This window comes from Pigmentiphaga aceris, assembly GCF_008119665.1.
Lineage (GTDB): Bacteria > Pseudomonadota > Gammaproteobacteria > Burkholderiales > Burkholderiaceae_B > Pigmentiphaga > Pigmentiphaga aceris.
Map to the genome: position 1 here is coordinate 4141127 of NZ_CP043046.1, position 461373 is coordinate 4602499.

The 461373-nt window shown below is 61.5% G+C and carries 411 protein-coding genes, 2 tRNA genes, 2 pseudogenes and 2 CRISPR repeat arrays (2 of these 417 only partly in view); of the genes and pseudogenes, 206 read left to right on the top strand and 209 right to left on the bottom strand.

Going from position 1 to position 461373, the window contains the following annotated elements:
- The 4 genes from arsC to FXN63_RS17925 all read left to right on the top strand — a co-directional run.
- On the top strand, positions 1–359 hold the 3' portion of the coding sequence (gene arsC, locus FXN63_RS17910; protein WP_148816551.1) for an arsenate reductase (glutaredoxin). Its footprint begins 13 nt before the window's first position; 359 of the gene's 372 nt are visible here — the last part of the coding sequence; the start codon falls outside the window, past its left edge; the stop codon is at positions 357–359.
- Positions 360–507: 148 nt separating this feature from the next.
- The gene (locus FXN63_RS17915; RefSeq protein ID WP_246165226.1) at positions 508–2151 is read left to right on the top strand and encodes an FMN-binding glutamate synthase family protein; all 1644 of its coding nucleotides are present in this window, start codon (positions 508–510) and stop codon (positions 2149–2151) included.
- A 90-nt stretch (positions 2152–2241) separates the two neighbouring features.
- A complete protein-coding gene (locus FXN63_RS17920) occupies positions 2242–2448 on the top strand; it encodes a type II toxin-antitoxin system VapB family antitoxin (protein ID WP_148816553.1) in 207 nt (68 codons plus the stop codon).
- Positions 2445–2825 carry a type II toxin-antitoxin system VapC family toxin gene (locus tag FXN63_RS17925; RefSeq protein WP_148816554.1) on the top strand — a complete coding sequence of 127 codons (381 nt, stop codon included), beginning with the start codon at positions 2445–2447 and terminating at the stop codon, positions 2823–2825. The genes FXN63_RS17920 and FXN63_RS17925 overlap by 4 nt, the downstream gene beginning before the upstream one ends.
- 67 nt (positions 2826–2892) lie before the next feature.
- On the opposite strand, the gene FXN63_RS17930 is transcribed toward FXN63_RS17925, so the two are convergent.
- Together FXN63_RS17930 and FXN63_RS17935 are read right to left on the bottom strand one after the other, a co-directional pair.
- Positions 2893–3132, bottom strand: a complete 240-nt coding sequence (locus FXN63_RS17930) for a hypothetical protein (protein WP_148816555.1) — start codon at positions 3130–3132, stop codon at positions 2893–2895.
- 58 nt (positions 3133–3190) lie between these two features.
- Positions 3191–4507: an NAD(P)/FAD-dependent oxidoreductase gene (locus FXN63_RS17935; protein ID WP_246164878.1), complete on the bottom strand. Its 1317-nt coding sequence runs from the start codon at positions 4505–4507 to the stop codon at positions 3191–3193.
- Positions 4508–4617: 110 nt separating this feature from the next.
- On the opposite strand from FXN63_RS17935, the gene FXN63_RS17940 reads away from it, so the two are divergent.
- The 5 genes from FXN63_RS17940 to FXN63_RS17960 all read left to right on the top strand — a co-directional run bounded on the left by FXN63_RS17940 (position 4618) and on the right by FXN63_RS17960 (position 10589).
- The gene (locus tag FXN63_RS17940) at positions 4618–5250 is read left to right on the top strand and encodes a helix-turn-helix domain-containing protein (RefSeq protein ID WP_148816556.1); all 633 of its coding nucleotides are present in this window, start codon (positions 4618–4620) and stop codon (positions 5248–5250) included.
- Between the two features lie 94 nt (positions 5251–5344).
- Complete coding sequence (gene lhpI, locus FXN63_RS17945; RefSeq protein ID WP_148816557.1) at positions 5345–6283, top strand: bifunctional Delta(1)-pyrroline-2-carboxylate/Delta(1)-piperideine-2-carboxylate reductase; 939 nt, start codon at positions 5345–5347, stop codon at positions 6281–6283.
- 215 nt (positions 6284–6498) lie between these two features.
- Positions 6499–6936 (top strand): sigma-70 family RNA polymerase sigma factor, encoded by a 438-nt coding sequence (locus tag FXN63_RS17950; protein WP_342791185.1) that lies wholly within the window; start codon positions 6499–6501, stop codon positions 6934–6936.
- Positions 6933–7931: a FecR domain-containing protein gene (locus tag FXN63_RS17955; RefSeq protein WP_148816558.1), complete on the top strand. Its 999-nt coding sequence runs from the start codon at positions 6933–6935 to the stop codon at positions 7929–7931. The genes FXN63_RS17950 and FXN63_RS17955 overlap by 4 nt, the downstream gene beginning before the upstream one ends.
- A gap of 201 nt (positions 7932–8132) precedes the next feature.
- Positions 8133–10589, top strand: coding sequence for a TonB-dependent receptor (locus tag FXN63_RS17960; RefSeq protein WP_148816559.1), 2457 nt, complete (start codon positions 8133–8135; stop codon positions 10587–10589).
- Positions 10590–10640: 51 nt separating this feature from the next.
- On the opposite strand, the gene FXN63_RS17965 is transcribed toward FXN63_RS17960, so the two are convergent.
- From FXN63_RS17965 to FXN63_RS17975, 3 genes are all read right to left on the bottom strand, one after another.
- Positions 10641–11687 carry an SAM-dependent methyltransferase gene (locus FXN63_RS17965; RefSeq protein WP_187394940.1) on the bottom strand — a complete coding sequence of 349 codons (1047 nt, stop codon included), beginning with the start codon at positions 11685–11687 and terminating at the stop codon, positions 10641–10643.
- Positions 11688–11837: 150 nt separating this feature from the next.
- Positions 11838–12986, bottom strand: coding sequence for a helix-turn-helix transcriptional regulator (locus FXN63_RS17970; protein WP_187394941.1), 1149 nt, complete (start codon positions 12984–12986; stop codon positions 11838–11840).
- Between the two features lie 182 nt (positions 12987–13168).
- The gene (locus tag FXN63_RS17975) at positions 13169–14206 is read right to left on the bottom strand and encodes a DUF3592 domain-containing protein (protein WP_148816562.1); all 1038 of its coding nucleotides are present in this window, start codon (positions 14204–14206) and stop codon (positions 13169–13171) included.
- Between the two features lie 338 nt (positions 14207–14544).
- On the opposite strand from FXN63_RS17975, the gene FXN63_RS17980 reads away from it, so the two are divergent.
- A complete protein-coding gene (locus FXN63_RS17980; protein WP_148816563.1) occupies positions 14545–15066 on the top strand; it encodes a hypothetical protein in 522 nt (173 codons plus the stop codon).
- A gap of 33 nt (positions 15067–15099) precedes the next feature.
- On the opposite strand, the gene FXN63_RS17985 is transcribed toward FXN63_RS17980, so the two are convergent.
- On the bottom strand, positions 15100–15615 hold the full coding sequence (locus FXN63_RS17985; RefSeq protein WP_148816564.1) for a hypothetical protein: 516 nt from the start codon (positions 15613–15615) through the stop codon (positions 15100–15102).
- A 185-nt stretch (positions 15616–15800) separates the two neighbouring features.
- Positions 15801–16289: a hypothetical protein gene (locus tag FXN63_RS17990; RefSeq protein ID WP_148816565.1), complete on the bottom strand. Its 489-nt coding sequence runs from the start codon at positions 16287–16289 to the stop codon at positions 15801–15803.
- A gap of 313 nt (positions 16290–16602) precedes the next feature.
- Here FXN63_RS17990 and FXN63_RS17995 point away from each other — a divergent pair, with 313 nt between their 5' ends.
- The gene (locus FXN63_RS17995) at positions 16603–17712 is read left to right on the top strand and encodes a DUF4214 domain-containing protein (protein ID WP_148816566.1); all 1110 of its coding nucleotides are present in this window, start codon (positions 16603–16605) and stop codon (positions 17710–17712) included.
- Between the two features lie 49 nt (positions 17713–17761).
- Here FXN63_RS17995 and FXN63_RS18000 read toward each other — a convergent pair whose 3' ends face one another.
- From FXN63_RS18000 to azu, 6 genes are all read right to left on the bottom strand, one after another.
- The gene (locus tag FXN63_RS18000; RefSeq protein WP_148816567.1) at positions 17762–18388 is read right to left on the bottom strand and encodes a hypothetical protein; all 627 of its coding nucleotides are present in this window, start codon (positions 18386–18388) and stop codon (positions 17762–17764) included.
- Between the two features lie 170 nt (positions 18389–18558).
- Positions 18559–18867: an NIPSNAP family protein gene (locus FXN63_RS18005; protein WP_148816568.1), complete on the bottom strand. Its 309-nt coding sequence runs from the start codon at positions 18865–18867 to the stop codon at positions 18559–18561.
- A 137-nt stretch (positions 18868–19004) separates the two neighbouring features.
- Positions 19005–19094: transfer RNA gene (locus FXN63_RS18010), tRNA-Ser, on the bottom strand.
- A gap of 253 nt (positions 19095–19347) precedes the next feature.
- On the bottom strand, positions 19348–20676 hold the full coding sequence (gene serS / locus FXN63_RS18015; RefSeq protein ID WP_148816569.1) for a serine--tRNA ligase: 1329 nt from the start codon (positions 20674–20676) through the stop codon (positions 19348–19350).
- Between the two features lie 79 nt (positions 20677–20755).
- Positions 20756–22957 (bottom strand): YccS family putative transporter, encoded by a 2202-nt coding sequence (gene yccS, locus FXN63_RS18020; RefSeq protein ID WP_148816570.1) that lies wholly within the window; start codon positions 22955–22957, stop codon positions 20756–20758.
- A 157-nt stretch (positions 22958–23114) separates the two neighbouring features.
- A complete protein-coding gene (azu, locus tag FXN63_RS18025) occupies positions 23115–23510 on the bottom strand; it encodes an azurin (RefSeq protein WP_148819525.1) in 396 nt (131 codons plus the stop codon).
- A 394-nt stretch (positions 23511–23904) separates the two neighbouring features.
- Between azu and pgaA the strand changes: the two genes are divergently transcribed.
- The 5 genes from pgaA to FXN63_RS18050 all read left to right on the top strand — a co-directional run bounded on the left by pgaA (position 23905) and on the right by FXN63_RS18050 (position 32333).
- Entirely contained in the window at positions 23905–26520 is a 2616-nt protein-coding gene (gene pgaA / locus FXN63_RS18030) for a poly-beta-1,6 N-acetyl-D-glucosamine export porin PgaA (protein WP_187394942.1), read from the top strand.
- Positions 26517–28700 (top strand): poly-beta-1,6-N-acetyl-D-glucosamine N-deacetylase PgaB, encoded by a 2184-nt coding sequence (gene pgaB, locus FXN63_RS18035; protein ID WP_246164879.1) that lies wholly within the window; start codon positions 26517–26519, stop codon positions 28698–28700. Before pgaA ends, pgaB begins: the two co-directional genes overlap by 4 nt.
- Positions 28697–29983, top strand: a complete 1287-nt coding sequence (pgaC, locus tag FXN63_RS18040) for a poly-beta-1,6-N-acetyl-D-glucosamine synthase (protein ID WP_148816572.1) — start codon at positions 28697–28699, stop codon at positions 29981–29983. The genes pgaB and pgaC overlap by 4 nt, the downstream gene beginning before the upstream one ends.
- Positions 29976–30611 carry a PgaD family protein gene (locus tag FXN63_RS18045; RefSeq protein WP_148816573.1) on the top strand — a complete coding sequence of 212 codons (636 nt, stop codon included), beginning with the start codon at positions 29976–29978 and terminating at the stop codon, positions 30609–30611. The genes pgaC and FXN63_RS18045 overlap by 8 nt, the downstream gene beginning before the upstream one ends.
- 183 nt (positions 30612–30794) lie before the next feature.
- Positions 30795–32333 (top strand): EAL domain-containing protein, encoded by a 1539-nt coding sequence (locus FXN63_RS18050; RefSeq protein WP_148816574.1) that lies wholly within the window; start codon positions 30795–30797, stop codon positions 32331–32333.
- A 20-nt stretch (positions 32334–32353) separates the two neighbouring features.
- Here FXN63_RS18050 and FXN63_RS18055 read toward each other — a convergent pair whose 3' ends face one another.
- Positions 32354–34597: a TonB-dependent receptor gene (locus FXN63_RS18055; RefSeq protein ID WP_148816575.1), complete on the bottom strand. Its 2244-nt coding sequence runs from the start codon at positions 34595–34597 to the stop codon at positions 32354–32356.
- Between the two features lie 194 nt (positions 34598–34791).
- On the opposite strand from FXN63_RS18055, the gene FXN63_RS18060 reads away from it, so the two are divergent.
- Positions 34792–35484, top strand: a complete 693-nt coding sequence (locus tag FXN63_RS18060) for a Crp/Fnr family transcriptional regulator (RefSeq protein ID WP_148816576.1) — start codon at positions 34792–34794, stop codon at positions 35482–35484.
- A gap of 22 nt (positions 35485–35506) precedes the next feature.
- Here FXN63_RS18060 and FXN63_RS18065 read toward each other — a convergent pair whose 3' ends face one another.
- Positions 35507–37483, bottom strand: coding sequence for a TonB-dependent receptor domain-containing protein (locus tag FXN63_RS18065; RefSeq protein WP_148816577.1), 1977 nt, complete (start codon positions 37481–37483; stop codon positions 35507–35509).
- Positions 37484–37555: 72 nt separating this feature from the next.
- On the opposite strand from FXN63_RS18065, the gene FXN63_RS18070 reads away from it, so the two are divergent.
- Both FXN63_RS18070 and FXN63_RS18075 read left to right on the top strand, forming a co-directional pair.
- Positions 37556–38317, top strand: a complete 762-nt coding sequence (locus FXN63_RS18070; protein WP_246164880.1) for a response regulator — start codon at positions 37556–37558, stop codon at positions 38315–38317.
- Between the two features lie 151 nt (positions 38318–38468).
- Positions 38469–39809 carry an ATP-binding protein gene (locus tag FXN63_RS18075; protein ID WP_148816578.1) on the top strand — a complete coding sequence of 447 codons (1341 nt, stop codon included), beginning with the start codon at positions 38469–38471 and terminating at the stop codon, positions 39807–39809.
- Here the strand turns inward: FXN63_RS18075 and FXN63_RS18080 are convergent.
- The 11 genes from FXN63_RS18080 to FXN63_RS18130 all read right to left on the bottom strand — a co-directional run bounded on the left by FXN63_RS18080 (position 39792) and on the right by FXN63_RS18130 (position 49417).
- Positions 39792–40100, bottom strand: coding sequence for a Dabb family protein (locus tag FXN63_RS18080; protein ID WP_148819531.1), 309 nt, complete (start codon positions 40098–40100; stop codon positions 39792–39794). The genes FXN63_RS18075 and FXN63_RS18080 overlap by 18 nt on opposite strands.
- A gap of 45 nt (positions 40101–40145) precedes the next feature.
- Entirely contained in the window at positions 40146–40925 is a 780-nt protein-coding gene (locus tag FXN63_RS18085) for an SDR family NAD(P)-dependent oxidoreductase (protein WP_148816579.1), read from the bottom strand.
- A gap of 6 nt (positions 40926–40931) precedes the next feature.
- Positions 40932–41741, bottom strand: coding sequence for an SDR family oxidoreductase (locus FXN63_RS18090; RefSeq protein ID WP_148816580.1), 810 nt, complete (start codon positions 41739–41741; stop codon positions 40932–40934).
- 10 nt (positions 41742–41751) lie between these two features.
- Positions 41752–42504: an SDR family NAD(P)-dependent oxidoreductase gene (locus tag FXN63_RS18095; protein WP_148816581.1), complete on the bottom strand. Its 753-nt coding sequence runs from the start codon at positions 42502–42504 to the stop codon at positions 41752–41754.
- Positions 42505–42621: 117 nt separating this feature from the next.
- Positions 42622–43659, bottom strand: coding sequence for a TRAP transporter substrate-binding protein (locus tag FXN63_RS18100; protein WP_246164881.1), 1038 nt, complete (start codon positions 43657–43659; stop codon positions 42622–42624).
- A 75-nt stretch (positions 43660–43734) separates the two neighbouring features.
- On the bottom strand, positions 43735–44136 hold the full coding sequence (locus FXN63_RS18105; protein ID WP_148816583.1) for a cupin domain-containing protein: 402 nt from the start codon (positions 44134–44136) through the stop codon (positions 43735–43737).
- A gap of 57 nt (positions 44137–44193) precedes the next feature.
- Positions 44194–45087 carry a fumarylacetoacetate hydrolase family protein gene (locus FXN63_RS18110; protein ID WP_148816584.1) on the bottom strand — a complete coding sequence of 298 codons (894 nt, stop codon included), beginning with the start codon at positions 45085–45087 and terminating at the stop codon, positions 44194–44196.
- Between the two features lie 26 nt (positions 45088–45113).
- Positions 45114–45785 carry a GntR family transcriptional regulator gene (locus tag FXN63_RS18115; RefSeq protein WP_148816585.1) on the bottom strand — a complete coding sequence of 224 codons (672 nt, stop codon included), beginning with the start codon at positions 45783–45785 and terminating at the stop codon, positions 45114–45116.
- Positions 45786–45797: 12 nt separating this feature from the next.
- Positions 45798–47078: a TRAP transporter large permease gene (locus tag FXN63_RS18120; RefSeq protein WP_148816586.1), complete on the bottom strand. Its 1281-nt coding sequence runs from the start codon at positions 47076–47078 to the stop codon at positions 45798–45800.
- Positions 47075–47671 carry a TRAP transporter small permease gene (locus tag FXN63_RS18125; protein WP_148816587.1) on the bottom strand — a complete coding sequence of 199 codons (597 nt, stop codon included), beginning with the start codon at positions 47669–47671 and terminating at the stop codon, positions 47075–47077. The genes FXN63_RS18120 and FXN63_RS18125 overlap by 4 nt, the downstream gene beginning before the upstream one ends.
- A 471-nt stretch (positions 47672–48142) precedes the next feature.
- Complete coding sequence (locus tag FXN63_RS18130) at positions 48143–49417, bottom strand: Zn-dependent hydrolase (protein ID WP_148816588.1); 1275 nt, start codon at positions 49415–49417, stop codon at positions 48143–48145.
- Positions 49418–49464: 47 nt separating this feature from the next.
- Here FXN63_RS18130 and FXN63_RS18135 point away from each other — a divergent pair, with 47 nt between their 5' ends.
- On the top strand, positions 49465–50442 hold the full coding sequence (locus FXN63_RS18135; RefSeq protein ID WP_148816589.1) for a LysR family transcriptional regulator: 978 nt from the start codon (positions 49465–49467) through the stop codon (positions 50440–50442).
- 33 nt (positions 50443–50475) lie between these two features.
- On the opposite strand, the gene FXN63_RS18140 is transcribed toward FXN63_RS18135, so the two are convergent.
- The 5 genes from FXN63_RS18140 to FXN63_RS18160 all read right to left on the bottom strand — a co-directional run bounded on the left by FXN63_RS18140 (position 50476) and on the right by FXN63_RS18160 (position 56271).
- On the bottom strand, positions 50476–50976 hold the full coding sequence (locus FXN63_RS18140) for a DinB family protein (protein WP_148816590.1): 501 nt from the start codon (positions 50974–50976) through the stop codon (positions 50476–50478).
- A 196-nt stretch (positions 50977–51172) separates the two neighbouring features.
- Positions 51173–51688, bottom strand: coding sequence for a GNAT family N-acetyltransferase (locus tag FXN63_RS18145; protein WP_148816591.1), 516 nt, complete (start codon positions 51686–51688; stop codon positions 51173–51175).
- Positions 51688–53025: a replication-associated recombination protein A gene (locus FXN63_RS18150; protein WP_148816592.1), complete on the bottom strand. Its 1338-nt coding sequence runs from the start codon at positions 53023–53025 to the stop codon at positions 51688–51690. The genes FXN63_RS18145 and FXN63_RS18150 overlap by 1 nt, the downstream gene beginning before the upstream one ends.
- A gap of 6 nt (positions 53026–53031) precedes the next feature.
- Positions 53032–53697: an outer membrane lipoprotein chaperone LolA gene (gene lolA / locus FXN63_RS18155; RefSeq protein WP_148816593.1), complete on the bottom strand. Its 666-nt coding sequence runs from the start codon at positions 53695–53697 to the stop codon at positions 53032–53034.
- A 216-nt stretch (positions 53698–53913) separates the two neighbouring features.
- Entirely contained in the window at positions 53914–56271 is a 2358-nt protein-coding gene (locus FXN63_RS18160; RefSeq protein WP_148816594.1) for a DNA translocase FtsK, read from the bottom strand.
- A gap of 137 nt (positions 56272–56408) precedes the next feature.
- On the opposite strand from FXN63_RS18160, the gene trxB reads away from it, so the two are divergent.
- Entirely contained in the window at positions 56409–57365 is a 957-nt protein-coding gene (trxB, locus tag FXN63_RS18165; protein WP_148816595.1) for a thioredoxin-disulfide reductase, read from the top strand.
- Between the two features lie 170 nt (positions 57366–57535).
- A complete protein-coding gene (locus FXN63_RS18170) occupies positions 57536–58204 on the top strand; it encodes a Smr/MutS family protein (RefSeq protein ID WP_246164883.1) in 669 nt (222 codons plus the stop codon).
- 96 nt (positions 58205–58300) lie between these two features.
- Here FXN63_RS18170 and FXN63_RS18175 read toward each other — a convergent pair whose 3' ends face one another.
- The 6 genes from FXN63_RS18175 to FXN63_RS18200 form a co-directional block, all read right to left on the bottom strand.
- The gene (locus FXN63_RS18175; protein WP_148816596.1) at positions 58301–58639 is read right to left on the bottom strand and encodes a P-II family nitrogen regulator; all 339 of its coding nucleotides are present in this window, start codon (positions 58637–58639) and stop codon (positions 58301–58303) included.
- A gap of 71 nt (positions 58640–58710) precedes the next feature.
- Complete coding sequence (locus FXN63_RS18180; RefSeq protein ID WP_148816597.1) at positions 58711–60783, bottom strand: NAD(+) synthase; 2073 nt, start codon at positions 60781–60783, stop codon at positions 58711–58713.
- A gap of 103 nt (positions 60784–60886) precedes the next feature.
- A complete protein-coding gene (locus tag FXN63_RS18185) occupies positions 60887–61315 on the bottom strand; it encodes a DoxX family protein (RefSeq protein WP_148816598.1) in 429 nt (142 codons plus the stop codon).
- A 78-nt stretch (positions 61316–61393) separates the two neighbouring features.
- Complete coding sequence (locus FXN63_RS18190) at positions 61394–62866, bottom strand: efflux transporter outer membrane subunit (protein WP_148816599.1); 1473 nt, start codon at positions 62864–62866, stop codon at positions 61394–61396.
- Positions 62863–66036 (bottom strand): efflux RND transporter permease subunit, encoded by a 3174-nt coding sequence (locus tag FXN63_RS18195; RefSeq protein WP_148816600.1) that lies wholly within the window; start codon positions 66034–66036, stop codon positions 62863–62865. Before FXN63_RS18195 ends, FXN63_RS18190 begins: the two co-directional genes overlap by 4 nt.
- A gap of 17 nt (positions 66037–66053) precedes the next feature.
- Positions 66054–67217: an efflux RND transporter periplasmic adaptor subunit gene (locus FXN63_RS18200; RefSeq protein WP_148816601.1), complete on the bottom strand. Its 1164-nt coding sequence runs from the start codon at positions 67215–67217 to the stop codon at positions 66054–66056.
- Positions 67218–67300: 83 nt separating this feature from the next.
- Between FXN63_RS18200 and soxR the strand changes: the two genes are divergently transcribed.
- Together soxR and FXN63_RS27290 are read left to right on the top strand one after the other, a co-directional pair.
- Complete coding sequence (gene soxR, locus FXN63_RS18205) at positions 67301–67798, top strand: redox-sensitive transcriptional activator SoxR (protein WP_246164885.1); 498 nt, start codon at positions 67301–67303, stop codon at positions 67796–67798.
- Between the two features lie 95 nt (positions 67799–67893).
- Positions 67894–68022, top strand: a complete 129-nt coding sequence (locus tag FXN63_RS27290) for a hypothetical protein (protein ID WP_281290818.1) — start codon at positions 67894–67896, stop codon at positions 68020–68022.
- Between the two features lie 73 nt (positions 68023–68095).
- Here FXN63_RS27290 and FXN63_RS18210 read toward each other — a convergent pair whose 3' ends face one another.
- The 4 genes from FXN63_RS18210 to aptA all read right to left on the bottom strand — a co-directional run bounded on the left by FXN63_RS18210 (position 68096) and on the right by aptA (position 72875).
- Positions 68096–68704, bottom strand: coding sequence for a class I SAM-dependent methyltransferase (locus FXN63_RS18210; RefSeq protein WP_148816602.1), 609 nt, complete (start codon positions 68702–68704; stop codon positions 68096–68098).
- A 75-nt stretch (positions 68705–68779) separates the two neighbouring features.
- On the bottom strand, positions 68780–69772 hold the full coding sequence (locus FXN63_RS18215; RefSeq protein ID WP_246164886.1) for a protein NO VEIN domain-containing protein: 993 nt from the start codon (positions 69770–69772) through the stop codon (positions 68780–68782).
- A gap of 150 nt (positions 69773–69922) precedes the next feature.
- On the bottom strand, positions 69923–71425 hold the full coding sequence (locus tag FXN63_RS18220) for a CoA-acylating methylmalonate-semialdehyde dehydrogenase (RefSeq protein WP_148816603.1): 1503 nt from the start codon (positions 71423–71425) through the stop codon (positions 69923–69925).
- A gap of 133 nt (positions 71426–71558) precedes the next feature.
- Positions 71559–72875, bottom strand: coding sequence for an omega-aminotransferase AptA (gene aptA / locus FXN63_RS18225; RefSeq protein ID WP_148816604.1), 1317 nt, complete (start codon positions 72873–72875; stop codon positions 71559–71561).
- Positions 72876–73044: 169 nt separating this feature from the next.
- Between aptA and FXN63_RS18230 the strand changes: the two genes are divergently transcribed.
- Both FXN63_RS18230 and FXN63_RS18235 read left to right on the top strand, forming a co-directional pair.
- Complete coding sequence (locus FXN63_RS18230) at positions 73045–74454, top strand: aminotransferase-like domain-containing protein (RefSeq protein ID WP_148816605.1); 1410 nt, start codon at positions 73045–73047, stop codon at positions 74452–74454.
- A 2-nt stretch (positions 74455–74456) separates the two neighbouring features.
- On the top strand, positions 74457–75152 hold the full coding sequence (locus FXN63_RS18235; RefSeq protein ID WP_148816606.1) for a hypothetical protein: 696 nt from the start codon (positions 74457–74459) through the stop codon (positions 75150–75152).
- 137 nt (positions 75153–75289) lie between these two features.
- Here the strand turns inward: FXN63_RS18235 and FXN63_RS18240 are convergent, their stop codons facing one another.
- The 9 genes from FXN63_RS18240 to FXN63_RS18285 form a co-directional block, all read right to left on the bottom strand.
- Positions 75290–75511 (bottom strand): hypothetical protein, encoded by a 222-nt coding sequence (locus tag FXN63_RS18240; protein WP_246164887.1) that lies wholly within the window; start codon positions 75509–75511, stop codon positions 75290–75292.
- Between the two features lie 137 nt (positions 75512–75648).
- Positions 75649–76149, bottom strand: coding sequence for a GNAT family N-acetyltransferase (locus FXN63_RS18250; RefSeq protein ID WP_148816607.1), 501 nt, complete (start codon positions 76147–76149; stop codon positions 75649–75651).
- Between the two features lie 3 nt (positions 76150–76152).
- A complete protein-coding gene (locus FXN63_RS18255) occupies positions 76153–76542 on the bottom strand; it encodes a type II toxin-antitoxin system TacA family antitoxin (RefSeq protein ID WP_342791186.1) in 390 nt (129 codons plus the stop codon).
- Positions 76503–76937 (bottom strand): DUF3325 domain-containing protein, encoded by a 435-nt coding sequence (locus FXN63_RS18260; RefSeq protein WP_148816608.1) that lies wholly within the window; start codon positions 76935–76937, stop codon positions 76503–76505. The genes FXN63_RS18255 and FXN63_RS18260 overlap by 40 nt, the downstream gene beginning before the upstream one ends.
- Positions 76934–77236, bottom strand: a complete 303-nt coding sequence (locus FXN63_RS18265; RefSeq protein ID WP_148816609.1) for a DUF3649 domain-containing protein — start codon at positions 77234–77236, stop codon at positions 76934–76936. The genes FXN63_RS18260 and FXN63_RS18265 overlap by 4 nt, the downstream gene beginning before the upstream one ends.
- Entirely contained in the window at positions 77233–78939 is a 1707-nt protein-coding gene (locus tag FXN63_RS18270; protein WP_148816610.1) for a PepSY-associated TM helix domain-containing protein, read from the bottom strand. The genes FXN63_RS18265 and FXN63_RS18270 overlap by 4 nt, the downstream gene beginning before the upstream one ends.
- A gap of 15 nt (positions 78940–78954) precedes the next feature.
- Positions 78955–81534, bottom strand: a complete 2580-nt coding sequence (locus FXN63_RS18275; protein ID WP_148816611.1) for a TonB-dependent siderophore receptor — start codon at positions 81532–81534, stop codon at positions 78955–78957.
- Positions 81535–81764: 230 nt separating this feature from the next.
- Positions 81765–82796, bottom strand: coding sequence for a FecR family protein (locus FXN63_RS18280; protein ID WP_148816612.1), 1032 nt, complete (start codon positions 82794–82796; stop codon positions 81765–81767).
- 90 nt (positions 82797–82886) lie between these two features.
- Positions 82887–83390: a sigma-70 family RNA polymerase sigma factor gene (locus FXN63_RS18285; RefSeq protein WP_148816613.1), complete on the bottom strand. Its 504-nt coding sequence runs from the start codon at positions 83388–83390 to the stop codon at positions 82887–82889.
- Positions 83391–83530: 140 nt separating this feature from the next.
- Here FXN63_RS18285 and FXN63_RS18290 point away from each other — a divergent pair, with 140 nt between their 5' ends.
- On the top strand, positions 83531–84706 hold the full coding sequence (locus FXN63_RS18290; protein WP_148816614.1) for a GNAT family N-acetyltransferase: 1176 nt from the start codon (positions 83531–83533) through the stop codon (positions 84704–84706).
- Positions 84707–84739: 33 nt separating this feature from the next.
- Here the strand turns inward: FXN63_RS18290 and FXN63_RS18295 are convergent, their stop codons facing one another.
- Positions 84740–85552 carry a LytR/AlgR family response regulator transcription factor gene (locus FXN63_RS18295; RefSeq protein WP_148816615.1) on the bottom strand — a complete coding sequence of 271 codons (813 nt, stop codon included), beginning with the start codon at positions 85550–85552 and terminating at the stop codon, positions 84740–84742.
- On the opposite strand from FXN63_RS18295, the gene argH reads away from it, so the two are divergent.
- From argH to FXN63_RS18310, 3 genes are all read left to right on the top strand, one after another.
- Positions 85551–86972 carry an argininosuccinate lyase gene (argH, locus tag FXN63_RS18300; RefSeq protein WP_148816616.1) on the top strand — a complete coding sequence of 474 codons (1422 nt, stop codon included), beginning with the start codon at positions 85551–85553 and terminating at the stop codon, positions 86970–86972. The two genes, FXN63_RS18295 and argH, sit on opposite strands and share 2 nt — an antisense overlap.
- A 129-nt stretch (positions 86973–87101) precedes the next feature.
- Positions 87102–87401 (top strand): TfoX/Sxy family protein, encoded by a 300-nt coding sequence (locus FXN63_RS18305; RefSeq protein ID WP_342791187.1) that lies wholly within the window; start codon positions 87102–87104, stop codon positions 87399–87401.
- A 78-nt stretch (positions 87402–87479) separates the two neighbouring features.
- Positions 87480–87920, top strand: a complete 441-nt coding sequence (locus FXN63_RS18310) for a hypothetical protein (protein WP_148816618.1) — start codon at positions 87480–87482, stop codon at positions 87918–87920.
- Positions 87921–87976: 56 nt separating this feature from the next.
- Here FXN63_RS18310 and FXN63_RS18315 read toward each other — a convergent pair whose 3' ends face one another.
- Positions 87977–88426: a winged helix-turn-helix transcriptional regulator gene (locus FXN63_RS18315; RefSeq protein ID WP_148816619.1), complete on the bottom strand. Its 450-nt coding sequence runs from the start codon at positions 88424–88426 to the stop codon at positions 87977–87979.
- Between the two features lie 250 nt (positions 88427–88676).
- Here FXN63_RS18315 and FXN63_RS18320 point away from each other — a divergent pair, with 250 nt between their 5' ends.
- On the top strand, positions 88677–89984 hold the full coding sequence (locus tag FXN63_RS18320; protein WP_222864101.1) for an MFS transporter: 1308 nt from the start codon (positions 88677–88679) through the stop codon (positions 89982–89984).
- 102 nt (positions 89985–90086) lie between these two features.
- Here the strand turns inward: FXN63_RS18320 and FXN63_RS18325 are convergent, their stop codons facing one another.
- From FXN63_RS18325 to FXN63_RS18375, 11 genes are all read right to left on the bottom strand, one after another.
- On the bottom strand, positions 90087–90455 hold the full coding sequence (locus tag FXN63_RS18325; RefSeq protein WP_148816621.1) for a DUF192 domain-containing protein: 369 nt from the start codon (positions 90453–90455) through the stop codon (positions 90087–90089).
- 58 nt (positions 90456–90513) lie between these two features.
- Positions 90514–91431 carry a type II secretion system F family protein gene (locus FXN63_RS18330; protein WP_148816622.1) on the bottom strand — a complete coding sequence of 306 codons (918 nt, stop codon included), beginning with the start codon at positions 91429–91431 and terminating at the stop codon, positions 90514–90516.
- Between the two features lie 9 nt (positions 91432–91440).
- Positions 91441–92295 carry a type II secretion system F family protein gene (locus FXN63_RS18335; RefSeq protein WP_148816623.1) on the bottom strand — a complete coding sequence of 285 codons (855 nt, stop codon included), beginning with the start codon at positions 92293–92295 and terminating at the stop codon, positions 91441–91443.
- Positions 92296–92344: 49 nt separating this feature from the next.
- The gene (locus FXN63_RS18340; RefSeq protein ID WP_148816624.1) at positions 92345–94291 is read right to left on the bottom strand and encodes a TadA family conjugal transfer-associated ATPase; all 1947 of its coding nucleotides are present in this window, start codon (positions 94289–94291) and stop codon (positions 92345–92347) included.
- Entirely contained in the window at positions 94288–95682 is a 1395-nt protein-coding gene (locus FXN63_RS18345; RefSeq protein WP_148816625.1) for a type II and III secretion system protein family protein, read from the bottom strand. Before FXN63_RS18345 ends, FXN63_RS18340 begins: the two co-directional genes overlap by 4 nt.
- The gene (gene cpaB, locus FXN63_RS18350; protein WP_148816626.1) at positions 95679–96740 is read right to left on the bottom strand and encodes a Flp pilus assembly protein CpaB; all 1062 of its coding nucleotides are present in this window, start codon (positions 96738–96740) and stop codon (positions 95679–95681) included. Before cpaB ends, FXN63_RS18345 begins: the two co-directional genes overlap by 4 nt.
- A gap of 5 nt (positions 96741–96745) precedes the next feature.
- Positions 96746–97012, bottom strand: a complete 267-nt coding sequence (locus FXN63_RS18355) for a hypothetical protein (protein WP_148816627.1) — start codon at positions 97010–97012, stop codon at positions 96746–96748.
- The gene (locus tag FXN63_RS18360) at positions 97009–97719 is read right to left on the bottom strand and encodes a hypothetical protein (protein WP_148816628.1); all 711 of its coding nucleotides are present in this window, start codon (positions 97717–97719) and stop codon (positions 97009–97011) included. Before FXN63_RS18360 ends, FXN63_RS18355 begins: the two co-directional genes overlap by 4 nt.
- A gap of 71 nt (positions 97720–97790) precedes the next feature.
- Positions 97791–98573: a hypothetical protein gene (locus tag FXN63_RS18365; RefSeq protein ID WP_148816629.1), complete on the bottom strand. Its 783-nt coding sequence runs from the start codon at positions 98571–98573 to the stop codon at positions 97791–97793.
- A 35-nt stretch (positions 98574–98608) separates the two neighbouring features.
- Positions 98609–100027: a hypothetical protein gene (locus FXN63_RS18370; protein ID WP_148816630.1), complete on the bottom strand. Its 1419-nt coding sequence runs from the start codon at positions 100025–100027 to the stop codon at positions 98609–98611.
- On the bottom strand, positions 100027–100332 hold the full coding sequence (locus FXN63_RS18375) for a hypothetical protein (protein ID WP_148816631.1): 306 nt from the start codon (positions 100330–100332) through the stop codon (positions 100027–100029). The genes FXN63_RS18370 and FXN63_RS18375 overlap by 1 nt, the downstream gene beginning before the upstream one ends.
- A 194-nt stretch (positions 100333–100526) precedes the next feature.
- Here FXN63_RS18375 and FXN63_RS18380 point away from each other — a divergent pair, with 194 nt between their 5' ends.
- From FXN63_RS18380 to FXN63_RS18390, 3 genes are all read left to right on the top strand, one after another.
- Complete coding sequence (locus FXN63_RS18380; RefSeq protein ID WP_148816632.1) at positions 100527–101906, top strand: MFS transporter; 1380 nt, start codon at positions 100527–100529, stop codon at positions 101904–101906.
- Between the two features lie 91 nt (positions 101907–101997).
- A complete protein-coding gene (locus FXN63_RS18385) occupies positions 101998–102822 on the top strand; it encodes an endonuclease (RefSeq protein ID WP_148816633.1) in 825 nt (274 codons plus the stop codon).
- 31 nt (positions 102823–102853) lie between these two features.
- Positions 102854–103984 carry an AGE family epimerase/isomerase gene (locus tag FXN63_RS18390; protein ID WP_148816634.1) on the top strand — a complete coding sequence of 377 codons (1131 nt, stop codon included), beginning with the start codon at positions 102854–102856 and terminating at the stop codon, positions 103982–103984.
- 55 nt (positions 103985–104039) lie between these two features.
- Here the strand turns inward: FXN63_RS18390 and FXN63_RS18395 are convergent, their stop codons facing one another.
- Complete coding sequence (locus FXN63_RS18395) at positions 104040–105272, bottom strand: cystathionine gamma-synthase family protein (protein ID WP_148816635.1); 1233 nt, start codon at positions 105270–105272, stop codon at positions 104040–104042.
- Between the two features lie 241 nt (positions 105273–105513).
- On the opposite strand from FXN63_RS18395, the gene mdcA reads away from it, so the two are divergent.
- Genes mdcA through FXN63_RS18430 form a run of 7 tightly spaced genes read left to right on the top strand, consistent with a single transcriptional unit; the run spans position 105514 to position 112014 of the window.
- The gene (gene mdcA / locus FXN63_RS18400; RefSeq protein ID WP_148816636.1) at positions 105514–107172 is read left to right on the top strand and encodes a malonate decarboxylase subunit alpha; all 1659 of its coding nucleotides are present in this window, start codon (positions 105514–105516) and stop codon (positions 107170–107172) included.
- Positions 107172–108128: a triphosphoribosyl-dephospho-CoA synthase gene (locus FXN63_RS18405; RefSeq protein WP_148816637.1), complete on the top strand. Its 957-nt coding sequence runs from the start codon at positions 107172–107174 to the stop codon at positions 108126–108128. The genes mdcA and FXN63_RS18405 overlap by 1 nt, the downstream gene beginning before the upstream one ends.
- A gap of 59 nt (positions 108129–108187) precedes the next feature.
- Complete coding sequence (locus FXN63_RS18410) at positions 108188–108505, top strand: malonate decarboxylase subunit delta (protein ID WP_148816638.1); 318 nt, start codon at positions 108188–108190, stop codon at positions 108503–108505.
- Positions 108506–108556: 51 nt separating this feature from the next.
- Positions 108557–109462: a biotin-independent malonate decarboxylase subunit beta gene (locus FXN63_RS18415; protein WP_148816639.1), complete on the top strand. Its 906-nt coding sequence runs from the start codon at positions 108557–108559 to the stop codon at positions 109460–109462.
- Complete coding sequence (gene mdcE / locus FXN63_RS18420; protein WP_148816640.1) at positions 109459–110307, top strand: biotin-independent malonate decarboxylase subunit gamma; 849 nt, start codon at positions 109459–109461, stop codon at positions 110305–110307. Before FXN63_RS18415 ends, mdcE begins: the two co-directional genes overlap by 4 nt.
- A complete protein-coding gene (locus FXN63_RS18425) occupies positions 110304–111014 on the top strand; it encodes a malonate decarboxylase holo-ACP synthase (RefSeq protein WP_187394944.1) in 711 nt (236 codons plus the stop codon). The genes mdcE and FXN63_RS18425 overlap by 4 nt, the downstream gene beginning before the upstream one ends.
- Positions 111015–111027: 13 nt before the next feature.
- A complete protein-coding gene (locus FXN63_RS18430; protein ID WP_148816642.1) occupies positions 111028–112014 on the top strand; it encodes an acyltransferase domain-containing protein in 987 nt (328 codons plus the stop codon).
- A 213-nt stretch (positions 112015–112227) separates the two neighbouring features.
- Here the strand turns inward: FXN63_RS18430 and FXN63_RS18435 are convergent, their stop codons facing one another.
- The 3 genes from FXN63_RS18435 to FXN63_RS18445 all read right to left on the bottom strand — a co-directional run bounded on the left by FXN63_RS18435 (position 112228) and on the right by FXN63_RS18445 (position 115965).
- Positions 112228–113586 carry an SLC13 family permease gene (locus FXN63_RS18435; RefSeq protein ID WP_148816643.1) on the bottom strand — a complete coding sequence of 453 codons (1359 nt, stop codon included), beginning with the start codon at positions 113584–113586 and terminating at the stop codon, positions 112228–112230.
- A gap of 237 nt (positions 113587–113823) precedes the next feature.
- Positions 113824–114735, bottom strand: coding sequence for a LysR family transcriptional regulator (locus tag FXN63_RS18440; protein ID WP_148816644.1), 912 nt, complete (start codon positions 114733–114735; stop codon positions 113824–113826).
- Positions 114736–114876: 141 nt separating this feature from the next.
- A complete protein-coding gene (locus tag FXN63_RS18445; protein WP_148816645.1) occupies positions 114877–115965 on the bottom strand; it encodes a LysR substrate-binding domain-containing protein in 1089 nt (362 codons plus the stop codon).
- A gap of 161 nt (positions 115966–116126) precedes the next feature.
- On the opposite strand from FXN63_RS18445, the gene FXN63_RS18450 reads away from it, so the two are divergent.
- From FXN63_RS18450 to FXN63_RS18530, 17 genes and pseudogenes are all read left to right on the top strand, one after another.
- Positions 116127–117353, top strand: coding sequence for a metal-dependent hydrolase family protein (locus FXN63_RS18450; RefSeq protein WP_148816646.1), 1227 nt, complete (start codon positions 116127–116129; stop codon positions 117351–117353).
- A 135-nt stretch (positions 117354–117488) separates the two neighbouring features.
- Complete coding sequence (locus FXN63_RS18455; protein ID WP_148816647.1) at positions 117489–118715, top strand: ABC transporter substrate-binding protein; 1227 nt, start codon at positions 117489–117491, stop codon at positions 118713–118715.
- A gap of 67 nt (positions 118716–118782) precedes the next feature.
- Positions 118783–119652, top strand: coding sequence for a branched-chain amino acid ABC transporter permease (locus tag FXN63_RS18460; RefSeq protein ID WP_148816648.1), 870 nt, complete (start codon positions 118783–118785; stop codon positions 119650–119652).
- Positions 119653–119654: 2 nt separating this feature from the next.
- Complete coding sequence (locus FXN63_RS18465) at positions 119655–120536, top strand: branched-chain amino acid ABC transporter permease (protein WP_148816649.1); 882 nt, start codon at positions 119655–119657, stop codon at positions 120534–120536.
- A complete protein-coding gene (locus FXN63_RS18470) occupies positions 120533–121291 on the top strand; it encodes an ABC transporter ATP-binding protein (RefSeq protein WP_148816650.1) in 759 nt (252 codons plus the stop codon). The genes FXN63_RS18465 and FXN63_RS18470 overlap by 4 nt, the downstream gene beginning before the upstream one ends.
- A complete protein-coding gene (locus tag FXN63_RS18475) occupies positions 121288–121989 on the top strand; it encodes an ABC transporter ATP-binding protein (protein ID WP_148816651.1) in 702 nt (233 codons plus the stop codon). Before FXN63_RS18470 ends, FXN63_RS18475 begins: the two co-directional genes overlap by 4 nt.
- A 1255-nt stretch (positions 121990–123244) precedes the next feature.
- Positions 123245–123484: a protein L gene (locus tag FXN63_RS18480; protein WP_148816652.1), complete on the top strand. Its 240-nt coding sequence runs from the start codon at positions 123245–123247 to the stop codon at positions 123482–123484.
- A gap of 7 nt (positions 123485–123491) precedes the next feature.
- Entirely contained in the window at positions 123492–123965 is a 474-nt protein-coding gene (locus FXN63_RS18485) for a hypothetical protein (RefSeq protein WP_148816653.1), read from the top strand.
- A 95-nt stretch (positions 123966–124060) separates the two neighbouring features.
- Positions 124061–124321, top strand: a pseudogene (locus FXN63_RS18490) (NAD(P)/FAD-dependent oxidoreductase); the annotation flags it as partial.
- A 579-nt stretch (positions 124322–124900) separates the two neighbouring features.
- Entirely contained in the window at positions 124901–125815 is a 915-nt protein-coding gene (locus FXN63_RS18495; RefSeq protein WP_148816654.1) for a dihydrodipicolinate synthase family protein, read from the top strand.
- A gap of 68 nt (positions 125816–125883) precedes the next feature.
- Positions 125884–126639 carry an ABC transporter ATP-binding protein gene (locus FXN63_RS18500; RefSeq protein WP_148816655.1) on the top strand — a complete coding sequence of 252 codons (756 nt, stop codon included), beginning with the start codon at positions 125884–125886 and terminating at the stop codon, positions 126637–126639.
- Entirely contained in the window at positions 126632–127372 is a 741-nt protein-coding gene (locus tag FXN63_RS18505; RefSeq protein ID WP_425468624.1) for an ABC transporter ATP-binding protein, read from the top strand. The genes FXN63_RS18500 and FXN63_RS18505 overlap by 8 nt, the downstream gene beginning before the upstream one ends.
- 41 nt (positions 127373–127413) lie before the next feature.
- Positions 127414–128610: an ABC transporter substrate-binding protein gene (locus FXN63_RS18510; RefSeq protein WP_148816656.1), complete on the top strand. Its 1197-nt coding sequence runs from the start codon at positions 127414–127416 to the stop codon at positions 128608–128610.
- Between the two features lie 146 nt (positions 128611–128756).
- A complete protein-coding gene (locus FXN63_RS18515) occupies positions 128757–129659 on the top strand; it encodes a branched-chain amino acid ABC transporter permease (RefSeq protein ID WP_148816657.1) in 903 nt (300 codons plus the stop codon).
- Positions 129660–130712 (top strand): branched-chain amino acid ABC transporter permease, encoded by a 1053-nt coding sequence (locus FXN63_RS18520; RefSeq protein WP_425468625.1) that lies wholly within the window; start codon positions 129660–129662, stop codon positions 130710–130712.
- Entirely contained in the window at positions 130660–131328 is a 669-nt protein-coding gene (locus FXN63_RS18525; RefSeq protein WP_148816658.1) for a GntR family transcriptional regulator, read from the top strand. The genes FXN63_RS18520 and FXN63_RS18525 overlap by 53 nt, the downstream gene beginning before the upstream one ends.
- Before the next feature lie 204 nt (positions 131329–131532).
- Positions 131533–133248 carry an ATP-binding protein gene (locus FXN63_RS18530; RefSeq protein ID WP_187394945.1) on the top strand — a complete coding sequence of 572 codons (1716 nt, stop codon included), beginning with the start codon at positions 131533–131535 and terminating at the stop codon, positions 133246–133248.
- A gap of 101 nt (positions 133249–133349) precedes the next feature.
- Here the strand turns inward: FXN63_RS18530 and FXN63_RS18535 are convergent, their stop codons facing one another.
- Positions 133350–134249, bottom strand: a complete 900-nt coding sequence (locus FXN63_RS18535; RefSeq protein ID WP_148816659.1) for a DMT family transporter — start codon at positions 134247–134249, stop codon at positions 133350–133352.
- A 229-nt stretch (positions 134250–134478) separates the two neighbouring features.
- On the opposite strand from FXN63_RS18535, the gene FXN63_RS18540 reads away from it, so the two are divergent.
- Positions 134479–134934, top strand: coding sequence for a GNAT family N-acetyltransferase (locus tag FXN63_RS18540; RefSeq protein WP_148816660.1), 456 nt, complete (start codon positions 134479–134481; stop codon positions 134932–134934).
- 188 nt (positions 134935–135122) lie between these two features.
- Here FXN63_RS18540 and FXN63_RS18545 read toward each other — a convergent pair whose 3' ends face one another.
- Positions 135123–136718 carry a glucan biosynthesis protein G gene (locus FXN63_RS18545; RefSeq protein WP_342791189.1) on the bottom strand — a complete coding sequence of 532 codons (1596 nt, stop codon included), beginning with the start codon at positions 136716–136718 and terminating at the stop codon, positions 135123–135125.
- A gap of 390 nt (positions 136719–137108) precedes the next feature.
- Here FXN63_RS18545 and bglX point away from each other — a divergent pair, with 390 nt between their 5' ends.
- The 7 genes from bglX (at position 137109) to FXN63_RS26750 (ending at position 143188) form a co-directional block, all read left to right on the top strand.
- Positions 137109–139403: a beta-glucosidase BglX gene (bglX, locus tag FXN63_RS18550; RefSeq protein ID WP_148816662.1), complete on the top strand. Its 2295-nt coding sequence runs from the start codon at positions 137109–137111 to the stop codon at positions 139401–139403.
- 325 nt (positions 139404–139728) lie between these two features.
- Positions 139729–140022 carry a DUF4148 domain-containing protein gene (locus tag FXN63_RS18555; RefSeq protein ID WP_148816663.1) on the top strand — a complete coding sequence of 98 codons (294 nt, stop codon included), beginning with the start codon at positions 139729–139731 and terminating at the stop codon, positions 140020–140022.
- A gap of 56 nt (positions 140023–140078) precedes the next feature.
- Positions 140079–140387, top strand: a complete 309-nt coding sequence (locus FXN63_RS18560) for a DUF4148 domain-containing protein (RefSeq protein WP_148816664.1) — start codon at positions 140079–140081, stop codon at positions 140385–140387.
- Between the two features lie 170 nt (positions 140388–140557).
- On the top strand, positions 140558–141148 hold the full coding sequence (locus tag FXN63_RS18565; RefSeq protein ID WP_148816665.1) for a TetR/AcrR family transcriptional regulator: 591 nt from the start codon (positions 140558–140560) through the stop codon (positions 141146–141148).
- 194 nt (positions 141149–141342) lie between these two features.
- Entirely contained in the window at positions 141343–142272 is a 930-nt protein-coding gene (locus tag FXN63_RS18570) for an AraC family transcriptional regulator (protein ID WP_246164888.1), read from the top strand.
- A gap of 366 nt (positions 142273–142638) precedes the next feature.
- Positions 142639–142824, top strand: coding sequence for a hypothetical protein (locus tag FXN63_RS26745; RefSeq protein WP_187394946.1), 186 nt, complete (start codon positions 142639–142641; stop codon positions 142822–142824).
- A gap of 46 nt (positions 142825–142870) precedes the next feature.
- Complete coding sequence (locus FXN63_RS26750; protein WP_187394947.1) at positions 142871–143188, top strand: putative quinol monooxygenase; 318 nt, start codon at positions 142871–142873, stop codon at positions 143186–143188.
- A 157-nt stretch (positions 143189–143345) separates the two neighbouring features.
- Here the strand turns inward: FXN63_RS26750 and FXN63_RS18580 are convergent, their stop codons facing one another.
- The 4 genes from FXN63_RS18580 to FXN63_RS18590 form a co-directional block, all read right to left on the bottom strand.
- Positions 143346–144656 (bottom strand): TRAP transporter large permease, encoded by a 1311-nt coding sequence (locus FXN63_RS18580; RefSeq protein WP_148816668.1) that lies wholly within the window; start codon positions 144654–144656, stop codon positions 143346–143348.
- Between the two features lie 74 nt (positions 144657–144730).
- The gene (locus tag FXN63_RS26755; protein WP_187394948.1) at positions 144731–145264 is read right to left on the bottom strand and encodes a TRAP transporter small permease; all 534 of its coding nucleotides are present in this window, start codon (positions 145262–145264) and stop codon (positions 144731–144733) included.
- 3 nt (positions 145265–145267) lie between these two features.
- Positions 145268–146251 carry a TRAP transporter substrate-binding protein gene (locus tag FXN63_RS26760; protein WP_187394949.1) on the bottom strand — a complete coding sequence of 328 codons (984 nt, stop codon included), beginning with the start codon at positions 146249–146251 and terminating at the stop codon, positions 145268–145270.
- Between the two features lie 412 nt (positions 146252–146663).
- Positions 146664–147791 (bottom strand): saccharopine dehydrogenase family protein, encoded by a 1128-nt coding sequence (locus FXN63_RS18590; RefSeq protein WP_148816669.1) that lies wholly within the window; start codon positions 147789–147791, stop codon positions 146664–146666.
- 288 nt (positions 147792–148079) lie between these two features.
- Between FXN63_RS18590 and FXN63_RS18595 the strand changes: the two genes are divergently transcribed.
- Complete coding sequence (locus tag FXN63_RS18595; RefSeq protein ID WP_148816670.1) at positions 148080–148532, top strand: Lrp/AsnC family transcriptional regulator; 453 nt, start codon at positions 148080–148082, stop codon at positions 148530–148532.
- Positions 148533–148601: 69 nt separating this feature from the next.
- Here FXN63_RS18595 and FXN63_RS26765 read toward each other — a convergent pair whose 3' ends face one another.
- Entirely contained in the window at positions 148602–149060 is a 459-nt protein-coding gene (locus FXN63_RS26765) for a 4'-phosphopantetheinyl transferase family protein (RefSeq protein WP_187394950.1), read from the bottom strand.
- Positions 149061–149465: 405 nt separating this feature from the next.
- On the opposite strand from FXN63_RS26765, the gene FXN63_RS18605 reads away from it, so the two are divergent.
- The 18 genes from FXN63_RS18605 to FXN63_RS18690 are packed head-to-tail and all read left to right on the top strand — an operon-like array spanning position 149466 to position 165296.
- Positions 149466–150194, top strand: a complete 729-nt coding sequence (locus FXN63_RS18605) for a beta-ketoacyl synthase chain length factor (RefSeq protein WP_222863936.1) — start codon at positions 149466–149468, stop codon at positions 150192–150194.
- Positions 150176–150970 (top strand): lysophospholipid acyltransferase family protein, encoded by a 795-nt coding sequence (locus FXN63_RS18610; protein WP_148816672.1) that lies wholly within the window; start codon positions 150176–150178, stop codon positions 150968–150970. The genes FXN63_RS18605 and FXN63_RS18610 overlap by 19 nt, the downstream gene beginning before the upstream one ends.
- Entirely contained in the window at positions 150951–151220 is a 270-nt protein-coding gene (locus FXN63_RS18615; RefSeq protein WP_148816673.1) for a phosphopantetheine-binding protein, read from the top strand. Before FXN63_RS18610 ends, FXN63_RS18615 begins: the two co-directional genes overlap by 20 nt.
- A 1-nt stretch (position 151221) precedes the next feature.
- Positions 151222–151473 (top strand): acyl carrier protein, encoded by a 252-nt coding sequence (locus FXN63_RS18620; protein WP_148816674.1) that lies wholly within the window; start codon positions 151222–151224, stop codon positions 151471–151473.
- Positions 151470–152009, top strand: a complete 540-nt coding sequence (locus tag FXN63_RS18625) for a COG4648 family protein (protein WP_148816675.1) — start codon at positions 151470–151472, stop codon at positions 152007–152009. The genes FXN63_RS18620 and FXN63_RS18625 overlap by 4 nt, the downstream gene beginning before the upstream one ends.
- Complete coding sequence (locus FXN63_RS18630) at positions 152009–153742, top strand: ApeI family dehydratase (protein ID WP_148816676.1); 1734 nt, start codon at positions 152009–152011, stop codon at positions 153740–153742. The genes FXN63_RS18625 and FXN63_RS18630 overlap by 1 nt, the downstream gene beginning before the upstream one ends.
- Positions 153735–154469, top strand: a complete 735-nt coding sequence (locus tag FXN63_RS27105; protein ID WP_148816677.1) for a glycosyltransferase family 2 protein — start codon at positions 153735–153737, stop codon at positions 154467–154469. Before FXN63_RS18630 ends, FXN63_RS27105 begins: the two co-directional genes overlap by 8 nt.
- A complete protein-coding gene (locus tag FXN63_RS27110; protein ID WP_148816678.1) occupies positions 154466–155413 on the top strand; it encodes a lysophospholipid acyltransferase family protein in 948 nt (315 codons plus the stop codon). The genes FXN63_RS27105 and FXN63_RS27110 overlap by 4 nt, the downstream gene beginning before the upstream one ends.
- Positions 155391–156941, top strand: a complete 1551-nt coding sequence (locus FXN63_RS18645; RefSeq protein ID WP_148816679.1) for an HAL/PAL/TAL family ammonia-lyase — start codon at positions 155391–155393, stop codon at positions 156939–156941. The genes FXN63_RS27110 and FXN63_RS18645 overlap by 23 nt, the downstream gene beginning before the upstream one ends.
- A complete protein-coding gene (locus FXN63_RS18650) occupies positions 156934–157383 on the top strand; it encodes an acyl-CoA thioesterase (RefSeq protein WP_148816680.1) in 450 nt (149 codons plus the stop codon). The genes FXN63_RS18645 and FXN63_RS18650 overlap by 8 nt, the downstream gene beginning before the upstream one ends.
- Positions 157380–158030: an outer membrane lipoprotein carrier protein LolA gene (locus FXN63_RS18655; RefSeq protein WP_148816681.1), complete on the top strand. Its 651-nt coding sequence runs from the start codon at positions 157380–157382 to the stop codon at positions 158028–158030. The genes FXN63_RS18650 and FXN63_RS18655 overlap by 4 nt, the downstream gene beginning before the upstream one ends.
- The gene (locus FXN63_RS18660) at positions 158020–160365 is read left to right on the top strand and encodes an MMPL family transporter (protein WP_222863937.1); all 2346 of its coding nucleotides are present in this window, start codon (positions 158020–158022) and stop codon (positions 160363–160365) included. The genes FXN63_RS18655 and FXN63_RS18660 overlap by 11 nt, the downstream gene beginning before the upstream one ends.
- A 5-nt stretch (positions 160366–160370) precedes the next feature.
- Positions 160371–161105, top strand: a complete 735-nt coding sequence (locus FXN63_RS18665) for a class I SAM-dependent methyltransferase (protein WP_148816682.1) — start codon at positions 160371–160373, stop codon at positions 161103–161105.
- Positions 161106–161116: 11 nt separating this feature from the next.
- Positions 161117–161623 (top strand): DUF3261 domain-containing protein, encoded by a 507-nt coding sequence (locus FXN63_RS18670; RefSeq protein WP_148816683.1) that lies wholly within the window; start codon positions 161117–161119, stop codon positions 161621–161623.
- Positions 161620–162801 (top strand): beta-ketoacyl-[acyl-carrier-protein] synthase family protein, encoded by a 1182-nt coding sequence (locus tag FXN63_RS18675; protein WP_148816684.1) that lies wholly within the window; start codon positions 161620–161622, stop codon positions 162799–162801. Before FXN63_RS18670 ends, FXN63_RS18675 begins: the two co-directional genes overlap by 4 nt.
- Complete coding sequence (locus tag FXN63_RS18680; RefSeq protein WP_222863938.1) at positions 162798–163292, top strand: hotdog family protein; 495 nt, start codon at positions 162798–162800, stop codon at positions 163290–163292. The genes FXN63_RS18675 and FXN63_RS18680 overlap by 4 nt, the downstream gene beginning before the upstream one ends.
- Positions 163293–163326: 34 nt before the next feature.
- On the top strand, positions 163327–164067 hold the full coding sequence (locus tag FXN63_RS18685) for a 3-ketoacyl-ACP reductase FabG2 (RefSeq protein WP_148816685.1): 741 nt from the start codon (positions 163327–163329) through the stop codon (positions 164065–164067).
- Positions 164067–165296 carry a beta-ketoacyl-ACP synthase gene (locus FXN63_RS18690; RefSeq protein ID WP_148816686.1) on the top strand — a complete coding sequence of 410 codons (1230 nt, stop codon included), beginning with the start codon at positions 164067–164069 and terminating at the stop codon, positions 165294–165296. Before FXN63_RS18685 ends, FXN63_RS18690 begins: the two co-directional genes overlap by 1 nt.
- A gap of 77 nt (positions 165297–165373) precedes the next feature.
- Here FXN63_RS18690 and FXN63_RS18695 read toward each other — a convergent pair whose 3' ends face one another.
- Positions 165374–165787 carry a hypothetical protein gene (locus FXN63_RS18695; RefSeq protein WP_148816687.1) on the bottom strand — a complete coding sequence of 138 codons (414 nt, stop codon included), beginning with the start codon at positions 165785–165787 and terminating at the stop codon, positions 165374–165376.
- 74 nt (positions 165788–165861) lie between these two features.
- On the opposite strand from FXN63_RS18695, the gene FXN63_RS18700 reads away from it, so the two are divergent.
- Complete coding sequence (locus tag FXN63_RS18700; RefSeq protein WP_222863939.1) at positions 165862–166818, top strand: alpha/beta fold hydrolase; 957 nt, start codon at positions 165862–165864, stop codon at positions 166816–166818.
- Here the strand turns inward: FXN63_RS18700 and FXN63_RS18705 are convergent, their stop codons facing one another.
- Positions 166819–167511: a FadR/GntR family transcriptional regulator gene (locus FXN63_RS18705; protein ID WP_148816688.1), complete on the bottom strand. Its 693-nt coding sequence runs from the start codon at positions 167509–167511 to the stop codon at positions 166819–166821.
- A 310-nt stretch (positions 167512–167821) separates the two neighbouring features.
- Here FXN63_RS18705 and FXN63_RS18710 point away from each other — a divergent pair, with 310 nt between their 5' ends.
- The 12 genes from FXN63_RS18710 (at position 167822) to FXN63_RS18770 (ending at position 186315) form a co-directional block, all read left to right on the top strand.
- Complete coding sequence (locus FXN63_RS18710; RefSeq protein WP_187394951.1) at positions 167822–168583, top strand: transporter substrate-binding domain-containing protein; 762 nt, start codon at positions 167822–167824, stop codon at positions 168581–168583.
- 26 nt (positions 168584–168609) lie between these two features.
- Complete coding sequence (locus tag FXN63_RS18715; protein ID WP_148816690.1) at positions 168610–169620, top strand: zinc-binding alcohol dehydrogenase family protein; 1011 nt, start codon at positions 168610–168612, stop codon at positions 169618–169620.
- 5 nt (positions 169621–169625) lie between these two features.
- On the top strand, positions 169626–170783 hold the full coding sequence (locus tag FXN63_RS18720; protein ID WP_148816691.1) for a mannitol dehydrogenase family protein: 1158 nt from the start codon (positions 169626–169628) through the stop codon (positions 170781–170783).
- A complete protein-coding gene (locus FXN63_RS18725) occupies positions 170780–172318 on the top strand; it encodes a UxaA family hydrolase (RefSeq protein WP_148816692.1) in 1539 nt (512 codons plus the stop codon). The genes FXN63_RS18720 and FXN63_RS18725 overlap by 4 nt, the downstream gene beginning before the upstream one ends.
- Positions 172319–172442: 124 nt before the next feature.
- Positions 172443–174068 (top strand): ABC transporter substrate-binding protein, encoded by a 1626-nt coding sequence (locus tag FXN63_RS18730; protein ID WP_148816693.1) that lies wholly within the window; start codon positions 172443–172445, stop codon positions 174066–174068.
- 97 nt (positions 174069–174165) lie between these two features.
- Positions 174166–175143, top strand: a complete 978-nt coding sequence (locus FXN63_RS18735; protein ID WP_148816694.1) for an ABC transporter permease — start codon at positions 174166–174168, stop codon at positions 175141–175143.
- A gap of 5 nt (positions 175144–175148) precedes the next feature.
- The gene (locus FXN63_RS18740) at positions 175149–176066 is read left to right on the top strand and encodes an ABC transporter permease (protein WP_148816695.1); all 918 of its coding nucleotides are present in this window, start codon (positions 175149–175151) and stop codon (positions 176064–176066) included.
- Entirely contained in the window at positions 176063–177046 is a 984-nt protein-coding gene (locus FXN63_RS18745) for an ABC transporter ATP-binding protein (RefSeq protein WP_148816696.1), read from the top strand. The genes FXN63_RS18740 and FXN63_RS18745 overlap by 4 nt, the downstream gene beginning before the upstream one ends.
- Positions 177043–178047, top strand: coding sequence for an ABC transporter ATP-binding protein (locus FXN63_RS18750; RefSeq protein WP_148816697.1), 1005 nt, complete (start codon positions 177043–177045; stop codon positions 178045–178047). Before FXN63_RS18745 ends, FXN63_RS18750 begins: the two co-directional genes overlap by 4 nt.
- Positions 178048–178074: 27 nt before the next feature.
- A complete protein-coding gene (locus tag FXN63_RS18755; RefSeq protein ID WP_148816698.1) occupies positions 178075–178962 on the top strand; it encodes an alpha/beta hydrolase family protein in 888 nt (295 codons plus the stop codon).
- A 388-nt stretch (positions 178963–179350) separates the two neighbouring features.
- Positions 179351–179857: a CesT family type III secretion system chaperone gene (locus FXN63_RS18765; protein WP_148816699.1), complete on the top strand. Its 507-nt coding sequence runs from the start codon at positions 179351–179353 to the stop codon at positions 179855–179857.
- Positions 179858–179880: 23 nt separating this feature from the next.
- Positions 179881–186315 carry a hypothetical protein gene (locus FXN63_RS18770; protein ID WP_148816700.1) on the top strand — a complete coding sequence of 2145 codons (6435 nt, stop codon included), beginning with the start codon at positions 179881–179883 and terminating at the stop codon, positions 186313–186315.
- Positions 186316–186411: 96 nt separating this feature from the next.
- Here the strand turns inward: FXN63_RS18770 and FXN63_RS18775 are convergent, their stop codons facing one another.
- Positions 186412–187308 (bottom strand): lysozyme inhibitor LprI family protein, encoded by an 897-nt coding sequence (locus FXN63_RS18775; RefSeq protein WP_148816701.1) that lies wholly within the window; start codon positions 187306–187308, stop codon positions 186412–186414.
- A gap of 319 nt (positions 187309–187627) precedes the next feature.
- Here FXN63_RS18775 and FXN63_RS18780 point away from each other — a divergent pair, with 319 nt between their 5' ends.
- The 5 genes from FXN63_RS18780 to FXN63_RS18800 all read left to right on the top strand — a co-directional run bounded on the left by FXN63_RS18780 (position 187628) and on the right by FXN63_RS18800 (position 191050).
- The gene (locus FXN63_RS18780) at positions 187628–188635 is read left to right on the top strand and encodes a methionine ABC transporter ATP-binding protein (protein ID WP_148816702.1); all 1008 of its coding nucleotides are present in this window, start codon (positions 187628–187630) and stop codon (positions 188633–188635) included.
- A 2-nt stretch (positions 188636–188637) separates the two neighbouring features.
- Positions 188638–189303 (top strand): methionine ABC transporter permease, encoded by a 666-nt coding sequence (locus FXN63_RS18785; RefSeq protein ID WP_148816703.1) that lies wholly within the window; start codon positions 188638–188640, stop codon positions 189301–189303.
- A gap of 58 nt (positions 189304–189361) precedes the next feature.
- Positions 189362–190252: a MetQ/NlpA family ABC transporter substrate-binding protein gene (locus tag FXN63_RS18790; protein WP_148816704.1), complete on the top strand. Its 891-nt coding sequence runs from the start codon at positions 189362–189364 to the stop codon at positions 190250–190252.
- A gap of 206 nt (positions 190253–190458) precedes the next feature.
- Entirely contained in the window at positions 190459–190755 is a 297-nt protein-coding gene (locus tag FXN63_RS18795) for a type II toxin-antitoxin system RelE/ParE family toxin (RefSeq protein ID WP_148816705.1), read from the top strand.
- Positions 190756–190765: 10 nt separating this feature from the next.
- A complete protein-coding gene (locus tag FXN63_RS18800; protein WP_148816706.1) occupies positions 190766–191050 on the top strand; it encodes a HigA family addiction module antitoxin in 285 nt (94 codons plus the stop codon).
- Between the two features lie 42 nt (positions 191051–191092).
- On the opposite strand, the gene FXN63_RS18805 is transcribed toward FXN63_RS18800, so the two are convergent.
- The gene (locus FXN63_RS18805; protein ID WP_148816707.1) at positions 191093–191728 is read right to left on the bottom strand and encodes a hypothetical protein; all 636 of its coding nucleotides are present in this window, start codon (positions 191726–191728) and stop codon (positions 191093–191095) included.
- A 265-nt stretch (positions 191729–191993) separates the two neighbouring features.
- Positions 191994–192197, bottom strand: coding sequence for a hypothetical protein (locus FXN63_RS18810; protein WP_148816708.1), 204 nt, complete (start codon positions 192195–192197; stop codon positions 191994–191996).
- A gap of 179 nt (positions 192198–192376) precedes the next feature.
- On the opposite strand from FXN63_RS18810, the gene FXN63_RS18815 reads away from it, so the two are divergent.
- Positions 192377–193234, top strand: coding sequence for a hypothetical protein (locus tag FXN63_RS18815; RefSeq protein ID WP_148816709.1), 858 nt, complete (start codon positions 192377–192379; stop codon positions 193232–193234).
- Between the two features lie 14 nt (positions 193235–193248).
- On the opposite strand, the gene FXN63_RS18820 is transcribed toward FXN63_RS18815, so the two are convergent.
- From FXN63_RS18820 to FXN63_RS18840, 5 genes are read right to left on the bottom strand one after another with little or no spacing between them, the layout of a single operon-like run.
- Positions 193249–195090, bottom strand: coding sequence for an ABC transporter ATP-binding protein (locus FXN63_RS18820; protein ID WP_148816710.1), 1842 nt, complete (start codon positions 195088–195090; stop codon positions 193249–193251).
- A 1-nt stretch (position 195091) separates the two neighbouring features.
- The gene (locus tag FXN63_RS18825; protein ID WP_148816711.1) at positions 195092–196021 is read right to left on the bottom strand and encodes an ABC transporter permease; all 930 of its coding nucleotides are present in this window, start codon (positions 196019–196021) and stop codon (positions 195092–195094) included.
- 15 nt (positions 196022–196036) lie between these two features.
- Positions 196037–197032 carry an ABC transporter permease gene (locus FXN63_RS18830; RefSeq protein WP_148816712.1) on the bottom strand — a complete coding sequence of 332 codons (996 nt, stop codon included), beginning with the start codon at positions 197030–197032 and terminating at the stop codon, positions 196037–196039.
- Positions 197033–197073: 41 nt separating this feature from the next.
- Positions 197074–198738, bottom strand: a complete 1665-nt coding sequence (locus FXN63_RS18835; protein WP_148816713.1) for an ABC transporter substrate-binding protein — start codon at positions 198736–198738, stop codon at positions 197074–197076.
- A 4-nt stretch (positions 198739–198742) separates the two neighbouring features.
- A complete protein-coding gene (locus tag FXN63_RS18840) occupies positions 198743–199774 on the bottom strand; it encodes an aldo/keto reductase (protein WP_148816714.1) in 1032 nt (343 codons plus the stop codon).
- A 488-nt stretch (positions 199775–200262) separates the two neighbouring features.
- Here FXN63_RS18840 and FXN63_RS18845 point away from each other — a divergent pair, with 488 nt between their 5' ends.
- The 3 genes from FXN63_RS18845 to FXN63_RS18855 are packed head-to-tail and all read left to right on the top strand — an operon-like array spanning position 200263 to position 204621.
- Positions 200263–201447 (top strand): LLM class flavin-dependent oxidoreductase, encoded by a 1185-nt coding sequence (locus FXN63_RS18845; RefSeq protein ID WP_148816715.1) that lies wholly within the window; start codon positions 200263–200265, stop codon positions 201445–201447.
- A 25-nt stretch (positions 201448–201472) separates the two neighbouring features.
- The gene (locus FXN63_RS18850; protein WP_148816716.1) at positions 201473–203065 is read left to right on the top strand and encodes an ABC transporter substrate-binding protein; all 1593 of its coding nucleotides are present in this window, start codon (positions 201473–201475) and stop codon (positions 203063–203065) included.
- A 17-nt stretch (positions 203066–203082) separates the two neighbouring features.
- Positions 203083–204621 carry an amidase gene (locus FXN63_RS18855; RefSeq protein ID WP_148816717.1) on the top strand — a complete coding sequence of 513 codons (1539 nt, stop codon included), beginning with the start codon at positions 203083–203085 and terminating at the stop codon, positions 204619–204621.
- 283 nt (positions 204622–204904) lie between these two features.
- A CRISPR array of direct repeats spans positions 204905–206214; the repeat unit is 29 nt; unit sequence CGGTTCATCCCCGCATACGCGGGGAACAC.
- A gap of 83 nt (positions 206215–206297) precedes the next feature.
- Here the strand turns inward: FXN63_RS18855 and cas3 are convergent.
- The 10 genes from cas3 to FXN63_RS18905 all read right to left on the bottom strand — a co-directional run bounded on the left by cas3 (position 206298) and on the right by FXN63_RS18905 (position 219036).
- The gene (cas3, locus tag FXN63_RS18860) at positions 206298–209057 is read right to left on the bottom strand and encodes a CRISPR-associated helicase Cas3' (RefSeq protein ID WP_148816718.1); all 2760 of its coding nucleotides are present in this window, start codon (positions 209055–209057) and stop codon (positions 206298–206300) included.
- A gap of 216 nt (positions 209058–209273) precedes the next feature.
- A CRISPR array of direct repeats spans positions 209274–211134; the repeat unit is 29 nt; unit sequence CGGTTCATCCCCGCTCGCGCGGGGAACAC.
- A 59-nt stretch (positions 211135–211193) separates the two neighbouring features.
- Positions 211194–211499, bottom strand: coding sequence for a type I-E CRISPR-associated endoribonuclease Cas2e (cas2e, locus tag FXN63_RS18865; RefSeq protein ID WP_148816719.1), 306 nt, complete (start codon positions 211497–211499; stop codon positions 211194–211196).
- A complete protein-coding gene (gene cas1e / locus FXN63_RS18870; protein WP_148819551.1) occupies positions 211499–212386 on the bottom strand; it encodes a type I-E CRISPR-associated endonuclease Cas1e in 888 nt (295 codons plus the stop codon). Before cas1e ends, cas2e begins: the two co-directional genes overlap by 1 nt.
- Positions 212387–212415: 29 nt before the next feature.
- Positions 212416–213093, bottom strand: coding sequence for a type I-E CRISPR-associated protein Cas6/Cse3/CasE (gene cas6e, locus FXN63_RS18875; protein WP_148816720.1), 678 nt, complete (start codon positions 213091–213093; stop codon positions 212416–212418).
- On the bottom strand, positions 213090–213857 hold the full coding sequence (gene cas5e / locus FXN63_RS18880) for a type I-E CRISPR-associated protein Cas5/CasD (protein ID WP_148816721.1): 768 nt from the start codon (positions 213855–213857) through the stop codon (positions 213090–213092). The genes cas6e and cas5e overlap by 4 nt, the downstream gene beginning before the upstream one ends.
- A gap of 4 nt (positions 213858–213861) precedes the next feature.
- Positions 213862–214896, bottom strand: a complete 1035-nt coding sequence (gene cas7e / locus FXN63_RS18885) for a type I-E CRISPR-associated protein Cas7/Cse4/CasC (protein ID WP_148816722.1) — start codon at positions 214894–214896, stop codon at positions 213862–213864.
- Positions 214893–215519, bottom strand: a complete 627-nt coding sequence (gene casB / locus FXN63_RS18890; protein WP_148816723.1) for a type I-E CRISPR-associated protein Cse2/CasB — start codon at positions 215517–215519, stop codon at positions 214893–214895. The genes cas7e and casB overlap by 4 nt, the downstream gene beginning before the upstream one ends.
- A complete protein-coding gene (casA, locus tag FXN63_RS18895; protein ID WP_148816724.1) occupies positions 215516–217081 on the bottom strand; it encodes a type I-E CRISPR-associated protein Cse1/CasA in 1566 nt (521 codons plus the stop codon). Before casA ends, casB begins: the two co-directional genes overlap by 4 nt.
- A gap of 300 nt (positions 217082–217381) precedes the next feature.
- Positions 217382–218746, bottom strand: coding sequence for a HipA domain-containing protein (locus FXN63_RS18900; RefSeq protein WP_148816725.1), 1365 nt, complete (start codon positions 218744–218746; stop codon positions 217382–217384).
- Positions 218743–219036: a helix-turn-helix transcriptional regulator gene (locus FXN63_RS18905; RefSeq protein ID WP_148816726.1), complete on the bottom strand. Its 294-nt coding sequence runs from the start codon at positions 219034–219036 to the stop codon at positions 218743–218745. Before FXN63_RS18905 ends, FXN63_RS18900 begins: the two co-directional genes overlap by 4 nt.
- A gap of 254 nt (positions 219037–219290) precedes the next feature.
- On the opposite strand from FXN63_RS18905, the gene FXN63_RS18910 reads away from it, so the two are divergent.
- Complete coding sequence (locus FXN63_RS18910) at positions 219291–220808, top strand: gliding motility protein (protein WP_148816727.1); 1518 nt, start codon at positions 219291–219293, stop codon at positions 220806–220808.
- A 130-nt stretch (positions 220809–220938) separates the two neighbouring features.
- Positions 220939–221577, top strand: coding sequence for a hypothetical protein (locus tag FXN63_RS18915; protein WP_148816728.1), 639 nt, complete (start codon positions 220939–220941; stop codon positions 221575–221577).
- A 27-nt stretch (positions 221578–221604) separates the two neighbouring features.
- Here the strand turns inward: FXN63_RS18915 and FXN63_RS18920 are convergent, their stop codons facing one another.
- Positions 221605–222897 carry a DEAD/DEAH box helicase gene (locus tag FXN63_RS18920; protein WP_148816729.1) on the bottom strand — a complete coding sequence of 431 codons (1293 nt, stop codon included), beginning with the start codon at positions 222895–222897 and terminating at the stop codon, positions 221605–221607.
- A 272-nt stretch (positions 222898–223169) separates the two neighbouring features.
- Between FXN63_RS18920 and FXN63_RS18925 the strand changes: the two genes are divergently transcribed.
- Entirely contained in the window at positions 223170–223679 is a 510-nt protein-coding gene (locus FXN63_RS18925) for an ABC transporter ATP-binding protein (RefSeq protein WP_148816730.1), read from the top strand.
- 145 nt (positions 223680–223824) lie between these two features.
- Here the strand turns inward: FXN63_RS18925 and FXN63_RS18930 are convergent.
- The 6 genes from FXN63_RS18930 to FXN63_RS27345 all read right to left on the bottom strand — a co-directional run bounded on the left by FXN63_RS18930 (position 223825) and on the right by FXN63_RS27345 (position 230990).
- Positions 223825–223915: transfer RNA gene (locus FXN63_RS18930), tRNA-Ser, on the bottom strand.
- 62 nt (positions 223916–223977) lie between these two features.
- Positions 223978–225624, bottom strand: a complete 1647-nt coding sequence (locus FXN63_RS18935) for a PepSY domain-containing protein (protein ID WP_148816731.1) — start codon at positions 225622–225624, stop codon at positions 223978–223980.
- Between the two features lie 10 nt (positions 225625–225634).
- Positions 225635–227830, bottom strand: coding sequence for a TonB-dependent receptor (locus tag FXN63_RS18940; RefSeq protein WP_148816732.1), 2196 nt, complete (start codon positions 227828–227830; stop codon positions 225635–225637).
- 57 nt (positions 227831–227887) lie between these two features.
- Positions 227888–228358: a DUF2946 family protein gene (locus FXN63_RS18945; protein WP_148816733.1), complete on the bottom strand. Its 471-nt coding sequence runs from the start codon at positions 228356–228358 to the stop codon at positions 227888–227890.
- A 38-nt stretch (positions 228359–228396) separates the two neighbouring features.
- Positions 228397–230496, bottom strand: a complete 2100-nt coding sequence (locus FXN63_RS18950) for a sodium:solute symporter family protein (protein WP_148816734.1) — start codon at positions 230494–230496, stop codon at positions 228397–228399.
- The gene (locus FXN63_RS27345; protein WP_342791190.1) at positions 230496–230990 is read right to left on the bottom strand and encodes a DUF4212 domain-containing protein; all 495 of its coding nucleotides are present in this window, start codon (positions 230988–230990) and stop codon (positions 230496–230498) included. Before FXN63_RS27345 ends, FXN63_RS18950 begins: the two co-directional genes overlap by 1 nt.
- 145 nt (positions 230991–231135) lie before the next feature.
- On the opposite strand from FXN63_RS27345, the gene FXN63_RS18960 reads away from it, so the two are divergent.
- The 6 genes from FXN63_RS18960 to FXN63_RS18985 all read left to right on the top strand — a co-directional run bounded on the left by FXN63_RS18960 (position 231136) and on the right by FXN63_RS18985 (position 238052).
- Positions 231136–233256 (top strand): TonB-dependent receptor, encoded by a 2121-nt coding sequence (locus FXN63_RS18960; protein ID WP_187394952.1) that lies wholly within the window; start codon positions 231136–231138, stop codon positions 233254–233256.
- A 19-nt stretch (positions 233257–233275) separates the two neighbouring features.
- Positions 233276–234205, top strand: a complete 930-nt coding sequence (locus tag FXN63_RS18965) for an ABC transporter substrate-binding protein (RefSeq protein ID WP_222863940.1) — start codon at positions 233276–233278, stop codon at positions 234203–234205.
- A gap of 12 nt (positions 234206–234217) precedes the next feature.
- Entirely contained in the window at positions 234218–235237 is a 1020-nt protein-coding gene (locus tag FXN63_RS18970) for a FecCD family ABC transporter permease (protein WP_222863941.1), read from the top strand.
- Positions 235224–236273 (top strand): FecCD family ABC transporter permease, encoded by a 1050-nt coding sequence (locus tag FXN63_RS18975; protein WP_222863942.1) that lies wholly within the window; start codon positions 235224–235226, stop codon positions 236271–236273. The genes FXN63_RS18970 and FXN63_RS18975 overlap by 14 nt, the downstream gene beginning before the upstream one ends.
- Positions 236274–236391: 118 nt before the next feature.
- Complete coding sequence (locus FXN63_RS18980) at positions 236392–237210, top strand: ABC transporter ATP-binding protein (RefSeq protein WP_148816735.1); 819 nt, start codon at positions 236392–236394, stop codon at positions 237208–237210.
- 257 nt (positions 237211–237467) lie between these two features.
- Positions 237468–238052 (top strand): IucA/IucC family C-terminal-domain containing protein, encoded by a 585-nt coding sequence (locus tag FXN63_RS18985; RefSeq protein WP_222863943.1) that lies wholly within the window; start codon positions 237468–237470, stop codon positions 238050–238052.
- Positions 238053–238259: 207 nt separating this feature from the next.
- Here the strand turns inward: FXN63_RS18985 and acs are convergent, their stop codons facing one another.
- Positions 238260–240239, bottom strand: a complete 1980-nt coding sequence (acs, locus tag FXN63_RS18990) for an acetate--CoA ligase (protein WP_148816737.1) — start codon at positions 240237–240239, stop codon at positions 238260–238262.
- A 292-nt stretch (positions 240240–240531) separates the two neighbouring features.
- Between acs and FXN63_RS18995 the strand changes: the two genes are divergently transcribed.
- From FXN63_RS18995 to FXN63_RS19005, 3 genes are all read left to right on the top strand, one after another.
- On the top strand, positions 240532–241146 hold the full coding sequence (locus FXN63_RS18995; RefSeq protein WP_246164890.1) for a YqhA family protein: 615 nt from the start codon (positions 240532–240534) through the stop codon (positions 241144–241146).
- 270 nt (positions 241147–241416) lie between these two features.
- A complete protein-coding gene (locus FXN63_RS19000) occupies positions 241417–242937 on the top strand; it encodes a fumarate hydratase (protein ID WP_148816738.1) in 1521 nt (506 codons plus the stop codon).
- A gap of 87 nt (positions 242938–243024) precedes the next feature.
- Complete coding sequence (locus FXN63_RS19005; RefSeq protein ID WP_148816739.1) at positions 243025–243279, top strand: hypothetical protein; 255 nt, start codon at positions 243025–243027, stop codon at positions 243277–243279.
- A gap of 103 nt (positions 243280–243382) precedes the next feature.
- Here FXN63_RS19005 and FXN63_RS19010 read toward each other — a convergent pair whose 3' ends face one another.
- From FXN63_RS19010 to FXN63_RS19025, 4 genes are all read right to left on the bottom strand, one after another.
- Positions 243383–244141 (bottom strand): TerC family protein, encoded by a 759-nt coding sequence (locus FXN63_RS19010; RefSeq protein WP_148816740.1) that lies wholly within the window; start codon positions 244139–244141, stop codon positions 243383–243385.
- A gap of 155 nt (positions 244142–244296) precedes the next feature.
- Positions 244297–245598 carry an MFS transporter gene (locus FXN63_RS19015; RefSeq protein ID WP_148816741.1) on the bottom strand — a complete coding sequence of 434 codons (1302 nt, stop codon included), beginning with the start codon at positions 245596–245598 and terminating at the stop codon, positions 244297–244299.
- A gap of 96 nt (positions 245599–245694) precedes the next feature.
- Entirely contained in the window at positions 245695–246102 is a 408-nt protein-coding gene (locus tag FXN63_RS19020) for a heme-binding protein (protein WP_148816742.1), read from the bottom strand.
- 180 nt (positions 246103–246282) lie between these two features.
- Positions 246283–248172, bottom strand: a complete 1890-nt coding sequence (locus FXN63_RS19025) for a propionate--CoA ligase (RefSeq protein ID WP_148816743.1) — start codon at positions 248170–248172, stop codon at positions 246283–246285.
- Positions 248173–248273: 101 nt separating this feature from the next.
- Here FXN63_RS19025 and FXN63_RS19030 point away from each other — a divergent pair, with 101 nt between their 5' ends.
- Positions 248274–248972 (top strand): C40 family peptidase, encoded by a 699-nt coding sequence (locus FXN63_RS19030; RefSeq protein WP_246164891.1) that lies wholly within the window; start codon positions 248274–248276, stop codon positions 248970–248972.
- A 143-nt stretch (positions 248973–249115) separates the two neighbouring features.
- Here the strand turns inward: FXN63_RS19030 and FXN63_RS19035 are convergent, their stop codons facing one another.
- The 6 genes from FXN63_RS19035 to lptF all read right to left on the bottom strand — a co-directional run bounded on the left by FXN63_RS19035 (position 249116) and on the right by lptF (position 255783).
- Complete coding sequence (locus FXN63_RS19035) at positions 249116–249508, bottom strand: DUF2325 domain-containing protein (RefSeq protein WP_148816744.1); 393 nt, start codon at positions 249506–249508, stop codon at positions 249116–249118.
- A gap of 143 nt (positions 249509–249651) precedes the next feature.
- Entirely contained in the window at positions 249652–250599 is a 948-nt protein-coding gene (locus FXN63_RS19040) for a CysB family HTH-type transcriptional regulator (RefSeq protein ID WP_148816745.1), read from the bottom strand.
- 284 nt (positions 250600–250883) lie between these two features.
- A complete protein-coding gene (locus tag FXN63_RS19045) occupies positions 250884–251357 on the bottom strand; it encodes a DUF2059 domain-containing protein (RefSeq protein WP_148816746.1) in 474 nt (157 codons plus the stop codon).
- Between the two features lie 262 nt (positions 251358–251619).
- On the bottom strand, positions 251620–253122 hold the full coding sequence (locus FXN63_RS19050) for a CoA-acylating methylmalonate-semialdehyde dehydrogenase (protein WP_148816747.1): 1503 nt from the start codon (positions 253120–253122) through the stop codon (positions 251620–251622).
- 67 nt (positions 253123–253189) lie between these two features.
- Positions 253190–254386, bottom strand: coding sequence for an ABC transporter substrate-binding protein (locus tag FXN63_RS19055; protein ID WP_246165236.1), 1197 nt, complete (start codon positions 254384–254386; stop codon positions 253190–253192).
- A gap of 299 nt (positions 254387–254685) precedes the next feature.
- Positions 254686–255783 carry an LPS export ABC transporter permease LptF gene (gene lptF / locus FXN63_RS19060; protein WP_148816749.1) on the bottom strand — a complete coding sequence of 366 codons (1098 nt, stop codon included), beginning with the start codon at positions 255781–255783 and terminating at the stop codon, positions 254686–254688.
- A 246-nt stretch (positions 255784–256029) separates the two neighbouring features.
- On the opposite strand from lptF, the gene FXN63_RS19065 reads away from it, so the two are divergent.
- The 3 genes from FXN63_RS19065 to FXN63_RS19075 all read left to right on the top strand — a co-directional run bounded on the left by FXN63_RS19065 (position 256030) and on the right by FXN63_RS19075 (position 258779).
- Positions 256030–257553 (top strand): leucyl aminopeptidase, encoded by a 1524-nt coding sequence (locus FXN63_RS19065; RefSeq protein ID WP_148816750.1) that lies wholly within the window; start codon positions 256030–256032, stop codon positions 257551–257553.
- Positions 257550–257981 (top strand): DNA polymerase III subunit chi, encoded by a 432-nt coding sequence (locus FXN63_RS19070; RefSeq protein ID WP_148816751.1) that lies wholly within the window; start codon positions 257550–257552, stop codon positions 257979–257981. The genes FXN63_RS19065 and FXN63_RS19070 overlap by 4 nt, the downstream gene beginning before the upstream one ends.
- Before the next feature lie 75 nt (positions 257982–258056).
- On the top strand, positions 258057–258779 hold the full coding sequence (locus FXN63_RS19075; protein WP_148816752.1) for a hypothetical protein: 723 nt from the start codon (positions 258057–258059) through the stop codon (positions 258777–258779).
- 193 nt (positions 258780–258972) lie between these two features.
- Here FXN63_RS19075 and FXN63_RS19080 read toward each other — a convergent pair whose 3' ends face one another.
- Together FXN63_RS19080 and FXN63_RS19085 are read right to left on the bottom strand one after the other, a co-directional pair.
- The gene (locus FXN63_RS19080) at positions 258973–259770 is read right to left on the bottom strand and encodes a MetQ/NlpA family ABC transporter substrate-binding protein (RefSeq protein WP_148816753.1); all 798 of its coding nucleotides are present in this window, start codon (positions 259768–259770) and stop codon (positions 258973–258975) included.
- A 119-nt stretch (positions 259771–259889) separates the two neighbouring features.
- Positions 259890–260687: a MetQ/NlpA family ABC transporter substrate-binding protein gene (locus tag FXN63_RS19085; protein ID WP_148816754.1), complete on the bottom strand. Its 798-nt coding sequence runs from the start codon at positions 260685–260687 to the stop codon at positions 259890–259892.
- Positions 260688–260957: 270 nt separating this feature from the next.
- Here FXN63_RS19085 and FXN63_RS19090 point away from each other — a divergent pair, with 270 nt between their 5' ends.
- Both FXN63_RS19090 and FXN63_RS19095 read left to right on the top strand, forming a co-directional pair.
- Positions 260958–263807 carry a valine--tRNA ligase gene (locus FXN63_RS19090; protein WP_148816755.1) on the top strand — a complete coding sequence of 950 codons (2850 nt, stop codon included), beginning with the start codon at positions 260958–260960 and terminating at the stop codon, positions 263805–263807.
- A gap of 216 nt (positions 263808–264023) precedes the next feature.
- Complete coding sequence (locus FXN63_RS19095) at positions 264024–265460, top strand: sensor domain-containing diguanylate cyclase (protein ID WP_148816756.1); 1437 nt, start codon at positions 264024–264026, stop codon at positions 265458–265460.
- Between the two features lie 87 nt (positions 265461–265547).
- On the opposite strand, the gene FXN63_RS19100 is transcribed toward FXN63_RS19095, so the two are convergent.
- Complete coding sequence (locus FXN63_RS19100) at positions 265548–266669, bottom strand: NADH:flavin oxidoreductase (protein ID WP_148816757.1); 1122 nt, start codon at positions 266667–266669, stop codon at positions 265548–265550.
- 97 nt (positions 266670–266766) lie between these two features.
- Between FXN63_RS19100 and FXN63_RS19105 the strand changes: the two genes are divergently transcribed.
- Complete coding sequence (locus FXN63_RS19105) at positions 266767–267207, top strand: winged helix-turn-helix transcriptional regulator (protein ID WP_148816758.1); 441 nt, start codon at positions 266767–266769, stop codon at positions 267205–267207.
- Between the two features lie 98 nt (positions 267208–267305).
- On the opposite strand, the gene FXN63_RS19110 is transcribed toward FXN63_RS19105, so the two are convergent.
- The 4 genes from FXN63_RS19110 to FXN63_RS19125 all read right to left on the bottom strand — a co-directional run bounded on the left by FXN63_RS19110 (position 267306) and on the right by FXN63_RS19125 (position 271745).
- Positions 267306–267608 carry a sulfurtransferase TusA family protein gene (locus tag FXN63_RS19110; protein WP_148816759.1) on the bottom strand — a complete coding sequence of 101 codons (303 nt, stop codon included), beginning with the start codon at positions 267606–267608 and terminating at the stop codon, positions 267306–267308.
- Positions 267605–268192: an NUDIX hydrolase gene (locus FXN63_RS19115; protein WP_425468626.1), complete on the bottom strand. Its 588-nt coding sequence runs from the start codon at positions 268190–268192 to the stop codon at positions 267605–267607. The genes FXN63_RS19110 and FXN63_RS19115 overlap by 4 nt, the downstream gene beginning before the upstream one ends.
- A gap of 119 nt (positions 268193–268311) precedes the next feature.
- Complete coding sequence (gene alaS / locus FXN63_RS19120) at positions 268312–270927, bottom strand: alanine--tRNA ligase (protein WP_148816761.1); 2616 nt, start codon at positions 270925–270927, stop codon at positions 268312–268314.
- 221 nt (positions 270928–271148) lie between these two features.
- Positions 271149–271745, bottom strand: a complete 597-nt coding sequence (locus FXN63_RS19125) for a DUF1287 domain-containing protein (protein WP_148816762.1) — start codon at positions 271743–271745, stop codon at positions 271149–271151.
- 238 nt (positions 271746–271983) lie between these two features.
- Here FXN63_RS19125 and FXN63_RS19130 point away from each other — a divergent pair, with 238 nt between their 5' ends.
- From FXN63_RS19130 to FXN63_RS19145, 4 genes are all read left to right on the top strand, one after another.
- Complete coding sequence (locus FXN63_RS19130) at positions 271984–272670, top strand: hypothetical protein (RefSeq protein WP_148816763.1); 687 nt, start codon at positions 271984–271986, stop codon at positions 272668–272670.
- A 2-nt stretch (positions 272671–272672) separates the two neighbouring features.
- Entirely contained in the window at positions 272673–273272 is a 600-nt protein-coding gene (locus FXN63_RS19135) for an RES family NAD+ phosphorylase (RefSeq protein ID WP_148816764.1), read from the top strand.
- 303 nt (positions 273273–273575) lie between these two features.
- Positions 273576–274049 carry a lytic transglycosylase domain-containing protein gene (locus FXN63_RS19140; protein WP_281290882.1) on the top strand — a complete coding sequence of 158 codons (474 nt, stop codon included), beginning with the start codon at positions 273576–273578 and terminating at the stop codon, positions 274047–274049.
- A 3-nt stretch (positions 274050–274052) separates the two neighbouring features.
- Positions 274053–275138 carry a DUF4214 domain-containing protein gene (locus FXN63_RS19145; protein ID WP_148816766.1) on the top strand — a complete coding sequence of 362 codons (1086 nt, stop codon included), beginning with the start codon at positions 274053–274055 and terminating at the stop codon, positions 275136–275138.
- A gap of 765 nt (positions 275139–275903) precedes the next feature.
- Here the strand turns inward: FXN63_RS19145 and FXN63_RS19150 are convergent.
- From FXN63_RS19150 to FXN63_RS19185, 8 genes are all read right to left on the bottom strand, one after another.
- Positions 275904–277304 (bottom strand): hypothetical protein, encoded by a 1401-nt coding sequence (locus FXN63_RS19150; protein ID WP_148816767.1) that lies wholly within the window; start codon positions 277302–277304, stop codon positions 275904–275906.
- Between the two features lie 17 nt (positions 277305–277321).
- The gene (locus FXN63_RS19155; protein ID WP_148816768.1) at positions 277322–277891 is read right to left on the bottom strand and encodes a pilin; all 570 of its coding nucleotides are present in this window, start codon (positions 277889–277891) and stop codon (positions 277322–277324) included.
- A gap of 149 nt (positions 277892–278040) precedes the next feature.
- A complete protein-coding gene (locus tag FXN63_RS19160; RefSeq protein WP_148816769.1) occupies positions 278041–279150 on the bottom strand; it encodes a general secretion pathway protein in 1110 nt (369 codons plus the stop codon).
- Complete coding sequence (locus FXN63_RS19165; protein ID WP_148816770.1) at positions 279147–280964, bottom strand: ATPase, T2SS/T4P/T4SS family; 1818 nt, start codon at positions 280962–280964, stop codon at positions 279147–279149. Before FXN63_RS19165 ends, FXN63_RS19160 begins: the two co-directional genes overlap by 4 nt.
- The gene (locus FXN63_RS19170) at positions 280961–281449 is read right to left on the bottom strand and encodes a hypothetical protein (RefSeq protein ID WP_148816771.1); all 489 of its coding nucleotides are present in this window, start codon (positions 281447–281449) and stop codon (positions 280961–280963) included. The genes FXN63_RS19165 and FXN63_RS19170 overlap by 4 nt, the downstream gene beginning before the upstream one ends.
- The gene (locus FXN63_RS19175; RefSeq protein WP_148816772.1) at positions 281433–282863 is read right to left on the bottom strand and encodes a type IV pilus inner membrane component PilO; all 1431 of its coding nucleotides are present in this window, start codon (positions 282861–282863) and stop codon (positions 281433–281435) included. Before FXN63_RS19175 ends, FXN63_RS19170 begins: the two co-directional genes overlap by 17 nt.
- Positions 282860–284437 carry a hypothetical protein gene (locus tag FXN63_RS19180; protein ID WP_246164893.1) on the bottom strand — a complete coding sequence of 526 codons (1578 nt, stop codon included), beginning with the start codon at positions 284435–284437 and terminating at the stop codon, positions 282860–282862. Before FXN63_RS19180 ends, FXN63_RS19175 begins: the two co-directional genes overlap by 4 nt.
- An 11-nt stretch (positions 284438–284448) precedes the next feature.
- On the bottom strand, positions 284449–285501 hold the full coding sequence (locus FXN63_RS19185; RefSeq protein WP_187394953.1) for a TrbG/VirB9 family P-type conjugative transfer protein: 1053 nt from the start codon (positions 285499–285501) through the stop codon (positions 284449–284451).
- Positions 285502–285725: 224 nt separating this feature from the next.
- Here FXN63_RS19185 and FXN63_RS19190 point away from each other — a divergent pair, with 224 nt between their 5' ends.
- Both FXN63_RS19190 and FXN63_RS19195 read left to right on the top strand, forming a co-directional pair.
- On the top strand, positions 285726–286238 hold the full coding sequence (locus FXN63_RS19190) for a GNAT family N-acetyltransferase (RefSeq protein WP_148816774.1): 513 nt from the start codon (positions 285726–285728) through the stop codon (positions 286236–286238).
- 15 nt (positions 286239–286253) lie between these two features.
- Positions 286254–286469 carry a hypothetical protein gene (locus tag FXN63_RS19195; protein ID WP_148816775.1) on the top strand — a complete coding sequence of 72 codons (216 nt, stop codon included), beginning with the start codon at positions 286254–286256 and terminating at the stop codon, positions 286467–286469.
- Positions 286470–286503: 34 nt separating this feature from the next.
- Here the strand turns inward: FXN63_RS19195 and ugpQ are convergent, their stop codons facing one another.
- The 3 genes from ugpQ to FXN63_RS19210 form a co-directional block, all read right to left on the bottom strand.
- Positions 286504–287298 (bottom strand): glycerophosphodiester phosphodiesterase, encoded by a 795-nt coding sequence (ugpQ, locus tag FXN63_RS19200; protein WP_148816776.1) that lies wholly within the window; start codon positions 287296–287298, stop codon positions 286504–286506.
- Between the two features lie 41 nt (positions 287299–287339).
- Entirely contained in the window at positions 287340–288914 is a 1575-nt protein-coding gene (locus FXN63_RS19205) for an extracellular solute-binding protein (protein WP_148816777.1), read from the bottom strand.
- Between the two features lie 114 nt (positions 288915–289028).
- On the bottom strand, positions 289029–290285 hold the full coding sequence (locus FXN63_RS19210; RefSeq protein ID WP_148816778.1) for a D-amino acid dehydrogenase: 1257 nt from the start codon (positions 290283–290285) through the stop codon (positions 289029–289031).
- Positions 290286–290560: 275 nt separating this feature from the next.
- On the opposite strand from FXN63_RS19210, the gene FXN63_RS19215 reads away from it, so the two are divergent.
- The 4 genes from FXN63_RS19215 to FXN63_RS19230 all read left to right on the top strand — a co-directional run bounded on the left by FXN63_RS19215 (position 290561) and on the right by FXN63_RS19230 (position 294261).
- Entirely contained in the window at positions 290561–291490 is a 930-nt protein-coding gene (locus tag FXN63_RS19215) for a branched-chain amino acid ABC transporter permease (RefSeq protein WP_148816779.1), read from the top strand.
- A gap of 77 nt (positions 291491–291567) precedes the next feature.
- Positions 291568–292686: an ABC transporter permease subunit gene (locus FXN63_RS19220; protein WP_425468742.1), complete on the top strand. Its 1119-nt coding sequence runs from the start codon at positions 291568–291570 to the stop codon at positions 292684–292686.
- A 37-nt stretch (positions 292687–292723) separates the two neighbouring features.
- Positions 292724–293503, top strand: a complete 780-nt coding sequence (locus tag FXN63_RS19225) for an ABC transporter ATP-binding protein (protein ID WP_148819572.1) — start codon at positions 292724–292726, stop codon at positions 293501–293503.
- Positions 293504–293511: 8 nt separating this feature from the next.
- Complete coding sequence (locus FXN63_RS19230) at positions 293512–294261, top strand: ABC transporter ATP-binding protein (protein ID WP_148816780.1); 750 nt, start codon at positions 293512–293514, stop codon at positions 294259–294261.
- 124 nt (positions 294262–294385) lie between these two features.
- On the opposite strand, the gene mntR is transcribed toward FXN63_RS19230, so the two are convergent.
- Entirely contained in the window at positions 294386–294862 is a 477-nt protein-coding gene (gene mntR / locus FXN63_RS19235) for a manganese-binding transcriptional regulator MntR (protein ID WP_148816781.1), read from the bottom strand.
- A 205-nt stretch (positions 294863–295067) separates the two neighbouring features.
- Here mntR and FXN63_RS19240 point away from each other — a divergent pair, with 205 nt between their 5' ends.
- The 4 genes from FXN63_RS19240 to FXN63_RS19255 are packed head-to-tail and all read left to right on the top strand — an operon-like array spanning position 295068 to position 299047.
- Positions 295068–296018, top strand: coding sequence for a metal ABC transporter solute-binding protein, Zn/Mn family (locus FXN63_RS19240; protein WP_148816782.1), 951 nt, complete (start codon positions 295068–295070; stop codon positions 296016–296018).
- Complete coding sequence (locus tag FXN63_RS19245) at positions 296015–296896, top strand: metal ABC transporter ATP-binding protein (protein ID WP_148816783.1); 882 nt, start codon at positions 296015–296017, stop codon at positions 296894–296896. Before FXN63_RS19240 ends, FXN63_RS19245 begins: the two co-directional genes overlap by 4 nt.
- Positions 296893–298137 (top strand): metal ABC transporter permease, encoded by a 1245-nt coding sequence (locus FXN63_RS19250; protein WP_148816784.1) that lies wholly within the window; start codon positions 296893–296895, stop codon positions 298135–298137. The genes FXN63_RS19245 and FXN63_RS19250 overlap by 4 nt, the downstream gene beginning before the upstream one ends.
- A gap of 1 nt (position 298138) precedes the next feature.
- Entirely contained in the window at positions 298139–299047 is a 909-nt protein-coding gene (locus FXN63_RS19255) for a metal ABC transporter permease (protein WP_148816785.1), read from the top strand.
- Between the two features lie 116 nt (positions 299048–299163).
- On the opposite strand, the gene FXN63_RS19260 is transcribed toward FXN63_RS19255, so the two are convergent.
- Both FXN63_RS19260 and FXN63_RS19265 read right to left on the bottom strand, forming a co-directional pair.
- Positions 299164–300360, bottom strand: a complete 1197-nt coding sequence (locus FXN63_RS19260) for an acetylornithine transaminase (RefSeq protein WP_148816786.1) — start codon at positions 300358–300360, stop codon at positions 299164–299166.
- Positions 300361–300520: 160 nt separating this feature from the next.
- The gene (locus FXN63_RS19265; RefSeq protein WP_148816787.1) at positions 300521–301570 is read right to left on the bottom strand and encodes a CDP-6-deoxy-delta-3,4-glucoseen reductase; all 1050 of its coding nucleotides are present in this window, start codon (positions 301568–301570) and stop codon (positions 300521–300523) included.
- A gap of 32 nt (positions 301571–301602) precedes the next feature.
- Between FXN63_RS19265 and FXN63_RS19270 the strand changes: the two genes are divergently transcribed.
- Complete coding sequence (locus tag FXN63_RS19270) at positions 301603–302571, top strand: Rossmann-fold NAD(P)-binding domain-containing protein (RefSeq protein WP_148816788.1); 969 nt, start codon at positions 301603–301605, stop codon at positions 302569–302571.
- Positions 302572–302859: 288 nt separating this feature from the next.
- Here the strand turns inward: FXN63_RS19270 and FXN63_RS19275 are convergent, their stop codons facing one another.
- A complete protein-coding gene (locus FXN63_RS19275; protein WP_148816789.1) occupies positions 302860–303063 on the bottom strand; it encodes a cold-shock protein in 204 nt (67 codons plus the stop codon).
- 501 nt (positions 303064–303564) lie between these two features.
- On the opposite strand from FXN63_RS19275, the gene FXN63_RS19280 reads away from it, so the two are divergent.
- The gene (locus tag FXN63_RS19280; RefSeq protein ID WP_148816790.1) at positions 303565–304911 is read left to right on the top strand and encodes a PQQ-dependent sugar dehydrogenase; all 1347 of its coding nucleotides are present in this window, start codon (positions 303565–303567) and stop codon (positions 304909–304911) included.
- A 90-nt stretch (positions 304912–305001) separates the two neighbouring features.
- Positions 305002–307137 (top strand): TonB-dependent receptor family protein, encoded by a 2136-nt coding sequence (locus tag FXN63_RS19285; RefSeq protein WP_246164895.1) that lies wholly within the window; start codon positions 305002–305004, stop codon positions 307135–307137.
- Positions 307138–307160: 23 nt separating this feature from the next.
- Here FXN63_RS19285 and FXN63_RS26920 read toward each other — a convergent pair whose 3' ends face one another.
- A complete protein-coding gene (locus tag FXN63_RS26920) occupies positions 307161–307373 on the bottom strand; it encodes a hypothetical protein (protein WP_222864119.1) in 213 nt (70 codons plus the stop codon).
- On the opposite strand from FXN63_RS26920, the gene FXN63_RS19290 reads away from it, so the two are divergent.
- The 5 genes from FXN63_RS19290 to FXN63_RS19310 all read left to right on the top strand — a co-directional run bounded on the left by FXN63_RS19290 (position 307372) and on the right by FXN63_RS19310 (position 312281).
- Positions 307372–308196 carry an NAD-dependent epimerase/dehydratase family protein gene (locus FXN63_RS19290; RefSeq protein WP_246164896.1) on the top strand — a complete coding sequence of 275 codons (825 nt, stop codon included), beginning with the start codon at positions 307372–307374 and terminating at the stop codon, positions 308194–308196. The genes FXN63_RS26920 and FXN63_RS19290 overlap by 2 nt on opposite strands.
- 52 nt (positions 308197–308248) lie before the next feature.
- Positions 308249–309127 carry an SMP-30/gluconolactonase/LRE family protein gene (locus FXN63_RS19295; protein WP_148816792.1) on the top strand — a complete coding sequence of 293 codons (879 nt, stop codon included), beginning with the start codon at positions 308249–308251 and terminating at the stop codon, positions 309125–309127.
- A 247-nt stretch (positions 309128–309374) separates the two neighbouring features.
- On the top strand, positions 309375–310361 hold the full coding sequence (locus FXN63_RS19300) for a TRAP transporter substrate-binding protein (protein WP_148816793.1): 987 nt from the start codon (positions 309375–309377) through the stop codon (positions 310359–310361).
- Positions 310362–310461: 100 nt separating this feature from the next.
- Complete coding sequence (locus tag FXN63_RS19305) at positions 310462–311007, top strand: TRAP transporter small permease (protein ID WP_246165238.1); 546 nt, start codon at positions 310462–310464, stop codon at positions 311005–311007.
- Positions 310998–312281, top strand: a complete 1284-nt coding sequence (locus FXN63_RS19310; RefSeq protein WP_148816794.1) for a TRAP transporter large permease — start codon at positions 310998–311000, stop codon at positions 312279–312281. The genes FXN63_RS19305 and FXN63_RS19310 overlap by 10 nt, the downstream gene beginning before the upstream one ends.
- Before the next feature lie 113 nt (positions 312282–312394).
- Here the strand turns inward: FXN63_RS19310 and FXN63_RS19315 are convergent, their stop codons facing one another.
- Positions 312395–313324, bottom strand: a complete 930-nt coding sequence (locus FXN63_RS19315; RefSeq protein ID WP_246164897.1) for a LysR substrate-binding domain-containing protein — start codon at positions 313322–313324, stop codon at positions 312395–312397.
- Positions 313325–313476: 152 nt separating this feature from the next.
- On the opposite strand from FXN63_RS19315, the gene FXN63_RS19320 reads away from it, so the two are divergent.
- Entirely contained in the window at positions 313477–314637 is a 1161-nt protein-coding gene (locus FXN63_RS19320; protein WP_148816796.1) for an MFS transporter, read from the top strand.
- Positions 314638–314642: 5 nt separating this feature from the next.
- On the opposite strand, the gene FXN63_RS19325 is transcribed toward FXN63_RS19320, so the two are convergent.
- Positions 314643–317282, bottom strand: coding sequence for an MFS transporter (locus tag FXN63_RS19325; RefSeq protein WP_148816797.1), 2640 nt, complete (start codon positions 317280–317282; stop codon positions 314643–314645).
- Positions 317283–317402: 120 nt separating this feature from the next.
- Here FXN63_RS19325 and FXN63_RS19330 point away from each other — a divergent pair, with 120 nt between their 5' ends.
- Together FXN63_RS19330 and FXN63_RS19335 are read left to right on the top strand one after the other, a co-directional pair.
- Positions 317403–319400: a SpoIIE family protein phosphatase gene (locus tag FXN63_RS19330; protein WP_246164898.1), complete on the top strand. Its 1998-nt coding sequence runs from the start codon at positions 317403–317405 to the stop codon at positions 319398–319400.
- Entirely contained in the window at positions 319397–320635 is a 1239-nt protein-coding gene (locus FXN63_RS19335) for an ABC transporter substrate binding protein (protein ID WP_246164899.1), read from the top strand. Before FXN63_RS19330 ends, FXN63_RS19335 begins: the two co-directional genes overlap by 4 nt.
- A gap of 41 nt (positions 320636–320676) precedes the next feature.
- Here the strand turns inward: FXN63_RS19335 and FXN63_RS19340 are convergent, their stop codons facing one another.
- Both FXN63_RS19340 and FXN63_RS19345 read right to left on the bottom strand, forming a co-directional pair.
- Positions 320677–322152 (bottom strand): glutamate-cysteine ligase family protein, encoded by a 1476-nt coding sequence (locus FXN63_RS19340; RefSeq protein ID WP_148819582.1) that lies wholly within the window; start codon positions 322150–322152, stop codon positions 320677–320679.
- Positions 322153–322372: 220 nt separating this feature from the next.
- Positions 322373–322939, bottom strand: coding sequence for a DUF3016 domain-containing protein (locus tag FXN63_RS19345; RefSeq protein WP_148816798.1), 567 nt, complete (start codon positions 322937–322939; stop codon positions 322373–322375).
- Between the two features lie 148 nt (positions 322940–323087).
- On the opposite strand from FXN63_RS19345, the gene FXN63_RS19350 reads away from it, so the two are divergent.
- The gene (locus FXN63_RS19350) at positions 323088–323561 is read left to right on the top strand and encodes a MaoC family dehydratase (protein ID WP_148816799.1); all 474 of its coding nucleotides are present in this window, start codon (positions 323088–323090) and stop codon (positions 323559–323561) included.
- Between the two features lie 187 nt (positions 323562–323748).
- Here FXN63_RS19350 and FXN63_RS19360 read toward each other — a convergent pair whose 3' ends face one another.
- Entirely contained in the window at positions 323749–324498 is a 750-nt protein-coding gene (locus FXN63_RS19360; RefSeq protein WP_148816800.1) for an SDR family oxidoreductase, read from the bottom strand.
- A gap of 121 nt (positions 324499–324619) precedes the next feature.
- Between FXN63_RS19360 and FXN63_RS19365 the strand changes: the two genes are divergently transcribed.
- Positions 324620–324967 (top strand): RidA family protein, encoded by a 348-nt coding sequence (locus FXN63_RS19365; protein WP_148816801.1) that lies wholly within the window; start codon positions 324620–324622, stop codon positions 324965–324967.
- A gap of 192 nt (positions 324968–325159) precedes the next feature.
- Here FXN63_RS19365 and FXN63_RS19370 read toward each other — a convergent pair whose 3' ends face one another.
- From FXN63_RS19370 to FXN63_RS19385, 4 genes are all read right to left on the bottom strand, one after another.
- Complete coding sequence (locus FXN63_RS19370; RefSeq protein WP_148816802.1) at positions 325160–326344, bottom strand: ATP-binding protein; 1185 nt, start codon at positions 326342–326344, stop codon at positions 325160–325162.
- A gap of 174 nt (positions 326345–326518) precedes the next feature.
- Positions 326519–328000, bottom strand: coding sequence for an efflux transporter outer membrane subunit (locus FXN63_RS19375; RefSeq protein WP_148816803.1), 1482 nt, complete (start codon positions 327998–328000; stop codon positions 326519–326521).
- Positions 328001–328014: 14 nt separating this feature from the next.
- Entirely contained in the window at positions 328015–331224 is a 3210-nt protein-coding gene (locus FXN63_RS19380; RefSeq protein ID WP_148816804.1) for an efflux RND transporter permease subunit, read from the bottom strand.
- A 13-nt stretch (positions 331225–331237) separates the two neighbouring features.
- Positions 331238–332425 carry an efflux RND transporter periplasmic adaptor subunit gene (locus FXN63_RS19385; protein WP_148816805.1) on the bottom strand — a complete coding sequence of 396 codons (1188 nt, stop codon included), beginning with the start codon at positions 332423–332425 and terminating at the stop codon, positions 331238–331240.
- A 212-nt stretch (positions 332426–332637) separates the two neighbouring features.
- Here FXN63_RS19385 and FXN63_RS19390 point away from each other — a divergent pair, with 212 nt between their 5' ends.
- The 3 genes from FXN63_RS19390 (at position 332638) to FXN63_RS19400 (ending at position 335854) form a co-directional block, all read left to right on the top strand.
- Positions 332638–333654, top strand: a complete 1017-nt coding sequence (locus FXN63_RS19390; RefSeq protein ID WP_148816806.1) for a LysR family transcriptional regulator — start codon at positions 332638–332640, stop codon at positions 333652–333654.
- Between the two features lie 62 nt (positions 333655–333716).
- Positions 333717–334667 (top strand): DMT family transporter, encoded by a 951-nt coding sequence (locus FXN63_RS19395; RefSeq protein WP_148816807.1) that lies wholly within the window; start codon positions 333717–333719, stop codon positions 334665–334667.
- The gene (locus FXN63_RS19400) at positions 334664–335854 is read left to right on the top strand and encodes a GGDEF domain-containing protein (protein ID WP_148816808.1); all 1191 of its coding nucleotides are present in this window, start codon (positions 334664–334666) and stop codon (positions 335852–335854) included. Before FXN63_RS19395 ends, FXN63_RS19400 begins: the two co-directional genes overlap by 4 nt.
- 22 nt (positions 335855–335876) lie before the next feature.
- Here FXN63_RS19400 and FXN63_RS19405 read toward each other — a convergent pair whose 3' ends face one another.
- The 11 genes from FXN63_RS19405 to FXN63_RS19455 all read right to left on the bottom strand — a co-directional run bounded on the left by FXN63_RS19405 (position 335877) and on the right by FXN63_RS19455 (position 344985).
- Entirely contained in the window at positions 335877–336161 is a 285-nt protein-coding gene (locus tag FXN63_RS19405; RefSeq protein WP_148816809.1) for a PsiF family protein, read from the bottom strand.
- 210 nt (positions 336162–336371) lie between these two features.
- Complete coding sequence (pcaD, locus tag FXN63_RS19410; RefSeq protein WP_148816810.1) at positions 336372–337151, bottom strand: 3-oxoadipate enol-lactonase; 780 nt, start codon at positions 337149–337151, stop codon at positions 336372–336374.
- Positions 337152–337165: 14 nt separating this feature from the next.
- Positions 337166–337462, bottom strand: a complete 297-nt coding sequence (locus FXN63_RS19415; protein ID WP_148816811.1) for a YciI family protein — start codon at positions 337460–337462, stop codon at positions 337166–337168.
- 8 nt (positions 337463–337470) lie between these two features.
- Positions 337471–337755 (bottom strand): muconolactone Delta-isomerase, encoded by a 285-nt coding sequence (gene catC, locus FXN63_RS19420; protein WP_148816812.1) that lies wholly within the window; start codon positions 337753–337755, stop codon positions 337471–337473.
- Between the two features lie 76 nt (positions 337756–337831).
- Positions 337832–339166: a short-chain fatty acid transporter gene (locus tag FXN63_RS19425; RefSeq protein ID WP_148816813.1), complete on the bottom strand. Its 1335-nt coding sequence runs from the start codon at positions 339164–339166 to the stop codon at positions 337832–337834.
- Between the two features lie 78 nt (positions 339167–339244).
- On the bottom strand, positions 339245–340204 hold the full coding sequence (locus FXN63_RS19430) for a 3-hydroxyacyl-CoA dehydrogenase (RefSeq protein WP_246164901.1): 960 nt from the start codon (positions 340202–340204) through the stop codon (positions 339245–339247).
- A gap of 35 nt (positions 340205–340239) precedes the next feature.
- Complete coding sequence (locus FXN63_RS19435) at positions 340240–340974, bottom strand: SDR family oxidoreductase (protein WP_148816814.1); 735 nt, start codon at positions 340972–340974, stop codon at positions 340240–340242.
- Between the two features lie 87 nt (positions 340975–341061).
- On the bottom strand, positions 341062–342117 hold the full coding sequence (locus FXN63_RS19440; RefSeq protein WP_148816815.1) for a cyclase family protein: 1056 nt from the start codon (positions 342115–342117) through the stop codon (positions 341062–341064).
- A 148-nt stretch (positions 342118–342265) separates the two neighbouring features.
- Positions 342266–343471, bottom strand: coding sequence for a 3-oxoadipyl-CoA thiolase (gene pcaF, locus FXN63_RS19445; RefSeq protein WP_148816816.1), 1206 nt, complete (start codon positions 343469–343471; stop codon positions 342266–342268).
- Between the two features lie 142 nt (positions 343472–343613).
- Positions 343614–344270, bottom strand: a complete 657-nt coding sequence (locus FXN63_RS19450) for a 3-oxoacid CoA-transferase subunit B (RefSeq protein WP_148816817.1) — start codon at positions 344268–344270, stop codon at positions 343614–343616.
- Positions 344271–344301: 31 nt separating this feature from the next.
- Positions 344302–344985 carry a 3-oxoacid CoA-transferase subunit A gene (locus tag FXN63_RS19455; protein WP_148816818.1) on the bottom strand — a complete coding sequence of 228 codons (684 nt, stop codon included), beginning with the start codon at positions 344983–344985 and terminating at the stop codon, positions 344302–344304.
- 185 nt (positions 344986–345170) lie between these two features.
- Between FXN63_RS19455 and FXN63_RS19460 the strand changes: the two genes are divergently transcribed.
- The 3 genes from FXN63_RS19460 to FXN63_RS19470 all read left to right on the top strand — a co-directional run bounded on the left by FXN63_RS19460 (position 345171) and on the right by FXN63_RS19470 (position 347734).
- Positions 345171–345974, top strand: coding sequence for an IclR family transcriptional regulator domain-containing protein (locus FXN63_RS19460; protein WP_148816819.1), 804 nt, complete (start codon positions 345171–345173; stop codon positions 345972–345974).
- Between the two features lie 217 nt (positions 345975–346191).
- Positions 346192–346512, top strand: a complete 321-nt coding sequence (locus tag FXN63_RS19465; protein ID WP_148816820.1) for a helix-turn-helix domain-containing protein — start codon at positions 346192–346194, stop codon at positions 346510–346512.
- Complete coding sequence (locus FXN63_RS19470) at positions 346475–347734, top strand: type II toxin-antitoxin system HipA family toxin (protein ID WP_246164902.1); 1260 nt, start codon at positions 346475–346477, stop codon at positions 347732–347734. Before FXN63_RS19465 ends, FXN63_RS19470 begins: the two co-directional genes overlap by 38 nt.
- Before the next feature lie 22 nt (positions 347735–347756).
- Here FXN63_RS19470 and pcaD (FXN63_RS19475) read toward each other — a convergent pair whose 3' ends face one another.
- From pcaD (FXN63_RS19475) to FXN63_RS19495, 5 genes are all read right to left on the bottom strand, one after another.
- Positions 347757–348527: a 3-oxoadipate enol-lactonase gene (gene pcaD / locus FXN63_RS19475; protein WP_342791192.1), complete on the bottom strand. Its 771-nt coding sequence runs from the start codon at positions 348525–348527 to the stop codon at positions 347757–347759.
- Positions 348528–348556: 29 nt separating this feature from the next.
- Positions 348557–349840: a TRAP transporter large permease gene (locus FXN63_RS19480; protein ID WP_148816821.1), complete on the bottom strand. Its 1284-nt coding sequence runs from the start codon at positions 349838–349840 to the stop codon at positions 348557–348559.
- Between the two features lie 19 nt (positions 349841–349859).
- Positions 349860–350375, bottom strand: coding sequence for a TRAP transporter small permease (locus FXN63_RS19485; protein WP_148816822.1), 516 nt, complete (start codon positions 350373–350375; stop codon positions 349860–349862).
- Positions 350376–350521: 146 nt separating this feature from the next.
- Complete coding sequence (locus FXN63_RS19490; RefSeq protein WP_148816823.1) at positions 350522–351508, bottom strand: TRAP transporter substrate-binding protein; 987 nt, start codon at positions 351506–351508, stop codon at positions 350522–350524.
- A 167-nt stretch (positions 351509–351675) separates the two neighbouring features.
- Positions 351676–352632 (bottom strand): LysR family transcriptional regulator, encoded by a 957-nt coding sequence (locus FXN63_RS19495; protein ID WP_148816824.1) that lies wholly within the window; start codon positions 352630–352632, stop codon positions 351676–351678.
- A 183-nt stretch (positions 352633–352815) separates the two neighbouring features.
- Between FXN63_RS19495 and FXN63_RS19500 the strand changes: the two genes are divergently transcribed.
- The 7 genes from FXN63_RS19500 (at position 352816) to FXN63_RS26770 (ending at position 360990) form a co-directional block, all read left to right on the top strand.
- Positions 352816–353655, top strand: coding sequence for an ureidoglycolate lyase (locus FXN63_RS19500; RefSeq protein ID WP_148816825.1), 840 nt, complete (start codon positions 352816–352818; stop codon positions 353653–353655).
- Between the two features lie 26 nt (positions 353656–353681).
- The gene (locus FXN63_RS19505) at positions 353682–354416 is read left to right on the top strand and encodes an SDR family NAD(P)-dependent oxidoreductase (protein WP_148816826.1); all 735 of its coding nucleotides are present in this window, start codon (positions 353682–353684) and stop codon (positions 354414–354416) included.
- 189 nt (positions 354417–354605) lie between these two features.
- Positions 354606–355955 carry an MFS transporter gene (locus tag FXN63_RS19510; RefSeq protein ID WP_425468627.1) on the top strand — a complete coding sequence of 450 codons (1350 nt, stop codon included), beginning with the start codon at positions 354606–354608 and terminating at the stop codon, positions 355953–355955.
- 149 nt (positions 355956–356104) lie between these two features.
- Positions 356105–357892 carry a thiamine pyrophosphate-requiring protein gene (locus tag FXN63_RS19515; protein WP_148816827.1) on the top strand — a complete coding sequence of 596 codons (1788 nt, stop codon included), beginning with the start codon at positions 356105–356107 and terminating at the stop codon, positions 357890–357892.
- 177 nt (positions 357893–358069) lie between these two features.
- Positions 358070–360535: a glycogen/starch/alpha-glucan phosphorylase gene (locus FXN63_RS19520; RefSeq protein WP_148819592.1), complete on the top strand. Its 2466-nt coding sequence runs from the start codon at positions 358070–358072 to the stop codon at positions 360533–360535.
- An 84-nt stretch (positions 360536–360619) separates the two neighbouring features.
- Positions 360620–360835: a hypothetical protein gene (locus tag FXN63_RS19525; RefSeq protein ID WP_148816828.1), complete on the top strand. Its 216-nt coding sequence runs from the start codon at positions 360620–360622 to the stop codon at positions 360833–360835.
- A gap of 11 nt (positions 360836–360846) precedes the next feature.
- Complete coding sequence (locus FXN63_RS26770; RefSeq protein WP_187394954.1) at positions 360847–360990, top strand: hypothetical protein; 144 nt, start codon at positions 360847–360849, stop codon at positions 360988–360990.
- 120 nt (positions 360991–361110) lie between these two features.
- Here FXN63_RS26770 and FXN63_RS19530 read toward each other — a convergent pair whose 3' ends face one another.
- The 3 genes from FXN63_RS19530 to FXN63_RS19540 form a co-directional block, all read right to left on the bottom strand.
- Positions 361111–361695, bottom strand: a complete 585-nt coding sequence (locus tag FXN63_RS19530; RefSeq protein ID WP_148816829.1) for a flavin reductase family protein — start codon at positions 361693–361695, stop codon at positions 361111–361113.
- Between the two features lie 224 nt (positions 361696–361919).
- On the bottom strand, positions 361920–362438 hold the full coding sequence (locus FXN63_RS19535) for a DUF4142 domain-containing protein (RefSeq protein ID WP_148816830.1): 519 nt from the start codon (positions 362436–362438) through the stop codon (positions 361920–361922).
- 86 nt (positions 362439–362524) lie between these two features.
- Positions 362525–363106: a helix-turn-helix domain-containing protein gene (locus FXN63_RS19540; RefSeq protein ID WP_342791193.1), complete on the bottom strand. Its 582-nt coding sequence runs from the start codon at positions 363104–363106 to the stop codon at positions 362525–362527.
- 223 nt (positions 363107–363329) lie between these two features.
- Here FXN63_RS19540 and FXN63_RS19545 point away from each other — a divergent pair, with 223 nt between their 5' ends.
- From FXN63_RS19545 to FXN63_RS19575, 7 genes are all read left to right on the top strand, one after another.
- A complete protein-coding gene (locus FXN63_RS19545; RefSeq protein ID WP_148816831.1) occupies positions 363330–364859 on the top strand; it encodes an amidase in 1530 nt (509 codons plus the stop codon).
- A 26-nt stretch (positions 364860–364885) separates the two neighbouring features.
- Complete coding sequence (locus tag FXN63_RS19550) at positions 364886–366013, top strand: NAD(P)/FAD-dependent oxidoreductase (protein ID WP_148816832.1); 1128 nt, start codon at positions 364886–364888, stop codon at positions 366011–366013.
- A 31-nt stretch (positions 366014–366044) separates the two neighbouring features.
- On the top strand, positions 366045–367628 hold the full coding sequence (locus FXN63_RS19555) for an ABC transporter substrate-binding protein (RefSeq protein ID WP_148816833.1): 1584 nt from the start codon (positions 366045–366047) through the stop codon (positions 367626–367628).
- 79 nt (positions 367629–367707) lie between these two features.
- Positions 367708–368649, top strand: coding sequence for an ABC transporter permease (locus tag FXN63_RS19560; protein WP_148816834.1), 942 nt, complete (start codon positions 367708–367710; stop codon positions 368647–368649).
- A gap of 16 nt (positions 368650–368665) precedes the next feature.
- On the top strand, positions 368666–369604 hold the full coding sequence (locus tag FXN63_RS19565; protein ID WP_148816835.1) for an ABC transporter permease: 939 nt from the start codon (positions 368666–368668) through the stop codon (positions 369602–369604).
- Positions 369605–369607: 3 nt separating this feature from the next.
- On the top strand, positions 369608–371230 hold the full coding sequence (locus tag FXN63_RS19570; RefSeq protein ID WP_148816836.1) for an ABC transporter ATP-binding protein: 1623 nt from the start codon (positions 369608–369610) through the stop codon (positions 371228–371230).
- Between the two features lie 37 nt (positions 371231–371267).
- Positions 371268–372875 (top strand): gamma-glutamyltransferase family protein, encoded by a 1608-nt coding sequence (locus FXN63_RS19575; RefSeq protein ID WP_148816837.1) that lies wholly within the window; start codon positions 371268–371270, stop codon positions 372873–372875.
- A gap of 359 nt (positions 372876–373234) precedes the next feature.
- On the opposite strand, the gene FXN63_RS19580 is transcribed toward FXN63_RS19575, so the two are convergent.
- On the bottom strand, positions 373235–373489 hold the full coding sequence (locus FXN63_RS19580) for a hypothetical protein (RefSeq protein ID WP_148816838.1): 255 nt from the start codon (positions 373487–373489) through the stop codon (positions 373235–373237).
- A gap of 48 nt (positions 373490–373537) precedes the next feature.
- On the opposite strand from FXN63_RS19580, the gene FXN63_RS19585 reads away from it, so the two are divergent.
- Together FXN63_RS19585 and FXN63_RS19590 are read left to right on the top strand one after the other, a co-directional pair.
- Positions 373538–374719 (top strand): mechanosensitive ion channel family protein, encoded by a 1182-nt coding sequence (locus FXN63_RS19585; protein ID WP_148816839.1) that lies wholly within the window; start codon positions 373538–373540, stop codon positions 374717–374719.
- Positions 374720–374790: 71 nt separating this feature from the next.
- Positions 374791–375120, top strand: a complete 330-nt coding sequence (locus FXN63_RS19590; RefSeq protein ID WP_148816840.1) for an Rdx family protein — start codon at positions 374791–374793, stop codon at positions 375118–375120.
- A 29-nt stretch (positions 375121–375149) separates the two neighbouring features.
- On the opposite strand, the gene hutC is transcribed toward FXN63_RS19590, so the two are convergent.
- The 3 genes from hutC to hutH are packed head-to-tail and all read right to left on the bottom strand — an operon-like array spanning position 375150 to position 378706.
- Positions 375150–375992, bottom strand: coding sequence for a histidine utilization transcriptional repressor HutC (gene hutC / locus FXN63_RS19595; protein WP_148816841.1), 843 nt, complete (start codon positions 375990–375992; stop codon positions 375150–375152).
- Positions 375989–377146: a histidinol-phosphate transaminase gene (locus tag FXN63_RS19600; RefSeq protein WP_148816842.1), complete on the bottom strand. Its 1158-nt coding sequence runs from the start codon at positions 377144–377146 to the stop codon at positions 375989–375991. The genes hutC and FXN63_RS19600 overlap by 4 nt, the downstream gene beginning before the upstream one ends.
- Positions 377147–377149: 3 nt before the next feature.
- Entirely contained in the window at positions 377150–378706 is a 1557-nt protein-coding gene (gene hutH, locus FXN63_RS19605; RefSeq protein WP_148816843.1) for a histidine ammonia-lyase, read from the bottom strand.
- Positions 378707–378978: 272 nt separating this feature from the next.
- Between hutH and hutU the strand changes: the two genes are divergently transcribed.
- From hutU to FXN63_RS19630, 5 genes are read left to right on the top strand one after another with little or no spacing between them, the layout of a single operon-like run.
- A complete protein-coding gene (gene hutU, locus FXN63_RS19610; RefSeq protein WP_148816844.1) occupies positions 378979–380667 on the top strand; it encodes a urocanate hydratase in 1689 nt (562 codons plus the stop codon).
- 2 nt (positions 380668–380669) lie between these two features.
- Positions 380670–381263: a HutD/Ves family protein gene (locus tag FXN63_RS19615; RefSeq protein ID WP_148816845.1), complete on the top strand. Its 594-nt coding sequence runs from the start codon at positions 380670–380672 to the stop codon at positions 381261–381263.
- A gap of 8 nt (positions 381264–381271) precedes the next feature.
- Positions 381272–382489, top strand: a complete 1218-nt coding sequence (gene hutI, locus FXN63_RS19620) for an imidazolonepropionase (RefSeq protein ID WP_148816846.1) — start codon at positions 381272–381274, stop codon at positions 382487–382489.
- A 55-nt stretch (positions 382490–382544) separates the two neighbouring features.
- Positions 382545–382622, top strand: coding sequence for a type II toxin-antitoxin system HicA family toxin (locus FXN63_RS27115; RefSeq protein WP_246165243.1), 78 nt, complete (start codon positions 382545–382547; stop codon positions 382620–382622).
- A gap of 12 nt (positions 382623–382634) precedes the next feature.
- The gene (locus tag FXN63_RS19630; protein ID WP_148819598.1) at positions 382635–383024 is read left to right on the top strand and encodes a type II toxin-antitoxin system HicB family antitoxin; all 390 of its coding nucleotides are present in this window, start codon (positions 382635–382637) and stop codon (positions 383022–383024) included.
- Between the two features lie 25 nt (positions 383025–383049).
- Here the strand turns inward: FXN63_RS19630 and FXN63_RS19635 are convergent, their stop codons facing one another.
- Complete coding sequence (locus FXN63_RS19635) at positions 383050–385101, bottom strand: sigma-54-dependent Fis family transcriptional regulator (RefSeq protein ID WP_148816847.1); 2052 nt, start codon at positions 385099–385101, stop codon at positions 383050–383052.
- Between the two features lie 321 nt (positions 385102–385422).
- Between FXN63_RS19635 and FXN63_RS19640 the strand changes: the two genes are divergently transcribed.
- On the top strand, positions 385423–386700 hold the full coding sequence (locus FXN63_RS19640) for a PQQ-dependent sugar dehydrogenase (RefSeq protein WP_148816848.1): 1278 nt from the start codon (positions 385423–385425) through the stop codon (positions 386698–386700).
- Between the two features lie 9 nt (positions 386701–386709).
- Entirely contained in the window at positions 386710–387030 is a 321-nt protein-coding gene (locus FXN63_RS19645; RefSeq protein WP_148816849.1) for a c-type cytochrome, read from the top strand.
- Between the two features lie 119 nt (positions 387031–387149).
- Here FXN63_RS19645 and FXN63_RS19650 read toward each other — a convergent pair whose 3' ends face one another.
- A complete protein-coding gene (locus FXN63_RS19650; protein WP_148816850.1) occupies positions 387150–389615 on the bottom strand; it encodes a membrane-bound PQQ-dependent dehydrogenase, glucose/quinate/shikimate family in 2466 nt (821 codons plus the stop codon).
- 235 nt (positions 389616–389850) lie between these two features.
- On the opposite strand from FXN63_RS19650, the gene FXN63_RS19655 reads away from it, so the two are divergent.
- The gene (locus tag FXN63_RS19655) at positions 389851–390777 is read left to right on the top strand and encodes a LysR family transcriptional regulator (RefSeq protein ID WP_148816851.1); all 927 of its coding nucleotides are present in this window, start codon (positions 389851–389853) and stop codon (positions 390775–390777) included.
- Positions 390778–390780: 3 nt separating this feature from the next.
- Here the strand turns inward: FXN63_RS19655 and FXN63_RS19660 are convergent, their stop codons facing one another.
- Complete coding sequence (locus FXN63_RS19660) at positions 390781–391908, bottom strand: M20 family metallopeptidase (RefSeq protein WP_148816852.1); 1128 nt, start codon at positions 391906–391908, stop codon at positions 390781–390783.
- A gap of 283 nt (positions 391909–392191) precedes the next feature.
- On the opposite strand from FXN63_RS19660, the gene FXN63_RS19665 reads away from it, so the two are divergent.
- The 8 genes from FXN63_RS19665 to FXN63_RS19700 all read left to right on the top strand — a co-directional run bounded on the left by FXN63_RS19665 (position 392192) and on the right by FXN63_RS19700 (position 402127).
- Positions 392192–392749 carry a LemA family protein gene (locus FXN63_RS19665; RefSeq protein WP_222863944.1) on the top strand — a complete coding sequence of 186 codons (558 nt, stop codon included), beginning with the start codon at positions 392192–392194 and terminating at the stop codon, positions 392747–392749.
- Between the two features lie 10 nt (positions 392750–392759).
- Positions 392760–394718, top strand: a complete 1959-nt coding sequence (locus tag FXN63_RS19670; protein WP_148816853.1) for a DUF2207 domain-containing protein — start codon at positions 392760–392762, stop codon at positions 394716–394718.
- A 59-nt stretch (positions 394719–394777) separates the two neighbouring features.
- Positions 394778–395380, top strand: a complete 603-nt coding sequence (locus FXN63_RS19675; RefSeq protein WP_342791194.1) for a sigma-70 family RNA polymerase sigma factor — start codon at positions 394778–394780, stop codon at positions 395378–395380.
- On the top strand, positions 395377–396474 hold the full coding sequence (locus tag FXN63_RS19680; RefSeq protein WP_246164903.1) for a FecR family protein: 1098 nt from the start codon (positions 395377–395379) through the stop codon (positions 396472–396474). Before FXN63_RS19675 ends, FXN63_RS19680 begins: the two co-directional genes overlap by 4 nt.
- 192 nt (positions 396475–396666) lie before the next feature.
- Entirely contained in the window at positions 396667–398979 is a 2313-nt protein-coding gene (locus FXN63_RS19685) for a TonB-dependent siderophore receptor (RefSeq protein ID WP_187394955.1), read from the top strand.
- 333 nt (positions 398980–399312) lie between these two features.
- Entirely contained in the window at positions 399313–400467 is a 1155-nt protein-coding gene (locus FXN63_RS19690) for an acyl-CoA dehydrogenase family protein (RefSeq protein WP_148816855.1), read from the top strand.
- Between the two features lie 164 nt (positions 400468–400631).
- Positions 400632–401276, top strand: a complete 645-nt coding sequence (locus FXN63_RS19695; protein WP_148816856.1) for a DcrB/PsbP domain-containing protein — start codon at positions 400632–400634, stop codon at positions 401274–401276.
- Between the two features lie 122 nt (positions 401277–401398).
- On the top strand, positions 401399–402127 hold the full coding sequence (locus FXN63_RS19700; protein ID WP_148816857.1) for a DcrB/PsbP domain-containing protein: 729 nt from the start codon (positions 401399–401401) through the stop codon (positions 402125–402127).
- 143 nt (positions 402128–402270) lie between these two features.
- Here FXN63_RS19700 and FXN63_RS19705 read toward each other — a convergent pair whose 3' ends face one another.
- The 4 genes and pseudogenes from FXN63_RS19705 to FXN63_RS19720 form a co-directional block, all read right to left on the bottom strand.
- Positions 402271–403047, bottom strand: coding sequence for an ABC transporter ATP-binding protein (locus tag FXN63_RS19705; RefSeq protein WP_148816858.1), 777 nt, complete (start codon positions 403045–403047; stop codon positions 402271–402273).
- A gap of 200 nt (positions 403048–403247) precedes the next feature.
- Positions 403248–404906, bottom strand: a pseudogene (locus tag FXN63_RS19710) (ABC transporter permease); the annotation flags it as partial.
- 105 nt (positions 404907–405011) lie between these two features.
- Positions 405012–406055, bottom strand: a complete 1044-nt coding sequence (locus tag FXN63_RS19715; protein ID WP_148816860.1) for an extracellular solute-binding protein — start codon at positions 406053–406055, stop codon at positions 405012–405014.
- Positions 406056–406291: 236 nt separating this feature from the next.
- Positions 406292–406723 carry a response regulator gene (locus FXN63_RS19720; protein ID WP_187394956.1) on the bottom strand — a complete coding sequence of 144 codons (432 nt, stop codon included), beginning with the start codon at positions 406721–406723 and terminating at the stop codon, positions 406292–406294.
- Between the two features lie 231 nt (positions 406724–406954).
- On the opposite strand from FXN63_RS19720, the gene FXN63_RS19725 reads away from it, so the two are divergent.
- On the top strand, positions 406955–408028 hold the full coding sequence (locus FXN63_RS19725) for a DUF1176 domain-containing protein (protein ID WP_148816862.1): 1074 nt from the start codon (positions 406955–406957) through the stop codon (positions 408026–408028).
- Positions 408029–408055: 27 nt separating this feature from the next.
- Here FXN63_RS19725 and FXN63_RS19730 read toward each other — a convergent pair whose 3' ends face one another.
- The 20 genes from FXN63_RS19730 to FXN63_RS19825 all read right to left on the bottom strand — a co-directional run bounded on the left by FXN63_RS19730 (position 408056) and on the right by FXN63_RS19825 (position 430236).
- On the bottom strand, positions 408056–409378 hold the full coding sequence (locus FXN63_RS19730) for an LLM class flavin-dependent oxidoreductase (protein WP_148816863.1): 1323 nt from the start codon (positions 409376–409378) through the stop codon (positions 408056–408058).
- Positions 409379–409512: 134 nt separating this feature from the next.
- Entirely contained in the window at positions 409513–409800 is a 288-nt protein-coding gene (locus FXN63_RS19735; protein ID WP_148816864.1) for a hypothetical protein, read from the bottom strand.
- On the bottom strand, positions 409766–410137 hold the full coding sequence (locus tag FXN63_RS19740; RefSeq protein ID WP_148816865.1) for a hypothetical protein: 372 nt from the start codon (positions 410135–410137) through the stop codon (positions 409766–409768). Before FXN63_RS19740 ends, FXN63_RS19735 begins: the two co-directional genes overlap by 35 nt.
- 154 nt (positions 410138–410291) lie before the next feature.
- The gene (locus FXN63_RS19745; protein WP_148816866.1) at positions 410292–410768 is read right to left on the bottom strand and encodes a hypothetical protein; all 477 of its coding nucleotides are present in this window, start codon (positions 410766–410768) and stop codon (positions 410292–410294) included.
- Positions 410752–411159: a hypothetical protein gene (locus FXN63_RS19750; protein WP_148816867.1), complete on the bottom strand. Its 408-nt coding sequence runs from the start codon at positions 411157–411159 to the stop codon at positions 410752–410754. Before FXN63_RS19750 ends, FXN63_RS19745 begins: the two co-directional genes overlap by 17 nt.
- Positions 411160–411645: a glycoside hydrolase family 24 protein gene (locus tag FXN63_RS19755; protein ID WP_148816868.1), complete on the bottom strand. Its 486-nt coding sequence runs from the start codon at positions 411643–411645 to the stop codon at positions 411160–411162.
- A gap of 207 nt (positions 411646–411852) precedes the next feature.
- The gene (locus FXN63_RS19760) at positions 411853–412227 is read right to left on the bottom strand and encodes a hypothetical protein (protein WP_148816869.1); all 375 of its coding nucleotides are present in this window, start codon (positions 412225–412227) and stop codon (positions 411853–411855) included.
- The gene (locus FXN63_RS19765; RefSeq protein WP_148816870.1) at positions 412224–415871 is read right to left on the bottom strand and encodes a pyocin knob domain-containing protein; all 3648 of its coding nucleotides are present in this window, start codon (positions 415869–415871) and stop codon (positions 412224–412226) included. The genes FXN63_RS19760 and FXN63_RS19765 overlap by 4 nt, the downstream gene beginning before the upstream one ends.
- Complete coding sequence (locus FXN63_RS19770) at positions 415871–416695, bottom strand: hypothetical protein (protein WP_148816871.1); 825 nt, start codon at positions 416693–416695, stop codon at positions 415871–415873. The genes FXN63_RS19765 and FXN63_RS19770 overlap by 1 nt, the downstream gene beginning before the upstream one ends.
- Positions 416688–416957 carry a hypothetical protein gene (locus FXN63_RS19775; RefSeq protein ID WP_148816872.1) on the bottom strand — a complete coding sequence of 90 codons (270 nt, stop codon included), beginning with the start codon at positions 416955–416957 and terminating at the stop codon, positions 416688–416690. The genes FXN63_RS19770 and FXN63_RS19775 overlap by 8 nt, the downstream gene beginning before the upstream one ends.
- Before the next feature lie 11 nt (positions 416958–416968).
- The gene (locus tag FXN63_RS19780) at positions 416969–417745 is read right to left on the bottom strand and encodes a pentapeptide repeat-containing protein (protein ID WP_148816873.1); all 777 of its coding nucleotides are present in this window, start codon (positions 417743–417745) and stop codon (positions 416969–416971) included.
- A complete protein-coding gene (locus tag FXN63_RS19785; protein ID WP_148816874.1) occupies positions 417742–419208 on the bottom strand; it encodes a hypothetical protein in 1467 nt (488 codons plus the stop codon). Before FXN63_RS19785 ends, FXN63_RS19780 begins: the two co-directional genes overlap by 4 nt.
- Complete coding sequence (locus FXN63_RS27295; protein WP_148816875.1) at positions 419205–424952, bottom strand: tape measure protein; 5748 nt, start codon at positions 424950–424952, stop codon at positions 419205–419207. Before FXN63_RS27295 ends, FXN63_RS19785 begins: the two co-directional genes overlap by 4 nt.
- Before the next feature lie 180 nt (positions 424953–425132).
- Positions 425133–425441 carry a phage tail assembly chaperone gene (locus FXN63_RS19795; protein ID WP_148816876.1) on the bottom strand — a complete coding sequence of 103 codons (309 nt, stop codon included), beginning with the start codon at positions 425439–425441 and terminating at the stop codon, positions 425133–425135.
- Positions 425442–425521: 80 nt separating this feature from the next.
- Positions 425522–425929 (bottom strand): hypothetical protein, encoded by a 408-nt coding sequence (locus FXN63_RS19800; RefSeq protein WP_148816877.1) that lies wholly within the window; start codon positions 425927–425929, stop codon positions 425522–425524.
- A gap of 68 nt (positions 425930–425997) precedes the next feature.
- Entirely contained in the window at positions 425998–426255 is a 258-nt protein-coding gene (locus tag FXN63_RS19805; protein WP_148816878.1) for a hypothetical protein, read from the bottom strand.
- Positions 426256–426315: 60 nt separating this feature from the next.
- Complete coding sequence (locus FXN63_RS19810; protein WP_148816879.1) at positions 426316–426777, bottom strand: phage tail tube protein; 462 nt, start codon at positions 426775–426777, stop codon at positions 426316–426318.
- A 248-nt stretch (positions 426778–427025) separates the two neighbouring features.
- Positions 427026–427706 (bottom strand): hypothetical protein, encoded by a 681-nt coding sequence (locus tag FXN63_RS19815; protein WP_148816880.1) that lies wholly within the window; start codon positions 427704–427706, stop codon positions 427026–427028.
- Between the two features lie 74 nt (positions 427707–427780).
- On the bottom strand, positions 427781–429148 hold the full coding sequence (locus FXN63_RS19820; RefSeq protein WP_148816881.1) for a replicative DNA helicase: 1368 nt from the start codon (positions 429146–429148) through the stop codon (positions 427781–427783).
- Positions 429145–430236: a replication protein gene (locus FXN63_RS19825; RefSeq protein ID WP_222863945.1), complete on the bottom strand. Its 1092-nt coding sequence runs from the start codon at positions 430234–430236 to the stop codon at positions 429145–429147. The genes FXN63_RS19820 and FXN63_RS19825 overlap by 4 nt, the downstream gene beginning before the upstream one ends.
- Positions 430237–430628: 392 nt before the next feature.
- On the opposite strand from FXN63_RS19825, the gene FXN63_RS19830 reads away from it, so the two are divergent.
- The 3 genes from FXN63_RS19830 to FXN63_RS19840 all read left to right on the top strand — a co-directional run bounded on the left by FXN63_RS19830 (position 430629) and on the right by FXN63_RS19840 (position 433398).
- Positions 430629–431372, top strand: coding sequence for an XRE family transcriptional regulator (locus tag FXN63_RS19830; RefSeq protein WP_246164904.1), 744 nt, complete (start codon positions 430629–430631; stop codon positions 431370–431372).
- Positions 431373–431534: 162 nt separating this feature from the next.
- On the top strand, positions 431535–431990 hold the full coding sequence (locus tag FXN63_RS19835; RefSeq protein ID WP_148816883.1) for a MarR family winged helix-turn-helix transcriptional regulator: 456 nt from the start codon (positions 431535–431537) through the stop codon (positions 431988–431990).
- Positions 431991–431994: 4 nt separating this feature from the next.
- Positions 431995–433398: an MATE family efflux transporter gene (locus FXN63_RS19840; RefSeq protein ID WP_148816884.1), complete on the top strand. Its 1404-nt coding sequence runs from the start codon at positions 431995–431997 to the stop codon at positions 433396–433398.
- A 26-nt stretch (positions 433399–433424) separates the two neighbouring features.
- Here the strand turns inward: FXN63_RS19840 and FXN63_RS19845 are convergent, their stop codons facing one another.
- A complete protein-coding gene (locus tag FXN63_RS19845; RefSeq protein WP_148816885.1) occupies positions 433425–434117 on the bottom strand; it encodes a helix-turn-helix transcriptional regulator in 693 nt (230 codons plus the stop codon).
- Positions 434118–434187: 70 nt separating this feature from the next.
- Here FXN63_RS19845 and FXN63_RS19850 point away from each other — a divergent pair, with 70 nt between their 5' ends.
- Positions 434188–434790, top strand: a complete 603-nt coding sequence (locus tag FXN63_RS19850) for a glutathione S-transferase family protein (RefSeq protein ID WP_148816886.1) — start codon at positions 434188–434190, stop codon at positions 434788–434790.
- A gap of 33 nt (positions 434791–434823) precedes the next feature.
- On the opposite strand, the gene FXN63_RS19855 is transcribed toward FXN63_RS19850, so the two are convergent.
- The 3 genes from FXN63_RS19855 to FXN63_RS19865 form a co-directional block, all read right to left on the bottom strand.
- Positions 434824–437931 carry an efflux RND transporter permease subunit gene (locus FXN63_RS19855; protein WP_148816887.1) on the bottom strand — a complete coding sequence of 1036 codons (3108 nt, stop codon included), beginning with the start codon at positions 437929–437931 and terminating at the stop codon, positions 434824–434826.
- Entirely contained in the window at positions 437928–439049 is a 1122-nt protein-coding gene (locus tag FXN63_RS19860) for an efflux RND transporter periplasmic adaptor subunit (protein ID WP_148816888.1), read from the bottom strand. Before FXN63_RS19860 ends, FXN63_RS19855 begins: the two co-directional genes overlap by 4 nt.
- Positions 439050–439176: 127 nt before the next feature.
- Positions 439177–439797, bottom strand: coding sequence for a TetR/AcrR family transcriptional regulator (locus tag FXN63_RS19865; protein ID WP_148816889.1), 621 nt, complete (start codon positions 439795–439797; stop codon positions 439177–439179).
- Positions 439798–439912: 115 nt separating this feature from the next.
- On the opposite strand from FXN63_RS19865, the gene FXN63_RS19870 reads away from it, so the two are divergent.
- The 3 genes from FXN63_RS19870 (at position 439913) to FXN63_RS19880 (ending at position 443743) form a co-directional block, all read left to right on the top strand.
- The gene (locus tag FXN63_RS19870) at positions 439913–441370 is read left to right on the top strand and encodes an efflux transporter outer membrane subunit (RefSeq protein WP_148816890.1); all 1458 of its coding nucleotides are present in this window, start codon (positions 439913–439915) and stop codon (positions 441368–441370) included.
- A 135-nt stretch (positions 441371–441505) separates the two neighbouring features.
- Positions 441506–442873: an APC family permease gene (locus tag FXN63_RS19875; RefSeq protein WP_148816891.1), complete on the top strand. Its 1368-nt coding sequence runs from the start codon at positions 441506–441508 to the stop codon at positions 442871–442873.
- A 42-nt stretch (positions 442874–442915) separates the two neighbouring features.
- Positions 442916–443743, top strand: a complete 828-nt coding sequence (locus FXN63_RS19880) for a class I SAM-dependent methyltransferase (protein WP_148816892.1) — start codon at positions 442916–442918, stop codon at positions 443741–443743.
- A 95-nt stretch (positions 443744–443838) separates the two neighbouring features.
- Here the strand turns inward: FXN63_RS19880 and FXN63_RS19885 are convergent, their stop codons facing one another.
- A complete protein-coding gene (locus FXN63_RS19885; RefSeq protein WP_148816893.1) occupies positions 443839–445092 on the bottom strand; it encodes a hypothetical protein in 1254 nt (417 codons plus the stop codon).
- A 131-nt stretch (positions 445093–445223) separates the two neighbouring features.
- On the opposite strand from FXN63_RS19885, the gene FXN63_RS19890 reads away from it, so the two are divergent.
- A complete protein-coding gene (locus tag FXN63_RS19890) occupies positions 445224–446024 on the top strand; it encodes a hypothetical protein (protein WP_148816894.1) in 801 nt (266 codons plus the stop codon).
- Positions 446025–446315: 291 nt separating this feature from the next.
- Here FXN63_RS19890 and FXN63_RS19895 read toward each other — a convergent pair whose 3' ends face one another.
- The 3 genes from FXN63_RS19895 to FXN63_RS19905 form a co-directional block, all read right to left on the bottom strand.
- Positions 446316–448613 (bottom strand): NADP-dependent malic enzyme, encoded by a 2298-nt coding sequence (locus FXN63_RS19895; protein WP_148816895.1) that lies wholly within the window; start codon positions 448611–448613, stop codon positions 446316–446318.
- Positions 448614–448780: 167 nt separating this feature from the next.
- A complete protein-coding gene (locus FXN63_RS19900; protein ID WP_148816896.1) occupies positions 448781–449431 on the bottom strand; it encodes a diguanylate cyclase in 651 nt (216 codons plus the stop codon).
- Between the two features lie 108 nt (positions 449432–449539).
- On the bottom strand, positions 449540–450865 hold the full coding sequence (locus tag FXN63_RS19905) for an NAD(P)/FAD-dependent oxidoreductase (protein ID WP_148816897.1): 1326 nt from the start codon (positions 450863–450865) through the stop codon (positions 449540–449542).
- A 121-nt stretch (positions 450866–450986) separates the two neighbouring features.
- On the opposite strand from FXN63_RS19905, the gene FXN63_RS19910 reads away from it, so the two are divergent.
- The 5 genes from FXN63_RS19910 to FXN63_RS19930 all read left to right on the top strand — a co-directional run bounded on the left by FXN63_RS19910 (position 450987) and on the right by FXN63_RS19930 (position 455500).
- Positions 450987–451967 (top strand): LysR substrate-binding domain-containing protein, encoded by a 981-nt coding sequence (locus FXN63_RS19910; protein WP_425468628.1) that lies wholly within the window; start codon positions 450987–450989, stop codon positions 451965–451967.
- Between the two features lie 50 nt (positions 451968–452017).
- Positions 452018–452458, top strand: coding sequence for a MarR family winged helix-turn-helix transcriptional regulator (locus FXN63_RS19915; RefSeq protein WP_148816898.1), 441 nt, complete (start codon positions 452018–452020; stop codon positions 452456–452458).
- A gap of 23 nt (positions 452459–452481) precedes the next feature.
- The gene (locus FXN63_RS19920; RefSeq protein ID WP_246164906.1) at positions 452482–453372 is read left to right on the top strand and encodes a DMT family transporter; all 891 of its coding nucleotides are present in this window, start codon (positions 452482–452484) and stop codon (positions 453370–453372) included.
- 62 nt (positions 453373–453434) lie between these two features.
- The gene (locus FXN63_RS19925; protein WP_222863946.1) at positions 453435–454694 is read left to right on the top strand and encodes an MFS transporter; all 1260 of its coding nucleotides are present in this window, start codon (positions 453435–453437) and stop codon (positions 454692–454694) included.
- Between the two features lie 101 nt (positions 454695–454795).
- Entirely contained in the window at positions 454796–455500 is a 705-nt protein-coding gene (locus FXN63_RS19930) for an aspartate/glutamate racemase family protein (RefSeq protein WP_148816900.1), read from the top strand.
- A 6-nt stretch (positions 455501–455506) separates the two neighbouring features.
- Here the strand turns inward: FXN63_RS19930 and msrA are convergent, their stop codons facing one another.
- The 4 genes from msrA to FXN63_RS19950 form a co-directional block, all read right to left on the bottom strand.
- On the bottom strand, positions 455507–456256 hold the full coding sequence (msrA, locus tag FXN63_RS19935; RefSeq protein ID WP_148816901.1) for a peptide-methionine (S)-S-oxide reductase MsrA: 750 nt from the start codon (positions 456254–456256) through the stop codon (positions 455507–455509).
- A 112-nt stretch (positions 456257–456368) separates the two neighbouring features.
- Positions 456369–456773 (bottom strand): NUDIX hydrolase, encoded by a 405-nt coding sequence (locus FXN63_RS19940; protein ID WP_148816902.1) that lies wholly within the window; start codon positions 456771–456773, stop codon positions 456369–456371.
- A gap of 74 nt (positions 456774–456847) precedes the next feature.
- The gene (locus FXN63_RS19945) at positions 456848–458170 is read right to left on the bottom strand and encodes a type II toxin-antitoxin system HipA family toxin (protein WP_148816903.1); all 1323 of its coding nucleotides are present in this window, start codon (positions 458168–458170) and stop codon (positions 456848–456850) included.
- Positions 458167–458469, bottom strand: coding sequence for a helix-turn-helix domain-containing protein (locus FXN63_RS19950; RefSeq protein ID WP_148816904.1), 303 nt, complete (start codon positions 458467–458469; stop codon positions 458167–458169). Before FXN63_RS19950 ends, FXN63_RS19945 begins: the two co-directional genes overlap by 4 nt.
- A gap of 261 nt (positions 458470–458730) precedes the next feature.
- On the opposite strand from FXN63_RS19950, the gene FXN63_RS19955 reads away from it, so the two are divergent.
- Positions 458731–459360, top strand: coding sequence for a class I SAM-dependent methyltransferase (locus tag FXN63_RS19955; protein ID WP_148816905.1), 630 nt, complete (start codon positions 458731–458733; stop codon positions 459358–459360).
- A 120-nt stretch (positions 459361–459480) separates the two neighbouring features.
- Here FXN63_RS19955 and FXN63_RS19960 read toward each other — a convergent pair whose 3' ends face one another.
- The 3 genes from FXN63_RS19960 to FXN63_RS19970 form a co-directional block, all read right to left on the bottom strand.
- On the bottom strand, positions 459481–460620 hold the full coding sequence (locus tag FXN63_RS19960; RefSeq protein WP_148816906.1) for a mechanosensitive ion channel family protein: 1140 nt from the start codon (positions 460618–460620) through the stop codon (positions 459481–459483).
- Between the two features lie 381 nt (positions 460621–461001).
- Positions 461002–461358, bottom strand: a complete 357-nt coding sequence (locus FXN63_RS19965) for a hypothetical protein (protein ID WP_148816907.1) — start codon at positions 461356–461358, stop codon at positions 461002–461004.
- 2 nt (positions 461359–461360) lie between these two features.
- Positions 461361–461373 carry the 3' end of a peptidylprolyl isomerase gene (locus FXN63_RS19970; protein ID WP_148816908.1) on the bottom strand. The gene runs 269 nt beyond the window's last position, so 13 of the gene's 282 nt are visible here — the last part of the coding sequence; the start codon falls outside the window, past its right edge — the gene reads right to left on this strand; the stop codon is at positions 461361–461363.

Below are 461373 nucleotides of genomic sequence, written 5' to 3' on the forward strand. Positions count from 1 at the left end.
CGATCTATCACAACCCGTCCTGCGGCACGTCCCGAAACGTGCTGGAGATGATCCGCAACAGCGGGGTCGAGCCCACCGTCATCGAATACCTGAAGACGCCGCCCAGCCGCGAAACCTTGAAAGGCCTGATCGCCGCGATGGGCGTGCCGGTGCGCGATGTCTTGCGCGACAAGGGCACGGTCTATGAGGAGCGCGGGCTGGCCAACCCGGCGCTGAGCGACGACGAGTTGCTGGATGCGATGATCGAAGACCCGGTGCTGATCAACCGCCCTATCGTGGTCAGTGAATTCGGTACGCGTCTGTGCCGGCCTGCAGAGAAAGTGCTGGAACTGCTGTCGCCGCAAAACAAGGACGATTGATCTGCTGGGTTGATCTGCTGTCGAGCTGAAGCAAAGCTGGGCGATACTAGCTTGCCCCCGCCAACGCGCGCGCACCCACGCGCCGCGCCGACTGCGGGGCAAGGAGACGTTCGTGCACTTCCTGATCCCCCGTCACGCAGTTCTCGCCCTGACTTTCCTGGGCACCCTCATCAGTTGGCCGCTGGCTGTTTCGCAAGGTCTGATCTGGTTGTGGTTGGCCATCCCCTGTACGGCGCTGTTCATTCTGGGCGTCTACGACCTGATCCAGACCCGCCGCGCCATTCGCCGCAACTACCCGGTGCTGGGCAACCTGCGTTTCCTGTTCGAACTGATTCGCCCTGAAATCCGCCAGTATTTCCTGGAAGACGACACCAACGCTGCGCCCTTCTCGCGTGCGCAGCGCTCGCTGGTCTACCAGCGCGCCAAACAGGAAATCGACAAGCGTCCCTTCGGTACGCAGCGTGACGTGTACGGCGATGGCTACGAGTGGATCAATCACTCGATGGCTCCCATTCACATTGCCGACAGCGATTTCCGCATTTCAGTGGGTGGCGCGGACTGCACGCAGCCTTATTCGATGTCGGTGCTGAACATCTCGGCAATGAGTTTTGGTGCCCTGTCGGCCAATGCCATCCTGGCGCTGAACGACGGCGCGCGGCTGGGCAACTTCGCCCACGATACGGGCGAAGGCGGCATCAGCGCCCACCACAAAAAAGCTGGCGGCGCGCTGATCTGGAACATCGGTTCGGGGTACTTCGGTTGCCGTGACGAGCGCGGCAATTTCTCGGAAGAAGCTTTCACGCGCAACGCCACGCTGCCGCAAGTGAAGATGATCGAGATCAAGCTGTCGCAGGGTGCCAAGCCTGGCCACGGCGGCATCTTGCCTGGTGCCAAGGTCACCATCGAAATCGCCGAAGCACGCGGCGTGCAGCCCGGTCAGGACTGCAATTCCCCCGCCATGCACAGCGCCTTCGACAGCCCGATCAGCCTGATGCACTTCATTGCCAAGCTGCGCCGGCTGTCTGGCGGCAAACCCGTTGGCATCAAGTTCTGCGTGGGCCACCCGTGGGAATGGTTTGCCATCGTCAAGGCCATGCTGGAAACCAACATCACGCCCGACTTCGTGGTAGTCGATGGCGGCGAAGGCGGCACCGGTGCTGCACCGGTGGAATTTACCGACCACGTGGGCACGCCGCTGCGCGAAGCACTGCGCCTGGTGCACAACACCCTGGTGGGCACGGGCTTGCGTGAACGCGTGAAAGTTGGTGCATCCGGCAAGATCATTTCCGGCTTCGACATGGCGCGCACGCTGGCGCTGGGTGCCGACTGGTGCAACGCCGCGCGCGGCTTCATGTTTGCCATCGGCTGCATCCAGGCCCAGGCCTGCCACACCGACAAGTGCCCCACGGGCGTGGCCACGCAAGACCCCTTGCGCCAGCGCGCACTGGTCGTCCCGGACAAGGCACCACGGGTGGCGAACTTCCATCGCAATACGCTGAAGGCGCTGGCGGAATTGCTGTCGGCGGCGGGCATTCAACACCCGGCAGCGCTGCGCCCGCATCACATCGCGCAGCGCATTTCCAGCAGCGAAGTGCGCCTGCTGTCGGCGGCATACCCGGAACTGCGCCCGGGCGAACTGCTTACCGGCGTGTTCCGCCACACGATTTACCGTGCGGCTTGGCCAATGGCACGTGCTGACAGTTTTGCGCCGACCTACGACCTGGGCGATGCACTGTCACGCATGCACGCGGAAGCAGTCGAAGCTGCCGCGCCCGCGATGGCGCATCAATGAGATCAGCGGTCCGTAGGTCCGCTACTGAAGACAGCTTGTTATCATAATAATTGATGCGCATTCGCATCAATTATTATGAGAGGAAACCTCATGAGAACGACAGTCACCATCGACGATGCCTTATATGCCAAGGCAATTGAATTGGCAGATCCGCAGATGGACAAAGCGGACATTTTCCGTGAAGCCATGCAGACATTCGTCCGGGTGCAGGCCGCAAAACGACTCGCCGCACTCGGCGGTGCAGCGGCTGACATGCAGGATGTGCCGCGTCAACGTGCAAACCCTGCGCCGCGATGAACGTACTTATCGATACGTCTGTGTGGGTGGATCACTTTCGGCGTCGTAATGACATGCTCATCAGCGTGATCGAGCAAGATTTGGCGCTGACTCACCCAATGATCGTGGCTGAGCTGGCTTGTGGCACACCGCCAGCCCCTCGTTTGCAGACGCTCGGCGACATTGAGCTCCTCGTCGCGGCCAGGCAGGCAAGCTTGAGTGAAGTAATGGCGTTTATCGAGCGCGAAAAGCTCTACGGCTTGGGATGTGGCTTGGTCGATATCAGCTTGCTTGCTTCAACCTTGATCACCCCAGACGCCAAGTTGTGGACGCTCGACAAACGTCTGGCTGATCTGGCGTCACGTTTCAGTGTTGCCTACGTTGTTCCTCGCCATTGACCTGCTGGGGCGTTTGAAAAACCTGATGCACTGGCGTCACGCGCCCATTAGATGAGCGCAAACAACATCAGCCGAGTTCGGTGCGAATAACCGGGTCGGTTGCGCGCACTACTTGCACCGTTGGCGGCAGGCCGGCGCTGGCGATCAGGGACAGCGGGCCGTAGAGCAGGCCCCATGCAAACCAGCACCAGCCGCAACGGCCTTTCTGGGATGCCAGGTAACCCGCGAAAATGGCTGAAGCCAACCACGCGGAAAAGCCCCACAACACATAGGGAAGCAAGGCAGACAAGCCTGTCGCGTGACTCATGAGGTCTCCAGATCGAGGCCGGATAGTAGCAGCGGGGTCGGCGATCAGGAAAGACGAGCTAGCGCCGCGCGCTGACCAGATGCGACAGGCCTGCGCCCACCTCGTAGAACGTTTCTTTGACACCTCGGAACGCGTGCGCCCGCACATCGCTGACGGGTAGCGGCAGGTCTTGCTCGGGCAGCGCACCGGTGATGTATTGCGCCATCATCCTGCCGAACACGGTGCCCGGTGCAATGCCGCGCCCGTTGTAGCCGGACAGGCTCATTGCCCTGGGGGCAAGGCGATGCAGTCGCGGCAGGCTGTCGGTGGTCATGCCGATGTTGCCGTACCACTGGTGTTCGAAACGCACCTTGCCAAGTTCCGGGAACAAGCGGGCCAGCGCACGCCGTCCCCACGCGTGATGAATGTCCCGCCCCACCCCACGCAAAGCGCCCACACTGCCAAAAACCAGTCGGCCGGCACGGTCGGCGCGCAGCGAGGTCAGCACCGATTGGGTGTCCCAGATGCCCTGCCCGCCGGGCAGGATGTGGGCGCGTTGCACTGCCGACAGCGGGGCGGTTGCCAGGTTGAAGTACGGCAGCATCATCAGTTCGCTGCGCAGCTGTGGCCACGGCCCACGGGTGTAGGCATTGGTGGCGGTGACGACCCAGTCGGCGCTGACCGATCCGCCCGTGGTCTTGACCGTCCAGCGGCTGTTGGCGTAGCTGGCGTCTTGCACCGGGCTGGCCGTGTGGATGCTGGCACCCGCAGCAATGGCCGCATGCGCCAGGCCACGCACGTAGGCGAGCGGCTGGATGGTGCCGGCACGCATGTCGAGCAAGCTGCCGGTGTAGGCCTCGGTGCCCGTCATGGCGGCGGTGCGTTCAGCGCTCAGCAGGCTTACCGGGGCGCCTCGGGCGCTCCATTGCATGACACGGTTTTCCAATTCGGCCAGGCCTGCCTGCCCCACGGCGCAGTGCAAGGTGCCTTCGTGGCGAGCTTCGCAATCAATGCCGTGACGCGCGATCAGATCGAAGACCAGTGATGGTCCGTTGCCCAGTTCAGTCAACAGACGTTCTCCATAGACCTCACCCAACGCAGCGGGCAAGTCATCTGGCATGACCCACATGCCTGCGTTGACCAAGCCGACATTGCGCCCAGAGCCGCCGAAGCCGATTTCCACGGCTTCCAGCACCACCACGCGAACGCCCTGCTGCGCCAGATGCAATGCAGTCGACAAGCCAGTGAAACCACCGCCAATAACGACCACATCGGCCTGCAGATGCTGCGTCAGTGCGTCGGTGACGGGCGCAGGCGGTGCGCTCTTTTCCCACAGACCGTGCGACAGGGGGTCGTTCTGCATGGCGGGATTCTCGACGGTTGGTGAGTGGGGCATGTTGACGCACTTCCATACTAAGTCGAAATTTTGTTGCCGAAAGGAAAAATATTTCCTAAGCTAAAAAGCTCCGGTCTGCAGGTTGATGGACCATTGGAAACCAAGAGTTCATGACACACCCCAGCCGAGCCCTGCAACACGCAGACGGCATCCCAGCAAAATTCGGCACGCCACAAACGGCTTCAGACAATCGTGCCGATCTGGGCAGGAATCTGAAGCGCATTCGGGCCCGACTCGACATGACGCTGGAAGACGCCAGCCAGTGCACCGGGGTTGCACGGTCAACGTTTTCCAAGATCGAAAACGGGCAGATGTCACCCACCTATGACGTGCTGCAGAAGATCACTGCCGGCATGAAGATCGACATTGCCGAACTGTTCGATGCCACGCGCGCCGATGCACCGCTGGGTCGGCGCAGCATCACCCGCCGGGGTGAAGGCAAGGACCATGCGACCGGCACTTATCGCTACGAAATGCTGGCCACCGACTTGTCGCACAAGCGCATGTTGCCGCTGCGCGCCATTATCTGTGCCCGCAGTCTGGATGACTTCGACGGCTGGGTGCGGCACGACGGGGAAGAGTTTGTGTCGGTGCTGTCCGGCCAGGTGGAAGTGCACACCGAGTTCTATTCGCCAGCCGTGCTGGAAGCCGGCGACAGCATGTATTTCGACAGCCGCATGGGCCACGCGCTGCTGTCATTGAGCAAAGAAGATGCGGAAGTCATCTGGGTCTGTGTGGGCTGAGCGCCCTGCCCTTCCTATCTCTTCAAGAAACCCCGTTTAAACCATCCGATTACCCCGCTCGATCACTTGGCGCGTTGCGCCCGGAGCCTGTCAGATGCGACTGTACACAGCCGATGAAGTTCACGCGGCCCTCGACTACCCCACGCTGATCAACGCCCTGCGGGACGCCTTTCAGGCAGGCGGCGAAAAAATGCCGGTGCGCCAGGCCTATGAAGTCGGCATGCCCGGCCTGCCCGCACACCTGTTGACCATGCCCGCCTGGCGTCGCGGCAATGCCATCGGCGTGAAGCTCGTCACGGTGGTGCCGGGCAACGCCTCGCGCAACCTGGGCGCGGTGTCTTCGCTTTATGTGTTGTTCGACGGTGTGACCGGCGTACCGCGCGCCATCATCGACGGGGAAGCCATGACCAACCGCCGCACTGCTGCCGCTTCGGCGCTCGCCGCGTCCTACCTGGCGCGCGAAGATGCCAGCACCTTGCTGATGGTCGGCACCGGTCACCTGGTGCCGCACCTGATCGCAGCACACGCCTCGGTGCGCCCGATTTCGCGTGTGCTGATCTGGGGCCGCAAGTTCGACAAGGCACAGGCGCTAGCCAGCAAGCTGACTAGGCCCGGCCTGCGGGTTGAAGCCGTAAACAGCATCGAAGAAGGCCTGCAACACGCCGACATCGTCAGCGCCGCAACGACGTCCACCGAGCCGTTGATCTTCGGTGCGGCCGTGCGACCCGGCACCCACGTGGACCTGGTCGGTGCCTTCAACCCCGGCATGCGCGAAAGCGACGATGCGCTGGTTGCGCGCAGCGTGGTTTATGTGGATACCTTGGAAGGCGCGCTGCGCGAAGCCGGCGACCTGCTGTTCCCGATCAAAAACGGTGCCTTTGCTGCCGAGCGCATTGTGGGCGACCTGTTCGGCCTGACTCAAGGCGCGGTGCCGGTCAGACAGAACGCCGAGCAGATTACCTTGTTCAAGTCGGTGGGCGCGGCATTGGAAGACTTGGTGGCAGCAGAGCTAACGGCAAAGGCCGGTGGCTGAACATCACAAAGTGTCTATCACGCGCGACGCCTAGCCCCCGTAATACATCCACCGAACGCCCATGAAACGCCTTATGTAATAACATCCATTCTCATTTAAGGAACATCGCGGAAGGCGGGATAGACAGCATGACCAGCGCGCAAGACCTCGCCAGCCCCTGCGCCGACACCGACCTGCATGGCATGTACCGCGATCATCACGGCTAGCTGGTCGGCATGTTGCGTCGCCGGTTGGGCGGTGATGCCGACAATGCGGCCGACCTGGCACACGACACCTTCGAGCGCATCATCCGCGCAGGATCGGTGGACGGAGTACGTGAACCGCGCGCCTATCTCACGACAGTGGCCACGCGCCTGACCGCCAATTTCTATCGTCGGCTGGCACTCGAACGCAGCTATCTGCAAGCGCTGGAACAGTACCCGGCAGCACAACAGCCCTCAGAAGAAGAACGGGCCTTGGTGGTCGAAGCGCTGGAGTCGATCTCGCGGGTGTTGGCCGGCCTGCCCCGCCGTGCGCGTTCGGTCTTTCTGCTGGCGCAGCTCGATGGCCTGCCTTACCAGCAGATTGCCGATGAACTGGGCATCAGCTTGAACGTGGTCCAGAAAGACATGATCAAGGCGATCACGCACTGCTACGACGCGGTCTACGCATGAGGCAGGCATCGTCGCCATTCGCCCGCAGCGACGCGAGTTCGGCACCGGTACCACGCCAGGTGGTGGAAGAAGCCGCCGCCTTCTTCGTTCGCCTGCAAGCAGATGCCGACAACGCCGCACTCGCTGCGCAATGTGCGAACTGGCGTGCCGCTCATCCGCATCATGAATCCGCCTGGCAGCGCGTGTGTGGCCTGCTGCAACTGCAGCCGGCAGGGGCACCACTGTTCGCCCCAGCAGCCCGTCTGGCCCTGGAACGCACAGCCAGCGGCCGCGAGCGGCGCAAGTTGCTGGTTTATCTGTTCGCAATAGGTGGCTCGGCTGCGCTGGCCTGGTCGGTCGATGCGCCGACGCGCTTGCGTACACGTCTGGCCGATCATCGAACCGACACTGGAGAAACCCGTGAGCTGACGTTGGCAGACGGCACGCTGTTGACACTGGCCAGCCAGACCTCGGTGAACGTCGATGTCAGCGGACCGATTCGCAGCATTCGCCTGTTTGCGGGGGAAGTCATGGTGCGCACGGGCATCGACCCGCAGCGACGGCCATTGGTGCTGACGACCCGCTTCGGGTCGGTCACGCCGATCGGTACGCGCTTCAGTGTGCGCGATACAGAGATCGAGGCCGTGCGGGTGCAGCTTTTCGAAGGCGTGGTGGAACTGCGGGCCACACCCGATGCCGCGCCCGTCTTGCTGCAAGCTGGCCAGCAGGCGCGACTGACGGCCACTGGCCCGCAGGACATCAATGCGCTGCGCGCCGGTTCGGATGCCTGGACCCAGGGCACGCTGGTTGCCGAACGCATGCCGCTGGGCGAGTGCATCGCTGAGCTGGCCCGTTACCGACCCGGCATCGTACGCTGTGCACCCAGCGTGGCCCCCCGCCTGATTTCGGGGGCGTTCCCCCTGCAACGCAGCGACCAGGCCTTTGAGATGATCGCGCGGGTGCTACAGGTGCAGGTCATCTATCGCACACGCTACTGGGTCAGTATCGAGGCCTGAGCGCAGCCTACGGTGTCAGTACACAGCCTGGCACGTCGTCACGCAATGCCCGCCCGATCATCACGGTGATTGCCATCGCACGCATACCGCCCTGATGCCAGGCAGAAAGTTTGTAACTTCCGGCAGATTCTCGCGTTTCGCGTTTCAAACAGGCAAACCCCGATCGCATCCGACGCGGGGCAACCAAGGAAACCGTACGCGATGACACCCCGCCCCTCCTCCCGCAACAAGAACCACCCCACACGCGTACGGCTTGGCTCGCTCCCGGGCGGCACCCCCTTGGCTCCCTTGGCCCCCGTTGCCCGCCTGACCAGTCTGGCCGTCGTGCTGCTGGCCGCAAGCCCAGCACTACCTACCGACGCCTGGGCCCAGACTGCTCGCAGCGCAACGGTGGCTCAGCGGGAGTACCGGATTTCTGCCGGCACGCTCGATAGCGTGCTGGGGCAGTTCGGCACCCAGTCGAACGTGATGGTGGTCATCGACCCGGCGCTGACCGAGGGCAAGACCAGCCCCGGCCTGACGGGTGCGCATTCGGTGGATGTGGGCTTGACGCGTCTGCTGGCGGGATCGGGCCTGGAGGCGGTGCCAGACAACGGCGCTTATCGCCTGCGCCGTCTGCCGGCCGTGGCACCTGGCGGCCCAGGGATCGCCACGCTTGGTCAGGTCACGGTAACTGGTACCACCGAGCGAGATGCCCTTCCCCCTGTTGCGGCAGGTGGTCAGGTGGCAACCGGCGGCCGGATCGGTGTACTGGGCAACCGGGACCTCATGGACACGCCCTTCAGCACCATGAACTACACCGCCGAACTGATCGAGAATCAGCAGGCGCGCAGCATTGTTGACGTGCTGGACAACGATGCCTCGGTGTTCACCGGCTGGCCGCGCGAAAGCTACGTCGATATCCCGCAGATCCGCGGTTTCAACGTGCCGATGACCAACGCAACCTTCAACGGCCTGTATGGCGTCTCACCGATCTCGAAGACGCCAGTGGAAACGCTGGAGCGGGTGGAGTTGCTCAAGGGAACCTCGGCATTTCTGCGTGGCATGTCGCCGGGTGGCTTCATTGGTGGTGGCGTCAACCTGGTGCCCAAGCGCGCAACCGATACCCCCATCACGCGCTTCACGGCGACCTACGACTCCGATTCGCAGTTCGGCGGGCACGTCGACCTTGGCCGTCGCTTCGGTGCAGACCAGCAATTCGGTGTGCGCGTCAACGGCATCTACCGCGACGGCGAAGGCGCGCTTGATGACAGCAAGCGCACACTTGGCACCGCTGCCATCGGCCTGGACTATCGCAGTTCGGGCGTGCGGCTGTCCGCCGACCTGGGCTACGACCGCCTGAAGGTGACGCGCGGCGCGTGGTGGTATTTCCTGGGCAGTGCCGTCCCCGCAGCGCCAGACGCCACGCTCAATACCACCCAGCATTGGAACGCCGTGACGTCCACCACCCGCTACGGCATGGTTCGCGGCAAGGTAGACCTCAATGCAAACCTGACCGCCTACGCCGCCGTCGGTGGCAGCGATTCGGAACTTGACGCGTTATCGCCCGAACCGTCGATTATCAACGCCCAAGGCGACTACATCGAATACTTCGGCTACCGGCCCCAGCGCAACCTGACCAAATCAGGTGAAGCAGGTGTGCGTGCATCCTTCGACACCGGGGGCCTGAAGCATGAGCTGACCGTGGCCGGCACCGGGCTTTTCCAGAAGAGTTACTTCGCCAACGAATTCAAGGGAACCGGGGCGTCGAACATCTATCGGCCGGTCTTCTATCCCAAGCCGGCCTTCACCACCGATCGCGACAACCTGCCCAACCATACGCGGACCAGCCTGACCAGCCTTGTCCTGGCCGACACGGTGTCGATGCTGGATGGACGCCTGCAAGTCATGGGCGGCCTGCGTCACCAGCGTGTCGACGTCACGGGCTACGACGAGAGCACGACCACACCCGGCCTGGGCATCGTCGTCAAACCGCGCCACGATGTGTCGGTGTACGCCAATTACATGGAAGCCTTGACCCAGGGCCCGACTGCACCGGCCACCGCCAGCAACGCCGGCCAGATCTTCGCACCCTACAAAAGCAAGCAATACGAAGCTGGCGTGAAAGTCGACTTCGGCAGCTTCTTCTCCACCCTGAGCGTGTTCCAGATCGCCCGACCAAACGGCCAGACCGATGCAGCCACCCGTCGCTACGACCTGGACGGTGAACAGCGCAATCGCGGCCTGGAACTGTCGGTCTTCGGCGAACCGGCCAAGGGATTCCGTGTGCTGGCTGGCGCGATGCTGCTGGACAGCGAGTTGACCTCGACAGCGGGCGGTGTGAACAACGGCAAGCGCGGTTCGGGCACCTCGCGCACCAACCTGAAACTGGGTGGCGAATGGGATGTGGCAGCCGTGCCGGGTGCCACGCTTACGTCTCGTGTGAACTATTCCAGCTCGCAGTTTGCCGACGCCGCGAACACCCGTTCGATTCCCGCATGGGCTACGTTGGACCTGGGCCTGCGCTATGTGCTGCGCCTGTCCGACGCCCAGCCAATCGTGCTGCGCGCCAATGTCTATAACGTCTTCGACAAGCAGTATTGGGCCTCGGCCTCGGGCGGCTGGCTGAACGTGGGCACCCCGCGCACCATCATGCTGTCGGCGCAGTTCGATTTCTGAACACGCCTGCGTTCTTGCTCAGTTCTTGCTCAGTTCTTGCTCAGTTCTTGCTCAGTTCTTGATGCACTCGGCAAACAGGTTGACCCCCTCGTCTTCCATGAAGACGCGGGTGGCTGGGCGAGCGAAACTCGACGCCTGGAACAACCTGTCCATATCTGCCTCGCCACGGTGGATCAGACGCCACTCAAGCACGTGGTCCATAAACGCCCGGTTGACGTTCTGCGGATGGAAGTTGCCCAGCAACACCCGGCCTCCGGGCTTCAGGCTTGCATGAATCCAGTCCAGCAGGCCGATGACCAGCTTGTCACTGAAGTAGTCGATCAGGCCGATGCTGTAGATGAAGTCCTGCGGCACGAGCGGCAAGGTATCACGCCCGATCGCAAGATAGACCAGGTTGCCGCGCAAGGTCGACAGGCGCGTTTCCACCCCAGCCTTGGCAACCCAGCGATTCACAAAATCCAGCGCTTCCCGATCGCTGTCAATGGCGGTGAAACGTGCGGGCACGTTGGGGTAAGCCGAGAAAATGTCGCGAATTTCATAGGCCGGACCGCAAGCCAGGCTGCAGATGCGCGCATCTGGCCGTGCATCAAGGACGTGCAGGATTTCAGCTGCCATCAAGGCCCGGCGATTTCTGACCGCTCTGGCAGCAGGTTCATCCAGAAAACACGCGTCAATCAAGGGGCCGAGCCGGCCATAACCCCCGGGCTGGTTGCGATAAATCATGTCGATCGTCAGGTAGTCCCCAGCGTAGCCACGCGGCTTGGCGTAAAAGCGCTCGGCGACCTCGGTCATCAACAGATAGGGAAGCATCTCGCGTTGCATGAGCGCACCCACTTCATGGCGAAGCGTGGCGGGCATGTCGCACCGCGACCAGGCATCAAATCCTTCGGTCAACGCCCTGAACGCTGGAGCCATACGCAGGCGACAGTTTTCCTGAGTTACCGGGTCGGCACGTCTGAGCAACACCTGGCATGCCTCACGCATGCGGGCTTTGAACCGGCCCAGGGACGCAAACAGCACCAAGGTGCCTGCGTCCTGTCCGAGCGGACCATCGATCACCGTCAGTTCGTCGATCGATATAAGTGCTTGAATATTCATTCGCCGGTGTTCCTGTTCACTGATGACCGCCACGGTCAACAGCGTGAAACACCTGCGAAAGTCCGTCATCCCTGTTTTGGGGGATGACATGCAGGCGGCCATGCGGTCTGAATCGAACCAGGCCATTGAAGGGCGGCGTGGTTACGGCGCTCAGTGCCCCACAAAGCCAGTCAACATGACCAGAAGCCGCACCAGTTCCACCTGGCGACGACACCCTGTCTTCGCCAGCATGGACTTGATCTGGCTGCGGACGGTAGAGGGTTTGGTGCCGCTGGCTTCAGCGATCTCCAGCAGGCTGCGGTCTTGGGCCAAGGCGCGCGCCACGCGGCGTTCTGCCTGCGTGAAGCCGTACACGTAGCGCAGGATTTCCGGGGATGTTGCCGCGTCCAGCGAAGACTGCTCGTGCACCACCATCAGTTGCAGCGGACGCTCCCAGGCGCTTGTGCTTCGCAAGGACGGAGTCAGCGGCAAGCGCTGGATCAAGACCGGGATTCCGTTCCCATCCCGCAGCCTGATGCCGGCCGCCGCATTGCCCAGCGCTTGCGCGCCAGCGGCGACAAAGCTGCGCCAGCGCGGCTGTTCTTCGGCTACCCGGGCCTGCATCATGGTGGACTTCATCTGCAAGCAGCTTGTAGCCTGCGCCAGATAACGCTCGGCAGCGGTATTGCAGAAGCGCGGTCTGCCGTCCGTCTCGGTCAGCATCAGCGGAAAGCGATATAGATTGAAGGCTTCCAGTCCGGCGTTCGCCAGGCGTCGCAATTCGGCATGCTGCCGACGCAGGTGGAAGGCGCGACGCAGTTGCGGTGCCACGTGCTGCATGGCGTGCAACGCAGCGGCATCGAAGCCTTTTGCTCCCCTGTCACGCGGAAAGGTCAGTGCCCAATCGTGCGTGCCGCGTTCCGGTGCCGACTGCCCGACTTTCAGCGCCGCCCACCCGACAATCCCCTGGGCAAGCGCAAAGTCCTGATAAAAATGACCGCTGGCCCACACTTGGCGACTTTCGGTCTGATCTTCGACCAACCAGTGATGCTCACGCATCGACTCCCACCTGAACTTGGTGGGATCGTACTGATGGTAGTACGCGCCGTAATCGCTCAGGAAGGTATCGAAATCCGCACCATCGGCGCGGTGCGTGGCAACGATCTCGGCGGCTTCCTTCCCAACCCGCGTCGACCAGATGAGCAAGGCCCGACGATTGCCCATCGCCTGGCCAAGACCGGCAATCGCAGGCTCGAACAAGGCATCGTCGAGTATCGAATCGAACAGCAGTTCGACTGCATTATCTAGATTGCTTGTCATAAGGACACGGTGATGCCGTCTGATGTGCATGCGGAATCGCTGCACTGAGATAAAGCTCTGGCTGGGACCAAATTACCGCGTTGCAGCAAGCTACAGCAAGCACTTATATGGCTTTACCGCCCTGAATCAGGGCTTTACTTCATGGCTTTACTTCACTGAATCGCACCATCAGCAAAAACATATCAATCTGCGCGCTGCCACCGCACAGCCGCTGCAATAATCACCCCGCCCATCACCAGCACCACCAATAGCAGTTGCAGCTCGAACAGCCCCCAGCTGAATAAGACAAACATGTTCTCGTTCAGGAATGCCCAGGCATAGTTGGGGTAACGTGGGTCGACATAGGCAGTGACGGCGGGTTGGGCCTTCAGCTTCGCCACTTCCGCATCCATGCGCGCATTGGTCGGGATCAGTCCGAATCGCAGCGACTCGGCAACGCCACGGTGGCTATTTCCCGCAACCGTGTAGACAAAGCCGCACTCAAGACTGTCGTAGCCGCTGCGCCCGGTGCGGTGATACCGATGACCGCAATCCACCAGTTGTGCAGGCACCGGCTGCAACGCGCGCATCCCCAGCATGGCCACGGTGTTGGCGGGTTGGTTGGACAGGCCGAAGACACATATGCCACCAGCCAGCAATGCGGCCACGGCCTGGATCACAAGACGTCGCCGGATGCGATCGCGGCGATGGTGGTTGATCGAGACCAAGTGACCGGTGGCAGGATCAGGAGCCAGGTCTGCACGACGATGTGGCAGCCCCGATGGGTCTGCGCGAACGATGACTGCCATCGATGCGCCGAACAAACCCAGCAACAAGAGCCACAGCGGCGGCGTGGTCACCCATCTGGGGTCAGACAGCGCGGCGGCCTCTGGTGCCCTGGGGCGCAAGTAGGCGGTGCGTGTGGTCTGTGCGGATTGCTGTGCAAGCGCTTGCACCAGGCCATCCGACGTCAGGAACGGGTCGTCGCGACTCCATGCACTGCTTTCTGCGCTGCGCTGTGTGCCTTCATAGGTGAACGTGAAGCGGCAGATGATCTCGGACTGCGCGCGCTGGCCATTACGATGGGGAGTGCAGGACGTCAGCTGCGCCTCGACGGGCACCAGGTTGTCGGTTGCAATCGACATGGTTTCCATCAACCTGGGGGACAGCATCAGACAAAGAAAGACCACGGGGCCGGCAATTGCCAACATGGTCACCAACCAGCGGACGACGCGCCTCATGCAGTCAACGCTTTATGCATACAAGCTTGGCGGGATACCAACTGGGCGGTGATGACGTCATCGCGCATTGTCGTGTCTCAGCATGGCCGTTGATCGTGGATGCCCATGGCGAACACAGGCACTAACGCACGTCCGTATTCAAGGCTCGTCAGTATGCCAACTGCTGGCAGGCATGCAGATACCGATGCGCGAGCAACACGCAACACATTGCAATTCAAGGGTGCTGTTCATTTCAGGATTTACGGCATGTAGCGGTGCTGTATTTATTCAGCGTCGTTGACCTGCAAGGCGGTTATAAGCGGGCATTCATATCCGCCCTCGCAGGGACCAACTCCGCCATGAAAAAGACCGCCACCCTTTCCGCTGCAATATTGGCGCTCCTGTCCCCGGTACTGGCTTCGGCCTTGCCGCTGGGCATCACTCATGACGAATTCAAGTCCGTCGAAAAATTGCAGATCGGTTCCCAGACCATGCGGATCTTGCTGGTCAATCCGAAAGAGGAATATGACGGCGTCAAGCTGATGCTGGGCGACAAGGAGCTTGCCCGCACCGATGGCGACAGAATGAAAATCGAATATCAGTTTGACCTGCCAAACAGCAAGGTCGTGCTGGTCAGCGAGTATTCGGGTGGCAACGCCTGCCCGGCCAACTATCGCTTGGTGCAGTTGAACAAGAGTGGCTCGGTCACGACGACCAAGGTGTTTGGCAACTGCAGCGACATTCCGAAGATCAATGTCAACGGCGAACGGATTGCCGTGACGCTGCCTGCCGAAGATGGCAAGCGCATCGTGGAAGAAACCTGGACTTTCGAGAAAGGCGTGCTGACCGAGCCCCGCAAACGCGGAGATCGGTCGAAGTAAGACTGTTCAGGACAATTCTGAACTGTTCAGCATTCAGAGATGCCGGCTAGCAAAGTAAAGCAGCAGCAATACCACCACCACGGCGGCCACTGCGATGCCTGCCGCTGGCCGTTCCATGGCCGATTCCAGGAAACTCATCTTGGGCGGTGTGTGTACCGGCTCTGCATGATGTGCAGCAGCGGGCGGATGCGCTGCTTGCAAGGCTTGCGCCACGGCAGGATGCGCGGTCGGCGCATGGTGCGGGTGGGCAGGACTTGCCGGATGAGCCGCCGCAGGGTGTGCGTGATGCGGGGCATGGGCTGCTGGCGGGTGTGCCGGCGACGCATGCCCAAACGGCGCGTTCGCATGTGCCACAGGCGCGTCAGGCTTGGGCGGTGCAGTCGGACGCGCAAGCTTGACTGGCAGGCCCACCGTGGTGATCAAGGCCAGCGGGCCGAACAAGACACCCATCGCAAACCAGCAAAGCCCGCAGCGGTTCTTTTCAAGCGCGACAAACGCACCGAACACACTGCTTGCCAACCAAGCTGCCAAAAACCACAGCGGCTTCATTGCGATAAGCCACGTAATCAAGCCGTCCATTTCAAGCCGTCCATGTTGCGCCGTCCATTACCGCTCTCCGAGCGAATTTCCCGGGATCGTACCTCGTGGCGTGCATATCGGGGCATTCATCGCGCAAGACATGGCACGGACACCACACCCATCATCCAGACGGACTAGCCATTTACAGGCGTCGATCACGCCCGATTGGCTATCTTGCCCGTTTGATCGGTTCGCTCGGCATGGCGACGCTCGATGTCCTGACGCACTGCTGGCGCAAGCCGCCCTGCGGCTGCACGCAGCAGGAAATAAGGCGGTGGTGAGCTGCTTGCGAAGCGCTGGAACCCCAGTTCGCGGTTGACCAAATGCTGGCCCAGCAAATCGATGGCGGTTTCTTCCAGGCCCTGAAACGCCACCAGTTGCCCGAGTCCCATGTCGGCCGCGCGACGCCGGATACGTTCAAGATCCGAATCCAGGCTTTGCAGCAGCCTGGGGCTTTCGCCGTACTCCAGCAAGAACGCCTTCATCAACATCTCGAACGCCCCGCCGATCAATTGCAAGGTGGGCAGTGGCGGAATGCCTTGGTAGCGCGGTTGCGCGGTCAGGGTTTGATGGACGGCGTCACTGGCTTCCAAATATTGCTCGCCATGGCGAAGTAAATCTGCGGAAACGATAAGACGGTCCATAAAACACCTGTGCAAACTGACTGAGGACAGCCCAAGGGCTGGCGAATACCCCCATGACCTAGCATGTCACGTGCCAAGAAAGCGACAGCACAGATATCAAGTTCTTGATGTTCCCGGACGATATTGGGTTGTATGGGCAAGCCGATGTCGCTGCCGGCGCGGCATTGCCCGCTATCGGACGAATGGTTGAGCAAATTCGAAAGGATTGATGCATCCTTTGTGCCGCTAGCCCCGTATACCCCACCAGGTGGGGCTCAGGACTGAGCCTCCAGTACCGAACCTGACCTAATTCCGCTACCTTCCTGAGCAAATCATGGCTTTGACCGTCGCTGCGCAAATTCAGCAGTTCTATAACGCTTACTTCGGACGGCCGGCCGATCCCGCTGGCCTGGCTTTCTGGGAAGCTGGCGCGACGGCCTCGGGCAATCTGATCGACTCGGCAATCAAGCTGTTCGGTGATCCGGCAACGCCGGAATTCGCCAGAATGTACCCGCCGGGCACGTCCATCGAGACCTTTCTCGATACCGCGTACGACAACATGTTCAACCGCGCACCCGATGCCGAGGGCAGGTTGTTCTGGGCGAACGCGTTCCGCACCTGGGTGGCAGACGGCACGTATTCCGAAGGTGAAGCGCGCGCGCAGATTCTGATGAACGTTCTGCGTGCCGCCGATGCGCAGACCGACACCAACGACAAGCTGTCGCTGACGAACAAACAGTTTGTGGCAGATGCGGCAACCAGCAGCGTGAAGCAGTTCGGCACGCAATCGGATTACGAAGCGTCCCTGGATGCCGCGCGCATCTTGCTGGGCGCGGTTGATCACACGCTGGCCTCGGTCAATACCGCGCTTGGTATGATCCAGAACGGCGAAGTCGTATTGCCAGGTCGCGCATCGGGCGAAGCCATCAACCTGATTACGAGCTTTGCGTCGGCAATTGACCAGAGCATCGAGCTTGGCTGGGGCCCGGACGCGGACAACCACTTCACGACCTTCGGGCGCGACGTCGTCAAATTCAGCACAGCCAGCCAAGCGCCCTTCGCCTACATCGCCTACGACTTCGGCGACTCATCCTACTATTTGACGGCGGGCCGCCCGGTTGTCTACGTCGAGCCGCAGCGAGACCGGATCGACCTGAGCGTCTTCAACTTGCGGACACAAGAGTCCGGCAATATCGCGATTGTCAACGACACCTTGAACGGCAAATTCAGCACCAGCGGCCCACCCGCGGCATACCGGGTGCACGATGGCTTCTTCCAGGGCAAAGCCTTGGCCATGTTCGAAGACACCGGCATCAACAATCGCCCCACCACCGAAGTCTTTGTCGACATCAACGGCAACGGCAACCTCGATCCGCAAACCGATATGTGGCTGTCGATTGCGCTGCCCATCGCACAAGTGAACGAATCCTTGTTCATTCTGTGATGTGCTTGGTGCGGTGATGCGCGGGGATCGCAGGCGGGCACGCCATGTGTTAATTCAGCAGGGCAAGCTCATCACGAGTTGAAAACCCAGACGGCAACTGCCCCCCGAGCAGCGCGTCGACAATCGGCAGGAACGCAGATGCCGCGTCAGGCTGCTTTGGCTTGGGCAACAGGCTGCTTGCACCTGACGTCATCTGCACCGCAGCCGTCGTGTTCTGTTCTTCCTCGCCGCCCCACAGATAATTGTGAATGACCGCCAGGCCATGGTCGGCGGGGTCCAGGTCGTCGGCCACACCGCGTGCCACGGCAAGGAAGACGATGAAATCTTCCAGGTTTTCGGAATAGGTCAATGACCCTGCCACGAAAGCCTCCCCAGCCTGATCGAACGCCGACACCCATAATTCAGGTGCTTCGGCGGTATGGGTGACCAGCGCCGTCAACAGCTCGCGATTATCGGCAAAGGACGCAAGGCGTTGATCCGCCCCGCCCAGCGTCTCGGCAAGATCGGCGTCCGTCGCCGTGGCAAGCGAGGTCACGCCACGCGCCAGGTACCACTCACCGCCAATTTCCCGCCAGTCATGCCAGCGACTGGCCAAAGACGGCTTGGCGTCGAGCCAGCGCGCAAGCACCTCACGGCTGGTCTTGAACTTCAAAAAGGCGGATTGGGGTTCGGACATGCCGTCTCCTTGCTTGCGGTGAATGAGGTGTGAACCGTAGCAGATTGGCGTGATTTCCATCGGTAAGCATCGGCCACGCGATGTACTGGAGGCTTAGGCTTGGGAAACGCCCCTTTCCTGAATAAAAAAATCCTGCACAGAGGCAAGATTTTTGAACACTTATGCCAATCTTAATTAAAAACCGGCCGGAAGAAACTTCGTTCATAACTGATGATGCACTTTGTATCCGTCGCATATTTAAATGCAGCAATGCAGTCGGCATCAGTTTTTGAACGATTTCTGTAGTCCTCATACTCGGCCAGACTGGGGAATGAGAACAACGCCAGCGCGATGTTATTGGCCCCTTCTGACGGCAAGAAATAGCCGTGATGTGTACCGCCAAACTTTTCAACAAGCGGAATCCACATTTTTCCGTAGGCTTCGAATTGATCCAATTTTTCTGGGTCAACCACATAACGAAGATAGCAAGTTACCGCCATAAAATTCCTCTCGTTTAAAAGCTGATGAAAAAGCCTGTTCTGGGAATCAAGCGCTGCGCAGGACGTAAAAAAACCCGCATAGCTTAGGCTGATGCGGGTTTCTTTAAGCAGTTATTAGGCACTGCCAAGCCAGAATTTGGCGGAGAGGGTGGGATTCGAACCCACGGTACGTTTGCACGTACGCCTGATTTCGAGTCAGGTACATTCGACCACTCTGCCACCTCTCCGGATACTGCATTCTCGTCAGCAGCTGATACTTGATCTTGCTAAGTATCTTGCTGAAATCACCTTGGTTTGGCTCTTTCGAGCTTTGCTCTGGGTGATTGTTTTCGCCTTGGTCATTGGCGAGCACCGAAGACAGAAACTATAGCAAAGAAATTGGGTGCTTGTCTCGGCACCCGCACTTTTTTTGCATGAAATACGAAAAAAATTTGATGGTGCGCGCTGGCAAGCCCGTCGCGCACCACCCTCGCCTGTCGATCAGGCCTTTGCCTTGAGCACTTCAACGCCGCCCATGTACGGGCGCAGCACGTCCGGCACCACCACGCTCCCGTCTTCCTGCTGGTAGTTTTCCAGCACGGCGACCAGTGCGCGGCCAACGGCCAGACCCGAGCCGTTCAGGGTGTGAACCAGTTCCGGCTTGCCTTGCGCGTTGCGGAAGCGCGCTTGCATGCGGCGGGCCTGGAAGGCTTCGCAGTTCGATACCGAGGAAATCTCTCGGTAGGTGTTCTGCGCGGGCAGCCACACTTCCAGGTCATAGGTCTTGGACGAACCAAAGCCCATGTCACCGGTGCACAGCAGCACCACGCGGTACGGCAGGCCCAGCAGTTGCAGCACGCGTTCGGCGTGGCCGGCCATTTCTTCCAGCGCTTGCTGCGACTTTTCCGGGTGCACGATCTGCACCATTTCGACCTTGTCGAACTGGTGTTGGCGGATCATGCCGCGCGTGTCGCGGCCGCCGCTGCCGGCTTCCGAGCGGAAGCACGGGCTGTGGGCGGTCAGCTTGATGGGCAATTCGGCTTCGGCAACGATTTCGCCGCGCACGGTGTTGGTCAGTGTGATCTCGGAGGTCGAGATCAGGTACAGGTCTTCCTGCGCCACGGGGTTGCCGTGTTCGTCTTCCGACGGGCCGCCCTTGGTGACCCAGAACATGTCGTCCTTGAACTTGGGCAACTGGTTGGTGCCGATCAAAGACGCGGTGTTCACGATGTAGGGCGTGTAGCACTCGGTGTAGCCGTGTTCTTCGGTCTGCGTGTTCAGCATGAACTGCGCAAGCGCGCGGTGCAGGCGTGCGATCTGGCCGCGCAGCAGGCTGAAACGCGAACCGGCCAGTTTCACGGCGGTGTCGAAGTCCAGGCCCAGCGGTTCGCCCAGCGCGACGTGGTCCTTGGCCGGAAACGGCAATGCGGTCGGCTCGGAACCGGTGGGGCTCCAGCGGCGCACTTCGACGTTGTCGGCCTCCGACGCGCCAGTGGGCACGCTTTCGTGCGGCAGGTTGGGCATCCACAGCATCAGTTCCTGCACATCGTGCTGGATGGTGCCGAGTTCGGCTTCCAGTTCTTTCAGGCGGGCCGGGATGGCCTGCGACTGTGCCATGACCGCAGATGCGTCTTCGCCCTTGGACTTCAGCGCGCCGATCTGTTTGGCCAGCGAATTGCGCTGGGCTTGCAGGGTTTCGGTTTCGGTCTGCACGGCCTTGCGGCGCGATTCAAGCGATTGGAAACGGGCGACGTCGAGGTCGAAGCCGCGCGCCTTCAGGCGGTCGGCGACGGGTTGCAGTTCTTTGCGCAGCAGGGCGATATCGAGCATGAGGCGAGGCCAGTGGAGAAATGTGCAGGCATTTTAGTACGCAAGCGCACTTCCCCCGACTTGCCCCAGGAATCTGCGTTCATGCGGGCAAGACTTGCACCTTGTCCTTGACCTCTTGCTTGGACATCAGCTTCATCGCTACGTCCCGCAGCGGCCCCATCTGACGGCAGATCAGCGCCAGCTGAGTCAGCACCAGGCGGTGGGCATCATCGGTGTCGTCAGATGCCTTGTCCAGTTCGTCGGCCAGTTCCTGCTCGGTGGGGTCTACCGGCGGCAGGGGGTCGCCAAGGGCCAGGCTGCGGATGATCAAGTCCATCCGGTTGCCCACCTGCACCACCGTTTTGCTGATCAGTTCATCGCGCGAATCCTCGGACAGCGCATCGCGGTGCGCACCCAGCGCCGACAGATAACCCAGCAAGGTGTGCGACACCACCAGAAAGCGCAAGGCGCTGTCGGTGTCGCGGCGCACGTGGCCGGGTTCTTTCAGCATGTTGGACACAGCGGTCGACAAGGCAGCGTCGGAGTTGTGGGCGTCTCGACGCGCCAGGCGGTAGGCCAGGTCGTCGCGCGCGCCGGTGTCGTATTGGGACAGAATCTGCTGCAGGTAGCGGCGGTTGCTGGCCAGCGCGGCGGCCGCGACTTTGCCCAGCTTGCGGCCCTGCCAGTCGGGCAGGATGGTGATCACGGCAATGCCGGCGATCAGCGCGCCGATGAAGGTGTCGACCATGCGCGGCACGATCAGGTCGTAGCTGTTGCCGATCTGGTTGAAACTCATCAACACCAACAAGGTGATCGCGGCAGTCGCCACCAGGTAGCGCTTGGTGCGGGTAGAGAAGAACACCACGCCGGCCATCACGGCAATCGCAGACTGCATCAACAGGTCGGGGAATAGCGTCAAAAATGCCCAGCCCATCAACAGGCCGAAGGCGGTGCCCAGCATGCGCTGCCCCACCCGCGTAAGCGTGGCCCCGTAGTTGGGCTGGCAGACGAACAGCGTGGTCAGCACGATCCAGTAACCCTGTCGCGCGTGGATCAGGTGCAGCACGACGTAGCCAGCCGTCAGCGCCAGCGACAGGCGCAGCGCATGGCGGAACAGCGGCGACGAGGGCGTCAATTGCAGGCGGATGCGGTCGAAGGCATCGCGCAAAGAGCGCGGCGAGCGGTCGAACAGGCTGCTGTCTTCGCCCTCTACGCCCAGGTCGGCTGCGCTGGCGCTGGCCAGGCGGGCGTCCAGGCGGGTCAGGTTGCCGCCCAGCGCGCCCAGCGAACGCAGCAGGCGGAACCATTCGGGTCGGTCCTGGGCCCGCAGGAACTCCAGGGAATTGCGCAGGTCTTCGATCGCCTGAGCGGTATCCGGGCCTTTTTCGTAGGGCTGGCGCAGCTGGATGCTGCGCGCCAGGCGGCGGCAGGCGCGGCCTTGCAGTTGCAGCAGGCGCTGGCAACGGAACAGCACGTCGCTGTGGAAGAACACGTCGGCAAGCGTGTGATACGGGTAGTGAGACGAGCTGGCCCGTTCGTGTACGTCTTGCGCAATGAAGTACAGCTTCAGATAGCGCTTGATCTTCGGATCGGGCCGCGTGCCCATGCGGCTGAAGATACTTTCCTTGGCGATGTTCAGCGCCTGCACCAGTTGGCCGTTCTTCTGCGCAAGCACCACGCGCTTGGCTTCGATGTCGTTGTCGCGCACCGGTTCGAACAGCGCGGCTTTCAGGCGAAGGTAGTCGCCCAGGGTTTCAAACACGCGCGCCAGATTCTGTTGCACGGGCTGATGGCGGAAAAGCGCTGCCCACAATACCGACAGCAGGCCATACCAGGCGGCACCGATCAGCAACAGCACCGGTTCGCGCCAGAAGGTGCCGGTGGCCTGCGCGTGCTGGTCCATGCCGATGGTGGTGTAGATCGACAGGATCAGCGTGCCGTAGGCGATGGCGCGATATCGGTCACCGACCGCGCCCAGCATGGTCAGGCCGAATGCCGCCAGCGCCAGGCCAATGCCGAACAGTATCGGGAACGGGAACAGCGCTTCTACTGCGAACGCGGCGGCGGCAAAACACACCAGCGTAACCGCCAGGGCGCGCAGCCGTCCTTGCCAGCTGTCGTCCGTTTCGGAGATGGCGCAGGCGATGGTGCCCAGGAAGATCGGCGCGGCCAGTGCCACGTTGCCGGTCGCCCAGCACACGGCCATGACGCTGCCCAGCGCAATGAAGACGCGCAGGCTGTAGACGAAGGTGTCCAGCGCCCAGAGACGGCGCAAAGAATCGACAAAAGCGGGAAAACGCATGAGAAGGGCCGAGCGGGGGGGTGCGACGAGGCAACACTATCGCATGCCGGCCATATTGTGGTCGCGCGAACTGTGGGGGTTTTTCAACGCCCCCCACCCGTTCGTGGTCTTGCGGTGACTTCGCGGGCTTCGGTTCAGCCCTTTCAGCTCAATCCGTTCAGTTCACCAACTTCAATTCGCCCTTCATCACGCCCCAGTGGCCGGGGAAGGAGCAGAAGAAGGCATAGGCCTCGCCGTCCTTCAAGGCGCTGATCGGGAAAGTGACGGAATCCGTCTCGCCGCCGCCAATCACTTTGGTGTGAGCGATGACACGGGTGTCGCCTGCCTTGACGTAGTTGGCGGCAATGCCGGCCGGAATGCCGTCGGTGCCGATGGCGTTCACGTCGGCGGCCTTGCTCAACACCCAGTTATGGCCCATGGCGGTCTTGGGCATCTTGCCCGAGTGCTTCAGCTTGACCGTGAATTCTTTGCAGCTCTTGCTAACTTCGATGACTTTCTTGTTGAACTGCATGGCGTCGTTGCCTTCGATGTCTACCGAGCAGTCGGCGGCCATTACGGGGCCGGCAACGGCAAAGGCGGCCAAGGCCAACAAGATTTTCTTAGCAATCACGTGAATCTCCAGCTTGAGTAACCGACAAACCGCGTCGCGTGGGGCTGCACGGCTTGCGGCGGCGTCCGGCGGTGCGCATGGCCCGGCCTGGAAAGATGCCGCTTACAGATGATATGCCTCTGTTACGGCCGAGTTTCCGTATGAGCAAGCAGGGATTTGATCCGGATCAAGCCGCGCGCACAAAACCAAATATCCAAACATTCACATAGGGCTTTTGGCACAAGCACACCAAACTACTCATAAGTTACCGCCTTTTACGTTGGGGTATCTCATCCTTAACAGATGGCCCCCTACAGTGAACCCATCCATACAAATGATTCGACTGGAATCCTTTCCCTTGCCAACACGCAGCCCACCCACAGGCGCGCGCAGCCTCCGCGCCTACCCTACGCTGCGACAGTTGATTGCCGCCGCGCTCGTTGCTCAAGCCGGCTTGGCAATCCCTCTGGCAGGAAATGCGCAATCGGCGGACACCGCCGGTGCGCCGCGCGCCGCCACGGCCAGCCCTTACGACGCAACGCGCCACGATGCCCTGGTAGGTGCAGTGCGCGACGGCTCCACCAGCCCCAGTCAAGCAGTCGACCAACTGAACGCCTGGGCCGCGCAGCCCCTGGCACCGGCAGTACGCCAACGCGTTCGCGCAGACACCATCGTGTTTGCGATGCGTGCGGGCGACGCTGCGTCGGCGGTGCGATACGCCCGCGCCGATGGCGGCATTGCAGGCTTGCCCGATTACGCCCTGGAATTCGTTTTTCAGGCAGCCCGGTCGATCCCCGATCACGCGCTGCAAGGCGAGGCCGTTGCGCAATTGCGCAGCCGCCAGCCCGAAGCATGGCGGCCACGTGTGCTGGAAGCCCTGTGGCTGACCGATACCGGCGAGTTCGACCGCGCAGAGACTGTCTTGAACGTGCTGGCGGCCAGGTCTGCCGGCAGCGATCTGGAACAACGCGTTGCGCTGCTGGAAGCGCGCGGTGCATTGAACGAAGCCCGTGAGCGCCCGCTGGAGGCGCTGGGTAACTACACCGATCTGAACGCCATCGATCCCGGCCACCGTTATGCGCGCCGCGAAGGTACCTTCCTGCTGGGTCAGGTCGATGCGCCGACTGCCGCATGGAAAGAGGCACAGGCCGCCTCCCCTGACATGTTCACCCCGCTTGAACGCGCCAGCATGCAGCAACAGGCGCTTGGCCGCAGCCTGCGCTGGGCGATTGCCGAGCGCGATCAGGCAGTCGGTCATGGCCCGGCCCGGTTTGTGAGAATGGACGAGGTGCTGGCCGGATTCGAACCGGCGATTCAGGAAGCCAACACGGCCGAAGCGCAAGCCCGTGCGGCGGCGGACGAAGAATCTGCCCGCGCCTGGCGCGATCTGTCGTTGCAGCTTCGTTATGACCGGATGCTGGCCTGGCTGGAACGCGGCCGTTTCCCCGCCGTGATTGCCGAATATGAAGCCCTTCGCGCCGATGGCGTGAACCCGCCCTATTACGCGCTGTCGGCTGCCGCGGGTGCTTATCAACAGCAACGCCGCTCGGATTTGGCGGTTCCGCTGTACGAGGCCGCGCTGCGCGACGGTGGCAGCGCCATTCCCACGCCCAGCGACACCCATGTGGGCCTGGTCTACGCCTACCTGGATACCGCCCAGTTCGAGCAAGCCGACGCCTTGCTGACGCAGCTGGAAACCGCCACGCCTCCGTTGCTGCGCCGCTCGCCTGAACGCGGCCGCGCCAATCCGCAATATGGCGCGGTTCGCAACCTGCGGGCACTGGAACAGCTCTATACCGACCGCCCTGCCGTCGCAGAACGCAGCTTCGGCATTCTGTCCGGCTTGGCCCCCATGCATTCTGGCTTCCGAGACGGTCAGGCCCAGACGCAGCGCCTGCGCGAACACCCGGATGCCGCGCTCGCACTCTATGAAGAACTGCTGACCGATTCGCCTGACGACGTAAGTGTGCGCGCTGGCTATGCCACTGCGTTGATGGACGCCAACCAACACCGTGCCGGCCGCGAATTGACCGACGCGCTGGAACAGGAAGCACCCGAGTCGATCGCGGTGCGCAACGCCGTACGCATGCGCGACGGCCGCCAGGCTGCCCGGCTCGACATCGAAGCCGGTGCGTCCTGGGGCGGCGGTGCGCTGTCGAATCGTGACTGGCGCACTGACACCACGCTTAGCTCGCCTTTGATCGACGACCAATGGCGCGTGTTCTATCACCAGATCTTTGCGCAGGCAGATGTGGACCAAGGCAGCTCGCGCCTTGCGCGCAGCGGTCTGGGCCTGCAATGGACTGAAGGACGCTGGGGTGCCAGTGGCGAAATACATCATGCCAATCAAGGCCCGTACCGAACCGGCCTGGCGCTTGGCCTGAATTACCGGGCCAGCGACGCATGGCGCTTCGCCGCAGAAATCGACACCAACAGCCCCGAGACACCGTGGCGCGCCCGCCGTGCCGACATCGGTGCGCACTCGGCAGCGGCGGCGGCCACCTACGTGGTCAATGAGTCGCGCAGCTTCACCGGTCGTGTGCAACGCATGGATTACAGCGATGGCAACCAGCGCGATGCCGTTGGCCTGAGCTGGCGCGAACGCCTGATCACCGGCCCGCGCTTCCAGCTGGAAAGCACGTTGGGCGCAGAAGTCGCCGGTGCGGACCGCCAGGATGTTCCCTACTTCAGCCCCTCGCGCGAACGTGCGGTGGAACTTGGCCTGCGCGCCCAGTACCTGACCTGGAAACGCGATGACCGCCGCTTCTACCAAGTCGTACAGGCCGGCACCGGCCGATACAACCAGGCAGGGTTTGGCAGTGGTGCCTTGTGGTCAGTCCGATATCAACACCAATGGGATATCGGCGATGCCCTGCAACTGAGCTACGGCCTGGGTATTTCCAGCCACCCCTACGATGGACGCAGCGAACGTAGCCGCGAAGTCTTCCTTACGATCTCGGTGCCGCTGCAATGATGAATTCCTGTCTGATCCGCGCGAGTGCGCGCCGAATCGCATCACGATTTTCTCGCCACGGTGTCTTTGCAGCGCTGCTGGCATTTGTGTTGATTCCTCTTGCCCTGAGTCCGCTGACCGCCAACGCGCAGCGTCTGCCGCCGCCTGATCCAGAGGATGGCCAGACCTTCCGCGTGGTCGCGCTGCACGACATTCGCACCAACGTGCTGAACAGCTTCGAAACATCGCCAGAACCTACCGCCCTGGATGAAAAGACGCTGGCGGACTGGTTCGCCTGGTTGCAGTCGGCTGACTATCACCCGATCAGCGTGCAGCAGATCGTGGACGCCCGTGCTGGCGGCAAGCCCTTGCCGCCGCGCGCCATTTTGCTGACCTTCGATGATGGCTACGTAAGCTTCTACACCAAGGTCTTCCCGCTGCTGAAGCGCTTCCAATACCCCGCGCTGATCGCCTTGGTGACCGACTGGATGGAGTCTCCCGCAGGGCAACCGGTGAAGGGCTACGGTGGCCTGGTGCCGCCACCGCGCGAGAACTTCATGACCTGGGCGCAAGCCCGCGAAATGGCCGCATCGGGCTTGGTTGAATTCGCCAGCCACAGCGACAGTCTGCACACCGGCTTGCCCGGCAATCCGCAAGGCAATCTGCAACCGGCTGCCGTTACGCGCGTCTACCGCGATGGCACTTACGAAGACGAAAAGCTGTACCAGGCACGGATTGAAACCGACCTGCGTCGCAGCCGTGCACTGATTCAAGACCGCACGGGTACGAAAGTGCGCGCCATGGTCTGGCCCTACGGTGCCTACAACCGCGTGGCCCAGGATGCGGCCGCTGCGGCCGGCATGCCCTTGATGCTGACGCTGGACGAAGGCCCGAACACGCCTGACGTGCCCTTGAGCCAGATTCGCCGTTCGCTGGCCACCTACGACATGCCGGTGCCCGACTTCTCGCTGCTGCGCATGCCAGCCGGCGCTGGCGCGGGTGGTTATTACCCGCAGAACCGGGCCATGCACATCGACCTGGACTACATCTACGACCCGGACCCGGTTCAACAGGAAGCCAATCTGTCGCGCCTGCTGGATCGCGTTCAGGCCATTGGCCCGCGCAGCGTATTCCTGCAAGCCTTTGCCGACCCGGATGGTGATGGCGTGGCCGACGCGATGTACTTCCCCAATCGCCATCTGCCGGTTCGCGCAGACCTGTTCAACCGCGTTGCATGGCAGTTGCGCACCCGTACTGGCGTGCAGGTCTATGCATGGATGCCGGTGATGGCCTTCCACCTGCCCGCCGAAAATCCGCTTGCCACGCACACGGTTACCTGGCTGCCCGATGCGCCGTCCAAGGGTCGCTACGCACGCCTGTCGCCCTTCGATCCGGCGGTTCGTACCCTGATCGGCGAAATCTACGAAGACCTGGGCCGCTACACCAACTTCGCCGGCCTGCTGTTCCACGACGACGCGATGCTGGCCGATGATGAAGACACCAGTCCGCATGCGCTGGCCACCTACGCCAAGTGGGGACTGCCGACTGACATCAAGGCAATCCGCGCCGACCCGGCTCTGAGCGCACAGTGGGCGAAAGGAAAAACCCGTTTCCTGACCGATTTCACGCTGGAACTCGCAGCCCGCGTGCGCGAACAGCAGCCTGGCCTGCTGACCGCCCGCAACCTGTTCGCGTTGCCGCTGATGCAGCCGGAATCGGAAACCTGGTTCGCGCAGAACTACGTGCAGGCCTTGTCCAGCTACGACTACACCGCCGTGATGGCCATGCCCTACATGGAACAGGCCGAGAACCCGGAAGCCTGGCTGCGTGAACTGGCGCAGAAGGTCATTGCTACGCCTGGTGGCCTGGATCGCACCATCTTCGAGCTGCAAACCCGCGACTGGCGTGACAGCAAGCCGGTGCCAGACGCCACGCTGGCTGCCCAATGGTCGATGCTGCATCGCATGGGTGCCCGTCACCTGGCGTGGTACCCGGACGACTTCCTGAACGATCAACCTGGTCTGGACGTGTCACGCAATGCGCTGTCGATCCGCGCCAACCTGGCGGGTGAGGTCGACACGCTGGAGACCCCGCCAGCCCTGGCTCCGTCGAAACAAGCCCCGCCTGCCGACGACCGGCTTGAAACGCCGGGCGGCATGCGTGACCAAATCCGTGACCAACAATCGGGACGCAGCCAATGAGCCCCGATACATTCGGCACGACGCTGACGAAATGGTTGTTCGATTACGTCTTCTACTACCCTTTCTTCATGGCCTACGTGTGGATGGCCGGCGGCGTAGCCCATGCACTGGTATTCGAGCGGCTGCGCAATCGGCGGCTTGACCCGCTGCCCTTGCTGCCCGAACTGCCGCTGGTGAGCGTGGTCGTTCCCTGTAGGAACGAGGCCATGGCGATTCGCGATGTGATCGAGCAATTGATGCGCACGCGTTATCCGAACTACGAGGTCATTGCCGTCAATGACGGCAGTACGGACGACACCGGGGCCATTCTGGATTCACTGGCGCTCAGCTACCCGGCGCTGCGCGTGGTGCACCACGCCACCAACCAGGGCAAGGCGGTGGCCTTGAACACGGCCGCCCTGCTCGCCAAGGGTGAGTACATCCTGGGCATCGACGGCGATGCATTGGTTGATCCCGACGCCATCGGCTGGATGCTGCGCCACCTGCTGCAATCCGACAACGTGGGTGCCGTCACCGGCAACCCGCGCATCCGCACCCGCACCACCTTGATCGGCCGCATGCAGGTCGGGGAATTCTCGGCCACCATCGGCCTGATCAAACGCAGCCAGCATTTGTTCGGTCGCCTGTTCACGGTGTCTGGCGTGCTGGCCATGTTCCGTCGCAAGGCATTGCTGGACACCGAATTCTGGAGCCCGGACGTGATGACCGAGGACATCGACGTCAGCTGGAAACTGCAGCTGGCGGGATGGACCATCCGTTTCGAGCCGCGTGCGCTGTGCTGGATTCTGATGCCGGAAACTGTGCGCGGCCTGTATCAGCAGCGTCAGCGCTGGGCGGTCGGCGGCATTCAGACCTTGATGCGTTACACCGGCCGAGTGCTGCGACCGACGCACATCAAGATGTGGCCTATCTATATAGAGTATCTGGCCAGTGTGGTCTGGGCCTATGCGATGTTCCTCGTCCTGGCACTGGCCATCGTGCGCCCGTGGCTGCCGCCGGATTGGCAATTCGTCGGCTTCCTGCCCGAATGGCACGGCATGTTGCTGGGCATCACCTGCATGTTGCAGATGTTCGTCAGCCTGTGGATCGATCGCCACTACGACAAGCGCCTGCTGCGCTACTTCCTGTGGACCATCTGGTACCCGCTGGCGTTCTGGATGATCAACATGTTCACCACCGTCTTGGCCATCCCCATCACCTTGCTGCGTCGCCCCGGCAAACGCGCGCTTTGGGAAAGCCCGGAACGCGGCGCGGTTCCGTCACCAGGAGCAAGCAATGACTGAAGATCCGCTCATCATCGGCCCCTATCCCGACGAAGCCATCCGGCCTGCCACGGGTGCCGTCAGGCCGCCGCCCCGCACCCGTGACTGGGCACAACCCGCGCAAGACGAAGAACCCATTCTGGACGCCGCCCGCGTGTCCCTGGACGCGATTCGGCAGAACCGTTCCGCGCCGGCGGCGCTGGTCTTGTTCCTGTGGCTGCGCGTGGTTCGTCCGCTGTTGGTCACGGTCTTCTGGATTGGGGTGTTCGCCTATTCGTGGCGGCACTTTTTCAAGCCTACCGAGAACCTCAATGACTACCATTTGCTGTTGGTCTACGGGGCAATCATCCTGGGCATCTTCTTCATCATGCTGTTGATGGGACCGTGGCGGCGCGAGGCGCAGCAGACGGAAGCGCGCAATTACATGATTCGGCGCAGTTCCACGGCCGAACTGGCCGAATTTGCCGCGCTGGGTTCCCAGCGCGTCAGCCGCTGGCAGCGTGCACGTCGCCTGCTGGCGCATCACGACCGCAAGGGTCGCCTGCGTCACGCGGCCGATCTGGATACCGGACTGGCTGCGGCGACGCCCGACGGCGCAGCGGCAGTCCGCGTGCCTGTCATGGGCCCGCCTCGCCCCGAAGAGCAATAGGCACCAACACTGTCGCGTCGCGCAGACAAGCGGCAAATCATGCCCGCAATCACGAACATCGTGATTTAGTATCTAGTTGAAACTGATGGAACGACGGTGCGGCAGGCCAGCCTTCGCATGGTTGGCGTGCATGCCCGTTCCGCGGTCTGACTGGATACGAAAGGCCGTGAGACATCTGCTCGCATGATCGGACAACAGCTATCGGGCGCTCGCGCCTGGGTGATCGGGTGCGGGCTGCTTGGCCTGGTGCTGGGTGCCGCCCTGGGCGAATTGGCGGTACGACAGCAGCATCATGAAGAAGCCGCCACCCTGGCCGCCTCGTATATCGCACGGGCAGACCAGGTACACGATGAAGTCGTGAAAGTGCTGGCGCAAACCAATGCCTTCGCGGCACCAGCATGTTCCGACGAAGACATCGCCTACATGCGCGGCATGGTCATCCGGTCGCAGTTCATCAAAAGTGTGGCGCGCCTCGATGGCGAGCAGCTACTGTGCGGCGCAACCTTGGGACGCCTGAGCAAACCTGTCGCCCTTGCACCGCCCAATATGATCACGCCCGGTGGCATGCGTGTGAATTTCAATGCCAACGTGGCGGGTGTGCCAGACGTTCAGGCGATGGTCGTTGCGCATGGCAGGGCGTCTGTCATTGTCAGTCGGCTGAGCTATACCTCGCTGGTCGATCCCCGGTTGGATTACGCCATCGTGGTCGATGTCGCCGGCAAACGCGAACACTTCATCAGCAACGATCCCGAGATGGACATCGACGCGATTCCGCTGATATCGAGCGATACCTTGACGCTGAAGGACCGGCGTTATGAAGTGAGCTGTTCAAAGCGCTACCCTGGGTGCATCGTGGCGACATTGGCCAGCCCGCCTGCCGTGTCCGAGTCGCCAGTACTGCAAGGGTTTGCGGCGCTGGGCCTGCTGACGGGCATGGGCGGTGGCCTGGGTATCAGTCTTTGCATTGGCTGGCTGCGCTCGCTCAGGCGGCGGCTGCGACGGGCCTTGCACAATGGAGATCTGACGCTGGTCTACCAGCCAATCGTTCGGCTGGCCGACAGACACCTGGTAGGTGTGGAAGCCTTGCTGCGCTGGAAGGACGAATCCGGCAAACCCGTCAATCCAGAAGTTTTCATCGCCATCGCCGAACAAGCCGGTTTCATCAACGAGGTCACGCGTTTTGTGGTCAGGCGCACGCTGGCCGAACTGGCCTTGCAGGCCAAAGCGCGGCCGGGTTTTCGGATCACCATCAACATCTCGGTGCAGGATCTGACCAACCCGGGTTTCCTGCCCTTTGTGGCCGCGCAACTGAAACAGCGCGGCTTGCCCGCCGACAGCCTTGGCTTTGAAGTGACCGAGCGTTCCACCGCTGAGCACGAACCGCTTGCCCGTGGCATTCAGAAGCTGCGCGATGCCGGCCATAGCGTGTACCTGGACGACTTCGGTACCGAGTACTCCAGCCTGTCCTACCTGGCTGACCTGAGCATCGACGCGATCAAGCTTGATCGGGTCTTCACCATGCACCTGGACGAAGACAGCAACAGCGCCAGCATTGCGCCCCAGATCGTTGCGATGGCAAAGGGACTGGGGCTGGGCCTGGTGGTGGAAGGTATCGAGGAAGAACGCCAGGCGGCGTACTTCCTGAAGCTCGATCCGACGGCCTACGGCCAAGGTTGGCTGTTCGGCACGCCGGTGCCGGCAGACCGGCTGTTCGAGCGGTGATGGCGGTAAAGACTGCTACATCAATAGCTGGCGGTATACGTCAGCGCAAACGTCCGGCTGCGACCACGGTAGTCCAGCGTCTCAGCATTGGTCAGCCCCCGATAGAACACCTGCGCACGCTGTGACCAGATGGTCTGGTAGTCCTTGTCCAGCAGGTTCTGAATGCCGAAGCTCAAGCGGCCTACCGGCAGTTTGTACGAGCCCATCAGATCAAACGTGGTGTAGCTGTCCAACTGGTTGCCCGCACTGTCCGACAACGAGAACGACCGCACCGCCTGCAGTCGCGCCGACATCTTGTCATCGGCCCAGCCGGCAAACGCCGTCAACTTGGACGGGCTTGCGTCCGTGATCGACTGACGCACCCAGTCGCCGTTCTGGCGACGCTCTGAACGAATCGCCAACACATTGCCGCCCACCTGCCAGCCGCCATTCCAGGTGTAGGCAACTTGCCCTTCCAACCCGTAGTTGCGCTTGCGTTCCTCGGCCACCTGCAAGCTGAGCGTGATCGGCACATAGGTGATGTTCTTGTCGGACCACGAATAGAACGCAGCCGCCTGCGCACTCAGCCCACCTGCGCGACGCGCCCAGCCCAGTTCGACCTGCTTGGTCTTGATGCCGGTAAGCGGCGACGCAGCCACATTGATGCTGTTCAACAAGCGCCAGGTTCCGCCCGTGCCGCCCACCAATTGGTAGTTGCCCACGCCGTAATACTTGGCCGGATCAGGCAGCTCGAAGCCTTCCGAATAATTGGCCCACACCCGCTGCGCAGGCGAAAAACGATAGGTGGCACCTGCGTTCAACAGGGTCACGTTATAGCGATTGCTGCCTCCCGGAATGGCATCTGCACTGCGGCCATAACCACTGTTGACCAGTACCTGCTGCGAGGCCTGCACGAAGTCGTCCACGTCAACCGACATGCGCTGTTGGCGCACGCCGCCCGACAAGGTCAGTGCATCCGTCAATTTCCAATCGACCTGGCCGAAGGCAGACACGCCATCGATCTGATAGTTGGGATAACGGCCCACCGAGCCAATCGCGTTGTTCACCAGGCCGCCGCTGGCCAGGGCCGTGGCGTTGTTGAACAAGACTTGGGTGGCGTCGAACTTTTCTCTGTCCAGGTCTACGCCGTAAGTGACGCTGACCCGATCCCAGTTCTTGGTAAGCGCGGTCTTCAAGCCCACGGCGTCGGTATTCTGCTTGGACGACGAGTAATACGGCAGCGCCCCCAGACCGGGCACGGCAATGCGACCGGGGAACGGATAGAACGCAATCTTTTCCTGGCGCGCAAAGAGCTGTGCGTTGAAGTCCTGCCCGCCCAGAATATTGGTGGCGTGATAGTCGGCGTTGAACATGCCGCGCTTGGTCGTTGGCACCACATCAGACCTGAAGCCGCTGCGTTGTTCCAGATACTGGCTTTGGGTAGTCAGCGCGCCGATCAGGTTCGGTCCCATGTACAAGGACTTGTCGCCGTCGTACTTGGACTCGTAATACTGCCCCAGCAAAGACAGCTTCTGTCCAGCCGGCAGCTTGATATCAACGCTGCCCAGCACATCGACCGAGCGGTTGTACTGCAAGTCGGTCTGGGTAATGTCGGTGCGCAATTGCTTGCCGTCGCCACCGTATGCGGCCTCGTTCTTCTGCACTGCCAGCCCCAGACGTGCTTGCACCACATCGTTGCCGCCGCTGATCGACTGGGCGATGCGCGTGTCATGGTCGTCGCCATGGCGCAGACCACTGCGCACGCCCACTTCCGAGGTGAAGGCCGGGCCGCCTGGCTCGCCGCGCCTGGTGATCAGGTTGACGATGCCACCCGTAGCCCCGCCGCCGTACACAGCGCTGGCACCCGACAGCACTTCAACGCGTTCGATATTGAACGGATCGATGGAATCGAACTGCCGGCTGATGCCACGCGCGCTGTTCAGCGACACGCCATCGATCATCACCAGCACACTGCGGCCACGCAGGTTCTGCCCGTAGTTGGTACGGCCCTGCGGACCAAGATCAAGCCCGGGAATCAGCTGACCCAGCGCTTCCTTCAGCGGCACGCCGGCGCGAATCTGCGTCTGAAGTTCCTCGCCTTCGATGATCCAGGTGGTTGCTGCCAGCTCCGAGATGTTCTGTGCCCCACGTGTGGCAGTGCTGACCACTTCAGGCAATTCCGTGCGTACTTGCGCAGTGGCCAGCATGGGCCACGCGCCGATCAAGGCGCAGTACAACGCACTGCGGTGCCATAGGCGCGCAGCGCGCGGGGTCTTGTCGTGCATGTCGATCTCCCCCGACCGCACGGCAGATGCCATGGCGCGGTCAGACTTTGTTAGATAATAAGAATCATTAACTTTAAGTTCCGCGTCAGGCGAACTTTGTTCCCTGCGGAACAATTGGCGTGAATTCGCGCGTATTCCCACGCTTTCGCATGCTTTTGCAATGACCGCGACGCGCACTGGACTGGAGCCACTGCATGCTGTGTACGAAGGACATCGAACGCATCAAGGCCGACTGGCGGGCCTGCGTCTGGAGTCACACCTTGACCGATGTGCAAGCCACGCAACTGCTGCCCACCATCCAGATTGCATCGGTGCCCGCAGGCGGCTACATCTGGCGGCGTGGCGATACCTCAGACCACTGGGTTGGCATGGTGTCGGGCAGCATGAAGCTGTGCAGCACGTCACCCGCAGGCAAGTCGGTGACCTACACCGGCATGGCCTACGGCTGGATCGGGGAAGATGGAATCGTGTCGGGCGGCGCGCGCAATTGCGATGCCGTGGCGCTGATCGACGCGGTCATCGCCAAGATGCCTGCGGCAGTGTTCTTGAAACTGCTGGAAGAGAACCCAGCCTTCAATCGCTTCGTCATGCGCCAGATGAGCGAACGCACCCAGCAATTCATGGAACTGACGGCCTTCGAAAAAATGCTGGACCCGGTCGCCAAGGTTGCCCGCAGCCTGGGGGCCTTGTTCAACCCGTGGTTCTTCCCACCCCACTCGCTTGAACTGAAAGTCACCCAGGCCGAGGTCGCCGATTTCTGCAACATGTCCCGGTCGCGTGTGAGCATTGCGTTGAAGCAACTGGAACGCGAGGGGCTGGTGAAGGTGGCCTACAGCGGTACTACCGTCGTTGATCTGGACGGACTGCGACGCTACGCAGAGGTGTAGCGCCGCAGTTTTCAGTGACCGTTTAAAAACGCAGGTTCGCGCTCAGCCACAGACGACGGCCGTAGTTCACCGTGTTGTAGGCCGCTTCGTTCAAGCGCTTGTCGCCCACGTTGTAGACCGCTGCATTCAAGGTCAAATCCTTGGTCGCGGCAAACGACGCCCCAATGTCGGCGGTGATGTAGTTGGGATACTCACGCACGCCCGGCGCAATCTCGCGACCGTTCGCCCCACCCGCCTCGATTTCCTTGCCACGGAAGCTCAGCGCCGACCACAGCGTGGTCTGGCCGGTGGCACGCCATTCGCCACGCAGATTGAACATGTGCTTGGGCGTACGTGCCAGCGCAAAGCCCTGATAGGTGCCGCTGCGTTGCTCGGAATCCGTGTAGGTGTAATTGGCCTTCACATCGACAGTGCGGCTGACATTCCACACGGTGCTGAACTCAGCACCATTGATCACGGCACGGTCGATGTTGATCCGATCCATCACGATGATGGCGGGATTTTCCACCCAGCGATTGGTCGTGGTCAGCGTCGACAGCTTGTCCTTGAAGTTGGTGCGGAACAAGGTGGCGCTGGCCGTCAGGTTGCTGCGGTTCGACCAGGTGGTGCCGATCTCGGTCGTGGTGCTGGTTTCCGGCTTCAGGTCTGGGTTGCCCAGCATCACAAAGCGATCGCGACCGCGCAGGTAGGCGTAGCCGGGCACAATCGCGCGCAGCTCGGGGGCCTTGAAGCCGCGCGACACACCGCCCTTCACCGTCCAGTTGTCCGTTGCACGCCAGACACCGTACAAGCGCGGGTTGAAGTGCTTGCCGTAGTGCTCGTGGTCATCCAGACGCAGGCCGCCGGTCAGCGAAAAACGCTCGCTCAGCGCCCATTCGTCTTCAACGAACACCGCCTTCTGCACCACACCGAACTGGTAGTTGCGGTTGTCACGCAGGCCTGGGTTGAAGTCGGTCAGCGACGCATCGTTCCATTGCAAACCGGTGCTGACGATGTGATTGCCGATCGGGGCCGTCAAGGTTGCATCGAGCACCGTGTTTTCGATCTGCGGTTCGCGCGGCGGCTGGAACCCAATGCGCCAGGCTTTCTCGCGCGCCAGCGACACCTTGGACGTTGCCCAGCCCCAGCGGCCGATATGCGAAATCGACCAGTGATCGCGGTTGTTCTGTTGCAGCGTGGTCGCGGCCACACTGGTGAATTCACTGCCGTTTTCCAGACGCGTGGCTCCCGCTTCCAGCAAGATGTCCTGGAACTGCGTCGGCGTGATCGACAGGCGCGCCGTCAGGTCACGATGACGCGCCTTGCTGAAGCCACCGCTAAGATCCTTGTCGTCGGCCTCGCGCACCATCTGGCGGCCCCACATCTGCAAGCCCACCACGTCTTCCTTGATCGGGCCGTTCAGGTAGAACTGCCCTTGCCAGGAATTGCCGGAATCCGAATGCGTCTGCAAGGTGGAATCCAGGCTCACCGAGCCGCCCCACTTGTTGGCAACCTTCTTGGTGATGATGTTCACCACCCCGCCCATGGCGTCCGAGCCATATAGGGACGACATCGGGCCACGCACGACTTCAATGCGCTCAATCGCCTCGGCGGGCGGAATGAAGCTTTGCTCGTAGCCCCGATTGCCATTGACCCGCGCGTCGCGTGTGCTCTGACGCTTGCCGTCGACCAGAATCAGCGTGTATTCGCCCGGCAGGCCGCGAATCGAGATATCGCTTTCGTTGGCCGTGCCGCTTACTGTCACACCTTCCACGTCGCGCAACGCATCGGTCAGATCGCGGGTGGCGCGCTTGCGCAAGTCGTCGCCCTTGATGATGCTGATCGACGCGGGGGCTTCCTCGATCAGTTGTTCAAAACCCGAGGCCGTGACCACCACCTCGTCCAGGGCCGAGACACCCGTGGCGTTCTGCGCCTGCGCGGGTAAGACACCTGCCGTCCACGTGGCGAGCGCCAAGCTGGTCCACACGGCGCACTGCCGACCTTGAAACGGGAAAGGCATGAGAGAATTTCCTACAGAAATGAATGCGAATAAAAATCGTATGCATAAAGGCTGTAAGAAATTGGACAAGCTGTGACAAGTGCCCGTGTCATGGTGGTTGACGACCACCGCAAGATTCGCGATCCGCTGGCGGTATACCTGCGCCGCCACGGCTTCGACGTGCGCACCGCGCCCGATGCAGCCGCCATGCACATGCTGCTGCGCCACGAACGATTCGATGTGATCGTGTTGGATGTGATGTTGCCGGACGGCGACGGATTCGACCTGTGCCGCCAGATTCACGCCGAACACGATTCTCTGGTGATCCTGCTGACCGCCCTGGGCGAATCCGAAGAACGAGTTCGCGGCCTGGAACTAGGCGCCGATGACTACGTGGTGAAGCCCTTCGACCCACGCGAATTGGTGGCGCGCATTCAAAGCGTCTTGCGGCGTCGCAGCCGCACGCTTGCACAAGGCGCGGCGATGCCACCCGTTGCGGTTGAAGAAATACCTGCCCAGCCCCCCGTCCGACGTTACGGGTTTGCAGGATGGGTATTCGATGTCGACCTAGGCCGGCTGACCCGCCCATCGGGCGCACCGGTTGCACTCAGCGAGGTGGAATGCCGCTTGTTGCTGGCCTTGCTGCAACACCCGAACACGGTACTGAGCCGCGAACGACTGCTGGATCTGACCGAAGGCGAGCGCAGTGGCGAACCGGCGTTCGATCGCACCATCGATAGGCAAGTCAGCCGTCTGCGCCTGAAACTGTCCGATGATGCAAGGCAGTCGGAACTGCTACGCACAGTGTGGGGAAACGGGTATCGCTTGGTCGCAGATGTGAAGGTCTTGGCATGAACAGCGATCTGTTGATCGACCTACGGAAGTTGACAGTGCAGGCAGCAAGTTTCATAAGCAGCGCGCCAGCCTTGCCAGCGCATTCGTCCGTGTCACGGCAGCCATTGCGATGAAACCAGCAGCATCCCGTCGCTGGCGCTGGGCCGGAGGCATGACCTCGCAGCTGTGCCTGGTGCTGGCACTGGCTCTTTTCGGTTCACACCTGATCGCCGTGCTGTTCCTGCAAAGCACAGGCGAACTGATCCACCCGCTGTCGCGCCAACAAGTCGTGGACCGCCTGGCAGTGGCCTACCGCGCCTTGCAGACTATCCCGGCCGAGCACGCCACGCGCGTGATGCAAGCCACCGCCACGGAACAAGCCCGCCTCTGGGTATCCCCCGAGGCCGACGTCGCCGCAGCCGAGATGCGCGAGGAAGAAAACCGGCTTGCCGACGCCTTGCGCACCCGTCTGTCCCTGTCCGCCGACACCCAGGTTCGCATCCAGCTGGAACGCGCCGATGGCGACCACGCACGCGCCCCTGTACTCAGCCCGCGCGGCTGGGCACCGCTGGAATTGCGCAGCAGCATCGCCCTGCCCGACGGCCAATGGCTGAACAGTGACGAACGCCCGTCCGGCAGCTACGAATGGTCGCGCCTGCTGGCGTTCTCGCTACCCGTCAGCACCCTGCCCGCACTGTTCATCATGCTGGTGTTCGTGCGTCGAATCGTGGCCCCGATCAAAACCCTGGCCGCCGCCACCGACCGCCTCAGTCACGGCGAACGTCTGGACCCATTGCCCCTTGCCGGCCCACGCGAAGCCCGCGAATTGACCGACGCCTTCAACGCCATGCAACTACGCCTGACCCGCTACGTGGAAGGCCGCACCCGCATGCTCGCTGCCATCAGCCACGACTTCCGCACGCCCCTGACCGCCATGCGGCTGCAAGCGGAACTGATCGACGATGACGCCTTGCGCCACGACATGCTGGAAAGCGTGGCCGAACTGCAATCCATGACCGAACACACGCTGGATTTCGTACGCGACGACGCCATGCACGAAGCAACCGTCACGCTACCGATCAACCGGCTGATCGACGAGGTAGTGAAACGGTATCGGCTGATGGATGAACCGGTAATCTGGAACGGTGCCTCTGACGTGGCCTGCCGCTGCCGGCCGCTGAGCCTGAAGCGGGCCATGACCAATCTGATCGACAACGCCTTGCGGCACGGTGGCAGCGCAGAAATCCGCTTGCAAGTCGAGCACTCGTCATCGTCGCTGCGCATCGACATTCTGGACAGCGGGCCAGGCATTCCGCAGGCATTGCTGGAACAGGTGTTTGAGCCTTTTGTGCAGCTTGGCGCGCGCGGAGAAGACGCGCTGGGTCGAGGGCTGGGATTGGCTATCGCCCGATCCGCCGTGCAGGCGCATGGTGGGGAATTGACGCTGGAGAACCGATCTGCAGGCGGACTGAACGCGATCATCCGCTTGCCCGGATCATTGCTTCAAGGCTGACTCCAGCGTGCCGTCAAACACCGCCAGTCGCTGGATACGCGGCAGCATGTCGGCCTTCATCGCCACATGCGCGGCACTGACTTGGTAGGCGTCGTGCGCAGCCGCATCGGTAAACAAGGACACCGTGGCGTAGTCCAGCCCATCCGACCGCGATGCTTCATTGGTCCGAAAATCGTAGCTGACCAATCCGCCACACTCTTCGCGCACGCGCTGGCAATGCGCTTGAACCTGCGCAATGAATGCCGGGTCGGGCGCGGGGTCGAACTTCATCATCACGATATGCAGATACATCACGTTCTCTCTGACACTGAATAAGAAAAGGCAGATGCCTGCCTGCTACATCCGCGCAAGCATGCCGCCATCGATCGCCAGCACATGACCGTTTACAAACGATGCTGCACGCGATGTCAGGTAAACAACAGCTGGCGCGATGTCCGCTGGTTCGCCCCAGCGTCCGAGCGGCACTGCTGTTTGCAGGAAGCTGTCGAAGCCCTCTCGCTCCTGCAAACCACGTGTGAATTGCGTGCGCACAAATCCCGGTGCCAGCGCATTGGCGGTGATCCCGGACGGCCCGTATTCCACCGACAAGGCGCGGGTAAATGCCGCCAGTGCACCCTTCGCGGAGGCGTATGCAGCAATACCCGGCATGCAAGCCTGCCCAGCCACGGAAGACATGATCACGATGCGCCCGAAGCCTTTGCGTTGCATGGCGGGCAGCGCCGCCTGCACGCAGTGGAAGGTGCCGTTCACATGCACATCGAACAGGGATTGCCAAGCCGCGACAGGCATCTCGGTGACTGGCTGGCGGTTCTGATTGCCGGCGTTGCATACCAGGATGTCCGGCTCCCACCCATCGGCAGCCAATGCCACAAAGGCATTGCGCACCGCATCGGCATTCGACACATCGAATACCGCACTGCATGCGTCGATCCCTTCTGTTTGCAAGGCGGTGACCGCCTCGGCACAACGCGCGGCGTCCAGGTCCGTCACGATCACGCGCGCACCTGCCAGGCCAAGGTGCCTGGCGATGGCAAACCCCAGGCCGGCCGCACTGCCCGTCACGCACGCGACACGTCCGCTCAGGCCGAATGTTTCACTCAGATAAGTGGTGTTCATGGTCAATCACAAAAGGGTTTGTATGCCTGCGCAGACATTGAAGCTCTGGCCGGTGAAACTGCGCCCGGCAGGAGACGCCAAGAAGAGTGCTGTGGCGGCGACATCGTCTACCGGCACCTTGCGGTGCAAGGCCACATTGGCCAGGATGGACGCTTCCATCTCGGCGACGGTCACGCCGCGCGCCTGTGCCTTGGCCTGCGTCACCACGCGCGAACGTTCGCTGTCGACAATACCCGGCAAGATGGCGTTGACGGTGATGTTGTCCTCGCCCAGTTCCAGCGCCAGGCTTTGGGTCAGGCCGACCACGGCCCACTTCGATGCGGCGTAGGGCGTGCGCAGCGGATAACCAAGCCGCCCGGCGACCGAACTCATGTTGATGATCGTGGCACGGTCAGATGCACGAAGCGCGCCGATGGCACGCCGTACGCACAGGTACTGGCTGCGTACATTGACCGCCATCGTCTGATCCCAGGCCTCAGACGCAATGTCTTCGATGCGCGCCGTCGGCCCGGCAATGCCCGCGTTGTTGATCAGCACATCCACGCCGCCAAGCGCACGCAAGGCATGCTCGAACCACGCATCGACGGCGGCTGGATCACTGACATCAGCCAACATCGCGCCCGCCCGCTCGCCCAACTGCGGCAATGCGGCATCGATTGCCGTCTGCGATATGTCGCACAGCTGCACATGCGCCCCCTGCCCCACGAAAGCCTGCGCCATGCCCAGCCCAAGCCCCGAAGCACCGGCGCTGATCATGACGCGCAGTGGCGCTGCGGCAGCTTGCTCGTCCCGCTTGTCATCTCCTGCTGTGTTCATCTGCTCGCTCCTACCGCATGTAAGAACCACCGTTGACGTCCAAGGTGGCACCACACACAAAACTGGCACCGGGCGAACACAGGAAAGCCAGTGGCCACGCTATTTCTTCGGGCCTGCCGAAGCGCGGAACGGGCAGACCAGCCAGGCTGGCCGGGTCAGCGGCAGCCACCATCCGCGTGGCAATGGCACCGGGTGCAACTGCATTCACCATCACGTGGGGCGCTGCACGGCGCGCCAGCCAGCGCATGGCCGTGTGCAAGGCACCCTTGGATGCTGCGTAGTGCAAGGGGGCGTGGGCAAACGTGCCGCCGGTGTAGGCGGCAATCGATCCCACCAAGGCAATACGGCCATAAGCCTGTGCCTTCATGCCAGGCAACAAGGCACGCGCCAGATGCAGCGGCGCAGCCAGATTCACAGCAATGGCGGCCTCAAGGTGTTCGTCCCAATCATCTTGATTCCAGTCGGCAATATCGAACACCCCAGCGTTCAATACTGCCGCCTGCAAGGGGCTGTGTTCGTTGACCAAGGCCTCGATCACCGCACGGTCCCGCAGGTCGGCTTTCACAAACACATGCGCGCCTTGGGCAGGCTGCTGCAGCGTTTCCAGAAAACCAGGGGTCAGATCCACGTGGTCGGTCAACACCAGCGTTGCTCCCAGACGGGCAAACAAGGTGGCGACCGCCTGGCCGATTCCGCCGCATGCGCCGGTAATCAGCACACGGTGGTTCGTCAGGTCGTGGGGAAGCGCTTGAAGTTCAGTCATGGCACATCTCCGGATCGTCGCGCAGACGCAGCAGGTCCCACGCAGCCCGGAAGCTGCGTGGCGGTTCACGCCGATCGATCGGCGGAAATCAGGTGGCCTGTGCGTCTTGCCAGGGAATCAAGGCTTGGGATTGGCCTTGCGCGACTGCTCGATGATGCTCAGCGTCTTGTTCACCAGGTCTTCACCCAATTCGGGTTTGAACCGGGCAATGACTGGCTCGGTCGCCTTGATCATGCGCTGCTGCTCGGCAGGCTCGATCTTGTTGAACTGCATCCCGGCCTTTTCAAGCTTGGCCACCACCTCGGTTTCCATCTTCCGGCTGTAGTCGCGGTGGAAGGTCACCACTTCCTTGCAGGCCCCACGCAAGACGTCTTTCTCGTCGTTGCTCAAGCGGTCCCAGAACTTCTTGCTGGCCAACACCACCGCAGGCAGATACACGTGACGCGTTTCCGTCAGGTACTTCTGAATGTCTTGATAGGAACTCGACTGTGTCACCAGATACGAGCTTTCCTGCCCGTCGATGGCCTTGGTTTCAAGCGCGGTATAGGTTTCCGGATACGGCAACGGCAAGGGCGTTGCACCCAGCGTCTTGAAGATGTCGATGTACACGCGGTTCTGCAATGTACGAATCTTCAGGTCGCGAAAATCTTCCAGTCGCTTGATGGGGTGCTTGCTGTTGGTGACCTGGCGGAAGCCGTAATCCAGGTAGCACAGGCCGATCAGGTTCTTCTGCTCGAACTTGTCCAGCAGGGACTGACCGACCTCACTGTCGATCACGGCGTCGGCTTCTTCAGGGCGCTGGAAAATGAAAGGCAGGTCGAAGATGGCCAGCTCTTTGACATTGCCGGCAGCGCCCGCGGTCGATACCACGGTCATCTCCACGATGCCGCCCTGTGCCGACGACATCGACTGAATCTCGTTGCCCAGCTGCGCGTTGCCGTAGCCCGTGACCTTGATCTTGCCACCGGTACGCTGGCTGACGATCTCTGCATATTTGTCGATGGCCACGCCAACCGGATTGTCCTGCGTCACGGGGTACGCGAACTTGATTTTCCGGTCTTTGAAGTCGGCGGCGATTGCGCCAGATGCCGCAGCGGACATCAGACCAAGCGCAAGCAGCGTGGCGGAAACGTGTTTCAGGGCGGGTGCATTCATGGTCATCTCCTGGTGTTTCTTTTTTCTGATTTTTTTCTTGGTCGAACGGGGTTAAGAACGGGCTTACAACTGGGCTTACTTCAGCTCGCGGCCAGCAAGCTCACCTTCCAGAAACCGGTTTGGCTTCAGGAAAAAACACAAGACCAGCGCGCCTTTCGGTGACCGGGCCACGTGACGATGCCCTTTCGGACGCCACGCAAAATTGCCTTTGGCATACACGCCATCGTCGTCTTCGAACTCGCCTTCCAACACAAAGCTCTGTTCGATCTCAACGTGTTCATGCAGGGCCAACACCGTGCCGGGCTGCCAGCGGAACAGTGCCGTCAACAGGCCCGTCTGCTCGTCCTGCACCAGAATCTTCATGTCGATGCCTAGCGTGGGCGTGGGCTTCCACGGCAGCGCATCAACCGAAACATTGCGGGAATCCATCGGGCCGTATTTGTCGGCGTCAGGAAGAAAAGGCGTGTTCAAGGCCATGGGTTTCTCCAGATAAACCTATGTTGATAATCAGACTTCGCGCAGGCCAGCGGCCCGTCAATCGACAACGGTATTGACCAGTTCACCAATGCCGTGAATACGCGCCCGCACGGTCTGCCCAGCCTGCAGACAGCGCGGCGGTTTCATCGCAAAACCGACCCCTTTGGGCGTGCCGGTGGCGATCACGTCACCCGGCAACAAGGTCATGCCGGCAGACAGCTGAACGATGATTTCGCTGACATCAAAAATCATCGAATCGGTGTTGTCCCGCTGGCGCAGCTCGCCGTCCACGTCCAGTTCCAGCTCAAGCGAATTGGGGTTGTCCACCGCACTGGCGTGCACCACCACCGGCCCGACCGGGCAGCTGGTATCCAGGCTCTTTCCCTTAAACCACTGACCATGTTTTCGTTGCAGGTCGCGGGCAGTCACGTCGTTCAGAATCGTGTAGCCAAAGACATGCTCCATCGCCCGGTCTGCGGTGATGTCGCGCCCGCCCTTGCCGATCACGATGGCAAGCTCCACCTCGTAATCCAGGCTTTGCGTCAACGCGGCATGACGCAAGATGGGTGTGCCATGCGCAGCCAGTGCAGTACGTGGTTTCGTGAAGAATTCGATGGCGATGGGGAAGGCATCGGCGGGCCGCCCGTTGGCCAGATTGCCCTCGATGATGTGATCGCGATAATTGCGGCCCACATTGAAGATGTTCCGACCAGCAGCCTCGACCGGCGTCAGCACCGTGGCACTGGCCAGCGGCACAGACGCATCAGCACTGGCATCAGCCATCAGCGTACGCGCTTGCGCCACCCCCGCGTCGCCCAGCCGGATCAGCGCATCGATCGATGCGGGTGCCGGTTGCGACGGCCATATACGCGACAGATCAAGAATCGTGTCGTCATCAAGCAGCACGCCCAGACTTGCCTTGCCTTGATAGTCGAAATTGATGAATTTCATGTTGCATTCCGCTGGATGGATGAATGTCAGCCTTCGTTCGAGGCACTGTCACGCTGTACCGCGCGATACAGCGCACGCACGTGCTCGCGGGCCAGATCGGCGGCGCGCTCGGCGTTGCGATCTTCGATTGCCTGAATGATCTCCAGGTGCTCGCGCAGCGAATCCGCCGCGCGATGCAGGCGCGAAATCGTGCGGCGGCGATAGCTGGTCTGCCGATGGCCGAACGAGGCCCATACGCGTTCAAGCAGACGGTTGTTTGCCAGCCGCATGATCTCGGTATGAAACGCCACATTGGCCAGCGAATATTCCTCGGGCTTGGCTTCAGCCACGCCTGCTTCGGCAAAGGGCGCGAAGATGGCGCGCAAGGCCATGACATCGTGGTGCGACGCGTTGAGCGCAGCCTCGCGCGCGGCGAAGGCTTCAAGCTGCTCGCGCAACTGCAACCACTCCAGGTAATCCTCGTCGCTTACTGGCTGCAACAAGGCACCGCGCCCCGGACGCAGATTGATCACGCCAGTGCTGTCCAGCCGGATCAGGGCTTCACGCACGGGCGTGCGGCTGACACCCAGCTTGGCTGCGAGATCTTCCTCGCGAATGCGCACCGGTTCGGTGATCTGCGCACGCAGTTCGATCAGGTGCGTGGATACCGCACCGAGAACATCTTGCGCAGGAGATTTGGAAGGCGTTTTGCTCGTCATTGGTGAAACCGGTTACTTAGTCAGGAAGTGCAGAGGGACCATCACGATCTGCGGGAAGAACACCAGCAGGAACATCACGATGAATTGAGCCAGCATGAACGGCAGGACACCTCGGGCAACGGCATCCAGGCGCATCTTGCCAACGCCGGCCACGACGTTGAGCACCGAGCCCACCGGCGGTGTGACCAGTCCGATGGCGTTGTTCATGATGAAAAGTACGCCAAAGTACACGGGGTCGATGCCCGCTTCACGAATGACCGGCATCAGCACCGGCGTCAGGATCAGGATGGTCGGCATCATGTCCATTGCCGTGCCCACCACCATCACCAGCAGCATGATGACGATCAGCAGCAACATGGGGTTGTCCATGAAGGGCGACAGCATGTCGATGACCTGCTCGGGGATATTCGCCACCGTGATAAGCCATGCCGACACCATCGATGCGGCCACCAGGAACATGATGACCGAGGTGATCTTGGCGGCCGACACAAACACCGTATAGAGCTGCGACACACGCAATTCCCGGTACACCACCGTGGCGACAAACAGCGCATACACGGCAGCAACCACGCCTGCCTCGGTCGGCGTGAAGACACCAAATTTCAGGCCGAACAGCACGATCACCGGCAAGCCCAATGCCCAAAGCGAATCTTTCAACGCAACCAGTTTCTGACGGCCCGACGAGGCAGGCGGCAAGGTGACCGCTTCCTTGGACGCCACGATCCACCATGCAATGGCAATCCCCACACCCATCAGCAAACCAGGAACGATGCCCGCCAGAAACAGCTTGCCGATCGATACGTTCGCCGCCACGCCGAACACCACGAAGCCGATCGAAGGCGGAATCACTGGCGCAATGATGCCTGCGGATGCGATCAGCCCTCCTGCCCGAGCCTTGTCATGACCAGCCTTGACCATCATCGGCAGCAGCAAGGCCGCCAATGCCGCCGTATCTGCCACGGCGGAACCCGACAGCGCTGCCATCATGCAAGCCGAAATGATCGCCACGAAGCCCAACCCGCCGCGCAAGTGGCCAACCAGCGCGATCGCCAGTCCGACAATTCGTTTGGACAGGCCGCCGACGTTCATCACCTCGCCCGCCAGCATGAAGAACGGGATCGCCAGCAAGGGGAAACTGTCGGCGCCATTGATGACGTTCTGCGCCAGGATCTGCGGATCGAACAGGTCTTGATGCCACATCAAGGCCACGCCAGAGAACAGCAGCGAATAAGCAATCGGCATCCCGATGGCCATTGCGGCCAGCAGCGCGCCGACGAAGATAAGGACGGTCATGGGTTCTTTCCTGCTGCGGTGTCGTGTGTGGCGCGGCCATCACGATCGGTTGCGTCGACCAACTCCTGGTGCACCGGCAATGCCGCCAGTTCCTCGGATTCCTGAATCATCACCAGCTCGTGATCCGGCACGCGACCGGTAAGCAAGCGCCACAGGTCATAGGCCAGCACCACCAAGGCAGAGCAGGAAAAAACGACGCCGCAGAAATAGAAGACCGAGACGGGAAATCCGCTGACGGGCGCTTCCGTTCCGGTGTTGATGACGGTCTGATCCCAACTACCCAGCAACATCAACCAGGTGATGTACAGCATCAGGATATGGGCCACGACCACACAGGCGCGACGCGCTTTGGCGGGCAGACGCACCAGCACCATGTCCGTTCCCAAATGGCCTCGTTCGCGCAACGCGACGATGGCCCCGATGAACACCATCCACACAAACAGCCAGCGGGACAGTTCTTCCGAGATCAACCAGCTCGTCTGGAAGAAATACCTGAGCACCACGTTGCCGAATACCAGCACCAGCATCACCGCCATGATGACGGCGCATGCGAAGGACAGCGCCCGGCAATACAGATCCAACGCGCGGTTCATTGGCCCGCTCCTGATAAGCGCACTGCCGCAAGCGAATGCCTGGACTGATTGCATGTCTTCACCGTCACACCCCAATTTGTATACACGATCTTTATTTGTGTGCAATTTACCTATCTGCATACAAAATCAGAATCGGGGTTTTCCTTCATGGAATCGGATGATCGGCGCCATGCCAGCATTGGCGGTCAACGGATTACCGCGCAGCAGCCTTCCGCGTCTGATGTGGCGACGCCGAAGATCATGAAGTGATGCAGGGGGTGGGCAAGATCAGACAGCGGCACTGCGACGCGCCATTGCTGGCGGCAGACATGACTGATCTTGCGTAGAGACAGGCCGCTGTCGGCCAGTGGAGAAATGTCGGCAGTTCCGTCAGCAACGCGGGGGCGTTAGCTGACGCGCGTTACCGACATCAATTGGCAGGTGATCGCGCTTGAAAGTCGGGTTGTAGAGGGTTTGCAGCTTGAACCGTCATCAAGCTGGTTGGTCAACGCCCGGGGTCAGCACCGCGTCCAGTGCAAGCACAGCCCCCGCCAACACCCGCGCGCCATCACCCGATGCCTGCTGGTCCGCCCACTCTTCCGGGCAGTGGCTTCGACCATCCAGGCAGGGCACAAAGATCATGCCGCTGGGGGCAATAGCTGCGATCTGCATGGCATCATGCCCCGCCCCACTGGGCAAACGGCGAGACGCCAGATTCAACCCGGACGCTGCGGTCTCAATTGCGCGGATGACGAGCGGATCGCAATCCACCGGCGTAACCGCGGTCAAGGACAACATGCTGGCAGACACCTTCAGGCGTGCAAGTTCCGCCTGGCTCGCGGCCATCACATCATTGGCAAACCGCGCCAACACATCCCTTGAATCGCTGCGGATTTCCAAGGTCATTTCCACACGGCCAGGAACCGAGTTTGCCGAGTTAGGCAGCACATCCAGTCGTCCTACCGTTGCCACCACATAAGACGGTCCGCTCAGATAACCCTCGGCCATTGCACGCGCGGTGGACACCACATGCGCGGCACCCGCCAAGGCGTCTTGCCGCAAGTCCATTGGTGTGGTCCCGGCATGATCGGGACGCCCGGTGACGGTGATCGCCACACGCTGAATGCCCACGATGTTGGTGACGACACCAATCGGCAAACCGGCTTGTTCCAACACCGGGCCTTGCTCGATATGCACTTCCACAAACGCCGCAATGTCTGCGCGCGACCGCGTGGCATGCGACAGCACATCGGGCTGTGCACCGGTGCGTGTCATGGCGTCGATCAGGCTTTCGCCGTTGGCATCGGACTGGGCCAGCATGGCTGGCGACAGCGCGCCTGCCATGGCCCGGCTGCCCACACACGACACGCCTTGATCGGTGGGTTCTTCGGCCAGGAAATCGATGACTTCCAGCGGGTGGCGCAGGCGATGCCCTGATTCCTTCAGACTTTGCGCCACTTCAAGCGCAGACAGCACGCCCAGAATGCCGTCGAATCGGCCGCCATGAAATACCGTGTCGGTGTGCGAGCCGATGCAGATGGGCTTCAAGTTCGGGTCTGTGCCAGCCAGCTCGCCAATCAGGTTTCCGGCTTCGTCCAGCCGCACAGACAAGCCCGCTTCCATGAACTGCCCGCGCAGCCAGTGCCGTCCCTGCATGAACTCTTCAGAAAACGCGCGACGGGTCCACGGCATGTCGGGGCGGGTGAAGCTGGCCATGGTCTGAAGACGTTGCCAGAGACGATCGGTGTTGATGTGTAGGATGTGCATGACACATGATGCCGCCAAACCAGACACAGAAAAAGACCGCGCCACTTATGCCATCCATCAGTTCAACTTTGGGGTCGGGACCACATCTGAGCCAGCCGCTTGGCCAACACCTGGACCAGCTCAGAAAGTACGAGCTGGTCGTGAAATACGGCAGTTTCACCGCAGCTGCCGACCACCTGGGCCTGACGCAGCCTGCCATCAGTCAGCAGATTCGTGCCCTGGAGCGCCAGTTGGGCGTGCGCCTGCTTGAACGGGTCGGGCGCTCGGTGACACCTACGGCTGCGGGCAAGGACTTGCTGGCGCATCTTCCGGCCATTGCGATGGCCTTGGAAGCGGCCTTCAACGCCGTGGCCGCGCACGTTGACAAGGTGGTGGGGCAAATCCGCCTGGGCACCGGGCTGACGACCTGCCTGTATTTTCTGCCGCCGATTCTGCGCAAACTGAAAGACGCACATCCCGGGCTGGACCTGGTGGTCAGCACCGGCAACACCGAAGAACTGGTGCGCCGCGTGGAAGCAAACAGCATTGATCTGGCGCTGGTCACGCTGCCGGTGCCCTCGCGATCTGTCGATGTTCAGGTGGTGGTCGAAGACGAGATCGTGGCGGTGAAACGGCGGGGCTCGGCCGACTGGCCTGATCGACTGGATGCGTCATCATTCAGCGCCACCCCGCTGGTCATGTTCAGCCCAGGCACGTCAACACGCGGCCTGATAGACGCCTGGCTGAGCACAGCTGACCGCAACCCGTCTGCAGCCATGGAGCTGGACAGTGTGGAAGCGATCAAAGCGGTGGTGGCAGCGGGGCTTGGCAGCAGCTTTCTGCCCCGCTTGGCGCTGACCGGACATGGGCATCATGCGGACCTGGAATTCCGGTCTTTGACACCCAGGCTGTATCGATCGCAAGCCCTGGTCATGCGCCAGGACAAGACCATGACGGCGGCATTCCGGGCGACGGTCGAGTGCATTCTGGCGTCGAAGGTGCATCTACCAATATCGACGGCAGAACAGGACAGCTCAACAGGCTGATTACCATCGCGGCGAAGTTCGACCCTGACCACCTCAAGCACGCAGGCGTCGCGACGGATCGGCCTGATGCAGGTGGACGGCAAAGGTATCCCACGGCGGCGCTACCTTGATCTGCTTCAGCACGCGGCCCACTTCACCACGGTGATATGTGCCATGCGTCGCGACATGAAGCAGCATTTCCTCGCGTGTCATGCAGCCGCTATCACCGTCGCTGAATACGAACGTGATGGGCTCGGCCAGCTCGGTCGCGGTGACAGTCGCGGCGTAGTTGAGATACCAGCTATCAACGCTTGCCATGGCGGTACGCAGGTCTTGGGGCGTCGGCGTATCGAGCGTATTGTTGGCCGAAAAACCGTGTGGAACACCACTCAGATGGCCCTTGAACATCAGGTTCACCACATGGCAATGATTCATGATGCGAATCGCAGTGTGTCGCTCGTCACTCGCATGCAGCGTGTCCAGGGCCTGAAGAAATGCGTCATTGGCCCAAGCCTGATACTTGAACAAGGAAGAAAAGGGAGAGGCTGCAGTCATGGGTACGTCACCGTGGTTGGCGTTATTGGGGCCGTGGCATTGCTGATGAAATCGGCCCACGATGGCGTCAATGGTGCCTACGAACACACCTTGAAAGAAGGGCCCCCAGCTTATGAGATACATCCATTGAAACTTTGGGAACGGCCATAAAAAAGCAGCTCGAAAGCTGCTTTTTTGTGGGGGGATACTAGGCTGACTACAGATCGCAGCGAAGCTCAAACTCGTGTTCGGTTTCAGCGAACACAACAAACCCCAAGCGCTCATACAAACGCTTGGCGGGATTGCCCTTCAGCACGCTGAGCGTCACCGGCAAACCATCTTTGCGTGCCTGCGCAATCAGCGCCTGGATCACCTTGGCACCCAGCCCCCGACCTTGCCAGGCAGGTGCCATTTGGATCTGCATCAACACCCACGCCGTCTCAGAACGGTAAGCCTTGCAAAGGCCGACATCCTCATCGCCTACACAGACCACATGCGCGTCCGAATATTTGGCAAGCAAGCGCTGCCGATGGTGTTTATCGTCAAGACTCAAACCTACCCGCGACAGATGTTCGGTCATGGTCTGCTTGCGCAGCCACAACAGAAAGTCCTCATCGGCAGGCGTTGCGGGCCGTAGCCGAACAGCGGTATACGGCAACTCATCTGCTGAACGCAGATCAAGTTCAGCAAGCTGGTTGCCACTTCTCTGCCCTACGCTGCTTGTGTCTGCCATCAGTCCTTCTTCTCGCGCGCCTGTTTATCCAGGCCGCGCAAAAATTCCAGCTTCTGGCCGATCTTGCTTTCCAAGCCACGCGGCGTCGGGTGATACCAGCGCGGGGTGCCCATGCCGTCGGGCATATAGGTTTCGCCAGCGGCGTAAGCCTCGGGTTCGTCGTGCGCGTAGCGATAGGCCTTGCCGTGCCCAAGCTGCTTCATCAGCTTGGTAGGTGCATTGCGCAAGTGAATCGGCACGGGCGCACTGCCGTGCTGCTGCGCGTAAGCCTTGGCCTGGTTGTAGGCGTTGTAGACCGCGTTGGACTTGGCCGCACAGGCCAGATACACCACGGCTTCAGCCAAGGCCAGCTCACCTTCGGGTGAGCCCAGGCGTTCGTAAACTTCGGTGCCGGTCAATGCAATGTCCAGCGCACGCGGGTCGGCCAAGCCAATGTCTTCGATGGCCATGCGCACAATGCGACGCGCCAAATAACGCGGGTCGGCACCGCCATCCAGCATGCGACACAACCAGTACAAAGACGCATCGGGATTCGACCCACGCACCGACTTGTGCAGCGCGCTGATCTGGTCGTAGAACGCGTCACCGCCCTTGTCGAAACGCCGCAGGTTTTGCGACAAGGCAGTTTCCAGCCAAGCCGCATCGACCTCGGTACGCCCTGCCCCACGGGCTGCATCGCTGACCACTTCCACCGCGTTGATCACGCGGCGTGCATCGCCATCGGCCCATGCTGCCAACTGCAGCTTCGACGCATCGTCGAATTTAATGCCGCCGTCGGGTGCATCACCATTCAAGGTGGCCAGTGCGCGCTCGATCAACTGCGCCAATTCTTCCTGCGTGAGCGGCATCAATACATAGACGCGCGCCCGCGACAGCAAGGCGGAATTGACTTCGAAAGATGGGTTCTCGGTGGTGGCACCAATGAAGGTGAACAGGCCGCTTTCCACATACGGCAGGAAAGCGTCCTGCTGCGCCTTGTTGAAGCGGTGCACCTCGTCCACGAACAAAATCGTGCGTCGACCACGCGCCTGCGCTGCCTGTGCGGCCACCACCGCGTCGCGGATGTCCTTGACCCCGCCCAACACCGCCGACATGGAGATGAACTGCGCGTCGAAGGAATCAGCCATCAACCTGGCCAGCGTGGTCTTGCCGATGCCAGGTGGTCCCCAGAAGATCAGCGAATGCGGGCGACCAGACGAAAACGCCACCCGCAGTGGCTTGTCGGGCCCCAGCAAATGCGACTGGCCGACGACTTCATCCAGGCTGCGAGGTCGCAACCGTTCGGCCAGCGGTACGTTGGCCGGATCGATCTGGCCGTTGAAAAGGTCTTGGGCCATTGATGCTTATTGGCCGCCCATGCGCACCACGTCCACACCGGCAGGCGGCGTGAAGGTGAAGGTTCCGGCCGGAATCGACGGATTGCGGCGAATGTCGCTCAAGGTCACCTGGGTGGACTGTCCGAAGGAATCGAACAGGTCCAGCCGTGCAGGCAAACCGTCTTTGAAGCCGATCTCCACTTTCGAGAATCCGGCATCAGCGCTGCGCGGCACGGCTTCCAGCCAGTCCAGGCCATCGCGGGCCGGCAGTTCTTTCACCGTGAATGATTTTTCCAGATCGCCGTTGCCAAACAGAATGGCAGCCGGTGACGCGCCCACGGCGGCGTCGGTCTTGCGCACGCTGACCTGGTTCAGGTCGGGGTCGAACTGGAACAGTTCACGCCCGTCGGACACGATGCGTTGTTCAAACGGCTTGGTCACGCGCCAGTCGAATTTTCCAGGGCGCTGGAATGCAAACTGACCGGACTGCGCAGGTTGCGCACGGCCAGTACTGGCACGGGTTTGCTGGCTGAACGCACCCGACGCTGACTGTGTGTCGCGTGCAAACGCGCGCAGTTGCTCAACGGCACCTGCGGCATGCGCACCCAGCGGGGCAGCGATGGCCAGTGCCAGCAGGGCACCGCGCACAACGGACCCAGAAAACGCAGCAGAAACAGCAGAGATAACGCGCATATGTATTCCGTTTTGACGTCGCGGCCCAGGACGGGCGCGCTGAAAAATGCTTGGCTGGCTGCCTGAAGAAACAACCGCGATGCCAGAGCACCTTCAATTCAGTGTAAAAGTCAGCGCCCCGGACAACCGTGAAGATTCAGGTCGATAGATGTTCAAACCGTTGCAGACGCAAGCACCGGTGCGCTGAAGCGTCTGCAACTCAACCCACCCGCAGGCTCAAGCCTCTTCCTGCTGCTTGGGTGCCAGGATTTCGCGGTTGCCGTTGCTTTGCATCGATGACACCAGACCCGATTGCTCCATCTGCTCAAGCAGGCGAGCCGCCCGGTTGTAACCGATGCGCAAATGGCGCTGCACCAGCGAAATCGATGCCCGACGATTCTTCAACACCACTTCGACCGCCTGGTCATACATGGGGTCGGCTTCCGCATCGGCAACACCCGTAACGGCATTCAGCCCGTCACCGGTTTCGCCTTCGCCCGCGCCATCCAGAATGCCGTCGATGTAGGCAGGTTCGCCCTGCGCCTTCAACTGCTCGACCACGCGGTGCACTTCTTCGTCAGACACGAACGCACCGTGTACCCGTGCCGGCAGCCCGGTGCCAGGCGGCATGTACAGCATGTCACCCTGACCCAGCAGTGCTTCCGCCCCCATCTGGTCAAGAATCGTGCGCGAATCGATCTTCGACGACACCTGGAACGCAATCCGCGTCGGAATATTCGCCTTGATCAGACCGGTGATCACGTCCACGCTTGGGCGCTGGGTAGCCAGAATCAGGTGAATACCAGCCGCACGCGCCTTCTGCGCCAGGCGGGCAATCAGTTCTTCGATCTTCTTGCCCACCACCATCATGAGGTCGGCCAGCTCGTCGATCACCACCACGACCATTGGCAGTTCAGTCAGCGGTTCAGGGTCGTCGGGCGTCAGCGAGAACGGATTCTTGATCGGCTCTTCTTTCTTGATGCCTTCCGCAATCTTGCCGTTGTAGCCAGACAGGTTGCGCACCCCCAGCTTGCTCATCAGGCGATAGCGCTTTTCCATCTCGCCCACACACCAGTTCAGTGCGTTGGCGGCCTGGCGCATGTCGGTCACCACCGGAGCCAGCAGGTGCGGAATGCCTTCGTAGACGCTCATTTCAAGCATCTTCGGGTCAATCATGATCAGGCGGACCTGCTTCGGGTCAGCCTTGTACAGCAGGGACAGGATCATTGCGTTGATCCCGACCGACTTGCCGGAACCGGTCGTACCGGCCACCAGCAAGTGCGGCATTTTCGCCAAATCGGCCACCACCGGTTTGCCGGCAATGTCCTTGCCCAGCGCCATGGTCAATACCGACGCGCTGGCGTGGTAGACATCCGAGCCCAGAATTTCCGACAGACGGACGGTCTGGCGACGCGGATTGGGCAGTTCCAGGCCCATCAGATTCTTGCCGGGAATGGTTTCGACCACTCGGATACTGACCAAGCTGAGCGCCCGGGCAAGGTCTTTGGCCAAGCCAACCACCTGGCTGCCCTTGACCCCAACGGCAGGCTCAACCTCGTAGCGCGTGATGACCGGCCCCGCCTGCGCCGCCACCACCGAGACGCTCACGCCGAAGTCGGCCAGCTTTTTCTCGATCAGACGCGAGGTGTATTCCAGGGTTTCGGGCGGGATAGTCGCCTGTTCGCGGTCGGCAGGATCAAGCAAGTCCAGCGGCGGCAAGGTGGAATCGCCCACATCCTGGAACAGCGGACGCTGTTTTTCGTTGCTCAGCCGCTCTGCCTTGGGCACCACGGTCACACTGGGCTCAATCCTGACGGGCTCGTGGGCCAGCACCTCCTGCTTGGCCACCACGTCGACGGCGCGCTTTTGCACCGCCACTTCACCCACCTTGCGGTCTTCGCGCGCAGCCACGGCATTACGCACGCGCACCACCACCCATTCCAGCGCACCACCGATGCGCTCGGAAATCACCAGCCAGGAAAAACCGAAGAACAAGCTGGTGCCCATGGCGAACAAGGCCACCAACAGCAAAGTCCCCCCTGCCTGACCCAGACCCACGCTGCTGGCTTTCCACAGCGCCTGCCCGATCAACCCGCCCGCACCGTTCGGCAAACCGATGCTGTGACGCAACAAAAATCCGGTCAGGTGGGTGGCTTCCAGGCCCATCGAGCCCAGCAAAAGCAGGAAAAAGCCGATTGCCTGTTCCCAACGGACGCGTGGAAGTGCGTCGGCAGGGTCGGTTTTCGACAGTTGATCGGCCAAGCGCTGGTAACCAGCGTAGACCCGTTGCAGCAGCAGGATCACCCACCACCAGACGGAAAAACCGAATAAATACAGGGTTAAATCCGCCACCCAGGCACCGAAGCGCCCGCCACTGTTCAACACGCGGTCGGTCACCACAGAGTGGGACCAACCCGGATCGGTGGCGTGGTAGGTGGCGATCACCAGGGTGAGGTACGCCGCGAGGGACGCAAAAAGTATCCAGCGCGCCTCACGGGCGAGTTTGGACAGGCTGCTGGGGATAAGCCCCAGAAGAGAACGAGTCGTTGATTGCCGGGGGTTCGCGGCGGGTGCGGTGCGTGCGGTGCGTGCCATGCGCAAGATTATAGGTGGCTGACGATGCTCCCCGTCTATGGGTGCCATAGGAAAGCATGAGTACGGTGCAACGAGGTGCTACTTATAATGGGTGCTTCTTTGCATCATCCGGCCTTAACCGGCCGCAATAACCTGCCATGAGCCAAACCAAACACGCCAACGTCCTGATCCTCGGTTCAGGCCCTGCTGGCTACACCGCAGCAATCTATGCCGCGCGCGCCAACCTGAAGCCCGTGCTGGTGACCGGCATGGCCCAGGGCGGCCAACTGATGACGACGACCGAAGTCGACAACTGGCCCGCCGACGTCATGGGCGTGCAAGGCCCGGAATTGATGCAGCGCTTCCAGGAACACGCCGAGCGCTTCAACACCGAGATGATCTTCGATCACATCCACACGGTGAAGCTCGACGCACGCCCGTTCACGCTGATCGGCGATTCCGGCACCTACACCGCTGACGCCCTGATCATCGCCACCGGCGCATCGGCCAAGTACCTGGGCCTGCCCTCGGAAGAAGCCTTCATGGGCCGTGGCGTGTCGGGTTGCGCCACCTGCGACGGTTTCTTCTACAAAAACCAGGACGTGGTCGTGGTCGGCGGCGGCAACACTGCCGTGGAAGAAGCGCTGTACCTGTCGAACATCTGCCGCAAGGTGACACTGATCCATCGTCGCGACAAGTTCCGCGCCGAGCCGATCCTGGTCGACAAGCTCAACGAGAAAGTTTCGGAGGGCAAGATGGAACTGAAGGTCTTCAACGAACTGCAGGAAGTCCTGGGCGATGCATCCGGCGTGACCGGCGTGCGCATCCGCAGCACGCAAACCGGCGAAACCGAAGACCTGGCAGTGTCCGGTGCCTTCATCGCCATCGGCCACCACCCGAACACCGACATCTTCCAGGGCCAACTGGAGATGAAGGACGGCTACATCGTGACCCGCAGCGGCCTGAAAGGCCTGGCCACCATGACCTCGGTGCCCGGCGTGTTCGCCGCCGGCGACGTACAGGACAACATCTACCGTCAGGCCATCACCAGCGCCGGCACGGGCTGCATGGCCGCGCTGGACGCCCAGAAGTGGCTGGACGGCGAAGCGCAGTAAAGTAAGACCTTGGATGGACGCACCTGTGGGTGCGTCCACACCAGACCGAATTTGCACGACACCGACACTCAAGACGCGCACCCTGCCGGGTGCGTGACTACAGAAGTGGCGACACGCCATCTCGTCATGGGAACACCCTGCCCATTCCCAGGCAACATCGGAGAACACGGGTGGCCAAGAAACCCTTGCACACCGGCTTTGCCGGGCTGAAAGCCATGCGGCAGGCGCTGCAGGAGCAACGCCGCGCCGAAGCCGTGGCGCAAGCGGCACGGGAAGCGGCGGCCGTCGACGCGCGCCGCGCCGCCAACGAATTCCGTCACGCCATGGGCGACGTGACCCCACTCGCCACCACCGCCCGCTTCACCCCCGCACCAGCCTCGCCACCTCCCCTGCCCTTCAAACGCTGGGAAGACGACAAGGCCGTACTGCGCGAATCCCTGTCGGATGAGTACGGTGCTGACTGGCTGATCGAAACCGACGAGACCCTGTCCTATCGCCGCAGCGGCCTGGGCCAGGATGTGGTGCGCAACCTGCGTCGCGGCCAATGGGTAGTCGGTTCGCAAATCGACCTGCATGGATGCCGGGTAGATGAAGCGCGCGAAGCGCTGAGCGAATTCCTGCGCGACTGCGTCAAGCGCGAAGTGCGCTGTGTGCGCGTGATCCACGGCAAAGGCCTGGGATCGAAAAACCGTACACCCGTGCTGAAAGAAAAAGTGCGTCGCTGGCTGGTTCAGAAGGAACAGGTATTGGCGTTTGTCGAAGCGCGGGATGTGGATGGCGGCGCGGGGGTTGTGCTGGTGCTGCTGCGCTCCCGGCGGGCGGAAGACGTGGCGGCTTGAACGCCGTGGCTGCTTGCAGACGTAAAAACGGGGCCTTGAAGCCCCGTTTTTTCTTGCTGAAAAGGCAAGTCAGGTCAGACCTGCTCCCGCCTTGAATCACACAGCCGCTTCGCCCGTTTCACCCGTGCGGATACGGATGACTTGTTCGACCGGCGTGACGAAGATCTTGCCATCACCGATCTTGCCGGTACGAGCCGAACGCAGAATGGCTTCAATGGCCTGCTCGACCAAGGCGTCGCCCACCACCACTTCCAGCCGGATCTTCGGCAGGAAATCGACCACGTATTCGGCACCACGATACAGCTCGGTGTGGCCCTTCTGACGACCAAAGCCCTTCACTTCCGTAACGGTAAGGCCGGTAATGCCGACATCGGCCAGCGCCTCACGAACTTCGTCCAGTTTGAATGGCTTGATGACGGCGGTGACTTGCTTCATGGATCGGCTCTCTCGCGGTGGCAGTACGTTAGCAGTGGTTCATCTATTCTAATCCAGCCCTGCCGCAACCGTCAGACCTGCTCCGGCACCCGATCCAAGTCCGCCAGCCACACCACCGATTCAGAATCGCTGGGCATGCGCCAGTCGCCACGCGGCGAAAGCGAACCACCGCTACCCACCTTCGGCGAATTCGGCACACACGTGCGCTTGAACTGACTGCCCCGGAAAAAGCGGCCCACAAAAATCCGCAAGGTGCGCTTGATCGCAGCCAGCTCAAACTGGTTGCGCAACACATGCGCTTCCTCTGGCCAGGCACCCACTTCCTTGTCACTCCAGGCCCGATGCGCCAGGAACGCCACCTTGCTGGGCGCAAAGCCATAACGCAGCGTGTAGAACAGGTTGAAGTCCTGCAGATCGTAGGCCCCGATGCTGGCCTCGGTGCTTTGCACCGCCCCGGTATCTTCAGAAGCCGGCACCAGTTCCGGGCTGATCTCCGTGTCGAGAATGTCCAGCAACACCTGACGCGCATCGCCGCTCACATGGCCCGCCTCGGCCACCCAACGCACCAGGTGGCGAATCAGTGTCTTCGGCACACTGGCATTCACGTTGTAGTGCGACATATGGTCGCCCACGCCATAGGTGCACCAGCCCAACGCCAGCTCGCTCAAATCACCCGTGCCCAACACCAAGGCACCCTGATGATTCGCCAGGCGGAACAGATGATTGGTCCGCTCGCCAGCCTGCACGTTCTCGAACGTGATGTCGTACTGCGGCTTGCCTTCAGCAAACGGGTGCCCCAGATCCTTGAACATCTGCTGGCAGCTCGGACGAATATCGATCTCCTGGGCATAACACCCGATCGATGTCATCAAACGATGCGCCTGCTGCAAAGTGCGCGCACCGGTAGCAAAACCGGGCATCGTATAGCCCAGAATATTCGTGCGCGGTAGCCCCATCCGATCCATCGCCTCGGCCGCCACCAACAGCGCGTGCGTCGAATCCAAACCGCCCGACACACCAAGCACCAGCTTCTTGATTCCGCTCGACGTCAAACGCTGCACCAGCGCCTGCACCTGGATGCTGTAGACCTCCTGGCAACGATCGTCACGACGCGTGCGATCCGCCGGCACATAGGGGTAGCGCGGCACGACCCGCGACAAGGGCAAAGCCTGCTCGCGATCGACTTCCAGTTCCACATCCACCGTACGGAACTCGCTTACCTGCGCCGCATGCACCCGCACCGACTGACCAAAACTCGTCTGACGCATACGCTCACGCGACATGCGTTCCAGGTCGGTGTCGGCAAAGATCAGATGCGATTCATCGGAAAACCGTTCTGACTCAGCCAGCTTGTCGCCATTCTCATAGATCAGCGCCTGACCATCCCAAGCCAAGTCCGTACTGGATTCGCCCGCGCCCGCCGAGGAATACAAATAGGTCGCCAAACAGCGCGCCGACTGCTGGCTGACCAGTTGGTGGCGGTAGCCCGACTTGCCCACCGTGATGTTCGATGCAGACAGGTTCACCAGCACGGTGGCACCGGCCAACGCAGCGAAGGACGAAGGCGGAATCGGCGTCCACACGTCCTCGCAGATTTCCACGTGGATCTTGAAGAACGGCATATCGCGCGGCGCGAACAGCAGCTTCGAGCCGAAGGGCACGGTCTGGCCCAGCAGGCTGACTTCCGTAGACAGCGCGTCGTCGCCAGAGTTGAACTGCCGCGCTTCGTAGAACTCGCCGTAGTTCGGCAGGTAGGTCTTCGGCACGATGCCCAGAATGCGGCCGCGATACAGCACAGCGGCGCAGTTGAACAAGCGATGATCCGCGCGCAGCGGCAGACCGACGATGGTGATGATCTTCAGGTCTTTGGATGCGTCCAGCACTGTTGCCAATGCGGCTTCGCAGCCATCGAGCAAAGCGCGCTGGTGGAACAGGTCGTCGCAGGTGTAGGCGGACAGGCCGAGTTCCGGAAACACTACCAGGCTCGCGCCACCGGCTGCGGCGTCGATGATCAGCTTTTGCGTTTCTGCGGCGTTGAAGGCTGGGTCGGCGATCCGGCAGCGGGGGACGCCGACGGCAATGCGGGCGAAGTCGTGGTTGTACAGGTTCAGGAAGTGCTGATTCTGGTGCGGGTGCGCGCTCATGTCTCTGGTTCTCTATGCCGACCGTGGTCTACAGACCTGGGACATTACCCGAAAGCTGCACGGCAGTCGCACGCAACTCGCAAGCGCTGCCACCTTACGCTGATCAGACCATCAACCACCCACACGCCGTCGCCAGGGCGAGCACCACGCAGGGAGCGACCGCGTGCGCGTGCTCATCGTGGTGAAGCAGGGTCACGATCGCAGCGATCATCACCAAGATGGCCAACGCGACACCAGCCAAGCGGAAGGCAGGGAGTACGAGCAACACCGCGGTCAGGAACTCCAGTGCGGCTGTGACGTAATGAAACCAATCAGGGTAGCCCCAGCGAGTAAAGGACGCACGTATAGACGCTGGCGCAATGGCGTTCAGCACGCTGCCAAACAGGAAAAATGCGGCAAGGCCCCAGGCGAGCCAAGCTGAAGCAGAGAGCTCGGCGAATGAAACAGCGATATCGGTCAAACCAGTATCCAGATAAAAAGGGGTTCGTTGGCGCTTACAAAAGCCGCAAGACTGCGCGGTCGTCAACAGCATTGCTGTGCCCGCAGACTTGATCAGGCGCAGGATCGGGACAGCCGGTTGTAATCAAGCGGCTGAAGTCAAAAAAATCCGTCAGCGCCCTCCCAACGAAGCGTGGCCAGTGTGCTTGGCCGCTGAAGGGACATTCCCCTGCGTACTGTCGCCTGCCGACCATCCCCCGGCCAGCGCCTTGTAAAGCGCCACCGCAGCAACCCGCCGACGCGTATCCGCTTCGACTTCCGCATCCTGCGCGAGCAAGCCACTTCGCTCCACATCCAACACCTGATAGAAATCAATCGCCCCCGCCCTGAAGCGCGACTGCGCCAATTCACTGGCAAGCCGGCTATCAGCCGCAGCCTGCGACAAGCGTTTGGTTTCCTCTCCCGTGCGGGACAACAGCAGCAAGGCGTTCTCGGTTTCCTCCACCGCACGCAGTACCGTCTGCTGGTACGCCGCCAGTGACCCCACAGCTTCCGCATCGCTGGCCGCAATACGGGCACGCACGCGTCCGACATCAAGGAAGGACCAGTCCACGCCCAGCGCGATCAAACTGGTATCACTGCCATCCCGGAAGAAACCGTAGCTACCCGCGTTGCTGCCAATCAAACCCGTCAGCGTGAAACGCGGGAACAGCCCTGCGGTCGCAATGCCAATACGCGCTGTCGATGCGTGCAGCCGGGCTTCCGCCGCAGCAATATCCGGGCGGCGGCGCAGCAGGTCGGCGGGTGCGCCTGCATCAATGCTGGTTGGCACGTTTGGCAGCGGTCCGGCTACCGCCAGTTGGTCTATCAACGCAGCAGGGGTCTGCCCAGTCAGGACAGCAATACGATGCGTGTTCACGCCGATCACAGCCTCGTAGGCAGGAATCCGCGACATGGTGGATGCGTACTGCGCACGCGCCCGCACCAGGTCTAGTTCCGATCCACGGCCCGCTGCCAGTCGCGCTTCGACGATCCCCAAGGTCTGCTGTTGGTTGTCTGCCTGTTCTCGCGCAACGCGCAGCCGGGCCTGCGCTCCGCGCAAGTTCATGTAGGTCTGCGCAATTTCGCTTGCGATCAAAACCCGCACGGCGCGGATGTCTGCTTCGCTGCCGGCCAGCTCTGCCTGCTGTGCTTCGGTCAGTCGGCGAATGCGGCCGAACACGTCCAACTCCCAGGACGCGTTGATACCGGCGCGGGAAATCGGCGAGCTGCGCGATGCGCCGGCCGCCTCATCCCGGCTCAGTACCTGGTGACCGATACTCGCATCTGCCGTGACAGTGGGAAATCGATCCAGCCTCGCAGTCGTGAGCAAGGCCGCTGCCGCATCCAGACGCGCAAACGCTTGTCGCAGGTCCTTGTTGCCGATGTATGCCTGATCGATCAGGCCACTGAGCATCGGGTCACCAAAGCGGTCCCAGAATCTATCGTCCTGCAAGGTCGACGACTCGGCATCGGCAAGGTCAGCACGTGCGAATTTCGAGGGAAGCTCGGGCGTGGGCTTAACGTAGTCTGGCCCGACTGCACATGCTGACAACAGGCCAAGCAAAGCCAGCGCAACAGCGCTTTGTAAAGAAAATATGTTCATGCGTGCTCTCCTTGCACCTGACCATGCGTTGCATCCGGGTTGCTCAGCGCCGCCCCCGATAACTGCCGTAACACCACATAGAACACGGGCGTCAAAAACAAGCCGAACAAGGTCACCCCCAACATCCCCGCAAACACGGTCACACCCGTGGCGAACCGAACTTCGCTGCCTGCCCCACCACCGATCAACAGCGGCACCGACCCGGCAATGAACGCAATCGAAGTCATCACGATCGGGCGCAGCCGCAAGCGGCACGCTTCAAGCGCGGCGTCGACGGTGGTCACGCCTTTCATTTCCAATTCGCGGGCGAATTCCACAATCAGAATTGCGTTCTTGCACGCCAGGCCCATCAGCACCACCAAGCCCACCTGTACAAACACGTTGTTGTCGCCATCGGACAGCCACACGCCGAACAAGGATGCACACATGCAGATCGGCAGGATCAGGATCACGGCCAGCGGCAAGGACCAGCTTTCATACAAGGACGCCAGCACCAGGAACACCAGCATGATCGCCAGCGGGAACACGATGATTGCCGTGTTGCTCTGGCTGACCTGTTGATAACTCAGATCGCTCCACTCCAGCACGATGCCGGGTGGCAGCACCTCATCTGCGATCTGTTGCAGCTTGGCAAGCGTCTGGCCTGACGACAGGACGCGGGGATCGGCTTCGCCGATCAGGTCGGCGGCGGGGTAGCCGTTGTAGCGCATGACAGGGTCTGGCCCGTAGGTCTGCGTCACGGTCACCATCGAGCCAATCGGCACCATGTCGCCTGCCAGGTTTCGCACCTGCAGGTTGCCGATGTCGGCCACGTCTTGGCGATGCTTGCTGTCGGCCTGCGCCATCACGCGGTAGACACGGCCAAAGGTGTTGAAGTCATTGACGTAGCTCGACCCCAAATACACCTGCAAAGTCTGGAACAGGTCGGTCAGTGACACCCCTTGCGCCTTGGCTTTCACGCGGTCCACGTTGACCTGAAGCTGCGGGATGTTGGCCTGATACGAACTGACGGGATAGCCCATGCCCGGCGTCTGCATGATGGCGGCCTTGAAGGCATCGCTTGCGCGTTGCAAGGCTCCGTAGCCCAGTCCGGCCCGGTCTTCCAGATACAGCGAGTATCCAGACCCGTTGCCCAGGCCCTCGATGGGCGGCGGCATCATGGCGTAGGTCATGCCGCCGCCTATGCTTGCGAAGCGTGCGTTCAGCTCGGCGCTGATGTCGGGCGCGCTGCGTGTGCGTTCACCGAATGGTTTCAGAATGACGTAGGAGTTCGTCACGTTGGGCGTGTTGGTCTGCTGCAAGGCGTTCAACCCGGCGAACCCCGGCACCATGTCCACGCCGTCTATGCTCAGCGCGATGCGCGTCATTTCTTCCATCAACTGCGTGGTGCGTGACAGCGACGCACCTTCGGGCAGCTTGGCACCGGCGAACAGGTACAACTTGTCCTGCACGGGGATGAAGCCCGCTGGCACGGTGTTGAACAGATACCCGGTTGCGGCCAGCAACACGCCGTACATCGCAAACACCAATCCCCGGTGTTTCAGCGACCGGCCGACCGTGCCGTGATAGCGGTCCGAACTGCGCTGGAAGAAGCGGTTGAACGGACGGAATATCCAGCCAAGCGCGCGGTTGATCACGCGTGATAACCAGTCTGGCTTTGCACCATGCGGCTTCAGCAGTTTGGCGGCCAAGGCCGGCGACAGCGTGAGCGAATTGATGGTGGAAATGACGGTGGAAATGGCAATCGTGACGGCAAACTGTTTGTAGAACTGGCCAGTCACGCCGCTCATGAAGGCCATGGGCACAAACACCGCGCACAGCACCAGCATGATGGCAATGATCGGCCCCGACACCTCTTTCATGGCTTGATGCGCGGCGGCGCGTGGGCTCAAGCCTTGTTCGATATACCGTTCGACGTTTTCAACTACCACGATCGCATCGTCCACCACGATGCCAATCGCCAGCACCAGCCCGAACAAGGTCAAGGTGTTGATCGAATATCCAAGCAGGTACAGGAAGGCAAAGGTTCCAACGATGGACACCGGCACGGCAACCAGCGGAATGATCGATGCTCGCCAGGTTTGCAGGAACAGAATGACCACGATCACGACCAGCACCACGGCTTCGATCAGGGTTGCCTGCACGGCGCTGATGGAATCACGCACGAATACCGTCGGGTCCCAGACCGGGCGGTATGCCACGCCGGGCGGGAAGCGTTTGGAAAGCTCGTCAAACTTGGCGTAGACCGCATCGGACACGGCAAGCGAGTTGGCACCCGGCGACAGGAAAATACCCGCCACGGCGGAATTCTTGTCGTCGAAGAACGCACGCAAGGTGTAGTCGCCTGCGCCCAGTTCCACGCGAGCAACATCAGACAGTCGCACTACTTGGCCCGCATCCCCCGCGCGCAACACGATGTCGCCGAATTCTTCCGCCGTCCTCAAGCGGCCCTGCACATTGATGGGCACCAAGAAATCCGCCCGCTGCGGCGAGGGTTCGGCACCAAGCTGGCCTGCCGACACCTGCACGTTCTGCTCACGCACTGCACGCAGCACGTCGCCAGCAGTCAGGCCGCGTGATGCCAGGCCATTCGGGTCGAGCCAGATCCGCATGGCATAGTCACCTGAGCCACTCAGGCTGACATCACCAATACCAGGAATGCGCGTCAGTTCGTCCTTGACCTGAAGCAGCAGGTAATTGCGCAGGTATAGCGGGTCGCGGCTGTTGTCCGGCGAATACAGACTGACGTACATCAGCGGTGTGGACGACTGTTTCTGCGTGGTCACGCCGTATTGGCGCACTTCTTCGGGCAGGCGCGACAAGGACTGACTGACCCGGTTCTGCACCCGCACCGCAGCCGTATCAGGATCGACGCCGGGCGTGAAGGTAACGACCACTTGCAAGCTGCCGTCCGAACCCGAGACCGACTTCATGTACATGATGCCCTCGACCCCGTTGATGGCTTCTTCCAGCGGGGCCGCAACCGACTCGGCAATCTCTTTGGGGTTTGCGCCCGGATAACTGGTGCGCACCACCACACTGGGCGGCACGACGTCGGGATATTCGCCAGCGGGCAGCACTGGGATGGCGATCACGCCGATGGCAAAGATGATGATCGACAGCACGATCGCAAAGATCGGGCGGTCGATGAAGAATTTCGAGAAGTCCATTTTGTGCTTCTCCCTGGTCAGTGCGTCAGGCTTCTGGAGCCAGCAAGCGGCACAGGTTTCACCGGCGCGCCAGGGTAGAAAATCTTCTGCACGCCATCGACTACCACTTGGTCGCCCGCCTGAAGACCGGCCTGGATGATCCGCTGGCCGGCAATGACGCGACCCACTTTCACGTCACGGCGAAGCGCCTTGTTGTCGGCACCGACCACATACACGTAGCGTTGGTCCTGGTCGGTCAGCAGTGCTTTGTCGTCCACCATCAACACATCTTGCGCATTGGTGCCGCTGAGCTGAATACGCGCGTACAGGCCGGGCGTGAAGCGATAGTCAGGATTGGCAATCCGCGCTCTTGCGCGAATCGTGCCGGTGGCTGGATCGAATCGGTTATCCAGAAAATCGACGGTGCCCGCGTAGGGGAAGTCCGGCTGATTGGCCAGGCCGATACGTACCGGTCGCTGCTGAATGGGTCGCGTCCCGGCGTCGCTACGTTGCGCGGTATAGCGCAGGTAACTTTGCTCATCGCTATCGAAGTACACGTAGACCGGGTCTTGCGACACGATGGTCGTCAGCACAGTCTGGTCGGCCTGGGCCAGGTTGCCGACGGTCAGCAACGCACGCCCGACACGGCCTGCAATCGGCGATTTCACTTCGGTAAAGCTCAGGTTCAACCGAGCTTCATCAACCGCAGCGGCGGCCCCGCGCAAGGCGGCATCAAGCTGCACTTGGGTGCCACTCGCGTTATCAAGTTCTTCTTGAGAACTGGCACGCGCCGCCTGAAGCGCCTTCACACGCGCCAGTTGCACCTGGGCAAGATTCGCCGCCGCCCGCGCCTGCTGAAACTGCGCCTCGGCACGCGTCAGCGCAATGCGATACGGACGCTGATCGATGACAAACAACACGGCGCCCGCCGCCACGTGATCCCCTTCCTTGACAGCCACTTTCTGCAGATAACCGCTGACACGGGGTCGCAGCGATACCGCATCAACCGCTTCGACACGCCCGTTGAACTCGTCCTTCAGTTCGATCGACTGCGGAGCCAAGATCGACACCCCCACTTCAGGCGGCGGGAAAGCAGGCTTGGGCGCCGGTGCATCGCAAGCAGAAAGTGCAAGCGCCACAACGCCAAGCGTCAGGCGAAAAGGCAGACCGAAGCCTCGGTCGGGGGCACGTGAAGCAGACATGGGAAGACTGGTAGCGAGTGGTGAACGGCGCAGATGGTAGAAGTTCAAGTAAACTTTAAGTCAAGCAATAAAAAGGCCGTCCAATGAAACCTGTGAAGAACACGCCACCCTCCGTTTCTGCCGATATGTCGCTGTTATCCATCGGCGACATCGCCACCCGCAGCGGTGTGGCGGCATCCGCCCTGCGCTTCTACGAATCACTGGGGTTGATCACCTCGGTGCGCAGCGGGGGCGGACGACGCTACTTCCCGCGCTCGTGCCTGCGCAGAATTGCGTTCATCGTGTTCGCGCAGAAGATCGGCTACAGCCTGGAAGAAATCACCAGTCAGCTAAGCAAGGTCGACACCAACAAATCGCCGTCCAAAGCGAACTGGACATTGCTGACGCAGGAATGGCGCGCACGCGTCAGGCAGCGCATCGAAGAATTGCAGCGCCTGGATACGGACCTCGACCAATGCATAGGCTGCGGCTGCCTGTCGCTGGAGCGTTGCAAGCTAAGCAACCCCGATGACGTGGCCGGGCGCAACGGCAGCGGTGCCTGGATCTGGCGCGGCGATGCCGTGTCGACATCGAGCAAATGAACGTCTGACTTTCAGGCGTAAGGCTGCGATGCGCGTTAGCCAGGCAAAGGGCTGAACTTGAGTCATTCGGCCCGGCAAGGTCCTGGCATCGTCTGATGCTCGCGGCGATCAGCCACACGCTGCTGCGCAACCAAAGCGGTGCCGCTGCCGACCAGACGCCCTCGCAGACGGCGCAGCGGTATGCGTCGGAGAACTACTTTGCGTTGGAGAAGGAGCTTCGTTGAATCGATTCAGCGAGTTATCTAACGCATAGTCATTTGAAGTCGGCGTGGCGCATCGAAGAGGATTGCGGAAAGCTCAGTCCCTTCGCTGCGCCAACCACACGGTTTGCTGTCCACACGTGGGGTCTTCCACCACATGGGCGAGAACGTCGAAATCGTGCTGGTTCAGCAGCGTTTCGTACTCTGCTGCATCCAGACTACCGTGATACAGCGCGTCCCCTTCAAAGCTACCAATGGCCTCGCCTGCTGCGGGTCCGCTGGTGAACATGAGTACGCCGCGCGATACCGTGTGCTCACGAAAAATCGGAAACATCAGGCGCTGGTCTTCAGGGGTCAGATGGAAGAAGCTGTTCCACGCCAGCACGCCGTCAAAACGGTGCTCCAAGGCCATGTGTCGCATGTCGCCCAGATGCCAGTCGTGCTCGGGAAACAAGGTCTTGCAGCGTGCGATCAGAGACGGTGCCGAGTCGATCCCAACCAGCGACTTGCCGTGATCGATCAGGTAGCGCGCGATAGGTTCGCCTGACCCGCAACCCACATCCAATACCCGAGCAGACCCGGCCGGAAGATGGGCGATGAACCGGTCAAGCCACGCTGCTTCGATGAAGTGTCTGCCCCGCACGCGCACCCATGCATCGGCGTGGGTTTCGTACAAGGCAATGACGGCATCGGCGGATGAAGACAATGGTGGCTCCGAGGTGGCATGTCGGCGCGATCAAGTCGCGACGGAACGAAAGAAGTGCACACTTCGTCAGCTTGATCAGCCAGCAAGTCTTGCCAAGTACGACACCGCATCTAAAACGCAATGCGTATTGATGGGTCCCAGTAGACGGAACACACGCGGGTTGGCGCGAAATTCAAAAATTCGATAGAGCTGATAACGATCCGCGTCGTGCTCTGACCGCGCCAGCTCGTTGCTGCTGACGAAAAACGGAGTGAGCTGGCCGAAGGACGTGGTTTTGACCTCGATCAGCCGCTCTCGCCCGTCGTCCTCAAACGACAACACGTCATAGCCCAATCCATCGCCTTGGGTTGCGGCGACGTGTTCGACTCGCTCGCTCAGCGTCTTTTGCCCTGCCGCATGCAAACGACGAGCTTCCAAATCAGCGACAAACAACTCTCCAGCACACCCGAGAGAACGGTTGCGTGCTTCCTGCGCGAGGTAATCGCGCTGGCGAGCAATAAAACGTGGCGTGTATTCTGGCCGCTCTTCACGCAGGCCGGTCGAAGGCTTCGACCTTGAGACTTTTGGCACCGGGACTCTCGGCGCTGGGACCCAGATATCTTGCACATTCTCAGCCGTCATCGACAGCGCGGGGCGCAACACGGCTGCTTGCACGGACTCCTGCAGGGCTACATCGGCCGAGAGTTGAGCTTCCACCTCGGTCACCAACATCGCTTGGAAATTGCTCCGTGGCTTATACCCATTGATATACGGATAGCCGAGAGACAGCATCACGGCGCTGATGTTGCCACGCTTGAACTCTATGGAACCCAGGCTGCGGCCATCCAGCTTTTGAGCCAACGCAGTCGCGTGAGCCTTCTTGTTATACCGCTGCCCATTCAGCTCGAACGTGAGCATCCGCAGGTAATCGGCAACGCATGCCGCCACTTCCAGTGGCGACCACTCCCCACCTGTAGCCATGCCATTCCTATGATTAAGTCGCACCGACCGATCAAAATCGCATTGCTTGATGCAGGCCAACACAGCCGGCCCCTTCTTCGCCTCGACATGCTTGTGCGACGTATGCATTTTATCTTGCAAGCGTAGCAAACTCGATGAACGACCCGGGTCCGCATTTCGCGCTGGCGCAATGAAGATGCATAGACGACAAAACGCCCATCCTCGGATGGGCGTTTTGTCGTGCCTGCGCGCAGCCCAAAGGCCGCGCGTCGAGCCAACTTACTTCTGCACCGGCATCGTGAACTCAGCACCCTTGGCAATGCTGTCCGGCCAGCGCTGCATCACGCTCTTGAAGCGGGTGTAGAAACGCACACCTTCTTCGCCGTACGCGTGGTGGTCACCGAACAGCGAACGCTTCCAGCCGCCGAACGAGTGCCAGGCCATCGGCACCGGGATCGGCACATTCACGCCGACCATGCCGACCTGCACGCCGTGCGTGAACGCACGAGCCACACCGCCGTCAGACGTGAACAGCGACACACCGTTGCCGAACTCGTGCTTGTTGATCAGGTCCAGCGCGGTGGCGAAGTCGGGGGCGCGCACCACGGCCAGCACCGGTCCGAAGATTTCTTCCTTGTAGATCTTCATGTCGGCAGTGACGTTGTCAAACAGCGTGCCGCCAACATAGAAGCCCTTCTCGTGGCCGTCGACCACGTGACCGCGGCCGTCCACAACCAGCGTGGCACCTTCTTTCACGCCTTGGTCGATGTAGCCGACCACCTTGGCGCGGTGTTCGCCGGTAACCAGCGGGCCCATTTCAATATGGCCTTCCAGGCCGTTGCCGATTTGCAGCGCTTTCACGCGCGGCACCAGGCGTTCGACCAGTTCGTCGGCGATGTCGCCCACGGCGACTGCCACCGAGATAGCCATGCAACGCTCGCCTGCCGAACCGTAGGCGGCGCCGATCAGGGCGTCGACGGCTTGGTCGAGGTTGGCGTCGGGCATCACCACCAGGTGGTTCTTGGCGCCGCCCAGCGCTTGCACGCGCTTGCCGCGCTTGGTGCCTTCGGCGTAGATGTATTCGGCGATCGGGGTCGAGCCGACGAAGGACAGGGCCTGCACGTCGGGGTGAGCGATCAGTGCGTCCACGGCAACCTTGTCACCTTGGACGACGTTGAACACGCCGTCGGGCAAGCCTGCTTCTTTCAGCAGTTCGGCAATGCGGATGGCGGCTGACGGGTCGCGTTCCGAGGGCTTCAGCACGAAGGTGTTGCCGCAGGCGATGGCCACCGGGAACATCCACATCGGCACCATGACCGGGAAGTTGAACGGCGTGATGCCAGCGACTACGCCCAGGGGCTGGCGCATGCTCCAGTTGTCGATGCCGCCACCGATTTGTTCGGTGAATTGACCCTTCAACAGTTGCGGAATGCCGCACGCGAATTCAACCACTTCGATGCCGCGTGCCACTTCGCCTTGCGCGTCGGAAAACACCTTGCCGTGTTCGACGGTGATCATGCGGGCCAGCTCGTCGTGGTGCTGGTCCAGCAGTGCCTTGAACTTGAACAATACGCGTGCGCGCTTCAGCGGTGCCAGGGCCGACCAGGCCGGGAAAGCGGCGTGGGCAGAGGCGACAGCAGCGTCGACTTCGGCGGTGGTGGCAAGCGCCAGCTTACCGGTCACTTCACCCGTGGCGGGATTGAAGACATCCTTGGACTGGCCGGACTGACCCGCCACGGCCTTGCCGCCGATGAAATGACCGATATTGGAAATCGAGGACATGCGCTGCACTCCGTATTGCGTGTATGGCGTGGAATAAGTGACATGCGTGCCACACAGGACACCCATGTAAATCTGAGATTGCCGCTGGGCTTACGCAGCCCGGCGGCGGTCGGCACAGGGTCAGGCGACGTGCTTACGCAACTTCGCGCAGAACCTTGCCAACGGTGTCGAAGATTTCGCTGATCTGGGCTTCGTCAGCAATCAGCGGCGGCGAGAAGGCCAGAATGTCGCCGGTGTAACGCACCAGCAGGCCCTTCTCGAAGCACTTCACAAACACGTCGTAAGCACGGGCACCGGGTGCGCCGGGGCGCGATTCCAGTTCCACACCGCCGATGAAGCCCAGGTTGCGAATGTCCTTCACGTAAGGCGCATCACGCAGGCCGTGAACGGCTTGCTCGAAGTGCGGAGCCAGCTTGGCCACGCGGTTGAAAATGCCGTCGCGCTGATACAGGTCTTGCGTGGCGATGGCAGCCGCCGCAGCAGCCGGGTGGGCCGAGTACGTGTAGCCGTGGAAGAACTCAATGGCTTTTTCCGGGCCGGCTTGCACGACAGCGTCGTGAATCTTGCGGCTGACGGCCACGCCGCCCATGGGGATGGCCGCGTTGTTGATGGCCTTGGCCAGCGTGATCAGGTCGGGCGTCACGCCGAAGAATTCAGCAGCGGTGGGGGCACCCAGGCGGCCGAAGGCGGTGATGACTTCATCGAAGATCAGCAGAATGCCGTGCTTTTCCGTGATTTCACGCAGACGCTTCAGGTAACCCTTCGGCGGAATCAGGACGCCGGTCGAGCCAGCCACGGGTTCAACGATGACCGCGGCGATGGTCGACGGATCGTGCAGCGCGCAGATGCGTTCCAGTTCGTCAGCCAGATCGGCACCGGTTTCCGGCTCGCCCTTCACAAACGACGACTTCGTCGGTTGGTAGGTGTGCGGCAGGTGGTCAACGCCCGGAATCAGGTTGGCCGAGAAGGTTTTGCGGTTGGGCGAAATGCCGCCAACCGAGATGCCACCGAAGCCCACGCCGTGATAACCACGCTCGCGGCCGATCAGGCGCGTGCGCTGGGCTTCGCCCTTGGCGCGGTGGTAGGCCAGTGCAATTTTCAGTGCGGTGTCCACCGATTCCGAACCGGAATTGGTGAAGAAGATGCGGTCCAGGCCTTCCGGCATGACAGCGGCGACCTTGCTGGCCGCTTCGAAGGCCAGCGGGTGACCCATCTGGAAGGTGGGGGCGAAGTCCAGGGTACCGACTGAATCGCGAATGGCTTCAACGATCTCTTCACGGCCGTGGCCGGCATTCACGCACCACAGGCCCGCGCAACCATCAAGAATCTGGCGGTCATCGGAGGACGTGTAGTACATGCCCTTCGCGGACTTCAACATGCGCGGTGCCTGCTTGAACTGCTTGTTGGCAGTGAAGGGCATCCACAGGTTCGACAGATCGGTCTGGCTCATGACGGGGGTTTCCTGGAATAACTGAGGGCGAGGCACACACTGTAGAGAAGCGCACCGGCTTTCTCCCGATACACTCTGCAAGCCTCGCGCTAACTGTATTGATCCAGACAGGTAAACTGTACAGATATCCCACGTTCATGCGCCCTGCCCGGCCTACTCGCTGACCTTTATGTTTGCCCTGGAACTCAACCGCGACCGCAAGACTGCGCCCCCCCTTGTCGACCAGGTGGTCAGCGCACTGTCGGTCGCCATTGGCCAACATCTGCTGCGCGAAGGCGACCGCCTGCCCTCGGTACGGCAGTTCGCCACCAGCCAGGGCTTAAGCACCTTCACAGTAGCCGAGGCCTACAACCGGCTGGTGTCGATGGGCGTGATCAGCGCCCGTCGCGGCTCGGGTTTCCGGGTGGCCGAACGGGAACAGAAAGACGTTCCGGCAGCACCCGCCTGGTCGGCCCCCACGCTGAACGCGTCCTGGTTGCTGTCTGATGTGTTTGCCGACCAGTCAGTGCCTTTCAAACCCGGCAGCGGCTGGCTGCCCACCGAATGGACCAACGAAGGTGGCCTGCGCCATGCGCTTCGGGCATTGAGCCGCGCGCCTGCATCGCGCATGGGTGGCTACGGGCACCCATACGGATTTGCACCGCTGCGCGACTACATCGCAGCCGATCTCAGGCGTTATTCGCTGTCGGTGGATGCCAGCAACGTGCTGCTGACCCACGGCGCAACTCAGGCGCTGGACCTGATCGTGCGCACCTTGCTGCGCCCAGGCGACACCGTGGTGGTGGAAAGCCCCGGCTACTGCAACCTGCTGCAGATTCTGAAGCTGGCCGGCTTGAACACCGTAGGCGTGCGCCGCCTGCCTGACGGCGTAGACACCGCCGAGTTGGAATCCGTAATCACTGAGCACAAACCGAAAGCCATCTTCGTGAACACGGTGCTGCAAAACCCCACCGGCACCACGATGAGCATGGCAGCCGCGTTCCGGCTATTGCAAGTGGCCGAAAAACACGGGCTATGGGTAGTCGAAGACGACGTATCCCGAGACCTGGCGCTGCCTGGCGCGCCCTGCCTGGCAGCCATGGAAGGCTTGCGCCGGGTGGTGTACGTCAGCGGCTTTTCGAAGTCAATCACGCCTTCATCGCGGGTGGGCTACATCTGTGCACAACGTGAACTGCTGGTGGAACTGGCCCGCGCGAAAATGGCGGTGGGCCTGACCTCGTCTTCGATTGGCGAGCGGCTGGTGCACAAGGTGATTATTGAAGGCCACCACGCACGCCACGTGGAATACGTGCGCGACAAGTTGTCAGGTGCCCATGCACGCGTGGCGCGTCGCATGCGCGATGCCGGGCTGGAGGTATTTCATCAACCGCATGCAGGCTTGTTCCTGTGGGCGAAGCTGCCGATTGCGGCGGAAGATGCGGCGGCGGTTACGACACAGGCTTTGCGGTCGGGGATCTGGCTGGCACCTGGGTCGTATTTTCATCCGCGCGAGGAGGCGTCGAACTGGTTCCGGTTCAATGCGGCGGCCAGTGATGATGATGCGTTGTGGGAGTTTATTGGGACGTTGGGAAAGAAGTAGACATGGCATCGAACATGACAAAGCAACCAGATATTCCCAAGCGCTTGGCGGCGCGCATTCGTGGTGCGCAGGAACGCGTTCAGCAGCAGCGGGTGGCGATCGTTGCAGGCGAACGCAACTATGCTCAGAGCAGCAAGCGTCTCGCCGAATTCAATGCAAGCCCGGAAGACTTTGCCAGCCGACATTACGGTCGGAATGCTGCAGACAGCTATCCGGTTCAGACCACGATCGCCCGCGAACGCGAGCGCGTCGCGCATCACGAGAAGCGGCGACCGGAAAGAATCCGGGCGCTCGCCATGCTCGAATCCGAGCTGATGCGAATCGAGCAGGAAGTTCTGGTTGAAGTGACCGGTCTGCGCCCTTCCTCGGGGCGCGTTCCATGGCCTGGCCGCCTGCCTGCGTTCAAGGAATTCCGGGCAGCCTTCCAAGAAGAAATGCGGCAAGCAGATGAACGGTGGCGTATCGAACGGGCCGAGGATGACGCCGAGTTCGAGCGCCTTATTGCAGCGGAAGAAGCGGCTAATGAGGAACGACACAGACTGGAGGAAGCGCAACTCAGGCGGGAGATTGCGGCCATGTCTTCGGTCGAGTACGCGAACTACCGTGCGTGGGCGGACTTCCTGATCAATGGATTGCGATCGGGTCAGTTCACGATGGAAAACGTCCTAGAATCATTGCGTTCCCGAGCGCGGTTGTAAGGCGTCGACCTGTTCCATTCCAGATAGACGCGATCCACCTGTCCACCGTATAGATCACGACAGCGATGGACATGTACGTTACACCAACTCAATCTGCACCTTCCGACCAACCAGCGCTGCGGCGCGCTGCAATGTAGTCAATGTGACATCCCGCGTCGGATCAAGCAGTCGGTCCACTTGTGAGCGGCTGGTTTTGAGCAGGACTGCCAATTGCCTTTTTTGCTCATCGAACGTTGCTGCATGGCTTCCATGAGCTGCCACTCCATCACTTCTTTGACGGCAAGAGCCTGGGTTTCCTCAAAGACACCTTCGTCTTTCAGAAAATTGTCGAGGCTCGATCCATGATGTTTTTTGCTCATGATTTCAATTCCTTCTAACGTTTGCGTGCCATTGCCAGCTCATCGCTCAGCGTCTTTTGGGTTTTCTTGATGAACGCGTGCCTGGCGGCCAGTACACCGCCATCCACGTAAATAAACGGACTCTTGATCCGTTGTCGTCACACGGCCTGCCCGCTTGCAGCTCGCAGATCGGCAACAGTGACCATCAGCGTCATCGGATCAAGCGGCGACTCGTCCAGACCAAGATTTTGATAAAAAAGCTTGGCCTCCTCAGATAGCGCATGTACTACCATGCCGCGAATGCCGATTGCGTCTGCCGCGTGGATAACGCGAAGCGCGGCATCCTGAAAAAGCGCGCGGCCAAGTCCCTTTCCACGGTGACTGACCGCAACCGCCAAACGACCCAGTACCACCACGGGCACGGGGTCAGGCATGTTGCGTCGAAAACGCCCTGGAGCGGCAGCTGGCACCACGGCGCTGGAAGCCAGTGCGTAGTACCCCACAAGCTTGCCGCCCTCGCAGACCACGAAGGTACGGGATGCACCGCTGACTTGATTAGTTAGGGCACGGCGTATCAGCCAGGCATTGAGAGATTCCACGCCGCAGTCGAAATCGTGGGTGTCGTGACCCGAGTCAAGCGGTACCGGGGCAAGCAGCATGTGTCACGCAGCCTTCCAGGGCGTCTTGCTTTGCAGGGTCTTGCGCAGTCGCTCATTGGGCTGAGCAGGCTGATCAAGCCGCTTTAAAAAGTCTTCGTATGCCTCGGGACTGACGACCATCAGGGCACGGTCCAGAAGCGTTTCTTCAGCGGCACGGCGCGCCGCTTCGAGAATGAAATCTGTGCGCGTCTTGCCTGCAGACTCCGCTGCGCGATCGATCAAGTTGCGCTCGGCTGCAGGAATCCGCAGATTCAGTGTGTCACGAGGGACTTTGGTGGTGCTGGCGGTGCTCATGGGAATGCTCTGCTGATGACCCAACAGCCATACCCTAGCAAAACGTAACGACAAAGTCATTACGAATTCTTGATAAACGGTGCGACGTGCAACATCCACGCAAAGATCAGTGGCCCGCTGATCAGCAGCATTAACACCAACGCACGCCATAACCGCGACCGGGGCAACGGCAACACCGTGGCCGGCATGGGCTTGGCTTTGCGTGTCTCCGTCCACCTGGGCAAGGCAAACACCAGCGTGGCGCTTGCCTTGCACAGCCAGCCCAGCCACGCCACCATGCCGATGCTCCAGCCCCATCCCCAGAAGCATAAAACCAACGCCAAAGTCAGCAAGGACCAGCCACCCGCGTGAAACGCCATGCGTTCAATAGGACGCGCGGGACGGTGCAGCAATTGTTCGCCCTGTCGCGCGCTGGCCAAAGCGAGCAGGAAAAATCCGATCAGGCAGATAGATGCGATCGATAAATTCAGCCACAGGCTGCTGCCGGCCATCATGCTGCCCCACCCGCAGGCAACAGCCACCAGCACAACACGGCAACAATCGCCGTGGACACCAGCATGCCGATCCACGCTCTTGTCGCGCTGCGGGTGCTGAACACCCACATCACCGCAAGCAGATACCACACGAAACCCAGCATGGTCGACGCCAGCACAGCTTGCGCGCGAGGCAGTGGCCAGACCAAGGCCAGCAGTACAGTCATAGCCGACGCAAACGCATATCCGCCCAAAGCTGCCGCCACCACGCGCGAGGCAACCTGAAAGCGGTATTGCCAGGACAAATCCACAGTTTTCATGGACGGCCCCCTGCCGGGTTTGTCGCAGCGACTGGGTTGGGCACATCAATCTGGCTTGAAGCGGCAGCACGGCCCGACACCACAATCCCTGCCGCAGGGCCGACCCCATCCACCACCCGCCACTTGCGCTGCAATTTCAAGGCGGTATGCGCGAAGATCGCTGCCAGTGCCAACATGCTCAGATCGAAGCCTGCCAGTCCCCAATCGCCGTAGGGCAGCGTGACCCCCAGGTGTCTGTCCGTCGTCACTGCATTCAGCACCGGTACCAACGCGTAGGCGGCAACGGTCAGCCACAGCAGCTCCACCCATGCCCGCTTCAAGGGCCGGATCGACGCATACAACAGCGCCCAGCCCCACACCAGGAACAGCACATGCAGTTCCCACGCGGCACGATCTGCCAGCGCCACGGGCAGCAGTCGATTGCCCCAGAAGTAGGCGGCTACGGCCAGCGGCAGGCCAACCAGGGTACCGGCGTTGAGGATTTCGACCAGACGCAATCCGCCTGCATTCAGCCTGGCAGTGAACGAATCCGCACCTGCTTTCTGCAGATGCTGCGTACGCCGCTTGACGGTCCACAACACCAGCCCGGTGCCGATCACCGCGCATCCCAGCAAGCCCGAGACGACATACAACCAGCGCAGCCACCAGTTCGCGAAGTTGCCTTCATGCAAGGCGAACATGGTGCGTTGGGTGGCGACGGCTGCGTTGCCTTCATCCGCACGCGCCAACGGCCTGCCATCGACAGCACTGAAGCGCGCCACCCTCGGGTCATAGAAGTTGACGCCGCTCGCGCCGACAGGACGCACGTCGATATACGGCCCCTTGCCTGCCGGCTGCATGATCTGCAGGCTGGCGATCCGCGCATCGCCTAAGGTCACCTGAATCTGACGAAGCAGTTCCGGCACCGGCACCTGCAGGCCGGACAGCGGCTGGTATTCACGCTTGGGCGGGCGCAGTTCCTCGAACAAGGCCTGACGCTGAACCTCGGATGTGCCATAGACCACATCCCGCCCAGCCGGCAGATATTGGAAGGCAAGAAATACCAAGCCCGTGTAGGTAATCATCAGGAAGAATGGCAAGGACATCACGCTGACCACGTTGTGCGCATCCAGCCACGACCGCTGCCCTTTGCCCGGCCGGAAGGTGAAGAAGTCGGTGAAGATTTTCTTGTGCGTGATGACGCCGGTGACGACTGCCAGCAGCATCAGCATGGTGCAGATGCCAACCAGCCTGAACCCGGTGACCCGGGACACGTAGTGCAGCTCGTAATGCAGGCGGTACAGCCGTCGCCCGCCTGCCGTGTCGCGTGCCAGCACCGCAGGCTCGACCTCACCCGTTGCCGTGTTCAGCGTCTCGCTGCGACGCCGACCCGTGTCACGGCCGGCAGGCGGCATGTCTTCCCACGACACGCCAAGCCCATGCTCGACCCGAGGCTCCAGTCCCAGGTGCGGCAAGGTGATCGTCCAGGATTTGGCCTGGGGTGCTGCAATCTCCAGGCGCGCCAGACCCAGTCCCAGCAAGCGCGCCTCGTCACCCGGGTCGACGCGTGTGGGAAGCGGCAACTCGGGCTGCATCCAGCGGGTGATTTCATCATCCACGTAACCGGCTGTGCCGGTCACGAAGACGAAGAACAGCACCCAGCCCGTTACCAGCCCGGTCCAGGTGTGCAGCCACGCCATGCACTGGCGAAACGACGCTTTCATGCTGACCCGCCCTGCTTAGAACCGGCCTTTCAAGGTCAGCATCCAGCTCATGGGCTCGCCGTAGATATTCTGGCCGCCCAGGGTGCCGAGGTTGGCGTAGTAGCGCTTGTCGAACAGGTTGTTCAGGTTCAGGCTTGCGCGCCACTTGGGATCGATGTCGTAGTGCACCGCAGCGTTCCATACGGCGTAACCGCCCTGCGTGAAGTTGAAGCGCCGGGACGCGCCATCGAACCTGCCGCTGGCCGGGTTGAACGAGAACGCGGTGCCGCTGACATAGCTTTTGCTCTGCAGGTTCACGCCCAGGCCCACGCTCCATGCGGAATAGTCGGCGAAGCGATGGTTGGCCCACAGGCGCAGCATGTGCCGGGGCGTGACGGCGTGGTAGATGGCGTCGGTGGCTTTGTCCTTGTTCTGGTTGTAGGTGTAGCCGGCCGCAATCTGCCAGCCGCGCGCCACTTCGCCCGTCAACTCCAGGTCCACGCCCTGGCTTACCTGCTCACCGCTGGCCGAGTAGCAGCACGTGTTGCCGTCTTCCAGCGTCGCCGCCGGGTAGCGTGGGTCGAGCACCGCCACCTTGGACCGCTCGATGCGATAGACCGAGACAGCCGGTTGCAGGCGGCCGTCGTTAAGCTCGCCTTTCAGGCCGATCTCGTAGTTGCGTCCGGTGATGGGGTCAAGCGGGCCGCCCGTTGCGAGCGGGCCACTGCGTCGGTTCGCCTGAGACTGGTAGATCTCGGTCATGCTGCCGTAGGCCGTCCAGCGCTCGTCAAGGTCGTAGGTCGTGCCCACATAAGGGGTGAAGATGCCTTTGTCTTCGAACACGGCAGCCGAGCTGCTGGTCAGTGCGCCGCTCTCGACGTAGCCCAGCGTTGTGCTGTCCGACTTGTAATAGGCGTAGCGGGCACCGCCAATGATCTTTGCGCGGTCGGTAAGCGACCAATTCATGCGTCCGTACATGCCGTACTGCGTCACGCTCGACAGCCAACTGGTCATGGGCCGCGTGGTGCCCATGGTTGGATAGGGATACACCACCGGCGCGCTCCCAAGCGCATCGATGGAGCCAGTCCAGTTGCCCCCAGCGGCCACGCCCTGGCGGTATCGCCGCGTGTACTCCAGCGTGTCGAACTTGCCCCAATCCGCGCCCAGCAGGAAGCTGTGCTTTTCACCCAGCGCGGCAAAGTTCCCCTGCAGGTTCACATCCAGGTTCTTGTAGGTCGAATCGAAACCCGTCAGCGGATGGACGTTCAGGCCCGACTGACCGTTGGCTGCCACGATGACCGAGCGGGTCAGCGGATCGATCCCGGTGGTGATCAGGTGCCCGGCCTGTATGTTGTCCTGCATGCGCTCGCCGTAACCGGCACTCATCTTCACTTTCCAGTCGTTGGCGAAGGTGTGCTGAAGCTCAGCGAATACGTCTTTGGCTTCGTGTTCTTTGTTGGACCAGCCTAGACGGTCGGCACTCCAGCTTCTGGACAAACCCAAGTCGCTGCCGTCCAGCCCGCGCGGCAAGCCAGCAGAACGCGCGTACTTACGCCCTTGGTCGTAGGTGCCGCCCAGGGACAGCATGGTCCGCGATCCCAGGTCCGCTTCCACGATGCCGTACAGGAAGTTGCTGCGGCCCCAATCGTTGTCCACAAAACCCTTGCGGTCTTCATGGCTGTATACCGCGCGCCCGCGCACCGAGCCGTCGTCCGCCAGGGCACCCGTGACGTCGAAGTCCGTCTGGTAACGGTCCCAGCGGCCAGCGCTTCCCGTAAACAGAAACTGTTTTTCTGCCAGCGGACGCTTGCGTACCAGGTTGACCGAGCCGCCCGGCGTGCCATTGCCCGCGAACAGGCCGTCGGCACCACGCAGCACTTCCACGTGGTCGAACATGGCCAGATTGGGATTGAAATACTGCGGACTGAAGGGGCCCACAGAAGCACCGTCCACCTGCATGTTCTGGATCTCGAAACCACGTGCGTAGATGCGGCCGATGGGTTCGTTGTCACGCTGGGTGGTGGTGATGCCGGTGGTGTTCTTGAACACCTCTGCCAAAGTCTGCAGGCCTTGGTCCTCGATGCGCTGACGCGTCATGACCGTGATGGACTGCGGCACGTCGCGGATGTGCTGACTGCCCTTGCCCGCACTGAGCACGTTGTTCGCGTAGCCGTAGGTGCCCGTGTTTTCACTGACAGAATCCGGGCTTGCCACAACGGTGACCGACTTCAGCTGCGTTGCTTCTCCAGGCGCAGGCGCAGATCGTGACAGCGAAAAGTTGTTCCCCGTGCGTCGAAACTGGATGCCGGTTCCGGCCAGCAGCCGGCGCATGGCCTCATCGGGCGGGAAGCTGCCTGACAAGGCGGGCGCGGTGTAGCCCTCGACGGTTTCCTGCGAGAAGAATATCTGCAGGGATGTCTGCTCGCCCAGTTGCAGCAGTGCTTTGCTCAGCGGCTGCGCGGGAATGTTGACCTGCACGACGGCGGTACTTTGGGCCAATGCGGGTGCGGGCAAGGTGCCGAATCCGACGGCAATGGCAATGGCCAGGGCAGACATGCCGATAAACGTGGCGGTCGTTTGCGCACGTGCGTTTGCGCGCGGGGTTGTCGTTTCCACAGTCCTACGATTTCCATGAATGAAGTTTTCGCGCTCGCGCGCAGCACCCTTTGGCCAAAGGCTTTCCGGGGTTCACCATGTCGTCGCAGGACTTACCCCTTCATTGGGATAGACGTGCCAGCGGAGAAAGCTCGGAATCGAAATGAGAACAATTCGTGAAACAAAATGTAATCAACGAATTGAGGACGCGGAGGGTTATTGGAGCGGTGCCAACCAACCCGTCAAAAACCCTATTTCGCGACGATGCGAATCTGCCCATCCAGCAGACGATAGACGCGCACGGGCACGAATTCGGGAAGCATGTCGATCAGCGCCTCGGGATCGTCCACGCTGAAAATCCCCGCGATGCGGTGATCGCGCAGCGCCGGCGCATCCAGCCGTGCGGGTTGATCCAGATAACGGTTGATCTCGGCCACGGCCTGCGCCAAGGGGGTGTTTTCAAACACGACCTTGCCCCGTTGCCATGCCAGCAAGCTGTGCAAGTCGTGCGGCCGAACCTCGCCTAAGGTCTGGTCCGCCGAGACATCCACGCCCTGCCCCTTGGTCAGCGCGCGCGACTGCCGCTGCCACCACGGCCCGCTAGACACCACGACCGAGCCTGACTCGACGCTGATGCGCGCGGCGTCTGCGTCATGACGAACGTTGAAACGCGTGCCGGTCACCACCACGCGGCTTGCCCCGGCGTCGACAATGAAGGGTTGCTGCGCATCGTGCCGGACCGCAAAGAAAATCTCGCCTTCCTGCAGTTCAATGACACGCTTGTCTGCGTACATGCGCGCAACCGCCCGCGTGCCGGTATTGACGTCCAGTATCGAACCATCGGGCAGCGTCACCTGTTGCCGCTTGCCGCGCGGCGTGGCGATCTGAATCGTGTGCTGCGGCGACGCCAACCAGCCACCCTGCAGCGCAATCCCGCCGACCAGCGCAGCCGAACATGCGCCAGCCAGGCCCCAGACCAGACGACGCCGTCCTGAATTGGTTGGCACCGCAGTTGGTGCCGCAGTTGAAACCCTTGTCGGCAACACGGCTGGCTCACGCTGCGCAAGCACCGACCGCAGTTCAGCCTCGGGAATTGCCAGCGTCGCTTCCCATATCTGCTGCACGCTGCGGTACTGGCGGTCGTGTTCAGGGTGCGCCTGCCGCCATTGCTCGAACATGCGCCGGCCCTCGTCCGTGGCTTCCCCGGAATGCAGGTATGCGAACCAGGATGCAGCCAGATCGCCCGGCTCACTGGCAGTCGAAGAATCGATGGGAGGTTTCATTGCAGGCAGCGCAAATAAAGACAGCGTGGACCCACGGCCGAACCTGGCGTCGCCAATATAGCCGTACCCGAACCCACCTTGCAGCAAGGATCAAGGCGCATATTTCTGCATCCTTTGATTCAGGTGCTGCAAAGCACGCGTCATGTGTTTTTCCACCATTGCCTGGGAAATATCCATGCCCCGCGCGATCTCGGCGTGCGTCCACCCTTCCAGTCGATGCCGCACATAGACCTGCTGGCACACCAGCGGCAATTCGCCCAACGCGTCTTTCAGATCAGTGACCATTTGCCGGGAATACACCTTGGTTTCCGGCCCGCACACCTGGGGATGTTCGCTTTCCTCCAGGTCATGCAGTGGTGTCACGGGCAAGGCTGTCTGGTGGCGGTGCCTGTCGATGATGCCGTTGGTGGTGCTGCGTTTCAGGTAGGCACGCGGGTCGTCTACGGTTGCCGCGCCATTTTCCAACAGCCGCACCACTGCGTCGTGCATAGCATCTTCGCGGTCTTCCTGGCCAACCGCTTTCCGACGCCACGCCGCAACCAGCTCGCTATAGTGAGCGAGCCAGTTTTTCTTGGGCACTGCGGGGCGAGACATGGCGGCAGTCGGGGCGGATCGTGCAAAGCCCAGGATAATAGCAATAGTTCTCATTCATAAGCAGCCAACACCCCGCTCTCGGATGCCGGACCCGCGCACGCTGTATCCTACGCACGCCCGATCACCGCCTTCGGCCATCCATGACTGACGTATCTTCCGACGACTCCCTTAATTCGCCAGATTTCCGCATTGTGCTTGCCGACAGCCTGGCCGAGATCCCGGCTGCCAGCTGGGACGCCCTGGGCGGCGGTTCGCTGCTGACGTCTCACGCATTCCTGTCCGCGCTGGAAACCACCGGTTGTGTGGGCGAAGACACTGGCTGGGTGCCCCGCCATCTGCTGCTGCACCAGGGAGACGAATTGGTCGGCGCGGTGCCGCTGTATTTGAAGGGTCATTCCTACGGGGAATATGTCTTCGACTGGGCCTGGGCCGATGCCTACCAGCGCCACGGCCTGGAGTACTACCCGAAATGGCTGGGTGCCGTGCCCTTCACCCCGGTTGGCGGCGCGCGTCTGCTGACGCAGAAGCCGGAAATTCGCCGGGTGCTGGCCGAAAGCCTGATGATGGTGGCGGAACGCAGTGGTGCGTCGTCATTGCACGTGCTGTTCCCTACAGCCCCGGAAACCGATGCCTTGCGCGAGGCCGGCTGCAAGATTCGCCACGGCGTGCAGTTCCACTGGCGCAATGCGGGTTGGAAAGACTTCGAAGCCTTCCTGAAAAGCCTGTCGCAGAAGAAGCGCAAGAATATCCGCGCCGAACGCCGCAAGGTGGCGGGTGCGGGTGTCACGACCCGGATCAGGACCGGCGCGGCAATTACCGATGCGGATTGGCTGTTCTTCTATCGCTGCTACAGCAATACGTACCACGTGCGTCGCTCCACGCCGTATCTGAATCTGGCGTTCTTCCAGACCTTGGGCAAGCAGTTGTCCAAACACTGTGTCATGACGATCGCCGAACAGAACGGCGAACCGCTGGCGGCCAGCCTGCTGTTTCGCGATACGGTCGACGGCGAAGATCGCTTGTATGGCCGCTACTGGGGCACGCTGGAAGACATGGACAGCCTGCACTTCGAGGTGGCGTATTACGCCCCGATGGAATGGGCGATGACCAACGGAATCGCCATGATCGAAGGCGGTGCGCAGGGCGAACACAAGCTGGCGCGCGGATTCCTGCCGTCTCGCACCGATTCCGCGCATTGGCTGGCCCACCCCGCTTTTGCTGAAGCAGTGGAAGACTTTCTGGTGCGTGAAGGCGACGGGGTCGATGCCTTGGTGGACGAACTGGAAGAGCATTCGCCCTTCAAGAAGCCCAGGTAAGCATCGAACCCGTCTTCGCAACCAGTCTGGTGATTAATACCTGACCAGATGCCCCTCGATTACCGCTTTCACGGCGGCCCACTGCCGACGTGACACCGGCAACCGTTCCGGCACGCCGTCCAGCACCACCTGGCGAACGGCTTCGTTGTCGGCGCTGCCACCGCTTACCCGTTCAATGCCGATGATTGCGTGACGCGCAATCAAGGCATTGCGGTGTATTCGCAGAAACACCCCCGGAAACGCAGCATCCAGCATCAGCAGGGACGCATCCGTCAGGTATTCCCGTTCGCGGGTGCGAACCGTCACGTATTTCAGCTCGGCCTTCAGGTAAACCACGTCTTCGATTGGCACGTGCAGCACTCTGCCGCGTTCGGCCACCGACACAAACCGCGCGGTACTTTGCACGGCAGGTGCCGCCTGGCCCCCGGCAGCGTCGCGCAAGACATCAGCCAGTACATCCCGCCTGACCGGGCGATTCAGCCGTGCCGCCACACGCAGCTCCGGCACCATCGCCTGGGGGTTGTCGATGAAGCCGATGAATACGAACACCGGTGCCGGGTGCAAGGAAGCCAACGCGCGCCAAAGTGTCGGCCCGTCTGTCTCCTCTGGGCGGCCATCGACCACCACCACGTCTACGCCCAGGCGGCGCGCCTCATCCAATGCGTCATCACTGGCACTGAGTGCCGTGCGCAAAGGCACATCACGGGTAATATCCCGCAACTGCCTGTGCAGACGCTGGCGCGCAGCCGGGTCGTCGGCAATCACCAACACCGAGGCGGTCATAGTTGCCTCGCGTCCGCGGAATGCGGACAACTCATTACGGTCGTCTTCTATAATCGTGTTCATGACACAATCGCCCGATCCCCGCCCCCAGGACCAATTCGCTAAGAAAGGCGAAGCGTGGTCTGCCCGTTTCTCCGAACCTGTTTCGGATCTGGTCAAACGCTACACCGCTTCCGTCGACTTCGACAAAAGGCTGGCGCGCTTCGATATACAGGGCTCGCTCGCCCATGCAGACATGTTGCACGCAGTTGGCATCCTTAATGCAAACGATGTGGAAGCGATCCGTAACGGCATGGATACAATCCTGGCCGAAATCGACGCTGGCACCTTCGTCTGGTCCATCGACCTGGAAGACGTCCACCTGAACATCGAGAAGCGCCTGACCGAAATCGCCGGGGACGCGGGCAAGCGCCTGCACACCGGCCGGTCGCGCAACGACCAGGTCGCCACCGACATCCGCCTGTGGCTGCGTGCTGAAATCGACGGCCTGCTTGAACTGCTGCGCCAATTCCGCCGTGCGCTGGCCGAACTCGCACTGACCCACGCCGACACCATTCTGCCGGGCTTCACCCATCTGCAAGTCGCCCAGCCCGTCACCTTCGGTCATCATCTGCTGGCCTATGTTGAAATGTTTGCACGCGATGCGGAACGTCTTGCCGACGCCCGCAAGCGCGTGAACCGTCTGCCGCTCGGCGCCGCCGCCCTGGCTGGCACCAGCTACCCGATCGACCGGGAGCGCGTTGCCGCTACGCTTGGCTTTGACGGCGTCTGCCGCAATTCGCTGGATGCGGTCTCGGATCGGGACTTCGCGATCGAGTTCTGCGCAGCCGGCGCACTGGTCATGACGCATATTTCGCGCCTGTCGGAAGAATTGGTGCTGTGGATGAGCCCGCGCGTCGGGTTTATCGACCTGTCAGACCGATTCTGCACCGGTAGTTCGATCATGCCGCAGAAGAAAAACCCTGATGTTCCAGAGCTTGCGCGCGGCAAGACAGGTCGTGTAAATGGCCACTTGGTCGCACTTCTTACCTTGATGAAAGGCCAACCGCTGGCCTACAACAAGGACAACCAGGAAGACAAGGAAGGCTTGTTCGACACCGCCGACACCGTGCGCGACACGCTGCGCATCTTCGTCGACATGGTCAGCGGCATCCAGGTCAAGGCCGACAACATGCGCGCAGCTGCGCTGCAAGGCTTCTCCACGGCAACCGACTTGGCTGACTATCTGGTCAAAAAGGGCATTCCCTTCCGTGACGCCCACGAAGCCGTGGCCCTGGCGGTTCGCGCCTGCGTCGATCGCGGATGCGATCTTGCAGATTTGACGGTTGAAGAACTGCGCGAGTTCCATGCATCGGTAGGCGATGATGTGCATGACGTGCTGACGCTGGAAGGCTCGGTTGCGGCACGTGCGCATGTGGGCGGCACCGCGCCCGCGCGCGTGCGTGAAGAAGCGCAACGCGTGTTGCAGGAAACTGCAGCGTAAGCGGTTCAGACAAAGTCTGTCTGATCGAAGCTGCGGCCCCACCGGACTTTGTCTGGTGGGGCCGTGGTTTTTTTACCTTATGGAAGAAGGCAAAGCGATATGGCGCGAGATCCGGGTCTGGAAGCAATCATGCATGAGGAGCTTCGAGACATTCCTGATGTCAGCGAAAAAGGCATGTTCGGCTGCTGGGTGTGGCTGGTGGGCGGCAATCTGCTGTGCGGTGCACGCGAAGACGCCATGCTGGTTCGGCTGAGCAAAGACGACGATGCGTGGGCGCTGAAGATGGCGGGCGTCACACCGATGATGACGGGCAGCCGCAGAATGCCAGGGTGGGTGTGGGCAGACCCACGGGTGTACGGGAACGATGCGATGCGCAGGAAGCTGTTGGATGCAGCGCTTCGGTTTGTGTTGAGCTTGCCGAGGAAGTGAGGGGAATCAGGCGGTGCAGCCTTCGCCTGTTGATGGCTCAACATGGATAATTCGGTGCAACCCAAGTACAGAGTACCCATGAAGAACCGCATCAATCTCGCCGCGGCCTGCCTGCACCTGATCTCTTTCTTTTACGTCGCCAGCATCGTCTACGTCTTGATCAACTACGCCAGCCTGGGCGGCGGACAAGATGAAAAGCCCACCAGCGTGCTGACTACGCTGATCGTGCCCACGCTCAGGGCTTTGCTGCTGGGCGTCGCATTTCATTACTGTGCCAAGTTCCTGAAGCGCGGCAATGCAAAAGCCTGGAAGTACTCAGTCATCTTGATGGGGCTCAGCCTGTTCAAGGTGCTGGGGGATATCTTCACCACGAGTGTTCGTGCAGAACTAGGCATCGGCGATCTGGGCTTATATGCGATCGGGCTGTTCCTGCCTGGCCTGGGCCTGTGGGCCTTGCTGCAAAAAGACTCGCGTGATTTCGTCAACCCGACCAAGGCGGTTGATGACGGAGTGAACTAACAGGGGCGTTCAGAAGACAGGGCACGGTGATTCCTCCCTGCCCTGCTTTACCGCGTTCAGTCTGTCGTTTTCTTCACCCACACGTCGTCTGGCCCCAGCGCCTGACCCTGCGCGTCTTGCAATGTCATTGACTGGATGGGCTTGCCGCTGGCGTGCTCCAGCATCACGCTGTGCGCATCCCCCGCACCGTACAGATGGGCCTCGCCCCACTGCCTGAGCCCCACGATCACCGGGAACAGGCCGCGACCCTTGGGCGTCAGCACGTATTCCTCGTAAGACGTACCGTCTGACGCCGGTTTGGTTTCCAGGATGTTGGCGTCAACCAAATTGCGCAGCCGGTCCGCCAGGATATTGCGCGCTACTCCCAGGCTTTTCTGAAATTCTCCAAAACGTCGCATGCCGTCGAAGGCGTCGCGCACGATCAATAGCGCCCAGCGCTCGCCCATCACGTCCAGCGATCGAGCGACCGGGCAGCGGTCCGTATCAAGACTGCGTCGTTTGGCCATCAAGGTGTCCACAAACTTAGTGGTTGCATTTTAAAACTGGATAGCTAAACTTCAACTGGTTTTAATTTGAAACCAGAATAAAGGCAGCATGTCGTCATCCCAGCCACACAATCTTCCTTGCCCTGCCGACGCAGCCGATCAGTTGATGACGTCTGACGCATCGTCCATGGACCGTGCTTGCCAAGTCGGTAGTTGCTCAACCTCTGACAAGTCAGCAAACGAAGGCGTCGCCGCGAAACTGCCTCGCCTGATGGTGTTGCTGTTCGCCATCGCCGCCGGGCTAAGCGTGGCCAACGTGTATTACGCCCAGCCCTTGCTCGACGCCCTGGCCCAGGACTTCGGCATCAGCAACGCGTCGGTTGGCGTGGTGGTCACCGCCACCCAGATTGGCTGCGCGCTGGCCTTGGTGTTCGTGGTGCCACTGGGCGATCTGATCAACCGGCGACGCCTGGTTCTGGCGCAGTTGGCTTGCCTGGTATTGGCGTCGGCAGGCGTGGCGCAGGCACCGTCGGCCAACTGGTTGCTGGTCGGCATGTTGGCAGTGGGTTTGTTAGGTACAGCCATGACACAGGGGTTGATCGCCTACGCCGCCAGTGTTGCTGCGCCGACCGAGCGCGGCAGTGTGGTCGGGGTGGCGCAAAGTGGCGTAGTGATCGGTCTGTTGCTTGCCCGCACCGTGTCGGGTGGCGTTGCTGACTTGGCCGGTTGGCGTGCGGTGTACGGCACGGCGGGCATCGTGGCGGTGCTGATGTGGGCGGTGCTGTATTACATGCTGCCAGTTGCGTCGAAGGTAGGCGATGCAAAGCTAGCTGAACCGCTGCCAAGCGGACTGCGCAAAGCGTCGGCAACGAAACATTCGAGCATCAGCCCGACAGCGCCAACGCCGGCTCATCTGGCGTCTGATGGCACCGAATCAGACATGCCAACCCCCAGCCCGTCACGCTCTGGATACTGGGCACTGATCCTGTCGACCTTCTCCCTGATTGCCCATGACCGGGTACTGCAGACGCGTGGGGTCTTGGCACTGCTGATGTTCGCCGCGTTCAACATCTTCTGGACCGCACTCGTTCTGCCGCTGAGCGCTCCACCCTACGCGCTGTCGCACACACAGATTGGTGCGTTCGGCTTGGTGGGTGCCGTCGGTGCCTTGGCCGCTGCGCGTGCGGGTTACTGGGCCGATCGCGGTGCGGGGCAGCGCACCACCGGCATTGCGCTTGGGTTGATGCTGCTGTCATGGCTGCTGATGGCCGGTCTTTCGCATTCGCTGTGGTGGTTGATCATCGGAATCGTGTTGCTGGACCTGGGCGGACAGGCAATCCATGTGACCAATCAAAGCATGATCTTCAGTGCGCAATCTGGTGATGCGCACAGCAGAATGGTGGCGGGCTACATGCTGTTTTATGCGGTGGGTAGCGGGCTAGGGGCGATTGCGTCCACGGCGGTGTTTGCGGTTGCCGGATGGGCAGGTGTGTGCCTGCTGGGAGCCGGGGTGACAGTGGCGGCATTGGCCTTTTGGAAAATTACGGTGCCGCGTGGCGAAGTACGCCGGCTGAGTTGATCGCAGGTACCGGATTGCTAACTGCAAAAAACCCTGCCGGCACAAGCCTCGCCGTGGTTTTTGCTCCGCTGTCCGACCGCATCGAGGTGCACGAATGATCTGTCATGGCTGACGCAACTGATCCGTTAAGGTCACTCCCACATCAGTCGCCGCAGCATTCTCTGATGCTTCAATTTTGTCGCCGGGCCGAATGCCAAATGCGGCCACCGCACCTGCCCGCAATTCCAGCACCGCCTTGGCGCGAAGGCACACAGCCGCCCGCCAGGGGCGCAACGGGGCGCGCACGGCGCAGACGACGTTGTCGGCATCCACGAACACCACGTCGATTGCGTGCCGCATTCCGATGCTGTGAACAGCTGAGCAAGGTGAAAGCCGCAATGCAGACCCGATCGGCAAAGGACCACTGACCAACAGACCGACCAGACGTTGCCACATGGTGCGCGCGTGCAGAATCTTCAGGTAATGGGTCATAAAAATAGAACGCCAGAGGCAGGGGCAATCGTGCGTGATGCGTCAGGCCACACACACCTCATCGTGCCAACCCAATCAACTTCACCGCGATCGGAAACGCGATCACCAGGAACGTGCAGGGGAAGATGAAAACCACCAGCGGCAGCAACATCTTCACCGGTGCCTGCATGGCCAGCGTTTCAGCCCGCAGGAAACGGTCGCTGCGGCGTTGGTCAGACTGACTGCGCAGCAATGCACCCAGATTCATGCCCATGCTTTCCGCCTGCACCAAGGCTGCTACCAAACTGCGCACTGCGGGTTCATCGATGCGGTCGGCCAGCGCACGTAGCGCCTGCGCACGGGCCATGCCGGCGCGCATGTCACCCAGCACCTGACGCAGTTCATCGCGCAGCGGGCCAACCGGGCCGCGCGCCACCGCCTGTTGCAACGCGCCTTGCAGATTCAGACCGGCTTCGACACACAAGGTGATCATGTCCAGCGCAAACGGTAGCGCGCGCACCACGGCACGGCGTCTGGCTACGATCCGATCCCGCAACCACAGGCGCGGCAACAATGCCCCCAGGCACGCACCGGCCAGCCCCACCAGCACGCCGACCGGACCGCCCCATTGCCCCGCGCTGAATAGTCCCAGCACCGTTGCGCCGATCAGTGCGGCGAACAGTTGCGCACCAACGAACTGCGCTGCGTCGATGGCACGATGCAGGCCGGCTACTTGCAGTCGGCGTGTCAGCGCGCGACGCGACCGCCACGACATTCGCCGATCTGCCAGACCGGCCAGCACACCGATCGGACCGGCAAAGACACGAAACCAGAAAGGCGGCACATCGTTGCCGGGCGGCGCTTCGTGCGCGCGCGATCGGCCCAGCCAACGCGCGACCCCTTGCGCCGCCCACCGGCCACACAACCACGCCATCGCTGCCGCACCGATGCCGGCCATCAAGGCGATCAGGGGACTTGAAAATGCAGTGTCTGGCATAGGCCACCCTTAAACGTCGATGCGCACGATGCGCCGGATCAGCCACAGGCCGCAGGTTTCCATCATGACCAGAATGGTCAGCGTCGCCCAACCCATCGGCGTTCGCCACAACTCGGCCATGGCCTCGGGTTCCAGCTTGTGCAGCACCAGAACCAGCAGCACCGGCAACAGCCCTACCACCAGTGCTTGTAGCCGACCCTGCGCGGTCAGTGCGCGGATGCGCCCTTCCATGTGCAGACGGCTGCGCACGGTCGATGCGATGCGCTCCAGCGCGTCTGCCAGATTGCCGCCCGTGTCCGACGCGATGCGCAGCGAGGACACCAGCAACACCGTGGCTTCCGTCGGCATGCGCGCTTGCAGATTCAACAGCGCATCTTCAAACGACACACCCAGACGCTGCTGGCGCAGCATCAGTCCCAGCTCCTGATTCAGCGGTGCGTTGGCCTCGGCCACCACGTGACCGACGGCTCCTTGCACACTGGCCCCCGCCCGCAATCCCCCGGCCAGCGCCAGCAAAGCGTCGGGCAATTGCATGTCGAAGCGGTGCTGGCGTCGCAGGCGCAGCTGATTCAACCAGCGACGGGGCAGGACCATGCCCGCGATGGCGGCCGCGCCGGCCAGAATCCACTGCTGAGTCAGCGCCATGGTCAATGACGCCGCCAAGCCCGCCAGCACCATGGCAGCGATCCACAAACGAGACGGATCGATGAACAGAAATGCTTCGCTCAGGCGCACGCCCGCTTGCTCGGTGAACGCGTCGCGCTGTCGTGCAAAGGCCTGGATGACCACGCCGCTGATCATCCACACGGCGGCACCCGCTGCCAGTGCGATCGACAACATGGCCAGCCAAACCCATACGGTCATCGCACCCTCCTTGGCAGGAACACCAGGCACCACGCATCGACACCAATCCTCATAGCGTGTGCCGAGCGCCACGCGCTGGTGCGCTACCGAAGAACAGGTCGGTATCGATATCCACACCGGCCTCGCGCCACTCGGTGAACATGGTGGGAATCAAGCCGCACCCCACGAACAGCCCGTCCGGCGACGCCGCATCCCGAGATGGCTGGAAACGGAACAATTCCTGCAATTGAATGCGCCCGCTCTCCATGCCGGTAAGTTCGACAATGGAAGTGATGCGTCGACGGCCATCAGACGCCCGCGTCTGCTGAATCACGATGTCGATGGCCGATGCGATCTGTTCACGTATCGCAGTCAGCGGCAAATCCATGCCGGCCATCAACACCAGGGTTTCCAGGCGCGCAATCGCGTCGCGCGGCGTGTTCGCGTGCAAGGTGGTCAGCGAGCCTTCGTGGCCGGTGTTCATGGCCTGAAGCATGTCCAGCGCTTCGGCTCCCCGGCACTCGCCGATCACGATGCGATCCGGGCGCATGCGCAGCGCATTGCGCACCAGATCCCGGATCAGAATGGCACCCCGACCTTCCAGATTGGCCGGGCGTGACTCCAGGCTGACCAGGTGCGGATGCCGCAGTCGCAGTTCGGCCGCATCTTCAATCGTGACGATGCGTTCACCCAGCGGGATGAAGTTGGACAACACGTTCAGCAGCGTAGTCTTGCCGGACCCCGTGCCGCCTGACACCAGCACATTGCAACGCTGCTCGACGCAGCAATTCAAGAACCGCGCCATGGCCGTATCGACGGCCCCGACGGCGATCAGGTCTTCGATCCCCAGTCTGCGCTTAGAGAATTTTCGGATGGTGAGCGACGCACCGCGCAACGCCACCGGCGCGATCACGGCGTTGACCCGCGAGCCATCGCGCAGCCGGGCGTCCACCATCGGTGAACTCTCATCGATCCGGCGTCCTAACGGGGCCACAATCCGCTCGATCACGCCCAGCACCGCGCGTTCGCTGCTGAAGCCTGTCGGATGGCGGCGAAGCTTGCCCGAGCGCTCGACGAATATCTCGTCAAAGCGGTTCACCATGATTTCCGTCACCGCATCGTCGGCCAGCAAGCCTTCCAGCGGGCCAAGGCCAACGGCTTCATCCAGCACGTGTTGGCGCAGCACATTGCGGTCGATGTCGGGTGGAAGTTCCGGGTCGGTTTCGATCAGTTGCGACAGCAGGCGACCGGCTTCTTCTCGCAGTACGGCGTCGCTCATGCTCGACACATCGCGACGGCGCAGGTCCAGCCCGTCCAGCAGGCGAGAATGCAGACGTCGTCGCCATCTAAGGTCATCGGCAGCGGCGATCTGCTCGGTTGGTACATCGGGCACAGGAATCTCTGCTGATCGCGGGGATACGTCGGTGCGCGGTGTTGTCGGCAAAAACTGATCAGGCGTTTGATGGACGATACGTGTCTGCGTCAAAGACACAGCAGGTGCAGCCACGCCCTCCTTCCCTGCGAGCAGCGACTTGCGATGATGCGCAACGTCTTGATCTACCGCATCCGCAGCCTGACGCGTATTGCCCTGTTGCATGGTCCCCTGACGCGAATTGATTTCAGGCACATCCCGCGTGGGTACCGTGTCACGTGGGGCATCAACCCCACCATGGTCGGACGTCATGAACGCATCCCCACCCGCATATACCTCGCCCGCTTCCGCCGCCTCTGCCACGGTGCGAACCTGCAACATCGCCCCGCCGATGAATATCTCGTCATCGGGTTGCAGCGGCCCGTAACGCGTGATGCGGCGGGCGTTGACCTGGGTGCCGGCCAACGAACCCAGGTCTTCGATATCCACACCTGCCGGCGTGCGACTCAGCCGCGCGTGGGAGCGCGCCACACGCCAGCCCGGCACCCGTATCGGGCAGGCATCGCTGCGCCCGATCAACACCGGCGAGTCACCCCGCCACACACGCCGACTGCCATCTTCCGCAGTAATGACAACATCGATCATTGCGGCTCCAGCAGGAAAGGATCACGATTGGCCGGGCCGTGCAAGGTCAGCGGCTCGGTAAAGGTCTGCTCCAACGCACGGTTGGCGCGTGTCACCGGTGCGGCGGAATCCGGGTGGGCAGGTGTCACCACCACCGGCGTCACGAACACCACCAGTTCGGTTTCGCGCAGCTGATAACGACGCGACCGGAACAGCGCGCCCAGCACCGGCAGTTCGGACAAGCCCGGCACCTTGTCCACGTCTTCCGCATGTTCACGTGACAGAAAGCCGCTCAACACCAGCGTCTCGCCGGATCGCACGTTGAACTCGGTCTCGGTGCGGCGCGTCTTCAAAGCCGGCCCGCTCGTTGCCGCGACCGACAGATCGACCGAACTGACCTCGATCTCAATCAACGAACGCACAGTGCCTTGCTGGTCGACACGCGGTGTAATGCCAAGCGTCACGCCGTATGGTTTGAAGGTGGTCGATGAAGCACCGTTTCGGTCCACCGTGGCGTATGGCACTTCACCGCCCGCCTGGAAGCGAGCGGTGGAACCACTTCGCGCAGACAGCTTTGGTTCGGCCAGCACCACCGCATCGCCAGCCTGCGCCATGGCGGTCAACCTGGCCTGCAACAGCGCATTCAAACCGAAGTAGCCAAGTGGGCCGCCGCTGGACGGAAACGGGGCATCCAGCGGGCTTTCGCCCGGTCGGGATTGCAGACGACGCCCGCCTGCTTCATAGGCCACCCCGGTGGTAAGGCCGCCCGTCGAGGTCTGGTCCCAGCGCAAACCCAATTCCTGCACTTTCGAACGCGGAATCTCCACCACTTTCACGTCGATCGAAATCATGCTTTCCCAGCCAAGCTGACCGGTGAAGTCGATGATCTGCGGATACCGCTTGGCCAAGGTGGCGATGCGCGACCGATCAATCTCGGACAGGTCATCGCCCTCGATGATCAGCTTGTCGCCCACCGGGGTACTGCGCGCATTCGGAATGCGCGTCAGAAACGCGGCCAGTTCCTGCTGCACGCGGCGCGTATCGGCAGGCAGCACATTCACATGAATACGCCGGGACCGGCCGTCGCGCTGCCAGATCACCAACGTGGAATTACCCGCCTGTTTGGCGAACAGCACCACCTCCTTGCCCTCGGCCGGTGCTGCGCTCAACACGCGGCCATTGCCTACCGCCACGCGACCCAGATCGGGCGCATCGACAATCTGCGACTCGCCTACCAGCATGTCGATATCGGGTTCATCCGTGGCGGCCGACGCCGATGCCACTGGCGGCGGAATCGGTTCCGTCATCCTGAACGCGGGGGGCGCAGGCGGTACGGCGTGCGCAGGCATGACATGCGCGAACATGACCAAGGCCATCGCGAACCAGCACGGCAACATACAACGACGGTTCATCGTGTCCCCCGGGGCGCAAGCGGATTCAAGGGCAACATATCGGTCTGGCCAGCAGCCTGTTCGATCAGGGATGCAGCGAGCTGTCCACCCGAGATTGAGGGTGCGGCGTCTCCCACGCCTGGCGCAAGCATCGAGTCGGGCCCGGCAAGCGGCATGCTCAACATTGGCGTGCCGGTGCCGGGCACATAGGTGGGCAGTGCGACAGCGGGCAATTCGATATTGCCTGGTTCGTCATCACCAGCAGACCCTGCCGAGGCCAAGGACGGCATCTGCTTGACGGCCTGATCGCCGTACACCACCGCAACCCGCGCGGGTCGCCGCACTGGTGCAGGCTGAATGCCGAAGATGGCGGGCAAATCACCGGACTGGGTTGGTCCTTTTGCCTGTGCATCTTTGGCACCACGCAGCACGGCGGAAATCGTGCCACCCTGACGCGCCACGATCAGCTTCACGGCTTCTTCCGGGGTCGTGTCGAGCGTCACGGTGGAAAACGTGCGTTCGGCTTCGCCAGCCGCTGCTGGCACGATCTGCCTCCCGGTTGCCAACACATGCACGGCGGGCAGCAACAGCCTGGTCACCCGTTTGCGCTGGTGATCGAACGACACGTACACATCGATCACGTCACTGGGCACCAGCATGCCCGACACCGAACTGATCTCATCGACGGCCAACGTGATTGCCCGTCGCCCTTCGCGCAGTTGCGACGAGAACGGTGCGGCACGCCCTGCCGACAGGTGTGACCACAGAATGGGCTCGCCACGACGCACGGCGTGGCCCAGCGACGCCGCATCGATCTGCACGAATTGCTCGGGGGTGATGGCGCTGTCCGATGCCCATTCGCGCGGCATGTCGCGCGTGGCTACCGTGTCGGCGCTGATCTTGGCACCCGGCATCAGGTCGGTGGCGGCCACGACCACCGTTACCATCGGCACACGGCCTTCCGCTTCGATGCGGGCCACCTGGCCGGCAATGTAATGACGCGTGCTCCACGCCGCCAAGCCACCGGCACACAGCGCAACCGCCAACAGCAGGAAACGCGGATCAAGATATTTACGCATGACGCTTACCCCGCTAGGCTCAGCGCGTAGCCGAAGCCGCGTTGAAAGCGGCGCAAGCCATCGACGAAGGCGGAGGCAAGTCCGCCGTCTTCGCCAAACAGGCCCAGGCCGACCGCACCGCCGATCAAGGCCACCACGATGATGATCGCCTCGACACTGGCCTGACCTGCGGCGTGATGTCGGCCAAGTCCGCGAGACACATCACCACCCCGACACCGTGGCAAACGGACAGGGCGAACACCTGCACTGCGCAGGAAAACCGGGCGCTTCATCGAACCTCTCCAATACGAACATGACTGAGCCAATCGCCCAGCTTTTCCGGCAAGATGCGCAGACCGGCATTCGCCGGGTCTGTCTGCAACACGAAAACCGAACTACCAGATGCCTGCCGGTCGGTGACCAGCGCAAGCGTGGACCCGTTGTGCTGCCAGAAACTGCTGGCGGGCCATGACAGGGGTTGCGGTCCACACGGGGTACTGACCATCGTGCGGTCCATGCGCCAGCCCTGACGCTGCAAGGCTGCACACAGGCGCTGATGCAGCACCGGTGCCGAGCTGGTTCCGGTCAGCACCTGCTGGCGCACCACACCCGTGTCGTCGCGGGTGGCGACATCCATGCGCACCTCCATGCCCGCAGGCTGCCAGCGCAGCGCAGGCAGCGTCGGGCGCTGCTGAAGATCGATTGCCGACGCGCTGCCATGAGTACGGGTGGCACTGGTGGCAACCAGGCGAACCAGCCAATGCACGTCGCCTGCCTTGCCTGCCATCAGCAAGCCGTCGGGCATGGCTTGCAATTGCGGGGGAGCGGAAACTTGCGCGATCAGTCCGACCGCCACATCTGCGATATTGGCGGGTACCTCGAAGGTCTTCAGCGATGCCTGACGCCCGAAAAGCCACATCGCATTGGTGTCGATGGCCTCCGTGCTGCCCGCAGGCAACTGCCAATCAGGGCCAAGCGCCCGTGCGGGTGACGTGGTCATCGTTGCTGCGATGCCAAATGCAAACAGCAGGCGAAAAAAACCCTGGGCTAGGCAATGGTTTATGCGGCGAATCATCGGGCATCCACTGCGTTTGCCGGCACCAATCCCAACCACGGGCTAAGCCAGTCGAAATTAGGTGCGGGACGTTGCCAGCCGGCATCCAAGGGCTGCAAAGCAGAGGTAGCCGACCGCCCTGTCTGCACAGATTGCGTGGCATTGGCCGACCAAGCCAGACGCGACGAAGCCATGGTTGTTTGCGCTGCGCTATCGCTACCTGCATGGCCGACGCCTGCAAGAATCGCAATGCGCCGGTGAATCGGCGGCGTGATGCCACCCGTCCACAAGGTGCCAAGACCGTTGGAGGATGTGCTGGTATTGCCAGGCTTGCCTGAACTGGCCCCTGTGCCCGCGACGGGCGCCACACGCACCCGCGCGGTGACGATGCCCGCATCCAACCCCCAATCCTGGCGCAGTTGGCGGGCGTGCGCGTTCTGGCCCCCGATCTGCCAGTTTGCGCTCGCATCATTGGCGACCGTGACCGAGGCACCCAACCCGCTGCCGTCCAGCGTCAGCATGGCGCGGCCACCGCGATCGGTCCATCGCTGGTTGGCGTTCTGGAACGGATACGCCGTGGCACGGGCCGGGTCGGGCGCGCCGCGCACCGTGGCAAAGGCCACGCCGCTTGCCGCATGCATGCTTTGCAGGCTCAGGTCTTGATAGCGGCCCAGCACAGGGATCAATACGAAGAGACCGGCAAGTGCGACCATGCCAATCAGCGCTTCGGTCAGGCTTTGTCCCTTGGCACGCGAAGCGATGAAAGCAGCTTTGACCAATGCAGTTTCTTGCACGCGCATGGATGCTGCCTGTCGTGCTATCAGACGATGCGCACTCATTTGAACCCCTGCAAACTACGCGCCAACACGCGCTCTTCCTGACGCACCGGCACCAGTCGGGCCTGCCAGTAAGGCTGGAACAGATTGGCCCGCTCGCCGCGTCCATCCGGGCGCGGCGCAGGTCGCACGTAATAGGTTTCGGCGGCTGCCATTGCAGCCATGTCGCCACCGGCCGTATGCGTGCCGATATGCAGCTTGTCCACGCCCGCTTTCACACGGCTGCTGCCGTCGGTCGTCGGCAAGCGCGCCTGCGGTTCCCGCAGACGCAGCACAAAACGCACGCTGTCTCGCCCACTGCTCAACCCTGCATTCGCCGGCAATCCGCGACCACCCAGCCGAACCGGTTCCGTAAACGCCCAGGCCTGCCCCAAGGGATTGCTGCTGCCACCGAAAATGTTCCAGTTCGACTGCCGCGTGGCCCAGCGCCAGAAGTCTTCCTGGCTGAAGTCAGTCGGCACAGCGTCTTCAACCATGCCTTCGATTTCTTCCACCACGTCCAGCGGGTTGCCCGTGGTTTGCGCCAACGCGCGGCCCATCGGGTATTCGCGGAAGTAGCAGCCAATCCACTGGTTCGAACGCAGCGCATGCCAGGACTGGGTGTCGGTAGCCTCCCAGCCCTCCAGGCCCAGTTGCTGCGTAGCGCCGTTCCGGCGCAGCTCGTGGCGCAGCCAGGGGCAACGCGCACTGACTGGGAGCAGGCTGCGGGCAATGTAATTGCGCGGACCAAGATAGTCGTAGGGTGCGACGGCCTGCGCGGCCACCGCACGAAGCGATTCACGTGCCGAGCCAGACTGCCATCGCAAGGTACCCGGCAGCGTGTCTGCCAGCACGTCGGCCAGCGGCGGTGTCCCGTCATAGTTCGCGGCAACCACAGCTTCGATGGCATCAAGCCGGCTTTGCGCCAAGGTATTGAATACTGCGCGCTGGGCGGTCATCAATACCTGGTGAACCGTTTGGTCGTGCGCATCGAATGCCCTGGCCAGCGCCGGCCTTTGGCCGACGGCACCTGCTGACTGCGCATAGGCGGTGCCGTGGGCAACGCCGAAGAAACTGGTGATCACGCCAAGCGGCGGATTCGATTGTGCCAACTGCAGCGCCTCGGTATCGCCAAAACGCGCCCAGGACGCCATGGTGACCAAGTGCGCCATGGCAACCTGATGCGCAAGCTGCGCCCGGTTCACGTACGCATGAAAATTCAAGGCCCGCGCCTGGATCACCGCACCGCTATAGGCAGCGGCATCGACAACATGAACCAGGCGCGTCTTGGCACCGATCAATTGACCGGCGTTGAACAGGTGAATCAACACAGCCGACCCAAGCACCAGCAGAAACAGGACAAGCACCAGCGCCTGTCCACGCACTGCGCTCGCACCGGACGGAAATCCGGCAGCAGGTGCCCAGGTGGCGCGCTTCATCACTGTGCGCCGCCCAGCGCCGCGTTACCTGTGAACGACTTCAGCGAGCGCGCGGCAGCCTGCGCCTTGGCCGTGCTGGCCGCCCCTTGCGCGGCCTGAGATTCGGCCGAACCGTCTTCACCCGCAATTTCCTGCACCATCGCTGCGGTCTGCGAGCGGATCACCTGGCCGAACAACTGATAAACGGCAATTGCCGCGACCGCGATCAGCGCCACGATGATGATGTACTCCGTCATACCCTGTCCGAGCTGCCTTTTTCCCTGCCCTTTACCCTGCGCCTTTCCCCACACCTTGCTCCGCACCATGCCTGCCTCCCGCGAACGCCGGCATCGCTGATTCACGACGCCCCGGGTCCGCACGAAAGCAGTCTCACGGCCGGGCCGATCCCGGACAATGCGCAGTAACCGACATGGATGAAGATGTCCTGACGATGCTCGCCTGCTGTTCTTCGGCACGACCCATGCTAAGTTCACGCCTTCCTCCGAAGGCCAGCATCACCATGTCCTCTCCTTCTTCCGCATCGCCCAAACCCTCTGTTGCCTCTCACCCGGGCCTGCCTGTCCCGCAGCGCTATTGGGCCATTGCCGCCTTGCTGTGCGGCATCGTCATGGCCGTGCTCGACGGTTCGATTGCCAATGTGTCCTTGCCAACCATTGCGCGCGACCTGGGCGGCACACCGGCCGAGGCAATCTGGGTGGTCAATGCGTATCAGCTGGCCGTGGTCGCCTGCCTGCTGCCGGTGTCGGCACTGGGTGATTCACTGGGCTATCGGCGCGTATTCCTTGGCGGCCTGACCATCTTCGTGATCGCGTCAGCCATGTGCCTGATGGCGAACTCGCTGCCCATGCTGATTGGTGCCCGCATTCTTCAGGGCGTGGGCGCAGCCGGCCTGATGGCGCTGAACGCAGCCTTGGTGCGCTTCACCTATCCCTCGAAAATGCTGGGCACTGCCGTGGGCATCTCGGCCATGACCGTGGCGGTGTCGTCTGCATTGGGCCCCACACTTAGTTCGCTGATTCTGTCAGTAGCCGACTGGCCCTGGCTGTTCGGCATCAACGTGCCCCTGGGCTTGATGACAATGGCCATTGCATGGCGCAACCTGCCCTCGCCGCCCGCCTCGCATCGCAAGTTCGACTGGCAAAGTGCGCTGCTCAGCGGCACCACGTTTGCGCTGCTGTTTCTGGGTGTTGACCACTTGTTCGAACGGCCGGGCATGGGCTTGCTGGGCATTGGTGCTGCAGCCATTGCCGCGTGGTTGCTGTATCGCCGTGCGCTGTCGCAGCCACTGCCCTTGCTGCCGCTGGACCTGCTGCGCATTCCGCGCTTTGCGTTTTCCGTGGTGGCTTCAATCTGCGCCTTCAGCGCGCAAATGCTGGGCTTTGTGTCGCTGCCCTTCTACTTGCAGGAACTGGGCCGCAGTCAGGTCGAAACCGGTTTCCTGATGACGCCTTGGCCGCTTGCGGTTGCGGTGGCCGCCCCCTTGGCAGGTCGTTTGTCGGACCGTCTGTCGGCAGCCACGCTATGTTCGCTGGGCGGCATCATGATGGCCGCCGGCCTGGCGGTGTTGGCCCTGCTGCCTGCCGGTGCAGGCAACGGCAGCATTCTGTTCGGCATGGTGCTCACGGGCCTGGGCTTTGGTTTCTTCCAATCGCCCAACAACCGCGCCATGCTGAGTTCGGCACCGCTGTCGCGCAGCGGCGCGGCCGGTGGCCTGCAATCCACCGCGCGGCTGTTCGGTCAGTCCCTGGGCACTGCAATCGTGGCACTTAGCTTTGCCGCCATGAGCACCCACGGCGCAACCATGGCGCTGGTGTTTGGCGTCGTGGCAGCCTTGGCGGCAGCAGCTGTCAGCGCTTCACGCCGCTTCGGAAATGGCTGAACGAATCAGTAAGTAAAAAGCCCGGCCGTGGGATATTTTGATCCTACCCATGTGGTCAAATTGACGGCCGGTTTTTTCTTTGTCGATTCACATGTTTTTGCTTGGCCGTATCGTTGGTGGCTTTCCGTTCTTGCGTTCCGCACTGTCTGTAGATCTGCACCGAATTCGCACCACCGCGCTGTTTCGCAGCGCCCTTGTCTCCCTCTCGCTGCTTGCTGCGTCGCCAGCACCCGCAGCCCCCTCACCTGACGCACCGCTTGTCACCCGCAAAGCCGATGTTGGTCATCGTGACTTCCGCCGCGCCAAGGAAATCCTGCCGGCCATCTACACCGGCATGCAGGAAGACTTCTATTGCGGCTGCAAGTACGAAGGCAAGGACATGAATCTGGCCTCGTGCGGCTATCAGGTCCGCAAACAGGCTGCGCGTGCCAGCAAGCTTGAATGGGAACACGTGGTGGCCGCCTGGGCGTTGGGTCATCAACGCCAATGCTGGCAGAACGGCGGACGCAAGGCCTGTGGGGACGATCCGGTATTCGCGCGGGCCGAAGGCGATCTGGTGAACCTGGTGCCCTCGATCGGTGAGGTCAACGGTGATCGCAGCAACCTGCCCTTCAGCGTCTGGACGCAGCGCCCGGACACCATTTATGGCCAATGCCAGACGGTGGTCGATTTCAAGGCACGTGCCGTGCAGCCCCGGCCTGAAGTGCGCGGCCGCATCGCGCGCATCTACATGTACATGCACGAAACCTATTCCCTGCGCATGAGCCGACAGGACAAACAGCTGATGTGCGCCTGGGCGCGCAGCATGCCGGTGGACCAGTGGGAACTGACCCGCGACCGCCGCATCGTTGCACGCCAAGGCACCGGCAACCGCTTTGTGACCGATCCGAAAGCGGTTGCTACCTACTGCGCTTAGCCAAACGCCGATTTACGGGTACATTGCGCGCATGCCTTTTTCTGCTTCCTCGCCGCCCAGCGCGGCTTTCGCCACCTGGGTGGACAACGTTCTGATGCCGATGTGGCGTGATCAGGGCGTTGATGCGCGCACGGGTTTTGCGTTCGAAGCGCTGGATCGCCAGCGCCAGCCGGTGGTCAGCGGCTTCCATCGCACGATGGTTGCCGCTCGCCTGGGCTACTTCTACGCCCGCTGCGCAGCCCGGCAACCGCAGGACCCACGCTGGCGTGAACTGGCGGCCACGCAGATCGGTTTGCTGGATGGCGCTTTCCGCGATACGAAGCACGGTAGCTGGCACTACAGCATCAAGCCCGACGGCACGCCGCACGATGCCGCCAAGGATTTGTACACCCACGCGTTTGCGATCTTTGCATTGGCCGAATACGCCGGGCTGACGGGCGACGATCGCTGGCTGGCGAAGGCCGACGAAGCCTTGACTGGCCTGGACAAGTTCGCCGCCCCGCAAGGTGGATGGTGGGCGCGCATGAGCAGCGATTTCCAGACGGGCATCGACGCGCCGGCGCAAAACCCGTTGATGCATTGCTTCGAGGCCGTCAGCCACTTGCATCGACACAGCGCTGCCCCCGCGCATCTGGCACGGCTGAAAGACATTGCGCAGGTGATGCAGCAGCAATTTGTGGTGCCTGAACGTGACCGTCTTCTGGAGTTGCCGTTAGGTACGCCAGACAATCGCGTGGAACCAGGCCACCAATTCGAGTGGTTCAGCTTGGCTGCAGCAAGCCCGCTCGCCGAGCCGCTGGGCGTGGCACCAGGGGGGTTGGTATACCGCATGTTGCAGCGCGCGCTGTACGAAGGGCTGACGCAAGACAATCTGGTGCCGCTGGCCTGCACACCGGACTACGCTATCAAAGATCCGGTACACCGGGTGTGGACCCAACTGGAATTCATCCGTGCCGCCCACACTGCGTATCGGCTGCACGGGGATGCAAGCTTTGCCGAAGCCCGCGACCGGGGGCTGGCGGCATTGGAAACGCACTTTCTGCAAGCAGATGGCTGGTTTGAAGTCATCCATGCCGGCCGGGTGCTGCGCGCCGAACAACCGGGCAGCAGCCCGTATCACTTCATGACCTGCGTGGACGATCTGTACCCGGCATTGCGCTGAATACGGATCGTCCGGGTTTGCGCTGACGCTTCATGCAGCGTCAGCGCAAACCGACTTACACCGCGTCCAGCGCGTTGTTGAAGTCGCGCAGCAGGTCTTCCGGGTCTTCGATGCCAATCGACAGGCGCACCAGGCCATCGGCAATACCCATTTGCGCGCGACGTGCCGCACCCATCTCGAAGTAGATGGTGGTGGCGACCGGGATCGCCAGCGTGCGGTTGTCGCCCAGGTGGGTAGACGAAACCACCAGGTCCAGCTCGTTCAGGAACTTGACCGGATCGATGCCGTCGATCAGCTCGATGCTGAGCAGCGAACCGAAGCTGCGGAACAAGGACTTGGCGCGCGCATGCTGCGGGTGGTTTTCCAGGCCGGGGTAATACACGGCCGAGACCTTCGGATGCGCGGCGAACAGACGCGCCAGTTGCAGCGCGTTGTCGGACGAACGCGTCTGGCGCAGCGCCAGCGTTTCTGCGCCAATCGCAATGCGGTGTGCATTTTCGGCAGACAGCGACGCACCCATGTCGCGCAGGCCCTTCTTGCGGATCTGCGTCAGGCCGCGCATGGCGGGCTTGGCCGACTTGTAGGCGTCCAGAATGTTCGGATATTTTTCCCAGTCGAACAGACCGGTGTCGGTCACCGCACCGCCCAGCGCATTGCCGTGACCGTTGATGTGCTTGGTCAGCGAATTGATGACCAGGCTGGCACCGACCATCTTGGGGCGGAACAGGTAGGGCGAGGTCATGGTGTTGTCGACCACGTACAGCAGACCACGCGCGTGGCACAGTTCACCGATGCCAAGCAGGTCGGCAATCTGGGTGCGCGGATTGGCGATGGTCTCGACGAACACCATGCGCGTGTTCGGCTTCAGCGCGGCTTCGACGGCGGCGGCATCGGTGGCGTCAACATAGGTGACTTCCACGCCAAAACCTTCCAGCGTGCCAAACACACTGTTGGTATTGCCGAACAGGAACAGGCTGCTGACCACGTGATCGCCTGCGCGCAGCAAGGACGTGAAGGTCGAGCCGATGGCAGCCATGCCGGTGCCGAAGGAAACGGTGCCGATGCCGTCTTCCATCTTGGTGATCTTCGATTCAAGCGCGCCGGTGGTCGGCACGCCTTGACGGCCGTAGGCGTAGCCCGGCTGAAGACCCTGGAACACTTTCACCAGGTCGCCCGCATCCGGGTAACCAAAGGCCACAGCGGGATGCATGGGCTTGTGCATCGCGTTATGTTCGATCGGCGACTCAAGGTCAGAGTGAAGAATGGTGGTGGTAAAGCCAGCTTTCATATCGTCGTCCACGCCGCACTCGCGGCAGATGCTATGCCCGCCATCGGGAAAAGCCCTGATCATCGATTGAACCACAGCGCGCAAGGGAATGCCCGGTGCCACGCCGTGGAGAACCAGGAACTACCGGCACACGTTATCGGCAAACGTTAGGGATAAGCTAATGATTGCATCATTGATGTTATTGATGCGGTCATGGTAGCGAGCTACCGTGCCCTGACCCTCAGGGTATCCAGGAGACGACATGAGTCATTCCCCCCCGGCGCGTCGCTGGGACACCCGCCGCAGCGACAAACGTGACCGCCTTGCACGCGCTGCCCACTACGCCGACGGCAAGGTTATACCCACCACCGATATCGTGCCGCTGCTGGAATCGCTGCTGGTGCCTGGCGATCGGGTCGTGCTGGAAGGCAACAACCAGAAGCAGGCCGACTTCCTGTCGCGCGCGCTGGCCGCCGTTGATTCCAGCAAGGTCCATGACCTGCACATGATCATCCCGAGCGTCGGTCGGTCTGAACATCTCGATCTGTTCGAGCGCGGGATTGCCCGCAAGTTCGACTTCTCGTTCGCTGGCACGCAAAGCTTGCGGATCTCGCAATTGCTGGCCGACGGTGCGCTTGAGATCGGAGCCATCCACACTTACATCGAGCTTTACGCGCGCCTGTATGTGGACCTGACGCCGAACGTCGTGTTGATCGCCGGCTACCAAGCGGACCGCGAAGGCAACCTGTACACCGGTTCCAGTACCGAAGACACACCCGCGCTGGTCGAGGCTGCCGCCTTCCGCGACGGGATCGTGATCGCCCAGGTCAATGAAATCGTCGACGACCCGCGTGACCTGAAACGGGTGGACGTGCCCGGTTCGTGGATCGACCTGGTGGTGCAGTCCGATCGCCCGTTCTTCATGGAACCGCTGTTCACCCGCGACCCGCGCTTGATCAAGCCCATTCATGTGCTGATGGCCATGATGGCGATTCGTGGTGTGTATGAACGCCACCAGGTGCAGTCGCTGAACCACGGCATTGGTTTCAACACCGCTGCCATCGAGCTGATTCTGCCGACCTACGCCGAATCTCTGGGATTGAAGGGAAAGATATGCCGTAACTGGACACTGAACCCCCACCCCACCATGATTCCGGCCATCGAATCCGGCTGGGTGGAAAGCGTGCACTCGTTCGGCAGCGAGCTTGGCATGGAACGTTACGTGGCCGCCCGGCCCGACGTGTTCTTCACCGGCCAGGACGGCTCGATGCGATCGAACCGTGCGTTCTGCCAGCTTGCCGGGCAATACGCGGTGGACTTGTTCATCGGTTCGACCCTGCAGATCGACGGTGACGGTCATTCATCGACCGTCACGCGCGGCCGCCTGGCAGGCTTCGGAGGTGCCCCGAACATGGGCCACAATCCGGGCGGACGCCGCCATGCCACACCGGCCTGGCTGGACACGATCGAACCCGGCGACATGCTGGCACGCGGTCGCAAGCTGGTGGTGCAATTGGTGGAAACCTTCCAGGGTGGTGGCAAACCCACCTTTGTGGAAACGCTGGATGCCGTGCAGGTTGCCCGCGACAGCGGCATGCCGCTGGCCCCCATCATGATCTACGGCGACGACGTGACCCACGTGTTGACCGAAGAAGGCATTGCCTATCTGTACAAGGCAACGTCGCTCGAACAGCGTCGCGAAATGCTGGCTGCCGTGGCGGGTGTCACGCCCATCGGCATGCGCCACGACCCGGCACGCACCGCGAAGCTGCGCGCCGATGGCCTGGTTGCCCTGCCTGAAGACCTGGGCGTGGACCGCAAGCTGGCCACCCGTTCCTTGCTGGCCGCACGCAGCATGGCCGATCTGGTCGACTGGTCGGGCGGTCTGTACGATCCGCCGGCCCGTTTCCGGAGCTGGTGATGTCGGACTCGCTGCCTTGGTCTGAACGCCCGGCGCGTGTGGCGGGTCGGTTTCCGAAAGAAGCCGCCACGTCGGATGGCAGCTTGGGGCAATCGTCGCGGGCAACTGGCCGTCAAGCCTGGCCTGCCCGGCCCGATGCCGTCACCCTGGCCGAGCTGGCCGTGCAGGCCTTGCTTGACGAAGCCACGCTCACCCCAAAACCCGGGCTGGTGGACTTGCGCGGCCGGGGTTCTCACACCGATATCCATATCGGACTGATGTGCGTCTCGGCCAATGCCTTGCGGCCGGGGCTGGAAGCCATGGCTTTGGCCGGTGCAGCAGACTGGCGCGACTTGCGGGTGTTGCGCGAACGCCTGGGTTTGCTGGGCCGCGCGACTGAAAGCGCGATGATGGCCGCAACCGAGGGCGTGAACACCCATCGCGGCGCAATCTGGGCGCTGGGCTTGCTGGTGGCTGCTGCCAACATGCCCAGCCGCTGCGGCGGGTTCCGCCCCGCCACGATTGCCAAGCGTGCCGGGGCAATCGCCAGCCAGCCAGACCGTTTTGCTGGTGACCCGGCAACCCACAAGGGTGGACGCGCGTGTGCGCAGTATGGGGTGGCAGGCGCACGGGGGCAGGCACAAGCCGGCTTTCCGCACGTCTTGCAATATGGTCTGCCCACCCTGCACGCCAGCCGACGACAAGGCGCAGAAGAATCCTGCGCTCGGCTCGATGCTTTGATGGCCATTCTTGCCAAGCTCGATGACACCTGCGTGTTAGCACGCGGTGGCCCGCACGCCCTGCGCAGCCTTCAAGACGCTGCAGCAAACATTCTGAAGGCGGGCGGCACTGCCACCTGCCGAGGCAAGCAACTGCTGAATCATATGGACAGCGAAGCCCTGCGCTTGGGGGTATCGCCAGGCGGTGCCGCCGACCTGCTGGCCGCCACGCTGTTCCTGGACAGCCTGACCGTCTGATCTGCTGCGCTTGATCTGCACTTGATCTGCGCTTGATTTGCATACCTGGAGCATTGCTCATGGAACAACTGGATTTCGACTACACCGCGAGCACGCCACCTGTCACCCGTACCTTGGTCGGCGTTGTCGGCTCGGGCGACCTGGAAGTCCTGGTCGAACCCGGCCAGAGTGGCCGTACCCGCATTCGCGTCACCACCTCGGTCGACGGTTTTGCCGCCACTTGGCGTGCTCAGCTCGATCGCGTCTTTGCAGACACGGCACTGCCTGCACTCGACATCGAGATCAATGATTTCGGCGCAACCCCCGGCGTGGTCGGCATGCGACTCGCTCAGGCCCTGGACACGCTGGCCGACGCCCGCCAGCAATCGAAGTCATGAGGGCACCGTATGAAGAGTCAAGCATGAGGAATCAAGCATGAGGAACCAGACATGAGCATCGCAACGCAACCCGCACCGGCGACTCACCCGGCTGCGGCGAATTCCCGTTCGCTTGAATCGTTGGCAAGCCGCCAGAGCATCGTTGAACTGGGTGCACGCGAACGTGCTGCCGCGCTGCTCGACCCGGGCAGCTTCCGCGAACTGATAGACCCTTTCGAGCGTGAACGCTCGCCGTGGTTGGCCGCGCAAGGCGTGGTCACCCAAGCCGACGACGGCGTGGTGGTGGCCAAGGGCACAATCGACGGTCAGCCTGCTGTCGTGCTTGCCATCGAAGGCGCATTCCAAGGCGGCAGCATGGGCGAAGTCGGCGGTGCCAAGATCGCGGGCGCGCTGGAACTCGCGGCTGAAGACAACCGCAAGGGTATTCCGACACGCGCAGTCCTGTTGCTGGAAACCGGTGGCGTACGCCTTCAGGAAGCCAATCTGGGCCTGGCTGCCATTGCCGAAATCCATGCAGCCATTGTCGACCTGCGCCGTTATGTTCCAGTAGTCGGACTGATTGCCGGAAGCGTTGGCTGCTTTGGCGGCATGTCGATTGCCGCAGGCCTGTGCAGTTATCTGGTCGTTACCCGCGAAGCTCGTCTGGGCCTGAACGGCCCGGCGGTGATCGAACAAGAAGCCGGCATTGACGAATACGACTCGCGTGACCGCCCCTTCATCTGGGGCCTGACGGGTGGTGAACAGCGTTTCGCCACCGGCCTGGTCGATGCCTACGTAGAAGACGATGTCGAACAGGTTCGCCAGACCGTTGCAGCACTGGTGAATGGTCCGCTGCCGACATCGCCGAAAAGCGACGCGTGGCAACACTATCTGTCGAAACTGGCTGCGTACAACCCATCTGTGGCTATTGACGCCGCAGGTGTCCGCCAGCTCTATTCCACCCCGGAGGCCTCATGAGCGCCACGCCGATTTCTCATGACCGTTCCCCGGGTGCTGCCCAGGAACCCGCATCCTCGCGCGGGGCCATCTGGTTCGACGCGCTTACCGGTAACGCAACGCCAGCCCAGGGTTATCCGACCACGTTGCTGGTGGCAGATGCCCCCTTTGCAGGTTCAGAGGCCCGCTTCATCAGCGTGGTGCCAGATGCCAACCACGCCTATCCCCGTGTGCGCAAAGGCGAAACCGGCGTCATCGAAGGCTGGGCAATTGCACAGGCCGTGCATGAAGTCATTGCCGCAGACCAAGGCAAGACACCGCGACCGATCATTGCGATTGTCGATGTGGCCAGTCAAGCCTACGGCCGACGCGAAGAAGCACTGGGGCTGCACCAGTCCCTGGCCGGGGCAGCAGGTGCCTATGCCGAAGCACGCCTGGCCGGTCACCCGGTGATTGCGCTGTTGGTGGGCAAGGCGATGTCAGGTGCCTTCCTGGCCCACGGCTACCAGGCCAATCGTCTGATTGCACTGGATGATGTCGGTGTGCAGGTCCACGCGATGGGCAAGTCAGCGGCGGCGCGCATCACCATGCGCAGTGTGGAAGACCTGGAACGCCTGGCGGCCACCGTGCCGCCAATGGCTTACGACATTTCTGCCTATGCAACCCTGGGGCTTTTGTGGCGCTTGGTGGAGGTTAGCAACGCGCAGCAACCAGGCACGGCAGACTTGGCGCAGGTGGACACGGTCTTGCGTGATGCGCTTGCTGATATCCAGGCGGACCCGACACGTGGTCTGGCCAGTCGGCTGGGCGCGGAAAACCGCCAGGCTTCGGCACGGGTACGCGCCAAGCTTCGGGCGCAGTGGTGAACTCGGTCCGCGCGCACGATCTGTTGTGGCTGGGCTTACCGGGTGCGCTGCAGACTGCACCTGAAGCCGCTGGCGAAAGCGGCCATGCCGCCTTGCTTGACCGTGCGCCTTGGCTGACTCCGGCATGGCTGGCCGACGCCCCGGTCGTGGTGCGCCGGGCAGCTGGCCCGGCAGGCTGGTTGCCGGTTGGCCTGCGCGGCCGCTTGCGTGCTGAACGCTGCGCGGCTTGGTTGCCCGCACGCACGGTACGACGCTGCGTCACACCGGAACATATCGCACGGAGCCAGGCATGGCGCGAGCCTTCTGCCTCGCAGCAGGTGGCTGCCGTGGCGGCCATCGGGCCGATTGCGGCCGTGCTGAATGATGAAGGCGTGCGCTGGGGGATTGGCGGCGGCGTGGGGTTTGCGCTGGCAACCAACCTGCCGGTGCTGCGGCCCGACAGTGACCTGGACCTGATCGTGCGCGCCGATGATGAAGACGAATTCATGCGTGCGGCACGAGCACTGAACAAGGTGCTGGACAACATTGCCGACACCACCACCGCCCCAATCCGCATCGACGTGCAGATCGACACGCCAGCGGGTGGCTTTGCATTTGCCGAATGGCAACGCACGGGTGGCCCGGTGATGCTCAAGACGGCGGATGGTCCGCTGTTGCTCTCAGACCCCTGGCAGGTGGAAATCACGACCCCGATGACGGTCTCATGAGATCCTTGACGCCATGAGCACCCTCTTCACGTTTCCCGGCCAGGGCGCGCAGCGCGCTGGCATGCTGCACGCCCTGCCCGATTGCCCGACTGTGCATGCCACCCTGGCAGATGCGGCGGCCGCCCTGAATGCGCTGCAAGCCGACGTGTCGAATCCGGCCTCTCGTCATGTGCAGTCGCTGGGCTCACTGGCCGATCTGGACGGTGCCACCAGCCTGGAAAGCACCGTTGCCACCCAGCTCTGCCTGCTGATTGCAGGGGTTGCCTCGGCCAACGCCGCCAGTGACGCGGGCGGCGCACCGGATGCCGTAGCGGGGCTTTCCATCGGCGCGTATGCCGCGGCAGTGGTCGCGGGCGTCATGGACCTGGAAGCGGCAATCAAACTGGTTGCCCTGCGGGGCGGCTTGATGGCCGAAGCCTACCCGCAAGGCTATGGCATGACCGCAATCCTGGGCATGCCGCAATCGGCGCTGGAACCGCTGATCGCCAGCATTCATACGCCTGACACGCCCGTATACCTGGCCAACATCAATGCGCCGTTGCAGTTGGTGGTGGCTGGCGAACATGGTGCTCGCCATCGGCTTGGTGCGCTGGCCTTGGCGCAGGGCGCTCGGGCCATTCGCGAGATCGCGATTGCCGTGCCGTCGCACTGCGCGCTGCTCGATGCCCCGGCAGAAACCTTGCGTATCGCCGTGCAGAAGACCAGCTTGCGCCCACCGCGCCTGCGCTATTACAGCGCCAGCGCTGCCCGCGCGGTACGTGACCCGGCGGCAATCGGTCTGGACCTGGCCCACAACATGGCAAGCCTGGTGCGCTGGCACGAAACATCCGTATTGGCCTGGGAAGTTGGTGCACGCCTGTTCGTGGAAATGTCCCCGGGCAAGGTGCTGACCCGCCTGTGCACCGAAGCCTTGCCCGATGCTCGCACCGTGGCAATCGATGACACCCGTCTGGACACCGTTGCAGCACTGATGGCACGCGAGCGCGTCAGGGTTGATTGATCGCTTGCGGCGGCCAGTGTTCAAGCCGCTGCGAGTGCGGAATTAGACATCGCACTTAAAAAACCCGAGCGTGAAAAATTGGGACTAAAAGCTTGGAACTAGAAGCTTGGGACTAAAAGCCTGGCGCTTACAAGCTTGAAACTCCCAAGCCTCCGCACTCAAGGTGGGGCATTCAGATCGTTCCACCGATCATCCGCCCCACCCTTCAAACCCTCACCACACCACAAACAGCAGCCACACCACCACAGGCGCAACCAGCGTCACGACCCCGCCGTAGATCATCAGCTGTTTCAGGAACACCTGCCGGTCGATGCCTCGTGCATTTGCCAGCACCAGCGCGCCATTGGTCGAGAACGGGCTGACATCAACGATGGTAGACGCCACCGCCATGGCCGCGATGAAGCCAACCGCGCTCACACCCGTTCCCTGTTGCAGGAACGGCACCGCCAGCGGAATCAAGGACCCCAGCACTGCCGTTGACGAGGCAAAGGCAGATACCACGGCACCGATGAAGCAGAGCAGCAAGGCGGCAATCAATGGCGAGGTCAGGCCCGCCACGCTATGCCCCACGAAGTCGATGGTGCCCATCTTGTCGAGCACACCCACATAGGTGCTGACACCCACGATCAACATGATTTCCGGCCACGACACCTGACCGATAGCGCGCTTTTGCAGATTCGGCGAGAAGAGCGTCAGCACCAGACCGATGGTGATCGACACAAAACCGATGTCGAGTCGGAAGTACAAGGTGAGCACTGCAAGCAGAATCAGCCCGAACACCATGGCGCACTGTTCGAACGAGCCATCGCGCTTGGCAGCCGGTGCAGCCATTGCCGCATCGTCGTCAGCCGGGGCGTGGAATTCCGCTTCGTCGCCCGAATCGCCATAAACCTGCGAACCACGCTGCGCGATGGTGACCGGTGCCGTGCGAATGACCGAGCGGCGCTCCGGCGGCACCACCGGTTCGCGCATCAGTCGCAGGCCACCCAGCGTGAAGAACAGCAGCGCGGCAACCGCCAGGTTCACGCCCAGGCTGGCAAACGCGGTTGTCAGTTCGCTCAAAGGCAAGCCGGCTTTCTCGACCACACGGTTGGTGATGCCACCGTAAATGCTGATCGGCGAGAACCCGCCGCCCTGCGCGCCGTGCACCACCATCAAGCCCATCATCAAGGGGCTGATCTTGTATTTGGCGGCGAAGCCCAGTGCAATCGGTGCGACGATGGCCACGGCACCGGGGCTGACTGCACCGACCCCGGTCAAGGCTGCGGTGATGAAGAACATTACCCACGGAATGGCGGCAATGCGCCCGCGCACCAGCCGCACGCCCAGCCGTACCAGCCAGTCGATGGTGCCGTTGTTCTGGGCCAGTGCGAACAGATAAGTAATGCCAACCAGCGTCAGGAACAGCTCGGCCGGGAAGCCGGCCATGATGGCTTTGGTCGACATGCCGGCGAACAGCGTGCCGACAAGAAACGCGCCGACAAAGGCGATGACACCCATGTTGATCGGCAACAGCGTGGCCAGCAAAAACATCGCGGCCAGCACGTAAATGGAAAGCATATGGGATGACATGGCGTCCTCGACCGTGGGTGCGGCAAGCGGCGTGAAAATGGGACGACCGGAGTCCGGCCGCCCTCGATATGCGCCACACCGTATCGCGCGCCCTGCGCCCGGATCAATTACGCTTGGACCAATACCATTACGCGGGACGAAACGATTGCCGCATCGCCGCAGGGAACGCCGTGCGGGCCTGCGGGATTCCTCGGGGGCCACCAGTCGGCACTATCCGCCCACCGGCACGACCATGATCTAGGTCGTCGACACTGCCATGCGGCACGCGGCCGCGAGCGCAAGCAGATTCGGGTCGCGTTCGCGAGCGCGTTTGAAACTCAGGCAGATGGTCTGCCGCATGGCATAGCGCGAATCGAGCGGGATCATCTGCAGACGATGCCCAGCCACCCCACGCACCCGACCAGGCAGCAAGGTGCAGCCAATCCCGCCGCTGACCAGATTCATCAAGGTGTAGATGTCGTCCACACGCATGGTGATGGTCGGCTCGAACCCGGCAATGCGAAACGCTTCCATGAACCCACGGTAAGTGGCAAAACCTGCGCTCAGGGTAACGAAGCGCTCGCCCGCGCACTGGCGCAAGTCGATGCAAGTTTTGCCCGCGTAGGCGGAATCGGCCGGTGCAGCGAAGAAGATGTCGTCCTCGAACAAGACGATGGATTCGATTTCCGGCTCGGGCTCGGGCATGGCGGTCAGGATGGCGTCCAGCTCACCCTGGCGCAGCTGATTCAGCAAGTCATCGTTGGACCCCGGCACCAGTTCGACATGCAGTTCGGGCCTGCGCAGCTTGATGCCACGCAAGACCTCGGGGACGGTGGTGGCGGTCAGCGAAAACAGTGAGCCGATACGCAGGCGACCAGCGGAATAACCCGCCGCCTCGCGCGTCTTGCGAATCGCCTGGTGCATGTCGGCAATCAGGTTGCGGGCGGCTTCGGCCAACACCTGTGCCGCGTCGGTCGGCACCAGATTACGGCCTTCGTGGCGAAACAGCGTGCAGTGCATGCCGGCTTCCAGCGAATGCAGCGCGCGGTGCACGCTGACCGTGCTGATATCCAGCCGTTCGGCGGCACGCGCCAGGCTGCCGGCCTCTAGATAGGCCAGCAACACTTCCAGTTTGCGAAAGGTGATCTCTTCACTGATGCGCAGTTGCATGCCGTTCCTGGTGGATAAGCCGCCCGCACACCGATCTGCGCACGACGGGCGTCGTCGACGCTGGGGCTTTTTACCAGATGGCCAGCGCTTGCCGATACGGGACAACCCTTACGCATCGCCACGTGGCAGGACAAAAAGCGATCAGCTCATTCGTTCGTTGTCCAGAAATAGCCAGCGCGGTCGCGCGTGACGCACGCAACGCAGCGAAGACACGGCCGCGTCTACCGGTGCGCGCCGCTTGCCACGCGGAGTTCGCAGCGCGCCTGCAGGAATGGCCGCCTGACCCGGGCGCGGCAAAGACCCTGCCCGGCCCAGCAGTTCACGCGCTTCCTGTGCCTGCGACCCGACCTGTTCGCGCACCCAGTTCATGAACAGACGGAATGCCGGCAGGTTGCTTTTCTCTGGCGTGGCGCACAGGTAGTAGCCGTCGCGCCCGGTGTAACGGCGGCCCAGCGGCTCGACCAGTGCGCCGCTGCGCAGTTCTTCTTCGATCAGGCAGGTCGGCACCACGCCTACCCCCACACTGGACACAGCCGCGCGGATGATCAACGAATATTGGTTGAAGCGCGGGCCGAACAGTCCGTTGATGTCTTCCGGCACCTGGTTGTCGATCAGCCATTCCTTCCACGCATGCGGCACTTCCACGTGCTGCAGCAAGGTGGCCCGCGCAAGCGCCTCGGTGCTGGTGAAATTCAACGAATCGCGCATGCCGGGGCTGCAAATGATGCTGGTTTCGCGCCCCGTCAGGTATTCGGCTTCGGCATCCGGCCACTCGCCAGTCCCGAATTGGATGGCGGCATCGAGTTCGTAGGACGACGAGAAATCGTGCAGATGTTCATGCCGGACAAAATTCAGGCTGACATCGGGCAGGCTCTGCTGAAAATGCCCCAGCCGGGGAAACAGCCACTGGATCACGAAGGTAGGCGACACCGACAGATTCAGCACGCCACCCGTCCCCCGGTGCGACATCAGGTGCGCGGTGGCGGTTTCCAGCTGCTTCATCGCCGGGCGCGTGGCGTTCAGGTATGTCAAACCCGCATGGGTCAGCTCCAGCCCTTTGGGCCGGCGCAAGAACAACATGGTGCCCAGGAACTGTTCCAGCCCGGCAATGTGCCGACTGATGGCACCCTGCGTGACACAAAGCTCTTGTGCTGCCTGGGTAAAGCTCAGATGGCGTGCCGCCGCATGGAAAGCGCTCAGCTCGGAGAGAGAAGGACAAAGACGACGCAAACGATTTCTCCATGAGGAAAGCTCATGATGCAGTGAGTTTATGTCGATTGTCCGTATGAACGCCACGGCGCAATATGCATATACGGCAATACTTTGTAGTACATGCGGCAATGCACCACATGAGTGAATTGCATAGCGCCTCCCTCACTGGATATGCACCAATGACGACTCTTTTCATTCGCGGCGGCAATGTGCTGGACGTCGAATCGCTCACTTACCAGGCTGGCGCGTCAGTGCTGGTGGAAGACGGGCGCATCACCGCCATCGGGTCGGACCTGACCGCCCCGGCTGACGCCACCGTGATCGACGCCACTGGCAAGACCGTCATGCCCGGCATGATCGACTGTCATGTCCACGTGGTCGCAGCCCACCTGAACCTGGGCCTGAACGGCAACGTGCCGAACGCCTTTGCCACCATGCGCGCCATCCCGATTCTGGGCGGCATGCTGAAGCGCGGCTTCACCACCGTGCGTGACGCGGGCGGTGCCGACTGGACGCTGGCTGAAGCCACCCGCACCGACCTGATCCAAGGTCCGCGCATCTTCTCGTCGGGCCGCGCCTTGTCGCAGACCGGCGGTCACGGTGACTTCCGCGCCCGTACCGACATTCTGGAACCCTGCGCCTGCTCGCAGAAAGTGGGCAGCATTGCCCGCGTGGTCGACGGTGTGGACAACCTGCGCGTGGCCGTGCGTGAAGAAATGCTCAAGGGTGCGAACCAGATCAAGATCATGGCCTCGGGTGGCGTGGCCTCGCCCAACGACCCGATCCACTTCCTGGGTTACTCGGAAGACGAAGTGCGCGCCGTGGTGGAAGAAGCCGGCAACGCAGGCACTTACGTGATGGCCCACGCCTACACGCCGAAGGCCATTTCCCGCGTGGTGAAATTGGGCGTGCGCACCATCGAACACGGCAACCTGGTCGACGCGGAAACCGCTGCCCTGATGGCAGAGAAAGGCGCGTTCATGGTGCCGACGTTGGTGACCTACGAAGCGCTGGCCAGCGAAGGCGAAAGCCTGGGCCTGCCGCCGGAATCGGTTGCCAAGATCGAAACCGTGCGCGCCACCGGCAAGGCCGCGCTGCGCCTGCTGCAAGATGCAGGCGTGAAAATGGGCCTGGGTTCCGATCTGCTGGGTGCCTCGCACCGCTTCCAGTCGGACGAGCTGCGCATCCGTGCCGACATTCTGGGCAACGGCCCGGTACTGCAACAAGCCACCCTGGTTGGCGCGGAAATTCTGGGCATGACGGGCCAGTTGGGCGTGATCAAGACTGGCGCAATCGCCGACCTGCTGGTGGTCGACGGTGACCCGCTGGCAGACATTTCCTGCCTGCTGGGCCAGGGCGACCATATCCAGAACGTGGTGAAGGACGGCAAGGCGTACACGCACTGAAAGCACGGCAGAAAGCGCGGCAAAACGCGCGATGACATGAATCCATCACGTGTTCTGCACGTATTTATATAGATCGCCGGCAAGACTGGAAATACCAGACAACAAGCAAGACCAATCCATACCAAAGGAAGAGACATGGACCGCAGAAGTTTCGTCAAGCTGAGCGCCGCCGCCGCGGCAGTACAACTGTTGCCCTCGCTGAGCTTTGCGCAGGAAGGCGGCACCTTCCGCATTGGCGCGCTGACCCCGATCACCGGCGCTGGCAGCCCCTACGGCCCGGGCATGCAACAGGCCATCCGCCTGGCAGTCGATGAAGTCAATGCAGCTGGCGGCGTAGCCGGCATGAAGCTCGAACTGATCACGGAAGACTCGCAGACCAAGCCTGACGCCGCCGTCCTGGCCGCCAAGAAGCTGATCGAAGTCAATAAGGTCCAGGCCATTCTGGGCACCTGGTCGTCGGGCGTGACGCTGGCAGTCATGCCGCTGACCGACGCTGCCGGCATCATCGAGATGAACGTGTCGGGTGCACCGGCAATCTCGACGCTGGACACCAAGGATCTGGTGTGGCGCTTCCAGGCAACCAACGACCGCTTCGGCGCTGCGTTTGCCGAAATCTGCACCAAGCGCGGCTTCAAGCGCCCGGCCACCATGGCTTTCAACAACGCCTCGGGTCTGGGCAATGTGAACGGCTTCAAGAAAGCCTGGGAAGCGCGCGGCAACAAGGTCGTGGCCGAAGTGGTGTACGAACCCAATCGCCCCAGCTATCGCAGCGAACTGCAAAAAGTGCTGGATGCCAAGCCCGACGTCATCGTCACCGGTTCCTACCTGCCGGACAGCACGATCATCTTGCGCGAGTGGTTCCAGGCCGGCGCTGAAAACAAGTGGATCATGCCGGGTTGGGCAGCCGGCCCGGATCTGGTGAAGGCACTGGGCAACGAAGTCTGCGAAGGCGTGATCTCGGTGGAAACCGTGTCCAACGAAGGCAGCGATGCCTACAAGGCCTTCGACGCTGCCTACACCAAGGCCATGGGCCGCTCGGCTGGCAGCAACATCTACGCCGCCATGGCCTACGACATGGTGATCTCGCTGGCCCTGGCTATCGAAGCAGCCGGTGCCAAAGCCGACATCGCCACCATCAACGGCAAGATCCGTGAAGTGTCGAACCCGCCGGGCGACGCGGTGTACTCGTTTGCCAGCGGCAAGGCAGCCCTCGCGGCCAAGAAGAAGATCAACTACGAAGGCGCATCCAGCAAGCTGGACTTCGACAAGTTCGGCGACACCACGCCTGACTTCGGCGTGTTCGTGATCGAAAAGGGCCAGCTGGTCCGTCGCGACGTCGTTTCCATCGCTGCGGCTGTCTGATCGCGTTTTTGCTCTCTCGGGCCGGCCGTGTCTATGGATGCGGCCGGCCCGCTCTGTGGTATCCCCAATGACAGAATTCCTGAATCTCCTCATCAACGGCGTGATCGAAGGGCTGGTGGTTGCATTGCCAGCACTTGCCATGACGCTGGTGATGGGCGTGAACCGCTTCCCCAACGCCGCCACCGGCGACTTCATGACCGCAGGTGCCTATGCCACCATCGGCCTGCAGTTGGCCGGCGTGCCCTCGCTGGTGCTGGCCGCCCTGATCGGCGCGCTCGCCATCGCAGCGACCTCGGCCGCGTCCTACTTTCTGATCTTCCGCAAGCTTGCGCGCCAGCCCATGGTCGCTTCGCTGCTTGCGGCAATCGGTCTGGGCTTTTTGATTCGCAGTCTGATCTCGCTGTTCGCAGGCCATGACCAGCGTACCTTCCAACTGCCGCTGATGCGCGCGTGGAACTTCAACGGCGTGCGCATCCTGCCGACCGACCTGGCGATTGCAGGCGTTGCGCTGGCGTGCCTGGCGGTGGTGTTCATCCTGCTCTACAAGACCAGCTTCGGCCGCCAATTGCGCGCCGTGGCAGACAGCCCCGACTTGGCACGTGCCAGCGGCATCCGCGCGCGTGGCCTATTGATCTCGCTGTGGTTACTGGTGGGCGCACTGTCGTCGGTCGGCGGTGTGCTGCTTGGCATGAAGGCAGTTGTCATGCCCGACCTGGGTTGGGAACACCTGATTCCGGCCTTCGCTGCCATGGTGCTGGGTGGTATCGGTAGTCCAGTCGGTGCTGTCGTCGGTGCCGTGCTGCTGTGCGTGGCACAGGAACTGTCGGTGCCCTTCCTGGGTGCCTCGTACAAGCTGGTGCTTGCCTTTGGCGTATTGGCGATTGCGCTGTTGATTCGCCCCGCCGGCCTGTTCGGCCGCATCGAACTCGTGAGGTAAGCATGACCGCCTATCTACTTTCCATCGGCATTGTGGTGCTGATCTACGCCCTGCTCACGCTGGGCCTGAACCTGCAGTTCGGCCTGACCCGGCTGGTGAACTTCGGCATCGTCGCGTTCTTTGCGATTGGTGCGTACACGTCGGGCCTGCTATCGCTGAAAGGCGTGCCGCTGCCGCTGTCGTTCCTGGCAGCAATGATCGTCGCGGGGCTGGCTGCGCTGCCGATCGGCCTGCTGTCCTTGCGCCTGCGCGAAGACTATCTGGCGATTGTCACGCTGGGCTTCTCGGAAGCCATCCGCATCACCATTCAGCAAGAAGAATGGCTGACCAACGGCGTGCAAGGCCTGCCCGGTCTGCCCAAAGCTTTTGCGTCGCTGGGTAGCGGCAATTCGGACATCGCTCTGTTCGTGACCCTGGTGCTGGTTACCGCCATCACCGCCTGGGGCACCTTGCGCCTGACCCGCAGCCCGCTGGGCCGCCTGTTGCGCGCAATTGGCGACGACGAAACCGCATTGATGGCGCTGGGCAAAGACCCGGCACGCTTCAAGGTGCAGATCTTCATGCTGGGCGCGGCACTGGCCGGCATGGGCGGTGCGTTCTACGCACACTTCATCACCTTCATCACGCCCGAACAGTTCATTCCGCTGGTGACTTTCTACGTGTGGATGAGCCTGATCATGGGCGGCACGGGCACCGTGCGCGGCGCGATTGGCGGCACCGCCTTGCTGATGATCTTCCTGGAAGGCTCGCGCTTCGCCAAGGACTTGATCCCCGGCGTGTCTGAAGTGCATATGGCCAGCGTGCGTTTGGCCGTGGTTGGCCTCGCGCTGATCCTGTTCACCCTGTATCGGCCGCAAGGCATGTTCGGCAAGAGGCAAGCATGATTCTCGAAGCGCGCGACATTACCCGCCGCTTCGGCGGTTTCACGGCAGTCGACAAGGTTTCCGTGTCCCTGGGCAAGCAGGAAATCCTGGGCATCGCCGGCACCAACGGCGCAGGCAAAAGCACCTTGTTCGCCGCGATTGCCGGCCAGCAAGGCTCGGACGGCGGCAGCATCATGTTCGACGGCCACGACATCACCAAATTGCCGCCCTACAAACGCGCACATCTGGGCCTGGTTCGCACCTTCCAGATTCCGCGTGAATTCAAAAGCCTGACGGTGCACGAGAACCTGCTGGCTGCCGCACCCAACCTGCGCGGCGAACGCCTGCTGTCCTCGTTCTTCCGCACGTCTTCGCTGGTACGCAATGAACATGAACTGAGCGAGAAGGCCGACAAGATTCTGGAATTCCTGAACCTGAAGCGCGTGCGCGACACCATGGCCGGTGGCTTGTCAGGCGGGCAGAAAAAGCTGGTTGAACTGGGCCGCGTGCTGATGCTCGACCCCAAGTGCATTTTGCTGGACGAGCCGTTTGCCGGCGTGAACCCGGTGCTGATCGACGAGCTGTGCGCCCGCGTGCGCGAACTGCACGCACAAGGCATCAGCTTCATCGTGATCGAGCACCATTTGCAGGCGCTGCAAGCGCTGGCCGGTCGCATGATCGTGATGGATCGCGGCGCGATTCTGGCCGAAGGTGACCCGCGTGCAGTGATGAACGACCCACGGGTTCAGGAAGCGTATATGGGAGGCGTGGCATGAGCCTGCTGACATTGAACGGGCTGCGTGGCGGCTACTCGGAAGTCGACATCATCAAGGGCATCGACCTGCATGTCGCCCCCGGTGAGATCGTGACGATTGCCGGCACCAATGGTGCGGGTAAGTCGACGCTGGTGAAGGCATTGCTGGGTCTGCTGCCGCGTGTGGAAGGCGAGGTGGTGCTGGATGGGAAGTCGCTGACGCGCCTGGGTGCCGAGGATCGTTTCTACGCGGGCCTGGCGTATGTGCCGCAGGTGGCGAATGTGTTTCCATCGCTGACGGTGCGGGAAAATCTGCAGGTGGTGCGTGGGGTGAAGAACCTGAAGGTGCGCATGGATGAGGTGCTGGTGAATTTCCCGGTGCTGCAGGAACGTCTGGGCCAGCGTGCGAGTGCGTTGTCGGGCGGTGAGCGTCAGCAGTTGGCGTTTGCTCGGGCGCTGATGCCGTCGCCGCGTTTGATGGTGTTGGACGAGCCGACGGCGGCGTTGGCACCTTCGCTGGTGGGCAAGGTGTTCGATATGGTGAAGGCGTTGCCGGCGGCGGGTGTGGCGGTGTTGATGGTGGAGCAGCGGGCACGTCAGGCGCTGGAGATCAGTCAGCAGGGGTACATTTTGGACCAGGGTGCGTGCGTGTTGTCGGGGCGTGCGTCTGAGCTGTTGGCGGATGAGCGGATGGCGCAGTTGTATCTGGGTAGCCATTAAGTTTTTTTTCTGCAAGTTGCTCGTCTATACGCCGGTCGTGATTTGTTCACGGTCGGCGTTTTTTTGTGATCGCTGTTGGTTTCTTCTGCCAGTCGCGGGTGGTGGGGCCGGCTCGTCTGCCCCGCTTGACCTTGGCGTCGGGTCTCCGCCCTCCACCTTGTCCAGAAGGGCAGCCAATCCGGCCCCACCACCCACGCCTTCAAAACGGCTTGGTTAAAAGCAAATCCCGCCTGTGGACGGTTGCCGTTTTTCTGGCTGTTAAGTGCTGTACCCCGTTCTCGGCATGCGTGGGCCACCATCCTTGATTGCCACAGGGCTGGCCTTGGGGACTAGCTGGTCAGGTCGCCACGAAGCGAGTCAACGGCTCACGTTTCGGGCCGTCTTTCAGCGGCCTTTTACGGCAGCGACGCTCAACGAAGTCGCTTGTCTGCTTGGTGGTGGGGTGACACCGAAGCGGGTGGCCGCACGGCAAGGGCATGCGGGAGAATGGCTGGAAGGCCGACGGCTTCGGACGGCTCTTCAGCACGCGTGCGTCACATGCGACGTAGGCCAAACGGCGTTGGGAAACGCCTGTTCGTTGCCAGCGAAGAGACAGCCGTCGCAAACGTTCAGAGAGACGGCTGGGATGCACACATAGCGCCGCGACGAACAGGGATTTATCCGCTACGGAGGCTTCGGCATGCACCGTCATGTCGGCTCCCGCACGCCTTAATCGCGGGACGCTCGTCCCTAAGCAATCCAGCCAGCGACCACCTGCGCCCCGCCCCTTCTCCGCATGCTATTGCCGTGCGGCCACCCGCTTCGGTGTCACCCCACCACCAAGCAGAAGCGCAAATTTCCTTGAGTGGCGCTGCGGTAAAAGGCTGCTGAAGAACCCACCGAATCGTGAGCCGGAGAGATCGCTTCGTGGCGACCTGACCAGCCAAGTCCCCGACTCCGGCCGGCTTGCCATTCAAGGATGGCGAACGCCAATACGGGGGAGCCGAATACAGCATCCGAGCAGCCAGAAATACCGAATCGCCCAAAGGCGGAATTCGCTTTTAACCAAGCCGTTTTGAAGGCGTGAGGGTCGGGGGCGTGGCGGCTGCCCTTCTGGACAAGGTGGAGGGCGGAGACCCGACGCCAAGGTCAAGCGGGGCAGGCGACGCGCCCCCGACACCCGCGACTGGCTCAAGAACCACACACCGACACAGCAAAAATACGCCCAACCCCACAGAGCGCTACTATTCCCGCTTGACGACATACCGAGCATCGCATGGCCTTTTTCCAGAACGAAGAACACCTTCACCAGATGACCCACAAAGTCTTCAACATGGTGTTCACCGCCAACGACACGGTACCGGTCTCCGGCATCTACCGATGCCTGGGATGCAGCCGCGAAATCGCCGTCACGCGCGGTGAACCGTTTCCGAACAACAAACATCACCCCCACGGTCCACCGCAAGGCCCGATCCGTTGGCAGATGATCGTCATCGCCGACCACGAGCCGAAATAAGCGCGTGATGAACGAACCCACCAGACCAACGGGGCAGCCTGACCACGATGACAGCGCGGCAACGCGCTCGACACCCGACGGTGAACAGGTTTCGCCAGCAGCAGGCATCGACCCGACGCCAGCCCCGCGCCGCCCACCCGGCTCGATCCGGCTGTGGGGCTTTCTGCTGCTGGTGGCATCCGCCGTCCCGCTGCACCTGTCCCTGGTGGCCCCTTATCTGGCTGCGCAGGCCAACGAGCGCGTGACGCTGCTGGGTGCCAAGCTTCTGCTGCTGGGCACGCTGTTGCTGATGTATGGCCTGCCCATGCTGCTGGCCGGGTCAGGCTTCACCCGGCTGCGCCGCACGTTGCCGCAGTTGGGCAAAGCATCTTCGCTGGACATGGTCATCCTGGTGGCCAGCATGCTGATTGCCTACTTTGCCGAACACCAGCTTCGCGTGGTGCTGAACGGCATGGGTTACCCCGTTCCGCTCGACTGGTAAGCCCTCTCCCCTGTTAAGTCTTTGTCGACGGCGCGGCCAGCGCCGCGTCGGCTGCATGTCTTCGCCTCGATATGCAAGCCCGGGCCAAGGTTTGCGGGTTCACCTTGTCGCTGGCCGATGGCAGTGAACACCACGCCAGCCGATTGATCCTTGCCACCGGCGTGCGTGATGAACTGCCTGCCATTGCCGGCTTGCAGGAACGCTGGGGCCAGACGGTCTTGCACTGCCCTTACTGCCACGGTTACGAGGTGGCGGGCCCGCCGTTGGGCGTGCTCGCCAATCACGTGATGTCGGCACATCACGGCGTCCTGATTCCCGAATGGGGACCGACCACCTACTTCACCCAGGGACGATTCGCGTCGATGACCGCAAACAGACCTCGGTGCCGGGCGTCTTTGCCGCTGGCGACGCAGCCAGCCCGTTGATGAAACCGGCGCTCAAGAACACAAAAATCAGATCACGCGCCAGGACCACCATCCACGTGGTCTAGCTGCCACCCACTGCGTAAAACGCACCGCGCGATGCCTTGTCTCAGGCCCCATTCATGTGGTTGGCCGGTGCCGCGCAAGCACCCACCTGGCAACGAAAAATTGGCGGGATCATCCGGCAAGCCATTCGCCGCGAACGACTTTTCTTGCATCGCACAGAGATTTTTTTCCTTTGCACCAAACGATGCAAAAAGTAACCCCGCAACAGGCCGCCACCCCGCTTTTGCCCCATCCCCGGGCATACGTTGCCCCGTCTCAGTACATACCCCAGGTTCGCGCGCACCGGCGTAGGGCATGGGTTTTCGGGACATCCAGCGAGCGTCCTCAACGCAAAGAAAATCTGTTGACGACGCCCAACCAGTTCAATATCTTATAAATATATTTACACGATCAGTTACGTCCAAGCGGTCGCTGGCCGGGCTGACGGGTCCTTTCGGAGAGTCCTCAATGAGCAGCCAGCCCTGGCGTGGTGTCTACCCCGCCATCACCACCAAATTCCACGCAGACGAAAGCATCGATGCAGCCGGCACCGCCAAGCACATCGAGTTCCTGATCAAGAACGGGGTGCACGGCTTGGTCACGACCGGCTCCTTGGGCGAAGCCAGCACCTTGACGCTGGAAGAAAAACTTGAAGTCGCGGACATCGCCGTCAAGGCGGCAGCCGGTCGCGTGCCGGTGCTGGCCAATGTGTCGGAGACCAGCACACGCGAAGCCATCCGCTTCGTCGAAGGTGCTAACGCGCTGGGCGTGGATGGCTTCATGGTGATGCCGGCGGTGATCTATGTGGCCGATGCACGCGAAGCCAGGCAGAACGTGCGCACCATTGCCGAAGCCGCGAAGAAGCCGATCATGATCTACAACAACCCGGTCGCGTACCGCGTGGATCTGAAGCCGGAAGACATGGTGGAACTGGCTGACTGCGAGTGGCTGGTGGCGATCAAGGAAAGCACCGACAACATCCGTCGCATCACCGACCTGCGCAACACCGTTGGCACGCGCTATCAGCTGTTCCTGGGCGTGGACGATCTGTCCTTCGAAGGCCTGGCACTGGGCTGCGATGGCCTGCTGGCTGGCCTGGTGACCTCGTTCCCGCGTGAAACCGTGGCGCTCTACGACCTGATGCAAGCCGGCAAGTACGACGAGGCACTGAAGCTGTATCAGTGGTTCACGCCGCTGCTGCACTTGGATGTTTCGACCAAGCTGGTGCAGAACCTGAAGCTGGTGGAAACGCTGGTCGGTGTGGGCAACGAGAACGTGCGCCGTCCGCGTCTGCCGCTGGTTGGCACGGAACGTGAATACATCGAGCAGATCGTTGCCAAGGCCCTGGCCACCCGCCCGGCTGCCTACCAATCGGTGATCTGACCCGCCATGCCGTAAACACGCCCCGCCCCCGCTGCACGCCCTCCTCCACCTTCGATTCGGTCATACGCATGGATCAGGACATCATCCTTGAAACACGGGCTCTGTCTAAAGAGTTCCGGGGTTTCGTCGCGGTTCGCGACGTGAACCTGCAAGTCAAACGCGGTGCCATCCACGCGCTGATCGGACCGAATGGTGCGGGCAAGACCACGGTGTTCAACCTGTTGACGAAGTTCCACGTGCCCACGCGCGGGCAGATCATCTTCAACGGGCAGGACATCACGGCAGAAAAGCCCGCCCAGACCGCACGACGCGGTGTGGTGCGGTCCTTCCAGATCTCAGCAGTGTTCGCGCAGATGACCGTGCTGGAAAACGTGAAGGTTGCACTGCAACGCAAACTGGGCGTCGATTACCACTTCTGGCAATCGACCGCCTCGCTGCGCAGCCTGGACGAACCGGCGATGGCATTGCTGGAAGAAGTCGGGCTGGCTGCGTTTGCGCATCATCTTGCCGCCGACCTGCCCTATGGCCGCAAACGCACGCTGGAAATTGCGACCACGCTGGCACTCGACCCGGAAATGCTGCTGCTGGATGAACCCACGCAGGGCATGGGCCACGAGGACGTGGACCGCGTGAAAGACCTGATCAAGAAAGTCTCGGCCAGTCGCACCATTTTGATGGTCGAGCACAACATGAAAGTGGTGGCGGACATCACCGACACCATCACCGTGCTGCAACGCGGTGAAGTGCTTGCCGAGGGCCCGTACGCGCAAGTGTCGGTCAACCCTGCTGTGCGCACTGCCTACATGGGAACCGAAGATGCCTGATCACCGCTCTGCAGGCAGCAACACCGGCAACACACCGCCCATGCTGTCCATCCGCGACCTGCACGCCTGGTATGGCGAATCGCACGTGCTGCACAACATCAACCTGGACGTGCAGCAAGGTGAGTGCATCACCCTGCTGGGGCGCAACGGTGCGGGGCGCACGACCACCCTGCGCGCCATCCTTGGGTTGACGGGCAAACGCACCGGTTCCATCAAGGTGGCGGGCAAGGAAGTGATCGACCTGCCGCCGCACAAGATCGCCCGGCTGGGCCTGGGCTATTGCCCGGAAGAGCGCGGCATCTATGCCTCGCTGACCGCCGAAGAAAACCTGACTTTGCTGCCCATGGTCGGACCCAACGGCATGTCGCTGGAACAGATCTACGAGATGTTCCCGAACCTGAAAGAACGCGCCAACAGCCCGGGCACCCGGCTGTCTGGTGGCGAGCAGCAGATGCTGGCGATGGCGCGCATTCTGCGCACCGGCGCGCAATTGCTGTTGCTCGATGAGATCACCGAAGGACTCGCGCCTGTCATCGTCCAGAAGCTGGGGCAGGTGATACGCGAACTGAAAGCCCGCAATTTCACGATGGTGCTGGTGGAGCAGAACTTCCGCTTCGCGCAGCATCTCGCGGATCGCCACTACGTGATCGAGCACGGCGAAGTGGTGGAAGTCATCGAACGTGCGGAGGTCGAGGCGAAACAAGACCGCCTGACCGAACTGCTTGGCATTTGAATCGTCGTCCCCCTTCCTTCCCCCTTGATGGAATCATTCCGATGAAACTCACCTATATCGCCGCCTGCCTCGCAAGCTTCCTCGCCTTTGGTGCCCACGCACAAGTCAGCGACAACGTCGTGAAGATCGGCGTCCTGAACGACCTGTCAGGCGTGTATTCCGATCTGTCGGGCCAGGGTTCCGTGATTGCTGCGCGACTGGCGATCGAAGAGTTTGGCGGCAAGGTGCTGGGTGCCCCGATCGAGCTGATCTTCGCCGATCACCAGAACAAGCCCGACGTCGCAGCCAACCTGGCGCGCACCTGGTTCGACCAGGAAAAAGTCGACATGACGACCGACTTCCCCACCGCGTCCACCGCGCTGGCCGTGATGGAAATCGCCAAGCAGAAGAACCGCGTGACCATGCCCTCGTCGGGCCTGGCAACCGCCATTCTGGGCGAGCGCTGCAATGCCCTGACCGCACAATGGACCACCAACACCTACGCGCTGGCTGCCGGCACCGCGCGTGCGCTGGTCAAGGAAGGCAAGAAGTCCTTCTACTTCGTGACCGCCGATTACACCTTCGGCCACTCGCTGGAAAAAGACGCGACCGAAGTCATCAACCATGACGGCGGCAAGGTGCTGGGCGTATCGCGCCACCCCTTCCCGGGCGGCGACTTCTCGTCTTACCTGCTGAAAGCCCAGTCGTCGAAAGCTGACGTGATCGCGCTGGCCAACGCGGGTAACGACACCATCAATGCCATCAAGCAGGCCAACGAATACGGCATCACCCGCAAGCAGGTGGTGGCACCCTTGCTGGCCTACATCTCGGACATCCACAGCATCGGACTGGAAAAGGGCCAGGGCATGTACCTGAGCGAAGCCTTCTACTGGGACTTCGATGACAAATCACGTGCCTGGTCGCGCAAGTTCTTCGAGAAGGCCAAACGCATGCCGACGTCTGCGCAAGCGGGTGTGTACTCGGCCACGCTGAACTACCTGAAGGCCATCGAGGCGGCAAAAACCGACGAAGCCGGTGCCGTGATGGCCCAGCTGCGCAAGATGACCATCAACGACGCAGTGATCCGCAACGGCAAGCTGCGCGCCGACGGCTCGCTGGTGCACGACATGCTGTTGCTGGAAGTGAAGAAGCCTGCGGAATCGAAAGAGCCGTGGGACTACTACAAGGTCAAGGCTGTGCTGAAGGGCGAGGACGTCTACCCCGCGCCGAACCCGGCTTGCCCGATCAACAAGTCGTAAGTCTGGCGTGATGCCCGGCGCATGGCCGCCGGGACAGCTCCTGATCTCCTGACCTTCGTCTGGCCGAGAGTGGCGTCATCCATCCGCGGTCTGGCGGAGATCGATTCCGTCCTGTCGACGCCACGGCTTTTTTTGCGCAGACACCCATGTTCGACATCTCAATGAACGCCCTGATGGCCCAGTTGCTGGTGGGCCTGATCAACGGTTGCTTCTATGCCCTGCTGAGCATGGGCCTGGCGATTATTTTCGGTCTGCTCAACATCATCAATTTCGCCCACGGGGCGCAGTTCATGGTGGCGGCATTCCTGGCGTGGATGGGTTTCGCCCAGCTTCCGCTGTTGCTCGGCCCCGAATTCAAGATCAACTTCTGGCTGGCATTGATCCTGGCTCCGCTGATCGTGGGTGGCCTGGGCATCGTGCTGGAAAAGACGCTGCTGAAGCGTCTTTATCACCTGGACCACCTGTACGGATTGCTGCTGACCTTCGGCATTGCGCTGATGCTGGAAGGCGCGTTCCGCCACTTCTACGGCATTTCGGGCCTGAACTACGACCCGCCTGAATTGCTGCGCGGTGGCATCGATCTGGACTTCATGTTCCTGCCCACCTATCGGGCCTTCGTGGTGGTGTTCTCGCTGATTATCTGCGCCGTGACCTGGTATCTGTTCGAGCGCACCAAGCTTGGCGCACTGCTGCGCGCCGGCACGGAAAACGCCAAGCTGCTGCAGGCCTTCGGCGTGAACATTCCGCTGATGATCACGCTCACTTACGGCTTTGGTGTGGCGCTGGCAGGCGTTGCCGGCGTGATGGCCGCACCGATCATGCAGGTCAATCCGCTGATGGGAGCCAACCTGCTCAACATCGTGTTCGCGGTAGTGGTCATCGGTGGCCTGGGCTCCATCCTGGGAGCGATTTTCACAGGCCTGGCGCTGGGTCTGGTCGAAGGTTTGACCAAGGTTTTCTACCCCGAAGCCGCCACGGTAGTGGTGTTTGTGGTGATGGCACTGGTGCTGCTGACGCGCCCGGCCGGCATGTTCGGCAAGGAGAAATAAATGACGCGTGCTTCTGTGCCGACCGCGGCCCAAGCTTTCAGCTTCACTTCGATACCCATGCCGGTTCGCATCCTGCTGGTGCTGCTGGTGCCCGCCATGCTGGTGCCCTTCTTCCCCGAGATCGCCTACCCCGTCTTCATCATGAAGGTGTTGTGCTTCGGGCTGTTTGCCCTGGCCTTCAACCTGCTGATCGGCTTCACCGGTCTGGTGTCATTCGGCCATGCCGCCTTCTTCGGCTGGGCCGGCTACACCACTGGCGGGCTGATGATCCATTACGCGCCGAAGGGCCTGCCGGTCGAGATCGCCATTCTGGCCGGCGTGCTGGTTGCCACTGCCATTGGCTATGTCATTGGCGCGCTCGCCATCCGTCGCACGGGTGTGTACTTCTCGATGGTCACACTGGCCTTGTCGCAGATCGCCTATTTCTTCGCGGTGCAGGCACCGTGGACGGGTGGCGAAGACGGCATGCAGGGCGTGCCTCGTGGTCACTTGCTGGGCTTCATCGACCTGTCGTCCGACACCGCGATGTACTACTTCGTGCTGGCGGTGTTCGTGCTTGGTTTCCTGGCGATTCACCGCATCATCCACTCGCCGTTCGGCCAGGCGCTCAAAGCCCTGCGTGACAATCCGGCCCGTGCCATTTCACTGGGATACGATATCGATCGTTGCAAGCTCTATGCGTTCATGTTGTCGGCCGCACTCGCGGGGGTGGCAGGCTCGATGAAGGCCTTGGTGCTGCAACTGGCCGCACTCAATGACGTCATGCTGTCGACCTCGACCGAGGTCTTGCTGATGACACTGCTGGGCGGCCTGGGCACCGGATGGGGCCCGGTGGTTGGCGCGGCCCTGGTGCTTACCTTACAGAACTATCTTGCAGCACTGGGCGGCGTCGTCACCATCATCATCGGCTTTACGTTCGTCGTCTGCGTCTCGTTCTTCCGACTCGGGATCATCGGCGAACTGCAAGCCGCGCTGCAACGTCGTGAATCAAAGAAACAACATGCCCATTCCAGCCCGCTCGTTGAAACCCACAGCGAAACGTCGGGCCGCTGATCTGGCCTATGACTCGCTGGAGGCGATGATCTCGACCCTCCAGCTGGAACCTGGCAGCCCCGTGGTGGAAGCCGATCTGGCCGAACTCACCGGGCTGGGCCGAACCCCCGTGCGCGAAGCCCTGCTGCGCATGGTGTCGATCGGCCTGATCGTGCAGCAGCCCCGGCGTGGCCTGCTGGTGTCCAACATTGATCTGGCCGAGCTGTTGGACGTGATCCAGACGCGCCGGGTGCTCGATCAGTTGATCGCCAGCTGCGCCGCGCGGCGCGCCAGCCAGAGCCAGCGCACGGCCATTCTGGCCTGTGCGCAAAACATGATTCAGGCGGCCGAGAACGACAGCCTTGAGCAGTACATGGAAGCCGACCACCAGCTGGACGAGGTGATCCACGAAGCCAGCCGCAACCAGTCGGCAGTGAAGTGTGTGGTGCCGCTGGTCGTGCAATGCCGGCGCTTCTGGTATGCCTACCAGCACGAAGGCGAGATCAAGGAAGGAGCCCGCACCCACATGGAACTGGCGCAGGGCATTGCATCTGGCGACGACACCGCTGCCTTGCGTGGTGCCAATTCGCTGATGGACTACCTGGAAAAGTTCGCGCGCCACGTCATCAACTCGTAGCGCCACTGCAGTCAACAAGCAGTAAAAGCATAAGGGCCGATCGGGCAAGTACCGGTCGGCCCTTATGCTTTGTGGTGAAGATGGGCTACAACTTTGTTGCATAACGCAAAAGACAGGGTCTGGCGGGCACCGTGCCGATTGTCGGGCAGGCGAACTTGCCATAATGCCGGGTGCCCAACGGCTACCCCTTTCCTGCAGAGTTCAATGACCCACCAACCCGCCCCTTTGCCACTCGACGACGCGCAGCGTATCGCCGCGCTTGAGAGCCTGGGCGTGCTGGACAGCCTGCCGGAACCGATGTTCGACGACATCGTGACGCTCGCCTCGCAAATCTGCCAGACACCGATCAGCCTGGTTTCCCTGGTGGATCGTGATCGTCAGTGGTTCAAGGCAAAGATTGGCCTGGATGTTTCGGAAACCCATCGTGACCTGGCGTTCTGTGGCCACGCCATCTTGCAGCCTGACGAACTGCTGCTGATTGAAGACGCCACGCAAGACCCGCGCTTCGAACACAGCGACCTGGTGCTGGGCGCACCGCACATCCGCTTCTATGCCGGTGCCCCCATCGTGACGGCCGACGGCCACGCGCTGGGCACAGTCTGTGTGATCGATACCGTGGCGCGCACCCTGGACGACGAGCAACGCCGCGCGTTGGCGGCCCTGGCCCGCCAGACCGCCGCGCTGCTGCAACTGCGTGAACTCAGCGCGCTCAAGTCAGCCCAGACGCAGGAACTCAAGCGCAAAGTGACTGAGGCCATGGCAGACGATGCCCTGGCGCATTCGGGGCTTCGACAAAGCCAGCGGGTGGCCAGCATTGGTCAGTTGACCAGCGGCATTGCCCACGACTTCAACAATCTGCTGCAAACCATCAACGCCAGCCTGCAACTGGTGGACCGCAAAGCCGATGTCCCGGCACAGGTTCGCCGCTGGGCCACCAGCGGACTGGAAGCCGTCGGACGCGGTGCACGGCTGACGGCGCAGTTGCTGGCGTTCTCGCGCGACCAATCCCCGGAACTGCAATCCCTGAATGTTGCCGAACACCTGAACGGCATGACAGAACTGCTGGCGCGTGCGCTGGGCCCCGAGGTGCGCGTGCAGGTTGAACTGGGCAACGTGGCCGCCCACATTCTCGGCGACAGCACCCAGCTGGAAAGTGCCGTGTTGAACATGGCGATCAACGCACGTGATGCGATGGAGGGCGTCGGCCACATCGGCATTTCCACCCGCCTGGTTACCGTACAGGGTGATGCCGAGCTGCCCGATGGTGAATACCTGTCCCTGACCGTCAGCGACGACGGCCCCGGCATGCCACCAGAAGTAGCCGAACGCGCCTTCGATCCCTTCTTCACCACCAAGGAATCGGGCAAGGGCACCGGCCTGGGTCTCGCTCAGGTGGCGGGGTTTGCGATGAAGTCAGGTGGGGTGGCCCGCATTCGCAGCAAACCCAAGGCCGGCACCGCCATTACCCTGTGGTTGAAGACCGTGGGTGACGACGTGCCCGCGGCTGCCGCGTGTGCCCCAGCGGCCGTGGGCAAGCTGTCTGCCGGGGTGAAGATTCTGCTGGTGGACGATGACACCGCCAACCTGACCGCACTCACCGAGTTGCTGATTCATGCGGGCTACAGGGTGGACGCGGTCAGCAGCGGCCAGGCGGCGCTGGAATTCGTGATGCGCGATGCGCCCGATCTGGTGCTGACCGACTGCGCCATGCATGGCCTGGGCGGCGTGGCGCTGGCTGGCCGATTGCAGGCTGTCTGCGCAGGCTTGCCGGTACTGTTCATGACCGGCCACATCGATATCGATAGCGTGGCAGCGTCCTTGGCACCTGATGCGGTGGTGCTGCAAAAGCCGCTGCTGCTGGAAGAGGTTTGCGCGGGTATCGAACAGGTTCTGCGTGGGCGTACTGCGACGCCCGGCTGAACATCACGCGAGCAGTTGCGTCACCTTGGTGACCAGGCGCGGCTGCGCAATGGCGTGCAGAAAAGCAAACTGCACACCGGCAGACCGACACACAGGCCAGATCAGGCGGTAATTCTAGGCCGCTCCGGCTTGGCCACCAGCCAGATCGCCACCGCCACCAATCCCCCACCGATTGCGTGCGCCAGCGACAGCTTCTCGTCCAGCAGCAGCCAGCCCCACAAGACCCCGAAAACAGGGATCAGGAAGGTCACCATCATGGCTTTCATGGGGCCGATGTCGCTCAGCAACTGGAAGTACAGGATGTACGCAAATGAGGTGCAGACCAGGCCCAGCGCCAGCAAGGCCAGCCACACATTGGCATTGACCACCGGCATGGCCACTGGAGTGGTGACCAGTTGCCAGACCAGGCAAGCGCCCATGAAAAACACGGCTCCGGTCTGGCTTCCCAACGCCACCAAGCGGCTGTCGAGGCCGCCGCGCTGTGTGATCCAGCGACGCGTCAGAAACCCGGCAAACCCGTAGCAGGCCGTGGCGATCAAGCATGCCCCCACCCCTGCCAGTACCACTGGTGTCAGGGCAAGCGGGCCGGCTCCGGTGAGAATGGCCACCCCCGCCAAGCCCAAGGCCACGCCTGCAAGCTTGATCCCACCCACACGTTCACCAAAAAAGGTGGACCCGATCACAATCGCCATCAGGGGTACGGTGGCATTCAGAATGGCGCTGTAGCCTGCGGGCAAGACTTGCGCGGCAAACGCGAACATCAGGAATGGGATGCCTGAGTTGATCAGGCCCAGAAACACGGTCTGCTTGAACAGGCCGTTGAAGTTCCAGCGCACCCGCATGATGCTGACCAATACCAGCAGCCCCGCCGCTGCCAGGGCGACCCGGCCAAATGCGGTGGGCACTGCACCCAGCACGGGGACGGTTACCCGCATGAACAGGAAACTCCCGCCCCATATCGCGGCAAGGACAAACAGACGGAACAGATCAACGGGACGCATGACGGCAGTTGGGGGCAAGAAGGACAGCGGGGCGGCAAGAAGCTGGCAGGAGGCTGTCAGGAAAACCGCAAAAAAAGAAAGCGGCGCATAAGAAGGCAACGCATTAAAGACTGCAGCAGCAAGACCGCAGCGAGGCAGCTTTAATACCACGCGGCGCGATGCGCTGCACCGGTCAGTGCCAAGATTCGATATCGTAGAAGCCCTTTGACCCTCATGAATATTCACGAACATGCCCCAGGTGTCTTTCGAACCCGTACTCGACCTTGATTTCGACGCGCTTGCTGATCTGCGCATTGCTGCCATGCGCCCCAGCCTGGAGCACATCGGCCGTTTCGATCCGGTCCGAGCACGCGAACGACTGCGGGCAAGTTTTTCACCAGCCCATACGCGACACATTCTGGTCGATGGCAAGCGAATCGGTTTTGTCGTGGTGAAGCCCCGGGAAGATGGCCTGCTGCTAGACCACCTTTATGTCCAGCCCGGCACACAGGGCCAGGGGATTGGTGCAGCGGTGCTTGCGCAGGTGTTTGCCGAGGCCGACGCAGCCGCACTCGATCTTCATGTGGGTGCACTGCGTGACAGCGACTCCAACCGGTTCTATGCCCGACATGGATTCGAAGAAGTGAAACGCGAGGAGTTCGACAACTACTACGTTCGCCGTACCCAGGCGACGAAGTCGATATAAGCGGCAGGGGCAAGCAGTAGGCGGCCCCTTACCCTGAAGACCGGCGGTAAGACCAGCAATCAGGGCAGCAACTGCCTGCATGGCGCAGGCAGTTGCGGAAGGTGCCGTGGCGGCACCCTCTTCTTGCCAAGGGTGATCACAAAAGGCGGATCACATTCCAATCGTGATCCCCCCCCCGGTACTCACCTTCAGCGCATGACCACCGAGTCAGGCGACAGCTGGTAGCTCCAGGTCTCGCTCAGGGTCTTGCCATTTTCCACCAGCGCAGCGCGCATTTCCACCGGCTGCTTCGGGTCTTTCACACGCACCCGCAAGGTCAGACGCCAGCCACCGATCACCGGATTGCGCTGCAGCATGTTGGTCAGGACTTCGGCGTTGTCACCCACGCTGACCTGCGCGGTCACGGGCGAATTGGCCGGCATCTTGGCCATGTCCGGGCCTTCGAAATCGACCAGCAAGCCAATGCTGCCGTCCAGGTGACGGATCAGGTTCTTCTGCTTCACTTCGCCTGCGGTAAGCAGGGTTTGCTTGACCCAGGCCACGTTGGCGGGCAACAGCGCGCGCTCGTCGGTGGTCCAGTGCATGCGGTAGTCGAAGACCATCGGCTGACCCTTGACCGGCTTTTCTTCAGGCGTCCAGAAGGCCACGATGTTGTCGTTGGTCTCGTCTGCCGTCGGAATTTCCACCAGTTCGACCTTGCCCTTGCCCCAATTACCCTTGGGTTCGATCCAGGCGCTGGGACGACGGTCGTAGCGGTCTTCCAGGTCTTCGTAACGCATGAAGTCGCGGCCACGCTGCAGCAGACCGAAGCCCTTCGGGTTTTCGACGCGATAGGTGCTGACATTCAGGTGCTTGGGGTTGTGCAGCGGACGCCACAGCCACTCACCGGAACCGGTGTGAATCGCCAGCCCGTTCGAATCATGCAGCGCCTGACGGAAGCTTTGCTTGTCCGACGGCTGATTCGGGCCGAACAGGAACATGCTGGTCAGCGGCGCAATGCCGATTTTGGCCACATCGCCACGCATGAACACGCGGGCCTGCACGTCCAGCACCGAATCCTCACCGGGCTTGAGCACAAAGCGATACGCACCGGTTGCGCGCGGCGAATTCAGCAGCGCGTAGAACACCACCTGCTTGTCGGCAGCCTTCGGGCGTTCGATCCAGAACTCGCGGAAATCGGGGAATTCTTCGCCGTTGGGCGCAGCAGTCAGCGCGGTGTCCAGCGCCAGGCCGCGTGCCGACAGGCCATAGATCTGGCCCTTGCCGATCACCCGGAAATAGCTCGCACCGAGCACACTCATGATCTCGTCTTGCTTGTCGGCCTGATTGATCGGATACATGATCCGGAACCCGGCGTAGCCAAGCTGACTGGTTTCTTCCTTGTTGAAGTGCAAGTCACCGAAGTGGAAGCGCTCGGTGTCGTACTTGACTTCCTGCACGCCGGTCGGCGTGATCTCATTGATCCTCACCGGGGTGTTGAAGTGCATGCCCTGGTGATAGAAGCTGAGCTTGAAGGGCGTGGTCTGGTCGCGCCACATGAAATTGTCCGCGCGCGGCTGGATCTTCATGTAGTCGGCGAACTGCATCTGGCTGAACACCGGCATCAGGTTGCTGGCCGGTTTCGAATACGGCTGATCGACCAGTGCCCGCGCCTTGGCCGTCACGTCATCCAGCGAGAATGCCTGAGCCTGCGTGGCACCCACCAGCAATGACGCTGAAGCCAGGCACAGCCACGTTCGTAATAAGTTGTGACGCCCCACGGCTTTGACGGCAGTAAGAACCACGAATCTCTCCCAAAAAACGCGAAAAATAAGCCCGCAACCCTGATGGGCCGCGCATCCAAGGACGCAAAGTATCACGGGCCGCGAGGGTAGACCCGCACACAAACATATGTGCATGTTTGACACACCCACACACATTGTTCAAGCCAGCGTCGGACAGTAAAATACCGGATCAGTCGCGCCTCGGATGCTGCCGGCTATAACCCCCCGCCAGTCCACTGCTTCAAGCCTTTGGTTTGACGCAAGACAGGCAAGCCAGCCACCCACCCGAGCCTATTCGTGCATTCACCCTGTGCCCGCTCCGCTGCAACAAACAGCGTCCCACCGCGACCGGCAACGCGCTCCAAGACGGAGTCCGTACCAGTGCCCTCCAAGTCCCGAGAAAAACATCAAATGAACAAGCTGTACGTGCTGGCCCTGTCTGCCAGCCTTGCCAGTCCCTTGGCCTTTGCCGACACCAAACCCGTGTCCATCGACAACAAACCGGCGTTCATCGCCAGTTTGATGAAGCAGATGACGCTGGACGAGAAGATCGGCCAGTTGCGCCTGATCAGCATCGGCCCGGAAATGCCCGCCAAGGAAATCGTCAAGGAAATCGCAGCTGGTCGTATCGGCGGCACGTTCAACAGCGTCACGCGTGCGGAAAATCGCCCGCTGCAAGACGCAGCAGCCAAGAACAGCCGTCTGAAGATCCCGATGTTCTTCGCCTATGACGTGATTCACGGGCATCGCACGATCTTCCCGATCAGCCTGGGCCTGGCGTCCAGCTGGGACATGCAAGCCGTGGAACGCGTCGGTCGCGTGTCTGCCATCGAAGCCAGCGCCGACGGCCTGGACATGACCTTCGGTCCGATGGTCGACATCGCGCGTGATCCGCGCTGGGGCCGCACGTCGGAAGGCTTCGGTGAAGATCCGCATCTGGTGTCGGAAGCCGCGCGTGCCACGGTTCGCGGCCTGCAAGGCAAAAGCGCCAGCGCACCCGACAGCATCATGGCCAGCGTGAAGCACTTTGCGCTGTACGGTGCCATCGAAGGCGGACGCGACTACAACACGGTCGACATGAGCCCGATGCGCATGTATCAGGACTACCTGCCGCCCTACCGCGCCGCGATCGATGCAGGCGCGGGTGGCGTGATGGTGGCGCTGAATTCCATCAACGGTGTGCCGGCATCGTCCAACATGTGGCTGATGCAAGACCTGCTGCGCAAGGACTGGGGCTTCAAGGGCGTGACCGTGAGCGATCACGGTGCCATTACCGAACTCATGCGTCATGGCGTGGCCAAGGACAACCGTGAAGCCGCCAAGCTTGCGATCAAAGCCGGCATCGACATGAGCATGGCCGACACCAGCTATGGCGCGGAACTGCCGGGCCTGGTGAAGTCGGGTGAAGTGAACATCAAGGACATCGACAACGCAGTGCGTGAAGTGCTGGGTGCCAAGTACGACATGGGCCTGTTCCATGACCCGTATCGCCGTATCGGCAAGGCCAGCGACGACCCGGCTGAAACCAATGCGGAATCCCGCCTGCATCGTGACGACGCCCGTGACGTGGCGCGCAAGTCGCTGGTGCTGCTGGAAAACCGCAACCAGACCTTGCCGCTGAAGAAAGGCGGCACGATTGCACTGGTCGGCCCGCTGGCCGACACGCAGATCGACGTGATGGGAAGCTGGTCTGCCGCAGGTTTCCTGAAGCAGTCGGTCACGGTGCGCCAGGGCCTGCAGAACGCATTGGGTCAGCAAGGTCGCCTGATCTATGCACGCGGCTCGAACATCACCGAAGACAAGAAGATCGTCGAGTACCTGAATTACCTGAACTGGGATGCGCCTGAAGTTGTGCAAGACCCTCGCCTCCAGGTCGAAATGCTCGAAGAAGCAGTCAAGGCGGCCCAGCAGGCCGATGTGATCGTTGCCGCCGTGGGTGAATCGCGCGGCATGTCGCACGAGTCTTCCAGCCGTGTGAGCCTGGACCTGCCGGCCAACCAGCGCGTGCTGCTGGAAGCGCTGAAGGCCACGGGCAAGCCGCTGGTGATCGTGCTGATGAACGGCCGGCCCTTGAACCTCACCTGGGCCCAGGCCAACGCCGACGCCATGCTGGAAACCTGGTTCCCTGGCACCGAAGGCGGCAACGCCATTGCCGACGTGCTGTTCGGTGACTACAACCCGTCGGGCAAGCTGCCGATCACCTTCCCGCGCTCGGTGGGCCAGATCCCGTCTTACTACAACCACCTGCGTCTGGGCCGCCCGTTCACGCCTGGCAAGCCTGGCAACTACACCTCGCAGTACTTCGATGAAGAGAACGGTCCGCTGTATCACTTCGGTTATGGCTTGAGCTACACCGATTTCACCGTGTCGGACGTGACTCTGTCTAGCCAGACCATGCAACGCAAGGGCAGCGTCGACGCAAGCGTGCGTGTGAAGAACACCGGGCAGCGCGATGGTGCCACGGTGGTTCAGCTGTACATCCGCGACGTGGCGGCATCGGTGGTGCGCCCGGTCAAAGAGCTGAAGGACTTCCGCAAGATCATGCTCAAGGCAGGTGAAGAGCAGGTTGTCCGCTTCAAGATCGACGAGGACAAGCTGAAGTTCTTCAATCCGAAGTTGCAGAACGTGGCCGAGGCCGGTGCATTTGATGTGCAGATCGGCTTGGATTCGCAGAACGTCAAGCAAGCAAGCTTTGACCTGAAGTAATACCAAGCGAGGACCAAGCGCGGTGTTTTCTTGAGTTGCCGTGCACGCCTGCGATCAGGCGGCGTGTGCGGTAGCCAGGAAAAACGGTAAGACAAGTCTGAGGCGTTGATCCAGCGCCCCAGACTGGGGAACAAAGCCTGGGTAACAAAGCGTAAATCCGCAAAACACCGCTTGCCTATCTATCTGTTAGTAGATAAGATTCATCCATCGACGCAGCACACACAAACCAGTGCCGCAACGAACTGCTCTACGCGCCGACCTCGGCGTTTTTATTTCCCCTGCTATCTACCTAGTAGTAGATAACAAACCAGACAAAGGAATCATCATGAACCGCATCTTCGCCGCCCTGATCCTCTCGACCGCTGCCATCGGCGCTGCCCAAGCCGGTGAAATCGGCTACCTCGACAACCCCGGTGCACACACCCAAAGCTCGGTGACGCGTGCCCAGGTCCAGGCTGAGCTGAACGCCAACCGTGCGCAAGTTCAAGCCTTCCAAGGCCAGCTTGATCCCAGCATCGCCGAAAGCCATACCGGTGCCCTGACCCGCGCTCAAGTCGTGCAGCAACTCAGCGTCGCCAAGGCAGTCAGCCCGGCAGGCAACGCATTCGTGAACGGCTGATTTTTTCCGCCTTTTCACCTACCTACACATAGATAACTTCAATACCAGGAACCATCATGAAAGCCATTCTTTCCGCACTGATTCTGTCTGCAGCCACCATTGGCGCTGCCCAAGCCGGTGAACTCGGTTATCCCCCGGCCCCGCAAAGCGGCGGCGCACTGAGCCACCAGCAAGTGCAGGCCGAGCTGAACCAGGCACGCGCAAACGGCGTCACCGGCAACGGCGAATTGATCCAACTGGCTCAGACGCCGCAAGCCCAATCCAGCCAACTGACCCGTGCTCAGGTGCAACGCGACATTCAGGTGTCTCGCGGTGTGGATCTGAACGGCAATGGCGAGCTTGATTCGCCGGTGTCGAATGGATAAGGGCCGTGTGGCAAGCGGGCTGAAGGGTGGGGCTGGAAAAGCCATGCCCCAGCCCGTTCGGCAAGACCGTGAGCGGCATCTGTCGCCGCCACGGGCGCTTTCGGCCGATCGGCACAGGTGATCGGCGCGAAGCAAGCGCTGACTTACCTGTCTTTTCAAGGGCCATTGTCATGAACACGATTGACCTGAAAACCCCTGGACCAAGCACCCGCGACCGAATTCTCGATCACGCGCAAAAGCTTATCCGCCTGCGTGGTTGCAACGGATTCAGCTATCGCGACTTGGCCGACCATGTGGGGGTGAAGACCTCCTCCATTCACTACTACTTCCCCAGCAAGGACGACCTGTTGCTGGAAGCGGTCATGGCTTACAGCACCCGCACGCTTGCTGCCTTGCAAGCAATCGACGCCAAGTTGCCTGCCGATGAAAAGCTTGATCGATACGTGGATATGTCCGTGGAATTGAGCGACGGCGAAGAAATCTGCCTGTGCGGCATGCTGGCCGCCGATCTGGCGTCCGTGCCCGAACAAGTCGCGCACGAGGTGCAGGGCTTTGTGCAGGCCAATGAAAGCTGGCTGGCCAAGGTCCTGGCCGAAGGGCGTGACGCCGGCACGCTGCATGTGCGCGGCGACACGGAAACCGCTGGAAGAGCCCTGTTTGCCAGCCTGCAAGGCAGCGGTGTGTTGTGCCGCCTGTTCAAGACCAATACGCGCTTGCGAGACATTGTTGGGGCCATGCGTATCCAGCCGGCAGTCGTATGACTGTCTGGGCTGCATTGAAAGCAGGTACTTACTTTCTGTGATTCGTCAGGCACTGAACGGCGAAGTGGCTGATCTGCTTTGTGTCCTTGCAGGACGTCAGATCAGTCATGCAAATGCACTTCATCCAGAGCCAGGAAGTGGGCGACAATTCAAGCCCCACTGCCCTTCGGCTTTGCCGCTTCGCTATGGAAAGTATGCACTTGCTAGCGGCGCTGATCGCCCGCCATGCGCACACCGACGGTGTACACCCGACTGCCATACCGGGCGTGTGGGTCATTCGTGCATCGCAACCTACCGAGCCGCTCCATGTCCTGCATGTACCGGCGCTTTGCATCGTCGCCAGTGGACGCAAGCAGGTCACGCTGGGCGATTTGAGCTACGACTACGACGCGGCCAAATATCTGGTGGTGTCGGTAGACCTGCCGATTGGTGGCCAGGTGACTGAAGCGACAGCAGACCAACCGTATCTGTGCGTGCGGATCGACCTGGATCCGGGAATGCTGGCGGCGGTGATGATGGAAAACCCGGTCAATGATCCTACCGGCGACGCCACAGCCATCGAACAATCCGCCCTGTCCCGACCCGACCACGACCGGGGTCTGTTCGTCAGCAACACCAGTCCTGCATTGACCGATGCTGCCATCCGCCTGCTGCGCCTGCTCGACACGCCGGACGACATCACCTACCTGGCCCCCTTGGCGCAGCGCGAGATTTTCTATCGGCTGATGACCGGTGAACAAGGCGGGACCATCCGCAACATCGCCGCCAGCGAAAGCCGTCTGCACCAGGTCAATCGTGCAATTGCCTGGATCAAACAGCATTTTGCCAAGCCGTTCAGCATCGACATGCTGGCCGCCGAAGCACACATGAGCCCGTCGGCCCTGCATCTGCACTTCAAGGCAGTCACCGCGATGAGCCCTTTGCAGTTCCAGAAGCAGCTTCGCCTTCAGGAAGCACGTCGATTGATGGTGGGCCGTGCGCTGGATGCGAGCCGCGCTGCCTATGAAGTCGGCTACGAAAGTGCATCGCAGTTCACGCGCGAATACAGCCGGCTGTTCGGTGCGCCGCCCGCACGAGACGTTGCCAGGTTGAAAGCCAGCCCGAGCCGCTTTGTCAGTGCCTGAAAAACTCAGGCAGCGTGCAGTCGTTTTCGACCAGTTCGTTGCCTGATGGCTGCGCGCCACTGGGCAGGCTTATGTCTACGCCCACATGATCATGTCGCCCTCAAACAACGGGCACGTATCTTTGCTCGCGCCAGAAATGCGTTCTTCTGACTCCCCCGGGCACGCAATGTGCTGAAAGCTCGAGCCGACAACATCGCGTTTTCCCTAGGATCAGCGCGGCGATTGGACAAAACCAGTGTCAGACGAAAACTTGATCGACCGGATTGTTGGCGGTAGCCGAACAGTAATTCCCAAGATTGCGGGTTTATCGCCACTGTCGAACATGTGAACCTACCTCCCTAATCAAAACAGACTCCTGAGTAAGTCATGAACTGCGCAAAACAAGCTTTCGTCTCCCATGTCCGTTCCGTGCCGATGTTCGTTGCCTCGGTCTCCAGCCACGTGCAGTCGGCACTGCTGGCCTACGTCGAGCTTGGCACGGCAGGTGCCATCGGTTCAGTCACGGGTGGGATTGCTCAGGCCTTGCGCCAGCGCCGTTCGCGTTCGCTGTAAGCTACGGGATAGACAGATCCCGTCTGCTTACATCAAGAAGAAACGAATGCATCAAGTGACCAATCTGGCGATTGCTCGGGCCAAGTCCGGCTGTTCGGACGAACTTGGCGAATTACTCATGACCTTGGTGACGGCCTCTCGCGCTGAAGCGGGCTGCGTCGCATATGAAGTTCATCGGGCCAACGATGACGGCGATATGTGGATGCTGTACGAAACCTGGGAATCTCCCGCTCACGTCAACAAGCACTTCCAGTCAGCGCACATGCGTGACTTTGCCCTCGCCAGCAAACCCCTGGTGGAAGGTGCGCCCGATCTGCACAGCTTCACTCGGATATGCCCGTCGCAATGGCCTGTCAAGGCCTGAGCTGCTCGCCGCGGCCTATGCTGAATTTCTAAGGGTTGGCAGGTCAAAGTAAAAAAGGGGGTACCGATCCGGTACCCGCTTTTACTTTGCATCCGACGATTGCTTGCCTGACAGGACTTACCCGACAGGGCTTACCTGACAAGGCTTACCCGTCCGATTACTTCTCAGCCCCCATCACCAGGTCCGGCAGGAACGTGACGATCTGCGGGAACATGGTGATCAGTGCAATACACACCACCAGGCAGAAGAAGAACGGAATCGCAGCCTTGGCGATGATGTTGCTGTCCTTGCCCGTCATGTTCTGCAAGACGAACAGGTTGAAGCCCACTGGTGGCGTGACCTCGGCAATTTCCACCAGCAAGACCACAAAGATGCCGAACCAGACCAGGTCGAAGCCGGCCTTCTGGATCATTGGCAGCACCACGGCGCTGGTCAGCACGATCATCGAAATGCCGTCCAGTGCCGTCCCCAGCACCAGGTAAACCACCACCAGCACGCTGATCAGTACAAGCGGTGACAGGTTCATGCCGTCCACCCATTCAGCCAGATGCATCGGAATGCCGGTGAATGCCATGGTCTTGGTCAGGAACGCAGCCCCGGCCAGAATGAACATGATCATGCAGCTGGTACGCGTGGCACCCATCAGGCCGTCATAGAAGGCTTTCCAGGTCAGGCAACGCTCTTTGGCTGCAATCGCCAAGGATCCCAGCACACCAAAAGCCGCGCACTCAGTCGCCGTTGCCCAGCCTGCCACCAGCACCCAGACGATGAAGATGATCAGCAGGGAACACGGGATCAGGTTGCGCGACAGGCGCAGCTTTTCGCGGAAACTGGTTGGCGGGTCAGCAGCCGGCACTTTGTCCGGGTTGCGGTGGCTCCACCAGGCGATATAACCGCAGAACAGCAGGATCAGCACCATGCTGGGCAGGAAGCCTGCCAGGAAGATGCGAATGATCGAGGCATCGGCCGCCACCGCATACACCACCATGGTGATCGACGGCGGAATCAGAATGCCCAGCGTGCCGGCGGTCGCCAGCGAACCGATCGCCAGCTTTTCGTCGTAACCCCGGCGTTTCAGTTCCGGCAGCGCCACCTTGGCAATGGTGGCGCAGGTGGCGGCGGACGATCCCGACACCGATCCGAACACGCCGCAACCGATCACGGTGGTGTGCATCAGGCGACCCGGCACCCGGTTCAACCAGGGCCGCAAGCCTTCGAACATCTCTTCGCTGAGACGCGTCCGGAACAGGATTTCGCCCATCCAGATGAAGAGCGGCAAGGCGGCGAGTTCCCAGGACGCGTTGGACTCCCAGAACGCCGAGAACAGGTTCTTGCCAGGCAGGGTCGAGGTGAAGAATGCCTGGCCGACCCAGCCGACAATGGCCAGCGTCATGGCAATCCAGACGCCGCCAGCAAGAAAGACGAGCATGAGGGCGAGCAACATGCCGCCCATGAGGAGGGTATCCATAATCTCGTATCGTGGAATTGATATTGGCCCGGCCTGCGGGACTGGGTGTCGAAGACGAACCGTCAGGCCGATTACTACACTTCAGATGAGAAGTCGCCCTTGGCGTGCCGCTCTTCTACGGCGCGCTGATAAGTGGGAAGCTGGCCACGCAATACGTTCACCAACTCGTCGATCACCGCGATCATGAAGATCCAGCAACCGATCACAAAACTCATTTGCGGAATCCAGATGGGAATGGCGACCAGTCCGGTCGCCACTTCGCCATACTCATAGCTTTCCCACGTAAACGACGTTGCCCAGTAGGTCAGATAGCCCACGGCAACCGTTGCGCAGCACAGGCACACCACGTCGAGCATGCGTCGCGTTTTCGCGGACACGTGTTCGAGCAACAAGGTGACCCGCACGAAATCGCCGTGGCGAAACGCGTGGGCCATCGTCAGGAAAGCAGCTGCGGCGCACAGCCAGGCGACATAGTCGTTCAGGCCGCTGACGCGCAGATTGAGTTGGCGTCCTACGCCTCCGGCGATCATCAGAATGAAGATCGAGAAGACGCAGAACCCGCCGAGGATTGCCGCCCCGTCGTAAAGCTTGTCGAGGAAGCGGCGCATGATTTACTTCGAAGCCTTGTAAGCGTCCATGATGGCCACGCCTTCCGCGCCGGCAGACTTCAGCCACTCACCTTGCATCGTGACGCCGACCTTGCGCATGTCGGTCACCAGCTTGGGCGACGGGGCGTTGATCTTCATGCCGCGTTCGATCAAGGTTTGCTTGTACTCGGCGTTCTTCTTCTGGGCCAGTGCCCAACCGCGCGTTTCGGCTTCTTCGGCCGCTTTGGTGACGGCAGCCTGGGTAGCGGCGTCAAGCGCGCTGAAAGCCTTCATGTTGACCATGACCGCGTTCTTCGGAATCCACGCCTGCAGGTCGTAGAAGTTCTTCAGGCTTTCGTAGGTCTTGGTGTCCAGACCGGTCGACGCCGAGCTCATGTAGGCCTCGATCACACCGGTGGCCATGGCGGCGCTCAATTCGGCTTGCTGAATCTGCACCGGCTGCGCGTCGACCAGTTCTGCAATACGCGCGGTGGCCGGGCTGTATGCACGCCACTTGATGGCACGCAAGTCGGCACCCGAGGCGATTTCCTTCTTCGAGAACAAGCCTTGCGGTGCCCACGGCACCGAGAACAGCAGCTTGATGTTCTGACTTGCCATCAACTTGACCAGCGCAGACTTCTGCGCGTCATACAGGCGGCGCGATTCTGCGTAGCTGGAGGCCACGAAGGGCACGCCATCCAGACCGTAGATGGGGTTTTCATTGGCAAAGTTGGCCAACAGGATTTCGCCTGCCTGGGCTTGCCCGCTTTGCACGGCGCGCTTGATTTCCGGGGCCTTGAACAGCGATGCATTCGGGTGCACCGTGATTTTCAGCTTGCCGCCCGTGGCTGCATCGACATCCTTGGCGAACTGCTGGATGTTTTCCGTGTGGAAATTGGAGATCGGATAAGCCGTCGGCAGATCCCACTTGGCTTGTGCAAGCACCGGGGCGGTGGCGATCGAGAGGCAAGCTGCAGCAGCGCAGGCAACGAAGGTGCGTCGTTTCATTAGTACTCCGTCGGGCGTGACGAGTCGAACACATCAAGGAAACGCTGAAGGACCGCCAAGCGGCATCTTTCTTGTGAAAAGACACTGGATATGAGTCCGGCAAGCGCAGGTGAAAGGCACTATGCAAGAACGATGCCACAATTGCTTACAAGCACCAGCACGGGCTTTCCCGACTAGCTTCGCCACTCGCTTACACGATCAAGCATCAAGATTTCGTTAAAACTGTCGACAGTCCGCACCACAACGACGTTTTCGCCCCTTCCAGGCACTGATTTAGTGCATGAAGCGGGCAGCGCAAAAACACGCTTGCGTTGCGCGCCGCCATCACTACGCTGGCCGACACGCATTAATGAACGCCTGCATGTCGACCAGTTGCCCGCCCTCTTCACCCTGTTTTCTGCCGTCTGTCTGACTATGCGAGTGCGAGCAGCTCTGCCTGCGCATCGACATTGGCAACCGGCTTGCCCGCATACACTTGGCCAAAACGATTCGCCATGAATGCATCCAGGCCAATCGCTTCCTGACCGATGAAACCAGCCTGCGGCAGATGACCTTCCGCCACCAGATCCAACGCCGCACACATACCGCAGGCCGTGCTCAACTGAATCGCCGACAGCGCATGCCCATCCACCGTCTGCCCCAGGATTCGTGCGATGTAACTGGACTCGATCAGGCTTGCGCCTTGATAACCGGTTGCGCTGGCCAGGATCACGATGACATCTTGCGCGGTAGCCGGCAGCGCATTCTCGAAGATGTCCTTGAGAAGATCACGGCGATCGCGCAGCCGCAGATCGTCCAGCAACAACTTCAGAATCTGCCGATGACCGGGGTAACGGATCGACTTGTAATCCACATTGCGCGCCCGACCCAGCAAGGTGTCGGGCAATGTGCCCAAGCCACCCGAGGTGTTGAAAGCCTCGTACTCGACACCATCGAGCACGAAAGTTTCCAGCCCTTCCAGGGCCTGCACCTGGGCTTTCTCGCCTTCAACAATGGCCTCGCACGGGTTGCAATACTCATTGATCAGGCCGTCGGTGCTCCAGGTCAGGTTGTAGCGCAGCGCATTGCTTGGATAACGCGGCAAGGCACCGACCCGCATCTTCACATCCAGCACCCGGTCGAAACGCTTGGCCAGGTCGTTGCCGACAATACCGATGAAGCCGGGAGCCAGGCCGCACTGCGGCATCAGCACGGTGCGTGCATCAACACCAAGGCGACGGATTGCCTGCGTGTTTTCAACGTCTTCGGTCAGATCGAAATAGTGCACGCCGCGCTGCGCGCACTGCTGTGCCATGGCATGGGCATAGCGGAACGGCAGCGCATTCAACACGGCGTATTGGCCGTCGATGGCGGCAGCGGTGTCGCGGTCTTGGTCCAGCACCAGCGTGTCACAACCCAATGCCGCCACCAGCGCCAGGCGATTCGCGTCCCGGTCAGCGACACGCACCACGTAGCTGCCACTGCGTTGCAAAAGCAATGCAAGCGCAAAGCCGATTTTTCCTGCGCCCAGCACAGTGATATGGCGAATCGATGTAGACATGTCTTTCCCCTGTAAGCAGCAACGTGACGCCCGGACCAATCGACCGAGACCTCGCAAACGCCGCGCTCGCGGTCGTTTACGGCTTTTTTATGCTATTGCCGATTTCGGTCAGAAGTTAGCGAGCAAAACGTCGATAAGTCGCTTGGCGGCGTCATAATGACGATTCAGGATGTCGATTTGTATGAACTGCTGTCATTTGCTGGGTGCAGAGCAGGTGCTGTCGATGGATCGAATACAGATTGCCTGACCACGCATCAATACCGATATTTGCCCAACCCAGGACACCCCATGAGCGTCAGCCTCGACGACACCGATCGCCATTTGCTCAGCCTGCTGCAAACCAACGCACGCGAATCCGTCGCCACCCTCGCCCGTCGCCTGGGCGTGGCACGAACCACCATCGTGGCCCGCATTGCAAGACTGGAACGCAACGGCGTGGTCGCGGGATATGGGGTCAGACTGGGCAAGGCCGTGCAGGCAGCCTCGGTGCGGGCGTATTGCTCGATCAGCGTGCGACCCAAGACCGGTATCGCCGTGATCAATGCGCTTGCACGCCTGCCTGAAGTCGAAGAAGTGTCGGCCGTCAGCGGCGCGTTCGACTACCTGATTCTGCTTCGTTGCGACGACACCGAGCAGCTCGATGCGCTGCTGGATCAGATTGGACTGATCGAAGGGGTGAACGTGACGCAGACATCAGTAGTGCTGAGCCGGAAAATAGACAGGCGGGGCGCGGTGGCGTGAATCACCTGCCAAGGCCTTGCCGGCGCTCACATGGCCATGACATCGCGCCCTGCAGCCATCACTGACCCACTACCGCACACTACTGCCATCACAGGCAGCAACCAAGGCAAACGGCGTTGCTGGCGCATCGGATTCGATGTGCCACGAAATATCGGCAGACGTTCCAGGCGGTGCCTTCCAGACCACCGAGAGCAGCCACCCCGGCTCGGCCTCGAACATACGCAAGGCCCAGTCTCGGCCTTCGAACATGTCAGGCGCAGTTCCGATGCACCATCGCCCGGAACCCGCTTCCATCGTCAAGGTATTGCGCTTCAAATCGGCGGGAAAGTCCTGTGCCCGCGCCTTGACCATCGCTTCCTTGAACGTCCACAGCCGGTAGAAGTGGCGCAAGGCCAAGTCTGGTGGCAATTGCGCCAATGCTGCTGCCTCGACGTCGGACGCCATCCATGTAGAAAGCGCTTCCACATCGCGGGGCCGGATCTGCTCCAGATCCACGCCCAGTTGCCAGCCTGACGGGGCAGTCGCCACCGCAGCATGGTGACGTTTATGACTGATGCTGATTGCGCGCGATCGGCAATCAATAACCTGAAGTAATCCTCTACTCACTTTCCATTCAATTTCCGCATTCGATCTGCGAATCAAGTCCGCACGTAATAAATCTTGTTCTCGAAGCAAGCTGGGATCGTATCTATTTACCAACGCAGGCCCGCCCCAATAAATGGCGATATCCCTTGAATCAGGCTTGCGGCGACCGGTATTGGGCTGGCAATTTTCCCGGGGCATTGACGTATTTGGTAACATTATTTGAATCAATCAGGACGGCGTTTAGGGGACGCCGCTTGCGGCTCAGGACTGCGCCGGTCTCCGATAAAATACCGCCCCGGCGCACGTTGAATTGCAGCCTGAGTTCGAAAAAAGCATAAGGAATTGGTAGTGCCGATCAGTTTCAATATCGCCCAATGGCACGCCTGGGCGCCCGGCATTACCGAAGCAGAAAGTTGGCAGGCTTGGGCGCGCGCGCCCTTCGTACCCGCTGATCTCACCCTGCAACCCGACGTGAGTTTTGTGCCCGCCATGCAGCGCCGCCGATTGACGCGCCTGGCACGCATGAGTTTTGCCGCGGCCTGGCCCTTGGTTCAAGGCAAGACGCAGATTCCGATGATATTCGGATCGCGTCATGGCGAAACACCCCTGACATTTGCTCTGCTGCAAAGCCTGGCACAACACGAACCGCTGTCGCCGACCCAATTCGGACTGTCCGTGCACAACGCGGTGGCCGGCCAGTGGTCGATACAGCGTGGAGATATTGCCGAGACCTGTGCGGTGGCGGCGGACGAAGACACGCTTGAACACAGCATCATCGAAGCGTGTGGCCTGCTCAACGATGGCGCGCCCGAAGTCATTGTCATTCTGGCTGAAGATACCCCGGCTCCGTTCTACCAAGATCAGATCGATGACATTCCTTTTCCTTTCGCCGTGGCCTTGCGCTTGATCCCGGGCACGACCTGGACCTTATCCAGCACGCCTGCACAGGCTGGTGTCGTCACGCCCGAACCGAGCTTCGGTCACGTGCTGCCCATGCTGCGCGCCATGTTGCTGGGCAATTCAAGCTGGACTCATCACTGCCCACCCCGGAGCTGGACATGGCAATCGCAGTGCTAGGCTGGTTCCCGTGGGCTGCCCGCTGGCTCGCCACGGCCTCAAGCTTTGCACTGTTCGGCTTGGGTGGCCTGGTGCTGACGCTGCTGGTGTTCCCGCTGCTGCGCCTGATGACGCGCAATCCGCTGACCCGGCGTCGCTGGACCCGCCTGATCATCAACCGGCTGTTCCACCGTTTCATTCGCTACATGCGGGTAAGCGGTGCGCTGACCTACTCCATTGACGGGGCCGAACGCCTGGGCCGGCCGGGTCAGATGGTGATCGCCAATCACCCGTCCCTGCTCGACGTAGTGTTCGTGATCGCCCAGATCCGCGACAGCAACTGCATCGTCAAATCGGCGCTGTGGGACAACCCGTTCACACGCGGCCCGGTCAGCAGCGCCGGCTACATCAGCAACGACTCAAGCCTGGACATGCTTGAAGAAGCCATCGATGTGCTGAAAGACGGCCAGACGCTGATCGTGTTTCCCGAAGGCACCCGCACCACGCCGGGCGTGGCACCCAGTTTTCACCGTGGCGCGGCAGCGATTGCGCTGCGCGGTGCCCAGGTCATCACGCCGCTGATCATTAGCGTGGAACCGGGTGGCCTGCAAAAAAACCAGCCGTGGTACCGCATTCCAGCACGTCGCATGCACTTTCACCTGCGTGTCGGCACAGATATCGATCCTGCGGTTTATCGTGATGCCGCGCCGGGGCCACGCGCCGCCCGGATGCTGAACGACTTCCTGCAGCAATATTTTTCCAAGGAAATGGGCTTGCATGACGCAACTCGAACATGACATCAAGGCCCTGATCATCGATTCACTGGGCCTGGAAGACATCGAACCCAAAGACATTCCCAGCGACCAGCCCTTGTTCGGCGACGGCCTGGGACTGGACTCGGTCGATGCATTGGAATTGGCGCTGGCGCTGCAAAAGCGTTTCGCACTGAAAATAGACCCCGACGCAAAAGACACCCGCGATCATTTCGCTACCGTCGCCACCCTGGCGGCGTTTGTCATCGAAAAACGTAATCAGCAGGAAGCTTGACATGCAAAGCCGCGAACAACTCTTCGGGACCTTGCGCGATACGCTCGTAGAGCTGTTCGAACTGGAACCCGAGCGCATCTCGCTCGACGCCCGTCTGTATGACGATCTGGAAATCGACAGCATCGACGCCATCGACCTGATCGACCAGATGAAACGCCAGACCGGCAAGAAAATCACGGCAGAAGACTTCCGCTCGGTACGCACCGTGCGTGACGTGATCGACGCCATGCAGCGGCTCGGCGAGCCCGCATGAGGCGACTCACCAGCCAGGGCCTGCTCCTGGCCGGTTTTCTCTATCCGTTTGCCGTCTATTTCGGCCGCGACTCGGTCACGCCGCGCCACCTGGCGCTGTTGCTGGGTGCGATCTGGCTGCTGCGCTGCGTCTTTGCACCACCCGGACGACGCCTGGTGTGCGTGCCGGCGCTTGTTTTCTGCGCCGTGGTCGCATCGATCGACACCCCGGCACTGTTACGCTGGTACCCGGTTCTGGTCAACGCAGCCATGCTGGTCACCTTCGCCTGGAGCCTGAAGTTCGGGCCGCCACTGATCGAACGTCTGGCACGCCTGCGCGAGCCCGATCTGCCGCCGCAGGCTATTGCCTACACCCGCAAAGTCACGCAAGTCTGGGTCATGTTTTTCCTGCTCAATGGCGGTATTGCCGCCGCGCTGACGCTCGCTGCGCCGCTTGCCTGGTGGACGCTCTACAACGGCGTGATCTCCTACGTGCTGATGGCCTTGCTGTTCATCGGTGAATGGCTGGTACGCAGCCGTCTGCGAGGTGCCGCGTGATGCGTCTTGCGCTTGCAGATCTGTTGCTGCCTGCTCCCGGCACGACCGACCTTGCCCCACTGCAAACCCGCGCCTTGGCGATGGCCGGCGGATTTCACGCGCGCGGTATCCGTCAGGTGGCGGTGTATCTGGACGATGCGTGGGAATTGGCCTGCGTACTGCTGGGCGCATGGCGTGCGGGCGTGTGTGTCACCTTGCCTGGCGACCAGTTGCCCGGAACCATTGCACGGCTTGCGCCGACGGTGCAGTGCTGGGTGAATGAAAATGGTGCTGTTGCCGAGCCGGCCACTGACGACCCAGTCAGTGCCACGCCATCCACAGTGACACCCGCTGTTGCTGCTAGCACCTTGTTGACCCTGGCTCCGGACGCCCTGATCGACCAGCCACTACCCGCGCAAAGCCTGGCGCTTGGCCTGCCCGGCCTGATCCTCGCGACATCCGGTTCCACCGGTGAATCCAAACTTATCGGCAAGACCTTGACGCAGCTTGCCAATGAAGTCGATGTACTTGAAACCCTGTGGGGCGATGCGCTGCGTCATGCCACCATACTTGGCAGCGTCAGCACCCAGCACATCTACGGCCTGTTGTTCCGCGTGCTGTGGCCGTTGATCGCCGGCCGCAGCATCGACCGCAAGCAACTACCCTTCCCCGAAGACCTGCAACGCGCCACGCTGGCCCATGACCAGGTGGCCTGGATATCCAGCCCCGCGCTGCTCAAGCGCATGGGCGACAACCTTGACTGGGCAGCACTGGGCAGCCGCGTTGCCAAGGTGTTTTCCTCGGGCGGCCCCTTGGCGGCAGAGACCTCGCAAAGTCTGCATGCACGACTTGGCCAGGCCCCCATCGAGGTCTACGGCAGTTCGGAAACCGGTGGTGTCGGCTGGCGTCAGGGCGGTGATCGCTGGACGCCCTTCCCCGGCACCGACATCGGCCAGGACGCCGACGGCAGCCTGTGGGTGCGCTCGTCCTACCTGCCCCTAGGCCACACCGAACACATGGCAGACGCCGTGCAGATCGATGCAGACGGTTTCCGCCTGCTGGGCCGCCTGGATCGCATCGTCAAGCTGGAAGAAAAACGCATCAGCCTGCCGCGCATCGAACAGGTGCTGTGCATCCACGACTGGGTAAGCGACGCCAGACTGGGTGTGGTCAGCGGTCGTCGTGCCTCGCTGGGCGCACTGGTTGCGCTCAGCAGCGCCGGCATCGACGCACTGCGTGCAGGCGGCAGGCGTGCCATGACGGAAGTCTTGCGCCAGGCACTTGCTCCCCACGTCGAAGAACTCGCCCTGCCCCGCCGCTGGCGCTTTGTGCGCCATCTGCCGACCAACAGTCAGGGCAAACTGCGACAAGTCGATGTCGATGCGCAACTGCAGGCAGATCGACCCCACAGCCCCATCGTCCAGCACCTGGATCGCCAAGGCGACACCCTGCACATCCAGCTGGAAGTTCCGCTGGACCTGGCCCATTTCTCGGGTCACTTCACCCAGGCACCGGTTCTGCCTGGCGTGTTGCAGATCGGCTGGGCAATCGAACTGGCCCGGCAACACCTGGACTTCCCGCCATGCTTCGCCGGCATGGAAGTCATCAAGTTCCAACGGCTGCTGCGCCCCGGTGACACCACATTGCTGGAACTGCGCTTCGATGCGGCACGCGGCAAGCTGTACTTCAGCTATCGCGCGGACGACGCACCGAATTCGTCGGGGCGTGTCCTGTTCAAGGACCATCATGCATAAGCTCTGCGCGGTCATCCCGGTCTATGACCATGAACACGCGGTTGCGGAAGTCGTCACCCGGTTGGTCGTGACTGGACTTGACTGCGTGTTGGTGGACGACGGCTCCAGCCCCGCCTGCGCCGAGGTGCTGGACCGGCTTGCCCGCCAGGCACGCATTTTCCTGGTGCGCCTGCCGCACAACCAGGGCAAGGGACGCGCCGTGCTGGCCGGCCTGCGTGAAGCGCAGTCACTGGGTTATACCCATGCGCTGCAAGTCGATGCAGATGGTCAGCACGACCTGAGCAACCTCGATGCCTTCATCCGTGCCTCTCATGCCGCGCCCGATGCCGTGATTTGCGGCTACCCGAAATACGATGCCAGCGTGCCCAAGGGCCGCTTGTACAGCCGTTATCTGACGCATGTGTGGGTGTGGATAAACACCTTGTCGCTGGATATTCGCGATTCCATGTGCGGTTTTCGGATCTACCCGCTTGCGCCCGCGCTGCTGCTGGCCGATCAGGCACACATCGGCAGCCGCATGGACTTCGACACCGAAATTCTGGTGCGACTGCACTGGCGGCAGCAAGCCATGTATTGGCTGCCGATCAAGGTGCGTTATCCCACCGACGGCATATCGCACTTCCGCATGTTGCGCGACAACGTGCTGATTTCGCGCATGCACGCACGGCTGTTTTTCGGAATGCTGCTGCGCGCGCCGCTGCTGCTGTGGTTCAAGTGGCAACGATGAGCGACGCACGCTCGCCGCGTCACTGGGCGCAACACGCCGAGCGTGGCAGCCTGCTGCTGATGCGTGCCACCGCATGGGGGCTGCGCCTGATCGGCCGGCGCGGCCTGCGCCCGCTGGTCTATCTGATCGTGCTGTACTTCTTCACCTTCGGTTCAGCAGCGCGCGCCAACATTCGTCAGTATCAGCAGCGACTGGCCGACTGGAGCGGCCAGCCTGCCTTGCAACCCAGCACCCGCAGCGTATTTGCCCAGTTCATGGCCTTCGGTGACTCCTTGCTGGACAAGCTGGACGCCTGGCACGGCAAGCTGCGCTGGGATACGGTCACGGTTGAAGACCCGCATCAACTTGCCGCGCAGATGAGCCAGGGCCGGGGCCAGATTCTGATCGGTGCTCACCTGGGCAATCTGGAAGTCTGCCGTGCGCTGGCCGAACAAGGCGGGCATTGCCGCTTGAACGTACTGGTTCACACCCGCCACGCCGAGAACTTCAACCGCCTGATGAATGACGCAGGTGCCAGTCATCTGAACCTGATTCAAGTCAGCGAGCTGGATGCCGCCACCATGCTGCGCCTGAGCGCCTGCATCGAGCGCGGTGAATGGCTTGCGATTGCGGGTGATCGCATTCCCTTGCATGGCGGCCGGGTTGCCGAGGTGGATTTTCTGGGCGCACGCGCACACCTGCCGCAAGGGCCTTATCTGCTGGCCGGCCTGCTGAAATGCCCGCTCAATGCGCTGTTCTGCACACGCAAGGAAAACGGCTTCCGGCTTGTCATGGAGCGCTTCGCCGACCAAGTCGCCTGGGAGCGCCGCACCCGTGATGCACAGTTGCAAGCCCACGCCCAGCGCTACGCCGACCGGCTGGCGCAGGCATGCCTGGACACGCCCTTGCAGTGGTTCAACTTTTTCCCATTCTGGAACATCGATGTCTCTTCCCGCCGGTCATGACACCGTCGTCTTCGGCCAACACGCCATCACCATCGAACAGGTTGTTGCGCTGGCTCGCCGCCACGCGCGCGCCCGGCTGCAAGACGATGCGGCGTTCGAACAGCGCATTGCGCGCGGTGCACGTTTCCTGGACAGCCTGCTGACCCGCGAAGGCGTCATCTATGGCGTGACGACGGGTTACGGTGACTCTTGCGTGGTGGCGGTGCCGCTGGAACACGTTGAAAGCCTGCCGCAGCATCTGTACACCTTCCACGGTTGCGGCCTGGGTCGTCACTTCGACGAACCCACCACACGTGCGGTGCTGGCGGTGCGTTTGCAGTCGCTGTGCCAAGGCGTGTCGGGTGTCCGTATGGCCTTGCTGGAACGACTGTGCGCGTTCCTGGAACACGACATTCTGCCGCTGATCCCGGAAGAAGGCTCGGTGGGGGCAAGCGGTGACCTCACGCCCCTGTCCTATGTCGCGGCGGCCCTGAGCGGCGAACGGGTGGTTCGCCATGAAGGCCAGGAAACCGATACGGCAGATGTCCACGCCAAGCTGGGCTGGACCGCGCTTACCCTGCGGCCCAAGGAAGCGCTGGCCTTGATGAACGGCACCGCCGTGATGACCGGCCTGGCCTGCCTGGCCTTCGACCGTGCCGCCTACCTGCTGCAGCTTGCCACCCGCATTACCGCCATCAACGTGGTGGGCCTGCAAGGCAACCCGGCACATTTCGACGAGACGCTGTTTGCAGCAAAACCCCATCCGGGCATGGTGCAAGTGGCCGCATGGCTGCGCGGTGACCTGGCCGACGACGGGCGTACCGACGAACCCACCCATCGCCTGCAAGACCGATACTCGCTGCGCTGCGCGCCCCATGTGTTGGGTGTGCTGGGCGACAGCCTGCCGTGGCTGCGCCAGATGATCGAAACCGAGATCAACAGCGCCAACGACAATCCCATCATTGACGGGGATGCCGAACGCATTCTTCACGGCGGCCACTTCTACGGCGGCCATATCGCCTTTGCGATGGACAGCCTGAAGAACCTGGTGGCCAACATTGCCGACCTGCTCGATCGTCAGCTGGCGCTGCTGGTCGACACCCGCTACAACCACGGGCTGCCATCCAACCTGTCGGGCGCACCGGCCGATCGCGCGATGATCAACCACGGTTTCAAGGCCGTGCAGATCGGGGCCTCGGCCTGGACGGCAGAGGCGCTGAAGAACACCATGCCGGCCAGCGTGTTTTCGCGATCCACGGAATGCCATAACCAGGACAAGGTCAGCATGGGCACCATCGCCGCGCGCGACGCGATCCGGGTGCTGGAACTGACCGAACAAGTGGCCGCCGCCACCCTGCTGGCAGGCAATCAGGCGCTGTGGCTGCGCAGCCAGCAAGTGCCCACCGCCGTGCTGCCCGCCGCCCTGTTGCCCATGCACGAGCGTCTGAGCCAGGACTTCGCGCCGGTGATCGAAGACCGCGCGCTGGAACCCGACCTGCGCCGTTGCCTGACCCATATCCGGGAACAGGCCTGGAGCCTGTATGCGTAAGAAAGGTGTGTTGAGCGCAGCCATCGAGCTGCAAGTGCCCTTCTTCGACGTCGACATGATGCAGATCGTGTGGCACGGGCATTACGTCAAATATCTGGAACAAGCCCGCTGCGCCTTGTTCGAACGCTTCGATTACGGCTACGCCAAGATGGTCGAATCCGGCTTTGGCTGGCCGATCATCGACATTCAGCTGCGCTATGTGCAGGGTGCCACCTGCGGCCAGATGATTCGCGTGCAGGCCGACCTGGTGGAATGGCAGAACCGGGTGAAGGTCAACTACCTGATCACCGACGTGGCCAGCGGCACACGTCTGACCCGGGCAAGCTCGGTGCAGGTTGCGGTGGACATGCACACGCGTGAAATGCTGTTTGCGTCGCCGCCCGCGCTGACCGACCGCATTGACCACTTGCTGGCATCACTGCCAAAACAGGAATCGGCATGACGCAACACCGCCCGGCCTTGTTGCGCCCTGCATCCGTCCTACTGGCTCGTCGCAGCGCACTGGTTGCCCTGGGAATTACCGCCCTGCTGGGCAGCCTGCCCGCCCACGCGCTGGACCTTGACCAGTTGGCGGCGCAACTGTCATCCGTGCCCCTGGTGCATGGCAAGTTCGTGCAGGAAAAACACCTGCGCGGCCTGCCCAAGCCCTTGCTCAGCCAAGGACGCTTTGTGCTGGAACGTGCACACGGCATGTTGTGGTTGATGGAAACCCCCGTCAAACAGGACTACCGCATCGTGCCGGCCGGCATTGAACAACGCACGCCCGAAGGCTGGAAGCCGATCCGCCAGCAAGCCGGCATGGCCCAGCAAAGCCGCTTGTTCACTGCCGTGCTGCAAGGCGACCGCAGCGCACTGGAACGCGATTTCAGCCTGACGCTGAGCACACCGGCTTCCGGCTGGCAGTTGGACCTGGTACCGAAGTCGGCCTTGCTCAAGCAGATTTTCACCAGCATCAAGATCACCGGCACCAAGTATGTGGAACGCATCGAAATGAGCGAGACGCAGGGCGACAGCACGGTGGTGCGTATGGTCGACAGCAATGCCTCGCAGCCGCTGACGGCGCAGGAAAAGGACGATCTTGGTCTCTGAACGTCTGGCGCTGCGCGCCTTCCTGGTCCTGCTTGTGGTGATGTTGGCGACCGCTGCCTGGCAGTGGCGCGGGGCCGCGCCGGTATCGGCCAATCTGCTTGAACTGTTGCCCGACGAGATGCCCTCGCAGGTCGAACAGCAAGCCGTCACGCGCATCGAAGAACCGCTGAACCGCGAGCTGCTGGTCTTGGTCGGCCACGCGGATCGGGACCGTGCCCTGAAGCTTGCCGAGACCTTGCAGGCCCAGTGGGCGCAGCACGCCATCTTCGACAAGGTGCAATGGCAGTTCCAGCCCGACCTCGACGGTTTGCGCAAGCAGTTGCTGGCCGGCCGCTTGGCCTACCTGCCCGCAGCAGATGCCGTGCAACTGGCGCAAGACCCGCACGCCTTCTTCCAGGCACGCGCCGCTGAACTGCAAAACCCGTTCGGCGCGGTCAGTCCGGTTGCTGCCCAGGACGACTGGCTGGGCTTGAGCGGACGCATTCTGAAAGGCCTGGTCAACCCCACCCGCATGCAGACCGACCTGGGCACGGGCGCACTGGTCAGCGAGTACGACGGCAAGTACTGGACGCTGCTGCGCGGTCATACCAAGGTCAACGCCTTCGACCTGCAAGTTCCTGCCCAGGCTGCTGAACTGGTGCAACAGGCGCGTGATTTGGTCGGTGCCGACAACGGCACTGTACTGGCCACGGGCGGCATGCTGTACGCCGCCGCTGCCAGTGACCAGGCCAAGCGCGAGATGTCCTTGATGGGCAGTATTGCCACCGCAGGCAGCCTGTTGCTGCTGCTGGGCAGCTTCCGCCGCTGGCGTGCCGTGATGGTGTTGATTCCCGTTGCAGCCGGCAGCCTGAGCGGCCTGGTGATCTGCGTGGCCGTCTTCGGCAAGATCCATGTGCTGACCCTGGTACTGGGCATGAGCCTGACCGGGGTGACCATCGATTACGCCATGCATTACCTCAGCAAGAGCTTCACGCTGCGCCCCTGGAACGTGCGGCGGGCGCTTGAACTGGTGTTGCCGGGACTGACGCTCAGCATGCTGACCAGTTCGCTGGGTTACCTGACGCTGGCCTGGGCACCGTTCCCCGCCCTGCGTCAGATTGCCGTCTTTTCGATTGCCAGCCTGGCGGGCGCATACCTGTGCGCAATCTGCCTGTTGCCGCCCTTGCTGAAGGGCTTCAAGCCGGCCGCCCACAGCCATCTGCTGACGGTGTCGCAGTTCCTGGTGCGGAGCCAGCGCAAGATCCGCCGCCTGCGCTCATACACCAGCCTGGCACTGCTGTTGTTGCTGGGCCTGGGCGGCATTTTGATGCTGAACGCTCAGGATGACCTGCGTCAGTGGGTTGCCCCCTCACGTGCATTGCAGGAAGAAGCACGTCAGGTGTCGATGATTACAGGCTACCAGCCGACCAGTCAGTTCTTCCTGGTAAGCGGCGCAACCGAAGACGAAGTCCTGCAACGTCAGGCAGCCCTGTCGGCACGGTTGGACAAGGCGCGCAGTGCAGGCGGGTTGCAAGGCTATCGCTCGGTCGATCAGCTGGTATCGCCAGTGGCCAATCAGCAGGCGTTGGCCAAGACCTTGGCGGGACTTCCCGCCGATGCGTTGGCCCCGCTGAGCGCACTGGGTGTGCCGGACGAGGCATTGCGCCAGGAAATCGATCGATTGCGCGCGCTCGCCCCGGTTGCGCCCAGCCAGGCCTTGGCAGGCCCGCTGGGAGAACTGTGGCGTCCGTTGTGGATGCAGACGCCCGATGGTTTTGCGGGCCTGACCAGTCTGCAAGGCCGTGTCGGCAGCGCTGAGCTGGCAGCGCTTGGCAAAGACCTGCCAGGCGTCAAACTGGTGGATCGGCTGGGCAGCCTGACCGAGCTGTTCTCGGCCACACGCCAGACCGCGTCTTGGTTGATGGGCGCAGCCTGCCTGGTCATGGGCGGCTTGCTGTGCTTCTACTTCGGACTGCGCGACGGGATGAACATCCTCGCCGTGCCGGTCACGAGCATCGTGCTGACGCTGGGCGTGCTGGGTTACACCGGCCAGCCGCTGACCTTGTTCGTGTTGTTCGGGCTGATCTTGGTGCTGACCATCGGCGTCGACTACGCCATCTTCATGTTCGAGAGCATCGCCGGCCGCTCCACCACCCTGGCCGGGGTGATTCTCGACGCAGGCACCACTTTGCTGTCATTTGGCCTGCTGGCACTGAGCGAAACACCCGCCGTGCGCAGCTTCGGCATGGCCGTCGGCCTTGGCATCACCTTCTGTTTCCTGCTCTCGCCCTGGACCGGCCAGCACCATGCGCGCCGCTCCACGATTACTACCCTCGCACGCCCCAAGACCCTCTGACGCCAATGCATACGCCCGGTACCCACTCCCCTTCAAACTATGTTCCGGAAACGTCTTTCGGCGTCTGGTTCCTGCGCACCCACGTCTGGCAGCACCATGTCCTGCGTGTGGCGATCGAAGACCTCGACAAGCTGGCAATGCGCCTGAACGACGGCCCGCTTCGGGGTGGCACCTTACTGGACGTGGGCTGCGGCCAGGGCAAATCACTGGGGCTGCTGACCCGCAAGTTCAAACCTGACACGCTGATCGGCCTGGACAGTCACGGTGAAAGTCTGGCGGAAGCTCAACAGGAAATCGACCGACAAAAACTGTCGGCCCGCTTGATCGAAGGCGACTGCACCCAGATCGCGCTGCCCGACAACAGCATCGACGTGCTGTTCTGCCACCAGACCTTTCATCATCTGGTCGACCAGCAGACGGCACTGAACGAGTTCTACCGGGTGCTGAAACCGGGTGGCGTGTTGCTGTTTGCCGAATCAACCAAGGCTTACATCGATACCTGGGTAATCCGCTTACTCTTCCGGCATCCGATGGAAGTGCAGAAAAGCGCCGAGGAATACCTGGCGATGATGCGCAACATGGGGTTTGCGTTCGACGCAGCCCATGTTTCTTACCCCTATTTGTGGTGGAGTCGTTCCAGCGATTTCGGTTTGCTCGAACGCTTCGGGCTGCGCGCGCCCCCGCCGCCGGGCAAGCGTGAAGAAACGCTGGTGAATCTCGCCGCACGCAAGCCTTACTGAAAAAAATCACCGTGCGTAGATTGCTACTTTCCCTGCTGGTTTTGCTTGCTGCGTGCAGCACCGCACCTACCTTGCCCACCGCAATGCCCGCGCTGGACTTGCCGGTGCAATTGCTCATTCAGAAACAGACCGCGCAAGAGGCTCGCGACCTGATTCTGGTGGTGCAGCAAGACCCGGCTGGACTGCGCTGGTCGCTGCTCGACCCGATTGGCATGCCGCTCGCGCGCCAGTTGCTGCAAGACGGCGCGTGGTCCAACGACGGGCTGGTGCCGCCCAACCCCGACGCACACGCCTTGTTTGCCGCGCTGCTGTTCGCCTGGACACCGGGAAAAGACCTTGCGATTAGCTATCCAGCCGGAAGCTGGAAACAGGAATCTGCGACCACGCGCAGCCTTTGGCAAGACGGAGAAAAGCGCTGGGATGTGGTCTATGCCGATGCAAGCATGCAGCGTTTCACACTGCGCGCTGTTGATGGCACCGCATGGCAGGTCGGTCCCTTGCCGGGTGCGGTGAAATGAGCGCCTACCTGAACGCACTTGGCGTCATCTGCGCGCTGGGCCGCGGGCATACCGACGTGCGCACGGCCTTGCTGGCGGGCGACACGCGCGGCATGTCCATGTGCAACACCTGGCTGGACCAGGGCGTGTCCTGCTTTGGCACGATCGATCTTCCCTTGCCAGAGGTGCCCGCACACCTGGCCATGCACGACAGCCGCAACAACCGTGTGTTGCTCGCGGCCGCGCAAGACATCGAAGATGCCGCCCGTGCCGCCGTCGCGCGTTACGGCGCACATCGTGTCGGCGTGGTGCTGGGCACCAGCACGTCGGGCATCCTGGAATCCGAGTCGGCAATCGAAACCTATGTGCACACCGGGGAACGGTCCACGTCTTATGCCTACCGTCGCCAGACCCTGAACGGCCCCGCGCGTTTCCTGGCCGACTGGTTGGCCATCACCGGCCCCGCTTATATGATTTCCACCGCCTGCACGTCCAGCGCCAAGGCCTTGGCCAGTGCCCGCCGACTGCTGAACATGGATGTGTGTGATGTGGTGCTGTGCGGTGGTGTAGACACCTTGTGCCGGCTGACCGCGAACGGTTTTGCGTCGCTCGAAGCCATGTCGTCCGAGCGCAGCAACCCGTTCTCGGCGAACCGCACTGGCATCAATCTGGGTGAAGCCGCCGCGTTGTTCCTGATGAGCCGCGAGCCAGCAAGCGTTGCCTTGCTTGGCACCGGTGCAGGATCGGACGCCCATCATATGTCCTCGCCCGATCCGACCGGCGCAGGGGCGGCACGCAGCATGCGCGCGGCCTTGGCCGACGCCGGGCTGGCACCGGACGCGATTGGTTATCTGAACCTGCACGGCACCGGCACGCCACACAACGACGCCATGGAAAGCCTGGCGGTGGCGGAGGTGTTCGGCAGCCAACTGCTTTGTTCGTCCACCAAACCACTCAGCGGCCACACGCTGGGGGCGGCCGGTGCACTGGAAGCCGCGTTCTGCTGGCTGACACTGGCCGACAATCCCGGCAACCGGGTTCCCCCGCACCGCTGGGATGCAATCGCCGACCCGGCACTTCCGCTCCTGAACTTTGCCCGCCCTGGCGCGCAACTGGCACAAGATGCCCGTTACCTGCTCAGCAACTCGTTCGCGTTCGGCGGCAACAACACAAGCCTGATCCTCGGGAGCCCCGCATGAACCATGCGCAACCTGGCCGGGACGCCCCGGCGCTGGACCCAGACACTGCCCTGATTCCGGTCGACGAACTGGTCCCGCATTCCGGCGACATGGTGCTGATCGACCAGATACTGGCCTGCGCTGAGAACACCTTGTCTGCCCGCGTCGTGATCGCGCCCGGTGGCCTGTTCAACCATGCCGACGGCAGCGTGCCCGCCTGGCTGGGTCTGGAATTGATGGCGCAGAGCATTGCCGCCTGGGCCGGTTGGCACGCCCGGCAGGAACAGCGCCCGGTGCAGCTGGGCTTCCTGCTTGGCACCCGCAACTACAACTGCAGCGTCGACCGTTTTACGGTTGGTACAGAACTGCGGATCGACATCGACCGCAGCCTGCAAGACGACAGTGGCATCGCGGTTTTCGAATGCAACATCCACGGCCCGGACCTGCTCGCCTCAGCGCGGGTGAATGTGTTCCAGCCGACCGATGCCGCGCAATACCTTCAAGAATCCTGATTTCCAGACATATCTGAACTTCCCGACCGATACCATGAGCTCAACTCCCACCAAAAGTGTTCTCGTCACCGGCTCCAGCCGGGGCATCGGACGTGCAATCGCCCTGCGTCTGGCGCGCAGTGGTCACGATATCGTCGTGCATTGCCGCGCTCGCGCGGAAGACGCGCAGGCGGTCATCGCCGAGATTCAGGCGCTGGGCCGCCAGGCGCGCCTGCTGCAATTCGACATCGCCAACCGCGATCAATGCCGCGACATCCTGACGCAAGACGTGGAGACCCACGGCGCGTATTACGGCGTCGTGCTCAATGCCGGCCTGTCGCGCGACGCAGCCTTCCCCGCGCTCACGTCTGACGACTGGGACCAGGTGGTGCACACCAACCTGGATGGCTTCTACAACGTGCTGCATCCGGTGGTCATGCCGATGATCCGCGTGCGCGCACCGCGCCGCATCGTCTGCATCACCTCGGTGTCGGGCATCATGGGCAATCGTGGGCAGGTGAACTACAGCGCGTCGAAAGCGGGCCTGATCGGTGCCGCCAAGGCGCTGGCAATCGAACTCGCCAAACGCAAGATCACCGTCAACTGTGTGGCCCCCGGCCTGATCGACACCGACATGCTCGATGAACACGTGCCGGTGGAAGAAATCCTGAAGGCCATTCCGATGCAACGACTTGGTCAACCCGAAGAAGTGGCCGCCGCCGTCGATTTCCTGCTGTCCGACGACGCCGCCTACATCACCCGACAAGTCCTGTCGGTCAACGGAGGGCTTTGCTGATGCGCCGCGTTGTTGTCACCGGCATGGGTGGCGTGACCTCCCTGGGCCAGGACTGGGCCACGATCGAGCAGCATTTTCGCGCGGGCCAAAGCGGTATCCGCAACATGCCCGACTGGGACCGGCACCCAGACCTGAACACCCGGCTAGGCGGCCCGATCCCGGAATTTGCACCGCCTGCCCACTGGACCCGCAAGCAATTGCGCAGCATGGGCCGCGTCTCGCAGTTGGCGGTACGCGCTGCTGAACTGGCCTTGCAGCACGCTGGCCTGACCGACTCTCCCCTGATTCTGGACGGCAAGATGGGCGTGGCCTGCGGCTCATCCACCGGCAGCACGGAGGAAGTCAAAAACTTCGGCAACATGCTGATCAATGGCGTGTCGGACGGCATCAATGCCAATTCCTACGTGCGCATGATGCCGCACACCACGGCCGCCAACATCGGCATTTTCTTCGGCCTGACCGGACGCGTGATTCCCACGTCCAGTGCCTGCACGTCTGGCAGCCAGGGCATTGGCTACGCCTACGAAGCCATCAAGTACGGACGCATCCCGATGATGCTGGGCGGCGGCGCGGAAGAGCTCTGTCCGAGCGAGGCCATCGTGTTCGATTCCCTGTACGCGACCAGCCTGAAGAACGACACGCCGGGCCTGACACCCCGCCCTTACGACGCAGGCCGCGACGGCCTGGTGATCGGTGAAGGTGCCGGCATGCTGGTGCTGGAAGAGCTGGAACACGCCTTGGCGCGTGGGGCCACCATTTACGCGGAAGTCATGGGCTTCGGCAGCAATTCGGACGGCACCCACGTGACGCGCCCCGAAGCCAGGACCATGCGTATTGCCATGGAACTGGCGCTGGAAGATGCCGGCTTGTCGGCGCAAGACATCGGCTATGTGAACGGGCATGGCACCGCCACGGAACAAGGCGACATCGCCGAAACCCAGGCTACCGCCGACCTGTTCGGCAATCAGATGCCGATCAGCACGCAGAAGAGTTACCTGGGTCACACGCTGGGCGCGTGCGGGGCACTGGAATCCTGGTTCAGCATCGAGATGATGAATCGCGACTGGTACGCCGGCACCTTGAATCTGGATGCCATCGATCCGCGTTGCGGCGTGCTGGACTATGTGCGCGGCAAGGAAGGCCGCACGATGCGCAACCGTTTTGTGATGAACAACAACTTTGCCTTCGGCGGCATCAACACGTCATTGATCTTCGGTCGCTGGGAATGAAGCAAGGTGTGGCACATCGAATGATGCACGCATGACGAACAAGCAGGGCGGGCCCTTGTCGGACCCGCCCGCGGGCTTTACTGTATTTGACCAACCCGCAGATTGCGGGCGATGTCGTCCTGCAGGAAATTGATCCAGCGCGGATAGTTGCGATGGATCGTCGGTGAACCGGTGTGCATCGAATAGTCCAGGTTCACGCTGGACAGATAACGGATCCTGATTTCGCGTTCGTTGTAGTCGATGCGAATGCGGGCGGTATGCTTGTTGCGCACGTTGATATCGGCATCGATACGGCCAAACTGCTCGCCGATCACCTGCCAGTCGCGGCCGGCCAGACCACGCTTGATGGCTTGCACGATGGTCCGTTCATCGGCACCCGCCGGAACCGAAATCGGCATGGGGTCGATCAGCGGAACACCAGCGGCAGATGCCGCGCCCGAAAAGGCAAGCAGAGACAGGCCCAGGAAAAACAGTCGGTGCAGGAAAGTCATTGGCTGCGAATATGAGAGTGGTTGGGTAACCCGAAGCATACCGGCCCCAGGTACAGATGTGGCGGAGGAAACGCATGACACAGCCCCCGAATTCAACAGCCGCGCCCCAGGCGATCCGCACGCCTGTTCCCATCCACCACATCACCACCCCGCAGCTATCCATTGCTTACGAGGCCCACGGCAAGGTCTATGGCGATCCGATCATCTTGCTGCATGGCTTTCCTTACGACCCACGCGCCTTCGATGAGGTAGTCCCCCCGTTGGTGGCGCGCGGCTATCGGGTGATCGTGCCCTACCTGCGTGGGTATGGTGCCACGCGCTTTCTGTCGCCCGATACCATGCGTTCCGGCCAGCAGGCCGCGCTGGCTCAAGACCTGATCGACATGATGGATGCGCTTGGCATCCCGTGTGCTGCCCTGGCCGGCTATGACTGGGGCGGACGCGCCGCCAACATCGTGGCGGCCTTGTGGCCGGCACGCGTACGCTGCCTGGTCACGGCCAACGGCTACAGCATCCATGACATTGCGAACGCAGCAACGCCTGCCTCACCGGAAGCCGAGTACCGGCTCTGGTATCAGTATTACTTCCATACCCCACGCGGTGCCGAAGGCCTGACGGCCAATCGTCGCGCCTTGTGCAATCTGCTGTGGGGGCTGTGGTCACCGTCCTGGGATTTTCTGCCCGAACGCTTTGCCCACACGGCCCCGTCTTTCGACAACCCCGATTTCGTCGATGTCGTGATTCATTCCTACCGGCATCGTTTCGGCTACGTGCCGGGCGACCCAGCGCTGGCGGCGATTGAAGAAGCATTGGCCGCCAAGCCCCTGATCGCCGTGCCGACGATTTCCCTGTGTGGCGAAGACGATGGCGTGACACCGCCCAGGCAGCCTGATCCCGACGAACGATATTTCTCGGTCAGCTACGAGCGCCGGATATTGCCGCGCGTGGGCCACAACATCCCTCAGGAAGCGCCGGCAGAAGTTGCCGACGCCTTGCTGGAATTGCTGCTGGCGACCCGGCAGACCAGCTGATCAGGTATAGACCCAGCGGTCTGCTGCAGCCTGGATGTGCGAGCGCATGGCCGCTTGCGCCGCCAGCGGATCACGTGACACCAGCGCACGATAAATCTGTTCGTGTTCGGAAAGCGCTGCCTCGAAAGTAGGCAGGTTTTCCAGGCGATCGCGCATCGCCGACGCAAGCGGGCTGCGGCGCTCGTCGAACAAGGTGCCCACCAAGGTCACCAGTACCGAGTTGCCGCTCATCTCGGCAATCCGCACATGGAACTCACGGTCGTGATCCAGCACGTCCAGCCCTGCCGCAATGTCGGCCCGCATCGCCTCGATGCTTTCCTTCACGCGCGCCAGCCCTTCTGCGGTCGAGTTCGCGCAGGCGATCACCGCCACCGCCCCTTCGACGGCGGCACGCGCCTGCATCAGCTCGGCCGGGCTTTCGCCCATGGGTGCCGGACGGCCCACACGTTGCAAAGCGGGCTGGCACACATAAATGCCCGACCCCATCCGGATTTCGACACTGCCGTCGATCTCCAGCGCAATCAGTGCTTCGCGCAATGATGGCCGGGACACCCCCAACTGCTGCGCCAGGTCACGCTCGGGGGGCAGCTTGCTGCCCACCGGGTATTCAGCGCTGACGATGCGTTCACGCACCCGATCGGCAATCTGTTGATAAAGACGACGGGGATCGGCGGGTTTCAGGTCGGCAGACATGGTTAGGCAAGCGCGTGGGTGTTGGGTCAAGACGCCAACGGGTGGGTAAAAAACAACTGGTCAGGCCAAATTTTGGAAGACCCCCTTAAATTGGCCTGACCAAGTTCGGTAAACTGCCTGCTTGCCGAGCGAAACACAGGCATATCAGACATAGGCAATCCGCTGCACACCAGCTTATGAGATTTCTTCTCCTTACGGTTCCAAGGGTTTTCTCTGGTAAGGCCAATCAGCTTTTACGGGCAAAATGGTCTGACCGGATGAGGCGGCAACGAAGCACGCCTTTCCTCCCCCTTCTCCTCTGGAATTTCCCATGAAGAAAAACAAGTTCTTGCTGCGCGGCTTGCTGGTTGCCTCGATTTTCGCATTCGGCACGGGCGCAGCCCACGCCGATCTGCTCAAGGATATCCGCGACGCGAAGAAGATCCGCATTGCGCTGGACACCGGCTCGCCCCCGTACGGTTTTGTTGGTGCTGACCTGAAGCCCACCGGTTCGGACGTGGAAACCGCCCGCCTGCTGGCAAAAGGCCTGGGCGTGGAACTGGAAATCATCCAGGTCACCAGCCCCAACCGTATCCCCTTCCTGCAAAGCGGCAAGGCTGACATCGTGGTGGCATCGCTGTCGGTGACGCCGGAACGCGAAAAAGTCATCGATTTCTCGGTGCCCTACGCGCAGATCCTTGCCGTGGTCGCAGCACCGAAAGACGCCAAGATCGCCAGCTTCGCCGACCTGAAGGGTGTGCGCGTCGCCACCACCCGTGGTTCGAACAACGACAAGGTCGTGACCACCGGCGCGCCTGACGCCAAGATCGTGCGCTACGACGATGACGCCACGCTGGTGACCGCGCTGGTCAGCGGCCAGGCCGACACCATCGCCACCTCGCCCGCGATCCTGACCGCCATTCTGGCCAAGGTTCCGACCAAGGACCTGAGCACCAAGTTCGTGATGCAAAGCGTGCCGCTCGGCATGGGCATGCGCAAGGACGAACCCCAATTCAAGGCCTGGGTCAACGACTGGATCACCAAGAACCAGACCCAGCTGAACGAACTGCACAAGAAGTTCCACGGTAATTAATACCCTTTATATCTAGGCCCACAGACATGCTGACCGTTACCTGCGAAACCCCCGGAACCCTCCGCGCCATTGAAACCGAACGTCCCGTGCGCGGCGAAGGCGAAGTGCTGTTGCGCATCAAGCGCGTTGGCGTCTGTGGCACTGATCTGCATATTTTCTCGGGCAACCAGCCCTACCTGCAGTACCCCCGTGTGATGGGGCACGAAATTTCCGCGATCGTCGAGGAAGCCATTCCCGGCGGTCGTCTGTCTGTCGGCGACGTCGTCTACGTCATGCCCTACATTGCTTGCGGCGCGTGCATCGCCTGCCGCCAGGGCAAGACCAACTGCTGCACCAAGCTGCAAGTGCTGGGCGTGCATCGTGACGGCGCACTGACTGAACTGCTGTCCCTGCCCGAAGCCTATGTGCACAAGGCAGAAGGCGTAACGCTTGACCAGGCTGCCATGGTGGAATTCCTGGCCATCGGCGCACACGCCGTGCGTCGTGCGCAGGTCAAGCAAGGCCAGCGCGTGCTGGTCGTCGGCGCCGGCCCGATCGGCATGGCCGCCATGATCTTTGCGCGCATCAACGGTGCTACCGTGACCGCCATCGATGGTCGTCAAGACCGTCTGGACTTCTGCACCCGTGAACTGGGTGTGGCGCACGCCATCGCCTTGGGCCCGAACGACACCGAACAACTGTCGGCAGCCACCGACGGTGAATTCTTCGACGTGGTGTTCGACGCCACTGGCAACGCCAAGGCTATCGAACGTGGCTTCGGCTTCGTGGCGCACGCAGGTTCCTACGTGCTGATCTCGATCGTGCGCGACAACATCACCTTCTCGGACCCGGAGTTCCACAAGCGTGAAACCACGCTGCTGGGCAGCCGCAACGCCACCACGGAAGACTTCGAAGCCGTGCTGGCCGCGATCCGCGCCGGTGAAGTGCCGACCGACGCGTTGAACACCCACCGTCTGAAGCTGGCCGAACTGCCCACCGAGTTCGAAAAGCTGCTGGACCCGGCGCGTGGCGTCGTCAAGGCCATCGTCGAGCTCTGATCACCATGGCCCAACCCATTCTCCAGTTCGGCACCAGCCGCTTCCTGCTGGCCCACGTTGACCTGTTCGTGTCGGAAGCGCTTGCGCAAGGCGATGCGGGCAAGGCGCTTGGCGGCATCACGCTGGTACAAAGCACGTCCAACCCGGCGAGCGCCGCGCGGGTCGCCGCGCTGGCGGGTGGTGCGGGCTATCCGGTGCGTATTCGTGGTCTGGCAGGCGGCGAACGTGTCGACCGCACGGTGCAATGCACGGCAGTGAAAGAAGCCGTGCAAGCAGACGCACAATGGCCGCAACTGCGCCAAGCCTTTGTGCACGACGTACAGGTGGTGGTATCGAACACCGCAGACCGTGGCTACCAGTTGGACGACAGCGACAACGCGGCGCTGTTGGCCGACACCAGCCCGGCACCGCGCAGCTTCCCGGCAAAACTGCTGGTGCTGCTGCACGGCCGCTGGCAAGCCAACCCGCAGGCACCGCTGTCGCTGCTGCCCTGCGAACTTATTGAGAAGAATGGCGAGGTCTTGCGTGACCTCGTCATGTCGCTGGCCGCGCAATGGCAGCTCGACACCGCGTTCATCGCCTGGTTGCGCGACCACTGCGTGTGGGCCAATTCGCTGGTGGACCGCATTGTGTCGGAGGCCATCGAACCCGTCGGTGCCGTGGCCGAACCCTATGCGTTGTGGGCCATCGAAGCCCAACCGCGTCTGGTCCTGCCCTGCGTGCACCCGGCCATCGTCTTGACCGACGACCTGGCACGCCATGAACGCCTGAAGCTTTTCCTGCTGAACGCAGCCCACACCTGGTTGGCAGAGCGCTGGCAGCTTGACGGCCGCCCAGCCGACGAGACCGTGCGCGCCGCGATGGCTGACACCGCCTTGCGCACCGAGCTCGAAGCCCTGTGGCTGGATGAAATCGTGCCGGTGTTCGTCGCCTTGGGTGAAGGCGCAGCCGCGATGGCTTACCTGGTGGACCTGCGCGAACGCCTGGAAAACCCGTTCCTGGACCACCGCATTGCCGACATCGCGCAAAACCATGCGCAGAAAAAGCAGCGTCGCCTGGCCCCCATCGTCACGATGGCAGCCGAACATGCGCCGCTGCTGAAACAACCACGACTGTTGGCCGCACTTGCAAATGTGGCCACCCCGTCAGGACAAGCATCATGACGACCGAAGTACTGTTGGCCCCGCCAGTCATTTTGCTGGGTGATGACGACAACGTGGCGGTCGCCCGCCACGCCGTCGACGCCGGCGTGGCACTCGACATCGCGGGTGAGACCATCATCACGCGCCAGGCGATTCCCCCCGGCCACAAAGTGGCGCGCGTGAACATCCCCGCTGGCAGCGTCGTATTGAAGTACGGCCAGACCATCGGCATTGCCAGCGCCGACATCGCGGCCGGTGACCACGTGCACGTGCATAACGTCGGCATGTCAGGCTCCGAGCACGACTTGGCAGTGGGCAAGACCTTCCGCGCGACCACGGTCGATGCGGCACCGGCCACCTTCCAGGGCATCGTGCGCCAGAACGGTCAGGTCGGCACCCGCAACTACCTGGGCGTGATTTCCAGCGTGAACTGCTCGGCCACGGTCTGTCGACACATTGCCGACGCCTTTAAAGGCGAGGCACTGGCCAGCTTCCCGAACGTCGACGGCGTGGTCGCCATCACCCACGGCAGCGGCTGTGGCATGGGCGGCAACGGCGAAGGCCTGGAATTGCTGCAACGCACGCTGCGCGGCTACGCGGAACACGCCAACTTCGCCGGCGTGCTGATCATCGGCCTGGGCTGTGAAGTCAACCAGATCGCCCCCCTGATCGACACGCTGAACCGGCGCGAACCCGGCCTGTTCGCCACCCTGACCATCCAGGAAGAAGGCGGCACCCGCGAAACCATCGAGCAAGGCAAGGTGTTGCTGCGCGACATGCTGGTGCTGGCTAATCAGGCAACTCGCCAACCCGTGCCGCTGAAGCACCTGGTGGTCGGTCTGCAATGCGGCGGCTCGGATGGTTATTCAGGCATCAGCGCCAACCCGGCACTGGGCGCGGCCGTCGACCTGCTGGTCAAGCAAGGCGGCACCGCCATCCTGTCGGAAACGCCGGAAATCTACGGCGCGGAACACCTGTTGACCAGCCGTGCAGCGTCCACCGAGATCGCCGACAAGCTGATGAAGCGCCTGCACTGGTGGGAAGACTACGCCGCGCTGCACGGCGGCGACCTGGACAACAACCCCTCGCCGGGCAACAAGGCAGGTGGCATCACCACCATTCTGGAAAAATCGCTGGGCGCGGTTGCCAAGGCCGGCAGTTCGGGCCTGATGGAAGTGCTGGAATACGCCGAGCCCGTCACTGCGCAAGGCCTGGTATTCATGGACACCCCGGGTTACGACCCGGTGTCGGCCACCGGCCAGGTAGCAGGCGGTGCAAACCTGATCTGCTTCACCACGGGTCGCGGATCGACCTACGGCTGCAAGCCCACGCCGTCCTTGAAACTGGCTACCAATACGCCGATGTTCAAGCGCATGAGCCTGGACATGGACTTCGACTGCGGTGGCATTGTGGAAGGTCGCCAGACCATTGCAGAAGCCGGCGCGGCCATTCTGCAGCTGATGATCGACACGGCATCCGGTGCACCGAGCAAGAGTGAACAGAACGGCCTGGGCGACAACGAATTCCTGCCCTGGCAGCTGGGCGCGGTGATGTAAAAGCACGGGTCGGCGGTAAACCCGTGTTGACGTAGTCCGACCCATCATTAAAATCGCCGACTTTCCGGTATCGATCAAGATACCCGGGCCGGGCAGACCAGCTCGGCTTTTCTCGGAGTTCTCCATGACGTTGCGCGTTACCCTCACGCTGATGACCGCCACCCTCGGCGCCGCGGCTCTCCTGGCTGGCCCCGCCTCGGCCCAGACCCTCAAGATCGCGCTGTCAGCAGAGCCTACCGCCGCCGACCCGAACTACCACAAGATGACGGCCAACGATGCCTTGTCCGCGCACGTGTACAACTCGCTGGTCGGCCGCGACGCCGATATGAAGCTCGTGCCGTCGCTGGCCACGAGCTGGAAGATCGTGGACGACACGACCTGGGAATTCAAGCTGCGCAACGACGTGAAGTTCTCCAACGGCAAGCCTTTCACCTCGGAAGACGTGCTGTTCACCATCTGCCGCACCTTGAACAACGAGACCAACGTCTCGGCCTCGTACACCGACGTCACCAAGCGCATCGCCGACGTGCAGACGCCGGATGCCCACACCGTCATCATCAAGACGATGGAGCCCCTGCCGCTCCTGCCCGCCGAGATGGCGCGTTCGCTGCCCATTCTGTGGAACGGCATCGTCGAACACGGCAAGCTGGTCTATGAACCCAAGAAGGGCTGCGGCGTAACCAGCCCTTGGCCCACCGTGGCGGATTTCAACAGCGGCAAGAACGCCATCGGCACCGGCCCCTACATGCTGAAGTCGTATGTGAAGGGCAGCGGCATCGAGCTGGTACGCAATGAAAACTACTGGGGACCGAAGCCCGAGTGGAAAGAGGTCAAGATGATTCCGGTGCCGAATGCCGGCCCGCGCCTGACCGGCCTGCTGTCGGGCGACTTCGATGTCATCGAGAATCCGGCCGCGCGCGACCTGCCGCGCATCAAAGAGAACCCCAAGTTCGCCTTCGTCGCCACGCCGTCCACCCGCCTGATCTTCCTGCAGCCTGATATCGCCCGCAATCCGAGCCCGCAGGTGAAGGCCGCCAACGGCGCCAACCCGCTGCAGGACGTGCGCGTGCGTCGCGCCATCTCGATGGCCATCGACCGCAAGACCATCACCTCGCGCATCATGGACGGCATGGCCACGCCGGCCTATCAATACATGCCCGACGGCATGTTCGGCGCGCTGCCCAAGGCGCCCGAGGTCAAGTACGACCCGGAAGGCGCGAAGAAGCTGCTGGCCGAGGCCGGTTATCCGAACGGCTTCGAGATGACCATCTCCTCGACCAACGACCGCTATATCAATGACGGCCAGGTGTCGCAGGCGGTTGCGCAGTACCTCTCGCGCGTCGGCATCAAGACCAACGTCGATGCGGTCACCGCGTCCATCTACTTCCCGAAGCGCGCCAAGCGCGAGTACAGCTTCTCCATGGGTGGCTGGCCGTCGGAAACGGGCGAGGCCTCCGCCTTGTTCCAACTGTGGGTCGCCAGCCTGGACGCGCCCGCTTCGCTGGGCACCAGCAACTATGGCGGCTTCTCGAACGCCGATTTCGACAAGGTCTACCTGAAGGGCGCAGCCACGGTGGACGAAGCCGCCCGCAAGAAGCTGCTGGAGCAAGCCACGCAGATCGCGCTGGACAACGTGCCGCTGATCCCGCTGCACTTCGAAAGCACCAGCTGGGCTTTCCGCAAGGACCTGGCCTACGAAGGACGGCGCGACCAGTACACGCTGGCCACGTCGGTCACGAAAGCTAAGTAAAAGCCCCGCACGACGCCCACTGCGTGGGCGTTCTGTGGTGCCAAAGCGGCCCGCCGGCATTGCCTGCGGGCCTTTGCATTAGGAAGGAATCCATTTCGTGGCGTTATTCATCCTGCGCAGACTGATCCAGAGTCTGTTTGTGCTCATCGCCGTCTCCGTGGTGGTGTTCTTCGCGGTCTATGCGGTGGGCGATCCCATCGAACTACTGGTCAGCCCCGAGGCCAGCGTGGCCGACCGCCAAGCCATGATCGCGCGCCTAGGCCTCGACCTGCCCGTCTGGCAGCAATACCTGAGCTTCGCGTGGCGCGCGCTGCATGGCGATCTCGGCAACTCTTTCGTGCACGGCATCCCCGCCATCTCATTGATCGTGCAACGCATTCCCGCGACCTTCGAACTGGTCGTGGTGGCCATTTTCCTTACCTGTGCGATCGGTATCCCGCTAGGCCTGGTGGCGGGCCTGTACCGCGACGAACGCCTGGGGCGCGGCATCATGGCCACGTCCATCCTGGGCTTCTCCTTGCCCGGGTTCTGGCAAGGCATGATGCTGATCCTGCTGTTCGCGGTGTGGCTGGGCTGGCTGCCGGCGTCGGGCCGTGGAGACACGTCCGACGTACTCGGCGTGCCGCTCTCCTTCTTCACCGCCGATGGCTGGTCGCACATGATGCTGCCCGCCATCAACCTGGCGCTGGCCAACATCGCGCTGGTGCTGCGGCTCACCGCCTCCGGCGTGGTCGAGGCCCGCAGCCAGGACTACGTGAAATTCGCGCGCGCCAAGGGCGTCAAGCCCGGCCGCATCGTGCGCCGCCATATCCTGCGCAACATCCTGATCCCGGTGGTGACCGTGATCGGCATGGAGTTCGGCTCGCTGATCGCCTACTCCACCATCACGGAATCGGTCTTTGCCTGGCCCGGCATGGGCAAGCTGCTGATCGACAGCGTCTACCAGCTCGACCGCCCGGTGGTGGTGGCCTACGTGATGCTGGTCACGCTGATCTTCGTCCTCATCAACCTGGTCGTCGACATTCTGTATGCGGTGCTCGATCCGCGCGTACAGCTGCTCGCGCCCGCCAAGTGAAACCTATGACGCCTTCAGATCCCGAGCGCGCACGCACCATCGGTGCGCTTGCCGATACGCCCCGGCGCCGCGCCATCCTCAAGAAACTGCACCGCCGGCCAACGGTGCGTGGCTCCGTCATCGCGCTGCTGGCCCTGATCGTGGTGGTGATGGTGGCGCCGTTCTTCTCGCCGCAGAATCCCTACGACCTCGCCAACCTGAACCTGCTCGACGGCCGCCTTGCGCCGGGTTCGCAGATGATGGATGGGGGCACCTACTGGCTGGGCACCGACGACCAAGGCCGCGACATGCTCAGCGCCATCCTGCATGGCCTGCGCATCAGCGTCCTCGTGGGATTGACCACCGTGGTGCTGGCCACCACGATCGGCGCGCTGGTGGGCCTGGTGGCGGCCTACGCAGGCGGCTTCATCGATGCCATGCTGATGCGCGTCGTCGACTTCATCCTCGGCTTTCCCACCATCCTGGTGGCGTTGGTACTGCTGGCCATGCTGGGTCGGGGCATCGACAAGGTCATCCTGGCGCTGGTGATCGTGCAATGGGCGCATTACGCCCGCATCATGCGCGGCCGTGCCCTGCAGGAGCGCCATAAAGAGTACGTGGAGGCAGCCGCCAATCTGGGGTTCCCGGCCTGGCGCATCATGCTGTTCCATCTGCTGCCCAACTGTCTCGGGCCGGTGATGGTGTTCGCCACCATCCAGATCGCCGCGGCCATTGTGCTCGAAGCCACGCTGTCCTTCCTGGGCGTGGGCGTGCCGGTGACCGAGCCGTCGCTCGGCCTGCTCATCGCCAACGGCTTCCAATATCTGCTGTCGGGCGACTACTGGATCAGCATGTTCCCCGGCCTGGCGCTGCTGCTGCTGATTCTCACCATCAACATCCTGGGCGACCGCCTGCGGGAAAGCCTGGATCCGCGAAACGCATGAATGACGAACTCTTGAAAGTACGCGGCCTGCGCACTGCCTTCCATACCGAAGCGGGCGCCTGGCCGGCGGTGGACGAGGTGGATCTCACGCTGCGCAAAGGCGAAATCCTCGGACTGGTCGGCGAATCCGGATCGGGCAAATCCGTGACCGGCTTTTCGCTGGTCGGCCTGATCGACCCGCCGGGCGAAGTGGTGGCCGGTGAAGTCGTCTTCGATGGCACCGACCTGCGCCAGCTGGACGAGGAAGGGCTGCGCCAACTGCGCGGCAACCGCATCGCCATGATCTTCCAGGACCCTCTGATGACGCTGAACCCGGTGCTGCGCATCGGCGAGCAGATGATGGAGGCCATCCAGACGCACGCCAAGGTATCGAACGCGGAGGCGCGCAAGCGTTGCCGCGACGCACTGGAGAAGGTGGGCATCGCATCGGCCGAGAGCCGGCTCGACAGTTATCCGCACGAGTTTTCCGGCGGCATGCGCCAGCGCGTGGCCATCGCCATCGCCATGCTGAACAACCCCGACCTGATCATCGCCGACGAGCCGACCACGGCGCTGGACGTCACCATCCAGGGCCAGATCCTGTATCGCATGCAGGAAATCTGTCGCACGCAGAACACGGCGCTGATCTGGATCACGCACGATCTGGGGGTGGTCGCCGAACTCGCCGACCGCGTGGCGGTGATGTATGCCGGCCGCATTGTCGAGACCGGGCCGGTGGAAGAGATCCTGAGCGCGCCGCGCCATCCGTACACGCAGGGCCTGCTGCAATCGATGCCTGGCATCGCGCAGCCCGGCACGCGTCTCCAGCAGATCAAGGGCATGGCACCCAGCCTCACGAAACGCCCCGCCGGCTGTGCCTTCAGCCCGCGCTGCCCGAACGTCATAGACCGCTGCACCGAGCAGGCCCCTGGCATCACCATCGAAGGATCGCGCAACTACCGCTGCTACGTGCCGATCGCCCGAGAGAGCATCCCCGTATGAGTACCGAGGAAACCCCCGTCATCGAACTGCGCAATGTGCATAAGCGCTTCGAGCACCGGCCTGATCTGGCGCAACGCATCCTGGCGCTGGCTGGCCGACCGATAGACCGCCGCACCGTCCATGCCGTCAACGGCGTGGACCTGGCCATCCGGCGCGGCGAGGTACTGGGGCTGGTGGGCGAATCCGGCTGTGGCAAATCGACGCTCGGACGCGTCGTCGCCGGCCTGCATCCGCCGACCGAAGGCGAGCTGCTCTTCAAGGGCCAGCATGCTGACAAGCTCCGGGGTGCCGAGCGGCTGGCCTACATCCTGGGCGTGCAGATGATCTTCCAGGACCCCCAGGCCTCGCTCAATCCGCGCCAGCGCGTGCGCCAGATATTGGGCGAAGCGCTCAAGGTGCACGGGCTCAGCCCGCGCGCCGAAATTCCGGCGCGCGTGGACCGTGCGCTCTCTGAGGTCGGCCTCGACGCCGATTACCGCGAGCGCTTTCCGCACCAGATCTCGGGCGGCCAGCGCCAGCGCATCGGCATTGCGCGCGCGCTGATGGTCTCGCCCTCGTTCATGGTGTGCGACGAGCCTGTCGCCGCGCTGGACGTGTCCATCCAGGCGCAGATCATCAACCTGTTCATGGATCTGCGCGAACAGCACGGGTTCACCTATCTGTTCATCAGCCACGACCTGGGCGTGGTGCGCCATATCTCCGATCGCGTCGCCATCATGTACCTCGGCAAGATCGTCGAGATCTCCCAGGCCAGCGAGATCTTCGCCCGCGCCAACCATCCGTACACGCAGGCCCTGCTGGCCGAAGTGCCCGATGTCTCGCGCCGGGGCCGCACGTTCATTCCGATCAAGGGCGAGATTCCTTCGCCGCTCGCGCCGCCTTCGGGCTGTACCTTCCATCCGCGGTGCCCCCACGCCATGCCCGTGTGCAAAGAGCAGGCACCCCCGCTTGACCTCATCGCGCCCGGCCACTGGTCTGCCTGCCACCTGAATCGCGTCTGAGCCCCTTCCTTGCCACGCCCACTCACCATGAACAACATCGACAACATCGCCAACGGACTGGCCCAGGCCGGCCGCGCGGCCATCGCCTATACCGACGCAGCCAATCCCGATTGGCCGCTGACGCTGCACACATACCGGCCCGCTGCCTACACGCCCGGCCGTCCCGTCGTGATCGTGCAGCACGGCGTGCTGCGCAATGGCGACGATTACCGCGACTTCTGGATGGAGGCCGCCGACCGGCACAATCTGTTGATCGTGGCCCCCACTTTCGGCAATGACATGTGGCCCGGCGTGGAGAGCTACAACAATGGCCGCGTATTCGCGGAGGACGGCAGCGTGCGTGAGCGCGAGCGCTGGACCTACGCCATCATCGAACGCGTGATCGCCGACTTGGTCGAAAGCGGGGTCGTCGCCGGGAAGGAGGTCTACCTCTTCGGGCACTCCGCCGGCGGCCAGTTCGTGCACCGCCTGATGAGCAGCCAATCACATGCGCCGTTCACGGCGGTGGCCGCGGGCAACCCCGGCTGGTACACGCTGCCCACGCAGGACCACGCCTATCCGGAAGGCCTGGATGGCGTCGGCCTGGATGCGGGCCACGTCGAACGTCTGCTGGCCTACCCGCTGCTGATCCTGGCCGGCGATCAGGACATCGTCACCGAAGATCCGCACCTGCCTTCCGAGCCCGCGGCCTTGCGCCAGGGACCGCATCGCTATTCGCGCGCGCACCATTACTTCGAGGCGGGCCAGCGCGAGGCCGCGCGCCTGGGCGTGCCCTTCAACTGGCGTCTGCAGAGCGTGCCCGGTATCGGCCACGATGGCCGCGCCATGTCGGCGGTATGCGCGAGCGTGTGGTTCGCCGGCGGCATGCCCGACGCGGCTACGATGGCGCAACTGGCAGGCTCCCGGGTGGCCTGAGCGCCGTCCTGCGGCCCAGGCATTGACTCCGCTGGCGACGAAGCCATGCTTCGGGCGCACTCAGCCAGAGTGAACGGAACGGACTGGGCGACAACGAATTCCTGCCCTGGCAACTGGGCGCGGTGATGTAAGCCTGTAGGTCCATCAATTTGCAAGCAGCCTCTTACCCAGGCCACCAAGGGCGTTCCGCAACCAGCCGAACGCCCTTTTTTCGTCCAGGCCAATCGTCTGCCTGCGCAATCCCTACGACGAACTGTCTTTTCTCGCCGACATACTATGGAACTCATCGGCGCGTGACGGTACTTACTGTCTTGGCTGCGTCGATAAGCGCTGCCCCTGCATTTCGCTCCCCTTGCAAGATGCCTGTCATACCGAGGAAAAGCACACCATGTCGTTTCGCGATTCGATCAATCAATGGCTTGCCGGTCTGGATGCACCGGCGGGCGTGAACCTGGTTCTGGATGAGGCTGGCGCGCTCGGCCTGGCCTTGGCCGATGGCAAGGTGCTGACACTCGAAGTCGAGGAAGACAGCGGCATGGTGCACATGCACGTAGGCCTGCAGCGCTTGCCCAACGACGGCACCCGCGCCCTCGTGATTGAAGAGGCGTTGGCGCTGAATCTGTTCACCCGTGCCACCCAGGGCGCAACGCTGGGCCTGGATCGCGGCAGCGACAGCCTGATCCTGTCCCTGTCCCGCGACATTGCCTCGCTCGACCATACGGGTTTTGCCACCTTGCTGGCAGCTTTTGCAGAAACGGCGGAAGACCTGCAGGCCCGCTTGAACGAGGTCGGCGCACCCGGGAAGTCCGCTGCACCAGCACCATCGACGGCTTCGGTGCCCCCTGTTCCACAGCCGTTTTTCAACGACCACACCGACCCGCGTTTCCTCGCCTGAACACGCAAGAAGGATAGTCGACCATGCCTGCTGGCCTGAACCTGCCCAAACCGTCGTTCAGCACGACGGCCAATGTCTACTCCCCTATCGGTGCAAGCGGTGACCCCCTGTCGGGTGCGGTCAAAAGCCTGCCGGGTGCAATCGCCGGCAAGCTCAAGGGCTTGTGGCAGAGCATCCGCGGTACCGCAAAACCCGAACGCAGTGTCGTCGACGCCGGGCCGGGCGACTACCGCCTGCAACGCAAGGGCCAGACGGGTTATCAGCGGCTCAACATTCTGGACAAGGCTCCACCACGGCCACAGGCTACCTACGCCAGCCCGGAAGGTGCCCGGGTGCGGGTGGTGCCCTCGCGCGCGGAACAGAGTGCGCCGGGGTCGGCTGTGGGGACATCGGCAACGGGCACATCGGTAACAGGCATAAGCACCAGCACCTCGACGGTCGCACCGACGGGGGGATCGGCATCGGGATCTGTTGCACCCACGACCGACCGCGCCGCACTGGACACCTTGATCGCTCGGGTTCTGACACCGGCGACGGCCCCCGCCACATCAGCAACCGCCCCCACCGCAACGCGCTCGATCAGCGAAGCATTCGACAGGCTGGTGACCAGCAGCGCCAACCGGCGCACCCAGGAAGCCGAGGTACTCGCCGATATCGATCAACTGGTTCGCCTTGCCGATGCGCAAGGCGAGTCGCTTCGGCCACAGCCCGGCCAGCCCCGCAGCGAGGCATCAAAAGCCTTCGACATGCTGGTCGGCAAACTGATGACCGTGAACGTGGGCGCAAGCGGTGCCGTGCTGCAAAAGCTCGCGGCCAGCGACGGCTCTGCTGCCGGCATGAGCAGCGCGGCATACCGCCATGCAGCCGGCCCGCAAGCTTCAGGAAGTGGTGCGCCCAGCGCCAAGCTCAAGCTTGAAGTGGCCGATCGCCTGCTGGGACATGCCAGCCGCTACGACCCACCCGCGCACGAACTGGCAGACTTGTCCCCGGGTGATCGACGCGTGCTGAAGACATCCCGGCTGCGAGAGTCAGAGCGCGACACCGGGGACACGCTTGCCACCGCCACCAAGAGCATCGGCGATAGCGTGCTGGCTCTGCATCGCGCGGGCATTCTGGATGCCGATGTCCTGAAGCCGCTTGCCAGCTTCCCCCCGCTGGCGACGCAGACCCACAGCAAACAGCGCTCAGACCAGATCGCCGCACTGCCGGTGATGGCCGAACTGCTTGCCGCAGCGGTCGAAGGCAACCCCGGGGTCATCAACCTGCTGACAGCGGGTGACAGCCGCCATGACGCCGTGGCGGTGAAGCTGAAAACCATCGACATGCCCGAGGGCAGCGAAGTGCGCCAGCAGACCGTGCTGCGCCACACCTTGTCGCGCGCCAAGCATGAACTGGCGCAAGCCTGGACGCAGCAGGAAAAAGTCAGCCGCATCACTGGCTCGGACCAGGCACTGGGTGGATTCGGCAGGCTTGGCACCCGTACAGGTCAGGTCATTAACCCAGGCGGCAGCGACCAATTGCGGGTCAATGCGCAATTGTTGCGCGTCCTGCGCGAAGGCCCGTCTCGCGATGTGGCCGCCCGTGAAGCATCGGCGCGCCAGGGCGCAGGCATCCAGACAGACGCACGTGCAGGAAAAGACGTGAATCTGCTGATCGCCCAGGTGATGTTGCTGCAAAAGCATGTAGATGCCATGGAAGGCGGCGGCACGCTGCAGGCACGAAAAGATCAGCTTGTCCGGGACGCCTCTGCCCTGCCCCAGGCCTTGCAGGAAAAGCTTGGCGATGCATTGAGCGCCAGTGCACTTGCCCTGGGCGAGCGTCCCGGCGTCATTGCGCTTGGTCTGTCCACGCCCCGGCATCTTGATCTGCTGAAACAGGCCTTTGCTGCCGAGCGCGACCACGAGGAAGCACTGGGCGCACGCACGCGTCTGAACAGCGCAGACCAAGCCGTCAGCACTCAGGCGCAACGTGACCTGACAGGCGCACATGGCGTCTATACCGGGCTGGTGAAGGACATGAACGCGGTGCCGGACAGTGCGCCATCAAGCGCGCCGCTGACATCTTCTGGCCGACTCGACGCCGTCATCGACCAGCGTGCCGCAAGCGCTGCGCAGGCACGTGACCAGCTGGCAAGCGCCCTTGGGTGCGATGACCTCAGCACGGCCGACATTCGTTCACTCGGCACGGTATTGCAAGGCATCGACGGCGTGCAACGCGCCGAGCAAGATGTGCGCCACGCAGCCGAAGACGGTGCCCTTGGCCTGAGCGACAAGGACTTCGCTGAAATGGGCTTCAGTCCTGAAGAGACGGCGCAGGTCAAACAGGAACTGAGCGGACAGCTTGGCCAGCCAATCGAAGCCCTGTTCCACCAAGGACTGCGTTCCACCGCCGATGCGGCAAAAGTCACCGACGCCGTCAACAATGGCATCAACAGACTGTTCGTCAAAGGCACGTCTGCGCTGACGCAAGGCACCATGCGCGACGTCGCCAAGGCCTTCCCCGAAACGGCAGCACGCCAGTACATCGCGTCGGTGCTAGCCCTTGCTCACCCCGTCGTGGGCGGGGCCGCCCAGGCAAGTTCGCGCCAGGTATTCAGCGGTGTATTTGGCGATGCTCTGTCTGCGCCAGACCGGCCGCTGGGCCGCCTGATGCAGCGCACCGGCATGCAGGTTGCCACGGCACAGACCGCCATGACCAGACTGGTGGGCGAACTGTCGGACCTGGACACCGGGGCTGCCGTTGCCCGCAAGGTGCTGGACCAAGTCAGCACGCCATCGCGCAAGTTCGACCCCGGCTCGGATTCTGCCAAGGTCAATGCCACGCGTCTGAAAGCCGCTGGCGACACGCTGGACACGCTGGATCAGGTAACCGCTTCCATCACTGCCGCGCAACAAGACCTGGCCGTTCTGGATGGCGAAGCGCAGGGCAAGCGAATACCCGTCGCAGGACAGGTTGCCGCCGACACCTTGGCCGCAAATACCAGCCATCAGGAAGTGCAGCGCTTGCAAGCCGATGTGGATGCGATTCAAGTCCGCCTGAACAAACCAGGGCAACCCGCTGATGTGCGAAGTCGACTGGAAGCCGATCATCGAACCAGCACACAAGCCCTGTCGGACGCACGGATCGTCGATGCCGAATGCCAGGCAAGACTGGTCACGAGCCAGGCGGCACTGACCGAACTGAATGACGAACTTGCAGCCGAACGCGCACCGTATGCCGAGATTCTGACCATGCGCGAAAACATGCGCGACGGGCTTCAGACCAGGCTGGATACGCAGATTCAAAGCCTGCGCTGGATGAGCCCCAGCACACTGGAACGCAGCGTGCGTCCGCAAGACCGCATCACCACCGTCGATGGCCTGCGCAGCTTTCTTGCCAATCCCGACAACCAGAGCGCCGTCACTGCGCTGGACACCTTGCACGGGCTGCCGGGTGCCAAGGAAACCAAGCTGCGGCAGATCACCGATCAGGCAACCGAAGCAGATGCGGCCCTGGCCGCCTACCGGGGTGCCCTGTCATCTGCACCGGGCAAGCCCATCGACCCAGGCCAGCTTCAAAGCGCCGTCCGCTGTGCCGTGCTGGAAGTCGCACTCGCCTGGCCCGACGGCCCCACGCAATTCGATCCGGCTGCGCATCGGGATGCCATTGAAGCAAAGCTGCAGGAATGGGGCCTGGACAGCGCCGTGATCCGTCCCGAGATCGACGCTGTGTTGCACCAGAACTTCGATATCGCCCAGATTGAAGAGTGGACCAAAGATGCAGAGGTGGCCTTCCGCGCACCCGCCAAGGAAACACCTGGAATAGCACGTCGCGCCTTCGATGCCGCCCGGGTTTTCGTCACCGACAGCAGCGTGCTGGACACCGGTACACGTCGCTCGCTGCTGGACAGCGTGCGCAGCATGCATGTGGGCGACAGCCTGGGCCTGTCACGCGGCCTGAGCTGGGGCTTGGACACCACCCCCACCGCCGTGGAAGCCACCGGCAACCTGACCGCACAGGTGGTGGTGGACATCAAGAGCAAGAACGCCCTGGAAGTGCGCCGCACCGAAGAAGGCGTGGAAGTGGTGTTCAAGGCCGGCATGGATGGTGGAGGCTCGCTTGCCATTGGTGCCACCTTATACGGCGCAGCCAAGGCCACCGCCAGTGCAAGCGGGGGCCATGAATCCCTGTCGGGTGCGGGCTTCCGTTTTCCGGATACGGAATCGGCGGTCAAGTTCCTGGACACCATTCTGGACGGCAAGAAGGTGTCGCCACGCACCTGGGCAACCGCGCGTGAAACCGCGCTGGTCAGTGACCGCGCCACGCGCGTCGGAGCGTCACTCGATGGCAAGGTAACCGCCAAGCACCTGATGGCCAAAGTACCCGGCAGCGAAGTAGCCTTGAAATATCTGTCTTACGAGGGCGAGGTTGCCGGATCGAGTTTCGACTTCCTTGGCGGGGCACAGGCCAAGCTGAGCGCCTCGCGCGAATGGCGCACCACCCAGCAACAGAATGCAAGCGGCCACGTGGTTGAAAAATCGCGCAGCACCACGGTCGAAGGCAGCGTGACCATCGGCATCTGGGCCAGCCTGCCCACCGTCCAGGATTCCGTCATCGATCACTTCGTTGACGACAACCCGGTCTATTCGGCCATCGATGACGCCGTGAACAGGAACGGCATGATGAGCGGTGCCCCACAAGCTGCATTCGGGGCAGGTGCAAAGAATTTCGGAGGGTCGGACAACCACGTCTTTGATCCCTTCAGCCCGGCATCGGCCAAGATGTTCTCGCTGAACCTGTCGGCCAAACGAACACTGGGCGAATCCACCAGCCTGGCCTTTGAGCGCGACGGCCTGCTCTCGGCAAGCGGCAACACCATGACGCGCAGCGTGGTCATTACCGGACGCGCCAGCGAACGCGATCTGGCGCTGATCCAGCCCGGTTTTTCCAGCAAGTCTTCTCGCAGCCGCGGGGACGATTCCCTGTTCAACGCAGTCAAGGAAATGCGGGCGGGCGAAACGTCGTCGAAGATGCTTGACGAACTGCTCGCCACCGCCAAACCCGGCAGCTCGCTGTCGGTGACCTACGCGCTGAAAGAAGACGCACGCCTGATCATCAACGACATGATCAAGTCTGCCGAGCACGCAGAAAAAATCGGCGATCTTGCCCGCGCGCAGATTTTGGGCGACCTCGCGCGGTCGATGTACGAGGACGAAAAGAATTACAGCGTCGACACGATTCAGGTATCGGCCGTGACCTCGGTGGACAACAGCACCACCCTGGCCAGCGTGGGCATCATGACGGTCGGCCGCGTGTCGGAAGGCAGCGCAGAACGCCCGACGATGATCCTGGCAATGCCCGGTGGGCCGACCGCCAAGAGCATGGCTGCTGAACGCGCACTCAGTGGTGCGACGGATGCACCGCCAGCCACCGGACCAGGGTCTGCGAGCGGCACGGCAGGCGAATTGGCAGGCGGGTCCATGTCTACCAGCGCTTTCAGTGCTTCAGATGGCGTCACGTCCTTGAGCGGCTCCGCGTCTTCGATCGAATCAGCGCCTGCAGACAGCACAGGGATGCCGGCATCCGTCAGTACCGAAGCGCCCGTCGGCGGCACCGACGCACCGCCTGTCATGCCTGCGACCGACGCGATCAGCACGGACCCCAGCAGTTCCTCTGCCGCCCCCACCACGCTGGTCAACGTCGACGCCCTGGCGGTGGAAAGTCAGGTGCAGGCCGTCCCCGAATCCGATGCCCAGATCGGGGCGGCACGAAGTCCTTGGGACCAAGCCCTGCGCGACCGATTCGACGCAGCATTGTTGCCGGCACTGGGACCAGTGCCACACGATCAATTCCACGTCGAACCGCAAGTCGCAAGCGCGTGCGCCATTCACAGCATCAACGCATTCGTTGGCGGCCCGGCTTTCGACATTCCGACGTTCACCACCTGGAGCACGGCATCGACTGCCGCGTTCATTGGCGACGACGCAGATGCACTGGCCCCGGAATCCGCCGCGAGCGGTTTCAGTCCGCACCGCGTCGAGCGCGCACTGAACCTGCTGGATGGCACACCCGCCACCCAGGGCAAGGACTGGAACATCGGCGTCAGCATTCTGTCGCCGCGTAGCGGTGCGGCCATGATTACCCAGGTCACACTGCCGGCGCTTGGCGACACTGACCGTCTGATTTTCGACGTGAAGGTGGGCAGCGACGCGCGCACTGCTGCCGGCGCAGACGACATCGATCACTTCGTCGCATTCAGAAAGGACGACCAGGGCGCCTGGTGGCTGCTGGATAGCCGCAGCAGCGAAGTCCATGCCCCCCCAGGCCAGGAAAGTAGTGGCTCGCCCTTGCGTCGCCAGATCGAACCACAAGCCTGGCTGAATGAGATAACCACCACCGCCCATCTGAAAACGGTGGCCTTGATCGGTCCGGGAATCACCGGCCAAAGCCTGACGGATGTGCCTCGCGCCAGTACCTGAAGGGTGAGGATGGGGCTGGCGTGCGAGGTGCAAAGGGCCAGACCTGGACGCAAGACGCAAATGCGCAGCTTGATCACAGGCACCAGCCGCTGACGCTCAATTCCTGAGCGTCAGCGGCACTTTCACATCCTCGTCGGCCTCGATCACCAATACCCAACCCGGCTTGGTCAGCAGGTCCTTGCGCACCTTGAACACATCGGCATCGACTGCCGTCATGCCGGGGTTCAACACCGGGTTTGCGTCGTTCGTCAGTTGCGTGTCCAGGTTCGACGCTGCCGCATAGGCGGTCGACGCATTCACATCGGGATGATCATGCCGACCGTCCGGCAGATCCAGGCCCAGACTGGGCAGACGCATGGACCCGATGGGCTGCTTCGTCAGGTTCTTGTAGCGGTACTTCACCACCACGAAGGTATGGCCATCGGGCGGCGTGATGTCGGCACCACCATTTCCCGCGATGCGCGACTGAAGACTGGTCTCCAGAATCTGGTACGAGAACATTATGGTTGAACGCGGTGTCGGCACCGTCGCGGAAATGGCGGTGTGGGCAACTTCAGCGGGTACGTCCAAGGCCGGCGGCACCTTGACTACTACCGTGTTCGAGCGAACCGGTTCTAGTGCGATCTCGACAGTGGACCCTGCCCCCTTGCCGTCCGATTTCACGCTGCCTTCCGTGCGCGCCTGTGCATTCAGCTTGTCCAGACGCACGCTGTAGGCTTGCGACACGCACTGCGGCGTGGTGCAGCCATTGCGCACTTCGCGCAACCATGTGCGCTGCTCGGCCCGCACGGCATCGGGGCGCGGGGATGCATCCACCACCTGCCGATAAACCTTGCTCAGACGTTCGTCCAGCGCCGACAGCGACGGGTCGGCACAGATGTGGTGTTCAACAAAAGTGCTTGCCTTGGCGCAGTCGAAGCTGGCGGCATTGGCCGTCAACGGGAAGGCAGCAGGCAGCAACAAGGTGGCCGCGAGAAGAATCGTGGGTCTCATTTTGTTCCGGGTGCTTGAGCGGGGGACACAACCATATCGCGAGAATGCGGTGCCGTGGTTGCTGCCTGACGCTTGCTTACCGGAATACGGATTTCAGATACGAGAAGGCGAGAAAACCGAGCCACGGTTTTTCCGTGATTCTTCATATGGAAATAAAAAATCGAACGTTCCATTGCGACGTGGCTCGCTCCTAGACTAGCTGCTCTTCGTTCCGACGACCGCCCGCCGCTGCCCGACGCACTTGCCCGACCCGCCATGCATTGCGGACTCGCGTCCGGGTGCGCCCGGATCGGCCTCAAGCATTACGGTGATTGCGCAGATGAGCAGTGTGTTCCGCTTGGAAAACGTCTCGAAGACCTTCAGCAGGTCAGGCGATACCGTCCATGCACTTCGAAGCATCTCGCTCGACATTCCAGCGGGTTCTTTCTTCGGCATCGTGGGGACATCCGGGGCAGGCAAAAGCACGCTATTGCGCCTGCTCAACCTGCTGGAAAAGCCCAGCAGCGGCACCATCCATTTCCATGACCAGCCTCTGCACGAATTGAAGGGTGCAGCGGTACGCCAGTACCTGAGCAAGGTTCCGACGATCTTTCAGCACTTCAATCTGTTCCATGCCAAGACCGTGTTGGAGAACATCGCCTTCCCGCTTGAAGTGCGCGGAATTGGCAAAACCGCACGGCTGAAAAAGGCCGCAGAACTGATTGAACTGGTTGGCCTGCAAGGCAAGGAAAACGCCTACCCCTCACAACTGTCAGGTGGACAGAAGCAGCGTGTGGGCATCGCCCGCGCGCTGGTGGCCGACGCCGAAGTCCTGCTGTGCGATGAAGCCACCAGTGCGCTGGATTCAGAGACCACCACCATCATTCTGGACCTGCTGCTGAAGCTGAAGCAGCAGTTGAACCTGACCATCATCCTGATCACCCATTCGTGGTCCGTGGTGCGCTACGCCGCCGATTCGGTCACCTTGATTCAGGACGGCAATATCATCGAAGCCGGCAGCGTACGCACGCTGCTGCACGATGCAGATTCCTACCTGGGACGCCAACTGCTGCCCGCGCCCGACCTGGGGCGCAACCCCGACGACGGCTGGGTACGCTACGACCTGATCCTGTCCGACGTGCGTGAACAAAGCACGTTCTTTTCAGAGGTCGCACGCAGCCTGGGCATCACGGCAGCGATGGTGTCGGGTGGCGTCGAACGCCTGGGTGGGGTGGATGCGGCCCGCTTCAAGGTCGACTTCGACCTGCGGGGCAAGGCGGCATCTGCGCAAGCCGCGCTGTCGGCAGCATTGCGCGAAAAGAGCATCGTGCTTGGCAAGGTGGCATAAGCATGCGCCGCGACTGGACGGAATACCTGCCCGACTTCTGGCAAGCCCTTGGGCAGACGCTGTACATGACCTCGCTGGCGGGTGTGCTGGTGATTCTGATCGGCATCACCATCGGGCTGGTGCTGTATTTGACCGCGCCAAATTCCTGGCGTCCGAACCCGGTGGTCTATCACGTGGTCAACACCATCGTGAACACCGGGCGGTCCATCCCCTTCATCATCCTGATCGTGATTCTGATCCCGGTCACCCGACTCATCGTCGGCACACCGCTTGGGCCGGCCGCGGCCCTGGTGCCATTGACCGTCGGCTTCACGCCCTTCTTCTCGCGGCTGATCGAAAGCAACCTGCGCGAACTCGATCAGGGTCGCATCGAAGCCGCCAAGGTGATTGGCGTGACCACCCCGCAATTCATTTTCAAGATTCTGCTGCCGGAATCACTGTCCGGCATCATCGGCTCGGCCACGATCATTCTTGTGGGCCTGGTGGAAGGCACCGCAGTGGCCGGAGCCATCGGTGCCGGTGGCGTGGGCGACTTCGCGATGAACTTCGGCTACCAGCGCTGGTACACGGAACTGATTCTGATCGCCGTGATTGCCATGGTCGCCATCGTGCAGATCATTCAGATCACCGGTGATACGTGGGTGCGCCTGCGCAAACACAAACGCTGATAAGTACGCGGGCCAAGCAAGGCCGTCCGCCCTTCCAATCCTCTTGAGGAAACCTACCATGTCATTCACCTTCGGCCGCAGCACGCGGCGCAGGCTCCTGCTCGCCAGTGCGGCGGCCGCCATTGCCACGCTCACCAGCGCACCAAGCCTGGCGCAAAACAACGCAAAACCAAGCGTCCCCAACACCCCATTCCTGATCTACGCCACCCCCACGCCGCAGGGCGACGTGCTGCGTTACGTGCAGAAACTGGCCGACGAAGATGGCAGCGGCCTGAAGCTGAAAGTGATTGAAAGCAGCCAGGGCCTGGACTCGAATCAACTGGTGTTCAAAGGCGACGTGCACGCCAACTTGACCCAGCACCAGCCCTACTTCAATTCCTGGATTGCCGCGCACCCAGAAGCCAAGGACACGCTGGTTCATGCGTCTACCTTGCTGGTGAATATCTTTGGCCTGTATTCGTCCAAATACAAGTCGGTAAAAGACATCCCCGAAGGCACAAAGATCCTGGTGCCGAATGAACAGACAAACCTGCCGCGCGCCCTGTTCATTCTGCAAAACGAAGGCTTGCTCAAGCTCAGCCACACCAGCTCGGACGGATCGCCGGCAGCCGTGGCAATTGACGAAAAGAGCATCCAGGACAATCCGAAGAAGTTTCAATTCGTCCCCACCGAAACAGGTCTTCGTGCGAAGGCGCTGCCCGACGTCGCGGCCTCGTTCATCAACGGTGATATTGCACTGACGAATGGCATCGACCCGAAAAGCGCCCTGTCCCTGGAAAGTGCCGACAAGAACCCCTACGCCAACGTACTGACCACCCGCCGCGAACTGCTGACCGACCCGCGCCTGAAGCTGCTGGTGACCTACCTGAACAGCCCGAAAGTCGCGGCCTACATCAACGACAACTACAAGGGCTTCATCGTGCCCGCGCAGCAAAGTTTGCTGCCGTAAGGGAGTCACGGCGACACACTCAGGCCGGACAGAACTGTCCAGCCTGACATGACCAGCAGTGGGAAACACCGATAAGCTAGGCAGTCGTCGCCTCAACCGTCATCGTCCGGCATTTGATGATTGTGTAAGGCGAGCGCGCTTGTCACGAACAGGTTCGAGCCCACTTGCTGCGTGTATAGCGTAGCTATACACTACACAACCCACTCATGATCAAAAGTTTCAGGCACAAGGGCGTTCAAGCTTTTTTTGAGACTGGCTCTCGTGCGGGTATTCAGCCTGCACACGCAGGCCGTTTACAGATTTTGCTGACCGCTTTGAACGTGGCGCAATCGCCAGAAGACATGAATGCACCTGGCTGGAAACTGCACAAGCTTTCCGGAAAGAACCCGAAGGGCCAGCGTGTGCAGGATCATTGGGCTGTCACCATCAACGGTAGTTGGCGGCTGATCTTTATGTTTGAAGGCCAGCATGCCACGTTGGTCGACTACATGGACTATCACTAGGAGCGTTGCCATGCGCATGCACAATCCGGCTCATCCTGGCACAGTCCTGAGAGAGTACCTGGGTGAGCTCAGTGTCACTGAAGCTGCTGCCCGCCTTGGCGTAACCCGTGCTGCGCTGTCCCGGATACTTAATGGGTCTGCAGGCATATCGGCCGACATGGCTCTGCGACTGCGTGACGCGCTGGGCACCAGCGCAGAAATGTGGCTTGCCATGCAGGCACAGTACGACCTGTGGCAAGCCGAGCAGAAGCCGCGGCCCAAAGTCATGGCATTCCGAGAAATGGTGAGAACCTAGACGGTTCAAACGCCACATTCCTGGCCATGGCTTGAGCTGTGCTTAAAACGCCTGCGTAATCAGCCGGATCGCATCCGGTAAGGTTTTCGCATCTGGCAGCCAATGGGAAATGGTCAGGCTTGCCAGCACGCTGACAAGCAGCACGACTGCCATCGGCCCCGCCGTGCGACGGATGGCATGTGCCATCCATCCTTGGCGGCGCGCCTTCAGCGCAATCGCACCGCCCGCAGAGGCAAAGGCAATTTCGACGGCCACGCCCATCAACACCTCGATACCGAACAGCCCAAAGACGGCAAAGCCCATTCCCGTTGCAAGCAAGGTGGCAATGCCGATCACGATCGCAAGCGGAATGGCGACGACTGCCCCTTCGTCGGCGCTGTCCAGTGCATCCGCAGCCCCAGACACCACATCTCCAACGCCGCTGAACACCCCGCTGGAAGTGGACGCCGTACCCTCGGACCATGCGGCAGTTGCGCCACCACCGCCGAAGTCCCCGCCGCCTGATCGAAATGCAGGTGATGTGGCCGCGCGCCCGCCGCCCGATGGGCTGACATCGATACCGCTGGTGACGTCGGTGAAGTCCCATGCGTCGCCCTTGCCAAGCAGGTAGTGCGACCACGTCCACAGCAGCAGAAGATAAACGCCGTAGGCCCCGAGCAAGGCACCTGCGTGACGCATTGCCAGGGAATGCACGCCTGCATGGAGCAAGGCGGATGAGATGCCCCAGCACGCAAGAAAAGTGAACAGGCCGATCAGCGTGACGTGTACGCGAAGCCACCTTCGTTTGTGAAGGTCTGCACGTACTTGTTTCTCGAAGTGAACGGTGCTTTTCCGTTTACGGTCCTGGGCTCGTGATGTCATCAGAAATCTTTAATCATGCCGCCAGCCAACCCGCGACAAACTGCTGCGAATGAGAGACGCATCGAGACGCTGGCCTCGGTGCTCATTTGGTGAGTTTTGTCATCCAGCTCAAGTATCGCCACACACGATAACCGACCTGCTTCAAAGGTTTTAAGTCGACGTTCTTGCGGCTGACGAACCCGCTTGTTGCCTTGGCTTCGCGCGTTGCAGTCGAATCCTGTGCACCAACTGCTGATTGAACCTCAGGTTGTGTTGCCGCCTTCATGACGAAGACGCCAGATTTCATCTGGAGACATCTTCAATTCCTGCTGCCAATCGCCCGCGTGTGAAACTTCGGCGCATCGTCAAACTTGGCCGATGAAGCTATCCAGAACCCCGCTGGATTTTCTTTTTGCAGTGAGGCATTCGAAGCATCGCCAAGCTCGGATGTTGTGCCTGTCGGCGTTGCAGAGGTGACTGCGTGATATGAAGAAGCTCCTGTTCCTGATAGCACTGGCTGTCTGTGTTCTGATCGGTGCCTACCTGATCTTCAAACGACACGATCCTGCGCAAGACGCACCTCGCAAGATCGAGGTGGGCATGAGGATGACCGTCAACGACTTGATAGAACGGAATCGGCTGGACATGGGGCCGCGCGTGCCGCAGGGTTACGTCATCGACGTTGATAAGCTGGGCGACGTGATGCCCATGTATTTCGACGACAACTGGATCACCCTGCACCTGCTGGACGGGGACCAGATTTTTGATTTGCCCCCTGGCCGTACGCTTCAGATTTCGCAGAACGCGGGTCGTGTGATCGGCCTGTCATTTCGCCCGTTTGCGCAACCAAGACCTTTGAGCGACATGCAGGCTTACGTGACTGACTTGATCGCGTCGCTGGAAAGAAAGGGATGGCAACGGACGTCTTCGTCGAAGATTCCCGCCGGTCCGGAGGACTTCGATGTGGGTGCCAAAAGCGTGTTTGGTGCCATGCGATCACCAAGCGGAAGTGAACTGACGATGACCTTGCGGGACTATGGCCTTGCCCCGAAACACGAGAGCTTCATTATCGTGCCTGATCCGACCCACAAGCCTGCGCAGCGCAGCCAGACGTACCTGCTGGAGATCGACGTGGGCGACGGCCGCACGGAAGGTTATGCAGAACTGGTCTACCCACGGCGAATATTCGAAACCGGCGACAAGAACCATGCACTACCCTTGCGGCGCTGGATCGAAGCCCCCGACTGGACACCGGAGAAAGCAGGCATGGTGCCAACGACTGCGGAGGAACGGGCAAAGCCAGATGCCTCCGACTGGAAGATGCCGCCGATCTCGCAGCGCTGACGTGATGGCGACGTTCAGGCAGCCTGCATGACTGGCAAAGGCTTGGGCACTGCGGCGATCAAACTGCGCGTGTAGTCGTGTTGTGGCGACTGCCAGATGCTTTGATGGTCGCCCTGCTCAACGATCTGGCCGCCATGCATGACCAGGACACGGTCAGCGATGTAGCGAACCACTGACAAGTCGTGCGAGATGAACAGGTAGGACAGCCCGAAGTCGTGTTTCAGCTCCACCAGCAGGTTCAGTATCTGCGCCTGGATCGACACGTCGAGAGCAGAAACTGGCTCATCCAGAATCAGCAAGGACGGCCGCACGATCAATGCACGGGCAATGCCGATACGTTGACGCTGACCACCTGAAAATTCGTGAGGATAACGGCTGGCCGCCGCCGCAGGCAGGCCAACGCGATCAAGCGTCTGGCTGATCTGCCGGGCGCGCTCGCGCTTGTCGCGTTCACCGTGCACGGCCAGCACTGCGTCGAGTGTGTCGTGTACGTTGCGGCGCGGGTTGAGCGATGCATAAGGGTCCTGGAACACCATCTGGATGTGCCGCCGCCACGGTTTGACCTGGCGTTCTTTCAATGCAGCCAGATCGGTCCCGTCGAACACGATCTTGCCGGCAGAGGAAGGGATCAAACGCATCAGGGTGCGGGACAGGCTGGATTTCCCGCAACCCGACTCGCCCACCAAGCCCACCGTTTCGCCGCGTGCAATATCGAAGGAAACGTTGTCCACCGCGTGGAAGACGCCGCCGTCGCGCTTGGGATACGAGGTACGCAAAGACTGTACGGACAACAGCGGACTAGCTTTGTCAGTCTCGGTCGGTGAAGCACTTGCCGGTGAAGCGTTTGCCGCTGTTGCCGGCCTGTTTGCACCATCCTTCACAGCCCCCTTCACTACCCCCGCGCGCAGGGTCGGCGTCACCAGCCTGAAGCCCTGCCCTTCCCCCTGGCTATCGGCCAATCGATGAATCTCGGGCAGCAGACCAGCGCTGTAATGCACCTCTTTGCCCGCATGCAGCGATGCACCCAGCAAGCCGCGCGCATAGGCGTGCCTGGGTTGTTCAAACACTTGTCGCGCCGGGCCTTCCTCAACCTTCTGCCCATCGAACATGACCAACACCCTGTCCGCCCATTGCGACACCACGCCCAGATCGTGCGTGATCAGCAACAGCCCCATCGACAGGTCACGCCGCAGCTGGTCCAGTAGTTCCAGAATGCGCGCCTGCACGGTGACGTCCAGCGCGGTGGTGGGTTCGTCGGCGATCAATAGCTTGGGCTGGCAAGCCACAGCCATCGCGATCATCACACGCTGACGCTGCCCGCCAGACAGGTTGTGCGGATAGTCGTCAATGCGGCGCTGTGGTTCAGGAATGCGCACCAGTTCCAGCATGTCCAGTGTGCGCTTGCGGGCCGCTTCGTAAGACAGACCCTGATGCAGTCGCAGCGTCTCGATGATCTGTGCCCCCACGGTATGCACCGGGTTCAGGGACGTCATCGGTTCCTGGAAGATCATCGAGATATCGCGCCCGCGCAAGGCGCGCAATGCGAGGGTATCCAGGCTCAGGATGTCGCGCCCTTGAAAGCGCAGTTCTCCGCCCATCTTGGCCTGCGGTCCCAGCAGACGAAGAATGGACAGTGCGGTGGTCGACTTGCCGCAGCCAGACTCACCCACCAGGGCAAGTGTCTCGCCACGCTCAACACTGAAATTCAGGTCGCGCACGGCATGGTGTGCATGGCCACGCCCCTGGAAATGAACGTTCAACGCGCGCACGTCCAGCAAGGGTGCAGCAGTGGTGCTGCGGCGTCCGTCACCGGCGTTGGCCGCATAAGTATTGGCAGGCTGTTTCAGCGTCGTCATGTCAGCCTCGCGAGCGCGGGTTGAGCGCGTCATTCAAACCATCGCCCAGCAGATTGAGCGACAGTACGGACAAAATGATTGCGATGCCGGGCACGGCGGTCAGGAACCAGGCAGTGCGCAGCATTTCACGCCCTTCGCCGATCATGCTGCCCCACGAGACGATGTTCGGGTCACCCATGCCCAGGAAGGACAAGGCCGACTCCTGCAAGATCGATGTTGCCACCAGCACCGAGGTCGTCACCACCACGGGCGGCAGTGCATTGGGCAAGATTTCCTTGAAGATGATCCAGGCGTCGCTGAAGCCTTGGCTGCGCGCCGCCAGCACGAATTCCGATTCACGCAGCGCCCGGAATTCAGCACGCACCAGGCGGGCAATCACCGGCCAGGACGCCAGCCCGATGGCCAGCACAATCACACGCACCGACGGCTGACCGATCGCCACGATCACGATCACAAGCAGGAAGGTCGGAATGGTCTGGATCAGTTCGGTCAGGCGCACCAGCAGGTCGTCCACCCAGCCGCCGAAGTAACCGGCCGATGCTCCCACCAGCACACCAATCGTCAGGCTGATCAGCGCCGCCACGGCACCTACGGCAAGCGATACACGTGCCCCGTGTGCCACGCCTGCGGCCACGTTGCGCCCGAGTGAATCGCTGCCCAGCAAGGCGGTGCTGTCTTGGCCGGGCCACAGCAATGGCTCGGTGACCATATCCAGCGGGTCTCCCGGAAAGATGACGTTGGCGAACAAGGCCAAGCCAACGAATGCACTCAAGATGAGCAGACCCGCCATCGCCGATGGGTTGCGCAGCAGCGCCTTCCACGCCGTGTGGCGCGATGGTGCAGCCAGCGCGCCTGTGACCGGCTGGGCAGCCACCGCCTTCGATGCCGCCGTGCGCCACGGACGCCATCCCAATACCGCTTGTCGTGTCATGCGAATTCCTTTTTTTCAGCGGATCTGAATGCGCGGGTCGAGCCAGGCATGCAGCAGATCGACCAGCATGTTGACCACGATCACCAGCAGCGATGCCATGAACAGAATGCCCAGCAACACCGAGTAGTCACGTGCCAATACCGATTCCAGCGCCAGGCGGCCCAGCCCCGGCCAGCTGAACACGGTTTCAATGACGGTTGCCCCACCCAGCAGTGCACCGAAGTGCATGCCCGCCACCGTCGTGACGGGGATCAGCGCGTTGCGCAATACGTGGCGGAAGGTAATGGCGGCCGGGCTCAGGCCCTTGGACTCTGCCGTGCGGACGTAATCCTGGCGGTTCACTTCCAGCATCGACGCGCGGGTCAGCCGCGAAAAGATCGCCACGAAGAACCCTGCGGTGGCCAGCGCGGGCAGCACCAAGTGACGCGCACCGTCGATCACGGCGGGCCAGCCTGTCAGCCCTGCACCAATGCTGTGATCACCGCCCGTGGGCAGCCAACCCAGCTTCACCGAGAACAGCACAATCGCCATCAGGCCCAGCCAGAAACCGGGTGTGGAATACAGCAGCAAGGCCAGCACCGACAACACGCGGTCCTGCCACTTGCCGGCCTTCAACGACATCAACACCCCGATCAGCACGCCCGACAACACAGCCACGCCCAGCGCGGTGCCCATCAACAGCAAGGTGTTGCCCAGGCGACCGAAGATAAGCGTGGTGACCTCCGTGTTGTGTCGCGGCGAGACGCCCAGGTCGAGGAACACCAAGCCCGACAGGTAGTCCCAAAGTCTGCGCAGCATGGGCAGGTCCAGCCCGAAGTGGGCACGCAGCTGCGCCATGCTCTCGGCAGTGGCCGACCCTGCCTCAGCGGCGATCACATCGGCCGCGTCACCCGGCACCAGTTCCATCAGCACGAAGTTCAGCACGATGATGCCCAGAATGGTGGGCACGGCCTGCCAGGCATTACGGCGCAGCGTGCCGCCGATTCTGGCCCATGTTGCGTTATTGCTCATCGTCGAATCCGTCTTGGTTCACCAGGAAGCCACATGCGCGATCAAGGCTTGCTGAAATAGGCCCGGGCCAGGTTGGCGCGCACGCCGCCTGCGTTCACGCCCCAGTCGTGCAGGTTGCGAGCCGCGATCGTTACGTTCGGGTTGGCACCCAGCTCTATCGACGGAATGTCACGGTGAATGACTTCCTGGAACTCGAAGAACAAGGCACGACGGCGTGCCGCATCGGCCTCGCCTGCGGCGGCTTCCAGCAGACGATCGGCGTCAGCGCTTACGTAGTGCGGTGCGTTGGAAAATGGCAAGCCGACCTTGAAGTTCTTGGACCAGAAGACGCGCTGCACCCCAATCGTCGGGTCGAACACGTTGGTCAGGTTTTCCAGCGTGATGTCGAACGCACGGTCGGTGTAGACACGTGTGACGTAGGTGGCGAAGTCCAGGGTTTGCAGTTCGGCGTCGATGCCGATGCGGATCAGCGATTGCCGGACGAAATCGGCCGCGCGGCGGTCCTGGAAGGGGTTGTTCAGCAAGCGCACGGCAAAGCGTTTGCCATCGGCACCGCGCTTGTAGCCCGCTGCATCCAGTGCGGCTTCGGCTGCCTTCACGTCATACGGATAACGCTTGATCGCCGGATTGTGGAACGGCGATGCCGCGCCAATGGGCGTGGCCGATGGCACGCCATGCCCGTACCAGATCGTCTTGGCAAAGACGTCCAGATTCAAGGCTTGTGCAACGGCCAATCTGACTTCACGACGCTTGAACGGCTCGGAGTCCAGGTTGAAATAGATCTGCTGATGGTCGCCCACGTAAGGCCACGCAGTGATGTCCACCGTGATCTTCGGCAGCGCCTTGAAGCGCTCGATGTCGGACAGCGGAATGACCTTGTTGCCCAACTGCACTTCGCCCGATTCCAGCGCAGCAGCCCGTGCCGCAGCATCGGGAATGAAGCGCGCCACGATGGCATCCAGATAAGGACGTGGCTGATCCCAGTAATTGGGATTGCGTTCAAGCTTCACATAGCTGCCGCGCACCCATTCCTTGAAAACGAACGGGCCGGTGCCGATGGGCGCGTTGTTCAGCGGGTTGCTGGCAATGTCCTTGCCTTCGTACAAGTGCTTGGGGATGATCGGCGACTCTGCGCCGTCCAGCGCGGTCAGCAGATACGGCGCTGGCTTGTCGAGCAGCAGAATGACGGTATGGGCATCGGGCGCTTCGATGCTGCGCACATTGGCGAAGGTGACGCGGCCACGCGGGTGAACCGTTTTCAGCGTCTCGATCGAGAAGACCACATCTGCGGCGCTGAAGTCCTTGCCATCGTGCCACTTCACGCCCTTGCGCAGCGTGAAGGTATAACGCAGGCCGTCCGGCGTAACCTGCCAGGCCGTTGCCAGCGCGGGAATGGGCTGCAGCTTCACGTCGAAGTTGAACAAGCCCTCGACCACTTTCGGACCCAGGTCGGTGCTACCGCCAGCGGTGGTGGTCAACGGTACAAAGGCAGCCGGTTCAGGCGTGACGATCCAGGTGAGCGTGCCACCGCGCTTGGCCGCGTCGGTGGGCACCGGGGCAGCGGTCGTGGATGCCGTCTGTGCAACTGCACCCAGAGACAGGCTCAGGCCCAGGGTGGCGACAGCGGCGTTCAGCAGAAAGCGCGAGGTGCGTTGCCCGATGGTCTTAAGCACAGCATGCGAAGATAAATTCGTGTTCAGGCGCATGGCTTTATTCCTTCACCGTGGCGGCGGCAAGCACGCGTGCAACCCGCCCTTCAACCGGGTGCCCCGGATCGGTATAACCAGGCGTAGACGAATGGCCTGCGACTACCAGCCGATTCACCAGCGCTTCGTCTTCCGGCGTGAACACGTAGTCAAGCGCCTTGGCGTAGCCGTCCCATTGTTCGACCGTGCGCGGCCCGGCAATGGCCGAGGTGATCAGGCGATTGTTCAGCACCCAGCCCAGTGCAAAGGCGACCGGGTCGATGCCGCGTGCAGCAATGTGTTCACGAATCACGCGGGCAATATCGACCGACTCTTGTCGCCATTCGGTTTCCAGCAGGCGCTTGTCCTTGCGGGCGGCACGCGAGCCTTCGGCCGGCGCATCGACGCTGTCGTACTTGGCAGTCAGCACGCCACGGGCGAGCGGGCTGTACGACACCACGCCCACACCAAATGCGTGGGCGGCGGGCAGTTGTTCGACTTCGGCCGTGCGATTGACCAGGTTGTAGAGCGGTTGACTGGCCACGGGGCGATCGATGCTTTCGGCATCGGCCAGGTAAGCCACTTCAGCCAGACGCCAGCCGGTGAAATTGGACACGCCGAAGTAGCGGATCTTGCCCGAGCGAACCAGGTCGCCAATGGCGCGCACGGCCTCGCCCAAGGGGGCGTTGAAGTCGGCGCGGTGGAAGTACAGGATGTCCAGGTAGTCGGTGCCCAGACGACGCAGGCTGTTTTCCACCGATTCGATGATCCACTTGCGCGAGCTGCCCCGACGATTCGGGCCTTCACCCAACGGATTGCCGAACTTGGTGGCCAGCACCCAGTCGTCACGATCGCCGCGAATGGCGCGCCCCACGACTTCTTCGGTCTTGCCCTTCTGGTAGACGTCAGCAGTGTCGATGAAATTGACGCCACTTGCCTTTGCGCGCGCAATGATTTCATGCGAAGTGGCCTCGTCGGTCGGGCCACCGAACATCATGGTGCCCAGGGCAAGACGAGAAACTTGCAGGGCGCTGCGCCCCAGATAGCGATGACTCATGAGAAACCGTTTCGATTAAGAGTATTTGCCGACCCGAGCGCAATAAGGCTCGAATCCGATTATTGGATATAGCTACGAGATATGAACCAGCTCGCACCGACAACAATAAATACTAAGAAATGCCCAACACCAGCGTCAAAGACTGATATCGCGTTAGCAAATACTTATAAGCAAACACCCGTCTGGCTGACCGAAACGCTTATCCCCTGAGCCGACAGAAGCCAACGCGTGCCATCACAAAAGGTTATTTGCGAAGATCAAATGATTGTTTGACGCGATCGCATCGAAATTCGGACAATAACTTTACGCAGATACCCACCATATCTGCGTTCAACCTCCATTATCAAATTCCATTTCTCGCGGCATTAAATAGATTGCCGCTGGCACAGTGTTGCTGACACCTGCGCCGCTTATCGATCAGCCCGGCATTTCCACCCCGTGTGTCGAATATCTTCTTCGGCATGTCGGCGTGTGCGCCCAAAGGAAGCATGAGTGTTATTGAATCAGCCGAATCTTCGGCCAGGCTCGACCACCCCGTTTCACCGTCAGACTTCCCAGACAGTCCGTATTCGCAAGCACTGAAACAGCCTGTGCTGCTGGGTCTGTTTCTGCCGATTCAGGCAGGCGGATGGAGCGCATCGACGCTCCCGCGTACCACCGACTGGAGTTGGGAATACAACCGCGACCTGGTGTTGCATGCCGAAGCGCTAGGCTTTGACCTGGTGTTTGCGCTGTCGCAATGGCTGCCCAAGGGCGGTTACGGCGGCGTCTTCGACGGCAATGCGCTGGACTCATTCCAGACCACCGCTGCGCTTACGTCGATCACCAAACGCATTCTGTTGGTATCGACCATCCACGTGCTGTACGGCCCCATGCACCCTTTGCATCTGGCGAAGTGGGGTGCAACGCTGGATCACATTTCCGGTGGCCGCTGGGGCATCAACCTGGTGACCGGGCACCGTGCGGTGGAACACGAGGCATTCGGTTGGAACCGAATCGAGCACGACAAGCGTTATGCCTTGGCAGATGAGTTTGCCCAGGTCTTGCAACGCCTGTGGTCAGACGACGAGCCTTATTCATTCGAAGGTGAGTCGTCGTGGAAGCTGAAGAACGCTTTTGTCACCCCCAAGCCGCGCTACGGCCGCCCGCTGCTGGTCAATGCGACGGGGTCGGATGCAGGCATTGCCTTCGCTGCCCGGCATTCGGACATCGTGTTCATCACCAGCCCCGGTGCGTCGGACTTTGCCAGCGCCATCCAGGTGCTGCCCGCGCATGCACAGCGAGTGAAACAGGCCGCCCGCGATCAAGGTCGTGAAATCCGCACGCTGCTGAATCCAATGGTCATCAGCCGCGCAAGCGAAGCGGAAACGCGTGACTACTACAACGCCATCGTGGCCCACCAAGACTTCCGCACGCCCGAAGGTTTCCAAGCCTTGGACAGCGATGCACACGCCTGGAAAGGCCGTGCCGGCATCGACCCACCCAGCCGCCGTGCCATCGGCGGCAACATCGAAGTGGTCGGCACACCTGAACAGGTGGTCGAACAGTTCATTCAATTGAAGCGCGCAGGCATCGACGGCCTGCAACTGAGCTTCTTCGATTTCAAGCCCGACCTGGAATTCTTCGGCGAGCACATTCTGCCGCTGATGAAACAGGCCGGACTGCGGTTCTGATATTTCCCTTCTTCACGGACGACACATGACGAATACCACCTGGGCGCGCGCGTTTGCGCTTGCCGTGCCATTGATGCTTTGGAATGCCAGCACGTCGGCACAAGCGTCGCCACAAGCGCCAGTACGCGGCGGCACCTTCACCTATGCAATGGCGCAGGAACCCACCACGTTGGTGTCCTTCCTGGATACCAAGACCGACAACCGCAATGTCAGCGCCAAAGTGACCGAAGGCCTGCTGCGCTACGACCTGAAGTTCAAACCCCAGCCCCTGCTGGCAACAGCATGGGAAGTCAGCGCCGACGGCCTGCGCTACACCTTCACGCTGCGCAAAGGCGTGAAGTTCCACGACGGTTCGGACTTCACCTCGGCCGATGTGCGGTATTCGATTCTCAAGCAGAAAGAACTGGGCCCGCGCGGCCGCATCACCTTTGCCAACGTGCAGGCGGTCGAAACGCCCGATGCCCACACTGCGGTCATTTCGCTGGCCAAACCCGCGCCCTATCTGATCAACGCCCTGTCGTCGGCCGAGACGCCCATCGTGCCGCACCAGCGCTACGGCGACGCCAGCCCGCTTGCGCATGCAAACACCAATCAGCCGATCGGTACCGGCCCGTTTGTCTTCAAGGAATGGGTCAAGGGCAGCCACGTGGTGCTGGAAAAGAACCCCAGCTACTGGCGTGAAGGCTACCCCTACGTGGACCGCGTGATCTTCCGCTTCATCAAGAACGCGGCATCGATTTCAGCGGCCATCGAAGCAGGCGAAGTCAACGCCGCGCTGAACGTGGCAATCGCCGACATCGACCGCCTGGCCAAAGACCCCAAGCTGGCGGTGGACGACACCTACGACGCCTTCCTGAACAACGCCCTGTTCCTGGAGTTCAATCACAACAACCCCATTCTGGCCAACCAGAAAGTGCGCTACGCAATCGCCCATGCGATCGACCGCAACTTTATTGCCAACACCGTTTATTACCGTCGCGCCCAAGTCGTCAATTCTCCGATCCCGGCAATCTTGACGGACTATTACGACGACAGCACCTTCAACTACACCGTAGACGCAGCCAAGGCCAACGCGCTGCTGGACGAAGCAGGCTACCCCCGCAAAGACGGCCAGACACGTTTTGAGCTGCGCCTGAGCTTCCTGCCCTCGGCCGATTTCAAACGCGCATCTGAATACATTCGCGCGTCGTTGAACCGCCTAGGCATCAAAGTAGAAATCGTCGACGGCGACCTGCCCACCTTCCTGAACCGGGTCTACAAAGAACGCGGCTTCGACCTGAACGTCAACGGCCTGGGCCGCCTGTTCGATCCGACCGTGGGCGTGCAGCGCATCTACTGGTCCGATGCGATCAAAAACCCGATTCCATGGGTCAACGCATCGCACTACAACAATGCGCGTGTAGACGAACTGTTCCGTGCAGCCGCCGTGGAAACCGACGCCACCAAACGGGCCGCGCAATTCAAGGAAATCCAGCAGACCGTTGGCCGCGAACTGCCGGTACTGCCGCTGGTGACCGTGCCGTCCGCCTTGCAGGTCTATCAGAAGCGGGTGCACCAGTTGAACAACAACGTCGAACTGACCGCAGGCGATTGGTCCGACCTGTGGATCGCCCCCTGACAAGCAACGAGGCATCCATGACGCACGCATTGGACATCGCCGCTGACATCATTGCGCCGGATCGCTCTGCCGACTTGCCGGCACTGGTCTTTGCACCGGCCCACGAGCAAGCGCGGGCACTGGCAGAAGGACGGGTAAGCGCCGTTGAACTGCTGGCCTACACGCTGGCAAGAATCGACAGGCTCAACCCCGTCATCAACGCGGTGATCGTGCGTGACGACACGTCCGCCTATGCCGCCGCCCGGGCCGCCGACGCGGCTTTAGCGCGCGGCGAACGCAAGCCCTTGCTGGGCGTGCCCATCACCTTCAAAGAGAACTTCGACGTAGCCGGACTGGTCACCAGCGTGGGCGACCCGGCCTGGGCAGACAACCGCGCCCAGGTCGACGCACCGGCCGTCACGGCACTGCGCGAGGCCGGCGCAGTGGTCATCGGCAAAACCAACGTCCCGCTGGCGCTTGCCGACCTGCAAAGCTTCAACGCCATCTACGGCACCACCAACAACCCGTGGAACCTGGCCCACACCCCGGGCGGCTCGTCGGGCGGATCGGCCGCAGCCGTCGCGGCCGGGTTCTCGGCGCTGGACCTGGGCACCGACATTGGCGGCTCGATCCGTATTCCGGCGCACTTCACCGGCACCTTCGGCCACAAGCCCAGCTACGGTTTGGTCTACAACGGCGGGCTGGGCGTACCGCCCGGCAAACAATCGCTGCGCGACCTGTCAGTGGCAGGCCCGCTGGCACGCAGTGCCCAAGACCTTGAACTGGCGCTGACCCTGCTGCTGAACCGCGACCCGCAGGCAAACAAGACGTGGCGCGCAGAATTGCCCGCGCCAAGGCAGCACAGGCTGAGAGACTTTCGGGTGCTGCTGCTGACCCAATGGCCCGGCCAGGACCGCAGCGAATCGGAACAATGGGTGCATGATCGTTTGGTGGCTGTAGTCCAAGCAGCAGGTATCACGCCGCTGACAATTGAAGACCTGCCCGATGGTCTATGGCCCGATCTGCCTGCGACACATCGGCTTTATCGCAGTTTATTAACAGCTACCCGGCCAGCACCGCGACCAGATACCCCGCACGCCAAAGCCGAGGCACAGGCCCTGCGCGAAGGCAGCGACGACAGTGACGAAATCGCCGGCCGACGCGGGCCGCATCTGACACATGGCGAATGGCTGGAGAAAAACGAAGCGCGCATGCAGCTGCGCCAGCGCTGGAGCCGCATTTTCGAACACATCGATTTGGTGTTGACACCGAACTTGGTGACGACGGCGTTTCGGCATGATCCGAATCCGCCCAAACAGACGCGCACCATTCCGGTTTCGTATGCGGATGGGGTGCGGCAGCTTGGATTTTTTGAGCTGTTCAACTGGGCAGGGTTGCCGGTGCTTCCGGGCTTGCCAGCGACGGCGTTTCCGTTGGGGCTTGATGCCCTGGGGCTACCCGTTGGTGCGCAGGCGATTGGTCCGTTTCTGGAGGATCTGACGCCGATCCGGTTTGCGCATTTGTTGCAGCAGGCCGGGCTGAGCCAGTTTGTGGTGCCGCCAGGGTTTGCGGGGTGAGTGAGCGGCGTGATGGTTATTCGGGTAAGACCATCTGCCTGGTTAAAGTTATCAGCCCGGCGGGAAAATTTGCCAGGACGAAGCACGTGTTGGTGGACCATATCATCCCCGCTGACGCGGGGAAACACGCAGACCAAGCGTGTTAACCAGGCCCGGTTCGGCGGTTCATCCCCGCTCGCGCCGGGAACATGTCAGCTGATTGCCGTCGTAGTAGTCGGCGCACGGCTCATCCCTACTAGCGCGGGGAACACTATGTCTTCGTGCCTGCCAGCAGTGCACGCACCGGTTCATCCCCGCTCACGCGGGGAACACGCGTCGAACAGCGGAGAAACAGCGGCGGTGGGCGGTTCATCCCCGCTCGCGCGGGGAACATTATGCGTCCTTGAACGCCATCCGAGCACCGACCGGTTCATCCTCGCTCGCGCGGGGAACACGGCTGATGTGGGTGTCGATCCTGCCTCGAAGCCGGTTCATCCCCGCATACGCGGGGAACACTGCGCCATCGATTGATTGGTGACGCCGACGGCCGGTTCATCCCCGCATACGCGGGGAACACCAGCGATGGCGACGGACTGACGTTTACCCTGACGGTTCATCCCCGCATACGCGGGGAACACGACCGTCGGAACAGCCAGGGTTCTGGCTACAACGGTTCATCCCCGCATACGCGGGGAACACCACGGCTACTCGCCCGAGGCCGTTCTGATTGGCGGTTCATCCCCGCATACGCGGGGAACACAGATGGCAGCGCCACACACGCCAAAGAAATTGCGGTTCATCCCCGCATACGCGGGGAACACTTTGCTCGGGTATGCCATCAAACATCTCCCTGCGGTTCATCCCCGCATACGCGGGGAACACGCCCACATAGGCACACCAGCCGGGACCACCAACGGTTCATCCCCGCATACGCGGGGAACACGCCTCCGCCCAATAGCGCAGCTATAAGGGTGCCGGTTCATCCCCGCATACGCGGGGAACACTCTTTGTGGCCACGCTGACCGGCGCATAGAGCCGGTTCATCCCCGCATACGCGGGGAACACTCTATGAGCAAATGGCCGCTGCTGCCGCTAGCCGGTTCATCCCCGCATACGCGGGGAACACTTCCGCGAGTGGAACGCGCTGGAGTACGAGAACGGTTCATCCCCGCATACGCGGGGAACACGTCGTGACGCTCGCTTGCAAGTCAGTGACCTGCGGTTCATCCCCGCATACGCGGGGAACACGCACTGGGAGCGCCAGAAGAACCGCGAGGTAACGGTTCATCCCCGCATACGCGGGGAACACCGAGGATCACCAAGGGCGGGGACCAAAAGCTACGGTTCATCCCCGCATACGCGGGGAACACCTCGACGCCGTGATAGAAATCAGTAGTAGCCACGGTTCATCCCCGCATACGCGGGGAACACTAGAGAACATGGCGTCCCTTCCCGCCATTGGGCGGTTCATCCCCGCATACGCGGGGAACACTAAACCCGCCGCCAGCAAGCGAAATCATTGAGCGGTTCATCCCCGCATACGCGGGGAACACGATTTCCGCTCATCGAAGTTATCAGCAAAGTCCGGTTCATCCCCGCATACGCGGGGAACACACTTAGCCTACATCATTGTTTTTAAAGAGAAAAACCACCCTCGAAAATTCTACCGATTTTCCAGGCAGATTTTCACCCCTGTTTCAGCCCTTGCCGACCGCCTCAAACACCAACCCAATCACTGCGTCATACACGGCCCAAACCACCTTGCCATCCGCCCGTACGGTTTCGGCTTGCCAGCGTCCGTCCGCAGCCACCAGCGGCAACAACAACGCAGGTGCTTCCAGCAATCGATGCCGTGCTCTCAGCGCATCGATCTGCGTACCAAAGCGCTGACTCCACGCCGGCGACAAGGCCTCAATATGGCGAGCGTCAACCGTCACGGCGGACTGCTCCCATGCAAAGGCTCCGTCATTACGCCAAGCCTGTAGTTCCGACCCAGTATCCCGGCACAGAAAAATCTTCACCGTTGCTTCACCCAATCGCGTGGGTACCTGGGTGTCTTCATACCAGTGGTGACTGCTTTCCACGCAGTACCCGTTTTCCATGCGCAGCGCGTTGAAGCGTGCCTGCGCACCTTCGGCCATCACGACGCCCATGTAGGCCGACGTGGCTTTTTGCAGGGCGTCTGGTATTTCTTCCGCAGCATCGCCATAGACCGCTTCGACCAAAGTCCGAACCCCGCCGATCTGCCCTGGCTCGCCAGGACTGACAATCCGCCCTGCATTCACCAATGCACGCTGCGTAAGCCACAGGTTGCCGACATTGGGGTACACGTATCGCCCGCGTGGAAAGGTCAGCGAATACCAGTCTTGCCTTGGTGTCGTTGTCCACACCGGAGCCAGAATGTGCAACACAGGTTCAGGGCGCTGTTCATGGGCAGACGGTTCACCATCTGCTGCTCGCGTGTGACGATGCAAGCGCCCTGCTCGCTGGATCAGCAGGTCGATAGGCGCAAGGTCTGAGATGAGCACATCAAAATCGAGATCCAGCGATTGTTCGACAACCTGCGTTGCCACCAACACCTGCGATCTGCGCATTGCTGCGGTGGACGTTTTGCCGAAACGTGCTAGCACGCTGTCTTCGATGTCCAGACGGTCACCCATCGCATATCGGCTGTGGAACAAAGTCAGCGTAGACGCATGCATGTCGCTGCTCAGTTTTGCGTAGGCTGCGCGTGCGTCGCCAACCGTGTTCCGTATCCAGCAAACGCTTTTGCCTGCCGCCGCCTGTTCCCGAATCAAGGTGATCACCGCATCTTCGTCATGCAAGCAACGCACTGCTACCTGTCGCACCAGAGACGAACGCGTTTCGCATGCGTAGGTCTGTGTGGTGTCGTGAACATGCGTGACCAGCGGGTAACGCAGGTCTGCCGCAAGCGGTTCGCCTTGGTTGCCTTTGCCCGCCTGGAATGCTTGCACCAGTTCTGCCCGCATGTCGTTAGCCAAGGTCGCCGACAGCAAGATTGCAGAGCCGCCCTGGCTGGCATGCGCGGCCAACAACTTGGCAAGCAAGGCACGCATGTAGGGATCGTAGGCATGCACTTCGTCAACCAGCAATACCTTGCTTGCGAGGCCCAACAGCCGCAGTGACTGATGCCGAACGGGCAGCACAGACAACAGGGCCTGGTCCAGCGTGCCGACGCCAACGTGCGCCAGCAAGGACTTCTTGCGACTATCGGCCAACCAGGCAGCGCACTGACTGCTTGCGCTGGTGTCGTCATGCCGATAGTCGGCGTCACCTGACTGCGCGTGCGCATACAGCACACTTTCTCGGAAGGCATCCACCAACTGCCTGGCACCATGCGCGAGCACCAATGAAGGAGACGCGTCGTCTTCGTACAGGCGTCGATATACCGACCCGACGCGCTGGTACATCTGGTTGGCGGTTGCCATTGTGGGCAGCCCAAAATACAGGCCGTGCGCAAGATTGGCCGACATCAGGCGATACGCCAGCATCAACGCGGCTTCGGTTTTTCCAGCGCCGGTGACGTCTTCAAGCAAGAACAATTGCGGGCCTGAACCGAGTGGCATCGTCGCCGCCAACTGCTGCAAAGGCGTGGGTGAAGCAAGGTAATCGAAGAGCTTGAAAGGACTGCTCCAATCGCGGATTGGCTCGGCACCGACACCCGCAGCCTGAACGACTTTTTTGGCAACGGGCAATGCCGTGCGGTCCCAGTACTCGTCCAGCGCGACTGGCTGCGACTGATATGCAAACGCCCGCTGGTCAGACCCCAACCAATCTGCCAACACGGCAGTCCCCGCCAGCCGCCACGCATGCTTTTTCAGAACCACCAACGATGCTTCGTCAGGCGTTGGAATGTCTGTGCGGATAAGCAGCCTTGCCGCCTCGACGTAGAACGCACGCGCGGCATCGATATCTGCGGTGCAGAAAAAATCGTCAGGGTCCAACGCCCACGCACCACTTGTGCTTGTCTCTTTAGGCGGCACACCGTGGTGACCAGTGCAGATGCGCGCCCAATCTGCCCAGAAATAATCGTCAGGATTGGGAAGCGGCTGGCCATCGAAATCTTGCGCCAGATAGTCGCGCCACAGCAGCCAACCCAAGGTGTCGTGTCGTTCGTCATAGCGCTTGGACGCGACGACAGGCACCAAGTCAGCAGACATGCCGGGGACGAGCCGCTGAAAAGCGCGCGCGAATTTTCCGAGGTCGTGGATGGCCAGGAAAAACCGGTGTAGCGCTGCGACGGTTTTCAGCGGCCAGCCCAAGTCTTGGGCAAAGTCGTGCAGGGAGAAAGCAGGCAGATCAACGATGCGACTTCCCGCAGCGGCAACTTCCAGCGAGTGATAGGCCAGCAGGTGATAACGGGACGAATCCGACTGGGAGACGGGCATGGCCTTGCCCCAGTAGGCGTAGTAGGAAGGTCTTGGGGGAGCGGTCACCGTTTGGCCTTGGAGGGAAATTTTTGACGTTGAGTTTGCTGTGATTTGATGGGAGGCGAAAACGAAAAATCGAATTACGTATTCGAGAATGGACGTAGCTCATCCCCGCATGTGTGGGGAACAAATATAGATGGCAATCGCAGCGCCAATCTAGGCGGTTCATCCCCGCATGCGAGGGGAACGCTCGAACGTGACGCTCTCGGCGTTGGAGATGTATAGTTCATCCCCGCTCACGCGGGGAACACTCAGCCTGCGCCGTGGCGTAGTCGGACCATTGCGGTTCATCCCCGCTCGCGCGGGGAACACGATGACATCACGGTCGCTGCACTGCGCGCGGCCGGTTCATCCCCGCTCACGCGGGGAACACAAGGTCGTTCTAGTCCACCTTGTTTCGGCCTACGGTTCATCCTCGCCTGCGCGGGGAACACCGACGGATGTAGCCAGCGCGTGCGCGCAATCCCGGTTCATCCCCGCCTGCGCGGGGAACACCAATTGCAGCCCGTAGCGATGCCTGGGCAGATCGGTTCATCCCCGCATACGCGGGGAACACGACAACGCCGTGGCCTGCACGCCGTCGACCAACGGTTCATTCCCGCATGCGCGGGGAACACGGCCGAAGTTCTCTGCGTACTGGTCACGAATGCGGTTCATCCTCGCTCGCGCGGGGAACACTACGCGGAACAAATCCGGGCCGAGCAGAAGAGCGGTTCATCCCCGCTCGCGCGGGGAACACTTGGACCACCAGAAACCCTGGTCGAGATCGACCGGTTCATCCCCGCTCGCGCGGGGAACACACCAGACGAATCGCCGCGGCTGCATCTCCGGCCGGTTCATCCCCGCTCGCGCGGGGAACACTCTTCCAACGGGCGAAAAGCAAGTCCCGCTCGCGGTTCATCCCCGCTCGCGCGGGGAACACGTCTCTGCTTGGCGTGGCCCCGCGCATCCTGGTGGTTCATCCCCGCTCGCGCGGGGAACACCGTTTGGTGTCGTTGCGCAGCCGAGCCAAGCGCGGTTCATCCCCGCTCGCGCGGGGAACACGGGTGTAGAGGTGCGCACCAAGACCAACGAATCGGTTCATCCCCGCTCGCGCGGGGAACACTTTTCCGTTCACCTTGAGCCACTGGGGGATATACGGTTCATCCCCGCTCGCGCGGGGAACACCGTATGTGTTCTTTTGCTCATTCCTCATCTCCCGGTTCATCCCCGCTCGCGCGGGGAACACGCGCGCGGGTCAAGGGCGATGCGTAGAAGTGGCGGTTCATCCCCGCTCGCGCGGGGAACACGCCAAGTGGAACGCCTCCCGCAGCTGAACATCCGGTTCATCCCCGCTCGCGCGGGGAACACGACAGGTACGAGCGCACGGCGTGGTCGAGTTCCGGTTCATCCCCGCTCGCGCGGGGAACACGCGACAGTGACCGATGCGCCGGCACTGCCAAGCGGTTCATCCCCGCTCGCGCGGGGAACACGGCTCCTACGCGGGGTGGGTATTCGTGGCTCACGGTTCATCCCCGCTCGCGCGGGGAACACGAGAAAAAACGGGAGTCCAGCCAATGAAGACACGGTTCATCCCCGCTCGCGCGGGGAACACATCCTAGCTGGGCTGCAAGTTGCAACCCAGCACGGTTCATCCCCGCTCGCGCGGGGAACACGACGCTGAGGAAGCTCAGCATGTAGTAGCCAACGGTTCATCCCCGCTCGCGCGGGGAACACGGCGGCTCCTCGGGTCGAGGCAGGAAGTTTTCCGGTTCATCCCCGCTCGCGCGGGGAACACTCAAGGCACCGTGCCTGCCAATCACGGACCGGCGGTTCATCCCCGCTCGCGCGGGGAACACGTGCAAGAAAGCGAAGGAATGTGTGCCTACGCCGGTTCATCCCCGCTCGCGCGGGGAACACTCTTGAATGGCTTTCGGGTTAGCCTTTACCTGCGGTTCATCCCCGCTCGCGCGGGGAACACTCAATCGGAAGACGCCCACGCCAGCATGAACCCCGGTTCATCCCCGCTCGCGCGGGGAACACCCGCCCAGCCCGGACTCATTGAATTCGTAAAGCGGTTCATCCCCGCTCGCGCGGGGAACACACTTAGCCTACATCCTTGTTTTTAAAGAGAAAAAACCACCCTCAAAATTCCACCAACTTTCAGGCGTCTTTTTCAGAGTCTTGCAACGGCTCAAAGGACACCAACTGCAGCCCATCGAATTCCACCGGAAAGCGCCGGTTTTCGCCCAAAGTCTGGAACTCATATCCAGACTCATGACTACTCGCCCAGGCCATCACCACGTTGCCACTTTCATGGCCTGCAACAAGCTGCTCCCACAGCATCTCGCGCGTTCGGGTGGACACGTCACCGATGTAGACACCAGCCCTGACTTCCAGCAGCCAGATTGCCATCCGCCCCCGCAAACGCGGCGGTACGTTTTCAGTCACCACGACAACAAAGCTCATTACTGCGCTCGGTGGCCGACATCGCCAATGCTGGATGCATTCGGAATCGCAGGCGGGACAGATTCTGGTGGTGCTTCGGGTGGCGATATTTCGCCTGCGGCCAGTACCTCTTCAATCGCGGGAATGATCTTGGCCAGCAGTTTGGTGCTGCGGAACATGTCGCGGCATGCCAGTCGTACCTGCCGTTCCGGGTTGCCCGCAGGCTTGGCGGCGATCTTGAAAGCCAGGGGCACCACGGTGTCGAACTTGAACAGGTCGGCCACGTCGTAGACGAAAGACAGCGGTTTGCCGGTGTGGATAAATCCAACGGCAGGTGCGTATCCGGCCGCCAGAACCGCTGCCTCGGTAATGCCGTACAGACAACTGGTGGCGGCGGAAAGGCATCGGTTTGGAATGTCTGCGACATCCCATTGTTGGCGGTCGTAGTTGCGCGATTGCCAGTCAACGCCGTATTGCCTGGCTAGCAGTTTGTAGGTTTCGCGGACGCGTGCACCTTCGATGCCACGCAGTTGTTCAACGCTGCGTCGCGCGGGTGCGGGTTCCTGGAAACGGATTTCGTACATCTTGCGCACGACTTTCAGTCGCAAGTCGTCGTCCAGCGCAAGTTTGGCCTGATACAGCAGGCGGTCGGCGCGTGCACCGCCTGGCTGGCCGCTGGCGTACAGGCGCACGCCAGCTTCACCGATCCAGACCAACAAGGTGCCAACCGTGGCAGCCAGATGTACTGCCGCATGGGATACCCGTGTTCCGGGTTCCAGCATGATGCAGGCAACCGATCCGACGGGGATGTGCGTGCGCACGCCTGTTTGGTCGATGACAACGAAAGCTCCATCCAGTACGTCGATCTGTCCGTACTGGATGAAGATCATCGACACCCGATCTTTCATGGGCAAGGGTTTGAGTGGCGGCAGCAGACTCACGAGACGCGCTTGACCAATAACAGCCCGCAGCCAAACGCCCGCGCGTGTCCTACCCCACCCACCAATTTGGCTGCCAGGCGTGCTGGGTCTGTCACTTGCGCCAGGCCCTGGTAGTCAAACGACGAGAACTCGATGCTGCGTTTTTTGTGGTGCAGCCTGTGCTGGGTATAAGCGGTCGTCAGAACACTTTCTTCCTGAAATTCGAGCCCCCAGTCTTCCCCGCGCGATGACAGCCAGGCAAGCGACCGTTCGGTGATCAAGTCATTTCGCGATGCTTCCGGCAGGCTGGCACCTTGGCGCTTTGCTTCCATCAGGACGTCGTGCCGTCGTGACTTGCCACCCGCCGCATCGCGGCGGGCAACGGTGGGATTGGCGCGCAGGTCGAAACGGACCCAGTCGCCGGACTCGAAGACGGGTGCGTAGGGCTTGGACTGCACGGCCAGCAGCCCAGCTTCCGCGATGGGGGCGCGCGCAGACACCACGTAATAGAAGGCTTTGCCGCGTGCATCCAGTTCGCGTCGGAACAGGAAGTCACGCTGTTCGTTATCGCCAGGGAACAAGCGCCATACCAAGGCGTGATCGCGGTAGGCATCGCCATGCCTGCTGAGTGACGCCAGCAGCGCCATGTCGAGTGGACGGTCCAACAATTGAGCACGCGAGAAATAGTGGCTCATCGGGATTCCTCTGCCGCCAGAAATACCGATTCCTGGCGAGGCGCAAACTGCCAGCGTAGCCGCGACAAGGGCTGGTCATGGCGATCTGTGTGGAAGCTTGCTTCCATGCCCGCGTCCATGCCGGATTCCCAGTAATAGCGCGCTGCGGAAAGTCTGAAGCCGATGCGATCTTCACGCGTGGGCCACGCGTGTTCGCCTGTCGTGTTCAACAAGGAAAAAAGGGAATATTGAGGCGTGTCATCCAGCGCGCTGCGCAGCGTGACACCACCTACCTGTTGGGGCGACAAGGGAACGGCCAAGGGGCAGGATTTTCTTCCCAGATAAAGCGGAAACACGGGGTGACGCAAGGCGTGGTCAAGTGCCGACAAACTGGCCGGTGCACCAGACAATGCCTCTACCGCAACCAATGCAATGCTGTCGCAGCGATATTCACGAGCTGACAGCAAGGTGCCCACGCGCGTCGGGTCAGCCAGTTCCTGGCGGCGCGTGCGGTAGCGGATTTTTCGCTGCTGTTCGGGTGCTTGAATGGTGTGGTAGTCGCGCAGCGGCGTGCCTACGCTGACCAGCTTCACCCCAAAGCGATACCCGGCGATGAGCGTGGCTTGGCCGGTGTCGTCATCGCGTTTGATGCCAAGCGCGGCCCCCAGCAGCCCGATCAGCGCCGACTTGGACGGATGCACGGCGGAATGCCGCGACTCGCCTACCGCGATTTCCCCCCAGCTTGCCAGTGGCCCGTACAGGCGCATTACAAGATAGTCGGCCATGCGTTCATTCCGTTGCGACGAAGTCGATCAGTGCAGCAAGCGTTCCTTTGCCCGCCAGCACATCGATGTCCAGATGCGCATCCGAACACGCGCCATAGACCTTGTCCATGTTGTTGCGCACGGTGGTCAGCGCGTCGATGGCGTCCTTTGCATAGTCGATGCCCGTCACGGGTTTGACGAAGGCCAAGGACAGCGAGCGCGGTTGCTGGCTGCCCTTTTCCGCCAGAACATAGTGCGCGCGAGCGCGGCTGGCAAAGCTGTTCTGTTTGCCAGTGGGGCCAACGGTAGCGGCGGCTTCGGTCAGTGCGCCCAGGGCTTGCTTGGTCAGGGTTTCATCACCGCCAAGATTCTCTTTCAGGCGGTCACGGTCGATGCAGATGTACTGGTAGAACACGGCGGCGGCAAAGCCGGCTTCGCCAACGTGACCGGCACCGGAATCATCGTTGTTCAGATCATCAACCGCGGTGAAGTAATCGTCTTCGACCACAGATGCATGTACGCCGATGGCGTGCGCTACTTGCACGGCAGCTTCTGCGTTGAATTGGTTTTTGCCGGCCAGCATGCGGCCAAACATAGCGATATCGACGGCATGTTGAACGTGCAGCAGGCCTTTTAGCTCCGACTCGGTCGGCGCACGTTTGTCGGCAATGACGTTGGCAATCAATTGATTCAGTGACGCCCGTTCTTCAGGGGCGACATGAACGAGTTGCTCGATATCGAGCGGGCTTTCTTTCTTGGTCGTACCGTACACGCTGGCGATTTGGGACGCCCATTCAGTAGCCTGCTTTTCAGCAATACCCGCCTTTAAAAATGCCTCATAGGCTTCGCGTCCCAAACGCTTGGTGCGCGTGCCAATGTTGCCTGCCAAGTGTTGTTGAAAAATCTCTGAGGTACGCCATGCGCGCTTCAGGCTCTGCGAAGAAATACGAAGCCGTTCAACACCACCCACGCGTGCTGTTTTGGGATTGCCCGTGTCATCGCGATTGAGGTTGGCCGGCGGATAAGAGGTCAACAGGTGCAACTGAACGAAGCGGGTCATGAGCGGATCTCGGCAGAAGTGGATTCAATGGATTTTTCAACGACAGCGCGGTCACGCGCAGGCAGGTAGTAATCGCGCGCCCAGCGCGACTTCAGCTTGTGATTGGGGTCTTGTACGGGTTGACGCTGTTCAACGCACCAGGCGATCACATCGTTGGCAAGCGCCACCACATCGGCCTTGTTTCCAGCAAGCTGGATGGCGCGCTTCAACTGGCGATAGAAGTCGTCGACGTCGCTGGTACGCATCAAGCGCAAAAATCTCAGCTCGCTCAGTTTGGCGTCATCACCGCCTAGCTGGGCGGCAAGGCTGCGGCCATCACGCACGTCATCCCTAACGGCAGCGACCGCACCGGCAACCAGGGCAACTGCGGCGTAGTCGTCCGCAAAATGTTTGAACTGCTTGTCGGCTTCGATCTTCATCAGCCCGGATGCCAGGCGATTGGTAGACGCTTCGACAATCAGTTCGTCAACACCAGCACAGCGTTTGAGTGCTGCCCTGGCCCCGCGCCCCAAGCCCAGCAGCCCTGGGTGGATAGCCGGTGAACCTTGCTCTTGCGGATGTATGGCCGCCCACCACGCGCGAACCCAGCTCGCCTGGGCGTCATTCAGATATCGGTGCTTCACACAGCTTCCTTCAGATGGGTGTTGACGATGTCCCGAAGCGGTTTCATGGCCTTGCTGGCGTGCAGCCACTTCACCAGGTCTGCACGTGCCTGAATCACGCGCCGCATGTTCGTATCTTCGATAGGCGCGGTTTGCACCCATTGGTCGAACAGGCCAAGCGCATGCTTGCGGGTGTCCCGAAGCCAGCGTTGATACGGTTCGGCCAGCATCGCTTCGTTGTCGAAATCGACTTGCGACAGTTGTTCCAGCAAAGCGTAGAAATGGGGTTCTGATTGCTGCCAGAAGCTCAGGGGAACGGCAGCGTCACTGGCCACATCCCCAGGGCGGTTGAAGCGTGCGGCTTTGACGTATTTGCCCAGCAGGCTGGCAGACTCGGACGCGACATCGATAGCCAGGCGGGCGGCTTTGGCGAAGTGACGCAGTTGCCATTCGGATTCGATGTTGTGGAATGGCAAGGTGCTGTCATACCAGCAGCGAGCCTTCATGTTGTCCATGTCGTAGCCGAAGCACCACAGCTTCACAGGCAGCTTTCCCTGTTTGCTGTTCATGTGCTCTACCACCCGGGCGGCCTTGGGTTTGGCATCGTCGCTGCCGATCGCCAAGCCCAACCAATGCCGATAACCGATACCGCCCTTCTGACCCTTGATCGACAAGGGCAGCGTCTTGGGATCAAAGCTGTAGGGCGTCAGCGGGTGCACCCAGTGGCCGTTGTAATTGGTGCCGTAGTTGCGGGTACGGTACTGCGTCAGCAGCGTTTCACTGTGCTGTCCACACAAGTCGCAATGGCCTGTTTGCACGTTTGCGAAATCCAGCCGAATGCGGCGTGGCGTGCTCCAGTAGGCCTGTAGCGGATGGACGTTTTCAGGTGTGGTGTCGCCCACGCCTTTTGGGTCGCTGGTACGGGTCGGCCCCATCCAGGGCAGGACGGAAGACAAGTCTGCAAGCTCGGGGTACCCCAGCCAATCTTTGGGGATCACATTCAGCCAGAGTTTCTGCCAAAGCGTGGCGGCAGGGTTGCGAGGCATCAGCAAAGTCGTCAGCGGCCCGCCGCCACGCACCGACACGCGGTGCCCTGCTCCACCAGACGGCGCGTTGATCTGCAAAGTGAACAAGGCCGTTGCGGCGCATGTGGGACACATTCCGTTCACTGCGCCCCGGTGGACAAAGTGATCGAGATTTTTCTTGGTGGTGTTTTCGCCGGGTGACTCGATCAGCAGCGCAGCGATGGGGGATGCTTCGCTGTCGCTCAGCAGGTCGACATCCTGCATGAATGCAGGTTTGTCGGTGTCGAGTTCGAAGGCGTGCAGATAGGGTTCGAAGGCGGCTTTCAGCTGCGCTTCGGTGGGGGGTGCGTCCCAGTACTTTTTCCAGTCGCTAAGCTTTGCGGGTGCGAAGCTGAGTTGAAGGACGCCGATCAGATATTGAAATAGTGCCGCGCGGAAATCTGGTCTTGGTGAGATCAAGTCATAAATGTCAGGCCGCCATACATCTACGGCACGAATACGACATTCATCACCGTCACGGGTACGTACATCAAGGAATGGATCACATAGCGTGTTCATCTCACCCTCAAGCAAAACATCAAGTTATAAGTCTTATAGCTAGATCGTCGACTTATCTATCTTGTGTGCTTCTTGCTTGATGAGTCAAGGAAAAATGGCCGGACTTTACGCACCGAAGGCAGCATTTCAACGGCAAGACGATCGGTACTTGTAGACTGGCGGTCTCTTGGAACCAAGAGATGAACCGTCTTATAGCTAGGCGGACCAAACGTTCCCCGCCTAGCGGGGATATAGGGCGAAAGACGGCGCATGCGTTGGGTAGCTAAAACCTGCCCAACGCATGATTGCAGACCATGATCTCTACAAGTCTTCTGCCCGAACCTGCGCAACCATGTCAGCCATGGCCAGTTGCCGCGCGCAGTTTTCTTGAACTACTTCAGTTATCCGATGCTTCACCGCATCAGGTACGACTGGGTCGCCGCCAACACCCGGCAATGCCTTCAGCACAAGATCAGCAAGCAGCTTGATCTGCCGCCCCACCAGCGCGCCTGACAAGCCGTTGTCTTTCGCAAAGCTGGCCCATTCGAATGCGCTCAGCGCGTCGGCGGTAAATGCGTCGCCAATCGCCATTGCGTAGGTGTTACCTAGCTGCGCATCATCAAGCGCAGGCACGCACACCATGTCGTAGGCGGGGGCAAGCGTAAGTCCTGCGGCATTCACAAAGAAAGACAGGTTTTTTCCGTGCGCATCGGTGTTGCCGATCAGTACCTGGAAAATGACCCATTGAAGCAAGGCCAGTTTGTCGATGGCGGGTTGCATGCTGAAGCGTGCAATCAGGTCGAACAACTTTGCATAAGTCACGCCGTCACGAATGTTGCGCACATCAACGCCATCACCATAAGGACGCTCATATTTCATCGACACGGGAAGCCCCAAGGCCTGACACCCGTCGATAAGATGCAAGCGTTCCACCCGGTCTGCGCGCTCAAGTCGATCGAAACGACTTACCAACAGTACCGGCTCGGGTACGGTAGCGACGCGCGTATTGGCGGCCTTCACACCCACGCGTTGGGCAAGCTGCATGCAGAAGTATTCGTTGTACGGCAGGCTGGCGAGCGCCGGCCGCGCTGGCACGGGTTTGACGATCACGGTCGATGCAAGCCTGGGCCCTTCTACCAGGAACCACTCGCTGTCGCGCTCGTAAATGGCAATCTTGTCTTGATAGCCCGCTATCGATAGCCGGACTTTGCCATCCCAGACGGAAAAAGGGCGTTCCGCACGCCGACGAATTCGTTCTGACAGCTCTTCCTGGGTAACGCGGCGAAGTTGATTCGCGTCGGATACAGCAGCCCGGACAGGCGGGCTGTCGGCTGCGTCCTCCGCAGTGCCGGCTTCCATCAAGACACGCAGCGCGCCAGCCGTCTCTTTGCCCAAGGCAAACATCAAACCAACCAGATTTGCCTTGGATATCCCGTAAGCCTGCGCCGCGTGATCAAGTGCCTCTCCTTCGGGCAGTAGATTTTCGAAAAACTGGCGTACCTCGGCGCTGTGTTTTTCAGGGCTTTGCTCGGGCTCCTTTTTCAGCGGAAGACGTGGGCTTATCGCAAAGGCGTGCTTTGCAGCTGTCCACGTACCGGCATAGTCGAACGAGAACAGGTTCAACGCGGGATCATGACCTACCCATCCGATCGGGGCGTCATCAAGCCATATCGCGAGACGCGTCATGACGTGCGCTCGCTCAGCAGTTGTCGGCGAACGATTTCTCGATCCTCGGGTGCGGCAATGAAGACCCCCACGCCAAAAGCGCGCGCAACATTGATCGCGGTGGCCAAGCCTACCGACGCACGAGCTGTCTCCAAGTCGGCAAGGGTTTGTTTAGAGACGCCTACAAGCAGCGCCGCATCGGCGATGGTCATGCTGCTGGCGGTTCGAGCTGCGCGTATGGCTGCGCCGAAGTCCGCAGCGTTTTGCACCAGCGGGTCGGAGGGAAACGGAAGTGGTACGACACGGCGCATGATTAATCCTGCTATTCCAGTTTTATAGACAAGATATGCGAAAAATCCTGAATAGGTCTACTTTTCTAGGTTTTTAACAAGCATATTTGCTGAAATCACTAAAAACCTGCAATAACGTGTTTTTAACTTCGTTTCACCAAGTCCAGTTGCCCCTTGTAACGTCGGAAATCAGAGCTTCAATTTTCAGCCGGCCCCCTGCGCCACTCAGTCCTTTAGACTCAAGCCCCTCGAATTTCCCCAAGGCAAGCGCACTTATGACGCCCACGCCCGGAGACATCTTCGCGTTTTACAACGCTCGCCTGAACGCCTACACGGCTATTCAAGTCACCCATGTGGAGACTGACAAGAAACCTGCAAAGGTCGCGGTGCTTACCCTCGACTGGAGGGGCAAGACACTGCCAAGCGATGCTGAAATCGCGGTGATGCAGCCCAAGGTTTTTGATTTCTTTTTCTGGAACGCGCGCTTCGTTCATCGGTGGGTGTCGCTTCCCGTGCCGCCGGGCTTCACACACGTTGGGCACAAGCCTTCGTTGCACGATGCCGAAGTAAACAGCTACAGCGGCTGGCCGACAGGGTCGTCTTTCTATTCCCAACAGCAATGGGATGCCCGGCCGAAGGCGCAGCGTGATCGCTTCAAAGAGGCCGCGGCGACGCGCGACAAGACGCCTTTGCTTACCCTGGGCGATGTCTCGGTCAATCTGTCTACGCAGCGATTGGATGGGGAGCGGCTGGCTATGGCGGGGGACTTGTCGGTCTTCGACGCGCTACCCTTGTTGACCAATGTGACGACGGATCGCCCGATTGCGGGTCTGTTCGATTTCCTGCGCAAACATGCTTTTGTCTACGAGGCGGAGCTATGCAATCACGGGGAAGCTCGGGTGGATTTGCGTGGCACGTATCTGACGCGCTTGAGCCTTGATGTTACGGGCGTGACCGAGCTGTTCCTGAATGACGATCTGGAACATCTGTCTTTGCTGGGCACCCCAAGCAGCGACTTGCGGATTCATGCAAATGCGGACGGCCGTTGGTTGACCGTGATGTTGATCGATCCCGATGTGCCTTGGCAGGGGCTGGATGCTCTGGGTGCCTTGAACGTGCGACAGGGACGCGATGTAGATGTGGCGAAGATCGTGACGCGCTTCCCTGCTTTGTCGGAACTGCGTATCTGGGGTGCGCCAGGGTATGTGCGCAACTTGCCTTCGCTGGCTGCCTTGTCAGGCTTGCAGACCTGGACGTTCTACGATGTGTTCGGCTTCGGGCCCGAGGATATTCCGGCATCGTCGAATTTCCCGATGCTGGGGATGTTCTGGACGCACAGTATTCCCGCCGATGCGGCGGCAGCCATCAAGAAGGCCTATAAGGCGGCGACGGCCAATGGTCTTGACCTGGCAGTGCGTCAGCCGCGCAAGCCGGAATGGCTGGCGGCCAATCTGGATAATCCGTTCCGCGATTGGGATGGCACGGAAGGCATTACGGCAGCCCAGGCAAAGAAGGGGGCAGCGCTGTACAAGACGGCGCGTGCAGATGCGTTGAAGGTGGCGGGTGAAGCGGATTCGCTGGCGGCGCTTGGCCCGATTGTGCGGACCTATATCGAGGCGTTCAACAAGCTTGATGCCCGCAACAATTTCATCTTCACTGAAGAGCGTGAACAGATCTGCATGGCCTGGCAGCAGATTGTGGATGCGGTTGACGAGAAGCGGCGTGAGCTTGATGCCGGGCCGGTGGACCGCACTGCGTTGGACGAGCTGATGGATAGCATCAGGGACTTCTGACCACAGGACGTCCAATTATCCCCGCCCCACCAATCGCGTATTCAGATTTTACGAAACTTGTTTGCGCCAGCGGTGGGCGCTATCTTGACGCCACCTATCTGCCAAGAAGCCTTTTTCTATGCATCTTCGATTGATTGCTCCACTTTTGCTGGCCTCTGCCACTCTGCTGCCGCTGACCAGCGCGGCCGAGCCGAAGACAGCAGAAGAAGCGATGCAGTCCATCGCGTCCCAAGCCAATTTTTTCTTGCGCAGGGCCGAGCGGTGTCCACAGTTCAATGAAGCCGAACGCAAAGCCTTGTCATCGAAGATTCTGGGCTGGATAGACGCCGAAGCAGCAAGAGTGGGGGTGTCGCCTGCGGCGTTGGCAGTGGGCACCAAGGAAGGCATCAATTACGCGGATGAGCGCTTTCCCACCATGTCTGCAGACGATTGCAAATACATCATGCATGACGTCAGAACGTATTACAAACCAATGGTGGCCCAACGCAAGGCGGGGCAAGTACAGCTGTTCGATTTGGCCTCGCGTGCGCATTTCCATCTGCGCATGGCCAAGTTCTGCAAGGTGTTCGATGAAGCCGAGCAGCAAGCCATGGCGGCGAATCTCGACAAGGCGCTGACGGCATTCGCCGCAGAGGCCGGCGCACTACCAGACCAGATTGCCGAGTACACCACCCGGGCCGCTGACGCGGCCGAGGCCGCCTACAAGGAAGATCCGTCTGCCGCAAATTGCAGCCGTAGCACACGCTCCTTGCAGGCTTTGGTGGGATAAGGCCCGATCGGCCCTACCGCTGCGGCATCAAGCGTCGCCTGATTCGGCAGCCGCTGCTGCTGCCGCTCGCAGCTTGTCTTTCTTGCTGGGCCGCTTGCCTTTGATACCGCCGGTGGCGGCGTCAGAAGCAGCCTTGTCCTGCTGCGGGGTAAGCACGTCTTCGGGCTCGAAGCCTGCTACTTGTTCGCGTCCCAGGCGCATGCCCTGGCGTTTTTCGATGACCCGCAAGTGGGCTTCGGTATCGGCGCTGACAAAGGTCACGGCCATGCCGCGTTTGCCTGCTCGGCCAGTGCGGCCGATGCGGTGGACGTATTCCACGGGAGAACGCGGCAGGTCGTAATTCAGGACGACCGGCAGTTCTGCGATGTCCACGCCGCGCGCGGCCACATCGGTGGCGATGACGACTTTCACGCGTCCGGCCTTGAAGTCGGCCAGTACCTGGGTGCGCTTGCCTTGGCTGAGTTCGCCGTGGAAGGGTTCGGCCGAGATGTCGGCGCGGCGCAGTTTGGTAGCCACGTGGTCACAGCCATGTTTGGTGGCCACGAAGACCAGCACACGTGACCATTTTTCTGTGGCGATCAAATGGCGCAGCAACATGGTGCGGCGCTCGGCATCGACCTGGATGGCGCGTTGGTCGATATCGGGCGTGGCCAGCTCGGACGCCGGAATGTCGATGACGACCGGGTCGTGCATCAGCTGCGCGACCAGCTTCTGCATGCTGGCCGGGAAGGTGGCCGAGAAGCACAGGTTCTGACGTCGTGCCGGCAACAGGCCAAGCACGTCTGCCAGTTCGTCGGCAAAGCCTTGATCCAGCATGCGGTCGGCTTCGTCCAGCACCAGCGTGCGCACTTGCTCCAAGGACAAGGCGTTGTGGTCGATCAGGTCAAGCAGGCGGCCCGGCGTGGCAACCACCAGGTCGGCACCGCCGCGCAGCGCCATCATCTGCGGGTTGATCGACACGCCACCGAATACCGCAATCGATTTGATCGATACAGACAGGTGCGCAACGAAGCGGGCAATGGTGTCCTGCACCTGAACTGCCAGTTCTCGCGTGGGCACCAACACCAGCGCACGCACGGGTCGGCGCTTGGACGCGGGTGCGTCATCAGCCGCCAGCCGTTGCAGCAAGGGCAGACAGTAGGCGGCGGTTTTGCCTGCGCCGGTTTGCGCAGCACCTTGCACGTCACGACCGGCCAGGATGGCGGGAATCGCCGCGATCTGAATCGGCGTGGGCGTGGCGTAGGCGTTTTCGGCAATCGCGCGCAGCAGCGCCGCGGACAAGCCAAGGGAGTCGAACGAAGAGGCAGGTGTGGAAGTCATGCGGCGAGAATGCGGGAATATGGCGTGGGCATCAAGGGCGTTGGGACAATGCGTAGGTGGATAGTCGGTATCGGGCCACAGCCATCGATTCCTGTCCCCGTGAAATGTACTGAGCAAGTCATGGCCGAACGGGCACAACGCTGGGCACGGCGCTTGAGCAACACTAGGCAACGTTCGTGGACCCACCAAAGCACTTCTGTTTTCATGGGAGGCATCACCCTGGCGTAAATCATGCTCAGGGAACACGTCAAAGGAGGCTCGAAGGTTTGTCCATGTTCAAGCGATTTCGTCCGTCACGCGCCAGGCACCGGATGGTTCTGGGTTCCTGTATCGGACTGTTGTCTGCCACCGCATTTGCCGAGGTGCCAGACTCGGCGGACGGCCCGTCGTGGCAGTTGTTCGCATCGCCTTACACCATGCACTGGAGCCACGACGACGATCACAAGCCGGTCTTTGCGTTGGGCATCGAGCGCATCGATCAGGACCGTTCCTTGTGGGGCGCGTCCGCATTCAGGAATTCTTTCGGCCAGGCTTCGGCCTATGTGTACTACGGCAGGCAGTGGGACCATTTCCTGGGCCAGCCAGCGCTGTATGCAAAGATTTCCGGTGGACTGATGTACGGCTACCGGGGCAAGTTCCGCAACAAGGTGCCGCTTAACGTGGGTGGTGTTTCGCCCGCCATCGTGCCAGCAATCGGCTACCGGGTCACGCCGCAGAGCGCAGTGCAGTTGAACGTGCTGGGCACGGCAGCGCTCATGTTTTCGTACAACCGGAATTTCTGAAAACGAGCTTCTGAAAAACAAAAAACCCGTACAGCCAAGGCCGATACGGGTTCATCGTTTCTTGCTACTACTGGTCATTCTGGGTTTGCGTTCTCCACTACGGGTTAGGTAGCTTCAATCAGCAAATAGTCGCTGGTTAAACGACTGGCGGACAGGGAGGGATTCGAACCCTCGATAGGCTATTAACCTATACACGCGTTCCAGGCGTGCGCCTTCAACCGCTCGGCCACCTGTCCGTGTCCACCAAGATGGTCTGATTAATCAGTCATCTCGACAACAGCCGCGCATTCTATCAGAGTTATGCGCGCCCTGCTTTGGCCCCGCGTGCAAATTTTTCATCTCGCGGAGTTTGGCCGCTTTTCAGCTTGCGCCCCAGGCGTCGCCAGCCAATCACAACGCTGGTCAGACTCAGCACCGCGCCACCCAGGCTGAGCACCACCATCAGCACGTCCCAGATGGGTCTGCGTTCCAGCAAAGGGAGCCAATCCCAGCTGTGCAGCATGGCAAACAGCCAGCGGCTGGTGCGGCGATGGCTGTCGCTGCGGTCCAGCACTGCGCCGGTGTGCGGGTCAAGATGCACCCACGTGCCAACCTTGTCGTCGAACACCACCCGCCATATCGGCAGCGGTTTATAGCCGCCGCCCATCATGGCGCTTTCCACTCGTGCGTAGTAGTACAGGTCGTAGGCGGTCAGCACCTCAACCCGGGCCACAGGTGCGGCAACCAGTTTTGCAGCGGCCGATTTCAGTCGCTCGGGGTCGATGTTGATGGCTTGCCCGGAGCCGGCGTCCAGCACGACAGGCTTACCCCCTGCATGACGCGCCAGGACCAGCGATTGGCCTGCCACCTGCACCCAGCGCAGTTCCCGCACGTTGCCATGTGCGGCGAGCAGCAGGTTGGCGGGCGTGGCGTCTGTGGCGCTGGGCAGCAAGGGGCTGCCATTCATGTCGGCCATTTTCAAGGCAGGTGCACCGGCATCGAAGATTCGCCACGGGTTCATGGACATCAAGCCGCTGAACATCCACGTCAGCGTAATGGCCGCGAACAGCAAACCACTGATGTGATGCCAGCGCATCATGCCGCTTGGATATGGCGAGCGCGACCCGCTTTTATAGCGCCGGGTGAAGCGCCACCGCATGATGCCGACTATGGTGCCGGTCAGGATCACAGCAATCCCGACGATCGACAGCCAGTTGACGATGTCGGTCCAGTAGGCGTTCAAGGCTCCGCCCCGGAAGGGATAGAGCCAGTGAATCCACGCCCCTGCATAGTTCCACAAGCGTTCTGCTCTTGGCGCATCGCGGACTACTTCGCCTGTGCTGCCAGAGATGTACAGCAAGGTGGATGCGGCGTCGTCAAGCTGCACCCGGTGCAAGGGCCGATGCGCATCCAGTCCACGCGAGTGGGTGAAGGCATCTTCGTCGATGGTGTCCACGTAGGTTGTTGATACACCGTCTGACGCAAATGCAGCGGCGCTGGCCAATGCCAGCGTCGGTGTGACCTGGCCCAGCACGACACCTGTGTTGGCATCGATCACGACCGTCTTGGCAGGCCGTGCGCGACGCGGTGGCGGTGCGGCAGCCACCGCAGACGCCGCAGCAGATTGCGTGGCCGAGGCGGACGCAGCATCCGCCGCCGGGGCCGTCTGCCGCGACGACTCAACTGCTGCCGGCACAGCCAGATAAACCGCCCTTCCCCCACTGGCGACGGCCAGCCGCAAGTCCTGCAACGGCCCTGTGATGCCCGCGGCATCAAGCGCCTGCCGAGGACTCAAGGCCACGTCACGCAACACCGGAAGCTGCGCAAGACGTTCGCGTTCCGTGAGCTTCGGGTAGCCGACATACATCATCACCACGCCAGACACGAACCACATGGCGAAGAACACGCCCAGCGCAATGCCCAGCCACCGATGGATCAGAAACAGCCAACGTTTTGCGCGTTGCATATGCGGCGGCCTAGAACGCGACGCGCAGCGTCAGGTCGGCCGTGCGCGGGGCACCCAGATACGCCATGCCACTGACCACATTCGCCGCATACACCTTGTCGGTCAGGTTGCGGATGCGTGCTGTCAACGTCATGGAACGGTCAATGCGCCAGCCCAGGCCGACATCCACCAATGTGTAAGACGGCCAGTATTGGGTATTGGCACCATCGGCATACGCTTTTCCCACGTGACGCAAACCCAGCGTGGCCTGCCATGCAGGCGTGAACGCATACGACAACCACAGATTGCCGACGACGGCAGGCGTGTTGGTCGGCCGTTTGCCGGCCAGCGATACACCGGCTTGCTGGAAGGTTTCGTACTGCGCATCAACATAGGTCAGGTTGCCCTGCACCGACCAACGTGGCGCAGGTTGCAAGCCCACGGCCAGTTCAACGCCTTGCGCGGACTGTTCGCCCACCAGCGCGGTCAAGGCGCTGTTGTTCGGGTCTTGCGTGGCAATGTTCTTGCGGGTGATGCGGTAAGCCGAGAGCGTCGCCGTGCCCTTGTTTTCCCAGAAGTCGAGCTTGGCACCGACTTCCGCCTGGCGGCCGGTGGTCAGTTCGCTGTTGTTCATCACATCAGCAAAACTCGCGGTGGACAAGACGCCCGACGGGGGATCTGCTGCCGTGGCGTACTGGGCATAGACACTGGCGTTCTGCGTCGCGTCCCACACCAAGCCGATGCGGCCCGTGGTGGGTGAATAACTACGCGAATAGCTGGCCGGGCTGGCGGCTGTCACAGCACGACGGTTGGTCAGGTCCAGATCGATGCGCTCGTGACGCAGCGCGGTGATCAGGTTCAGGCTGGGCAGCAAGGCCGTGCGGTTTTCCAGGTAGGCCGCAGCCGTGGTGATCTTGTTATTGCGGTCGGGCACGAAACCGGGGCGCATTCCCGGCACGTCAAAGAAATTCTCGGTGCCGAAGTTGTACGGGTTCACGGTGCTGACCACGGCTGGCAAGCTGTTCGGGAACCGCGTCTGTTTGTTGACGCTGTAGTCCACCCCAAACGACCAGTCGCTTTTCAAGCCACCCAGCGTGCCGCGATACAGGCCTTCCACCCTGTTGCCTATCAGGTGTTGGTCGTGGCGTTGCAGCAAGGCGGCTGAGCGAATGACTGCGGTATTGGACGCGTTGTAGCGGTAGGTCTCCACGTTGCGGTAGTCACGCAAGGCGTCGTAGACGTACAGCGTGTTCTTGAAGGACAGCGCACTGGACGCCTTCCAGTCGGTAACGGACCGCAGCCATTGCACGCGCTGCTGGTAGACGCCATCGGCACTGTTGTAGTTCTTGTCTCGAATGCCTTCGTCTATCCGCATGCGACCAACTGCTGGGTTCAGCGTTGGCGTGCCCCAATAAGGACGGTCAACATCTTCGTCCTGGAATTCATAGGCCAAGGTGTGCGACAACCCACTGCCCAGGTCTGACAGCAACGAGGCCGCCACCTGGGTCGAACGCCTGCCGGTGCCATCTGTCCAGCTGTCTGCGTCGCGGTGGTTCACGTCCAGCCGGGCGTAGTGGTCCCCTGCCCCGCTGCCATCGCCTGCGATGCGCCGATTGATGCCGAACGAGGTTTCCTTCAGACCATACGAGCCCAGTCGCACCTGGGCTTCACCAAAGTTCTGCCGCTCGGCGACCTTGGTGATGTAGTTGATCGAACCACCCACCGCACCCGATCCGAACAGGAAACTGGACGGTCCACCGATGGCTTCCACGCGGTCGTAGATCCAGCTGTCCACCGGGCGCGCGGCAATCGAATACTGCACGTTCACGCCGTTGAACAACTGACTGATCGAGTTGCTGGAAAAGCCTCGGTAGAACACGCCGACCGACCCCGGGGCATCGTGGGCAGTCACGCCAGGGATGCTGCGCAAGATGTCCTGGGTGTTCTGCGCACCGCGGGCGTCGATGGTGGCGCGGTTGACCACCGTGACGGTGGCAGGGGTTTCGCGCGGCGTCAGACCCAGGCGGCTGCCGGTATCGGAAGGGGTGTCCAGATCGAGCCGTCCGTTGACGACGGGGCTGGTGTCAACGACGTCGATCTGCGGCAGTTGCGACGCAGTGGTCTGGGCATGAAGGGGGGAAACAGCAAGCAGAACAACAGGGAAAAGCGCGCAGCCAAGCGCCGCGCGACGCGCCGCAATGGCAGCGTCGTGGGAAATTCCAGACATGAAAAAAACCTCGGGATGTATGTAGCGACCGGCCCGTTCAGGACCGGAACAAAACCATCAACCGAGGTGGGCAGGCGGCGCGCGTGAGCCCAGCGGCGGGCCTTGCGCAGTGATTGGCGACGGGCCGACATAGACAGCAACCGGCACGTCGCTGGTGGCAAGCGACGCCACGTGCAGCACGATGTCGGCGGTCGGCAACATGGCTTGCGAGGTGGCCATACAGAACGGACAGTTCTGCATGGACATGCCCTGATCGTCCTGCGTACTGGCAGCATCGGCCTGCGCATGACTGTCGCCGATGTCCAGCACAAAGGCGGTTTCCACGCCTGCGGGATTGCACAGCATCAGCACAACCTGATTGCCGTGATGCGCATCCATGCCAGGCATGAAGCCCATGGGCATCAGCGCCCGCAATACGAACGCCAGCAGCGCCAGTCCAAGCAGATACTGCCGGACAGCGTAAGCAGGACGAGGTGTGCGCAACCAGGCGCGGATCGGCGACATGCGCAGGATTCTATCTGCAAGCACGCGCACACGCCTCGAACTCCGGGAAATAAACAAAGCGCTCACTCCCCTTTCTGATCGGGATCAAGCACAGCCGGACGAGGCAGTGAGGGCACGCGGATGAAATCCACCAGGGCGCGTGTGGCGGCATCGGGCGGACGGGTCAGCAGCGACACGATGATCACCGCTGCAAATGCTGCGGGCACACCGAAGACCCCCGCCGATAAAGGCTGGATATCCCACAGCAGGCGCACCGGCTGGCTGCGGGGAATCTGCAACAGCAGTTCCCGCAGCGGCGGGTGGGTGGCCACCATGTAGGCGAAGGTCACGCCCAAACCACACACGAAACCGGCGACTGCCCCCCACTTGTTGGCGCGCTTCCAGAAGATGCCCAGCACCAGCACCGGGAAGAAGGTCGAGGCCGCAAACGAAAACGCGGCCGTGACCGTGAACAGGATGTCGGCAGGTTTGCGCGCCGCCACGTAGGCAGCAGCCAGCGCGACGATCAGCAACAGCAGTTTCGACACCATCACCCGCCGACCGGGCGATGCCAGCGGCGAAATCACCTTGTGATAGGTGTCGTGCGACAAGGCGTTCGATATAGTCAGCAACAGGCCATCTGCTGTGGACAAGGCGGCCGCCAGCCCGCCCGCGGCCACCAGCCCGGAAATCACATAGGGCAAGCCGCCGATTTCCGGCATGGCCAACACCACGATGTCGGCACCAATGCCGATCTCGGCCAGTTGCACCAGGCCGTCACGGTTCACGTCGGTGATCGACAGCAGGCTCGCATCGACGGAATTCCACGCACTGACCCAGGCCGGCAGTCGCATGAACTCCGACCCAACCACCACGTTGTACATGTCGTACTTCACCAGCACGGCAAGCGCCGGAGCCGTGAAGTACAGCAGGCAGATGAAGAACAGCGACCACACCACCGAGCGCCGCGCCTCGCGCACCGAGGGCGTCGTGTAGTAGCGCACCAGGATATGCGGCAGCCCCGCCGTTCCCAGCGTCAGGCAGAACACCAGCGCCAGGAAATTGCGCCGCAGCGTGTCGCTGCCTGCCTCGTCTGCCGCCGGAAACGGTTCGGCATGCGGCAGTGGCGGACCTGCACGCGCTTCGAACGCGGCCCGCTCTTCGGTCCAACGCACCCGCGCCTGCTCGGGGCTTGCGGGGTAGGTATTGAGTTCACGTTCAGCCGCCTTGATATCGGCCAGGGGGGCGTTGCTCTGGTTGTACTGCTGCAAAGTCTTTTGCAGCGCCACCTTTTCGCTGACCCAGGAACCGGGCAGGCGCGACAGCCGGTCGCCCAGCACATCGGCGTTGTGCTGATAGATGCGGCGCACTTCCAGTTCGGCCGGATCGTTCGCCAGTTGCTTCTCGCGTTCGCTGACCTGTTCCAGCACCGACCCGTAGACCAACTGGGGCACCGGGATGCCGGTATGTTTGACCGACAGCCAGATCACCGGGATCAGGTAGGCAATCATCAACACGATGTACTGCGCCACCTGCGTCCAGGTGATCGCGCGCATGCCGCCCAGGAACGAGCAGACCAGCATGCCACCCAGGCCGATGAAAATGCCAAGCTCGAAGGCCACGCCCGTCATGCGGGTGGCGATCAGCCCCACGCCGTAGACCTGGGCAACCAGATAGGTGAAGGAACAGACCAGTGCGCACAGCACGCCCAACAGACGAGGCAGATTGCCGCCGTAGCGCGCGCCCAGAAAATCGGGAATGGTGTACTGGCCGAACTTGCGCAGGTAAGGCGCGAGCAGCAAGGCCACCAGACAGTAGCCGCCCGTCCAGCCCATGACATAGGCCAAGCCGCCGTAACCGCTTAGATACAGCGTGCCGGCCAGGCTCAGGAAAGACGCGGCCGACATCCAGTCGGCACCGACGGCCATGCCGTTGAAGATGGCGGGAACGCGACGCCCGGCTACGTAGTATTCGGCGGCATCCGAAGTACGGCTCATGATGCCGATACCGGCATACAGGCTGACCGTTGCCAGCAGGAAGATGTAGCCGATCCAGTCGCGCGGCAGACCGAAGCGTTCCATGATCGCCAGCAGGCCTACGAACACCAGAACGCTCAGCGCAAACCACAGGTAAACGCGCTTGAGCGACGCTTCGAACGCGCGTTGTGTCGCGCCGCCCGCCATCAGTCTTCCTCTTCCGCGACACCATCACGCAGGTCCATGGCTTCCATCCGGCGGGCGTACCACCAGACGATCGCGACATAGACAAAAAGCGCACCCTGGGCTGCCACCCAGAATGAGAAGGGCCAGCCGAAGAAGGAAAACTGAAGGGATCGTGCGAAGAAACTGATGCCGAAACTGACTGCAGCGCCTGCGGCGAGCAAGATGAGAATCAGGCGTAGATGACGGCGCCAGTGCGCGCGCAAGTCGGGGTACGACACGGCAGGCGGCATGGGGGTGGGCGTCTGGACAAACGACGGGTCGAGGTTTGAAACACTCGGCCGCGTTTGATGGGTGCCTTGAGTCTGAACGCCTGTCTCTGGATGGAACATCGCAGGACCGGATTCAGCGCTTATTTGCCGGCGGCCGGCACTCTGTGTTGCCAGGCCGCCTGCAGTTTGTTCTTCTGTGCCAGCAAGGTAGATGTCTCCTCCACCTGCATGGCCGGTATTTTGCATAAGGTTAAACCATTGTGACATCCGGAATCACCCTGATCGTTCAAAACAATGAGAACAGATAGACACAAAACCTGAAACAATTATTGAGAACAATTCTCAATCACTCTACCATTTGGCGTCTTCAACTCGCCGTCAGGTAGCTGTCATGATGAAGCGTTTGACCTCCCGCGCGCGTACCCGCACCCTGCCACTACTGGCCATTGCCGTTCCGCTCCCTTTCACCGTCTACGCCCAGGAGCCGGCCCAACTGGAGACCGTGGTCGTGTCGGCAACACGGTCCAATATCACTACCGACAAGTCACCACAGACGGTGCAGGTGATCACGCAGGAACAGATCGAACAGCAACTGTCGATTTCCACCAATGCGTCAGACGTGCTCAGCAACCTGATTCCATCGTATACGCCCAGCCGGGGCAAGCTCACAGGCAGCGGCGAGACATTGCGAGGCCGCACCCCCCTGATTCTGATCGACGGCGTGCCGCAGTCCAACCCGATTCGCCCTACCGGCCGTGAAGTCCACACGATTGACTACAGCATGCTGGAACGCATCGAGGTGATCCAGGGTGCCAACGCGGTGAACGGCCTGGGTGCAACAGGCGGTGTCATCAACCTGGTGACCAAGCGCCCGGAAGACGGGACGCTGAACCAGCATATCGACGTGCAGATGACCATGCCCACCGAGCGCGTGGACGGCGATGGCCTGAGCTTGCGCACCACCTACGGCCTGAATGGCCGACAAGGCGCATGGGACTACCTGCTGTCCTTGAGCTACGACGATCAGGGTACGTATCGCGACGCCAAGGGCCGCTTGATCGGCGTGGACAACACGCAGGGCGACATGATGGATTCGCGCAGCTACGACGTGCTGGCCAAGCTGGGCTACCAGATCGACGGCAAGCAGCGTCTGCAGATGTCGGTGAACCGCTATCGCATCAAGAACAACGCTGACTACCTGAGCGTGACGGGCAATCGCCAGTTGGGCATTCCGACCACCTCACGCGAAGGCACGCCGCCCGGTTCGGCACCACGGAACGACGTGTGGACATCGAGCGTGAATTACCAGAATACCGACTTCGCGGGCATGGAATTGTCGGTAATGGCGTTCAATCAGGAATTCGAGGGTCTGTTCGGGGCCACCAACACGGCTACGTTCCAGGACGTGCGTTTCGCACCGCTCGGCACCTTGTACGACCAGAGCCGCTCAGTGGCATCGAAGTACGGCAGCAAAGTGACCTTGACCAAGTCGGACCTGATGGACCGCCGCCTGAAGCTGACAGGCGGCTTCGATACCTTGTTCGACAAGGGCAAGCAGGATTTGTACGGCACGGGCCGCACGTATGTGCCTGAATCCAAGTACAACAACCTGTCATTGTTCGGTCAGGCCGAATTCCAGTTGACCGATGCGCTGACCGTGCACGGCGGTGTGCGCCGCGAAGATGCTGAACTGAAGGTCGGCAGCTACCGCACCCTGGCTGCGAACAACGGCGTGCTGGTGGAAGGCGGCAAGATCGATTTCAAGGACACGGTCTATAACGCAGGCCTGGTGTACACGCCGGTGAAGGGCCTGAGCCTGTTCGGCAGCTATTCCGAAGGCTTTGGCATTCCTGACGTGGGCCGCACGCTGCGGTCGATCAACCAGCCGGGCCAGCGCATCGACAATCTGTCGGCGCTGCAGCCGATCATCACGGAAAGCAAGGAAGTCGGCGTGCGTGGGGCGCAGGGTGCGTTCGATGGCAGCCTGAGCTACTTCCAGTCGGACTCTGACCTGGGGGCCCGGGTAACCTCTGTGGGTGGCGTGTTCCTCACCGCACGTGAGAAGACGCGCATTCAGGGCGTGGATGCCTCGGTTGGCTTCAAGATCAACCCGCAGCACAAGGTGAAGCTGTCGTATGTGCATACGCGTGGCCGCTATGACAGTGACGAGAACGGCAGCCTGGATGCCAAGCTCGACGGCTTGAACGTGTCTCCAGACCGCGTGGTGGCAAGCTGGTCGGCGGACTGGTCGCGTGAAGTGTCCACCTACGTGCAAGTACAACACGCCTTCACCCGCAGCTTCGACGAATCGGCCAAGCATTTCAGTGGCTACACCCTGGTCGATGCCGCGCTGCGTTACCAACTGCCCAAGGGCGAACTCAAGTTCGCCATTGCCAACTTGTTCAACGAGGACTACATCACGTACTACTCGCAAAGCGCACTGGTCGAACCCGATCGTTATTTCGCAGGCCGCGGCCGCACCCTGACGATTGGCTACTCGCTGTACTTCTAAGGGACTGACTGCGCGTGCCTTGAATTCGCCTGCCCTGGCCGCGCAGCTTCCGCCCAATCACACACGCCGTCGGCTGATCACCGGCGGCGTGTTGCTGGCCGCCGCTGGCCGCTTGCATGCCGCTGATGCACGTGATGCGACCGCTGCCAGCCAGCGGGTGGCCACGCTGTACCAGGGCGCGACCGACATCGTGGTTGCGCTGGGTGTAAAACCTGCGGCCGTGGTGGAATCATGGAGCGAGCGGCCGACGTATCGGTATTTGCGCGATGCATTGAAGGGCAGCTTGCCGTTGGGCCTGGAGACGCAGCCCAGCCTGGAAGATTTGATCTATCTGCGCCCCACCCTGATTGTTGGCTCGCGTTTTCGGCATGCGCGCATCGAGCCACTGCTGGCGCGCATTGCACCTACCCTGATGCTGGACGATGTCTACGACTTCCGTACCGGCATGCGGGAAATCGGCCGGGCAATTGGTCGTTCCGCCTTGGCAGACCGTCTGCTTGCGGCGTTTGCCGATCGCACTGCACAGCTTCGTACACGCTTGGCTGCGAGCTTTGGTGCACGGTGGCCGTTGACCGTGTCGGTGCTGGACTTCCGTGACGACCATGTGCGCGCCTATCTGGAAAACAGCTATTCGGGCCTGATTCTGGGTCAGCTTGGCTTTGCGCGCATGCCAGTGCAGCGCGGGCCGACGCGGGTGATGGAGAAACTGGTGTCGGCCGAGCAGATTCCGGTGGCTGATGCGGACGTGTTTTTTGTATTGCAACGATCGGGCAGCGCTCAGGTGCAGCGCACCTTGCGTGCCTGGCAGGCGCACCCCTTGTGGACCACACTGCGCGCCCCGCGTGAGGGCCTGGTGTTCCCGGTGGACAACGTCAGCTGGAGCCTGGCGGGCGGTTTCCAGACCGCGCACAAGGTGCTGGACGATGTCGAACGGGTGCTGCTGACGTGATGTGGTGCTGACATGGCTTTTCCGAACATGAATCGCCCGGCTCGCCTTGCGCCCGCCGCCTGGTTGTTGCTGGCGGGCGTCTTGTGGCTGGTGATTGCGCTGGTCAGCCTGAGCACCGGACCGCTGCGCATTGCGCCACGCACGGTGATCGACGCCCTGTTGCACCACGACCCCAGCGTTGCGGAACATGTGGTGGTCACCACCACTCGCCTGTCGCGCCTGATGATTGCCACGCTGGTGGGTGCTGCGCTTGCCGTGGCAGGCGCACTGATGCAGGCCATGACACGCAACCCATTAGCCTCGCCAGGCCTGTTCGGCGTGAATGCCGGAGCGGTGCTGGCCATCGTGCTGGTGTCGTTGTACGTGGCCCTTTCGCCTGCCGCACTCATCACCGGCGCTGCATTTGCGGGCGCAGCGTTGGCCGGTGCCGCTGTACACCTGCTGGGCAATGCACGCCATGCAGGCCCGACAAGACTGGTGCTGGCAGGTGCCGCCATCACGGCCCTGTGCGTGGCCATCACCCAAGCCATTCTGATCGTGGACCAGGAAAGCCTGGACAACATTTTGTTCTGGCTCGCGGGTTCAACGTCTGCGCGTGACATGCGCGATGTATTGGGTTTGGTGCCAGTGTTGATCTTGGGCCTGATCGGTGCGCTGCTGCTTGCTCCACACCTGGATGTATTGGCAGCGGGCGATCAGGTAGCAGCCGGGCTGGGCCAGCGCATGGGTCGCATCAAAGCCGCGACCGGCCTGGCCGTGGTTTGCCTGGCTGGGGCTGCGGTATCGATGGCGGGCAGCATCGGCTTTATCGGCTTGATCGTGCCGCACCTGGCGCGTCGGCTGGTATCGCCCCGACATGGCTGGCTCTTGCCTGCCTGTGCGCTGTTTGGCGCAGTACTGCTGGTGGCGGCCGATGTACTGGCGCGTGCCACGGGCAGCATTCAGGAACTACCGATTGGTGTGCTGACGACGATAGTGGGTGTACCCGTGTTCATCGTGATGTTGCGGCGGGGTCAGCATGGCCGTGGCTGACATGCAGCGCGCGTGGCGCATCGGTGCGTTCTCGCGCTTGCCGCCCGGGCCGGCGCTCGGACGCCTGGCGGTGTTGATCGTGCTGCTGCTGGCGGTCGCGGTGTTGTCCCTGAGTGCGGGTCAGCACTGGCTGTCACCAGCAAAAGTATTCCAGGCCTTGACCGCACCAGGCCATGATAGCGACGCACTGGTGATCCATCTGCTTAGACTTCCCCGCGTCGTGCTTGCCCTGCTGGCCGGCGGCGCGCTTGGCGTAGCCGGACTGCTGCTGCAAACCCTGGTGCGCAATCCGCTGGCCTCGCCCGACCTGATGGGCGTGGGCCCGGGTGCGGCAGCAGCCGCCGTGCTGTTCCTGGCTTACGGTGCAGGGGTGGCTGCACCGAACTGGTTGCCGGTCGCCGCCATTGCCGGGGCGCTGACATGCGGCGCGGCGGTCTATGCACTGGCGTGGCGCGGCGGCGTGACGCCGGTGCGCCTGGTGTTGACCGGGGTGGCGGTGGCATCCCTGGCCAGCGCCGTCACCACCTTCGTGCTGGTGCGCGGACCGGCCAACGCCACCATGTCGGCTTATGTGTGGCTGACCGGCAGCGTGTTCGGCGCTACCTGGACCGACATCGGACGACTGGCCGCATGGCTCGCGCCACTGGCCATCGCCTTGGCGGTGCTGGCGCGTCATGCAGCCATCGCGGGCTTGGGCGACGCGCTTGCCCAAGGTCTGGGTCAGCGCGTGGAAGTCATGCGCGCTGTGTTGCTGACGGTTGCGGTTGCCATGGCAGGTGCGGCGGTATCCTGCACCGGGCCACTGGCGTTCACTGGCTTGATCGCACCGCACCTGGCACGCCGCCTGATCGGCCATTCCTTCGGCGTGGCGGCATGGGCCAGTGCGGCCATTGGCGGCCTGCTGGTGATGGTGGCCGATTTGGCAGGCCGTGTGCTGTTTGCCCCGCGCGATTTGCCGGCCGGCATTTTCGTGGCGGCGCTGGGCGCAGTCTTCTTTGTTCAATTGATGCTTCGTTCGCGTCATCGCGCCGACTGATCTACTTGATTTCCAGATACTTGCTTTCTATCTACCAGCCTCTTATTGACCTGTTTTCATCCATCCGATTCTTATCCGGCTGCTCTTTGCCTGACCACCGATTACCCATTTGCCTCAAATGACTGCATCGCCCGCTCCCCTTGCCTGCCAGAACCTGCACGTGCGCTACGACGCCGTGCCCGTGCTGCGCGGGCTTGACCTGAGCTTGCCTCCCGGTCGCATCACCGTGTTCGTGGGCAGCAATGGTTGTGGCAAAAGCACCTTGCTGAAAAGCTTCGCGCGCCTGCTCGCACCCAACCAGGGCACGGTGCTGCTCAATGGCCGCGACATTGCGCAGCAATCGTCAGCACAGGTGGCGCGCGAACTCTCGATGCTGCCGCAATCGTCCACGGCACCCGACGGACTGACCGTGCACGACCTCGTGCGTCTGGGGCGTTACCCCCACCAGAACTGGTTACGCCAGTGGTCCCGTGAAGACGAGACACAGGTGAACGCAGCCCTGCGCGACACCGGTCTGTCCGACCTGCGTGACCGTGCTGTCGATACCTTGTCGGGCGGCCAACGCCAGCGTGCCTGGATTGCGATGACACTGGCGCAAGACGCGCCCATCATGTTGCTGGATGAACCCACCACCTTCCTGGACCTGGCCCATCAGATCGACGTGCTGGATCTGGTAGACCGCTTGAACACCGAGCGAGACAAGACGGTCGTGATGGTGTTGCATGACCTGAATCTGGCGGCACGTTATGCCCATCACATGGTGGCTTTGCGCGAAGGCGTGGTGGTGGCAGCAGGTGCCCCGGCCGAGATCATGGATGCTGCGCTGGTGAAGCAGGTATTTGACTTGGACTGCCGCATCATCGCTGACCCGCTGTTCGGTACGCCGCTGTGCGTGCCCTTTGGCAAAGGGCGCCAACCCAGCCGCCCACAGCGATGATTTTTCGAGCAGCGCGTTGTAAAGCTGAAACTTCTCGAGCTGAAACCTTTCGGGCCGAGCTGAGCGCTGCGCAATGGGCACCGCTGACCGGCAAACTGGCACTGGCGCTGCCGGAGCCAGGCCGGGAATCATGGGAGTCGGGCAACCAGTCAAAAGGTGAATCACTAAGTGCCCTGTTCGACCCCACACGTTGCGCCGCGCTGCTGGATGAACTCGGCCCACGGATAGGCTCGCCATCACGCACGATCACGGCGTCGATGCTTGGCAAACGACATAGCTTTCTTGCCACGGGTGCAAGCCTGTACGCCATGTCGGTCTACAACCGTGCGTTTGACCTGTCCCCCGAAAACACCTGCGTCGACGTCACCCATGACGGCAAGCTGTGGCGTTCGCACTTGCGCCTGCGCACTCTGCATACATGCGCGGCCCCCGATGATGCGAATGCCCGTCACGCTTGGCGCGATACCGTGATTGCGCAGTTGTTCGCTCAGCATCTGGCACCGCTGTGGTCCAGCTTCTGTGCCGTGTCGCGCCTCGCGCCTCGCATCTTGTGGGAAAACATGGCGGTGCGCGTGTATTCCTTGTACGAAAGCCGCATGCCTGGCGACGCCACGCCAGCGCAACGCGCCCGCATCGACGCAGACTTCGCTTACTTGGTGAGCGAGGCCCCAGGCACGCTGTTCGGGCTGGATCACAACCCGCTTGCCCGTTACTTTCATTCGCTCACGCCGACGGTGGATGACGAAGACGGCACTCGTTTTCGCAAGACCTGCTGCCTGTACTACAAGCTGCCGTCTGGCGAGCTATGCAGCACCTGCCCGCTGTTGCGCAAGAAAGGCTGAAGGCGGTCTGTCTTGTTGCGTGCCCCCGACGGCATGATCACATCAATGCGAATACCAACAGAATCCTTCGGGCGATAAAAAACGCCGCCCGTCATCAGATGGTGACCGGGCGGCGTTTCATGGAAAGTCCAGCCTCATGTTCAAAAGCTCGAACGGCAGCCTCTTGAACGTTTGGGGCAAGACCCCGCTGAACCTAGCTGCAAACCTTCAAAGCGCCTTGCCCAGCTGATCAAGAATCGCCGGGTTCTCCAGCGTCGAGACATCCTGCGTCACGGTTTCACCCTTGGCCACCACACGCAGCAGACGCCGCATGATCTTGCCCGAGCGGGTCTTCGGCAGGTTGTCGCCGAAGCGGATTTCCTTGGGTTTGGCGATCGGGCCGATTTCGCGGCCGACCCATTCACGCAGGGTCTTGGCGATGGCCTTGGCTTCTTCGCCATCCGGACGCTCTTGCTTCAGCACCACAAAAGCCACCACGGCTTCGCCAGTCAAGTCGTCGGGACGCCCCACCACAGCGGCTTCAGCCACCAGCGGGTGTGCCACCAGCGCAGATTCCACTTCCATGGTGCCCAGACGGTGGCCCGACACGTTCAGCACGTCGTCGATGCGGCCCATGATCCAGAAATAGCCATCGGTATCGCGGTTCGCACCGTCACCTGCCAGGTAGTAGGTGCCGCCCAGTTCTTCCGGGTAATAGCTTTTCTTAAAGCGCTCCGGATCACCCCAGATGGTGCGGATCATGGCCGGCCACGGGCGCTTGACCACCAGGAAGCCGCCCTTGCCCAGTTCCACATCACCGCCAGTTTCATCAACGATGGCAGCGGCAATGCCTGGCAACGGCAAGGTGCACGAGCCCGGCTTGAGCGGCGTGACGCCCGGCAGCGGGGTAATCATGTGGCCACCGGTTTCGGTCTGCCACCAGGTATCGACGATCGGGCAACGCTCGCCGCCGACGTTTTTGTAGTACCACATCCAGGCTTCGGGATTGATCGGTTCCCCCACCGAGCCGATCAGGCGCAGCGAGCTGAGATCGTATTTGTCGGGATGATGGTCGGGCTGGTTGTCGGCTGCCTTGATCAGCGAGCGGATCGCCGTGGGCGCGGTGTAGAAGATCGACACCTTGTGGCGCGCGATCATGTCCCAGAAACGGCCAGCGTTCGGGTAGGTCGGCACGCCTTCGAAGATGACCTGCGTGGCACCTGCTGCCAGCGGGCCATAGGCGATATAGGTGTGGCCGGTGATCCAGCCCACGTCGGCCGTGCACCAGAACACATCGTCGGGCTTCAGGTCGAAGGTCCACTTCACCGTCAGTTGTGCCCACAGCAGGAAACCGGCCGACGCATGCTGTACGCCCTTGGGTTTGCCGGTGGAACCCGAGGTGTACAGGATGAACAGCGGGTGTTCGGCTTCGACCGGCACGGCGGGCGCGGTTTCTGGCTGGCCAGCGGTCACGTCGTGCATCCAGCGGTCGCGGCCTTCGTTCCACGCGACATTGCCGCCCGTGCGGCGATACACGATGACATTGGTGACAGCGTCGCAGCCGCCCATTGAGAAGGCTTCGTCCACAGCGGGCTTGAGCGGAATGGTCTTGCCACCACGAACCTGTTCGTCGGCGGTGATGACCAGCGTGGCCCCCACGTCGGCAATGCGTTCCTGCAGGCTCTTGGCCGAGAAACCGCCGAACACCACCGAGTGGATCACGCCCAGGCGGGCGCAGGCCTGCATGGCAACGACTGCCTCGATCGACATCGGCAGATAGATGATCGCGCGGTCACCCTTCTTGTAGCCAAGCGCGGCGATGCCGTTGGCGAACTGGGCGACACGGGCGTGCAGCGCACGATAGGTGACGCGTTCAGACGTGCCGTCATCGCGCTCGAAGATGATCGCGGTCTTGTCGGCGTTGCCGTTTTCCAGATGGCGGTCCAGGCAATTCCAGGACACATTCAGCGTGCCATCGTCAAACCACTTGTAGAACGGAGCCTGGCTTTCGTCGAGCGTGCGAGTGAAAGGCGTCGCCCAGCTCAGGTTTTCGCGCGCCAGTCGCGCCCAGAAGTTTTCCGGATCGTTCGTCGCCTCGGCGCACATGGCGTCGTAGGCAGCGCGGCCGGAGATATTGGCTTGCCCGACAAATGCGTCGGCAGGGGGGAATACGCGGTTTTCCGTCAACACTGAGTCGATGGTAGACATCGCAGCACATCCTTCTTCTGTGGTGAATATGAGGTCAGGGCTGCGGCCACGGTATCGGCAGCCGCTTACTTCAGGCTTACCAATCCGCCAGCCGGTCGCCGTCTGCTGGAAACCCCCAAGGGTACCGAAACCAGCGGCTGTCGCGGCTTGCAACGCAATATTCTTACTGCGGACAAACCCTGCCAACGTACAATCCGGGCCGCGCCGGTCCTTACATCGGCCTGACTTTTTGGTCGCCGGGAACGCCCGGCACCCTGTGAGCTGCGCTCGTCACCCCTGGAAATCTCTGTACATGTCGAAACCGTCGGCCCCGCTCGACCTGACGCGACCCATGCGTCCCCTGCCCCGCCTGATCTTCATGAGCCGCTGGCTGCAGCTTCCGCTGTACCTTGGCCTGATCCTGGCTCAGTGCGTTTACGTCTTCCACTTCTGGGTGGAACTGGTCCACCTGATCGAAGCCGCCTTCGGCAACACGGAAGCCGTGGCGCTGATCGCGCAGACCGTGCTGCCCACCGGGCCGGGACAGGTCGCGATGGCCGTACCGACCAAACTGTCGGAAACCACCATCATGCTGGTGGTGCTGGGCCTGATCGACGTGGTGATGATCTCGAACCTGCTGATCATGGTGATCGTGGGCGGCTACGAAACCTTCGTGTCGCGCATGCATCTTGAACAGCACCCGGACCAGCCGGAATGGCTGTCGCATGTGAATGCGTCGGTGCTAAAGGTGAAGCTGGCCACGGCCATCATCGGGATTTCGTCGATCCACCTGCTGAAGACTTTCATCAACGCGGCGCATTACGACGTGAAGACACTGGTCGCGCAGACCGGCATTCACACCGTGTTCCTGATTTCGGCAATGGCAATTGCGATGTGCGATCGCTTGCTGGCGGTGGAAAAGCACTGAAAGCACTGAAAGCAGTGAGTACACGCTGCGATCAAGACCTGTATTGACCAGACTCATGCCTTGCCGGGCGTGTCTGGCAGACAGATGACTGGCCCGCCTCAAGCGGGCCTTTTTATTGGCTGGCGAGGCCGCAAAAACGGGCTATCAGGTGCAACACCGACAGTTGATTGAGAGTGCTTCTCAGTACCGATTTTCTGCGTCCGGCAGCCATCCCAAACCGGCTTACACTGACGCCCGTCGCTTATCCCCCCTCGTCAGCCGGACACCGTCATGACCACCGTAATCAAGGAAGAAGACCTTATCCAGTCGATCGCTGATGCTGTGCAGTTCATCAGCTATTACCATCCGCTGGACTACATTCGCCACCTGGCGCGCGCTTACGAGCGTGAAGAAAGCCCCGCCGCCAAGGACGCCATCGCGCAGATCCTGACCAACTCGCGCATGTGCGCCGAGGGCAAGCGTCCGATCTGCCAGGACACGGGCATCGTCAATGTGTTCCTGAAAGTGGGCATGAATGTCCGCTTCGATTCCTGTAAGAGCTTGCAGGATATTTGCGACGAAGGCGTTCGTCGCGGCTACCTGAATCCGGACAACAAGCTGCGCGCGTCCGTCTTGGCCGATCCGCACTTCGAGCGCAAGAACACCCGTGACAACACGCCCTGTGTGGTCAGCGTCGAGCTGGTGCCCGGCGATGTGGTGGATGTGCAGGTCGCGGCCAAGGGCGGCGGCTCGGAAAACAAGACCAAGTTCGTGATGCTGAACCCGAGCGACTCGCTGGTCGACTGGGTGCTGAAGACCGTCCCGACCATGGGTGCCGGCTGGTGCCCGCCGGGCATGCTGGGCATCGGTATTGGCGGTACCGCAGAAAAGGCCATGCTGATGGCCAAGCAGTCGTTGATGGAAGACATCGACATGTACGAGCTGCTGCAACGCGGTCCGCAGAACAAGCTGGAAGAGCTGCGCATCGAGCTGTACGAGAAGGTCAATGCGCTGGGTATCGGCGCGCAGGGCCTGGGCGGTCTGACCACCGTGCTGGACATCAAGATCAATATGTTCCCGACGCACGCGGCGTCCAAGCCGGTTGCGATGATCCCGAATTGCGCCGCTACGCGCCACGCGCACTTCACGCTTGACGGCTCGGGCGCTGCCCGCCTGGACCCGCCGTCGCTGTCTGAATGGCCGGATGTGAAGTGGGCACCGGACTACAACAAGTCCAAGCGCGTTGACCTGGACACGCTGACCAAGGAAGAAGTGGCGTCTTGGCAGCCGGGCCAGACCTTGCTGCTGTCGGGCAAGATGCTGACCGGCCGCGATGCTGCGCACAAGCGTATCCAGGAAATGCTGGCACGCGGCGAGAAGCTGCCGGTGGACTTCACCAACCGCGTGATCTACTACGTGGGTCCGGTCGATCCGGTGCGTGACGAGGCCGTGGGCCCGGCAGGCCCGACCACGGCTACCCGCATGGACAAGTTCACCGACATGATGCTGGCCCAGACCGGCCTGATCTCGATGGTGGGCAAGGCTGAACGTGGTCCGGTTGCGATCGAGGCAATCCGCAATCACAAGTCGGCTTACCTGATGGCGGTGGGCGGCGCGGCTTATCTGGTGTCGAAGGCGATTCGTCAGGCCAAGGTCGTTGGCTTCGAAGACCTGGGCATGGAAGCGATCTACGAGTTCGAGGTCCTGGACATGCCGGTGACCGTGGCAGTGGATTCGACCGGTACGTCGGTGCACAACACCGCGCCGAAGATCTGGCAGGCAAAGATCGGCAAGATTCCGGTCATTGCCTGATTGGTGTCGTGACAGGCCGATGCGGCCCATTACGACAGCGCCGCAGCCTGGTTGCGGCGTTTGTCTCTCTTTTTTCTAGGCATTCCGATGAAAGACCAAGTCGCGCAGGATCTGCTGGAAGTCTCCAAAGAGCTGGCCAAGACCGTTGAGCTGCTCAACGCGACGGTAGCTCGCAATGACGCGTTGCTGTTTGCGTTGGCCGATGCGGCCTTCAGCGTGGACGACGATGTGTTGCCGAAGACCCTGTCGTGGCTGCGCCGCCATGCCGACAGCGAACCCGAGGGCAGCTTGCTGCGCGAGGGGTCGATCGAGGCAATCAAGGCGCTGGGATTCGAGCCTTGAAAAGATAACGGGGGTGACGCCAAAAGCGTCACCCCCGTTTTTTTACCCCGGTCTGCAAGCCGTTCCGGTTATCCCGGCACGGCTTCATGCGGTCAGATGTCGATCACGCCCCGGCGACCGGCGGCTTCTTCTTGCTCGACGCACGTCGCGCGAACAGATTCAGCAATTCAACCAGGCCCGAGAACGCCATTGCTGCGTACACGTAGCCCTTGGGCACATGGGCACCAAAGCCTTCGGCAATCAGCGTCATGCCGATCATCACCAGGAAGCTGAGCGCCAGCATGACCACGGTGGGATTGCGTTCGATGAACGCCGACAGCGGATTGGCAGCGACCAGCATCACGACCACGGCAAAGATCACGGCGATGAACATGATTGGCACGTGTTCGGTCATGCCAACGGCGGTGATGATGCTGTCGATCGAGAACACCAGGTCAAGCACCAGAATTTGCGCAATCGCGGCCGCAAAGCTGGGTACCACGGCCTTCTTGCCTTCAAACATGTCGCCCTCTTGCGGGGGATCGACATGGTGATGGATTTCCTTGGTGGCTTTCCACACCAGGAACAGACCACCGGCGATCAGGATCATGTCACGCCATGACAGGCCCTTGCCGAAGATCTCGAAGACCGGCTGAGTCAGCTGAACGATGAAGGCAACCGTACCGAGCAAGGCCAGACGCAGGAACAGCGCCATGCCGATACCCAGCATGCGCGCGCGCTTCTGTTGATGCGCGGGCAGCTTGTTGGTCAGGATCGAGATGAAAACCAGGTTGTCGATGCCAAGCACGACTTCCATCGCGATCAGCGTCACGAGCGCCACCCAGGCAGCGGGCTGCTGGGCGAGCGAGATGAGGTAATCCACTATTTACTCCGGGGCAGATACAGCGTGGGCGCTGCGAGCATCGGAGTTTGCCTGTCAGCTTGCAGTCAGGCTAGTGAAGGCTGCGCTAACAGGTGTGATTAAGGTAACAAAGCCCGCAACAGCGGGCTTTTCGGTGGTTTTTCCTGTCAATCCTGTCAGCTGATCTGCTTGGCCAGGGCTGCGCCGCGCACCATGTCGATCTTGCGTAACACCAATAGCCCGAAGACGAAGAAGACGCCGGTGATGAGAATTGCCAAGCGGTGATTGCCGCCCGTTACCCAGGTCACCAGGCCGTAGGTGATCGGTCCGATGATCGAGGCCAGCCGCGTGGCGAATCCCCACAGCGCAAAGAACTCGGTCACGCGTGCCGTGGGGGCCAATGCGCCGATCATGGCGCGCCCGGCGCTCTGGCTGGACCCCATGCAGATGCCCGCCAGGCCTGCGGCAATCCAGAAACCGATGTCGGCGGTTGCGAAGTAGGCCATCAACACCATGGCGATCCAGCCGAACAAGGTCAGCGCCAGAGTGGTTCGATGGCCGATCCGGTCTTGCAGATAACCGAATCCGAAGGCACCCAGCGTGGCACTGATGTTCACCAGGAACACCAAGGTCATGATCTGGGGTGCTGAAAAGCCCATTTCCTGCTCGGCATAGACGGCCGCCAGGGTGATCACCACCGCAATGCCTGCCTGATACCAGACGCCGCAGATCAGCAGGCGGCGGAAATCCGGGTAGTGGTGCGTGTCACGCCAAGACACCAGCAGTTGCCGGAACACGCCTTTTACCGGGGCGACTGCGCCGGCTGCGCGCTGCGGGCTGGCCCGTTCACGCAGCACCAGGAACACCGGCAAGGCGGCCACGGCAAATACCCCGGCCGTGAGCAACATGGTGACCGGCACGAAGTCGGCCGGCCCGCGCCCGACCTCTTGCGCAGACAAGACCACCGCGAGCGACAATCCCAGCGTCAACATGCCGCCCAGATAACCGAAGCTCCAGCCCCAGCCGGATACGCGGCCCAGGGCCTCGGGCCGGGCCAGTTCCGGCAGGAACGCGCCTGCGACCGACTCCCCGACGCTGAACGCCACGTTGGAGATGATGATGGCCGCCACCGCCAGCCAGATATCGCCCGGCCCGACCAGCGCAAGCGCGGTGGTGGCGATCACGCAGCCCGTCGTGCTGATCAGCAGCAAGCGTTTTTTAGCCGCCCGCGCATCCGCCCAGGCACCCAGCGCGGGCATCGCCAGCATGACGATCAGATAGGACGCAGACAGCGCTGCCGTCCAGGCCAAGGTGGCCCAGTCGGCATTGCCCGCCACGACGCCTACGAAGTAGGCGTTGAACACCGCCGTCAGTACCACCGTCGTGTAGCCGGAGTTGGCGAAGTCAAACAGTGCCCAGGCACCGACTTCGCGCGGGCGCACGCCCGGATTCAGGGCGTCGCGTATCCAAGGTTTCATGCAATCCAACCAGTCATGGTCATGCTCGCAACGGCCCCGCGCACCGAGGCGGAAAAAAGCGGGCGATCCTGAGTCAAGTGCTCAGGCGGTCTTGGCTCAGCCCTTGGTCAGCGCGTCGATGCCAGCCTTGGCGATCTGCGCATCTTCCACCGACTTCACACCCGACACGCCGACTGCGCCTACCACGTGGCCGTCGATCACGATCGGCACGCCGCCTTCCAGGAAACCGTTGAACGGCGCGGTCAGGAATGCATGACGGCCGTTGTTGATGATGTCCTCATAGACCTTGGTTTCCTTGCGGCTGATCGCCGAGGAATTGGCCTTGGCCTGGCAGATCTGTGCCGACATGGCAGACGCGCCATCCAGACGCTGGAAGGCCAGCAGATGGCCGCCGTCGTCCACGATGGCAATCGACACCGGCCAGCTGTTGCGCAGCGCTTCGGCTTCGGCGGCATTGGCGATGATCTTGACGTCGGCGGCGCTGAGGTAAGGCTTGGTCGGCATTGAATGCTTCCTGGAAAAGTTGAAAGTCGCTTCCGGTCTGGAAACGAGAAAGGCGATTCTACCGGGAGCTTGTGGTGGGTGGCGGGCGGCTGTTCAGGAACAGCCACCCGCTAATTTGAATAGGCTTGCCGCAGCTTCGGCACCAGGCATCCCGAAGCTACCGCAACATCCGTGTAAAACTCACCCCACCGCCGCCTGAATCTGCGCCAGCGCTGCGGGGTCTTCCATCGTCGTCACATCCCCCGGTGCCCTGCCCTCGCATACGGCCTGGATCACGCGGCGCAGTACCTTGCCTGAACGTGTCTTCGGCAAGGCGGTGACGAAATAGACGCGCGCCGGGCGCGCGACTGCGCCCAGTTGCTGATCAACTTGCCGCATGATTTCTGCTTCGTGGGCCGATCGCTGTGCTTCGGATTCGATCACGGTGGTGTTCTTCAAGACCGCAAAGGCCACGGCTACTTGCCCCTTCAGGGCATCCGCAATGCCCACCACGGCGCATTCGGCGATGTTCGAATGGCTGCTGATCGACTCTTCGATCTCGCGTGTGCCCAGCCGGTGCCCCGCCACGTTGATCACGTCGTCGGTACGGCCCAGGATGAACCAGTAGCCGTCCTTGTCTACCAATCCCCAATCGAAGGTCGAATACACCTGCTGGTTCGGAATCGATGAAAAGTAGGTGTCGACGAAGCGCTGGTCGTCGCCCCACAGCGTGCTGAGCGCGCCGGGTGGCAAGGGCGGGACGATGGCGACCACGCCTTTTTCGCCGGCCGGCAATTCTTCACCCGTGCTTTCATTGAACACACGCACGTCAAAACCGATCACCGGGAAGGACGGACTGCCGAACTTCAAGGGCGTCTGTTCGATGCCGGGCTGTGCCGACAGAATCGGCCAGCCGCTTTCGGTCTGCCAGTAGTTGTCGATCACTGGCTTGCCCAGGCCTTGTGAAATCCAAGTGGCGGTGGGTTCGTCCAGGGGTTCACCGGCCAGGTAAAGGGCACGCAGGCTGGACACGTCGTGGCGGGACAGCAGCGCCGGGTCTTGCTTCTTCAAGACACGGATGGCGGTCGGCGATGAGAACAGCACATTGACGCGTTCTTGTTCCACCAGCTTCCACAAGATCGCACCGTCGGGACGCACGGGCGTGCCTTCATACAGCACGGTTGCCATGCCGCTCAATAAGGGTCCATACACAATATAAGAATGGCCAACGACCCAGCCGATGTCGCTGGTGCAAAAGAAGGTGTCGCCCGCCTTGCACTGGAACACGTAGTCCATCGAGGTTGCCAGCGCGACTGCGTAGCCACCGGTGTCTCGTTGAACGCCCTTCGGTTTGCCCGTCGTACCCGATGTATACAGTATGTAACTCGGCTCGGACGATTCCAGCCAGGCAACGGGCACCTCTGCGCCCAGATGACGCGCTCGCAGCGCGGCGTAATCGTGGTCGCGGCCGGCCACTTTCTGGAACGCGGCCAGTTGGCGATCGACCATCACCACCGCTCTTGGCGGGTGCTGACTACGGGCGATGGCATCGTCCAGCAGCGGCTTGTAGGGAAGGATTTTTCCGGCGCGAGAGCCCGCATCGGCAGAAACGATCACATCTGGACGCGCGTCGTCGATGCGGTTGGCCAGACTGACGGCGGCGAATCCGCCGAAGACAACCGAGTGCACGGCACCGATTCGCGCGCAGGCCAGCATGGTGAAAACGGCCTCGGGAATCATCGGCATATAGATCAACACACGATCGCCGCGCCCAACCCCGAGTTCTACCAGCCCGGCCGCGACCGCTTGAACCTCTGCCAGTAACTCGGCGTAACTGTAACGATTCTCTCGCTCGACTTCCGTGGAGTGCCAAATCAGTGCCGTATGCTCGGGTTGCTTTTTTGCCCACCGATCAACCGCGTTGAAACACAGGTTGGTCCGTCCCCCGACAAACCACTGCGAAAACGGTGGTCGAGAGGCATCTACAACATCCGTAAACGGCGTCTCCCAATGGATTCGGGCGGCTTCGGCAGCCCAGAATTCGTCCCGTTCGTTGATCGATTGACGATGTGCGCGGTGATACTGATTCATGCAATCTCCCGTGAGATCCGCTGCTGTTACGTGTTTTTGTTACCCTTTTGACGGCTTTTTTTGTAGTATTACTTTTTTAGCGCGATCGTGAGAGCCACCGGATGACTTTGCCGCTTGCCCGTACCCTTGCCATCCTGGCGCTGTGCGCTGCCCCTCTGGCACATGCTCAGGAAATCATGGAGTTCGGCAATGCCGCTCCCCGCAACCTCCACGAACCCCTGATTGCGGACCCAACCGGTCCCAAACTGAATCGCCCCAGCAACACAAACAAACAGCCGATTTCGCTTGACCGCCCGCTGGCCCGACCGGACATGACGGTCAAGCCGGACATGCTGAGCCTCAAGCCTGACCTGATGAGCATTCTGCCGCAGGAGCTCAGCGCCGACGACGGGGATGACCCCATGGTTGACGGCACCGCTGAACTGGCCTTGCGCGCCGTGCAGTACCTGGGCATCCCCTACCGCCGTGGCGGCACCGGCCCCACTGGCTTTGATTGCAGCGGCCTGGTGCGATTTGTATTCGGCGAAGTCCTGGGTCTGAAACTTCCGCACCGCGCGGAAGAAATCGTGAACATGGGCCAGGAACTGAAGAGCAAAGACCTGGAGCCGGGCGATCTGGTGTTCTACAACACCATGGGCCGCCGCAATTCCCACGTTGGCATCTATCTCGGCGACAACCGATTCGTCCACGCACCGTCCAGCGGTGGCGTCGTGCGTATCGAAAGCATGGAACTCGCCTACTGGAAGAAGCGCTTCAACGGTGCCCGCCGCATTGACGTAGCGTCGCTGTCTTCTCGCTGAACATGCAGCACAGATGCGCCGCTTCAGCAGCGGCGCGGTACTGATCCAGTCCCCTTCAGTACCAACGCAAAAAAGCGCTCTGCATGAGCGCTTTTTTTATTCATCGCTGATCGGTATCGGCAGGCAATGCCCGCCAGCAGGAATCAGTGGTGCGTCACGTGCTGGTGACGTCGCGAGGTCGGTCCACTGATCACGGCTTCCTTCATGCCATCTTTCGGACACGCGCCCGGCACGCCTTGGCACAGTCCACAGTTCTCGAGCGCTTGCTGCATGCTGCAGACCGAACGGCGGCATGCCACCACCTTGATTCCCGAGCGCTGCGCAGCCTGTCGGAAGGCTTTCATCACATTGTGACCGAGGAAGTCGGTCAACAGAATCACCAGTTCCGTGCCCGAGGGCAGGTTCAAGGTTTTCTTCTGATGTGAGGGATCACGACCGCTGATGTGGTGCGTGATCGCAATGTTGTGCCCCTTGAGCAGATCGGGGATATTGCCAAGCCGATCCGCCCCGACGATGACTGCGCTGACTGATTGCATGCCTATTACCCCGATAGCTGAACTCAATAGACTCAAATGATAAATGTTCTCATTCAATAGTCAATAAGAATAAGAACGTATCTCATTTAATTACAATTAAGACAGGCTGGGTCAGGCATCCGAACGCGTGAAAACCCCATGGCTCATACGTTTTCTGGGGGTTTGATGGCAGATTGGATAACATCACGCGTCAGGCTGGGGGCCAGCAATTCCAGGAAGGTGTACACATAGTCGCGCAGGAAAACGCCCGACTTCACGCCGACCCGGGTGGTATGCAGGCCAAACAGGCGTCCAACGGGAATGCCTACCAAGCGATCGTCACGCTCTGGGTCAAACGCCATGCCGGCAATGATCCCTACCCCCATGCCAAGTTCGACATAGGTCTTGATCACATCGGCGTCGATGGCTTCCAGCACGACATCGGGGTGCAGGTTCTTGGCAGCAAACGCTTGGTCGATTGCCGTCCGGCCCGTGAAGGCGCGGTCGTAAGTCACCAGGGGATGTTCGGCCAGTTGCTCCAGCGTCAGCTCGTTGGCTTGTGCCTGTGTCAGCTGCGCCAGCGGATGGCTGTGCGCCACCACCAGAATGTGCTCCCAGCTGTAGCACGGCAGCGTCGCCAGGCCTGGTGTCAGGGCCAGTGACTCGGTGGCGATTGCCACATCGGCCTGCTCGGTCAGCACCATCTCGGCCAATTGCGCCGGCGTACCTTGCATCAGCGACAAGTGCACCTTGGGGAACTGCGCACGGAAAGCGGGGATCACCTTCGGCAAGGCGTAACGCGCCTGGGTGTGCGTGCACGCAACCACAAGGCCACCTTCGTCACGGCGCGCGAATTCGTCGCTGACCTTACGCAGGTTGTCGATCTCGCGCATGATGCGGTCAACAATCTGGGACACGGCCACGCCGGGCTTGGTCAGCCCCTTGATGCGTTTGCCGTGGCGTTCGAAAATTTTCACGCCCAGTTCGTCTTCAAGCTCGATGATGGCCTTGGACACGCCGGGCTGCGAGGTGAAGAGCATCCGCGCAGCTTCGGTCAAGTTGAAGTCACGCCGGACGGTTTCGCGGACGAATTTGAATTGCTGGAGGTTCATGGCTAGCCACTATCGAAAAACGTTCAGCTGGCGCCCAACATGGACGCTGCGGCAGAATTTGATTCTAAGTTATAAGCAAGCCAATCTTTATTCTATCTAGCTATGTAGATAAAACCGTGGCGAATTGCGTCAACGATTCGCTATGCAGAACGAGAGCCTGGAGGAACAGTGCGATGCAGCCCTTTCTGCTTCTTAGGTAACAAGGGTCTGCGTTGAGAAAAGCCGCCGTGATGTCTCGCACTCACGACATTGCCCGAACCACACCTCGCAAATCCTCAACAAGACTAGCTCCGCGACTTGGCCATCGCCCTGCCCAGCACCTCGGTGACGAACTCTTTGAGCACGGGTTTGGTGGCGGCACTGATATCCTGCTCAATGACAGTTTGCTTCTGCACGAACTTTGCCCTGTGTGCCGATGCTCCCCCTTCTGCAGTCAGCGACGACAACTCCTGAGCAGTGAAATGCTTGGCGAATACGTTGGCCAAACTTCGTTCCCAGCGTGTCAGATAAACATCAATCCGTGCATTGAATTCATCGGAAACCAGGCGTTTCGCTTTGACTGCACCGAGCTGCTGAACCAAGCCCATATAAGGTGCCGATTCCTCGATCAGGCCACGAGCTGTAGTTTCGAAGTTATGCCCCAAGCGCTGCTTCGTCACGAACGAATAAGCGGCATCCTGTGCAGAATTTGCGCTCGACACCGCCGGAAAGATATTGATCGCAGCAAACAGAACAATCGTCAGGAGATTTTTCAGCATGCCGAAGTTGCCTGATTAGGAGGAATAGGCCGACGCTTCGTGCCGTTTACGCTGGCGCGATCACACATCGAGACATGCTTATCCTAGACCACTCTTTTCATCAGACACAGGCTAACTGCGCACTCGCAAAAACTGAATCAAACAGTTCTGTCGATTCATGAGAAACGCTTGATTTTCGGGTGTTTCCACCGCAAGGCGGGAATATGTCCGGGCCTTGGAATCTGGCCCTCTTCCCATCTTTCTCAGGAAGAGGACCAGACCCTTACTTCATCGTGATCGTCGTGTTGATTCCGCCGCCACCACTCCCCCGCGGAGCCCAGCGTGCGCTCACCGTCTTGGTCTGCGTCCAGAACTGAATGGCCTGCTTCCCATTCGGCCCCAGATCACCCAGCTTCGACGCCCGTGACCCGGTGAAGCTGAACCACGCCACCGGCACCGGGATCGGCAGGTTGATCCCTACCTGCCCTACGTCGATGGAATTCTGGAAGTAACGTGCGGCACCGCCATCCTGGGTAAACAAGGCCACGCCGTTGCCATTGGGGTTGTCGTTGACGAAGGCAATTGCTTCATCCAGGGTGTCCACCCCGGTTACGCACAACACCGGTCCGAAGATTTCTTCGCGGTAGATGTCCATGTCGGCACGGACGTTGGTGAACATGGTGGGGCCGACGAAGTTGCCCTTGGCGTAGCCTTCCACCTGGATGCCCCGGCCGTCTAGCACCAGTTCGGCACCTTCATCGACACCGCGCTGGATCATGCGCTCGACCCGTGCGCGCGCGGCGGCCGACACCACCGGCCCGAGGTCGGCGCTGCGATCGCTGCCTGGTCCCACTTTCAGGCCCTTGGCACGTGCCAGCAGGTCTGGCACCCATTGGTTGGCCTCGCCCACCAGCACTGCTACTGACGTGGCCATGCAACGCTGCCCGGCAGCGCCGAATGCGGCACCGGTCAGGTGGTTCAGCGCCAGTTCACGGTCGGCGTCTGGCAGGATCACGCAGTGGTTCTTGGCACCCATCATGGCTTGGCAGCGCTTGCCGGCTTCGGTCGCGCGGCGGTACAGCTCGGTGCCCACGCGCGTGGAACCGATGAAGGACACGGCCTTGATATCCGGGTGCTCGCACAGGCCGGTGGCAATGTCCGGACCGCCGTGGACCACGTTCAGCACGCCGGGTGGCAAGCCGGCTTCCTGTGCCAGCTGGGCCAGGCGCATGGTCGAGCTGGGATCTTGCTCGGACGGTTTCAGCACGAAGGTGTTGCCGCACGCAATCGCAATGGGGAACATGAAGCTGGGCAGCATCACCGGGAAGTTGAAGGCGGTAATGCCCGCGACCACGCCCAGCGGCTGGATCACGGTGTAGACATCGATGCCGGTGCCTGCGTTTTCGGCGTATTCGCCCAGTTGCAGCGACGCAATCGCGCAAGCATGTTCGATCACTTCCAGCCCGCGCCCGACTTCTCCTTCGGCGTCGGGCAAGGTCTTGCCGTGTTCACGGGTGATCAATTCGGCCAGTTCGCTGGCGTGTTCGCGTACCAGTTGCTGCAGCTTCAGCATGACGCGCATGCGCGTGCCCTGCGAGCTGTTGCGCCAGGTGGCGTAGGCTTTTTTGGCGACCGCAATGGCGCGGTCCAGTTCTTCACGCGTAGCGAACGGCACCTGGGCCACGACTTCCTGGGTGGCCGGGTTGATCACGTCGCGCCACTCGGTGGATACGGACTGGACCAGTTCACCGCCGATCAGCAGCGGTATGCGGGGAATATCACTCACATCGAACTCCTGGGTGAAAGGAATGCCGTCGCGCCTCACCACTGTGGGCGCGACGCCGCATCCACGATTATTTCTTGGCGACCAGCGAGCAAGCGCTGCGTTCGAGGGGCTGGAAGGCTTCCGCAGCCGGCACGGTGGCGGCCAGCTTGTAGTAGTCCCACGGTGCCTTGGATTCGGCCGGCGTCTTCACCTGGAACAGGTACATGTCGTGGATCACGCGACCATCGGGACGAATCGATGCGTTGCGCATCACGTCATCTTTGATCGGGATCTCACGCATCTTGTCGGCCACCACTTTGCCGTCGGTGCTGTTGGTGGCGGCAACTGCCTTCAGGTAATGGCGCACGCTGGAATACACACCGGCCTGGACCATGGTGGGTTTCAGGTTGCGGAAGGACTGCTGGAAACGGTTGGACCATTGGCGGGTCTGGTCGTCGAAGTCCCAATAAAAGCCATCAACGAAGCTGAGCCCTTGCGCGGTCTGCAAGCCCAGCGCGTGGATATCGGACAGGAACACCAGCAGCGCGGCCAGCTTCTGGCCGCCCGCCACAATGCCGAATTCCGATGCTTGTTTAAGCGTGTTGACGGTGTCCTGGCCGCCATTGGCCAGCGCCACCACTTGTGCCTTCGAGCTTTGTGCCTGCAACAAGAAGGATGCGAAGTCAGGTGCGTTCAGCGGGTGGCGCACACTGCCCATCACGGTGCCGCCAGCCGCTCTCACGATGTCGCTGGCTTCTTTTTCCAGTGAATGGCCGAAGGCGTAATCGACGGTCAGGAAGTACCAGGACTTGGCCCCGGTGCTGACCAGGCCGCGCGCCGCCGCGGCCGATTGCGAGTAGCTGTCGAACATCCAGTGGAAGCCGGTGGCAGAGCAGTCTTCGTTGGTCAGGCGGGTGGTTGCCGGGCCGGAGAACAGCGCCACGCGGTTCTTTTCCTTGGCAATCTGCTGCACAGCCAATGCAGCTGCCGAGTTGGTCAGGTCGGCCACCACGTTGACGTTGTCGCGGTCGAACCATTCGCGCGCACGGGCGGCGGCGACATCGGCCTTGTTCTGGTTGTCGGCCGAGATCACTTCGATCGTCATGCCTTTGCACTCGGCTTGCAGGCAGTCGTCAACCGCCAGCTTGGCAGCTGCCACCGAGCCCGCGCCGCCCATGGCGGCGTAGGTGCCGGACATATCGGTCAAGATGCCGATCTTGACGGCGGGTTTGGCCTGGGCGGTGGCTGCGTGGGGGACGACTGCCGTGAATCCGGCCGCAAACATTGCGGCAAGCAGGGTGCGCTTCATTGCCTATCTCCTGGGACTGCTTGTTTTCGCGATGCCGTCGTGACGCGGCACGCATAGGGGGCTTCTCTTAGGGGCTTCTCTTTGTTATCCAAAGAGTCTAGCTGCGCGAAAACGCTTGTGCGCACCACCTAAGGGCTTGTCCGCAGAGGGACGCCCCGGGGTTCCCAAGCAGGCAATAGACAGGTGCGCGGGGATAAAAAAATCCCGCCGGCGGCATCTGCACGCGGGCGGGATCATCGAAGCGGACGACGCTGGTCAGGCGTCGCAAGCCAAGTCTATGCAGCTTTGCTGCGTCGTTGCCGTTTGGGCGCTGGCAGCTTGAGCCGGAAGTACAGCAAGGTCGCAGTCAGCCCTGCGACGATGGCATGAATCGCCCACACACCAATGCTGAAACTCAGACGCCCGCTGTTCACCGATGCCTGCGACAAACTCACCAGATTCAGGTAAAGCAGCGCCACCAGCAAGGCAATCACCACGTCACCGGATCGGCCCAGACGCGGATTCACCGCACCCAGCGGAATCGCCAGCAGCGCCAGGTTCACGGCCAGGATCGGCAGGCCGATACGCCACAGCAGCTCGCCCAGCGCCCGGCCAGCCGGGTTCTGGATCAGGTCGGGCGTGGACCGCAGCTTGGTAGACGGGTCGGACAACAGGAAGTCGTGCGCCCGTTCCAGCCGCACGCCGTAACGCTCGAAGTCCATGATGCGGAAGGTGGGCTGGCCAGGGGTCAGCTCGTAGCGGTTGCCGGTCTCCAGCACCATGAAACGGTCGCCGTTGGGCATTTCCTCGATGCGCCCACCGCTGGCGGTGATGATGCTGATCCGGCCAGCTTCGATGGCACGCACGAATACGTTGGACACCCGATCGGCCGTGTCGTTGGCCGATTCCACGAAGAACACACGATCGGTGCCGCCGGATTCACCGAATTGCCCAGGTGTGACCTTGGCGATGTCGGACCGGTTTTCGTAACGTTCGCGGTATTCGCTGATCTGCCGGTAAGACCACGGCGAGACCCCCAGGGTCAGGGCCGCGACCACCAGGCCACAGGGAATCGCAAATTGCAGCACGGGCCGAATCCAGCCAAGCAGGCTGATGCCGCTGGCGAACCACACGACCATCTCGGATTCGCGGTAGTTGCGGGTGACCGTGGTCAACACCGCGATGAACACGGTGACCGACACAATCGTTGGCAAGGCATTGATCGTGGAGAAGGTGGCCATGCCGATCACGGCGTCCGCGCCGATGCGACCGGCTGCGGCTTCGCCAAGCAGGCGTACCAGCAACACGCTTAGCCAGACCACGACCAGGGTGGAGAACACCACGCTGGCATGACTGGTCAGTTCATTACGGACAGAGCGCTGAAACAGGGACACGAGGAATTCGGGAGTAAGGCTTGAGCGGAAAAAAGCGGTGACGCGTGCATCGGGAAGATTCTGCGGGATAATCGCAGATCGGCCGGACGCCAACCGGAGCGGTTGCAGCTACTGAATTGCAGCCACTGAGTTGCAGCCAACAAAATCGCAGCCAACGAACTTGCAGCCAAGAAACTGCGTTCGACGTGAAGTCGGACATGCAGCCACACTGGCAGTCACACACTGAAGAAACGAGGAAAAACGTCAATGGAATTTAGCACACAGACCGCCTCCGTCGAGAAGATCAAGACCGCCGCACTGGCAGTCGGCGTCTATACGAATGGCGTACTGAGCCCCGCCGCAGACGTGATCGATCGCGCAAGCGCCGGTGCGGTACGCGCGGTGGTCGGCAGCGATTTCAAGGGCCGTTCCGGCGAGACCCTGGTGCTGCGCAACCTCGCTGGCGTCGCCGCCAAGCGTGTGGTGCTGGTGGGCCTGGGTGCCCAGGAAGACATCAAGCCGCGCAGCTTGCAGGCAGCGCACCGCGCCGCCGCAGGTGCCCTGGTGTCGCTTGGCGTGACCGAAGGCGTGTCGGCGCTGGCGGCTATTCCCGTGGAAGGCACCGACCCGCGCTGGAGCGCGCGCATTGCCGCGATTGCAGTTGGTGACGCTACCTATCGTTACGACACCACCTTCGGCAAGAAAGACCCGGAAGCAGCCGTCAAGCTCGTCAAGCTGGGCCTGGCGCTGGAACGCGCTGCCGTCAAGGAAGCCGATGCCGGCCTGCGCGAAGGCTCGGCAATCGCCACTGGCATGTCGCTCACCAAGGACCTGGGCAATCTGCCGCCGAACATCTGCACCCCCACCTACCTGGGCCAGACCGCTCGCAAGATGGCGCGCAGCCACAAGCTGAAGGTGGAAGTGCTGGACCGCAAGCAGATCGAAGCCCTGAACATGGGCTCGTTCCTGTCGGTGGCACGCGGCTCGGACGAACCGCCGAAGTTCATCGTGCTGCGTCACGAAGGTGCCAAGCTGGCTGCACCGGTCAAGACCGTGCGCGGCAAGCCCGCCCCGGCAGCCGCCCCCATCGTGCTGGTCGGCAAGGGCATCACCTTTGATTCGGGCGGCATCTCGCTCAAGCCCGGCGCGGGCATGGACGAAATGAAGTACGACATGTGCGGTGCCGCCAGCGTGTTCGGCACGCTCAGCGCCGTGGCTGAACTGCAACTGCCCATCGACGTGATCGGCGTGATCCCGACCTGCGAGAACATGCCCAACGGCCGTGCGCTGAAGCCGGGCGATGTGGTCACCAGCATGTCGGGCCAGACCATCGAAATTCTGAACACCGACGCCGAAGGCCGTCTGATTCTGTGCGATGCGCTGACCTACGTGGAGCGCTTCAAGCCGGCCGCCGTGATCGACTTGGCTACCTTGACCGGCGCGTGCATCACCGCGCTGGGTTACATCAATTCCGGTCTGTTCAGCCCCGACGACGCGCTGGCCGACGAACTGCTGGCAGCCTCTCGCACCGCCCTGGACCCGGCATGGCGCATGCCGCTGGACGAGGCCTATCAGGAACAGCTGAAGTCCAACTTCGCTGACATGGCCAACATCGGTGGTCCCCCGGCTGGTGCAGTGACCGCTGCTTGCTTCCTGTCGCGCTTCACCAAGCAGTACCGCTGGGCGCACCTGGACATCGCCGGCACCGCGTGGCGCAGTGGCAAGGACAAAGGCGCGTCGGGCCGTCCGGTGCCGCTGCTGATGCAATACCTGTTGTCGACGGTGAAATGACGTCTATTGCATTTGCTTTCGGTGCGCCGGATCGCCTGCGCACCGCTTGCGAGATCGTCAAGCGGCACTACCAGGCCGGCCACAAGGTGGTCGTCTGGTGTCGTGATCCCGCGCGTCTGGCCGCGTTCGACAAGCTGCTGTGGAGCTTCGAAGACATTTCCTTCGTGCCCCATGTGTTTGCCAAGGATGCCTTGGCCGCACAGACGCCGGTGGTATTGACCGCCGATGAAGGTGAAACCCCGCACCATCAGTGGTTGCTGAATCTGGACGATGCGTGGCCACCGATCTACGCGCGTTTCGAGAAGCTCATTGAAGTGGTGTCCAACGATGCCGCCGACCGCGAGGCGGCACGGAATCGTTGGCGGTTCTATCAAGGCTGTGGACATCCGATTGCACGCCACGATCTGACGCGCAACGAAATGCCCTGAGTGCGTGGCGTGATGCCCCAAGACCGGCGTCACGCAGTACGATCTTTCGAACCTCTTTTATATAGTTGGACGGCCATGATCACGGCACGCCCCGGCACAAATACGACAAGCATCCCCATCCTGACCGAAGTGCTGGAGTTGCCGCAGCAGTTGGCAACCCCGGTGCCCGTGGTGCCGCAGGAACTGGTTCCTCAACACCTGACGCCCGAACCCGTGGTCCCGCCGCCGCCCGAGCCGCTGGTGATGCGCACGCGTGGCAGCAGCGGATCGGCCACGTTTTCGACGCAAATCGTCGATGCAGCCGGTTTGTCGGACCACGTGATACCGCCTCCCCCGGTTGGTGAACCGGCCGCACCGGTCGTCACGGCCAGTGCTGCGCCCGAAGCCGCCGCGCCCTCCGTTGATGCCGAAGCGCCTGTATCACCTTTAATGAACGCAACGACGCCCTCGGTCTTTGTCCCCGCGCCAGCGCAACCCGCCGCAACGGCATCGTCCACCGTGACGCCGATCAGCGCAGCGCCTTCTCGCCCCACGGCATCGCTGTCGATCGTGCCGCCGGCACCGGCTGCGCCCGCGCTGGACTTGGATGCGCTGGCCGAACGCCTGCGCAACAATGTGCTGGCCGACTTGCAGGAACGTATCGAACCGGTATTGCGCGCACGCATGGCTCAACGTCTGGAACCGATCCTGCGCACGGCCTTGGCAGATATATCCGGCGGGCTGCAGGAAGAACTGGCCAGCATGGTCGACGAAGCGGTGGAAAAGGCATTGATCCACCACGTCACGACGCAGAACTGAACCAGCACTGCAAGAAAGCAAAAGGCGCTGCAGGCCATGATGGCTTGCAGCGCCTTTTTTATTGGGTGCTGACTGAAATGGGTACAACTGGATAAGTCCAATCCAGGCAGGCGCTGACTGACGCAGCGCCCATCAGCTCACCACGCCAGGTAGCGCAGCAACAGATTTACCGGGCAGGATTTAACAAGCAGATTTACCAAGCCGGAATCAGCGATCCCTTGTACTTCTCTGCCATGAAGGTCTTCACTTCCGGCGAGTTGTAAGCCGCCACCAGCTTCTTCGCCCAGGGCTTGTCCTTGTCCTCGGTGCGCACGACGATGATGTTGGCGTAGGGGCTCTTGGCATCTTCCACCGCAATGCCGTCCTTGCTGGCCGACAGACCGGCCTTGAAGGCGAAGTCGTTGTTGATGGCGGCGGCATCCAGATCATCCAGCGAGCGCGGCAATTGTGCGGCGTCCAGCGGGATCAGCTTCAGCTTCTTCGGATTCTCGATCACGTCACGCGGCGTGGCGTTGCCGTTCTTCACGGCTTCCGGGCTCAGCTTGATCAGGCCGAACTGCTGCAACAACAGCAAGGCGCGGTTGCCATTCGACGGATCGTTCTGCACACCGACCGATGCACCTTCCTTCAGGTCGTTCAGCGACTTCACCTTGCGCGAGTAGTACGCCAGCGGCGCGGTGAAGGTGTAGCCGACGGTGGTCAGCTTGTAGCCGCGCTGCTTGATCTGCGCGTCGAGGAAAGGCTGGTGCTGGAAAGAATTTGCGTCCAGATCGCCTGCGTCCAGCGCGGCGTTGGGCAGTTGATAGTCGTTGAAGGTCACGACTTTCACGGTCAGTCCGTCGCGCTCGGCGACCTTGCTTACGACCTTGAAGATTTCTTCGGAATTGCCGACCGTCACGCCAACGGTGACGGTGGACTTGTCTTGTGCGAATGCGCCGCTTGCAGCAACAACCAGCGCAAGGGCGGCAACAGATTTGAACAGCAACTGCATGATGCCTCGGGGAAAAACGAAATATGTGGGAAGCGAATCATGCCACCACAGTTATTCCCAGAAAACACTAAAACGGCATTTTTCATGCCGTTTTAGTTATTAAGCGTTTGCAGCGCGGCTTACCAGGCGGGGATCAGCGATCCCTTGTACTTGGCTTCGATGAACTCGCGCACTTCCGGCGACTGGTAGGCAGCCACCAGCGGCTTGACCCACGACTTGCCCTGATCTTCAGTACGCACCGCGATCAGGTTGGCGTAGATGCCCTTGGCGTCTTCCACCGCAATACCGTCCTTGGCAGCGCTCAGGCCAGCCTTGAATGCGTAGTCGTTGTTGATCGACGCAACATCCAGGTCATCCAGCGAACGCGGCAGTTGGGCGGCGTCCAGCGGCACCAGCTTCAGCTTGCGCGGGTTCTCGATCACATCCTTGGGCGTGGCGGTGTTGGCGGCCACGGCTTCAGGCTTCAGGGTGATCAGCTTGTACTTTTGCAGCAACAGCAGCGCACGATTGCCATTGGACGGGTCGTTCTGAATGCCGACGCTTGCACCTTCCGGCAGTTGGTCCAGCGACTTGTACTTCTTGGAATAGAAGGCCAGCGGTGCGGTGATGGTGTAGCCGACCGGGGTGAGTGCAAAGCCACGCGCCTTGATCTGGTTGTCCAGGAAAGGCTTGTGCTGGAACGCATTGGCGTCCAGATCCCCCGCCGCCAAGGCAGCGTTGGGAAGCTGGTAGTCGTTGAACACCACGACCTTGATCTTCAGGCCGCTGCGCTCAGCCACCTTGCTGACCACCTTGAAGATTTCTTCGCCATTGCCGACCGACACGCCCACCGTGATGGACGTCTTGTCTTGGGCGGATGCGCTCAGGGCGACGGCAGTCAGTGCGACGGCCGCGGCCGCCTTGAACAGGAACTTCATGAAATCTCCGGAACGGATTCGAATTGATGAACGAATCGTGCCAGCGGGCTTATCCATAGAGAAATACTATCGCGGCATGTCCATATGCAACCAAGGAATATATGGGCCTGCCAAATCACCGCCCAGGGAATAAAGAAATCTCGTTGTCGATATGCCTGTACGCGCTCAAAGACGCCATAGCGCCCCGGTTCAAGCCGGTGGCACGCTAAACTAGACGGTTTTCCGCCCCGGCTTCGATTCCGGCTGCGGTCGCCACCCCCGGATATCCTGATGACACAAGTTTCCCCCGCCACTCCCTCGCCTGAGCAAGACGAACTGCCCAAGAGCTTCGATCCGGCACCGATCGAGTCGTGCTGGTACCCCGAGTGGGAAAGCCGTGGTTATTTCGCCGCTGGCACCCACACCAAGACGGCCGACGCCGACAAGACTTTCGCCACCCAGTTGCCGCCGCCGAACGTGACCGGCACGCTGCACATGGGCCACGCCTTCAACCAGACCATCATGGATGGCCTGACGCGCTACCACCGCATGCGCGGCTTCGACACCGTGTGGGTGCCGGGCACCGACCACGCCGGTATCGCCACGCAGATCGTGGTTGAACGCCAGCTGGACGCACAGAAGGTGTCGCGCCACGACCTGGGCCGCCCCGCTTTCCTGGAAAAAGTCTGGGAATGGAAGAAGTTCTCGGGCGGCACCATCACCGGCCAGATGCGTCGCCTGGGCGCATCCACCGACTGGAAGCGCGAATACTTCACGATGGACGACACGATGTCGCGTGGCGTTGTCGAAACCTTCGTGCGCCTGTTCGAACAAGGCCTGATCTATCGCGGCAAGCGCCTGGTCAACTGGGACCCGAAGCTGGGTACGGCAGTGTCCGATCTGGAAGTGGTCAGCGAGGAAGAAGACGGCCACCTGTGGTTCATCCGCTATCCGGTGGATGGCAGCGACGAATCGATCACGGTTGCCACCACCCGCCCGGAAACCATGCTGGGCGACTCGGCCGTCATGGTCCACCCGGAAGACGAGCGTTATCAGCACCTGGTTGGCAAGAACGTGCGCCTGCCGCTGTCTGATCGCCTGATCCCGATCATTGCCGACGACTACGTCGAGCGTGAATTCGGTACCGGTGCCGTGAAGGTCACGCCTGCGCATGACTTCAACGACTATGCCGTGGGCCAACGCCACAAGCTGCCGCTGATTTCCGTGCTGACGCTGGAAGCCAACATCAACGACAACGCGCCGGCCAAGTACCAGGGCATGGAGCGCTTTGCCGCCCGCAAGGCCGTGGTTGCCGATCTGGAAGAACAAGGTCTGCTGGTCGAAACCCGCAAGCACAAGCTGATGGTGCCGCGCGGCGACCGCACGCAGTCGGTGATCGAGCCGATGCTGACCGACCAGTGGTTCGTCGCCATGAGCAAGCCGGCCCCCGAAGGCACGCTGAACCCGGGCAAGTCGATCGCCGAAGTGTCGCTGGACGTGGTGGCCAAGGGCGAGATCAAGTTCTACCCGGAAAACTGGACCAACACCTACAACCAGTGGCTGAACAACATCCAGGACTGGTGCATCTCGCGCCAACTGTGGTGGGGCCATCAGATCCCGGCCTGGTATGCGGAAGACGGCCAGATCTTCGTGGGCCGTAGCGAGGCGGAAGCGACCGAGAAAGCCCGCGCCGCTGGCGTGACCGGCGTGCTTACCCGCGATCCCGACGTGCTGGACACTTGGTTCTCGTCGGCACTGGTGCCCTTCACCACCATGGGCTGGCCCGACAAGACGCCTGACCTGGACCGCTACCTGCCGTCGTCCGTGCTGGTCACGGGCTTCGACATCATCTTCTTCTGGGTAGCGCGCATGGTCATGATGACCACGCACTTCACCGGCCAGGTGCCGTTCAAGGACGTGTACGTGCACGGCCTGATCCGCGACGCGGAAGGCCAGAAGATGAGCAAGTCCAAGGGCAACACGCTTGACCCGGTGGACCTGATCGACGGTATCGACCTGGAAACCCTGGTGGGCAAGCGCACGACCGGCTTGATGAACCCGAAGCAGGCAGAATCGATCACCAAGAAGACCCGCAAGGAATACCCGGACGGCATTCCGTCCTTCGGTGCCGATGCACTGCGCTTCACCATGGCTGCCTACGCCACGCTGGGCCGCAACATCAACTTCGATCTGAAGCGCTGCGAGGGTTACCGCAACTTCTGCAACAAGCTGTGGAACGCCACGCGCTTTGTGCTGATGAACGTGGAAGGCAAGGATTGCGGCCTGGAAGACACGGCAGAGGTGAAGCTGTCGGTGGCTGACCGCTGGATCATCAGCCAGTTGCAACGCACTGAAGCGGACGTGGCCAAGGGCTTCTCTGACTACCGCTTCGACAACATCGCCACCTCGCTGTATCGCTTCGTCTGGGACGAGTATTGCGACTGGTACCTGGAACTGGCCAAGGTCCAGTTGCAGCGCGGCGACGAGGCCGAACAACGCGGCACCCGCCGCACGCTGATCCGCGTGCTGGAAACCGTGCTGCGCCTGGCCCACCCGATCATTCCGTTCATCACGGAAGAGCTGTGGCAGAAGGTGTCGGTCGTGGCCGGCAAGCGTGTTGCCAGCGACGTGACCAGCATCAGCGTGCAACCCTTCCCGCTGTCGCAAGCCGAAAAAATCGACGAAGAAGCCGAAGCCGCCATCACTGAACTGAAAGCGCAGATCGATGCGATTCGTGCACTGCGTGGCGAGATGAGCGTACCGCCATCGCAAAAAGCACCGCTGATCGCTATTGGTGATCAGGCCATGCTGGCACGCAACGCCCCGTATCTGGAATCGATGGCCCGTCTGTCGGAAGTCAAGATCGTGGACGCGCTGCCTGACGTGGGCGCACCAGTGCAAGTGGTGGGCACCGTTCGTCTGATGCTGCAGATCGAGATCGACGTGGCGGCTGAGAAGATCCGTCTGGACAAGGAAATCGCGCGTCTGGAAGGCGAGATCGGCAAGGCCAATGCCAAGCTGTCGAACGCCAGCTTCGTCGAGCGCGCCAAGCCCGCTGTTGTCGAACAGGAAAAGGCGCGTCTGGCGCAGTTCGTCGAGACCCTGGACAAGGTGCGCGAACAGCGCGTGCGCCTGGGTTGAAAGGCCTGCCCCCGCGCCAAGCCAGCGCTGGGGCAAGGCTGCTACATTGTGTTGGCGGCGCACGCTGCGCCGCCAACACAATGCGCGACATCTGGGCAGTGCGACCGGAACAGGCCTTGGCCCCCGAGCTGCGCATCCACTTTTGCCCGCATGCAACCGCGCTATTGTCCCCCCTCGTGAAAGAGGCTTTTTCCGCTCTTCGTGGACTGTTTCCCGATGAAGACACGCCTGCACGAACTGCACCGCATATCGCTGGTCCGCCATCCGGACTATGCCTCGCTTTACCGAGACCATCTGGACACCGGCAAACGCCTGCTGGGCATGCCCACGGGTGTGATCGCCCGCATCGAAGGCGTCACCTATCGGATACTTGCGGTGTCCAGCCCGCTGGAAAATCTGCAGCCCGATCAGATCTACCCGCTGGCCAATGTGTTCTGTGAACAGGTCATTCGGGAACGTCGCACGGTCGCCCACCACAATATCGGAGGCGACCCGACGACCAACCAGTACCAGGTCTACAAAGACACCGGGCTGGAGCGCTACCTGGGTGCTCCGCTGTGGGTCAACGACCAGATCTACGGCACGCTGAGCTTTTCCGACACCGTGCCGCAGGCCGAACCGTTTTCGGCCGACGACCTCGAGTTCCTGGAACTTCAGGCCCTCGCCTTGGGCCGCGCCATTGAACGCGACCTGCAAGACCAGCAACGCGCCCTGATTGAGCAGCGCCTGAACGAGCAGATTGCCCTGTTCGAAAGCGCCTTCCACAGCGCCGCCATCGGCATGGCGCTGGTGGCGCGCGAGGGCCGCTGGTTGAAGGTCAATCGGGCCATGTGCGACATGCTGGGATACACCGAAGACGAGTTGCTGGAAATCGATTTCCAGCGCGTCACCCACCCCGACGATCTGGGCAAAGACCTGGCGCAATTCAACGAACTGGTGGAAGGACGGCGCAACGCCTACCAGCTGGAAAAACGCTATCTGCATAAAAGCGGCAGTGTCGTATGGGCATTGCTGTATGTCTCGATGATTCGCGACCGCACCGGCAACCTGAACTATTTCGTGTCGCAGGTGCAAGACATCACCGAGCGCAAACAGACTGAAGCTGAACTGCTGGCGCATCGCAGTCAGCTGCAAATCGCCAACATCAGCCTGCGTGCCCTCGCGAGCGTGGATCAGCTTACCGGTCTGGGCAATCGCCGCGCCTTCAACCGCCAGCTGGAAGATGCCATTGCCGACGCACAGCGCAGCCGCCATCCGCTGTCTTTGCTGATGGTCGATGTGGATCGCTTCAAGCAATACAACGACGACTTCGGTCACCCTGCCGGGGATTCCGCACTGCGTGCGGTTGCTCGCTGCCTGTCGCGTTCGTCACGGGCCGGCGATTTCGTGGCCCGCTACGGTGGCGAAGAGTTTGTGGTGCTGCTGCCCGACACCAATCGCGAGGAAGCGATGGAAGTGGCCGAACGCCTGCGCAGCTCAGTGGCCCAGATCACCACCGAGAAACGCGCGATCACGGCAAGCGTGGGGGTGTCCACTCGCCTGCCGACGGACCCCGGCATTGATGCCGACCTGGTGCGGTTGATTTCATCTGCCGACGTGGCGCTGTATCGGGCCAAGTCGAATGGACGCAATCAGGTGGTGGCCGACGAGTGAGGAATGCCGGGGTTGGATACCCGGCATCCGGTCAGACGGGTTTGTGCTTATCTACCCGTGCTGACCCACTCGTACTGACCGACTGGCTCAGACCAGCTCGGCCAAGGCGGCGGCGCTGAAGTCTTTCAGGTTCGCCGTGTCGTGACCACGCACCTTCGTCACCCATGCCGGGTCGCCCAACAAGGCGCGGCCGACGGCAATCAGGTCGAACTCTTCACGCTCCAGACGCTTCACCAGGCTGTCCAGGCCAACCGGGCTGGACGCTTCGCCTGAGAACGAGCCCATGAAGTCACCCGACAAGCCGACCGAGCCCACGCTGATGGTGGCCGCGCCGGTAAGCTTCTTGGCCCAGCCGGCGAAGTTCAGGCCTTCCGCACCGTCGATCTCGGGGAATTCGGGCTCCCAGAAACGTCGCTGCGAGCAGTGCAGCACATCGGCACCAGCTTCCACCAAGGGCACCAGCCAGGCTGCCATCGCATCCGGCGTGTCGGCCAGGCGGGCGCTGTAGTCCTGCTGCTTCCATTGGCTCAGGCGCAGGATGATCGGGTAATCGGCCCCTACCTCCGCACGCATGGCTTTCAACACTTCGGCTGCGAAACGCGAACGTTCTTTCAGGCTTGCGCCGCCGAACTTGTCCGTGCGCAAGTTGGTGCCCGACCAGAAGAACTGGTCGATCAGATAACCGTGTGCACCGTGAATCTCGAAGGTATCGAAGCCCAGACGCTTTGAATCAGACGCCGCGCGTGCGTAGGCGGAAATAGTGTCGGCAATGTCTTCGTCGCTCATGGTGGCACCACGCGGCACACCGGGAGCCGCCAAGCCAGACGGGCCTTCGATGCCGGTCTCTGGCACCCAGGTGGTCATCGGGCTGGCGACCGAACCCACGTGCCAGATCTGCGGACCCATCTTGCCGCCAGCAGCGTGTACCTCGTCGATCACGTGCTGCCAGCCGGCCAGCGCAGCCTGACCGTGGAAGAAGGGAATCTGCGGATCGTTGCGGGCAGCCGGCCGATCGATCACCGTACCTTCGGACAGAATCAGTCCAACGTCGGCTTCTGCACGACGGCGGTAGTACGCGGCGACGTTGTCACCGGGCACGCCTTCGGGCGAAAAAGAACGGGTCATGGGAGCCATGACAATCCGGTTCTTGAGTGTCAGCGACTTGATGGAGAAAGGCTGGAACAGCGCGTCTACGTTCGGTGTGGTCATGATGAGTGGTCCAAGAAGCAAGCCATCATGGTATACAACGTATACTTAGCGTCAATCAGGCACCGAAACGCTACCAGGTATATCGAAGGAAACCGCCATGTCAGATACCCAGCCTTGCAACCATGCCGCCTGCAGCAGCCGTTTGTTGTTGGACCAGATTGCAGACAAGTGGTCGATCTTGATCCTGGGTGCGCTGTGTCAAGAGCCGCAGCGTTTCAACGCGTTGAAGCGCCGACTCGACGGCATTACGCAGAAGGCGTTGACGCAGTCCCTGCGCCGACTGGAGCGCAGCGGAATCGTGGCACGCCGCGTATTGCAGACTTCACCGGTGGCAGTCGAATACCGTGTCACGCCCTTGGGCGAGAGCCTGAAAAAGCCATTCGGTGCGCTGTATGCCTGGACTGTCGAATACGCGGCGGAAGTCGAGCAGGCGCAACAGGCCTACGACCGGCAGCTGGCAGAACACGCGTCGGCAGAAGCGCACACAATCCCGACTGCGCCCTTCCAGCCGCACATGATATTTGCCGAGCATCGCTGAAAAGGCACGCCCGCCCTGCCCTGGAAAAACAAACGCCGCATGTTTCGCATGCGGCGTTTGTTTTTATGACGTGGGACGTTTTGTGTCCGCTGGATAGCTCAACGCCGCTTCAGATAGTGCGTGAACTCGCCGCCATCGGCATGCTGCGCCAGCAGGGCATTGCCGGTCTGCCGAGCAAAGGCCTCGAAGTCGCGCATGGACGCCTTGTCGGTGGACACCACCTTCAGCACCGCTCCGCTTTCCAAGGTGGCCAGGGCTTTCTTGGCACGCAGGATGGGCAAGGGGCAAGTCAGACCGCGTGTATCGATTTCCAGGTTGAAGTCTGCCGAGGTAGGCAGCGCGTCAGTGCCGAGGTTTGCTGCGTCAGTCGTTGCAGCATCGTTCTTCAAAACATCAGTCATGGCAAAGGCACCGCGTCAGGCACAACCAAGCCTTGGCTGCGCATCCAATCTCCAACGGCCGGGCCGGTGCCTTGCGGCCAGGGCACCAGGTCCGCCGGGTCCACCAGCTTGTATTCGGCAAGCTCGGGCGACAAGTGCACGTCACCTTCGGCACGCACGTGATAGACCAGCAGCAGTTCATTGCGCAGCAGGAAGGGGTAGACACCAATCATGTTGTGTTCAACAACAGTCAGCCCAGTTTCTTCCATCACTTCGCGTGCAATGCCTGCTTCCGGCGTTTCGCCACGTTCCATGAAGCCCGCGATCAACGCAAACTTGCCTGGCGTCCAGGCTGCATTGCGCGCCAGCAGAATCTTGTCGCCAAGCTGCACCAAGGCAGCAACCACCGGCAGTGGATTGTCCCAATGCACCCAGCCGCAATTGCCGCACAAGGTGCGCTCGCGCGGGTCATCGGCACCAAGCGGCACGCCACGGCTCAAGGCGGTGGCGCAACGCGGACAGAAGCGATAACCGCCCGGCAACGCGGGCGCGGCGTCGGTGGCCGTGGGAAGAACAGCAGAACTTGCGACAGCAGTATTCATCAAGCTATCTCCTGCATGAAAGACAACGGGGCACCGACAGTGACGTCGGTGCCCCGTGAATCAGATGTCGTGCAGCACCGACGCCCTGGCGGGCAATCGGCCTTGCTGCACATCCGAGACGATCACAGACGAGCCTGCACCCATTCCTGAACACCGGCAAGCGCCTGGGCCAAGTTGGTGGCATCAGTACCGCCAGCCATCGCCATGTCGGGACGGCCACCGCCCTTGCCGCCCACTTGCTGAGCCACAAAGTTGACCAGTTCGCCCGCCTTGACCTTGCCCGACGCATCCGCCGTCACGCCGGCCACCAGCGACACCTTGCCGCCATCGACCGCTGCCAGCACGATGGCTGCCGATTGCAGCTTGTTCTTCAGCTGGTCCACGGTTTCGCGCAGCGACTTCGGGTCAATGCCTTCCATCTTCACGGCCAAGACCTTCACGCCGTTCACGTCAACCGCTTGCGACGCCAGGTCGTTACCAGCGCTGCTGGCCAGCTTGCTCTTGAGCGCAGCCAGTTCCTTTTCCAGTGCGCGGACCTGGTCCTGCACTTGCGCCAAGCGCGCCGGCAAGTCGGCCGGCTGCACCTTCAAGGCACCTGCCGCAGCCGACAAGGTGGAGTTCAGGCTTTGCACCAGGGCAACCGCGTTGTCACCGGTCACGGCTTCCACGCGACGCACGCCAGCGGCCACGCCGCCCTCAGTCGTCACCTTGAACAGGCCGATGTCGCCAGTGCGCTGCACGTGCGTACCGCCGCACAGTTCACGCGTCGAACCGACGTCCACCACACGCACTTCGTCGCCGTATTTCTCGCCGAACAGCGCCATCGCACCGGTCTTCACGGCTTCGTCGTAGCTCATCACGTTGGTCGCGGTGGCTTCGTTGTTCAGCACTTCGGCATTCACGATCGACTCGATGCGCGCAATGTCTTCGGCCGAGATCGGCGCATTGTGCGAGAAGTCGAAACGGGTCTTGTCCGGGTCAACCAACGAGCCCTTCTGCTGCACGTGCGTGCCCAGCACTTCGCGCAAAGCCTTGTGCAGCAAGTGGGTCACCGAATGATTGCGCGAGGTACGCAGGCGGCGGGTGGCATCCACATTGGCTTGCAGCTTGTCGCCAAGCTTCAGCGAGCCGCTGGCCAGTTCGCCGTGGTGGCCGAACACGTTTGGCACGATCTTGGTGGTGTCTTCCACGTTGAAGGTGGCACCGTTGGCGCTGAGCACACCTGCATCACCCACCTGGCCGCCCGATTCTGCGTAGAAGGGCGTGCGGTCCAGCACGATGATGGCCTGCTGGCCCGCGCTGACTTCCTGTACCGAAGCGCCATCCACGTACAGCGCCGTGATGGTGCCCTCGCCTTCCACGGCGTTGTAGCCGTCGAAAGTGGTCTTCACGCCGTCGTAGCTCAGGCCAGCGGCGGCCTTGAACTTGCCAGCAGCACGTGCCGTGTCGCGCTGGCGCTTCATGGCGGCTTCGAAGCCGTCCATGTCCACTTCCAGCTTGCGTTCACGGGCGATGTCGGCCGTCAGGTCAACCGGGAAACCGTAGGTGTCATACAGCGTGAACAAGGTCTCGCCGTCGATGGGCGCGCCATCTTTCAAACCGGCGATGGCGTTGTTCAGGATTTCCATGCCGCGTTCCAGCGTTTCGCCGAAACGTTCTTCTTCCTGCTTCAGCACCTGGGCCACGCGTTCTGCCTGGGTAGCCAGGTCGGGATAGGCATCGCCCATCTGGCCAACCAGGTCTGCTACCAGCTTGTAGAAGAACGGCTTGGTCTGGCCCAGTTGGTGACCATGACGCAGCGCGCGGCGCACAATGCGGCGCAGCACATAACCACGGCCTTCGCTGCCCGGAATGATGCCGTCTACGATCATGAACGAGCACGCACGAATGTGGTCAGCAATGACCTTCAGCGAGTTGTTGTCCAGATCGGAAGTGTTCGTTTCGCGCGCAGCCGCCTTGATCAGCGCCTGGAACAAATCGATTTCGTAGTTCGAGTGCACGTGCTGCAACACAGCCGAAATACGCTCCAGCCCCATGCCGGTGTCGACCGACTGCTTGGGCAACTTGGTCAGCGTACCGGCAGCGTCACGCTCGAACTGCATGAACACCAGGTTCCAGATTTCGATGTAGCGGTCGCCGTCTTCTTCCGGCGATCCCGGGGGGCCGCCCCAGATTTCCGGGCCGTGGTCGTAGAAGATTTCCGAGCACGGGCCGCACGGGCCGGTGTCGCCCATGGTCCAGAAATTGTCCGACGCGTAGCGTGCGCCCTTGTTGTCGCCGATACGGATGATGCGTTCGACCGGCACGCCGATCTCGTTCTGCCAGATGCCGTAAGCCTCGTCGTCTTCCGCGTACACGGTGACCCAGAGCTTTTCCTTCGGCAGTTGGTAGACGCCAGTCAGCAGTTCCCACGCAAACTTGATCGCGTCTTGCTTGAAGTAGTCACCGAAGCTGAAGTTGCCCAGCATTTCGAAGAAGGTGTGGTGACGCGCGGTGTAACCCACGTTTTCCAGGTCGTTGTGCTTGCCACCGGCGCGCAGGCTGCGCTGCGAAGACGTCGCACGCACATAAGGGCGCGGGTCTTTGCCGGTGAACACGTCCTTGAACTGCACCATGCCCGAATTCGTGAACAGCAGCGTCGGGTCGTTGCCCGGCACCAGTGAAGACGACGGAACAATGGTGTGTCCCTTGGATTCAAAGAACTGCAGGAACTTCTGGCGGATCTCAGCGGATTTCATCGTGACACTTAGGGCCAAAAGCGGCCAGTTGGCAATTCGGAAGGACGCGGCAGGCACTTGGCGGCAACGATGATGATCGAAGGTCCGGCGGGCGGACGGCCAAGGGTGCCTGCGCAGCAAAGCAGACGATTATATCGTCGGGGCGGCTTGGCGTTCGGATTGGTGCACGGGTTGCCGTTCGGTGTGGCGCTTGCAACGTGCATTAAGGCTTGGCGCGGGCGTCAACGCTGTGCCGAATAGCGATATTGGCCAGTGATCCGGTGTTCAAACAAGATGTCTTCTTCCCGCGTGCCCTGCCCGATGTTGTGCAGAATCAACGGGGTGCCCGCAGCCGTGCGGCGGTCGCTGACGACACCAATGTGCGTCAGGCCCCGGCCCAGGTCCCACGTAACGATGTCGCCCGCACGAAAGTCGCTGGCCTGGCTGCCCGTCTGCACCTGCTTGCCCTGGCGCTTGAACCAGGTCATCAAGTTGGGCACACGGCGATGATCGATGTTGCGATCGGGCCGGCTCAGCCCCCAATTTTTGGGATACACGGAGAAGTTTGCACGCATGTCTTCGTGCACTGACTGCTGAAGATCCAGCCCCTGCGCGCGCAGCGCACGAATGACCACATCGGTGCATACGCCGGTATGCAGCGGCACGTCGCCCCCGGGATAAGACAGGCGGCGGTAGACCGGATCGTAGCTGAGCGTGACGCCCACCTGTTTGCGGGCTTCAGTGACCAGTTTTGCGGGTTCGATGGCGCGGGCCAAAGACGCGGTGGAGCACAGCGTTGTGAAGACGAACCCTGCGCAGAGCAAGGCAGATCGGGTCATTTGCAGCACTTGTCTTGCGTCGTTTCCTGAGATCACTGAGTCGGATTTCCTGGGCTTTGACCCGGGGAATAGTAATGTCCGACAGGGTATCAAGAGGCAGGCCGCAACATCTTCATACCAAGCCAGTGACGAAGGTTCCAAGGCGATAACTCTGACCTGCTCTTTTTAATAAAGTGTACATAGTTGACATGAATATTCAGCAAGTACACAATCAAAGCGTCACATGCAGGAGAACGCCATGAGCCATCTCGCTCCCCCCGCCCGTTCAACCAAAGCAGCACGCGCGAGCGCCACGTCTGCTGATCGGGCAGAAACACGTCCAGAGATCGACGTGATGGCCAAGGCGCTTGCCGCCGCCGTGCGTTCCGTGCCCCGCGCCGACCAGCGTTTGGTGCTGGACAAGTTGCGCGCGGAACTGAAGCTGGACGGCGATAGCACCATCAAGCTGCCTGCCACGCGCCACGCCGACGACGAAGCTGATGACATCGCTGCCGAAAGCGCTCCATTGAGCGAACAAACCTACGCCCGCCGACGCGCGCTGGTGGACAAGGGCGAACTGCTGACATCCGCCGATCTGATCGCACGTGTTGATATCACCCGCCAGGCCCTGTCGAACCGACTGGCGGCCGGCAGCATCTTTTATGTGGATGGTGGCCGCAACGAACGCTACTACCCCGCTTTCTTTGCCGACGCCACGCTGGATACCAAAGCGGTGCGCAAAGTAACCAAGGCCCTTGGCAACTTGCCCGGCGCAAGCAAATGGCTGTTCTTCACCAGTCCGCGTGAATCGCTGGGTGATTTGACGCCGCTGGACGTGCTGGCGGGCAAACGGCCTGCGGCCAAGCCAGGCTACGCGGCAGGCGAGCTTGAACGCATCGGTCTGGACACAGTACTCAGAGCTGCCGCCGCTGCGGCCGAAGCCTGAGCATGGTGGCACGTCGACTGGGCTTGCCTGATCCGGCATTGCAAGACGTGGACTTGGACATTGCGTTGATCGATCCCGCCACCTTGTTCAGAGTTTCCGGGCATGCCACAGGTGAGCCTTATTTCGGGCGCAGCGGAGGAAACCGCTTTGACGATGCGGAAAAACAATACGGCACGTGTTATGTCGCGCTGTCGCTGGTTACCGCGCTTGCTGAATCCCTATTGCACGACCTGACACCGCGTGCGGGGCAATATCGTATTTCCGCTGAAGACATCGAACGCCGATTTGTTCATTCATTTGAAGGACCTGCTCTGCGATTGGCCAACCTGACAGGCGCATCCCTGAATCGATTGGGCGGACACGGAGAACTAAGCGGCACGCCGAGTTATGAGATTCCCCAAGCGTGGTCAAAAGCGATATTCGATCACGCTGCAGGCGTCGACGGCTTCATCTACATGTCCCGGTTGATGAACACAGAGAAAGCCATGGTGCTCTTCCAGCGGGGAAACAGCCTTGCACTGCGCGCCAAGCCGCCTTCGGCGCTCACACGACATCCGGATTATCAGGATGCCGAACTGACACTTGCCATCACACTCACTTGAGACAATCAAGTCCGGCAAACTCATCCCATCGAATAAGTAGTACCCACAAGCAGACCACCACAGCATCGGGCGATAGGATAAATTCTCATCGCCTGCTTTAATGTGCATACCAATTTCTTCGAGCGGATTGCCAAGAAAATAGGCGACCGCTTCGAGAATGGTTATGAATTCAGCGATATTCCTGCATAAAAGTTATTCAGCCTGCGTGATTTCTGGCATCAGAATGCCCATAACGGCGATGACAGCTTGAGAAAAGTCCACATCAGTCGACTGCCTTGCCATCGAGCCAAGACAGTCTTGCCATTGCTTCTACTTGCCACACTCTGCCCGCTGGCTGCCCAAGCATACTGCTGGAATGAAGCCGCAGACCGCTACCGGATCAACCCCGTGGTTCTGCAGTCCATCGGACAGCATGAATCGGGGCTGAAAGCCACCGCGATCAACAGAAACCAGAACGGGTCAGTCGATATCGGCGTGATGCAGATCAACTCGGTCCACTTCCCCGAGCTGCAATCCTACGGCATCACGCCCACTGCCCTGTGGGAGCCTTGCACCAACATCATGGTCGGTGCCTTCCTGCTGGCAAAGAGCATCAGGAAATACGGGAACACCTGGGAAGCCGTAGGTGCCTACCATTCCCGCACCCCGAATTTGAAAGAACGTTATGCCTTGCAGGTATATCGCGTCTTCTCCAGACAAGAACAGCGACCCCGAACCATCTCGCGTCCGCCAGCCAACCCGTCTGCGCGCAGCCAGTCCGCTTCGAATAATAGGTAATACATGTCGACCGCCACTACCATCCAGCAGTACTACAACGCCTTCTACGGACGCCCTGCAGATCCTTCGGGACTGTCGTTCTGGGTCAACGGCGTGAACAACTCGGGAGATCTGCTTGGTTCCGCCACGCGAGTATTCGGAAGCGCCACCACTCCGGAATTCGCACTGCGATTCCCGGCAGGCACCTCGATCTCGACGTTCCTGGATACCGCATACAACAACATGTTCAACCGGGTACCAGATGCGGACGGCAAGGCGTTCTGGAGTGCCGCGTTCACCAACTGGGTTGATAGCGGCAGATCAGAAGGGGAAGCCCGCGCGATGATTCTGCAGAATTTCGTGGATGCTGCAAATGGTCAGTCTGGGACGAATGACAAGCTGACGATCACGAATAAGTTGACGGTGGCCGACATGATGACGGCGAGCGTGAAGGCTTATGGGACGGAGTCGGTTTATCTGACTCAGTTGAACAAGGCTCAAGGGCTGCTGGCGGGTGTTGATCACACGCAGGCGTCGGTTGATGCGGCGTTGGCGAAGATTAAGGTTGGTGGTATCTACGAGGCAGGGGAAGCTGTTCCTAATGTTCCAGCTTTCACGATAATTGAAACGTTTCCTTTAAATGGAGTTTCCCTGAGCAGCGAAAAGCGAGAGATTTTGAAATTTGACGCGGCTAGTGATGCCCCGTTTGGCTTTCGCGAGGTATTCGAGGGCGGAGGGCACGCATATGTACCATCACGAGTTTCGGTAGGAAATTTCTCTACCTCTACTGACCGAATCGATTTCACCGCCTTTAAGCTAAACATTCCAGTCGGTGGAGCCATTACGGTAAAAAATGCTTTGGAATGGACAGAACCTCAGCTCATTAATTTCGTTGGCATTCAACCCGGCGCATATAAAACATATCACAACTTCTTCGAGGGCAGACCCATTGCCATTGCTGTCGGAAGTGGCGCAGGCGGCCCAAACGTGACGACAAATGTCTTCGTTGATATAAATGAAAACGGGAATCTCGACGTTGGGCAAGACCTGTGGTTCCAGCTGACACAGTTCGATTTAAACCGATTTAATGACTCCTTCCTCATAATTTGAAAAAAACCCGCATATATGCGGGTTTTTTGACGAGCTGGCTAGGTTACGAATCTGGCTAGTGGATTATTACGACAAATTGCAAACTGCGCTCGAGGGCCCGCGGACGTATGTGTATATCCCTGGAATCACATTCGACCGAGTTCGCGCATCGGATGTACACATTTCGTTCATACTTACCGTGTCGGCAGATGTGTTGATGTTTGCGGCAATACCACTATTAATGCCGCACTCCCAGGTTTTTTGGGCGAAGAACCATGTTGGCAGACTACGCATTGTCGCATCATCATTACCCTGATCCTGAACGCATACATAGAGTCGAGTTGCCCAGCCCTGAAGCCCGTCTCTGTCGGCGCAGCGACCCCCAATACTCTGGTAGAGCGGTGCTACAGCCGCTCGCGTTGCATCTGGCCCCACAGATGCAGGAGGGCTACAGTCAAACCGTTCGCTGCTGAAAGACCTTGCCATCGACGGACCTGAAGGCACGGGTGCAGGTGCCGGCTGAACGACAATAATCTCTCTCGGTGGGATATACACGTTCCCAGTCGACGCTGTGGTGGTAAAAGGCGGCGACGGTGTCGTCCCCGTCGAGTCATATATAGCACCAGTGCGAGGCATACAACCAAGGCATGCAGTCCCCACCTGCGCCTGCCCTGCTATTGGCGACAAGCAGAACAGCAGCGCAGCAAGAACAAAATTCACGTGCTTCATTCACGTTCCAAGTAAAAAGACCGCAAGCCGTCAATCCAACCGCCCGCAGTCAGAAAATCAAGAATACGAACAGTAAGTAACCACAACCCCCTGACTATTCGCCGGCACAGCAACCTGCCATCCGTTACCAGCGTTCGTCGCCTGAAAGTTCGTGGGATTCAAAGTCATCGTCCCAGACACGCTGATGTTGTCGCCATTACGCGAACCGGTCAGCGCAAACGAGCCCGTGTTGTGGATCGATTGCGGAATCACGTAGACATGCGGCGTCCCTGCCACGCCGCCTGACACGCCACAAACGGGCTTGTTGATCGTCGTGGCGGTTGGCGACGCGCTGAGCGTGGCTGGGGCCAGATGCGTGGTCATGATGGTGTAGCGCGACAGCCACTGGCTTACCGGCGACCATGTTGCGTCTCGGCAGAGCAGGCCCGCTCCGCTGACGTCTGCACCAAGAGTTCCTTCTGGATAGGCGGCGTCTCCACATGCTGTGCCTACCGTGGCCACCACGGCAATCGAACGCCAGGTGTTGTTGACGCACGCAACCAAGCCGCCGGTGCTCGTCTTTGCGTACTCGGTGTTCTCGGCAAGGTTGATGGTGGCCAGCGCGGGGTTGGCTGCGTTGGCAAAGTCGGTTGCGGTGCAGGCGCTGTTGGGAACGGCGGTTTCGCGTACGCCAACGCGCGCGGTGCTCATTGCGCCGTTGACTGACAGATTGCCCTGCAAGGCCGGGTCGCGATCATCTCCCACCCGCACGAACTGATTCCACATGCTCGTATCGAGCATGGCGATTGCCGCAACTATCCCACCCGCCGACGACGACACCGGGTTATCTACGTTGAATGCCGAACCTCGGATCTTGCCGGGCTCGTCAAACCACGCCGCGCCTCCCCAGCCTTGCATGCTGCTGACGGCCAGGGCGGCGGCTTGGTAATCGATGTCGTCCTGTGACTTACGGAAAGGCGTCCTCGTATGAATCAATGCATCGATACGGCAACCAATGCCCGGGCACTTGGCGGCGTCGCGACGAATCTGGATTTGCACGGCCTGCCCTGCTGGTGTGATGTCGGGAAAGGTGGTCGGTAAATGGCCCAGGGTTCGCAGCTCGGCAAGCGTAGGCGTCATGGGATCGGCGAAGCGCGTGCTGCCATCGGCATTTGTCAGTGGCAGTCCACGCGCATAAGCCTGGAAGTTGCCGGCGATGGCACTGTCCATGGCCCCTTTTACGGCCAGCAGGTAAGTGCCAGTGCCTTCGGCCTGGCCATCACGAACGGCTTGCATCAAATGTGCACCAGCCCAGGTCGCGCCGATCAACGCGAGCATCAGCGCCAACCCAAGTTCCAGCAGGAACACACCGCCTTGTTGCTGCGCAGACGGTATCGCACCGCGTCCGCCCAAGCGGCGCGCTCCCTTGATCGACAGCGGACCGATACGGCCGCGATCTCTGTGGATGGGTTGGCACATGAACAGCCCCTTCAGCCTTAACGCGCGACGAACTGGAACTGGTTGGTATCGCCTTCCGTGCAGGCGTTCTCGGCGACGGTGGGCTGGTAATTACCGCCAGCCGCCTTGACCTCGGTCCCGTTGACACGAATCACCTCAGTCACCTTCTGCATGACCACGGCCAGGCCCGGGCATGCGGCGCGATTGACGCTGGCGAACTGAATCTGCATGGCGTCGCCGGTGCTGGTCAGCGTGGCGGGGGTCAGCGTGACGGCTGCGCCGCTTGCACCGATGTCGTGGGTGACGGTGGCCGTTGCGCCGCTGCCGGCAACCTGAAACACACTGCTGCCACGCACCGCATTGGCGATCTGTGCGGTCGTCACCGAGCCGTAGGGTGCGCTGCCCAGCCCCTGCACGCTGACCTTGGCGCGGGCAACGAATCGCTGGATTTCTTCACCGATGCGCGGCACCTTGTTTTCGACCAGATACCCGTTGATGTTCGGGACCACGACGATGGACAGGATCATGATGATCGCGCCGACCACCGTCAGTTCGATCAGCGTGAAACCGCGTTGCCGATCAAGGCGTTTGTAGTTCGAGTGCTGCATGGAATAAGGCTCCTGGACGAAGAACCGGGGCGATCACACGTCCCGGCAATAAAATGGTTTAGGTGCAGCGATTTACTGCTTGAATGAGGACGTAGACAGGTCTGTAAGGCTCGTTCGACGCCAATTTGGTCGACACAAAAACAGCGCACTCAACGACCGGCATAAAAGCTCGTCAGTGCAGATTTCATTTCCTGAATCACCGCGACATGCCAAAGCGCCAGGCCCATCAACAGGCACATGGCTCCCAGCAATAACACCCAACGCAAGACCGCCGCGCGTCGCGCCACGCGGCCTAACGTGCGTCGTTCGATACGGTCGCTGGCCCGCTGAAGACCATCGTCAAGACCACGGGTATCGATCATGTCGCGCAGGTAAAAGAAGGTTTCGGGATCGACGATGCCGGTATCGAACGTGGATGCGCCTACCTGGCCCGCATCGACGCGCGCCAACATGGCATCGACATGCCAGCGCAACCACGGCCCGGCTCCTGCGCCTTGCAGGGCAAGCGCTTCGCGTAGCTGCGTGCTGACGTTGCCGCGACGACGCAGCAAGGTGGCAAGCGAGGACAGGAAACGCACGCCTTGCAGATCGCGGTACAGCCGCCAGATGGCCCACTGGTCCAGGCGTTGCCGCAGCGGCCCCACCAGGCTGCGCAGAGACCAGATGCCCAGATACCCGATGGCAATCAGCACCACGCCCACCGACAGCGCATAGGCATCGATGGCATCGGCTATGGCATACAGGCGGCGCGTCAGCGGGTACAGATACTCAGCCGGCAAGGTGAAGGTCTGCTTCAGCTTAGGTACGGTGAACATCGGTACGGCGGCAATTGCCACCAGTGCTATCAAAACGGCCAGCAGGCCGACCGCCGTGGTCGCGACGAAACTTCGTCTAGCCTCGTCAACCAGACGGGTGAGTTTGGCCAGGTCGTAGAGGGCTTGTTCGAATGCGCCGGCACCCGCGCGCTGACCAACGCGGATCAGCAGCACATCTTCGTCGGGAAGCGTGTTCTCGAAGGTTGCGCCCAGGTCGCCGCCGGACTCCTGATATCGCGTCAACCAGTGCGCGGTCAATTGACCGCGTGCGGTGCTTGCGCCATGACGTACTGCATCGTCGGCAAACAAATCACGCAGGGTCTTGCGACCGCCCGTCTGCGCCATCAGGTCAGCCAGATACTCGTAGTAATCCGCACGGTCGGGACGGAAACGCCATGCGGCCATGCGCAATGACAGGGAGGTCGACCAAGGCCCCATGCTCATCGGCGCCCACCTGCCGCCACCGCTGCGAGGTCCGACACCACCGGCTTGCGGCGTTGGCGGCGTTCCAGCGCCACGGTTTCGAATGCCCGGAACCGGGGTTCGATGTCACGCGGATCGACGATACCGATAGCTGCCTTGTAGACCGCACATTCCATGGCGCTCTTGCCCGACATGTCAGGATCACCGTAGCCGGCCTCGCGCTGTTGTGCCGCGTGGGCACGCAAGGTGATGTTATCGGCACGCCGGATGCACCCCAACACCACGTCATCGAGCGCGGGTTCCATCATTTCCGCCACCACGGTGCGACCTGCCAGCCCCAACAGTTCCGGCACAGCCGCCGCTGCACAATGTGGGCAGCCGTTGGGATTACGAATGCGCAAGCCCGCCGAGTCGATGTCATACAGTTGCTCGATGCGCGCCCCATATGCCTGCCAATACGACCCATCGCGCGGGCGTCCATCGGTATCTGCACCGCCAGCAAACAGGGCAGAGAACGGCAAGGCGCAGTGCGGGCACAACTTCGGCAACAGGGCCTGGAAAATCAGCAGCTTCAGAATGCCTGGCGTGGCAAGCAGTTCGCGCGGCACACCAATGAAGTCGGACGCCAAGCGGTCAGCGATCTGCAATACCCCACCTGCGTGCGTGGTCGTGTACAGATTCGCGCCCGAACCGGCCAGGTCGGTAAACGCCCTGCCCGTCTCGTCGTCACGAATTTCACCGATCAGCAGATCCGTCATCGCGGAACGTTTGACGGTTTTCAGCTTGGCATCGAAGGCCCCGGCTGCGCTGCCATCGAGCGGGCGAGCCACGGTGTTCTGCAAGGCCTCCGGGATCAGGTATTCGACCGGATCTTCCAGCGTGATCACCTTGCGATGTCCGGGAATGGTCCGCAACATCGACGCAATCGTAGTGGACTTGCCCGAGCCGACCACACCCGCCAGCACCACGGCACCGCCTTCTGCCATGCGGGCGCGCGACATCATCGCCAGTTGCGACGGCAGGTATCCCAGCGCATCGATACTGGCACCGTGGGTCGGTGCATCGAGCTGCAAAATGCGCAGGCATACCGAGGGGCCTGCGTCGGTCGCCAGCGATGCCCAGCGCAGCATCAGTGCCTGCCCGTCCACCTCGCGGTACAAGCGTCCCTGCTGCTCGGTGACCGGATCGAACACTGCGCCGTTGCCACCTTGAATATCCATCCACGCCACCGCCAGCACCTCCATGATGGTGGCCGTTGGCATGCGGCGAAAGCGCTCAGGGGCCACGTATCGCCCACCAACCGTGTAGCGCACGTCGGATTCCGCCCCCAGCAAGCGCACGTTGACATGCAGATCGGACGCCCCATTGCGCACGCCCCACTCGACCATGTCCTGGAATGCCTGCGCCATCGATGACCGATCAGGGTCGAGCAATACGCGACGGCGATTGCGCAAAGTGTCGCCGGATATCTGCTCACGCACGATCGCCAGCAAGAGCGTGGGCGGCACGACGATTCGTGCCGGCTCGGACAACAGCCGCTGACGACGGCGGATCAGGCGCTCAAGTTCATCGGTCTGATCACTGTCGTGATATTCCTCGACCGTGAAAATGGTGACGCTGCCGTCATCAAGCTCAACCGGGCATAGCTTGTTCGACGCGCTGGCCAGATCGAACTCGGCGCGCAGGCTGCGGCGAAACGGGGTCGCAAGCTTGGCCAGTTCGTCCTGGTTGGCAATGCGGACGCGCTGCCGTGCGAAGTGCACGGTGCTGGCCTCGCTGATGCCGTGATCCAGGCGAGTGACGGGGCTGCCAAGGCCAAAACGGGGCACTCTCATTGCATGCCTCCGCTGCGCTGCGCCAAGCCAAAGCTGGATGCGACACAAAGCGTGGTCGGTGCCTGCCGCGCGGCCAGCACAACACGTGCGCACGATCCGCCTACGCCAGCCAGTCGCATCGGCAGTGCCGCATCTGCTGGCTTGCCCGTGCGTTGATCGAGCACCACACGTTGCCCGTCCATCTGCAACACCACGGAAAGCTGGCCCGGGGTGCCGTAGATGGCTGTCACCACGGGTGCTGCCGCAGGTGCCAAAGGCGGCGGCGCCATCAGCATGGGGGGAATCTCTGGCGGGAGGCGTGGCGGCACGGGAGGCAATGGAGCGCTGCCCGCAATCGCTTCCTGCGCATCCCGATGCAGCAGCTGTCCAACGGTTTCATTCAGGCCATTGGCTCCGGCAACGCCCGCCAGGCTTGCACTCAAGATCAACACGATTGCCCGCAGGCAAGCTTCAGTGGCCATACGCATTTCAGTCGCCATACGCATACAAGACTCCTTCCAGGGTTGCCATCAACGCGCTGAGCTTCAAGGTGGGACGGGACGAGGGCTGCACGGCCAAGGTCAGCCGGGACCAGCGATAAGGGCCCTCAGCAGCGGCAAGCGCATATAACGAGCGCATGGGACCAGACAGCCGGATGCGTCGCCTGCTCAACACGGGCGCATCGCCCGGGCGGGTGATGCCGGTGCCATCAAGCTCTTGTGGCTGCCCCACTTCAACGATTTCGGCGGGACCGATTTCGGCGTTGCCAAACGCAGCGCGCAGCACTTGCAGCCGCGACACCACATTCAGGTTCTGTTGGGACAGCGGCACCAGCGCTGACAAGGTCAGTGGCCGAGGCGGCAGGTTGCTGGTGAAGGTGGGCATGACCTGATCAAACGGGGCCCACAACATGCGCCATCCCGACGAGGCCGAACTGGCGAACCCGGCGTTGCTGGCGGATTGCATGCCGCGTTGATAGATGGCCTCGCAGCTCCACCCAGTCTGCAGCGCAGGTTCGCAGCGCGCACCGTCGAAGCGCCAGCCCGCCACGTTCAGCGGAACCTGGGCAAGCGTCTCCAAGGCCTGCGGCAAGTCCTCGTGCGCCAGTAGAGTCACGCCAGCCAAGTGCTGCGTATACCGCTCACGCCAGGCCGTTGCGGGGTCGAGGCGCGTGGCGGCGCGCTGCGCCTCCAGCACCTGACGCTGCTTGGCCTGATAGGTCTGCCACCCGCGCTGCCCCAAGGGCACGGCCACGCACAACACCAGCAGAAAAATCAAGGAGCGCGGTACCGCCGTCCAGGCACGCGGACGCAATTGCAGAAGGGCTTGCGCGGGCAGGTCTCCGGCAAGCATGTCCAGGTCCAGCGGCTGGACCCGGCGCGCCAGGATCTGTCCGTAGCAGATGCTGTCAGGCTCTTGTGCAAGAAGGCTATCGACGGCCGCTTCGGCTTCGGAAACCGAGGCGTAAACCACATCGGTACGTGCCAGCACCGTGCCATCACGCACTGCCCCCACCCAGGTGGCTCCACCGGGCAGCGTCAGGCAGGCAATGGCCACGCCTCGTGGGTGCAGGCGGGCAAACAGCTGCGCCGCCGAGTACAGACGCCCAGCGTGCCCGCTGCGGTGCGCGCGCGAAAGCCGGATCGTACCGACCGATTCGGCCTGCATATCGGCATGCACCAGGTGCGTTGCCCCTGCGGCCGCCGCACGATGCCTTGCCTCCTGGACAAGCTGGCTACCCAGGATCGTGTGCCAGCTCATGCCGAAGACCAGCGTGACGTCACGTTGCGGCAGACTGACCAAGACGTGAGCGGCTGCCGCGCCACCCAGTGCGGCAGTGGTTCCGCGACGGCTACGTCGGAAGCCGCCCAGGAAGGGCTTTTTCACTGGCTTGTCGATGGAGCGCACCGGCAGCTTCATAACCCTTCCTCGGGCTGGGCCGTCAGGATCAGCAAAGTGAAGAATCGTTCACGCGTGGATGTGCCAGAGCCGCCCAACAGAATTGGCGCGCCGCGATCCAGGGTGCGCCGGTCGTATTGCGTCTGATCACGCTCGAAGCCTGACACCACCACCGGCTGCCCCGGACGCACCTGCAGTTGCTGCACCGTGCCGATGCCGTCTACGGTTTTCTGCTGCAACTTGATCTCGCTGGCACCGCTGCCGAAACTCAAGGTCTTCAGCGGTTGCGCCACGGTGTTGTCGTAGGACACGGACAACAGAATCTGCCCGTCGTCCTGGGCATCCGGCACGATGGTCAGGAAGGAGCCCACCGTCTCTTCCTTCTGACTCACCGTAGGAGCCGTCGTAGTACCCGACGCCGATGCCACGGTGGTGGATTGCACCTGATCCACATACGAGAACGTGGTGCGCACTGCGTGGGTCATTGGCCGGCGATTCAAGCCCTGCAGCGGCACGGCCGAGTGATGCACGACCGTTCCCAATTCACTGAGCGCCCGCACAGCAGCCGACGAACCGTTCTCTGCGCGATACCCCACGCTGGCGGCCGCTGCCCCGACCGATGAACCAGGGGCCAGCAGCGCGAACCGCCCTGCCAGCACGTTCCAGTCAATGCCCTGCTCGGTGTTGTCGCGCACCATGACTTCAACCCGTTCGAACAGCAGCCGCACCCTGCGTGTCAGCGCACGATTCTCGCGTTCAAGGAAGGCAGCCACCCGGTCCAGCGCCTCGCGCGTGTCGGTGACCACAATCAGGTTGGATGCATCGGTGTTAGCCACCACGTTGCCCGCGCGGGTCAACATCGGATCAAGCTTGGCGCGCACCGCCGCCAGGGAATCCTGCCCTTGGGTGTCCAGGCGCGTTGCGGCGCTGCTTTCGAACGCGCCCTGGTCGCCGCCCGATCGACGACCCAGCGCCACGCTGGCCGTCGACTTCAGGTTGAGCGCACGCACATCGAAGGTACGCGTCTCGACGCGATAGAACTCGATGCTGCCGTCGACATGTCGCCAATACACGCCAAGCCGGTTGGCGATCAGGTCCAGCAGACGCGGCAAGGGATGCGCGCCGCTTGGCAAGGACACGGTATCCGTGGCGGCCAGCGTCGTCGACTGGGCCGAGTCGTTGCCGGCCAGCCGTGGCAGGAAGCCACTGAGCGGCAACAGCGCGTCCGGTCGCACCCGCACCGGAATGCCGGTGGCCAACATGATGCGTTCGGCCATCTGCAACAGATCGACGCCACCGCCTTCGAACATCAAGGCCGTATCGACCTCGGCACGCAGCGCCGATGGCAAGGTGACCTCACGCGCCAAGGGAACGATGACACCGGCCACCCAGGGCTGATCGACCTCTTGCGCGGCCTCGCGGGCCTTTGGGTCGGACAGGGCTTTGACGAAGCGTTCGCGTTGCTCGGCCATGTGATCGGTGCGCTGTTTGGCCGACCCATCGACACGATCCATGTACTCGGAAAACGGCGCGCACGCCGACACGGAAAACGCCAGGGCGAGCAAGGTGCCGCGCTGCATGATGCGGTAGTGCATAAGTCCGATCCTCAATGTGCGACGCGACGGTCGCAACGCTCGGCCTGAGCCACCACACGAAGCACCTGGTTGGCGTAGAAGCACGGCTGCAAGGGTTTGGCGGAAAGCTCGGTGCCGGCGAGCAAAGCACGCACGGCACGCTTGAAATCGCCACCGAAAACAGCCGGTGCCGATACGGCAATGTCGACATCCGGTGTCCAGTGCTCGGCACGGAATGTCCATCCGGCCTGCTCGGCCCAGCGCCCCAAGGCGCGACGAAGATTCTGGTCTGCCAGCGTGGCTTCAAAGGGTTTGGCAGGTGGTGTGGATGCCGCCAGCGGCCAGTTGTCGGACACGACATTGGCATCGGTGGATGCGTTCACGGGCTTGATATCACGTGACGATTCAACGGCCGGGGCGGTCGATACCGGTACGACAGAAGCACTGGAAGATGCAGGTGTGGGCGCAGCTGTGGGCAATGCGGCGGTAAGCGGTGAATGATTCACCACCAACGGAGCCACAGCAGTTGCCGTGGGCGCAGCATTCCACGATGGCGTGGCCGCCAACATGCTGGGCGCAGGTGATGCCACCGGGGCAGCCGTAGCCACCACCGCTGACGGCGCGATAGATGAAGGTGCGATGGATGAAGGTGCAATAGATGAAGGCGCTGGCAGCATCGCCGCAGGCAAGCCACCGTCGTTCTCACCCGCCACGCGCGGTGCTTTGCCGCTGTAATCGATTGTTGAGCGCACGGTGCCGAGTTGTGCGACCAAACCGACATAGGTGCCCGAGACCGTGACATACGGACCAAGCTGCACATGCTTCAGCAACAGCTGCTTGCCATCGCTGCCGATCGCGATCAGCGCCGGCAGCACCTGCCCGGGATAGAACTGCAGATAGGTGCTGACGCCGTCATCGAACACCTGCTGCGGTGCAACCCGGCGATCCCCCGACACGCGATAGGAAAAATCGTAGTTCGGCGCGGCATATGTCGTGCCGATGGGTGCGGCTGCCAGCGCAGACATCAAGATACACACGCTGGTGCGCACATGACGCAGGCGTGGGAATACGAACGTGGCAAGCATGCCGCGGCTCCGAAAAACCCTGCCGCAACAACGCAGCAGAAGAGCCGCCATCCTGACGGAACGGGGTGGCGCGACAAGCGTGTGTAGTACGTACAAGCGTGACCAAAAACGCGCGCTTCTTCACGGTCGGAAATTGCGCAATGTCCCCGGAAAAAACCCATGCAAGCTATGCGAGAATCCTTGCTTGCGTCGCGCAGCCACGCCATCGAAAAAGGGGATAAGCAGTGCAGTGGAGCACCACCGAAATCACGTCCGAACGTCTGTCGATTCGCCCTTTCTCTGCGGCCGATGCCAATGATGCATTTGGCTGCATCACCCCAACATTGACGCGCTACTTGTCCTTCGATCCCGCGCCGTCAACGGCCGTGTTCGAAACGATCTGGCGTGGATGGCTGCCGAAGATCGAAGCCGGCGTGGACTTCGCATTCACGATCCGTGATCGCGCCACAGGCAGCCTCATCGGCCTGGCTGGCTTGCATCGAACTGGTGATACCGAACCCGAATTGGGCATCTGGGTGCGTGAAGACCAGCATGGAAACGGCTATGGGCGCGAAGCAGTGCAAGCTGTGGCGACATGGGCGGCGAGCAGCTTCGGATCTGCCGCCTTCATCTACCCCGTTGCCAAACAAAACGCCTCCAGCCGGAAATTGGCGGAGGCGTTGGGCGGCGTTGTGTTCAGCGAACGCACGGCACCGAAATACGATTCCGTGGTCTACCGCATTCCCGCCACAAACTGATCGACAGAGACGCTGATGCCGAAAAGAACGACGAAGCCGAATCCCGAAAAGGAAGCGTTCAAGCGAGACTTGCTGCGCAGCATCCAGGAAATGAAGTCAGGGCAGTTTGCGCGAGTTACTACGTTTGCGTGGAAGACTACGGCAGAAGAAACTGCAAGCTGGAACCGGCAACCCGTCAATGGCACCATGCCCAGCAAGCCGACCAAAGGCGGTGAACGGCCCGGTTCTTAATCGGCGAACCGAGCCGCCAACCGCGCGGCCTTTCTCAGCTGAAATCCCGCGCAAACAGATCGATTCGATCCGTACAGAACGAATCCACCCCCCACGACAGAATCTCCCGGGCACGTGCCGGGTCATTCACCGTGTAGCAAAACAAGCCATAGCCTGCCTTCTTCACCTGCGCCGCAATCTCGGGCGTCAGGTTGGCATGGCTGGTGTGCAGCGCAATGCAATCCAGGCGTTCCAGCAATTCTGCCCAGTCTGGCGTGACCTTGTTCAGCAGCAGCCCACGCGGCAAGCCGGGTGCGGTGCGCTGTGCGGCAGCCAGTGCGTCAATCGAGAACGAAGAAATTACCGGCAAGGCCAGCGGCCGGGTCTCGTCTGCGTACAGCTCGGCTGCCATGCGCCCTACTACTTCGCCCGTTTCGATCTCTTTGCCCGGATAGGGCTTGATCTCGATGTTGGCCCACATGTCGTTGGCGCGCAGCCAACGCACCACGTCTACAAATAAAGGCACAGGTTCGCCCTTGTAGTGATGCGGGTCGCGCCATGAACCGGCGTCCATGGTCTGCAATACAGACGAAGAAATATCGGCGATGTTGCCGGTGCCGGGCAAGGTGCGGCCCAGCTTGGGATCGTGCATCAGGATGGGCACGCCATCGGATGCAAGCATGACGTCGAATTCGACCGCTCGCAGGCCATGCGCGTGTGCCACGCGCATGCCGGCCAGGGTGTTCTCGGGGGCGATGATTCCACCCCCGCGATGCGCGACGACACGTTCGTAGTGCCAGCCGCGCGGGGGCAACCCGGCGGTGGGGTTGCTTTCGCGGGGGGTAGTCATTGCGTTTCCCGTATCAGTGCAGCTTCAGGTCAGTAAGGTCTTCAGGGCTTGGCAGGGGCAGGCTTGGCCGGCGCAGCAGCCGGCTTTGCTGCGGGCTTGGCCGGGGCGGCTGCCGGTTTGGCGGCCGCTGGCTTGGCTGGTGCAGCAGGCTTGGCGGCAGCGGGCTTGGCAGGCGCGGCGGGCTTCACACCCGGACGCGGTGCTGCAGCGGGCTTGCTGCCGACACCTGCACCACCGGCGGGCGCACCCGGGGCGCGCATCACGGCATTGCCACGTGCAACGGCATCATCCAGACCCAGCTTCGGCGGCTTGCGGCCGCTGAAGATGTTGTCCAGTTCCTGGTCCATGATGTCCGACACGGCGTTGTAGTTGTGCAGACGGAAGCCACGGGTGTACTGCGCCGGGGTTTGCGACAAGGCGCGGATCACTGCTTGCGAACCATGCAGGCTCGGGTAGTAGGACACGCTCGATGCACGGAAGGCAGCGTCGCTCAGGGGCAGGAAGCCGGTTTTCTGATGCCATTCAGCAGCCGTTACCGGGGTAGCCAGGAAGGCGATGAAGGTGGCCAGCGCTTTCTGTTCGGCTGCCGGGTGACCCGACATGGCCCAGAACGCCGGACCGCCCACGAAGGGGTTGCTGCCATTCTTGGCTTCTTCGTCGTAGTACGGCAGCGGTGCCACGCCATACGAGAACTTGGCCTGCTGCTGAATCGCACCCAGCGAACCGGTGCCGGTGGTCAGGACCGCGCATTCGCCGCTGATGAATTTGGCGTCGGCTTCGTAGCCGTGGCTTTGGAAGGTGAACAGGCGGCTGCGCACCCAGCTCATCATCAGTGCCAGGTGGCGCACGTGCAGCAGCTGGTTGATCTGCAGTTCAGCGCCTACGCCGTTGGTTTCCAGGCCGTTGTTCTTGGACGCGAAAGGCACGTTGTGCAGTGCCGACGTGTTTTCCAGGTGGATCCAGCTTTCGCGGCTGGTGGCGTAGGGGCAATCCGATTCCGCGACGTTGGCCAGCGCAACCAGGTGGTTCTGCATTTCACGCCAGGTCTTGGGCGTGACATCGGGGTCCAGGCCGGCCTTCTTGTACAGGTCGCGGTTGTAGATGTAAACGGGCGCTTCGGCCATCCACGGCAGTGCCAGCAGGTTGCCACGTGCATCACGCAGGTAGTTGGTGGTCTGCGGCAGGAAGAAGTTCAGGTCTTTGACCGGGTAGGTCTTCAACAGATCCGACATCGGCATGATCGCGTTGTGACGTGCCACGAACTCCGGCACGGCGGTGTCGGACAGTTCGATCAGATTCGGCTGCTTCTTGGCGAGCACGGCAGTTTCACCGGCACCAGCCAGCTGAGTCACGCTGGCGTAGGCGGTAGCCGTGACATGTACGTCTTGCTGCTGGCTGTTGAAACGCTGCACCAGCTCGTCGAAGGTGGCGCGGTGGGCCGGGTCCATGGCGTGCCAGACCGAAATTTCGGTGGGCGCGGCAAAGGCGGCGGCAGGCATGCCGCCCGCAAACGCAAAGGCGGTGGCTAGGGCCGCCGCCAGCCAGCCACGACGGGCGGGACGGGTCGGCGAAGAAGAGAAATTCTGGGTAGTCGGGGTCAGGCTGTCCGCGCGCATCGATGCTGTCTCCTTGAGGCCGCACGATTATGCCACTGCATGGCGATGCATCCATCCGCCCATCGGCACCCCATGCAACTTGTCACAAAGGCGCTGAAAATCGCGCCCGAAACCTTACAAACCGATGAACGGAAAATCGGGTTCGGGCCGCTTGCCAGACACAATATCGGCAATCGCCCGGCCAGAACCCGCCCCCATGGTCCAGCCCAGTGTGCCGTGGCCGGTGTTCAGGAACAGGTTGGCAATCCGGCTGCGCCCCACCAAGGGTACGTTGGACGGCGTGGCAGGACGCAGGCCAGACCAATAGGCAGGCGCAGTGGTGTCGAGCGCATCCCCGAACAGTTCACGCGCCACCCGGGTGATGGCTTCGCAGCGGATCGGGTCCAGCTCGCGCGAGTAACCGCCGAATTCGGCAGTGCCGGCAATGCGCAGGCGGTCGCCAAAGCGCGACATCACCAGTTTGTGGGCGGCATCGGTCAGGCTGACCTGCGGCACACGGTCGGGATCGAGCACCGGGTAGGTCGCGGAATAGCCTTTTGCCGGGTACACCAGGCAGGGCACGCCCAACGGGCGCAGCAACGCGGGGCTGTGGCTGCCCAGGGCCACCACAAAGGCGTCGGCCCGTAGCTGTTGGTAGCTGCCGTCCGGGTCGATCACTTCGACCGAGGTGATGCGTGACCCGTCTGACACCAGCCGCGTGGCCTGGGTGCTGTATCGGAATTCGACACCGGCAGCGGCTGCGCGGGTGGCCAGTCCTTCGGTGAAGGCGTGCACGTCGCCGCTTTCGTCGTCGGGCGTGAAGTCGCCGCCTACAATCAGGGAACGGCTGGCGGCCAAGGCGGGTTCGATGTTGATGACTTCATCGGCAGAAATCGTGCGGCGGTCGACGCCCGCGTCGCGCATTACATCGGCGGCGCGTTGGGACGCTTCGAAATCCGCTTCGTCACGGTAGAACTGCAGAATACCGCGCGACAGGTGGTGATAATCGATGCCCAGCGTGCTGCGCATGTCCTGTAATGTGTGGCGGCTGTAGCTGGCCATGGCGACCATGGCGCGCACATTCGGAGCCAGCCGGGAGGGCATGCACTCGCGCAGGAAGGCAAGCGCCCACTGCCATTGACGCCAGTCGGCCGTGGGCCGGAACAGCAAGGGCGAATCCGGCCGAAAGGCCCAGTTGAAGATCTTGCGTGGTGCGGCCGGGTTGGCCCAGGGCACCGAATACGACACCGATATCTGGCCACCGTTGGCGAAACTGGTTTCGCGCCCCGCCCCGGGCTGGCGGTCGACCACCGTGACTTCGTGTCCCGCCTCGCGCAACCACCAGGCGCTGGACGTACCGAGAATGCCACTGCCGAGGACGACAACTTTCATATTGCGGGGCTCCGTAGAAGTAACGCGACCAGACTGTACCTGCCTGCGCCCAATCGAACAGACACGACCCTGTCGGATCGGCCCATAGTGTATGCGCGACGCCCGTCGCAGATGACCTTGTAGGGATTGCAGAAGGGGGCTATAGGGCGATGCTGACAGCCCGTTATGCAAAAAATTCCGCACATCAGAAAATTGCGTGCTGAAATCGTTTTGTCGCGTTACGCTCGCGCCTTTCGTGTCGACGGCAGCGACCAAAAGTCGCATTCGAGGGAACCATGGACATTCTTTGGCAACAGATCCTGAACGGACTGGTGCTCGGCAGCGTGTATGCGCTGGTAGCGCTCGGCTACACGATGGTGTACGGGATTTTGCAGCTGATCAACTTCGCACACGGTGAAGTATTGATGGTTGGCGCAATGGTCGCGATGGTCACCGTCAAGTGGGTAATAGCCACCTTCCCGGGCCTGCCCGGACCGGCGGTACTGGCCATTGGCCTGCTGGCAGCGATTCCCGTCTGTGTGGCGATCAACGTGTTCATCGAACGCGTGGCCTATCGCCCGCTGCGCAATGCGCCCAAGCTGGCTCCCTTGATCACCGCCATCGGCATCTCGATCATGATGCAGACCATGGCCATGATCATCTTCGGCCGCAATTACAACCAGTTCCCTGCCCTGCTGCCCACCGCCCCGATCGAAGTCGGCGGCGCGCTGATCACGCAGACACAAATCCTGATTCTGGTGTTCGCTGCCTTGTCGATGGGTGCCCTGACCCTGCTGGTGGAACGCACCCGCCTGGGCCGCGCCATGCGCGCCACTGCGGAAAATCCGCGTGTGGCCAGCCTGATGGGTGTGAATGCCAACCACGTGATCGTGATGACCTTCGCGCTGGGTGCCGCACTGGCCGCCATCGCTGGCGTGATGCTGGCCGCCAACTACGCGGTGACCCACTTCTACATGGGCTTCATGCCCGGGCTGAAGGCGTTCACGGCTGCGGTGCTGGGCGGTATCGGCAATCTGTACGGTGCCATGCTGGGCGGGCTGCTGCTGGGCCTGGTCGAGTCGCTGGGCGCGGGTTACATCGGCGATCTGACCGGTGGATTCCTGGGTAGCCACTACCAGGACATCTTCGCCTTTGTCGTACTCATCATCGTGCTGACCCTGCGGCCTTCCGGCCTGATGGGTGAACGCGTCGCCGACCGCGCCTGAGGATCCTCGTCATGCATCACGGATTCAAATTCAATTTCCTGCCCGCGCAGGGCAATGCCATGCGTGCCTACCTGGGCATGGTGATGGTGGCAGTGGCGCTCGCCGTCCTGCCGCTGGTACTGGGCCAATACGGCAACAGCTGGGTTCGCATCATCGACCTGGCGCTGCTGTATGTATTGCTCGCACTGGGCCTGAACATCGTGGTGGGCTTTGCCGGCCTGCTCGACCTGGGATACATCGCGTTCTACGCGGTGGGTGCCTACATGTATGCGTTGCTGTCCTCGCCGCACCTGGCGAACAACTTCGCGTGGATTGCTGCGACCTTCCCCAATGGCATGCACAACTCGATCTGGCTGGTAATCCCGCTGGGTGCAGGCGTTGCGGCCTTGTTCGGCGTCCTGCTGGGGGCACCCACGCTCAAGCTGCGCGGCGATTACCTTGCGATTGTCACGCTGGGCTTCGGCGAGATCGTGCGTATCTTCATGAACAACCTGAACGCGCCGGTGAACATCACCAACGGCCCGCAAGGTATTACGCGCATCGATCCGATCAGCCTGTTCGGTACGTCCTTGGCGGGTACGCGCGGCAGTCGCGGCATGGTCGACATATTCGGGTGGAAGATACCCAGCGTGACGGCCTACTACTACCTGTTCCTGCTGTTGGTGATCCTGGCGATTTTCCTGTGTATTCGTTTGCAGGACTCCCGCATCGGGCGCGCCTGGATGGCCATCCGCGAAGACGAAATCGCCGCCAAGGCCATGGGCATCAACACCCGCAACGTGAAACTGCTGGCCTTTGCCATGGGCGCGTCCTTCGGTGGCGTGTCGGGTGCCATGTTCTCGGCCTTCCAAGGCTTCGTCAGCCCGGAATCCTTCACGCTGATGGAATCCATTGTGGTGCTGGCCATGGTGGTGCTGGGCGGCATGGGCCACGTGCCGGGTGTGGTGCTGGGTGCGTTGTTGCTGGCCGGCTTGCCGGAACTGCTGCGTCACTTCGTGGTGCCGGCGCAAGAGCTGCTGTTTGGCGCAGGCAATGTGATTGTCGATGCCGAAATCGGCCGTACCCTGCTGTTCGGTCTGGCCATGGTGCTGGTGATGCTGTTCCGTCCCAAGGGACTGTGGCCATCGTCACCGCATGGGGTCAAGAAAACGCCGGCTCCGGTGCCGGACGCCCCGCAACCGACCAAGGTGGCCTGAGATGACAACGACCGTTTCTCCGCTGGGCGTGGCCGACATGCCGGGCACTAATGAAGCACCGCTGCTGCGCGTGGCGGGCATCAGCAAGCGCTTCGGCGGCTTGCAGGCCTTGTCTGATGTCGGGCTGGAAATCCAGCGCGGCCAGATCTACGGGCTGATCGGCCCCAATGGTGCCGGCAAGACCACCTTCTTCAACGTGATCACTGGCCTGTACACGCCTGACGCCGGCACCTTCGAGCTGGGCGGCAAACCCTACAAGCCGACGGCGGTGCACGATGTGGCGCGCGCAGGCATTGCCCGCACCTTCCAGAACATCCGCCTATTCGGCGAGATGACTGCGCTGGAAAACGTGATGGTCGGCCGTCACGTGCGCACCAAGACCGGCATCTGGGGTGCCATGCTGCGCACGCCGGGCGTCAAGCGCGAAGAAGCCGAGATCCGCCAGCGTGCATTCGAGCTGCTGGAATACGTGAACATCTCACGCTACGCCCACTTCCAGGCCCGCACGCTGTCTTACGGCGACCAGCGCCGTCTGGAAATTGCACGCGCCCTGGCCACCGACCCGCTGCTGCTGGCGCTGGATGAACCGGCAGCTGGCATGAATGCCACCGAGAAGGTCGCCCTGCGCGGTCTGCTGGACAACATTCGCCGCGATGGCAAGACCATTCTGCTGATCGAGCACGACGTGAAGCTGGTAATGGGCTTGTGCAATCGCATCACCGTGCTGGACTACGGCAAGCGCATCGCGGAAGGCGTCCCGGCGGATGTGCAGAAGAATCCTGCCGTGATCGAGGCTTATCTTGGCGGCGGGCACTAGGAAAATCGATGGCTGACACTGAAATCGTATTGCGCGTCACGGACCTGCAAGTCGCCTACGGCGGCATCCAGGCAGTCAAAGGCGCGTCGCTGGAAGTCCGCAAGGGCGAATTGGTCACGCTGATCGGTGCCAACGGCGCGGGCAAGACCACCACACTGAAGGCCATTACCGGCCTGCTGAACCCGGCATCGGGCGACATCGCCTACATGGACGCACCGATGGACGGCATCCGCGCCGACCAGCGCGTGGCACGTGGCCTGGTCATGATCCCGGAAGGTCGGGGCGTGTTTGCACGCATGACCATCGTTGAAAACCTGCAGATGGGCGCGTATCTGCGACGCGATTCCGCCGGTATCAAGCAGGACATCGAACGCATGTTCGAGACCTTCCCGCGCCTGAAGGAACGGGCGGATCAGCTGGCCGGCACCATGTCGGGCGGCGAACAGCAAATGCTGGCGATGGCGCGTGCGCTGATGGCGCAACCGAAATTGCTGCTGCTGGACGAGCCGTCGATGGGCTTGTCGCCGATCATGGTCGACAAGATCTTTGAAGTGATCCGTGCGGTCTCGGCGCAAGGTGTGACCATGCTGCTGGTCGAGCAGAATGCCAACCTGGCATTGCAGGCCGCGCATCGGGGCTATGTGATGGAATCGGGCGTGATCACCATGGCAGGCGATGCGCAGGCCATGTTGGTCGACCCCCGCGTGCGCGAAGCGTATCTGGGTGAAGAGACGGGTGCGGAAGAAACCGGGGTCTGAAGTGTCTGAAGGTTGAAGCCCTGAGTTTCAAGCTTCCCAAGCCTGGATCTTCGAACAGTGCACGAATAAACGGCCCGACTTGCAAAAGTCGGGCCGTTTGTCTTGTAGCCGATGGTCTTGCCGATCAACAGGACTCGGCAGGCGGCACACCCCGTTCTGCAATGAAGCGCGCAAACGCTTCCAGCGTGGCGCTGCTGACGTGGTGCTCGATCCCTTCCGCATCACGGCGGGCCGAATCTTCGTCCACCCCCAGGGCCAGCAAAAAGTCGTGCACGGTCTGATGGCGGCGACGCGTGGCGTCGGCCAAGGCTTCGCCAGCTTCGGTCAGGAACACACCCCGGTAGGGTCGGCGCACCGCATATCCGGTGTCGGCCAAGCGACCCAACATTTTCGCCACCGTCGGTTGTGCAACACCCAGGCGCGCAGCGATATCGACCTGTCTGGCCTCACCACCGTCACGGATCAGGTCGGAAATCAATTCCACGTAGTCTTCCACGCGTTCCAGGCGGCGCGCCTCACGCACCTGCCGGAAGCTTTCCACGTGTACGGCGGCGTCCATCAACTTCGGCAACGCCTCCGCCGTGGCCTTCATCTTGTTCATATCTTCTCCAATGGTCGAGAGGACTTCCCTCGCAACCAGCCGCCATTTTGACCGATCTGGGAAAACCGCGAATTCTCTTTCTTACATCTTGCTGTCATTTCCTTGGCTATTGGTTATAGCCTAAGCTATAGTTACCTGACCCAAGCGCTGCGTGCCGGGTAGATCCGGCATGTCGGCCTCACGAATACGCTGACAAGGTATTGCCATGCTTCGACGACGTTTCCACCAACTGCTCGGCCGTGGCGCGCTCGCCGCATTTGCGATGTGTGCGGGCTTGGCCTTGCCGACGGCAGTTCAGGCGGAAGACGCGAAGAAGTTGTCGGTGATTGCCACCACGGGCATGCTCGCCGACACCATGCGGGAAGTCGGTGGGGACCGCATTGAAGTCACTGCGCTGATGGGTGTGGGTGTCGATCCGCACACCTATCGTCAGACGCGCTCTGACGTCGCCAAGCTCACACGCGCCAATCTGGTTGTCTGGCACGGGCTGAATCTGGAAGCGCAGCTGGAAGACCTGTTCAAAGACCTGGCGCGCCGCAAGCCGGTGGTGGCCTTGGCCGACACCATTCCCAAGTCGCGCCTGCTGGCGGATGAGCAGAATCCGCAAATTTTTGACCCGCACGTGTGGATGGACCCGCAACTGTGGCTGCCGATCGTCACCGCCGCGCGTGATGCCTTGATCCAGGTCGACCCAGCCGGCAAGGCCAGCTACGACAGCAATGCCGCGCGCTACGCCGAACAGATCGCCGCCTTGGACAAACGCGTGAAGGCGCGCCTGGGAGCAGTGCCTGCCGCCCGCCGCATGCTGGTGACCGCACATGACGCTTTCCGCTACTTCGGCCGAGCCAACAGCTACGAGGTCTTGGGCATCCAGGGCATCTCGACCGAAAGCGAAGCCAGCCTGCATCAGGTCGAGAAGATCGTCGGCATTTTGGTCGAGCGCAAGATCGGCGCGATTTTCGTGGAATCGTCGGTGTCCGATCAGAACATTCGCGCTCTGGTTGAAGGCGCGGCGGCGCGCGGACACAAGGTCACCATCGGCGGCGAGCTGTTCTCAGACGCCATGGGCCAGCCCGGCACGCCCGAAGGCACCTACCTGGGCATGATCGAGCACAACGCCAACACGATTGCCAAAGCCTTGGGAGCCGCGCCATGAGCCAGTCGACAAATCAGTCCTCGGGTAATGCTGGTAGCCACCCCGCCTCCCGCCACGCTGACCTCCACGTGGCCCCGCCCGCCAGCGCCAGCCAAGTCCCGCCCGCGCTCGACATCCGTGGCGTGACCGCCAGTTATGGGGCGACCTCGGTGCTGTTCTCGGTGGACTTTGCCTTGCCCACGGGGGCCATGGGCGTGATCGTCGGCCCCAACGGGGCGGGCAAATCCACCCTGCTGAAAGCCGCGCTCGACATCGTGCCGAAGGTATCGGGTGAGGTCAGCGTATTTGGCCTGCCCTTCGAGGCCAACCGCCACCGCGTGGCCTACGTGCCGCAACGGGCCAGCGTGGATTGGGAATTCCCGGCCACCACCTTCGATGTGGTCGCCATGGGCCTGTACCGCGAACTGGGCCTGCTGCGCTGGCGCCGCGCCAGCCACCGCACGCGCATCCTGGATTGTCTGGACCGCGTGGGCATGCGCGACTTTGCAGATCGCCAGATCGGCCAATTGTCGGGCGGGCAACAACAACGGGTATTCGTGGCGCGTGCATTGGCACAGAACGCGGACTTGTATGTGCTGGATGAGCCGTTTGCCGGCGTCGATGCAGCTACCGAACGCACGTTGGTTTCCGTGCTGCGGGCATTGACGCAGGCCGGCAAGACCGTGCTGTGCGTGCATCACGACCTGAGCACTGTCGCCGATTACTTCACCGACGCCTTGCTGCTGAACGTGCGCCGCATTGCGGCCGGGCCTGTTCGGGATGTGTTTACCGAAGCGAACTTGCAGCAGGCCTACGGCGGCCGCCTGTCGCTGGCGCAGATCGACCGCACCCGCGACACCTTCGACACACAGGCAGATGCCCGGAGCGCAGCGGCATGAACCCACTGCTCGACGCCTTGTTATTGCGTACGGGCTACAACACCACGCTGGTGACCATTGGGGCTGCGCTGCTGGGCGCGGCAGCCGGCGCCATCGGCACCTTTGTGCTGCTGCGTCGCCGTTCACTTGCCAGTGATGCCGCAGGCCACGCCGCCCTGCCCGGCCTGGCGGCGGCGTTCATCTTGATGGCAATGACCAGTGGCAACGGCCGTTGGTTGCCCGGTCTGATGATCGGCGCGGCCATCTCGGCAGCGCTGGGTCTGGTGGTGGTGCATGCCATCACCGCACGCACGCGTCTGAAGGAAGACGCCGCCATCGGTGTCGTGCTGTCGGTGTTCTTCGGTTTGGGCGTGGTGTTGCTGACGGTCGTGCAAGCCCTGCCCAGCGGCAACCAGGCCGGCATTGCCAGCTACTTGCTGGGGTCCGCCGCGGGCATGCTGCGCAGTGAAGCCGAACTGATCGCCATCATGGCCGCGCTGACAGCGCTGTCGGTTTTCATCCTGCGCCGCCCGCTGAGCATGCTGTGCTTCGACCCCGACTACGCCGCAATCAGCGGTGTGCGGGTGCGGCTGACCGACGCAGCGCTATCGGTAATTTTGCTGGCCGTCGTCATCACCAGCCTGAAAGTAGTGGGCCTGGTCTTGAGCGTGGCGCTGAGCATCATGCCTGCTGTGGCCGCCCGTTTCTGGACCGACCGGGTACAGCACATGGTGCCGGTGTCCGCCGCCCTGGGCGCGGCTGGCGCGTATGCGGGTGCCGCCATTTCCTCGTCAGCCCCCAGCCTGCCCACGGGTGCGGTAATCGTGTTGATCATGTTCGGAATGTTTGTGGTGTCCTTGCTGTTTGCGCCCGCACGTGGCGTGTTGGCCACTGCGATCCGCCACCAGGCATTCCGCCGTCGGGTACACCGCCGCCAGGGGCTGCTGGCCCTGGACCGCCAGGAAAGCATCCACGACGGCATGACCTTGCGCCTGCTGCGTCAGTCCGGGTGGATTCGGCGCGACGGCGTGCCGACCCCGGCAGGCGTGCTGGCGGCCCGCGACGCCGCGCATGATGAAGCGCTGTGGCGCTTGCATGGCGACCGCTACCCAGGCGACTCAGCCGCCCTGCACTACCACCGCATTGTGCCGATCAAACAGGTGCTGCCAGCCGACGCACTGGCAGACCTGGAAGCCTTGTTGGCGGCACAGCCAGCGCGCAAGTCGCACGCCACCACCCGGCTTGCGCCGGCAGGATACTGAGATGCTCATCGACTTCCTGCAGTTGAGCCTGGTGCCCATGCTGATCGCGGTCCTGGCCAGCATGGCCTGCGCCTTGCCCGGCAATTTCCTGGTGTTGCGCCAGCAAAGCCTGATTGGCGATGCGGTCAGCCACGTGGTCTTGCCCGGCGTGGTCGGTGCGTTTGTCGTCACCGGCACCATCGCCACCGCCCCGATGCTGATCGGCGCAGCGGTGGCAGCGCTGTTCGCAGTCGGCCTGATCGAGATCATCCGCAGACTGGGCAAGGTCGAACCGGGCGCAGCCATGGGCGTGGTCTTCACCGCCCTGTTCGCGGCCGGCGTGGTGTGGCTGGAACAGTCGAACAGTGCATCGGTCCACCTGGACGTCGAACACGTGCTGTACGGCAACCTGGAAAGCCTGATCTGGCTGGATGCCGAAAGCTGGGCATCGCTGGTCAACCCGGCAGCCCTGGCCACCGTGCCCGAACAACTGGGCCGACTGGCATGGGTGATGGCTGTGGTTGCCATCGTGATCTGGGTGCTGTGGCGTCCGCTGGTGATCGGCACCTTCGATCCCGCCTTTGCAGCCAGCGCGGGGGCACGCCCCGGGCTGACCAGCTTGGCCTTGCTGGTGGTGGTCGCACTGTCTGCGGTTGCCGCGTTTGAGGCAGTCGGCGCGATCATCGTGGTGGCGATGTTCATCTGCCCGGCTGCGGCCGCGCGCCTGATGACCAACAAGCTGCACACGCAAGTCGCATGGAGCCTGGGATTTGCCGCCACGGCCGCGATCGGCGGTTATACCTTGGCCGCCTGGGGGCCGATCTGGCTGGGTTTCGAGAACAGCGTCAGTGCAGCCGGCATGATTGCCACTACCGGTGGTCTGATCCTGCTGCTGGCATGTTGCTTCGGGCCTTGCCGACGCAGTCGCTGACACCTGACACCTGACACCGAACGCACCAAGCGCGGAAAAACAAAGGGGGACACTGCATAGCGCGGTGCCCCCCCTTTCACTTCAGAACCCTTGTTCAGCGTCCCGCAGCGTCTTTCTTAAGCCGTCGCACGCACCTGGATGATGATCTCTTCCAGCTGCGCCAGCATCAGATCCATCTCCGCTTCGGTGATGTTCAGTGCCGGCATGAAGCGCAGCAGGTTCGGACGCGGGCAGTTCAGCAGCAGGCCTTCCGGCTCGCGGTCACGAGCAGCCAGCACGATGTCGGCACCGTCCGGGCGATCCAGCACCAGCGCACGCAGCAGACCCAGGCCACGCTCGCCCGGCATGCCGTGGCGGTCGGCGATGGCGCTCAGGCCGTTGGACAACTGGCGCGAGCGCGCCTGCACCTGGTCCAGGAAGCCCGGTGCGTTCAGCGCATCGAACACCGCCACGCCAACTGCGGTCATCAGCGGGTTGCCGTTGTAGGTACCGCCCTGGTCACCCGGCACGAACACCGACACCGATTCGCGCGCCAGCAAGGCCCCCAGCGGCACGCCACCGCCAATGCCCTTGGCCAGCGTCATGATGTCCGGCACGATGCCCGACTGCTGGAACGCGAACATGGTACCGGTGCGGCCCATGCCGGTCTGGACTTCGTCGCAGATCAGCAAGATGCCGTGTTCGTCGGCCAGCATACGCAGCGCAGCCATGAATTCGTGGGTGGCGGGCACCACGCCTGCTTCGCCCTGCACCGGTTCCAGCATGATGCCGACCGTGTTCGGGCCGATCAGGGCTCGCACCGAGTCGATGTCGTTGATGATCGCCTTCGGGAAACCATCGACCTGCGGGGCGAACAAAGTGTCCCAGCCCGGCTTGCCCGATGCCGACATGGTCGCCAAGGTACGACCGTGGAAGCTGTCGCGGAAGGTGATGATCTCGAACGCGCCCGAACGATTCAGCTGGCCCCACTTGCGTGCCAGCTTGATTGCGCCTTCATTGGCTTCGGCACCGCTGTTGGTGAAGAACACGCGGTCCAGACCCGAGGAACGCGTCAGGCGTTGGGCCAGTTCGATGGACGGCAGGTTGTAGAACGCCGGCGACGGGTTCAGCAGCAGCTTGCTCTGCACGTCCAGGGCGTGCGAGATTTCCGGCGGGCAGTGCCCGAGGCAGTTGACCGCCCAGCCCTGGACGATGTCCAGGTAACGCTTGCCACGATGATCTTCCAGCCAGGAACCTTCACCGCGCACGAAGGCGATATCGGGACGCTGGGTGATGTACATCAGTGCTTCGGTGGCGGAAGGGGTAAACGCCATGGATACGGCTCCTGGAGAATTCGGTGAAGCGCCAGTACGCCACGGGGCTGGGCGACTGGACAGGAAAGATCGGAAAACGGTCGAACAAGATCGGGATGACCAGGCCGAACCCACACGGCTCAAGTCATGATTGTGCAGCCAGCAAGCTGCGAACCGGACATCAGACCACGACTGGATTGGCGACGTCTGCCTCGGACGTGAACGAATCGGCGTAGAACGCCTCAACGGGCAATCCGCATTGTGCCGAGAAGTCGTGACGCGCGGCGTCGATCATGGCAGGCGCGCCACAGGCGTAGACCTCCCAGTCGGCCAGTTCCGGCAAATCCTGCATCACTGCCTGATGCACAAAGCCGCTACGACCTGTCCATTGGTCTTCAGGCAAGGCATGCGAGATCACCGGAATGTATTGGAAGTCGGGGCGGCTGGCAGCCCAGGCACGCGCGGCGGCGTCCATGTACAGGTCTTGCGGACGACGCCCCCCCCAGTACAGGCGCACCGGGCGACGGATGTCCTTGAAAGCCATGTGTTCAATGATGGCGCGCACCGGCGCAAAGCCGGTTCCGCTGGCCACCATGACAATAGGTTTATTGCTGTCTTCGCGCAGGAAGAAGGAACCGAACGGGCCTTCGAAACGCAGGATTTCACGTTCTTTCATCTGCGTGGCACCCACGCCAAACACGTGGTCGGTGAACAGCCCGCCCACCAGGTGGCGAATATGCAGTTGCATCGGCCCTTCTTCGTGCGGCGCACTGGCCATCGAATAGCTGCGACGGCGGCCATCTTTCAAGATGAATTCGATGTACTGGCCCGCCAGAAACTGAAAGCGCTCATTGGCCGGCAGTTGCAGTGACAACAGCATGACATCGGGCGCGGCCCGTTCCATGCTCTGTACACGGCACGGCAGCTTGCGGATCTGGATGTCACCCTGCGCACGGACTTCACGGGCTTCGACCGTGACATCGCTCAGCGGCGACGCACAGCAGAACAAGGTCATGCCTTGCTTGATCTCGTCGGCCGACAAGGCGCGCGACTGATGCGGCGCAAGCGAGACGTCACCGGACACGACCTTGCCCTTGCACGACCCGCACGCACCGTTCTTACAGCCGTACGGCAAGCCGATGCCCGCCTTGAGCGCGGCATCGAGTACGGTCTGTCCGGCATTCACGGTGAACTGGTGGCCGCTTGGCAACACGGTGACCTGATGACTCATCGAGCCCTATCCTGTGAAAAAATGAAAACACCATGAAAACTGCCCGCTTCCGCCGCCCCCGTATCCTGATCGCTGGATGCGGAGACACCGGCATGCTGCTGCTTGCGCAGCTTGCGACCCGCGCCCGCGTGTTCGCCCTCACGTCCCAGGCTACGCGCCAGGACGAACTTCGCAAGGCCGGGGCCATCCCGCTGGTCGGCAACCTGGACTCGCCTGCCAGCCTGCGCCGCCTGCGCGGCCTGGCCAGCCGTGTCGTCATGCTCGCCCCGCCGCCTACGCAGGGTGCGCGTGACACCCGCAGCGCCCACCTGGCGGCCGCACTGCGTCGGCCTGGGTCAACACGACAATACGCACGAAGGCAGACTGTCTCGAAGGCAGGCTCGATTGTAGCTAAGCCCACCTTGCATATCGTCTACGGAAGCACCACCGGGGTGTATGGCAATGCGCACGGGCGTTGGATTTCAGAAACCGAGCCGGTTCGTCCTGCCACTGACCGGGCAAAACGCCGTGTCGATGCGGAATCGCAATGGCGTTCGCCGACCGTAGCCCAAGCGCGAAGCCACCTGCCTGCTTGGCAATCGACGATCCTGCGCATCCCCGGCATCTACGGCCGTGACCGGCTGCCGCTGGATCGCCTGCGTCGCGGTTTGCCGCGATTGGCTGATTCTGAAGACGTCTACACCAACCATATCGAGATCAGCGACCTGGCCCGCATTGCGGCCACGGCCCTATGGCGCGGTCGTGCACAGCGTGTGATTCACGCCAACGACGGCGAAGAACTGAAGATGCGGGACTATCTGGACGCGGTGGCCGACGCAGCCGGCCTGCCCCGTGCACCGGCACGATCCGCGGCGGAAGTCGAAGCCGCGGTCAGTCCGATGATGTGGACCTTCATGCGCGAGTCTCGCCGCCTGCGCAACACCCGCCTTCAACAGGAGTTGCGGGTCAAGCTGCGCTACCCCAATGTCGATAGCGCACTTTCGCACTGGTTTGGTGCATAAGAAATGACACCTGTGATGGTCATCACGGTGTCATGCACCATCATAGTTATTCACAAAAGGTGTGGATAAGCCTGTTGGCTGAACCTATCGGCTACCCGGAGACCCGCGCCAACAGGGCATGTCAAGATGGTTGCTCACGACTTGGGCGATGTGAGCAAAGTTTTTTTATTAGGCAAAAAAGAGACGAAAAAGAGACAGACAGGAAATGGGCAAGAAAAAAGCCCCACCCGCTTGCGCGGATGGGGCTTGTCGCATGCCTCCTAGGAGGCAGCTACAGCTCGAAGCTGATCAGACCGGGCGAATCTTCGATGCCTGGGGGCCCTTGGCACCCTGGGTCACTTCGAAGGTCACCTTCTGGTTTTCTGCCAGCGTCTTGTGGCCGTCAACTTGGACTTCGGAGAAGTGGGCAAACAGATCTTTGCCGCCATCATCGGGAGCGATGAAACCATAACCCTTGTCGTCGTTGAACCACTTAACAGTACCGGTTGCCATGCTGTGCATTTCCTTGGATATAGGGGAGTGAGCGGATGCCCGAAAGTGCGAGAAGATCAAGGAAGGGAACAGGGCCGACCGAAGTACCGGTGAGGGACGCAGAACTAACACCGCCTCACTTGAACGTCTTGCAGAACTAACTATCTCTTTACCCAGACGAATGGTCAATTCGTTTTTCGCATTCGAGGTAACAAAAAAACAATCATTTGCAATCGCGACCGAGCACCCTTACGAGCACGCTCAACACTACATACTGATCATACCCTAGGAAATCGCCGCGCCAGATGTAAACGTTCACGGTCGAGTTGAGTGTTTGCATCATCGATTACCCGAGGGCAAACCACGCCTCACACTGGTGCCACAAGGGTGTGCGCACTGGCACGAGCGCCTGCTGCAGCAGGGTTTGCACATAAGAGGCCGACGAACGGTAAGGCACGTCCCGGCCGGTATACATCATGCTGCACCAGCGCCGCCCTGCCCCTTCAATGACCGGAAGACACCATGCCTTTGCTGTGCTTGAGCACCTCGGGATCAACGGCCTTGCAAAGCGTGTTGTTGGCTGGCTGCGTTATTGCGTTTTCTCTGGGACTGTCGGCATGCAGCGACACTGCCAAGCATCCTGAAGCCGCTGGCTTCGGACCAAACCCGGTTTTGCCCGACCCGCAGCCCCGCCTGCTCCCTACCGTGAACATCGCGCCGGCAAGCCCGTGGCCACCCGGGACGCGCCCAAGTGTTGCAGCAGGCATGAAAGTACAGGCCTTTGCCGACGGGCTGGACCATCCCCGCTGGCTGTTCAAGTTGCCCAATGGGGACGTGCTGGTAGCAGAAAGCAACAAACCCGCGCAGCAAGGATCAGCAGGAATCCGTGGCTGGATCATGGGCAAAGTGATGGCCCGTGCCGGTGCCGGCGTACCCAGTGCGGATCGCATCACCTTGCTGCGCGATACCGATGGCGACGGAGTTGCCGATCAACGTTCGGTTTTTCTGAAAGATCTGCACTCGCCTTTTGGCATGGCCCTGATCGGCAACACCTTCTACGTGGCCAACGCCAACGGGGTGGTGGCCTTTCCTTACCGCAGCGGCGACACCGAAATCACCGCAGCCGGCAAACCTATTGTCGATCTGCCCGCCGGCCGCAATCACCACTGGACCAAGAACCTGATCGCCAGCCGTGATGGCAAGCGCCTGTACGCCACGGTCGGCTCGAACAGCAACGTGGGCGAAAACGGCATGGACGAAGAGGTAGGCCGCGCGGCAATCTGGGAAATCGACCCGGCCGCGAAACAGAAGCGCCTGTTTGCGTCAGGATTGCGAAATCCCAATGGCCTGGCCTGGGAGCCGAAGACCGGCGCACTGTGGACATCGGTCAATGAGCGCGACGAAATCGGCAGCGATCTGGTGCCCGACTATGTCACCTCGGTCAGGGACGGCGGATTCTATGGCTGGCCTTACAGTTACTATGGCGACCGGGTAGATACCCGTATCAAGCCACCCAGACCTGATCTGGTGGCAACTGCCATCAAACCTGACTACGCCGTAGGCGCACATACCGCGTCGCTGGGTATCGCGTTTTCCACCGGAAGCACCCTGCCCGAACATTTCCGACACGGCATGTTCATCGCGCAGCACGGCTCCTGGAATCGCGATCCGCACAGCGGCTACAAAGTAATTTATGTTCCCTTCCAGAATGGCATGCCCACAGGCATGCCGGTTGACCTGTTGACGGGCTTCCTGGGTCCTGACGGCAAGGCGTTTGGCCGGCCGGTTGGTGTCATCCAGGATGCCAAAGGCGCACTGCTGGTGGCCGATGATGTAGGCAATGTCATCTGGCGCGTCAGTGCGAAATAGGGGCGGGCTTTCCGGTCTGTCTACCGTTGACTGTTCATCGGCCGCGTTACGTCGCGCGCTTCGATCCACGCTTTTTTTGTATTGATTCCTGTGTCCCTTATCTCTTTCTTTGCATCCCAGCACGCCTTGCGCCTGGCACTTGCCGGCGTCGGCCTGAGCACGGTCGGTCTTGCACATGCCCAGACGCAGCCAACGTCTACCGCACCAGAACAGCCTGCGGTGCTTGAACCGATCGTGGTTACCGGCACGCGCTCACCTTCGTCGGCCCGCTCCGTGCCTGCGTCGGTGGACTCGGTGGACCTCGGACTGATCGCCCCGGGCCAGCCCGGCATCAACGCGTCCGAGGTGCTGATACGGGTGCCTGGTCTGGTGGTGCAGAACCGCCAGAACTACGCGCAAGACTTGCAGATATCTTCACGCGGTTTTGGATCGCGTTCGGCTTTTGGTGTGCGCGGCATCAAGCTCATCACCGATGGCATTCCGGCCAGCACGCCCGACGGTCAGGGCCAGGCTGCCACGTTCAATCTCGACACCGCTGACCGCATCGATGTATTGCGCGGCCCGCTGTCTACCGTCTATGGCAGCAACGCTGGCGGCGTGATCGAAATGTTCTCGCGTGACGGTCAGGGTGCACCGCGCGTGATCACCGAGGTGTCAGGGGGCAGCGACGGACTGCGCAAGTACCGCATCGGTGCAGAAGGCGAATACAACGGGGTTGGCTTCCTGTTCGACGCATCGCGCATGTCCACCGACGGTTATCGTGACCACAGTGCGGCCACCCGCCAACAGCAATTCGGCAAGATCAACCTGAAGCCTGACGCAGACAGCCGACTGGCCATCACGGTCAGCGGGCTGCACCAGCGCGACACACAAGACCCGCTGGGCTTGACCTGGGACCAGGCGGTCAGCAACCCGCGCGGTGTGGCTCCGGTGGCCTTGCAATACAACACCCGCAAAAGCATCGACCAACAGCAACTGGGCGTGAATTACGAACGCCAGCTGGTCAATGGCAGCGCGGTTCAGTTGAACGTATACGGTGGAAACCGCAAGGTGGGTCAATACCTGGCCATTCCGCCCACCGCCCAGGCAAGCCCGCGTCATGCAGGCGGTGTGGTTGATTTCGACCGTGACTTCCAGGGTGTGGGACTGCGCTGGCTGCAAACCGTGTCGCAGGCACCGGGCAAGCTGAATCTGGTTGCCGGCATCGACTATGACCGCACGCAGGACGATCGCACCGGCTACGAGAATTTCATCGGCAGCACGCTGGGCGTGCGTGGTCGCCAACGTCGCAATGAAATCGATACGGTCACCAGTCTCGACCCTTATGCACAAGCCAACTGGGTGCTGGGTGCATGGACCTTGCAGGCCGGCTTGCGTCACAACACGGTGCGTGTCGATGTGGATGACAAGTACCTGGCCAATGGCGATGACAGCGGCCAGCGACGCTTCAGCAAGACCACGCCTTCTGCGGGTCTGATGTATGCGATCAATCCCGACATCAATGTGTACGTCAGCGCCGGCAAGGGCTTCGAAACACCGACCCAGGCCGAACTCGCGTATTCGGCAGATGGCAGCGGCTTCAATGGCGCACTGTCACCGTCGACCAGCACGCAATACGAGGCGGGCATCAAGGCGCGCATCAACGAGCGGACACGCTTGAATGCAGCGGTGTTCGACATCGACACCAAGAACGAGTTGGTGGTGGCAACGGCAGCAGGCGGTCGCACCAGCTACCGCAATGCTGCGCAGACCAAACGCCGTGGCGTGGAACTGTCGCTGGACAGCGCCTTTGCACGTGACTGGACCGCATTGGTAGCCCTGACTTACCTGGACGCCACCTACGACGGCAGCGTGGGTACCGGTACCAGCCGCATTGCGTCGGGCAACAAGTTGCCGGGCGTGCCCCAGACCACCCTCTACAGCGAAGTGGCATGGCAACCGCGCCCTTGGGTCAGCACCGCAATCGAAGGCGTGGTGCGCAGCAAGGTCTACGTGGAAGACACCAATTCAGCCAAGGCAGCGCCTGGTTATGGCGTGATCAACTGGCGCACGCGGTTCGAACAGACGGCAGGCGCATGGACCTTCCGCCAGACCTTGCGCCTGGACAATCTGTTCGGCAAACGGTACATCGGTTCGGTCATCGTTGGCGACGGCAATGGGCGCTATTACGAGCCCGCTTCAGGCCTGACCTGGTTCGCTGGCGCAAGTGCACAATACGCTTTCTGACAATGGCCTGAACGCCTGCTGTATCAACGTTTTCGGGCGTTGAGAAAAAAATTTTTGTTGTGAAAAACAAACCGCGCGGCGGTCGTTCCCTGGGAACGACCGCCGCGTTGCATTTGTACCGAGGGAATGTCCGTAGCGTGCCGAGATTGCTTCCATCGAGTCGCTTGGATATCGTTTAAATCATCTTGTATGACGACATACAAGACACCTATATCGCCGGAAAGGATCGCCATCATGGGCGTTGCTGCAGTCCCGCTTTCTAGTCAGTCCCGCTTGGGAAAAATTCTGTTGACCGGCGCTGCCGGCGGCCTTGGCAAAGTGCTTCGCAAGAACCTTCAGCCTTTCGCCGACACCATTCGCTTGTCGGACATCTCAGCACTCGATGAGCCGGCCCCACACGAAGAAATCATGCTTTGCGATCTGGCCGATGCCGATGCGGTGTCGCGCATCGTGGCGGGTGTGGACGCCATCGTGCACCTGGGCGGTGTGTCGGTGGAACGGCCCTTCGACGAGATCCTGCCTGCCAACATTCAGGGCGTCTACAACCTGTACGAAGCGGCCCGCATTCATGGGGTGCGCCGCGTGGTGTTTGCCAGCTCGAACCACGTGATCGGCTTTCATCGGCAAGGTGAAGTGCTGGATGCCGAATCACCTGTGCGCCCCGATGGCTACTACGGTATCAGCAAGGCGTTTGGCGAGAACCTGTCGCGTTTTTACTTCGACCGTTACGGCATCGAAACTGTCTGTCTGCGCATCGGTTCGTCCTTCCCGGAACCCAAAGACCGCCGCATGCTCGTCACCTGGCTGAGCTATGAAGACCTGACGCATCTGGTGGTGCGCTCGCTGTTTGCACCAGACGTCGGACACAGCATTGTCTACGGCGCATCGGCCAATCGCGATTCATGGTGGGACAACCATCTGGCTGAACATCTGGGCTATGCGCCCAAGGATTCGTCCGAGCCTTTCCGGGCACAGATCGAATCCCAACCTGCGCTGCCCGCAGACGACCCCGCAGCCCAGTTCCAAGGCGGTGCTTTTGTGAAGGCGGGGCCGTTCTGATGTTCACGACCTTGATGTTCACCACGTATTGTTTTTGCGACGGATTCCGATCATGAGCAGCACGGTTGAACGGATAGGCACCATGCGCTGCGGTGTGGGCGAAAGCCCGGTGTGGCGTGCAGCCGATCAGTCATTCTGGTGGACCGACATTCCGGGCCGCACGCTGTGGCGCTGGACGCCGGCGTCCAATGCATTTGCCAGCTGGCCGCTGCCCGAGATGGCTGGTTCGATTGCGCCGCTTGCGCAAGGCGGATGGTTGCTGGCCATGGAAACCGGCATGTTCACGCTGAGCGAACCGGTGGAAGACACGCCTGTTCCACATCTGTTGGCATCGGTCAATCACGTCGCCCCGGCCATGCGTTTCAACGATGGTCGCTGCGATCGCCAGGGACGCTTCTGGGTCGGCTCCATGTTGCTGGACATGAGCGCCGCACATGGTCGTCTGTACCGCCTGGACAAGCAAGGCCTGTCGGCACCAGTGCTGGACGAGCTGTACGTACCCAACGGGCTGGCCTTCAGCCCCGACGGCAAGATCATGTACTTCGCCGATTCCCACCCCAGCCAGCAGATGGTCTGGGCATTCGATTACGACACCGAGTCCGGCACCCCCAGCAATCGTCGGGTGTTCGTTGACATGAACACGCTGCCAGGCCGCCCCGACGGTGCCGCCGTCGATGTGGACGGGTGCTACTGGGTGTGCGGCAACGACGCGGGCCTGGTGCACCGTTTCACGCCCGATGGAAAACTCGATCGCAGCATCGAAGTGCCGGTAGCCAAGCCGACCATGTGCGCATTCGGTGGCGACAAGCTCGACACCTTGTTCATCGCATCGATCCGTCCGGCCAACAGCGACCCGGATTCGCTGGCAGGGGCCGTCTTCGTCACCCGCCCCGGCGTGCAAGGACTTGAAGAGCCCGCGTACAGCGGATAACGACCGCGCACGTCCCGCATCGTTTTATTGCAGAACCGCTGTTGTGCAGCCCGCACGACAGCAAAGCGCCCCTACCCATTGCGAGCCTCTTGAAAATGAGGCGAGCGAGGCGCGACCTTCTTGCTGCCGGGCCGCCCCAAGGCAAGAAGCGCCCCCTGGGGGGGCAGCGACCCACGTAGTGGAGAAGCGTGGGGGCCACGATCCACGAGCATTTCCTAGAAAAAGCCGTTTGACCCAGGAGACTTGCATGACCCCGTTCTCACTTACCCGGGTGGCGCTTGCCGCCTGCACGACCCTGTCCGCCCTTGCCTTGGTGCCCGCAGCCCAAGCGGCCGAACTGCGATCGGCAGAAATTCATCCCGACAACTATCCGACCACCCAGGCCGTGCGCCACATGGGTGAACTGATCAAGGAACGCACGCAAGGCCGGATCACCATCAAGGTGTATTCGGGTGGTTCGCTCGGCAGCGAGAACGATTCGATCGAGCAGGTAAAGCTCGGCGCGCTTGCCATGACACGCGTCAACAGTGCCGCCATGCACAACATCTGCGAACTCACACGGGTGCCGTCGTTGCCCTTCCTGTTCCGCTCGACAGAACATTTGCACAAGGCACTGGACAGCGAGGTTGGTGAACAGCTGTTGCGCGGCTGCGAGAAGGCAGGGTTTGTGGGCCTGGCCTGGTATGACAGCGGGTCGCGTTCAATCTATTCGCGCAGCAAGCTGGTGAAGACCCCGGCCGATGTGAAGGGCATGAAGATTCGCGTGCAGCAATCCGACCTGGCCGTGGCCATGGTCGAAGCCATGGGTGCCAACGCCACGCCCATGCCGCTGGGTGAGGTCTACACGGGCCTGAAGACCGGCCTGATCGATGCCGCCGAAAACAATCTGCCCAGCTACGACAGCACGCGTCACTTCGAAGCGGCCAAGTACATGTCGATGACCGAGCACACCATGACGCCGGAAATCCTGGTGTTCTCGAAGCGCCAGTGGGACAAGCTGCCCGAGGCCGATCAGAAGATCATCCGCGACGCGGCGAAGGAATCGGTGCCCTACATGCGCAAACTGTGGGCCGAACGCGAACAGGTGTCCAAGGCAGCGGTCGAGAAAGGCGGCGCGCAACTGGGCGAGGTCGACAAGGCTTCATTCCAGGCAGCAATGAAGCCGGTGTATGACCGTTTCGTCAACACGCCCGAGACGAAAGAACTGGTCTCGCGCATCCAGGCTGTGAAGTGAGCCCGTCATGCTTGCCAGCGCCCCGCAGTCTTCCCCTTCCAAACCCGGCGCAGCAAGCATGCCGCCCTCCACCGCACCCTCGGCGGGCGATGCCGCCGACATGGTGCTGCCCGCAGGCGAAGGCCCTGAGGCAGCGTTAGCCCAGCGCCCGCCCGACGGCTTCACCAAGTTCTGCGCTCTGCTTGCCCGCACGTGCATGTGGATCAGCATTTTTGGGCTGGTCTGCCTGATTGCTGCCGTGTCCTTCCAGATCTTCGGCCGCCACGTGTTGAATCGAACCCCTACCTGGGCCGAAAGCCTGTCGCTGCTGCTGGTGCTGTACGTGACCATGCTGGGCGCAGCCGTGGGTGTGCGCGACGCCGGGCACATCGGCTTCGAGGTACTGATCGAAGCCTTGCCACCGAATGGTCAGCGCGCCTTGCTGATCTTCATCCACCTGCTGGTGATGGCCTTCGGCGCAATGATGGCGTGGTTCTGCGGGGTGCTGGCTGAATCGGTATCGACCTACCGGATTCCCACGCTGGGCATCTCGGACGCATGGAAGTACGTGCCGGCCATCATCTCGGGCGTCTTGATCACGCTGTTTTCCATCGAACACATCATCGCAATCGTGCGCAAGCAAAAGGTGGTTCCAGCATGGCGCTGACTCTGCTTTCCGTGTCCTTCTTCGGCTTCCTGGTGATCGGCGTGCCAGTGGCCTTCGCCATCGGGCTGGCGTCGATCTCGGCCATCATCTACGAAGACCTGCCGATTGCGGTGGCCTTCCAGCAGATGACCTCGGGCATGAACGTGTTCTCCTTCCTGGCGATCCCGTTCTTCATCTTCACCGGTGAACTGATGCTGTACGGCGGCATTGCCGATCGTATCGTCGGTTTCGCCAAGTCGCTGGTCGGCCATGTGCGCGGTGGCCTGGGCATGTCGAACGTGGTGGCCTGCACCTTGTTCGGCGGCGTGTCCGGTTCGCCGGTGGCCGACGTGTCGGCCATGGGATCGGTGATGATCCCGATGATGAAACGCGAGGGCTATCACGCCGACTATGCGGTCAACGTGACGACCCACGCGGCACTGGTGGGCGCGTTGATGCCCACCAGCCACAACATCATCATTTACACGCTGGCAGCAGGCGGCAAGGTGTCGATTGCGGCGCTGATTGCGGCCGGCATCGTGCCCGCGATTCTGCTTACGCTGTGCAACCTGGCGGCTGCCTATCTGGTGGCGCGGCATCGCGGCTACCCGGCCGGCCAGTTCCCGGGCTGGGCAATCGTTGGCCGTTCACTGGCAGCGGCAACACCGGGCTTGTTTGTGGTGGTGTTGATCATCGCGGGCATTCTCAGCGGGGTGTTCACGGCGACCGAATCGGCCGCGGTGGCAGTGATTTATTCACTGATACTGACCTTGTTCGTGTACCGCTCGCTGAGCTGGGACCAGTTCGTTCGGGCAGCAGCCAAGGCGGTGAAGACGACGGGTGTGGTGCTGCTGCTGATCGGCATTTCGGCCACCTTCGGGTATCTGATCAGCTTCTACAGCGTGGCGGAAAAGACCGGCGAACTGATGGCATCGATCTCCACCAGTCCGTGGGCCATTTTCCTGATGGTCAACATCATCCTGTTCGTGCTGGGCACCTTCCTGGACATGGCCGCGACGATTCTGATCTGCACGCCGATCTTCCTGCCGATCTGCATGCAGTACGGCATGGGGCCAGTGCAATTCGGCATCGTGATGCTGCTGAACTGCGCATTGGGATTGAACACACCACCGGTGGGCACCACGCAGTTCGTGGGGTGTGCGATTGGCGGGGTGTCGGTAGGCACGGTGATGAAAACGATCTGGCCGTTCTATGGTGCCTTGATCGCAGCGCTTGCCCTGGTTACCTATGTGCCGGCGTTCTCGTTGTGGTTGCCGAAATTGTTGTTGGAGTGATGGTGGGTCGATGGGTTTTACATGAGCAGGTTGATGACCTGATTGGCTTGTTGGAAATGAACTGATCAGTGTCTTTGTCCACGATGGACCACACCCGGAAATTGAACATCCGTTCAAATTTTCGGGGTGTTTTTCTTGGTCAGCGGAAGATGGTTGTTGGCCTGCTGCGCCACTTCTGCATCGAGCCATGCCGTGAACGCCTGCACCTCTGACACAGCGTCTGCGGCCACGCCGTAGTAATAGCGCGCCAAGGGCATGCGCCGTTCGGGAAACGGGCAGCGCAACTGGCCCGAGGCCAAGGCGCTGGACACCAGGGATACGGGCACCACAGCGAATCCCAGACCGTCCATGACGGCTTGCAGCACGAAGTGTTCGTGATCGAACTGCATTTGGCCCACCGGTTTCAGCTTGCCGATGCCGGTGTAGGCAAGCCAGGCGTCCCAGTCGGCTTTGCGTGTTCTGGCCCACAGCAATACCAGAGCACTGAGCGCGCTGGGCGTATCCACCGGATACCTGTCGAGCAAGGCAGGTGAGGCCACCAGGCAGGCCTCGTCTTCCAGAAATGGGGTCAACCGCGCCGACGGCGGCCAGCCATCCCGGCCCCGGCGGATGGCGATATCAAAACGGTCCCCCGCCTTGTCGGGTGCCAGCGTGCTGGTGAGTACCTGCGGTTCGATGCCCGGATACTGCGCAACGAAGTCAGGCAGCCGGGGGATCAGCCATCGCACGGCAAACGACGGCCGGACGTTGATACGCAGCACGCGCGCAGGCGCGTCCGACATGACGGACTGCGCAGCGGCGGCAAGTTGTTTGAGCGCGGAATCGGCCTGTGCAAAGAACTTCACCCCTGCCGCCGTCAGGCTCACTTGACGCGTGCGGCGCTCGAACAGCAACACGCCCAATTGACTTTCCAGGGCTTTGATCTGCCGACTGACTGCGCCATGCGTGACATGCAATTCCTGCGCGGCCAGCGTGAAGCTTTGATGCCGGGCAGCCGCGACAAAGGCGCGAACAGCGTTGAGCGGTGGCAGAGAATTGAGCATGCGTGCAATTTTCTCACACGTATACGGCATTAATGTCGTTTGTCACGTGCCTGGTGGCGGCGCAGCATTGGGGGCTGCTCAGGTCTCTGCGGCTCAGACGGCTTCGCAAACTGTGCAGCTCACGCAACCCGCCAGCCCCCCACACGACCGACATGCCCCGCGCCGCCCAGCCTCCTCAAAACACCCATCTCGTCAATCGCGATTCCAAATTTGCGGCACTGGCCTTGGCCCTGGCGCTGCCGGCCGACACCGTGCTGTATCTGTTGCTGCCGATGTACGCAGAACAATTTGGCGTGACGCTGGCACAAGCAGGCTTGCTGCTGGCAGCCAATCGGCTGATACGCATCGTTGGCTATGGCTTTGTGGCGCGCTTCTATGCCAGGCATGGTGACCGCCTGACCTGTACCTTGGCCGTGGTGGCCGCCGCGATCTGCGCGCTGGGGTACGCCACCTTGTCGGGCCTGTGGGCGCTGCTGCCGCTGCGATTGCTGTGGGGCTTGTCGTTCGCTGCGCTGAACCTGTCCACGCAGATGCTGGCCACGGCAGACCCGGTTGGCGCTGCGCAGCGTTCCGGTCGATCACGTGCATTCACGGCACTTGGGCCGGTCATTGCGCTGCCAGTCGCGGGCCTGCTTGCCTACGGATACGGGCCACGCCCGGTCTTCTGGTTGCTCGCTGCCACCGCGCTGCTGGGCTTGCTGGTTACTCGCCAACTGTCACGACATCACCAGCCCACGCCAGCAAAACGGCGCGGCCTCACCCGCCCGAACAGCCTGGACGTGTGGTCCTTCCTGGAAGGCTTCACGCTGGATGGCCTGTTCATCATCGGCTTGTCGTATCTGGGCAGCGAGCTGTTGCCTGGCGGCGCAGTGGTGATGGCGGGCACGCTGTTGGCGGCGCGTTATCTGGGTGAAATCGTCTTGAGTCCACTGGGTGGCCGACTGGCCGAACGCTTCGGCGCAGAGAACGCGTTGGTGGGTCTGTCCTTGCTGACCTCGGCTACCTTGATCGGTTTCGGCCTGGGCTGGTTCTGGAGCGGTGCGGCGGCCATCGTGGTGCTCAGGGCATTGCAGTTGCCGTTGCTGGCCCCTATCGTCGCGCAGCGGACGCCCGGACCGGAACGGGTACACGCACTTGCGGCGCGGTCCGTGTGGCGGGATATCGGTGCCGGCACCGGTCCGTTGCTGGCCGGGGTCTTGCTGCCCTTCATGTCCCCGGCCTGGCTTTACAGCGTACCCGCGCTGTTGCTGGCAGGCGCGGCGATAGCCTGCGTACAGCGTCCCGCCCCCGGTGCACTACCGCAGGAACGTTGAACGCCCTATCGCTTCGATACCCCTGCCCCGCCCTCGCCTGGCTGACGTGACGCAACCAGCACGAACAACATCGTGGCGACCAGATAGACCATGCCGGTCATGGCCAGGCCCGGACCAATGCCGACCAGCGTGAACAAGGTGCCCACGAACAGCGGGCCGATCATCTGGCCCAGCTTGTCGGCGGCGCGCATGACACTGGTGGCCGCCCCTGCGCCGTATTGCTGCACATTCGGCAAGGCCAGGGTCCAGGTGGTCTGGGCTGCACCCGACCAGCAACTGCCCAGCGCCAGCAGGAACACGGCCATCGACACCGCAAACAGGCTGCTGTCGACATATAGGTAGGCCATGCCCGTACCGCCCAGCAGGCCGCCCAGCGCGATGAAATATTTCTTGGTGCGGGTGCGATCCACCACGCGCCCGATCATCGGGCCAAGGTAGATCATGCACAGGCCATACAGCATCAACACACGGCCAATGCTGGAAGCTGCCACCCCTTGCGCTTCCAGGTACAGGGGCAGCGCAAAGTACAGCAGCCCCACCTGGGCGATGGAAAACGGCACCACGCTGCCCGCCAGCAAGGCACCAAAATCACGGCTGCCGATCAATGCACCAAGGCGCTTTGCGCGTGCGGAAAGACCCAGTTTTGGCGTGATACCTGCAGCGGAACCCGAAGCAGATCCTGCGCGAGTAACCGTACCGGAAACCGGGCTGACGACGGCAGCAGCACGAACAGAACCTTCGGCAGCACCACCCACAGCGCCAGCAGACATCGCCGCGGCAGCCGATTCCTTTTTCCACCGACGCGCCATCACAAACGCGCCGATCAGGGGCAGCATCAGCACCACGGCGCTGGCAATGAAGACCGGCCGATAACCCGCCTGATCTGCCAGCATGGCACCCACCGCCGTACCCGACAAATGCCCGGCGAACAGCCCGGCAACCAGCCAGGCCATGTTGCGGCCACGGAATGCCGGCTTGCTGCCGGCGATCACGAAACCTTGCAAGCCCATCCAGGCCAGCCCGTAACCCAGGCCAACCACACCGCGCGCCAGTGCAAACCATTCCAGATTCACCGCACTGGACGCCAGCAGGGAACCGCAGGCTGCCACCACCAGACCACCCAGCACCGGCACAGGCCAGCCCCGACGATCGGTCAGACGGCCCGCCAGCAACGCGCCACCCAGACCGCACAACATTTCCACCGACAGCGGCAAGGCCAGCAAGATGTCGGGCGGCAAGGACAACAATTGCACCGGCAAGGTACGCGCATACAAAGGCATGAAGCTCAGCGGCAAGGCCCAGGCAAACAGGAACCCGAACATCAGCGGCCGGGCCACGCGGGCCACGTTTTCGGCGCGATTGGACTCGGTTTCCAGCAGCGCGGTCGTGCCATTGGCCCGGGCCTGCGCACGCACCGTGCGTGCCATCACCAGGGTCAAGAGCAGGAACATCTCGAAAGCGGTAATGGCAGAGATCAGCGCCACGGTACCGGCGTCCAGCACCCGCGACCGCACGCCCGCGGCAATGACGGCGGCATCCAAGCGAACATCGAGCGTGCCCGCCCCGATGCGATAACCGCCCGCGCTCGCCATGCTGACCGGCAGCGATATCTGCAGTTCGTCCTGGATTTCACCCGGCATCGGGGCCGCTGTGGGGGCAACCTGTCGGGGGCCACGCGCATCTGCACCGACCAATACCCGGCCGTGACTATCGCGCAGCGACACATGCTCGATGGCGGGCAAGGTGGATGCCAAGCGGGTGAACAAGGTGTCCACCCCGCGCAGGCGATCGATGGAAATGCCCATGTCCAGCACACGACCGATGTCCGCCTGCATGCGACCGACCAGCATGGTGACGTTGGCGCGCGTGTTTTCCAGCCAGGCGCTGCGGAACGATGCAATGGTGTCGGCCGAATACACACCTTGCGCCAGAATCAGGGCGATCAACGGCACCGCAAGACGGGCGCGGCCACCTGGGCGCGTCAAGGTGTCGAACGGCACGACCCAACCCAGCGCCACGATCAGGAAGATCGCAGCCGCAAGCGTGGTCAATCCCAACACCATCACGGTGCGATGCAGGAAAGCCTGTTCTCGCGCGGCCTGATCGGTGTTGTCGACGGCAAGCACCAGCACACCGTCCAACTGTGACTGTCGGCCATGCAAAGGCACGGCCAGCGCAAAGGTATTGGTGCTGGTCATCATGACCGCGCCGCTGCGCAGGCGGCTCATGTCGCTGTCCGTCTGCAAGGCCGAGGCTGGGGCCGCAAATGTCTTGGCAAGCGCAGGTGCGCCTGGCAGTGCGGTCGAGGTCTGCGCCAGCACATAACCGTCGGGCAACAGCACCGTGGCACCGACCAGATCCGGTAAATGGCTGAAGTTGCGATCCAGCAACGCCGCCAGCCCGAAATACTGGGCAATCGGCTTGCCCAGACGCAAACCGCCCTCGATCTTGGCGGCGGTGTCGCGTGCCAGCAGCTCGACGCGTTCAGCGGTAGTGGCGGTGGAAAGTCGATTGAACGCGGCCAAGCCTAGTGCGGCGGTCAATGCTTGCGCCAGCACCAGAATCAGCAGGCAAGCGCCGATCACTTCGGCGACAACCACACGGCGGCGACGTGCCGCGACGGCGGTAACTGCCCGCGTATTCATACGAAACTTTTCCTTTGTGAGAATTCGCTACGGCCAAATATAATCCAGCTCCTTACAAGGCGGGCGAAATATAGGGCAAGTCAAAAAAAGATGGTCACTTCCCTAAGAACGCGAATCTTCATGCTGATCGCCGCCATGCTGGTATTGGTGGCGGCTTTTGTCATGCTGATCACGCAGCGCGCTGTTACAGACACCGTCTATGGTTCTGAAGAACGCGCCGCAATCAATGCGCTGCGCCTGGTGTCGCTGGACATCGAGGCCCGTTATGGCCAGCTGCTGCGCGAAAAAATCGCCACCGTGCGCAGCTCACGCGCGCAACTGGAAAGCCACGGCAATACGGTCGAGTCCACGCTGAACAGTTTCGCCGCCTTGGCCAAGACCGGCGTGATCGATCGCGCCGCCGCCCAGCGCCTTGCGCTGGACTGGATCAACGAGTTGCATGGCAGCGACAACATCCAGGTCATGGTCTACGACCGCTCGCTGCGCGTGCTTGCCCACCCCCAGGCGGGCTTTCGCGGCATCAGTCTGAATCTGCTGCGCGACATGAAAGGCCGCGCGATTGCCGAAGACATGTACAGGGGCAGCGGCGTTCCGCTGTTCGGCGTGTACCCCTGGCCCAGTGCCACCAATGGCGAGATCGATACGCACTTCGGCTACTTCCGCCGCTTTGCCGCCTGGGATTGGGTATTCGTGGTGGGCAGCGAGGCCGGTACGGTCGAGCGCACGGTCGCGGCAAAACGCAAGGAAATCGTCACCGCGTTGGGTGAAACGCTGAATCGTCTGACCCTGGCGCGTTCGGGCTTCTCGTTCGTTTTTGCCGACAACGGCGATATGGTGGTGTCGCCACCCGACCGTGCAAGCGCCCTGTTGAATGGGCGCGATGCGGCTACCGGACAGCCACTGCGCGAATTGCTCAAACAGGCGGCCGAAGACACGACTGGCGTCACACATGTATCGTTCCGGCCGGAAGGTACTGGCGGTGAAGACTGGGAGCTGTACGCCACCTACGTCAAACCCTTGAAATGGTATGTGGCCGGTGCGGTTCCGCGCAGTGACCTGATGAGCCCCGGACGCGCCTTGCTGCGCCAGCAAGGGCTGGTGTTCCTGGCCATGCTGGGCGTGGCCATGTTGCTGGCCTGGCTGTATGCCTCGCGCCTGATCCGCCCCTTGAAACTGCTGACGCGTTATGCGCGTGAACTGCCCGACCGAGATCTGACAGTGGCCCATCAGGTGCCAAAAGCGGTTGCTGAATTGCCCACGCGTTATCGCGACGAAGTGGGTCGCCTGGCCACCACGCTGCTGTACATGGAACAGCAACTGCGAGGCAACGTGGCGCGGCTGATGTCGGAAACCTCTGCCCGCGAACGCATCGAGAGCGAACTGTCGATTGCCCGCGACATTCAGCTTGGTCTGCTGCCCATTCGCCTGGTGCCGGAAGTCACCGAACGTGTGGACCTGTTCGCCACCATGACGGCTGCCAAGGAAGTGGGCGGCGATCTGTACGACTACTTCATGCTGGGCGACGGGCGGATGTGCTTTGTGATCGGTGACGTGTCCGGCAAGGGCGTGCCGGCAGCCATGTTCATGGCGATCACCCGCACCCTGGTGCGCGCTGCCGCACGCGACGAATCCAGCGCGGGCGACCTGATGTCTGCCATCAACGACCGTCTGGCCGAACACAATCCGAACATGATGTTCGTGACGCTGTTCATCGGCATTCTGGATCTGGACAGCGGCGCGCTGCAATACGCCAACGCAGGGCATCCGCCCCTGTGGCTGCTGCACGAAGGCAAAGTCACCCTGCTGACTGGCCGCAGCGGCCCCGCTTGCGGGGTGGTCGAAGACATTCCTTATGCCGAATTCGACTGCCATCTGGCACCGGGTACGCTATTGGTCGGCTATACCGACGGTGTAACCGAAGCCGATTCCACCGACGGCAGCTTCTATGGCGACGACCGCGCGCTGCGCCTGCTGGAAAGCCTGCCGCACGACAGCAGCAGCCAGACCGCCGCCGAAGCCTTGCATGCCGATGTGGTGCACTTTGCCAACGGTGCCGAGCAGGCCGACGACATCACGCTGATCGTGGTGCGCAGGCATCCCTCCGAGACATTGTCATGACCTTCCGTTCGATTCCTATGTCCTTGGCGCAGTTGCCGCGTCTGCTGTCCTGCACGGCCTTGGCCCTGGCCTGCGGGTGGAGTGCCAGCGCAGTTGCGGCCGACCCGGCACCGACCACCCCGGCAAACGTCGCCACCACGGACGCCTCCCCGCGCGTATTTCCGGTCACGCCAACCCGCAAGCCTGATGGCACGCGCTGGCGGCTGGGCTACCTGCAAGGCGGCGACTACGGCGACTACCCGATCATTCTGTCGGCCATTGTGCGCGGCATGATTACCCTGGGCTGGTTGGAAGACCTGGAGATTCCTGATGCGCGGATCACCAGCTCACAAGACATCTGGGCATTCCTGGCCACCAAGGCCAAAAGCCAATATGTGGAATTCGTGCCTGACGGCTACTACAGCCCTGGCAACTTCAACGCCAAGCTGCGGCCCGAGGTACGCGACGCACTGACGGCGCGCCTGAACGACAAGCGCGACCTGGACATGATGATCGCCATGGGCACCTGGGCAGGCCAGGACCTGGCGCGTGCGCAGATAACGGTGCCGACCATCGTGGCATCGACCAGCGACCCGGTAGCTGCCGGCATCATTGCCAGCACCGACGACAGCGGCCGCGATCATGTGCACGCCAAGGTCGAACCCGAACGTTATCAACGCCAGGTGCAGCTGTTCCATGACATCGTGCCCTTCAAGCGCCTTGGCATCGTCTATGAAAACAGCGCCGAAGGCCGCACCTTCGGCGGCGTCGATGCGGTCGAACAGATGGCAACCCGCCTGGGCTTTGCCATCGAAGCCTGCCACGCCCCTTTCAACAACGTCACACCGGCCGAGGCCATGCAAGGTGCAGAAGCCTGCTACGCCAAGGTGGCCGCCAAGGCCGATGCCGTGTATCTGACCGTGCACCGTGGTGTCACCAGCCAGTCGCTGGGGCCGATCGTGGACACCTTGCTGAAGGCGCGCCTGCCCAGCTTTTCGATGCTGGGATCGGACGAAGTACGGCGCGGCGTGTTGATGAGCATGGCCCAGGCCGATTACTCACACGTCGGCCTGTTCCACGCGGAAGTCATGGCGCGCATTTTTCACGGCGCAAAACCGCGCGAGCTGAGCCAGATCTGGCTGTCGCCTGCCGAGATCGCCATCAACCTGAAAGCGGCCGAGATCATCGGCTTTGATCCGCCCATCGATATTCTGTTGGCATCGGACGAGGTTTACGACAGCGTCGGCGACAAATAGAAAACGCCAACATAGAAAACGCCAACAGAGACGGCCTGCCTTCAGATCACGGCAGCCGTCGCCCACTGACTGGGATGCAACACGGTTTGTTGCGCGGCCAGCCCCGCCAGGCGCTGATCGCGGTCACCGCCCAGGCTGTGCCAGGTTTCCAGCATGCGATCCGCCCCGGTGCGCTTGTTTTGCCAGACCCAATCGGCATAGCCCAGCCAATGGCGATCCCCGGCGTCCAGCCCGGCACGTGCCACGGCCAGCACCTCGCCCGCAAACGCATGTACGGCGGCATCATCCAGCGCGGCAGCCACTGCCGGCTGGCGCAACGCCAGCAAGCGCTGCCAACCCCAGTCAGCCACCAATTTTTCGGCTTCTTCCAAGTTGGCAAGCAGGCCCGCCTGCACGGCCGACGCCGACATCACCACCGTGGCGGCCACGTCAGCCCCGGCTTCTGCCAGCAGCCCGGCATCGGGGAAATTGGCACCTGGGCAACGGCCTTCGATGTAGCCCTCGGCACCATATTCCGCCATCAGTGTTTCCAGGTTGCGGCGGCCGTGCAAGGCTTCCAACAGTTCAGGCACCGGTGGCAGGCTGCCAAAACGGAAGCGAAAGCGCGCGTCCAGGAAGGGCATGAATTGCAGGTATTCGAAGTGCATGGCAGACGGGGCCAACATGACGGACTCGCCGCTGTCGCATGCAATCCCCGGCCAGGCAGATTCCGCCAGGAAACGCATCAGGGATGGGTCCCCTTCCGGCCGCGCGGTGTGCGATGCGCCCTTGTAATCTCGACTGCTGGCAAGCGGCACCGTGTGCATGACGGTGCCCACGCCATAGGCGCGGCGAAAGTAGTCGGCCAGATCGCTGAAACGCCTGCCTGGCGTCTGTGACAAACGCGCGTCGCAAGGAAATTTGGCGGCCGCGAACATGCGCGGCCAGATCGACAAGCGGTTTTCCTTGAGCCCGGTGGGCATGCCGCCTTCCAAGGGGCTATTGGCAAACAGCGCAATGGACGCCGGAGCCGCAGCCAACACCACATTGACTGCCCGCGCCGCCAAGGCCAGCGGTATCGAGGTCGTGGGGCCGTTCTGGGCTTTTGCGTCGATGCCGACGCGGTGCTGCCAACCCCGATAGTCCACCCAATGGTCGTACAAAGGCTTGGGCGCACGCACGGCGCGATATGCGGCTTCGTCAGTGGGACAGTCCGGGTGCTCGGAGGTATTCAGCAGTACGGCCCCTTCCTCTGCCAGTGCGTCGATCACGTCACCAAGCTCGGTCGTCACCATCGCGTCAAGGCGAGCCAGGCCGCCTGCACCGCCCTGCACTGGCCCCAGCGCGCTTTCAAGATGGTTGAAGGCATTGTCCAGGCCGCTATCGACCCCGTCGCTCAAGACCGCCACGGTTTTGCCTGACAACTGCTTTTGCTGCGGCACCTGACCACGCGCCCGCTTGCGGCGCGACATGCTGTCGAAATAGCCAGACACAGCATGGCTGCGCCCAGTCTTCTGGTTCGCAACGACCATCTCCATTTCCAAACCGATCTTCTTCACACTCCCCCCTGCGAACAGCCAGCCGCCAATGCGGACAAGCCCAGGTCGGCCGCAATGTTGTCGTTGCGACGAGCTGAACGGAGGCTTAGTACAGAAACGGGGATTCTCTATCCATGCTGTTACAACAAAACTGGCGTAGAGGGTTTTTTGGCAGTGAAAGTAGCCAAAGGTTTTGCGGAAGCAACCGACCTGTCAGCAACTAGCCTGCAGGAAACGCACGGCTCACCCAGTCGTCGATCAAGGCTTTTTCGTAGCGCAGCGGATCATCGGAATAGTGGTTCATCCGCATCATGAAGGTGGTGTCACGCAAGCGAGTCTGGCCAGCGCGCAGGATGGTGCCGTCCGCAGACAGCAGCGTAAAACTCAGCGTGATCGATGGCGGGTAGATGTCTCGAACAATGCGCACATCGGCAGATTGCCCGCCGTGCCAAGGCTCGTAATCGCCTGCGCGGTCTACATCGGTGACAACAATGGTCATGTGCTGCCCGGCAGGCAGCACGCCCCCCACACGTTGGGCAATGTGGCGGGCCAGCGAATTCAGCCAGCCGCGTTCATTGCGATCGACGCCGACACCGGCATGGCGAAACTCGGTGAAGTTGTCGGGATCGACGTACTGCACGTCGACCTGGTCCGCAGTGCCTGCGTGCGCGGCCGTTGTCCCCAGCAGCATGGCAGTCAGCGAGGCAAGCGCAAAACGGCGTAAGGGGTGAGTCCAACGCACTCGTACTGCACGACTAGATGAAAAAAGCGTGTCGATGGGCGTCATGGATAAGCTCCAGAGCGAGTAACAAGCAGATCACCTACCGTAGCACTGAACGTCGGACGAGACGTTTCAACATGCGGAACACCCCCACTAACCCCGGGCATGCTTCGCGCCATAATGAATCTTCATTCAAGCACCTTCAGGACACGCCATGCCCGCGCCCGATTCCGCACTTGCCACCCGATTGCACCTGGAAGATTTGGCGGTCGGTCAGACGTACCGGGGCGGCAGCATTCTGGTGGAAACCGATGCCATCAAGCGCTTTGCGCAAGAATTCGACCCGCAGCCCTTCCACTTGGATGAAACCGAAGCAGTAGACAGCCTGTTCGGTGCCCTGGCCGCCAGCGGCTGGCACACCGCGGCAATGACCATGCGCATGCTGGTCGATGGGGAACTGAAATTGGCGCGCGGCGTGATCGGGGCTGGGGGCGAAATCAGCTGGCCCCGGCCGACCCGGCCGGGTGACACGCTGCGGGTGGAAAGCGAAATCCTGGAGATCACGCCGTCGCGCTCCAAACCCGATCGCGGCATGGTGAGAGTGCGCACCCGCACGCTGAATCAGAACGATGAGGTGGCGCAAGATTTCACAGCCACCTTGATTGCCTGGCGTCGGCCTGCGGCGTAAGGGCTGTGAGGTCGATGTACTCGCAAAGCCCTTAGCTGGTAGGGCCATGAGCTGAAGGCCGTTAGCTGGTAAGACCGTTGCTGGTAAGACCGTTGCTGGTAAGGCCGTGAGCTGGTAAGACCGTCAGCTGGTAAGCCCATTAACTGGTAGAGCCTCAAGCAAGCAAAGCCCCCTACCAGCGCGTCCCTCAGCGCCCGCCCGACACATCCAGAATCGCACCCGTCGAATAGCTCGCGTCGTCCGAGGCCAGCCACAACACGGCGCGCGCTACCTCGTCGGGCGTGCCACCGCGCTTGAGCGGAATGCCATCTTTCACCCGATCCACCCGCCCGGGCTCTCCGCCGCTGGCGTGCATCTCGGTCAGAATCGGGCCGGGGCGCACGGCATTCACACGAATGCCTTCTTCTGCGACTTCTCGCGCCAACCCGATGGTCATGGTGTCAATCGCGCCTTTCGACGCCGCATAGTCGATGTACTCAAACGCCGAGCCCAGACGTGCAGCTGCCGACGACACATTGACGATCGCACCGCCCACCCCGCCGTGCCGGGTCGACATGCGCAACACGGCTTCCCGCGCGCACAGGAAGGTGCCGATCACGTTGGTGTTCATCACACGCGCCAAGCGGGCCGCGCTCATGGTTTCAAGGCGCATTTGCTGTTCAAGAATGGCGGCGTTGTTCACCAGCACGTCCAGACGCCCCAATTGCTGGTCCACCGTCTGGAACATCTTCAGCACGTCAGCCTCCACGCCGATGTCACCCGCCACCGAGATTGCCGTGCCGCCTGCCTTGCGGATATCTGCCACCACATGCTCGGCCGCACCCGCGTCACGTCGGTAATTGATGCATACCGCGTAACCGTCGGCAGCGGCCAAACGGGCGATGGCAGCACCGATACCGCGGCTGCCGCCGGTGATCAGGATGGTTTTCTGGGTCATGCGAACTCTCCAAAAGTGGGGTTAGTGGCGTGCATGATGCAAAATACACCGCTGGACGCTCCGGCGCATCGCCGGGTCCACGACCGTTCCCTCTCATTTGATACTGAATAAGGAATACCCAATGTCCATCGAACGCTTCCAGGTCGGTCCCCGCATGAGCGCAGCCGTCAGCGCCGGAGGCCTGCTGTTCCTGGCAGGACAAGTCGCCGACGACACCAGCGCCGACGTCCCGGGCCAGACCAAACAGATCCTGGCCAAGATCGATGCAATCCTGGCTGAAGCCGGTATCGACAAGACCCACATCGTGAACACCACGATCTGGCTTGCCGACATCAGCAACTTCTCCAAGATGAATGAAGTCTGGGACGCATGGGTGCCGGCTGGCCACACCCCCGCCCGTGCAACGGTGGAAGCCAAGCTGGCCACGCCGGCTCACCTGGTCGAAATCGGCATCATCGCATCGCGTTGATACGTTGATATCGCGCCGATCTGCATCGCGTGCGGCACCCGTCTGAACGCGCACACTGCACGCATTGATCAGACCGGCGCGCCGCAATAAGACGGCGGGCACGAACGGCCCGCCGGGCAAGTCCGGGCATCATTGAAACCCCTCGGTGATGCCCGGAACTGGCAAATCGCTTAACCCGAATGCGCCACGGTATTACGACCCTGCCCCTGCAGTAACCCGCCGCATGAACTCGTCGAAAAGCGGAACGGTGAACGCAATCTGTCCATATTCGGGGCTATAGACCATCCCCTTTTTTATCAGCCCATCCCGCACCGGGCCCAAGCTGGTAGCAGTGCGCCCCAAGGCCATTGCGACATCTGCCGAGCGCTGCGGACCTTCTCCCAACTCAGCCAGGCAACGCATGTAATCGCGCTCGGCCGGCGTCGTGCGATCAAAGCGAACTCGGAAAAACGATTCATCGAGCTTGCGGATGCTGTCTACCGTTGCAGCTCGCGCATCCTGCGCGGTAATCGCATTTCCCGTCGCAATATTCCAGGCGCTGTAGCCCCATTCCTGAAGAAAATAGGGATAGCCATGGGTCTTGTCGAAGATCTCTTGCAGCGCCTCATCGGATATCGAGGCCCCCTCATCTTCGACCGGATCTCGTATTGCCTTCCAGGCATCGGCTTCCAGCAAAGCACCAAGACGCGGAAACTCGAACAGTCGTTCGGCATAACTTTTCGCATCGCCAGCCTGTCCAGCCAACTGAGGCAGGCCCGCACCGAACAGGACAAGCGGCAACCCGGCTTGATTGATCGCGTGCATACCTCGGATCAACGCGCCTAGCTCGTCCTTGGAAAGATATTGCAGCTCGTCGATCAGAATGGCGACGGGCGTGTTGGCATCTCTGGCTGCCTCACCTGTCGCGATCAAGATGTCCTTCAGATCGTCTTCCAGGTTTCCACTGTCTGCGTAACCGGGCTCAGGATCGCCACCCAAGGTGACTTCGGCACCACCCGCTGCGATCGTGATCGTTCCGATGAAACTGCGAAGTACACGAATGCCCTTCTTCACCGTGTCAACCGTGTTCTGCAGTCTGTCCAGGCGCAACAGCAAACGGCGAAGTACGGGAATCAACAGCTGCTTGAGCTCTGCTCCATCGTGGGCTTCTTGAATTTCCGCCAGGTAGCCTTGGGCAATGGCGCGATCCCTGATTTGATTCAGCAATACTGTCTTACCTACGCCGCGCAAGCCCAAGATCATCAAGGACTTTGCGTGCTTTCCGCGCTTCACACGTGCCAACGCAGCGTCAGCCGTGCCAAGCACCTCTACTCGCCCCGCGAGTTCGGGCGGCGACACTCCAGCCCCAGGATTGAACGGGTTGATGTTTTTATCCATGCGATAAGGCGTACAGAAGTCTGTAGGAAGTTATTCATAGTTATAGCAAAAAATATCTATAACTTCCTATATCTCTGTATAGCGTCCTTGGAGATTCGCAAATCTGCGCAAAAACAAAAGGCCCTCCAGTCACAGAGGGCCTTTCATCAACACACGCAATCGATCAGCAGGCGGTCACTTCACCGCCACCGCCGCCTGCGAAATATCCCATCCGCCGCCCATCGCCCGAATCAACGCCACCGTAGACCGCGCCCGCTCACCATCAAGCTGCACCCCCACCCGACGCTGCGCCAACACACTGCGATCCGCATCGATCACGTCCAGATAATTGACCGCCCCTTCCCGGTACTGAATCTGCGACAGCCGCGCCGCACGTTCCGACGCCTTCACCGCCTCATCCTGCGCCACCGTCTGGTTCGACAGAATACGCAGGTTCGACAAACCATCTTCGACTTCACGGAAAGCGACCAACACCGTCTGACGGTAGTTCGCCACGTCTTCCTCGTAGACCGCACGCGCCCGATCCAACCCAGCCTGACGACGACCGCCGTCGAAGATCGGCAGCGACAGCATCGTGCCCGCAATCGGACCCAGCAAGAACGACCGGCTGGACCAGTTGAACAGATCACCCAGCTTGCCCGACTCGAAGCCCAAGGCACCGGTCAGTTCCAGACGCGGGAAGAACGCAGCATTGGCAGCACCGATACGCGCATTCGCCGCAGCCATCGCACGTTCTGCCGCCGCGATGTCAGGACGACGTTCCAGCAAGGAAGACGGCAAGCCCGGCGGCACACTGACCCGCACACGATCCAGCGGCAACGCCGCCAGCGTGAAGTCCGACGGCGCACGGCCCAACAAGGTAGCCAGTGCATGTTCGGATGCCGCACGACGACGCTTGATCGCCAGCAGCTCAGACTGCGCCGACGCCAGCTCCGTGCGCGAACGCGCCAGGTCCAGCTCGCTGATGTCGCCTTCCGTGAACCGACGGTCCACCAGCTTCAAAGTCTGCGCACGCAAGTCCACCGTGTCGCGGAACAGACGCAGTTCGGCATCTTGTTCACGCACCGTGAAATAGGCCTGCGCCACGTCAGCCTGCAAGGCCAGCATCACCGAGTGATACAGCGCCTCGCGTTCCTGCGTATCGGCTTGCGCAGCATCGACAATCGATGCCACACGACCGAACAGATCCACCTCGTAAGACGCCGTGGCCTGCGCACGCCACAAGGTCTGCGCCGAGTTCGGCGCGTCTTGTGAAATGCCTTGCGATGCCGGTGACGCACGTTGCCGCGTCGGACCAGCCCCCACACCGATCTGCGGGCTGCGTTCCGAGTTGGCGTCTTGCTGCAGAGCACGGGCTTGCGCCACGCGCGCCGCAGCCGCCTTCAGGTTCTGATTGGCCTGCAAGGCTTGCACTTGCAAGCCGTTCAAGGTGTCGTCGTTGAACACACGCCACCACTCACCGCGAGCAACACCATCGGCCGGATTGGCCGGTTGCCACACAGCATCACCAGCTTGCGCGGGCGAAGTCGCGGCTTCCTTGAAGGCCGCCGGCGCTTCCACGCTGGGGCGGTCGAATTGCGGGGCAGTTGCGCAGCCTGCGATCACCAGCAAGCTGGCCAGCAGGACGGACATACCGTGGAATTTTCTCAACATCATGATGTTTCCCTTGCTCAGTGCGCGGCCGGCGACAGCGGTGCCGGGTTTTGCGGCGCGTGCGGAGCTTGTGCATGTTGGGTGTCGTGCGACTTGAGCTTGCCACCCGTCATCAGGCGCAGCAGCACATAGAACACCGGCGTCAGGAACAGACCGAACAGCGTCACCCCCAACATGCCGAAGAACACCGCAATACCCATTGCATGACGCATTTCCGAACCGGCGTCGCTCGACGTGATCAGCGGCACCACACCCATGATGAACGCAATCGAGGTCATCAGAATCGGGCGCAGACGCAGGCGGCTGGCTTCGATCGCGGCTTCAATTGGTGTACGGCCCTGGAACTCCAGTTCACGCGCAAACTCGATGATCAGAATCGCATTCTTCGCCGATAGCCCCACCAGCACCATCAACCCGATCTGCGTGAAGATGTTGTTGTCGCCACCGGTGAAATACACCCCGGTCATGGCGGCCAGCACACTCATCGGCACGATCAAAATCACGGCCAGCGGCAGCGTCAGGCTTTCGTACAAGGCAGCGAGCACCAGGAACACCAGCAGCACACTGATCGGGAACACCCACAGGCCGGCATTGCCTGCCAACATCTGCTGGTATGCCAGGTCGGTCCACTCGAAGCGCACACCACGCGGCAAGACTTCCTTGGCAATGCGTTCTGCCGCAGCCTGTGCCTGGTTGGTCGAGTAACCCGGTGCCGGACCGCTGTTGATATCGGCCGAGGTGTAGTTGTTGTAGCGCACCACCATTTCAGGGCCGAAGCTCTGCTTCACCTCCACCAGCGAACCCAGCGGCACCATCTCACCGGTACGGCTGCGCGTCTTCAACTGCAGAATGTCGTCGGAATGCGCACGGAATTCTGAATCGGCCTGCGCACGCACCTGGTAGACCCGACCGAAGCGGTTGAAGTCGTTCACGTACATCGAGCCCAGGTAGATCTGCATGGTGTCGAAGACGTCGGTCACCGGCACGCCCAGTTGCTTGGCCTTCACGCGGTCCAGGTTCACGTCCAGCTGCGGCACGTTGATCTGGTAGTTGGTGAACGACAGGCCCAGTTCAGGCGCGTTGCGGGCGGCGGCGATGAAGGCTTGCGTGGCCTTGTCCAGCTCGGCATAACCCAGTGCACCACGGTCTTCCAGCTGCATCTTGAAGCCGCCAATCGTGCCCAGGCCCATCACCGGTGGCGGCGGGAAGACAGCAATGTAGGCATCTTGAATCGCGCCGAATTGCTGGTTCAGCGAACCGGCAATGGCGTTGCCCGACAGCGCATCCGACTTGCGTTCTGCAAAGGGCTTCAAGGTGACGAACACGATGCCCGCGCTGGAACTGTTGGTGAAGCCGTTGATCGACAGGCCCGGGAACGAGATCACGCTGGCCACGCCTTCGTGCTTCAGTGCCACGTCACCCATGCGACGCACCACTTCTTCCGTGCGGTCCAGCGTGGCACCGGCCGGCAACTGTGCAAAGCCGATCAGGTACTGCTTGTCTTGCGCCGGCACGAAACCACCAGGTACCAAGTTGGAAATACCCACGGTTGCGGCAAGCAGCAGCACATACAGCAACATCATGCCGCCGCGACGTTTCACCACACGACCAACACCATTACCGTAGGCGTCCGACGCCCGGTTGAAGCTGCGGTTGAACCAGCGGAAGAAACCACCCAGCACGAAGTTCATGCCACGCGTCAGCCAGTCCGGCTTGGCGTGATGGTCTTTCAGCAAGATGGCAGCCAGCGCTGGCGACAGGGTCAGCGAATTGAACGCCGAGATCACGGTGGAGATCGCGATGGTCATCGCGAACTGCTTGTAGAACTGGCCAGTCAGACCGGTCATGAACGCTAGCGGCACAAACACCGCCACCAAAGTCAGCGCAATCGCAATGATCGGGCCGCTGACTTCCTGCATGGCCTTGTAGGTCGCGTCACGCGGCGACAAGCCATCGGCAATGTTCCGCTCGACGTTTTCCACCACCACGATGGCATCGTCCACCACGATACCGATCGCCAACACCATGCCGAACAAGGACAGCGCGTTGATGGTGTAGCCAAAGCCCAGCATCAGCGCGAAGGTACCCACAATCGACACCGGCACCGCCAGCAGCGGGATGATCGACGCGCGCCAGGTCTGCAGGAAGATGATCACCACGATCACCACCAGTGCAATCGCTTCCAGCAAGGTCGTGATCACGGCCTTGATGCTGGAACGCACGAACTGGGTCGGGTCATATTCGATGCGATATTCGACCGAACTGGGGAAGTCCTGCTGCAGCTCGGCCATCGCGGCACGCACCTGCGAAGACACGTCCAGCGCATTGGCACCCGGTGCCTGCATGATGCCGATACCCACGGCAGGCTTGTTATCCAGCAAGGCACGCAGACCATATTCCTGCGAAGCCAGCTCGATACGCGCCACGTCAGACAGGCGCGTCACACTGCCGTCGGCACCCGTCTTGACGATGATCTCGGCGAAGTCTTCTTCGCTTTGCAGACGCCCCTGGGTGTTGATCGACAGTTGCAGCGACACGTCCGACGGCGCGGGCGATGCGCCGATCACACCGGCCGCCACCTGTACGTTCTGCTCACGAATCGCACGCACCACGTCGGTCGCGGTCATGTTGCGCTGGGCGATCTTGTTCGGGTCCAGCCACACCCGCATGGCGTAGTTGCCCGAGCCCCAGACCTGCACTTCACCCACGCCACCGATGCGCGCCAGGCGATCCTTCACGTTCAGGATCGCGTAGTTGCGCAGGTAGGTCATGTCGTAGTGGTCGTCAGGCGACACCAGGTGCACCACCATGGTCAGCGTGGGCGAGCTTTTGACTGTCGTCACGCCCAGGCGCTGCACGTCTTCGGGCAGACGCGGCAAGGCCTGCGACACCCGGTTCTGCACCAGTTGCTGCGCCTTGTCCGGGTCCACACCCAGACGGAAGTTGATGGTGATGGCCAGGTTGCCGTCGCTGTTGGCCTGCGACTGCATGTACATCATGTCTTCGACGCCGTTGATGGATTCTTCCAGCGGCGAGGCGACGGTTTCTGCGATGACTTTCGGATTGGCACCCGGATATTGGGCACGAACGACCACGGACGGCGGCACGACCTCGGGGTATTCCGAGATCGGCAGCTGGAACATGGCCAGCAGACCTGCCAGCAGGATCAATACCGACAGCACGCCGGCAAAGATCGGGCGGTCAATGAAGAAACGAGAGATATTCATGAAGGTTCTGCTCTTATTTACCAGCAGCCACGGCAACCGTCTTGCTGCCCACGCCTGCCATCGGCACCATGTGCGGCGTAACCGAGTCACCGGGACGAACACGCTGCAGGCCGTTGACGACGATGCGATCGCCTTGCGCCAAGCCGCGATCGACCACACGCAAGCCTTCCTGCACGGCACCCAGGCGCACTTCGCGATACGCCGTCTTGTTGGCCTGATCGACCACCAGCACAAAGCGCTTGTCCTGGTCGGTACCCACGGCACGCTCGTCGATCAGCAAGGCATCACGCGCCGTGCCGCCACCCAGGCGGATACGGGCATACAAGCCGGGCAACAGCACGCCGTCGGCGTTGTCGAACACGGCATGCACGCGAATGGTTCCCGATGCCGCATCCAGACGGTTGTCGACCGAGCGGACCTTGCCTTCGCGCGGATAGCCTTCTTCATTGGCCAAGCCCAGGAATACCGATGCGCCACCCTTTTCACGCGTAGGGGCAACCACCTTCAGGTAGCTTTGCTCGTCCACATCGAAGGCGGCGTACATGCGCGACACCGACACCAGCGTGGCAAGCGGCGCAGTACCTGCGCCCGCGGCAACGATGTTGCCCAGCGTGATGTCGGCACGCGACACCAGGCCGTCCACCGGCGCGGTGATGCGCGTGTAACCCAGGTTCAGCTGCGCACCATTGAGTGCCGCCTGCGCAGCCAGCAAGTTGGCAGCGGCTTCGCGTGACGCGTTTTCCTTCTCGTCGAAATCGCGTCGTGCAATCGCGTTTTCGGCCAGCAGCCGCTTGCCACGGGCCAGGTCGCTGGCCGCGTACTCATTGCGTGCCGTCGCGGCAGACACCTGTGCGCGGGCGCGGTCGACTTCCACGGCATACGGACGCGGGTCGATCACGAACAGCGGATCGCCCTTCTTCACGCGGCCGCCCTCGCGCACATTCACGGTGGTGAGCGTGCCCGACACCAAGGGGCGGATCTCGACACGATCGACAGCTTCGAGTCGGCCGGAGTAAGTTTGCCAATCAACGATGTTGCGGCGTACCACTTCTGCAACATCGACGGTTGGCGGCGGAGGCGGTGCAGCGGGGGTGGATTGGGCCTCGGCGGTGTTCGCCCGGAATGCCGCAGTGCCCCCCGCGCCCAGCAGGATCAAGGCCACAGCGGCTGCCATCGCCAGGCGTTTGGTGTTAAGAGACATGTGAACCTCAATTCAAGAATGGGCGGAAGGACTTAACCTACTACTAGGTAGACAACTTCCGAGATGGCCGCATTCTCTAGGTTCTTCACACACGGATAAACCCCTATAATTTGGCAACACTATTCGCGCACAGCGAACAATCGCCAACATACCCGGCGCGGGACCCAAAACACCCGGGTTCGACACGCTGCACACCCTTCCAGGAGCTTCAGATGGACCGATTCCAGGCAATGCAGGTGTTCCGGCGTGTCGTCGAAGCCAACAGTTTTTCTTTGGCAGCCGAAAATCTGGGCCTGCCCCGTGCCACCGTCAGCACCACCATCCAGAATCTGGAAAAGCTGTTGCAGGTGCGATTGCTCAACCGCACCACGCGCCGCATCAGCCTGACGCCCGATGGCGCGTCGTACTACGAACGCTGCGTAAGCATCCTCAGCGAAATCGAAGAAACCGAGGCGTCGTTTCGTGACGTGACACGGGGACCGAAGGGCCGGCTGCGTCTGGACGTACCGCCATCGATCGGACGGCTGATCCTGATCCCGCGTTTGTGCGACTTCCACACCCGGTACCCAGACATCGAACTGGTGTTGGGCATGGCTGACCGCCCGGTCGACCTGGTGCAGGAAGGCGTGGACTGCGTGATCCGTATTGGTGACCTGAAAGACTCATCGATGGTGGCGCGCCGCATCGGCACGTTTGAATCGATCATCTGCGCGGCCCCCAGCTACCTGGCACGGGAAGGCGAACCGCAGACAATCGAAGACCTGACCAAACACCAGGCCGTGCAGTATTTTTCAAGCCGTACCGGCCGTGCCTACGACTGGGACTTCATCGTCGACGGCGTGCACACCGCCATGAAGCTGAAAGGCGTGATCTCCGTCAACGATGGCGACGCCTACCTTGCCTGCGGCCTGCAAGGCTTCGGCCTGATCCAGACGCCGCGTTTCATGGCCCTGAACCATCTGGCGTCGGGTGCGCTGCGTCAAGTGCTGCCCAACACCATCTCGGCCCCGATGCCGATATCCGTGGTCTATCCGCACAACCGCCACCTTTCATCCAAAGTGCGCGTCTTCGTTGACTGGGTCGCCGACCTGTTCAATGGCTGTCCGTTGCTTGGCACGGGCGTACCGGGTGCGACGCCGGAAAATCTCTGCGGTTTTGCTGGCGAGCCGAGCGACACCACCTACCGCACCGTCATCGAGCACCACAATCTGGCAGAAAGCGTTCTCTGATGTAAGACGCGAGGCAGGGTGAACGCGCTACCATCGGCGCTTCCCTTGCCCGACCCTGCGTCATGGCCACAGCTTCTGCGTCACCTGCCCCCTCCCCCGCCAACGTATCCGCATCCACCGCCGCGCCACCCAAGCCCGGCTGGCTGAAAGTCGCACCAGTCATCTTCCTGGTGTTCTGGTCCAATGGTTTTGTTGCCTCCAAATTCGGCCTGGCGCATGCAGAACCACTGACCTTCCTGACCTTGCGCTACGCCTGTGTGGTGGCGGTGCTGATCCTGGCCTTCGCCATCCTGCGACCACCGCTGCCCACCACACGACGGGCCTGGATGCACCTGATGGTGGTCGGCCTGCTGCTGCAAGCGGCCTACTTTGCCACCTCGTTCATTGCGCTCAGCCACGGCATGTCGGCCGGCGGTACGGCGCTGATTACGTCATTGCAGCCGATTCTGGTCGGCCTGTTCGCCCCGATGATCGCCAACGAGCGCGTCGGCGCGCGGCAATGGCTGGGTCTGGCAATGGGCGTAGGCGGATCGGCATTGGTGATCGCAGCCAAATCCAACGTTGACCTGGCATCACCGGTCGGCCTGAGCTTTGCCGTGGTGTCTCTGATAACCCTGACTGCCGGCACCTTGTGGGAAAAACGCTTCGGCTCCGACGCGCATCCGGTCAGCGCCAACCTGATCCAGTACGGCGTGGCCTTGCTGGCCACTGCCCCGCTCGCGTGGATGTTCGAAACCATGCATATCGACTGGGCCTGGCCGCTGATCGGCTCGCTGGCCTATCTGGTGATCTGCAATTCCCTGATCGCCATGACCTTGCTGCTGGGCATGTTGCGACACGGTGAGGCATCGCGTGTATCGGCCCTGTTCTTCCTGGTGCCGCCTGGGACTGCGATTTTCGCCTTCCTGTTATTGGGTGAACGCATTCCCACCCTGGCCTGGCCCGGCATGTTGCTGGCGGCAGCGGGGATCATGCTGGTAACCCGCAAAGGAAAACCTGCGCACGAAAAATGATGCTGCACATCCCCACCCTGCTGATCGTATCGATCTTCATCTTCAGCGCGATGGGGCTGCTGACTTTTCACGCCTGGAGTCGCGACACACGCGACCGTACCCTGGCCTACCTGGGTGCCATGATGCTGTTGGCTGCCCTGGGCGTGGTGCTGTTCAGCACAGGCAGCCCGGAAATCGACATGGCGCGGATCATCTTCGCCAACATCGTGCTGTTGCTGGGGGCAGCCATGGGCTGGACCGCCATGCGCGTATTTGCCGGACGCAAGCCCTGCGTTGCAGGCATCGTCGCTGGCCCCTTGCTGTGGCTGGCCCTGTGCGCCGTGCCGGCATTCCAGAACTCGGTAGACCTGCGCGTGTTCATCTATTCGCTGGCGGCCGTGGCGTACACCGGGGCCACCGCCGCCGAAATCTGGAACAGCCGTAAAACCTTGGGCGTTTCCTACTTTCCCGCCTTGATACTGACCTTGGTCCACACGATTTTTTACGCCCTGCGCAGTGTCAGTCAACAAGCCATGGATCTGGATCAGGTGCGGCTTGGCACCGGCCCGGGAGCCGTCTTCTTTTCGTTCATGCTCTTCGAATCCATGATGTACATCATCGGAATCGGCTACGTCACGCTGTCCATGGTCAAGGAACGCGCAGAACTCAGACTGAAAGCCGCCGCCTACAGCGACCCGCTGACAGAAATCGGCAACCGCCGTGCATTCATGCAGCACGGGCAGACGCTGCTGGACGACTGCAGGCACCGTGGCAGCCCGGCCGCGCTGCTGCTGTGCGATCTGGATCATTTCAAACGCCTGAATGACACCTTCGGCCACCCGATGGGTGACCAGGTACTGATTGCCTTCAGCAAAGTCGGGGCAGCCTCGACGCGCAAGCAGGACGTCCTGGCACGGATCGGCGGAGAAGAGTTCGCATGCCTGCTGGCCGACACCGACGCCGCGCGCGCAATCAACACGGCCGAGCAGATCAGACAGCGCTACGGAAAGCTGAACCTGTTCGAACTGGGGCAACTGAGCGTCAGCATTGGCGTGGCCACCACCGACGAGGCGGGTTACGAACTGGCCGGTTTGCTGTCGCTGGCGGATGAAGCGTTGTATGCAGCAAAGGGCAAAGGCAGGAACCGGGTGCAGATTGCATCCCGGCCCAGGCAAGATGACGCGCTCATTGCGGAAAACGCCGCCTGACGCGCGCCATCGCTGAAGACAATCAGCTCTTCAGACACGTCGACATGAACGTCTTGCGATCCTCCCCAGCCTTGCCTGCCGCATTGGTGTTGCAGACTTTCATCTTCTCTTGCTGACGAAGCTGCTTGTTCGACAGGCAGGTGCTCATGAAGGTCTTGCGCTCGTCGCCCTTCATGCCTTCGGCGTTTTTGTTGCAGGTGGCCATCAAGCCCTGCTGGGCCGATTGCGCGACGGTCTTGTCGGCAGCGTGCACCGGTGCCATGGCGGCACCCAAGACCAACAGACCGGAGATCAGGATTTTTTTCATGGTGCGCTCGCTAGGTAAACGCCGATGCTCGGCGCACTGACGATTCCACCAGTCGGCGCAGGTGGTGGCAAGCCCCTGAACACAATAAATTCGATGTGCGGAAAGCCGTGAAAAGGGCGAGCACAGGGTATTTCCCCGCCTCGCCCGGCGCAACACATCGTCTGGTTTACAACCCGGGCTATCTGGCCACAGGCCTTCAGCTCCTGTGTTTCAGCTCAACAAGAAATCACGCACCGCCTGATTGAAGCCATCGACCGCTTCCAGATTGGTCAGATGCGCACCCGACAGTTCCACGTAGCGCGCACCGGGAATGTGGTCGGCCAGGAACTTGCCGTCCGACGGCGGCGTCGGGATGTCGTGCGTGCCGGCGATCACCAGCGTGGGCGTGGTGATTTTGCCTAGTTGCGCGCGGAAGTCGGCGTCGCGCACGGCGATGCAGGCGCTGGCGTAGCCCTGGTCATTGTTGGCTTCGACCATGCTCAACAATTTCGCAGCTAGCGCGGGCGTGGCGGCGGCGTAGTCGGGGGTGATCCAGCGCGACACCACAGCCGAGGCGATGGAAGCAATGCCATCGGCCTTCACCTTGTCGGCACGCGTGGTCCAGTTTTCCGGCGGGCCGATGTAGGCGGCGGTATTGGCCAGCACCAGGCGCTTCAGGCGCGCGGGCTGGTTCAGCGCGATCCACTGGCCGGTCAGGCCGCCCATGGACACGCCCGCGAAGTGCGCTTGCAGGATGCCAAGCGCGTCCAGCAAGGCAACAGCATCCTGCCCCAACTGCGCAATCGAATACGGTCCTTGTGTGATGGTGCTTTGTCCGTGGCCGCGCGCGTCGTAACGCAGCACCTGGAAGTCTTGCGTCAGCGCAGCCAGTTGCGGTGCCCACATGTCCAGCGTGGCCCCCAGGGAGTTCGACAGCATCAACACGGGTTTACCGGCATCACCGTCCAGTTGGTAGTGGATGCGCAGATCGTTCAGGTCGGCAAATGCCATGGTTCTACCTTTCGTCAAAGAAACGACTTGCCGCCGATGTAGGCCTTACGCCAGCGCTTGATCTCGACGCGATCAAACAGACCAACGGCATGAAACGGATCGGCTTCGATCAGAGCCTGGGCGGCTTCGCGCGTGTCGACGTCGACCACATACAGGCCGCCACCTGCGTCTGTACCGTCGTCGTTCAACTTGGCACCGCAGGCCAGCAGCTTGTCCTTGATCTGGTCAAGGTAAACCAGGTGCTTGTCGCGATTGGCCTTGCGCACATCCAAGGTTCCGGGCTTGTCGAAAGTTTCGATGATGAAAGGCATGACGGTCCTCAGTTCAGGGCAATGGCAGAGGGATGCTGGGCCAGCGGCGTAACGGTAATCGCCATGTACGGATACAGTGGCAAGCCCATCAGCGTCTGGTGCAATTCATCGTTGCCCGCCACGTCGAACACGCTGTAGTTGGCGTATTGACCGGCCACGCGCCACAGGTGACGCCAGACGCCATCGGCTTGCAGCTTCTGCGAATAGGCCTTCTCTTCGGCCTTCAGGCGATCAGCCTGTTCGGGCGCGAGCGTGGCGGGAATGTTGACCTGCATATGCACGAGATAGAGCATTCGAAAGACTCCTGATATTCGATGGTGCGTCCCGACGATGCGCGCGGGACGCGATGTCTGATCAGATCAATTCAGATTACAGATGCGGCCAGACCAGCACGGCCACGGTGTAGATGATGCCAACCCAGATCATCATCACCACGGTGTAGCCCATGATGTCCTTGAGCTTCAGCTTGGACAAGGCCAGCGCCGGCAGAATCCAGAAGGGTTGCACCAGGTCGTTCCAGGCATTGCCCAGCATGACCGACATGGCAGTCTGCGACAGCGAGGCCTGCATGGCATTGGCCGCGTCGATCATGAACGGGCCTTGAATCACCCAGTGACCGCCGCCCGAGGGCGCGAAGAAGTTGATCAGGAAGGAGCTGATCAATCCCCAGAAAGGCAACGAGGCGGGCGAGGCAAAGTTCACGAACACGCCGGCGATGCTTTCGACCAGGCCGGAGGCAGCCATCACGGCCATGATGCCGGCGTAGAACGGGTACTGCAGGATGATGCCGCCGATGGTTTTCACCCCTTCGTTCAGCTTCTCCACATAGGCCACCGGCGTGCCCAGCAAGATGATGCCCAGGAACACGATGATGTAGTTGATCATGTTCAGGTCCAGCGAGCCGCCGGTCATGAAGTGGCGCACCGTGTAGACCACAGCCAGCGCACCGATCATGTAGCTGATGATGCGGCTGTTGTTCAGACGCGAGGCAAAGGTGTTCGCGTCGCCCAGCACGCTTTCTGTCTTGGGCTTGACCACTTCGGCGTCCAGGTTCGGATCGATCTCGATGACCGTCTCACCGGCCTTGGGGTGCAGCGATGCATTGAGCAGCGGCAAGGTGATCAACACCACCAGGCTGGTGATCAGCATGATCGGCGAGAAGATGGTCTCGGTCAGCGGGATGATGCCCATCTTCGACTCGAAGGCATGGCCCTTGGTCGAGATCAGCACCGGAATGGTGGCCGAGAAGCCCAGGCCATACATCGTGAAGCCGCTGAACGCCGACGCGATGATCAAGGGGTAATGCACGCCCTTGACCTTGCGCGCCAGCTTCTTGGCCACGATGCCGCCGATCACCAGGCCGAAACCCCAGTTCAGGTAGCTGCCGATGGCACCGACCAGCGTGGCGGTGATGATCGCGCCGCGCGGGGTGTGGATCAGGTCGGTGATGCGATCCAGGAAACGATCGACCAGCGGCGCGGTGGCCAGCACATAGCCCATGGCCAGGATCACTGCCATCTGCGTGGTGAAGGCCAGCAGGCTCCAGAACCCCTTGCCCCAATCACTGACGGTTTGTGCCGGCGCGCGGCCTTCGACGAGGATGGCAAGCATCATCGTCAACACGGTCAGCAGGATCGCGAAGACGAAGGGGTCCGGCAGATAGCGCCGCATCAGTTCGGTGAAGAAAGCCGTTATTTTTGTCATGCCAGTCTCTTGGTCGGGGTGCGGTGCGGCCTTGGGTGGGCCGCGTTTTGGTTTGCGTATCGGGTGTGGATGTGGGTGTTACGCAGGGGGCTTGCGTCGGGCTGCCACCAGTTGCATCAGCGCGCGGTCGCGCCAGGCAACGCGGACTTCCCATTGGTCCAGCGGCAACTGAGCACGGCGTTCGCCATCGACCTTGGCGACCAGATCGGACGTCCATGGGTCATGCTGGCCACGCTCGGCACCCATGCGTTCATAAGCGGGACCCATCTTCTGTGCGTGCGACGCGATGCCGCCACGGGTGTTCAGGTCCACCGTCTCAAACGGACCGATCAGGGACCAGCGCATGCCCAGCCCTTCGCGCACCACCGTGTCGATGTCGGCCACTGAAGCCACGCCGTCGCGAACCAGGCAATAGGCCTCACGCAGGATCGCGCCTTGCAGGCGGTTGAAGACAAAGCCTTCGACTTCCTTGCCCACGCGGATGGGCAACATGCCAGCGGCGGCGAACAAGGCTTGCGCGCGGTCTGCGGCAGCAGGGTCGGTAAACGGCGCGGGGACGATTTCAATAACGGGGATCAGGTACGGCGGGTTGCCGGGATGGGCAACCAGACAGCGGGCGCGGCCGGGCAGATCAGTGGCATAGCGCGAGGCGGGCAATGCCGACGACGCACTGGCCAGAATCGCATCGGGCGGGGTCAGGCGGTCGAGTTCTGTGAACAGGGCCTGCTTGATGTCGACACGTTCGGGCGCGCATTCGATGACTAGCGCCACGTCTTGTGCAGCGACGGACAGGTCGCCGGTGACCAGTAACCGGGCGACCAAGGCATCCGGCTTTTCTTCGAGCAAACCGGCTGCCGCCAAGTCGCTTGCGCGGGCATGCAAAGTGTCAGGTGCCTGGGCACGCATCTGCGCATCGGGGTCGTACAAACGCACTGGGTGACCGGCGCGTGTGAATACGATGGCGAAGGCCACGCCGATGCTGCCTGCGCCGACGATGGCGATGGGTTCAAGCATGGTTTCGTGCGCGGGTTGGCTCACGGGCTTGTTCGCGGATTCGGTAGCAGCCTGCACGCTCATACTCCCGCCACGCCAACCGTCATGCCGCCACACACATAAAGAATCTGCCCAGTGACAAAGCCACTGCGCGCATCCAGCAAATAAGACGCTGCGTGCGCAACGTCGTCGGGCGTACCCACCCGCTTGACCGGCACGGCATCGATGATGGCGCGGGTGCGCGGCGCATCGGGCGGGTTGGCGCGATCGAACAGCTCGGTGCGGATCGGGCCAGGGCCGATGGCGTTGGCGGTGATGCCATGCTGACCAAGCTCCAGTGCCCACACCCGCGCCATGCCGATCAAGCCGGCTTTGGTCGCGGAATACGCGGTACGCAATTCTTTGCCCAATGCCGCACGCGAAGACATATTGACGATGCGTCCGAAGCCAGCTTCCTGCATGCCTGGCAACACCGCCTGCATGCACTGCAAAGCGCAGCGCAGGTTCAATGACACAGCCAGGTCAAAGGATTCCAGCGACTGCTCACCTGCGGCAGCTGGCACCACGATGCCGACGTTGTTGACGAGGCGGGTGATGGGTCCACTATCAAGCGCCTGCAACAGTGCCTCTGCCGTCTGGTCCGGGTCAGACAAGTCAGCAACGATGCCCTCGCCCGATGCGGGCAGCACACGGTCGATCACAATGGGCTGGTAACCATCGGCAAGGCACCGCGCGGCAATGGCTGCACCGATGCCCGCTGCACCACCCGTGATCAATACGCGTTCAGGTGCCACGCGCGATGAAAGGCTGCTCATGATAGATTCCTGGGAATTTGGTAAGTCCCCGTCGCTGGATGACGGGTGTCAGTACGTGATTGGCATGCATGGTGTGCAGGCAGGGCCTCAGACCGTTCCGACTGGCATCAGCGGCGAGGCGATTGCGCCGGGCAGATCCAAGGGCGGGGCGGTCAGCAGGAAGTGCGATCTAACCTGCGCACGCAACCAGTTGGCCAATGGCGTTAACCGCCACAGTTCGCCCAGGTGCAGGCCTTGTTTGAACAGGCAGTGCTCATGCAGCGGCAAGGCCGCGCAGCACACCGGGCCAGGACGCGCCGGGAAACCTTCGACGGCGTAGTTGTCAGCGGCCAAGGCGGCAATCGGCGTGTCGGTGATCCACTGCAAGAGCTTCTCGTCACGACCATCGAGCACAGCACATGCGGTATGCAGGCGTTCTGCATCCGGCTGGCGTTGCATGCCCAGCACGATCTCGGCAAAACCGGTGTGCAGACACAGGATGTCGCCGCTTGCGATCTCGATGCGATCGGCCTCGATCACCCGCATCAGTTCGTCGTAGCCCACCAGCGTGCGGCCATCGCCGTAATGCGCGTGCAGGTCCACCATCACGCCACGGCTTTGCACACTCGTGCGGGCCATGTGCTCTATGCCCAGCGCCTTGGCTGCGGAAGTGCTGACGGCGGCATTGGCCTGCGCGGGCACATTCGTGTCGTCCAGACTGTCGGGGCCGACGATGTCTTCGCCCGCCCTGAAGCCGTTGTAGTAGACGGCTTCAGGCAAGCCATCGCCATTGGCGTCAAACATGGAGCCTGCGTGCGCCAAGCCATCCCACTGGGTGGAATACTGCAGATGCAGAATCGCCAGATCATCCGACAGCACATCGGTGCGGCCTGGGTCCAGCACGCCCAGCTGGCAATTGAAATTCACCATGCCGCGCCGTTGCAGCGGACGCAGCACGGGGGGTTTGCGATTGGGATTCAGACCGCTGCCACCGGGGTAATCAAGCGGCAAGCTGAGCGCAAAGGCCTTGCCTTCACGGACCTCGGCAGCTCCCCGCAACAAAGATGCAGGCGTCAGCAGATTCAAGCGGCCCAACTGATCGTCGGGACCAAAGTCGCCCCAGTTCGATCCTTCGGGGCGTTGTTTCCAGCGGGGGGTGCTCATGGAGATTCCTTGATGGTCGGCGCTCTGATGCCGACGTGCGGGTTGAGGGATGGCGGCGTGATGAAGAAGCGCTGCAGATACCGATCTAAATCGGCTTATCTGACGCTGCTTACTTAACGCCGACCATCTGAAGCGGCGTCACTACGCCTCACACCCGCTCGATGATCATTGCAATGCCCTGCCCCACGCCGATGCACATGGTGCACAGCGCATAGCGGCCATTGCCTTGTTCCAACTGACGCAGCGCGGTCATCGCCAGACGCGCACCGCTGGCACCCAGCGGATGACCCAGCGCAATCGCGCCGCCATCGCGATTCACATGCGGTGCATCGTCAGGCAGACCCAGCTCACGCAGCACCGCCAGCGATTGCGCGGCAAAGGCTTCGTTCAGCTCGATCACGTCCATCTGTTGCAGCGTCAATCCAGTGCGCGCCAGCAGCTTGCGCACGGCCGGCACCGGGCCAATGCCCATCACACGCGGCGCGACACCTGCCGCAACGGTGGCAACGATGCGGGCACGTGGCGTCAGGCCGTACTGCGCAATCGCCTTGTCGCCAGCCACCAGCAACGCGGCTGCGCCGTCATTGATGCCCGATGCGTTGCCTGCCGTCACCGACCCGTCTGGCCGCACCACGCCCTTCAACTTGGCCAATGCGTCCAGCGTGGTGTCGGCGCGCAGGTGTTCATCGCTGTCCACCAGCAGCGGATCACCCTTCTTGCGGGGAATGCTGACGACAGCAATCTCGTCACCCAGACGGCCTGCGGCTTGGGCGGCGGCAGCGCGCTGCTGGCTGCGCAGCGCAAACGCGTCCTGGTCGGCGCGGCTGATGCCGTAGTCATCGGCCACGTTCTCGGCGGTCTGCGGCATGGTGTCCACGCCATACGCGGCTTTCATTGCCGGGTTGACGAAGCGCCAGCCCATGGTGGTGTCCTGCATGCTCAGGTCGCGGCCGAAGGCGCTGGCCGACTTGCCCACCACGAAAGGCGCGCGCGTCATGCTTTCCACGCCGCCTGCAATCATCAAGTCGGCCTCGCCTGCCTTGATGGCGCGGGCAGCTGCACCCAGCGCATCCAGGCCCGATCCGCACAGGCGATTGACGGTGACACCCGGCACCTCGATCGGCAAACCCGCCAGCAAGGCAGCCATGCGGGCCACGTTGCGGTTGTCCTCGCCCGCCTGATTGGCGCACCCCAGAATCACGTCGTCCAGCAAAGACCAGTCGATCGAGGGATTGCGCGCCATCAAGGCCTTGATCGGTGCAGCGGCCAGATCGTCGGCACGCACCGTGGCCAGGCTGCCACCGTAGCGGCCGAAAGGCGTACGGATCGCATCACAGATGAAGGCATCGCTCATGGGGGATCTCTATATATATGTGGAGGAAATGCGGGGCGAAGGACAGCGGGGGCATGCAGGCAAGGTGGCGCGGCGTTGCGCGATGGGGGGAGCACAACCGGTATGTGCGAAACATCCCCGTATGCGTGCCGCTAGAAACCGCCTACGCCCGCGCGTCCACCAGCGGCACCGGCGTCAAGGCACGCAATGCATCGATGTCCATGCCCTCAACCAGATCAATCACACGGGCTTCGCCGCCAGCCAGATCGATCACGGCCAGGTCGGTATAGATGCGGCTGACGCAACCGATCCCCGTCAGCGGATACGTGCATGCGGGGACCAGCTTGGCCTCGCCCTGGCGGGTCAGGAACTCCATCATCACGAAGGTCTTCTTCGCGCCGATAGCCAAGTCCATCGCACCACCCACGGCCGGAATGGCGTCAGGTGCGCCGGTATGCCAATTGGCCAGATCACCGTTCACGCTGACCTGGAAAGCCCCCAGCACACACACGTCCAGGTGGCCGCCGCGCATCATCGCGAAGCTGTCGGCGTGGTGGAAAAACGCACCGCCGTCCAGCAAGGTCACGGGCTGCTTGCCCGCGTTGATCAGGTCGTAGTCTTCCTGGCCGGCCTCGGGTGCCGGGCCCATGCCGATCACACCGTTTTCGCTGTGCAGAATCACTTCGCGTTCAGCCGGCAGATGGTTGGACACCAGTGTGGGCAAGCCGATGCCCAGGTTCACCACCATGCCTTCGTCGATGTCGCAGGCGACACGCGCGGCCATCTGGTCTCGGGTCCACTTGTTTGCGGGGTTTGTCATGTTTGATTCTTTTCAAGACGAGCCAGACGGCTCAGGCGACGCGGCGGGAAGTGACAGGCACCTGCACCACGCGCTGCACGTAGAGGCCTGGCGTGACCACGATTTCCGGGTCGATGTCGCCCAATTCCACGACTTCGTGTACGGCGGCAATCGTCAGCTTGGCGGCGGTGGCCATGATCGGACCGAAGTTGCGCGCGGTCTTGCGGTAGGTCAGGTTGCCCCAGCGGTCACCGCGCTCGGCCTGGATCAGCGCCACGTCGCCCGCAATCGGGTACTCCAGCACGTAGTGCTTGCCGTTGATCTCGCGGGTTTCACGGCCCTTGGCAAGCTCGGTGCCGTAGCCTGTCGGCGAGAAGAACGCACCAATACCGGCACCCGCGGCGCGAATGCGCTCGGCCAGGTTGCCTTGTGGCACCAGTTCCAGTTCCAGCTTGCCCGAGCGATACAGCGCATCGAAGATCTGCGAATCGGCCTGACGCGGGAACGAGCAGATGATCTTGCGCACCCGACCGGCGGCCAACAGCGCGGCCAGGCCGGTTTCGCCGTTGCCGGCGTTGTTGTTGACCACCACCAGGTCACGTGCGCCCTGGGCGATCAGGCCATCGATAAGTGCATTGGGCTGGCCCGCAGTGCCGAAGCCGCCGATGAGCACCGTTGCGCCATCCTGAATGCCACTGAGCGCCGCCTCGACGGAAGGAGATATTTTGTTGATCATGTGCGCCTGCCGAACAAAAGAAGAAACGGCCTGGCCGTTTGGCTGAAAGAATCGTTTCGAAGCATGAATCGACGCGTTCTGCTGAATACCCACTGAATATGTTCTATATACGAACATAAGTTCTAATTACGAACGAAACGAATGCTATCGAAACTGCTCAAACCGCTCTACAGGGGTAAACACTAATGTCGTCCATCGAAAGCGAAACGCCGTCTGCGCCCGCCCCCGGCGACAGCTACGTGCAATCTTTTGCGCGCGGGCTGGCGGTAATCCGAAGCTTCAACGCGGATAACCCCGCGCAGACCATCAGCGAAGTTGCCGAAGCCACGGCGCTTACCCGCGCCGGCGCGCGCCGCATCCTGCACACGCTGCAAGGGCTGGGTTATGTGGAAGTCGACGGCCGGCAATTCCGACTGACGGCGAAGGTGCTGGACCTGGGCTTTGCCTACCTGACCTCGTTGCCGTTGTGGAACTTGGCCGAGCCCTTCATGGAAGACTTCGTGCAGGCCGTGCAGGAATCCAGCTCGGCTGCGGTGCTGGAAGGCACGGAAATCGTCTACGTGCTGCGTGTGCCCACGCACAAGATCATGAGCATCAGCCTGGGCGTCGGCAGCCGCCTGCCGGCTTATTGCACATCAATGGGGCGAGTGCTGTTGAGCGGTCTGTCAGACGAAGATCTGGATGCGCGGCTGGCAGCCAGCAAGCTGATTGCGCATACGCCGGGCACCACCACAGACGTGGCCGTGTTGCGTGAAAAGATCGACACGGTGCGCCGACAAGGCTGGGCCTTGGTGGAAGAGGAACTGGAGACCGGCCTGATTTCCTTGGCCGCGCCTATCCGCGACCGGCGTCGGGGCGTGTTTGCCGCGATCAACGTCAGCGGGCACAGTAGCCGAACGTCGGCGGCGGTGATGATGGAAACGTTCTTGCCGAAGTTGTTGGCGACGGCGGAAGACATCAGCAGCCGGATCGGGCGGACGCGGGGATAAGAAAGCTAGGTATCGGTTCGGGGGGTCTTAGGAAAGCAGCCATCCAGGGCTACACCCTGTCCACAAGAATACTCAACAACACTCATAGATGTTTCTTTGATCTAATTAAAAGAACATCTATGAACAAGCCCTGCGTTTATCCAACGATAGAGAAGCTTGTGCGGAAACGTCATAGATTTTCTTTTACGTGAATTAAAAAGATATCTATGATTGGTCCATGCCCAGAACACTTCGTCAATCAGACGCTGTCGCCACCCAAATCGCCGAACGACTACGCGAGTGGGGTGCCTGCATTCGCACCCAGCGTGTAGCTCAACACATCCGCGCATCCGACCTGTGCGCACGCATGGAAATCTCGCTACCGACCTTGCGCCGAATCGAACAAGGTGATCCAGGCGCAAGCGCGGCGAGCTATCTGAACGCCCTGCTCATCCTGGGTGTCTTCAACGTCGCTGCGCCGTCCTTGCCAGCCGAATACAGCGCCGGCTCACCCTCCGCGCGTGTGCCTGGGGGCATCGAGGAGGACGACTATTTCTAGGTCTCAGTTTGTCTACCTGCAGCGCCCGGATACCGGCGTCTGGGTAACGGTTGGCCGCTATACCCTGAACGACGATGCCAGCAGCGGCAGCTTCGTCTACGCGCCAAGCTATCTTGAGTCAGACTCGCCCTGGGCCATCGACCCAGTCAACTTGCCCTTGCTGTCGGGCATTCGGCAACCCGCACCACGCTACCGTGGTCTGCACGATGTGCTACGTGACGCCGGACCTGACTCATGGGGACAGTTGCTGCTGCAGCGCGTGCATGGTCTCGGCGACGACACGCACATCTTTGACTACCTGCGTCTGGCGGGAAACGGCGATCGTTGGGGCGCACTGGCATTGGGTCCAGGCCGTACGCCGCCATCGATCCAGCTGAAAAGCCCCACCCTGCCGCAACTGCCATTGCTGGCCCAGGAGCTTCAGGCCATTCACGAACGCCGCCCCGCCGAAGACATGCGCGTGAGGCGCATGTTGATGACCACAACCAGCCTGGGCGGCGCACGCCCCAAGGGCACGCTGCGCGATGGAGACGCCTATTGGCTGGTCAAGCCACTGCTGCAGACTGATGTCGTCGACATTCCGCAGCTCGAACACGCAGCCATGAGCTGGGGCACAGCCCTTGGCATACGCATGGCCCTGACCGTGCACCACCAGATCGACGAGGGATTGAGCGTGTTGCGCATCCGTCGCTTTGATCGCGAGGGGGAGCAGCGTCACATGGCGATCAGCGGCGCATCGTTGCTGGCTGTCGAATATCCCGGCGGCCTGCGCGACGGATTCAGTTATCCGCGCCTTGCCGAAGAACTACGCCGCATTGGCACGCCCGTTGAAGATCGCCACGAATTGTTTGACCGCATGGTGTTCAACGCGTTGGCAGGCAACGACGATGATCACCCTCGCAACCATGCGGCAGTCTGGCAGCAGGACGAAGGCCGCTGGCGCTTGTCGCCGGCCTTCGACGTGGTGCCGAATCCAGAGTTGGTACCAACCGCTTTGTCGATGCAGTTGTCGAAGGGCCACTTCGACATTTCGCGTGATTCGGTGCTGGCCGATGCAGTGCGTTTTGGGTTCACCGACACGGCCTCAGCTGCAGCACGGTTGGATGCGATTATCGAGAAAGCAGGCGACACTTTGCCGTCTATCGAGGACAACTTGCCCGCTTCCTTATCAACCCTGATGCGAGAGCGATTCGAGGCAACCCGCGCGGCACTGAAAGCTTGAACGCACGGCCCTTACCTACCCGTCAAAAACCCCACCACCGACGCATTGAAAGCATCGGGTTTTCCACATTCGACAAGTGCGCAGTCTCCAATTCCAGGTAACGCGCCCCCGGAATCGACTCTGCCAGAAAACGTGTGCTGGCGGGCGGCGATGACAGGTCGTAGGTGCCGCCAATCGCCAGCGTGGGGGCCTCGATGCCAGCGATGTGCCCACGCAAGTCGGCGTCGCGCACCGCAGCGCAGCATCCCGCGTAAGCCTCGTCGTCGGTAGCCATGACCATGGTCCGAATCTTCGTTGCGATGGCTGGATTGGCCGCAGCAAAGTCAGCGGTCAGCCAACGGCTCATTACGCCATCGACAATCGCTTTCACACCCTCATCCAGGACCTTTTCCATGCGCGCATTCCAGGTATCGGGCGACCCGAACTCGGCTGCGGTGTTGGCCAATACCAGCCGATCGATCAGCTCGGGGTGATGCAAGGCGACCCACTGCCCGGTCAGCCCGCCCATCGAAATACCCAGGTAATGCGTGCGCGCAATGCCAAGATGCGTCAGCAAGGCCACGACATCTCCGCCCAGTTGCTCAAGCGTGTACGGCCCGGGTGGCACGGATGACTGGCCATGACCACGCGTGTCGTAGCGCAGCACGTGGAAGTGCTCGGTCAGGGCGGGCATCTGGGCGTCCCACAGTTCAATCGAGGCACCCAGCGAATGCGACAGCAGCAAAGGGGGGAGCGCGGCGTCACCGTCTTGTCGGTAGTGCAGACTGATGCCGTTCACGTCGACAAATGGCAAGGTGCACTCCCCTGTTTACCCAAGCTTGTTCAGAAGCCCAGCGTATGCGGCAACCAGGTGGAAATCGCCGGGATGAAGGTCAGCATCATCAGCACGATGGCGTGCGCCACCAGGAACGGCGGCAGCTCGCGGGTCAGCGCAGACAGCGGCACCTTGGTGGCAACTGAAGTCACGAACAACAAGCCACCCACTGGCGGGGTAATCATCCCCAACGTCAGATTCACGATCACCACCATCGCAAAGTGAATCGGATCGATACCCAGCGCAGCGGAAATCGGCGCAAGAATCGGCACCAGAATCATCACACCGGGCAGCGGTTCCATGAAGATGCCGAACAGCAGCAGGAAGATGTTCACCGCAATCAGGAAGGCGATCGGCGACAGGTCCCAGCTGATGATCAGATTCGCCAGTTGCTGCGGCAAGCCGTTGATCGTCAGCACCCACGCAAAGGCACCCGATGCCGCCACCACGAACAGCACCGACGCCGTCAGGAAGGCCGACCGCGCAATGATGCTCGGCAGTGCCGACCACTCCAATGTGCGATATACGAACTTCCCGCAGATCAGCGCGTAGAACACCGCCACCACCGATGCCTCGGTAGGCGTAAAGATGCCGAAGCGGATACCGACCAGAATCAGCACCACCAACATCAGCGCAGGGATTGCCTTGAAGCTGTTGACCAGAATTTCTCGCATGGTGGGGCGAGGTTCGCGCGAGCGGTAGTCGCGCTTGACGCAGACGCGCCAGTTGACGATGGCCATCGCCACGGCAATCAGAATGCCCGGCGCAAAGCCAGCGATGAATAAACCGCCGACCGACACGCTTTCGTCCTGCAACGCATAGATGATCATGATGATCGACGGCGGGATGATCGGTCCCACGATAGCGGTGCTGGCGGTCAGCGCGGCCGCGTAAGCACGCGAATAGCCGGCCTTGTCCATCATCTTGACCATCATGGAGCCCGGACCGGCGGCGTCGGCCAGAGCGGACCCCGAAATGCCGGAGAACAAGGTCAGCGACAAAATGTTCGCATGACCCAGCCCGCCGCGCAGGTGGCCGACAAATTGCGACGCGAAGCGCAGCAGCACCAGCGTCAGCGCGCCGCCCGACATGATTTCTGCGGCCAGGATAAAGAAGGGCACGGCCATCAGCGGGAAGCTGTCGATGCCGGTGAACATTTCCTTGAAGACGATGGCCTGCGGGTACTTGCCGCCGACGAATACAGACAGCGCGGCAGCCATGCCGAGCGAGAAAGCGATCGGCATGCCGATGGCCATCAGCACAACGGCTGCAATGAATAGCGTAGTGATCATGGTCGTGTGTCCTGCGTGCTTACAGCGAGGCAGCCGATTCGGCGTCCATTTCGGGGGAGTCCATGTAGCGGCCTTCCAGCACGTAACGGCGCACGACGAACAACAGATGGATGAAGGTCAGGAAGAAGCCGACCGGCAGCGCGGCGTAAATCCACGCAAAGGAAATGTCAGTGGTTGACGTGGTCTGGAAACGCATGAACCACGTGTAGTTCATGGAAGCCACCGTCATCACCAGGCAGAACGCGCCAATCAGAAACGCAACGATGCCACGCAGCACTTGCGCGCCCTTGTTGCCCACGGCGTGGTGCAGGCTGTCGATGGCCACGTGGCCGCCGTAGCGCAACACCAGGCCTGCGCCCAGGAAGGTGCCCCAGATCATCAGGTGACGCGCAACCTCTTCAGCCCAGATGATGGAGTCATCGGTGGCGTAACGCAGCACGACGTTAGCGAACACGATGCAGGCCATCGCAATCAACATCACGATAAGCAGCCAGCGGTTGGCCGCGACAAGGCCATTTTCGATTCGATCAAGCATGGAATTACCTGGAAAAGACGCGCAGCAGACATAGATGCCACTGGCAGATCGGAAAATGCAATGCTTAACGAACACCGCCCGCATCGGGCGGGCGGTGTCGTCTTCAACGTCTGGTTGTCAACACGCAGCCAGTAAAAGCAGAGCGATCACTTCTCGGCAGCGATCTTGTCCAGCAGGTCCTTGCCGTACTTGGACGCGTATTGCTTGTAGGCCGGGTCGAGTGCCTTTTGGAACGGGCTCTTGTCCGACAGCACTACCACTTGCATGCCATTCGTCTTCAGTTCGTCGACCGCTTTCTTGTCGAGGTCTTCGACATACTTGCGGGTAGCGGCGGCAGCAGCCTTGGCACCGTCACGAACGGCCACTTGCTGTTCCGGGGTCAGGCCGTTCCAGAACGCGGGTGACACCAGGATGGCAACCGGCGAATACACGTGGCCGGTCAGCGTCAGGTGCTTTTGCACCTGATACAGCTTGGACGACACGATCACCGACAGCGGATTTTCCTGGCCGTCGATAGTGCCCTGTTGCAAGGCACCGGTCACTTCCGGCCAAGACATGGGCGTGGGCGACGCACCGAAGGTGCGGAACGCGGTGATGTGCACCGGATTTTCCATGGTACGCAGCTTCAGGCCCTTCAGATCTTCCGGCTTTTCGACCGCACGCTTGTTGTTGGTGACGTGGCGGAAGCCCTGCTCGCCCCAGGCCAACGCAATCAGGCCACGCCCCTTGAACTTGTCCAGCAGGCCTTGGCCGATCGGACCGTCAAGCACGTGACGCGCGTGCGCGGAATCGCGGAACAGGAAGGGAATGTCCATCGCGCCCACCTCGGGCACGAAGTTGCTCAGGGGGCCCGAGGACACGATGGCGGCCTCGACCGTGCCAAGTTGCAGGCTTTCAACCAGTTCGCGTTCGCCACCCAGTGCGCTGGACGGGAACTGACGGAACTTCAGCGTGCCCTTGCTTTCTTTTTCAGTGGTTTCGGCCCAGGCGTTTGCGCCGGCACCGTAATGCGAGGCGATCGGCAGCGCGTAACCCAGCTTGACTTCCTTGGCCTGGGCAAAGGCCATCGAGCAGGTGAGCGCAAGCGCCGTGGCTGCCATGGCCTTGAACGCGGTGTGGCTGAAATTACCCATGAGATCTCCGGATGGTGCGTGTTTTTTTATGCATGCGGGATGTCCGCGCGGTCTTTTTCACAACAGCTTCACATAGCTTGTGCTTGTGCAGATGCGGCGAGAGTATAAGGGTGCCTTCGCGCCTCGTTGAGCAGTATTGGGACATACCAGGGGCAAGCCTGACTTCATCATGTGGCACTGCGCGCGCGGCCTTCTTGTCGCAATTCGTCCACCATCATGCGTGCCACGGGCGACAGCGGCGCACCACGCCTGCTGACGATGCCGAACGGCTCGGTGCGCGCACGAATTTCCAGCGGCAGGCGACGGGCCATGCCGTGCTCGTGAAAGAAGGCGGCTGTCTCCGCAGAAAACAAGGCCACCAGGCTGGGATCTTCATGCAGCATCAACACACTGGTGAAGGTAGATGCGGTTTCGATTGCATGTGACGGCATGTCGATGCCGGCCTCGCGCAGTTCGCGCTGCAGCAGCGTGCGCAAGGGCATGTTGCTGGGATACAGAATCCAGCGATACGGAGCCAGATCCTGCAGGGTGACGGTGTCTGCATACGCCAACGGGTGACGCACTCCTACCGCCATCGCGGCGAATTCATCACACAACCATTCGAAGTCGAATAGCTCGGGCTGGGCCGCGACCGTGGTGCGGCAGATCGCCAGATCGAGCCGTCCGGCCGCCACTGCCTGCAGCAACTGCGCACTGGTGTCTTCGATGATTTCAATCGACACCAGCGGCTGCTTTTCACGCAGCCGCATGACCGATTGCACCAACACTGTGGGCACTGCGCCACTGATCGCCCCGATGGCCAGACGCCCGCCGCGGCCGTCCAGAATGCCGGCCATTTCTTCGCGCAGATGGTCCAGATCAGTACTCATCAACCGCGAATAGCGGATGGCACAACGGCCCAGTTCGTTGGCCACCAGACCATGCGGATGTCGGGTGAACAGCTCGGCACCAAACGTGGATTCGATCTCGGCCAGCGCCTTGCTTGCGCCGGGCTGGGTCATGCCCAGTTGGTCGGCCACACGGTGCAACGACCCCAGTTCCTCGACGGCAATCAGCAGGCGCAGTTGGCGAAACCGCAGCCGGGAGCCAATTGCATGCAGCGAGGGTAAATGCGGAGATGACATGTCGTTATCGCTTGATCAACAGCTCTCATTAGACGGCAAGAGACCACCCCCATAAAGTCTCGCCAACTCGACGTGCCCGGTCGACCGCCGACATGCAGCACGACAAGGCGTCGGGTTCGACACCGGGTATGCCCACAGCTGTGGATAACAAAAACCCCGCCTGCACTTTCGCAAAGGAAACCCATGAAGTTGCTCCGCTACGGCCCCATCGGCCAAGAAAAGCCTGGCCTGCTCGACGCCGATGGCACGATCCGCGATCTGTCCGGGGTCATCAGTGATGTGAATGGTGCCAACCTGGGCAGCGAGGTGCTGGCCAGGCTGCGTGCGCTCGATACCGCGTCGCTGCCCAAGGTGGACGGTTCACCGCGTATCGGTGCCTGCGTCGGCAACATCGGCAAGTTCGTGTGCATCGGTCTGAACTACGCCGACCACGCCGCCGAATCCGGCATGGCCATTCCCGCAGAACCTGTTGTGTTCAACAAGTGGACGTCAGCCGTGGTCGGCCCGAACGACGACGTGCGCATTCCGCGCGACTCGTTGAAAACCGACTGGGAAGTGGAACTGGGCGTGGTGATCGGCACTGCCGCCAGCTATGTGTCGGAATCCGACGCGCTGTCGCACGTGGCGGGCTACTGCGTGATCAACGACGTGTCGGAACGCGAATACCAGATCGAACGCGGTGGCACCTGGGACAAGGGCAAGGGCTGCGACACCTTCGGCCCCACCGGCCCGTGGCTGGTCACCGCTGACGAAGCCGGCGACCCGCAGAACCTGCGCATGTGGCTGGAAGTCGATGGCAAGCGCTACCAGGATGGCAGCACCACCACGATGATCTTCACGGTGGCGCAGATCGTTGCCTACCTGAGCCGCTTCATGACGCTGCAACCCGGCGACGTGATTTCGACCGGCACGCCGCCGGGTGTCGGCATGGGCCAGAAGCCGCCGGTCTATCTGCGTGCAGGCCAGGTCATGCGCCTGGGCATCGAAGGGCTGGGCGAACAAGAACAGCGCGTGGTCGGCTAAGCCGAAACCCCAACCAAGGATTCCAGATGAACCAATACGATTTTCAAGGCAAGTCCGCCGTCGTCACCGGTGGCGCACAAGGCATTGGCTACGCAGTTGCCGCCCGACTGATCGCAGGCGGCGCGACGGTGTCGTTGTGGGATGCCGACGCCACTGCGTTGGCAAACGCCGTATCCCAGCTGGGCGCGGCAGCCAAAGCTGAAGTGGTCGACATCACGTCGCCCGAGCGCGTCCGCCACGCAGCAGATGCCCTGGGTACCATCGACATTCTGGTCAACAGCGCGGGCATCGCCGGTGCCAATGCCCCGTTGGCCGACTACCCGCAAGCCGAATGGCAACGCGTCGTCGACATCAACCTGACCGGCACCTTCAATGTCAACCAGGCCATCGTGCGCGGCATGATCGCGCGCGGTTATGGTCGCATCGTCAACATCGCATCGATTGCCGGCAAGGAAGGCAACCCGAACGCATCGGCCTACAGCGCGTCGAAAGCGGGTGTGATCGCGCTGACCAAGAGCCTGGGCAAAGAGACGGCGCAACTGGATATCGCGGTGAACGCGATTACGCCTGCCGCCGCACGCACCAAGATCTTCGACCAGATGTCGCAGCAGCATATCGACTACATGCTGTCGAAGATCCCGCGTGCGCGTTTCGTGGAAGTTGACGAGATCGCAGCCATGGTGGCTTGGCTGGTATCGGCCGAAAACTCGTTCACCACGGGTGCCGTGTTCGATCTGTCGGGTGGCCGCGCTACCTACTGAGCGACGTCGTGCGTTGAGCGCCAATTGAGCGCCACCTGAGCGCTCCTTAGGCCCCCGCCAGCGCTCTCTCAGCGCCCCAACTGAACGCTGCCAATCCAGCGCCAGCACCCTCGCCACGCCTGCGCAGGCGGACACGACCCAGGTCGGTCCGCCTGACGCCCATAAAAATATGCAGTCAGGAGATCAGTCGTGAATCAACCGTCATCCGCGTCGGTGATCGGAACGGGCACCGTGCCACAAGCCGCACCCGTGTCCGCCGCCGACGAAGCCTTGTTCCGCAAAGTCACGCTGCGGTTCGTGCCCTTGTTTGTGATCTGCTTCGTCTTTGCCTATCTGGATCGCGTGAACATCAGCTTCGCCAAGCTGCAGATGCAAAGCGACCTGGGTTTCTCGGACGCCGTCTACGGCCTGGGTGCCAGCGTGTTCTTCCTGGGCTACTTCCTGTTCGAAGTGCCCAGCAACATGTTGCTGCATCGGATCGGCGCACGACTGTGGATCGCCCGCATCATGATCACCTGGGGCATTGCCTCGGCGTGCACGATGTTCGTGACCACCGAGATGGGCTTCTACATCGTTCGTTTTCTGATCGGTGCCTTGGAAGCTGGCTTCGTGCCGGGTGCGCTGTATTTCTTCACCAAGTGGTTTCCGGCGCAGCGTCGAGGCCGCATCAACACCTACTTCATGGCGTCGATCGCGCTGTGCGGCCTGATCGGTGGCCCGATCTCCGGCGGCATCATGAAGTACATGGACGGTGTGAACGCATTGGCTGGCTGGCAGTGGCTGTTCTTGCTGGAAGGCATTCCGTCGATCCTGCTGGGCCTGGTTGTCTGGTTCATGCTGGACGATGAAATCGCTGACGCCAAGTGGCTGACCGCCGAGGAGCGACAACGCCTGGCAACCCGCATTGCCAATGAACCCAAGGCCGAACAGACCCATGCGTTTTCGGCGGCGCTGCGCGAGCCTGCCATGTACATCCTGTCGCTGATCTACCTTGCGCTGGCAGCCGGTATCTACGGGTTGGTGTTCTGGATGCCGCAACTGGTGCAGACGGCCGGGACCAAGGACACCTTTGTCATCGGCCTGATCATTTCGATTCCGTATGCGGTTGCCGGGATTGCCATGATCCTGATCGGCCGGAATTCCGACCGCACCGGCGAACGACGCTGGCACCTTGGCCTGGCCACACTGGCGGGCGGCGCGGGTTACCTGCTGTGCGGCTACTTCAATACCAACACCATCGCCCTGGTGGGTGGCCTGACCTTGGCAGCGACCGGCATCATCACCGCCATCGGTCTGTTCTGGGTCTTGCCACCGCGCTTCCTGAGCGGCATGGCTGCCGCAGCCGGCATTGCGTTGATCAACTCGCTGGGCCAGTTGGGCGGCATCATCAGCCCCTACATGGTCGGCAAGGTGAAAGACCTGACGGGCAGCACCACGCTGGCGCTGTATGCGGTTGCCGCCATGTGCTTCATTGCCGCCCTGCTGATCATCTGGGGCCTGCCGCGCCGGCTGTATTTCCGCGAAGCGCCGCAGCGCTAAGGCTGTTGCCAATCAGTCGGATGCGAACCACCAGGAACACCCTCACCTGCTAGACCCGACGGGTTTGTTTCTTGCAGACCCAACAAGGCCGATCTCACCGGATACTCCGGTTTGGTCGGCCTTGTCGCATTTGCAAAGGAGACCGAGCAATGGCACAGAACGTGGGAGATTTCCTGGTAGACCGCTTGTATCAATGGGGTGTGCGCCGCATTTACGGCTATCCCGGCGATGGAATCAACGGCGTGTTTGGCGCACTGCAACGCGCGCCGGACAAGATACGGTTCATTCAGGCACGACACGAGGAAATGGCGGCGTTCATGGCCGCCGCCCATGCCAAGTTCACCGGCGAGCTTGGTGTCTGCATTGCAACGTCCGGCCCAGGCGCATCGCACCTGATCACGGGCATGTACGACGCCCGCCTGGACCACGTGCCGTTGTTGGCCATCTGCGGCCAGCAGGCCACCACCGCACTTGGCGGTCACTACCAGCAAGAAATCGATCTGGTGTCGATGTTCAAGGACGTAGCAGGCGCATTCGTGCAGCAGGCAAGCGCCCCGGCACAAGTTCGCCATCTGGTGGACCGGGCAGTGCGCACCGCCATCGGCGAACGGCGCGTTACTGCCCTGGTCTTGCCCAACGACATTCAAGAAGCACCATTTGAAGACCCACCCCGTGCGCACGGCACCTTGCATTCCGGCGTGGGTTACAGCGCCCCACGGGTATTGCCGCAAGACGAAGACTTGCAACGCGCAGCCGATGTGCTCAATGCCGGCAACAAGGTCGCCATTCTGGTCGGTGCGGGTGCCTTGGGTGCGACCGACGAAGTGGTCGAAATTGCTGACCGGCTTGGTGCCGGTGTGGCCAAGGCCCTGCTGGGCAAAGCCGTGCTGCCGGACGACCTGCCCTGGGTGACCGGTTCAATCGGGCTGCTGGGTACGCGCCCCAGCGACGAGATGATGCGCAACTGCGATACCTTGCTGATGATCGGGTCTGGCTTTCCGTATGCCGAATTTCTACCAAAGGAAGGTGCCGCACGCGGCGTGCAGATCGACCTGAAACCCGACATGTTGAGCCTGCGCTACCCGATGGAAGTGAATCTGGTCGGTGATGCAGCCGAGACCTTGCGCGCCTTGTTGCCGTTGCTGAAAGGCCCGCCACGTCGCACCTGGCGACGCCGTGTCGAGCGCTGGACCGAACGCTGGTGGGAAACGATGGAAGCGCGTGCAATGGCTCCTGCCAAGCCCATCAACCCTCAGCGGGTGGTGTGGGAAATGTCGCCCCGTGTGCCGGACCACGCCATTGTGACCAGTGACTCCGGTTCTTGCGCCAACTGGTATGCACGCGACTTCAAGGTTCGTCGCGGCATGATGTGCTCGCTGTCTGGCGGACTGGCGTCGATGGGGGCGGCGGTGCCCTATGCCATTGCGGCCAAGTTTGCCCATCCGAATCGAGCGGTGATTGCGCTGGTTGGCGACGGGGCCATGCAGATGAGCAACATGGCAGAGCTGATCACCGTTGCCAAATACTGGCGCGAATGGGACAACCCGCAATGGGTGTGCGCCGTCTTCAACAACGAGGATCTGAATCAGGTCACCTGGGAACAGCGGGCCATGGAGGGCAACCCCAAGTTCGAAGCCTCGCAGAACATCCCCGACGTGCCGTATCACCAATTTGCCGAATCCATCGGGCTGATGGGCATCTACGTGGATACGCCGGAAGCCATTGGACCCGCGTGGGAAGCCGCGCTGTCGGCCGGCCGCCCGGTGCTGATCGAATTCAAGACTGATCCCGACACCATGCCCCTGCCCTCGCACCTGACGTTGCAGCAAGCGCAGAAATACGCCAGCGCACTGGCCAAGGGTGACCCGAACCAGCGCGGCATCATCGGCCAGACGGTACGGCAGGCTTTGGCCGGATTGGTCCCGACCAAGCGCTGACCGACAGTAAATCTGCACGCGGGTGGTGCACGGAGGAAAACTGCGTAACGTCTGGTTGCGGCACTGCAGCGAAGACGAAAGGCTGGACTACGATCGAAGGTTGCGGACGCCTCCACCGTTCGTGTTCACGCCTGTTGCAGGAGAACTGCCTTGAACGACAGCTCGCTTCCTCCGTCCATTAACGCTGCCCTGGGGCGCGACCGATCCTTGCCCACGCGCGAGGGTCTGAAACGCGCCTTCCTTGACCACCTGCTGTACACACAGAACAAATCCCTGGCGATTGCCTCGCGCAACGATCTGTACCAGGCGCTTGCCCACACCATTCGCGACTGCATGTTGCGCACCTGGTTCGATACCGCATCGAGCTACAAGGCCAAGCATTCGCGCATGGTGGCCTATCTGTCGGCCGAGTTCCTGATGGGCCCCTACCTGGGCAACAACGTGCTCAACCTGGGCCTGATGGACGAGGTCAAGGCGGCGATTGCCGAGCTCGGCCTGGACTTCGACGACCTGGCCAATCAGGAAGAAGAACCTGGCTTGGGCAATGGCGGCCTGGGCCGTCTGGCGGCGTGTTTCATCGACTCGCTGGCATCGCTGGAAATTCCGGCGATCGGTTACGGCATCCGCTACGAGTACGGCATTTTCTACCAGACCATCATCGATGGCTGGCAGGTCGAGAATACCGACAAATGGTTGCGCTACGGCAACCCCTGGGAGATCCAGCACGCGGAATGGTCGGTCGAGATCAAGTTGGGCGGCCGCACGGAAACCTATACCGACGATGCAGGCAAATTCCGGGTGCGCTGGGTACCGGAAAAGACGGTGGCCGGTGTGCCCTTCGATTCACCCATTCTGGGGTATCGGGTCAATACCGCCAACACCTTGCGCCTGTGGCGCGCAGAAGCAACGGAAGCCTTCGACTTCCCGACCTTCAATCGCGGCGACTACCTGGGTGCGGTCAGCAAGAAGGTCACTTCGGAAAATCTGACCAAGGTGCTGTATCCGAACGACGAAAGTGACCAGGGCAAGGAACTGCGACTGGAGCAACAATACTTCTTCGTGTCGTGCTCTTTGCAGGACATGCTGCGCATCCAGATCAATCGCGGTCAGCCGGTTACCGAGTTCCACCTGGCGTTTGCGATCCAGCTGAACGACACCCACCCGGCCATTGGTGTGGCCGAGTTGATGCGCCTGCTGGTCGACGAACATCAGATCGTCTGGGAACAGGCCTGGGACGTCACACGCCAGACCTTTGCCTACACCAACCACACCTTGCTGCCCGAGGCCCTGGAACGCTGGCCGCTGAAGCTTTTCGAGCGTGTGCTGCCGCGTCACTTGGAAATCATCTACGAGATCAATGCCCGCTTCCTGAACGAAGTGCGCATCCGCTTCCTGGGCGACGAATCGCGCCTGTCGCGACTGTCGCTGATCGATGAATCCGGCGAGCGTTATGTGCGCATGGCTCACCTGGCGTGCGTGGGTAGCTCGGCCATCAACGGCGTGGCAGAACTGCATTCCGAATTGCTCAAGCGGGACGTGCTGGCCGACTTCTATGCGATGTGGCCAGAGAAGTTCACCAACGTCACCAATGGCGTGACGCCGCGCCGCTGGATTGCGCTCAGCAATCCGCGCCAGACCAGCCTGGTCAGCCGTGCGATTGGCAACGACTGGATCAAGGACTTCTCGCGCATCAAGGAACTGGAACCGTTTGCCGACGATGCGGGTTTCGCCGCCGACTGGCAGGCCATCAAACGCGACAACAAGATCGAGCTGGCGGGCCAGTTGCTGCAACGGACCGGCATTCGTGTCGACCCGGATTCGATGTTCGATGTGCAGGTCAAACGCATCCATGAATACAAACGCCAGCACTTGGCAGTGCTGCACATTGTGGCGCTGTATCACCGACTGAAGTCCGACCCGAATCTGGATGTGGTGCCGCGCACCTTCATCTTTGGCGGCAAGGCAGCACCGGGCTATCACCGCGCCAAGCTGATCATCAAGCTGATCACCTCAGTTGGCGATGTGGTCAACAATGACCCGGCCGTACGCGACCGCCTGAAGGTGGTGTTCCTGCCGAACTTCAGCGTCACGCGCGGGCAACGCATCTACCCGGCAGCGGATCTTTCCGAGCAGATTTCGCTTGCCGGCAAGGAAGCGTCCGGCACCGGCAACATGAAGTTTGCGATGAACGGCGCACTCACCATCGGCACCATGGACGGTGCGAATGTAGAGATTCGAGAAGAGGTCGGGGCAGACCAGTTCTTCCTGTTCGGCCTGACCGCCGAAGAGGTCTACGCCCTGCGCGCACGCGGCTATTCGCCCAGCGACTACTACCGCAACAACGCCGAGCTGCATGCGGTGCTGGACCTGATCCGCAGCGGTTTCTTCTCGCGGGGTGACGCCAACCTGTTTGCGCCGCTGATCGACGAGCTGATGCATACCGATCCGTACATGCTGCTGGTGGACTACCAGTCCTATGTCGATTGCCAGGGTGAAGTGGATCGCACTTATCGCGATACCCAGGACTGGACGCGCCGGTCGATTCTGAATGCCGCCCGCTCGGGGAAATTCTCGTCGGACCGGTCGATTCGGGACTATGCGGAACGGGTCTGGAAGGTCGGGCCGGCACCGGTTTCTTCCTGATCGATAGTAAAAAATGCCCCGCAGCCATGCGGGGCACGAGTGTTGCTACAGCACAGGTCTGATGATTGCATGAGGAGACCCGGCATGAGCACCACAGACAAGTTCACGGACGACAAGCCCGCGGAACAGGACAAGTCCCCGGACGCGTTCGCTGAAAAAACCGTGGTGCAAACTGTGGACGGTAAACGCGTTAAAGGCGTGGAAGGCGAAGCACCACCGCCAGACGACCAACCCAAGCGCGAAGACGAAGACCTCAGCGCATTGCTGCGAAACCCCAACGCTAACCAGAAGCCGAATTAAGGAGTCCACCCATGTTGCGCAAGTTGATCATGTTTGCCATTACCTCCGGCCTGGCCAGCAAGCTGTACAAGTCCTTCCGTGAAGGTCGCCTCGGCGTGAAGCCGCAAGCACAGGCGCAGGCAAGAAGGCCTGGCCGGAACGTACCGCCGGTTTAAGGCACAAGTAGTCCGATGACCTGAAGACACGACGCCCCCTCACACCATGTGTGAGGGGGCGTCGGCACGTATGTGGACTGTGCAGCGAAGGTGCTGCCAATTAGAAATGCTTAACGGCAATCAGGCCGTTTTTTCATCGACTACCAAGGACTCGCCAATGGCGTAGAACTGCCCACCCGCCACATAGTGCAGGCTGCGCAAGGACGGATCGGCATCCGCAAATTCCCAGTGACCATTCCTGAACACGCGCGTGTCCGCCCAAGCCCCAACCACCTCGCCGATGAACAGATCGTAGGTCTGCTGGTTATGCGGTTCCGGCACCACCTTGCACGCCAGCCACGCGGCACAACCTGCCACAAACGGCAGGTCATATCCTTCAATCTCGACCAGTTTCACATCGGCGTTGGCCAACTTGGCCGGCTCATCGATCAAGCTGCGTGTGCCGACCTGATGCGTGAGCGCAAGCAAGGCAACCGTAGGCACCTGAATCACAAAGGTGCCGCTGCCTTCCACCAATGCGCGGGTACGCGTGGCCTTGTCCAATACCACCGTCAATTTCGGGGGTGAAAAATCCAGTGCGCAGGCCCAGGCTGCCGCCATGACGTTGTCCACGCCATCATGTCGTGCAGATACCAACACCGTGGGGCCGTGATTCAACAGCCGATACGCTTTTTCCAGCGCAACCGGTGCAATGTGACTGTCCATATATTTCCTTCAGAGAAGCAAGGTCTGCGGTAGAGATTACGGGCTTGCTGAGTGCCGAAATCGTAGCGCGACGCGGCCATGAATTCTCAGCCGACTTTTGCCCATAAAAAAAAGCTGGACCCCGTCAAAGGTCCAGCTTCTTGGCTTGCAGAAGTGCTGATGGCCAACTATGTCATCAGACACTTGCCTGCAAGACGGGCACGAAGCCCGCCCACTTCAGACGATTACTTCACGTCTTTCAGCTTTTCCTTCAACATGCGGCCCGCATCGTAATGGGCTTGCAGCGTGGGCAGGGTCTTGGCCGCCCAGGCCTTCACGTCCGGGTCCTTGGCATCTTCAGCCGCGTCCTTGAACAGGTCCACGGCATCCTTGTGCGCATCAACGGCGATCTCGTCCGCGTATTCCTTGTCGAACTCGATGCCCTGCTTCTTGCCCAGGTCTTCCAGTTCCGACTTGACCTTGCGCGGCTGCTCCATCGGAAGCGTGACCTGCTTCGATGCAGCCAGCGCCTTCAATTCAGTGTCGGCCTTGGTGTGGTCGGTCACCATCATCTGGGCGAAGGCCTTCACATCGGGGTGCGTAGCGCGCTCGACCGCCAGTTGGCTGGTCGCCAATTCCAGTTGACCGGACTCAGCAGCCTTCTCCAGGAACTTCTTGTCGCCGCTGGACAGTTCGGCGTGTGCAGCGCCGATCGAAGCGATGGCAAGTGCGATAGAGGCGGCGGTGAATTTGAGTGCTTTCATCTGGGTGATCCTGTGGGATTGTTGATGAAAGCCTTTCAGCAAAGCTTATGCCCACCCTGAACCCCGCATCACACCTGAACGCGGGTTCACGCGTGATGCATCAGGATGAGCACTTCAGCCTCTGCCTTACCTTGGGACAGGTAAACATGGCCAATGCCACTGTCGAAGTAGATCGACTCCGACGGTCTGAGCACCACAGATTCCCCGGTCTCGAAACAAACCTGCACCACACCGGATAACACCATCAGAAATTCCTGACCGGGATGACGTCCGAAATCAGCGAACTCCTCCAGCTCGCGCGCCAAGACGCGGCCATGCATGGGCAACATGTGTTTGCCGGGATAGTCACCGGCCAACATCTTGTACTGATAGTGGTCCCCGATATAGACGGGTACGTCGGCCACCGAGTTGCGCACGAACGTGGGTTTGGATGCGACGGATGCTGCATCGGTCTCGACCACGGACGCTTCAAACAGGCGAGAGATATCCAGGTCAAGCGCCTTGGCCACGGCCGCTACTTTTTCGAAGCTGATGGCGACCTGGGCCAATTCCATCTTCGACAAGGTCGACAAGGCCACGCCGCTGCGGTCGGACAAGGTCTTCAGCGTCAGCTTGCGCGACTTGCGAGCCGCCCGCAGCCGCTGCCCCATTTCGGACCGGGAGATCAATGCAGAGACCGAAGCCCCTGCAAGACTATCTAAGACAGACGGTGATTCTTGGGTCATGGACAGGAACTGGCATGGATCATGCTTTGAATTTCTCGTATACGAGAATTCCCTTAAAAGAGAATTCTTCGAGCCAATTATGGCTCATGCTGAGGCGCAAGACGCACTGACAACACGCAATTACCAAACAGAAGCGCCCGCAAAACGGGCATAGAGGAACGCAACCGTGCATGCCAACAACAGTCTGACCGCCCTGTCCGCCGTCGAGCTTCGACGCCTGATCGGAACCAAGGAAATCTCGCCGGTCGAGTTGCTGGAAGCCTGCATTGCCCGTATCGAGGCGGTCAACCCCTACGTGAACGCCATCACCGCCACCAGCTTCGATCGTGCCCGGGCCGAAGCCCGGGTGGCCGAACAAGCCGTGCTGCGCGGCGATGCGCTGGGCCTGCTGCACGGCCTGCCATTGGGTGTGAAAGACCTGGAAGCTACCGCCGATCTGCTGACGACCTATGGGTCGCCGCTGTTCCGCGACAACATACCGGCCGCCGACAATCTGCTGGTGGCGCGCCTGCGCGCAGCCGGTGCCATCGTGGCCGGCAAGACCAACATTCCCGAATTTGGTGCGGGGTCCAATTCACGCAATGCCGTGTGGGGAGCCACCGGCAACCCGTTCAACCCCAATCTGAATGCGGGCGGATCGTCGGGCGGTTCAGCTGCGGCACTGGCCTGCGACATGTTGCCGGTATGCACCGGATCGGACACCGGTGGTTCGCTGCGCATTCCTGCCGCGATCTGCGGTGTGGTGGGCTTCCGTCCCTCGCCTGGTGTGGTGCCCAGCGAGCGCAAGCTGCTTGGCTGGAGCCCCCTGTCGGTGGTCGGCCCGATGGGCCGCACGGTGGCCGATGCCTGCCTGCAGTTGGCGGCCACGGCCGGCCCGGCAGGCGGCGATCCGCTCAGCTACCCGCTTGATCCGCTGCAATTCCTGACGCCTGAACCGGTCGATCTGGGCAAACTGAAGGTGGGCTGGATCGAGGACTTCGGCGTCTGCGACGTGGACCCCGGCATGCGCGACACCATGCGCGCGAAGATGGCTGAAATGGGCCACTTGTTCGCCCGCTGCGATGCCATCCAGATGAATCTGCACGATGCGCATCGCTGCTTCGACGTGCTGCGTGCGGAAAGCTTCGTGGCCGGCATGCGCGAAGCCTACGAACGCGATCCGGCCAGCCTGGGCCCCAACCCTCGCGCCAACTTCGAGATGGGTGCAGCCATGTCGCTGCTCGACGCTGCATGGGCACGTGCCGAGCAGACTCGCCTGCTGCGTGAATTCGAAAAAGCCTACGAGGACTACGACATCCTGCTGGCACCGGTGGTGCCGGTGTCGGCCTTCCCCTGGGTCAATCTATATGCCGAAGTCATCGACGGCAAGACGCAGGCGAACTACTACCGCTGGTTGAGCCTGGCTTACGTGGTCACATTGACCGCGCATCCCTCGCTCGCCCTGCCCTGCGGCCTGGACTACGCAGGCATGCCATTCGGTGTGCAGGTCATTGGCGGCTTCCGTGAAGACCGCAAGACCTTGAACGTGGCCCACGCCATGGAACAGGCGTTTGCCTCGTCGCCCACGCTGCGCCGTCCCATCCCGAACATTGCAGCACTTCGTCACGCCGAGCCCAGTCTGACCTCGATCGTGACCGCACCGCCCATCTATCAGCGCGATGCCGGTGCCAACAGCATGTCGACCTCTTCCGTCTGATCCTCTTTTAGCAACGAGACCTATCCATGCAACTCCAGGATTTCGTCGTAATCGGTGCCGGCATTGCTGGCGCATCAATCGGTTATCGCCTGGCCGAACACGCCAGCGTCACCGTGCTCGAGCGCGAAGCGCAGCCCGGTTATCACTCTACCGGCCGCTCTGCCGCCATGTTCATGGAAACCTATGGAACGCCCAACATCCAGGCACTGACCCGCGTTGGCCGCGAGTTCTACCAGCACCCGCCAGAAGGGTTCACCGAAACCCCGCTGCTGACGCCCCGTGGCGTGCTCTACATCGCCCGCGAAGATCAGATGGACATACTGACCGAGGCTTATGAAGCCGCGCTGGCACGCTCGCCCAACGTTGAGATGGTCGATGGCGCAACCCTGCTGGCCGAGGTGCCCTGCCTGCGTCCCGAAGCTGCCTTTGCTGGCATGCGCGAAAGTGGTGCGGCCGACATCGATGTCAATTCCTTGCACCAAGGTTATCTGCGTGGCTTGAAGCAGCGCGGTGGCACCGTGCGCACCAACGCCGAAGTGACCGCAATCGCCCCCTACGCCGACGGCTGGGAAGTGACGCTGGCCGATGGCAGCAAGATTCTGGCACGCAAGCTGGTGAACGCCGCCGGCGCGTGGGCCGATGTCGTCGCCAAGCTTGCCGGCGTGCGCCCGATCGGCCTGGAGCCGCGTCGCCGTACCGCCTTCATTTTCGCGGCACCTGAAGGCGTCGCAACCGAACACTGGCCATCGGTAGTCGGCATCGACGAAAGCTTCTACTTCAAGCCCGACGCCGGTCTGCTGCTGGGTTCACCGGCCAACGCCGACCCGACCGAACCGCACGACGTGGTGCCGGAAGAAATCGATGTGGCCACTGGCATCTATCACATCGAGCAAAGCACCACGATGACGATCCGTCGCCCGCGCAACACCTGGGCCGGCCTGCGTTCTTTTGTTGCCGACGGCGATCTGGTGATCGGCTGGGACGCGGAAAAACCCAACTTCTTCTGGCTGGCAGCCCAAGGTGGCTACGGCATTCAGAGCGCAGCAGGAGCATCCCTGCTGGCCAAGAATCTTCTCCTCGGAGAAGCACTCGACGAAACCCTGGTGACCCAGGGCGTCGATGTCCCCGGACTCGATCCGGCACGTTTGCGTTAATCCTTCCCCCGCACTGCAGGAGTTCCCCCACATGTCAGGCTCCGTATTCCAATCACGCAAACTCGTCGGCGTCATCGCCGCCGGCCTTCTCGCCCTGTCGGGCACCGCTGCCGTCGCCCAGGAAAAAGTCCTGCGCGTGGCACCGCAAGCCGACTTGCGCATTCTTGACCCGGTCTGGACCACTGCCATCGTGACGCGCAACCACGCGTTCATGATCTATGACACCTTGTTCGGCATGGATGCAAACGGCAAGATCCTGCCGCAGATGGTCGATACCTGGAAAACCAGCCCTGACGGCATGGTGTGGGACTTCAAGCTGCGCCCGGGCCTGGCATTTCACGACAAGACACCCGTCACAAGCGCCGACGTGATCGCCTCGATCAAGCGCTGGGGCAGCCGCGACACCTTGGGCCAGTCCATGATGGCCGCGCTGACGAAGATCGAAGCGGTCGACACCAACAGCTTCCGCATGACCTTCAAGCAGCCTTTCGGCATGGTGCTCGATGCCTTCGCCAAGTCCAGCCCGCCGTTCATCATGCCCGAGCGCATCGCCAAGACATCGGGCGACCAGCAGATCACCGAGAACATCGGTTCGGGTCCGTTCATCTTCAAGCAGGATGAATATCGTCCGGGCAACAAGATCGTCTATCTGAAGAACAAGGACTACGTGTCGCGTTCGGAGGCACCTGCCGGCACCGCTGGTGGCAAACCCGTGCCGGTGGACCGTGTTGAATGGATCGTGCTGAAAGACGCCCAGACTCAGGCGAACGCCCTGACCAACGGCGAGATCGACATGATCGAGCGCATGCCGCCCGAACAATATTCCGCCTTGAAGGCGAACCCCGGCGTTGAGATCATCACCCAGGTGCCGCAAGGCTCGGTCATGCTGGTACTGAATCACCTGGTGCCGCCGTTCAACAACCCCAAGATCGCCCGTGCCGCCACGCTCGCCATCAGCCAGGAGTCCCTGTTGCGCGCGCAGATGGTCAACAACGATCTGTTCAAGACCTGCCCGTCGTTCTACCCCTGCGGCACCGCCTACGCGTCGACCACCCGCACGGCAGGCTTCACCGGCAAACCGCAGTTCTCGGCGGCCAAGAGACTGCTGCAGGAAGCGGGTTACGACAACAAGCCGGTGGTTCTGCTGCATCCGACCGACCATCCGACCTTGAACAAGTACCCGCCCGTGATGGCAGCGCTGCTGACGCAGGCTGGTTTCAAGGTTGAAGTGCAGTCAATGGACTGGCAGACCCTGGTGGCCCGTCGCGCCAAGAAAGACCCGGCAGACAAAGGCGGCTGGAACATCTTCATGACCAGCTTCTTCATGGCCGACACCATCAATCCGCTGGTGTTCACCCCCATGAATGGCACGGGTGAGAAAGGCTGGTTCGGCTGGCCGACCAACCCCAAGATCGAAACCCTGAAGGGTGAATTCCTGGCTACGCTGGACGAGGCCAAGCGCAAGGAACTGGCAGCCCAGATGCAAGAGGAAGCACTGAGCAGCGGCATGCTTGCACCGCTTGGTGAATACAAGCCGCTGGTTGCCGTGGCCAAGGGCGTGACGGGCGTGGTGCCGTCGCCCAACACCGTGATGTGGAACATCGACAAGAAGTAAGTCGGGCTGTCCGTCGGCCTGTCAGCCTTGCCCGCCGCGCGGGCAAGGCCTTCGTACCCAGTTTGAGAAGGTGTTCGTCATGCCCGCTTTTCTGTTGCGCCGTCTGCTGGCCACGATCCCTGTACTGATCGTGGTTGCCCTGATCGTCTTCACCATGTTGCAGCTGTCTCCGGGTGACCCGGCTGCCGCCATCGTCGGCGACAGTGGCAACAGCGAAGACATTGCCCGTGTCCGTGCCCAATTGGGGCTTGATCAACCTTGGCCGGTGCAATTTGCCAACTGGAGCGGCAGGCTGTTGCAGGGTGACCTGGGCACCTCGCTGTTCATCAAGAAAAGCGTTGCTGAACTGATTTCACAGCGTGTCGGCCCGACCTTATCCTTGGCCGCCGTCACGCTTACCTTGACCTTGCTGGTCGCCATTCCGCTGGGTGTGCTCGCGGCATGGCGTCACGGCGGGTGGCTTGATCGCGCGCTGATGAGCATGTCGGCACTGGGCTTCTCGGTGCCCGCCTTCGTGGTCGCCTACCTGTTGATCTGGCTGTTTGCACTGCACCTGAAGTGGTTGCCGGTGCAAGGCTACGTAGAGATGTCGAAAGGACTGTGGCCGTGGTTGCGCAACCTGATCCTGCCTGCCTTCACGCTGTCCACCGTCTACATCGCGCTGATCGCCCGCGTGACCCGTGCATCGGTAGCCGAAGCGCTGACCGAGGATTACATCCGCACTGCGCGTTCCAAAGGCATCTCTGAAGCACGCGTGCTGGCACGCCATGCCTTGCGCAACGCGGCCATTCCCATTGCCACCGTGGTGGGCATTGGCGTGGCCTTGCTGATCAGCGGCGTGGTGGTGACTGAAACGGTGTTCGCCATCCCCGGCCTGGGCCAGTTGACCGTGGATGCCGTGCTGTCGCGCGACTTCCCGGTGATCCAAGGCATCACACTGTTCTTCTCGGTGATCTACGTCATGGTCAACCTGCTGGTCGACCTGAGTTACCTCGCGCTCGATCCGCGCATCCGTTACTGAGCCGGGAGCCTATTCCATGTCCAAGATCATTCAGATGCTTCCTCCTAACGCGCTTGATGCACCGCCGCCGGTCAAACGCCGCTCGCGCCTGTCCAAGAGTCTGTCCAACTGGTCGGTGCGCATAGGCGGCGGCCTGCTGCTGTTGCTGATCGTGATGGCGGTTTTGGCCCCGCTGCTGGGTGCAATCGACCCCAATGCCATCGACCCCGTCAACGGCAACCTGCTGCCCGGCACCCGCGCCGAGTTCAACTCGCTGACGGGCGAGACTTTCTCGCACATCTATCTGTTCGGTTCCGACGCGCTGGGTCGCGACATCTTCAGCCGCGTGCTGTATGGCGCCCGGGTGTCGATCACGATCGGTATCGTGGTCGCCATCCTGTCGCTGATCCTGGGCATGTCGGTGGGCCTGATCGGCGGCTACTTCCGCATGCTGGACAGCATCATCATGCGCATCATGGACGGCATCATGTCGATCCCGGCCGTGCTGTTCGCCATCAGCCTGGTGGCCATCTTCGGTGGCACCCTGGCTACCGTGATCGTTGCAATCACCATTCCCGAAATCCCGCGTGTCGCCCGTCTGGTGCGCTCGGTGGTGCTGACAATCCGCGAAGAGCCGTACATCGAGGCAGCGATTGCGCTGGACACGCCCACCATCAAGATCCTGGTGCGTCACATTCTGCCCAACGCCATTGCCCCGCTGATCATCCAGGGCACCTACGTGTGCGCGGCCGCCATTCTGATCGAAGCCGTGCTGTCCTTCCTGGGCGTGGGACTGCCGGCCGACATGGCCACCTGGGGCAACATCATGGCCGAGGGCCGCAACCAGTTCAACGAGTACCCGCACAGCGTGCTGATTCCGGGCGTGTTCCTGGCGCTGACCGTGCTGGCTGTAAACATCATGGGGGACGGCCTGCGCGACACGCTCGACCCGAAATTCAACAAGCGTGGAGGCTGAGCCATGAGCACGCAGCCCGTATTGAACGTACAAGACCTCAGCATCGCCTTGCCCCCCGGAGCAGACCGACCGCATGCAGTCGAACACATCAGCTTTAGCGTGGCACCGGGAAAGATCGTGTGCCTGCTGGGGGAGTCCGGCTCGGGTAAATCGGTGATCGCCAGCGCCGTCATGGGCTTGGCCGCACCCGGCCTGAAAGCCGTGGGTGGCAGCATCACACTGCAAGGCGAAGACATCCTTAATGCCAGCCAGGACCGTCTGCGCAAACTGCGCGGCTCGCGCATGGCCATGGTGTTCCAGGAACCCATGACCGCGCTCAACCCGGTCATGCGTTGCGGCGAGCAGGTAGACGAAATGCTGGCGCAGCACGTGTCTACGGGCGCAGCTGAGCGCAAGCAGCAGATTCTGGCGATCTTCGAGCGTGTGAAGCTGCCGGATCCGGCGCGCATCTATGCGTCTTACCCGCACCAGCTATCGGGTGGCCAGCGCCAGCGCATCGTGATCGCGATGGCGCTGATCCTGAAGCCCGCGCTGCTGATCTGCGACGAGCCCACCACGGCACTCGACGTCACAACGCAGGCTGAAATTCTGAAGCTGATTCGCGAGCTGCAGACTGAAAACGGCACGGCCGTGCTGTTCATCACCCACGACTTCGGCGTGGTCGCTGAAATCGCCGACCAAGTTGTCGTGCTGCAACTAGGTAACCAGGTGGAATCCGGCGACAAACTGACAGTTCTGACCCAGCCTCGCGAGGCCTATACCCGCATGCTGCTGGATGCAGTGCCTGCGCTCGCTCCGGTGGACCGGCCGGCGGTGTCGCATGAATACCCGCTGCTGGAAACCCGAGCACTGTGCAAGACCTACGTCACCGGGGGATGGCCGAAGAAAAAGGTCGAGGTGTTTGCCGCCAAGGAAGTGTCCTTGCGTATTCATCCGTCCGAGACGGTTGGTATCGTGGGGGAATCCGGCTCGGGCAAGTCCACGGTTGCACGCTGCATCGCCAGGTTGATCGAGCCGTCGAGCGGTGAAATCTTTGCCGATGGCCGGTCGGTGGCGCAGCTCAATGGTCGTGCGCTGTCGCCGTTCCGCCGCCACGTGCAGGTGGTGTTCCAGGACCCGTACCGATCCTTGGACCCACGTCAGACCGTGGGGGCATCCATCATCGAAGGCCCGATGAACTTCGGCACCTCGCATGCAGACGCCACCCGTCGGGCGGAAGAACTGATGCACCTGGTGCGTCTGAAGCCGGAAGCGCTGCGTCGTTATCCCAGCGAGTTCTCGGGTGGTCAGCGCCAACGCATCTGCATTGCGCGCGCCCTCGCTTGCGAACCAAAACTGCTGATCGCCGATGAAGCCGTGTCGGCACTGGACGTCTCGGTGCAGGATCAGATTCTGAAGCTGTTGAATGATATCCAGCGGCAACTGAAGCTGGGCATTCTGTTCATCACGCACGATCTTCGGGTGGCCAGCCAGATTTGCGATCGGGTGATCGTGATGCAACGCGGCGAAATCGTGGAGCAAGGCCCAATCCGCGAGGTGTTCTTCTCGCCGCAGCATGACTACACACGCAAGTTGCTGGCCGCTGCACCAGGCCAGGATTTCGACTTCAGCCGACGCGCCGCCTGAACCTCTCTGCCCATTCCGACTTTCGGAGCCAGTCCAGATGTCTCTTTCTCATGCCAACGCTTGGGACTTTCCGTACACCTCGCAGCGCATGCCTGTGCTTGCCGAGAACATGGTGTGCACTTCGCAACCTTTGGCGACCAATGCCGCGTTGCGCATTCTGGCCAAGGGCGGCAACGCCATTGACGCGGCACTGGCAGCGGCCACCACCCTGACGGTGACCGAACCGTGCATGAACGGCATTGGTGGCGACTTGTTCGCCATCGTCTGGGACGGCACGCAGTTGCATGGCCTGAATGCCTCGGGCCGCGCCCCCGCCGCCTGGACACCAGAACACTTCGCCAAATACGATGCGATGCCCAAGCGCGGCTGGGATTCGGTCACGGTACCGGGTGTGGTTTCGGGCTGGCGCGCACTGTCCGACAAATTCGGTACCCTGCCCTTTGCCGAGCTGTTTGACTCTGCCATTCACTACGCCCGCAACGGTTACCTGGTTGCCCCGATCGCGCAGCGCCAATGGGCAGGCCAGGTGGAAGAACTATCGGTTCAGCCGGGATTCATCGACGGCTTCGCCCCCGGTGGCAAAGCACCGGAAGCCGGCACGCGTTTCATTTCGCCGGGCCAGGCCGACACGCTGACAGCCATTGCCCAGACGGGCGGCGAGGACTTCTATCACGGCAAGATCGCCAAGGCGATTGCCGACCACGCACGCGCCACGGGCGGGCTGATGACCGAAGCCGACTTGGCCGCCCACTTCAATACCTGGGAAACGCCGATCTCGACTGCCTACGGTGACATCGAGCTGCACGAAATCGGCCCCAGTGGCCAGGGCATCGGTGCGCTGATCGCGCTGGGCATTCTCGAGCAAAGCGGCATCGGCAAGCTGCCGCTGGATTCCACCGAATACTTCCACGCGCAGATCGAAGCGATGAAGCTGTCGTTCGCCGATATCTACCGCTATGTTGCCGACCCCGATCACATGCAAGGCGTGAGCGCCGCAGAACTGCTGGACCCCGCTTACTTGGCAGAACGTGCCAAGTTGCTGGACCCCAACAAGGCCAACTTCCCAGGCCCGGGCAAGATCCACCACGGCGGCACGACCTACCTGACGGTGGCCGATAGCAAGGGCATGATGGTGTCGCTGATCCAGTCCAACTTCAAGGGCTTCGGATCGGGCGTGGTCATTCCAAACACCGGCATTGCCATGCAGAACCGTGGTTGGGGATTCAACCTGATGCCGGGTCATCCGAACCAAGTGGGGCCGAACAAGCGCCCCTTCCACACCATCATTCCTGGCTTCCTGACACGTGGCGGCAAACCGCTGATGAGCTTCGGTGTGATGGGTGGGTCCTTGCAGGCGCAAGGCCACTTGCAAGTGGCGATACGCATTGGGGACCACGGGCAGAACCCGCAGGCCGCTATCGATGCGCCACGCTGGCGCATCGACGACGACAACGTCACGGTTGCGGTCGAGTGGAACTTCCCGCCGCAGGCCATTGCAGGCTTGCGCGCGCTGGGTCACAAGGTGGTGATCGCCAAGCGCCATTCCGACGAATTCGGCGGATCGCAAGCCATTCTGCGTGTTGCCGAAGGGGAATACCTGGGCGGATCGGATCACCGCAAGGACGGGCACGCGGCAGGCTACTGAGGCCGTTTTCGCCGGGTCGGCACAAGTGCACCATCGCTTCCAAGCCATGACGTACTTGCAACCTAGCTAGGACTCAGACAAACAAACGGGGCAACGACCAAAGTCGTTGCCCCGTTCTTCTTGCCGCTCAGGCGTGCTCAGCGCCAGTCGCGTCCACCACCTCTACCACCGTAATCCCCTCGATCGTAACTACCGCGATCGTGCCAACCTCGGTCATAGCCACCGCGATCGCGCCCACCATGCCCATGTGGCCCGTAAGGCCCCCACCAGCAACCAGACAACATGGTGACCATGACGGCCATCATCGGGACCAGCAACCATTTACGCATGACGGCTCTCGCAGGAATGAATCAGAGCCTTCACTGTACGGAACGTGTGGCCCACTGCCTAAAGACCTTTAGCGTCGCAACAAACATCCACAGAGCCTGCGCAATCTGCCGCTTGGTGCTTTCCATGTCGATATTTTCTCCAGACAAGTCACTCAAGGGAAACAGCATCTGACGGTCGGCACCTACAGAAACGTTTGTTTGCGCATTGGCTCGACCGGGGTCGAATTTGCTGCGCTGCGGCGATACAGTCGGGTTTGAACCCTTATTTCGGATCATTCCTGCCACTTGGAAAGCCTTCCGACGCTAACCGTTTCTGAAGGAGAAGCTCCCCGCATGCTGGATCTATCCCAGTTCTCCCCTACTGTCGCCACGGGTATTGCCGCGCTGATCGGCATTGTCGTTGCGCTGATCGCCTTTCGCATCGGCGGCCTTTTACTGCTGCGCGCGACGCGTGGCATGCCGGTTGTCCACACCATGGTGCTGGCTTGCCACGGCCCCGCCCGACTTGCACTGCCCTTGTTCGCCCTGCAGTTGGTCTGGCAGGCCGCACCGAACCAGGTGCACTTCATCGAAAGCATTCGCCATCTGAACGGCCTGGCGTTGATCGGTGCGCTGACCTGGCTGGCCATCAACGTGATCAATGGCCTGACCGATGGCGTGATCGCGCGACACCCGGCCGATGTGGACGACAACCTGCAGGCGCGGCGCATACAGACCCAGGCGCGCGTGCTGGCACGCACCGCCACACTGACCGCGCTGGTTGCGGGCCTGGCCATCATGCTGATGACTTTTCCGGGCGCACGCCAGGTCGGTGCCAGCCTGCTGGCGTCGGCAGGGGTTATCGGCCTGATTGCCGGTATTGCCGCCAAGCCGGTCTTCAGTAACCTGATTGCGGGGTTGCAGATTGCGCTGGCCCAGCCCATTCGCATCGATGACGTGCTGATCGTGCAAGGCGAATGGGGCCGCGTCGAAGAAATCACCGGCACCTATGTGGTGCTGAAAATCTGGGATGACAGACGGCTGATCATCCCCTTGCAGTGGTTCATCGAAAACCCGTTTCAGAACTGGACACGCACGGGTTCACAATTGCTGGGATCGGTGTTTTTGAATGTCGACTTCGCCATGCCGATCGCCCCCTTGCGCAGCGAACTGGAACGGCTGGTGCCCACCTTGCCGGAATGGGACGGGCGCTTTTTCAACCTGCAGGTCACGGATGCCACCGAGCGCACCATGCAGTTGCGGATACTGGTGACAGCGGGTTCGTCGAGCAAGGCCTTCGATCTGCGCTGCAAGGTGCGCGAAGCCATGATCGACTTCATGCAACGCGAGTATCCCCAGTACCTGCCGACGCTACGCGTGTATGAATCGAACACCGCACAACCGGAACCCCTGCAGCCGATCAAACACGAAGGCGGACGGGGCCCCCTGCCCGCCAGGATGGACCAGATGCCGGACGGCCCGGGCGCATCAGCGGAAATCGGCATGGCAGAAGTGTCCAGCGCGCCAGACCGCTGATCCGATGCGCACATCGGCCACTTGCGGCGGCTAGGTAGACTACGGCATCCCCCAGCACTTCCGAGGCCGCCATGACGCGCACTGCCCCCCGCATCACGATTACCTATTGCACGCAATGCCAGTGGCTGCTGCGCGCTGCCTGGATGGCGCAAGAGCTGCTATCCACCTTTGGCACCGATCTGGGCGAGGTTGCGCTGATTCCCGGCACGGGTGGTATTTTCCAGATCACCTACAACGGCACCCTGGTCTGGGATCGCAAGGCCGATGGCGGTTTCCCGGATGCCAAGCTGCTGAAGCAGCGCATTCGCGACCGGCTGGACCCCGGCCGCGATCTGGGTCACATCGACAAGACGGGAATCTCGGCGCAACTGGCCGCCAAGTTGGCAGACAACGAGCTGTAGGCCAGCTTGTATATAGACCCGCCCGCGGCTCAGGCCTGTTCGCCTCGCGCATCACCCGAAAACCGGCAGCCCAGGCGATAACGTGAGGCCGGATGAATGAAGCGCGCGTAGGTCACCGCTATCTTGTCGGCGGTCCAGGTACGGCGCAGCAGCACCAGACAAGGCTCGGTCGCCTCGATCTCCAGCAACTCGGCCTCTCGGCGCGTGGGCAGCGAGGCATCGACGATGTGCTCGACCTCGTACTGCGGGTGATTGCGCAGCAGGTATTGCGACGGCAGGATCTTGCTGAAGTCCTGCTCCAGAAAATCCTCGGCAATCGCCGGGTTCACGTAGCGGTCTTCCAACTGCACCGGCACACCGTTTTCCCGGTGCAGACACAGCACACGCAGCACGGACGCCCCCGGAGACAGATTCATCGAACTGGACACCACGGCGGGTGCGGTTTCACGCCCGGCATAGATCACCTTGTACGAATACTCATGTCCACGCGCGCGCACCTCGTCACCAATGTGCGCAATCATCAACAAGGTCGATTGCGGCTTGGCCTCGGCGACGAAGGTGCCCACTGCCGCCAGCCGGGTCAACATGCCCTCAGCAGTCAGTTCGCGGATTGCCCGGTTGACGGTCATGCGCGACACGCCCACCAAGTCCACCAAAGCGTTTTCGGACGGAATGCGCTGGCCCGCTGCCCACTCGCCCGACTGCACACGCGAACGAACGTAGTCTTTCACCTGTTCATAACGCGCAACTGGCTCTTCGAGCTTGGCGACTTTCACTATGCGTGGTGTGGAAGGCTTGCTTACCCCAACACCGCCCCCGACACCACGACCAGCCTTGGCGTTGTCAGCAGCCGCAGACTTGGCCTCGCTCATGCAGCGGCTCCCAAGGCCTCGGTCAAGGCCTTGATGAAGTGCGCGTTGTCGCTTGCACTGCCAATCGACACGCGGATGAAGCGTTCGTAACCCGCTTCCTTCCAGGGCTTGATGATCACGCCGTGCGACAGCAAGGCTTCCGCCACCGGGCCATTGGGCCGGCCCAGATCGATGAACAAGAAATTGGCAGCAGACGGTGCCACGGTCAGACCCATGGCTTTCAATTGTTTGGCCATGACCTCACGTTGGCGCACGGTGTCGGTCACCGAGTAATTCATGTGCTCGACGTCCGACCACGCCGCCAACGCAGCACGCTGCGCAGCAATGTTCACATTGAACGGTGTACGCACGCGGTCAAGCAAGGACACGACAACGTTGTCCGACGCAATGCCATAGCCCACCCGCAAGCCGGCCAGGCCCCAGGCCTTCGAGAAGGTGCGCAGCACAATCCACGGGCGATGCTGCTCGTGAAGAATCTTCAAGGCGTCGGGGAAGCCTTCAGCCAGGCTGGCGTATTCGAAGTAGGCCTCGTCGATGACCAACAAGGTGTCATCCGGCGCGGCATCGATGATGCGACGGAATTGCGCTTCGTCGACCATGCAGCCCACGGGGTTCGACGGGTTGCTGAGCAAGACCATTTTGGTAGGCGCAGTCAAAGCCGCACACCAGGCGTCCACGTCGAATTCCAGCGCCTCGGTTACCGGCACCATGGTGACTGTCGCCCCCATCATGCGCGGATAGATCTCGTGCAGGCCGAAGGACGGAATCAGCGTGACGGCCCGGTCGCCCGGCGACAGGAAAGCCTGGCACAAGAGTTCCAGCAGGTTTTCCGACCCGTTGCCTACCACGATGCGATCCGCAGCCAGGCCAAGCCGGCTGCCGATGGCTTCGCGCAGCTCGGTGCTGGCCGCGTCGGGATAGACGCCGATGCCACTCACCAGATCCACCAGCGCCCGCGCCACCGCCGGACTCGCCCCAGCCGGATTTTCGTTGCTGGCCAGACGCGAGATGCGCGTCACGCCGTAGCGCTGACGCACGGCGTCGCTCGACAGGCCCGCGTTGTACATGGGCAGGTCGGCCACTTCGCTGCGCGCCAGGTGCGACGCGGTGGATTCGGCAGGCGTGGAAATCGGCTCGGGGGTCGTGGCGGTCATGGGTTATCCGTGGTGACTGGGAAGCACGGCGCGCAAGGCATCCGGCCAGGTATTGCGAAGCGCCCAGCATCGCATGCTTTCGATGTCGGTCGCCAGGTAGCGGTCTTGATCGAGGAAGGCAACGTCGCGACGGATACCGTCGAACTCGGCTTCGATCGCATCCGAGCTGCGCAGCGGGCGCTGGAATTCCATGCCCTGCGCCGCCGCCATCGCCTCGATGCCGACCACCACAGCCGTATTGTTCACCATATCGGCCAGTCGGCGGGCACCGAATGTGGCCATCGACACGTGGTCTTCCTGATTGGCAGACGTCGGCAGGCTGTCCACGCTGGCCGGATGCGCCAGGGACTTGTTTTCCGATGCCAGTGCGGCAGCGGTCACTTGCGCAATCATGAAGCCCGAATTCAGGCCGCCATCACGCACCAGGAACGGCGGCAGGCCCGACAGACCGGTGTCCAGCAACAAGGCCATGCGGCGCTCGGAGATTGCACCGATTTCCGCGATTGCCACCGCCAGGGTATCCGCAGCGAAGGCCACGGGTTCCGCGTGGAAGTTGCCGCCCGAGATCACGTCACCTTCGGCAGAGAACACCAGCGGGTTGTCCGACGCGGCATTGGCCTCGATGGTCAGAATGCGCGCAGCGTGGCGCAGGTTGTCCAGGCAAGCGCCCATCACCTGGGGCACGCAGCGAATCGAATACGGGTCTTGCACACGACCGCAGTGCGCATGCGAGGGCACAATCGCACTGCCCTCGAAAATGCCGCGCAGCACACGCGCCACGTCGATCTGCCCCACTTGGCCACGGGCTTCGTGAATGCGGGCGTCCAGCGGTGCCACCGAGCCCTTGATGGCTTCCAGCGACAGGGCACCAGCAACCAGGCCAGCGGCGAACACGTTCTCGGCCCCGAACAGACCGGCCAATGCCAAGCCGGTCGATACCTGTGTGCCATTCAGCAAGGCCAGACCTTCTTTCGGGCCAAGAACGAAGGGTTCCAGACCCAGGCTGCGCATGGCTTCCGCACCATCGACCACACGGCCATCGGCAAGCTTTGCCTGACCTTCGCCGATCAACACGCATGCCAAGTGCGCCAGCGGTGCCAGGTCACCCGAAGCGCCTACCGAACCTTTGGCCGGAATGCGCGGCAAGACGTTGGCGTTGGCCATGGCCAGCAGTGCGTCAACGACTTCGGGCCGCACACCGGAATGGCCACGTGCCAGGCTGATCGCCTTGGTCGCCAGGATCAGTCGCACCACGCCGTCAGGCAAGGCGTCGCCCGTGCCGACCGCATGCGAGATCACCAGGTTGCGTTGCAACTGCGCCAGCTTGTCGTTCGCAATCGACGTATTGGCCAACTTGCCGAAACCGGTGTTGATGCCGTAGACCACCCGATTCTCTGCCACGATCGCCGAGACGGTGTCACGGGCACGGGCAATCGCCTCGTAAGCGGCGGGTACCAGCGACAGGCTCAGCGGTGCCAGATACAGACGACGCAGATCGGCCAGGGTGACGTGACCGGGGTCGAGTACCAGCGAGGTGGACAGAGAAGCAGAGGAGGTCATGGGGAGCCTGCCAAAGAGGAAACGGATGGAGGGAGACAGCGATACGACGAGGCGAGAAACCGGTGAAGACCACTTTTCAAGCCGTCATTTGCGAACTAGTATATACCGCTCGTTTTCAAAAAACGATAGCGATTTCCGGTGTGTTTTCCCGCATCGAGAAAAATCGCTATGACGTTTTTTTGTTGTATATACTTCGCCAAAACCCAGATCCGGCGACGCCAGCGCCCGCAGCTCGATGCGCCCCGCACACCGCCATTTTCCAGAGAAAAACGATGAGCAATTCCACCCAGATCGATCCTCGCCTCGACGAAAGCCGTGTCATCCGGGCACCGCGCGGCAGCGAAAAAACCTGCAAGAGCTGGCTGACCGAAGCCGCCTATCGCATGATCCAGAACAACCTGGATGCAGAGGTCGCCGAGCACCCGCAGGCGCTGGTGGTCTATGGTGGTATTGGTCGTGCGGCGCGCAACTGGGCCTGCTATGACCAGATCCTGGCCTCGCTGAAAGACCTGAACGACGACGAGACGCTGCTGGTGCAGTCCGGCAAGCCGGTGGGCGTGTTCCGCACCCACGCCGACGCGCCGCGCGTGCTGATCGCCAATTCCAACTTGGTGCCGCACTGGGCCAACTGGGAACACTTCCACGAGCTGGATCGCAAGGGTTTGATGATGTATGGCCAGATGACCGCTGGCAGCTGGATCTACATCGGCAGCCAGGGCATCGTCCAGGGCACCTACGAAACTTTCTATTCGGTCGCCAATCAGCACTTCGACGGCAAGCCCGCTGGCCGCTGGATTCTGACCGGCGGTCTGGGTGGCATGGGTGGCGCGCAGCCGCTGGCCGCCACCATGGCCGGCTTCTCGATGCTGGCCGTGGAATGCGACGAAACCCGCATCGACATGCGCCTGAAGACGCGTTACCTGGACAAGAAGGCCAGCACGCTGGATGAAGCGCTGGCCATGATCGAAGCAGCCAAACAGCAAGGCAAAGCGATCTCGGTCGGCCTGCTGGGCAACGCCGCCACCGTGTTCACGGAACTGGTGGATCGCGGCATCACCCCCGACGTGGTCACCGACCAGACCAGCGCGCACGACCCGATGCACGGCTACCTGCCCGAAGGCTGGACCGTGGCCGACTGGAAGGCACGCCAGAAGTCCGACCCCGACAGCATCGTGCTGCCAGCCAAGCAGTCGATGGCCAAACACGTGCGCGCCATGCTGGCCCTGCAAAGCGCTGGTGCCGCCACGCTGGATTACGGCAACAACATCCGCCAGGTCGCCTTCGACATGGGCGTGGAAAACGCGTTTGATTTCCCCGGCTTCGTGCCTGCCTACATCCGCCCGCTGTTCTGCGAAGGCAAGGGCCCGTTCCGCTGGGTGGCGCTGTCTGGCGACCCGGAAGATATCTACAAGACCGACGCCAAGGTCAAGGAACTGATTCCCGACGACGCCCACCTGCACAACTGGCTGGACATGGCGCGCGAACGCATCTCCTTCCAGGGCCTGCCGGCGCGTATCTGCTGGGTTGGCGTGAAAGACCGCTATCGCCTGGCGCTGGCCTTCAACGAAATGGTGCGCAACGGTGAACTGAAAGCGCCCATCGTGATCGGCCGTGACCACCTGGACACCGGATCGGTGGCCAGCCCCAACCGCGAAACCGAATCCATGATGGACGGCTCGGACGCGGTCAGCGATTGGCCCTTGTTGAATGCCCTGCTGAACACCGCAGGCGGCGCCACCTGGGTGTCCTTGCACCACGGTGGTGGTGTGGGCATGGGCTTCAGCCAGCACTCTGGCGTGGTGATCGTCTGCGACGGTACGGAAGCTGCCGACCGCCGCCTGGAACGCGTGCTGTTCAACGACCCGGCAACTGGCGTCATGCGCCACGCCGACGCCGGTTACGAGCTGGCCAAGCAGACCGCCCGCGACGCAGGCCTGAACCTGCCGATGCTGGATCGCTGAGCATGACGGCCTCCTTCACCCCGATCCCGTGGGAGGCCCTGCGGGCCGCCCCGTGGAAGAACGGCGGCGGCGTCACCCGCGAGATCGCGGCCTACCCTGCCGGCAGCGACACCAGCAACTTCACGTGGCGCGTAAGCGTTGCCGACATCGATGCTGGCGGCCCGTTCTCGACCTTTCCGGGCATCGACCGCAACCTGGTGCTGCTGTCCGGCAAGGGCATGGAACTGGTACACGACGACGGCAAGGTATACCGCCTGGACCAGCCGATGGACATCGCGCGCTTTGCAGGCGAAACCGCCATCTCGGCCAAGTTGTTCGACGGCCCAACCCGCGACCTGAACGTGATGGTGCGCCGTGAACACGGCAGCGCCACGGTGCAGGCACTGAGCGCGCCGGCCGACGTCAATCTGGCGGGCACGACCGTGCTGCTGTATTGCGTCCACGGCGACATTCTGGTGACGCTCGACGGTGCCGATCCGATCACGCTTGCGCCCGGCGCGACATTGCCGGTGGACGTGGCCCTTGCCAAGCGCTGCGGCATTGCGGGGAACGGCTACGTCCTGTTCATCACGATTACGCTGCGCCAAGAACCTTGAAGGACACCATGACCGATACCGTCTGGCACAACCTGCATCTCTGTCCCGATGGCGATCCCGGCCAGGTCGTGCGCGACGCAGCCATCGTCACGCAAGACGGCCGCATTGCCTGGATCGGGCTGCTTACTGAGTTGCCCGGCAACTACGCCACCCTGCCCCGCCAGGACCTGAACGGCCACTGGGTCACGCCTGGCCTGGTCGACTGCCACACCCACCTGGTTTATGCCGGTGACCGCGCCGACGAATTTGCGCAACGCCTGGCAGGTGTCAGCTACGAAGAGATCGCGCGACGCGGCGGCGGCATCCTGTCCACCGTGCGCGCCACCCGCGAGGCCAACGAAGCCACGTTGTTCGCGCAGTCCGCAAAGCGCCTTGAAGCCATGCTTGCGCAAGGCGTCACGGCCGTTGAGATCAAGTCCGGTTATGGCCTGGATCTGGATTCCGAGCGCAAAATGCTGCGTGTGGCCCGCCAGTTGGGCGAGCGCTACCCAGTCACGGTCTACACCACCTTCCTGGGCGCGCATGCCTTGCCCAAGGAATATGCGGGTCGCGCCGACGACTACATCACCGAAGTCTGCGAACAGATGCTGCCCGCCTTGGCGGCAGAAAATCTGGTCGATGCAGTGGACGTGTTCTGTGAAGGCATCGGCTTCTCGCTGGCGCAAAGCCAGCGCGTCTTCGAAGCAGCCGAACGTCACGGCCTGCCGGTGAAGATGCACGCCGAACAACTGTCCAACCTGGGCGGAGCCGCGCTTGCGGCCAAGCACCATGCGCTGTCATCCGACCACCTGGAATTCCTGGACGAAGCCGGCGTGATCGCCATGCGCGATGCAGGCAGCGTGGCCGTGCTCTTGCCCGGTGCCTACTACTTCATCCGCGAAACCCAACTGCCGCCCATCGCACTGCTGCGCCAGCATGGCGTGCCGATTGCCATCTCGACCGACTGCAACCCCGGCACCTCGCCCAGCACCTCGTTGCCGCTGATGATGAACATGGGCGCCACCCTGTTCCGCATGACCGTGCCGGAATTGCTGGCAGGCGTGACCACCGTCGCCGCCCAGGCCCTGGGCAAGGCCGAGGAACATGGCCGGATAGCAGTAGGCAGGTCAGCAGACTTTGCCGTCTGGAACGTGTCGAACCTGGCCGAACTCGTCTACTGGATCGGCCGACCGCTGTGCGAACGGGTCGTGCGGCACGGCAAGACTGCGTACTTGGCAGGCGCTTGATGCGTTAAGTCACTGTGCCTTTGTTGTACTGCTGAGCATTACACTCAAGGGCACAGTGCCGATCCCGCATCCGAAAAAAGACTTGCCGATAGGTACGGTACGAAGCGCCCTCAAGCAAGCCGGTCTACTCTGAGGAATGCAGACAGTGCTCTACCCAATCTATGTTCACAAGGAAGCGGAAAGCGCCTACGGCGTGATCTTTCCGGATTTTCCTGGCTGCTTTTCTGCCGCCGACGAGGCCCATGACATTGCACGCATGGCGCAGGAGGCCGTTGAGGCGCACTTCAATGATGACGATGCGCCGATCCCGTTGCCTAGCGCACCGGACGCCTGGATGAATGATCCGGACTATCAGGGTGGTTTCTGGATGATGGTCGACATCGACCTGTCGAAGGTGAAAGCCAAAGCGGTTCGCCTGAATATCAGCCTGCCTGAAAACCTGGTCCAACGAATCGATGCAGCGGCGAAAGCGCGCCATCTGAGCCGGTCGGCCTTTCTTGCGCTGGCGGCTACACGCGAAATGGCGGATCACTGAAGCAGTACATGTTGGGCAGCGCTTTCTAAACAATCCGCCCACCCTGCTCGCGCAGATAGCGGTACACCGTGGTGCGTGACACCCCCAGGTTGCGTGAGGTCTGGCTTACGCTGTGACCCGTGCGCTCGAACTCTGACACCACGCGCTGCAAGGCGGCTTGCTGCAACGCCGAATGCCCGGGCGACTCGACTGCAGCGGTCGGACACAGGCTCGCAAAATCATCGATGTTCAAATGCCGGGTGGCATGCATCAGCAAGGCACGTGTCAGCACCGCGCGCAGTTCACGCATGTTGCCGCGCCAGGGCAGGCGCGACAGTTGTGCTACGGCTTCATCAGAAATGCTGGCCATCGGGTCGATTGCCGCCAATACGTTGCGGGTAACCGCGGCGAAATCTTCGCGTGCACGCAAGGGCGGCAGCGCCAGGCGCACGACGTTCAGGCGGTGCAGCAAGTCTGCGCGAAAGCGTCTGGCTGCGACTTCGGCATCCAGATCGGCATGGGTGGCCGCTAGCAGTTGCACATCGACATGACGGGCAGTGCGGCCGCCGACCGGGCGCACCAGTCGGTCGTCCAGAAAGCGCAGTAATGCCGCCTGAAGCAACAAGGGCAATTCAACAATCTCGTCCAGCAGCAAGGTGCCGCCGTCGGCGCTTTCGATCAGGCCGGAGCTGCCGTCACGCCGCGCGCCGGTGAATGCACCGCCTACGTAGCCGAACAGCTCGGCCTCGAACAATTCCGCAGGCAAGGCCCCGCAATTCACCGCCACAAACGCCCCGTTGCGACCACTGCTGGCGTGGGCATGGCGTGCCAGCAATTCCTTGCCGGTGCCGGTCTCGCCGTGGATCAGGATCGGTACACGCATCCGCACGGCGGCCTCGGCCATGCGCAAGGTGGCGACAACGGCGGGATCGTCCGCCACCATGGGGATGGTCGTTTGCGCTGACAGTGCAGATGCCTGCGACGCACGTGTCCGCGATGAAGCGGAGCCAGTTGTGGAGGCAGGTGCGTACGTCGGATCAGATCCGGGATTGGATGTGGGGTGCGATGCGAGGTTGGATGCAGGGCTGAATACCGGACTGGATATCGACGCAGATGCTGTCACCGGCGCAGACACAAACCCTGCATTCACCGCCGGACTGACCACCGCCGCTGCCGCCCTCGCGCCCCCCACCCGGCTCACCGCCAGCATGCTGCCCAACACATCCCGCAGCCGCACTTCATCCTCGTGCATCAAGCGCGCCGAAAAACGCGCAAACGGTTCATCGAAAATCCGCTCGAAGGGTGTGCCCAGGCTCAACGACAAACCCGACAACAAGCCCTGTGCGCGCGCATTCATCGCGCTGACATGCCCAATGGCATCGAAGGCAATCATGCCGCAACCGAGTGTCGCCAGAAACTCCACACGCGGGTGAATCGCCATCACCAGGTGCCCGCGCATCTGCTCGGCCAACAGCAGGTTTTCCACATGCATGGCCGACATGCGCACCAGGGCCTGTGTATGTCGTTGCCGGGATTCCACATAGGACGACGCGTCCAGCACCCCCAGTACTCTGCCCTGCCCGTCGTGGATGGGTGCAGCGGTACAGGAGATGTCGCCGTACTTCAGGAAGAAATGCTCGTCGCCGGTAATCGACACGGGCCGCCCCATGGCCAATGCCGTACCCAGTCCATTGGTGCCGCAGTGCGCTTCGGCCCAGCAACTGCCCACGACGATATCTGCCGACGAGCCGCTGCTGCGAAACCGGTTGTCCGCAAACAGATCCAGGATCACGCCTTCCGCGTCGGCAAAGGCCAGCAGGAAGTTGGACCCGGCAATCTGCTGGAACAAGGTTTCGATCTCAGCAAGCGCAAGCCGCCTGACCGAGGCCAGGTTCTCACGCCGGCGCAGCAGCTCATGTCCTTCGATCACCCTGGGTGCAGGTGGCCGTGCCGGATCAAGCTGCCGGGCAACGCAGCGCGCCCAGCTGTCGAGCACATCGGGCGATGCGGGGCTTGACGCAAACCCAGTCGGACATGCCTGACCGTTCGCGCGCGTAGCCGGTGTCTGGGCGAACGAACGCGCGGTAGGGGGTGCCATGCTGCTCTCCTCGCGAGTGCGGTGACCGCACCCGTCGCATTTCTTATTTTTGTGCGGCGTTTCACTGGGTGTTAATCACCGCCTGCTCAGCCAAGGTAGCAGGCAGCCCTGGCGTCGGCAACTGCACAGAAACTGGACAGTGCACCGCCTGCTTGAGCTGGAAATGAACGATTTCCCAGCGCAGACCGGCTTGGTTGCCCAGGCAATCGCGTGATCGTATTCGGGTAAGTCCCGGATGGCACAGGCGTTGCATCGATCGCATCGCCGGTCACGCGGTCACTGCCGGCCACACCGACATCACAACATCACGGGGACATCAGCATGCTTCACGGAATCACCAGGCATCTTGGCGCGGGCGTGGCCGCCACGCTTCTCATTGCAGCCGCCCTTCCGGTTGCCGCACAGCAGCAAAATATCGAAAAGCTCAAGCAGATGAAAGTGTCGGGCACCGACCCGAACATCCCCACGGTGGCCCAGGACGGCAAGGACGCCGCCCAACTGCGCGAGAACCTGAAGCGCATCAAAATGCCGCCAGGGTTCAAGATCGACCTGTATGCCGTGGTGCCGGACGCGCGTTCGATTGCCGTGGCTCCTTCAACCAATATGCTGTTCGTCGGCACACGCAAGACCAAGGTCTGGGCCGTCACCAACCGCACGGGCGGGGCCACCGCAACCGAGGTCAAAGAGTTCGCGCCCTCGCTCAAGTTCCGCAATCCGAATGCGGTGTGCTGGACCCGTGACGGCTTCCTGATCGTGGTGGAAAGCAACCGCGTCTATACCTTCCCGGCAGCCGAATTCTTCTACGAAGGCGCAGACGTCGCGGTCGGTGAAGTGGTGGCCCAAGGCGCGCTGATTCCGCCAGAAGAAGAATCCTTCAACCACAGTGGACGCGTCTGCCGCATCGGCCCCGACAACAAGCTCTACATCACGCTTGGCCAACCCTTCAATGTGCAGCCGCGTGAAAAGCTCGAGCTGTATACCAAGACCGGCATTGGCGGCATCGTTCGCATGAACCAGGATGGCACCGGCCGCGAAGTCTTCGCCACCGGCATCCGCAATTCCGTGGGCATGGACTTCAACCCCAAAGACAAGACACTCTGGTTCACCGACAACCAGACCGATGGCATGGGTGACGACATCCCACTGGGCGAAATCAACCGCGCCACTCAGGCGGGCCAGTTCTTCGGCTACCCCTACATCGTGGCCGACACCCGCATCACCGAGAACGGCTACGACAAGGACACGATCCCCGCTGATGCGGTCAACCCGCAGGTCAAGACCGACGCCCACGCCGCCGACCTGGGCATGGCCTTCTATGTCGGCAAGCAATTCCCCGCCGCATATCAGAACGGCTTCTTCTCGGCGCAGCACGGCTCGTGGAACCGCACCAAACCCATCGGTGCACGGGTGCTGTTCACGTCTCTGAAAGCCGATGGCACTGCCGACAAGACCGAGGTGTTTGCCGAAGGCTGGCTTGATGATGAAACCGGCATCTATCGCGGACGCCCGGTCGACGTGGCCATTGCCAAGGACGGCTCGCTGCTGGTCTCGGACGACTATGCGGGTGCGATCTATCGCATCACCTACAGCGGCCAATAAGGACAGGCGATGCGACAGCGACGTTTTCTGATCGCGCTGACGCTCGCCGCCTGTGCGACATCACCGGCCTTCGCGGGTGATGTCGTGCTCGGCAAGCAGAAAGCCATTTCGTGTGCTGCCTGTCACGGACAACAAGGTCTGTCGACCGTGCCCGATGCGCCCAACCTGGCAGGCCAACCAGAGCTTTACGTGGTTACGCAGTTGAAGGCCTACCGAAGCGGTACACGTCGACACGAGGTCATGAACCTGATGGCCAAGCCGCTGACCGATGACGATATCGACAACCTGGCAGCATGGTTCGGGTCGCTGAAGATTCAGGTGGTGCAGTGAACGTGTGGTGAGTGCAACGCAAGCCAACATGCAACCCAGATAAAAAAACCGCCCCTGACGAGCGCTCGACAGGGGCGGTTTCTTTTTTCTGGCTTTGCTTGTGCTTACGTCAGCGCCACTTACTTCGCCTCTGGCAATGCCCAGGCAATGATGCTGTCGCCCCGTTTGGTCGGGATGCGATCATGGCCGCCGACCACCATCACGATGTACTGGCGTCCACCGCTCATGTAGCTCATCGGCGCGGCTTGCGCGCCAGCCGGCAGGCGGGTTTCAAACAACATCTCGCCAGTCTCGCTGTTGAATACACGCATGAATTGGTCAAGCGCTGCGCCGATGATGGTCACCCCACCACCAGTGATCAAACCACCACTGGCGCTGGGCGTACCGACCTCGAACTTGGTGCGGGTGGGGATGCCCATCGGGCCGCTGTCGTAACCAGTACCGAAGGGGCGGCTCCACATCACTTCCGTGGTGCGCAGATCAATACCCGAGATGAAGCCCCAGGGCGGCGCGATGCACGGCTGATTGAACACCGACATCCACGGCCCCTTGGTGGCACCGTAGGGCTGGCCCACCTGCACGCGATAGCCCTTGCTGTTGCCCGGCGCTTCTTGGAAAGACTTGGCACCCAAGGCGTCGAGTTCAGCGCGCGGTACCAGGCTCTGCATGTAGGGCAGACGCTGGGTGTTCATGATCAGCAGGCCGCGCTGCGGATCGACCATCACACCACCCCAATTGGAGGCACCGTGGTGACCAGGGAAGATCACGCTGTTCTGGTTGACCACTGGCGGCGTGAAGATGCCGTCGTAACGCGCCTGCACAAACTCCGTGCGGCAAATCATCTGATCAAAGGGCGTCAGGCCCCACGCGTTGGCTTCCGTCAGGACTTCGAATTCCTTGCTCGGGCGACCGGCGGTATTGGGCATCTGCAGCGACAGCGGCTGCGTCGGTGCCGTGTAATCGCCCGGTGCGGTGCCCTGGGGCACGGCGACTTCGGTTACCGGCAGGACCGGCTCGCCGGTCTTGCGGTCGAGCACATAGATCTGACCCGACTTGGTCGCCTGGATCACCGACGGACGCGGCCCGTTGGGCGACGGGAAGTCCACCAGCGCAGGGGTCGGGCTCAGGTCGTAGTCCCACAGGTCGTGGTGGACGGTCTGGAAGTGCCAGCGCACGTCGCCAGTGGCGGCGTCGATGGCAACCAGTGCAGAGCTGTACTGCTCTTCCAGCTTGCGGCGGGTGCCGCCGTAGAAGTCGCCCGCCGAGTTGCCGGTGGTGACGTAGACCAGACCGAGTTCGTCATCGGCGGACAGTGGTGCCCACGAATTGGGCGTACTGTCGGTGTAGAACTCGCCGGGCGCGGGTTGCGTCTTCACCCCCGGACGTTCCATGTCCCATGCCCAGCGGAAAGCACCGGTGCGGGCGTCGAAGCCACGCACCACACCCGACGGTGCCGGACGCACATCCGAGTCGATCACTTGCTGGCCCGTGATGATGGTGCCACGAACGATGGTCGGTGCCGAAGTGATGGCGGTCGATCCAGGGCGGAAGTTGCCCAGGCCGCCTTTCAGATCGACAAAACCGGCCACGCCGAAGTCTTCGCACGACTTGCCAGTCTTGGCATCGACAGCGCCCAGACGCATGTCGGTGGTGCCCCAGATGATGCGCTGTGCGCACATCTGGCCGGCAGTGGCACCGGGCACTTCGTAGTACGACACGCCACGGCAATTGGCACCGCCACCAGCCAGGTAGACCGGGTCGACCTTGGAGTCGAAGCGCCAGTTTTCCTTGCCACTGCGCGCATCAACGGACACGATGATCTGCTTGGGCGTGCAGGTATAAAGCGAGTCACCAATCTTCAACGGCGTAGAGGCGTTGATATACGAGATTTTCTCGCCCGGCTTCTTGACGTCACCGTGGTGATATTCCCAGACCTTTTCAAGCTTGCCAGCGTTGGCGGGCGTGACTTGTGCCGCAGCCGAGAAATGATTGCCCAGGTTCGACCCAGCGTAGGACGTCCAGTTGGTGTCGTCGTGGCTGGCCGCGACGTTGCCATCGGGCGAGACCACGGTAGACCGACTGAATGTGTCTTTGGGGCGCGCCGATACCAACTCCGGCTTGGCGAGATGAACGGTGTTCGGGAAGAACAGCGGCACCAGGATCAACCCCGCCATGACACCGGGCAAGCCAAGGGTGATGCCGAAGTAACTGGCGATGCCAACCCCGGCGAAGCGACGGCGTACCACCGGCCAGAACAGCGCCAGCAGGCCACCGACGATGGCCAGCCAGCCCAGGCGCGGGATGTACGCCCAGCCGTTGTAGCCGGACTCCCAGATGGCCCACAGAATGGTCACCAATGAGGCCGCACCGAACAGCCACAAACCGGCACGGCGGGCCTTGATGAACAGAACGCCGGACACGATAAGTGCCAGACCCATTGCCACGTAATACGGCGAGCCACCCGCCACCAGGAGCTTGCCGCCCCAGAATGCCAAGGCGGCACCCAGTATCACTATCAGCCCTGCGTAGAGCGCAAAAAGCCATCCCCCCACCCGTGATGGAGGGTGCTGTTTTTCAGAAGTCATCGATGTTTTTCCAGATCTCGTAGCGGACGTGCAAAACCCAAGTCTTATATATGACTGGGCGTGCCGGCATTTTTCCACAGGCACTCTGACGAATAACAAGACTGTGCGAAACCGGCGTGCTTATTGGAGATGGAGTCCATCTCGCTTAGGCAGGCATTACCCAAGCAGATAATCGGCATCACGATCCACACACGCAAAAAATCTCTAAATCCAGATACTCGGGTGATAATCCTGCATGTCCTGGAAAACCGATCCCGTCACGCTGCGTTATTTTGTTGCCGTCTGCGAAGAAGGTGCGATCGCCCACGCCGCCGAACGCGAATTCATCGCGGCGTCGGCCATCAGCAAACGTATTGCGGAAATGGAGGCCGACATCGGCACGCCCCTGCTGTTGCGCAGCCAGCGTGGCGTGGTGCCCACCGTGGCTGGCAAAGCCTTGCTGCGCCATGCGCGCCACGTGCTGCAAGGCATCGACCACATGCATGCCGAGATGCGGGAACACGGTCAAGGAGCGCGCGGCGTGGTCAGGGTATTGGCGAATATCTCGTCAATAGCCGGAAGCCTGCCTGACACACTGACGGCCTTTTTGCTTGCGCATCCGAAGATCCGCGTGGAAGTCGATGCGCCGGTCAGTGCAGAGATCGTGCGCGGCGTCGCGGAAGGTGAAGCTGACATCGGCATCTGCCGCGACGTGGTCGATACATCAGGCCTGGAGGTCTTCCCGCATCACCCTGACCACCTGATGCTGGCGGTGCTCCGCACCCACCCGCTGGCGTCGCAGACACAGGTCGATTTTGTCGACACGCTGCGCTACGAACAGATCGGCGTAAACACGAATTCGCCGATTACCGCCATGCAGGTACGCATGGCAGCAAACCTGGGCCACGAACTGCAATTCCGGCTGCGTGTGGCAACCATCGATGCGGCACTGCGCGCGGTCAAGGGTGGCCTGGGGCTTGTCTTGCTGCCGCGCGAAACCTTGCGGCACTACGGCGGCATCGAAGATCTGCGCATCATCGCCTTGCGCGACGAATGGACCCGTCGGCATCTGCTGCTGTGCGTGCGCCGGGTCAACGACCTGAGCCCGGCTGCGCGCTTGCTGTTCGATGCATTACGGGCAAGCGCAGCCCAGGACGAACCCGAGCTTGGCACGCAGGGATAGGCGTCAAGCCAGACACCAATCCCTGATGATGCGTCCGTAGATATCCTTCGACGCCAGCAACAGATCCACACGGCAATATTCGTCCGTCTGATGTGCCATGTGCGCCTCACCCGGCCCCAGAATCACCGTTGGCGGATATCCCAACGCGCTGCGCAAAATCGCCGCATCGGTGAAATACGCTTCGGACCCCGCCGTCTCGCCGTCGATGCACATCTCGCACAGATAACGAATCCAGGGATCGTCCTTGTTGGTGTAGACCGCCGGTAGATCAAGCAACACTTCCAGACTGATGTCCGGCCCCAGCGCCGCGCGCAGTTGCTCGACAATTTGCTGGTGATCCTGTCCGGGCACACTGCGGATATCGATGGTGAAAGACGCCGCATCAGGCACTGAATTGACGTTGATGCCACCGATGATCGTGCCGACATTGAGTGTTGGCTTGCCCATGATGTCGTGCGGCGCAATGCCGAAGTCGAAATTCTCCATCGCCTGAAGCGCGGGCAACAGCTTGTAGATGGCGTTCTCACCATGCTGGGGCATCGATCCGTGTGCCGTCACACCTTTGCTGCTGGCACGCAGCCAGAACGCCCCCTTGTGTCCGGCCAGCGGACGGTTTGAGGTCGGCTCGGCCACCACCAATGCACCGGCCTGCCCGAGCATGGCGGCGATATCGGGCTGACGCACCAAGTGCGCCGCCCCTTCGCAGCCCGTTTCTTCGCCTGCGGTGATGATCAGGATGAGTCCTGCGGAGCTTTTCAATTCCTCGGCCAGTTCAATCGCAGCAGAGGTAAAAGCAGCTACCCCTGCTTTCATGTCGGTGGTGCCACGGCCGTACAGCTTGCCGTCCACAATGTCGCCGCCGAACGGCGCTTGCGTCCAAGGCTTGCTGCCCAGTGGAACCACATCGACATGTCCGGTGAAGACGAGCGGCAGTTTGTCCGGGCTGCTGCCGATACGCGCCACCAGGCTGGTCCGATGCGGCGCGAAGTCCACCAGCTTGCATTCGAAGCCCGATGCCGTCAGCAAGGCGGCCAGGTGATGCGTGCACTGATCTTCGTTGCCTGGAAGATTGATCGTGTCCATGCGCACCAGCGCCTGGGTCAATGCGATCGGGTCACAAGCAAATTGCATGGCAGCCTCAGCGGTAGAAATCGGGAATCTTCCGACACTTTATATCGGCGCATTCAGACGCATCGTGTCGCTTGGCGACCATCGGTCAAATGGACACAAACCACTGTCTGCAGGCCTTGAACACTTGTTCGATATTGTCTCGTTCGGCAACAAATCCCCAGTGCTGACAGGCCACCGCTGAATGCTTGGGCTACAGTCTCGAAGCCCCCGATCGGCCCGTGGGCGCATGCTTTTTGCATCGCGCGCACACCGATGACCGTCAACAAAAACAAGGACAGAACCCGTGTCTATCTCCGCCTGGATTGCCATTGCAGTCGTCGCAGTCGTGCTGGTCTATGCGATCAAGATCTATAACCAGCTGGTTCGCAATCGCAATATGACCAAGGAGGGCTGGAGCGGCATCGACGTGCAATTACGTCGTCGCTACGACCTGATTCCCAATCTGCTGGAAACGGTCAAGGGATACGCCTCGCACGAGAAAGGCGTCTTCGAGGAAGTCACCAAGCTGCGTGCGGCCGGCATGAATGCGGGATCGATCACCGATCAGGTGCAGGCAGAAAAAGCACTGACCGGCGCGCTGGGTCGCTTGTTTGCCGTGGCCGAGGCCTACCCTGACCTGAAGGCAGACGCCAATTTCCGCAGCCTGCAGGAAGAACTGTCGGAAATCGAAGACCACCTGCAGATGGCCCGCCGTTATTACAACGGCACCGCACGCGAACTCAATATCCTGGTCGAATCTTTTCCCAGTGTGCTGGTTGCGAAGTCCTTCGGTTTCAAGACCGAGCCCTATTACGAGATTGGCGACCCCGCCGCCGCAGCCGTCCCGAAAGTTGCTTTCTAAGGAGAGCAGCATGATGCGCAAATGCTTGGCGGTACTGCTGCTGGCAGTCAGTCTGATCGGTGTTGCTCGTGCAGACGAACGGATTCTGGATTACTTCAGCGATGTGAAGGTCGAGCAGAACGGCGATCTGCTGGTGACCGAAACCATTCGGGTATTCGCAGAGGGCAGATCCATCAAGCGCGGCATTCTGCGCGACTTCCCGACCACCTATCAGAATCGCAATGGCACCACGACCCGGGTGGGGTTCGATGTGCTGGGCGTCAAGCGTGACGGCAGCATTGAGCAGTACGCGGAAAAGTCCATCAGCAACGGTGTGCGCATTCAGATCGGATCGGCGGACACCACCCTGAATCGGGGCGAACACACCTACGAGATCCGCTACCGAACCACGCGCCAGATCGGTTTCTTCGAGAATTTTGACGAGCTGTACTGGAATGCCACTGGCAGCAGCTGGACGTTCCCGATCGATCGCGCCCGCGCACGCATCACCCTGCCCTCGCCAGTCGACATCATTCAGCAGGCCAGCTACACCGGGCCGCAGGGATCTACGGCGAACAACGCGCGGGTCACCAACAAGGCCCCTGGCACGATCAGCTTCGAGACGACGCGCCCGCTGGCAGCAGAAGAAGGCTTGACCGTGGCGGCAGGCTGGGCCAAGGGCCTGATTGCCCCGCCCTCGCAAGCGCAGACCGCGCTGCTGTTCATGCAGGACAATCTGACCACGATCGTGTCGGTAGGCGGCTTCGTGCTGCTGGCGCTGTATTACCTCAACGCTGCCCGCAAGACCCGCCGACGCAGCACGCCTATGGTGGTGCCGCTTTACGAAGCACCAGACGGGCTGACCGCATCGGCCGTGCGTTACATCAGCCGCCAGGCTTATGACCAGCGCACCTTTGTGGTGGGTGTGCTCGAATTGATTTCAATCCGCGCGATGCGCATGCAAAGCACTGAACGCGGGGTTCAGTTCATCCGGCTGCACGACCGAAAACATGGTTTCCCGATGGCGCAGTCGCTGCTGGGCATGCTGACCAAGCTGTTCGGCAAGGAAGAAAAATTCCTGCGTGAAGATGTCTCGGCCGGCTCCCGCTTCGTGGACGCCGAACAGGCGCTAGAAAAGACACTGGAGAAGGAATACCAGGACCGTCTGTTTGCCAAGAACCGGTCAGTGGCAAACCGTGGGGTATTGCTGTGGTTGCTGTACACCGCAGTCTCTATTGGCGCAGCCTGGTGGCATAACCCCGATAACGCAGGCTACGTCAGCTTCAGCCTGCCCTTCGCGATCCCGGCAATTCTGGCGTTCACAGGCCTGTACGGCGCGATGCGGCGTGGCAATGCCAGCTGGAAGGTGGTGTTGTTCACTCTGTTCTTCGTCGGCCCGTTCCTGGCGGGTGGCCTGGTCACCTTGCTGGTGTTCACCCGGCCAACCGGTATCGGTGCGCTGCCTGCGCTGCTGCCCTTCATTCTGTTGCCCGTGGTCGTGCGCGCCTACACCTTCCTGCGCGGCTACACTGAGGAAGGCTATCGGGTCATGGACCAGATCAATGGTCTGAAGCAATACCTGACGCTGGCCGAAAGCCCGCGCCTGCAGGCCCTTGCCACGCCACAGGAAAAGCTCGGCGTCTTTGAAAAATGCCTGCCTTACGCCGTGGCGCTGGATGTAGGCAAGGCCTGGGCGGCCGCATTCGCCGGAGCGTTTACCGGGATTGCAGGCATAGCGGCAATGGATGCCATGCAGCAGATGTATGGCGGCCATGACTTGCTGAGCGGCAATCCGGACCGCGCAGTGCGCGACATGTCCAATGACATTGCCCCGCGTGCGTCCGATCACGATTCCAGTTCCAGCTCCACCAGTTCCTCAGGTGGCAGCGGCGGCTGGAGCAGCAGCGGTGGCAGTTCTTCGTCCAGCGGTTCTTCTGGCGGTGGTTCTTCGGGCGGCGGCGGCGGTGGCGGGGGTGGCTCGGGCTGGTAAGCGTTGCAACGAGACCACTGCCCGCATCGACTGCGCAGTGCCACTCTGCAAAAATGCGAATGATTGCTATCCTCGATTCCGGGCGGCCTTGTGCCGCCCGATTTCGTGTTGACGCATGTCGCATCTCTTGCCTGGTTGGTGTCGTGGTCGTCCGCTATTACCGAGAACTGCTGAACCACTTCGCCAACCGGCTCAGAAACCGGGACGGCGCGGCCGACCTGGTCCAGGAGGCCTACGTGCGTCTGCTGTCCATGCAGCACGCCGGGCAGTCCGTACAGGAGCCCCGCGCCCTGCTGTACAGAACCGCTCATAACCTGATGATCGACCAGCACCGTCATGCCGAGGTACGCGATCATGAAGACATTGATGGTCTGGCTGAATCGGAACAGCCGGCTGCGCCTACCCATCTGCAGCCGGACGAGGCCTATGCTTTTGAGCAACGCGCCCGCGCCATGCACGCGGTCATCGATGCGCTGCCGCCGCGTTGCCGCGAGGCCTTTGTGCTCAATCGTTTTGAAGGCCTGTCGCACCAGGAAGTGGCCGAACACATGGGCATCTCGCGCAACATGGTCGCGCAGCATGTGATTCGCGGCGTGCTGGCCTGCAAGGCGTGTGACGATGCACTGCGCGTTCAGCAGCCGATCTCCGAAGGACAGTCATGAACCGGTCTGCCCGCTTGCCGATACCGGACGAGGATGCGCGTGACACCGCAGCATTCCTGGCGACTCAGGACCCCATCGACACCCAGGCCGCGATGTGGCTGCTGCGCCAGCAAGACGGCTGGTCGACTGAGGACGCAGCCGCGTGCGAGGCGTGGTTGCAGACGGACCCGGCACACCGCCGCGCGTTCGATCGTCTGCGTGACGTCTGTCAAACCCTGGCGCAGTTGCCGGCTGATCGCGTCGGTCAATTGCGCAAGCAGATCGCGCCCCCTGCGGTGCGGGTGTCGCCCCGGCCTGTTGGCGTGCGTCGCCAGGTGTCGCCGAAGCGACGCGCCCTGCCCTATGCGCTGGCAGCCCTGGGGCTGGTGGCCATAGTGGGCGGCGGTGGCTGGCTGCGCTGGTCTCATCTGCAAAACCAGCCGATCTTTGTCGAAACCTACGCCACCGCGCGCGGGCAACAGCTATCCGTCACCTTGCCCGACGGCAGCAGCCTGCAACTCGACACGGCAACCACCACGGCAGTCAGCCTGTATCGCCATCGACGCGAAGTGCGGCTGCTTGAGGGACAGGCCTTGTTCACCGTCACCCCTGACGCGGCTAAGCCCTTCGAGGTAGATGCCGGACCGCTGCGCGCTACCGTCGTCGGTACCCGTTTTTCGGTGCGCCATACCCATGCAGGGCTGGGCGGTGACGGGGTCACCGTGACCGTCGATGAAGGCCGTGTCCACGTCAGTTCACGCGCCGATACGGCGGATGGAAAGGCGCAACCGATGGTGGCACTGAACGCGGACGAGTCAGTGCACAGTGACGCGGCCGGTCGGCTCGGCCCCAGGCAGGCCTTACCTGCACGTACTGCGATGCTGTGGCGCGAAGGCCGTGTCAACCTGAACAACGTGCCGCTGTCGCAAGCCTTGGCGGAGTTCGAACGTTACGGCGACACCCGATTGCGTCTGGACCCGGCAGTAGCCGGCCTGCGCATCAGTGGCAGCTTCGAACTCGAACAGGCCGGTGCCTTTGCCAAGGCCCTGCCCCGGGTGCTGCCGGTTCGCCTGCGCGCACGCGAGGGCGCGACGGAGATCGTGCCGGCGAATTAAGCCGACGGTGCGGGCTGCGGGCCTGGACTCGATGATTCAGGCCCCGGGACGAATCCCCCCAGACATCCCCCAAAAAATAAATTCGCAAGCGACCTCAACTGTTTGCGTCGTGATCCGTCTTCATTGGTAGTGATTCTTATTTCTACCCGGAGATCTTCCTCGATGAACCCTCGCGCGTGTGTTGTGCCTGTCGTGTCTGCAGCAGTTGCCTGCCTTGCCGTGTTTGCCGCCCCGTCGCAGGCCCAGACCGTGGCCAGCTTCGAGATTTCGTTGTCGGCACAGCCGCTGGGCGACGCGTTGAACGAACTGGCACGCCAGACCCGGCTGCAGCTGATCGTCCGCCCCGAGCTGGTGGCAGGCAAGACCACCGCTGCGGTCTCGGGCAGACTGACGGCCAGACAGGCACTGGATCGCGTGCTTGCCGGCAGTGGCCTGACCGCGTCGCTGGACGGCGGCACCGCCATCATCTCGGCAGCACCCGCCGCGCTGTCGGGCGGACGCGTGCTCTCGGAAGTCGTGGTCACCGGTTCGGGCAAGGAGCCGATCAACGTATCGCCGCCGGGATACATTGCCCTGCGCGGTGCCACCGCTACCAAGACCGACACGCCGCTGACCGAAATCCCGCAGTCGATCTCGGTCATTACCCGCGACCAGATGGAAGTCCAGGCAATCCAGACGGTGGAGCAATCGCTGCGCTACACGGCCGGCGTACTGACCGAGATCACCGGATACGACCTGCGATACGCCAGCCTGAACATCCGGGGCTTTGACGCCTCGCTTTACCGTGACGGGCTGCGCCTGTTCAGAACGGGCACCTACGGCGACTGGCTTGCCGACCCGCAGGGCATCGAACGCGTCGAAGTGCTGAAAGGCCCGTCCGCCATGCTTTACGGCCAGGGTGGGCCGGGCGGTCTGGTGAACCAGGTATCCAAGCGCCCAGTCGCGGAAGCGATCAACGACGTGGGTTTGTCGGTGGGCAACCATCAGCGCTATCAGACCAACTTCGACTTCGGCCGTGCTATCAATCAGGACGCGACCGTGATGTTTCGTGTGAACGGTCTGGTGCGCGACAGCAAAACCCAGACGGATCATTCTCAGGACAACCGTGTCTTCATCGCGCCTTCGCTGACCTGGAAGCTCACCGACGACACCACCCTGACCTTGCTTGCCGACCACACCCGCGACCGCATGACGCCCAAGAGCTGGTGGCCGAACCAGTCGCTGCTGCTGAATTACGCAGAAGGCCGAATTCCTGTCGATCGCTTTGCGGGCGAACCTGACTTCGATCGTTATGACCGCGACATGAGTTCAGCAGGCTACCTGCTGGAACACCGCGTCGACAACAGCCTGGTACTGCGCCAGAACCTGCGCCATGCACGCTACGACCTGGACTATCAGCACGTCTACGCCACCGCCATGGGGCGCGACAACCGCACGGCAACGCGCGCCTCGCTGATCTCGAATTCGAGCAGCCGCGCCACCACGGTCGATACCCATCTGCAGAAGAACTTCGGCACCGGTCCGCTGCAACACCAGGTATTGGTGGGTGTCGACTACCAGGACTTCTCGGGCGTGGAGAACATCGGCTTCGGCACCGCACCGTCGCTGGACGTATTCAACCCGGTCTATGGCCGTAGCTTCGTCAGGCCGGTTACCACGCGCAACACTGCCGAGCTGAGCCAGTTCGGTGTCTACATCCAAGACCAGATCAAAATCGATCGCTGGATCATCAATGCCGGTTTGCGACACGATCGGGCAGATACCGAACGCGGCGCAGGTACTGCGACCGCCAGCGCGAAAGACAGCAAGAACAGCGGTAGCGCCGGTGTGCTCTATCGCTTCGACAGCGGCTTTTCGCCCTATGTCAGTTACGCCACCTCGTTCGCACCGGTGGTCGGCACCAACTACGGCAGTGCCCCGAAGCCAGAGACCGCCAAACAGGTGGAACTGGGCCTGAAGTACCAGCCGCCTGGCAGTGACAGCTTCATGACCGCGTCCTTGTTCGACATGAGCAAACAGAACGTGACGACGGTTGATGCAGGCAACCCGCTGCTGCGTACGCAAACCGGCGAAGTACGCTCGCGTGGCCTGGAACTTGAGGCCAAGACACGCATCGGCCAAGGTCTGGACCTGATTGCAAGCTACACCTGGCTCGATGCCTGGGTGTCAAAGAGCAACGATGCCGCCGAACTTGGCAAGCGCCCATTCCAGACGGCTCGCAACACCGCCAAGCTGTGGGTCGACTACGCCTTCCAGCACGAAGCGATGCGCGGCTGGGGAATTGGCGGTGGCGTCCGACGCGTGGGTCCGACCGTGGCCGACACCTACAACCGCTACTTCAACGAGGGCTATACCTTGTTCGATGCCGCGCTTCACTACAACCGCGGCAACCTGCGCTTCGCGCTCAACGTGGCGAACCTGACAGACAGAGTCACCACGGCCAACCGCGCCCAGTTCTACGGTCAGGATCGAACCATCACGGCGACGGTTGGTTATCGGTGGTAACACACGGGCGATGACGCTTGGGCAATGACGTTCGGGCAATGACGCCCAGTCCCGATGCTGGCCGGCGCATGTCGGCTCGGGCTGGCAGCAGCCCGGCAGTCCCGCGTTTGGCGGGCTTGATGCCCCATGTCTTGATGCCCCATGTTTTGATGCCCCATGACCTTGTGCCCATAACCAGATAATAAAAACGTATTTAACGCAGGCGCATTCGGCTCCTACACTTCGCGGTCCTTATATGTCGCCGTCGCGCGCAAGGACCCGCCTGCGAATGCCCTGGCCCGACGCGTCAACAAGCGGCTGTGACGCGATCATGGCTGCCTACTATCTGTTTCCATGACATCAACGCACACGCTCGACACTTTGTTGCTCATCTTGCGCGACAGTGCCATTGCTCGCGACAAGCAAGGCGGGCACGCCGCCCAGGAAAAACAGCTGCTGCGCGAAGCGGGCCTGCTGGCCTGCGCCATTCCCACCATTCACGGTGGCGACGGAAGGTCCTGGCATGACACCCTGGCCATCATCCGCCGCATTGCCACGGTAGACAGCGCCCTGGCGCATCTGGTTGCCTTCCACGCATTGCAGGTTGCCACGGTTCTGATCTTCGGCAGCGACACCCAGAAACACAAATGGCTGGATCGCAGCAGCCGTGAAAACGGCTGGTGGGGCAACGCCCTGAACCCGCTCGACAGACGGCTGGATGCGCGCCGGGTCGAGGGCGGCTATGTGCTGAACGGGGCCAAGCGCTTCTGCTCGGGGGCCACCGGATCGTCCTACCTGACGATTTCGGCAGACTACGCGCCCACAGGTGAGGTGTTGCTGTTCGTCGCCGACACGCAGCAGGCGGGCATTCGGGTGCTGGACGACTGGAATGCCATCGGTCAGCGCCAGACCGACAGTGGCACCGTGGAATTCACGAATGTGTTCGTGCCCACGGAAGACGTGCTGCGCGGGGAAGGTTTTGCGCCGCAACCCTGGCACAGCGTCCGCGCGCCGGTTGCACAGCTGATTCTGGTCAATCTCTATGCTGGCATCGCGGCGGGGGCACTGGAAGAAGCGCGTCGTTATTCGCTGGAAAAAGCACGCCCCTGGTTGTTTTCGGATGTTCAGCAAGCAAGCGAAGACCCCTACCGATTGCTGCGTATTGGCGAGATGCATGTCCACAGTGCGACCGCCGCCGTGATGGCAGACCGAGGTGCCCAGTTGCTGGACCAGAGCTGGCAGCAAGGCTTGGCCTTGAGCGCAGTGCAACGGCAGGAAACCGCTCTGGCGGTGGCCGAGGCAAAGGTCATTGCACACCGCGCAAGCCTGTACAACGGCCAGGCACTGTTTGACGCAGCCGGTGCCAGCGCCGCGCACGCCGGACTGGGACTGGACCGCTTCTGGCGCAACGCACGCACCCACACCTTGCACGATCCGCTGGATTACAAGCTGCGCGCACTGGGCGATTGGGAGTTGACGGGCAGCATGCCGGTCAACCTGTACAGCTGAAGCCAGGAACGTCAGGACACAAGCTCCTGGCAAACGAAAGAGATTGCCGAGTAAAACCCTGAATCCTGAAATTAGGTTTTGATGCACTTTGCTGGCCTGGTGCGCCAGATTGCCCGCGTTTCAGCGCTAGGATGAATCAACTTCATCTGGGAACGCAGGCAATCATGGCTTCACGTACGATTTCCAACACCACTTCGACCAAGGCTTCGACACTTCTTCGTTCGACCACCTTGGCGCTGGCCATTGCAGGGTCGTTGATCCAGGCAAGCGCGTTTGCGCAAGCAGCGCGCACACCCGCCGCCCCCGCGACCGCACCCGCCAAGGGCGAAAAGGTATCGCTGCTGGCGGGAAAACTCAGCTTCTCGCTTCCGTCCGGTTTCGTCGGCAACAAGCTGCCCCCCGGGTCTGCCACGGACGGAGCCGCAGGCGCAACCGGCACCATCTATGTCAATCAGGCGCTGCAGCAAGTTGTCCTGAACACCGAGGCCCCGGTGCCGGGCGGTACGCGCGTTCAGGACAACGATGCAAAATTCCTGGACGGTGCCACAACGAGTTTTGTTGAACAGCAGCGCGCCGCCCTGCCCGACTATCAGCGGCTTGGGGAAAAATCCATGACCATCAAGGGTGTGGGCCTGCGTCAGCTCGATGCCATTGGCACCTTTGGCGGCACACCTACACGCAGCACCATGCTGGTGGCCGGTTCGGGCAACACCATGGCGCTTATCCGCATCATGTCAAAGGCCGATGACGCCGCCAGCCACAACGTGCTGGTATCTACCGTGATCGACAATATCAAGTCGGGCCGCTGATCAAAGCGGGGGCAGTTGGCACAGCAAACCTTGGGGCTCAGTGCGCCGTGGGTCGCTGACTGCTCCCGGTCCACGCAGCAGTTTGCTAGCATGGACCTTCCCACCCACTCTGCCGGCGGCGCATGTCTTCGCGTACCTTGAGGTCGATCACGTTCAGCATTGCCATGACAAAAATCGCGCTGCGGCTGGCGCTGACGTCCGGACTCGTGCTCTTGCCCGCGTATGCAAGCGCAAATGCGTCCCGCACTGAACAAACCGTGCTGTCCGGCGATACCGTCACAGGCAAGATCACACGCAGCGTGCCGCCCGCCGCCGAATCGGCACCGCAAGCACCTTCTGTGGCCACTGCGCCCGCGCCCAAGCCTGTGGTCGAGCGCGCCTCACTGCTGAAAGGCAAAATAGGATTCCGCCTGCCGGCCGGGTTTGTTGGCTCCCAATTGCCGCCCGGTGCACGCATGGGCAATGCTGACGTCAAGGGAACCGTCTACGGCGACCCGACGCACAAGCAACTGATCATCGCAGCGGAATGGCGTACGCCAAGTGGTGTACGCGTCAAAGATGACGACCACGTATTTCTGGAACGCGCGCGGGCCGATTACATCGCGCAAATGCAGAAATCCCTGCCCGATTACGAAATCATCGGCGACAAGGCGCTGCGTATAAAAGGCATCGGGATTCGTCAGACCGAAGGCATTTCGACCTTCGGTCAGGTCCGCACGCTCAGCACCAGTTTGTTGGCAGCGTCGGGCACCACCCAGGCGGTGGTGCGGATCATTTCGCGCGCCGACGATGGCCGCAGTCATGAAGCCTTGGTAGCCAATGTGTTGCAGGCCATGCGCGCTACCAGATAGGTCGGCAGCTCTTCACGAAGGTAAACGCGCTGGCCGTTTGTGAAAACCGCGCGTGAAAACGGTTTATCGACGCCTTGCTTCAAAGTCCTCACCGTCGTTCATCATTGCTGTCCGCACCGGCTTTTCACATCACCGGCCAGCGCTTATCTGCCGCGCTGGAACACCTGAGCGCGCTGCTCCATCAAACCTTCCGGGCGAATGAACTCGGCCACCAACGCACTTGCCGGGTGATGGTGCACGTTGTAGGGCGTGTCCCATTGCGCCAGCCGGCCCGCATGCATCACGCCGATCCGATCGGCAATGGCAAAGGCCTCTGCCTGATTGTGGGTGACCAGCAATGCGGTATGGCCGGTCTGCTTCAGGATGTCGCGTACCTCGAAAGCCAGACGCTCGCGGGTATCGATATCCAGGTTTGAGAACGGCTCGTCAAGCAACAGCAGGTCGGGGGCCGGGGCCAGCGCACGAGCCAGCGCCACGCGCTGTTGCTGGCCACCAGACAGCTCATGCGGATAGTTGTCGGCCGATGCCGCCAGGCCAACCAGTTCCAGCATTTCCGTTACGCGCTGTGCGCGTGCGCCAGACGCCTGCCGGCGCAGACCGAAGCCCACATTGCCGGCCACGGTCAGGTGCGGGAACAGGGCGTAGTCCTGAAACATCATGCCTACCCGGCGACGTTCCGGCGCCAGGTGCTCCGAAGCGGAGGACAGCAGCGTGTCGTCCAACGCAATACTGCCCTGGCGCACCGGCTCGAAACCGGCGATGGCACGCAGCACCGTCGTCTTGCCACAACCCGACGCACCCAGCAGGCAACCAATATCGCCCGTACCCAGCGACAAGGAAAGATCGTCGACCACGGTGCGTCGGCCGGTCGGCGTGTCGTAGGCCAGGCCCAGGCTCTGGATCGATAGCGTTGCGGTCATGGCGTTCTCGTTACAGCGGGGTTGTCAGTAGGATGATCGGCGGACTGGGCGGAAACATTGCCAGGCGCATCAGCGACAGCAGCGGTGGCTTGCCCGGCAGGCGTGGTTGGCTGCGGAGCAAAGGCCTGAACAGCGGACGGCACGGTTGACGGCACAGTTGATGACACCACAGGATTGGAGAATTTTCGCGTGGCCTGCCAGTCGGTACGCGCCAGCAAAATGACCGGCAGCAGTCCCGCCACCACAATCCCCAATGCCGCCAACGCGCCCTCTTCGTAGGTACCCCGAGCCGCCTCGGCATATAGCATGGTCGCCAGCGTGTCGAAGTTGACCGGGCGCAGCAGCAGCACGGCCGGCAGTTCCTTCATTGCATCGACAAACACCAGCAACGCACTGGCGGCCAATGCCGGACGCAGCAAGGGCGCATGCACGCGCCACAAGGTGCCGGTGCCCGTTTCGCCCAGCAGGCGCGACGCTTGCTCCAGCGACACTGGAATGCGTGTCAGGCCGGATTCGATGCCGCCGACGGAAATTGCCAGGAAACGCACGCAGTATGCGCACACCAGGCCAGCCATCGAGCCCATCAGAATCAAGCCAGTCGACACGCCGAAGAAGGTCTCGATGGCTGCCCCCAAGGCCTTGTCGAACCACGCAAAGGGCGCAAGCAGCCCGATCGCCAACACAGTGCCGGGAATCACATAACCCAGGCTGGCCACCCGCGCCAGGCTACGCGGCGTGAAACCACCACCTTCACGTACCGAACGCGCCGACCACGCCACGATCAAGCCGGCAGCCACGGTCACCACCGTGGCAGTGCCGGCAAGCGCCAGGGTATTGAGTGCACTCGCGGTCAACTGCGCGGAAATCTCACCCACCAGGTTCAGGCGCTTGACCGTTTCCACCACCAGATAAGCGGCGGGCAACACAAAGCCGATTACTACCGGCAAGCTGCCGAGCAACAAGGCAATGCCAGCGGCTGCGCCACGCAAGCGGCGCGGGCTCATCGGCCGCATGCGCTGGGTATTGGCGTAACGCTGACGCTTGCGGCCATGCCGTTCAAGCAAGATCAACCCCACCGCCAGAATCAGCATCGACAAGGCAATCTGCGCAGCCCCCGCCAGGTCGGACCGGGTTACCCAGGTGGTGTAGACCGATACCGTCAGCGTCTGTACGCCCAGGAATTCCGAGGCCCCAACATCGTTCAAGGCTTCCAGCAAGGCCAGGCTGGTACCCACCGCAATGGCTGGCCGCGCCAGCGGCAATGCCACGCGGAAGAACACTTCAATACGACCGGCACCCAAGGTCCGCCCGGCTTCCAGCAGATTTGCGGCCTGCGTGGAGAACATCACGCGGGTGCTCAGATAGACATAGGGATACAGCACAAAGCCAAGCACGAAGATCGCACCGGGCAGCGATCGCAGGTCTGGCAGACGGAACTGGCGAGGGCTGTCATAGCCCAGCAGATCGCGGATCAGCGTTTGAATCGGTCCGATCGGGTGCAGCAGATCCAGATAGGCAAAGGCAATGATGTAGCTGGGCACGGCCAGCGGCAACAGCAAGGCCCACGCAACCGTCCGCCGCCCGGGAAAATCAAAGGCAGTCACCAGCCATGCACTACCAGTGCCCAGACAGACCACCAGTACGCCCACGCCCCCCAGCAGCAGCAAGGTGTTCTTGGCCGAGTTCGGCAGGACGTAGTCCAGCAGGTGCGTCCAGTGCGCAAGGTCTGCACCGGTTGCGTGAACGATCAGCGAGAACACCGGCGCAAGCACGATCAATGCGATCAACGCAGCACCGATCAACCAGATTTTGCCCACCGGCGCATGCCGGATCGGAAACAGGAAATTGCGTAAACCCATCTAGTGCCAAGAAAAACGAGCGGGGCGGCATGTAGCCGCCCCGAGGGACAATCAATTGCTCACGACGCCCGCAAGAAAGCCTTGCGGGGCGCGCGTGACACGTGATCAGTTGTCGAAACCGACCTTGTCGACCAGTTGGCTGGCCTGCTTGCGGTGCTTGGCGATCTCGGTCAAGGCCAAGGCGTCGACGTTCATCTTGCCGAAGCTTTCCACGATCGGGTCGAGCTTCACGCCACGACGCACCGGGTATTCATAGTTCGCGCCTGCGTACATGGCCTGCGCCTGCGGCGACACCAGGTATTCAAGCAGCTTCGTTGCGCCAGCCTTGTTGGGTGCAAACTTCGCCAGCGATGCACCGCTGACGTTCACGTGCGTACCCGAATTCTTGGGATTGGCGAAGGTCGGACGGATCACCTGGATCGCATCGCCCCACTTGCGCGCGTCAGTACCGGCAGCAGCGCTCTTCATCTGACCAGCGTAATAAGCGTTGGCGATGCCGATATCGCAGATGCCACCCAGGATGTCACGCGCCACATCACGGTCACCGCCCGTGGCCTTGCGTGCCAGATTGGTCTTGACTGCGCGCAACCAGGTTTCGGTCGCTTCGACGCCGTCGTGTGCGATCTTGGCCGCGATCAGGCCGGTATTGTAAGGATGCTGGCCTGCGCGAATGCACAGCTTGCCGCGCCACTTGGAATCCGCCAGTTCTTCATAGGTGAAGCTGGTGATCTTCAGGCTCTTGTCGGCGTACAACACACGATCACGCAGCGACAGCGCGAACCACTGGCCATCGGCGGCACGCAGATTGGCCGGGATCACCTTTTCCAGCTCGGCCGACTTCAAAGGCTGCGTCACGCCGCCTTCGACCAGGTCGATCATGTTGCCGATGTCAACCGTCATCAAGATGTCGGCAGGCGACTTGTTGCCTTCTGCCTTGACGCGCTCCAGCAAACCGTCTTTCACGAAGACCGTATTGACCTTGATGCCGCTTTCACGCGTGAACGCGTCGAGCAAAGGCTGAATCAGCTTGGCTTCACGGGTCGTATACAGATTCACTGCATCTGCCGCCAGCGCCTGGCTGCCGATACCGGCCAATGCGGAAAGGGTGACGATGCGGAGCAGGGAAAGCGTGGGTTTGCGAAGAGTCATTGCGAGTCCGAAGAGAAAAGGACAGTGGCGCGGTGCACGATGCAAAAGCACAAGGCACCCGTCGAAGATCAGTGCAGGATGGGAATGATTCACATCACGATCATCCAGGCGCGCCCACTCTACGTCACTTTTCGCCGCAATTGGCAAACTACTTACAAAATTCTGAAGCCATCAGGGTTTGCCCTGAAATCAGTTCGGCTGGCGTGGAACATGGCACCACGCCGCTGAAGAACCGATCAGACCTGGTCCCACATGCCCGCGCGATGGAAAATTTCCATGGGGCGAGGCACCGGTGGCGGGGGCGGCCATCCCCCGTTCAGCAGGCATTGCGCAACCAGCACGCTATCAACCAGATCGGCCGGCTCGAAAGGCTTGCGCAGCAGGCCCAATGCGGCGTCTTGATGCTCAGGTGCAACGCCATCGGCGGTGCTTACGAAGACGGCGGGCAGACCATGACGGCCATGCAACTGGCGCGCAAGCTCGATCCCGGCACGCTGTCCACCGAACTCCACGGCGACCAGGGCAAGCTCCAGATTCTCGCTGGATGCCCACTGGAAAGCCTCGTCCGAGTTCAGTGCCGGGCCAAAGACCTCGTGTCCTTCGGCTTCCAGCGTGGCCACTGCCTGATAGGCGTGGGCGGGGTCGTCTTCTACGATCAAAATGCGCATTGCGGTGCCTGCACGTGAATAAATCTGGTTTGCCGTGAATGCACAGCCTCTTGAAGCGCCACCGCCAAGACCCCTGTCTTCAGGGGCTTCCATGCATGGTCCATACATGGGGTCGGCCGTTTTTCCGCCCCGATCATAACTGATGACGCTTACATTTATACGCACTTTCCAGGTCGAACACGTGACAGCAGCACTTACGTAAAATTGCGCTTTTGCTCGGAAACACGACCCATGTTTCTCATTTCCTGGTGCCGACGGTTGACCGGAGCCACGCTGCTTGTGATGGCGGGTGCGGGCACGGCCGCCACGCCGTTGAGCCAGCCGCCAAGCTCGGTGTATCGCCCCATCAAAGACTGGACGCTGGTCTGCGACAACACCCGGTACTGCGAAGCCAAGGGCTTGGTGGAAGGCAACCACGCCACCATGCGAATCGAGCGGGAAGCAGGCCCGAATACCCCCATCAATCTGGTGATCGACGCGTTGGGCGAGCTGCACCCAGACTTGCTGCGCGTCGATGACAAGCCAAGCGTGCTGCAGACCCTGCCCTGGCACATCGGGGGCCGACGCGACCTGAGCGAAACCCAGCTTAGTCTGTCGCGCGACAACGCAAAACGCGCGTTGGCGGCAATGATTGAAGCCAACAAGTTATCGCTGGGCGCATCTGCACAGAACGCGACCATCTCCTTGATCGGGCTGAAGGCCGTGCTCTTGTCGATGGATGAATTGCAGGGTCGGCTGGACACCCCTGGTGCATTGGTCCGTACCGGACCTCTATCCGAAAACCGCGTCGCACGAAGCGTCCCCCTGCCCTATCTGCCCGTTCGCACGACAGTTGCCACGGCTATCCCGCAGGGTTTCCTCGCCACCGTTCGCACAGCGCGCAGCGCTGCCATTGCAAGCGAATGCGAACAGGACCTGCAAAAGCCTAACGACGAAGCGAAATCCTTGAGCGCCAAAGAAGTGCTGGTGTTCCTGGAATGCCGGCGCGGTGCGTATCAAAGCCAGTACCTGTCCTATCGCGTCAACCGCGACAAACCGCAGGAAGTACAAGGCCTGGTACTGCCCGTGATGGCAGGCATCGACAAGCGCTTCGAGAAAGTGTTGTCGCAGCCAGAATGGGATCTCGACACCGGCACCTTGACCGTGGGAGCCAAAGGCCGGGGCGTTGCCGACTGCGGATACTGGGCAAAGTGGCGCTTCGACGGCGACGCCTTCGTGATGGCCGAGTTTCACGAGCAGCGCATATGCGCAGGCCGGCCCTGGGACTGGCCAGCGCTGTATCGCAGCAAGGCAAGCAAGGATTAGGAAGGGTGCGCCTTTGTCCTTGTCTGATCAGAAGAACTGGTTGGCGGGCCGTGCAAGCCCAAGATGATCGCGCAAGGTCGTGCCTGAATATTCGCGACGGAACAGACCCCGTCGCTGAAGCTCGGGCACTACCCGGCCCACGACATCATCCAGGCCACCCGGCAGCCACGGGAACATCACGTTGAAGCCGTCCGAGCCTTCTTCCAACAGCCAACGCTCCATGTCATCGGCAATTGACTTGGGCGTACCCACAAAGGCCAGACCGGAATAACTCCCCGCCTTCTGCGCCAACTGGCGGATCGTCAGATTGCCCTCGCGCGCCAAGTTCAACATGCGCTCGCGCTGGCTCTTGCTGGCATTGGTTTCCGGGATCTCCGGCAACGGACCGTCTGGATCGAAACCCGACACGTCATAACCCAGCGCACTGTTCAACGACCCAATCCCGCTGTCGTAATGCACCAGGCTGTCCAGCTGCGCGCGCTTGGCCTGGGCCTCTTCCACGCTATCGCCCACCACCACCAGCAATGCCGGCAATATCTTCAGCGCAGCCGGGTCACGACCGACCGTACGCATGCGCTGCTTGATATCCGCATAGAACCGCTTGGCCCCGTCCAGCGACGCCTCCGCCCCGAAGATCACCTCGGCAGTTTCCGCCGCCAGCTGACGTCCCGGCTCAGACGCCCCCGCCTGCACGATCACTGGCCAACCCTGCACCGGTCGCGCAATATTCAGCGGCCCGCGCACCGACAGGTTCGGCCCCTTGTGATTCAGCACATGCATGCGCGACGGATCAAAGTACACGCCCTGATCGACATCACGCACAAACGCGTCGTCCGCGAAGCTGTCCCACAGCCCCGTCACCACGTCATAGAACTCCCGCGCGCGCACATAACGTGCATCGTGATCCATCTGGCTCTCGTAGCCAAAATTCAGCGCCGCATCCGGATTCGCCGTGGTCACGATATTCCAGCCCGCCCTGCCCCCACTGATGTGGTCCAAAGACGCAAAACGCCGGGCGATGTGATACGGCTCATCGAAGGTGGTGGACGCCGTCGCCACCAGACCAATGCGCTCGGTAGCACCCGCCAGCGCCGACAACAACGTAAAGGGCTCGAAAGAAGTCACCGTATGACTACGCTTCAAGGCATTGACCGGCATGTCCAACACCGCCAGATGGTCTGCCATGAAAAATGCGTCGAACTTTGCGGCTTCGAGCTTGCGCGCGAAGTCTCGCAGGTGCTGGAAGTTGAAGTTGGCGTCTGGGTAGGCACCGGGAAAGCGCCAGGCACCGGTGTGGATGGCCACCGGGCGCATGAAGGCACCCAGGTGCAATTGGCGTGCTGATTCCATATTGATCCTTGAAAGCGGCAGTCGATTAGCGCCAAGCGCGGCGACGATGCATGCAACCTTACAAGATCAAAATGGACAGACGGGGGAAAGGCTTGTCGGGGAAGGGGATTTGCAGAAGGGGGTTTGCAGAAGAACTACGACATGACGTGGGCCGGCAAGCACCCCGCAAGCACTGCCTCAAGTTCGCCAACATAGGCCAACAGCACATTGTGCTGCGTCATCAGCGCAAGCGCGGCGTCGGCGTTTCGCAGCGCAAGGATGTCGGCAAGCGTATCGACAGTCGGCCGTAGCGGCATGGCTGCGATGCACGGCACGGGCACAGGGATCTTCACCTCTACTGTGCGAACAACCGCTTCTGGCGGCGTGGGCACGGCCGTACATCCCACGCTACAGACCAGCACGAGCAGCATCAAAGGTCGCATCGCAAGTCTCCGGGCGGGTGGTCTGGATAATGGTGTGCAGCACGCGATTGCGTTCCAGCAATTCTCGTGTCGCACGCTGCGCCACCGACAAGGCATCGGCAGCTTTTTGCTGGCGCAAGTGCGCCTCGGCCTGCCATTGTTCAAGCGCGTGGTTCTGCGCGTCGATGCTGGATTGCAAGGTCGCCACATTGCCCTGAAGCGTCACGCGATCGACGTTTACGACAGCAAGCTCGCGCAGGGCATCGTCACGCTGCTGGCGCGCTTCATTGCGCTGTCCGGCAAGCCACACGCACAAGGCCAACATCAGCAGGCTCACCACCAGAATGAGCTTGGACAAGAGCGTCACTCCCCTGCCCCCGCACAACGCGCATACAGCGTGGCCAGTATCTCGGCATACGCAACGGGATCATCACCCGCACCGAGTTCCGGCAAGGGCGGACACGGCACATTCGCCGCGCACCCCGCCAACAGAAAAGATAAAAAAGCGGCCCTCATGGTTGCCCCTCCGCAATCGCACGATTGGTCCGCTCGATTGCCGCATTGAGCGCCTCGCGCGCCGACTCCGGCACATTCGGCCGTGACGACACCGCCGCCGCCGTCGCCCCCGCCACCTGTGCCGCAGCCGCGGCCTGGCGCGACGCACGCACCGAGGTCTTGGCCGCCGACTCCGAGGTTCGCGCAGCCGTATTCGCAGACGCCGTCAGTTCCTCCAGCCGCACCGACATCCACGCCAATTGATCCTCCTTGCTATTGAGCAAGGCATCGGTCGTCGCTTGCAGACGACCGATCTCCGCCTGATGGTCCGCACGCTGCAACGCGAGCACATCATCCGCTCTCAACGCAGCCGAATACCCGGCCAGCCCGCCACCGCCAGCGATCAACACCAACAGCAAAAAGCCCTCGACCACATGCGCAACGCGACGAAACCGATCGCCATGCCCATGCAGCCAATCAAGAATGTTGGGCATGCTTGAGCACATCCATAAGTTGAGCGATCTGCGCCTCCAGCGCACGAACGCGGTCCTGCAGCAAACGCACCTGGTCGGTCAGCGTCTCGACCCGAACCTGCTGCGCCCCCTGCTCCTTCACCGCCTCATTGCGTTCCTTGAACGCATCATCGGCCCGTTGGTTCGCCGTCTTCAGCGCATCCCTGAGATCCTTGATCGTGTCATCCTTATCATCGAGCAGCTTGTAAAGCTGATCGAAAGAACCGACCGCCCCGGCCGCTTCCGCGTCCGCCACACGGTCGTTACGCCAAACCTTACGAAATGCCCAGACGGCGCTGGCGATAGCAGTGGCAATCCCACCCAACACGCCCCCCGCCGCACCAAGCGCCTGCCAGTCATCCGGTGTTTGCATCTACATCTCCATGGTTCCTCCGGCACGCAGGTAAAAGCCCTGCAAAGTGGCAATGCTGTGCTCATACTGGCCATATCCGGCGCCAGGAAGACTGGCCCAGATATTCCGGCACTTGCTGATTGCCAAAGTGAAACGACCCGCGAGGATGTCGTCGACCGCCCGCCGCTCCTTGATCTGCTGGAGAGCGATGCGGTCCTGGTTGATGGGGGAAAAGTCTTTCAGGTTCAACTGCTTGCTGTAGGCGTCCCAATACCTGGCCAAGAGTTGGTAGCGACCTGCTGCGGTGGACTTGATGCCCAGACGCGGCAGGTCGACCAATACTCGGGGGTGGGATGCGTAGCTGGTGAAGCGAGTGCGGCCAACGATCTGGTCGTAGCCGTCATCGCGGGTTGTGGGGGAGTTGGAGGTGCCTTCGGAGAAGGCGAGTGTGTCGAGGAAGGGGAGGAGGTTGGGGCCGCCTGCTTCAACGGACGTGACGCGCGGCATGGAATCTCCGAGCGAAAAAAAACCGCCATGTGGCGGTTCCGGAAGTTAGTGGAGCTTTTTTGGGACGTCGAACTGGGTTCACGTGCGTAGCCACCATCTGGTCAATGCGAAAAGCGGCGCCAGCAGCCATGTCAACAGCCTGGCAACGATCAATACAGCCGAATACGGCACGTATGGCAGCACACCTGAAGGTCAACGCAAGACGATTCACGTGGGTAACTCCAGCGCAGGAAGGATTGCGATCAGTGCGGCTTCGGTCGGCTCCAGGGCACGACCAGCCTGTACCTCGCCCAGATACCAGTAGCACTTGGCCCAAACCAGACTACGCCACTTGCGAAACGCCTGGCCCTCGGCCTGAAACAGTGGCACGGCCGGCTCGTCGGCGTAGGTGATGGCGGTCTTGATGTCGTCGTATCGGCGGACTTGCGCAGCGGCATCAAGATGCCCCTGAACGAAATTGGTAAGGGCCTTCACGCGGTTGTCGAACGTAGGGGCCACTGCGGCCTGGGCAGCGCGGTGTGCGACATCTTCTTCGGGTGCCATGTCCAGCAACACCCCATCGATTATGTGCTTAAGAGTCATTTGCGATATCCATAGGTGACGACGCGGGAAAGATTGCCAAGATTGCCCGAGGACATTTTTAGGGTGAGCCCTCGAATATCTGCCAAGGCCAGCGCCGCTATGCCTGCCGCGGAGTAGGGGCCGGGAGTCGCCCCCGCACTGTTGTTCACAATACCCTGCGCCGTGAATGCGGCCTGCCCACCAGCATTCAATGTGACCGCGATACGGCCGCTGATCCAGCGTGTCCCGTCCGTTGTAGTGACGCCAGGAGAGATTTGAAACATCGAGGTATTTACGGTGGAGTTGTCCAGCCGGCCACCCTGATAACTTTCTCTGGCGAAACTGTAGATGGAGGTTGTTACGTCACCCGAGCTATTCCTGAACGTCATACACGGAGTCGCGCTCGCGCTTGATCCGTACAGCCCGTCGAAGTGCACCTCGAGGCGCGTCAACTCCGGGTCGTCAAAGCCGGTGGTAAAAGCCACAGACGCCACATTGCCGATGTTGGAGACGTCTCCTAGCTTGATTACTGCGGCCAGACCGAGGACCTTGATGTTCGTGCCGGTCGCATAAAAACGGACTTTTTCGCCAGGATATAGACGAAGCGTTGTCGCGCTCCCCGATTGAGTCAGAAAGGGTTTTCCGGTCGGCGCGGCGAATATCGCCGCACCTGTACCGGATACGTCGATCTGTACGTCGCACCACCACCCATTCGGGTGAGCTTCTGAGGAACCCATAGCACTCATCGCACCAGGGGCGAACACAAGCGTCGCGCCGTGGTCGCTGCCCAGAACAGCCGCTGCGGGAGTCACGCGTGAGGTTAGCGGCTCCCAAAGTGTCCAGTTGCCGGTGGTGCGGCTGCGGGTCCACCCCATTCCTGTGTTGGAGTTATAGACCTCTTGCAAAATGTCGCTGCCGCGAAGCGACACTCGGATAAAAAGCCCCGCAGATGAAACCGGAGCATTTGCCGCTGCAACGCTGTTCGAGTACACACCCGGGTTCGTCGCAGAGTTGAGATCTGTGACGTAGGGCGTCTGCGCCGTCACTTGCGATTGACTCTGGCCCTGCCAAGCATTCCATGTTCCGGCGCTATCCGGGTAAGTGGGATAACCAGTCCGAATCCAAAGGCCGCCCGCCATCGATGACACTTGCTGAGCAACGATATCGCCAATCGCAGGACTCCCGCTGTACTCGCGGACGACGTCAATAAGGTAAAAGCCAGAACCCCTGCTCTCCGGAGCGTCCACGGCGGCCGTTTGTCCCGAATAGGTACCCGCCGTTACGACCGAACCAAAGGTGAAGCCAGACGCCAGAGGTGTGCGCCCGCCCCCGCCAGAGGGCTTCGCGTTCACTTCGTTGAGCGCCTTGACGATATCGGTCTTGTCGGTCGTTGTGAGAGTTGTCAGATTGCCAATGGCCTTCAGCGCAAAGTCGTCTTGGAGAAAGACGCCCGCGCCGTCACACCACACCAGACGACGACCCTGCGCTGGGATAACGATGGATCCAGCGCTGGCGCTTTTGACAGCGACGCTAAATCCGCCCGTGGTTGCGTTAAAAATCGACCAATTCCCCTGGGCTGCGGGCAAGGTTACAACGACGCTGGCCGTGAGAGCACCGGTGAACGTAAGGCTGGAGCACTCGGTCTGCGCCTGAGTGAGCGTCACGTCGCCCGTCAGGGCCACCACCCCTTGATTTTTGGTGAGGCGGCGCACGTACTGCGTGTTTGCGATACGAAAGCCAACGTCGCCAGGATCGGCGGTCTGTACCGCTACATTGCCGACGTTACGCATATCGAGGAGCGCCCCGATCATCGCCACATTTCCGCCGCCATTCGACCCGTTCCCGCCGCTGGCAATCATGCGGAAATCGTAGTCGACGGTGCTAGCCCCTGAGTGCCAATCGATGTACGGGGTGGTGGCCAGACCGCGGGTTGCGCCCAGCTCGATATTCGCGGCCCCGTTGGTACGTGGGTTAAGGACTAGCATTCCGCTGTCGAGGTTCAGCGCTGCCGCGATCGCAACGCTTCCTGTGGCGCGATCGATGTACAGAGCCTGGCCAAGATATACGCCGGTATCCGAAAAGCGGGTGATGGCGAGGTTGCTGCCCGAGTTCGCGCCCGCCTCGGGTGTGGCCGTCATACCGACACGCCAGCGCGAGCTGTTACCCGTCGTCAGCGCTACCAACCTCTCTGCGCCTGCCGCGCCATTCACAATAAGCGCGCCGTTAGTCTTGACCGAGTCCGCGGTGACGCTGCCGCCCTCTCCCATGTCGTCGTAGCTGCCGGTAAAAGCGACGGGTGCCAGAGTTTCGCTCAAGGCCTCGACCTCAGTAGCAGCGGTACCCGCTGGGTCTGCGCCAACGTTGTCAGGACCGAGCGGCACATCACCATTTTCGCCAGGCGCGACCCCAGCGACGGTTTTTACTTGACCAGCAGCGGATAGTGCCTCTTGCAGGCCGGGGATATCGTCGATGCCAAGCGAAACATTGCCCTCGACGTCCAGAACGTTGTTCACGCTTTTAACCGTACCCGTGCCTTGGCCGTCTGCGCCCGGCGCACCGCGAACGTTGATCGCCATGGCTGGATCGGACACCACCCCAGTTTCTGCCAGGTAGCCAGTTGCAGGAGGCGTGCCGCGCCCCCCGGCCCACGAGGTAATACGCAGGACGCGTCGATTGCCGTCGATGGCCAACGCCACGGTCGGCGTCCAGCCATTACCGTATGCCTCGACGCTTGCCAGAATCGTTGCGGCAGACTGCGCATTTACCTCGGCTCTGTTGGCCGCGACAAGCGCCTCCGAAGCCCCTTGAATAGCCTCGTCTTTAGCCGTCAACACCACAGCCCGGTCACCCGCGACAACCTGCGTTGACTCTCTGACTTCTTCCGCATTCTCTGCCGTAGCGACACGGTCGGCGGCAACGATAGCGGCATTCACTGCTGTTTCATTGGCTTTCCCCGTAGCGACATCTGCTGCCGTTGCTGCATCCACTTTAGACGCCGCCGCTGCGATGCGATCGGCTGCCGTGGCCGCAGCATCCAGAGAGGATGATTCGCTGGACGCGCTCGCCTCTTGCGCCTTTGTCGCGGCGACGCTTGCCGCTGTCGCGGCATCGACCGCGGAGGCCGCAGCTGCATCTTTGGCCGTGGTAGCAGCAAGGCGGTCTGCCTGCGTGGCTGCTGCGCTAGCCTGGGCCTTGGAAACCTCCAAGCCGATGCTGCTGAGCGCAGACGATAGCTCGGTATTCACGGCCTGGACGCCAGCTGAGATTTGACCCGCCAAGTCTGCAGCGCCATCGTCGATCTGCTCGGATAGTGCCGCAGTTCCATTAGCCACGATCTGGGCGACAGCCACGCGGTCTGCCGCTGTCGAGCCGGCTGCAGCCTGCGCGAGAGTCCTGGCCTCAGACGCCTCGGCTGCAGTGTCTTCAACCGCTTGGCGGGTAAGCTCGACCTGCACGGCTTTTTCGGTTGCATTGATACCGGCTGCTACCGCAGTTGCGCGCGCCTGCTCCGCATCGTTGCGATAAACGAGTGTTGCATCCCGAGCATCTTCTGCTTGGCGGACCGCATCCACTGCACCGCTGATTGCACTCTGCGCAGCTTCGTCCAGCTCATTAAGCTTCCGTATAGCATCAGGCCCGCGCATACCTGTAGAAAAACGTCCCATTACCACCCCTGAATAGAAATTTTCTTGGAGTAGGAAAGCGTGCGTGCGGCGATAACGCCGCCGGCAGCGAGCCCTCCGTAGATCATGTGGTCTTGTTCGAGCAGCGCATCGGTGTCCCCGGGAAATACGCTGACGAATACCTTGCGACCACCGCTCGTGCCACGCATGATCTGCATGACACGTGCGCGGTCTCGCGCATCAAGCCATTCCAGATCGAGCTCCATTTCGTCGTACTGCGGACCACGATCGGTACGAAGGTCACCAGAATCCGCACGATCGGACGTACTCATGTCGGCGATGTTGACTGCCAAACCGTATGAGGCGTTATGCTCGGGTTCCCAGTAAGCCCCTGCCACAATGCGTGCGCAGTCGATATAACCAGCGGGGTTTTCAGGATCAGACAGTTCAATCTCCACACGACGAGCAGCTACATGTTCAAACCACACTGCCGTCTTGCTTGCGCCGCCATATGCAAATGCGTTTGCATTAAGCGGTTCGGTCCAGTCCCAAAGTTCCAGCAGCGCGCCCGGGCATGCATAAACGAGTCCGGTGTCAACCAGCAATTCGCCAGCTGTATCTGCGTCGTAAAGTCGAGCGCGGATAGTTGCCATGGGCGACAAGTTGGTCGCAGGCAATGAAATAGCACCAACACTTTCAAGGTTGGGCCACATCAACGTATATGTCACGGCACTGCCAGATGCCCTGTGCACAGAACCTTTGATATCAGTCTGCATATGGACTGCGATGGATGCCCCCGCAGTAGAACTTGCGGTAATTACGGCGCGGTCGGCAGCGTTATCATGAACCAGACGTAGATTAGGCATCAAAAGATTCCTGTTCAGGAATAATCGGCACCAGTGAAACACCCAGGTAAAGGAGTTGTTCGTTAAATGCCGATAGCACGTCCGGTGTGAGGTCTGCGGCAATGGCAGGCATTTGCTGCTGAATCGGATAGCCAATTTGCTGCCCGGCCGCATCGGTCATTAACTGCACGGATGTCATCAACACATTAAAGGGTTGACCGCCGCCCTGCAGGCTATTGGGAATAGATATCTGAAGCCCAGCGAGTATGGTTTGGCGTTGCATAGTTATGGTCCTTAATAGCTAATAGTCATGGTGAAAGATTTGTCGACACCGTCGATATTGATCGAGCCACGAAGGTTATCCCCCCGAAGGACAATATCTTTCCCAAACGCGCCAGCGGGTCGAGTGTTAAGCGAGAAAGTGCCGTTGCAGGCGAGATCCCAAGCGTCGACAGAAGTCCGAGCAATCAGGCGGGCGGCTTCGATATAGCCAGACGCGGCAATATTGGTGGCATTCACAACATCGCCAGTTAAGCGGACTCCGTTGAAGGTCCCGCCATTAAAAGTCGTCCCAGTGAAAGTGCCGCCTTCGAAAGAAGTGCCGCTGAAGTGCCCACCTGAAAACGTCTTACCGATAAAAGAGCCGCTAACAATCTGATTCGCGGCGACCGTGCTTGCAAAAGCGAGGCTGCCAAGGTTGGTGACCTTCGTAGAAGCGTCCAGGCGCCCGGAAACCTGTGTCGCCAAGTCGATAGAACTCTGCAACGCGAGGTCTCCTAGGCCCTGAACACGCGCTGCTGAAAGCCTCTGACCGGCCGAAAATACAATGGTCCCCGCCTCGTCTCTGATCGTCAGGCCGCGGCTGTCGATCTGATTAGCAATGACGGTCTGGGCCTGAAAGTTCCCTTGATGGACGAGCGTGTTGCCGCCCGCCCCCTTGACTGCTTCAGGCAGCGAACCGGCACCGATCTGACCTGGTGGCACAACGACGGTGGGTGGCAACGTGACCGGCTCGGTACGCACGGTTGCCGCCTGCAGAATCTTGTCGCGAGCATTGATAATCGTGCTCATACCAACACCTCCACACCAACGCGGCGCGTCGACCAATCGGTACTCAACCCGATCACTTGCCCCGTCACCCCAGCATCCATCCCATATCGCGGATGCACGATGGTGAGCGCTTGTCCAAGTTCAAGCAGCAGCAGCGACGCGAACCCAGTAAAGGTGTAAACACTGCGCGGCACGGACCACAATGCAAGCTCACGCGCGGCCTCGGCCTGCGCATCCGCCTCCGTAAGCAGCAAGGTGTCGACGCGGGTCGGTTCACCGTGCAAGCGATACGTGACGGCGACCGCGGCATCGTTCGCAGTTCGCTCCAAATACTCTTGCTCGTACAACGTCCGATGCGCCGCCGGAATGCCCGTTTGGAGTGACTGCTGCAAGGTCCAGTTGCGTGCATATCCCAGTCGAACGCCAGCAATGACCGTAGTCCGCCTGGCGGGCTTGAAACTCCCCGCCACCATGTCAGCCGCCGTGATCACACGAGCAGCCCCCGAAGCAGGCAGCGCAAGTTTGAGCAAGCGCAAACGCCCGTTTCGAGACATCGCCACTTGCGCTCCCACGCTGCTCGCCAATTGCTGACAACACGCCAACACATTTGCGCGATCGGGCAGGTAAAGCCCCACCGGTTGAGGGTGCAACGTGTCGAAAGCACTCAGGTTTACAGGGTCCAGGTCGTTGGTCGTGAACCGGTCTTCGACCGTGCCATAGGCCGTCGCAAGCCGTTGCACGATGCCCGCCACCGTATTGCGGTAACCGCCAACGTTATCCCCTTGCACGCTGGCTGTAATTTGGCCCGCAGGGGACTGGTTAAGCGTGAATCGACCGGTAGACAACTTGTCGGTACGCAATACCGGCACGCCGTTGTCACGGACTTCGATCACACTCTCGGCAGGACCAGCATGAAACAGATACTCATGATTGGTCCCTACCAAGACAGGGCTGACGTTAAAACACTCACCGAACACCAGCGGTTGCAAGGCATCCTTGTTGGTACCTGTGCCACCAATCACCATCTCGCTGACCGGCGTGTTCAATCGCTGCAACTTGTCGCGCAGCGACAGGTTCAACACGCCAGCATCTCGGCTACCGATGTCAGCCACGGTTCCAGCGAAGATCCGCCGGAAAGCACTGCGTGGCCAGCGCACATCACCAATGAAAACTTCGATGGAACGGTTGTGCCAAACATCGGCGAGCCAATCGTCACGTTCACCGCTGGCGTTGTCGATCTCGATGTTGCCCGTCGACAGAGACGTCTGACCATCCAGCGGCAGCGATTCATCAAATGAGATCCCGCCACGGATGATGCCGAGGTACGCCAGGTTGGCCGGGGTGTCTGTCGTCGACGTGGTGTAGTGACGATCAGCCAAAAAGCGCGTAGTTTCCACTCCTTTGCTGAACACACCGACCTCGGCCAACACCACCCGGATTGCTGATGGCTCATCGAGCCAGACAAGAAACTCTGCGTCTGTCATACCAGTTCCACCTTTCGTTCTAATGCGGCGTAGGCACCACGACTAACCGCCTGGCCGACACTACCCGCCACGTGTTCAGCGCCAGCTGCAACAGTTGACGCGACGGCATTGGCACCATCGCCCGTTGCCTTAACCAACGCCGACTGCAAGCCCACGACATCGGCGCGCAACGCGCGCACCTCCGCCACCAACTCCGCATTGTTTTCGTTACGGGAAGTGCTGATCGCCGTGGCCGAATACATCTGGCTTTCCGCAGCGGTCAGTACGCGTTCGCCTTGATGAAGCTCTGCGACATAACCATCGAACGGCACGTAGCCAAGTCCATGTGCATGAGAACCATCAATCTCAGCCTGGCGAATTTCTGCTTCGATCTCAGCCTTACTCATGCCGTTACCTAGGGCCGTCAACCAGAAGTCACGCCCACCGGCATCGGCAGTACGACCGAATACAGACTGATATATCGAGTTCAACCACAGCTCGTTCTGCGCAACTTGCTGGAAGCTCGACTTGGCGCTGTCTACCCCCATATTTTCAGAAGCGTCTGACCAGAATTTCAGGCCGCCGGCATCTGCAGTTCGGTTGAGCGTCTCCTGGTACCAGCCTCCAACATTGCTAGGCGTTGCCAGTTGCGACTGAAGGGCTGCAGCAAGGTCCGCCGGCAGACCAGCAAGAAGTGACGTCACGTCGTCAAGCCGCCCGGCTTTCAGCGCAAGCGCCTCAAGGGCTGCCAGCTCAGACTGCGCGGTAGTTACCGCGTGCTGATACTGACGATCCAACACAGCGTATGCGTCAGCGGCAACGCCCCGAAGCTCCTGCAACTGCGCTAAAGATGCGCCGCCCACATCAAGTTGCTGTTGGGCATCTTTCTGAGTAGATGAACCCAGACCGTCCAACGCTCCGGTCACACTACCGAACACTGCGGTGTAGTCGGTCCCTGATGCGCTGTACTCACGCTGAAGCTGTAGATAGGTCTGCGCCCTACCTTGCAACTCTTCCAGGGCTTTAACGTCGCCCCCTTGTGCCTTGCCCAACGTATCGCGGTACTGCTTGGCCGCCTCCGCAAGCTTCTCGCCCAGCGTAAGAGGAGAAAGATCACTGTTCTTCAGATCTTCCACATACTTGCGCAGACTCTTTCCTAACTCGAGCAATGATTCGAGATTGGTCTTCTCGGTTTGGAAGCGTGCCAGTACCAAGTTGGCAAGTTCGCCTGACAATGACACTTGCTGCTCTAGAGACGCAGTTTGCATCGCGGCCCAAAGCTCTTGCTCACGTTTGGCACCGAACGCCGCGTCACCATCCAGCGCCTTGTCGATCGAATCCATCGTCGATCCGACAGCATTGCGTGAAGACAGCAAAGCGCTTGCGCGTTGCGTTGCCTTTTGCACGGCAGCCAGCTGTGTCTCAAACGCAGTCACAACGTCAGCTTTCTGCTGATCTGCCAACTGCTTTTGTTTGGTAGCAGTGGCTTCGGCAGTGGCGACGGTATAGTCAGACCAAGACTTGAAGGTTCCGTTTATGCCCAACAGCGTTGCCAGTGCTTTTTGGCCTTCTACATCAGTCTCGCTCAAGCTGTCGATCAAGCCATCAACCAATGATTTGAAGCCCGCCTCCGTGGTGGGCATTACTTGGCCAACGCCTTCAACAGCCTGCTTCATTGACTCGAAGCTGTTGCCCATTCGATCAGCTTCGGACGTGAAATTCTCGTAGTAGCTGCCTAGATTTGCGGTGAGCGGCTCAACGCCGCCTGCTACTTCTATGAGGCTGGCCTTGAGGTCATAAGTCAGCCCTTTGAGCTTCTCGAATGGCCCATCAAATGAATCGACGAACTGACTGAAGGTATTGACCCCTGCGACCTGAGCCCCGATTTTTGCGAGCAATGACGTTGCGGCTTCATCATTTAACGAAACCGCGTCGACACCCTCCACCAATTTGCGCAGCGCGCTTGGGATGTCGTTTGCTGACTGCAATACCTCGATTTGCAGGTGTTTGAGATCCGTTGTCAGCAACGCCGCAGCGGCCTCGGTCGTCAGCGTAGTGGGCAATTTACTGTTGTAGTAGCTGCCCTTATAGTTACTGCCGCTACCGTCCTCGCCCAGTTGCCGGCCGTCCGAGAGCGTCACCCCGCTCATCACGCCGCCGCGCCCCTTCTCTGAGCCTTCGAACCCAGCGATCAGGCTGGTGACGCTCAGGCCCGAACCAGCGGCTTTCAGCAGGGCGTTTACACCGCCCGCTGTTGCCGAGATCGCAGCGTTGACGACACTTTCTTGACCTGCCGTACCGCCAGATGGACCGTGCAGGAACTGGGCTTGTCCGGCCTCCCATTGGAATGTGCCGCCGCTCCGATTTTCGCCTTTGAACGACCCGCTGAGCATCGTGTAAATAGCGATCGCCGCGCCGATATACGGCATCGCCGTGCCGATCGCGCTCATCGCTCCTGCCAGAGTTCCGCCAGTCGTTGCCGCGGTGGTGGCTGCTGTTGTGGCAGCCGTCGTCGCTGCTGTTGTGGCCGCGCCGGTGGCAACCGTTCCGCCACCGAGCGACAGACCAAGCCCGCTTCCAGTAGCACTTAGGCCAAGTCCACTACCTGTAGCGCTCAATCCAAGACCGGTTCCAGCAGTTCCTGCAAGACCACCGCCAGCCAATCCGCCACCCGCGAGGCCACCGCCAACACCACCGCCTACCGTCAACCCCCCAGCACTAAGCCCAAGACCACCACCAGCCGTCAACCCAAGTCCGCCACCTGCCGTCAGGCCAACACCGCCGCTAGCGATTCCGCCGGTCAATCCTCCTGCCATGAATCCACTGGTAGCAGCTCCGCCACCAAGCCAGCCAGCCGCCTGCGCTCCGCGATAAAGCGATGACAGATTACTAACAGTGTCCGTCCACGACGGACCGCCCGTAGTGCCGGTGCCCGACCCACTGGTGAACCCCAGCGCGTTCGTCAGGTAGTTCGCAGCCCCCTGCGCGATCGGTTGGATGATCGGCCGCAGCACCATCGTCTTGAACATATTGACAAGGGTATTCTTGAATTTCTCGCCAAACCCTTTGCTGTTCTCAAAGCCCTGCATTAGGGCATCAGTCAAAGAAGAACCGATTTGTTCGTTTCTACGTTTTACCTCTTGGGTAAATTCGTTATCTGCAACTTTTGCTTCGAGCTCTTTATTGCTATCAACGGCCTCGCCAGCTGCTTTAGCTCTGCGATTAAGTGCTTCGACTTGCTTTTCGATCAACGCGATTTCTTCTTGCCGAGCACCTGAGGCCACGGCCGTTTCCAACCTGCTACGTGCACTTGCGGCATCTTCTTCCGCCTTCGCCGCGACCAGTTCCAGAACAGCCCCTTTGGTCTTACCGTACTGTTCAACCTGAGTGCGCAAGGCCTCTGCCTGCTGCTCAGCAGTCTGTGCTGACATCTGTGCAGCACTCACTGCATCCTGCTGCGGTTTCAGCAGGTAATCGGTACGCGCGTCCTCAACTTTTTGTTGACTCAGGCTCATGGCCGACTTCGCGTCGGTCACTTTCTCACTTAGCTCGGTAAGCTTGTCCTGCCACACACGCTGCTGTGTCGCGCCGCCTTTTCCGCTTGAAATGAGTTTTTCAACAGCTGCCTTCTCGTCCTCAGCTGCCTTAACGGCCACCTTACCAGCTGCTGTGGCCAGATTTGCGCGCTCGGTGAAGTAATCCTCCGCGCTTTTGGCTCCACGGCGATAAGCAGCTTCGTTCATTTCCTCACGACGTGCTATATCCGCTTGCTCCCGCCTTGCAAGCTTGTCTACCTCTTTTGAAGTTTTTTCGTAGGAGGACTGAAAATCGCTTGGCGCAGCACCGACGGACGGAGGAGTACCGCCAGGAGGATTTGTACCAGGAGGTTTAGGGGGAGAAATCGGTACAGGCGGTTTAAATCGAGAGTTTATTGCTTGCACGTTCTCTTTATATTTTTCCTCCACCTTTAGATATTCAGCACTTCCAATTACCAAACCGACAGTTTCCCGCTTAAACTTCTTGTCCTCTCCAGCAAGGGCGTCGGCCAGTTTACCTGCGGAGGTTCCCCCATCCATATAATTTTGACGGCTCAGAGCCGCTGCCTTCTGAATGGACTCGTACAACTTGGCTACAGCTGCAGTCGCAGCCGTAAGTTCATTCTTAATGCGTTCGAAATCCGCCACAGCGTTGTTATGCTCTAACGCACCCAGATTTGGATCGCGAGCCTTTTCCAACGCAGCCACATAGTCCATTGACAACTGTTTAATTCGAGCCGAATCCGTCTCGAATTTCTTACGAGCAATATCAAGCTCGTTATCGTCCAAGCCTAGCGCCGCACGTCGCTTCTTGGCGAGATCTTCGTACGTCGCGATGAGGTGGTCCAAGCCAGTTACCGTCCCATCAGCCGCAGCACGCGCCGCGGCAGCAGCGCGATTGGCTGCAGACTCCTGCTCTGAGGCACTTTCAGTTGCCTTATTACCGAACAACTCCCAGGCAGTGGTAGCCGCACCAATAGCAAGCACCGTCCATCCAATGGGACCAATCGTTGTCAGGAACACTCGAGCGGCGGTGGACGCCAGTCCGAGGCCAGTAACAATGGCGTTGGTGGCTCCACCCGCAGACGTCAGCCAGGCAGCCAGGGGCAACGCTGCCAATGTGGCTCCGGCTGAGGCGGCGGCGCCAATGTTGTCGGCCAGCGCACTGATTCCGCCCGCCAATACCGACGCAACGCCGCTGTTCTCCCCTGCTGTGCCAACAAACCGCGTCAGCGCGTTCTCCAGTTCAGTAAATGCTTGACCGACGGTCTTCACACGGCCATCAAGCTGTTCACCCACCGCTTCGTGCGCCTTGGCCAGGGCCGTAACAATGACATCCCCGGTAAGCTCGCCCTGCGAGGCCATTGCCTTCAGGCCTTCCAGGCTGACTCCCGTGCCGGTCGCCAGTGCCTGAAGCAAGCTGGGCGCTTGGCTGAGCAGAGAATTGAAAGCCTCCGCGCCGATACCCCCACTGGACATTGCCTCACCAAAGCCCACCATGGCCGCAGAAGCATCCGCAGCGCTTGCACCCGATGCAGCAATCGCCTGCGCAGCGGTATCGGTAACCATCGCCACGTCTCGCTGACTCAGGCCCAGCGCGCTAGCTTGGAGCCCAAGCTGCTGGTAGAGCTGTGCAACAGTTTCCAACTGCATGCTGGTGCGTTGGGCTGTGCTGAAAACCGAGTCTGTGACTTGCGCCAGACCAGCGCTTCCTTCGGCGACCAAGCGAAGACGATTCTCGACACCCTGCCAGGCATCGGAATACGCAATGATCTTGTCAATATCCAACGAGTTGACCAAAGCACCACCCAAACCGTTCAGTGCCTCGGTTGCACGTGCCGCAGCTGCGGCTTGGCCATCGAGCCCTTGCGCGATGCCACCGCCCTGCTCGCCAACTTTAGCCATCGAACTGGCCATCTTTTCGGTGGCTGCTTGAACTGCAGCAGCGCGTTGCATGTTTCCTTCGTATGCAGCAGACAAGCGTGCAACGGAGTCGGCAACGGCTGCGGCCGTTTGCATCGCCTTTGTATTGATGCCTGACAACGCATCCATCCGGGCAGCAAGTATGTCGACAGCCGCAACGATTCTCGAGACGTTGTCCGTCCAGGATTGACCGACCCGCTGAGCTGCCGCTTCAGTCCGCTCAGCCGCCTCTGACATCGCATCGAGATCGGCCTTGGCTGATACAGCTGCCGCGGAATCGATCTTCAGATCAGCGGTTTTTTCCATGGAGCACCCAATAAATAAACCCCGCTCGATGGCGGGGCAGAAATTAATTTGTCCCTTCAAGGACGACGAAGTATCTGCGGCTAAGGAATGTCCGCAGCATCAATCAAAAATCCCCGCTTTGAGTCGGGAGAAACTCGATGCAGTACGAATATCAGATGGGAACATCGAAGCGACCAACGGTTAGTCGCTCGCCCCCATCCCCATTGCAGACCCGATCTTCCCTCCCGAGTCATCCGCCAAACTCACCAACCACGCGCCATCCACCTCGCGCAGCGCCTTCAACTCCCACTCCGCAGGCCTGATCCCCCGCTGACGAAACCACACATCGATTTCCCCGTGCATCAACGGATTCGGTGCCATCCCACACTGCCGTCCGGCGGCAATCTCGCAGAACCAGCGCCATAGATACGCCGTCTCTTCAGGCGGCACAGGGGCGCTGGCCAATTCATCGGCCAGCACGCCGGTCTGCGCATGGATTTCCAACAGCACCTTCTTTCTTGAAGGCTGACCATCCTTGCCGGGCCGAGTAAACGCAAACTCGGCTTCAGCAAATGCGACTAGCGCATCGGTCAGCCCTGCGTAAAAGCGGCGCTGTCGGCCGAGGCTTCCAGGATCTGCGTGACGAAGCTGGGGTTGCGCGTCAGCAGCTTGCGCAGGTTGGCTTCACCGAAGGGTTCTTTCGGGCCGCGCCAGCCGATGGTGGCGATGACCGCTTTGTCGATGGTCAGGGTGACGTCATCTTCGATCGGACGCACGTCGGCGTTTTTGCCTTTGCGGGCATTGGCCAGTTCCTGGCGACGGCGGGTGTTGATGGTGCGGAAGGTGTGCGAGGACACTTTCTCGGAGTGCTCGCCCAGCACGCGCAGGTGGATGCCGGTGGGCAGGTTGGTTGCGGTAAGCAATTCGATCTCGACGCCTTGTTCGTTGGCGCCGCGTTCGTCGAAGTTGTCGATGCTGATTTCTTGTGCCTGGGTCATGTTTTTTTGTCCTGTGGGGTCACACCGCAATGCGGCGATAAAGGAAAAATGTCGGGCTTGAGGAAAACTCAAACGCCGTAAATCGGTGCCAGGTAGTCGTACAGCGCGCGCTGTACCGAGTCGGGCAAGTAGGTGCCCTTGATCGATACCTGCGCGTTGCCAAAGGACAAATCCTGGGCAGTGAGGGACAGCGTCAAGCTGACGGTGGATACGCTGTCGGCAACGATCGCGGTGTCTACCGCTGACACCGAGGCTGACAGGTCCACGCCGTCTACACGAACCCGTCCGCGGCCGTTGTCGCCGACCGCGATTTCTACGCGCGCCATACGCCTGCTCCTTGAAGAAAAAAACCCGGCCGAAGCCGGGCTGAAAGACGCTCTGGGCGATCAGCCGCCGTTGGCGGGTGCCGCAACTTCCACGGTGTCGCCAGTCAGGCGGAAGTTGAAGGTGGCGGACACGACGCCGGACACCTGCGCGTCCCACGAGCGTTGCGAGACCAGGGCCAGGGCCGAGAAGGTCGAGCCGTCGCTGAAGGTGACGCGGATCAGGCGGGTCTGCTTGTCTTGTGCAGCGGCTTTGATGACGACTTGCGCTTCGTCAGCCTGGACCCAGTGGCCGGACACGGTCATGGTGCCGGCATCGCGCAGACCCAGACGGAATTCCTTGGCGCTGGAGGCCAGGACAGTTGCGTCGATTTCGTCGGCGCTGCCGCCTTGGTATTGCACCGATTTGGCGGTGATGTCGAGCGATGCGAAACCGGCGGGTGCTACCACGGCATTGACGTCGGTGACGGCGGCGGTCGAGATATCGAGCTTGGTGCCTTGAACGAGCAGAACGGGATTGGCCATGTATTGACTCCAGAAACGAAAAAAACCCACTCGATGGCGGGATTGGGGTGAAACCTGATCGGGTCGGGACGAAAAAAAACCCCGACAGCTTTTCGATGTCAGGGTTGTTCTCTTACCTAGGCGCTGCGACAAACATCGCAAAAAAACGCCGAACGCAAAAAAGCCCGCTCATCGGCGGGCTTCATTTCTTTCGGGCGAATTAATGCAGCCCATCGGGCTGCATATACTCACACTCGAAAGTGCGGTGATCAAATTGTGGATCTATTATTGCGCACTTTTGCGCGGTAGTCAAGAATATTTCCAATCGATGTGACTGCATGGAACATCAACGGATCAAATTGGCGATATGGAATCGCAGCTGCGCGGCACAATGCCGAGGGATGCACGCCATAGCAGTAGTAGCCAGCCAACATCACTTTGTCTTTCATCGGCAGCGGCTCACCCCGCCATGCGGCTTCTACCAAGGCAGCATCCGATACTTCCGCACCGGACGGTGGCTGTCGCCATTCTTGGCGCGCCTTGCCTGCCAGCACTGCCAGGTGATGGCAGACCTTGCCGGTCATGCTGATATCGGGGCGACGGCGCTCGCGCATGATCTCGCCCCAGCGCTCCAGGCGTTCATGCAGCGCAAGCGGCACGCGCAGCCGGAAGTCGACTTCGCGGTGTGGTCGCGGCCCGTTTTGCTTGATGGTCACGAGCTTGCCGAAGGGGTCGATCACGTTGACCTCTCCGGCACGCGCTGACGCGGCTTCTTTGTGTTCCAACACGGCGGCTGGATCGCGGTATTCCCAACGTTCACGAGCGGACATGGTCACTCCCTTGCTGATGATCACGCGGCGCGGCGGCGCAATCTGGTTCGATTCGGCGAGCAAGCTCAAGCCCGCATGATTGACGGCGGTTACCGCCTGGGTCTGTGTCGAGATATTCATCTTGTTGTCTCCCCTGCGCTGTTGGTTTCGGCCACGATTGCGCCCGCCCTTGTCTTGGCACAGGCTGCTGTGCATCATTCGAAGCCTCTGGTCTTGCGCGGCGCTGGCATCACGTCTGGCGTGGCTGGCAACTCGGTTGAAGCAAGGCTGCTGAAGCGGGTTTGCGCACCGACATATGCCAGTCGTACTCGCCCGGGTTCTCCTTGCCGAATCAAGCCCACGTTGATTTCGGCAATGCCGCGCGCCAAGGTGTCTGCGTGGTAGACCTCATCTCGATAAAGGAACAAGGCCGCGTCGCAATCTTGTTCGATTGCGCCTGAATCACGCAGGTCTGATGGCATCGGTCGTTTGTCGGCACGGCTTTCCAGCTGGCGATTGAGCTGCGACAGCAGCACGATCGCAATGTCGAGCTCTTTGGCCAGCGCCTTCAGACCGCGTGTGATGCCTTCGATCTGCGCATTGCGGTTGTCGCCCTCGCCGCTCATCAATTGCAGATAGTCGATGACAAGCACATCCAGGCCATGACGGCGCTTGGTCGAGCGCGCCTTGGTGCGCACGTCGAACAAGGACAGGCCACCCTGATCGTCGATCCACAGGCTCAAGGTGCGCAGGCGTTGCAAGCCCGTTGATATGGCCAACCAGATGGCATTGCCACTGTCATCTGCAGGGATCGTGTCTGCCTGCAGCAGGTAGCGCAGATCGACCCGCCCGAGGCTGGCAATCTGGCGTTGCAGAAGTTGTCGTTTCGGCATTTCCATCGACAGGAAAAGCGCCTGCCCATGCGTGGCAACATAATTGACCACGCTCATCGCAAACGCGGTTTTCCCCATCTTCGGGCGCGCGGCGATCACGATCAGTTCGCCACGCCGCATGCCGCCTGACAGCCTGCGATCCAGGTCCGCGAAACCCGTTGAAATGGCTTTGGGCAGCACGCCGGCAGCCTGTCGTTTCATCTCATCGAGAAAGCTCTGCAGGCCATCGGCCACATGCTCGGGTTCGATCCGGCCGCGCGAGGCAGACAGCTTTTCCAGCTCGCCCTGGCCATAATCGATCAAGCTGGAAATCGGTTCGCCAATACTGGTGTGCGCACGATCGGACAACTCGGACGCCAGGGCCAAGACCCCACGCCGCTGCGCCCGGTCACGCACCATGTCTGCGTAGTGGCCAATGTTGGCCACGCCCGGCGTGTTGCGTGACAAGGCGTTCAGATAGATCAGCAGTTCGGCTGACTGCGCGCCCAGGCGATCGAACACCGTCAGCACGTCGGCCGCCGCGCCTTCACCGATCAGTCGCAAGACTTCTCGATAGGCCTGCCGGTTGCGCGGGCTGAAGAAGTGTTCCGGCCGAAGCTCACCTACATGATCCAAGGCCTCGTTGTTCAGCAGCAGCCCGCCCAGTACGGACTGCTCGGCAATGTCGCTGTACAGCTCGGCGCGAGTCATGCGCGACGCTCGTGCTGACCGCCGGCCACGTTGGAGAAGCCCGCCGGGCTGATCATCCAGTCGAAGCCGACATTGGGGGGAAGCGCGCAGTGTTCCCGCACCCAAGCGAAGTAGCGTAGCCAGAACTTGGGCTTGTCCGAATATCGAATGAAGGCAGCAATGTTGCCCGCGCGCCGGGTGGAATAGACGCTGACGGAAACCGTACCCAGTTGCTCGCCAAGTGCCGCGTTGTAGGCTTCGATCACCTCGACGGCAGCCGCGTCGTATTCGCACTGCACTTCGTCTTCCCAGCACGCGCTGTTCAACCAGGTCGATGCATGTTTCACATACTTCACATCGCTCCACAAACCAGCTGCGGTGCTGCGCCGAATCGATTCAAGCATCAAATCCAGCAACGCTTCGTCAGGCATCAGCCGCGCGAAAGCGTCACGGGCATCTTGCTTGTCGACCTTGCGAGGATAGGCCTGCCAGAAACGATCGAAGCGGTCTTTCAAGGTGTCGCTCATCATCAGATGCGAACGCGCCGCACGACGAGGTGACACCTGAGTGACAGCGACCGGCCGAGGATAAAGATTTGTCTGTTGAAGTTGGTTTTTGGGCTTGTCTTTTGAGGGTCCCGAGACGGGACGCTGCACGTCCTGATCCGGGACCAATACCAGTCCCGAAACCGGACTGGAAGCCGGAGATGCAATCGGCTCCGCGTCGTCCCGATCCGGGACAGGCAGCAATGCAACATCGGACTGCCGCACTGGCTTCACCCAGGTTGTGTGCCGTTTGTTGATCCCGACGATCAACCCATACCGGCCAGGCTCACAGACCACGACATTCATGCGCTCCAACTGCTTGAGTGTCGTCGTCACGTGGTTGCGCGCAATGCCGCACAAGGCCCCAAGTTGCGACGCGGTCACGTCGTCGACTTTCTTGCCATAGCCATACGTCTTGCGCACGACTGCCAGCAGCACGTGCAACTGGCGTCCGGAAAAACCGAAGCGCAGCACGGCGTCGTACAGCTCGTTGGCCAGGCGCAAAAATCCGTCTTCAACCTGCGGCCCTTTGCCACCAAGCTCAACCAACTTCGATGTACTCACCAAAGGCATTCCCCCATATCGGACTGCTTGTTGTTCCCACAGTGTTCTCACTGCCCTACTCCCTACGCGTTTTTGCGAATCACAGGGCCGCGCGTCATGCCCCACCATGAGCGCGCCAGTTCGTCGAGCAACTCAGCTTGTTTGCGAACGAACGCCCCCGTCGCGCTCGGAAAACGGCTCCGGCGACGTGTCGTCTGATTCATGTTGTTGGTGAAGGGCTAGCGCCCTTGATCATTTGAAATCGTTATCGCGATCAACTACGATACGTGGCATCGCGATGCGATCAGCTTGCAATTGCTCGACTTCCGAAGAATTTAGTAGGAGGATTGGCAAAACAGCGCAAGACTTGATGTATCAATTTAAGCGCATTTGCGCTCAATCAGCAAGCGCAAATGCGCGTGCACAACCATTACTTTTGCGATATGAGCACTCTCAGCGAACGAATGAAAGAAGCCCGGGTACAAGCCGGGCTGTCGCAGGCGGAGCTGGCCAAGCAGCTCGGCGCAGGACAATCGACGATCGCCAGCATTGAGAACGGCCGTAACCAGAGTTCTGGCCGCCTGGTCGAGATAGCGCAATTGCTGCAGGTCAACCCAACCTGGCTGGCAAGTGGTCAGGGACCGCGCAAGGCTCAGGCGGCGATTGACAGTGTCGATGCCAGTGACCAGATCGTGGTGTGGGAAAAGCTGTCTGATCTGCCTCCGGACGAAAACCGCACGTGGATCGATCGCTACGATCTGCTGTGTTCAGCCGGCACCGGCATCATCCAGTGGGAAATCAGGCAAAAACAGGCACTGCCTTTCACCATCGATTTCTTCAAGGCCATTGGCTCCAAGCCAGAGCATTGCCGGCTGGCAAGCGCACGCGGCAACAGCATGGAACCGTTTCTGTTCGATCGCGACATGATCATGATCGACATCAGCAAAACTACGGTGCGCGACGGCAACGTCTATGCAGTGTGCTTCGAAGACGAGACCTTGGTGAAACAGCTGTTCAAGCAGGCGGGGGGAGCCTTGATGCTGCATTCCTACAATGCGAAATACCCGGATCGCATCGTTCCGGCATCGGAAGAGACCAGCTTCCAAGTGATCGGGCAGGTGATCTATCGATCCGGGTCGGGCTTGCCGGGAGTCTGAGCCAGCGCGGGGTTCGGGCGCATCTCCCAAGACGTGTCCCGCAGCTTTCCAGTCAATGTGAAAGCTGCGGACTCAAGCCAATCACGTAAGGGTCCAGCGGATCGCGACAGGCGGTGAAACCCAGATACTTGCATATACAATGATTGTAGCTACAATCATTACATGAATGCCACCACCTCCAAAGGCTGTACCAACTTCCGCTTGCGCAGGGTGTCGCGGGTGATTTCGCGTCATTACGATGCGCACCTGTCTGCCAGCGGCCTGAAAGTGACGCAGTATTCAACGCTGTCCCACTTGGTCAAGCTAAGCCCGATTCGTCCGGTGGATCTCGCCCGCAAGATGGGCCTGGACGCGTCGACACTCACTCGAAACCTGAAGCCATTGATGCTCGCCGGCCTTGTCGAACAAGGCGACGGCACTGACGCCCGCAGTCGACAGATCACCATCACCGAGGCAGGACGCAGCAAACATGCTGATGCCCACGCCATGTGGAAAAGAGCGCAGCTGAGCCTGAACGACTTGCTGGGCCTTGATCGTGTCCTGGCCTTGCACGCCCTGCTGGACGACACGATGGACGTGCTCAATACCGCTGGCCTGACTGACGAATCGACGGACTGACTCCATGACCACGCTCGACCCGCGCACGCGCATGCTGTTGGAAGCGCCCATTGCGCCAACCATCGCAAGACTCGCTATTCCCAATGTCCTGGTGATGGTCGCGCAAGCGTCCGCCGGGCTGATCGAAACCTACTTCGTCGGCAAGCTGGGGACCGACGCACTGGCCGGCATGGCGCTGGTCTTCCCGATCGTGATGTTGATGCAGATGATGTCGGCCGGTGCCATAGGCGGTGGCATCGCGTCATCGATTGCACGGGCGCTGGGCGGCGGTAGACGTGACGACGCCAATGCGGTGGTCCTGCACGCGCTGGTGATCGCGCTTGCCTTTGGTGCAATCTTCACCGTCGGTCTGTGGTTCGGCGGTCGCTGGCTGTATACGCAGATGGGCGGATCGGGTGCCGCGCTTGATGCGGCGTTGGTCTATTCCAACTGGATCTTCGCCGGGGCAGTGTTCGTCTGGCTGTTCAACTCATTGGCAGCCGTATTGCGCGGCACCGGCAACATGGCGGTACCAGCCAAGATCACGGTGTACGGCGTCATTGGTCTGGTGCCGGTGTCGCCGTTGCTGATCTTTGGCTGGGGTCCAATACCGGTGATGGGAATTGCCGGCGGTGCACTGGCATTGCTGCTGTACTACATCGTGGGCACGCTGGTGCTGGTTGCGTACATGCGGTCGCCGAAAAGTCTGCTGAAACTGTCGCTTACCGCCATCCGCCTGCGTGCCGTGTTCTTCCGCGACATCCTGAGGGTCGGCATCGTGTCGGCCATCGGCGTGATCTGCACCAACCTTGCCGTGGCCATTGCAACCTCGCTGGTCGGGCATTTCGGTTCCGGGGCGATTGCCGGTTACGGCACGGCATCGCGGCTGGAATATGTGCTGATCCCGCTGGTCTTCGGCCTGGGTGCGCCCTTGCTGACCATGGTGGGCACATGCATCGGTGCCGGCAAGCGCGACCGCGCACTGCAAGCCACCTGGATCGGTGGTGCCATGGCGTTTGCCATTACCGAGCTTATCGGCATTGCGGCGGCCCTGTTTCCGCGCGCCTGGCTGTCCTTGTACGGTACCGATCCGGTGATGCTGGAAACCGGCACGGTCTACCTGCAAACCGTGGGGCCTTTCTACGGATTCCTGGGCCTGGGCCTGGCGATGTATTTCGCGTCGCAAGGTGCGGGACGCCTGCTGTGGCCAATCACCGCCACCATCGTGCGCTTGGTGATCGCCGCTGGTCTGGGCACCTTGGCAATCTACTTGGGCGGGACGCTTGGCCATGTGTTCCTGGCGCAAAGTGCGGCGCTGCTGGTGTATGGCGTGGGCATTGCGTTGGCCATTTCTGGAGGGTCGATGTTCGGCAAGATCGGTCGGCCAAGGCGCACGGCAGATGCAGTGCGCGGCGTGCAAGCCGGCTGACTGCCCACCGCGACCAGACAGGTGGCTCAGTCTCGCTTCGCTGCTTGCATTTCCGCGATGTAGGTCCGCAGCAAACCCACCCGCTGCGGCCTGAAGCTGGCACCAGTGGCCGTTGTCGCCGATACCCGGTCGGCCCGGAACATGCGGAAAGCCTGGCGCAGGCAGCACCAGGACAGCAACATCAGCGAGCGGTCCAGGTACACGATGGCCAAGGGCCAGATCTCGCGTTCGGTCTGCTGCCCTTGGCTGTCGGTATAAGAAATCTTCAGCGCCTCTTCACGCCAGCACGCTTCGCGGATCACCTGCATGTCGGGCAAGGCGGCAAAAGCCTGCTCGCCCCGGTAGACCTGCGACACCGCGTTCAAGACCTGCTGTTGCCGAACCTGCGGCAGCGTTGCCGATACCTTGGCGAGCACCGATGCTGCGGCCGCAGCCAGCGCCGGATCGCCAATATGGCGCACTTCGGCCAGGCCGAGCGCCAGCGCCTCGACCTCGATGCGGCTGAACATCTGCGGCGGCAAGGTGCCGTCCTCAACCAGGCAGTAACCGAAACCACGTTCGCCACCGATTTCGGCACCCGCGGCGCGCAGGCTGTCGATGTCGCGATAGATACTGCGAACCGACACCCCGGTTTCCTGCGCAAGGCGAGCAGCCGTAACCGGTGCCGGCAGCATTCGCAAGGCCTGCAAGAGGCGTAGAAGTCGATCAGGACGCGCCATGCTTCAACTGACAGGAATTGACAGGAGGGCTGCCTAGAATAGCAGCCATTCCAACCCACCGGCCCCTGCCATGCTGACTGTTTTCCACTCCCCCCAAAGCCGCTCCACCAGTGTCATCGCCTTGCTCAACGCGCTTGATGCCATCGACCAAGTGAAGATCGAGATCGTCACCATCACACGCCAGGACGGTACCGGCGCGCGCGATCCGCGCAATCCGCATCCGGACGGCAAGGTGCCCCTGCTGATGGACGGCGAGGCGGCCATCTGGGAACGCAGCGCCATCTTCCAATACCTGGCGGACCGCTTTCCGCAGGCAGGCTTGAACGTGCCCGTGGGCCACCCGCTGCGCGGTACCTACCTGAGCTGGCTGGCCTGGTACGGCGGCGTCATGGAACCGGTGATGGTGCTGGAGGCCGCCGAGCTTCAGCACCCGTTCATCACGGGCACTTTCCGCAGCAGCACAGAAATGAAGGCGCGTCTGGCTCAGGCGCTGACCGAGCAGCCCTTCCTGGTAGGCGAGCGCCCCACCGCTGCCGATCTGCTGCTGCACTCGCCCTTCGCCTGGTTCGGCAAGCCGGGCGTACCGGCTATCGACGCATGGGTGGACCGATGCATGGCCTTGCCAGGTGCGGCCTATGCCAAGGCCTTCGACGAGGAACATGCCCTGGCATGAACCGCGTCGAAGGCGGTGTAACCCTCAGGCCGATCAATGCGCCTCGGCTTGCGGGTGCGCCAGCGCAGGCACCGCACCAGGGTCACTGTCGCGGCTTGGCTTGATCCGATACCAGATGGCATACAAGGCCGGCAGGAACACCAGCGTCAGCACCGTGCCGCCGATCGTGCCACCAATCAGCGTGTAGGCCATCGAGCCCCAGAACACCGAGAAGGTGAGCGGGATGAAGGCCAGCACGGCGGCCATTGCGGTCAGGATCACCGGTCGCGCACGTTGTACGGTGGCTTCCACCACGGCGTGATACGGGTCCAGGCCGTCCTGCTCGTTGGTGTGAATCTGGCCAACCAGAATCAAGGTATTGCGCATGATGATGCCGGCCAATCCGATCAAGCCCAAGATGGCGTTGAAGCCGAAGGGTTGATTGAAGATCAGCAAGGTCGGAACGACACCCACCAGGGCCAGCGGCGCGGTCAGCAAGACCATGGCCATCGCAGACATCGAACGTACCTGGAAGATGATCACCAACATCATCAAGGCCAGCATGATAGGGAAGACGGCAGCCAGTGCAACATTGGCCTTGGCAGACTCTTCCAGGTCGGCGGCCGTCTCGATCTTGTAGCCAGCGGGGAGCTTGTCGATGATCGGCTTCAGTGCGGCGAGCACTTGCACAGAGACTTCGGGTGGCTGAACACCCTCGGCCACATCGCCGCGTACGGTGATGGTCGTCAGGCGGTCACGACGACGCAATATCGGATCTTCCATGCGGATTTCCGAACGGCCGATCTGGTCCAGCGGAATGCGCTGTCCATTGCTGCCGGTCAGCGTGAAGGCACCCAACTTGGCAGGGTCCAAGCGGTCTGCGCCCGCACTGCGCGCCACCACTTCGACGGCACGAATGTCTTCGCGAACCTGAGTAACCGGCGCGCCGCTCAGCAGGAATTGCAGTTGCTCGGCCGCGTCTTGTGAACTCAGGCCAAGGGAGCGCAGGCGGTCCTGGTCAAGCACGAAGTGAACGGTCGGCACACGCTCGCCCCAGTCGCTATTCACCTGGCGCAACATACTGTTTTTCAGCATCACGCCGCGCACTTCTTCAGCGATGCTGCGTACCGTTTTTTCCTCTGGCCCCATGACCCGGAAGGCCACCGGGAACGGCGAATAAGGCCCGAACACCAGCTGGGTCACGCGGACTTGCGCTTCGGGTGCCAGGCCTTCGTCGGCAGCCTGGCGCAACGATGCTTTCAGGCTGTCGCGTGCGGCCTCGCTATCGGTCAGGATGATGACTTTGGCAAAGGACGGATCGGGCAGCTCTGGCGAAATCGCCAGGTAGAAACGCGGCGCACCTTGGCCGATGTAGCTGGTCACCAGTTTGGCTTCGGGCTGCTTCTGCAACCAGGTTTCGATCTTGGTGACCGCCTCGCCGGTCGCACCGATGCTGGTGCCTGGCGGCATGCGCACTTCCACGATGACCTCTGGGCGGTCGGACTGCGGGAAGAACTGCTGTTTGGCTGCGCCCATGCCGACCACGGACAGCACCAGCAATGCCAGCACGGCAGCAGCAACCTTCTTCTTGTGCGTGACCGCCATACCCAGCAGGGTGCGCAATCGGCGGTACCCCGGCGTGCCGTAGATGGCAGCGTGGCCACCTTCGATCTTCTTGAATTGCGGCAACAGTTTCACGCCCATGTACGGCGTGAATGCCACGGCCACCACCCACGAGGTCAACAACGCAAACATCACCACCCAGAAGATGTTGCCCGCGTATTCCCCGGCGGTCGACTTCGCAAAGCCCACCGGCATCAGCCCGATGGCGGTCACCAGCGTGCCCGACAACATGGGCGCAGCCGTATGCGTCCATGCGTAGGTCGCCGCATGAATGCGGTCGTAGCCCTCTTCCATCTTCACCACCATGGTTTCGATGATGATGATGGCGTCGTCCACCAGCAGGCCCAGCGACAGGATCAACGCCCCAAGCGTGATGCGGTCGAAGTCGCGTCCGGTTGCCAGCATGATCACGAACACGCCGGCCAGGGTAAGCGGTACAGCAGCGGCCACCACGATGCCCACACGCCAGCCCAGGCTGACCAGACTCACGACGATCACCACGGCAAGTGCCACGAAGAACTTCACCATGAACTCGCCGTAGGCTTCCTGGATATTCACGGCCTGGTCGGTCACCTTGGTGAAGGACAGACCCAGCGGCATCTCGGCAGAGATGGCCTGCGCTTCTTTTTCCAGCGCCTTGCCCAGTTCAAGACCGTTGTAGCGGTCGCGCATGACCACGCCCAGCAGCAAGGCGGGCTCGCCCTGGTTGCGGATCAGGAAGGTGGCGGGGTCTTCATAACCGCGTGTGACCTCAGCCACGTCCGACAACTTCAATGTGCGGCCAGCCGCAACAATGGGTGTGTCGCGGATTTTCTGCAGGTTGTCGAAAGCGCCGTCCAGGCGCATCAACACCTGCGGGCCTTTCGTGTCGATCGAGCCGGCCGGCGTCACCAGGTTTTGCGTGGTCAAGGCCGAGAAGATATCGCGCGCGGACACGCCCAGCGTGGCCAGGTGCGTGTGCGAGAACTCGACAAAGATCCGCTCGGGTCGCTCGCCGATGATGTTGACCTTCTTCACACCGGGCACATGCAGCAGCCGCTGGCGCAGGGTTTCCGCTTCGCGCACCAGCAGGCGCTGCGGCTCTCCCTTGGCCTTCAGCGCATACAGCGCAAAGGTCACGTCGGCGTATTCGTCGTTGACGATCGGGCCAATGACGCCACGCGGCAATCGCATGGCTTCGTCACTCAGTTTCTTGCGCGCCTGATAGAACTCTTCAGGCACTTCGCCGGGGGGCGTGTCGTCGCGCATCGTCAAGGTAGTGAAAGCCAGCCCAGGCCGCGTGAACGTTTCGCTTCGGTCATACCACTTCAATTCCTGCAAGCGCTTTTCCAGCGGCTCGGCAACCTGGTCCTGCATTTCCTGCGCGGTTGCGCCTGGCCAGGCGCTTACCACGGTCATCACCTTGATCGTGAAGCTCGGGTCTTCGGCCCGGCCCAGCTTCAGGAAAGCAAAGATCCCGGCGATGGTGATCGCGATAATCAAAAACAGCGTCACGCCCCGCTCGCGCACGGCAAGCGCGGAAAGATTGAAGCCAGTCATTTGATCGCACCTGCACTGGCCACATCCGTCCGCGTTGCGTGAGTCGCTGCTGCTGCAGGGCTGGCGGCACCCGCCTGCTGCTCGCCAGCGATGCGCACGCGCTCGCCGTCGTGCAACAGATGCGCGCCCAGCGCGACAAAACGTTCACCCGCGTTCAGGCCGCCTGACAAGGCCGCCGTTTCCACCCCCAGGCTTGCCACCTGAACCGGCCGCCAGACGACTTGCGGCGCTTCTCCCTGAACCACCCAGACGCCAGGCCCCTGCCCCTTGTCCAACAAGGCAGCCAACGGCACCTGCATGGCAGAAGTACCACGCGTATCAGGCAGATGAATGGTCACGGTCGTGCCCAGCGGCGCTGTGGCGGCAGCACCGTCGAGCACATAACGCGCCTCGAAGGTGCGCGTGCGGGGGTCTGCCGCATCGGACAACTGCCGCAGGCGAGCGGCACCGGTAATACGGGCATCGTGATACAGCGTTGCGCGTGCAAGCGACCCCACTTCCGGTCTCAGGGTTTCAGGCAAGCTGACGATGGCTTCACGCGGACCGGCATGGGCCACGCGCACCACGGTCTGCCCTGCTGCCACCACCTGACCAGGCTCTGCCAGCGTTTCCACCACGATGCCGTCGGCGTCAGCCAGCAACACCGCATACGTCGCCTCGTTGCGCAGTACATCGGCCTGCGCCTGCGCAGCCTTCAACTGCGCATCGGCGGCATCAGCGGCAGCCTTCATCTGGTCATAGGCCGATGCAGACACCGCACCGGCTTCGACCAAGCCCCGATAACGCTTTTCATCCGATGCCGTCTGCAACGCACGGGCGCGCGCGGCAGCCACGGTGCTGGCCTGCGCCGCGCTCGCCAGGGCGAAATCGGTGCGGTCAACACGGAACAGCGGCTGACTACGCTTGACGGTCTGACCGGTATCGACCAGTCGTTCGACAATTTTTCCGCGCACCCGGAAACCGAGTTCGCTTTGCACGCGTGCCGACACGATGCCGGTGAAACCGCGCTCTGTCTGGACAGCACCACCGGCGGTCGCGACGCGCACCAGCGGCGGACCGGTACGCGGATCGGCTTGCTCGGCATGGGGCTGGCAGGCGGCCAGCGCGATGGCGAGCATGCTCGCCAGAAGGACGGAAATGGGTTTGCTTGAATAGGACACGGTAGCCCTCTCTGACGAGACAGGCTTGCAGTGTCCGATTCAATGACTAGTTTGTCAATTGGTCACTAGTCACTATTTGGAGACATCAGGGTGACAGGCTACGCAGCACCAGGCTGATGACCTCATTGGGTCCATCGGGCAACAGATCCAGGCTGTGCTGCAACATCACCGGATTGGTGAAAGGCTGCATCGCCTGGGTAATGGCCCGGCAGGTTTCGTCCAGCGGCGTCTTGCGCTCGAACTCGCCCGATTGCCTTCCTTCGACAATGATCTGCTCAAGCATGGCGTAGATCTTGTCGCCGTACTGCGTCGACGATGACCACTTCTCGATGACCGAATGCGAGGCGATGTCGTAGAGCTTGCGGTCCGAAAAAAACAGCTCTGCACTGGCAGTGACGATCGCGCGAAACATGCGTCGCAGCTTGTCTGTCGGGGTTTTTGCATCCGCCATCGACAGGGCGACGCTGGCCAGCACGGCATCCAGGCACTGGTTGCAGATGGCTTCGCCGATCGCCTGCTTGGAATCGAAGAACTTGTAGATGTAGGCCTTCGAAAATCCGATTTCCTTGGCAAGGTCGGAAACCGTTGTCTTGCCGTAACCGTACTTGGCGAAATGCTCGTTGGCGGCAGATACGATCTGCTCGCGGATCGTGTGGTCGGCCGGTCCGCGCTGGCCGGCTGACTGATCGTGTGGAAGAGTGCTCATGATCGAGTTTTACCATCCCCAGAGAGATTGTTGACGGGAACTGACAACGGTTAATCATTGACATGAAGTGACCATATTGAATTATAGTCACTAAAATATCTTGTGAAGCCATGACATGCGCGCCGCATCTGCAACCGTTCCCTTCATCCTGGCCATCTCCTTGCTGAGCGCCTGCACCGTTGGCCCTGACTATCGCCGAGCTGAACTCACTGCACCAGACACGTTCATGGGCACCCAGGCGGTGGCCCAACGTGCAGCGGCATCCCACGCCGACCTGGCCAAGTGGTGGGAAGGATTCGATGACCCTTTGTTGACGAAGCTGGTGTTGCGGGCGCTGGACGAAAATCTGGATGTTGCGCAGGCCGTCACGCGTGTCGCACAGTCACGAGCGTCCTTGCAATCAGCCAATGCTGCGCTGTTGCCAGCGGGTGATGTCAGTGCACAGTCCACCCGCGCCCGCCAGTCACTGGAAACGCCACTTGGCCGTGTATTGAATGCCACCCCTGGCTTCGACCGAGACGGTGAATTGCACGAAGCCAACCTAGGGGCGCGCTGGGAAATCGATGTATTCGGTGGGCTGGACCGCAATCAGGAAGCTGCACGCGCGCAGTTCCAGGCATCCCAGGCAGGTGTGGCCGGTGCGCGTCTGATGGTGGCGGCCCAGACGGCCGATACCTATGTCGCGGTGCGCGGCCTGCAGTCGCGCATTGCCATCGCCAGGCAACAGGTCGAGACACAGCGCCGACTGCTTGCCGTCGTGAAACTGCAGTTTCAGGCGGGCGTCGCGGCGGAACTGCAAATGCGCCAGGCGGAAGGTGCTCTGTCGCAGGTCCAGGCGAGCATTCCCGGGCTGGAAAATGGCCTGGAAGCCGGCATGAACGCGCTGGATGTATTGCTTGGCGCACAGCCCGGCACCTACCGGGCCGAGCTTCAGACACCTGCGGCAATTCCGTCCGCTCCCGCCATTGCCCATGCAGGCGGGCCGGCAGACCTGATCCGACGCCGTCCCGACCTGATCATTGCCGAGCGTCGCGTGGCGGCATCCAACGCCCGGATCGGCGCGGCAATGTCCGAGTACTACCCGAAGTTTTCCATCAGCGGCCTGCTGGGCTTTGCAGGCACCAGCAGCGGCAACCTGGGTAACGGCAGCACCTTGCAGGCACAAGGCACGTTCGGCTTGCGCTGGCGCTTGTTCGATTTCGGACGGGTCGACGCCGAGATTGCGGCAGCGCGCGGCCAGAACGCGGAAGCATTGGTGGCCTACCGACAATCTGCCCTGCGCGCCTCCGAAGATGTGGAAAACGCATTCACTGCCTTGGTCAAACGGGAGACTGAGGAGCGCCTGCTGGCTGATGGCGAACAGGCCTTGGCCCGCGCCCGGGACGTCTCGATGAAGGCTTATCAGGGCGGCGTGGTCAGCCTTATTGAAGTGTTGGACGCCGACAGCCGGCTTTTGCGGACGCGCGATGCCCGCGCGCAGGCTCAGGCTGAAGCATCGCGTGCCGCAGTCGCCTCGTTCCGGGCATTGGGCGGCGGATGGAATGTAAACGGTGACACACCAAGTGATTCATGAGCAAGATTCATAGGGTCATGCGATAAGCAACGCCTAGTAACCCGCCCTCGCGTTCTGTACCTTTTGGTCACTGCGGCATTGACAGCTTCCTGTCAGGATTCCCCATTCCCGCCGCAAGTTCCCACAAGGATGTAGATGGTCGCCCCCCAACGATCAGAACCTCAGGCCCAACTGTCGGTCTTCGACGCCGTCATGATCGTGGTGGGCCTGATCGTCGGCATCGGCATTTTCCGGGCACCGTCCATCGTCGCAGGCAACGTGGCGTCCGAAGCCATGTTCATCGCCGTCTGGTTGATCGGCGGTGCAGCGACCCTGATTGGTGCGCTCTGTTATGCCGAGCTATCCGCCGCGCACCCGAACGCGGGCGGCGAATACCATTTTCTGTCCAAGGCCTATGGCAAGTCGGTTGCCATGATGTTCGGCTGGGCACGCTGCGCCGTGATCCAGACGGGCGCGATTGCTGCCGTGGCCTTCATGCTTGGCGACTACCTTGCGCAGATCGCGCCGATGGGCATTTACGGTCCCGCCATTTATGCGGCCTTATCAGTGGTGGTGCTGACGGCAGTCAATGTAGTAGGCACGACCGAGAGCAAAAACCTGCAGATCGTGGTGACCTTTCTGGAAATCGCGGCCGTGCTGGCCATCATCTGGTTTGGTTTTTTCGGCACTCCTGACCTGACACGCCTGACGCCTGTCGTCACCCCGCCGCAAACCGCTGCACTTGGCATGGCCATGATCTTTGTGCTGCTGAGTTACGGCGGCTGGAATGAAGCCGCCTATCTGACCGGCGAGCTGAAAGATGCGCCACGCAACATCGCCAAGGTGCTGACGCTGGGCACGCTCATCACGGTAGGCCTGTACGTGCTGACCAACTGGGCCATGCTGTCTGTGCTTGGGCTTGATGGCCTGCGTAATTCCAATGCGGTTGCGGCTGACATGATGCGCGTCGTGGCCGGTCGCCCAGGCGAAATACTGGTGACGCTGGCGATTGCCGTGGCAGCTGTCTCGACCTTGAACGCAACCATCTTCACAGGCTCGCGCGTGTTCTACGCGATGGCGCGCGACCTGACAGTCATGCGCTGGGTCGGCACCTGGAATGGACGAGGCAAGACGCCCGCCAATGCTCAATTGCTGCAAGCGGCGATTGCACTGGCCTTGATCGGCATGGGTGCGGTGACGCGCGATGGCTTCAAGGCGATGATCGACTACACCGCACCGGTGTTCTGGCTCTTTCTGTTGCTGGTGGGATTGGCACTGTTCGTGCTGCGGCGACGTTACCCCCAGCGCCCCTTGCCGTACCGCGTGCCGCTCTACCCGTTCACACCCATCGTCTTCTGTCTGACCTGTGCCTACATGCTTTACGCCAGCCTGGCGTACAGCGGCAAGGCTGCATTGGTCGGGCTGGTGGTGCTGGCCGCCGGCACGCCGATTCTGCTGTTCAAGTCCAAACATGGGGGCGAGACAAGCTATCGAACGGCCCCCAGCAACACGGCATTGAAGTAGTCTTTTTGCATCCTTACCTGAACCCATAACCTGGAATCTTCCATGACGACCCTGCGCAAATCCGTGATCGCCATTGCCCTGTGCACGCTTGCTGCGAGCGGCAGCGCCTGGGCGCAAAGCGCTGCAACCGACACGTCCACCTACAAGCCGACCGTAGGCCAGGCAGGCAAGGACGTCGTCTGGGTACCCACCGCCCAGACCCTGGTCGACCGCATTCTGGACATGGCCAAGCTGACGCCGGAAGACAAGCTGGTCGACCTGGGATCGGGCGATGGGCGCACCGTCATCACGGCCGCCAAGCGCGGCGCGACCGCACGCGGGATCGAATTCAATCCCGACATGGTGGCGATCTCCAAACGCGCCGCCGCAGCGGAGGGCGTGACGGCACGCGCAACGTTTGAACAGGCGGACATCTTCCAATCCGATTTCTCGAACGCAACCGTCGTCACGCTGTTCCTGCTGCCCGACCTGAACGTGCGCCTGCGCCCCACCCTGCTGGCGATGAAGCCAGGCACGCGCGTGGTGTCCAACTCGTTCATGATGGGTGACTGGCAGCCCGACGAGTCGTCGCAGGTGAAAGAGGATTGCACCAACTATTGCAATGCCTATAAGTGGATTGTGCCGGCACAGATCGAAGGCGCGTGGAAGCTGGGTGACAAGGACGTGAGCTTCGACCAGCGCTATCAGAAGTTCGAAGGTTCGCTGCGCCAGGGTGGCCAGGCGACCCCGATCACCGAAGGCAGTCTGGACGGTACGCGCATTGCGTTCACGGCGGGCAGCGACAAGTACGCGGGTGAAGTGAACGGCAATCAGATCAAGGGCACGATCAACGGCCAGACGGCCTGGACGGCCACGCGCGCAGCGCGTTAAGCAGCGCGAGAGCCCCCTGTTGTATACCTTGGCAGCAGCGCATGTAGTTGCACTGCCAAGGTGTGCTTCACGTATAGCGATGAAAACGGATTAGCTCAACGCTGATCGACGATCATCTTCAACGCCGGTACACGCATCACTGCTGCTGCGATCTGCCTGTTCACCTTTGAACGCAGGACATCTACACCTTCAGCAGTTTCTCCGCGACAGCGAGCCAACATATCGTCGTTAGCTGTGAAGCTGGCAGGCGTTACCCCACCAAAAACATTCTGCACCCTGGCGTTCTGGCAACGGCCACCTTCGCTGCTGATCGTGCCACGAACCACTTCTTCAAAGATTGGCTTGCCACCAGTGGTTGCGGTAACGACATAACCATATTCAACGCTGGAACCACTGCTGATGAGCTCATATAGATACGAGGCATTTTTGGGCATCAGCAACGCGGCCTTCAGTATGTCCACCTCGTGAAACGCGTAGATCACCGTCTGCGCACGTTCCGGCTGCACCGTCTCGTTGTGGCGGAGCTTTTCGACGGTGACAACGGTGGCACCGCCAGCCACCCATTCGATTCCAGGTTCGATCCCGATAGTCTGGGCAAGATCGTCCTTGAACAAGCGGTCTGCGCCAAGCACGACCAAGGTGGCGGTGGTCGTCAATTCATTGCGACGTGCGACAGCGACGTCGTTGAAGACTTCGCCGACCGCATCAAGCTCAGAACGCCGGAGCTTCAATTTCATCAGAGCATTGCGGATGAGCGTCTTCTCTTCCATGCTTGTGTCATCAAGCTTATAGAAAGCAATCATCCGTGCAATGGGTCGGCTCGCAGCATCAGGCTCTCGGGCGAGCCTGCTAATGGTGCGATCAAGGATAAGACGACGCGGTTGTGGCAGTTGCAGCGCGGGCAAATCTGAGATGTCATCAAAGAGCGTGATCGGTATCGCGCCGCTCTTGTTTGCCGACGTCATTTCGGCATCGAAGAAGCGATTCAGCCAATCGGTATTGGCAGCAGGCAATACTTCTTCCCGGCGCAACGTCTGCAAAGACTCCCGCCGTTGCTGGGAGGACTGCACTCCCCTGAGCGAGGCAATTTGCTGCTCGACATGGTAGGTATAGGCAGCGGCCGCTTCTGGATTCGTTGCGAAATAAGCGCGGGCTTGGGCCGGTCCCGTTTCGCGCTCAAGTGCGAAGTCCACACTGCGACTACCGGTGTTGATATCGCCGCTCACGAATGCCGATCTGGCATCCTCTATTAGCACGGTCGCCCGTTCAGTTTCTGTATAGAACTGCTTGGCACAGCCCGCCAGTAATAGAGCGACGCTTAACGTGATGATTCGAGCGGCTATCGACATATCTTGTTATTACAACCAGTTACGGGTAGCCAAGCATAGTCTCATCCGTACGTAGGACACGCAAGCATCTGACTTACCATCCGTTTGCTTCACCACGTTCGGTCATCACGCTTCCAACGCTCAGGCATCGCATGTCGCAACACGACTGGTTCATCTTCCCGACACACCCTCACCTGCCGCCACCGGATTGGCCTGCGCTGTCACAGCGGCTGATCGATACCGGCATCTTGTTGCCGGCAGATGGCCAGCATATTGCGCCGGAAGACCTGCGGGAGCTGTCCAGTGAACTGGCCATACACGGACAAACCTCATGGGTAGATATCGATCCATCGTGGCGAACGACGGCAGATGTCGTTGATGCGTATCGCGCCTCTTCTGAAGCGATCGCTCGTCTGTCGCTTGCACCTGGCCTGTCGATGGCAGACACCGTGGCCACGATGCGTGAACAAGGGTTCGCCTTTCAGTTCTGGCCCTCGTCCGATGCAGAGCGCTGCGCCTGGGGTGGTACACGGCATCGGCTGGGGGATGCGGCAGCAGCACTGTTCGATGACAAGGACGAGTGGGTACGTGAGGCGAACGCCTTGTCATTCAGCCTGCTGGCCTATGCGGGCAGCCCGAACGTGACGGCGGGCGAGAACCTGTGCGCGCCCTTGCGGCCGGGTACCGACGAGCCGCTTGAACTGATGGCACCTTTCGGCACGCATGTGGACTTCATCGGCGCAGCCTATGAAGATCCGGCCGTGACCTGGACCGACCCGGACACCGGCAAATCCTTCCACATATTTGATCTGGACTGGAGCCAGAGCTTGGGCCTCGGATACCGCTTCTTGAAGATAGAGGGCGGCTGGCATGCCGATTTCTTCGAGCGCTTGCGTGCGCATCTGGCAGGCCTGCTTGGCCAACCGATGACGATCTCGCACCAGCATCTTTGACGGCATCAAGGCAAGCAGCTAGCCAGTACCCCCTAAGAGAGTTTCCATGGATGGCAGCGTGCGACGTAAACGGGTGCTGACCGCACACTGGATAGGTGCCGAGGGTGCGACGCTGCCAGCCCGACACACGAAAAAACACCCCGAAGCCTTGAAGACATTCGGGGTGTTGTCTGGGTACGCAGGTTCAGCACCGACGTTCTGAACCCACGCAGCCCGTGCAGTCATCGCATCACACCGGCAACTGATGGGCCACCGGTCCGCACACCAAGGCGCGCGGACCGGCTCATGCGATCACTTCGCCGGCGTGGCTTGCGCCGCAGCCAGCGCCGTCATGTTGACGATGCGGCGCACGGTCGACGACGGGGTCAGGATGTGCACCGATGCGGCCGCACCCAGCAGGATCGGGCCGATGGTCACGCCGTGACCGCCGATGGTCTTCAACACGTTGAACAGAATGTTCGCCGCGTCCAGGTTCGGGCAGACCAGCACGTTGGCCGAGCCGGTCAGCTTGCTGTTGGTCTGGCCGGCTTGTGCACGCACGACTTCCGACAAAGCGGCGTCGCCATGCAGCTCGCCATCGGATTCGATGTGCGGGGCCAGTTCCTGGAAGCGCTCGAAAGCTGCGCGCATCTTGCGGGCCGACGGACGTGTGGAGCTGCCGTAGTTCGAGTGCGACAGGAATGCCACTTTGGGCGGCAGACCGAAGCGTTCGACTTCCTGGGCAGCAGCCAGCGCGATATGCGCCAGTTGCTCGGCGTCCGGCTCGTCGTTGATGTAGGTGTCAGCGATGAACAGGGTCTGCTCGGGCAACATCAGCGCATTCAGTGCCGCAAAGCCATTGGCACCGTCTTGCAGGCCGATGATGTTGTTGATGTGCTCAAGGTGATGGTCGTAGCGACCTACCGTGCCGCACAGCATGGCGTCGGCGTCACCCAGCTTGACCATCAACGACGCGATCAAGGTGTTCGAGCGGCGCACTGCTGCCTTGGCGGCGTCGGGCGTGATGCCGTCGCGTGCCATCTTCTCGTGATAGGCCTCCCAGTACTGGCGGAAGCGCGGATCGTCTTCGGGGTTCACGACGTCGACGTTTTCGCCCAGCTTGATGCGCAGGCCAGCCTTGCGTACGCGGGCTTCGATGACAGCCGGACGACCGATCAGGATCGGACGTGCCAGTTGTTCGTCGATGACGACTTGCACGGCGCGCAGCACGCGTTCGTCTTCACCTTCGGCGTAGGCGACGCGCTTGGTTTCGGCCTTGGCGGCAGCGAACACCGGGCGCATGAACATGCCGGTTTGGTAAACGAAACGGGTCAGGCTTTCGCGATAGGCAGCGTAGTCTTCGATCGGGCGGGTTGCCACACCGGACTCTTGTGCGGCGCGAGCCACGGCCGGGGCAATGCGCAATATCAGGCGCGCGTCGAAGGGCGTCGGGATCAGGTAGTCGGGGCCGAACACCAGTTCCTGGCCGGGGTAGGCAGCGGCCACTTCGTCGCTGGTCTCGGCCTTGGCCAAGTCAGCGATTTCGCGCACGCATGCAAGCTTCATTTCCTGCGTGATCTTGGTCGCGCCGCAATCCAGGGCGCCACGGAAGATGTACGGGAAGCACAGCACGTTGTTGACTTGGTTCGGGTAGTCCGAACGGCCGGTCGCGATGATGCAGTCCGGGCGGATGGCCTTGGCCAGTTCCGGGCGGATTTCAGGTTCCGGGTTGGCCAGTGCCAGGATGATCGGCTGACGCGCCATGGTCTTGACCATGTCGGCGGTCAGCACACCAGGAGCCGAGCAGCCCAGGAACACGTCAGCACCATTGACCACGTCGGCCAGCGTGCGCGCGTCGGTCTTCTGTGCGTAGCGTGCCTTGGACGGATCGAGGTTGCCCGGGCGGCCTTCGTAGATCACACCCTTGGAATCGACCATGAAGATGTTCTCGCGCTTCACGCCGAGACCAACCATCACGTCGACGCAGGCAATGGCAGCTGCGCCCGCGCCCGACACGGCGATCTTCACGTCACCGATTTCTTTGTTGACCAGTTCCAGGCCGTTCAGCAGTGCAGCCGACGAGATGATCGCGGTGCCGTGCTGGTCGTCGTGGAAGACCGGAATGTTCAGGCGCTCGCTCAGCTTCTGTTCGATGTAGAAGCACTCGGGGGCCTTGATGTCTTCCAGGTTGATACCGCCCAGCGTGGGTTCCAGCGAGGCGATGATTTCGACCAGATTGTCGGGATCGCGCTCGGCCAGTTCGATGTCGAACACATCCACGCCAGCAAACTTCTTGAACAGGCAGCCCTTGCCTTCCATCACCGGCTTGCCGGCCAGCGGACCGATGTCGCCCAGGCCCAGCACGGCCGTGCCGTTGGTGATCACGCCAACCAGATTGCCACGCGAGGTGAACTCGTAGGCCAGCGACGGGTCGGCCTGAATGTCCAGGCACGGATAGGCAACGCCGGGCGAGTAGGCCAGCGACAAGTCGCGCTGGTTGACCAGCGGCTTGGTCGGCGTGACCGAAATCTTGCCCTTGCTCGGAGAGCGGTGATATTCACGCGCTGCGTCGCGGAGCGCTTTTTCTGCGTCTGAAAGGGGGGAGGACACGATGGACTACCTTTGGTGTTGCTTTCGTAAGGATCAGAAAGATACCCCGAACTGGCCGCTCCCGCGACGTCAACACCGCTGGCCGGTGATGATTTTTTTATTGAGAATGAAAAAGCCGCGCCGCCTCCCGGCTGCGCGGCTGCTTGTGCACTTGCAGCAAAAAGGGGTCAATCGTATTTTTCGGGCAGGATGATGTGATCCACATAGCCCAGGCGGTAGATCGTGCGAATGGCGCGATCGGCGTCACAGGCTCGGGGCTGAACCGGACAAGGCAGCGTTCGCCCTCCCCCTTCTTCCAACGTGCAATCCTCGTCGTCAACGTCACCCCACAGCCCACCCTTGCGCGGCCGGAACATCCAGCGGATGTAGCCACGATTGGCAGCCAGCCACATCAGCTCTTCACGGTCAGGCGCGTCGGCGACGACCACGTGTTCCTGGCCCGGCTCCTGATCGGGATATTCACCAAAGGCGCGATAACAGGCCAGCGTTTCGCTGTCGGTGGCCCCCAGTCGCCACCACGGCCGGCCCACCAGCCGTTCGACATCCCAGGCACCAAGCTGCCAAGCTGCATCGAGCATGGCCTGATCGACCGATTCGACCGAGTCCCAGCGCTGGTTGATCTGCATGGCCGACCCTGCAACCGGGCGGCTGGGGGTGGGAATGCCGGGGATGGAGACGGGCGTCTCCTTGCCGAATCCGTGCCAATGCAGGATGAGAATCATCGGCGTGTCCGCCTTGGCGGCGGCTGCCACGGTTACCGCGAAAAGCGGCAGGCCCATGGCGGTGCTGTGCGCCGAAATCGTGTCGAAGATCTCCATGGAAGCTCCCGAGTCGATGCGTGGACGACGATTTCACTGTAGACCTCGACCTCGGGGCGTGCAAGACGACTCATCCGCAATGCAACACTCGGTTGACGAACGTAGCGCCTAGGCGTGGGCGGGCTGATCGCGCTTGCGACCATCCCACCTGTCACCAAGTTCATAGGCGGCGGTGGCCAGCGGAACCAGTGCACGCTGCGACGCGCCCAGCGGGTTGCCGACAAAGCGGCCACCGTCGAAAGCGCAGGCGGGCGCATGTTTAGCGGCGATCTTGCGGGCGATGCAGAAACCGAGATAGGTCATCAAGGCCACGCCGTTGCCGTTGCAGCCCACGGCGTAATGAATGCCGTCTTCCTCGCCAATGTGCGACAGCTTGTCGAAGGTCATGGCGACCCGCCCCTTCCAGGAATGCGATAGCCGCACGCCATGCAGTTGCGGCCACACGGCCAGCAGCTTCTTGTACATGCGGGCAGCGGCTTCTGCCTCGCTGATGTCGAACACGGCCGGACGCGAGCCGAACAGAATGCGCTGACCGTCAGGAGATGGCCGGGTATAGAACAGGTTCAGTTTGGAATCGCTGATCATCACGCGGCGCGGGTTGATGGCATCCATCAAGCCGGGCGGCAATACATCAGTCGCGATCTGATAGCTGGTCACCGGTACCAGGCGTCGCTGCAAATAGGGAGACGCGCTACCGGTATAGCCGTTCGTGGCCATCACGACATGACGGGTATGGATCGTGCCTCGACCGCTCTTGACCTCGAAGCCCGCGCCACGCCGAATGACTTGCTGAACCGGCGCATGAGAATGCAGCGTGGCCCCCCGCGTGCGAGCCAGCTGGCGCAAACTGCGATGGTATTTGGCGGTATGCAGGCCACCGTAGTCGTCAACCAGAATGCCACCGTAGTAATAGTTGGTTCCGACCAATGCAGCTTGCGCCGTGCGATCGATGTCATGCACCTGCACGCCGGTACGTGCATGCAGCAGCGCGCCCTGGGCTTGCAGTCGCGTGTAGTGCTGCGGCGTGTAGGCACCAAAGAAGCGGCCGGGGAACGCCAGGTCGGCATCCAGCTGATTGGTCTGCACCAGGTCTTTGATGAACTGGAAGCTGCGCAAGGACTCATCCAGCAGACGCTGCCGCCGCTCTTCCGACACGCCCTTGATGGCATTGCTGACCACCAGCTTCTGGCCGCTGGACACCATGCCACCGCTGCGGGTGCTGCCACCGATACCCAGTTCTTTTTCGTCCAGCACGGCCACCGACAGGCCGCGCCCGGCCAGCTCGATTGCGGCGGAAAGCCCGCAGTAGCCACTGCCGACGATCACCACATCGGCATCACCGGGCAAAGCCGCCATGGCGGTTTCCGGCGGGGCGGCATCCCACCAGTAGGGGTCGGTCTTGAAATCCGGCGAATAGCACGACTCAGTCGACATGATGGCTCTGCAAGAAAGGTAAGGGGTAGGCGCGTGGGGTCTGAAAAATTCTAGGTACGCGCTACTATCCGGTCAAATATCAGTTTTTCGACTCACTATTCAAACGGGATATACATTAGTCATGGCCAACAAGGTCCCGGTGAACCAACGACAGATCGAAGCATTCCGGGTCGTCATGCAGCGCGGCACCATGACCGGCGCGGCAGAAGCCTTGAAGACCTCGCAGCCCACCATCAGCCGCCTGATCGCCGAGCTGGAAGCAGCCACCGGGCTGACACTGTTTGCACGCCTGGGCAATCGCCTGCAGGCAAGCGCGGCCGGGCTGGCGTTCTACCGCGAAGTCGAATTGAGTTTCATCGGTCTGGACAAGCTCACCCAGACCGCCCATGAAATTGCGCGCTTCGGCTCGGGACGCCTGCGCATTGCCGCCGCGCCGGTGCTGGCGCTGGGCGTGTTGCCGGCCGTCATCGCACAATTCAGGCAGGCCTACCCCACCGTATTGGTGGCGCTGGAAATGCGCAGTGAATCGACCATCAGGCGCTGGGTGTCTTCCGCGAATTGCGATGTGGGATTCGCTACGGCGCTGCCCGACACCAGCGGTGGCAAGTCAGACCTGATCTACACGGCACCGGGCGTGTGTGTGTTGCCGGCGGGGCATCGATTGGCAAGCCGCAGCACCTTGTCGGCCACGGACCTGCGCGATGAACCGCTGATATTTCCTTCACACGCCGACATGACGCGCACCGCGCTGGACCAGGCGTTTCAGCAAGCGGGTGTGACGCAACTTCCCGCCATCGAGACGCCCTACGGGGCCACGATCTGTTCGCTGGTTGCGCACGGCGCAGGCGTCGGAATCGTCAATCCGCTGGCTGCCGCGGCGCATGATCAGGACGATGTGGTTTACCGGCCCTTCACACCCGACATCGTGTTTTCGGGGTACGCCGTTCACCCGGACAGCCAGGAGGTGAATGCGCTGGCACGGGTGTTTGCCGACATGGTGCGCGATCACGTTGCGGGCCTGCTGGCGCGTTTTGACGTTCAGAAAATCGGCAGACGAAAGCGCCCTGTGGGCAAAAAACCGCGTGATGCAGCCCCGGATTGACGTAACCGACGAAGCGGCAGATAGTTGCCAAAAGCAAATACCTGGCTACCATGACGTCCGATGCCCTGCACGAACGCGCGCTGACCGTCCGCCGCTTCAACCGTTTTTATACGCGCCAGATCGGGGTGCTGCACGAACATCTGCTGCACAGCAGTTTCTCGCTGACCGAACTTCGCATTTTGTTCGAACTGGCACAACAGGAATCGCTGACCGCCACCGATCTCTGCCGTGAACTTGGCCTCGATCCCGGCTACCTGAGCCGGGTGATTGCAGGTTTCGAAAAGCAGGGCTTGATCGAAAAAACGCGCAGCCCTCATGACGGGCGCGCGATGCAGCTGAGCCTGACCACCCTGGGTCGGGACACCTACACGCCCTTGAGCCAGGCCTCGCAGCAGGAAGTGGTCGAGATGCTCGCCAAGCTTTCATCAGACGAACAGCGGCAACTGATCGACGCCATGCACAGCATTGAAAGCTTGCTGAGCAGGCCCTGACGGGGACACCGGGGGGCACACGCGTGAGCAACACCCGATTTCTTGCAATTGTCGCGGCCGCCGCAACCGGCGTGCTGGTGGGCGCGGCCATGGTGTCCACACGCAGCCTGACCAGCGCCGCGCCGCCGGTCACCATTGCTTTTCTGCGCTACCTGATAGGTGTGGTGATGCTGGGGCTGCCGGTGCTGCTGGCGCACCGTATACGCTTTGCGGGCAAGGACGCGGCCGCCATCGCCGCGCTGGGCGTCTTGCAGTTCGCCGTGTTGATCGTTCTGCTGAACATTGCCTTGGGCAGCCTGTCGGCGGCAACGTGTGCATTGATCTTCTCGACCATGCCGCTCGTCACCTTGTGCTTGGCGGTAGGTCTGAGACAAGAACGTTTCAGCATGGCGCGATTGGCTGGCGTGAGCCTGGCCGTTGCCGGCGTGGCGGTGCTGTTGCAGGCCACGCTGAAGCAGGATGGCTCGGGCAGCAGCGACATGACGGCCATGGCTGCCTTGATTGGTGCCACGCTGATCGGCGCAATCTGCAGCATGCTGTATCGACCCTATGTGCAACGTTATGCCGCCCTGCCCGTCAGCGCACTGGCCATGCTGGCCGCCGTACTCTTCCTGGCCTGCCTGTGCGTGGCAACCGGGCAGCCGCTTGCGCCATCACTGAACGCGGTGCAGTGGGGGCACATCGGCTTCATCGGTCTGGCCAGCGGCGTGGGTTATTTCTGCTGGCTATGGGCGCTGAGCCAACTGGACGCCAGTCGCGTCGTCGCCTTCCAGGCACTGGGGCCCATCACCGCCGCCGCCATCGAACTGCTGCTGACGCGTGCGATGCCGTCCTGGACACAATGGTTGTCGATGATCCTGGTGATCGCAGGCTTGAGATTGGCCAGCGTCACACGCGCCAAACGAACCGCATAGATGCTCGCTATTTGATAGTAATTCTCAACTAGAATGGCGTCTCTTTTCAGATGGCCTTGCGTATGAGTCCCCGCACCCCCACACCCGCCCCCTTTTCCCTGCGCCCGCTGCTGGCCGCCAACATGGCCTGCACCATGGCCATGATGGCCTTTGTGTCCCTGATCGGTCCGATCGTGCGCCAGGTGGGCTTGATGGCCTGGCAAGCCGGCGCAGCAGTGACGGTGGGCGGGGTGTTGTGGATGCTGCTGGCGCGTCCGTGGGGGGCGGCCAGCGACAAACATGGACGCCGCAAGATTCTGCTGCTGGGTGTCGGCGGTTTTGTGCTGTCGTACTGGGCCATGGCAGCGGTGATCGATGTGTCCTTGCGGATGATGCCGGCTGCGCTGCTGGTGTTCATCGGGCTGGTCATCACGCGCGGGGCCATCGGTGCGTTCTACGGCGCGATCCCGACTGCAGGCATGGCGCTGGTCGCCGACCACGTTCCGCCCATGAAGCGCGCGGGTGCCATGGCGTCGCTGGGTGCGGCCAATGCCGTCGGCATGGTGGTCGGCCCGGCGCTTGCCGCCATGCTGGCGCAACACAGCCTGAGTCTGCCCCTGTACCTGACGGGCCTGCTGCCGATCATCGCCTTTGTCATTCTGTGGATGGCATTGCCGCGCACCACGCCGGTTCAACACCCGCAACGCGCAACGCTCAAGCTCAACGATGTGCGCCTGCGTCGGCCAATGGCGGTGGCCTTCACGGCAATGTTCTGCGTGGCCGTTGCGCAAATCACCGTGGGCTTCTTTGCGATCGACCGTCTTGGTCTGGTCGGCCCGGCAGCAGCCAAGGCAGCCGGCATTGCATTGACAGCGGTTGGTGTGTCCCTGGTGCTGTCGCAAATGCTGGTGCGCAAGCTGAAGTGGCAACCGCAGCGCATGATCTACGTCGGAGGCCTGGTCGCCGCAATCGGCTTCGGTGCCGTGGCGCTGGCTGAATCGGCTCCGGTGCTGTGGGCTTGCTACTTCGTTGCTGCAGCGGGCATGGGCTGGATATTCCCAGCGTTCTCCGCGCTGGCTGCGAACTCGGTGGAAGCGCATGAGCAAGGTGCTGCCGCAGGCACCGTCGGCGCAGCTCAAGGACTGGGCATCGTGGTCGGCCCATTGGTGGGCACGGTGCTGTACAGCGTGTCGCCGGGCACACCGTATCTGATGGTGGGCGCAATGTTGGCGGCAGTGGCGGTATGGCCGACGGCAGATGCCATGCCACCAGCGGGCAAGGCCGATAACAACACTGACAAGCCCGCAGAAAAAGCCGGCGACAAGCCTGAAACCGTCGCGTAGACCGAAATCTAGGCCGACACCTGGGCCGAATCTCAAACCGAATTCAGGTTGCTGCCTGCACGCCAGCCTGCGATGCTCAGGCCCCCACCCAAGGAGACACCATGCGCAAGGCAGCAACCATTGGACTGATCGGCGGCATGAGCTGGGAAAGCTCATCCGAGTATTACCGCATCATCAATCAGGAAGTTCGCACACGCCTGGGCGGCGTGCACTCGGCACGCAGCCTGATGTTCTCGGTGGATTTCGGCGAGATCGAACACCTGCAGCATGCCGGCGATTGGGAAGCACTGAGCGCAGAAATGATCGACGCCGCACAGCGCCTTGAACGCGGCGGTGCCGATTTCATTCTGATCTGCACCAACACCATGCACCGCATGGCCAATGAAGTCGCGGCCAGCGTGTCGATTCCGCTGCTGCACATCGCCGACCCGACCGCCGCCCAGATCAAGGCAGCAGGACACCAACGCGTGGGCCTGTTGGGCACGGCGTTCACGATGGAACAGGATTTCTACAAAGGCCGCCTGGCAGACCAGTTCGGGCTGGATGTATTGGTGCCCGATTACGCCGACCGCGCCACCGTGCACAAGATCATCTACGAAGAACTGGTGGCCGGCAAAGTGCTGGAATCGTCGCGCGAGGCTTATCGCGGCGTGATCGCCCGGCTGATCGAACGCGGTGCCGAAGCGATCATCCTGGGCTGCACGGAAATCATGTTGCTGGTTAAGCCCGAGGACAGCAGCGTGCCCTTGTTCGACACGACCACCCTGCACGCGCTTGCCGCCGTGGATCGGTCACTGGCGGGCTGACCCGTTTTACGCCGAGCGCACCAGCACCGGTTTATCTTGATACTGGGCCGGAAACACCTTCTTCAACTGCTCGATCTTCGGCTGATCGTTGATCACGATGTAAGGATGATTCGGGTGTCTGACCAGGAAGTCCTGGTGATAGTCATCGGCGGGATAAAACACCTTGTCTGGCTCGATCGTCGTCGCAATCTTCTGACGGAACAGTTTGGTCTGGTCGAGCTGCGCGATGTAGCGCTCGGCAACCCGACGCTGTTCCGCATCGACCGGGAAGATGGTGGACCGGTACTGCGTGCCGGTATCCGGGCCCTGGCGGTTCAGCTCGGTCGGGTTGTGGACGACTGAGAAGAAGATCTGCAGCAAGGTGCCGTAGCTGACCTGGCTTGGGTCGTAGCTGATCTTCACCGCTTCTGCATGACCGGTTCTGCCGCTGCCTATCGCGTCGTAATTGGCGGTTTTTGCATCGCCACCTGCATAACCCGACACCGCATTGCGCACGCCTTTGACGTGCTGATAAACCGCCTGCACGCCCCAGAAACAACCGCCCGCGATCACCGCAACGGCTTCTTTTGCGCCTGATGTAGCCACTACATCATCTGAGGGTGACGGAATCACCGTGACCAGCTCGGCAGCAGAAGCCGGCAACGCCCGCCAGGCAGCCACGGCACCCAGGCAAGGTAGCGCCGCGAGCAAGACCCGTCGACGCACGTCGATCGGGGCCGAAGAAACAAGGATGGCATCGCGACGAGGGCTGCGCATGGATTCAGAATCCTGGAGAAGTGCCGGGCACCGTGTGCCCGATCAGACGTGAAGGTGAGACAAGAAAAGCTTGCACGCGTTCACTTGTTCACGTGACGGGAGACTGCGCGCGTCAGCCGACCAGCTGCGCCAAGGCACGCTGTGCGTAACGGGTGGACGTGGTCAGTTGCTTGGGTAACGCATCCAGCGCGAACCAGCCGATGGCCGCGTGTTTCTCGGGTTCGACCACGCGTGGCGTGCCCGTGAAGGCCGAGGTCAGGTACACCGGGGCCAGCCAGTGCTCGCCCTTGTCCGCATCGATCTGATCGACTACGCACAACAGCTTGATGTCGTGCAGCTCGATACCCAATTCTTCATTGATCTCGCGGCGCACGGCTAGCTCTACCGGCTCCAGGAAGTCGACCTTGCCGCCCGGCAGACCCCAGCAGCCGGCTTCGGGTTCACGCAGGCGTTGGATCAACAGAATCTTGCCGTCTTGCACGATGGCTGCACCGCAACCAAGTCGGGGTTCTTGCATGGAATATTCCTTGTGGGTCGGGGCGCGGTCGGCAGCACAGCACCAGCCGCTGTTGCTGATCCCGCGCGCTGTTGTCAACGCCTTCCGAGCAGTTCCGAGCGCCCGATTTTTTCGGCCTTTGCGGGCTTGATCGGTAAAGGGTCTGAGAATCCGGCCGCAGCAATAGGATTGTCCAGGCTGGGCAGGCTCCAGGTCTTCTGCAGCCGCAGGCTGTTCATGCCGTCATTCCACGCATGCAACATGCGTTTGCCGGTTTCGTGAAAAGCCGCGTGCTGTCGCGCGGCGTCAATGACTTGCGGCGTGACGTGAACGATAGCGTCGCAAATTCGCTCGACGCGTTCGCGTGTCTCTGCCGGCATCACGTTGCAGCGCGTTTGCAGGAAGCGTTCCAGTGCTTTGCCAGGCATCCAGGTACTGCACCCGTCGACAGGCATGCCAGGCGGGTTCTTGGCGTAATCGTCGTAGACCGTGATGGTCAGCATGTCGTAGATCGGGGCCAGCTGGATCTGCTTATCCTCGCCGTAAAGCAGGGCAATGTTCTTGGTGTGGCAATCGGCATTGCGCAGGGCATACGTCAACAGCAGCAGATCGGCCAATTGGGACAGCGCGGCGTTCTGTTGTTCGGGCTGCGCAACCACGTCCTTGATGCGGCCAACGACCCGCTCCCAGGTGGATTCGTACTTCTGTTCGGGACGCAGCGTAAGCAGGCTGCACAGATCTTCCATGCCCTTGCGGGTACAGCCATCGTCCTCGATGTCGAAGCGGTGCACGACCAGGGCCTGACCGTCTTCGGACACCTCGGTAGCGGCAGTTGGGAAGCCTGCCTGGCGCGACACTTCCATGCAAAGGTGCTCGTTCAAGGCAATGCCCGGCAGCCGGGAAGTCGTCCCCTTGATGATGTAGCGGTCGGTAGCCAGAGTGCCTTTGCCGTGCTCGCCCAGCGTGCTCGGGGAAAGAAACTTTGGAACGACCCCGGAAACGCCAGACACTGCATGCCGTCGGACAAGCTCGACAAAAGCTTCCTCGGAGTTGTCGCCACGCAGGACGCCGTTCAAGTCAAAAGGCACGGGGGCTTGTGTGGGATCGGCACCGGGCGTTGCAAGTTTGACGCGCCCAATGGCATTGCGTCCAACCACGGACAGCAGGTTCAGCGGCGAAGCCCCTACGTGTGGGCCAAGCTGTTCCTGAAGAATCGACAGCAGGAAACCCTCGGGCAGATTCATCCTGAAAAGAGGATGCAGTTCAGGGTAGACGTAGGATTCGGTGCGCACCGGCATCAGCAGGGAGACGAACTGATCGGGCGCGACGTCCGGGTGGTAGGTCATCACATGACGAAAGCCGTCGGTGGATTCCAAGGTGGCAACCGGCTTGTCATGTACATACACATGCAGCTTCATGAGGTGCGGCTCCGACGCACCACGTTCCCCTCGTCAGGTGCCTGGGCTTGCCGCTGACGCTCTGCCAATGCGTCGTCCAGGGTGAAGGTGCGTTGCGTCGGCACGAAAGAAAGTTCATGCCCCAGGACTTCCAGCAACCGAAGCAACTTGCGGGAACCGAACTCTGCCACGCCCCCGGTTTCAAACCGCGCAAGCGTTGACTGGCCAAGACCACTGAGGGCAGCCAATTGCTTTTGTGTCATGCCGCGAGCCTGCCGCAACTGCGCGACAGTGCGCCCGAGGGACTGCAGGTTGTCCATATGCTGTATTTGCTATGTTGATCAGGTAAGGATGCAGTGCTTCCAACATAAAAACAAGATTTTGACATTTAAATATAGCAAATACAGCAACTTTGACGACGTCTGAAATTTGCTGTATTTGCCATAAAGCAGATTAGAAAACCAGATAAATTCTTGGACCAATCGGCAAAACCCAAACTTTTTATAGCAAATAAAGCATCAAATCCGCAGCCTCGGAAGATGCAATACTGGCACTTCAGCAGCCTGCGCCACCGACCATCCATGACACTTTCCCCCGACACCCTGCGCCAGATCAGTGACCTGACCCGCACGCATTATCAAGACTCTGCCGAGAGCTTCCGCGAAGGCACGGCCGACCACGATGTCAGTCAGAACATTGCCGCCCTGCTGCGACATATCGAAGGCACCGAGCCTTTCACCATCATGGATTTCGGCTGCGGACCGGGGCGTGATCTGAAGACCTTCAGCGGGCTTGGACACCGTGCAGTCGGGCTGGATGGCACCGAACGTTTTGTCGAGATGGCACGCGACGATTCTGGCTGTGAGGTGTGGCACCAGGACTTCCTGGCGCTGGACCTGCCCGATGCATACTTCGACGGCATCTTCGCCAACGCGGTGCTGTTCCACATTCCTGCGCAAGAGTTGCCGCGTGTGCTTGGACAACTGCGCGCCACCTTGAAGCCGCGTGGTGTGCTGTTCTGCTCGAACCCGCGTGGTGACAATCAGGAAGGCTGGAATCGCGGCCGTTATGGTTCATATCACGACCTGGCGGCGTGGCGTGACTTCATGACAACGGCCGGGTTTGAAGAACTTGAACACTATTACCGGCCGACCGGTTTGCCGCTGGACCAGCAACCGTGGCTGGCCAGCGTGTGGCGGCGCGTGGGCTAAGGCCAGAGCCAACAGCCATCGTGCTGCGCCGGTCAATGTGCATTGCCGGCGCAGCAGCACGACCTTGAAACCCTTGTTGAGCAAAAGCGCTACGGACAAAAGTTCTGTTGAACAAACGCCTTACTGGACCACAGTCGCCGGCGTGCGCTGCATCGGCGACTCGTCCGCAGATTCAGTCACCACCTCCGGCATCGACGCCACATGCACCACCCGCGTCGGGAACGCAAAGCTCACGCCCATTTCAGCCAGGCCATCCATCAATCGGAAATTGAGCGCCTGCTGGATGTCCATGTAAGCGTTGTAGCCCGGGTCGAGCACGATGTAGACCGTCTCGAAATCCAGGCTGCTTTCGCCAAAGCCCTTCAAGTGCGAGCGGTCGAAACGCGTCTTCGGAATGTCGCGCACGATGCGCTCGACCAGCTGCGGAATCTGCTTGGCCTGCTCCGAGGTGCAGGTCCGCGTGACCTTGAACTCAAACACAATGCGGCGTTCGGCCAGGCGCTTGTAGTTCTGAATGGTGGCACCCAGCATGGCGGTGTTTGCCATCACGATCTGCTCGCCGCCCAGGCTGCGAATGCGCGTGGTCTTCAAGCCCACGTGTTCGACGGTACCTGCCAGGGAACCGACGACAATGAAGTCACCCACCTCGAATGGCTTGTCGACGGCAATCGACAGCGAGGCAAACAGGTCACCCAGAATGTTCTGCACGGCCAGTGCCACCGCAATGCCGCCCACCCCCAGGCTGGCGACAAAGGCGGTGATATTGACGCCCAGGTTCGACAGCATGGCCAGCAGCACGATCGCCCACAGCAATACCTTGGCACCCCACATCAGCAGCGAGGACAGCGCGCTCAGCTGCGCGGGCTGACCGCTGGCCCGCCCTTTCAGATAATGCGTCATGCCAAGGCTGATTGCCCGGCTTCCCCACAGCGCCACCTGCAACACCACCACCACGAACCACAGACTGCTTATCCGATCTGCCCAGCGTGCCGGCAATTCAAGCATGCCCGCCCCGATCAGGATGGCTGCCAAGCCGATCAGAAAATTGCTGGTTCCGCCAACCACCAGCGCCGCCACGGCGCTGAACAGCGAATCAGACCGCGAGGCGGCGGCAGTAAATCGGCGGCGCAGGAAACTGACGCCCGCGCGCAGCACCACAAAACTGAGCGAAGCCACGCATAAGGCGAACAGCCAACTCAGCAAGGGAATGCCAAGGAATGAAGTGTCGTTGAATAGGTCAGTGATGAAGCTGCTGTTCATGCGGCGGGGGGTCCTTTCTGAAAACATGCGTGGGCTGACACACCGCAAGCGGTGGCGAGCAGATATCCGGGCAGCACAAGGGCGTGACGGAAACGGGGAAGGCGCTTTGCTTGCTTAGCGATGCAAATGCAGAGGCCAGTGCAGATGGCTCGCACGGCGTTCGTCGCCTGCAAAGACTTGGGGCAGACCTGCTGGTCGCCGCCTTCATGGATCGCCTTTGAAACAGGCGGGTCCTGCGAATGCCGGTACAAAAACCGACTCGCCTTGAAACGCAACGTGGCGAACACGGCGACAGATGGCGTTTCCACCGCACAGCGGGGAAACCGGGTTGAACCAAGGCGGAGCGCACCATACCAACGGAGCGCTCCGTATCCTGGGGACTTACTGCGTCAACTGCTCGTAGCAACTCGCGTAATAGTCGGCCTCGAATTCCTCGGCCGCCTTCTTGCGCGCGTCGGGCGTGTCGCGGCGCGTTTGCACGAAGGCATCGGTGATCATCTCGCGCGCCAGCGGGACCGTGCCCTTGGGCATGTCTTCTGTCGCGCGCATCACCTCTTCCATCGGCACATCACGCTGACGCGCCTCCATGAATGAACGCGCCATCGTGGCCACGTTCAAGCAGGTCTTGCGGGCGTTTTCCGGGCTGGTGGCTGCCTGTGCGCTGAAGGCAAGCATGAAACCTGCCAACACGAACAAACCACGCTGGCCGGCACCAGCCAGACGGGACGCGTACAGCATGATCAGTCTTTACGT

What these genes read in the sequence shown, in the direction of transcription:
- FXN63_RS17920 (WP_148816553.1), top strand. Translation starts at nt 2,242, where the DNA reads ATGAGAACGACAGTCACCATCGACGATGCCTTATATGCCAAGGCAATT.
- FXN63_RS17925 (WP_148816554.1), top strand. Translation starts at nt 2,445, where the DNA reads ATGAACGTACTTATCGATACGTCTGTGTGGGTGGATCACTTTCGGCGT.
- FXN63_RS17930 (WP_148816555.1), bottom strand. Translation starts at nt 3,132, where the DNA reads ATGAGTCACGCGACAGGCTTGTCTGCCTTGCTTCCCTATGTGTTGTGG.
- FXN63_RS17935 (WP_246164878.1), bottom strand. Translation starts at nt 4,507, where the DNA reads ATGCCCCACTCACCAACCGTCGAGAATCCCGCCATGCAGAACGACCCC.
- FXN63_RS17940 (WP_148816556.1), top strand. Translation starts at nt 4,618, where the DNA reads ATGACACACCCCAGCCGAGCCCTGCAACACGCAGACGGCATCCCAGCA.
- lhpI (WP_148816557.1), top strand. Translation starts at nt 5,345, where the DNA reads ATGCGACTGTACACAGCCGATGAAGTTCACGCGGCCCTCGACTACCCC.
- FXN63_RS17950 (WP_342791185.1), top strand. Translation starts at nt 6,499, where the DNA reads ATGTTGCGTCGCCGGTTGGGCGGTGATGCCGACAATGCGGCCGACCTG.
- FXN63_RS17955 (WP_148816558.1), top strand. Translation starts at nt 6,933, where the DNA reads ATGAGGCAGGCATCGTCGCCATTCGCCCGCAGCGACGCGAGTTCGGCA.
- FXN63_RS17960 (WP_148816559.1), top strand. Translation starts at nt 8,133, where the DNA reads ATGACACCCCGCCCCTCCTCCCGCAACAAGAACCACCCCACACGCGTA.
- FXN63_RS17965 (WP_187394940.1), bottom strand. Translation starts at nt 11,687, where the DNA reads ATGAATATTCAAGCACTTATATCGATCGACGAACTGACGGTGATCGAT.
- FXN63_RS17970 (WP_187394941.1), bottom strand. Translation starts at nt 12,986, where the DNA reads ATGACAAGCAATCTAGATAATGCAGTCGAACTGCTGTTCGATTCGATA.
- FXN63_RS17975 (WP_148816562.1), bottom strand. Translation starts at nt 14,206, where the DNA reads ATGAGGCGCGTCGTCCGCTGGTTGGTGACCATGTTGGCAATTGCCGGC.
- FXN63_RS17980 (WP_148816563.1), top strand. Translation starts at nt 14,545, where the DNA reads ATGAAAAAGACCGCCACCCTTTCCGCTGCAATATTGGCGCTCCTGTCC.
- FXN63_RS17985 (WP_148816564.1), bottom strand. Translation starts at nt 15,615, where the DNA reads ATGAAGCCGCTGTGGTTTTTGGCAGCTTGGTTGGCAAGCAGTGTGTTC.
- FXN63_RS17990 (WP_148816565.1), bottom strand. Translation starts at nt 16,289, where the DNA reads ATGGACCGTCTTATCGTTTCCGCAGATTTACTTCGCCATGGCGAGCAA.
- FXN63_RS17995 (WP_148816566.1), top strand. Translation starts at nt 16,603, where the DNA reads ATGGCTTTGACCGTCGCTGCGCAAATTCAGCAGTTCTATAACGCTTAC.
- FXN63_RS18000 (WP_148816567.1), bottom strand. Translation starts at nt 18,388, where the DNA reads ATGTCCGAACCCCAATCCGCCTTTTTGAAGTTCAAGACCAGCCGTGAG.
- FXN63_RS18005 (WP_148816568.1), bottom strand. Translation starts at nt 18,867, where the DNA reads ATGGCGGTAACTTGCTATCTTCGTTATGTGGTTGACCCAGAAAAATTG.
- serS (WP_148816569.1), bottom strand. Translation starts at nt 20,676, where the DNA reads ATGCTCGATATCGCCCTGCTGCGCAAAGAACTGCAACCCGTCGCCGAC.
- yccS (WP_148816570.1), bottom strand. Translation starts at nt 22,957, where the DNA reads ATGCGTTTTCCCGCTTTTGTCGATTCTTTGCGCCGTCTCTGGGCGCTG.
- azu (WP_148819525.1), bottom strand. Translation starts at nt 23,510, where the DNA reads ATGGCCGCCGACTGCTCGGTAGACATCGAAGGCAACGACGCCATGCAG.
- pgaB (WP_246164879.1), top strand. Translation starts at nt 26,517, where the DNA reads ATGATGAATTCCTGTCTGATCCGCGCGAGTGCGCGCCGAATCGCATCA.
- pgaC (WP_148816572.1), top strand. Translation starts at nt 28,697, where the DNA reads ATGAGCCCCGATACATTCGGCACGACGCTGACGAAATGGTTGTTCGAT.
- FXN63_RS18045 (WP_148816573.1), top strand. Translation starts at nt 29,976, where the DNA reads ATGACTGAAGATCCGCTCATCATCGGCCCCTATCCCGACGAAGCCATC.
- FXN63_RS18050 (WP_148816574.1), top strand. Translation starts at nt 30,795, where the DNA reads ATGATCGGACAACAGCTATCGGGCGCTCGCGCCTGGGTGATCGGGTGC.
- FXN63_RS18055 (WP_148816575.1), bottom strand. Translation starts at nt 34,597, where the DNA reads ATGCACGACAAGACCCCGCGCGCTGCGCGCCTATGGCACCGCAGTGCG.
- FXN63_RS18060 (WP_148816576.1), top strand. Translation starts at nt 34,792, where the DNA reads ATGCTGTGTACGAAGGACATCGAACGCATCAAGGCCGACTGGCGGGCC.
- FXN63_RS18065 (WP_148816577.1), bottom strand. Translation starts at nt 37,483, where the DNA reads ATGCCTTTCCCGTTTCAAGGTCGGCAGTGCGCCGTGTGGACCAGCTTG.
- FXN63_RS18075 (WP_148816578.1), top strand. Translation starts at nt 38,469, where the DNA reads ATGACCTCGCAGCTGTGCCTGGTGCTGGCACTGGCTCTTTTCGGTTCA.
- FXN63_RS18080 (WP_148819531.1), bottom strand. Translation starts at nt 40,100, where the DNA reads ATGTATCTGCATATCGTGATGATGAAGTTCGACCCCGCGCCCGACCCG.
- FXN63_RS18085 (WP_148816579.1), bottom strand. Translation starts at nt 40,925, where the DNA reads ATGAACACCACTTATCTGAGTGAAACATTCGGCCTGAGCGGACGTGTC.
- FXN63_RS18090 (WP_148816580.1), bottom strand. Translation starts at nt 41,741, where the DNA reads ATGAACACAGCAGGAGATGACAAGCGGGACGAGCAAGCTGCCGCAGCG.
- FXN63_RS18095 (WP_148816581.1), bottom strand. Translation starts at nt 42,504, where the DNA reads ATGACTGAACTTCAAGCGCTTCCCCACGACCTGACGAACCACCGTGTG.
- FXN63_RS18100 (WP_246164881.1), bottom strand. Translation starts at nt 43,659, where the DNA reads ATGAATGCACCCGCCCTGAAACACGTTTCCGCCACGCTGCTTGCGCTT.
- FXN63_RS18105 (WP_148816583.1), bottom strand. Translation starts at nt 44,136, where the DNA reads ATGGCCTTGAACACGCCTTTTCTTCCTGACGCCGACAAATACGGCCCG.
- FXN63_RS18110 (WP_148816584.1), bottom strand. Translation starts at nt 45,087, where the DNA reads ATGAAATTCATCAATTTCGACTATCAAGGCAAGGCAAGTCTGGGCGTG.
- FXN63_RS18115 (WP_148816585.1), bottom strand. Translation starts at nt 45,785, where the DNA reads ATGACGAGCAAAACGCCTTCCAAATCTCCTGCGCAAGATGTTCTCGGT.
- FXN63_RS18120 (WP_148816586.1), bottom strand. Translation starts at nt 47,078, where the DNA reads ATGACCGTCCTTATCTTCGTCGGCGCGCTGCTGGCCGCAATGGCCATC.
- FXN63_RS18125 (WP_148816587.1), bottom strand. Translation starts at nt 47,671, where the DNA reads ATGAACCGCGCGTTGGATCTGTATTGCCGGGCGCTGTCCTTCGCATGC.
- FXN63_RS18130 (WP_148816588.1), bottom strand. Translation starts at nt 49,417, where the DNA reads ATGCACATCCTACACATCAACACCGATCGTCTCTGGCAACGTCTTCAG.
- FXN63_RS18135 (WP_148816589.1), top strand. Translation starts at nt 49,465, where the DNA reads ATGCCATCCATCAGTTCAACTTTGGGGTCGGGACCACATCTGAGCCAG.
- FXN63_RS18140 (WP_148816590.1), bottom strand. Translation starts at nt 50,976, where the DNA reads ATGACTGCAGCCTCTCCCTTTTCTTCCTTGTTCAAGTATCAGGCTTGG.
- FXN63_RS18145 (WP_148816591.1), bottom strand. Translation starts at nt 51,688, where the DNA reads ATGGCAGACACAAGCAGCGTAGGGCAGAGAAGTGGCAACCAGCTTGCT.
- FXN63_RS18150 (WP_148816592.1), bottom strand. Translation starts at nt 53,025, where the DNA reads ATGGCCCAAGACCTTTTCAACGGCCAGATCGATCCGGCCAACGTACCG.
- lolA (WP_148816593.1), bottom strand. Translation starts at nt 53,697, where the DNA reads ATGCGCGTTATCTCTGCTGTTTCTGCTGCGTTTTCTGGGTCCGTTGTG.
- FXN63_RS18160 (WP_148816594.1), bottom strand. Translation starts at nt 56,271, where the DNA reads ATGGCACGCACCGCACGCACCGCACCCGCCGCGAACCCCCGGCAATCA.
- trxB (WP_148816595.1), top strand. Translation starts at nt 56,409, where the DNA reads ATGAGCCAAACCAAACACGCCAACGTCCTGATCCTCGGTTCAGGCCCT.
- FXN63_RS18175 (WP_148816596.1), bottom strand. Translation starts at nt 58,639, where the DNA reads ATGAAGCAAGTCACCGCCGTCATCAAGCCATTCAAACTGGACGAAGTT.
- FXN63_RS18180 (WP_148816597.1), bottom strand. Translation starts at nt 60,783, where the DNA reads ATGAGCGCGCACCCGCACCAGAATCAGCACTTCCTGAACCTGTACAAC.
- FXN63_RS18185 (WP_148816598.1), bottom strand. Translation starts at nt 61,315, where the DNA reads ATGCTGTTGACGACCGCGCAGTCTTGCGGCTTTTGTAAGCGCCAACGA.
- FXN63_RS18190 (WP_148816599.1), bottom strand. Translation starts at nt 62,866, where the DNA reads ATGAACATATTTTCTTTACAAAGCGCTGTTGCGCTGGCTTTGCTTGGC.
- FXN63_RS18195 (WP_148816600.1), bottom strand. Translation starts at nt 66,036, where the DNA reads ATGGACTTCTCGAAATTCTTCATCGACCGCCCGATCTTTGCGATCGTG.
- FXN63_RS18200 (WP_148816601.1), bottom strand. Translation starts at nt 67,217, where the DNA reads ATGTCTGCTTCACGTGCCCCCGACCGAGGCTTCGGTCTGCCTTTTCGC.
- soxR (WP_246164885.1), top strand. Translation starts at nt 67,301, where the DNA reads ATGAAACCTGTGAAGAACACGCCACCCTCCGTTTCTGCCGATATGTCG.
- FXN63_RS27290 (WP_281290818.1), top strand. Translation starts at nt 67,894, where the DNA reads ATGCTCGCGGCGATCAGCCACACGCTGCTGCGCAACCAAAGCGGTGCC.
- FXN63_RS18215 (WP_246164886.1), bottom strand. Translation starts at nt 69,772, where the DNA reads ATGCATACGTCGCACAAGCATGTCGAGGCGAAGAAGGGGCCGGCTGTG.
- FXN63_RS18220 (WP_148816603.1), bottom strand. Translation starts at nt 71,425, where the DNA reads ATGTCCTCGATTTCCAATATCGGTCATTTCATCGGCGGCAAGGCCGTG.
- aptA (WP_148816604.1), bottom strand. Translation starts at nt 72,875, where the DNA reads ATGAGCCAGACCGATCTGTCGAACCTGTGGATGCCCTTCACTGCCAAC.
- FXN63_RS18230 (WP_148816605.1), top strand. Translation starts at nt 73,045, where the DNA reads ATGTTTGCCCTGGAACTCAACCGCGACCGCAAGACTGCGCCCCCCCTT.
- FXN63_RS18235 (WP_148816606.1), top strand. Translation starts at nt 74,457, where the DNA reads ATGGCATCGAACATGACAAAGCAACCAGATATTCCCAAGCGCTTGGCG.
- FXN63_RS18240 (WP_246164887.1), bottom strand. Translation starts at nt 75,511, where the DNA reads ATGAGCAAAAAACATCATGGATCGAGCCTCGACAATTTTCTGAAAGAC.
- FXN63_RS18250 (WP_148816607.1), bottom strand. Translation starts at nt 76,149, where the DNA reads ATGCTGCTTGCCCCGGTACCGCTTGACTCGGGTCACGACACCCACGAT.
- FXN63_RS18260 (WP_148816608.1), bottom strand. Translation starts at nt 76,937, where the DNA reads ATGATGGCCGGCAGCAGCCTGTGGCTGAATTTATCGATCGCATCTATC.
- FXN63_RS18265 (WP_148816609.1), bottom strand. Translation starts at nt 77,236, where the DNA reads ATGAAAACTGTGGATTTGTCCTGGCAATACCGCTTTCAGGTTGCCTCG.
- FXN63_RS18270 (WP_148816610.1), bottom strand. Translation starts at nt 78,939, where the DNA reads ATGAAAGCGTCGTTTCGCCAGTGCATGGCGTGGCTGCACACCTGGACC.
- FXN63_RS18280 (WP_148816612.1), bottom strand. Translation starts at nt 82,796, where the DNA reads ATGAAACCTCCCATCGATTCTTCGACTGCCAGTGAGCCGGGCGATCTG.
- FXN63_RS18285 (WP_148816613.1), bottom strand. Translation starts at nt 83,390, where the DNA reads ATGTCTCGCCCCGCAGTGCCCAAGAAAAACTGGCTCGCTCACTATAGC.
- FXN63_RS18290 (WP_148816614.1), top strand. Translation starts at nt 83,531, where the DNA reads ATGACTGACGTATCTTCCGACGACTCCCTTAATTCGCCAGATTTCCGC.
- argH (WP_148816616.1), top strand. Translation starts at nt 85,551, where the DNA reads ATGACACAATCGCCCGATCCCCGCCCCCAGGACCAATTCGCTAAGAAA.
- FXN63_RS18295 (WP_148816615.1), bottom strand. Translation starts at nt 85,552, where the DNA reads ATGAACACGATTATAGAAGACGACCGTAATGAGTTGTCCGCATTCCGC.
- FXN63_RS18305 (WP_342791187.1), top strand. Translation starts at nt 87,102, where the DNA reads ATGCATGAGGAGCTTCGAGACATTCCTGATGTCAGCGAAAAAGGCATG.
- FXN63_RS18310 (WP_148816618.1), top strand. Translation starts at nt 87,480, where the DNA reads ATGAAGAACCGCATCAATCTCGCCGCGGCCTGCCTGCACCTGATCTCT.
- FXN63_RS18315 (WP_148816619.1), bottom strand. Translation starts at nt 88,426, where the DNA reads ATGGCCAAACGACGCAGTCTTGATACGGACCGCTGCCCGGTCGCTCGA.
- FXN63_RS18320 (WP_222864101.1), top strand. Translation starts at nt 88,677, where the DNA reads ATGGTGTTGCTGTTCGCCATCGCCGCCGGGCTAAGCGTGGCCAACGTG.
- FXN63_RS18325 (WP_148816621.1), bottom strand. Translation starts at nt 90,455, where the DNA reads ATGACCCATTACCTGAAGATTCTGCACGCGCGCACCATGTGGCAACGT.
- FXN63_RS18330 (WP_148816622.1), bottom strand. Translation starts at nt 91,431, where the DNA reads ATGCCAGACACTGCATTTTCAAGTCCCCTGATCGCCTTGATGGCCGGC.
- FXN63_RS18335 (WP_148816623.1), bottom strand. Translation starts at nt 92,295, where the DNA reads ATGACCGTATGGGTTTGGCTGGCCATGTTGTCGATCGCACTGGCAGCG.
- FXN63_RS18340 (WP_148816624.1), bottom strand. Translation starts at nt 94,291, where the DNA reads ATGATCGATGTTGTCATTACTGCGGAAGATGGCAGTCGGCGTGTGTGG.
- FXN63_RS18345 (WP_148816625.1), bottom strand. Translation starts at nt 95,682, where the DNA reads ATGAACCGTCGTTGTATGTTGCCGTGCTGGTTCGCGATGGCCTTGGTC.
- cpaB (WP_148816626.1), bottom strand. Translation starts at nt 96,740, where the DNA reads ATGCGTAAATATCTTGATCCGCGTTTCCTGCTGTTGGCGGTTGCGCTG.
- FXN63_RS18355 (WP_148816627.1), bottom strand. Translation starts at nt 97,012, where the DNA reads ATGAAGCGCCCGGTTTTCCTGCGCAGTGCAGGTGTTCGCCCTGTCCGT.
- FXN63_RS18360 (WP_148816628.1), bottom strand. Translation starts at nt 97,719, where the DNA reads ATGACCACGTCACCCGCACGGGCGCTTGGCCCTGATTGGCAGTTGCCT.
- FXN63_RS18365 (WP_148816629.1), bottom strand. Translation starts at nt 98,573, where the DNA reads ATGCGCGTGCAAGAAACTGCATTGGTCAAAGCTGCTTTCATCGCTTCG.
- FXN63_RS18370 (WP_148816630.1), bottom strand. Translation starts at nt 100,027, where the DNA reads ATGAAGCGCGCCACCTGGGCACCTGCTGCCGGATTTCCGTCCGGTGCG.
- FXN63_RS18375 (WP_148816631.1), bottom strand. Translation starts at nt 100,332, where the DNA reads ATGGTGCGGAGCAAGGTGTGGGGAAAGGCGCAGGGTAAAGGGCAGGGA.
- FXN63_RS18380 (WP_148816632.1), top strand. Translation starts at nt 100,527, where the DNA reads ATGTCCTCTCCTTCTTCCGCATCGCCCAAACCCTCTGTTGCCTCTCAC.
- FXN63_RS18385 (WP_148816633.1), top strand. Translation starts at nt 101,998, where the DNA reads ATGTTTTTGCTTGGCCGTATCGTTGGTGGCTTTCCGTTCTTGCGTTCC.
- FXN63_RS18390 (WP_148816634.1), top strand. Translation starts at nt 102,854, where the DNA reads ATGCCTTTTTCTGCTTCCTCGCCGCCCAGCGCGGCTTTCGCCACCTGG.
- FXN63_RS18395 (WP_148816635.1), bottom strand. Translation starts at nt 105,272, where the DNA reads ATGAAAGCTGGCTTTACCACCACCATTCTTCACTCTGACCTTGAGTCG.
- mdcA (WP_148816636.1), top strand. Translation starts at nt 105,514, where the DNA reads ATGAGTCATTCCCCCCCGGCGCGTCGCTGGGACACCCGCCGCAGCGAC.
- FXN63_RS18405 (WP_148816637.1), top strand. Translation starts at nt 107,172, where the DNA reads ATGTCGGACTCGCTGCCTTGGTCTGAACGCCCGGCGCGTGTGGCGGGT.
- FXN63_RS18410 (WP_148816638.1), top strand. Translation starts at nt 108,188, where the DNA reads ATGGAACAACTGGATTTCGACTACACCGCGAGCACGCCACCTGTCACC.
- FXN63_RS18415 (WP_148816639.1), top strand. Translation starts at nt 108,557, where the DNA reads ATGAGCATCGCAACGCAACCCGCACCGGCGACTCACCCGGCTGCGGCG.
- mdcE (WP_148816640.1), top strand. Translation starts at nt 109,459, where the DNA reads ATGAGCGCCACGCCGATTTCTCATGACCGTTCCCCGGGTGCTGCCCAG.
- FXN63_RS18430 (WP_148816642.1), top strand. Translation starts at nt 111,028, where the DNA reads ATGAGCACCCTCTTCACGTTTCCCGGCCAGGGCGCGCAGCGCGCTGGC.
- FXN63_RS18435 (WP_148816643.1), bottom strand. Translation starts at nt 113,586, where the DNA reads ATGTCATCCCATATGCTTTCCATTTACGTGCTGGCCGCGATGTTTTTG.
- FXN63_RS18440 (WP_148816644.1), bottom strand. Translation starts at nt 114,735, where the DNA reads ATGCAACTGCGCATCAGTGAAGAGATCACCTTTCGCAAACTGGAAGTG.
- FXN63_RS18450 (WP_148816646.1), top strand. Translation starts at nt 116,127, where the DNA reads ATGACGACTCTTTTCATTCGCGGCGGCAATGTGCTGGACGTCGAATCG.
- FXN63_RS18455 (WP_148816647.1), top strand. Translation starts at nt 117,489, where the DNA reads ATGGACCGCAGAAGTTTCGTCAAGCTGAGCGCCGCCGCCGCGGCAGTA.
- FXN63_RS18460 (WP_148816648.1), top strand. Translation starts at nt 118,783, where the DNA reads ATGACAGAATTCCTGAATCTCCTCATCAACGGCGTGATCGAAGGGCTG.
- FXN63_RS18465 (WP_148816649.1), top strand. Translation starts at nt 119,655, where the DNA reads ATGACCGCCTATCTACTTTCCATCGGCATTGTGGTGCTGATCTACGCC.
- FXN63_RS18470 (WP_148816650.1), top strand. Translation starts at nt 120,533, where the DNA reads ATGATTCTCGAAGCGCGCGACATTACCCGCCGCTTCGGCGGTTTCACG.
- FXN63_RS18475 (WP_148816651.1), top strand. Translation starts at nt 121,288, where the DNA reads ATGAGCCTGCTGACATTGAACGGGCTGCGTGGCGGCTACTCGGAAGTC.
- FXN63_RS18480 (WP_148816652.1), top strand. Translation starts at nt 123,245, where the DNA reads ATGGCCTTTTTCCAGAACGAAGAACACCTTCACCAGATGACCCACAAA.
- FXN63_RS18485 (WP_148816653.1), top strand. Translation starts at nt 123,492, where the DNA reads ATGAACGAACCCACCAGACCAACGGGGCAGCCTGACCACGATGACAGC.
- FXN63_RS18495 (WP_148816654.1), top strand. Translation starts at nt 124,901, where the DNA reads ATGAGCAGCCAGCCCTGGCGTGGTGTCTACCCCGCCATCACCACCAAA.
- FXN63_RS18500 (WP_148816655.1), top strand. Translation starts at nt 125,884, where the DNA reads ATGGATCAGGACATCATCCTTGAAACACGGGCTCTGTCTAAAGAGTTC.
- FXN63_RS18505 (WP_425468624.1), top strand. Translation starts at nt 126,632, where the DNA reads ATGCCTGATCACCGCTCTGCAGGCAGCAACACCGGCAACACACCGCCC.
- FXN63_RS18510 (WP_148816656.1), top strand. Translation starts at nt 127,414, where the DNA reads ATGAAACTCACCTATATCGCCGCCTGCCTCGCAAGCTTCCTCGCCTTT.
- FXN63_RS18515 (WP_148816657.1), top strand. Translation starts at nt 128,757, where the DNA reads ATGTTCGACATCTCAATGAACGCCCTGATGGCCCAGTTGCTGGTGGGC.
- FXN63_RS18520 (WP_425468625.1), top strand. Translation starts at nt 129,660, where the DNA reads ATGACGCGTGCTTCTGTGCCGACCGCGGCCCAAGCTTTCAGCTTCACT.
- FXN63_RS18525 (WP_148816658.1), top strand. Translation starts at nt 130,660, where the DNA reads ATGCCCATTCCAGCCCGCTCGTTGAAACCCACAGCGAAACGTCGGGCC.
- FXN63_RS18530 (WP_187394945.1), top strand. Translation starts at nt 131,533, where the DNA reads ATGACCCACCAACCCGCCCCTTTGCCACTCGACGACGCGCAGCGTATC.
- FXN63_RS18535 (WP_148816659.1), bottom strand. Translation starts at nt 134,249, where the DNA reads ATGCGTCCCGTTGATCTGTTCCGTCTGTTTGTCCTTGCCGCGATATGG.
- FXN63_RS18540 (WP_148816660.1), top strand. Translation starts at nt 134,479, where the DNA reads ATGCCCCAGGTGTCTTTCGAACCCGTACTCGACCTTGATTTCGACGCG.
- bglX (WP_148816662.1), top strand. Translation starts at nt 137,109, where the DNA reads ATGAACAAGCTGTACGTGCTGGCCCTGTCTGCCAGCCTTGCCAGTCCC.
- FXN63_RS18555 (WP_148816663.1), top strand. Translation starts at nt 139,729, where the DNA reads ATGAACCGCATCTTCGCCGCCCTGATCCTCTCGACCGCTGCCATCGGC.
- FXN63_RS18560 (WP_148816664.1), top strand. Translation starts at nt 140,079, where the DNA reads ATGAAAGCCATTCTTTCCGCACTGATTCTGTCTGCAGCCACCATTGGC.
- FXN63_RS18565 (WP_148816665.1), top strand. Translation starts at nt 140,558, where the DNA reads ATGAACACGATTGACCTGAAAACCCCTGGACCAAGCACCCGCGACCGA.
- FXN63_RS18570 (WP_246164888.1), top strand. Translation starts at nt 141,343, where the DNA reads ATGCACTTGCTAGCGGCGCTGATCGCCCGCCATGCGCACACCGACGGT.
- FXN63_RS26745 (WP_187394946.1), top strand. Translation starts at nt 142,639, where the DNA reads ATGAACTGCGCAAAACAAGCTTTCGTCTCCCATGTCCGTTCCGTGCCG.
- FXN63_RS26750 (WP_187394947.1), top strand. Translation starts at nt 142,871, where the DNA reads ATGCATCAAGTGACCAATCTGGCGATTGCTCGGGCCAAGTCCGGCTGT.
- FXN63_RS18580 (WP_148816668.1), bottom strand. Translation starts at nt 144,656, where the DNA reads ATGGATACCCTCCTCATGGGCGGCATGTTGCTCGCCCTCATGCTCGTC.
- FXN63_RS26755 (WP_187394948.1), bottom strand. Translation starts at nt 145,264, where the DNA reads ATGCGCCGCTTCCTCGACAAGCTTTACGACGGGGCGGCAATCCTCGGC.
- FXN63_RS26760 (WP_187394949.1), bottom strand. Translation starts at nt 146,251, where the DNA reads ATGAAACGACGCACCTTCGTTGCCTGCGCTGCTGCAGCTTGCCTCTCG.
- FXN63_RS18590 (WP_148816669.1), bottom strand. Translation starts at nt 147,791, where the DNA reads ATGTCTACATCGATTCGCCATATCACTGTGCTGGGCGCAGGAAAAATC.
- FXN63_RS18595 (WP_148816670.1), top strand. Translation starts at nt 148,080, where the DNA reads ATGAGCGTCAGCCTCGACGACACCGATCGCCATTTGCTCAGCCTGCTG.
- FXN63_RS18610 (WP_148816672.1), top strand. Translation starts at nt 150,176, where the DNA reads ATGGCAATCGCAGTGCTAGGCTGGTTCCCGTGGGCTGCCCGCTGGCTC.
- FXN63_RS18615 (WP_148816673.1), top strand. Translation starts at nt 150,951, where the DNA reads ATGACGCAACTCGAACATGACATCAAGGCCCTGATCATCGATTCACTG.
- FXN63_RS18620 (WP_148816674.1), top strand. Translation starts at nt 151,222, where the DNA reads ATGCAAAGCCGCGAACAACTCTTCGGGACCTTGCGCGATACGCTCGTA.
- FXN63_RS18625 (WP_148816675.1), top strand. Translation starts at nt 151,470, where the DNA reads ATGAGGCGACTCACCAGCCAGGGCCTGCTCCTGGCCGGTTTTCTCTAT.
- FXN63_RS18630 (WP_148816676.1), top strand. Translation starts at nt 152,009, where the DNA reads ATGCGTCTTGCGCTTGCAGATCTGTTGCTGCCTGCTCCCGGCACGACC.
- FXN63_RS27105 (WP_148816677.1), top strand. Translation starts at nt 153,735, where the DNA reads ATGCATAAGCTCTGCGCGGTCATCCCGGTCTATGACCATGAACACGCG.
- FXN63_RS27110 (WP_148816678.1), top strand. Translation starts at nt 154,466, where the DNA reads ATGAGCGACGCACGCTCGCCGCGTCACTGGGCGCAACACGCCGAGCGT.
- FXN63_RS18645 (WP_148816679.1), top strand. Translation starts at nt 155,391, where the DNA reads ATGTCTCTTCCCGCCGGTCATGACACCGTCGTCTTCGGCCAACACGCC.
- FXN63_RS18650 (WP_148816680.1), top strand. Translation starts at nt 156,934, where the DNA reads ATGCGTAAGAAAGGTGTGTTGAGCGCAGCCATCGAGCTGCAAGTGCCC.
- FXN63_RS18655 (WP_148816681.1), top strand. Translation starts at nt 157,380, where the DNA reads ATGACGCAACACCGCCCGGCCTTGTTGCGCCCTGCATCCGTCCTACTG.
- FXN63_RS18665 (WP_148816682.1), top strand. Translation starts at nt 160,371, where the DNA reads ATGCATACGCCCGGTACCCACTCCCCTTCAAACTATGTTCCGGAAACG.
- FXN63_RS18675 (WP_148816684.1), top strand. Translation starts at nt 161,620, where the DNA reads ATGAGCGCCTACCTGAACGCACTTGGCGTCATCTGCGCGCTGGGCCGC.
- FXN63_RS18680 (WP_222863938.1), top strand. Translation starts at nt 162,798, where the DNA reads ATGAACCATGCGCAACCTGGCCGGGACGCCCCGGCGCTGGACCCAGAC.
- FXN63_RS18685 (WP_148816685.1), top strand. Translation starts at nt 163,327, where the DNA reads ATGAGCTCAACTCCCACCAAAAGTGTTCTCGTCACCGGCTCCAGCCGG.
- FXN63_RS18690 (WP_148816686.1), top strand. Translation starts at nt 164,067, where the DNA reads ATGCGCCGCGTTGTTGTCACCGGCATGGGTGGCGTGACCTCCCTGGGC.
- FXN63_RS18695 (WP_148816687.1), bottom strand. Translation starts at nt 165,787, where the DNA reads ATGACTTTCCTGCACCGACTGTTTTTCCTGGGCCTGTCTCTGCTTGCC.
- FXN63_RS18700 (WP_222863939.1), top strand. Translation starts at nt 165,862, where the DNA reads ATGACACAGCCCCCGAATTCAACAGCCGCGCCCCAGGCGATCCGCACG.
- FXN63_RS18705 (WP_148816688.1), bottom strand. Translation starts at nt 167,511, where the DNA reads ATGTCTGCCGACCTGAAACCCGCCGATCCCCGTCGTCTTTATCAACAG.
- FXN63_RS18710 (WP_187394951.1), top strand. Translation starts at nt 167,822, where the DNA reads ATGAAGAAAAACAAGTTCTTGCTGCGCGGCTTGCTGGTTGCCTCGATT.
- FXN63_RS18715 (WP_148816690.1), top strand. Translation starts at nt 168,610, where the DNA reads ATGCTGACCGTTACCTGCGAAACCCCCGGAACCCTCCGCGCCATTGAA.
- FXN63_RS18720 (WP_148816691.1), top strand. Translation starts at nt 169,626, where the DNA reads ATGGCCCAACCCATTCTCCAGTTCGGCACCAGCCGCTTCCTGCTGGCC.
- FXN63_RS18725 (WP_148816692.1), top strand. Translation starts at nt 170,780, where the DNA reads ATGACGACCGAAGTACTGTTGGCCCCGCCAGTCATTTTGCTGGGTGAT.
- FXN63_RS18730 (WP_148816693.1), top strand. Translation starts at nt 172,443, where the DNA reads ATGACGTTGCGCGTTACCCTCACGCTGATGACCGCCACCCTCGGCGCC.
- FXN63_RS18740 (WP_148816695.1), top strand. Translation starts at nt 175,149, where the DNA reads ATGACGCCTTCAGATCCCGAGCGCGCACGCACCATCGGTGCGCTTGCC.
- FXN63_RS18745 (WP_148816696.1), top strand. Translation starts at nt 176,063, where the DNA reads ATGAATGACGAACTCTTGAAAGTACGCGGCCTGCGCACTGCCTTCCAT.
- FXN63_RS18750 (WP_148816697.1), top strand. Translation starts at nt 177,043, where the DNA reads ATGAGTACCGAGGAAACCCCCGTCATCGAACTGCGCAATGTGCATAAG.
- FXN63_RS18755 (WP_148816698.1), top strand. Translation starts at nt 178,075, where the DNA reads ATGAACAACATCGACAACATCGCCAACGGACTGGCCCAGGCCGGCCGC.
- FXN63_RS18765 (WP_148816699.1), top strand. Translation starts at nt 179,351, where the DNA reads ATGTCGTTTCGCGATTCGATCAATCAATGGCTTGCCGGTCTGGATGCA.
- FXN63_RS18770 (WP_148816700.1), top strand. Translation starts at nt 179,881, where the DNA reads ATGCCTGCTGGCCTGAACCTGCCCAAACCGTCGTTCAGCACGACGGCC.
- FXN63_RS18775 (WP_148816701.1), bottom strand. Translation starts at nt 187,308, where the DNA reads ATGAGACCCACGATTCTTCTCGCGGCCACCTTGTTGCTGCCTGCTGCC.
- FXN63_RS18780 (WP_148816702.1), top strand. Translation starts at nt 187,628, where the DNA reads ATGAGCAGTGTGTTCCGCTTGGAAAACGTCTCGAAGACCTTCAGCAGG.
- FXN63_RS18785 (WP_148816703.1), top strand. Translation starts at nt 188,638, where the DNA reads ATGCGCCGCGACTGGACGGAATACCTGCCCGACTTCTGGCAAGCCCTT.
- FXN63_RS18790 (WP_148816704.1), top strand. Translation starts at nt 189,362, where the DNA reads ATGTCATTCACCTTCGGCCGCAGCACGCGGCGCAGGCTCCTGCTCGCC.
- FXN63_RS18795 (WP_148816705.1), top strand. Translation starts at nt 190,459, where the DNA reads ATGATCAAAAGTTTCAGGCACAAGGGCGTTCAAGCTTTTTTTGAGACT.
- FXN63_RS18800 (WP_148816706.1), top strand. Translation starts at nt 190,766, where the DNA reads ATGCGCATGCACAATCCGGCTCATCCTGGCACAGTCCTGAGAGAGTAC.
- FXN63_RS18805 (WP_148816707.1), bottom strand. Translation starts at nt 191,728, where the DNA reads ATGCGTCACGCAGGTGCCTTGCTCGGGGCCTACGGCGTTTATCTTCTG.
- FXN63_RS18810 (WP_148816708.1), bottom strand. Translation starts at nt 192,197, where the DNA reads ATGAAATCTGGCGTCTTCGTCATGAAGGCGGCAACACAACCTGAGGTT.
- FXN63_RS18815 (WP_148816709.1), top strand. Translation starts at nt 192,377, where the DNA reads ATGAAGAAGCTCCTGTTCCTGATAGCACTGGCTGTCTGTGTTCTGATC.
- FXN63_RS18820 (WP_148816710.1), bottom strand. Translation starts at nt 195,090, where the DNA reads ATGACGACGCTGAAACAGCCTGCCAATACTTATGCGGCCAACGCCGGT.
- FXN63_RS18825 (WP_148816711.1), bottom strand. Translation starts at nt 196,021, where the DNA reads ATGACACGACAAGCGGTATTGGGATGGCGTCCGTGGCGCACGGCGGCA.
- FXN63_RS18830 (WP_148816712.1), bottom strand. Translation starts at nt 197,032, where the DNA reads ATGAGCAATAACGCAACATGGGCCAGAATCGGCGGCACGCTGCGCCGT.
- FXN63_RS18835 (WP_148816713.1), bottom strand. Translation starts at nt 198,738, where the DNA reads ATGCGCCTGAACACGAATTTATCTTCGCATGCTGTGCTTAAGACCATC.
- FXN63_RS18840 (WP_148816714.1), bottom strand. Translation starts at nt 199,774, where the DNA reads ATGAGTCATCGCTATCTGGGGCGCAGCGCCCTGCAAGTTTCTCGTCTT.
- FXN63_RS18845 (WP_148816715.1), top strand. Translation starts at nt 200,263, where the DNA reads ATGAGTGTTATTGAATCAGCCGAATCTTCGGCCAGGCTCGACCACCCC.
- FXN63_RS18850 (WP_148816716.1), top strand. Translation starts at nt 201,473, where the DNA reads ATGACGAATACCACCTGGGCGCGCGCGTTTGCGCTTGCCGTGCCATTG.
- FXN63_RS18855 (WP_148816717.1), top strand. Translation starts at nt 203,083, where the DNA reads ATGACGCACGCATTGGACATCGCCGCTGACATCATTGCGCCGGATCGC.
- cas2e (WP_148816719.1), bottom strand. Translation starts at nt 211,499, where the DNA reads ATGAGCTTTGTTGTCGTGGTGACTGAAAACGTACCGCCGCGTTTGCGG.
- cas1e (WP_148819551.1), bottom strand. Translation starts at nt 212,386, where the DNA reads ATGAAAGATCGGGTGTCGATGATCTTCATCCAGTACGGACAGATCGAC.
- cas6e (WP_148816720.1), bottom strand. Translation starts at nt 213,093, where the DNA reads ATGAGCCACTATTTCTCGCGTGCTCAATTGTTGGACCGTCCACTCGAC.
- cas5e (WP_148816721.1), bottom strand. Translation starts at nt 213,857, where the DNA reads ATGGCCGACTATCTTGTAATGCGCCTGTACGGGCCACTGGCAAGCTGG.
- cas7e (WP_148816722.1), bottom strand. Translation starts at nt 214,896, where the DNA reads ATGACCCGCTTCGTTCAGTTGCACCTGTTGACCTCTTATCCGCCGGCC.
- casA (WP_148816724.1), bottom strand. Translation starts at nt 217,081, where the DNA reads ATGAACACGCTATGTGATCCATTCCTTGATGTACGTACCCGTGACGGT.
- FXN63_RS18900 (WP_148816725.1), bottom strand. Translation starts at nt 218,746, where the DNA reads ATGACGCGTCTCGCGATATGGCTTGATGACGCCCCGATCGGATGGGTA.
- FXN63_RS18905 (WP_148816726.1), bottom strand. Translation starts at nt 219,036, where the DNA reads ATGCGCCGTGTCGTACCACTTCCGTTTCCCTCCGACCCGCTGGTGCAA.
- FXN63_RS18910 (WP_148816727.1), top strand. Translation starts at nt 219,291, where the DNA reads ATGACGCCCACGCCCGGAGACATCTTCGCGTTTTACAACGCTCGCCTG.
- FXN63_RS18920 (WP_148816729.1), bottom strand. Translation starts at nt 222,897, where the DNA reads ATGACTTCCACACCTGCCTCTTCGTTCGACTCCCTTGGCTTGTCCGCG.
- FXN63_RS18925 (WP_148816730.1), top strand. Translation starts at nt 223,170, where the DNA reads ATGTTCAAGCGATTTCGTCCGTCACGCGCCAGGCACCGGATGGTTCTG.
- FXN63_RS18935 (WP_148816731.1), bottom strand. Translation starts at nt 225,624, where the DNA reads ATGCAACGCGCAAAACGTTGGCTGTTTCTGATCCATCGGTGGCTGGGC.
- FXN63_RS18940 (WP_148816732.1), bottom strand. Translation starts at nt 227,830, where the DNA reads ATGTCTGGAATTTCCCACGACGCTGCCATTGCGGCGCGTCGCGCGGCG.
- FXN63_RS18950 (WP_148816734.1), bottom strand. Translation starts at nt 230,496, where the DNA reads ATGGCGGGCGGCGCGACACAACGCGCGTTCGAAGCGTCGCTCAAGCGC.
- FXN63_RS27345 (WP_342791190.1), bottom strand. Translation starts at nt 230,990, where the DNA reads ATGCAAAATACCGGCCATGCAGGTGGAGGAGACATCTACCTTGCTGGC.
- FXN63_RS18960 (WP_187394952.1), top strand. Translation starts at nt 231,136, where the DNA reads ATGATGAAGCGTTTGACCTCCCGCGCGCGTACCCGCACCCTGCCACTA.
- FXN63_RS18970 (WP_222863941.1), top strand. Translation starts at nt 234,218, where the DNA reads ATGGCTTTTCCGAACATGAATCGCCCGGCTCGCCTTGCGCCCGCCGCC.
- FXN63_RS18975 (WP_222863942.1), top strand. Translation starts at nt 235,224, where the DNA reads ATGGCCGTGGCTGACATGCAGCGCGCGTGGCGCATCGGTGCGTTCTCG.
- FXN63_RS18980 (WP_148816735.1), top strand. Translation starts at nt 236,392, where the DNA reads ATGACTGCATCGCCCGCTCCCCTTGCCTGCCAGAACCTGCACGTGCGC.
- FXN63_RS18985 (WP_222863943.1), top strand. Translation starts at nt 237,468, where the DNA reads ATGCTTGGCAAACGACATAGCTTTCTTGCCACGGGTGCAAGCCTGTAC.
- acs (WP_148816737.1), bottom strand. Translation starts at nt 240,239, where the DNA reads ATGTCTACCATCGACTCAGTGTTGACGGAAAACCGCGTATTCCCCCCT.
- FXN63_RS18995 (WP_246164890.1), top strand. Translation starts at nt 240,532, where the DNA reads ATGTCGAAACCGTCGGCCCCGCTCGACCTGACGCGACCCATGCGTCCC.
- FXN63_RS19000 (WP_148816738.1), top strand. Translation starts at nt 241,417, where the DNA reads ATGACCACCGTAATCAAGGAAGAAGACCTTATCCAGTCGATCGCTGAT.
- FXN63_RS19005 (WP_148816739.1), top strand. Translation starts at nt 243,025, where the DNA reads ATGAAAGACCAAGTCGCGCAGGATCTGCTGGAAGTCTCCAAAGAGCTG.
- FXN63_RS19015 (WP_148816741.1), bottom strand. Translation starts at nt 245,598, where the DNA reads ATGAAACCTTGGATACGCGACGCCCTGAATCCGGGCGTGCGCCCGCGC.
- FXN63_RS19020 (WP_148816742.1), bottom strand. Translation starts at nt 246,102, where the DNA reads ATGCCGACCAAGCCTTACCTCAGCGCCGCCGACGTCAAGATCATCGCC.
- FXN63_RS19025 (WP_148816743.1), bottom strand. Translation starts at nt 248,172, where the DNA reads ATGAATCAGTATCACCGCGCACATCGTCAATCGATCAACGAACGGGAC.
- FXN63_RS19030 (WP_246164891.1), top strand. Translation starts at nt 248,274, where the DNA reads ATGACTTTGCCGCTTGCCCGTACCCTTGCCATCCTGGCGCTGTGCGCT.
- FXN63_RS19035 (WP_148816744.1), bottom strand. Translation starts at nt 249,508, where the DNA reads ATGCAATCAGTCAGCGCAGTCATCGTCGGGGCGGATCGGCTTGGCAAT.
- FXN63_RS19040 (WP_148816745.1), bottom strand. Translation starts at nt 250,599, where the DNA reads ATGAACCTCCAGCAATTCAAATTCGTCCGCGAAACCGTCCGGCGTGAC.
- FXN63_RS19045 (WP_148816746.1), bottom strand. Translation starts at nt 251,357, where the DNA reads ATGCTGAAAAATCTCCTGACGATTGTTCTGTTTGCTGCGATCAATATC.
- FXN63_RS19055 (WP_246165236.1), bottom strand. Translation starts at nt 254,386, where the DNA reads ATGTTTGCGGCCGGATTCACGGCAGTCGTCCCCCACGCAGCCACCGCC.
- FXN63_RS19065 (WP_148816750.1), top strand. Translation starts at nt 256,030, where the DNA reads ATGGAATTTAGCACACAGACCGCCTCCGTCGAGAAGATCAAGACCGCC.
- FXN63_RS19070 (WP_148816751.1), top strand. Translation starts at nt 257,550, where the DNA reads ATGACGTCTATTGCATTTGCTTTCGGTGCGCCGGATCGCCTGCGCACC.
- FXN63_RS19075 (WP_148816752.1), top strand. Translation starts at nt 258,057, where the DNA reads ATGATCACGGCACGCCCCGGCACAAATACGACAAGCATCCCCATCCTG.
- FXN63_RS19080 (WP_148816753.1), bottom strand. Translation starts at nt 259,770, where the DNA reads ATGCAGTTGCTGTTCAAATCTGTTGCCGCCCTTGCGCTGGTTGTTGCT.
- FXN63_RS19085 (WP_148816754.1), bottom strand. Translation starts at nt 260,687, where the DNA reads ATGAAGTTCCTGTTCAAGGCGGCCGCGGCCGTCGCACTGACTGCCGTC.
- FXN63_RS19090 (WP_148816755.1), top strand. Translation starts at nt 260,958, where the DNA reads ATGACACAAGTTTCCCCCGCCACTCCCTCGCCTGAGCAAGACGAACTG.
- FXN63_RS19095 (WP_148816756.1), top strand. Translation starts at nt 264,024, where the DNA reads ATGAAGACACGCCTGCACGAACTGCACCGCATATCGCTGGTCCGCCAT.
- FXN63_RS19100 (WP_148816757.1), bottom strand. Translation starts at nt 266,669, where the DNA reads ATGACCACACCGAACGTAGACGCGCTGTTCCAGCCTTTCTCCATCAAG.
- FXN63_RS19105 (WP_148816758.1), top strand. Translation starts at nt 266,767, where the DNA reads ATGTCAGATACCCAGCCTTGCAACCATGCCGCCTGCAGCAGCCGTTTG.
- FXN63_RS19110 (WP_148816759.1), bottom strand. Translation starts at nt 267,608, where the DNA reads ATGACTGATGTTTTGAAGAACGATGCTGCAACGACTGACGCAGCAAAC.
- alaS (WP_148816761.1), bottom strand. Translation starts at nt 270,927, where the DNA reads ATGAAATCCGCTGAGATCCGCCAGAAGTTCCTGCAGTTCTTTGAATCC.
- FXN63_RS19125 (WP_148816762.1), bottom strand. Translation starts at nt 271,745, where the DNA reads ATGACCCGATCTGCCTTGCTCTGCGCAGGGTTCGTCTTCACAACGCTG.
- FXN63_RS19130 (WP_148816763.1), top strand. Translation starts at nt 271,984, where the DNA reads ATGAGCCATCTCGCTCCCCCCGCCCGTTCAACCAAAGCAGCACGCGCG.
- FXN63_RS19135 (WP_148816764.1), top strand. Translation starts at nt 272,673, where the DNA reads ATGGTGGCACGTCGACTGGGCTTGCCTGATCCGGCATTGCAAGACGTG.
- FXN63_RS19145 (WP_148816766.1), top strand. Translation starts at nt 274,053, where the DNA reads ATGTCGACCGCCACTACCATCCAGCAGTACTACAACGCCTTCTACGGA.
- FXN63_RS19150 (WP_148816767.1), bottom strand. Translation starts at nt 277,304, where the DNA reads ATGTGCCAACCCATCCACAGAGATCGCGGCCGTATCGGTCCGCTGTCG.
- FXN63_RS19155 (WP_148816768.1), bottom strand. Translation starts at nt 277,891, where the DNA reads ATGCAGCACTCGAACTACAAACGCCTTGATCGGCAACGCGGTTTCACG.
- FXN63_RS19160 (WP_148816769.1), bottom strand. Translation starts at nt 279,150, where the DNA reads ATGAGCATGGGGCCTTGGTCGACCTCCCTGTCATTGCGCATGGCCGCA.
- FXN63_RS19165 (WP_148816770.1), bottom strand. Translation starts at nt 280,964, where the DNA reads ATGAGAGTGCCCCGTTTTGGCCTTGGCAGCCCCGTCACTCGCCTGGAT.
- FXN63_RS19170 (WP_148816771.1), bottom strand. Translation starts at nt 281,449, where the DNA reads ATGCGTATGGCGACTGAAATGCGTATGGCCACTGAAGCTTGCCTGCGG.
- FXN63_RS19175 (WP_148816772.1), bottom strand. Translation starts at nt 282,863, where the DNA reads ATGAAGCTGCCGGTGCGCTCCATCGACAAGCCAGTGAAAAAGCCCTTC.
- FXN63_RS19180 (WP_246164893.1), bottom strand. Translation starts at nt 284,437, where the DNA reads ATGCACTACCGCATCATGCAGCGCGGCACCTTGCTCGCCCTGGCGTTT.
- FXN63_RS19185 (WP_187394953.1), bottom strand. Translation starts at nt 285,501, where the DNA reads ATGCTTGCCACGTTCGTATTCCCACGCCTGCGTCATGTGCGCACCAGC.
- FXN63_RS19195 (WP_148816775.1), top strand. Translation starts at nt 286,254, where the DNA reads ATGCCGAAAAGAACGACGAAGCCGAATCCCGAAAAGGAAGCGTTCAAG.
- ugpQ (WP_148816776.1), bottom strand. Translation starts at nt 287,298, where the DNA reads ATGACTACCCCCCGCGAAAGCAACCCCACCGCCGGGTTGCCCCCGCGC.
- FXN63_RS19205 (WP_148816777.1), bottom strand. Translation starts at nt 288,914, where the DNA reads ATGCGCGCGGACAGCCTGACCCCGACTACCCAGAATTTCTCTTCTTCG.
- FXN63_RS19210 (WP_148816778.1), bottom strand. Translation starts at nt 290,285, where the DNA reads ATGAAAGTTGTCGTCCTCGGCAGTGGCATTCTCGGTACGTCCAGCGCC.
- FXN63_RS19215 (WP_148816779.1), top strand. Translation starts at nt 290,561, where the DNA reads ATGGACATTCTTTGGCAACAGATCCTGAACGGACTGGTGCTCGGCAGC.
- FXN63_RS19220 (WP_425468742.1), top strand. Translation starts at nt 291,568, where the DNA reads ATGGTGATGGTGGCAGTGGCGCTCGCCGTCCTGCCGCTGGTACTGGGC.
- FXN63_RS19225 (WP_148819572.1), top strand. Translation starts at nt 292,724, where the DNA reads ATGCCGGGCACTAATGAAGCACCGCTGCTGCGCGTGGCGGGCATCAGC.
- FXN63_RS19230 (WP_148816780.1), top strand. Translation starts at nt 293,512, where the DNA reads ATGGCTGACACTGAAATCGTATTGCGCGTCACGGACCTGCAAGTCGCC.
- mntR (WP_148816781.1), bottom strand. Translation starts at nt 294,862, where the DNA reads ATGAACAAGATGAAGGCCACGGCGGAGGCGTTGCCGAAGTTGATGGAC.
- FXN63_RS19240 (WP_148816782.1), top strand. Translation starts at nt 295,068, where the DNA reads ATGCTTCGACGACGTTTCCACCAACTGCTCGGCCGTGGCGCGCTCGCC.
- FXN63_RS19245 (WP_148816783.1), top strand. Translation starts at nt 296,015, where the DNA reads ATGAGCCAGTCGACAAATCAGTCCTCGGGTAATGCTGGTAGCCACCCC.
- FXN63_RS19250 (WP_148816784.1), top strand. Translation starts at nt 296,893, where the DNA reads ATGAACCCACTGCTCGACGCCTTGTTATTGCGTACGGGCTACAACACC.
- FXN63_RS19255 (WP_148816785.1), top strand. Translation starts at nt 298,139, where the DNA reads ATGCTCATCGACTTCCTGCAGTTGAGCCTGGTGCCCATGCTGATCGCG.
- FXN63_RS19260 (WP_148816786.1), bottom strand. Translation starts at nt 300,360, where the DNA reads ATGGCGTTTACCCCTTCCGCCACCGAAGCACTGATGTACATCACCCAG.
- FXN63_RS19265 (WP_148816787.1), bottom strand. Translation starts at nt 301,570, where the DNA reads ATGAGTCATCAGGTCACCGTGTTGCCAAGCGGCCACCAGTTCACCGTG.
- FXN63_RS19270 (WP_148816788.1), top strand. Translation starts at nt 301,603, where the DNA reads ATGAAAACTGCCCGCTTCCGCCGCCCCCGTATCCTGATCGCTGGATGC.
- FXN63_RS19275 (WP_148816789.1), bottom strand. Translation starts at nt 303,063, where the DNA reads ATGGCAACCGGTACTGTTAAGTGGTTCAACGACGACAAGGGTTATGGT.
- FXN63_RS19280 (WP_148816790.1), top strand. Translation starts at nt 303,565, where the DNA reads ATGCCTTTGCTGTGCTTGAGCACCTCGGGATCAACGGCCTTGCAAAGC.
- FXN63_RS19290 (WP_246164896.1), top strand. Translation starts at nt 307,372, where the DNA reads ATGGGCGTTGCTGCAGTCCCGCTTTCTAGTCAGTCCCGCTTGGGAAAA.
- FXN63_RS26920 (WP_222864119.1), bottom strand. Translation starts at nt 307,373, where the DNA reads ATGATGGCGATCCTTTCCGGCGATATAGGTGTCTTGTATGTCGTCATA.
- FXN63_RS19295 (WP_148816792.1), top strand. Translation starts at nt 308,249, where the DNA reads ATGAGCAGCACGGTTGAACGGATAGGCACCATGCGCTGCGGTGTGGGC.
- FXN63_RS19300 (WP_148816793.1), top strand. Translation starts at nt 309,375, where the DNA reads ATGACCCCGTTCTCACTTACCCGGGTGGCGCTTGCCGCCTGCACGACC.
- FXN63_RS19305 (WP_246165238.1), top strand. Translation starts at nt 310,462, where the DNA reads ATGGTGCTGCCCGCAGGCGAAGGCCCTGAGGCAGCGTTAGCCCAGCGC.
- FXN63_RS19310 (WP_148816794.1), top strand. Translation starts at nt 310,998, where the DNA reads ATGGCGCTGACTCTGCTTTCCGTGTCCTTCTTCGGCTTCCTGGTGATC.
- FXN63_RS19315 (WP_246164897.1), bottom strand. Translation starts at nt 313,324, where the DNA reads ATGCTCAATTCTCTGCCACCGCTCAACGCTGTTCGCGCCTTTGTCGCG.
- FXN63_RS19320 (WP_148816796.1), top strand. Translation starts at nt 313,477, where the DNA reads ATGCCCCGCGCCGCCCAGCCTCCTCAAAACACCCATCTCGTCAATCGC.
- FXN63_RS19325 (WP_148816797.1), bottom strand. Translation starts at nt 317,282, where the DNA reads ATGAATACGCGGGCAGTTACCGCCGTCGCGGCACGTCGCCGCCGTGTG.
- FXN63_RS19330 (WP_246164898.1), top strand. Translation starts at nt 317,403, where the DNA reads ATGCTGATCGCCGCCATGCTGGTATTGGTGGCGGCTTTTGTCATGCTG.
- FXN63_RS19335 (WP_246164899.1), top strand. Translation starts at nt 319,397, where the DNA reads ATGACCTTCCGTTCGATTCCTATGTCCTTGGCGCAGTTGCCGCGTCTG.
- FXN63_RS19340 (WP_148819582.1), bottom strand. Translation starts at nt 322,152, where the DNA reads ATGGAGATGGTCGTTGCGAACCAGAAGACTGGGCGCAGCCATGCTGTG.
- FXN63_RS19345 (WP_148816798.1), bottom strand. Translation starts at nt 322,939, where the DNA reads ATGACGCCCATCGACACGCTTTTTTCATCTAGTCGTGCAGTACGAGTG.
- FXN63_RS19350 (WP_148816799.1), top strand. Translation starts at nt 323,088, where the DNA reads ATGCCCGCGCCCGATTCCGCACTTGCCACCCGATTGCACCTGGAAGAT.
- FXN63_RS19360 (WP_148816800.1), bottom strand. Translation starts at nt 324,498, where the DNA reads ATGACCCAGAAAACCATCCTGATCACCGGCGGCAGCCGCGGTATCGGT.
- FXN63_RS19365 (WP_148816801.1), top strand. Translation starts at nt 324,620, where the DNA reads ATGTCCATCGAACGCTTCCAGGTCGGTCCCCGCATGAGCGCAGCCGTC.
- FXN63_RS19370 (WP_148816802.1), bottom strand. Translation starts at nt 326,344, where the DNA reads ATGGATAAAAACATCAACCCGTTCAATCCTGGGGCTGGAGTGTCGCCG.
- FXN63_RS19375 (WP_148816803.1), bottom strand. Translation starts at nt 328,000, where the DNA reads ATGATGTTGAGAAAATTCCACGGTATGTCCGTCCTGCTGGCCAGCTTG.
- FXN63_RS19380 (WP_148816804.1), bottom strand. Translation starts at nt 331,224, where the DNA reads ATGAATATCTCTCGTTTCTTCATTGACCGCCCGATCTTTGCCGGCGTG.
- FXN63_RS19385 (WP_148816805.1), bottom strand. Translation starts at nt 332,425, where the DNA reads ATGTCTCTTAACACCAAACGCCTGGCGATGGCAGCCGCTGTGGCCTTG.
- FXN63_RS19390 (WP_148816806.1), top strand. Translation starts at nt 332,638, where the DNA reads ATGGACCGATTCCAGGCAATGCAGGTGTTCCGGCGTGTCGTCGAAGCC.
- FXN63_RS19395 (WP_148816807.1), top strand. Translation starts at nt 333,717, where the DNA reads ATGGCCACAGCTTCTGCGTCACCTGCCCCCTCCCCCGCCAACGTATCC.
- FXN63_RS19400 (WP_148816808.1), top strand. Translation starts at nt 334,664, where the DNA reads ATGATGCTGCACATCCCCACCCTGCTGATCGTATCGATCTTCATCTTC.
- FXN63_RS19405 (WP_148816809.1), bottom strand. Translation starts at nt 336,161, where the DNA reads ATGAAAAAAATCCTGATCTCCGGTCTGTTGGTCTTGGGTGCCGCCATG.
- pcaD (WP_148816810.1), bottom strand. Translation starts at nt 337,151, where the DNA reads ATGGCATTTGCCGACCTGAACGATCTGCGCATCCACTACCAACTGGAC.
- FXN63_RS19415 (WP_148816811.1), bottom strand. Translation starts at nt 337,462, where the DNA reads ATGCCTTTCATCATCGAAACTTTCGACAAGCCCGGAACCTTGGATGTG.
- catC (WP_148816812.1), bottom strand. Translation starts at nt 337,755, where the DNA reads ATGCTCTATCTCGTGCATATGCAGGTCAACATTCCCGCCACGCTCGCG.
- FXN63_RS19425 (WP_148816813.1), bottom strand. Translation starts at nt 339,166, where the DNA reads ATGACAAAAATAACGGCTTTCTTCACCGAACTGATGCGGCGCTATCTG.
- FXN63_RS19435 (WP_148816814.1), bottom strand. Translation starts at nt 340,974, where the DNA reads ATGAGCAGCCTTTCATCGCGCGTGGCACCTGAACGCGTATTGATCACG.
- FXN63_RS19440 (WP_148816815.1), bottom strand. Translation starts at nt 342,117, where the DNA reads ATGAGCACCCCCCGCTGGAAACAACGCCCCGAAGGATCGAACTGGGGC.
- pcaF (WP_148816816.1), bottom strand. Translation starts at nt 343,471, where the DNA reads ATGAGCGATGCCTTCATCTGTGATGCGATCCGTACGCCTTTCGGCCGC.
- FXN63_RS19450 (WP_148816817.1), bottom strand. Translation starts at nt 344,270, where the DNA reads ATGACAAACCCCGCAAACAAGTGGACCCGAGACCAGATGGCCGCGCGT.
- FXN63_RS19455 (WP_148816818.1), bottom strand. Translation starts at nt 344,985, where the DNA reads ATGATCAACAAAATATCTCCTTCCGTCGAGGCGGCGCTCAGTGGCATT.
- FXN63_RS19460 (WP_148816819.1), top strand. Translation starts at nt 345,171, where the DNA reads ATGTCGTCCATCGAAAGCGAAACGCCGTCTGCGCCCGCCCCCGGCGAC.
- FXN63_RS19465 (WP_148816820.1), top strand. Translation starts at nt 346,192, where the DNA reads ATGCCCAGAACACTTCGTCAATCAGACGCTGTCGCCACCCAAATCGCC.
- FXN63_RS19480 (WP_148816821.1), bottom strand. Translation starts at nt 349,840, where the DNA reads ATGATCACTACGCTATTCATTGCAGCCGTTGTGCTGATGGCCATCGGC.
- FXN63_RS19485 (WP_148816822.1), bottom strand. Translation starts at nt 350,375, where the DNA reads ATGCTTGATCGAATCGAAAATGGCCTTGTCGCGGCCAACCGCTGGCTG.
- FXN63_RS19490 (WP_148816823.1), bottom strand. Translation starts at nt 351,508, where the DNA reads ATGGGTAATTTCAGCCACACCGCGTTCAAGGCCATGGCAGCCACGGCG.
- FXN63_RS19495 (WP_148816824.1), bottom strand. Translation starts at nt 352,632, where the DNA reads ATGTCATCTCCGCATTTACCCTCGCTGCATGCAATTGGCTCCCGGCTG.
- FXN63_RS19500 (WP_148816825.1), top strand. Translation starts at nt 352,816, where the DNA reads ATGAAGTTGCTCCGCTACGGCCCCATCGGCCAAGAAAAGCCTGGCCTG.
- FXN63_RS19505 (WP_148816826.1), top strand. Translation starts at nt 353,682, where the DNA reads ATGAACCAATACGATTTTCAAGGCAAGTCCGCCGTCGTCACCGGTGGC.
- FXN63_RS19515 (WP_148816827.1), top strand. Translation starts at nt 356,105, where the DNA reads ATGGCACAGAACGTGGGAGATTTCCTGGTAGACCGCTTGTATCAATGG.
- FXN63_RS19525 (WP_148816828.1), top strand. Translation starts at nt 360,620, where the DNA reads ATGAGCACCACAGACAAGTTCACGGACGACAAGCCCGCGGAACAGGAC.
- FXN63_RS26770 (WP_187394954.1), top strand. Translation starts at nt 360,847, where the DNA reads ATGTTGCGCAAGTTGATCATGTTTGCCATTACCTCCGGCCTGGCCAGC.
- FXN63_RS19530 (WP_148816829.1), bottom strand. Translation starts at nt 361,695, where the DNA reads ATGGACAGTCACATTGCACCGGTTGCGCTGGAAAAAGCGTATCGGCTG.
- FXN63_RS19535 (WP_148816830.1), bottom strand. Translation starts at nt 362,438, where the DNA reads ATGAAAGCACTCAAATTCACCGCCGCCTCTATCGCACTTGCCATCGCT.
- FXN63_RS19550 (WP_148816832.1), top strand. Translation starts at nt 364,886, where the DNA reads ATGCAACTCCAGGATTTCGTCGTAATCGGTGCCGGCATTGCTGGCGCA.
- FXN63_RS19555 (WP_148816833.1), top strand. Translation starts at nt 366,045, where the DNA reads ATGTCAGGCTCCGTATTCCAATCACGCAAACTCGTCGGCGTCATCGCC.
- FXN63_RS19560 (WP_148816834.1), top strand. Translation starts at nt 367,708, where the DNA reads ATGCCCGCTTTTCTGTTGCGCCGTCTGCTGGCCACGATCCCTGTACTG.
- FXN63_RS19565 (WP_148816835.1), top strand. Translation starts at nt 368,666, where the DNA reads ATGTCCAAGATCATTCAGATGCTTCCTCCTAACGCGCTTGATGCACCG.
- FXN63_RS19570 (WP_148816836.1), top strand. Translation starts at nt 369,608, where the DNA reads ATGAGCACGCAGCCCGTATTGAACGTACAAGACCTCAGCATCGCCTTG.
- FXN63_RS19575 (WP_148816837.1), top strand. Translation starts at nt 371,268, where the DNA reads ATGTCTCTTTCTCATGCCAACGCTTGGGACTTTCCGTACACCTCGCAG.
- FXN63_RS19585 (WP_148816839.1), top strand. Translation starts at nt 373,538, where the DNA reads ATGCTGGATCTATCCCAGTTCTCCCCTACTGTCGCCACGGGTATTGCC.
- FXN63_RS19590 (WP_148816840.1), top strand. Translation starts at nt 374,791, where the DNA reads ATGACGCGCACTGCCCCCCGCATCACGATTACCTATTGCACGCAATGC.
- hutC (WP_148816841.1), bottom strand. Translation starts at nt 375,992, where the DNA reads ATGAGCGAGGCCAAGTCTGCGGCTGCTGACAACGCCAAGGCTGGTCGT.
- FXN63_RS19600 (WP_148816842.1), bottom strand. Translation starts at nt 377,146, where the DNA reads ATGACCGCCACGACCCCCGAGCCGATTTCCACGCCTGCCGAATCCACC.
- hutH (WP_148816843.1), bottom strand. Translation starts at nt 378,706, where the DNA reads ATGACCTCCTCTGCTTCTCTGTCCACCTCGCTGGTACTCGACCCCGGT.
- hutU (WP_148816844.1), top strand. Translation starts at nt 378,979, where the DNA reads ATGAGCAATTCCACCCAGATCGATCCTCGCCTCGACGAAAGCCGTGTC.
- FXN63_RS19615 (WP_148816845.1), top strand. Translation starts at nt 380,670, where the DNA reads ATGACGGCCTCCTTCACCCCGATCCCGTGGGAGGCCCTGCGGGCCGCC.
- hutI (WP_148816846.1), top strand. Translation starts at nt 381,272, where the DNA reads ATGACCGATACCGTCTGGCACAACCTGCATCTCTGTCCCGATGGCGAT.
- FXN63_RS19635 (WP_148816847.1), bottom strand. Translation starts at nt 385,101, where the DNA reads ATGGCACCCCCTACCGCGCGTTCGTTCGCCCAGACACCGGCTACGCGC.
- FXN63_RS19640 (WP_148816848.1), top strand. Translation starts at nt 385,423, where the DNA reads ATGCTTCACGGAATCACCAGGCATCTTGGCGCGGGCGTGGCCGCCACG.
- FXN63_RS19645 (WP_148816849.1), top strand. Translation starts at nt 386,710, where the DNA reads ATGCGACAGCGACGTTTTCTGATCGCGCTGACGCTCGCCGCCTGTGCG.
- FXN63_RS19650 (WP_148816850.1), bottom strand. Translation starts at nt 389,615, where the DNA reads ATGACTTCTGAAAAACAGCACCCTCCATCACGGGTGGGGGGATGGCTT.
- FXN63_RS19655 (WP_148816851.1), top strand. Translation starts at nt 389,851, where the DNA reads ATGTCCTGGAAAACCGATCCCGTCACGCTGCGTTATTTTGTTGCCGTC.
- FXN63_RS19660 (WP_148816852.1), bottom strand. Translation starts at nt 391,908, where the DNA reads ATGCAATTTGCTTGTGACCCGATCGCATTGACCCAGGCGCTGGTGCGC.
- FXN63_RS19670 (WP_148816853.1), top strand. Translation starts at nt 392,760, where the DNA reads ATGATGCGCAAATGCTTGGCGGTACTGCTGCTGGCAGTCAGTCTGATC.
- FXN63_RS19675 (WP_342791194.1), top strand. Translation starts at nt 394,778, where the DNA reads ATGATTGCTATCCTCGATTCCGGGCGGCCTTGTGCCGCCCGATTTCGT.
- FXN63_RS19680 (WP_246164903.1), top strand. Translation starts at nt 395,377, where the DNA reads ATGAACCGGTCTGCCCGCTTGCCGATACCGGACGAGGATGCGCGTGAC.
- FXN63_RS19690 (WP_148816855.1), top strand. Translation starts at nt 399,313, where the DNA reads ATGACATCAACGCACACGCTCGACACTTTGTTGCTCATCTTGCGCGAC.
- FXN63_RS19695 (WP_148816856.1), top strand. Translation starts at nt 400,632, where the DNA reads ATGGCTTCACGTACGATTTCCAACACCACTTCGACCAAGGCTTCGACA.
- FXN63_RS19700 (WP_148816857.1), top strand. Translation starts at nt 401,399, where the DNA reads ATGTCTTCGCGTACCTTGAGGTCGATCACGTTCAGCATTGCCATGACA.
- FXN63_RS19705 (WP_148816858.1), bottom strand. Translation starts at nt 403,047, where the DNA reads ATGACCGCAACGCTATCGATCCAGAGCCTGGGCCTGGCCTACGACACG.
- FXN63_RS19715 (WP_148816860.1), bottom strand. Translation starts at nt 406,055, where the DNA reads ATGACTCTTCGCAAACCCACGCTTTCCCTGCTCCGCATCGTCACCCTT.
- FXN63_RS19720 (WP_187394956.1), bottom strand. Translation starts at nt 406,723, where the DNA reads ATGCGCATTTTGATCGTAGAAGACGACCCCGCCCACGCCTATCAGGCA.
- FXN63_RS19725 (WP_148816862.1), top strand. Translation starts at nt 406,955, where the DNA reads ATGTTTCTCATTTCCTGGTGCCGACGGTTGACCGGAGCCACGCTGCTT.
- FXN63_RS19730 (WP_148816863.1), bottom strand. Translation starts at nt 409,378, where the DNA reads ATGGAATCAGCACGCCAATTGCACCTGGGTGCCTTCATGCGCCCGGTG.
- FXN63_RS19735 (WP_148816864.1), bottom strand. Translation starts at nt 409,800, where the DNA reads ATGCGACCTTTGATGCTGCTCGTGCTGGTCTGTAGCGTGGGATGTACG.
- FXN63_RS19745 (WP_148816866.1), bottom strand. Translation starts at nt 410,768, where the DNA reads ATGCCCAACATTCTTGATTGGCTGCATGGGCATGGCGATCGGTTTCGT.
- FXN63_RS19750 (WP_148816867.1), bottom strand. Translation starts at nt 411,159, where the DNA reads ATGCAAACACCGGATGACTGGCAGGCGCTTGGTGCGGCGGGGGGCGTG.
- FXN63_RS19755 (WP_148816868.1), bottom strand. Translation starts at nt 411,645, where the DNA reads ATGCCGCGCGTCACGTCCGTTGAAGCAGGCGGCCCCAACCTCCTCCCC.
- FXN63_RS19760 (WP_148816869.1), bottom strand. Translation starts at nt 412,227, where the DNA reads ATGACTCTTAAGCACATAATCGATGGGGTGTTGCTGGACATGGCACCC.
- FXN63_RS19765 (WP_148816870.1), bottom strand. Translation starts at nt 415,871, where the DNA reads ATGGGACGTTTTTCTACAGGTATGCGCGGGCCTGATGCTATACGGAAG.
- FXN63_RS19770 (WP_148816871.1), bottom strand. Translation starts at nt 416,695, where the DNA reads ATGCCTAATCTACGTCTGGTTCATGATAACGCTGCCGACCGCGCCGTA.
- FXN63_RS19775 (WP_148816872.1), bottom strand. Translation starts at nt 416,957, where the DNA reads ATGCAACGCCAAACCATACTCGCTGGGCTTCAGATATCTATTCCCAAT.
- FXN63_RS19780 (WP_148816873.1), bottom strand. Translation starts at nt 417,745, where the DNA reads ATGAGCACGATTATCAATGCTCGCGACAAGATTCTGCAGGCGGCAACC.
- FXN63_RS19785 (WP_148816874.1), bottom strand. Translation starts at nt 419,208, where the DNA reads ATGACAGACGCAGAGTTTCTTGTCTGGCTCGATGAGCCATCAGCAATC.
- FXN63_RS27295 (WP_148816875.1), bottom strand. Translation starts at nt 424,952, where the DNA reads ATGGAAAAAACCGCTGATCTGAAGATCGATTCCGCGGCAGCTGTATCA.
- FXN63_RS19800 (WP_148816877.1), bottom strand. Translation starts at nt 425,929, where the DNA reads ATGACCCAGGCACAAGAAATCAGCATCGACAACTTCGACGAACGCGGC.
- FXN63_RS19805 (WP_148816878.1), bottom strand. Translation starts at nt 426,255, where the DNA reads ATGGCGCGCGTAGAAATCGCGGTCGGCGACAACGGCCGCGGACGGGTT.
- FXN63_RS19810 (WP_148816879.1), bottom strand. Translation starts at nt 426,777, where the DNA reads ATGGCCAATCCCGTTCTGCTCGTTCAAGGCACCAAGCTCGATATCTCG.
- FXN63_RS19815 (WP_148816880.1), bottom strand. Translation starts at nt 427,706, where the DNA reads ATGAATATCTCGACACAGACCCAGGCGGTAACCGCCGTCAATCATGCG.
- FXN63_RS19820 (WP_148816881.1), bottom strand. Translation starts at nt 429,148, where the DNA reads ATGACTCGCGCCGAGCTGTACAGCGACATTGCCGAGCAGTCCGTACTG.
- FXN63_RS19830 (WP_246164904.1), top strand. Translation starts at nt 430,629, where the DNA reads ATGCGCGTGCACAACCATTACTTTTGCGATATGAGCACTCTCAGCGAA.
- FXN63_RS19835 (WP_148816883.1), top strand. Translation starts at nt 431,535, where the DNA reads ATGAATGCCACCACCTCCAAAGGCTGTACCAACTTCCGCTTGCGCAGG.
- FXN63_RS19840 (WP_148816884.1), top strand. Translation starts at nt 431,995, where the DNA reads ATGACCACGCTCGACCCGCGCACGCGCATGCTGTTGGAAGCGCCCATT.
- FXN63_RS19845 (WP_148816885.1), bottom strand. Translation starts at nt 434,117, where the DNA reads ATGGCGCGTCCTGATCGACTTCTACGCCTCTTGCAGGCCTTGCGAATG.
- FXN63_RS19850 (WP_148816886.1), top strand. Translation starts at nt 434,188, where the DNA reads ATGCTGACTGTTTTCCACTCCCCCCAAAGCCGCTCCACCAGTGTCATC.
- FXN63_RS19855 (WP_148816887.1), bottom strand. Translation starts at nt 437,931, where the DNA reads ATGACTGGCTTCAATCTTTCCGCGCTTGCCGTGCGCGAGCGGGGCGTG.
- FXN63_RS19860 (WP_148816888.1), bottom strand. Translation starts at nt 439,049, where the DNA reads ATGCTCGCCATCGCGCTGGCCGCCTGCCAGCCCCATGCCGAGCAAGCC.
- FXN63_RS19865 (WP_148816889.1), bottom strand. Translation starts at nt 439,797, where the DNA reads ATGAGCACTCTTCCACACGATCAGTCAGCCGGCCAGCGCGGACCGGCC.
- FXN63_RS19870 (WP_148816890.1), top strand. Translation starts at nt 439,913, where the DNA reads ATGCGCGCCGCATCTGCAACCGTTCCCTTCATCCTGGCCATCTCCTTG.
- FXN63_RS19875 (WP_148816891.1), top strand. Translation starts at nt 441,506, where the DNA reads ATGGTCGCCCCCCAACGATCAGAACCTCAGGCCCAACTGTCGGTCTTC.
- FXN63_RS19880 (WP_148816892.1), top strand. Translation starts at nt 442,916, where the DNA reads ATGACGACCCTGCGCAAATCCGTGATCGCCATTGCCCTGTGCACGCTT.
- FXN63_RS19885 (WP_148816893.1), bottom strand. Translation starts at nt 445,092, where the DNA reads ATGTCGATAGCCGCTCGAATCATCACGTTAAGCGTCGCTCTATTACTG.
- FXN63_RS19890 (WP_148816894.1), top strand. Translation starts at nt 445,224, where the DNA reads ATGTCGCAACACGACTGGTTCATCTTCCCGACACACCCTCACCTGCCG.
- FXN63_RS19900 (WP_148816896.1), bottom strand. Translation starts at nt 449,431, where the DNA reads ATGGAGATCTTCGACACGATTTCGGCGCACAGCACCGCCATGGGCCTG.
- FXN63_RS19905 (WP_148816897.1), bottom strand. Translation starts at nt 450,865, where the DNA reads ATGTCGACTGAGTCGTGCTATTCGCCGGATTTCAAGACCGACCCCTAC.
- FXN63_RS19910 (WP_425468628.1), top strand. Translation starts at nt 450,987, where the DNA reads ATGGCCAACAAGGTCCCGGTGAACCAACGACAGATCGAAGCATTCCGG.
- FXN63_RS19915 (WP_148816898.1), top strand. Translation starts at nt 452,018, where the DNA reads ATGACGTCCGATGCCCTGCACGAACGCGCGCTGACCGTCCGCCGCTTC.
- FXN63_RS19925 (WP_222863946.1), top strand. Translation starts at nt 453,435, where the DNA reads ATGAGTCCCCGCACCCCCACACCCGCCCCCTTTTCCCTGCGCCCGCTG.
- FXN63_RS19930 (WP_148816900.1), top strand. Translation starts at nt 454,796, where the DNA reads ATGCGCAAGGCAGCAACCATTGGACTGATCGGCGGCATGAGCTGGGAA.
- msrA (WP_148816901.1), bottom strand. Translation starts at nt 456,256, where the DNA reads ATGCGCAGCCCTCGTCGCGATGCCATCCTTGTTTCTTCGGCCCCGATC.
- FXN63_RS19940 (WP_148816902.1), bottom strand. Translation starts at nt 456,773, where the DNA reads ATGCAAGAACCCCGACTTGGTTGCGGTGCAGCCATCGTGCAAGACGGC.
- FXN63_RS19945 (WP_148816903.1), bottom strand. Translation starts at nt 458,170, where the DNA reads ATGAAGCTGCATGTGTATGTACATGACAAGCCGGTTGCCACCTTGGAA.
- FXN63_RS19950 (WP_148816904.1), bottom strand. Translation starts at nt 458,469, where the DNA reads ATGGACAACCTGCAGTCCCTCGGGCGCACTGTCGCGCAGTTGCGGCAG.
- FXN63_RS19955 (WP_148816905.1), top strand. Translation starts at nt 458,731, where the DNA reads ATGACACTTTCCCCCGACACCCTGCGCCAGATCAGTGACCTGACCCGC.
- FXN63_RS19960 (WP_148816906.1), bottom strand. Translation starts at nt 460,620, where the DNA reads ATGAACAGCAGCTTCATCACTGACCTATTCAACGACACTTCATTCCTT.
- FXN63_RS19965 (WP_148816907.1), bottom strand. Translation starts at nt 461,358, where the DNA reads ATGCTGTACGCGTCCCGTCTGGCTGGTGCCGGCCAGCGTGGTTTGTTC.